General features: G+C 46.7%; 463 protein-coding genes, 1 tRNA gene, 1 other RNA gene, 4 pseudogenes, 2 riboswitches and 1 other annotated feature (2 of these 472 only partly in view). Of the genes and pseudogenes, 340 read left to right on the forward strand and 129 right to left on the reverse strand.

The window, feature by feature from the left end:
• A protein-coding gene (locus MST20_RS09485) for a GRAM domain-containing protein (protein ID WP_243941763.1) crosses the window boundary here: on the reverse strand, positions 1-331 show its 5' portion. 53 nt of this gene lie to the left of the window's left edge; only the first 331 of its 384 coding nucleotides appear in the window; the start codon lies at positions 329-331; its stop codon lies beyond the left edge, outside the window.
• A 175-nt stretch (positions 332-506) separates the two neighbouring features.
• Here MST20_RS09485 and MST20_RS09490 point away from each other — a divergent pair, with 175 nt between their 5' ends.
• Positions 507-908: an Rrf2 family transcriptional regulator gene (locus MST20_RS09490; RefSeq protein WP_020453242.1), complete on the forward strand. Its 402-nt coding sequence runs from the start codon at positions 507-509 to the stop codon at positions 906-908.
• Between the two features lie 291 nt (positions 909-1,199).
• Here MST20_RS09490 and MST20_RS09500 read toward each other — a convergent pair whose 3' ends face one another.
• Both MST20_RS09500 and MST20_RS09505 read right to left on the reverse strand, forming a co-directional pair.
• Entirely contained in the window at positions 1,200-1,724 is a 525-nt protein-coding gene (locus tag MST20_RS09500) for a GNAT family N-acetyltransferase (protein WP_243941764.1), read from the reverse strand.
• 440 nt (positions 1,725-2,164) lie between these two features.
• Complete coding sequence (locus MST20_RS09505; protein ID WP_228119653.1) at positions 2,165-2,551, reverse strand: DUF5362 family protein; 387 nt, start codon at positions 2,549-2,551, stop codon at positions 2,165-2,167.
• A gap of 332 nt (positions 2,552-2,883) precedes the next feature.
• Here MST20_RS09505 and btr point away from each other — a divergent pair, with 332 nt between their 5' ends.
• From btr to MST20_RS09565, 12 genes are all read left to right on the forward strand, one after another.
• Entirely contained in the window at positions 2,884-4,479 is a 1,596-nt protein-coding gene (gene btr / locus MST20_RS09510) for a bacillibactin transport transcriptional regulator Btr (RefSeq protein WP_243941766.1), read from the forward strand.
• A gap of 91 nt (positions 4,480-4,570) precedes the next feature.
• Complete coding sequence (locus tag MST20_RS09515) at positions 4,571-5,527, forward strand: iron-hydroxamate ABC transporter substrate-binding protein (RefSeq protein WP_243941768.1); 957 nt, start codon at positions 4,571-4,573, stop codon at positions 5,525-5,527.
• A 17-nt stretch (positions 5,528-5,544) separates the two neighbouring features.
• Positions 5,545-6,549, forward strand: coding sequence for a FecCD family ABC transporter permease (locus MST20_RS09520; RefSeq protein WP_243941770.1), 1,005 nt, complete (start codon positions 5,545-5,547; stop codon positions 6,547-6,549).
• On the forward strand, positions 6,542-7,561 hold the full coding sequence (locus tag MST20_RS09525; RefSeq protein WP_243941772.1) for a FecCD family ABC transporter permease: 1,020 nt from the start codon (positions 6,542-6,544) through the stop codon (positions 7,559-7,561). Before MST20_RS09520 ends, MST20_RS09525 begins: the two co-directional genes overlap by 8 nt.
• Positions 7,562-7,600: 39 nt before the next feature.
• The gene (locus MST20_RS09530; RefSeq protein WP_243941774.1) at positions 7,601-8,449 is read left to right on the forward strand and encodes an alpha/beta hydrolase; all 849 of its coding nucleotides are present in this window, start codon (positions 7,601-7,603) and stop codon (positions 8,447-8,449) included.
• A 221-nt stretch (positions 8,450-8,670) separates the two neighbouring features.
• Positions 8,671-9,450 (forward strand): 2,3-dihydro-2,3-dihydroxybenzoate dehydrogenase, encoded by a 780-nt coding sequence (locus tag MST20_RS09535; protein WP_243941776.1) that lies wholly within the window; start codon positions 8,671-8,673, stop codon positions 9,448-9,450.
• Positions 9,451-9,474: 24 nt separating this feature from the next.
• Positions 9,475-10,665, forward strand: a complete 1,191-nt coding sequence (gene dhbC, locus MST20_RS09540; RefSeq protein WP_243941778.1) for an isochorismate synthase DhbC — start codon at positions 9,475-9,477, stop codon at positions 10,663-10,665.
• 14 nt (positions 10,666-10,679) lie between these two features.
• Complete coding sequence (locus tag MST20_RS09545; protein WP_243941780.1) at positions 10,680-12,302, forward strand: (2,3-dihydroxybenzoyl)adenylate synthase; 1,623 nt, start codon at positions 10,680-10,682, stop codon at positions 12,300-12,302.
• 25 nt (positions 12,303-12,327) lie between these two features.
• Positions 12,328-13,254: an isochorismatase family protein gene (locus MST20_RS09550; protein ID WP_243941782.1), complete on the forward strand. Its 927-nt coding sequence runs from the start codon at positions 12,328-12,330 to the stop codon at positions 13,252-13,254.
• Positions 13,255-13,268: 14 nt separating this feature from the next.
• The gene (locus tag MST20_RS09555) at positions 13,269-20,426 is read left to right on the forward strand and encodes an amino acid adenylation domain-containing protein (RefSeq protein ID WP_243941784.1); all 7,158 of its coding nucleotides are present in this window, start codon (positions 13,269-13,271) and stop codon (positions 20,424-20,426) included.
• Positions 20,427-20,438: 12 nt separating this feature from the next.
• The gene (locus MST20_RS09560; RefSeq protein WP_243941786.1) at positions 20,439-20,663 is read left to right on the forward strand and encodes an MbtH family protein; all 225 of its coding nucleotides are present in this window, start codon (positions 20,439-20,441) and stop codon (positions 20,661-20,663) included.
• Positions 20,660-22,093 carry an MDR family MFS transporter gene (locus MST20_RS09565; RefSeq protein WP_243941788.1) on the forward strand — a complete coding sequence of 478 codons (1,434 nt, stop codon included), beginning with the start codon at positions 20,660-20,662 and terminating at the stop codon, positions 22,091-22,093. Before MST20_RS09560 ends, MST20_RS09565 begins: the two co-directional genes overlap by 4 nt.
• A gap of 51 nt (positions 22,094-22,144) precedes the next feature.
• Here MST20_RS09565 and cls read toward each other — a convergent pair whose 3' ends face one another.
• The gene (gene cls, locus MST20_RS09570) at positions 22,145-23,593 is read right to left on the reverse strand and encodes a cardiolipin synthase (protein ID WP_243942545.1); all 1,449 of its coding nucleotides are present in this window, start codon (positions 23,591-23,593) and stop codon (positions 22,145-22,147) included.
• 246 nt (positions 23,594-23,839) lie between these two features.
• On the opposite strand from cls, the gene MST20_RS09575 reads away from it, so the two are divergent.
• Entirely contained in the window at positions 23,840-24,283 is a 444-nt protein-coding gene (locus tag MST20_RS09575; RefSeq protein ID WP_065644495.1) for a YwnF family protein, read from the forward strand.
• Positions 24,284-24,331: 48 nt separating this feature from the next.
• Here the strand turns inward: MST20_RS09575 and MST20_RS09580 are convergent, their stop codons facing one another.
• Positions 24,332-24,829, reverse strand: coding sequence for a GNAT family N-acetyltransferase (locus tag MST20_RS09580; protein WP_243941790.1), 498 nt, complete (start codon positions 24,827-24,829; stop codon positions 24,332-24,334).
• A 193-nt stretch (positions 24,830-25,022) separates the two neighbouring features.
• Here MST20_RS09580 and spoIIQ point away from each other — a divergent pair, with 193 nt between their 5' ends.
• The 3 genes from spoIIQ to MST20_RS09595 all read left to right on the forward strand — a co-directional run bounded on the left by spoIIQ (position 25,023) and on the right by MST20_RS09595 (position 27,224).
• Positions 25,023-25,898: a stage II sporulation protein SpoIIQ gene (gene spoIIQ / locus MST20_RS09585; RefSeq protein ID WP_243941792.1), complete on the forward strand. Its 876-nt coding sequence runs from the start codon at positions 25,023-25,025 to the stop codon at positions 25,896-25,898.
• Positions 25,899-26,033: 135 nt separating this feature from the next.
• Positions 26,034-26,639, forward strand: a complete 606-nt coding sequence (locus MST20_RS09590; protein ID WP_243941794.1) for a sigma-70 family RNA polymerase sigma factor — start codon at positions 26,034-26,036, stop codon at positions 26,637-26,639.
• 12 nt (positions 26,640-26,651) lie between these two features.
• Positions 26,652-27,224: an ATP-dependent Clp protease proteolytic subunit gene (locus MST20_RS09595; protein ID WP_243941796.1), complete on the forward strand. Its 573-nt coding sequence runs from the start codon at positions 26,652-26,654 to the stop codon at positions 27,222-27,224.
• A gap of 48 nt (positions 27,225-27,272) precedes the next feature.
• Here the strand turns inward: MST20_RS09595 and MST20_RS09600 are convergent, their stop codons facing one another.
• The 3 genes from MST20_RS09600 to MST20_RS09610 all read right to left on the reverse strand — a co-directional run bounded on the left by MST20_RS09600 (position 27,273) and on the right by MST20_RS09610 (position 30,300).
• The gene (locus MST20_RS09600; RefSeq protein WP_003185936.1) at positions 27,273-27,623 is read right to left on the reverse strand and encodes a P-II family nitrogen regulator; all 351 of its coding nucleotides are present in this window, start codon (positions 27,621-27,623) and stop codon (positions 27,273-27,275) included.
• A gap of 18 nt (positions 27,624-27,641) precedes the next feature.
• Positions 27,642-28,853 carry an ammonium transporter gene (locus MST20_RS09605; RefSeq protein ID WP_243941798.1) on the reverse strand — a complete coding sequence of 404 codons (1,212 nt, stop codon included), beginning with the start codon at positions 28,851-28,853 and terminating at the stop codon, positions 27,642-27,644.
• A 148-nt stretch (positions 28,854-29,001) separates the two neighbouring features.
• On the reverse strand, positions 29,002-30,300 hold the full coding sequence (locus tag MST20_RS09610) for a hemolysin family protein (protein ID WP_243941799.1): 1,299 nt from the start codon (positions 30,298-30,300) through the stop codon (positions 29,002-29,004).
• Positions 30,301-30,460: 160 nt separating this feature from the next.
• On the opposite strand from MST20_RS09610, the gene MST20_RS09615 reads away from it, so the two are divergent.
• Together MST20_RS09615 and MST20_RS09620 are read left to right on the forward strand one after the other, a co-directional pair.
• Positions 30,461-31,414, forward strand: a complete 954-nt coding sequence (locus MST20_RS09615; RefSeq protein ID WP_243941801.1) for a magnesium transporter CorA family protein — start codon at positions 30,461-30,463, stop codon at positions 31,412-31,414.
• Between the two features lie 64 nt (positions 31,415-31,478).
• Positions 31,479-31,886 carry a CBS domain-containing protein gene (locus tag MST20_RS09620; RefSeq protein ID WP_243941803.1) on the forward strand — a complete coding sequence of 136 codons (408 nt, stop codon included), beginning with the start codon at positions 31,479-31,481 and terminating at the stop codon, positions 31,884-31,886.
• Positions 31,887-31,923: 37 nt separating this feature from the next.
• On the opposite strand, the gene MST20_RS09625 is transcribed toward MST20_RS09620, so the two are convergent.
• Positions 31,924-32,661 carry a YqjF family protein gene (locus tag MST20_RS09625; protein WP_243941804.1) on the reverse strand — a complete coding sequence of 246 codons (738 nt, stop codon included), beginning with the start codon at positions 32,659-32,661 and terminating at the stop codon, positions 31,924-31,926.
• A 129-nt stretch (positions 32,662-32,790) separates the two neighbouring features.
• Here MST20_RS09625 and MST20_RS09630 point away from each other — a divergent pair, with 129 nt between their 5' ends.
• Both MST20_RS09630 and MST20_RS09635 read left to right on the forward strand, forming a co-directional pair.
• Positions 32,791-33,612 carry a manganese catalase gene (locus MST20_RS09630; protein WP_243941806.1) on the forward strand — a complete coding sequence of 274 codons (822 nt, stop codon included), beginning with the start codon at positions 32,791-32,793 and terminating at the stop codon, positions 33,610-33,612.
• 130 nt (positions 33,613-33,742) lie between these two features.
• A complete protein-coding gene (locus MST20_RS09635; protein WP_243941808.1) occupies positions 33,743-34,672 on the forward strand; it encodes a manganese-dependent inorganic pyrophosphatase in 930 nt (309 codons plus the stop codon).
• A gap of 41 nt (positions 34,673-34,713) precedes the next feature.
• On the opposite strand, the gene MST20_RS09640 is transcribed toward MST20_RS09635, so the two are convergent.
• The 3 genes from MST20_RS09640 to MST20_RS09650 all read right to left on the reverse strand — a co-directional run bounded on the left by MST20_RS09640 (position 34,714) and on the right by MST20_RS09650 (position 37,067).
• Positions 34,714-35,292, reverse strand: coding sequence for an undecaprenyl-diphosphatase (locus MST20_RS09640; protein ID WP_243941810.1), 579 nt, complete (start codon positions 35,290-35,292; stop codon positions 34,714-34,716).
• A gap of 149 nt (positions 35,293-35,441) precedes the next feature.
• Complete coding sequence (locus MST20_RS09645; protein ID WP_243941813.1) at positions 35,442-36,635, reverse strand: MFS transporter; 1,194 nt, start codon at positions 36,633-36,635, stop codon at positions 35,442-35,444.
• Positions 36,636-36,638: 3 nt separating this feature from the next.
• On the reverse strand, positions 36,639-37,067 hold the full coding sequence (locus MST20_RS09650; protein WP_243941815.1) for a MarR family winged helix-turn-helix transcriptional regulator: 429 nt from the start codon (positions 37,065-37,067) through the stop codon (positions 36,639-36,641).
• 336 nt (positions 37,068-37,403) lie between these two features.
• Between MST20_RS09650 and spoIIID the strand changes: the two genes are divergently transcribed.
• The 6 genes from spoIIID to mscL all read left to right on the forward strand — a co-directional run bounded on the left by spoIIID (position 37,404) and on the right by mscL (position 41,849).
• A complete protein-coding gene (gene spoIIID, locus MST20_RS09655; protein WP_003185911.1) occupies positions 37,404-37,679 on the forward strand; it encodes a sporulation transcriptional regulator SpoIIID in 276 nt (91 codons plus the stop codon).
• 185 nt (positions 37,680-37,864) lie between these two features.
• Positions 37,865-38,866 carry a cell shape-determining protein Mbl gene (gene mbl / locus MST20_RS09660; protein ID WP_003185909.1) on the forward strand — a complete coding sequence of 334 codons (1,002 nt, stop codon included), beginning with the start codon at positions 37,865-37,867 and terminating at the stop codon, positions 38,864-38,866.
• Positions 38,867-39,071: 205 nt separating this feature from the next.
• Positions 39,072-39,911 (forward strand): flagellar hook-basal body protein, encoded by an 840-nt coding sequence (locus tag MST20_RS09665; protein ID WP_243941818.1) that lies wholly within the window; start codon positions 39,072-39,074, stop codon positions 39,909-39,911.
• Positions 39,912-39,954: 43 nt separating this feature from the next.
• Positions 39,955-40,782: a flagellar hook-basal body protein gene (locus MST20_RS09670; protein ID WP_243941820.1), complete on the forward strand. Its 828-nt coding sequence runs from the start codon at positions 39,955-39,957 to the stop codon at positions 40,780-40,782.
• A 181-nt stretch (positions 40,783-40,963) separates the two neighbouring features.
• Complete coding sequence (gene fabZ / locus MST20_RS09675) at positions 40,964-41,398, forward strand: 3-hydroxyacyl-ACP dehydratase FabZ (protein ID WP_003185902.1); 435 nt, start codon at positions 40,964-40,966, stop codon at positions 41,396-41,398.
• Between the two features lie 70 nt (positions 41,399-41,468).
• Complete coding sequence (gene mscL / locus MST20_RS09680; RefSeq protein WP_243941822.1) at positions 41,469-41,849, forward strand: large conductance mechanosensitive channel protein MscL; 381 nt, start codon at positions 41,469-41,471, stop codon at positions 41,847-41,849.
• 39 nt (positions 41,850-41,888) lie between these two features.
• Here the strand turns inward: mscL and MST20_RS09685 are convergent, their stop codons facing one another.
• Positions 41,889-42,302 carry a YwpF-like family protein gene (locus MST20_RS09685; protein ID WP_020453206.1) on the reverse strand — a complete coding sequence of 138 codons (414 nt, stop codon included), beginning with the start codon at positions 42,300-42,302 and terminating at the stop codon, positions 41,889-41,891.
• Between the two features lie 181 nt (positions 42,303-42,483).
• On the opposite strand from MST20_RS09685, the gene MST20_RS09690 reads away from it, so the two are divergent.
• The 12 genes from MST20_RS09690 to MST20_RS09745 all read left to right on the forward strand — a co-directional run bounded on the left by MST20_RS09690 (position 42,484) and on the right by MST20_RS09745 (position 51,239).
• Positions 42,484-42,855, forward strand: a complete 372-nt coding sequence (locus MST20_RS09690; protein WP_020453205.1) for a hypothetical protein — start codon at positions 42,484-42,486, stop codon at positions 42,853-42,855.
• Between the two features lie 104 nt (positions 42,856-42,959).
• Complete coding sequence (gene ssb, locus MST20_RS09695; RefSeq protein ID WP_243941824.1) at positions 42,960-43,307, forward strand: single-stranded DNA-binding protein; 348 nt, start codon at positions 42,960-42,962, stop codon at positions 43,305-43,307.
• A 223-nt stretch (positions 43,308-43,530) separates the two neighbouring features.
• Positions 43,531-44,493, forward strand: coding sequence for a sugar-binding transcriptional regulator (locus MST20_RS09700; protein ID WP_243941826.1), 963 nt, complete (start codon positions 43,531-43,533; stop codon positions 44,491-44,493).
• On the forward strand, positions 44,490-44,933 hold the full coding sequence (locus tag MST20_RS09705) for a transcriptional regulator GutM (RefSeq protein ID WP_065644226.1): 444 nt from the start codon (positions 44,490-44,492) through the stop codon (positions 44,931-44,933). The genes MST20_RS09700 and MST20_RS09705 overlap by 4 nt, the downstream gene beginning before the upstream one ends.
• The gene (srlA, locus tag MST20_RS09710) at positions 44,930-45,478 is read left to right on the forward strand and encodes a PTS glucitol/sorbitol transporter subunit IIC (RefSeq protein WP_279599991.1); all 549 of its coding nucleotides are present in this window, start codon (positions 44,930-44,932) and stop codon (positions 45,476-45,478) included. Before MST20_RS09705 ends, srlA begins: the two co-directional genes overlap by 4 nt.
• A 16-nt stretch (positions 45,479-45,494) precedes the next feature.
• Entirely contained in the window at positions 45,495-46,502 is a 1,008-nt protein-coding gene (gene srlE / locus MST20_RS09715) for a PTS glucitol/sorbitol transporter subunit IIB (RefSeq protein ID WP_165428273.1), read from the forward strand.
• A gap of 23 nt (positions 46,503-46,525) precedes the next feature.
• Positions 46,526-46,897, forward strand: coding sequence for a PTS glucitol/sorbitol transporter subunit IIA (locus MST20_RS09720; protein WP_243941828.1), 372 nt, complete (start codon positions 46,526-46,528; stop codon positions 46,895-46,897).
• Positions 46,898-46,917: 20 nt separating this feature from the next.
• The gene (srlD, locus tag MST20_RS09725; RefSeq protein WP_243942549.1) at positions 46,918-47,697 is read left to right on the forward strand and encodes a sorbitol-6-phosphate dehydrogenase; all 780 of its coding nucleotides are present in this window, start codon (positions 46,918-46,920) and stop codon (positions 47,695-47,697) included.
• A 20-nt stretch (positions 47,698-47,717) separates the two neighbouring features.
• Positions 47,718-48,383, forward strand: coding sequence for a transaldolase family protein (locus MST20_RS09730; protein WP_243941830.1), 666 nt, complete (start codon positions 47,718-47,720; stop codon positions 48,381-48,383).
• Positions 48,384-48,525: 142 nt separating this feature from the next.
• Positions 48,526-49,296 carry a DeoR/GlpR family DNA-binding transcription regulator gene (locus MST20_RS09735; protein WP_065644232.1) on the forward strand — a complete coding sequence of 257 codons (771 nt, stop codon included), beginning with the start codon at positions 48,526-48,528 and terminating at the stop codon, positions 49,294-49,296.
• A 15-nt stretch (positions 49,297-49,311) separates the two neighbouring features.
• Complete coding sequence (locus MST20_RS09740; RefSeq protein ID WP_243941832.1) at positions 49,312-50,190, forward strand: Cof-type HAD-IIB family hydrolase; 879 nt, start codon at positions 49,312-49,314, stop codon at positions 50,188-50,190.
• 245 nt (positions 50,191-50,435) lie between these two features.
• Positions 50,436-51,239: a YwqG family protein gene (locus MST20_RS09745; protein WP_243941834.1), complete on the forward strand. Its 804-nt coding sequence runs from the start codon at positions 50,436-50,438 to the stop codon at positions 51,237-51,239.
• A gap of 38 nt (positions 51,240-51,277) precedes the next feature.
• On the opposite strand, the gene MST20_RS09750 is transcribed toward MST20_RS09745, so the two are convergent.
• A complete protein-coding gene (locus MST20_RS09750) occupies positions 51,278-54,043 on the reverse strand; it encodes a DEAD/DEAH box helicase (RefSeq protein ID WP_243941837.1) in 2,766 nt (921 codons plus the stop codon).
• Positions 54,030-55,628 (reverse strand): SWIM zinc finger family protein, encoded by a 1,599-nt coding sequence (locus MST20_RS09755; protein WP_243941839.1) that lies wholly within the window; start codon positions 55,626-55,628, stop codon positions 54,030-54,032. The genes MST20_RS09750 and MST20_RS09755 overlap by 14 nt, the downstream gene beginning before the upstream one ends.
• Positions 55,629-55,843: 215 nt before the next feature.
• On the opposite strand from MST20_RS09755, the gene MST20_RS09760 reads away from it, so the two are divergent.
• From MST20_RS09760 to MST20_RS09770, 3 genes are all read left to right on the forward strand, one after another.
• Complete coding sequence (locus tag MST20_RS09760) at positions 55,844-55,987, forward strand: YwzD family small protein (protein ID WP_003185866.1); 144 nt, start codon at positions 55,844-55,846, stop codon at positions 55,985-55,987.
• Positions 55,988-56,213: 226 nt separating this feature from the next.
• A complete protein-coding gene (locus tag MST20_RS09765; RefSeq protein WP_243941841.1) occupies positions 56,214-56,936 on the forward strand; it encodes a YveK family protein in 723 nt (240 codons plus the stop codon).
• Between the two features lie 26 nt (positions 56,937-56,962).
• Positions 56,963-57,715, forward strand: coding sequence for a tyrosine-protein phosphatase (locus tag MST20_RS09770; protein ID WP_243941843.1), 753 nt, complete (start codon positions 56,963-56,965; stop codon positions 57,713-57,715).
• Positions 57,716-57,810: 95 nt separating this feature from the next.
• Here MST20_RS09770 and chrA read toward each other — a convergent pair whose 3' ends face one another.
• From chrA to chrS, 3 genes are read right to left on the reverse strand one after another with little or no spacing between them, the layout of a single operon-like run.
• Positions 57,811-58,347, reverse strand: a complete 537-nt coding sequence (gene chrA, locus MST20_RS09775) for a chromate efflux transporter ChrA (protein ID WP_243941845.1) — start codon at positions 58,345-58,347, stop codon at positions 57,811-57,813.
• Positions 58,344-58,928 carry a chromate efflux transporter ChrB gene (chrB, locus tag MST20_RS09780; protein WP_243941847.1) on the reverse strand — a complete coding sequence of 195 codons (585 nt, stop codon included), beginning with the start codon at positions 58,926-58,928 and terminating at the stop codon, positions 58,344-58,346. Before chrB ends, chrA begins: the two co-directional genes overlap by 4 nt.
• A gap of 21 nt (positions 58,929-58,949) precedes the next feature.
• Complete coding sequence (gene chrS, locus MST20_RS09785; RefSeq protein WP_206761243.1) at positions 58,950-59,408, reverse strand: chromate efflux transcriptional regulator ChrS; 459 nt, start codon at positions 59,406-59,408, stop codon at positions 58,950-58,952.
• Between the two features lie 253 nt (positions 59,409-59,661).
• On the opposite strand from chrS, the gene ggt reads away from it, so the two are divergent.
• Positions 59,662-61,239 (forward strand): gamma-glutamyltransferase, encoded by a 1,578-nt coding sequence (gene ggt, locus MST20_RS09790; protein WP_243941849.1) that lies wholly within the window; start codon positions 59,662-59,664, stop codon positions 61,237-61,239.
• A gap of 86 nt (positions 61,240-61,325) precedes the next feature.
• Here ggt and alsR read toward each other — a convergent pair whose 3' ends face one another.
• Positions 61,326-62,204: an acetoin biosynthesis transcriptional regulator AlsR gene (gene alsR, locus MST20_RS09795; protein ID WP_243941850.1), complete on the reverse strand. Its 879-nt coding sequence runs from the start codon at positions 62,202-62,204 to the stop codon at positions 61,326-61,328.
• A gap of 160 nt (positions 62,205-62,364) precedes the next feature.
• Between alsR and alsS the strand changes: the two genes are divergently transcribed.
• Positions 62,365-64,083, forward strand: coding sequence for an acetolactate synthase AlsS (gene alsS / locus MST20_RS09800; protein ID WP_243941852.1), 1,719 nt, complete (start codon positions 62,365-62,367; stop codon positions 64,081-64,083).
• 53 nt (positions 64,084-64,136) lie between these two features.
• Positions 64,137-64,898 carry an acetolactate decarboxylase gene (gene budA / locus MST20_RS09805; protein WP_106070888.1) on the forward strand — a complete coding sequence of 254 codons (762 nt, stop codon included), beginning with the start codon at positions 64,137-64,139 and terminating at the stop codon, positions 64,896-64,898.
• Positions 64,899-64,997: 99 nt separating this feature from the next.
• On the opposite strand, the gene MST20_RS09810 is transcribed toward budA, so the two are convergent.
• Positions 64,998-65,765 (reverse strand): class I SAM-dependent methyltransferase, encoded by a 768-nt coding sequence (locus tag MST20_RS09810; RefSeq protein WP_243941854.1) that lies wholly within the window; start codon positions 65,763-65,765, stop codon positions 64,998-65,000.
• A 110-nt stretch (positions 65,766-65,875) separates the two neighbouring features.
• On the opposite strand from MST20_RS09810, the gene MST20_RS09815 reads away from it, so the two are divergent.
• Complete coding sequence (locus tag MST20_RS09815) at positions 65,876-66,817, forward strand: LysR family transcriptional regulator (protein ID WP_243941856.1); 942 nt, start codon at positions 65,876-65,878, stop codon at positions 66,815-66,817.
• An 8-nt stretch (positions 66,818-66,825) separates the two neighbouring features.
• Here the strand turns inward: MST20_RS09815 and rbsB are convergent, their stop codons facing one another.
• From rbsB to MST20_RS09845, 6 genes and pseudogenes are all read right to left on the reverse strand, one after another.
• On the reverse strand, positions 66,826-67,740 hold the full coding sequence (rbsB, locus tag MST20_RS09820) for a ribose ABC transporter substrate-binding protein RbsB (protein ID WP_243941858.1): 915 nt from the start codon (positions 67,738-67,740) through the stop codon (positions 66,826-66,828).
• A 14-nt stretch (positions 67,741-67,754) separates the two neighbouring features.
• A pseudogene (gene rbsC, locus MST20_RS09825) lies at positions 67,755-68,716 on the reverse strand (ribose ABC transporter permease RbsC).
• A 1-nt stretch (position 68,717) separates the two neighbouring features.
• Positions 68,718-70,199 (reverse strand): sugar ABC transporter ATP-binding protein, encoded by a 1,482-nt coding sequence (locus tag MST20_RS09830; RefSeq protein WP_243941860.1) that lies wholly within the window; start codon positions 70,197-70,199, stop codon positions 68,718-68,720.
• A 37-nt stretch (positions 70,200-70,236) separates the two neighbouring features.
• The gene (gene rbsD / locus MST20_RS09835; RefSeq protein ID WP_243941862.1) at positions 70,237-70,632 is read right to left on the reverse strand and encodes a D-ribose pyranase; all 396 of its coding nucleotides are present in this window, start codon (positions 70,630-70,632) and stop codon (positions 70,237-70,239) included.
• Positions 70,629-71,510 (reverse strand): ribokinase, encoded by an 882-nt coding sequence (rbsK, locus tag MST20_RS09840; RefSeq protein ID WP_243941865.1) that lies wholly within the window; start codon positions 71,508-71,510, stop codon positions 70,629-70,631. Before rbsK ends, rbsD begins: the two co-directional genes overlap by 4 nt.
• A 2-nt stretch (positions 71,511-71,512) precedes the next feature.
• Positions 71,513-72,493 (reverse strand): LacI family DNA-binding transcriptional regulator, encoded by a 981-nt coding sequence (locus MST20_RS09845; protein WP_243941867.1) that lies wholly within the window; start codon positions 72,491-72,493, stop codon positions 71,513-71,515.
• An 820-nt stretch (positions 72,494-73,313) separates the two neighbouring features.
• Here MST20_RS09845 and pgsB point away from each other — a divergent pair.
• The 5 genes from pgsB (at position 73,314) to MST20_RS09870 (ending at position 78,012) form a co-directional block, all read left to right on the forward strand.
• Positions 73,314-74,495, forward strand: coding sequence for a poly-gamma-glutamate synthase PgsB (pgsB, locus tag MST20_RS09850; protein WP_003185833.1), 1,182 nt, complete (start codon positions 73,314-73,316; stop codon positions 74,493-74,495).
• 15 nt (positions 74,496-74,510) lie between these two features.
• A complete protein-coding gene (gene pgsC, locus MST20_RS09855) occupies positions 74,511-74,960 on the forward strand; it encodes a poly-gamma-glutamate biosynthesis protein PgsC (RefSeq protein WP_003185831.1) in 450 nt (149 codons plus the stop codon).
• 19 nt (positions 74,961-74,979) lie between these two features.
• Entirely contained in the window at positions 74,980-76,149 is a 1,170-nt protein-coding gene (locus MST20_RS09860) for a CapA family protein (protein WP_243941868.1), read from the forward strand.
• Positions 76,146-76,313: a hypothetical protein gene (locus MST20_RS09865; RefSeq protein WP_243941869.1), complete on the forward strand. Its 168-nt coding sequence runs from the start codon at positions 76,146-76,148 to the stop codon at positions 76,311-76,313. Before MST20_RS09860 ends, MST20_RS09865 begins: the two co-directional genes overlap by 4 nt.
• 454 nt (positions 76,314-76,767) lie before the next feature.
• Positions 76,768-78,012 (forward strand): C40 family peptidase, encoded by a 1,245-nt coding sequence (locus MST20_RS09870; RefSeq protein WP_243941870.1) that lies wholly within the window; start codon positions 76,768-76,770, stop codon positions 78,010-78,012.
• Positions 78,013-78,052: 40 nt separating this feature from the next.
• On the opposite strand, the gene MST20_RS09875 is transcribed toward MST20_RS09870, so the two are convergent.
• Both MST20_RS09875 and MST20_RS09880 read right to left on the reverse strand, forming a co-directional pair.
• Positions 78,053-78,913: a Cof-type HAD-IIB family hydrolase gene (locus MST20_RS09875; RefSeq protein WP_243941871.1), complete on the reverse strand. Its 861-nt coding sequence runs from the start codon at positions 78,911-78,913 to the stop codon at positions 78,053-78,055.
• A 187-nt stretch (positions 78,914-79,100) separates the two neighbouring features.
• Positions 79,101-80,057: an LCP family protein gene (locus MST20_RS09880; RefSeq protein WP_243941872.1), complete on the reverse strand. Its 957-nt coding sequence runs from the start codon at positions 80,055-80,057 to the stop codon at positions 79,101-79,103.
• Positions 80,058-80,355: 298 nt separating this feature from the next.
• Here MST20_RS09880 and MST20_RS09885 point away from each other — a divergent pair, with 298 nt between their 5' ends.
• Entirely contained in the window at positions 80,356-81,729 is a 1,374-nt protein-coding gene (locus tag MST20_RS09885) for a sugar porter family MFS transporter (RefSeq protein ID WP_243941873.1), read from the forward strand.
• Positions 81,730-81,783: 54 nt separating this feature from the next.
• Here the strand turns inward: MST20_RS09885 and MST20_RS09890 are convergent, their stop codons facing one another.
• Positions 81,784-81,921, reverse strand: a complete 138-nt coding sequence (locus MST20_RS09890) for a hypothetical protein (protein WP_023857161.1) — start codon at positions 81,919-81,921, stop codon at positions 81,784-81,786.
• Positions 81,922-82,062: 141 nt separating this feature from the next.
• Here MST20_RS09890 and MST20_RS09895 point away from each other — a divergent pair, with 141 nt between their 5' ends.
• Complete coding sequence (locus MST20_RS09895; protein ID WP_243941874.1) at positions 82,063-83,196, forward strand: zinc-dependent alcohol dehydrogenase; 1,134 nt, start codon at positions 82,063-82,065, stop codon at positions 83,194-83,196.
• Between the two features lie 243 nt (positions 83,197-83,439).
• On the opposite strand, the gene kduD is transcribed toward MST20_RS09895, so the two are convergent.
• Positions 83,440-84,204 (reverse strand): 2-dehydro-3-deoxy-D-gluconate 5-dehydrogenase KduD, encoded by a 765-nt coding sequence (gene kduD / locus MST20_RS09900; RefSeq protein WP_243941875.1) that lies wholly within the window; start codon positions 84,202-84,204, stop codon positions 83,440-83,442.
• Between the two features lie 15 nt (positions 84,205-84,219).
• Positions 84,220-85,047 (reverse strand): 5-dehydro-4-deoxy-D-glucuronate isomerase, encoded by an 828-nt coding sequence (gene kduI, locus MST20_RS09905; RefSeq protein ID WP_020453163.1) that lies wholly within the window; start codon positions 85,045-85,047, stop codon positions 84,220-84,222.
• A 256-nt stretch (positions 85,048-85,303) separates the two neighbouring features.
• Between kduI and MST20_RS09910 the strand changes: the two genes are divergently transcribed.
• The 8 genes from MST20_RS09910 to MST20_RS09945 all read left to right on the forward strand — a co-directional run bounded on the left by MST20_RS09910 (position 85,304) and on the right by MST20_RS09945 (position 95,441).
• The gene (locus MST20_RS09910; RefSeq protein ID WP_243941876.1) at positions 85,304-86,320 is read left to right on the forward strand and encodes a LacI family DNA-binding transcriptional regulator; all 1,017 of its coding nucleotides are present in this window, start codon (positions 85,304-85,306) and stop codon (positions 86,318-86,320) included.
• Positions 86,321-86,422: 102 nt separating this feature from the next.
• Complete coding sequence (locus MST20_RS09915; protein WP_243941878.1) at positions 86,423-87,388, forward strand: sugar kinase; 966 nt, start codon at positions 86,423-86,425, stop codon at positions 87,386-87,388.
• A 5-nt stretch (positions 87,389-87,393) separates the two neighbouring features.
• Positions 87,394-88,008: a bifunctional 4-hydroxy-2-oxoglutarate aldolase/2-dehydro-3-deoxy-phosphogluconate aldolase gene (locus tag MST20_RS09920; RefSeq protein ID WP_243941881.1), complete on the forward strand. Its 615-nt coding sequence runs from the start codon at positions 87,394-87,396 to the stop codon at positions 88,006-88,008.
• 85 nt (positions 88,009-88,093) lie between these two features.
• Positions 88,094-89,077 carry a 2-keto-3-deoxygluconate transporter gene (kdgT, locus tag MST20_RS09925; RefSeq protein WP_243941883.1) on the forward strand — a complete coding sequence of 328 codons (984 nt, stop codon included), beginning with the start codon at positions 88,094-88,096 and terminating at the stop codon, positions 89,075-89,077.
• A gap of 171 nt (positions 89,078-89,248) precedes the next feature.
• On the forward strand, positions 89,249-91,117 hold the full coding sequence (locus MST20_RS09930) for an anaerobic ribonucleoside triphosphate reductase (RefSeq protein WP_243941885.1): 1,869 nt from the start codon (positions 89,249-89,251) through the stop codon (positions 91,115-91,117).
• Positions 91,114-91,560, forward strand: coding sequence for an anaerobic ribonucleoside-triphosphate reductase activating protein (gene nrdG / locus MST20_RS09935; protein ID WP_243941887.1), 447 nt, complete (start codon positions 91,114-91,116; stop codon positions 91,558-91,560). Before MST20_RS09930 ends, nrdG begins: the two co-directional genes overlap by 4 nt.
• Before the next feature lie 171 nt (positions 91,561-91,731).
• On the forward strand, positions 91,732-92,682 hold the full coding sequence (manA, locus tag MST20_RS09940; RefSeq protein ID WP_243941889.1) for a mannose-6-phosphate isomerase, class I: 951 nt from the start codon (positions 91,732-91,734) through the stop codon (positions 92,680-92,682).
• A 128-nt stretch (positions 92,683-92,810) separates the two neighbouring features.
• A complete protein-coding gene (locus tag MST20_RS09945) occupies positions 92,811-95,441 on the forward strand; it encodes an N-acetylglucosaminidase (protein WP_243941891.1) in 2,631 nt (876 codons plus the stop codon).
• 28 nt (positions 95,442-95,469) lie between these two features.
• Here the strand turns inward: MST20_RS09945 and MST20_RS09950 are convergent, their stop codons facing one another.
• Positions 95,470-96,633, reverse strand: coding sequence for a CDP-glycerol glycerophosphotransferase family protein (locus MST20_RS09950; RefSeq protein ID WP_243941893.1), 1,164 nt, complete (start codon positions 96,631-96,633; stop codon positions 95,470-95,472).
• 19 nt (positions 96,634-96,652) lie between these two features.
• Complete coding sequence (locus MST20_RS09955; RefSeq protein ID WP_075751826.1) at positions 96,653-97,432, reverse strand: WecB/TagA/CpsF family glycosyltransferase; 780 nt, start codon at positions 97,430-97,432, stop codon at positions 96,653-96,655.
• Between the two features lie 363 nt (positions 97,433-97,795).
• Between MST20_RS09955 and tagD the strand changes: the two genes are divergently transcribed.
• Together tagD and MST20_RS09965 are read left to right on the forward strand one after the other, a co-directional pair.
• A complete protein-coding gene (gene tagD, locus MST20_RS09960) occupies positions 97,796-98,185 on the forward strand; it encodes a glycerol-3-phosphate cytidylyltransferase (RefSeq protein WP_011198365.1) in 390 nt (129 codons plus the stop codon).
• 141 nt (positions 98,186-98,326) lie between these two features.
• On the forward strand, positions 98,327-100,441 hold the full coding sequence (locus MST20_RS09965) for a CDP-glycerol glycerophosphotransferase family protein (RefSeq protein ID WP_243941895.1): 2,115 nt from the start codon (positions 98,327-98,329) through the stop codon (positions 100,439-100,441).
• Positions 100,442-100,493: 52 nt separating this feature from the next.
• Here MST20_RS09965 and MST20_RS09970 read toward each other — a convergent pair whose 3' ends face one another.
• Entirely contained in the window at positions 100,494-103,013 is a 2,520-nt protein-coding gene (locus MST20_RS09970) for a glycosyltransferase (protein ID WP_243941898.1), read from the reverse strand.
• Positions 103,014-103,374: 361 nt separating this feature from the next.
• Here MST20_RS09970 and MST20_RS09975 point away from each other — a divergent pair, with 361 nt between their 5' ends.
• Together MST20_RS09975 and tagH are read left to right on the forward strand one after the other, a co-directional pair.
• Positions 103,375-104,202: an ABC transporter permease gene (locus tag MST20_RS09975; RefSeq protein WP_165428239.1), complete on the forward strand. Its 828-nt coding sequence runs from the start codon at positions 103,375-103,377 to the stop codon at positions 104,200-104,202.
• A gap of 20 nt (positions 104,203-104,222) precedes the next feature.
• Positions 104,223-105,128 (forward strand): annotated as a pseudogene (gene tagH, locus MST20_RS09980) (teichoic acids export ABC transporter ATP-binding subunit TagH); the annotation flags it as partial.
• Between the two features lie 64 nt (positions 105,129-105,192).
• Here the strand turns inward: tagH and galU are convergent.
• Entirely contained in the window at positions 105,193-106,071 is an 879-nt protein-coding gene (gene galU, locus MST20_RS09985) for a UTP--glucose-1-phosphate uridylyltransferase GalU (protein WP_075751504.1), read from the reverse strand.
• Between the two features lie 369 nt (positions 106,072-106,440).
• Between galU and wecB the strand changes: the two genes are divergently transcribed.
• On the forward strand, positions 106,441-107,583 hold the full coding sequence (wecB, locus tag MST20_RS09990; protein ID WP_243941900.1) for a non-hydrolyzing UDP-N-acetylglucosamine 2-epimerase: 1,143 nt from the start codon (positions 106,441-106,443) through the stop codon (positions 107,581-107,583).
• Between the two features lie 274 nt (positions 107,584-107,857).
• Here the strand turns inward: wecB and tagU are convergent, their stop codons facing one another.
• A complete protein-coding gene (tagU, locus tag MST20_RS09995; RefSeq protein ID WP_243941902.1) occupies positions 107,858-108,787 on the reverse strand; it encodes a polyisoprenyl-teichoic acid--peptidoglycan teichoic acid transferase TagU in 930 nt (309 codons plus the stop codon).
• Positions 108,788-108,984: 197 nt separating this feature from the next.
• On the opposite strand from tagU, the gene MST20_RS10000 reads away from it, so the two are divergent.
• From MST20_RS10000 to MST20_RS10065, 14 genes are all read left to right on the forward strand, one after another.
• Positions 108,985-109,305, forward strand: coding sequence for a hypothetical protein (locus tag MST20_RS10000; protein WP_243941904.1), 321 nt, complete (start codon positions 108,985-108,987; stop codon positions 109,303-109,305).
• 29 nt (positions 109,306-109,334) lie between these two features.
• On the forward strand, positions 109,335-111,479 hold the full coding sequence (locus tag MST20_RS10005; RefSeq protein ID WP_243941906.1) for a SpoIID/LytB domain-containing protein: 2,145 nt from the start codon (positions 109,335-109,337) through the stop codon (positions 111,477-111,479).
• Positions 111,480-111,563: 84 nt separating this feature from the next.
• Positions 111,564-113,051 (forward strand): N-acetylmuramoyl-L-alanine amidase, encoded by a 1,488-nt coding sequence (locus tag MST20_RS10010; protein ID WP_243941908.1) that lies wholly within the window; start codon positions 111,564-111,566, stop codon positions 113,049-113,051.
• 253 nt (positions 113,052-113,304) lie between these two features.
• Positions 113,305-113,940 (forward strand): sugar transferase, encoded by a 636-nt coding sequence (locus tag MST20_RS10015; protein ID WP_481747912.1) that lies wholly within the window; start codon positions 113,305-113,307, stop codon positions 113,938-113,940.
• A 23-nt stretch (positions 113,941-113,963) separates the two neighbouring features.
• Positions 113,964-115,403 carry a teichuronic acid biosynthesis protein TuaB gene (gene tuaB, locus MST20_RS10020; protein WP_165428232.1) on the forward strand — a complete coding sequence of 480 codons (1,440 nt, stop codon included), beginning with the start codon at positions 113,964-113,966 and terminating at the stop codon, positions 115,401-115,403.
• A 22-nt stretch (positions 115,404-115,425) separates the two neighbouring features.
• Entirely contained in the window at positions 115,426-116,604 is a 1,179-nt protein-coding gene (gene tuaC / locus MST20_RS10025; RefSeq protein WP_243941912.1) for a teichuronic acid biosynthesis protein TuaC, read from the forward strand.
• A gap of 188 nt (positions 116,605-116,792) precedes the next feature.
• Complete coding sequence (tuaD, locus tag MST20_RS10030) at positions 116,793-118,133, forward strand: UDP-glucose 6-dehydrogenase TuaD (protein ID WP_279599996.1); 1,341 nt, start codon at positions 116,793-116,795, stop codon at positions 118,131-118,133.
• 17 nt (positions 118,134-118,150) lie between these two features.
• Positions 118,151-119,080 (forward strand): NAD-dependent epimerase/dehydratase family protein, encoded by a 930-nt coding sequence (locus MST20_RS10035; RefSeq protein ID WP_243941914.1) that lies wholly within the window; start codon positions 118,151-118,153, stop codon positions 119,078-119,080.
• A gap of 63 nt (positions 119,081-119,143) precedes the next feature.
• On the forward strand, positions 119,144-120,598 hold the full coding sequence (gene tuaE, locus MST20_RS10040) for a teichuronic acid biosynthesis protein TuaE (RefSeq protein WP_243941916.1): 1,455 nt from the start codon (positions 119,144-119,146) through the stop codon (positions 120,596-120,598).
• Between the two features lie 41 nt (positions 120,599-120,639).
• Complete coding sequence (gene tuaF, locus MST20_RS10045; protein ID WP_243941920.1) at positions 120,640-121,314, forward strand: teichuronic acid biosynthesis protein TuaF; 675 nt, start codon at positions 120,640-120,642, stop codon at positions 121,312-121,314.
• A 29-nt stretch (positions 121,315-121,343) separates the two neighbouring features.
• Positions 121,344-122,102, forward strand: a complete 759-nt coding sequence (gene tuaG / locus MST20_RS10050) for a teichuronic acid biosynthesis protein TuaG (protein ID WP_243941921.1) — start codon at positions 121,344-121,346, stop codon at positions 122,100-122,102.
• A gap of 21 nt (positions 122,103-122,123) precedes the next feature.
• A complete protein-coding gene (tuaH, locus tag MST20_RS10055) occupies positions 122,124-123,311 on the forward strand; it encodes a teichuronic acid biosynthesis protein TuaH (RefSeq protein WP_243941924.1) in 1,188 nt (395 codons plus the stop codon).
• 130 nt (positions 123,312-123,441) lie between these two features.
• A complete protein-coding gene (locus MST20_RS10060) occupies positions 123,442-124,506 on the forward strand; it encodes a glycosyltransferase family 4 protein (RefSeq protein ID WP_165428226.1) in 1,065 nt (354 codons plus the stop codon).
• A 130-nt stretch (positions 124,507-124,636) separates the two neighbouring features.
• On the forward strand, positions 124,637-125,908 hold the full coding sequence (locus MST20_RS10065) for a Kelch repeat-containing protein (protein WP_243941926.1): 1,272 nt from the start codon (positions 124,637-124,639) through the stop codon (positions 125,906-125,908).
• A 60-nt stretch (positions 125,909-125,968) separates the two neighbouring features.
• Here MST20_RS10065 and MST20_RS10070 read toward each other — a convergent pair whose 3' ends face one another.
• Both MST20_RS10070 and MST20_RS10075 read right to left on the reverse strand, forming a co-directional pair.
• Positions 125,969-127,045, reverse strand: a complete 1,077-nt coding sequence (locus tag MST20_RS10070) for an LCP family protein (protein ID WP_243941928.1) — start codon at positions 127,043-127,045, stop codon at positions 125,969-125,971.
• Between the two features lie 14 nt (positions 127,046-127,059).
• A complete protein-coding gene (locus MST20_RS10075; RefSeq protein WP_023856394.1) occupies positions 127,060-127,698 on the reverse strand; it encodes a YigZ family protein in 639 nt (212 codons plus the stop codon).
• Positions 127,699-127,920: 222 nt separating this feature from the next.
• Here MST20_RS10075 and degS point away from each other — a divergent pair, with 222 nt between their 5' ends.
• From degS to MST20_RS10275, 40 genes are all read left to right on the forward strand, one after another.
• Complete coding sequence (gene degS, locus MST20_RS10080; RefSeq protein ID WP_165428224.1) at positions 127,921-129,078, forward strand: two-component sensor histidine kinase DegS; 1,158 nt, start codon at positions 127,921-127,923, stop codon at positions 129,076-129,078.
• Positions 129,079-129,159: 81 nt separating this feature from the next.
• The gene (gene degU, locus MST20_RS10085; RefSeq protein WP_003185730.1) at positions 129,160-129,849 is read left to right on the forward strand and encodes a two-component system response regulator DegU; all 690 of its coding nucleotides are present in this window, start codon (positions 129,160-129,162) and stop codon (positions 129,847-129,849) included.
• Positions 129,850-129,968: 119 nt separating this feature from the next.
• A complete protein-coding gene (locus MST20_RS10090) occupies positions 129,969-130,811 on the forward strand; it encodes a DegV family protein (RefSeq protein ID WP_243941930.1) in 843 nt (280 codons plus the stop codon).
• Positions 130,812-130,934: 123 nt separating this feature from the next.
• Positions 130,935-132,329 (forward strand): ATP-dependent helicase ComFA, encoded by a 1,395-nt coding sequence (locus tag MST20_RS10095; RefSeq protein WP_347880862.1) that lies wholly within the window; start codon positions 130,935-130,937, stop codon positions 132,327-132,329.
• 54 nt (positions 132,330-132,383) lie between these two features.
• Entirely contained in the window at positions 132,384-132,668 is a 285-nt protein-coding gene (gene comFB / locus MST20_RS10100) for a late competence protein ComFB (RefSeq protein ID WP_243941932.1), read from the forward strand.
• Positions 132,625-133,359, forward strand: a complete 735-nt coding sequence (locus tag MST20_RS10105) for a double zinc ribbon domain-containing protein (RefSeq protein WP_243941934.1) — start codon at positions 132,625-132,627, stop codon at positions 133,357-133,359. The genes comFB and MST20_RS10105 overlap by 44 nt, the downstream gene beginning before the upstream one ends.
• A 58-nt stretch (positions 133,360-133,417) precedes the next feature.
• Entirely contained in the window at positions 133,418-133,837 is a 420-nt protein-coding gene (locus tag MST20_RS10110) for a TIGR03826 family flagellar region protein (RefSeq protein WP_243941936.1), read from the forward strand.
• Between the two features lie 79 nt (positions 133,838-133,916).
• Positions 133,917-134,183, forward strand: coding sequence for a flagellar biosynthesis anti-sigma factor FlgM (flgM, locus tag MST20_RS10115; protein WP_020453113.1), 267 nt, complete (start codon positions 133,917-133,919; stop codon positions 134,181-134,183).
• 18 nt (positions 134,184-134,201) lie between these two features.
• The gene (locus tag MST20_RS10120; RefSeq protein ID WP_243941938.1) at positions 134,202-134,678 is read left to right on the forward strand and encodes a flagellar protein FlgN; all 477 of its coding nucleotides are present in this window, start codon (positions 134,202-134,204) and stop codon (positions 134,676-134,678) included.
• Between the two features lie 15 nt (positions 134,679-134,693).
• Positions 134,694-136,217 (forward strand): flagellar hook-associated protein FlgK, encoded by a 1,524-nt coding sequence (gene flgK / locus MST20_RS10125; RefSeq protein WP_243941940.1) that lies wholly within the window; start codon positions 134,694-134,696, stop codon positions 136,215-136,217.
• A 10-nt stretch (positions 136,218-136,227) separates the two neighbouring features.
• Positions 136,228-137,139 (forward strand): flagellar hook-associated protein FlgL, encoded by a 912-nt coding sequence (flgL, locus tag MST20_RS10130; protein ID WP_165428217.1) that lies wholly within the window; start codon positions 136,228-136,230, stop codon positions 137,137-137,139.
• Positions 137,140-137,188: 49 nt separating this feature from the next.
• Positions 137,189-137,755 carry a DUF6470 family protein gene (locus MST20_RS10135; RefSeq protein ID WP_243941942.1) on the forward strand — a complete coding sequence of 189 codons (567 nt, stop codon included), beginning with the start codon at positions 137,189-137,191 and terminating at the stop codon, positions 137,753-137,755.
• A 21-nt stretch (positions 137,756-137,776) separates the two neighbouring features.
• The gene (fliW, locus tag MST20_RS10140; protein ID WP_243941944.1) at positions 137,777-138,208 is read left to right on the forward strand and encodes a flagellar assembly protein FliW; all 432 of its coding nucleotides are present in this window, start codon (positions 137,777-137,779) and stop codon (positions 138,206-138,208) included.
• Positions 138,202-138,426 (forward strand): carbon storage regulator CsrA, encoded by a 225-nt coding sequence (gene csrA, locus MST20_RS10145; protein WP_003185697.1) that lies wholly within the window; start codon positions 138,202-138,204, stop codon positions 138,424-138,426. The genes fliW and csrA overlap by 7 nt, the downstream gene beginning before the upstream one ends.
• 134 nt (positions 138,427-138,560) lie before the next feature.
• The gene (hag, locus tag MST20_RS10150) at positions 138,561-139,397 is read left to right on the forward strand and encodes a flagellin Hag (RefSeq protein ID WP_243941946.1); all 837 of its coding nucleotides are present in this window, start codon (positions 138,561-138,563) and stop codon (positions 139,395-139,397) included.
• Positions 139,398-139,581: 184 nt separating this feature from the next.
• Positions 139,582-139,923, forward strand: a complete 342-nt coding sequence (flaG, locus tag MST20_RS10155) for a flagellar protein FlaG (RefSeq protein WP_243941948.1) — start codon at positions 139,582-139,584, stop codon at positions 139,921-139,923.
• A gap of 18 nt (positions 139,924-139,941) precedes the next feature.
• Positions 139,942-141,423, forward strand: coding sequence for a flagellar hook-associated protein 2 (locus MST20_RS10160; RefSeq protein WP_243941950.1), 1,482 nt, complete (start codon positions 139,942-139,944; stop codon positions 141,421-141,423).
• Between the two features lie 18 nt (positions 141,424-141,441).
• On the forward strand, positions 141,442-141,843 hold the full coding sequence (gene fliS / locus MST20_RS10165) for a flagellar export chaperone FliS (protein WP_020453103.1): 402 nt from the start codon (positions 141,442-141,444) through the stop codon (positions 141,841-141,843).
• Positions 141,843-142,184: a flagellar protein FliT gene (gene fliT, locus MST20_RS10170; protein WP_243941952.1), complete on the forward strand. Its 342-nt coding sequence runs from the start codon at positions 141,843-141,845 to the stop codon at positions 142,182-142,184. The genes fliS and fliT overlap by 1 nt, the downstream gene beginning before the upstream one ends.
• Positions 142,185-142,193: 9 nt before the next feature.
• Positions 142,194-142,571, forward strand: coding sequence for a DUF8042 domain-containing protein (locus MST20_RS10175; protein WP_020453101.1), 378 nt, complete (start codon positions 142,194-142,196; stop codon positions 142,569-142,571).
• A gap of 242 nt (positions 142,572-142,813) precedes the next feature.
• Positions 142,814-143,374 carry a ribosome hibernation-promoting factor, HPF/YfiA family gene (gene hpf / locus MST20_RS10180; RefSeq protein WP_243941954.1) on the forward strand — a complete coding sequence of 187 codons (561 nt, stop codon included), beginning with the start codon at positions 142,814-142,816 and terminating at the stop codon, positions 143,372-143,374.
• A gap of 160 nt (positions 143,375-143,534) precedes the next feature.
• Entirely contained in the window at positions 143,535-146,060 is a 2,526-nt protein-coding gene (gene secA, locus MST20_RS10185) for a preprotein translocase subunit SecA (RefSeq protein WP_243941956.1), read from the forward strand.
• A 63-nt stretch (positions 146,061-146,123) separates the two neighbouring features.
• Positions 146,124-147,225 (forward strand): peptide chain release factor 2 gene (gene prfB / locus MST20_RS10190; protein ID WP_096748347.1). Its coding sequence is split into 2 segments (ribosomal slippage): positions 146,124-146,195 and positions 146,197-147,225, totalling 1,101 coding nucleotides; the frame shifts between segments, so codons are not numbered across the junction.
• A 201-nt stretch (positions 147,226-147,426) separates the two neighbouring features.
• Positions 147,427-148,281, forward strand: a complete 855-nt coding sequence (locus tag MST20_RS10195; protein WP_243941958.1) for a YitT family protein — start codon at positions 147,427-147,429, stop codon at positions 148,279-148,281.
• Positions 148,282-148,329: 48 nt separating this feature from the next.
• On the forward strand, positions 148,330-148,656 hold the full coding sequence (gene cccB / locus MST20_RS10200) for a cytochrome c551 (protein WP_043926672.1): 327 nt from the start codon (positions 148,330-148,332) through the stop codon (positions 148,654-148,656).
• A gap of 350 nt (positions 148,657-149,006) precedes the next feature.
• Complete coding sequence (gene ftsE / locus MST20_RS10205) at positions 149,007-149,693, forward strand: cell division ATP-binding protein FtsE (protein ID WP_003185670.1); 687 nt, start codon at positions 149,007-149,009, stop codon at positions 149,691-149,693.
• Positions 149,686-150,576 carry a permease-like cell division protein FtsX gene (gene ftsX / locus MST20_RS10210; RefSeq protein ID WP_065644265.1) on the forward strand — a complete coding sequence of 297 codons (891 nt, stop codon included), beginning with the start codon at positions 149,686-149,688 and terminating at the stop codon, positions 150,574-150,576. The genes ftsE and ftsX overlap by 8 nt, the downstream gene beginning before the upstream one ends.
• Before the next feature lie 92 nt (positions 150,577-150,668).
• A complete protein-coding gene (locus tag MST20_RS10215; protein WP_243941960.1) occupies positions 150,669-151,919 on the forward strand; it encodes a murein hydrolase activator EnvC family protein in 1,251 nt (416 codons plus the stop codon).
• Between the two features lie 190 nt (positions 151,920-152,109).
• Complete coding sequence (locus MST20_RS10220) at positions 152,110-153,060, forward strand: LytTR family transcriptional regulator DNA-binding domain-containing protein (RefSeq protein WP_243941961.1); 951 nt, start codon at positions 152,110-152,112, stop codon at positions 153,058-153,060.
• Between the two features lie 154 nt (positions 153,061-153,214).
• The gene (locus MST20_RS10225; protein WP_243941963.1) at positions 153,215-154,063 is read left to right on the forward strand and encodes an ABC transporter ATP-binding protein; all 849 of its coding nucleotides are present in this window, start codon (positions 153,215-153,217) and stop codon (positions 154,061-154,063) included.
• On the forward strand, positions 154,063-154,758 hold the full coding sequence (locus MST20_RS10230; RefSeq protein ID WP_243941965.1) for an ABC transporter permease: 696 nt from the start codon (positions 154,063-154,065) through the stop codon (positions 154,756-154,758). Before MST20_RS10225 ends, MST20_RS10230 begins: the two co-directional genes overlap by 1 nt.
• A 322-nt stretch (positions 154,759-155,080) precedes the next feature.
• Positions 155,081-156,139, forward strand: a complete 1,059-nt coding sequence (locus MST20_RS10235) for a tartrate dehydrogenase (protein ID WP_243941967.1) — start codon at positions 155,081-155,083, stop codon at positions 156,137-156,139.
• A gap of 127 nt (positions 156,140-156,266) precedes the next feature.
• Positions 156,267-157,685, forward strand: a complete 1,419-nt coding sequence (gene ctpB / locus MST20_RS10240; RefSeq protein WP_243941969.1) for a carboxy-terminal processing protease CtpB — start codon at positions 156,267-156,269, stop codon at positions 157,683-157,685.
• A 352-nt stretch (positions 157,686-158,037) separates the two neighbouring features.
• A complete protein-coding gene (swrA, locus tag MST20_RS10245) occupies positions 158,038-158,391 on the forward strand; it encodes a swarming motility protein SwrAA (protein WP_003185659.1) in 354 nt (117 codons plus the stop codon).
• A gap of 273 nt (positions 158,392-158,664) precedes the next feature.
• A complete protein-coding gene (locus tag MST20_RS10250) occupies positions 158,665-159,900 on the forward strand; it encodes a PDZ domain-containing protein (RefSeq protein WP_481747901.1) in 1,236 nt (411 codons plus the stop codon).
• Between the two features lie 125 nt (positions 159,901-160,025).
• On the forward strand, positions 160,026-160,319 hold the full coding sequence (locus MST20_RS10255; protein WP_243941971.1) for a DUF5316 domain-containing protein: 294 nt from the start codon (positions 160,026-160,028) through the stop codon (positions 160,317-160,319).
• Positions 160,320-160,437: 118 nt separating this feature from the next.
• Positions 160,438-160,671, forward strand: a complete 234-nt coding sequence (locus MST20_RS10260) for a CsbA family protein (RefSeq protein ID WP_020453089.1) — start codon at positions 160,438-160,440, stop codon at positions 160,669-160,671.
• A gap of 183 nt (positions 160,672-160,854) precedes the next feature.
• A complete protein-coding gene (gene uvrB, locus MST20_RS10265; RefSeq protein ID WP_165428201.1) occupies positions 160,855-162,840 on the forward strand; it encodes an excinuclease ABC subunit UvrB in 1,986 nt (661 codons plus the stop codon).
• Positions 162,841-162,847: 7 nt separating this feature from the next.
• On the forward strand, positions 162,848-165,721 hold the full coding sequence (gene uvrA / locus MST20_RS10270) for an excinuclease ABC subunit UvrA (RefSeq protein WP_165428200.1): 2,874 nt from the start codon (positions 162,848-162,850) through the stop codon (positions 165,719-165,721).
• Between the two features lie 142 nt (positions 165,722-165,863).
• Positions 165,864-166,256 carry a VOC family protein gene (locus MST20_RS10275; RefSeq protein WP_205689334.1) on the forward strand — a complete coding sequence of 131 codons (393 nt, stop codon included), beginning with the start codon at positions 165,864-165,866 and terminating at the stop codon, positions 166,254-166,256.
• Here the strand turns inward: MST20_RS10275 and MST20_RS10280 are convergent.
• The gene (locus MST20_RS10280) at positions 166,253-166,483 is read right to left on the reverse strand and encodes a hypothetical protein (RefSeq protein ID WP_165428198.1); all 231 of its coding nucleotides are present in this window, start codon (positions 166,481-166,483) and stop codon (positions 166,253-166,255) included. The genes MST20_RS10275 and MST20_RS10280 overlap by 4 nt on opposite strands.
• A gap of 214 nt (positions 166,484-166,697) precedes the next feature.
• Here MST20_RS10280 and MST20_RS10285 point away from each other — a divergent pair, with 214 nt between their 5' ends.
• The 5 genes from MST20_RS10285 to MST20_RS10305 all read left to right on the forward strand — a co-directional run bounded on the left by MST20_RS10285 (position 166,698) and on the right by MST20_RS10305 (position 172,813).
• Complete coding sequence (locus MST20_RS10285; RefSeq protein WP_043926660.1) at positions 166,698-167,024, forward strand: DUF4870 domain-containing protein; 327 nt, start codon at positions 166,698-166,700, stop codon at positions 167,022-167,024.
• Positions 167,025-167,049: 25 nt separating this feature from the next.
• Positions 167,050-168,144, forward strand: coding sequence for a DUF4097 family beta strand repeat-containing protein (locus MST20_RS10290; protein WP_243941974.1), 1,095 nt, complete (start codon positions 167,050-167,052; stop codon positions 168,142-168,144).
• 4 nt (positions 168,145-168,148) lie between these two features.
• Entirely contained in the window at positions 168,149-168,349 is a 201-nt protein-coding gene (locus tag MST20_RS10295) for a PspC domain-containing protein (RefSeq protein ID WP_145651223.1), read from the forward strand.
• Positions 168,346-168,705 (forward strand): phage holin family protein, encoded by a 360-nt coding sequence (locus tag MST20_RS10300; RefSeq protein WP_065644276.1) that lies wholly within the window; start codon positions 168,346-168,348, stop codon positions 168,703-168,705. Before MST20_RS10295 ends, MST20_RS10300 begins: the two co-directional genes overlap by 4 nt.
• A gap of 97 nt (positions 168,706-168,802) precedes the next feature.
• Positions 168,803-172,813, forward strand: a complete 4,011-nt coding sequence (locus MST20_RS10305) for a lamin tail domain-containing metallophosphoesterase family protein (RefSeq protein ID WP_243941976.1) — start codon at positions 168,803-168,805, stop codon at positions 172,811-172,813.
• Between the two features lie 16 nt (positions 172,814-172,829).
• Here the strand turns inward: MST20_RS10305 and MST20_RS10310 are convergent, their stop codons facing one another.
• Positions 172,830-174,389, reverse strand: a complete 1,560-nt coding sequence (locus MST20_RS10310; RefSeq protein WP_347880863.1) for an MFS transporter — start codon at positions 174,387-174,389, stop codon at positions 172,830-172,832.
• Between the two features lie 138 nt (positions 174,390-174,527).
• Complete coding sequence (locus MST20_RS10315; protein WP_145685818.1) at positions 174,528-175,007, reverse strand: MarR family transcriptional regulator; 480 nt, start codon at positions 175,005-175,007, stop codon at positions 174,528-174,530.
• A gap of 182 nt (positions 175,008-175,189) precedes the next feature.
• On the opposite strand from MST20_RS10315, the gene hprK reads away from it, so the two are divergent.
• From hprK to MST20_RS10340, 5 genes are read left to right on the forward strand one after another with little or no spacing between them, the layout of a single operon-like run.
• Positions 175,190-176,122 (forward strand): HPr(Ser) kinase/phosphatase, encoded by a 933-nt coding sequence (gene hprK, locus MST20_RS10320; protein ID WP_043926653.1) that lies wholly within the window; start codon positions 175,190-175,192, stop codon positions 176,120-176,122.
• An 11-nt stretch (positions 176,123-176,133) separates the two neighbouring features.
• Positions 176,134-176,946, forward strand: coding sequence for a prolipoprotein diacylglyceryl transferase (gene lgt / locus MST20_RS10325; RefSeq protein WP_059230982.1), 813 nt, complete (start codon positions 176,134-176,136; stop codon positions 176,944-176,946).
• A 24-nt stretch (positions 176,947-176,970) separates the two neighbouring features.
• Complete coding sequence (locus MST20_RS10330; RefSeq protein WP_243941977.1) at positions 176,971-177,918, forward strand: nucleoside recognition domain-containing protein; 948 nt, start codon at positions 176,971-176,973, stop codon at positions 177,916-177,918.
• Positions 177,908-178,555 carry a pyrophosphatase PpaX gene (gene ppaX / locus MST20_RS10335; protein WP_243941979.1) on the forward strand — a complete coding sequence of 216 codons (648 nt, stop codon included), beginning with the start codon at positions 177,908-177,910 and terminating at the stop codon, positions 178,553-178,555. Before MST20_RS10330 ends, ppaX begins: the two co-directional genes overlap by 11 nt.
• Positions 178,552-179,070, forward strand: a complete 519-nt coding sequence (locus MST20_RS10340) for an acyltransferase (RefSeq protein ID WP_243941981.1) — start codon at positions 178,552-178,554, stop codon at positions 179,068-179,070. The genes ppaX and MST20_RS10340 overlap by 4 nt, the downstream gene beginning before the upstream one ends.
• Positions 179,071-179,099: 29 nt before the next feature.
• Here MST20_RS10340 and MST20_RS10345 read toward each other — a convergent pair whose 3' ends face one another.
• Positions 179,100-179,768: a pectate lyase gene (locus MST20_RS10345; protein ID WP_481747903.1), complete on the reverse strand. Its 669-nt coding sequence runs from the start codon at positions 179,766-179,768 to the stop codon at positions 179,100-179,102.
• A 280-nt stretch (positions 179,769-180,048) separates the two neighbouring features.
• Complete coding sequence (locus MST20_RS10350; RefSeq protein WP_243941985.1) at positions 180,049-180,774, reverse strand: C39 family peptidase; 726 nt, start codon at positions 180,772-180,774, stop codon at positions 180,049-180,051.
• A gap of 232 nt (positions 180,775-181,006) precedes the next feature.
• On the opposite strand from MST20_RS10350, the gene MST20_RS10355 reads away from it, so the two are divergent.
• The 8 genes from MST20_RS10355 to hisIE are packed head-to-tail and all read left to right on the forward strand — an operon-like array spanning position 181,007 to position 187,434.
• Positions 181,007-182,182 carry an ATP phosphoribosyltransferase regulatory subunit gene (locus MST20_RS10355; protein ID WP_243941987.1) on the forward strand — a complete coding sequence of 392 codons (1,176 nt, stop codon included), beginning with the start codon at positions 181,007-181,009 and terminating at the stop codon, positions 182,180-182,182.
• Positions 182,175-182,816: an ATP phosphoribosyltransferase gene (gene hisG, locus MST20_RS10360; protein WP_020453070.1), complete on the forward strand. Its 642-nt coding sequence runs from the start codon at positions 182,175-182,177 to the stop codon at positions 182,814-182,816. The genes MST20_RS10355 and hisG overlap by 8 nt, the downstream gene beginning before the upstream one ends.
• Positions 182,813-184,093: a histidinol dehydrogenase gene (hisD, locus tag MST20_RS10365; protein WP_243941989.1), complete on the forward strand. Its 1,281-nt coding sequence runs from the start codon at positions 182,813-182,815 to the stop codon at positions 184,091-184,093. The genes hisG and hisD overlap by 4 nt, the downstream gene beginning before the upstream one ends.
• Positions 184,093-184,677, forward strand: coding sequence for an imidazoleglycerol-phosphate dehydratase HisB (hisB, locus tag MST20_RS10370; protein ID WP_020453068.1), 585 nt, complete (start codon positions 184,093-184,095; stop codon positions 184,675-184,677). The genes hisD and hisB overlap by 1 nt, the downstream gene beginning before the upstream one ends.
• Positions 184,678-185,316 carry an imidazole glycerol phosphate synthase subunit HisH gene (gene hisH, locus MST20_RS10375; RefSeq protein WP_020453067.1) on the forward strand — a complete coding sequence of 213 codons (639 nt, stop codon included), beginning with the start codon at positions 184,678-184,680 and terminating at the stop codon, positions 185,314-185,316.
• Positions 185,313-186,050, forward strand: coding sequence for a 1-(5-phosphoribosyl)-5-[(5-phosphoribosylamino)methylideneamino]imidazole-4-carboxamide isomerase (gene hisA, locus MST20_RS10380; protein WP_243941991.1), 738 nt, complete (start codon positions 185,313-185,315; stop codon positions 186,048-186,050). Before hisH ends, hisA begins: the two co-directional genes overlap by 4 nt.
• Positions 186,047-186,805, forward strand: coding sequence for an imidazole glycerol phosphate synthase subunit HisF (gene hisF / locus MST20_RS10385; RefSeq protein ID WP_243941992.1), 759 nt, complete (start codon positions 186,047-186,049; stop codon positions 186,803-186,805). Before hisA ends, hisF begins: the two co-directional genes overlap by 4 nt.
• The gene (gene hisIE, locus MST20_RS10390) at positions 186,802-187,434 is read left to right on the forward strand and encodes a bifunctional phosphoribosyl-AMP cyclohydrolase/phosphoribosyl-ATP diphosphatase HisIE (protein WP_243941994.1); all 633 of its coding nucleotides are present in this window, start codon (positions 186,802-186,804) and stop codon (positions 187,432-187,434) included. Before hisF ends, hisIE begins: the two co-directional genes overlap by 4 nt.
• 58 nt (positions 187,435-187,492) lie before the next feature.
• Here hisIE and MST20_RS10395 read toward each other — a convergent pair whose 3' ends face one another.
• Positions 187,493-187,972 carry a GNAT family N-acetyltransferase gene (locus MST20_RS10395; RefSeq protein WP_243941996.1) on the reverse strand — a complete coding sequence of 160 codons (480 nt, stop codon included), beginning with the start codon at positions 187,970-187,972 and terminating at the stop codon, positions 187,493-187,495.
• Between the two features lie 294 nt (positions 187,973-188,266).
• On the opposite strand from MST20_RS10395, the gene MST20_RS10400 reads away from it, so the two are divergent.
• The 8 genes from MST20_RS10400 (at position 188,267) to MST20_RS10435 (ending at position 195,664) form a co-directional block, all read left to right on the forward strand.
• Positions 188,267-189,727 (forward strand): tetratricopeptide repeat protein, encoded by a 1,461-nt coding sequence (locus MST20_RS10400; RefSeq protein ID WP_243941998.1) that lies wholly within the window; start codon positions 188,267-188,269, stop codon positions 189,725-189,727.
• 166 nt (positions 189,728-189,893) lie between these two features.
• Positions 189,894-190,844: a thioredoxin-disulfide reductase gene (trxB, locus tag MST20_RS10405; RefSeq protein ID WP_243942000.1), complete on the forward strand. Its 951-nt coding sequence runs from the start codon at positions 189,894-189,896 to the stop codon at positions 190,842-190,844.
• A gap of 420 nt (positions 190,845-191,264) precedes the next feature.
• Entirely contained in the window at positions 191,265-191,729 is a 465-nt protein-coding gene (locus MST20_RS10410; protein ID WP_003185583.1) for an 8-oxo-dGTP diphosphatase, read from the forward strand.
• Positions 191,730-191,750: 21 nt separating this feature from the next.
• Complete coding sequence (gene rapZ / locus MST20_RS10415; RefSeq protein WP_020453060.1) at positions 191,751-192,638, forward strand: RNase adapter RapZ; 888 nt, start codon at positions 191,751-191,753, stop codon at positions 192,636-192,638.
• A gap of 1 nt (position 192,639) precedes the next feature.
• Positions 192,640-193,593 (forward strand): gluconeogenesis factor YvcK family protein, encoded by a 954-nt coding sequence (locus tag MST20_RS10420; protein ID WP_243942002.1) that lies wholly within the window; start codon positions 192,640-192,642, stop codon positions 193,591-193,593.
• Between the two features lie 28 nt (positions 193,594-193,621).
• Positions 193,622-194,572, forward strand: a complete 951-nt coding sequence (gene whiA, locus MST20_RS10425; RefSeq protein ID WP_020453058.1) for a DNA-binding protein WhiA — start codon at positions 193,622-193,624, stop codon at positions 194,570-194,572.
• A 17-nt stretch (positions 194,573-194,589) separates the two neighbouring features.
• Complete coding sequence (locus MST20_RS10430) at positions 194,590-194,859, forward strand: HPr family phosphocarrier protein (protein ID WP_059230974.1); 270 nt, start codon at positions 194,590-194,592, stop codon at positions 194,857-194,859.
• Between the two features lie 46 nt (positions 194,860-194,905).
• Positions 194,906-195,664, forward strand: coding sequence for an arylamine N-acetyltransferase (locus MST20_RS10435; protein WP_243942004.1), 759 nt, complete (start codon positions 194,906-194,908; stop codon positions 195,662-195,664).
• Positions 195,665-195,730: 66 nt separating this feature from the next.
• On the opposite strand, the gene MST20_RS10440 is transcribed toward MST20_RS10435, so the two are convergent.
• From MST20_RS10440 to MST20_RS10450, 3 genes are all read right to left on the reverse strand, one after another.
• The gene (locus MST20_RS10440; protein ID WP_243942005.1) at positions 195,731-196,006 is read right to left on the reverse strand and encodes a barstar family protein; all 276 of its coding nucleotides are present in this window, start codon (positions 196,004-196,006) and stop codon (positions 195,731-195,733) included.
• Between the two features lie 4 nt (positions 196,007-196,010).
• Positions 196,011-196,466 (reverse strand): ribonuclease, encoded by a 456-nt coding sequence (locus tag MST20_RS10445; protein ID WP_243942007.1) that lies wholly within the window; start codon positions 196,464-196,466, stop codon positions 196,011-196,013.
• A gap of 248 nt (positions 196,467-196,714) precedes the next feature.
• Positions 196,715-197,410, reverse strand: a complete 696-nt coding sequence (locus MST20_RS10450) for an ArsR/SmtB family transcription factor (protein ID WP_243942009.1) — start codon at positions 197,408-197,410, stop codon at positions 196,715-196,717.
• A gap of 88 nt (positions 197,411-197,498) precedes the next feature.
• Here MST20_RS10450 and MST20_RS10455 point away from each other — a divergent pair, with 88 nt between their 5' ends.
• Complete coding sequence (locus tag MST20_RS10455) at positions 197,499-198,098, forward strand: flavin reductase family protein (RefSeq protein ID WP_243942010.1); 600 nt, start codon at positions 197,499-197,501, stop codon at positions 198,096-198,098.
• Between the two features lie 16 nt (positions 198,099-198,114).
• Here the strand turns inward: MST20_RS10455 and MST20_RS10460 are convergent, their stop codons facing one another.
• A complete protein-coding gene (locus MST20_RS10460; RefSeq protein WP_243942012.1) occupies positions 198,115-199,086 on the reverse strand; it encodes a 2-hydroxyacid dehydrogenase in 972 nt (323 codons plus the stop codon).
• Between the two features lie 397 nt (positions 199,087-199,483).
• Here MST20_RS10460 and MST20_RS10465 point away from each other — a divergent pair, with 397 nt between their 5' ends.
• Both MST20_RS10465 and MST20_RS10470 read left to right on the forward strand, forming a co-directional pair.
• Entirely contained in the window at positions 199,484-200,083 is a 600-nt protein-coding gene (locus MST20_RS10465) for a beta-class carbonic anhydrase (RefSeq protein ID WP_243942014.1), read from the forward strand.
• Positions 200,084-201,703 (forward strand): SulP family inorganic anion transporter, encoded by a 1,620-nt coding sequence (locus MST20_RS10470; protein ID WP_243942016.1) that lies wholly within the window; start codon positions 200,084-200,086, stop codon positions 201,701-201,703.
• Between the two features lie 47 nt (positions 201,704-201,750).
• On the opposite strand, the gene MST20_RS10475 is transcribed toward MST20_RS10470, so the two are convergent.
• Positions 201,751-202,728, reverse strand: coding sequence for an HD domain-containing protein (locus tag MST20_RS10475; protein ID WP_243942018.1), 978 nt, complete (start codon positions 202,726-202,728; stop codon positions 201,751-201,753).
• On the reverse strand, positions 202,715-203,050 hold the full coding sequence (locus MST20_RS10480) for a MazG-like family protein (protein ID WP_243942020.1): 336 nt from the start codon (positions 203,048-203,050) through the stop codon (positions 202,715-202,717). Before MST20_RS10480 ends, MST20_RS10475 begins: the two co-directional genes overlap by 14 nt.
• Positions 203,051-203,160: 110 nt before the next feature.
• On the opposite strand from MST20_RS10480, the gene MST20_RS10485 reads away from it, so the two are divergent.
• Positions 203,161-203,736, forward strand: coding sequence for an LOG family protein (locus MST20_RS10485; RefSeq protein WP_243942022.1), 576 nt, complete (start codon positions 203,161-203,163; stop codon positions 203,734-203,736).
• 74 nt (positions 203,737-203,810) lie between these two features.
• Here the strand turns inward: MST20_RS10485 and clpP are convergent, their stop codons facing one another.
• Positions 203,811-204,407, reverse strand: coding sequence for an ATP-dependent Clp endopeptidase proteolytic subunit ClpP (gene clpP, locus MST20_RS10490; protein WP_003185550.1), 597 nt, complete (start codon positions 204,405-204,407; stop codon positions 203,811-203,813).
• 282 nt (positions 204,408-204,689) lie between these two features.
• Here clpP and MST20_RS10495 point away from each other — a divergent pair, with 282 nt between their 5' ends.
• From MST20_RS10495 to MST20_RS10505, 3 genes are all read left to right on the forward strand, one after another.
• Positions 204,690-204,824 (forward strand): NINE protein, encoded by a 135-nt coding sequence (locus tag MST20_RS10495; RefSeq protein WP_243942024.1) that lies wholly within the window; start codon positions 204,690-204,692, stop codon positions 204,822-204,824.
• Between the two features lie 138 nt (positions 204,825-204,962).
• Positions 204,963-205,038 (forward strand) — tRNA-Arg (locus MST20_RS10500).
• Positions 205,039-205,165: 127 nt separating this feature from the next.
• Complete coding sequence (locus MST20_RS10505) at positions 205,166-205,318, forward strand: hypothetical protein (RefSeq protein WP_243942026.1); 153 nt, start codon at positions 205,166-205,168, stop codon at positions 205,316-205,318.
• 73 nt (positions 205,319-205,391) lie between these two features.
• Here the strand turns inward: MST20_RS10505 and MST20_RS10510 are convergent, their stop codons facing one another.
• The 3 genes from MST20_RS10510 to MST20_RS10520 all read right to left on the reverse strand — a co-directional run bounded on the left by MST20_RS10510 (position 205,392) and on the right by MST20_RS10520 (position 209,908).
• Entirely contained in the window at positions 205,392-206,939 is a 1,548-nt protein-coding gene (locus tag MST20_RS10510; protein ID WP_165428174.1) for a glycoside hydrolase family 32 protein, read from the reverse strand.
• A gap of 79 nt (positions 206,940-207,018) precedes the next feature.
• On the reverse strand, positions 207,019-208,464 hold the full coding sequence (locus MST20_RS10515; RefSeq protein WP_243942028.1) for a glycoside hydrolase family 68 protein: 1,446 nt from the start codon (positions 208,462-208,464) through the stop codon (positions 207,019-207,021).
• Between the two features lie 349 nt (positions 208,465-208,813).
• The gene (locus MST20_RS10520; RefSeq protein WP_243942030.1) at positions 208,814-209,908 is read right to left on the reverse strand and encodes an NADH-dependent flavin oxidoreductase; all 1,095 of its coding nucleotides are present in this window, start codon (positions 209,906-209,908) and stop codon (positions 208,814-208,816) included.
• 172 nt (positions 209,909-210,080) lie between these two features.
• Between MST20_RS10520 and MST20_RS10525 the strand changes: the two genes are divergently transcribed.
• A complete protein-coding gene (locus MST20_RS10525) occupies positions 210,081-210,413 on the forward strand; it encodes a winged helix-turn-helix transcriptional regulator (RefSeq protein WP_243942032.1) in 333 nt (110 codons plus the stop codon).
• Positions 210,414-210,464: 51 nt separating this feature from the next.
• Here the strand turns inward: MST20_RS10525 and MST20_RS10530 are convergent, their stop codons facing one another.
• Both MST20_RS10530 and slrR read right to left on the reverse strand, forming a co-directional pair.
• Positions 210,465-210,989 carry an NAD(P)H-dependent oxidoreductase gene (locus tag MST20_RS10530; RefSeq protein ID WP_243942034.1) on the reverse strand — a complete coding sequence of 175 codons (525 nt, stop codon included), beginning with the start codon at positions 210,987-210,989 and terminating at the stop codon, positions 210,465-210,467.
• Between the two features lie 410 nt (positions 210,990-211,399).
• A complete protein-coding gene (gene slrR / locus MST20_RS10535) occupies positions 211,400-211,858 on the reverse strand; it encodes an HTH-type transcriptional regulator SlrR (RefSeq protein ID WP_243942037.1) in 459 nt (152 codons plus the stop codon).
• A gap of 236 nt (positions 211,859-212,094) precedes the next feature.
• Here slrR and MST20_RS10540 point away from each other — a divergent pair, with 236 nt between their 5' ends.
• From MST20_RS10540 to MST20_RS10610, 15 genes are all read left to right on the forward strand, one after another.
• Positions 212,095-212,847, forward strand: a complete 753-nt coding sequence (locus MST20_RS10540; protein WP_165428165.1) for a YveK family protein — start codon at positions 212,095-212,097, stop codon at positions 212,845-212,847.
• Positions 212,837-213,529 carry a CpsD/CapB family tyrosine-protein kinase gene (locus MST20_RS10545; protein WP_171866312.1) on the forward strand — a complete coding sequence of 231 codons (693 nt, stop codon included), beginning with the start codon at positions 212,837-212,839 and terminating at the stop codon, positions 213,527-213,529. The genes MST20_RS10540 and MST20_RS10545 overlap by 11 nt, the downstream gene beginning before the upstream one ends.
• A gap of 260 nt (positions 213,530-213,789) precedes the next feature.
• The gene (locus MST20_RS10550; RefSeq protein WP_165428163.1) at positions 213,790-215,607 is read left to right on the forward strand and encodes a polysaccharide biosynthesis protein; all 1,818 of its coding nucleotides are present in this window, start codon (positions 213,790-213,792) and stop codon (positions 215,605-215,607) included.
• 10 nt (positions 215,608-215,617) lie between these two features.
• The gene (locus MST20_RS10555) at positions 215,618-216,766 is read left to right on the forward strand and encodes a glycosyltransferase family 4 protein (RefSeq protein ID WP_243942039.1); all 1,149 of its coding nucleotides are present in this window, start codon (positions 215,618-215,620) and stop codon (positions 216,764-216,766) included.
• Positions 216,763-217,605, forward strand: coding sequence for a glycosyltransferase EpsE (epsE, locus tag MST20_RS10560; protein WP_243942041.1), 843 nt, complete (start codon positions 216,763-216,765; stop codon positions 217,603-217,605). Before MST20_RS10555 ends, epsE begins: the two co-directional genes overlap by 4 nt.
• On the forward strand, positions 217,598-218,758 hold the full coding sequence (locus MST20_RS10565) for a glycosyltransferase family 1 protein (protein ID WP_243942043.1): 1,161 nt from the start codon (positions 217,598-217,600) through the stop codon (positions 218,756-218,758). The genes epsE and MST20_RS10565 overlap by 8 nt, the downstream gene beginning before the upstream one ends.
• A 4-nt stretch (positions 218,759-218,762) precedes the next feature.
• Complete coding sequence (locus tag MST20_RS10570; protein ID WP_243942045.1) at positions 218,763-219,866, forward strand: EpsG family protein; 1,104 nt, start codon at positions 218,763-218,765, stop codon at positions 219,864-219,866.
• Positions 219,867-219,921: 55 nt separating this feature from the next.
• The gene (locus MST20_RS10575; protein ID WP_243942047.1) at positions 219,922-220,953 is read left to right on the forward strand and encodes a glycosyltransferase family 2 protein; all 1,032 of its coding nucleotides are present in this window, start codon (positions 219,922-219,924) and stop codon (positions 220,951-220,953) included.
• 11 nt (positions 220,954-220,964) lie between these two features.
• The gene (locus MST20_RS10580; protein ID WP_243942049.1) at positions 220,965-222,044 is read left to right on the forward strand and encodes a polysaccharide pyruvyl transferase family protein; all 1,080 of its coding nucleotides are present in this window, start codon (positions 220,965-220,967) and stop codon (positions 222,042-222,044) included.
• Positions 222,041-223,060 (forward strand): glycosyltransferase, encoded by a 1,020-nt coding sequence (locus tag MST20_RS10585; protein ID WP_243942051.1) that lies wholly within the window; start codon positions 222,041-222,043, stop codon positions 223,058-223,060. Before MST20_RS10580 ends, MST20_RS10585 begins: the two co-directional genes overlap by 4 nt.
• Positions 223,057-224,613, forward strand: a complete 1,557-nt coding sequence (locus MST20_RS10590; protein WP_243942053.1) for an MATE family efflux transporter — start codon at positions 223,057-223,059, stop codon at positions 224,611-224,613. Before MST20_RS10585 ends, MST20_RS10590 begins: the two co-directional genes overlap by 4 nt.
• A gap of 20 nt (positions 224,614-224,633) precedes the next feature.
• Positions 224,634-225,236 (forward strand): sugar transferase, encoded by a 603-nt coding sequence (locus tag MST20_RS10595; protein WP_065644296.1) that lies wholly within the window; start codon positions 224,634-224,636, stop codon positions 225,234-225,236.
• Entirely contained in the window at positions 225,236-225,862 is a 627-nt protein-coding gene (locus tag MST20_RS10600; RefSeq protein WP_243942055.1) for an acetyltransferase, read from the forward strand. The genes MST20_RS10595 and MST20_RS10600 overlap by 1 nt, the downstream gene beginning before the upstream one ends.
• A gap of 23 nt (positions 225,863-225,885) precedes the next feature.
• The gene (locus MST20_RS10605; RefSeq protein WP_243942057.1) at positions 225,886-227,031 is read left to right on the forward strand and encodes a DegT/DnrJ/EryC1/StrS family aminotransferase; all 1,146 of its coding nucleotides are present in this window, start codon (positions 225,886-225,888) and stop codon (positions 227,029-227,031) included.
• Between the two features lie 11 nt (positions 227,032-227,042).
• Positions 227,043-228,020, forward strand: a complete 978-nt coding sequence (locus MST20_RS10610; protein WP_243942059.1) for a polysaccharide pyruvyl transferase family protein — start codon at positions 227,043-227,045, stop codon at positions 228,018-228,020.
• Between the two features lie 15 nt (positions 228,021-228,035).
• Here MST20_RS10610 and yvfG read toward each other — a convergent pair whose 3' ends face one another.
• Positions 228,036-228,251: a protein YvfG gene (yvfG, locus tag MST20_RS10615; RefSeq protein ID WP_003185491.1), complete on the reverse strand. Its 216-nt coding sequence runs from the start codon at positions 228,249-228,251 to the stop codon at positions 228,036-228,038.
• Positions 228,252-228,321: 70 nt separating this feature from the next.
• Between yvfG and rpoN the strand changes: the two genes are divergently transcribed.
• Entirely contained in the window at positions 228,322-229,635 is a 1,314-nt protein-coding gene (gene rpoN, locus MST20_RS10620; protein ID WP_243942061.1) for an RNA polymerase factor sigma-54, read from the forward strand.
• A gap of 35 nt (positions 229,636-229,670) precedes the next feature.
• Here rpoN and MST20_RS10625 read toward each other — a convergent pair whose 3' ends face one another.
• Positions 229,671-231,362 (reverse strand): L-lactate permease, encoded by a 1,692-nt coding sequence (locus tag MST20_RS10625; RefSeq protein WP_165428151.1) that lies wholly within the window; start codon positions 231,360-231,362, stop codon positions 229,671-229,673.
• Between the two features lie 201 nt (positions 231,363-231,563).
• Here MST20_RS10625 and lutR point away from each other — a divergent pair, with 201 nt between their 5' ends.
• The 6 genes from lutR (at position 231,564) to MST20_RS10655 (ending at position 237,290) form a co-directional block, all read left to right on the forward strand.
• Positions 231,564-232,304 (forward strand): L-lactate utilization/bacilysin biosynthesis transcriptional regulator LutR, encoded by a 741-nt coding sequence (lutR, locus tag MST20_RS10630; RefSeq protein WP_279600002.1) that lies wholly within the window; start codon positions 231,564-231,566, stop codon positions 232,302-232,304.
• Positions 232,305-232,434: 130 nt separating this feature from the next.
• Positions 232,435-233,151: a (Fe-S)-binding protein gene (locus MST20_RS10635; RefSeq protein WP_165428150.1), complete on the forward strand. Its 717-nt coding sequence runs from the start codon at positions 232,435-232,437 to the stop codon at positions 233,149-233,151.
• Positions 233,152-233,193: 42 nt separating this feature from the next.
• Positions 233,194-234,627: a LutB/LldF family L-lactate oxidation iron-sulfur protein gene (locus MST20_RS10640; RefSeq protein WP_243942063.1), complete on the forward strand. Its 1,434-nt coding sequence runs from the start codon at positions 233,194-233,196 to the stop codon at positions 234,625-234,627.
• A complete protein-coding gene (locus MST20_RS10645; RefSeq protein WP_243942065.1) occupies positions 234,624-235,346 on the forward strand; it encodes a LutC/YkgG family protein in 723 nt (240 codons plus the stop codon). The genes MST20_RS10640 and MST20_RS10645 overlap by 4 nt, the downstream gene beginning before the upstream one ends.
• Before the next feature lie 328 nt (positions 235,347-235,674).
• Positions 235,675-236,364 (forward strand): ABC transporter permease, encoded by a 690-nt coding sequence (locus MST20_RS10650; RefSeq protein ID WP_165428147.1) that lies wholly within the window; start codon positions 235,675-235,677, stop codon positions 236,362-236,364.
• Complete coding sequence (locus MST20_RS10655) at positions 236,364-237,290, forward strand: ABC transporter ATP-binding protein (protein ID WP_243942067.1); 927 nt, start codon at positions 236,364-236,366, stop codon at positions 237,288-237,290. Before MST20_RS10650 ends, MST20_RS10655 begins: the two co-directional genes overlap by 1 nt.
• 152 nt (positions 237,291-237,442) lie before the next feature.
• Here MST20_RS10655 and MST20_RS10660 read toward each other — a convergent pair whose 3' ends face one another.
• The gene (locus MST20_RS10660) at positions 237,443-237,916 is read right to left on the reverse strand and encodes a hypothetical protein (protein WP_165428145.1); all 474 of its coding nucleotides are present in this window, start codon (positions 237,914-237,916) and stop codon (positions 237,443-237,445) included.
• 314 nt (positions 237,917-238,230) lie between these two features.
• Positions 238,231-238,488, forward strand: a binding site (T-box leader).
• Between the two features lie 63 nt (positions 238,489-238,551).
• Here MST20_RS10660 and MST20_RS10665 point away from each other — a divergent pair.
• Together MST20_RS10665 and MST20_RS10670 are read left to right on the forward strand one after the other, a co-directional pair.
• The gene (locus tag MST20_RS10665; RefSeq protein WP_165428144.1) at positions 238,552-239,904 is read left to right on the forward strand and encodes an amino acid permease; all 1,353 of its coding nucleotides are present in this window, start codon (positions 238,552-238,554) and stop codon (positions 239,902-239,904) included.
• Between the two features lie 154 nt (positions 239,905-240,058).
• Positions 240,059-241,066, forward strand: a complete 1,008-nt coding sequence (locus MST20_RS10670) for an LLM class flavin-dependent oxidoreductase (RefSeq protein WP_165428143.1) — start codon at positions 240,059-240,061, stop codon at positions 241,064-241,066.
• A gap of 85 nt (positions 241,067-241,151) precedes the next feature.
• On the opposite strand, the pseudogene MST20_RS21365 reads toward MST20_RS10670, so the two are convergent.
• Positions 241,152-241,237: pseudogene (locus MST20_RS21365) on the reverse strand (hypothetical protein); the annotation flags it as partial.
• 277 nt (positions 241,238-241,514) lie between these two features.
• Between MST20_RS21365 and MST20_RS10675 the strand changes: the two are divergent.
• From MST20_RS10675 to MST20_RS21270, 8 genes are all read left to right on the forward strand, one after another.
• Positions 241,515-242,555 (forward strand): sugar-binding transcriptional regulator, encoded by a 1,041-nt coding sequence (locus MST20_RS10675; protein ID WP_065644303.1) that lies wholly within the window; start codon positions 241,515-241,517, stop codon positions 242,553-242,555.
• 33 nt (positions 242,556-242,588) lie between these two features.
• The gene (gap, locus tag MST20_RS10680) at positions 242,589-243,596 is read left to right on the forward strand and encodes a type I glyceraldehyde-3-phosphate dehydrogenase (protein WP_020453005.1); all 1,008 of its coding nucleotides are present in this window, start codon (positions 242,589-242,591) and stop codon (positions 243,594-243,596) included.
• Between the two features lie 174 nt (positions 243,597-243,770).
• Positions 243,771-244,955 (forward strand): phosphoglycerate kinase, encoded by a 1,185-nt coding sequence (locus tag MST20_RS10685; RefSeq protein WP_243942069.1) that lies wholly within the window; start codon positions 243,771-243,773, stop codon positions 244,953-244,955.
• 30 nt (positions 244,956-244,985) lie between these two features.
• The gene (tpiA, locus tag MST20_RS10690) at positions 244,986-245,747 is read left to right on the forward strand and encodes a triose-phosphate isomerase (protein WP_020453003.1); all 762 of its coding nucleotides are present in this window, start codon (positions 244,986-244,988) and stop codon (positions 245,745-245,747) included.
• Entirely contained in the window at positions 245,740-247,275 is a 1,536-nt protein-coding gene (gpmI, locus tag MST20_RS10695) for a 2,3-bisphosphoglycerate-independent phosphoglycerate mutase (RefSeq protein ID WP_152846490.1), read from the forward strand. Before tpiA ends, gpmI begins: the two co-directional genes overlap by 8 nt.
• 22 nt (positions 247,276-247,297) lie before the next feature.
• On the forward strand, positions 247,298-248,590 hold the full coding sequence (gene eno, locus MST20_RS10700) for a phosphopyruvate hydratase (RefSeq protein WP_020453001.1): 1,293 nt from the start codon (positions 247,298-247,300) through the stop codon (positions 248,588-248,590).
• Positions 248,591-248,713: 123 nt separating this feature from the next.
• Positions 248,714-249,346 (forward strand): type 1 glutamine amidotransferase family protein, encoded by a 633-nt coding sequence (locus MST20_RS10705; protein WP_243942071.1) that lies wholly within the window; start codon positions 248,714-248,716, stop codon positions 249,344-249,346.
• Between the two features lie 199 nt (positions 249,347-249,545).
• Positions 249,546-249,626, forward strand: a complete 81-nt coding sequence (locus tag MST20_RS21270; RefSeq protein WP_095292191.1) for a putative holin-like toxin — start codon at positions 249,546-249,548, stop codon at positions 249,624-249,626.
• Positions 249,627-249,931: 305 nt separating this feature from the next.
• Here the strand turns inward: MST20_RS21270 and MST20_RS10715 are convergent, their stop codons facing one another.
• Positions 249,932-250,324, reverse strand: coding sequence for a hypothetical protein (locus tag MST20_RS10715; protein WP_243942073.1), 393 nt, complete (start codon positions 250,322-250,324; stop codon positions 249,932-249,934).
• Between the two features lie 175 nt (positions 250,325-250,499).
• Here MST20_RS10715 and MST20_RS10720 point away from each other — a divergent pair, with 175 nt between their 5' ends.
• Positions 250,500-251,024, forward strand: coding sequence for a hypothetical protein (locus MST20_RS10720; protein WP_243942074.1), 525 nt, complete (start codon positions 250,500-250,502; stop codon positions 251,022-251,024).
• A gap of 601 nt (positions 251,025-251,625) precedes the next feature.
• Here MST20_RS10720 and MST20_RS10725 read toward each other — a convergent pair.
• On the reverse strand, positions 251,626-252,966 hold the full coding sequence (locus MST20_RS10725) for a Rad2 family DNA repair protein (RefSeq protein WP_243942076.1): 1,341 nt from the start codon (positions 252,964-252,966) through the stop codon (positions 251,626-251,628).
• A 666-nt stretch (positions 252,967-253,632) separates the two neighbouring features.
• On the opposite strand from MST20_RS10725, the gene MST20_RS10730 reads away from it, so the two are divergent.
• The 3 genes from MST20_RS10730 (at position 253,633) to MST20_RS10740 (ending at position 257,271) form a co-directional block, all read left to right on the forward strand.
• The gene (locus MST20_RS10730; protein WP_243942078.1) at positions 253,633-254,580 is read left to right on the forward strand and encodes an ABC transporter substrate-binding protein; all 948 of its coding nucleotides are present in this window, start codon (positions 253,633-253,635) and stop codon (positions 254,578-254,580) included.
• Positions 254,581-254,707: 127 nt separating this feature from the next.
• Positions 254,708-256,486, forward strand: a complete 1,779-nt coding sequence (locus MST20_RS10735; protein ID WP_243942079.1) for a zinc ribbon domain-containing protein — start codon at positions 254,708-254,710, stop codon at positions 256,484-256,486.
• A gap of 410 nt (positions 256,487-256,896) precedes the next feature.
• Positions 256,897-257,271: a VOC family protein gene (locus MST20_RS10740; protein WP_243942081.1), complete on the forward strand. Its 375-nt coding sequence runs from the start codon at positions 256,897-256,899 to the stop codon at positions 257,269-257,271.
• 166 nt (positions 257,272-257,437) lie between these two features.
• Here the strand turns inward: MST20_RS10740 and MST20_RS10745 are convergent, their stop codons facing one another.
• Positions 257,438-258,217, reverse strand: coding sequence for a zinc ribbon domain-containing protein (locus MST20_RS10745; RefSeq protein ID WP_243942083.1), 780 nt, complete (start codon positions 258,215-258,217; stop codon positions 257,438-257,440).
• Positions 258,218-258,377: 160 nt separating this feature from the next.
• Here MST20_RS10745 and MST20_RS10750 point away from each other — a divergent pair, with 160 nt between their 5' ends.
• A complete protein-coding gene (locus tag MST20_RS10750) occupies positions 258,378-259,010 on the forward strand; it encodes an NAAT family transporter (RefSeq protein WP_243942085.1) in 633 nt (210 codons plus the stop codon).
• A 50-nt stretch (positions 259,011-259,060) separates the two neighbouring features.
• Here the strand turns inward: MST20_RS10750 and MST20_RS10755 are convergent, their stop codons facing one another.
• On the reverse strand, positions 259,061-259,600 hold the full coding sequence (locus MST20_RS10755) for a GbsR/MarR family transcriptional regulator (RefSeq protein ID WP_243942087.1): 540 nt from the start codon (positions 259,598-259,600) through the stop codon (positions 259,061-259,063).
• Between the two features lie 257 nt (positions 259,601-259,857).
• Here MST20_RS10755 and MST20_RS10760 point away from each other — a divergent pair, with 257 nt between their 5' ends.
• The 4 genes from MST20_RS10760 to MST20_RS10775 are packed head-to-tail and all read left to right on the forward strand — an operon-like array spanning position 259,858 to position 263,297.
• On the forward strand, positions 259,858-260,997 hold the full coding sequence (locus tag MST20_RS10760) for a betaine/proline/choline family ABC transporter ATP-binding protein (protein WP_243942089.1): 1,140 nt from the start codon (positions 259,858-259,860) through the stop codon (positions 260,995-260,997).
• Positions 260,998-261,018: 21 nt separating this feature from the next.
• Entirely contained in the window at positions 261,019-261,672 is a 654-nt protein-coding gene (locus MST20_RS10765) for an ABC transporter permease (protein ID WP_075751416.1), read from the forward strand.
• A 13-nt stretch (positions 261,673-261,685) separates the two neighbouring features.
• Positions 261,686-262,603: an osmoprotectant ABC transporter substrate-binding lipoprotein OpuCC gene (gene opuCC / locus MST20_RS10770; protein ID WP_279600003.1), complete on the forward strand. Its 918-nt coding sequence runs from the start codon at positions 261,686-261,688 to the stop codon at positions 262,601-262,603.
• A 16-nt stretch (positions 262,604-262,619) separates the two neighbouring features.
• On the forward strand, positions 262,620-263,297 hold the full coding sequence (locus MST20_RS10775) for an ABC transporter permease (protein WP_243942091.1): 678 nt from the start codon (positions 262,620-262,622) through the stop codon (positions 263,295-263,297).
• A gap of 48 nt (positions 263,298-263,345) precedes the next feature.
• Here the strand turns inward: MST20_RS10775 and MST20_RS10780 are convergent, their stop codons facing one another.
• Positions 263,346-263,744: a helix-turn-helix domain-containing protein gene (locus tag MST20_RS10780; RefSeq protein ID WP_243942092.1), complete on the reverse strand. Its 399-nt coding sequence runs from the start codon at positions 263,742-263,744 to the stop codon at positions 263,346-263,348.
• 172 nt (positions 263,745-263,916) lie between these two features.
• A complete protein-coding gene (locus tag MST20_RS10785) occupies positions 263,917-264,318 on the reverse strand; it encodes a transcriptional regulator (RefSeq protein WP_020452987.1) in 402 nt (133 codons plus the stop codon).
• A gap of 152 nt (positions 264,319-264,470) precedes the next feature.
• Between MST20_RS10785 and MST20_RS10790 the strand changes: the two genes are divergently transcribed.
• The 7 genes from MST20_RS10790 to ssrA all read left to right on the forward strand — a co-directional run bounded on the left by MST20_RS10790 (position 264,471) and on the right by ssrA (position 269,683).
• Positions 264,471-264,704, forward strand: coding sequence for a helix-turn-helix domain-containing protein (locus tag MST20_RS10790; RefSeq protein WP_164470226.1), 234 nt, complete (start codon positions 264,471-264,473; stop codon positions 264,702-264,704).
• Between the two features lie 28 nt (positions 264,705-264,732).
• On the forward strand, positions 264,733-265,017 hold the full coding sequence (locus tag MST20_RS10795; RefSeq protein ID WP_105979765.1) for an AbrB/MazE/SpoVT family DNA-binding domain-containing protein: 285 nt from the start codon (positions 264,733-264,735) through the stop codon (positions 265,015-265,017).
• Positions 265,018-265,186: 169 nt separating this feature from the next.
• The gene (gene secG, locus MST20_RS10800) at positions 265,187-265,417 is read left to right on the forward strand and encodes a preprotein translocase subunit SecG (protein ID WP_003185418.1); all 231 of its coding nucleotides are present in this window, start codon (positions 265,187-265,189) and stop codon (positions 265,415-265,417) included.
• Positions 265,418-265,557: 140 nt separating this feature from the next.
• Positions 265,558-266,304: an alpha/beta hydrolase gene (locus tag MST20_RS10805; protein ID WP_075751411.1), complete on the forward strand. Its 747-nt coding sequence runs from the start codon at positions 265,558-265,560 to the stop codon at positions 266,302-266,304.
• 13 nt (positions 266,305-266,317) lie between these two features.
• The gene (gene rnr, locus MST20_RS10810; protein WP_243942094.1) at positions 266,318-268,621 is read left to right on the forward strand and encodes a ribonuclease R; all 2,304 of its coding nucleotides are present in this window, start codon (positions 266,318-266,320) and stop codon (positions 268,619-268,621) included.
• Positions 268,622-268,736: 115 nt separating this feature from the next.
• Complete coding sequence (gene smpB / locus MST20_RS10815) at positions 268,737-269,210, forward strand: SsrA-binding protein SmpB (RefSeq protein WP_009329604.1); 474 nt, start codon at positions 268,737-268,739, stop codon at positions 269,208-269,210.
• Positions 269,211-269,326: 116 nt separating this feature from the next.
• Positions 269,327-269,683: a transfer-messenger RNA gene (gene ssrA / locus MST20_RS10820) on the forward strand.
• 289 nt (positions 269,684-269,972) lie between these two features.
• Here the strand turns inward: ssrA and MST20_RS10825 are convergent.
• The 3 genes from MST20_RS10825 to MST20_RS10835 form a co-directional block, all read right to left on the reverse strand.
• Positions 269,973-270,275 carry a contact-dependent growth inhibition system immunity protein gene (locus MST20_RS10825; protein WP_243942096.1) on the reverse strand — a complete coding sequence of 101 codons (303 nt, stop codon included), beginning with the start codon at positions 270,273-270,275 and terminating at the stop codon, positions 269,973-269,975.
• Between the two features lie 16 nt (positions 270,276-270,291).
• Positions 270,292-271,878, reverse strand: coding sequence for a ribonuclease YeeF family protein (locus tag MST20_RS10830; protein WP_243942099.1), 1,587 nt, complete (start codon positions 271,876-271,878; stop codon positions 270,292-270,294).
• An 87-nt stretch (positions 271,879-271,965) separates the two neighbouring features.
• Positions 271,966-272,508 carry a YcxB family protein gene (locus MST20_RS10835; protein ID WP_243942101.1) on the reverse strand — a complete coding sequence of 181 codons (543 nt, stop codon included), beginning with the start codon at positions 272,506-272,508 and terminating at the stop codon, positions 271,966-271,968.
• 1,034 nt (positions 272,509-273,542) lie between these two features.
• Between MST20_RS10835 and MST20_RS10840 the strand changes: the two genes are divergently transcribed.
• Both MST20_RS10840 and xynC read left to right on the forward strand, forming a co-directional pair.
• On the forward strand, positions 273,543-275,090 hold the full coding sequence (locus MST20_RS10840) for a glycoside hydrolase family 43 protein (RefSeq protein WP_243942103.1): 1,548 nt from the start codon (positions 273,543-273,545) through the stop codon (positions 275,088-275,090).
• A gap of 105 nt (positions 275,091-275,195) precedes the next feature.
• A complete protein-coding gene (gene xynC / locus MST20_RS10845) occupies positions 275,196-276,419 on the forward strand; it encodes a glucuronoarabinoxylan endo-1,4-beta-xylanase XynC (RefSeq protein WP_243942563.1) in 1,224 nt (407 codons plus the stop codon).
• Positions 276,420-276,595: 176 nt separating this feature from the next.
• Here the strand turns inward: xynC and MST20_RS10850 are convergent, their stop codons facing one another.
• From MST20_RS10850 to MST20_RS10870, 5 genes are all read right to left on the reverse strand, one after another.
• Positions 276,596-278,041: an alpha/beta hydrolase family protein gene (locus tag MST20_RS10850; RefSeq protein ID WP_243942105.1), complete on the reverse strand. Its 1,446-nt coding sequence runs from the start codon at positions 278,039-278,041 to the stop codon at positions 276,596-276,598.
• 147 nt (positions 278,042-278,188) lie between these two features.
• Positions 278,189-278,674 (reverse strand): DUF6022 family protein, encoded by a 486-nt coding sequence (locus MST20_RS10855; RefSeq protein WP_243942107.1) that lies wholly within the window; start codon positions 278,672-278,674, stop codon positions 278,189-278,191.
• A 69-nt stretch (positions 278,675-278,743) separates the two neighbouring features.
• Positions 278,744-279,142: a YrvL family regulatory protein gene (locus MST20_RS10860; RefSeq protein ID WP_243942109.1), complete on the reverse strand. Its 399-nt coding sequence runs from the start codon at positions 279,140-279,142 to the stop codon at positions 278,744-278,746.
• Between the two features lie 72 nt (positions 279,143-279,214).
• Positions 279,215-280,369 carry an oxalate decarboxylase family bicupin gene (locus MST20_RS10865; RefSeq protein WP_243942111.1) on the reverse strand — a complete coding sequence of 385 codons (1,155 nt, stop codon included), beginning with the start codon at positions 280,367-280,369 and terminating at the stop codon, positions 279,215-279,217.
• A gap of 93 nt (positions 280,370-280,462) precedes the next feature.
• A complete protein-coding gene (locus MST20_RS10870) occupies positions 280,463-280,612 on the reverse strand; it encodes a YvrJ family protein (protein ID WP_020452973.1) in 150 nt (49 codons plus the stop codon).
• Between the two features lie 156 nt (positions 280,613-280,768).
• Between MST20_RS10870 and MST20_RS10875 the strand changes: the two genes are divergently transcribed.
• From MST20_RS10875 to trhO, 3 genes are all read left to right on the forward strand, one after another.
• Positions 280,769-281,362, forward strand: a complete 594-nt coding sequence (locus MST20_RS10875; RefSeq protein WP_020452972.1) for a sigma-70 family RNA polymerase sigma factor — start codon at positions 280,769-280,771, stop codon at positions 281,360-281,362.
• Entirely contained in the window at positions 281,325-281,543 is a 219-nt protein-coding gene (gene rsoA, locus MST20_RS10880; RefSeq protein ID WP_031305046.1) for a sigma-O factor regulator RsoA, read from the forward strand. The genes MST20_RS10875 and rsoA overlap by 38 nt, the downstream gene beginning before the upstream one ends.
• Before the next feature lie 195 nt (positions 281,544-281,738).
• Positions 281,739-282,707 carry an oxygen-dependent tRNA uridine(34) hydroxylase TrhO gene (trhO, locus tag MST20_RS10885; protein WP_243942113.1) on the forward strand — a complete coding sequence of 323 codons (969 nt, stop codon included), beginning with the start codon at positions 281,739-281,741 and terminating at the stop codon, positions 282,705-282,707.
• 132 nt (positions 282,708-282,839) lie between these two features.
• On the opposite strand, the gene MST20_RS10890 is transcribed toward trhO, so the two are convergent.
• Together MST20_RS10890 and MST20_RS10895 are read right to left on the reverse strand one after the other, a co-directional pair.
• On the reverse strand, positions 282,840-282,935 hold the full coding sequence (locus MST20_RS10890; protein WP_222426460.1) for a putative holin-like toxin: 96 nt from the start codon (positions 282,933-282,935) through the stop codon (positions 282,840-282,842).
• Between the two features lie 39 nt (positions 282,936-282,974).
• The gene (locus MST20_RS10895) at positions 282,975-283,562 is read right to left on the reverse strand and encodes a manganese efflux pump (RefSeq protein WP_243942115.1); all 588 of its coding nucleotides are present in this window, start codon (positions 283,560-283,562) and stop codon (positions 282,975-282,977) included.
• Between the two features lie 153 nt (positions 283,563-283,715).
• Here MST20_RS10895 and MST20_RS10900 point away from each other — a divergent pair, with 153 nt between their 5' ends.
• Positions 283,716-284,369, forward strand: coding sequence for a helix-turn-helix domain-containing protein (locus tag MST20_RS10900; RefSeq protein ID WP_243942117.1), 654 nt, complete (start codon positions 283,716-283,718; stop codon positions 284,367-284,369).
• A 78-nt stretch (positions 284,370-284,447) separates the two neighbouring features.
• Entirely contained in the window at positions 284,448-285,083 is a 636-nt protein-coding gene (locus MST20_RS10905) for an FMN-dependent NADH-azoreductase (RefSeq protein ID WP_243942119.1), read from the forward strand.
• A 31-nt stretch (positions 285,084-285,114) separates the two neighbouring features.
• Here the strand turns inward: MST20_RS10905 and MST20_RS10910 are convergent, their stop codons facing one another.
• Positions 285,115-286,164 carry an oxidoreductase gene (locus tag MST20_RS10910; protein WP_243942121.1) on the reverse strand — a complete coding sequence of 350 codons (1,050 nt, stop codon included), beginning with the start codon at positions 286,162-286,164 and terminating at the stop codon, positions 285,115-285,117.
• Between the two features lie 183 nt (positions 286,165-286,347).
• On the opposite strand from MST20_RS10910, the gene MST20_RS10915 reads away from it, so the two are divergent.
• From MST20_RS10915 to MST20_RS10925, 3 genes are all read left to right on the forward strand, one after another.
• The gene (locus tag MST20_RS10915) at positions 286,348-287,526 is read left to right on the forward strand and encodes an amidase (RefSeq protein WP_243942123.1); all 1,179 of its coding nucleotides are present in this window, start codon (positions 286,348-286,350) and stop codon (positions 287,524-287,526) included.
• A 114-nt stretch (positions 287,527-287,640) separates the two neighbouring features.
• Positions 287,641-288,120, forward strand: a complete 480-nt coding sequence (locus MST20_RS10920; protein WP_243942125.1) for a MarR family transcriptional regulator — start codon at positions 287,641-287,643, stop codon at positions 288,118-288,120.
• 16 nt (positions 288,121-288,136) lie between these two features.
• Positions 288,137-288,592 (forward strand): radical SAM protein, encoded by a 456-nt coding sequence (locus MST20_RS10925; protein ID WP_105979781.1) that lies wholly within the window; start codon positions 288,137-288,139, stop codon positions 288,590-288,592.
• Here the strand turns inward: MST20_RS10925 and cypX are convergent.
• Both cypX and MST20_RS10935 read right to left on the reverse strand, forming a co-directional pair.
• Complete coding sequence (gene cypX, locus MST20_RS10930) at positions 288,589-289,809, reverse strand: pulcherriminic acid synthase (protein ID WP_243942127.1); 1,221 nt, start codon at positions 289,807-289,809, stop codon at positions 288,589-288,591. The two genes, MST20_RS10925 and cypX, sit on opposite strands and share 4 nt — an antisense overlap.
• Positions 289,806-290,555: a tRNA-dependent cyclodipeptide synthase gene (locus tag MST20_RS10935; protein WP_243942129.1), complete on the reverse strand. Its 750-nt coding sequence runs from the start codon at positions 290,553-290,555 to the stop codon at positions 289,806-289,808. The genes cypX and MST20_RS10935 overlap by 4 nt, the downstream gene beginning before the upstream one ends.
• Before the next feature lie 526 nt (positions 290,556-291,081).
• Here MST20_RS10935 and MST20_RS10940 point away from each other — a divergent pair.
• Positions 291,082-292,308 (forward strand): MFS transporter, encoded by a 1,227-nt coding sequence (locus MST20_RS10940; protein WP_243942131.1) that lies wholly within the window; start codon positions 291,082-291,084, stop codon positions 292,306-292,308.
• Positions 292,309-292,327: 19 nt separating this feature from the next.
• Here the strand turns inward: MST20_RS10940 and MST20_RS10945 are convergent, their stop codons facing one another.
• On the reverse strand, positions 292,328-293,527 hold the full coding sequence (locus MST20_RS10945; protein ID WP_243942134.1) for an MFS transporter: 1,200 nt from the start codon (positions 293,525-293,527) through the stop codon (positions 292,328-292,330).
• A gap of 360 nt (positions 293,528-293,887) precedes the next feature.
• Here MST20_RS10945 and MST20_RS10950 point away from each other — a divergent pair, with 360 nt between their 5' ends.
• The 10 genes from MST20_RS10950 (at position 293,888) to MST20_RS10995 (ending at position 303,922) form a co-directional block, all read left to right on the forward strand.
• The gene (locus MST20_RS10950; RefSeq protein WP_243942136.1) at positions 293,888-295,957 is read left to right on the forward strand and encodes a bifunctional aldolase/short-chain dehydrogenase; all 2,070 of its coding nucleotides are present in this window, start codon (positions 293,888-293,890) and stop codon (positions 295,955-295,957) included.
• Between the two features lie 54 nt (positions 295,958-296,011).
• The gene (locus MST20_RS10955; RefSeq protein WP_243942138.1) at positions 296,012-296,401 is read left to right on the forward strand and encodes a sensory rhodopsin transducer; all 390 of its coding nucleotides are present in this window, start codon (positions 296,012-296,014) and stop codon (positions 296,399-296,401) included.
• On the forward strand, positions 296,394-297,614 hold the full coding sequence (gene rhaI / locus MST20_RS10960) for an L-rhamnose isomerase (protein ID WP_243942565.1): 1,221 nt from the start codon (positions 296,394-296,396) through the stop codon (positions 297,612-297,614). Before MST20_RS10955 ends, rhaI begins: the two co-directional genes overlap by 8 nt.
• The gene (locus MST20_RS10965; RefSeq protein WP_243942140.1) at positions 297,611-299,092 is read left to right on the forward strand and encodes a rhamnulokinase; all 1,482 of its coding nucleotides are present in this window, start codon (positions 297,611-297,613) and stop codon (positions 299,090-299,092) included. The genes rhaI and MST20_RS10965 overlap by 4 nt, the downstream gene beginning before the upstream one ends.
• Before the next feature lie 79 nt (positions 299,093-299,171).
• A complete protein-coding gene (locus tag MST20_RS10970) occupies positions 299,172-299,933 on the forward strand; it encodes a DeoR/GlpR family DNA-binding transcription regulator (protein WP_243942142.1) in 762 nt (253 codons plus the stop codon).
• A gap of 85 nt (positions 299,934-300,018) precedes the next feature.
• Positions 300,019-300,570, forward strand: coding sequence for a DJ-1/PfpI family protein (locus tag MST20_RS10975; protein WP_003185255.1), 552 nt, complete (start codon positions 300,019-300,021; stop codon positions 300,568-300,570).
• A gap of 124 nt (positions 300,571-300,694) precedes the next feature.
• Entirely contained in the window at positions 300,695-301,000 is a 306-nt protein-coding gene (gene csoR / locus MST20_RS10980; RefSeq protein ID WP_020452956.1) for a copper-sensing transcriptional repressor CsoR, read from the forward strand.
• 94 nt (positions 301,001-301,094) lie between these two features.
• Complete coding sequence (copZ, locus tag MST20_RS10985) at positions 301,095-301,304, forward strand: copper chaperone CopZ (RefSeq protein ID WP_020452955.1); 210 nt, start codon at positions 301,095-301,097, stop codon at positions 301,302-301,304.
• 36 nt (positions 301,305-301,340) lie between these two features.
• Positions 301,341-303,776 carry a heavy metal translocating P-type ATPase gene (locus MST20_RS10990; RefSeq protein ID WP_243942144.1) on the forward strand — a complete coding sequence of 812 codons (2,436 nt, stop codon included), beginning with the start codon at positions 301,341-301,343 and terminating at the stop codon, positions 303,774-303,776.
• Positions 303,773-303,922 carry a hypothetical protein gene (locus tag MST20_RS10995; RefSeq protein WP_243942146.1) on the forward strand — a complete coding sequence of 50 codons (150 nt, stop codon included), beginning with the start codon at positions 303,773-303,775 and terminating at the stop codon, positions 303,920-303,922. Before MST20_RS10990 ends, MST20_RS10995 begins: the two co-directional genes overlap by 4 nt.
• 43 nt (positions 303,923-303,965) lie before the next feature.
• Here MST20_RS10995 and MST20_RS11000 read toward each other — a convergent pair whose 3' ends face one another.
• From MST20_RS11000 to MST20_RS11050, 11 genes are all read right to left on the reverse strand, one after another.
• Positions 303,966-304,817: a tagatose bisphosphate family class II aldolase gene (locus tag MST20_RS11000; protein ID WP_243942148.1), complete on the reverse strand. Its 852-nt coding sequence runs from the start codon at positions 304,815-304,817 to the stop codon at positions 303,966-303,968.
• Positions 304,818-304,842: 25 nt separating this feature from the next.
• Complete coding sequence (locus tag MST20_RS11005; RefSeq protein WP_243942150.1) at positions 304,843-305,301, reverse strand: PTS sugar transporter subunit IIA; 459 nt, start codon at positions 305,299-305,301, stop codon at positions 304,843-304,845.
• 6 nt (positions 305,302-305,307) lie between these two features.
• On the reverse strand, positions 305,308-306,708 hold the full coding sequence (locus tag MST20_RS11010; protein ID WP_243942152.1) for a PTS fructose transporter subunit IIC: 1,401 nt from the start codon (positions 306,706-306,708) through the stop codon (positions 305,308-305,310).
• Positions 306,709-306,721: 13 nt separating this feature from the next.
• Complete coding sequence (pfkB, locus tag MST20_RS11015; protein ID WP_243942154.1) at positions 306,722-307,636, reverse strand: 1-phosphofructokinase; 915 nt, start codon at positions 307,634-307,636, stop codon at positions 306,722-306,724.
• Between the two features lie 83 nt (positions 307,637-307,719).
• On the reverse strand, positions 307,720-308,499 hold the full coding sequence (locus MST20_RS11020) for a MurR/RpiR family transcriptional regulator (protein WP_243942155.1): 780 nt from the start codon (positions 308,497-308,499) through the stop codon (positions 307,720-307,722).
• 108 nt (positions 308,500-308,607) lie between these two features.
• Positions 308,608-308,934, reverse strand: coding sequence for a four-helix bundle copper-binding protein (locus tag MST20_RS11025; RefSeq protein WP_065644319.1), 327 nt, complete (start codon positions 308,932-308,934; stop codon positions 308,608-308,610).
• A gap of 102 nt (positions 308,935-309,036) precedes the next feature.
• The gene (locus MST20_RS11030) at positions 309,037-309,966 is read right to left on the reverse strand and encodes a metal ABC transporter substrate-binding protein (protein WP_243942157.1); all 930 of its coding nucleotides are present in this window, start codon (positions 309,964-309,966) and stop codon (positions 309,037-309,039) included.
• Between the two features lie 27 nt (positions 309,967-309,993).
• Positions 309,994-310,854 (reverse strand): metal ABC transporter permease, encoded by an 861-nt coding sequence (locus MST20_RS11035; protein ID WP_075751382.1) that lies wholly within the window; start codon positions 310,852-310,854, stop codon positions 309,994-309,996.
• Positions 310,854-311,597 (reverse strand): metal ABC transporter ATP-binding protein, encoded by a 744-nt coding sequence (locus tag MST20_RS11040; protein WP_243942160.1) that lies wholly within the window; start codon positions 311,595-311,597, stop codon positions 310,854-310,856. The genes MST20_RS11035 and MST20_RS11040 overlap by 1 nt, the downstream gene beginning before the upstream one ends.
• A gap of 224 nt (positions 311,598-311,821) precedes the next feature.
• A complete protein-coding gene (locus tag MST20_RS11045; RefSeq protein ID WP_243942162.1) occupies positions 311,822-312,856 on the reverse strand; it encodes a glycoside hydrolase family 3 protein in 1,035 nt (344 codons plus the stop codon).
• The gene (locus MST20_RS11050; protein ID WP_243942164.1) at positions 312,810-313,229 is read right to left on the reverse strand and encodes an ABC transporter substrate-binding protein; all 420 of its coding nucleotides are present in this window, start codon (positions 313,227-313,229) and stop codon (positions 312,810-312,812) included. The genes MST20_RS11045 and MST20_RS11050 overlap by 47 nt, the downstream gene beginning before the upstream one ends.
• Positions 313,230-313,483: 254 nt before the next feature.
• On the opposite strand from MST20_RS11050, the gene MST20_RS11055 reads away from it, so the two are divergent.
• From MST20_RS11055 to MST20_RS11070, 4 genes are all read left to right on the forward strand, one after another.
• Positions 313,484-315,595, forward strand: coding sequence for a heavy metal translocating P-type ATPase (locus tag MST20_RS11055; protein ID WP_279600010.1), 2,112 nt, complete (start codon positions 313,484-313,486; stop codon positions 315,593-315,595).
• Between the two features lie 125 nt (positions 315,596-315,720).
• Entirely contained in the window at positions 315,721-316,416 is a 696-nt protein-coding gene (locus tag MST20_RS11060) for a thioredoxin domain-containing protein (protein WP_243942167.1), read from the forward strand.
• Positions 316,406-316,819 (forward strand): disulfide oxidoreductase, encoded by a 414-nt coding sequence (locus MST20_RS11065; protein ID WP_003185211.1) that lies wholly within the window; start codon positions 316,406-316,408, stop codon positions 316,817-316,819. The genes MST20_RS11060 and MST20_RS11065 overlap by 11 nt, the downstream gene beginning before the upstream one ends.
• Before the next feature lie 93 nt (positions 316,820-316,912).
• On the forward strand, positions 316,913-317,398 hold the full coding sequence (locus MST20_RS11070) for a GNAT family N-acetyltransferase (protein WP_243942169.1): 486 nt from the start codon (positions 316,913-316,915) through the stop codon (positions 317,396-317,398).
• A gap of 95 nt (positions 317,399-317,493) precedes the next feature.
• On the opposite strand, the gene MST20_RS11075 is transcribed toward MST20_RS11070, so the two are convergent.
• Positions 317,494-318,024: a GrpB family protein gene (locus MST20_RS11075; protein WP_243942170.1), complete on the reverse strand. Its 531-nt coding sequence runs from the start codon at positions 318,022-318,024 to the stop codon at positions 317,494-317,496.
• Positions 318,025-318,148: 124 nt separating this feature from the next.
• Here MST20_RS11075 and MST20_RS11080 point away from each other — a divergent pair, with 124 nt between their 5' ends.
• The 3 genes from MST20_RS11080 to MST20_RS11090 all read left to right on the forward strand — a co-directional run bounded on the left by MST20_RS11080 (position 318,149) and on the right by MST20_RS11090 (position 322,632).
• A complete protein-coding gene (locus tag MST20_RS11080) occupies positions 318,149-318,757 on the forward strand; it encodes a trimeric intracellular cation channel family protein (RefSeq protein WP_243942172.1) in 609 nt (202 codons plus the stop codon).
• 179 nt (positions 318,758-318,936) lie between these two features.
• Entirely contained in the window at positions 318,937-321,273 is a 2,337-nt protein-coding gene (helD, locus tag MST20_RS11085) for an RNA polymerase recycling motor HelD (protein ID WP_243942174.1), read from the forward strand.
• Positions 321,274-321,747: 474 nt separating this feature from the next.
• Positions 321,748-322,632, forward strand: coding sequence for a carboxylesterase (locus MST20_RS11090; RefSeq protein WP_023856268.1), 885 nt, complete (start codon positions 321,748-321,750; stop codon positions 322,630-322,632).
• 88 nt (positions 322,633-322,720) lie between these two features.
• Here the strand turns inward: MST20_RS11090 and MST20_RS11095 are convergent, their stop codons facing one another.
• Positions 322,721-323,131, reverse strand: coding sequence for a DUF5412 domain-containing protein (locus tag MST20_RS11095; protein ID WP_025809893.1), 411 nt, complete (start codon positions 323,129-323,131; stop codon positions 322,721-322,723).
• 76 nt (positions 323,132-323,207) lie between these two features.
• Positions 323,208-324,332 carry an aminotransferase class V-fold PLP-dependent enzyme gene (locus MST20_RS11100; RefSeq protein WP_243942176.1) on the reverse strand — a complete coding sequence of 375 codons (1,125 nt, stop codon included), beginning with the start codon at positions 324,330-324,332 and terminating at the stop codon, positions 323,208-323,210.
• A 264-nt stretch (positions 324,333-324,596) separates the two neighbouring features.
• Here MST20_RS11100 and MST20_RS11105 point away from each other — a divergent pair, with 264 nt between their 5' ends.
• Both MST20_RS11105 and MST20_RS11110 read left to right on the forward strand, forming a co-directional pair.
• Positions 324,597-325,457 carry an ROK family protein gene (locus MST20_RS11105; protein WP_243942178.1) on the forward strand — a complete coding sequence of 287 codons (861 nt, stop codon included), beginning with the start codon at positions 324,597-324,599 and terminating at the stop codon, positions 325,455-325,457.
• Between the two features lie 88 nt (positions 325,458-325,545).
• Positions 325,546-326,385 (forward strand): aldo/keto reductase, encoded by an 840-nt coding sequence (locus MST20_RS11110; protein WP_075751370.1) that lies wholly within the window; start codon positions 325,546-325,548, stop codon positions 326,383-326,385.
• Positions 326,386-326,424: 39 nt separating this feature from the next.
• On the opposite strand, the gene MST20_RS11115 is transcribed toward MST20_RS11110, so the two are convergent.
• The 3 genes from MST20_RS11115 to MST20_RS11125 all read right to left on the reverse strand — a co-directional run bounded on the left by MST20_RS11115 (position 326,425) and on the right by MST20_RS11125 (position 330,506).
• Positions 326,425-327,876, reverse strand: a complete 1,452-nt coding sequence (locus MST20_RS11115) for an MDR family MFS transporter (protein WP_243942181.1) — start codon at positions 327,874-327,876, stop codon at positions 326,425-326,427.
• Between the two features lie 200 nt (positions 327,877-328,076).
• Positions 328,077-329,936 carry an LTA synthase family protein gene (locus MST20_RS11120; protein ID WP_243942183.1) on the reverse strand — a complete coding sequence of 620 codons (1,860 nt, stop codon included), beginning with the start codon at positions 329,934-329,936 and terminating at the stop codon, positions 328,077-328,079.
• A 99-nt stretch (positions 329,937-330,035) separates the two neighbouring features.
• On the reverse strand, positions 330,036-330,506 hold the full coding sequence (locus tag MST20_RS11125) for a metal-dependent hydrolase (RefSeq protein ID WP_165428054.1): 471 nt from the start codon (positions 330,504-330,506) through the stop codon (positions 330,036-330,038).
• A 240-nt stretch (positions 330,507-330,746) separates the two neighbouring features.
• On the opposite strand from MST20_RS11125, the gene sspJ reads away from it, so the two are divergent.
• The 13 genes from sspJ to MST20_RS11190 all read left to right on the forward strand — a co-directional run bounded on the left by sspJ (position 330,747) and on the right by MST20_RS11190 (position 347,094).
• Entirely contained in the window at positions 330,747-330,887 is a 141-nt protein-coding gene (gene sspJ, locus MST20_RS11130; protein ID WP_165428053.1) for a small acid-soluble spore protein SspJ, read from the forward strand.
• 160 nt (positions 330,888-331,047) lie between these two features.
• A riboswitch (Lysine riboswitch) is annotated at positions 331,048-331,224 on the forward strand.
• Positions 331,225-331,338: 114 nt separating this feature from the next.
• Entirely contained in the window at positions 331,339-332,742 is a 1,404-nt protein-coding gene (locus tag MST20_RS11135; protein WP_243942184.1) for an amino acid permease, read from the forward strand.
• Between the two features lie 156 nt (positions 332,743-332,898).
• Positions 332,899-333,963, forward strand: coding sequence for a FecCD family ABC transporter permease (locus MST20_RS11140; RefSeq protein ID WP_243942186.1), 1,065 nt, complete (start codon positions 332,899-332,901; stop codon positions 333,961-333,963).
• A complete protein-coding gene (locus tag MST20_RS11145) occupies positions 333,963-334,976 on the forward strand; it encodes a FecCD family ABC transporter permease (RefSeq protein WP_243942188.1) in 1,014 nt (337 codons plus the stop codon). Before MST20_RS11140 ends, MST20_RS11145 begins: the two co-directional genes overlap by 1 nt.
• 63 nt (positions 334,977-335,039) lie before the next feature.
• Entirely contained in the window at positions 335,040-335,807 is a 768-nt protein-coding gene (locus MST20_RS11150; RefSeq protein WP_243942570.1) for an ABC transporter ATP-binding protein, read from the forward strand.
• Positions 335,808-336,179: 372 nt separating this feature from the next.
• Positions 336,180-336,908, forward strand: a complete 729-nt coding sequence (locus tag MST20_RS11155) for a response regulator transcription factor (RefSeq protein WP_003185174.1) — start codon at positions 336,180-336,182, stop codon at positions 336,906-336,908.
• Positions 336,905-338,662: a sensor histidine kinase gene (locus MST20_RS11160; RefSeq protein WP_243942190.1), complete on the forward strand. Its 1,758-nt coding sequence runs from the start codon at positions 336,905-336,907 to the stop codon at positions 338,660-338,662. The genes MST20_RS11155 and MST20_RS11160 overlap by 4 nt, the downstream gene beginning before the upstream one ends.
• Before the next feature lie 171 nt (positions 338,663-338,833).
• A complete protein-coding gene (gene uxaC, locus MST20_RS11165) occupies positions 338,834-340,255 on the forward strand; it encodes a glucuronate isomerase (protein ID WP_243942192.1) in 1,422 nt (473 codons plus the stop codon).
• Between the two features lie 41 nt (positions 340,256-340,296).
• On the forward strand, positions 340,297-341,679 hold the full coding sequence (locus MST20_RS11170) for a glycoside-pentoside-hexuronide (GPH):cation symporter (protein WP_370510544.1): 1,383 nt from the start codon (positions 340,297-340,299) through the stop codon (positions 341,677-341,679).
• 79 nt (positions 341,680-341,758) lie between these two features.
• On the forward strand, positions 341,759-342,757 hold the full coding sequence (locus tag MST20_RS11175) for a LacI family DNA-binding transcriptional regulator (protein ID WP_145650972.1): 999 nt from the start codon (positions 341,759-341,761) through the stop codon (positions 342,755-342,757).
• 58 nt (positions 342,758-342,815) lie between these two features.
• Positions 342,816-344,279: a tagaturonate reductase gene (locus tag MST20_RS11180; RefSeq protein WP_243942195.1), complete on the forward strand. Its 1,464-nt coding sequence runs from the start codon at positions 342,816-342,818 to the stop codon at positions 344,277-344,279.
• Positions 344,279-345,769, forward strand: a complete 1,491-nt coding sequence (locus MST20_RS11185; protein ID WP_243942197.1) for a UxaA family hydrolase — start codon at positions 344,279-344,281, stop codon at positions 345,767-345,769. The genes MST20_RS11180 and MST20_RS11185 overlap by 1 nt, the downstream gene beginning before the upstream one ends.
• Before the next feature lie 14 nt (positions 345,770-345,783).
• On the forward strand, positions 345,784-347,094 hold the full coding sequence (locus tag MST20_RS11190; RefSeq protein WP_347880864.1) for a glycoside hydrolase family 28 protein: 1,311 nt from the start codon (positions 345,784-345,786) through the stop codon (positions 347,092-347,094).
• 37 nt (positions 347,095-347,131) lie between these two features.
• Here MST20_RS11190 and MST20_RS11195 read toward each other — a convergent pair whose 3' ends face one another.
• Positions 347,132-348,040 (reverse strand): LysR family transcriptional regulator, encoded by a 909-nt coding sequence (locus MST20_RS11195; RefSeq protein ID WP_243942199.1) that lies wholly within the window; start codon positions 348,038-348,040, stop codon positions 347,132-347,134.
• A gap of 190 nt (positions 348,041-348,230) precedes the next feature.
• Here MST20_RS11195 and MST20_RS11200 point away from each other — a divergent pair, with 190 nt between their 5' ends.
• The gene (locus MST20_RS11200) at positions 348,231-348,926 is read left to right on the forward strand and encodes an MOSC domain-containing protein (protein WP_243942200.1); all 696 of its coding nucleotides are present in this window, start codon (positions 348,231-348,233) and stop codon (positions 348,924-348,926) included.
• 44 nt (positions 348,927-348,970) lie between these two features.
• Here the strand turns inward: MST20_RS11200 and MST20_RS11205 are convergent, their stop codons facing one another.
• Positions 348,971-349,762, reverse strand: coding sequence for an SDR family NAD(P)-dependent oxidoreductase (locus MST20_RS11205; RefSeq protein WP_243942202.1), 792 nt, complete (start codon positions 349,760-349,762; stop codon positions 348,971-348,973).
• A gap of 98 nt (positions 349,763-349,860) precedes the next feature.
• On the reverse strand, positions 349,861-350,541 hold the full coding sequence (locus MST20_RS11210; protein WP_243942204.1) for a GntR family transcriptional regulator: 681 nt from the start codon (positions 350,539-350,541) through the stop codon (positions 349,861-349,863).
• A gap of 383 nt (positions 350,542-350,924) precedes the next feature.
• Between MST20_RS11210 and MST20_RS11215 the strand changes: the two genes are divergently transcribed.
• The 11 genes from MST20_RS11215 to liaR all read left to right on the forward strand — a co-directional run bounded on the left by MST20_RS11215 (position 350,925) and on the right by liaR (position 360,627).
• Entirely contained in the window at positions 350,925-351,875 is a 951-nt protein-coding gene (locus MST20_RS11215) for an ABC transporter substrate-binding protein (protein WP_243942206.1), read from the forward strand.
• A complete protein-coding gene (locus tag MST20_RS11220) occupies positions 351,838-352,902 on the forward strand; it encodes a FecCD family ABC transporter permease (RefSeq protein WP_243942208.1) in 1,065 nt (354 codons plus the stop codon). Before MST20_RS11215 ends, MST20_RS11220 begins: the two co-directional genes overlap by 38 nt.
• Complete coding sequence (locus MST20_RS11225; RefSeq protein WP_243942210.1) at positions 352,895-354,178, forward strand: ABC transporter ATP-binding protein; 1,284 nt, start codon at positions 352,895-352,897, stop codon at positions 354,176-354,178. Before MST20_RS11220 ends, MST20_RS11225 begins: the two co-directional genes overlap by 8 nt.
• 90 nt (positions 354,179-354,268) lie before the next feature.
• Positions 354,269-354,847 carry a cob(I)yrinic acid a,c-diamide adenosyltransferase gene (locus MST20_RS11230; protein ID WP_243942212.1) on the forward strand — a complete coding sequence of 193 codons (579 nt, stop codon included), beginning with the start codon at positions 354,269-354,271 and terminating at the stop codon, positions 354,845-354,847.
• A 131-nt stretch (positions 354,848-354,978) separates the two neighbouring features.
• A complete protein-coding gene (locus tag MST20_RS11235) occupies positions 354,979-355,932 on the forward strand; it encodes a pectinesterase family protein (RefSeq protein ID WP_243942214.1) in 954 nt (317 codons plus the stop codon).
• 172 nt (positions 355,933-356,104) lie between these two features.
• Positions 356,105-356,491: a protein liaI gene (locus MST20_RS11240; RefSeq protein ID WP_003185133.1), complete on the forward strand. Its 387-nt coding sequence runs from the start codon at positions 356,105-356,107 to the stop codon at positions 356,489-356,491.
• Between the two features lie 20 nt (positions 356,492-356,511).
• Complete coding sequence (liaH, locus tag MST20_RS11245; RefSeq protein ID WP_243942216.1) at positions 356,512-357,195, forward strand: stress responsive protein LiaH; 684 nt, start codon at positions 356,512-356,514, stop codon at positions 357,193-357,195.
• Positions 357,196-357,301: 106 nt separating this feature from the next.
• On the forward strand, positions 357,302-358,165 hold the full coding sequence (gene liaG / locus MST20_RS11250; RefSeq protein ID WP_243942218.1) for a LiaG family protein: 864 nt from the start codon (positions 357,302-357,304) through the stop codon (positions 358,163-358,165).
• A gap of 30 nt (positions 358,166-358,195) precedes the next feature.
• Positions 358,196-358,927, forward strand: coding sequence for a cell wall-active antibiotics response protein LiaF (gene liaF / locus MST20_RS11255; RefSeq protein WP_130569246.1), 732 nt, complete (start codon positions 358,196-358,198; stop codon positions 358,925-358,927).
• Complete coding sequence (gene liaS, locus MST20_RS11260; protein WP_243942220.1) at positions 358,924-359,988, forward strand: two-component system sensor histidine kinase LiaS; 1,065 nt, start codon at positions 358,924-358,926, stop codon at positions 359,986-359,988. The genes liaF and liaS overlap by 4 nt, the downstream gene beginning before the upstream one ends.
• Positions 359,989-359,991: 3 nt before the next feature.
• A complete protein-coding gene (liaR, locus tag MST20_RS11265; protein ID WP_243942222.1) occupies positions 359,992-360,627 on the forward strand; it encodes a two-component system response regulator LiaR in 636 nt (211 codons plus the stop codon).
• A gap of 36 nt (positions 360,628-360,663) precedes the next feature.
• Here liaR and MST20_RS11270 read toward each other — a convergent pair whose 3' ends face one another.
• The 4 genes from MST20_RS11270 to MST20_RS11285 are packed head-to-tail and all read right to left on the reverse strand — an operon-like array spanning position 360,664 to position 364,720.
• On the reverse strand, positions 360,664-361,047 hold the full coding sequence (locus tag MST20_RS11270; protein WP_347880865.1) for a hypothetical protein: 384 nt from the start codon (positions 361,045-361,047) through the stop codon (positions 360,664-360,666).
• A 43-nt stretch (positions 361,048-361,090) separates the two neighbouring features.
• The gene (locus MST20_RS11275; protein ID WP_243942226.1) at positions 361,091-362,212 is read right to left on the reverse strand and encodes a Ger(x)C family spore germination protein; all 1,122 of its coding nucleotides are present in this window, start codon (positions 362,210-362,212) and stop codon (positions 361,091-361,093) included.
• The gene (locus tag MST20_RS11280) at positions 362,209-363,309 is read right to left on the reverse strand and encodes an endospore germination permease (protein WP_165428024.1); all 1,101 of its coding nucleotides are present in this window, start codon (positions 363,307-363,309) and stop codon (positions 362,209-362,211) included. The genes MST20_RS11275 and MST20_RS11280 overlap by 4 nt, the downstream gene beginning before the upstream one ends.
• Positions 363,278-364,720 (reverse strand): spore germination protein, encoded by a 1,443-nt coding sequence (locus MST20_RS11285; protein ID WP_243942228.1) that lies wholly within the window; start codon positions 364,718-364,720, stop codon positions 363,278-363,280. The genes MST20_RS11280 and MST20_RS11285 overlap by 32 nt, the downstream gene beginning before the upstream one ends.
• Before the next feature lie 126 nt (positions 364,721-364,846).
• Between MST20_RS11285 and MST20_RS11290 the strand changes: the two genes are divergently transcribed.
• Positions 364,847-365,014: a YvzF family protein gene (locus MST20_RS11290; protein ID WP_020452898.1), complete on the forward strand. Its 168-nt coding sequence runs from the start codon at positions 364,847-364,849 to the stop codon at positions 365,012-365,014.
• An 83-nt stretch (positions 365,015-365,097) separates the two neighbouring features.
• Complete coding sequence (fumC, locus tag MST20_RS11295; RefSeq protein ID WP_145650746.1) at positions 365,098-366,486, forward strand: class II fumarate hydratase; 1,389 nt, start codon at positions 365,098-365,100, stop codon at positions 366,484-366,486.
• A gap of 44 nt (positions 366,487-366,530) precedes the next feature.
• Here the strand turns inward: fumC and MST20_RS11300 are convergent, their stop codons facing one another.
• Complete coding sequence (locus MST20_RS11300; RefSeq protein ID WP_165428022.1) at positions 366,531-367,415, reverse strand: TetR/AcrR family transcriptional regulator; 885 nt, start codon at positions 367,413-367,415, stop codon at positions 366,531-366,533.
• A 187-nt stretch (positions 367,416-367,602) separates the two neighbouring features.
• Between MST20_RS11300 and spxO the strand changes: the two genes are divergently transcribed.
• Complete coding sequence (spxO, locus tag MST20_RS11305) at positions 367,603-367,767, forward strand: anti-adapter protein SpxO (RefSeq protein WP_023856228.1); 165 nt, start codon at positions 367,603-367,605, stop codon at positions 367,765-367,767.
• 23 nt (positions 367,768-367,790) lie between these two features.
• On the opposite strand, the gene cssS is transcribed toward spxO, so the two are convergent.
• Complete coding sequence (cssS, locus tag MST20_RS11310; protein ID WP_243942230.1) at positions 367,791-369,137, reverse strand: two-component system sensor histidine kinase CssS; 1,347 nt, start codon at positions 369,135-369,137, stop codon at positions 367,791-367,793.
• Entirely contained in the window at positions 369,134-369,808 is a 675-nt protein-coding gene (cssR, locus tag MST20_RS11315; RefSeq protein WP_243942232.1) for a two-component system response regulator CssR, read from the reverse strand. The genes cssS and cssR overlap by 4 nt, the downstream gene beginning before the upstream one ends.
• A 238-nt stretch (positions 369,809-370,046) precedes the next feature.
• Between cssR and MST20_RS11320 the strand changes: the two genes are divergently transcribed.
• On the forward strand, positions 370,047-371,417 hold the full coding sequence (locus MST20_RS11320) for a S1C family serine protease (RefSeq protein WP_243942234.1): 1,371 nt from the start codon (positions 370,047-370,049) through the stop codon (positions 371,415-371,417).
• Between the two features lie 35 nt (positions 371,418-371,452).
• Here MST20_RS11320 and MST20_RS11325 read toward each other — a convergent pair whose 3' ends face one another.
• Together MST20_RS11325 and MST20_RS11330 are read right to left on the reverse strand one after the other, a co-directional pair.
• Complete coding sequence (locus tag MST20_RS11325; protein WP_243942236.1) at positions 371,453-371,917, reverse strand: Dps family protein; 465 nt, start codon at positions 371,915-371,917, stop codon at positions 371,453-371,455.
• Positions 371,918-372,011: 94 nt separating this feature from the next.
• On the reverse strand, positions 372,012-372,854 hold the full coding sequence (locus MST20_RS11330) for an oxidoreductase (protein ID WP_243942238.1): 843 nt from the start codon (positions 372,852-372,854) through the stop codon (positions 372,012-372,014).
• A gap of 142 nt (positions 372,855-372,996) precedes the next feature.
• On the opposite strand from MST20_RS11330, the gene MST20_RS11335 reads away from it, so the two are divergent.
• The 3 genes from MST20_RS11335 (at position 372,997) to MST20_RS11345 (ending at position 376,572) form a co-directional block, all read left to right on the forward strand.
• Entirely contained in the window at positions 372,997-374,151 is a 1,155-nt protein-coding gene (locus MST20_RS11335; RefSeq protein ID WP_243942240.1) for a D-alanyl-D-alanine carboxypeptidase family protein, read from the forward strand.
• Between the two features lie 110 nt (positions 374,152-374,261).
• Positions 374,262-376,046: a M3 family oligoendopeptidase gene (locus MST20_RS11340; protein WP_243942242.1), complete on the forward strand. Its 1,785-nt coding sequence runs from the start codon at positions 374,262-374,264 to the stop codon at positions 376,044-376,046.
• Positions 376,047-376,125: 79 nt separating this feature from the next.
• Positions 376,126-376,572, forward strand: coding sequence for a YusW family protein (locus MST20_RS11345; RefSeq protein ID WP_243942244.1), 447 nt, complete (start codon positions 376,126-376,128; stop codon positions 376,570-376,572).
• A gap of 40 nt (positions 376,573-376,612) precedes the next feature.
• Here MST20_RS11345 and MST20_RS11350 read toward each other — a convergent pair whose 3' ends face one another.
• The gene (locus MST20_RS11350; RefSeq protein WP_243942246.1) at positions 376,613-377,590 is read right to left on the reverse strand and encodes an ABC transporter substrate-binding protein; all 978 of its coding nucleotides are present in this window, start codon (positions 377,588-377,590) and stop codon (positions 376,613-376,615) included.
• Between the two features lie 150 nt (positions 377,591-377,740).
• Here MST20_RS11350 and MST20_RS11355 point away from each other — a divergent pair, with 150 nt between their 5' ends.
• The 5 genes from MST20_RS11355 to MST20_RS11375 are packed head-to-tail and all read left to right on the forward strand — an operon-like array spanning position 377,741 to position 381,615.
• Positions 377,741-378,742, forward strand: coding sequence for a FecCD family ABC transporter permease (locus MST20_RS11355; protein WP_243942248.1), 1,002 nt, complete (start codon positions 377,741-377,743; stop codon positions 378,740-378,742).
• On the forward strand, positions 378,739-379,794 hold the full coding sequence (locus MST20_RS11360) for a FecCD family ABC transporter permease (RefSeq protein ID WP_243942250.1): 1,056 nt from the start codon (positions 378,739-378,741) through the stop codon (positions 379,792-379,794). Before MST20_RS11355 ends, MST20_RS11360 begins: the two co-directional genes overlap by 4 nt.
• Positions 379,795-379,811: 17 nt before the next feature.
• Complete coding sequence (locus MST20_RS11365) at positions 379,812-380,630, forward strand: ABC transporter ATP-binding protein (protein ID WP_020452888.1); 819 nt, start codon at positions 379,812-379,814, stop codon at positions 380,628-380,630.
• Positions 380,623-381,363, forward strand: coding sequence for an IucA/IucC family C-terminal-domain containing protein (locus MST20_RS11370; RefSeq protein ID WP_243942252.1), 741 nt, complete (start codon positions 380,623-380,625; stop codon positions 381,361-381,363). Before MST20_RS11365 ends, MST20_RS11370 begins: the two co-directional genes overlap by 8 nt.
• Positions 381,364-381,615 carry a YusU family protein gene (locus MST20_RS11375; protein WP_020452886.1) on the forward strand — a complete coding sequence of 84 codons (252 nt, stop codon included), beginning with the start codon at positions 381,364-381,366 and terminating at the stop codon, positions 381,613-381,615.
• A gap of 29 nt (positions 381,616-381,644) precedes the next feature.
• Here MST20_RS11375 and MST20_RS11380 read toward each other — a convergent pair whose 3' ends face one another.
• From MST20_RS11380 to MST20_RS11390, 3 genes are all read right to left on the reverse strand, one after another.
• The gene (locus MST20_RS11380; RefSeq protein ID WP_009329552.1) at positions 381,645-381,986 is read right to left on the reverse strand and encodes a spore coat protein; all 342 of its coding nucleotides are present in this window, start codon (positions 381,984-381,986) and stop codon (positions 381,645-381,647) included.
• 10 nt (positions 381,987-381,996) lie between these two features.
• On the reverse strand, positions 381,997-382,248 hold the full coding sequence (locus tag MST20_RS11385) for a hypothetical protein (RefSeq protein ID WP_243942254.1): 252 nt from the start codon (positions 382,246-382,248) through the stop codon (positions 381,997-381,999).
• Positions 382,249-382,323: 75 nt separating this feature from the next.
• The gene (locus MST20_RS11390) at positions 382,324-382,485 is read right to left on the reverse strand and encodes a YuzL family protein (RefSeq protein WP_152846587.1); all 162 of its coding nucleotides are present in this window, start codon (positions 382,483-382,485) and stop codon (positions 382,324-382,326) included.
• A 208-nt stretch (positions 382,486-382,693) separates the two neighbouring features.
• On the opposite strand from MST20_RS11390, the gene MST20_RS11395 reads away from it, so the two are divergent.
• From MST20_RS11395 to MST20_RS11515, 26 genes are all read left to right on the forward strand, one after another.
• Positions 382,694-385,084 (forward strand): 3-hydroxyacyl-CoA dehydrogenase/enoyl-CoA hydratase family protein, encoded by a 2,391-nt coding sequence (locus tag MST20_RS11395; protein WP_243942255.1) that lies wholly within the window; start codon positions 382,694-382,696, stop codon positions 385,082-385,084.
• Positions 385,085-385,096: 12 nt separating this feature from the next.
• Positions 385,097-386,272 carry an acetyl-CoA C-acetyltransferase gene (locus MST20_RS11400; RefSeq protein ID WP_243942257.1) on the forward strand — a complete coding sequence of 392 codons (1,176 nt, stop codon included), beginning with the start codon at positions 385,097-385,099 and terminating at the stop codon, positions 386,270-386,272.
• A gap of 19 nt (positions 386,273-386,291) precedes the next feature.
• The gene (locus MST20_RS11405) at positions 386,292-388,076 is read left to right on the forward strand and encodes an acyl-CoA dehydrogenase family protein (RefSeq protein WP_243942258.1); all 1,785 of its coding nucleotides are present in this window, start codon (positions 386,292-386,294) and stop codon (positions 388,074-388,076) included.
• A 115-nt stretch (positions 388,077-388,191) separates the two neighbouring features.
• Entirely contained in the window at positions 388,192-388,548 is a 357-nt protein-coding gene (locus MST20_RS11410) for an arsenate reductase family protein (RefSeq protein WP_243942260.1), read from the forward strand.
• A gap of 61 nt (positions 388,549-388,609) precedes the next feature.
• On the forward strand, positions 388,610-388,993 hold the full coding sequence (gene gcvH, locus MST20_RS11415; protein WP_020452879.1) for a glycine cleavage system protein GcvH: 384 nt from the start codon (positions 388,610-388,612) through the stop codon (positions 388,991-388,993).
• Between the two features lie 60 nt (positions 388,994-389,053).
• Positions 389,054-389,290 carry a YusG family protein gene (locus MST20_RS11420; RefSeq protein WP_152846592.1) on the forward strand — a complete coding sequence of 79 codons (237 nt, stop codon included), beginning with the start codon at positions 389,054-389,056 and terminating at the stop codon, positions 389,288-389,290.
• Positions 389,291-389,351: 61 nt separating this feature from the next.
• Complete coding sequence (locus MST20_RS11425; protein ID WP_020452877.1) at positions 389,352-389,696, forward strand: toprim domain-containing protein; 345 nt, start codon at positions 389,352-389,354, stop codon at positions 389,694-389,696.
• A 25-nt stretch (positions 389,697-389,721) separates the two neighbouring features.
• Positions 389,722-390,030, forward strand: a complete 309-nt coding sequence (locus MST20_RS11430; RefSeq protein ID WP_026580080.1) for a thioredoxin family protein — start codon at positions 389,722-389,724, stop codon at positions 390,028-390,030.
• Between the two features lie 121 nt (positions 390,031-390,151).
• A complete protein-coding gene (locus MST20_RS11435; RefSeq protein WP_243942262.1) occupies positions 390,152-390,508 on the forward strand; it encodes an SCP2 sterol-binding domain-containing protein in 357 nt (118 codons plus the stop codon).
• A 174-nt stretch (positions 390,509-390,682) separates the two neighbouring features.
• Positions 390,683-390,790, forward strand: a riboswitch (SAM riboswitch).
• A 116-nt stretch (positions 390,791-390,906) separates the two neighbouring features.
• Entirely contained in the window at positions 390,907-391,932 is a 1,026-nt protein-coding gene (gene metN, locus MST20_RS11440; RefSeq protein WP_020452874.1) for a methionine ABC transporter ATP-binding protein MetN, read from the forward strand.
• Positions 391,925-392,593 (forward strand): methionine ABC transporter permease, encoded by a 669-nt coding sequence (locus tag MST20_RS11445; protein ID WP_243942264.1) that lies wholly within the window; start codon positions 391,925-391,927, stop codon positions 392,591-392,593. The genes metN and MST20_RS11445 overlap by 8 nt, the downstream gene beginning before the upstream one ends.
• A gap of 13 nt (positions 392,594-392,606) precedes the next feature.
• Positions 392,607-393,437, forward strand: a complete 831-nt coding sequence (gene metQ / locus MST20_RS11450; RefSeq protein ID WP_165428005.1) for a methionine ABC transporter substrate-binding lipoprotein MetQ — start codon at positions 392,607-392,609, stop codon at positions 393,435-393,437.
• 91 nt (positions 393,438-393,528) lie between these two features.
• Entirely contained in the window at positions 393,529-393,912 is a 384-nt protein-coding gene (locus MST20_RS11455; RefSeq protein ID WP_031305044.1) for a carboxymuconolactone decarboxylase family protein, read from the forward strand.
• A gap of 153 nt (positions 393,913-394,065) precedes the next feature.
• Positions 394,066-394,200 (forward strand): YuzK family famiily protein, encoded by a 135-nt coding sequence (locus MST20_RS21370; protein ID WP_256379620.1) that lies wholly within the window; start codon positions 394,066-394,068, stop codon positions 394,198-394,200.
• A gap of 132 nt (positions 394,201-394,332) precedes the next feature.
• Positions 394,333-395,268, forward strand: coding sequence for a cation diffusion facilitator family transporter (locus tag MST20_RS11460; protein WP_243942266.1), 936 nt, complete (start codon positions 394,333-394,335; stop codon positions 395,266-395,268).
• Positions 395,269-395,491: 223 nt separating this feature from the next.
• Complete coding sequence (gene sufC / locus MST20_RS11465) at positions 395,492-396,277, forward strand: Fe-S cluster assembly ATPase SufC (RefSeq protein WP_020452869.1); 786 nt, start codon at positions 395,492-395,494, stop codon at positions 396,275-396,277.
• Positions 396,278-396,294: 17 nt separating this feature from the next.
• A complete protein-coding gene (gene sufD / locus MST20_RS11470; protein WP_023856210.1) occupies positions 396,295-397,608 on the forward strand; it encodes a Fe-S cluster assembly protein SufD in 1,314 nt (437 codons plus the stop codon).
• Positions 397,608-398,828 (forward strand): cysteine desulfurase SufS, encoded by a 1,221-nt coding sequence (gene sufS / locus MST20_RS11475; RefSeq protein ID WP_243942268.1) that lies wholly within the window; start codon positions 397,608-397,610, stop codon positions 398,826-398,828. The genes sufD and sufS overlap by 1 nt, the downstream gene beginning before the upstream one ends.
• On the forward strand, positions 398,818-399,264 hold the full coding sequence (gene sufU, locus MST20_RS11480) for a Fe-S cluster assembly sulfur transfer protein SufU (protein WP_020452866.1): 447 nt from the start codon (positions 398,818-398,820) through the stop codon (positions 399,262-399,264). The genes sufS and sufU overlap by 11 nt, the downstream gene beginning before the upstream one ends.
• Positions 399,265-399,281: 17 nt before the next feature.
• Positions 399,282-400,679: a Fe-S cluster assembly protein SufB gene (gene sufB, locus MST20_RS11485; RefSeq protein ID WP_145651693.1), complete on the forward strand. Its 1,398-nt coding sequence runs from the start codon at positions 399,282-399,284 to the stop codon at positions 400,677-400,679.
• 236 nt (positions 400,680-400,915) lie between these two features.
• Positions 400,916-401,209, forward strand: a complete 294-nt coding sequence (locus MST20_RS11490; RefSeq protein ID WP_165428001.1) for a hypothetical protein — start codon at positions 400,916-400,918, stop codon at positions 401,207-401,209.
• Positions 401,210-401,762: 553 nt separating this feature from the next.
• Positions 401,763-402,884, forward strand: a complete 1,122-nt coding sequence (locus tag MST20_RS11495) for a response regulator aspartate phosphatase (protein ID WP_243942270.1) — start codon at positions 401,763-401,765, stop codon at positions 402,882-402,884.
• A 680-nt stretch (positions 402,885-403,564) separates the two neighbouring features.
• Positions 403,565-403,948, forward strand: coding sequence for a hypothetical protein (locus tag MST20_RS11500; RefSeq protein WP_075751330.1), 384 nt, complete (start codon positions 403,565-403,567; stop codon positions 403,946-403,948).
• Positions 403,949-403,978: 30 nt separating this feature from the next.
• A complete protein-coding gene (locus MST20_RS11505; protein ID WP_243942272.1) occupies positions 403,979-404,839 on the forward strand; it encodes a DMT family transporter in 861 nt (286 codons plus the stop codon).
• Between the two features lie 65 nt (positions 404,840-404,904).
• A complete protein-coding gene (locus tag MST20_RS11510; protein WP_165427998.1) occupies positions 404,905-406,026 on the forward strand; it encodes an NAD(P)/FAD-dependent oxidoreductase in 1,122 nt (373 codons plus the stop codon).
• 198 nt (positions 406,027-406,224) lie between these two features.
• Positions 406,225-407,064 carry an FAD binding domain-containing protein gene (locus MST20_RS11515; RefSeq protein ID WP_243942274.1) on the forward strand — a complete coding sequence of 280 codons (840 nt, stop codon included), beginning with the start codon at positions 406,225-406,227 and terminating at the stop codon, positions 407,062-407,064.
• 123 nt (positions 407,065-407,187) lie between these two features.
• On the opposite strand, the gene MST20_RS11520 is transcribed toward MST20_RS11515, so the two are convergent.
• Together MST20_RS11520 and MST20_RS11525 are read right to left on the reverse strand one after the other, a co-directional pair.
• Complete coding sequence (locus MST20_RS11520; RefSeq protein WP_243942276.1) at positions 407,188-408,009, reverse strand: endonuclease I family protein; 822 nt, start codon at positions 408,007-408,009, stop codon at positions 407,188-407,190.
• 78 nt (positions 408,010-408,087) lie between these two features.
• Positions 408,088-409,134: an anthranilate phosphoribosyltransferase gene (locus tag MST20_RS11525; protein WP_243942278.1), complete on the reverse strand. Its 1,047-nt coding sequence runs from the start codon at positions 409,132-409,134 to the stop codon at positions 408,088-408,090.
• Between the two features lie 243 nt (positions 409,135-409,377).
• Here MST20_RS11525 and MST20_RS11530 point away from each other — a divergent pair, with 243 nt between their 5' ends.
• Together MST20_RS11530 and MST20_RS11535 are read left to right on the forward strand one after the other, a co-directional pair.
• The gene (locus tag MST20_RS11530) at positions 409,378-410,784 is read left to right on the forward strand and encodes a YfcC family protein (RefSeq protein WP_165427994.1); all 1,407 of its coding nucleotides are present in this window, start codon (positions 409,378-409,380) and stop codon (positions 410,782-410,784) included.
• A gap of 179 nt (positions 410,785-410,963) precedes the next feature.
• A complete protein-coding gene (locus MST20_RS11535) occupies positions 410,964-412,160 on the forward strand; it encodes an MFS transporter (RefSeq protein ID WP_165427993.1) in 1,197 nt (398 codons plus the stop codon).
• A gap of 90 nt (positions 412,161-412,250) precedes the next feature.
• Here MST20_RS11535 and MST20_RS11540 read toward each other — a convergent pair whose 3' ends face one another.
• Positions 412,251-413,849, reverse strand: a complete 1,599-nt coding sequence (locus MST20_RS11540) for a PucR family transcriptional regulator (protein WP_243942280.1) — start codon at positions 413,847-413,849, stop codon at positions 412,251-412,253.
• Positions 413,850-414,013: 164 nt separating this feature from the next.
• Between MST20_RS11540 and MST20_RS11545 the strand changes: the two genes are divergently transcribed.
• The gene (locus MST20_RS11545; RefSeq protein ID WP_243942282.1) at positions 414,014-415,240 is read left to right on the forward strand and encodes a pyridoxal-phosphate-dependent aminotransferase family protein; all 1,227 of its coding nucleotides are present in this window, start codon (positions 414,014-414,016) and stop codon (positions 415,238-415,240) included.
• A 363-nt stretch (positions 415,241-415,603) separates the two neighbouring features.
• Here the strand turns inward: MST20_RS11545 and MST20_RS11550 are convergent, their stop codons facing one another.
• Positions 415,604-416,188, reverse strand: coding sequence for a TetR/AcrR family transcriptional regulator (locus tag MST20_RS11550; RefSeq protein ID WP_243942284.1), 585 nt, complete (start codon positions 416,186-416,188; stop codon positions 415,604-415,606).
• A gap of 88 nt (positions 416,189-416,276) precedes the next feature.
• Between MST20_RS11550 and MST20_RS11555 the strand changes: the two genes are divergently transcribed.
• From MST20_RS11555 to MST20_RS11590, 8 genes are all read left to right on the forward strand, one after another.
• Entirely contained in the window at positions 416,277-416,810 is a 534-nt protein-coding gene (locus tag MST20_RS11555; RefSeq protein ID WP_243942286.1) for a hypothetical protein, read from the forward strand.
• A gap of 130 nt (positions 416,811-416,940) precedes the next feature.
• Positions 416,941-417,792, forward strand: a complete 852-nt coding sequence (locus MST20_RS11560; protein WP_243942288.1) for a DUF72 domain-containing protein — start codon at positions 416,941-416,943, stop codon at positions 417,790-417,792.
• Between the two features lie 17 nt (positions 417,793-417,809).
• Positions 417,810-418,631, forward strand: a complete 822-nt coding sequence (locus MST20_RS11565; RefSeq protein ID WP_065643723.1) for a sulfite exporter TauE/SafE family protein — start codon at positions 417,810-417,812, stop codon at positions 418,629-418,631.
• Between the two features lie 19 nt (positions 418,632-418,650).
• A complete protein-coding gene (locus MST20_RS11570) occupies positions 418,651-420,006 on the forward strand; it encodes a bifunctional metallophosphatase/5'-nucleotidase (RefSeq protein WP_243942290.1) in 1,356 nt (451 codons plus the stop codon).
• 79 nt (positions 420,007-420,085) lie between these two features.
• The gene (locus tag MST20_RS11575) at positions 420,086-420,391 is read left to right on the forward strand and encodes a YunC family protein (protein ID WP_003184991.1); all 306 of its coding nucleotides are present in this window, start codon (positions 420,086-420,088) and stop codon (positions 420,389-420,391) included.
• Between the two features lie 67 nt (positions 420,392-420,458).
• On the forward strand, positions 420,459-421,235 hold the full coding sequence (gene yunB, locus MST20_RS11580) for a sporulation protein YunB (protein ID WP_243942292.1): 777 nt from the start codon (positions 420,459-420,461) through the stop codon (positions 421,233-421,235).
• A gap of 184 nt (positions 421,236-421,419) precedes the next feature.
• On the forward strand, positions 421,420-422,949 hold the full coding sequence (locus MST20_RS11585) for a sodium-dependent transporter (protein ID WP_065643720.1): 1,530 nt from the start codon (positions 421,420-421,422) through the stop codon (positions 422,947-422,949).
• Positions 422,946-423,059, forward strand: a complete 114-nt coding sequence (locus MST20_RS11590; protein ID WP_003184985.1) for a methionine/alanine import family NSS transporter small subunit — start codon at positions 422,946-422,948, stop codon at positions 423,057-423,059. The genes MST20_RS11585 and MST20_RS11590 overlap by 4 nt, the downstream gene beginning before the upstream one ends.
• Positions 423,060-423,105: 46 nt before the next feature.
• Here the strand turns inward: MST20_RS11590 and MST20_RS11595 are convergent, their stop codons facing one another.
• A complete protein-coding gene (locus tag MST20_RS11595) occupies positions 423,106-424,086 on the reverse strand; it encodes a M23 family metallopeptidase (RefSeq protein WP_020452846.1) in 981 nt (326 codons plus the stop codon).
• A gap of 231 nt (positions 424,087-424,317) precedes the next feature.
• Here MST20_RS11595 and lipA point away from each other — a divergent pair, with 231 nt between their 5' ends.
• Positions 424,318-425,229, forward strand: coding sequence for a lipoyl synthase (gene lipA / locus MST20_RS11600; protein WP_256163556.1), 912 nt, complete (start codon positions 424,318-424,320; stop codon positions 425,227-425,229).
• A gap of 53 nt (positions 425,230-425,282) precedes the next feature.
• Here lipA and MST20_RS11605 read toward each other — a convergent pair whose 3' ends face one another.
• Positions 425,283-425,900: a YhcN/YlaJ family sporulation lipoprotein gene (locus tag MST20_RS11605; protein WP_035337641.1), complete on the reverse strand. Its 618-nt coding sequence runs from the start codon at positions 425,898-425,900 to the stop codon at positions 425,283-425,285.
• A gap of 103 nt (positions 425,901-426,003) precedes the next feature.
• Here MST20_RS11605 and MST20_RS11610 point away from each other — a divergent pair, with 103 nt between their 5' ends.
• From MST20_RS11610 to MST20_RS11620, 3 genes are read left to right on the forward strand one after another with little or no spacing between them, the layout of a single operon-like run.
• On the forward strand, positions 426,004-426,279 hold the full coding sequence (locus MST20_RS11610; protein WP_003184977.1) for a YutD family protein: 276 nt from the start codon (positions 426,004-426,006) through the stop codon (positions 426,277-426,279).
• A 27-nt stretch (positions 426,280-426,306) separates the two neighbouring features.
• On the forward strand, positions 426,307-426,747 hold the full coding sequence (locus MST20_RS11615) for a DUF86 domain-containing protein (protein WP_076789024.1): 441 nt from the start codon (positions 426,307-426,309) through the stop codon (positions 426,745-426,747).
• 20 nt (positions 426,748-426,767) lie between these two features.
• Positions 426,768-427,538: a TIGR01457 family HAD-type hydrolase gene (locus MST20_RS11620; protein WP_243942294.1), complete on the forward strand. Its 771-nt coding sequence runs from the start codon at positions 426,768-426,770 to the stop codon at positions 427,536-427,538.
• Between the two features lie 46 nt (positions 427,539-427,584).
• Here the strand turns inward: MST20_RS11620 and MST20_RS11625 are convergent, their stop codons facing one another.
• A complete protein-coding gene (locus MST20_RS11625) occupies positions 427,585-428,085 on the reverse strand; it encodes a phosphatidylglycerophosphatase A family protein (RefSeq protein ID WP_243942296.1) in 501 nt (166 codons plus the stop codon).
• 144 nt (positions 428,086-428,229) lie between these two features.
• Between MST20_RS11625 and yutH the strand changes: the two genes are divergently transcribed.
• From yutH to MST20_RS11655, 6 genes are all read left to right on the forward strand, one after another.
• Positions 428,230-429,240, forward strand: coding sequence for a spore coat putative kinase YutH (gene yutH / locus MST20_RS11630; RefSeq protein ID WP_243942298.1), 1,011 nt, complete (start codon positions 428,230-428,232; stop codon positions 429,238-429,240).
• A 91-nt stretch (positions 429,241-429,331) separates the two neighbouring features.
• Complete coding sequence (locus MST20_RS11635; RefSeq protein WP_243942300.1) at positions 429,332-430,294, forward strand: 2-hydroxyacid dehydrogenase; 963 nt, start codon at positions 429,332-429,334, stop codon at positions 430,292-430,294.
• Between the two features lie 229 nt (positions 430,295-430,523).
• Positions 430,524-431,825 (forward strand): homoserine dehydrogenase, encoded by a 1,302-nt coding sequence (locus MST20_RS11640; protein ID WP_243942303.1) that lies wholly within the window; start codon positions 430,524-430,526, stop codon positions 431,823-431,825.
• Positions 431,825-432,883, forward strand: coding sequence for a threonine synthase (gene thrC, locus MST20_RS11645; protein WP_243942574.1), 1,059 nt, complete (start codon positions 431,825-431,827; stop codon positions 432,881-432,883). Before MST20_RS11640 ends, thrC begins: the two co-directional genes overlap by 1 nt.
• Complete coding sequence (gene thrB / locus MST20_RS11650) at positions 432,880-433,800, forward strand: homoserine kinase (protein WP_165427982.1); 921 nt, start codon at positions 432,880-432,882, stop codon at positions 433,798-433,800. The genes thrC and thrB overlap by 4 nt, the downstream gene beginning before the upstream one ends.
• Before the next feature lie 106 nt (positions 433,801-433,906).
• Positions 433,907-435,868: a S9 family peptidase gene (locus MST20_RS11655; RefSeq protein WP_243942305.1), complete on the forward strand. Its 1,962-nt coding sequence runs from the start codon at positions 433,907-433,909 to the stop codon at positions 435,866-435,868.
• A gap of 41 nt (positions 435,869-435,909) precedes the next feature.
• Here MST20_RS11655 and MST20_RS11660 read toward each other — a convergent pair.
• A pseudogene (locus tag MST20_RS11660) lies at positions 435,910-436,208 on the reverse strand (NifU family protein).
• A 133-nt stretch (positions 436,209-436,341) separates the two neighbouring features.
• Here MST20_RS11660 and MST20_RS11665 point away from each other — a divergent pair.
• Positions 436,342-436,668, forward strand: a complete 327-nt coding sequence (locus MST20_RS11665; protein WP_035337631.1) for a YuzD family protein — start codon at positions 436,342-436,344, stop codon at positions 436,666-436,668.
• Between the two features lie 109 nt (positions 436,669-436,777).
• Complete coding sequence (locus MST20_RS11670; protein WP_243942307.1) at positions 436,778-437,044, forward strand: hypothetical protein; 267 nt, start codon at positions 436,778-436,780, stop codon at positions 437,042-437,044.
• 19 nt (positions 437,045-437,063) lie between these two features.
• Here MST20_RS11670 and MST20_RS11675 read toward each other — a convergent pair whose 3' ends face one another.
• The gene (locus tag MST20_RS11675) at positions 437,064-437,564 is read right to left on the reverse strand and encodes a phenolic acid decarboxylase (protein ID WP_009329528.1); all 501 of its coding nucleotides are present in this window, start codon (positions 437,562-437,564) and stop codon (positions 437,064-437,066) included.
• A 276-nt stretch (positions 437,565-437,840) separates the two neighbouring features.
• On the opposite strand from MST20_RS11675, the gene MST20_RS11680 reads away from it, so the two are divergent.
• The 4 genes from MST20_RS11680 to MST20_RS11695 all read left to right on the forward strand — a co-directional run bounded on the left by MST20_RS11680 (position 437,841) and on the right by MST20_RS11695 (position 440,400).
• Complete coding sequence (locus MST20_RS11680; RefSeq protein ID WP_243942309.1) at positions 437,841-438,947, forward strand: Rap family tetratricopeptide repeat protein; 1,107 nt, start codon at positions 437,841-437,843, stop codon at positions 438,945-438,947.
• Between the two features lie 5 nt (positions 438,948-438,952).
• Positions 438,953-439,150 (forward strand): hypothetical protein, encoded by a 198-nt coding sequence (locus MST20_RS11685; RefSeq protein ID WP_243942576.1) that lies wholly within the window; start codon positions 438,953-438,955, stop codon positions 439,148-439,150.
• Positions 439,151-439,236: 86 nt separating this feature from the next.
• The gene (locus MST20_RS11690) at positions 439,237-439,830 is read left to right on the forward strand and encodes a dienelactone hydrolase family protein (RefSeq protein ID WP_243942311.1); all 594 of its coding nucleotides are present in this window, start codon (positions 439,237-439,239) and stop codon (positions 439,828-439,830) included.
• A 198-nt stretch (positions 439,831-440,028) separates the two neighbouring features.
• A complete protein-coding gene (locus MST20_RS11695) occupies positions 440,029-440,400 on the forward strand; it encodes an iron chaperone (RefSeq protein ID WP_243942312.1) in 372 nt (123 codons plus the stop codon).
• Positions 440,401-440,632: 232 nt separating this feature from the next.
• On the opposite strand, the gene MST20_RS11700 is transcribed toward MST20_RS11695, so the two are convergent.
• The gene (locus MST20_RS11700; RefSeq protein ID WP_243942314.1) at positions 440,633-441,700 is read right to left on the reverse strand and encodes an NAD(P)/FAD-dependent oxidoreductase; all 1,068 of its coding nucleotides are present in this window, start codon (positions 441,698-441,700) and stop codon (positions 440,633-440,635) included.
• Between the two features lie 271 nt (positions 441,701-441,971).
• Here MST20_RS11700 and MST20_RS11705 point away from each other — a divergent pair, with 271 nt between their 5' ends.
• From MST20_RS11705 to MST20_RS11725, 5 genes are all read left to right on the forward strand, one after another.
• Entirely contained in the window at positions 441,972-442,208 is a 237-nt protein-coding gene (locus tag MST20_RS11705; protein ID WP_003184941.1) for a YuzB family protein, read from the forward strand.
• Between the two features lie 156 nt (positions 442,209-442,364).
• Entirely contained in the window at positions 442,365-443,582 is a 1,218-nt protein-coding gene (locus MST20_RS11710; RefSeq protein ID WP_243942316.1) for a NupC/NupG family nucleoside CNT transporter, read from the forward strand.
• Between the two features lie 126 nt (positions 443,583-443,708).
• On the forward strand, positions 443,709-444,566 hold the full coding sequence (gene dapF, locus MST20_RS11715) for a diaminopimelate epimerase (RefSeq protein WP_243942318.1): 858 nt from the start codon (positions 443,709-443,711) through the stop codon (positions 444,564-444,566).
• A 74-nt stretch (positions 444,567-444,640) separates the two neighbouring features.
• Entirely contained in the window at positions 444,641-445,006 is a 366-nt protein-coding gene (locus MST20_RS11720; protein ID WP_020452825.1) for a HesB/IscA family protein, read from the forward strand.
• Positions 445,007-445,108: 102 nt separating this feature from the next.
• Positions 445,109-445,588, forward strand: a complete 480-nt coding sequence (locus MST20_RS11725) for a GNAT family N-acetyltransferase (protein ID WP_243942320.1) — start codon at positions 445,109-445,111, stop codon at positions 445,586-445,588.
• 84 nt (positions 445,589-445,672) lie between these two features.
• Here MST20_RS11725 and MST20_RS11730 read toward each other — a convergent pair whose 3' ends face one another.
• Positions 445,673-445,897: a cold-shock protein gene (locus tag MST20_RS11730; protein WP_145651757.1), complete on the reverse strand. Its 225-nt coding sequence runs from the start codon at positions 445,895-445,897 to the stop codon at positions 445,673-445,675.
• Between the two features lie 142 nt (positions 445,898-446,039).
• Between MST20_RS11730 and MST20_RS11735 the strand changes: the two genes are divergently transcribed.
• Positions 446,040-446,240 carry a hypothetical protein gene (locus MST20_RS11735; protein ID WP_020452822.1) on the forward strand — a complete coding sequence of 67 codons (201 nt, stop codon included), beginning with the start codon at positions 446,040-446,042 and terminating at the stop codon, positions 446,238-446,240.
• 34 nt (positions 446,241-446,274) lie between these two features.
• Here MST20_RS11735 and yumC read toward each other — a convergent pair whose 3' ends face one another.
• Entirely contained in the window at positions 446,275-447,273 is a 999-nt protein-coding gene (gene yumC / locus MST20_RS11740; RefSeq protein WP_050820794.1) for a ferredoxin--NADP reductase 2, read from the reverse strand.
• 357 nt (positions 447,274-447,630) lie between these two features.
• Between yumC and MST20_RS11745 the strand changes: the two genes are divergently transcribed.
• From MST20_RS11745 to MST20_RS11760, 4 genes are all read left to right on the forward strand, one after another.
• Positions 447,631-448,848 carry an NAD(P)/FAD-dependent oxidoreductase gene (locus MST20_RS11745; protein ID WP_243942578.1) on the forward strand — a complete coding sequence of 406 codons (1,218 nt, stop codon included), beginning with the start codon at positions 447,631-447,633 and terminating at the stop codon, positions 448,846-448,848.
• A 372-nt stretch (positions 448,849-449,220) separates the two neighbouring features.
• Positions 449,221-449,349 (forward strand): YuiA family protein, encoded by a 129-nt coding sequence (locus MST20_RS11750; protein ID WP_003184925.1) that lies wholly within the window; start codon positions 449,221-449,223, stop codon positions 449,347-449,349.
• Positions 449,350-449,423: 74 nt separating this feature from the next.
• Positions 449,424-449,744, forward strand: a complete 321-nt coding sequence (locus MST20_RS11755; protein ID WP_011198260.1) for a YuiB family protein — start codon at positions 449,424-449,426, stop codon at positions 449,742-449,744.
• A 133-nt stretch (positions 449,745-449,877) separates the two neighbouring features.
• The gene (locus tag MST20_RS11760) at positions 449,878-450,543 is read left to right on the forward strand and encodes a 3D domain-containing protein (protein ID WP_347880867.1); all 666 of its coding nucleotides are present in this window, start codon (positions 449,878-449,880) and stop codon (positions 450,541-450,543) included.
• Positions 450,544-450,586: 43 nt separating this feature from the next.
• On the opposite strand, the gene MST20_RS11765 is transcribed toward MST20_RS11760, so the two are convergent.
• A complete protein-coding gene (locus tag MST20_RS11765) occupies positions 450,587-451,063 on the reverse strand; it encodes a divergent PAP2 family protein (protein ID WP_043927710.1) in 477 nt (158 codons plus the stop codon).
• Between the two features lie 165 nt (positions 451,064-451,228).
• On the opposite strand from MST20_RS11765, the gene MST20_RS11770 reads away from it, so the two are divergent.
• Positions 451,229-452,719 (forward strand): leucyl aminopeptidase, encoded by a 1,491-nt coding sequence (locus MST20_RS11770; protein WP_243942324.1) that lies wholly within the window; start codon positions 451,229-451,231, stop codon positions 452,717-452,719.
• Positions 452,720-452,871: 152 nt separating this feature from the next.
• Positions 452,872-454,200, forward strand: a complete 1,329-nt coding sequence (locus tag MST20_RS11775; protein WP_243942325.1) for a Na+/H+ antiporter family protein — start codon at positions 452,872-452,874, stop codon at positions 454,198-454,200.
• A gap of 78 nt (positions 454,201-454,278) precedes the next feature.
• Here MST20_RS11775 and MST20_RS11780 read toward each other — a convergent pair whose 3' ends face one another.
• A complete protein-coding gene (locus tag MST20_RS11780) occupies positions 454,279-454,875 on the reverse strand; it encodes a biotin transporter BioY (RefSeq protein ID WP_243942327.1) in 597 nt (198 codons plus the stop codon).
• Positions 454,876-454,978: 103 nt separating this feature from the next.
• Between MST20_RS11780 and MST20_RS11785 the strand changes: the two genes are divergently transcribed.
• On the forward strand, positions 454,979-455,572 hold the full coding sequence (locus MST20_RS11785; RefSeq protein WP_243942329.1) for a sulfite oxidase-like oxidoreductase: 594 nt from the start codon (positions 454,979-454,981) through the stop codon (positions 455,570-455,572).
• A gap of 15 nt (positions 455,573-455,587) precedes the next feature.
• A complete protein-coding gene (locus tag MST20_RS11790; protein ID WP_243942330.1) occupies positions 455,588-455,830 on the forward strand; it encodes a hypothetical protein in 243 nt (80 codons plus the stop codon).
• Positions 455,831-455,882: 52 nt separating this feature from the next.
• Here MST20_RS11790 and ald read toward each other — a convergent pair whose 3' ends face one another.
• Complete coding sequence (ald, locus tag MST20_RS11795; RefSeq protein WP_243942332.1) at positions 455,883-457,022, reverse strand: alanine dehydrogenase; 1,140 nt, start codon at positions 457,020-457,022, stop codon at positions 455,883-455,885.
• 110 nt (positions 457,023-457,132) lie between these two features.
• Complete coding sequence (locus MST20_RS11800) at positions 457,133-458,371, reverse strand: PucR family transcriptional regulator (RefSeq protein ID WP_243942334.1); 1,239 nt, start codon at positions 458,369-458,371, stop codon at positions 457,133-457,135.
• 182 nt (positions 458,372-458,553) lie between these two features.
• Here MST20_RS11800 and MST20_RS11805 point away from each other — a divergent pair, with 182 nt between their 5' ends.
• The 4 genes from MST20_RS11805 to essB form a co-directional block, all read left to right on the forward strand.
• Positions 458,554-459,963, forward strand: a complete 1,410-nt coding sequence (locus MST20_RS11805; protein WP_243942336.1) for an alanine/glycine:cation symporter family protein — start codon at positions 458,554-458,556, stop codon at positions 459,961-459,963.
• A 332-nt stretch (positions 459,964-460,295) separates the two neighbouring features.
• Positions 460,296-460,592 (forward strand): WXG100 family type VII secretion target, encoded by a 297-nt coding sequence (locus MST20_RS11810; RefSeq protein ID WP_003184900.1) that lies wholly within the window; start codon positions 460,296-460,298, stop codon positions 460,590-460,592.
• An 80-nt stretch (positions 460,593-460,672) separates the two neighbouring features.
• Positions 460,673-460,912 carry an ESX secretion system protein YukD gene (gene yukD, locus MST20_RS11815; RefSeq protein ID WP_020452810.1) on the forward strand — a complete coding sequence of 80 codons (240 nt, stop codon included), beginning with the start codon at positions 460,673-460,675 and terminating at the stop codon, positions 460,910-460,912.
• 14 nt (positions 460,913-460,926) lie between these two features.
• Positions 460,927-461,373, forward strand: the start of a protein-coding gene (essB, locus tag MST20_RS11820; protein WP_075751295.1) for a type VII secretion protein EssB. The gene runs 870 nt beyond the window's last position; 447 of the gene's 1,317 nt are visible here — the first part of the coding sequence; the start codon lies at positions 460,927-460,929; its stop codon lies beyond the right edge, outside the window.

Genomic DNA, 461,373 nt, shown 5'->3' on the forward strand with positions numbered 1-461,373 from the left:
TGAATGTTTCCAAAGGATCGCAGCCGCTAAAATATTGAAATGCTTCCCGATCCCCGTTGTTCATCACGACGAGGTGATCGCCTCCTGTTATCAGCCCTTTTTCGCGGCGTAACGAGGAGATGGTATCATAGCGGATGTCAAGGTGAAAAGGGGCGCCAAACAGAGAAGAATAAAACATGAGCCGCCTGTTGGTGGCCGCAAGCACGCCTCTGTAAGGAGTGTAACGTGCAGACAGTCTCGCGTTATACGCGCAAAGAATAATAGATCTGATTTCTTCATTCGGCTCAAGCCGGACATCCAAAGCTGCTTTTCCTTCTGCTATCTCTTTCATTGAAAAACACTCCTTTCATCAACCAATACGAAAGACCCTGTGAAAAAGTTCCAAAGTGAGACATGAGGGTGGTTTGAAAAAAATTTTATTTATTCTTACGATCATTAAGGATATGATAAGAGTTGACAAAAAACTTATCCTGTAACTATAATAATTACATCGGTGGTGAAAACTTATGGTGAACACCCGTCTTTCAGTGGCTATTCATATTTTATCTTTAATTGCCGCAAACCCGCGGGAATCTTCGGAAATGATCGCCGGGAGCGTCAATACGAACCCTGTTGTGATCAGGCGCATGATCAGCCAGCTCAAAAAAGGCGGTATTTTGACGTCGAGGCCGGGAGTGGCCGGGGCAACCCTGAAAAGAGATCCTGAAGATATATCTCTGCTGGATATTTACCGCGCGGTTCAGCCGCAAGAGGAATTGTTTGCGATTCATGACAAGCCGAATCCAAACTGTCCGGTTGGAAGACAAATTCAAACAACGCTTGACCAAACGTTTCACAGCGTACAGCAGGCGATGGAGAACGAATTGGCCAGCAAGTCTCTTAAAGACGTCTTAACTCATCTCTTTTAAATAAGAGATGATGTTTCATCATCAACATGTAACTTATTTTGTTACAAATGTGGAAGTATTATCGGTGACACATGCACAATCATCACAACAAAGCCTTATGAGTTATGGGGGACATTCATGATCGTATGCCGGTTTTCCTTATTGATGTGAAGGAAAAGGGAAGGCTCACCCTTAAAACTGAATATCTACAAAGCTTGCTGCAGTCATATGATGCTAGCATATCGCTTGATATATCACCTTCGCTTAGCTGCTATGTTCTAAGCAGTTGGTGATATTTTGTTGTATCCCCAATTAAGGTATCGTACAATTCCACTCTTCCTTTAAAATGGCGTAATAATATTCATCCCACCATTCATTGCCTTTGGGAATACATTTTTTAAAGAAGCCTTCTCTTCTCATTCCAATCTTCTCCATAACTCGGTATGACGGAATATTCTCAGGTTGACACGTAGCTATAATCCTATGCAGGTTCATTTCTTTAAATCCATATTTCAAGATCGCTTGTGCTGCTTCAGAAGCATACCCTTTATTTTGATATTTAGGATGAAACACCCACCCGATCTCATATGTATGTTCACCAAAATACTTATGAAAAACAATATGGCCTATAAGTAAATCTTCATCCATTCGTATGACAGGGAATTTTTCAGCGTTATCACCTTTGTTTTTATTTACAAATGCTTTTGCATCTTCTTCAGTAAAAACGCCTTCCGGTATATACTTCATCACATTACTATTTGATGTATACTCATATACAGCTTGCCAATCTTTGAATTCAAATTCACGTATCAATAACCTTTCTGTTGTGATATGCATGAAACGAACCTCCCATCAAAAAAACTTCTGCTTATCTTTATTTCGATATGAAGACAACAATAACCTCTTTAAAGCCAATCCCTATTCAACAATCTGGCAGAAAACAAGCACCTCAGCCTGTATCTGCATGCAGACTTTTATATATGCTTTTAATTGGTCTCATCATCATCCTTGTTCTCATGTACTAATCGTTTAACTTTCCGCATCAGCCCGGCGGCATTTTTCAACCCGTAAGGAAAGAGAACAGGTTCATCTCAAAAAGGTCAGAAAAACTTGATCGTAACACCGCCGGAGAAAGCTGCCTCAGTTATGCAGGCTATGCCATTGCGATGGTGACGAAGCTGAAAAAGGCGAGCACATCAATGAGCGTTTCACCGTTGGCGGAGAAGCCGAATCATAAAAGCCTGTCTCGGTAAATTCCCGAGACAGGCTTTTGATCATCATTCGTAATAATAAGGATCGTATCCGCTGTGTAAATCGGTAAGAATACCTAAAAAGATCAGGAAGAAAAAGGCGACTATGCATAAAATGAAGATCACAATATTGGATAGTAAGAAGAAAAATTGCCATTTCATAAACTTCACATAGTTATCAAGCAATGCTTCATGCGGTTCTTGCGGCATGTCATCACTCATTTTCTGAGCGGCGTTTGCCGATTTTATAAGGTAGATCCCCGAAAAAATCATCAGCACACCTGGAGCGGCTCCGATGATAAGCAAAGAAATTCCGAAGAAGGCATAGATGCCTCCGCCGATAATCATAAAAACGCCGGTTATTTTCCCCCATTTTGCAATCGCATCGAGCGATTTTTTCATGCTGGCTGTCATTTCCAAAATAAGAAGTCACGCCTTCCCTGTAAATATAGTATTTTCTCTATAGTTATACACTAGGCAAAAAGATATTGAAATGATAAGTATTGATTTTTTATTATATTTTAAAGTGCACATGGGCAGATGGCCGCACTGACAACATGATTTCCCAATAAAAGCGACTGTGTTATAGTAAATCGTAAGAAGCATATCAGCTATAAATGATGTGAAATGCACCTTGCAAACTGGTATTTTGTGCCGGACCAGAACCCCGCAACCAATTTACCATATTGTTTTAGGGGCATTTTTATTTTTGTGATATGACTGGTGTTACGAAAGGCGGTTTTTCTATGAAATCTTCTTATTTCTATCGTCTCTTGCAAATCGATCATATAAGAAAGCCCGGCGATCTTCCGGATGAACAGCAGCTGGCAGACTCTTTCGTTTTGATCTTTCACTTGAAGGGTGAAGGGAGAATCGATATACAGGCATCAGGCAGGCCGCTCCAAAAAGAAACGCTGTATATTGTTCCGCCTTATGAAACATTCGGAATCACAGCTTCGTCAGCTGAAATCAGCGGGTATCTCATCAGGCTGCAGCCCTACAGCTATGACGACCGCCGCCTGACGCTTGAAGCAGACACCGACCCTGATGCTTTTTCCGATCTTCAGATGATGAATGTCCATTCTGTCGGAAATCTGGCCTCCCGCCTTCAGGAACTTTCCGCCTTATGGCCGGCTTCTTCAGCGCTCCAGGAGCTGAAATGCCAAGCAGACCTGCAGCAGCTTTTGTACGATATCTATTCGGCTAAACTGACTCATCCCGAAAACACCGCATCAGCCATAGGAAAAACAAAGGAGTATATTGAAGAGCATTCAGATGCACACCTGACGCTTGATCAACTCGCGCAAATGGCCGGAATCAGCGCGAAGCATTACAGCGAAACGTTCAAAAAGCTGTACGGTCGAAGCGTGACAGAGTTTATTACTGAGACGCGGATGACGAAAGCGAAGCAGCTGATGGCGAAAGCAAGCTACAAGCTGAGGGAAATCTCAAGCCAAATCGGGTATCAGGATGAATTTTATTTCAGCAGGACATTTAAGAAGCATACCGGTTTATCCCCGACCGTTTATATGAAAAAAAGGCGCAGGAAACTGGCGGCCTACGGCCAGAATACGATCGGACAGCTGATACCGCTTCACCTCATTCCTTACGCCGCTTCCCTGCATCCGAAGTGGACATCGTATTACTATAAGCATTATGCGGCAGATATTCCGGTCCATCTGAGCGCTTACCGCTTTCACGAGCCGTGGGAAGAAAACCTGCGGACATTGTCATCGGCTGCCCCTGAGCTCATTATCAGCATGGACAGCGTGTCTCACAAGGAACGGGAGCAACTCCAGTCGATCGCCGATGTCTTCTTTTTGCCTTCACAGGAACAATGGAGGAGGCATTTTATGCTGACCGCATCTCATTTGGATGAAGAAGCGGAGGCTCAGAAATGGCTGCTGTCTTACCAGCGTCTCACCGAGACCGCGAAAGAAACGCTTTATCCGATCTGCGGACGCCGAAGCTTTTTGTTTTTGCGCCTGCATAAACACGAGATTTATCTGGCGCATAACCGCTCTGTTCAAGATGTATTTTTCGGCGACCTTGGCTTTGAATCGGCTGTATCGCTTGAAGAACCGACTGACAGGGCCGTGTCGATCGAAACGATCGCGGCATATCGGCCGGATATCATTATGATTTTCATTTTTAAAGAGCCGGAGACGCTGGCATTCTACCGGGAGCTACAGCAGTCGGCTGCATGGCAGGATTTGAAAGCGGTCCGGCATCACCGGGTGTATCAGGTAAATTCGGATCCTTGGCGGGAATATTCCGCATGCAGCCATGAACGAATCATTCGCCAGGCGGTTCGGCTGCTGTCCGGAAAAAATCCATTTTAATTGCCGGATATTATCCATGGTGTTCTCGGAGAGGCAACCCTATAATTTTAATTGATAATAGTTATCAATTAAATCAGGGGGTCTCAATCAGATGAGAAAAATATCAATATTTCTATTTATTCTCCTTCTCGCGTTTGGCGCAGCGGGATGCGGGAACAGCAAAGAAAAGGCGGGCGGCGATGGCAAGAGCTCAGCGTCAGCTGAGAAAAGCATCGAGTACCTCGATCATACATACAAGGTGAAGACCCCGGCCGAACAAATCGTCATTACGGGAAGCGTGGAATCGATGGAAGATGCAAAGCTTCTGGATGTACACCCGGCCGGTGCCATTTCCTTCTCCGGAAAGTTCCCGGACCTGTTCAAGAGCATTACTGACAAAGCAGCTGCCGTCGGCGAAAAAACGGAACCGAACCTGGAGAAAATTCTTGAGCTTAAACCGGATGTCATCCTGGCTTCAACGAAATTTCCGGAAAAAGTGGTGAAAAAACTGGATAACATCGCGACGACGATTCCTGTTTCCCACGTTTCTTCAAACTGGAAAGACAATTTAGAGCTGCTGGCTGAACTGACAGGCAAAGAAGATAAAGCGAAGCAGATTATTTCGGATTATGAAGCAGACCTTAAGGAAGCAAAAACAAAGCTTGAGAAAACGGCCAAAGATACAAAAGCGCTCGTTGTCAGAATCAGACAAGGCAATGTCTTTATCTATCCGGAAGACGTATTCTTCAATTCCACTTTATACGGCGAGCTGGGCTTCACAGCTCCAAAAGAAGTCAAAGCGGCAAAAGCCCAGGAGTTAGTTTCTTTAGAAAAACTGAGCGAAATGAATCCGGATTATATGTTTGTTCAATTCTCTGACGATGAGAATGCTGACAAGCCGAATGCGCTGAAAGATCTAGAGAATAATCCAATTTGGAAAAGCATTTCTGCAGTGAAAAACGACCATGTATTTGTCAATGCTGTAGATCCGCTTGCGCAGGGCGGCACGGCATGGAGCAAGGTAGAATTTTTAAAGGCTGCAGCTGAGAAATTGGCGCAGAACAAATAGAAAAGGTTTCTTGAACGATGCATTCAAAGCACATGACCCGCATCATTATGATCTCTGCTCCGTTTGCCATACTGCTGTCCGTTTTTCTGTCGGTATGTTACGGTGCAAAACAGCTTGAGCCCGAAGTGATTTTTTCGGCGCTGCTGCATTTTGATCCGGGCAACACAGATCATCAAATCATTTGGCATTCCCGTCTTCCGCGCGCTGCCGGCGCTCTTTTAATCGGAGCGGCGCTGGCGGTGTCCGGTGCGCTTATGCAGGGCATCACCCGAAATTATTTAGCTTCCCCGTCGATTATGGGCGTTTCCGACGGATCAGCATTCGTGATCACGCTGCTGATGGTGTTGATTCCGGGTTCGACTTCCCTGGAGATGATGGGCTATTCGTTTATCGGATCAGCCGTTGGCGCCGGCCTCGTCTTCGGCCTCGCCTCGGTGATTCCAAACGGTTTTATGCCGGTTCAGCTTGCCATCATCGGGACGGTCACAAGCATGCTGCTCAGCAGTCTGTCAGCGGCGATGTCGATTTACTTTCAAATTTCCCAGGACGTCAGCTTCTGGTACAGCGCCAGGCTGCATCAATTGAATCCCGAGCTGCTGAAGTATGCTGTGCCGTTTTTTGTGATCGGCATCATTCTGGCGCTCTCTCTCAGCAAAAAAGTGACAGCTCTATCATTGGGAGATGACATTTCCGAAAGCCTCGGCCAGAAAAAGCAGGCCGTCAAATGGACAGCGATGGCAGCGGTCGTCATTCTGACAGGCTGCTCCGTCGCTATGGCGGGTAAAATAGCTTTTGTCGGATTGATTGTACCGCATATTACGCGTTTTCTCGTCGGGGCGGATTACAGCCGGATGATCCCATGCTCCTGCGTTCTCGGCGGCATTTTTTTGACGCTGGCCGATCTTCTCAGCCGGCTGCTCAACTATCCGTTTGAGACACCGATTGAAGTCGTCACTTCGGTGATCGGCGTTCCTTTCTTCCTTTATTTGATCAAAAGAAAAGGAGGGGAGCAGCGTGCCTAAAAAGGTTGCAGTCATCTATGCTGTTTTTATTGTGCTGATTCTCACAATCTGTTATCTCAGCATAACAGTAGGATCGTTTGCCGCACATCCGGCTGAGCTGTTATCAACATTGCTTCACATCAACCCGAATGAGCAATACGCCATTCTCCTGTTTGAGCTGCGTCTTCCAAGGATTGTGACGGCAGCACTCGTGGGCCTCGGGCTCGGCATTGCCGGTTCCGTCATCCAGGCGATGACAAGGAACGGACTGGCTGACCCGGGAATTCTGGGGATTAATGCCGGTGCGGGTGCGGCGATCGTCGGCTACATGCTGATCTTTCAAGGCCAGACTGAAACGACAAGCCTGCTCGCTGCAATGGGGATGCCATTCTTCGGCTTGATCGGTGGCATTTTGGCGGCGATATTCATTTTTATCTTTGCCTGGCATGGCGGCAACTTGGATTCGGGCAGGATTATTCTCGTTGGAATCGCGATTAATTCGGGTTTCAGCGCTATTTCGCTGTACCTGTCATTGAAGATGAATCCGAATGACCACGAAATGGCCATGGTTTGGAAAAACGGAAGCATCTGGTCGGCGAATTGGACGTATATTCAAGCGGCACTGCCGTGGCTGCTGCTTCTCATTCCATTCCTGCTGACAAAGTCCGGCCTGCTCGATACCATTCGCTTTCATGAAGATACGGTGAAGAGTCTCGGTGTATCCGCCAATGTTGAAAAAGTGGTGCTGCTGACGGCTTGTGTCGGCATCATCAGCGCCTGTGTGGCTATCTCCGGGAGCATGGCATTTGTCGGCCTGATTGCTCCGCACATCTCGCGGAGGCTCGTCGGCGTTCTGCACCGCCACTCATTGCTGTTAAGCGGTTTGATCGGGATGTTTCTCGTATTGTGCGCCGATTTTGCCGGAAAGCTGCTGTTCCAGCCGTCCGAAGTGCCGGCGGGTATCATCCTCGCCATTTTCGGTGTGCCTTACTTCTTATTTTTACTGTTTAAACAAAAAAAGACGGTTCATTAGACTGTTTTTAGCTCATCAAAGAGGGGAAGGGAGAATCACATGGCTCAAGAAAAACTTCAGCAGTCTGTCAATGCTGCTGAATGTATTCCGGTGGCGATACCGGGGACAGAACAGCGGTGCATGCGTTCACCGGATGGGAGCCGCACATACCGGATTTTTATTGCGAAACCATTTGGGGAACCGCCGCCCGCAGGATATCCCGTGATTTATCTGCTTGACGCCAATTCCGTGTTTGGAACAATGGTGGAGGCATTGCGGATGCAGTCGCGTCGTCCCGATAAAACCGGCGTCATGCCGGCCGTTATCGTCGGCATCGGCTATGAAACCGACGCTCCCTTTGACCGGGGGCGGTATTACGATTTTACTCTGCCGGATTCGGGCGCCGAGCTGCCCAGGAGGCCCGATGGAGCAGATTGGCCGGAGCCGGGCGGGGCGAAAGCTTTTCTGTCCTTCATCGAACAGCAGCTAAAGCCGGAGATCGAACAGGAATTCACCATTGATGTGAAAAGTCAGGCGATTTTCGGTCATTCCCTTGGCGGACTTTTTGTTCTGCAGACCCTGTTTACAAAACCGGCCCTGTTTCAGACATATATCGCCGGCAGTCCGTCCATCCATTGGCATCCGTCCTTTTTTGATGAAGAGCATGACTTTATTTCGAAGCTGCAGGAAGCGGATGGCGATGTAAAGGTATTGCTCGGGGCCGGAGAGCTCGAAAAGACGCATAAAAGCGGGATGAACGACAATGCAAAAAGATTGGCCGCCCGCCTGGCCGCCTTGGAAAAACAGGGGATTCGCGCGGAGTACCATGAATTTAAAGGGGAAGGTCATATATCGGTTCTCCCTGTGTTAATCAGCAGAGCGCTCCAGTTTGCCTTCAAGCCTGATTGACAGCGGGGCGCTTCCGGCGCCCCGTGCTTTCAGAAAAGATAAGAATGGATAACAGATAATATACCATGAGCATTGATACGGATAAACAATCGAAAACGATTTGACCGTTTGCATTTATTGGTATATTATATTTTTAAACGATAATGATTATCATTATCAATTAAGAGTTTAGCTGGCAGTGACTCTTTAAGACTTGGGAGCTGCCGTTTTTAAGAAAGGAAATGATAAGAGTGAAAGGCAAGGTTGCTTTGGTGACTGGGGCTTCGCAAGGAATCGGCAAAGAAGTGGCTCTGGCGCTTGCTGAACGCGGGGTGTTTGTTGCCGCAGCTGATCAAAATCGAAAAGGGCTGCTTGAACTTGAAGCCGAACTTGAACGAAAAGATCTGCAGGGTTCCGGTTTTGCCGCGGATGTGGGCGACAGTGCCGCCGTCGAGCAGGTTGTGGCCCATGTTGAACGTGAGATCGGTCCGATAGACATGCTTGTCAATGTAGCCGGCGTGCTCAGAACGGGTCTGATCCATTCATTGAGTGATGAAGATTGGGAGAAGACGTTCAGCGTCAACTCCACCGGGGTTTTTAACGTATCGCGTGCCGTCGCCCGCCGGATGATGACGCGCAGAACTGGAGCGATCGTGACTGTCGGATCAAATGCGGCGGCAGTGCCGCGGATGCATATGGCCGCCTACGCGGCCTCTAAGGCGGCCGCTTTAATGTTTACGAAATGTCTCGGCCTTGAACTTGCCGAGCACAACATCCGCTGCAATATCGTATCGCCCGGATCAACCGATACGCCGATGCAGCGGTCGCTATGGCAGGATGAGGAAGCTGCGCAAGGCGTCATTGAAGGATCACTTGAAACATTCAAAACGGGAATCCCGCTCGGAAAATTGGCTTCGCCGGCTGATATTGCAGATGCTGTAGTATTTTTGCTGTCTGACGGGGCTCGCCATATTACGATGCACGATTTGCGCGTCGATGGCGGAGCAACGCTTGGAGCCTGATTCAATCTAAAGGAGGTTTTAATGATGATGGAACGTCATGTCGTGTCAGAAGCGCTTGCGGATCAGCTGTTGAAGGAATATCAGGCCGGTGCTTCATTCTTTTTCTCTTCCCCGGAGCGGACCATTCTGGCGGAAGGTGTTTTGGCTTCTGTTTCTCAAACGGAAGAGCAAAGCCTTGCTCAGCGGGCTGCGGAAGTTCTGAAAAAAGCGAGGGAGAACGGGCAGAAAAATCCGATGGTGGTCGGAGCTGTGCCGTTTGACGATGCAAAGCCGGCGCAGTTAACCGTGCCGGTCGAAGCGTGGCAGGCGGGGCCGCTGACATGTGAAGAAGACGGTAAAGAGGAGCCTGAACCTGCCCTTTACCCCTATGATATCGAGCAGATTCCAAGCCCGGAAGCGTATATGACCGGGGTCAGACGAGGATTGGCAGGTATAGCAGCAGGAGAATACAGCAAGATCGTCCTTTCCCGGTCATTGCAGCTGACCTCGCCGATCAAAGTCGATATCGGTCAATTACTGCGAAATCTTGCCCGTCGCAATACAAGCGGGTACAACTTTGCTGTTGACTTAACCGGACAGTCGGCGGAAGCGCCTCGTACCACTTTGATAGGGGCAAGTCCCGAGCTGCTTGTATCACGGTCCGGGTTCCGTGTTACGGCAAATCCTTTAGCAGGTTCAAGACCTCGAAGCGATGATCCTGAAGAAGATCGAAGAAGGGCGGCTGAACTGCTTGCTTCTCCTAAAGACCGTCACGAACATGCGGTCGTAGTTGAAGCGGTTGCTTCCGCGCTCAGGCCGTTTTGCCGAAAGCTGGAGGTGCCGGAACCGTCGCTCATCAGCACGCCGACGATGTGGCATCTTTCAACTGAATTGAAGGGAGAGCTTACAGATCTTTCTGTATCATCATTAGAGCTCGCCGCCGCCCTTCATCCGACGCCTGCTGTTTGCGGCACGCCGACGAATGCGGCGAAAGAAGCGATTAAACAGATTGAGCCGTTTGATCGCGGATTTTTCACAGGTATGGTCGGCTGGTGTGACGCGGACGGTGACGGTGAATGGGTCGTAACGATTCGCTGTGCTGAGGCGGAGGAACACGCGCTGCGGCTGTACGCAGGCGCCGGAATTGTCGCCGGATCGAAGCCTGAAGAAGAACTTGCCGAAACGTCTGCAAAGTTTCGGACAATGCTTCTTGCGATGGGAATGAACAGTGAATAACGGAGGGATAAAGGATGTTGAAAGGGTGCCCAACATGGCCGAAGGAGTTTGCGGATAAATATCGGAAGGAGGGATGCTGGCGAGGCGAAACATTTGGAGGAATGCTGAGGGAACAGGCCGAAAAACATGGCAGCCGCATTGCCCTTACATACGGAGATACCCATTTAAGCTATCGAGAGTTAGACAAGAGAGCCGACTCTTTGGCTGGCGGTCTTTTAAAGCTTGGGATCAAAAAAAATGACCGCGTCGTTGTCCAGCTGCCGAATGTCATCGAGTTTTTTGAAGTTTGCTTTGCGCTCTTCCGAATCGGAGCTCTGCCTGTCTTTGCGCTTCCATCGCACAGACATAGCGAGATCACTTATTTTTGCGAGTTTTCTGAAGCTGCTGCTTATGTGATTCCCGATCATCACGCAAAGTTTGACTACCGCAAGCTGGCGAGACAGGTAAAGGGAAAGCTGCGGGGGCTTCGTCATGTCATTGTCGCCGGCGAATCGGAGGAGTTTGAAGCGCTGTCGGGCCTTTATGATCAGCCTGCCCCTCCGCAGAACGTCCATTCAGAAGATGTCGCTTTTCTTCAATTGTCAGGGGGAAGCACAGGTCTGTCCAAGCTGATCCCGAGGACGCATGATGATTATATATACAGCTTGAGGGTCAGCGCAGAGGTTTGCAGGCTTGATCACAACAGCGTGTATCTTGCCGCTCTCCCAATCGCTCACAATTATCCGCTCAGTTCGCCGGGAGTGCTCGGTACACTCTATGCGGGAGGCCGAGTCGTTCTTGCGTCAGGAGGCAGCCCGGATGAAACCTTTCCTCTGATCGAAAAGGAGAGCGTAACGATCACAGGTCTCGTACCGCCGCTTGCGCTAATCTGGCTTGACGCTGCTCCGGCTCGCCAGGACGACTTGTCAAGCCTCCAGGTCCTTCAAGTCGGCGGGGCGAAATTCAGTGCCGAAGCCGCCAGGCGCGTCACATCGGTGTTTGGCTGCAAACTGCAGCAGGTTTATGGCATGGCAGAAGGTCTGGTCAACTATACCAGACTTGATGATCCTGAAGACACGATCGTTCACACACAAGGCAGACCGATGTCTCCGTTTGACGAGATTAAAATTGTGGATAAAGAAGGACGCGAACTTGGACCCGGACAGACCGGGGAGCTTCTGACAAGAGGTCCTTATACGATCCGCGGCTATTACAAAGCTGAGGAACACAATGCCAAAGCGTTCACTGAAGACGGGTTTTACCGTACGGGCGACTTGGTCAAAGTCAATTCATCAGGCTATTTGATTGTTGAAGGACGAGCCAAAGACCAGATCAACAGAGGCGGGGAGAAGGTTGCCGCGGAAGAAGTGGAAAACCACCTGCTCGCACATCCCGCCGTGCTTGATGCGGCGGTTGTCTCGATGCCGGATCAATTTCTCGGCGAAAGAACGTGTGCGTATGTTATCCCCCGCGGCGCTGCACCTGCTCAGGCTGAATTGCAATCGTTTTTGAGAGAAAGGGGCCTTGCAGCCTACAAAATACCCGACCGGGTGGAAATGGTTGAAGCATTCCCGCAGACAGGCGTAGGAAAAGTCAGCAAAAAAGAACTGCGTACAGCGATTGCTGAAAAAATGTTAGCAGCTAAGAATATCACGTGATAAAAAAATGAGAGGATGTGATTTGATGGCCATTCCTGCCATCTTACCGTACCGAATGCCAGAAGCATCAAATATGCCGAAAAACAAGGTGTCATGGACGCCTCATCCGAAGCGCGCTGCACTTCTCATCCATGACATGCAGCAATATTTTCTCAACGCTTACCGTTCCGGCGAGTCTCCGGTAACAGATCTGCTGGCTCATATTAAGAAGCTGCGGAAGCGATGTGCCGAGCTTGGCATCCCGGTTATTTTCACGGCTCAGCCAGGCGCTCAAACACCGGAAGAACGGGGGCTTCTCCAAGACTTTTGGGGAGCCGGAATCGGTCCTGATCCCGATGAGCAAAAGATCGTAGATGAGCTGAAACCGAATGAAGGCGACATCGTTCTGACCAAGTGGAGGTACAATGCGTTTAGAAAAACCAACCTTTTAGGTGTGCTGGAGGAGCAAGGTCGGGATCAGCTCATCATCACCGGCATCTATGCCCATATCGGCTGCCTGATGACGGCATGTGATGCGTTTATGCAAGATATTGAAACGTTTTTTGTCGCCGATGCGGTGGCGGATTTCTCATTAGAGCATCATGAAATGGCTATCACATACGCAGCTGACCGCTGCAGCGTCACAATCACTGCGGAACAGCTTTTGAGCCAGCTGAAAGATGACGAAAGCCATGAACACGCAAAAGAATGCTCTCATGCACTAACAAAACAGATCATTCGTGAACAGGTCGCAACGCTTCTTCTTGAATCACCTGAAAAGATAAGCGATAGCGAAAATTTGATTTACAGGGGACTTGATTCCGTGAGAATCATGAGTCTCGCGGAGCGCTGGCGCCGAGCGGGGCGGGAGGTGTCATTTGTGGAGCTTGCGGAGGACCCTTCGATTGAAAACTGGTGGAGACTGTTGTCCTCCTCTAAAGAAGCACCCTTGCCAAATGCAGACTATCAATGAAGGAGGTCGCCTTAATGCCTGAAAGTCAACATAACCGAAAGCCATTATCAGGAGCGCAAGCCGGCATTTGGTTTGCTCAGCAGCTTGATCCGGAAAATCCGATCTACAATACAGCTGAATACGTTGAAATAAAAGGCCCGCTTGATCAAGAGCTTTTCGAGAAAGCGCTGCGCCATGTTATGAAAGAAGCTGAATCATTCCATGCCAGATTTGGAGAAGATCAAGACGGACCGTGGCAAGAGATCGTTCCGTCGGCAGATTTTCCGATTCATTACATTGATGTCAGCTCAGAAACCGATCCGGAACAGGCGGCTAAAAGCTGGATGAAGGATGATCTTGCCCGTCCGGTTGATCTGACCCGCGGTCCGCTTTTTACAGAAGCGCTTTTCAAAACGGCGCCGGATCATTACTTCTGGTATCAGCGAACTCACCATATCGCAACGGACGGGTTCAGCTTTACACTGATCGCCGAGCGGCTGTCAAAAATATATACCGCATTAATGCAGAACAAATCGATCGACCAGAGCGGAGCCTTTGGCTCCCTCGATTTGATTCTCGCGGAGGAAACGGCTTACCGGGCATCAGAACAGTATCAGGAAGATCGGCGATTTTGGCTTGAGCGTTTCAGCGATGAACCGGAGGTGGTCAGTCTTGCCGAAAGAGCGCCGCGTACCTCTTCAAGCTTTCTTCGCAGGTCTGATTATCTGCCGAGTGAACATGCTGATCGTCTTCTGTCTGCCGCAAGCAGAATGGGGACAACTTGGCACGAAACCGTGATGGCAGCAGCTGCCATATATGTTCATCGGCTGACGGGGGCAAATGACGTCGTTCTCGGGATGCCGATGATGTGCCGCCTCGGGTCAGCCGCTCTCCATATTCCGGGTATGGTCATGAATCTCCTTCCGCTTCGGATTGGCATGCAGCCGGAAATGAGCGTAGGAGAGCTGGTCAAGCAAATCTCAGCGGAGATGATGAAGCTGAGGCGTCATCAGCATTACCGCCACGAAGAACTGCGCCGGGATCTCAAGCTGCTTGGCGAAAATCAGCGGCTGTTCGGTCCGCAGCTTAATTTGATGCCTTTTGAGAACCGCTTGAATTTTGCCGGCTGTCAAGGCATCGTGCATAATCTTGCCACGGGACCTGTGGACGATCTGTCAATCAACATTTACGGCCGCCCGGACGGAGGCGGGTTGAAAGTAAACATGGATGCAAACCCCGCTGTTTATCATGCGGATGAACTTGAACATCATGTTCATCGTTTTCTTGCTTTTCTGAAAACGATTGCCGATTGCGAGCAAACTCAGCCGGTGGGGACGTTGGATATTCTTCTCCCGGAAGAACGCGCTCAAATTTTGATCGAATGGAATCAAACAGACCGCGGTCTTCCCAATGAGAGTCTGCCGCAGCGATTTGAAAGGATGGCGAAGGAGTGCCCTGAATCTCCGGCAGTCGTTTGCAATGATGAGGTTCTCACCTATTCCGAATTAAATAAAAGGGCAAATCAACTGGCTCATCTGCTGATCAATCAGGGGGCGAAACCGGAGTCATTCGTTGCTTTGGCACTGCCGCGATCAGCGGAAATGATTGTCAGCATGCTCGCCGTTCTCAAGGCTGGAGCGGCTTATTTACCTATAGATCCCGATTATCCGGCTGACAGGATCGAGTATATGTTCAATGATGCACAGCCGCTGTTTGTCATCACCAGCAAAAAAGCACAAGACATGATCAGGTCGCAAACGCCGAAGTTAATCCTTGATGAACAGACTGTTGTGGAAAAAATCTCCGGCTATTCTGAAGAAAATCCCGGCGGACAGCATACCGGCGCCCAGCCGGCATATATGATCTATACGTCCGGATCAACCGGCAGACCTAAAGGCGTGGTTGTACAAGCTGAAAGCTTATTCAATTTTTTGCTGTCAATGCAGGATATGTTCCCGCTTAATCAAGACGACCGGCTGCTGGCCGTCACAACGATTGCATTCGACATCTCAGCACTCGAAATGTATTTGCCGCTGATCAGCGGGTCGGCAGTCGTTCTTGCCGAGAAGGAGACGGTGCAAGACCCGTCCGCATTGGCCAAAATGATTGAAACATACGGAATCACCATGATGCAGGCTACACCGACCCTCTGGCACGCATTGGCCTCAAGCGCTCCGGACAAGCTTAAAGGTCTTCGTGCGCTTGTCGGCGGTGAAGCTTTGCAAGCCAGCTTAGCCCGGCAATTGCAGCAGCTCGGATGCACATTAACGAACCTTTATGGACCGACGGAAACAACGATTTGGTCTACAGCCGCCGCGCTGGAAGCAGGCTGCACGGAACCTCCGGGAATCGGCCGCGCGATTTGGAATACGCAGCTGTATGTTCTAGACGCCGGATTGCAGCCTGTGCCTCCGGGAGCGGCTGGAGAACTTTATGTGGGAGGAACAGGAGTGGCGCGCGGCTACTTGAACAGACATGCTCTCACGGCTGAACGCTTTATTGCGAATCCGTACGGGCCGCCTGGATCGCGGATGTACCGGACGGGCGACCTTGTGCGCTGGCGCGAAGACGGGTCGCTTGATTATATCGGCCGTGCGGACCACCAAGTTAAAATTCGCGGATTCCGCATTGAAATGGGAGAAATAGAAGCGGTGCTTGCAAATCATCCGGTTGTTAAACAAGCTGCTGCTATTGTTCGTGAAGACCAGCCCGGTGATCCGCGTATATTTGCGTATGTCGTTCCCGCTTCGGGAGAAAGCCTTCATCCTGCCGAGCTTCGCGGCTACGTTGGTGAAACACTGCCCGACTATATGATTCCGTCTGCATTTGTCATCCTTGATGAACTGCCGCTTACGCCGAACGGAAAGCTTGACCGCAAATCCCTGCCGGCTCCGGCGTTGAGTATGCATACAGGCGGACGTGAGCCAAGGACTCCGCAAGAGGAAATATTGTGTGATTTATTCGCTGAAGTGCTGGGGGTGCCGCGAGTCAGTATTGATGACAGCTTTTTTGATCTTGGCGGACATTCGCTTCTGGCAGGCAGGCTCGTCGGCCGGATTCGGGAAACGCTCGGCGTCGAACTCGGGATCGGCCGTTTATTCGATGAACCCACAGCCGCCGGACTTGCCAAACAGCTTGATCAGGCGCAGAGCGCCCGCCCGGCATTGCGTAAAAGAGAGCGCCGGGAAGAGATTCCGCTGTCCTTCGCGCAACGGCGCCTATGGTTTTTGCACTGTTTGGAAGGACCGAGCCCGACCTATAATATTCCGGTTGTCGTTCATTTAACCGGACGTTTGGACCAAGAGGCACTGACAGCCGCTTTGGGCGATGTGGCAGCAAGACATGAGCCGCTTCGAACCATTTTCCCGGATCAGCAGGGGACAACACACCAGCTGATATTGGAAGCAGATCAAGCGCGTCCCGAACTCGCTGTATCCCATGTCAGCGAACATGATTTAGAAAAAGTCCTGGCTGAGGCTGTTCGGCATCGTTTTCATTTAGAAAAGGAACCTCCGTTTCGCGCCCAGCTATTCGTACTCGGACCGGACAAGTTTGTTCTTCTTCTGCTTTTGCACCATATGATTGGCGACGGCTGGTCTTTAACGCCGCTGACCCGCGATTTGGAAACTGCCTACAATGCGCGTCTGAATGGTGAGGCACCTGCTTGGGAGCCGCTTTCTATACAATATGCCGACTATGCCGTATGGCAGGAACATCTGCTTGGCAGTGAGAACAATCCGGACAGTCTGATTGCCAAGCAGCTCGGGTATTGGTCAAAGGCGTTGGAACATCTGCCTGATCAGCTGGAGCTTCCGACTGATCACCCGCGTCCGTCGGAATCAAGCTACAGAGGCGGTACGATTGATCTCAGCATTGACGAACAGCTGCACGGCCGTTTGCTCGGTTTGTCCCGCAGCACCGGAGTCAGCATGTTCATGATTTTGCAGTCGGCCCTTGCCTCACTGTTGACACGGCTCGGAGCAGGCCGCGACATTCCTCTCGGCAGTCCGATAGCGGGAAGAAACGATGATGCTTTAGGCGGAATTGTCGGATTGTTCGTTAATACGCTTGTGCTCCGAACGGATACATCAGGTAATCCAAGTTTTCGAGAGCTTCTGAACAGAGTTAGAAAAGTAAATCTTGCAGCATATGAGCATCAGGACCTTCCGTTCGAGCGCCTTGTTGAAGTGCTCAATCCTGCCAGATCAAGAGCGAGACATCCGCTGTTCCAAATCATGCTCGCCTTTCAAAATACGCCTGAACCTGAGCTTGAACTTTCCGGCCTTAAATCAGACATTGAAATTCGCAGTGTCGGCGCAGCCAAGTTTGATTTGACGATTGAGCTTCGCGAACATCGAAAAGCGGACGGAACACCCGCAGGTATCGGCGGATTTGTGGAATACAGCACAGATTTATTTGAGCGAAATACGGTTCAAACATTGGCCGAACGTCTTGTCAGACTGCTGGATTCAGCGGTATCCGATCCTGATCAGCCGATCGGAAGACTTGAGATTCTTCTTCCGGCCGAACGTGAAAACATGCTGACTGACTGGAGCAAATCGTCCAACAACATACCTTGTTCATCTTTGCCTGTTTTATTTGAAAAGCAGGCCGCGAAGGACCCGGAAGCCGTTGCGGTTATATATGAAAATGACTCGCTCACATACAGCGAGCTCAATAGACGCGCTAACCGGCTTGCCCATCTCCTGATCGCCAAAGGGGTCGGTCCCGAACAATTTGCTGCCCTGGCGCTGCCAAGATCTTTGGATATGGTTGTCGGACTGCTTGCAGTGCTGAAAGCTGGCGCGGCATATGTTCCTCTGGATCCGGACTACCCGGCAGAAAGGATAGCGTTTATGTTGAATGATGCACATCCTGCCTGCGTTGTAACGAGTTCAGCGGTCGAATCAAGCCTTTCTGTTCCCGCATCTGTTGAAAGGATTGTACTTGATGACCCTTGCATACAAGAGGAACTGAACGGATACGCTTCTGTGAATCCGGTTGATGCCGACCGTACGACGCCTTTGCTGCCTCTTCACCCGGCGTATGTCATTTACACATCCGGCTCGACCGGTAAGCCGAAAGGAGTGGTCGTTCCGCATCAAAATGTCGTGCGGCTGTTCGGAGCGACTGACCAATGGTTCCATTTTGGCTCTGACGATGTTTGGACGATGTTTCATTCTTACGCATTTGATTTTTCGGTATGGGAAATTTGGGGAGCGCTGCTCAATGGGGGGCGGCTTGTCGTTGTGCCTCATACAATCAGCCGCTCGCCGGCCGACTTTCTCAATCTTCTCGTACGTGAGGGAGTGACTATGCTCAATCAGACTCCTTCCGCATTTTATCAATTGATGCAGGCTGACCGGGACAATGCTGAGACAGGAAAACGCCTTTCCTTGCGCTTTATCATTTTTGGAGGGGAAGCGCTCGAGCTGAAGAGGCTTGAAGATTGGTATGAACGCCATCCGGAGCATGTCCCGCGGCTGATTAATATGTACGGAATTACAGAAACGACGGTACATGTCAGCTATATTTCCCTCGATCAGCAGACTGCAGCACTTCAAGCGAACAGCCTGATCGGTCAAAGGATTCCCGATTTAGGTGTATATGTGCTTGATGAATACCTTGAACCGGTACCCCCGGGCGTCACCGGAGAGATGTATGTGTCGGGGGGCGGCCTCGCACGGGGTTACTTGGGCAGACCCGATTTGACGGCAGACCGCTTTGTCGCTGATCCGTTTGGTCCGCCGGGAACCCGAATGTACCGAACCGGTGATCTTGCCCGGAGGCGTCAAGACGGCTCTCTTGATTATATGGGCCGGGCCGATCAGCAGATCAAGATCCGCGGCTTTAGAATCGAACTCGGCGAGATAGAAGCGGTGCTTGTCCGCCATCACAGGGTGAATCAAGCCGCTTTAGTTGTAAGGGAAGACCAGCCCGGGGACAAGCGCCTGATCGCCTATGTTGTCCCGACGTCTGCAGACGAAACCGATCCGGCTGAGCTGCGCCGGTTTGCCGCAGGCACTCTGCCGGAGTACATGGTGCCTTCTGCATTTGTAAAAATTGCAGACTTGCCATTGACTCCAAATGGCAAACTTGATCGAAAAGCACTGCCTGACCCTGATTTTGCCGCGGCTGTTAAAGGGCGGGGGCCAAGAACACCGCAGGAAGAAATCTTATGCGATCTTTTTTCAGAAATCCTCAATGTGCCGCGGATTGGTATTGATGACGGATTCTTCGAACTCGGCGGTCATTCTCTGCTCGCCGTACAACTGATGAGCCGCATTCGTGATGCGCTCGGCGTCGAGCTCGGCATCGGCGACCTGCTTGAAGCGCCTACTGTCAGCGGACTCGCTGAACGGCTTGAATCCGGCGGCGGGCAAAGTGCGCTGGATGTACTGCTTCCGCTGAGAACCGGAGGCAGTCAGGATCCCCTGTTTTGTGTGCACCCGGCCGGGGGCCTCAGCTGGTGTTATGCCGGTTTAATGACGGCACTCGGGAAGGAATACCCGATATATGGTCTTCAAGCCCGCGGGATCGCAAGGCAGGAAGAGCTTCCTGATACGCTCGACGACATGGCCGCCGATTATATCCGGCACATTCGTACGATTCAGCCAACAGGGCCTTATCGTCTTCTCGGCTGGTCTCTCGGAGGCAATGTTGTACATGCGATCGCAACTCAGCTGCAGGAACAAGGGGAGGACATTTCGCTTCTTGTCATGCTTGATGCTTACCCGAATCACTTCCTTCCAATTAAAGATGCACCTGATGAGCAGGAAGCATTGATTGCACTCTTGGCATTGGGAGGATACGATCCGGACAGCCTTAACGGGGAACCGCTGAAACTTTCCAGTGCGATCGATATTCTGCGCCGCGACGGCAGTGCGCTTGCCAGCCTGGATGAGACTGCAATCTTGAACTTAAAGGAGACGTATGTGAATTCCGTCCGGATTTTAAGCGAATATAAGCCCCGCGTCTTTCATGGCGATATCCTGTTTTTCAAATCAACTGTGATACCGGAATGGTTTGATCCGATCGATCCTGAGTCATGGCTTCCTTATCTGAACGGAAACATTGATATTCATGATATGGATTGCCGGCATAAAGATTTGTGCCAGCCGGAGCCGCTGGCCGAAATCGGACGTCATGTTGCGGAAAAACTGGACGGCTTGAAAAAAGATACGGACAAGTAGGGAGAGATAACGATGACAAATCCTTTTGAAAATGAACAGGGCACATATGTTGTTTTAATGAATGAGGAAGGCCAGTATTCACTCTGGCCCGCCTTCATTCATATTCCGGCAGGGTGGGAGATTGTCTGCGGGGAAACGAGCCGCAGCGCCTGCATCGACTATATCAGCTCGAATTGGACCGATCTCTCGCCGAACAGCTTAAAGCCGGCTGCAGAAGTACACGGCGGTCAGCAATGAATAGAAGGCCGTTCAATCAAAGGACGGTTGTCAGCATTGTATATGTAACGGCCATGTTTATGGCTGCAATGGATGCGAGTGTCATTAACATGGCATTGCCCGCCATCATGAACGAATTTCAAACATTGCCGTCTGCTGCAGGCACAGTTAACATCGGATACTTAGTCAGCTTGGCGGTCTTTCTTCCCGCAGCCGGCTGGTTTGGAGACCGCTTTGGGACAAAGCGTGTTTTCCTTGCCGCGCTTTCGATATTTACGGCTGCATCCGCATTATGCGGAATCGCTGACAATCTGGCGGCATTAAACGTATTTCGCGTGATTCAGGGAGCCGGCGGCGGATTGATCACACCGGTGGGAATGGCGATCTTGTTCAGGACGTTTCCTCCGCATGAACGGGCGAAAATTTCGAGAGTTCTCGTTCTTCCGATTGCGGTCGCGCCTGCGGTTGGACCGATCATCAGCGGGTTTCTGACTGATCAGCTGTCATGGCGCTGGATTTTTTACATTAATATTCCGATCGGAATGATCATTCTGCTGTTTGGCCTGTTATATCTTCATGAACATATGGAGCCGAAAGCAGGCAGATTTGATTGGCTAGGATTTCTTTTGGCTGGGCCGGGAATGGCGTTGGCGGTTTTTGCACTCAGCCAGGGGCCTGTGCAGGGCTTCGGCTCGCCGAATGTGCTTGTGTCGGGAACCGGGGGAGTGATTCTCCTCGCCATTCTCGTTTTTGTCGAGCTGAAGGCTGAGCATCCGCTGATTGAACTGCGCTTATTGAAGGACCGGGTTTTTGGAATGATGAGCGTCATTTCGCTTTTGACAGCAGGCGGACTCCTTGGCATGCTCTATATATTTCCGCTGTTGTGCCAGGAAGCACTCGGCTATTCTGCGACCGATACCGCTCTAATCACGTTTCCCGAAGCATTAGGCTTGATGCTGGCCTCCCAGCTGATGCCGAGGTCGTTGGGGAAGTTCGGACCGCGGCGGGTGATTTCGGTTGCGCTGTTAGGCGCTGCTGTATGGTTTGGGCTGCTGAGCCTGACCGGATACGGGTCAAATCTGTGGCTTCTCAGGCTGCTGCTGTTTTTGGCGGGCTTTTTCCTGGGGCATGCGGTTGGCGCAGCGCAGGTTGTTTGTTTTGCCAACATTTCATCATCCTCAATGGGCCGGGCAACGACGCTGTTTAATGTACAAAACCGGCTCGGATCTGCTTTTGGAGTTGCCGTCATGTCGTGCGTCCTTGCCGTGCTCAGTCAGCCCGGCGCAGGGATAGAGCCTGATTTATCAGCTTACCGGACCGCTTTGCTCGGTGCCGCCGGCTTCCTCATGGCCGCATTTTTCATCGCACTCAAGCTCAAGGACGCTGACACTGGACGTCAAATGGACAAGCATGCTGCAGTTTCCAAAGGTGCGGCAGCTTCCGGTAAGTAAAACAAAAATCCTCCCGGAAACGGGAGGATTTTTTACAGCATGAATGGCGCGCTATAAAATCGGCGACAGCAAGATCGAAATGGCTTCTTTGAAGCGGATCGATTTGCTTCTGTTTAAATATTCTTCAAAGGTCAGCTCCCTTGAGACTTGCAGATCTTTTTCAAATGATAAGACAAGGCTTCTGGAAATTTCCTCATCGTATAAAAAAGCATTCACTTCAAAATTGAGCTTGAAGCTGCGCATATCAATATTAGCCGTGCCGACCGATGAGATTTCTTCATCTACAACAATTGTTTTCGCATGGATAAACCCGTTGTCGTAAATGAATACGGAAGCGCCGGCTTTTAAAAGTTCGCCGATGTAAGAATAGGTAGCCCAGTACACAAAAGGATGGTCGGGTTTGTTAGGAATCATGATTCTCACGTCAACGCCGGACAGACAAGCAATCCTTAGGGCATCGAGCAGGCTTGCGTCCGGAATAAAATAAGGCGTCTGTATAAGAATCGACCGCTTTGCCGTTGATATCATTTTAATATAGCCGTTTTTAATCTGCTCCCATTCTGAATCGGGGCCGCTGGTGACGATTTGCATGCCGATGTTTCCGTGGGAATCGATGTCAGGAAAGTGGTTTGGCATATATGTGATGTCGTGATGGTGCGAGGCCTGATTCCAATCCAGGATAAAACGCGTTTGAATCGAATGGACAGCCGTTCCTTTGATTCTGAGATGCGTGTCCCGCCAATAGCCAAAGGCCGGATTCAGGCCGAGGTATTCGTCCCCGACATTAAATCCTCCGACATAGCCAATGACGCCGTCGATAATGACGAGCTTGCGGTGGTTGCGGTAATTCATGCGCAAATTGATAAATTTAAAACGCGACGGGAAAAAAACTTCGACAAATCCTCCCGCCTTTTTCAGCTCTTTGAAAAAGCTTTTCCTAAGGCTTCTTGATCCCAGCTCATCATACAAAACGCGGACTTCAACGCCTTCTTTTGCTTTTTTGATCAGCGCGTCCCGCAGCTTTTTTCCGATCTCATCGCCTTTATAAATATAATATTGAAGATGGATATGGTCTTTGGCGTTTTCAATGTCGCGAAGCAGTCTGTCGAATTTCTGGCGTCCGTCCGTTAACAGCTCAACCGCATTGTCTTCCGTAAAAACGGCGTGGTTATTTAGAATATGCATATAAATCAAATCTTTGCTGTCCGCCGTCGCTTTATTGCGAAATTCAAACTCGCGGTTTTTCAGCTTGGTCAGCTGCTGTTCCAATATTTTTTCCATCCCGATTCTCTTTTGGTCTTCCCATTGAAAGAGGTGATTCCTGCTCAAATTGTGGCCGAAGAGCAAATAAAGAATAAAGCCGAGAACGGGAATAAAGAAGAGTACCAAGAGCCAGGCCCAGGAGGAGCTTGCATCCCGGCGTTCCCTAAAGATCACAACGATTGCCAATAGCGTGTTTAGAACTAATATAAAGCCGAGAAATATCGATGTGATGCTGATATTTTTAATAATATCCATATTGAACCTCACAAGACGGATTTGTTTTTATACATTCCATTTATAACAGTTACTCCCCTTTCAAGCAACCACTCATGTTATACGGGGCGGGGGACGGAAAGTTCCTAATAAAAAGGGGAAAGGCAAAAAACTGTAAAACATGTTGGATCTAAGTTACGATATACATATAAAAAGCGTGATTTAATTAGCGAAACAACGCCTCTTTAACCAAAACGGGAGGGATTGATTATGGAGATGGAACGTTTCCATCAAATGCCGGCTTTTATGAAAGAAGAAATGGATAACCTCAAGCATGTGGCGGCGCCGTTCTTAAAGAAAAGACTGATATTTCTTTTTATCGCGATTCCGCTGCTTGTCGCTTCATTGGTTTATCTGTCCTCTTTTTGGGGGCAGGCATCCTATGGAACCGATTCAATGATAAAAATCGGCTGCGCTGCCGCAGCAGCAGCTTTCGGCATGGCGCTGTTCAGAGAGTCGTCTTACCAAAAAAGAAATGTTCAGCAATCGGTGATGAAATATATTTTGGAACGGATGCAAACAAGCGAAGTGCTTTCCGATGAACGGAAAAGCCGCTACGTTCGGGCGGTCAAGGAAGAGCCGTTTACTGTGATGAGAAGCTTTTTGGAATTTTTAAATGAAGAAGAGATCAGAAGGCGCAGGCTGGCTGAATGATGAAAGAAAAAAGAGCTGCATGACAGCTCTTTTTTTGTGCCATGATGATCAGGCTTCATTCAATTCTTTTCCTAATATTTTTAAATCGTACCGGATTCCGTCCATCTCGGCGATTCCGGGAAAGTGTCCCCACTCGGTAAAGCCGTATTTTTTGAAAAGCTTGATGCTCGGTTCGTTGTGGGCGAAAATAAACGCCATTAAAGAACGGATTCCAAGCTTTGGCGCAGCTACAAGCGCTTTTTCAAGCACCGCTGAACCCGCCCCTTTGCCGCGGTGGTCTTCATGAAGGTAAATGCTGACTTCGGCGGTTTTGTTATAGGCGGGCCTTCCGTAAAAGGATTCGAAGCTGACCCAGCCGGTGATATCCCCTTGTTCATTTTCCACAATATAAAGAGGCCTTGCCTCGGTATGGTTCAAAAACCAGTTCAGCCTTTCTTCAGGTGTGACGGGTTCTGTATCTGCCGTAACCATTCGCGACGCAATGGTGGAGTTGTAAATATCGACTACTGCGGGAAGGTCTCCCCGATTGGCGATCCGTAGTTTCATTCTCTTTGTCCTTTCTTCATATGTTATATCTTCGGCGTTTTTTCCGTTATCATGCACATTGGTGAAATTTCAGGTTTTAGGGCGGTTTTTACATAAAAACGAAGCAGCCGGTGCAGACTAATTTGAAAAAAAGTTTTTTGTAAATGTATATATTTTCTGAAAAGTGTTCAGAATGTTGCTGAGGTGATGAGTAATGAAAGAGGAAGAAAAGAATCGTACTTCCAAAATCACAAAGCTGCAACAGTTTTTTCGTAAACGCTGGGTATTTCCGGCCATCTATTTGACAAGTGCCGTCGTTGTATTAACCGCCGTTCTTTGGTATCAATCGGCTTCTAACAACGATGTAAAAGATCAGCTTGCAGACGATGGCAAGAAATCAGCCTATGATAACCGGGATGACGCGGTAGAAGTAGGCAAAGCAGTCGAAAATGTCGCAATGCCGGTTGCTGATTCTGAAAATGTTTCTGTCGTTAAAAAGTTCTTTGAAACTGACGCAACTAAAGAAGAGAAAGAAGCAGCACTTGTAAACTATAATAACACGTACAGCATGAGCAAAGGTATCGACTTGGCTGAGAAAGACGGAAAAACATTCGATGTTTCCGCATCTCTCAGCGGTACGGTCATCAAAGCTGCAAAAGACCCTGTACTGGGCTACGTTGTTGAAGTTGAACATGAAAATGGTTTATCAACTGTGTATCAGTCTCTTTCTGAAGTAAGCGTCAAACAAGGTGACAAGATTGAACAAAATCAAGTCATCGGAAAAGCAGGCAAAAACCTTTACAATGAAGAAGGCGGAAACCATGTACATTTTGAAATCCGAAAAGACGGTGTTGCGCTAAACCCGTTGAATTTCATGGACAAGCCGGTCTCCAGCATCGAAAAAGCGGTGGAGGAACAAGCGGCTGAAATGAAGGAACCTGCTCAGCCTTCTGTTGAAGAAAAGCCAAAAACAGAAGACAAAGCGAAAGATCAAACAGGTGGAAAAGACGACAAAACCAAACGGGAAGATTCGTCTGAAGGGTCAGAAAATCAAGACGGAACCCAGTCTGACGATTCAAGCCAGTCATAAGGCACGCTTCACTCAGGGCGCCTATCAAATACGATAGGCGCCTTTTTTGTTACAATCATAAAAAACCCGTATCAAATTTGCAGAGCCAGCCGTTTATTAAGTAAGAGGCCTCTTTTAAGGAGTGTGAATGCATTCATGAATGAGCTAGAACAGCAAGCGCTGATGAAGTATTGCATGAGAATGACAGGTGATAAATGGGATGCTGAGGATTTAGTCCAGGACACCATCCTGAAGTTAATAGAAATCAATCGAACAGACGCCTCACATGCTTATCAAAAGACGGTGGCAAAGCATAAATGGATTGACCTGCTCAGAAAAAGAAAGCGCGAAATCTTTCTGTCTGAAGACAATCTGGAAGACGGGCGGGCAGAGCGCATGCAGGCGGCCGATGATTTCGAGCACCTGCTGAAACAGCTTTCCGGTATTTTAACGCCGAAGCAATTAACGATTTTTCTGCTCAAAGATGTGTTTTCCTTTCAGCTGCACGAAATCGCCGAGGCGCTCGGGAAGCCCGAATCATCCGTCAAGTCGCTTTTATTCAGATCGCGTCAGCGATTAAAAAGCCTTTCTCCGGATATTCTGCAAAGGGAAGCGGCGGACGGGGATGACGAACATATTGGTCTGCTTGTTCAGGCGATATTGTATCACAACCCCGATGATCTGCTCGAATTTGCCAAACAGACATGGCTTTTCGGCGCTTCACAGCCGTCTTGCGTCAGCATGATGAGGTGTGCTGCCTAGGAGGAAAAGGCTATGAACACCATTCCTTACGTCATTGAGAAAACGGCTGCCGGTGAAAGGTCGTACGATATTTTTTCCAGACTTTTAAAAGACCGGATCATTATGATCGGCTCTGAATTCAACGATGACCTCGCCAATCGGGTCACCGCCCAGTTGCTGTTTTTGTCAGCCGAAGACAATGAAAAAGACATTTCGATCTATATCAACAGCCCGGGCGGATCAACTTCCGCGGGATATGCGATTTTGGATACGATGGACTATGTGAAGCCGGATGTCCGCACGATCTGCGTCGGAATGGCAGCTTCCATGGGAGCGATGCTCCTCGCCGGCGGAACAAAAGGCAAACGGTATGCGCTCAAAAACAGCGAAATCATGATCCATCAGCCGCTCGGCGGCGTCAAAGGACAGGCGACAGACATGGAGATTTCAGCGAAGCGGATCATCAAACTGAGGGAAAAAATCGAGCGCTTCTTTCACGAACGAACCGGCCAGCCCATTGAAAAACTAAAAGCCGACATGGAACGCGATTATTTTATGGATGCGGACGAAGCGAAGGCATACGGTGTTATTGACGCCGTTTTATAACATCAGAAAAGCTCCCGGCTCAACTCCAGCCGGGAGCTTCGATCTTTTTTATAAAGCGTCAGGACCTTCTTCGCCTGTGCGGATGTTGATGGTGTTTTTAATTTCGTATATGAAGATCTTGCCGTCACCGGGTTCCCCGGTTTTCAGGACGTTTTGCGCCGTCTCGGCCACCTTTTCGACAGGCACTTTACTAACGACGATTTCGACTTTCAACCTTTCATACACATTGCTTTCGCGTTTGACCCCGCGGTAAAGCTCTGTATGCCCTTTTTGCAGGCCGCATCCGTGTACATTGTAAAACGTAATGGACGTTACCCCGATTTTGGCCAGCTCCGTTTTCAGCTTTTCAAAGTTTGTAGGACGAGTTACAATTTCCACCTTATACATTTGACCGCTCATACCATCACTCCTGACAAATTAATCTTGATACGCTTTTTCGCCGTGCAGCGTCAGATCGAGGCCCAATGATTCTTCATCCTCTGAGGCACGGAGTTTAAAGAAGATACTGACTATCTTAATAATAGCGTATGTGACGATTGCGACAAACAAATATGTTGCGGCAATCGCAATCAGCTGTTTCCAAAGGAGACTGATATCTCCGTAAAAAAGCCCGTTTGCTCCGTCTGCGTTGACTGATGTCGTCGCGAACAAGCCCGTCGCGATTCCGCCCCATGTTCCGCCGAGCCCGTGAAGACCGAAGGCATCGAGCGCATCATCGTAGCCGAATTTTTTCTTCAGCGAAAACACACCCCAGAAACAGACGATTCCACCGATGAGCCCGATCCATACAGATGAGAAAGGTGTAACAAAGCCTGCGCCCGGCGTAATCGCGACAAGTCCCGCAATCGCTCCCGAGACGGCGCCGAGCATCGTCGGCTTTTTATTGATCAGCCATTCTGCCAAAATCCAGCCGATCAGCCCCGCGGCCGCAGCCGTATTCGTGTTGATTAAAGCGGTCATGGCGACTTCATCGATCGTCAGCGCGCTTCCGACGTTGAACCCGAACCATCCGAACCAGATCAAAGTCGCCCCGAGCAAGGTCAGAAGGAGGTTGTGTGGGGCTGTGTCGCTGATATTTTTCCGTTTGCCGAGAACAATCGCAACGACAAGGCCGGCTACACCGGAAGAGATGTGGACGACGTTGCCGCCGGCAAAATCAATCGCTCCCAGCTCGTCAAGCCAGCCTCCGCCCCATACCCAGTGGGCGACCGGCGAGTAAACAAAAACCGCCCAGAGCACTGAGAAAAGAATAAAGGCCGGAAAGCGCATGCGCTCCGCAAAGCTTCCGGAAATAATCGCAGTCGTCAGTACGGCAAATGTCAATTGGAACATCATATAAAGCGTATGCGGGATCGTCTCCGAATAATCGGCATTGGGTTCAAAGCCGACACCTTGCAGTCCGATCCAATCCAAACCCCCGATCAATGGGTTTCCGGGAGCGAAAGCGAGCGAATAGCCGAACAAAATCCATATGATAGAAACGATGGCAATTGAAGATAAACTGTGCATAACGGTGCTGAGCACATTTTTGCTCCTGACAAGTCCTCCGTAAAATAAAGCGATGCCCGGCGTCATCAGCCACACGAGCAAAGCGCAAAAGAACATAAATACTGTATCCCCCATCTGCATGTTTCATTCCTCCGTAGTCATTTAGATTGAGAGCAGATCTCTTTTTCTTTCATTATAGTGACAAAAGGGAGATATCATGATGAACATGTCAGATTTCCTTACATGGTTTTCGGGAAGAAAAGTGGACAGGGAGAGGCTGAAAGGGGGATTAAGCGGTTTTTTCAACCTCAACTGCAACGATTCGATGTCCGTCCATATCTTTTACTTTGAAACGGTAGCCTTCACTTTCGATCGCCGTTCCGGGCTTGCTCTCAATATTCTGCGTCAGCATCCAGCCGCCGATTGTATCAATCTCCTCATCTGATAAATGAATTCCGAGCAGGTCGTTTACATCGCTGACCAGTACTTTACCGCTAAGGATGTAATGGTCATCTTCCAGTTTCTGAACAGCAGATACTTCTTCACTATCGAATTCATCGCGAATCTCGCCGACGATTTCCTCGACGATATCCTCAACCGTCACAAGGCCGGATGTTCCGCCATACTCATCTACTAGAATCGCCATATGTGTATGCTCTTTTTGCATTTTGACGAACAGCTGGTAGACGGGAATTGTTTCAATCACATGGATAACCGGATGGATATATGGCTTTAACGGTTTTGTTTCTAAAGAAAACCCGCCTGCAAGCTCAGCCAGCAGCAGTTCTTTTATATTGATCATTCCGGTGATGTGATCCTTATCTTCCTCCATGACGGGGAAGCGGGTGTGCTTTGTTTCTTTGATGAGCTGCTTCACTTTTTTTACACTGTCATCAAGAGACAGGACGGTCATTTCATTGCGGGGCACCATAATTTCTTTTGCCGTACGTTCGTCGAATTTAAAAATGTTGTTTACATATCTCAATTCATTTTGGTTGATTTCCCCGCTTTGATAGCTTTCAGATAAAAGCGTTCGCAGCTCTTCCTCCGAATATGCCAATTCGTGTTCACCAGTCGGCTTCAGGCCGAACAGACTTGTGATCATGCGGGCTGAATGATTGAGCAGCCATATAAAAGGAAACATGATTCTGTAAAACCAGATCATCGGCTGTGCAAAAAGCAGAGTAACAGTTTCCGCTTTTTGAATGGCGATCGTTTTTGGCGCCAGCTCTCCGATCACAACATTGAGATAAGTGACCGATAAAAAAGCGGCCAAAAATGAAAGAATATGTGTCACCGACTCGTTCAAGCCGATTTTTGAGAAAAGGGGATGCAGCAAGCTCTGCATCGTCGGTTCACCAAGCCAGCCGAGGCCCAATGCTGTTACGGTGATTCCAAGCTGGCAGGCTGACAAGTATTCATCAAGGTGTGAGGTCACTTCTTTTGCGGCAAGTGCGCCCTTTTTTTTCTGAATGATCAATTGGTCGATCTTTGTCCGCCTTACTTTGACGATGGCGAATTCGACCGCGACGAAAAAGCCCGTTAATGCGATTAATCCTGCCACTGCCATCAGCTTCAATAATTCCAATGCCCCGCCTTCTCAAAAAGAAGGCGCCACCTCCTTTTCTATGAAAAACTCATACTGGCTTCATACCACGTGCCGCAGCGCGGCAAACATGATGTTTATTTACGCGGAGGGCGGGCAAAGAAATATAAAACGAATGGGCCGGAAGAGGAGGAGACGACATATGAGAGTTTTTCAGGGAGAGGGCTGGACATGGTATCAGCTCGGACCTCACGAAAAAGCGACAGCACAAGGGCTGATCCAGCCCGATCATTGGCCGGAATGCCGAAACTGGTTTCAAGGCGTTCCTTCGGCCAATATCAATTGCATTGATATCAATGCTGCCGTTCAAGGCAAGGAAGCGATCTACGGTTCATATATTTATGACCAGGAAGCGGAAGTTCAACAAAACCGGACAGCATTTCATTTTTACTTAACGAAAAACTATTTTTTCACAATGAATTTAGATATCTCGCAATTTGAGGAGGCAAACAGGAGGCCGATCGATCAACACTTGAAGCGATGCAAAGATGCCCCAGAAGTGTTTCTGGTCCTGCTGGGCGAACTGATGAGAATGTATTTAAAGGAACTTGAGCACTTTGAAGTTCACCTTGGAAAAGTAAGATGGGGGTTTCACCATGACAACAATAAAAGCATCATTGAACTGATTCATAAGCGGCGTCACGAACTGCTCGTCATAAGAAGTTTAATTTTATCGATGAAAAAGGTAGCAATGGGCTTGAAAGAAACTTTTTTAAGCAAATCGTTTGATGAAATCGAACAGCGCAGGACGTTTCACGAAATCGACAGGGGCATGTCATTGATCAAAGAGTATGCGAATGAAATCAATTATTTGCTCCATTCCGAGGAAGTGGTGACATCCCACAGAGGCAATGAAATCTTTAAAGCGCTGACGATTTTCACGACGATCTTTACGCCGATGACGGCTTTCGGCGCCCTGTGGGGAATGAACTTCGAAGTCATGCCTGAACTCTCATTAAAGTACGGCTATTTATTTTCGCTGATTTTAATCGCCGTTTCTACCATCCTTGTGTATTGGTATTTGAAAAAGAAAGGCTGGACCGGCGATTTATTGAAGGATAAAAAACGATATATGAAAAGGAAAGGACTCTTTTAAATAGGTTTAAGCCCGGGGTATATCGGAAAAGCACATAATAACCCCAGTAAAGGAGGAATTCCGAATGAAACTAAAGGACATCATGACAACCAATGCCGAATGCTGTGAGCCTTCTGCTCCGATTGCTGAAATTGCCGGAAAGATGCGTGATTACAATGTAGGTTCAATTCCAGTCTGCGAGAACGGCAATTTGACGGGAATCGTTTCGGACCGGGATATCGTCATCAGATGTGTAGCCGAAAATGAAACGGACGCAGCTGCTCGGGATATCATGAGCACACGGATGGTGACCGGACGCCCGGATATGTCGGCTGAAGAGGCAGGAGATCTGATGGCGGAACACCAAATTCGCAGGCTGCCGATAGTTGAAGATGGCCGTCTCGTCGGAATCGTAGCTTTGGGGGATCTCTCCGTCTCACATGCGGATGAGAAAGCGGGAGAAGCATTAAGCGAAATTTCAAAACCGGCTTAAACAGGGTGAAGGAAGAGCGTTTTCAGCTCTTCCTTTTTTATGTTTCTTCACTTTCCCACTTTTTCAGCGGCCAAAATAAGACGTGCTGCTTTTTTGCATAATGAAGAAGGGGTGCTGTGTGTGGGAGTGTAAGATTGTTTGCGCCGGTGAGCGAACCCGGAAAAATATCAGCTTCAGCATGCTGCAGCTGCCACTCTGAATGGTGGATATCTTCATAATAGAGCTCGTTTTTATGCATGGTGTATAAACGGTACCTTTCAGCAAGCCAGTATTCAAGCGTTCCTTTATCAGCTGAGAATGGCTCCGATACCGGTTGATATTCTGCATAAAACGCTGCTTGTGAACGTTTTCTCGCACTCGTCAGCTGAAAGCGATCTTCATGTTGTGCAAAGCGCATCCCGGCGTGAAAATAAGGCAAGTGGAACATTGTACGCGCGCCGGCGACGACTAAGCGCGAAGCAGCGTCAAGACTGAAAAAATAAATGCTCGGTACTCCTTTATATGATACATATGTCCGGACGTTCAGCTCGGGAAAGTTGCTGATGAAAGGAAAGGGCAGCAAAAAACGGGGACGCATATTTGTCAGCAGAAAAGGCAAGATGCCGATCCACGCTTTTCCGTTGAATGTCTCCAGTTCCAAGGCCGCCGGTATTCGTCCGCGAATGGCTTCAGGATCAACAGCCCAATGAGCAAATAATACATGATTCCATGTTTGCGTCATCATCCACGGTCCTTCAGGCGGCGGAAAAGGGCGGTGTGAAGTATTTTTTATCATAAAACAGCACTCCTTTGATTCGAATGTTGACCCGTTTGCAACACATCCCAAGCCTGTTGTACGGTTTTATCATTTCCCTTTTCGGTTAATTCAAAAACGAGGATATAAAAAACGGAGGAGTGATGTGGTTTGTTCAAGCATACGAAAGTGCTTCAGTACCCTGCGAAACCTGAAAGACCCGATCCTGTCTTCGCAAAGAAAATGCAGGAAATACTCGGCGGTCAGTACGGAGAAATATCTGTGGCCATGCAATACCTTTTTCAAGGGTGGAATACAAGGGGAAATGAAAAGTATAAAGATTTGCTCATGGACACGGCGGCAGAAGAAATCGGACACGTCGAAATGATCGCGACGATGATCGCACGCCTGCTTGAAGACGCTCCGGTTTACGAGCAAGAAAAAGCCGCAGACGATCCTGTCATCGGCGCCATTATGGGCGGAATGAACCCTCACCATGCGATCGTTTCCGGACTGGGAGCCATGCCCGAAAACAGCACCGGCGTTCCGTGGAATGCAGGCTATATTGTAGCGAGCGGCAATCTTCTGGCCGATCTGCGCGCAAATGTCAACGCTGAATCGCAAGGCAGACTGCAAGTCGCGCGGCTGCGCGAAATGACGGATGACAATGGTGTACAAGATATGCTCGGCTTTCTTTTGGCAAGAGACACGATGCACCAAAACCAATGGATCGCCGCAATCAAAGAGTTGGAAGAAAAAGAAGGCGTCATCGTGCCTGGCACGGTTCCGGATGAAAATGAAAAAGAAGACATTGCGCATACTTTATACAATTTCTCGGATGGAGAAGAAAGCGCGCAGTTTGATTGGCTGAAAGAGAAGGCGCCGGACGGAGCGGCATTCCACTACGAGAGCGGCCCTGTCGCATATGGAGAAAAACCGGTCTTGAAGCCCGCTCCAAAACGAAGCCACAATACACCTGATTATGGAGAATAGAGCCGAACGGCTCTTTTTTTATTTTTTAAAATGACAAAACACTCCGTACATATTAAAATAAGTGACAGATTTGCAGATTTTTTTATTGTTAGGTAAGCTTACTATAAAAACAACAGTAAGGAGTTATATCATGAGTAAAGTACTTATTTTTGGCCACAAAAATCCGGATACGGATACGATTTGTTCAGCGATTGCATATGCCGAATTAAAAAAGGAGCTCGGCATAGACGCAGAACCCGTCCGCCTCGGCGAAATCAACGGCGAAACCGAATTCGCGCTTGAGAAATTCAATGCAGAAGTACCCCGCCTTGTGAACACTGTTGCGAATGAAACTGACAGCGTGATTCTGGTTGACCATAATGAGCGCCAGCAGAGCGTCGATGACCTGGATCAAGTTCGCGTGCTTGAAGTCATCGATCACCACAGGATCGCCAATTTTGAAACGAGCGACCCTCTGTATTATCGCGCAGAGCCTGTAGGCTGCACGGCAACAATCTTAAACAAGCTCTATAAAGAAAACGGCGTCGAAATTAAAAAAGATATCGCAGGATTGATGCTGTCGGCGATCATCTCAGACTCCCTCTTATTCAAATCTCCGACTTGCACGGACGAAGATGTCAAAGCTGCAAAAGAATTGGCTGAGATTGCCGGCGTTGATGCTGACAGCTATGGACTCGACATGCTGAAAGCCGGAGCTGATTTGAGCGCAAAAACGATTCCTCAGCTTCTCTCTCTTGACGCAAAAGAGTTTACGATGGGAAGCCATAAAGTGGAGATCGCGCAGGTTAACACTGTCGATACAAACGACGTTCTCTCCCGCAAAGAGGAAGTTGACGCAGAACTTGCAAAAGTGGTGTCTGAAAAAGGATTGGATCTATTTGTGTTTGTCGTAACCGACATTTTAACAAACGACTCGGTTGTCGTCGCTTCAGGACAAGCTGCACAAGCAGTGGAAAAAGCGTTCAATGTCACATTGTCAGACAACACAGCGACACTGAAAGGCGTTGTATCCCGCAAAAAACAAATTGTTCCGCCGTTAACCGAAGCTTTAAAAGGTTAAGGAAATGAAAAACACCCGAATCATGAGATTCGGGTGTTTTCTTATGCCGTTTTGGATACGGCTTTCCGCAATTTCCGCAAGATCGATTCGTAGAGTGAGATGATCCGTTCAAAAAGCGGCTGCACATACGTTGAGAATCTAAACATAACGAGTGATACCAATAAAGCGACCAAAATGCTGCCTAAAACGTCAACAGGGTAGTGGTGTCCGACCCAAATACGGGAAAAGCCCGTCAATAACCCGAAAGCAATCAGGCAGGTTCCAATTTTTCGATGATAAAGCCAAAAAGCGATCGAAATGGCTAACGCCCCGGTTGTATGATCGCTGGGAAATGAAGCGTCGGCAGCATGATGAATCAATACGTCCACATGGTGAGCGACAAACGGCCTCGGCTCATAGTAAACCAATGACAGCAAATAGTTTGCCGCCAATCCGAGAATACCCGTCACACCGGCCTGAAGAACGCTTATTTTATAAGAACGGTTTCCGAAGATCCAGATCAAAAGCAAAATGAGCGCATACATGTAAATTGCTTTTTCTGTAATCAAAATCATAGCGCTGTCCAGGATGTGGTTGTGGTTTGATAATTGATGAATGCGTGTAAAAAGCCAATAGTTCAAGAAATCACCTTTTTAATAGAGTAGTAGTTTTTGGTCAGACAGTTAGGAGACGTATTTGATTTTGCAAAAGTTTCATTAAATGACAGATCGGCCTGTATCAGCCTGCATGAAAAAAGCCGGGCAATCCCGGCCCGGCGAGGTTGAACGGCTTATTCAGCCATCGATATATCCCGCTTCTCCTTTGCGAGTGCAGGTTTTTGGCTCCACGTATACAGAAACAGATTGATGAGCACAAAAACGCCTGAGAATAAATAGATGTTTGAAAAACCGGCTTGTGCCACAACCAACCCGAAAACATAGGATCCAACTGCGATCCCGGTATCAAACAGCGTAAAATAAGTCGCTGTTGCATAACCGCTCCGGTGAGGCGGCGAAGCCTGAATCGCCAAGGTCTGAAGGCACGGTGTGATAGATCCGTAGCCGATGCCGATGACAGCTCCGGATAGTAAAAGCATCCCGCTGCTGTTTGTAAAAGCAAGCAGGAAAAGCCCGGCGCAAAAAATGATAATGGACGGATAAATGACGACTCCAGGGCCGACTTTATCATACAGTTTTCCCGTAAACGGCCGCGTGATCATCATTGTCACCGCGAACACCATAAAGAAATAACTGCTTGCTTCAATAAGGCCGAGAGATTTGGCATAAACAGAGATGAAGGAAATGACGCTTGAATAACAAAACGACACGAACAATCCGACCGTGGCAATCCGAATCGCGCCCTTTTCAAACATGTTGGAAAAAGACAACCTGAACACAGCCGAACGGATGTCGTTTCCTTTAGGAATCCGGACCAGTGCCGTGCAGAGGATGGCCACAGTGACGATTCCTGAAAATAAAATAAACAGATCGGAAAAACTCATTTTATCCAGCAGGTTCAACGCGATAAACGGACCGATGACAACCGCCAAATTCATCGACATGGCAAAGTAGCCCAAACCTTCCCCGCGGCGGGCCGGCGGAATTAAATCGGCTGCAATTGCACTCGTCACCGTCGTGATGATGCTGAACCAAATGCCTTGGAAAAAGCGAATGCCGAGCAGCAAGTAGATATCATGAATGAAGATATAAAGAAATGATGCCAAAGTAAACAGCACGACGCTGATGAGCGCCATTCTTTTTTTACCAAAGCGCTCAATAACCGCTCCCGAAAACGGCCTTGCAAAAATCGCGGACAGCATGAAGCCGCTGATCAAAAGGCCGCCCTCTGACTCGGAGCCGCCGAGCTCCTGCATTGCATAGACCGGAAGCACGGTCAACAGTGCGTAAAAATAGACGAATATAAATAAATTAATTAAAACGACCATGATAAAATCTCTGGTCCAAATGGCTTCAGCTTGTTTCATAGGCTACAACTCCTCCTGATGTCCTTCTAATAATTGATTTAACAGCCTTTGAAATGTTTTTTTATCCCGTTCTTCAAATACGGAAAGCATTTCCTCTTCAAATTCTTTCATTTTTAATTGAATGTCATCATATTTAATTTTGGCTTCTTCTGTCATTTTGACGACTTTTTCCCGTTTGTCATCGCCCTGTATCCGTTCAACCCAGCCGTTTTTTTCGAGGCGGCGGACGGTTCTCGTCACGGTCGGCGCCTCGACGTGCAAGTAAGTCCATATGTCTTTTTGCGTCATCGGTCCGTAAGTGTGAAGACAGTATAGGATCGACCACTGTGAACCGTAAAGGCCGTACGCTTCGAGCTGTTCATTCGTTTTTTTCGCAACCATCCGCGTGCTTTGATTGAGCTGGTGAATAATCTTTCGATTGATATGTTCCATTCCCGGACTCCTTCAAAATAGTTACCTAGGTAAATAATAAACTTTATTCATTTTATCGGAAGTCAAGATTAGTGTAAAGTTAAAATTTTTGAAGCCCGAAATAAAATTATCAGAGAAGGCCCTTGTCCTCCTTGAGTTTTTAGCATAATCCCATTTAAATGCTAATACACTGATACAAACCTAACAAAGAGAGTGTTTGAGGTGAGGGATCGTGGGAGTATTTCAAAATTCTACTTGGAAAAGCATAAAACGAAGAAGCTGCGCAAATAGCGAATTTTTTCACAAGACGGATCTCATTTCACACTTCTCACATCCATTTTAGGGAGGTCGAGTGGTGTGCACGATTACATCAAAGAGCGAACAATCAAGATAGGGAAGTACATCGTGGAGACGAAAAAAACGGTTCGTGTGATAGCGAAGGAGTTTGGTGTTTCCAAAAGTACCGTTCACAAAGATTTGACAGAAAGGCTGCCTGAAATTAATCCTGACCTGGCCAATGAAGTAAAAGAAATTCTTGATTATCATAAATCAATCAGACATTTGCGGGGCGGAGAAGCGACAAAACTAAAATACAAGAAAGAGGAAATCTTTGAAAGAGAACCCGTGCAATAAGGAATAATGGCTCAGAAACGAACAGCGTTTATCAGAATTTCCCGGTATCCTCCGTAAAAAGCCACAAAAATTTTATGAAGAACTTTAATAAGCTCTCTTTTTTTTCTAATATTTATGATAAAATATATAATTAGGGCAGAATGTGGACATTGCTGTGAAACAGATTTCGAGGAGGATATAGATAGATGTTTGCAAGGGATATTGGTATTGACCTTGGTACAGCGAATGTGCTGATCCATGTCAAAGGAAAAGGTATTGTCTTAAATGAACCATCAGTTGTTGCTCTTGACAAAAACAATGGGAAAGTGCTCGCTGTCGGTGAAGAAGCAAGGAGAATGGTAGGACGTACACCTGGGAATATTGTTGCGATACGTCCATTAAAAGACGGCGTCATTGCCGATTTTGAAGTAACGGAAGCCATGCTGAAGCATTTCATTAACAAGCTGAATGTAAAAGGTCTTTTCTCAAAGCCGCGCATGCTGATTTGCTGCCCTACAAATATTACTTCTGTGGAGCAGAAGGCTATCAGAGAAGCTGCCGAAAAAAGCGGCGGAAAGCATGTCTATTTGGAGGAAGAACCTAAGGTGGCCGCAATCGGAGCGGGAATGGATATTTTCCAGCCAAGCGGAAACATGGTAGTTGATATCGGCGGTGGAACGACAGATATCGCAGTCATCTCAATGGGCGATATTGTCACCGCCTCTTCTATTAAAATGGCTGGGGACAAGTTTGATCTTGAAATCTTGAATTACATTAAACGCGAGTACAAGCTGCTCATAGGCGAACGGACAGCCGAAGACATTAAGATTAAAGTCGCAACTGTTTTCCCAGACGCACGTCACGAGGAAATTTCCATCCGCGGCCGCGACATGGTCACAGGATTGCCGAGAACCATTACGGTAACGAGCAAAGAGGTGGAAGAAGCGCTGCGCGAATCTGTATCTGTCATTGTACAGGCTGCCAAGCAGGTGCTCGAAAGAACCCCGCCTGAGCTGTCAGCCGACATTATCGACAGAGGCGTTATCATTACAGGAGGCGGCGCATTGTTAAACGGTCTTGACCAGCTTCTTGCAGAAGAGCTGAAAGTGCCGGTTCTCGTTGCCGAAAATCCGATGGATTGTGTGGCAGTCGGTACGGGTGTCATGCTTGATAACATGGACAAGCTTCCTAAGCGCAAACTGAGCTGATCAGAAGCCTCATTCTTTTTTAGAATGAGGTTTTTTATGTGAAATGCTTTAAAGGAACCGAATGGCTGCCGATAAAAAGAGTAGTATGTTTGAATACCATTATAGAACAAATGTTCTGTATTAGCAAATATAAATTGCAAGCCTTTCGCAAAAGAGGTTTTTTCGAGAGAAACTCTGGAGCATGACACTTATTTGAGGTGAAATGATGTTAAAAGGACTTTATACAGCGACTACAGCAATGATCACCCAGCAGCGCCGCACAGAGATGCTGACGAATAATATCGCGAACGCAAATACGCCGGGATATAAAGAAGACCAAGGGTCAATCCGTTCTTTTCCGGAAATGCTTTTGAGCCGGATTGAATCCGATTCTGTCAAGGCCGGCAGCGCTTCGCGTTCGTTTTCAACACAGACGCCGATCGGTTCTATCAATACAGGGGTATACATGCAGGAACTGAAGCCTCAATTCTCGCAAGGCGATCTGCAAAGCACGAATGAGCCGACAGATATTGCAATCAGCGAAACCGAAGTTCCGGTCAACGGGGAAACAAACGATAAAGCAGCGCTTTTCTACGCGGTCCGGCTTGAAAATGGGGATGTACGCTATTCAAGAAGCAGCCGTTTTTCTTTAAATGAAAACAATCAATTGACAATAAACGGCCGACTCGTCCTTTCAACGGAAAACCGGCCGATTACGGTGGGAAGCGAGAATTTTCAAGTCGCTGAGGACGGAACGGTGACTGAAAACGGCCAAAATCTCGGAAGGATCGATGTCAGGATCGCGCTCGATACGAGAAATTTAGCAAGAGAAGGCGATGATCTGTATCGTACTGAAAACGGTGAGGCGCTGCCAAGCGCAGTCGGCAATCCCGAAGTCACTTATTCTGTCAAGCAAGGGATGACGGAACGGTCGAATGTCGACGTGACGAGAGCCTATACGGAAATGACCGCTGCCTACCGCTCGTTTGAAGCCAACCAAAAAGTTCTACAGGCTTATGATAAAAGCATGGAAAAGGCGGCCAATGAGATTGGAAGGATCGGATAAATGACCGATCGCGATCAGCGTAAATGGAGGATGTGGAAAAACGATGCTTAGATCCATGATCACGGCTTCAAACACAATGTTTGAACTGCAAAAACAAATTGATAATATCAGCCATAATCTTGCAAATACCGATACAACGGGATATAAGGCGAAAAACACGAGCTTTTCGGAACTGATCAGGCAGCAGATTGAACAGGTAAACGAGAAAAATAATGAAGTAGCGGCAAGCAGAAAGACGCCGCCCGGACTTCGGCTCGGCGTCGGAGCCGTCATGACCGACCGGCTGACACATAAACAGGGAAGCCTTAAGGAGACGGGCCGCGATCTTGATATCGCACTGACTTCTCCTTATCAGTACTTCCAGGTCAATGTCGACGGGGAAGTGCAATATACAAGAGACGGAGCATTTTACCTGACGCCTGCGGCTGGTAACGCCAACCAGATGCAGCTGGTGACGAAAGAAGGGCATGCCGTTCTTGACGAAAACGGAAACCCCATCAGTTTCAACCAGCGCTATAAACACATCAAAGTCGACGATTCGGGAAGTGTCACCGTTTCCTCAGACAATCAGGGTGAAGCGCCGTTGCGTTTTAACCTGGGAATCGTCCGGGCTGTCAAACCTCAGGCTCTAACGGAGGAAGGAAGCAATCTTTTTTCTGTCAGCGATGAATTGAGAGCAACTGCTCTTATCAATCTGAACGGAGCCGGGCGGCAGGACATTTCTCTAAAACAAGGATTCCTCGAATCATCAAATGTCGATGTATCGAAGGAAATGACCGACCTGATCTCTTCGCAGCGGTCTTATCAAATGAATTCCCGCGCCATCACGATGGGCGATCAAATGATGGGGCTGATCAATTCAGTTCGCTAGCACAGCAAAACAAGAGCCAGCCAAACAACGTTTGGTTCAGGCTCTTGTTTTTTCATTTTCAGCGTTGTCTCTCATCTTTTGTTGAAAAAGATTCCGTTTCATAATATACTTCCAGATGTACAGAATAAGGCACTGACATATCATTCTATACATATTTTTCGAAAAAGGAGATGTCAAGGCGATGCTTGATGCTCAGCAAATTAAAGAAATTATTCCCCACCGCTATCCCTTTCTGCTTGTAGACCGTGTGACAGAAGTAGAGGAAGGAAAACGGGCAGCGGGTTATAAAAATGTGACAGTAAATGAAGAATTCTTTAACGGACACTTTCCGGATTATCCGGTGATGCCTGGCGTTTTGATTGTTGAAGCGCTTGCGCAAGTGGGTGCCGTGGCGCTTTTGATGAAGGAAGAAAACCGCGGAAGGCTGGCGTTTTTTGCGGGAATTGACAGCTGCCGCTTCAAAAAGCAGGTCAAACCAGGCGATCAGCTCCATCTTGAGCTTGAAGTGCTTCGTTTCCGCGGTTCCATCGGCAAAGGAAAAGGAGTCGCGAAAGTGGACGGAGAAGTGGTCTGTGAAGCCGAATTGATGTTTTCTCTTGGCGAAAAACAGGAATAATGTAAGCAGAATGGGTTTTCGTAAAAGCCCATTTTGTTTTTTTATCTTAAAAGTGAAAAGGTGATCATTTATGTGGAAAGAATTTAAAAGCTTTGCGATTCGGGGAAATGTAATCGATCTTGCAATCGGGGTCATCATAGGAGGCGCCTTTGGAAAAATCGTGACTTCGATTGTCAATGATTTAATGATGCCGCTCCTCGGTCTTCTGCTAGGAGGCCTGGATTTTTCAGCGCTGTCGTTCACATTTGTTGATGCCGAAATTAAATACGGGCTGTTCATTCAGTCGATCGTCAATTTCTTTATTATTTCGTTTTCCATTTTTCTATTTATCCGTTATATCTCTAAGCTGAAGAAGAAGGATGCCGAAGAAGAAAAAGCTGCTCCTGATCCGCAGGAAGAATTGCTTAAGGAAATACGGGATTTGTTAAAAGAGCAGACGAAACGCTCTTAGAGCTATAGCGAAAAGGCTGTCCGGCGAAGACAGCCTTTTCTATATATTTTGTTTAAATGCTTCAAGAAGCCGGTCTCCGGAATATCCTTCTTTCATTAAATCTTCCAAAATCTTGTCGGAGCCTTTCCTCAGCTTTGAGCTGACCATTTTGCCGTCTAATAAGACGGAAACATGCTCGCCTAGTACCGTGATCTTTTTGACCTTCGCTAACAGCTGTGCGGGGCGGTTGCTTTTTTTCGTGATCGTTACATATGTTTTCACTTCTTTGCCTTCCTGAAGGAGGTATTCGAAAAAATACCGGTATTCTTTCGAAACCAGCCCCTCAACCATCCAGTGGTTTTCTCCGTCTTCTTTATTAATGATAAGGCCGTCGATCAGCGGGAACTCCTCGAGCCGCTTTGAAGTTTCATCCTGGCGGACAATTTTTAAATCAATAAGCCTAAAGGTTTTCACTAGTATCACCTCACAAGCTTCCATAGTTGTATAACCATTATAGCACATTCGCTTGGAAGAACTCTTGACCCTGGTTTGTTTATGCAATAGGAGCATATTCGTATTTTAAATTTTGCAAAAAGTATTTTATAATGCTTTGTTTTTATTTATACTTTAGGTGATATTGAGCAGGAGGTGACTTATGAACCATTTTTACTTAAAAGAAGTATTTGTGATCGCAAGCAATCCAGCTGCTGACTGCCGTCAATATATGCCTATGATTTGCTTTTCAGCCGGGAACAAAAAGCACGAAATCAGCACGTATGCCAATGAAGGCATCGTGTTTCGCTATGAAACAAAAGACAGAATGGAAATATACGAATTTCAAGTAACGATTAAACAGAAAGAGTTGTCATTCCGTTTGTATGCTTGGGACGGGGGCTCATATGTCCGCGTATATTCAGAGCGGTGGCTGGCATCTCCTGTTTTTTTTCAGTTTCTGAAAAATACGTATTTCTCAAATAACAATGAGATGATTTTTTTAATTAATGGCAGAAAGAAACAAAAATTATGACGTGAACCCGGGTTTTTTCCGGGTTATTTTTCTTTTATGATGATTTTGCTTAAATACCGATCTCTTATAAACTGGGGATACCCGAACAGGAAGGGAGGGACGAAATGTTTAATGAGATCATGCTGGTCGGGCGTTTGACTAAAGATCCCGAACTTCGGTACACATCTGACGGTGTCCCTGTTGCAAATGTGACGCTGGCTATCAGCAGGCCTTTCAAAAATGCAGCAGGCGAAATTGAAGCGGACTTTGTCAATTGCACCCTGTGGCGCAAAACTGCCGTGAACACAGCCGAATATTGCGAAAAAGGCTCCATCATCGGGCTGAGCGGAAGAATCCAGACTCGCCAATACGTCAATTCAGAAGGCGAACGCGTCTTTATTACAGAAGTTGTCGCACGGTCAGTCAGGTTTTTGGGAGAAAGCCGAAAAGCGCATGAGCCGGCGGAAGCTTAAACCGTAAAATTCCTTCTATAATCACCTTTCTTTAAAAAGAATCAATCAATATCCCCTATTTTATCCCCCTGTATGACCGGTTTTGAATGACCGGTTTTTTTATTTTAGACAAAAAATAGACAAATTTAAATTGACGCCCAAAAATTCCGTATGTATAATGTAAGCGAATACAACAACAAATGATCAATGTTTGCACAAATGTGCAAAGGTAAAGGGTGATCTTATGGAAATGAAGGATGATAAACGCCTTCTGATCAAAGTCTGCAAAATGTACTACGAAGAGGATATGACACAGAGCCAGATTGCAAACGCAACAGGGATATACAGAACAACCGTCGGACGCATGCTGAAAAAAGCGCGCGAGGAAGGAATCGTTAAAATCACGATCGATGACCATATCGGGACACACTATGATTTGGAACGGGAGCTCGAACAGCTGCTCGGGCTTAAAGAAGTGTACATATGCGACGCAAAACCGGAACAAACAGCTGAAGACAAGAAGAAACTCGTCGGCAAAGCCGGTGCCGAAATCTTAAAACGCGTCGTGAAAGACGGAGATACGGTAGGCTTCGCATGGGGGACGACGATGGCGGGAATGATCGGGGAGTTTCACGGCGTCAAAAAACGGAGCGCTTCATTTGTGCCGCTTGTCGGCGGTCCGGGCGCCATGGATACGAAATATCACGTGAACAGCATCGTCTACAGCATTGCCGGTGACTTTGGAGGCACGCCCTACTTTATAGACGCGGCAGCCGTTGCCGAAAAAAAAGAAACGAAAGAGGAAATCGTCAAGTCCCACTATTTCAAAAAAATAGAAAGTCTGTGGAACGGCCTTACCGTGGCAGCCGTCGGGATCGGAGCGCCGCTTAGTTCTTCAAATATGATCTGGACCGGATTTTACGGCGATCAGGATATCGAGCGCCTTGAAGAAAAACAGGCGGTCGGAGATATATGCTCGCGTTTCTTTGATCGTTCGGGTGCATTGGTAGAAACAGAGATTCATGACAGAACCATCGCGATAGACATCAACCGGTTAAAGAATTTGGAGTATTCCATCGGTCTTGCCGAATCCCATGAAAAAGTCCCTTCTATTATCGGGGCTGCAAAAGGCCGCTATATTAATATTTTGGTGACAACTGCCGAAACAGCCAGAGAAATTGCCGAGGAGGTAAGAAACCAATTATGATCATTTACTTTATCATCGCCCTTGGAGCTGCATGGCTTCTCCAAAGCGTTTTTGGTTTTTTGCAAATCAGGCACTTCAACCGAACATTCGCCGCATACAGACGTATGGGAAGAGTCGCGGTCGGAAGGAAGACCGGCTTATTCAGAGCCGGAACTGTCGTCCTGTTTGTCATTGACAAGCGCAATAAAATTTTGAAGGCGTCAAAAATGCAAGGTGTCACCGTCTTTTCAAGAATCAGGCCTTTAAAAGGGTTTGAAGGAAAGTATTTGCTGAAGATCGGACAAGCGGAGCTTGCCCGGCACGACCGCCTCACACGGCTCGCAATTGAAGATGCCTTGAAAACATTCGACATCATCACGAAAGGGGGTGATGTCCCGCAGAAGAAAACGCGGCTTCAAAAACTGATGAGCTTTCAAATCAAAAAAAGAGGTGAATTATGAAAAACGTAACATGGCTTGCGGAAAAGTTTATGGACTTATTCAGGCATGGCGGAGAAGTGTTTGTCAGTATGCTTACAGACATCGTTCCTTTATTGATTATGCTGCTTGTCGCCATGAATGCCCTCATACGCCTGATAGGAGAAAAGCGCGTCGAAGCGCTCGCGAGAAAGTCGGGAAAAAATCCATTAACGAGATACATGGTTTTGCCTGTCATTGGTACGTTCATGCTTGCAAATCCAATGACGCTGTCGCTTGGCAGGTTCTTGCCTGAAAAATACAAACCGAGCTATTATGCGGCTGCATCCTATTCCTGTCACACGCATAACGGACTTTTCCCGCACGTGAATCCGGGCGAGCTGTTTGTTTTCCTCGGGATTGCCGCAGGAATTACGACGCTGGGGCATGAAACGGCCGAGCTCGCTCTCCGCTATCTTCTGGTCGGGATTGTGACAAACTTTCTCAGGGGCTGGGTAACGGATATGACAACGGCTTATGTCGCGAAACAGCAGGGCATTGCCTTAAAAGATTCGATTGATCTTAAATAAGAAAGGCGGTTTACAGATGAGTTCCTATCGTTCGGTTGAAGTTTCAAAAGGGCCGGGAGGGTTTGGCGGGCCTCTGGTGATCACGCCTGATGAAGAGAGAAATAAAATCGTGTACGTCACCGGCGGAAATAAACCCGATTTTGCGGATCATTTAGCTGAGCTGACGGGGTGCACCCTGGTCGACGGTTTTAAAACGACAGTACCCGAAAGCGAAATGGCCGCTGTGATCATCGACTGCGGAGGGACGCTGCGCTGCGGTCTTTACCCGCAAAAGCGAATTCCGACGATCAATGTGATGGCGACCGGAAAAAGCGGGCCGCTTGCCGCCCATATTACAGAAGATATATATGTTTCCGGAGTAAAAAAAGAGAATATTAAACTGCTGGGAGCTGTGGAGGAGCCTGAACAGTCTAATATTCCAGAAGAAAAACAAATGCAAAATAAACAAAACCATTATAGCACAGAGAAAAAAATTAGTGAACAGCAGTCGCCGAAAGGGATGATGGCGACAATCGGGATGGCCATGGGATCGGTTGTCAGCACGTTTTATCAAGCGGGACGGGAAGCAATTGAAACCGTTATCAAAACAATTCTTCCGTTCATGGCTTTTGTGGCTCTGTTGATCGGCATCATTAAAGAGTCTGGCATCGGAGACATTTTTGCCAAATATTTATCACCATTTGCAGGGTCACTGCCCGGATTGCTATTAATCTCGCTTGTTTGTTCATTTCCGCTGCTTTCCCCGTTCCTAGGACCTGGGGCGGTGATTGCACAAGTTGTCGGTTCGCTGATCGGTGTCGAGATCGGCAAAGGAAACATTCCGCCGAATTTGGCGTTGCCGGCGTTATTTGCGATCAATTCGCAAGCGGCTGCCGACTTTGTTCCAGTCGGTCTGGGCCTTGCGGAAGCGGAAGTCGAAACGGTTGAAGTCGGGGTGCCGTCGGTGCTGTATTCGCGTTTTCTGACGGGGGCGCCAACCGTTTTCATTGCTTGGCTGGCCAGCTTTGGCATGTATGACAGCTGAGGTTTTCTTAAGGAGGGAGAATGATGGTCATGCTGTATGAAACAAAAATAAACAAAATCGGAGCTCAAGCAACGGCATTTTCAGATGAAAAGATGCTCATCTTATTTGGCGAAGGTGCTCCGGATGAATTGAAAGATTATTGTTTATCAATTGATATAAATCCTGTAGAAGGCGACTTCAATGAAGGCGATGAGCTCATACTGGGCGGTGAGTCCTACAAAATCACAGCCGTTGGCGGCGCCGTTCGGCAGAACCTGGCGAATCTCGGGCATATTACGCTGAAATTTGACGGATCGGCTTCAGCCGAGCTGCCGGGAACGCTGTACCTTGAACGAAAAGAACAACTGCCGGAGGTTTCAGCAGGAGACTGTATTCAAGTTAAAAGATTCTCATAAGGAGCGGGTGCAATGTGGAGATGAATAAAGGAAAAGTGGCATTGATATGCGGCGGCGGCCAAAGTCTCGGAGAAGCGCTGTCCTACCGTATGGCAGAGGCGGGATATGACATCGCGGTCGCAGACATCAACGGCGAGAACGCCGAAAGGACGGCTGAACATGCAGCCGGTCAATACGGGGTCAAATCGCTGTGGATTCAAGCGGATTTTACAAAGGAAGCCGATGTGGAAAAAATGATCGGCAGGGTCACGGAGGAATTCAATAAAATCGATGTGATGGTATATAGTGCGGGAATCGCCAAAAGCAATAAGATCACAGATTTTGAGCTTGAAGACTGGGAACGGACAATCGAAGTCAATTTAACCGGGTATTTTCTTTGCGCGAGGGAAACGTCGAAGGTCATGATTGAGCAGGGAAGCGGGTCAATCATTCAAATCAACTCCAAATCGGGAAAAGTCGGCAGCAAACATAATACAGCTTATTCAGCTTCCAAATTTGGAGGCGTCGGTCTCACTCAAAGCCTCGCGCTTGATCTTGCCGAACACAACATTCGCGTGAACAGCATTATGCCGGGGAATTTGTTAAAATCGCCGATGTTCCAAAGCTTGATCCCGCAATACGCGAAAAAGCTCGGCATTCCGGAGAGCGAAGTAGAGCGTGTGTACACCGACAAAGTGCCGCTCGGAAGGGGCTGTACGTATGATGACATCGCCAATGCCATCCTATTTTACGCTTCTGACCAGGCATCTTATATGACGGGTCAATCGATCAATGTAACCGGAGGGCAGGTCATGCACTAAAAAACGAGGGGGACGCGATAATGAACATGCTGATTGATTCAGCGCATATACCGGAGATTGAAAGATTGCTGGATTCATTTCCCGCTGGCGGCGTCACAACAAATCCGACGCTGATCGCGAGGGAGAAGCAGCCCTTTAAACAGCAGATTCAAGATATTCGGCGGCTCCTTCCCGAGCATCTGCCTCTCCATGCCCAGGTGATCGCCGACCAATGGCGGGATATGGTCGATCAGGCGAAGGCGCTCTATAACTGGCTGGATGGAAACGTGTCGGTGAAAATTCCGGTGACGGCTCAAGGACTTTACGCGATCAGAAAGCTTGCGGCTGAAAACATCCAGACCACAGGGACAACGGTTTATACCGCTGCACAGGCTGTACTGGCGGCAAAAGCCGGCGCCTCCTCTGTCGCGCCGTATGTCAATCGCATAGATCAAGAGTATGGTAATGGGGCGGGCGTTGTCAAAACGATTGTCGGCTTATTTAACACATACCGTTTAAATTGCAAAGTGCTTGCGGCAAGCTTTAAACATAACCGTCAAATTCTTGCCGTCATGGAAGCGGGGAGCCATGAGGCGACAATCAGCCCTGAACTTTTAAGCCATTTGGCTGATCATCCGGCTGCAGACCGTGATATCCATGCGTTTCGTGAAATTTGGCACTCTCAATATGGAACATTTTCAATTTAACGTGCGAGCCTGAGGGCCGGGAAACCGGACTCAGGCTTTATCTTTACTTATAATTACTTATATGTTCTTGATTTATTCGGTGTAATAACTTATAATCGCTTATAAATAATGAATTTTACTTGTGTAAAGAAGGAATGATCGAGTGTATCAAGAGGAAAGGTTAATTTCCATCATCGACTATTTAAAAGAGCGTAAACGGATTTCCGTTGAACAAATTTGTTCTTTATTCGGAGTTTCAAGAGATACGGCAAGGCGGGATCTGGTCAAATTGCAGGAGCAAGGCGCTATTATCAGAACAAGGGGCGGGGCGATTCTGCCTACCGTTCATGATGAGGTCAAAGACTATTCGGGCAGGCTGGGCATGGTTTCCGAAGAAAAAAGCATGATCGGAAAAGCAGCCGCTTCTTTAATCAGAGAAGGCGACCATATGATTTTGGATGCTTCCACGACAGTCCAATCGTGCGCCGAGCATTTGCCGGATGTCAATTGCACGATCATCACCAATTCGATTAACCTTGCAGACGTTCTTTCCTCAAGAAAAGGTGCTGATATCCACCTGCTTGGAGGGAAGCTTCAAAAAGAGCACCGCTTTTTGTACGGCGCCTCCGTCATTGAAAAGCTGTCATGCTATCATGTTGATAAAGCGCTGATCGGCGTGGTGGGGATTTCCGAACACGGGCTTACAATCGCCCATGAGGAGGATGGAATGGTGAAGCGGAAAATGATTTCCCAAGCGAAACAAGTGATAGCGCTTGCCGACCATTCGAAAATCGGGAGAACGGATTTTTACCGGTATGCTGAACTCAGTGATATCGATCTTCTCATTACAGACCGGCTGCCGCCGAAACCGTTTCAGAAACTGCTTGATGAACATGATGTGGAGCTGCTCGTGGCTGAACATCACGATACTTAAGGGGGAAAACAGCAGATGAAAATGATTGCAGTCGATTTAGACGGGACGTTGTTAAACAGTGAAAGCAAGATCTCTAAAGAAAACATCGATGCGATTAAAAAAGCGCGGGAACACGGGATTGAAGTAGTGGTTGCCACGGGGAGAGCATCCTTTGATGTGCAAGCGATTTTTGAGCCGACAGGTATTAAAACATGGATTATCAGTGCCAACGGAGCGGTAATTCATGATCCTGAAGGCCGCCTTTACCACTCGGTGCCGCTTGACCGGAAACGGGCGGAAGGAATTCTTCAATGGCTTGAAGAAAAGAATTACTATTATGAGGTATTCAGCGATGAAGCGATCTTCACGCCGCAAAACGGCCGCGAGCTGCTTGACATTGAGCTGGACCGCTTGAAAAGCGCAAATCCCGGGGCCGATCTTTCAAGGCTGGAACTCGCGGCTGAACAGCAGCTCAGCCAAAACGGATATGCGTACATCAGCTCCTATACCGACCTGTTTTTAGCGGGAAAAGATGTCAATGTATATAACATATTAGCTTTTTCTTTTCATAAAGAAAAACTGGAAACGGGATGGCAGCGATTTAAAGATGCGCAAGATATTACGCTTGTCACTTCAGCCGAGCATAACTTTGAGATTGAGCATCTTCAGGCGTCAAAAGGGCTGGCGTTGGAAAAGCTTTCACGCAAGCTCGGCATTTCCCTTCAGGAAACAGCTGCCGTTGGAGACAGCCTCAATGATTTTTCGATGCTGAAGATCGCGGGGAAAAGCTTTGCCATGGGCAATGCGCGCGAAGACATTAAAGAGATGGCTGATGAGGTGACGCTTACTAATGATGAAAATGGCGTCGCTCACATCTTGAATCAGCTGATTGAACAGCAAGTCAAACCGGTTTAATTCGTACATCCTTTCAAATCGGCGTGATGCCGGTACACGGCAGCGTAACGATTGAAGGAGTGCGGTTAAGCAGCGGATGTTATTGATCCGCGGGCTGCCGACAATGTCGGCAGCCTTTATTAATGTGGTCTGACCCGGCGATTATGACTTTTGATTCATTGTTGGTAATGGTTGATTTTGTTACTATTTAACTATTGATTGTATTTGAAATGAAGAGTCACCTGATCAAAAGGAGAATGACAAAAATGAAAAAGCCGTTTCAATTACCCGAAAAAATGGCCCGATACCGCGGGCAATTCGAACAATCAGCGCGGGATTTTTTGAAGCTTGACACGACAAAAGGAAAAACAGGCCGATATGACAGCAAATTGGCCGGCGATCCTTATTTTCCAAAGTCAGAACAGTATCCTGTCGATTCGCAGGGCAAGCCGATGAAACTGCTTGCGCAAATTAATTTTTCAGACATGCCCCGCCTTGAGAATTTCCCGGAATCCGGGATTCTGCTTTTTTTCATTTCAGTAAGTGATGATGTTTACGGTTTAAATTTTGACGATCCGTGTGAACAGTCGAGTTTTTGCTTCAAGTATTTTGAGAATATCACCCAAAATGAAGACGAGCTTGTCGACGACTTTTCGTTTGTGAAGCTTGAGGACGAGCTGGCATTTCCGATTGGATGCGAAGCTTCAATCACGCCTGACATAGGGTCTGAACTTGTCTCTGCGTCTGACTTTCAATTTGAGCGATACGCGGGAACAGATGCTTGGACATTCTTTGAGCAATTCGGCGATCAAGAGGAAACGGTGTTCGAAGAATACCATGAAATGTACGGCGGCTTCTCCCATAAGATCGGGGGCTACGCAGCCTTCACGCAAGATGATCCGCGGGAAGACGATTTTCCGGATCATACCGTTCTGCTATTGCAAATTGATTCTGATGAGGACATTGATGCCATGTGGGGAGATGTCGGGATTGCCAATTTTTTTATAAGGCCTGATGATTTAAAGAATAAGGACTTTTCAAACGTATTGTATAATTGGGACTGTCATTAACATAAAAAACAGCTGTCTATAGCAGACAGCTGTTTTATTTAACCCGTAATAGCCGAAGCGTTCAGGGTAAATAGCTCCTCAAGTTCATGCTCGGAAAGCTCGGTGATCCAATTTTCGCTTTGGATGATTTGATCGTTGAGCGATTGCTTCGATTCGAGCATGTGGTCGATTTTTTCTTCAATTGTGCCGGTAGTGATCAGTTTATGAACGTGGACAAACCGTTTCTGTCCAATTCTGTAGGCTCGGTCTGTCGCCTGATTTTCAACCGCGGGATTCCACCATCTGTCATAATGGATGACGTGATTGGCGGCCGTCAAATTGAGGCCTGTGCCCCCGGCTTTTAATGATAAGATCAGAATCGGAAATTCCTTGTTCTGAAACTGCTCCACCATTTTGTCCCGTTCTAGCTTGGATAAACTGCCGTTCAGAAACTTGACCGGTTCGCCGAAAGACTTTTCGAGCAGGCGCTTCATCATATCTCCCATCCCGAGATATTGGGTGAAAATCAGGCAGCTTTCATCGCTTTCGCGAATCGTCTTCGTCAGCTCAAGCAGTTTTTCGAGCTTAACTGACCTTCCGTTCAGGAGCTCGCTCCCGGTCTCTTTTAAGTAAAGGGCAGGATGGCCGCAGATTTGTTTAAGCTTGCCGAGCATACTTAAGATGAGAGCTTTACGCTGCATTCCGGCGAGGCTTGACATATGTTCAAACGTATCTTTGACAAGCTGTTCATATAGTGAAGCCTGTTCTGCGGAGAGCGGGATGAACTCTTTTTCTTCCTGTTTTTCAGGCAGGTTGAGCGCGACTTCCTTGTCCTGCTTTGTCCGTCTTAATAAAAACGGTTTGATCAGCTGCTGGAGCTGTTCGATCCGTTTTTCGTCGCGATCTTTTTCAATCGGCAGGACAAAACGCTTATGGAAGCTGCCAAGGCTTCCGAGATAGCCTTTGTTCATGAAATCGTAGATCGACCACAGCTCCGTCAGGCGGTTTTCCATCGGAGTCCCGCTGAGCGCGATATGATGGAGGCCTTTCAGTTTTCTGATTGAACGGGATTGTTTCGTGTGCGCATTTTTAATATTTTGGGCTTCGTCAAGGCAGATGCAGTTCCAGGCGACGCTGCTGAGATCGTCAAAGTCGGATTGGGCGAGGCCGTATGACGTCAAGACGATATCCGAATCTTTGTAACATTCCTGAAACGCTTCACCTTTAGGGCGTTTTGGCCCGTAATGGAGCGCCGCCGTCAGGCCGGGCGCGAAGGTCTCGAGTTCGCGCTGCCAGTTCCCGAGGACGGAAGTCGGCGCAATGATGAGAGACGGCGTTTGTTGTCCCTGTTCTTTTAAATAGGCGAAATAGGCGATCATCTGGATGGTTTTTCCGAGCCCCATATCATCTGCCAGGCAGGCGCCGAAGCCGCAGTTTCTGAGAAAGATCAGCCAGTTCAAACCGTCTTCCTGATAAGCCCTGAGCGTTCCGTGAAAATATTTGCTGACCGGGTATGACGGGAGATCATCGCGCTGGTTCAGCTTTCTGATCATGTTTTTCAGTTGATAAGACAGTTCAAACTGCACATCGCTGAATGCGGAAGCATCGAACAGATCATCATCCTCGCGGGTTTCGCTCCGCTCCGTCAGCTCGCGCGCCAGGATGTCAGACATATGAAGCCCCTCTGTTTCTGCTCGTTCCATCAGCTTTTTCATTTGTTTAATAAAATTCGGATCGATTTTAATCCACTGTCCGCGTATGTTGACAAGCCGTCTTTTATTGGCGACAAGCTGCTCGAATTCTTCTTCTGTAAGTTCGATTCCGTTCGTAGCAAAACGCCAGTTGAAGTCCATCAATGCATTCATTCCGACAAAAGACTCGCCGCGGGGAGCCGATGACACTTTCGCTTTCAGGAGCATGTTGCTGTCTCTGACGATTTGCCACCATGACGGCAGCAAAATTTCAATTCCCATGCTGACAAGAGTTTCGCTTGCTTCGGAGAGGAAGATCCATGCTTCCTCTTCCGTTAAAAGCGTCGTCCCCGAGTCGATCGTCAGCCACGGCACGATTTGGCGGAATCTGTCTTGTTCGCGGGCGATTTTATCAGCGTATGCCTGCCACGATTTTTTCAGCCTGTTCAAGCCTTCAAAGAACTGAATGGCGCCGCTTTTTTTGTCGCGCAAAAACAGTTCGATTTTCCAATCGTCTCCGTCAAAGTCAGGTTCATTTAAGCGGAGTCCGACAGTAAACGGCACAGGGTTTTCATGCCAGCCGATCGTTTCAAGAAAATCGTCTTCATCGAGAAAGTGTCCCTGAAATGTGGTGACGGCGGGAGAATGTGCGACAATCGATTCCCATTTTGCTTTTAACTCGTCATTGTAGTTGATGTAGTCTTCGACAGCGTGTGAAAACCATTCAGCTGTATAGCCTTCCAAAATCCCTTCTTTATCTTTCCAGCGCAGCACCTCTTGCTTCCATGCTTCATAGTCGGGAAGGAAGTCTTCATCTGCGATAAACTCATAAATGGTGGAAGCCGTTTTCATTAAAGGTTCGGTTTCCTCGGTGAGGATGATGTCGCTGTATGAATTAAATGAGTTTTTGCCGAGAAATTCCACCGCCATCCACGGGGACAGCAGAACCGCCGGAGTATCTAAACCGGCATCTTCGAGAAACGTTCCGTAGAAAGACGATTCGTGCCACTGAAACAAATGCCTTTCCATTTCATTTCGCGTGAGAAACTGATGATCCTCGTCATGACAAGATAAAATGAATGTATAGTCTTCTGATTGTTCGACATGTATCACGATTTCCTTAAGACTCGCCATCGATCAACTTTCCTTTCTTAAGCTCCTCCTGGAAGGCTCTCAGCCGTTTATAGCGGGCTGAAAACTGCTCTATAAACCGGTTCCAGACATCCTGTTTTTTCGATTTTTTATAAAGGGTGCGCAGCTTTTTTAATTGTTTGACGGCTTCTTTGTAGCTTGAGCGGTTTTTTTGTTCAACCAGCCCGGAAATTTCTCTGTGATAGGAAGGAATCAATGCTTCAGGAGCCGCTGCTGCAATATCTTTCAAGGCGTTCTGCCCGATCTCAGAGATTGAAAAACCGACAAGGCTGTGGATCTCCATCCACTCCGTAAAGCGGTTTTTGTTATATAAAAAATGGCTGTATTCAGTAAACGTATAAGGAAGGCACTTTTTGCAATACCGTTCATATACATGCTCTTCTTTTGCGTTTTTGCTGTAATCGCTCAGAAACAGGAAGAATTCGCTTAAAACATCGCGTATTTCCCGGTACGGCTTATCCAGTCTGCAGAAGCCGGCTGCAAGCTGCTCAAGGTGTTCATACCATTTTTTCAGGCGCTTCCAGTCTTTTTTGGCGGTCATGACGCTGAGCCATTGAAATGTATAAGGAAGAATCTCAGGTGAAAACGATCCGGCTTGATCAAGAATCACATCGTCGTTTTTCAGCAGAAATTCAAGATGCAGCCTGCCGAATTGTATTTCAGGCGACGGCTCCATATCGTTGAGCACATCGAGTTCCCGCTTCAGCCAGGTTGGACGGGACAGAAGCGCACTCCAGATTTCCCCGAAAATCCGCAGCCTTTCATACTGAAAAATGTCTTTCTTGAGCAGCAGTTCCCGAATCACGCCGGGGGTTTTTTCTAAAAACGGGTCAAGGGAGAACGATAGCGCATATGTTTTCAGTTCATCGATCGAGCTGTAGATCGTATCCATCAGCTGTTCGATATAAGGATTCAGCGAGTAAAAATCCTTTTCAGGATCGATACGCCCTTTCTCGACGAGCGAATGCATGGCAAGCCATGTCGCAAGAGCCGCGTGGATTTGATACATTTTTTTCAGCTCCGGCTCCGCAGGCGTCCGCTTTTTTAAAGCTGAAAAATACCCGTAGTAAAGGTATTGCATCGTTTGCTGGTTTTTAGGCGTATGCTCTTCCCATCGTCTGAACTCCGTTTTGAAAAATGATGTCCATTGATCGAGCGTATGGCTGCGGGGCTTCATTCCGCGCTGAAGCTGTCCGAGAATATCCCTGTTTTCGCGGCGTTTTTGCGCTTCTTTCCAAAACTCCGTAAACGTTCCCAATCGATCATATTGTGCATACAGATATAAGTAAACGGCAAGCACATGCCGGCAGATGTTTTGAGCAGGGCAGGAACAGCTGCTTTTTTTAACGTCGTCGAGGTCGATGAAGACCTTCACCGGGACCACATCCTGAACGTAAGCGCTGACCGTATGCCCGCTCATCGGCTTGACCCGATAGACGGAATCCTGTCTGTATAAAATAAGGGCTTTTTTCATGAGCTGAATGTTATCTTCTGTGCACGGCAGTACATGCTTAAACTGTTCAGCTGCATCCATCACAACCGTTTTTGAAATCATGTCTTGAAGCATGTCTATCGCTCCTAACCGAATGGCTTTTAAAAAGTTTCCAATCTCTCTATTATAGCTTAATCAATCCGTCCAAAAAAGATTTTCTCAGGAAAAGGACATAAAAACGGATGGCTGTCGAATAATGTAATAGACTATGGCAAATTGATTCTTTACATCATATAATTTGAAATATAATCAGAAATGTTTTAATTTATGGAAGCTGAAAGGAAAAGGATATGGATGACAAGGAATTGAATCAGGAAGAATTTTTGAGAATTCTTATGCATGCGTATGACGTTGGTGAAAAATCAAAAGACATAACGACGAAAGAACTTCTTGAAGATCTCATTCTTCATATCAAAAATGGATATACGACGTAAAAGGTGTGCAAACTGCGGTTTGCACACCTTTTTCGTTCAGCAAAAAGCGCGCAGGTCCTGCAAAAGTCGATATTTAATACCATATAAAGACGCGATTTCCCCGGTATCTCCCGTTATTTGTCAGGATTCATTTCTTTCGGAAACGAAATAACCATGTATAATCAAAGGGAGGTGTTTAATGTGCTGAAAATTTAAATAAATACACGAATCCTAAAGGGAGGCTTTTATGAGAGATCATATCGGCTTTAAAGATGTGTTCATCATTTTGAAAAAAAGATTCGTTCTGATCGCACTGATCACCAGTGCGGCCGCTCTGTCCAGTGCGGCCGTCAGCTTTTATTGGCTTACACCCGTCTACCAGGCATCCGCCCAAATCCTCATCAACGGCCGTCAAACGTCGAACTTCACCGATATTCAGACCAACCTTGAGCTTATCAACACTTACAACGTCATTATGAAAAGCCCGATCATCTTAAATAAGGTTAAAGACGAACTTAACCTTCCGGAAACGGCTGAAGACCTGAAGGAAAAAATTACGGTTATCAGCGAAAATGAATCACAGATTGTCAGTATCTCCGCGACTGACAAGGATTATTCCAAGGCGGCGGACATCGCGAACACGGTCGTCGCCGTATTCCAAAGGGACATTGACGGTATTATGGGTGAAAATACCGAAGTCAGCCTTGTTGCGAAAGCAAACCCCGAACATTCGCCTGCTCCCGTCAGCCCGAACAAGAAATTCAACATCGCCGTTTCTACAGGATTCGGCCTGCTGTTTGGCGCAGGGCTTGCATTTTTACTCGAGCTTTTGAAAAATACCATTCGAAATGAAGAAGACATTGAAAAAGAGCTGAGCATTCACGTGTTGGGAAATATTCTGTATGTGAAACCGAAAAAAGGACAAGCCCGGAAGCTGGAAAGCTTTGTCGGCAAAGACCATACGTTCTAAAACGGGAAAACACGGGGAGGTCGCCTATGATCGATATTCATTGCCACATTCTTGCGGACATTGATGATGGAGCAGCATGTATGAATGACAGTATAGAAATGGCTAAACAAGCCGCCCGCCAAGGGATTCATACGATTATCGCCACACCTCACCACCGAAACGGTGTATACGAACACCAAAAAGAGGCCATCCTTGCAGCTGTTTCGGGTTTAAAGACGCGGGTGCAAAAGGAAAACATCCCGGTGCTCATTGCTCCCGGACAGGAAATCCGCCTGTACGGCGAATTGAAGCGCGATCTTGAGCGCGGCAGACTGCTCAGTCTCGCCGGCACAAAGTATTTGCTGATTGAACTTCCTTACCACCATGTTCCGCGGTATGCCGAAAAGCTGCTGTTCGATCTTCAGTTAAATGGTTACATTCCGGTTATCGCACACCCTGAGCGGAACCTTGAATTGATGGAGAATCCGGATCTGCTGTACCGCCTTGTCAAAAACGGCGCGTGCGTCCAGCTGACATGTTCAAGTCTTGCCGGCCGCTTTGGCAGAAGTGTCAAACGGCTCGCCCGCCGCTTTCTTGAAGCAAACCTCGTCCACTTTCTCGCATCAGACGCCCACAACCTCACGAGCCGATCTTTCTTTTTTGATGCAGTGGAAAACGATTACGGCCGCGATTTCTTAAACGTGTTTACAAAAAACGCGGGTCTGCTCCTGGAAAACCGGGAGATTCATAAAGAAACACCGCGTCCCGTTAAAAAGAAAAAGCTGATGGGCCTGCTGTGAAAGTTATTCACAAAAGCCCGTCAGCCAAAATGTCAGCGCCGGTTATGCGGTGCTGATTTTTTATATCATCCGTTAGAAGCGGCCGGACGTCCCTTCTACAAGAGCGGAATGACAAGCCCGCCGTAAGCGAAAGCGGCCACGATCAGGAAAGCCGGATGGACGCGGAACTTCGTCAAGGCCACCAAAGAGATCAGCGCGATGACAAGTGATTGAACCAAGCCGATCGACTGGATTGCGTCACCGCCGATTTCCCACGTTAAAAGAAGCATCATCATGGCGATAACCGGCTGAACCGACAAAGTCATTCCTTTGACGATTGGCGACTGGCGGTAGCGGCCGATCAGCTTGAGCAGCAAAACGAGCGCGATGGCCGAAGGCAGTACAGTTGCGGCAAGAGCAATGAGAACACCGGGCCATCCGAGCACACTGTAGCCGACATAAGCGGCGATTTTTGTCGCGATCGGGCCCGGCAGCGCGTTTGCGAGCGCAAGCATATTTGAAAATTCCTCTTTTGACAGCCAGTGAAAATGCTGAACAACTTCTTCAAAATTAAGCGGAATTGAAGCCGGACCGCCCCCGTAGCCCAATAAATTTGCAATAAAGAAAGCCCAAAACAAGTAAAAGATGATCATGAAGCGGACACTCCCTTATCCTTTTCCCGGGCCGTTTTTCTTTTTAATTTGAAGTGGAACGCGCCATACGTTAAAAACAGGATGACAATGATGCCGGGATGGATGGAAAACACTTGAAGAACCAAAAACGCAAGAATAAAGAAAAGCACGCCGGCAAGCAAGCCGAAGCCTTTCAATGCTTTTTGCCCAAATTCGTAAGCCATGATGCCGAGCATGACGGCGATGACAGGGGTAACAGCGCCGATCATGCCGCTTACGATTTTGGAGTGGCTGAGCACATTAACGGCTGCGAACAAGGCGGCCATCGCAGCGCACGTCGGCAAGATATGAGCCGCTGTGGCCACGACAGCGCCCGGAACACCTTTCACTTTATGACCTAAATATGCCGACATTTTTGTCGCGATTGGTCCGGGCAGCGCATTGGCAATCGCCAAAATTTCCCCGAATTCATCATCATCGATCCATTTAAACTTCGAAACGGCTTCATGACGGATCAGCGGGATAACGGACGGTCCGCCGCCAAATCCCAATATCCCCGTTCTTGTCATTGCGATGATCAGTTCCCGGTAAGGGTGCTTCATTTCGCGTTTCCTCCTATTCAGTTAAAGCTTCATTCCCATTCGGCTCTTATATCGTTTAATCAGCATCTGGCAGTCGACACTCACAACGCCTTTCAGAGGATACAGGCGCTTCGTCAAAAATTCCTCCATCTCCTGATCATTTGCGAAAATGCCGTGCATATGCAGTTTGCTCGGCCCTGTCATATGATAGAGGCTTGTCACGGCGGGCTCTCTTTCCAAAGCAACGGCAACAGCCTCTAAATATTGGGGTTCGACTTCAACATTGAAAAACACCGATACGTGAATCCCGACCTTGACCGGATTGATGACGGCTGTGAATTTTTCGATGATGCCTTCTTCAATCAAGTTGTTGATCCGCGTCTGTACGGCAACTCTTGAAAGTCCCACGCGTTTTCCTAAATCGGTATAAGAGATTCTTCCTTCCTCATGCAAGATCGAAAGGATTTTTTTATCCGTTTCATCAAGAATTAAATTTGGCATATGGTAGTCGAGGCTCACAAATGTCCCTTCCTTTCTGTTTGGTCATTATCATGCGAAATTGCTTGTCAATCGCATTAAAAATGAACATTTTGTAAATTGTATCACAATGCGGGTTTCGATATGAATCATTTTAACGTTTTTTTAATACTTATTGAAAAAGGGTGGCAGTTTTTCTTCCCTGAAAGTAGCACCTCTTTAAACGGGCCACTATACTTCAAAGACAAATGGATGCTTGAAAGAAAGGAAGGGAGCTATGGAGAAGCTGAAGATCGGTTCGAAACAAATGGTTGTCAGTCCTCATTATCTCGCTTCGCTTGCAGGGAACAGCATCATGGAGAAGGGAGGAAACGCGTTTGACGCGGCTGTGGCAGTAAGCGCGTGCCTTGCTGTTGTCTATCCGCATATGACAGGACTCGGAGGGGATGCTTTTTGGCTGATGTATCACAATGGAAGCGGTGAGATCAAAGGATACAATGGCAGCGGGCGGTCGGGGCGGAAAGCGGACCGGAATCAGTATAAAGGAGAGCGCGCCATTCCGGTCAGGGGCATGAGCAGTGCGATTACCGTGCCGGGGATGGCGGACAGCTGGGCCGAAATACTGGCGGCATACGGCCGTTTATCGCTTCGGGAGGTGCTGAAGCCGGCGATCATGTATGCAGAAAAGGGTTTCCCGGTCTCGCCTGATCAATGTCAAAACACGGTGAAAAACGCCGAGTGGCTTTCCGGTATGCCGATCACTGCAGATATTTATCTTCCGGGAGGAAACCCGCCTTCTCCAGGTGAGCGCTTTGTGCAAAAAGAGCTAGCGCGCACTTTGGCGATGATCGCTGAGAAAGGAAGAGACGTCTTTTATAAAGGGGAAATTGCCCAAGCTTCAGCAGCCTATCTGCAAAACAACGAAGGCATCTTGACCCTGGAAGATTTCGAGCGGCATAAAGGGGAATGGGTGTCACCGCTTTCCTCTACATACAGAGGATATGCGATCTATCAAATGCCTCCGAATTCACAAGGATTTACCGGTCTTATGGCATTAAATATTTTGGAAAACTACGACTTTGGCATGATCGAGCACGGTTCTTTCGAGTATTATCATCTGCTCATCGAAGCATTGAAATTAAGTATTTCCGATAGCAATAAAGTATTGACTGACCCGGAATTTTCCCAAATACCGCTGGGGCGCCTGCTTGACAAAGGGTATGCGCGGGAGCTGGCCGCAAAAATCGGACTGCCGGCTCTTCAGGCACAGAGCCGGCCGCACGGTGGTGATACGGCTTATGCTGCAGCAGTAGATGAAGACGGGAATGCTGTTTCGTTTATTCAAAGTTTGTATTTCGAATTCGGCTCAGGTGTGACAGCTGGAGATACCGGCGTCATTTTGCAGAACAGAGGGTCGTTTTTCTCGCTTGACCTCGGCCATGTCAATACGCTGGAGCCGGGAAAAAGAACGTTTCATACGCTGATGCCCGCCATGGCGTTCAAAGGCGGCAAGCCGAAATTTCTTTACGGAACGCAGGGGGGAGAAGGACAGCCGCAGACGCAGACGGCTCTTATCACGAGAATGATAGATTACGGGATGGATCCGCAAACCGCCGTTCATGAACCGAGATGGGTGTGGGGCAGAACATGGGGAGAACAGGTGGAAGGTGTAAGAATAGAAAGCAGAGTGGCGCCCGAAGTGATTGAAAAACTGCGAAAGCATGGGCATCATGTATCCATTGTCGGCGACTTTGACGGTGTGATGGGTCATGCCGGCATCATTGAGATTGATGATCAAGGTTTCCTGAGAGGGGGAAGCGATCCGAGAAGTGACGGGGCGGCAATCGGCAGTTAACTCCGTTTTCAAAACGCGCATTCGTCAATATGAGAAAAAAACCCCGTGAACAAGGAGGATTTGTCCACGGGGTTTTTTCTATCCGGCTATGAGTATTGATCCGAGATTTCGATGAAATGCTTAAGCGCCGGATTGCGGTTGTCTTTTCGATGTGCGGTAATCCATTCTGCGCGAAGGGGAAAGTCTTCGATTTCTTTGTATACAACATCGAGGTTAAATAATCGTTTAGCCGCTGTAGGCACGACGGCGATTCCCATTCCGGCTGTCACGAGGCCGATCACCATTTGGTATTCTGTAGCTTCCTGGGCGATGTTGGGGATAAACCCGGCTTTTTCACACAGGAAATTAAATTCCGTGTATAAAGAGGGCCACGCTTCTTTGGCTATGACAATCAGCGATTCGTCTTCAAGATCTTTCAAATGTACCCGGGGTTTTTCTGTCAGCGGGTGGTGTTTCGGAAGTGCAAGGACACAGTGGCTTTTCTTCACCGTGTATGACTTCAGTTCATCGTTTCCCAACGGGGGATGCAGCACCCCGATGTCAATGTGTCCGTTTAGCAGTGCATCGACCTGATTGGGGGTTGAAAGCTCCCGAAGATCAATCTGCACGGACGGGTACCGGTTTCGGTATTCCCTGATGATGGGAGGCATGATCTCGTATGTTGCGGAGCCGACAAAGCCGATCACGAGTCTGCCCAGCTCCCCGCGGGCCGTCCGCTGAGCCATGTCGACGGCTTGATCAATCTGGGAAAGTCCTTCCTTGATTTGTTTTAAAAAGACCCCGCCTGCCGTCGTCAGCCTGACGGCTCTTTTTGACCTCTTCAGCAAGGTGACGCCTATTTCACTTTCTAGCTGTTTAATCTGCTGGCTGAGCGGAGGCTGAGTCATGTTCAGCCGAAGAGCTGCTTTTCCGAAATGCAGTTCTTCGGCAACAACCATAAAATAACGAAGATGGCGCAGCTCCATTATTCACTCATTCCTTTCTGAATGCGATTTCAGTCGTTTTACATATTAATTGTAAGACAAAGAAGTATTGGAAAACAATTTCCACAAGATGTATATTTAATAATACAATAATTTTATTAAAAATTCATTGTAAACGAATGAAAATGGAGGAGTGAGGGCTTTGAAAAATGTAGCCGCTAAAAATGAAACTCTTACTGTAAGAGGAGCAGAGCTTGTGGTGGATAGTCTCATTCAGCAAGGTGTCACTCATGTTTTCGGTATTCCGGGAGCGAAAATCGATGCGGTGTATGACGTATTGAAAGACAAGGGGCCTGAACTGATTGTTTGTCGTCACGAGCAGAATGCAGCATTTATGGCGGCGGCAGTCGGACGATTGACTGGAAAGCCCGGTGTTTGCCTGGTGACTTCGGGTCCGGGAGCGTCTAATTTAGCGACCGGTCTTGTAACAGCCAATACAGAAGGAGATCCGGTTGTTGCCCTGGCGGGTGCTGTAAAAAGAGCGGATCGTCTCAAAAGAACTCATCAATCGATGGATAATGCGGCGTTGTTTCAGCCGATTACAAAATATAGCGCAGAAGTGGAAGATGCGAACAACATCCCTGAGGCTGTAACCAATGCATTCAGAGCGGCAGCTTCCGGACAGGCCGGGGCAGCGTTTCTCAGCTTTCCGCAGGACGTTACGGCCGGTCCGGCAACTGCCAAGCCGGTGAAAACCATGCCGGCGCCGAAGCTGGGCGCGGCTCCGGATGAACTGATCAGCGCGGCTATCGCCAAAATTCACAATGCGAACCTTCCCGTCGTGCTTGTAGGGATGAAAGGCGGAAGACCTGAAGCGATTGAAGCGGTACGCCGTCTGCTGAGAAAAGTGAAACTGCCGTTTGTTGAAACATACCAAGCAGCGGGTACGCTGTCTCACGATTTGGAAGACCAGTACTTCGGCCGGATCGGATTATTCCGCAATCAGCCCGGAGATATTTTGTTGGAAAAAGCGGATCTCGTTTTGACGGTCGGCTATGATCCGATTGAATACGACCCCGTCTTTTGGAATGGAAAAGGCGAGCGCAGCGTGATTCATCTTGATGAAATACAAGCCGATATCGATCATGACTATCAGCCTGAAATTGAGCTGATCGGCGATATCGCAGAGACGTTAAACCATATTGAACATGATTCTTTGCCGGTTTCCATCGATGAGTCATTTGCACCTGTGCTTGATTATTTGAAAAAAGCGCTGGAGGAGCAGAGCGAGCCGCCTAAAGAAACAAAAACAGATCTTGTTCATCCGCTGCAAATCGTTCGCGATTTGCGTGATTTGCTGAGTGATGACATCACAGTTACTTGTGACATCGGCTCCCATGCGATTTGGATGTCGAGATATTTCCGCACCTATCGTCCGCATGGACTGCTGATTTCCAACGGTATGCAGACGCTGGGCGTTGCTTTGCCGTGGGCGATCGCAGCAGCGCTGGTCAATCCGGGACAGAAAGTCGTGTCTGTTTCCGGAGACGGGGGCTTCCTGTTCTCCGCGATGGAGCTTGAGACAGCGGTCAGATTGAAAGCGCCGATCGTTCACATTGTCTGGAATGACAGCACATACGATATGGTTGCGTTCCAGCAGGAGATGAAATACAAGCGGACGTCAGGAGTCGACTTCGGCGGAATCGATATTGTAAAATATGCTGAAAGCTTTGGAGCAAAAGGTTTAAGGGTCAATTCGCCAGACGAATTGGCAGAGGTGCTTAAAGCTGGTCTTGATGCAGAGGGCCCGGTTGTCATTGATATTCCGGTTGATTACAGCGACAACGTTCATTTGGCTGATCAGCGTTTTCCAAAAAACTTTGAGGAACATTTTAATAAACAAGCCTCTAAGCAATCTTGATCACAGCAAGTCCAGTCATATCAAATTAAAATCAAGGGAGTGAAAAGAGGAAAATGAAAAGTGCAAGCAAACAAAAAGTGGTTCAGCCCGTTGACAAGAACCTCGACCAGGTCTTTCAGGTCTCAACGATGATATCGTTATTGGACGGGATTTATGACGGGGATTTTTACATGTCTGAAGCAAAGGATCACGGAGACTTCGGAATCGGAACATTCAACCGGCTCGACGGTGAGCTGATCGGCTTTGACGGTGAGTTTTACCGTCTTCGTTCCGATGGCAAAGCCTATCCTGTTCAAGGAAGCGATTGTTCTCCGTTTTGCTCGCTCGCTTTCTTCCGGCCGGATATTTATCACGAAATCAAGCAGCGGATGCCGCTTAAGGCGTTCGAGGAAGAAATGAAACGGATCATGCCGAGTGAAAACCTGTTTTACGCGATCCGCATGGACGGAACCTTTAAGAAAGTCAAAACGAGAACGGTTGAACTGCAGGAAAAACCGTACGTGCCGATGGTCGATGCGGTAAAATCGCAGCCGATCTTTGATTTTAATGATATTAAAGGAACGATCGTCGGCTTTTGGACGCCGCAATATGCCAACGGAATCGCAGTTTCCGGCTTCCATCTTCACTTTATTGATGAAGACCGCAATGTCGGCGGACACGTTTTCGATTATGAAATCGAAGAATGCACGGTGCAAATTTCTCAAAAACTTAATATGAATCTCAGATTGCCGAATACGCAAGATTTCTTTAAAGCGGATCTCAATAAACATGATCTTGCAGCCGGAATTGAAGCGGCCGAAGGCAATCCCGAGTAAATGAAAAAGCCCCCTCTTTGAAAAGGGGCTTTTTTGCGTTCGCTCGCTTCTTTAAAAATACTGTTGCGAAAAAGTCCGGAATCCAGCTGGCCGTTTTGCTTATGGCTTCACTCCGGCAATCAATACCGCTTTCAGACAAAAAGACACCGGATGCCCGTTTTCATCGTGGACAATGTTAAACATGTCGCGGCACGACTGGGACGGCTCTGACAAATGGGCATGGATGGCTGCCTTTCTTTGTTCAGGCACGGCGCCTCTTCGAAGCCAGCTCTCGTAATCGATCGGAAGATTCCATCTCTCCCGGACGGCAAAATCAAGTCCGTTCTCTTCAAACAGCTTCTGCCATTCGCTCTCTGAATACTCCCTTACGTGTGACGGGTCTCTCAATTGATTGAGCCGATTTATAAATCGGTCTAAAGCTTCGTCTGCAGGAGCACAATGATCGATGAGGAGAAAGGAGCCGCCTTTTTTCAAGACGCGCGCGATTTCCTGCATGGACCGGCTGATCTCCGGGAAATGGTGGGCTGCATACCGGCATGTGACAATATCAAAAGACCCGTCTGCAAAATCCAATTGTGCTGCATCGCCTTGAAGAAAAACCACATTTTCAGCATTTTTCTGTTCGGCAAATTGAGCCGCAGTTTGAACCATTTTTTCTGTAATATCGATTCCTGTGCAATGTTTGACAAAAGGCGAAAAGGCAATGACCGTATGTCCCGCTCCGGTTCCGATATCAAGCAGGGTTTCACCGCCGTTCAGATTCCGGCAGCTGACCATGGCATCAAGATCTTTTCCCGATGAGAACAGCGGCTCATCGCGATATTGCTCCGGATTTTTTGAAAATTGCCGTTGCGCGCTAGTTTTCATTTGTATCATCCTCCTATCGGCTATGTATTTATATTAGGGGAGTCGACAGCCATCAGTCTAAGATATAAAATGTATGAAAATGATAGACGGAAACTATGGGGGTGCGGGTATTGGATATGAGGCTTTTTGAATACGCGGCAGAGATTTTCAAAAAAGGCAGTTTTACAAAGGCGGCTGCCAGCCTGCATATCGCTCAGCCTTCACTGAGCCAGCAAATTAAAAAGCTGGAAAGCGAGCTCGGCTTTCCGCTGTTTTACAGAAATAGAGAGGGGGTCTCGCCGACTCCTCAAGGGATGCGCTTCATCCGAAAAGCGCAGGATATTTTGCGGTCAAGAGATGAACTGCTGTGTGAAATGCGCGATCAGCTCGAGGAAATGGGGACGGAGTTATCGATCGGCGTTCCCGCTGTCACGGGAGGGTATCTTCTTCCGCCGCTCCTGAAAGCCTTTCTGAAAAAGCATCCGAACGTACAGGTTCAGCTGATAGAAGACTCGCCGGCGGCATTGGAAAAAATGACGGAAAACGGAACGGTGGACCTGTCGATTCTCCCTTTGCCGATTGAAAATGACAGGCTCGCGATCCGGCCGATACTGACCGAGCCGCTTTTTTTGGCGATTCCAAATGAAAGGGAGAGCTGGATGACCGGCCAATTGCGGAAGCTCATCGATTCGGTCCGGTCGAATGCCGAAAATCTCCCTCTTGCTTTGAAAACGGCCGAGGGTGTGCCGTTTATTTTACTAAAAGAAGGCTACGGCTTCCGTAGAATGGTACTCGATTTATGTGCGGAGGAAGGGTTTCAACCGAAAGTGACCTTCAAAACAAGCAGCATTGAAACCGCCCAATCTCTCGTTGAACACGGAATGGGGGTCACGGTCGTGCCCCGGATGGTCATGCGGAAAGGGTCTGACAGGATCGTCTATGTACCTTTGCAATCCGATCCGTCCCGGACGCTTGTGTTTGCTTATCCGGAAACATGCTATTTGAGCCGGGCGGCAAGGGCTTTTATGGAGATGACCAAAAAAAATCAGACCTCTATGTTTGAAGAGGTCTGATTTTGTAGTTACTTTTTCGTTTCCAGTTTGAGCGGTGCGGGTATCGTTTTTTCAACTTTTTTGCCGTTCAAAATATCCCGGGCCGCTTGTACGGCGAGCTTGCCGATCAATTCAGGCTGCTGGGCGATCGTGGCCGACATGTCTCCGGCCTGAACCGCTTTAACCGCATCTTCATTGCCGTCGAAGCCGACGACAAGTATCTCTTTCCCTGAGCTTCTGATCGCTTCAATCGCGCCGAGCGCCATTTCGTCATTATGGGCGAAAACCGCTTGAATATCAGGATTTCCTTGAAGAAGGTTCTCCATAACGTTCAACCCTTTTGTCCGGTCAAAGTCGGCTGTTTGCTTAGCGATCACATTCAGCTTGTCATCAGCGGTCTTATGAAACCCTGAGCCCCGTTCCCTTGTTGCCGATGCGCCGGGGACGCCTTCAAGTTCAGCCACTTTTGCGCCTTTGCCGAGCTGATGTACGATAAAGTCCGCTGCCATTTGCCCGCCTTTTACGTTATCTGAAGCGACGAGCGTTTCTACTTTTCCGTTTTCGGCGGAGCGGTCAAGGGTGACGACCGGAATGCCAAGCGAATTGGCCGATTGGACTGCCGTTGAGATGGCGGAGGAGTCGGCCGGATTGATCAATAAAGCGTCAACGCCTTGCTGCAGAAGATCTTCGACATCATTCGTCTGCTTTGCCGAGTCATCTTGTGCATCGACGACAATCACTTCAATCCCTTGTTTTTTGGCTTCTTTGACAACTCCGTTCTTTAATGAAACGAAAAATGGATTTTTCAAAGTCGAGACAGATAAACCGATTTTGATATCCGTTCCTTTTTCTTTATTTGGCTTTGCCCATTCCGGCGGCTCCAGCGAGCAGGCGGACAGAAACAGAAGCGCCAATGCGGTGAAAACCGTTAATGTTTTTTTCATCAGTATAGCCCTCCTTAAGCGGATTTCTTGCGGTCCAGCAGGACTGCGATCAAAATGACGACACCTTTGACGACCATTTGGAAAAAGGAAGAGACGCCAAGCAGGTTCAAGCCGTTATTCAACGTTCCGATGATGAGGACGCCGATGAGTGTGCCGGCAATTCGTCCTCTTCCTCCGGCAAGGCTTGTACCGCCTAATACGACCGCAGCAATGGCATCGAGTTCGTAGGAAGTGCCTGCTGTCGGCTGGGCTGAGTTTAGCCGTGACGTCAAGATGGCTCCAGCCAACGCGGATAATAGGCCGGCAAGAGAATAAATCATCATTTTGACGCGCGGAACTTTAATGCCTGAGATCAGGGCCGCTTTTTCATTTCCGCCGATTGCATACGTTCGGCGGCCGAAAGGCGTTTTGTGAAGAATCACCCAAAGGATGATAAAGGCGGCCGCCATTGTAATCGCAGGGACGGGGATGCCTAAAAAGTAGCCGCGTCCGAAAAGCTGGAAGCCGTAGTGATTACCGAGCCCTGTAATCGGATTGCCGTCTGTGTAAACCATCGTCAATCCGCGGAAAATCGTCATTGTCGCAAGTGTTGCGATGAACGGGGCCATTTTACCTTTCGTGATTAACAGCCCGTTGACCAAGCCGAGCAGGGCTCCGATCAGGCAGCCGATGATGACGGCAAAAACAGGATCGATGCCGCCGGCGATCATGCCGGCGATCAATGCGCTCGACAGCGCCAAAATCGCTCCGACGGAAAGGTCGATGCCGCCGGTCAAAATGACAAAGGTCATGCCGAACGCGATCAGCGCATTAATGGCGACTTGTCTTAACAAGTTTAAAATATTTAACGGTTCTAAAAAGCTCGGGTTTAATACTGAGACGATGACGACGAGAATTATAAGGCCGAGAAACGGACCGAGCTTTGCATTACAGAATCGACATTAAGGCTTTTTTTCACAGCCGGTTGAGTTTTCATGTTACCGCCCTCCTGTAGCGAGTGTCATAATTCGTTCTTGCGTGGCATCATTTCTTGATAGCTCACCGCTTAGCGTTCCTTCATGGATCACAAGGACGCGGTCGCTCATCCCGAGAATCTCGGGCAGCTCTGAAGAGACCATGACGATCGCGACACCGCGGTCTGTCAGTTCGTTCATCAGCTGATAAATCTCCCTTTTCGCGCCGACATCGACGCCTCGCGTCGGCTCATCCAAAATCAGCACTTTAGGGCCGATCCCGATCCATTTGGCGATGACCACTTTTTGCTGGTTCCCTCCTGAAAGGTTTCGCGCGCGGGTTTCCGGCGATTCTGTTTTGATCGTCAGCCGCTTGATCAGAAGGTCGACAAATTCCTGCTCGCTTTTTTTGTCAATCCATCCTTTCGGTGAAAAGCTGGCGAGATTCGGAAGGGCGATATTTTCCCTGATGGACGTGTCGAGCACAAGTCCTTCATCCTTGCGGTTCTCGGTAATAAAGCCGATTCCTTTTTGAACGGCATCGCTCGGTTTTTTGAGCGTCGCTTTTTTGCCTTCGATGAAAATGTCTCCCGAATCAAGCGGATCGAGCCCGAAAACCGCCCTCATCAGCTCGGTGCGCCCGGCACCCATCAGTCCTGAAATCCCGACGATTTCACCGGAGCGGACGGTAAAGCTGATATTTTGGAAGACGCCTTTTTTGGATGCCTGCTTAACTTCGAGAACGACGCGTCCCGGATTTGGCTGTCTTTCAGGATAGCGTTCGGTCAGCTCCCGTCCGACCATCTTTTTCACCACTTCATGAAAGTCGGTGTCGGGAATCCGTTTCGTGTCGACCGTTTTTCCGTCGCGCATCACCGTGATCCGGTCGCAAATCGTGAAGATTTCTTCCATGCGATGGGATATATAGACGATGGAGACGCCGTTTTTCTTTAATGCTCTGATGACGCCGAACAGTTTTTCAATTTCTCTTTCTGTCAACGCTGCCGTCGGTTCATCCATGATGATCACTTTCGCGTCTGTCATAAGGGCTTTTGCGATTTCGATCATTTGCTGCTGGCCGACGGAACAGTCTCCGGCTTCTTTTTCAAGAGAAATCGAAACTCCGAGACTTTCAAGCTGCCCTTTTGCTAGCGCTTTCATTTTCTTGTGATTTAAAAATCCAAGTTTGGAAGAAAGCTCTCTGCCGATAAACAGATTTTCCAAAACGGTCATTTCAGGCCAAATGTTCAGCTCCTGATGGATAAAGGCAATGCCGTTCTGTTCGGCTTTCTTTGGATCTGAAAAATACGTTTCTTTTCCGTCGATCTCGATCGTTCCGCTGTCCAGTCTGTGAAGTCCAGTCAACAGATTCATGAGGGTCGACTTTCCGGCGCCGTTTTCTCCCATTAAAGCGTGGACTTCACCTTCCTGAAGTTCGAAAGAAACGCCGGACAGCACCTGGTTTTGGCCAAAAGCTTTATAAATGTCCTTCATTTTAATATGCATGGACTATCCCTTCTTTCCAGATGGAGAATGTAAACATCTAAAAGATCACTCCCGCGTGCAAGATGCAATTTGCATAAGGTGTGGCTTCCCCTGTGCGAATGACCGCTTTTGCGTGACTCGTCGCTTTTTTGAATGCTTCGTGCGGGATATAGTCAATTTTTCGGTTTGAAAATTCCGCTTTTAAAAATGCGGCTTGACCGGGATTGACGCTTTCTATTTCTTCGGCTGCCGTCACTTTTTCGACGGCCATTTCAGCGGCGATGAGCTTTGTGACCTCTTGAAATCCGGGCGTGCCCAATGTCAGCGCGAGATCGATTTTGGGGACGCCGGGAGGAACGGGCAGCCCGGCGTCCGCGATGACGACGGTGTCGGTATGCCCGAGATCGGCCAGTAATTTTGCGATATGGCTGTTTAATATTCCGTGTTTTTTCATGACAATTCACGCTCCACTTCATCCCGTTTCGGCATCCCGCCTTGCGCGCCGAATTTCAAAACTGAGAGGGAAGCCGCCCGGTTCGCAAAGCGCAAGGCAGATTCGATGCTTTGTCCTTCGGAAAGCGCGACGGCCAATCCCGCATTGAAGGTGTCTCCGGCTCCCGTCGTATCAATCGCATTGACAGGAAATGAAGGAACGATCCTTTCTTCCAGACCATTGTGATAGCGGACCCCGTTTTTTCCTTCTGTGATGAACAGCTTCTCCGGATAGCGCTTTAACGCTTCCTCCCGGGACATGCCCTGAAACAGTACCGAAGCTTCATGCTCGTTTGGCGTAATGTAGGCCGCATGTTCGACCGTTTCCGGGCGAAGCGGACGGGCTGGTGCCGGATTCAGCAGGAGAGGAATGCCGAGTGAGCTGCACAGTCCGCAGACATAATCGACGGTTTCTTCCGGAATCTCCTGCTGAATCAGAACGATGTCTGCCTGTTTAATCGCAGGCAGCGCTTTTTGAACGTATTCAGGTGTGACATGGTCATTTGCCCCTTTGACGACGATGATACTGTTGTCGCCGTCTGCGAGAACGATATGTGCGGTGCCGCTTTCCTGACCTGTAACCGGTTCCACATAATCTGTCAAAACACCATTCGCTTGAAAATTGTCGAGGATGGCTTTTCCGTAATGATCATCGCCGACGCAGCCGATCATATAGACCTCTGCACCAAGCCGGGCCGCAGCCACTGCCTGGTTGGCGCCTTTTCCGCCCGGAACCGTATTAAAAGATTCGCCAAGCACCGTTTCTCCGGCAGCCGGCCGCTTAGGCGATGTCACGACTAAATCCATCGAAGAGCTGCCAATCACACATATTTTACTCATTGTCATTCCGCCTTTCTTGTCGTTTGTCTTTCAATAAAGGCAACCGGCATCTGCACTGCCGATTGTTCAATATATTCATTTTTCATTAATCTCAGCAGCAGTTTTGCCGCTTCTTTTCCCATTTCATAGGCGGGCTGCCTGATCGTTGATAAAGAGGGGAAAAGCAATTCGCTTTGCGGAATGTCATCAAAGCCGATAATCTGCAGTTCGTCGGGAACTTTGATCTTCCGTTTCAAGGCTTCATGCAAAACGGCTGTCGCCACAATGTCATTGCTTGCGATTACGCCGTCTGTTTCCGGATAGGTGGCAAACAGCTCTGCCGCCCGTTTTTGGGCTTCCGGAAATGAAAATGTCTCGGTTTTCATAACATGAAAATCGATATCGGCCCCGCTTAGCATCTCCAGCGCTCCGTTGAAACGGTCTCTTGCAGTCTGAAGGTGGGCCGGTCCTTTGATCAGCGTAATTCGTTTCGCGTTTCTCCTGACCATTTCAGCCGCTGCGATTCTGCCGCCTTCGCGGCTGTCCGCGAATACAGCCGGCGCATTCTCGCCCGTCCGGTCAAGGAAGACGATCGGCATGGACAAGTCTTGATAATTTGGCGCATCCGGATAATTGGTCGCTGAAATGACCCCGACCACATGATTTTGTTTAAACGTCTGCAAATAATCAAGCTCTTTCTCCAAATTTTCATCGCTGTTTCCGAAGATGAGCCGGAAGCCGAGGCGGTGGATCTCATCTTCAACGCCGCGCGCAAGCTGAGGAAAGAATGGGTTTGTGATATCCGGCAGCAGCAGTCCGATCAGTCTGGACTCCCTTTTATAGAGAGACCTGGCTACTTCATTCGGGTGGTAATTCAGTTCTTCCATCGCTTTTAACACGCGTGTCCTCGTGTCTTCATGGACGTATCCAGTCTCATTTAATACCCGGGAAACCGTAGCGACAGATACTTTTGCAGCAAGTGCGACGTCTTTAATCGTAGCCAAAAAAGACTTCTCCTCTCCATTTGTGTAACCGTTTACATAAAGATTATCATGATCCTTTAAAAATCTCAATAAAAAAAGGGCGGGCGCAGAAATTTTTAGCCGGGTTGGGATATAGAGACATATACAGGTGTGTTGAATAGAAAATAACCTTCATTCGGCATAAATTGGCGAATACAGTAACAATGAGAATAATAAGAAAAATTAAAAATGTTAAAGTTTGATGAATTATCGTTGAAAAAAATTAATGGCTTTTTAAATCTTAGGATTTTAACCTAAAATCTGAAGAAATAAGGTGAATCGAACGGCTCACAAAAAATTTGGATTTGTTAATGAATCCCGCTTTATGCTAAAAGAAATTTTCATTTTTTAATAGGTGATCTGATTGTCATAGGACGTATTTGTTTTGAAGAGGGAACATTGGTGACTTTTTAACCTGTTGGAAAAGAGCGAAAATACAAAAAGAAAGGAGATATCCCGGTTGACAGCCCATTTCTAGGGGATTTCAGCCGGGGGAAAAAGAGATCCTGAATTCATCCTTCAATCTTTCATCAGAAATAGGGAGAAAAGTACAAAAATCATAATGTCGAATTTTGAAAGCGCATACTTAAAATGCTGACAAAAAACTGATAGGAATTAAGGACTTCTGATTTCCAAAAATATCAATAAAAAGATAGGCATTAATGACTCGGGTGAGGTGATCTTTGTCACGGAAAATTTCGTCGTCTTCTGTTACATAATGCCGATTGTGATTTCATAGTGAACCTATATACTGATGAATGAATTTACATATCAGATTCCAAGAAGGAGATGTAGACAAACAATGTGGGTAATGCTATTAGCCTGTGTGATCGTTGTTGGGATCGGCATTTATGAAAAAAGGCGCCACCAGCAAAACATCGATGCGCTGCCTGTCCGAGTGAACATCAACGGGATACGCGGAAAGTCCACGGTGACAAGATTAACAACAGGGATATTAATCGAGGCAGGCTACAAAACAGTAGGAAAAACAACCGGGACAGACGCAAGGATGATTTATTGGGACACACCGGAAGAGAAACCGATCAAAAGAAAACCTCAAGGCCCGAATATCGGAGAACAAAAAGAGGTTATGAAAGAAACGGTGGAAAGAGGGGCCAATGCGATTGTCAGTGAGTGCATGGCCGTTAACCCTGATTACCAAATCATCTTTCAGGAAGAATTGCTTCAGGCTAATATCGGCGTGATCGTGAACGTGCTGGAAGATCACATGGATGTGATGGGACCGACTTTGGATGAAATTGCAGAAGCTTTTACAGCAACCATTCCTTATAATGGACATTTAGTTATCACTGATAGTGAGTATACCGATTTCTTTAAGCAGATTGCAAAAGAAAGGAACACAAAAGTTATCGTCGCAGACAATTCTAAAATAACAGATGAATACCTCAGACAGTTTGAGTACATGGTATTCCCTGATAATGCGTCTCTTGCGCTCGGTGTGGCTCAAGCGTTGGGCATTGACGAAGAAACCGCTTTTAAAGGCATGCTGAATGCGCCGCCTGATCCGGGAGCCATGAGAATTCTGCCGCTGATGAACGCCAAAAACCCCGGACATTTCGTCAACGGTTTTGCGGCCAATGACGCAGCTTCGACTTTAAACATATGGAAGCGTGTAAAAGAAATAGGCTATCCTACGGATCAGCCGATCGTCATTATGAACTGCCGCGCCGACAGGGTAGACAGAACACAGCAGTTTGCGGAAGATGTCCTTCCTTATATTGAAGCAAGTGAACTTGTGCTGATTGGAGAAACAACAGAGCCGATCGTCAAAGCATATGAAGCAGGCAAAATTCCTGCGGACAAGCTGTTTGATTTTGAGCACAAATCAACGGAAGAAATCATGTTCATGCTGAAAAACAAGCTTGAGGGCCGCGTCATTTACGGAGTCGGAAATATCCATGGAGCAGCGGAGCCTCTCATTGAAAAAATACAAGATTACAAGATTAAGCAGCTCGTTAGCTAGGAGGAAGAAAACACAATGTTTGGATCAGATTTATATATCGCCCTCATTTTAGGAGTCTTACTCAGTTTGATTTTTGCAGAGAAAACGGGAATTGTACCAGCCGGCCTCGTCGTACCGGGTTATTTGGGACTTGTGTTCAATCAGCCGATTTTCATGTTGCTCGTTCTTTTTGTCAGTTTGCTGACGTATGTCATCGTGAAATTCGGACTTTCCAAAATTATGATTCTATACGGACGCAGAAAATTCGCAGCGATGCTGATTACGGGAATTCTTTTGAAAATCGGTTTTGATTTTATATATCCGGTGATGCCGTTTGAAATTGCCGAATTCAGGGGAATCGGAATTATCGTGCCGGGGCTGATCGCGAATACCATTCAAAGACAGGGATTAACGATTACGCTTGGAAGTACGCTTTTATTGAGCGGAGCAACATTCGTCATTATGTATGCTTACTATCTAATCTAAAGTTAGGTGTGTCAAATCGATGAAAAAACAACTGAACGTTCAGGAAAAACTGCTGAAGCTGACGAAGCAGGAGAAAAAGAAAACAAACAAGCACGTCTTTATCGTATTGCCCGCTATTTTCTGTTTAATGTTTGTCTTCACTTGGGTCGGAAGCGCCAAAACTCCTTCGCAAATGGACAAAAAAGAAGATGCCAAGCTCACAGCTACCTTTATGGGCGATATCATGATGGGAAGAAACGTAGAAAAAGTGACAAACTTACACGGTTCGGAAAGTGTCTTCAAAAATGTGAAGCCGTACTTTAATGTGTCAGATTTTATCACAGGAAACTTTGAAAACCCTGTAACCAATACAAAGGACTATCAAGAGGCAGAAAAGAACATCCATCTGCAAACGAATCAAGAATCAGTCGAAACATTGAAAAAGCTGAACTTCAGCGTACTGAACTTTGCCAACAACCATGCGATGGACTACGGGGAAGACGGTTTGAAGGATACGCTGAATAAATTCTCAAATGAGGACTTGGAGCTTGTCGGAGCAGGCAATAATCTCGAAGACGCGAAACAGCACGTATCCTATAAGGATGTGAACGGTGTAAAAATCGCAACGCTCGGTTTTACAGACGTCTACACGAAGAACTTTACAGCCAAAAAGAACAGAGGCGGAGTGCTGCCGCTCAGCCCGAAAATCTTTATTCCAATGATCGCGGAAGCATCCAAAAAAGCGGATCTTGTCCTTGTCCACGTGCACTGGGGACAAGAATATGACAATGAACCGAACGACAGACAGAAGGATCTGGCCAAGGCGATTGCGGATGCCGGAGCAGATGTCATCATCGGCGCTCACCCCCATGTTCTCGAACCGATCGAAGTGTATAACGGCACTGTGATCTTCTACAGCCTCGGGAACTTTGTGTTTGATCAGGGCTGGTCAAGAACACGGGACAGCGCGCTTGTACAATACCATTTAATGAATGACGGCAAAGGGCGCTTTGAGGTAACACCTCTCAACATTCGTGAAGCAACGCCGACGCCTTTAGGCAAGAGCGATTTCTTGAAACGAAAAGCGATCTTCCGTCAATTGACAAAAGGAACAAACCTCGACTGGAAAGAAGAGAACGGAAAATTGACGTTTGAAGTCGATCATGCGGACAAACTGAAAAATAACAAAAACGGAGTGGTGAACAAATGAAATTTGTCAGAGCCATTTGGCCGTTCGTAGGTTTAGTGTTGATCATTGCATTCATGTCTGCTTTCAAGTATTCTGATGAATTGTCAAACGATGAAAAAGCTAAAATCTCAACGGAAATCCAAAAAGTGAATCAGCAGGATCAAACAACGGAAAACCAACGATAACAGTGCAGAAAAGAGAGTGCCGCCGGCACTCTCTTTTTGCGTGTGCTGATTCCGGTTATAAAAGACCTGTGAAAAGCGGCTGATTTGAAAAGGAAACACGACAATTTTCTTAACCGGTCAGTGTATAAAGTTTTATAGAAAATCAGGAGAAAATATACATGGTTTTGGGGTTCATGTTTATTGTATTCTTTTGAAGGGAATAAAAACTGACAAATTTCGACTAAGCTTCAAAAAGACATCACCTTACCAATTCGGGATGGGAACTGCACCTCATGTTCATGACCTCTTTAGAATATTTCCCTTCATCCATTTAATCCGCGCTTAGGTGAAAAAGCTGATCATGCTGTGCTGCGCGTTTCTTCTCGCTATGACGCTGCTGTACACGCAAAAAAAGTCCTTTAAATATCCCAATTGAATGACGATGAAAGAGGAAAGAAGAGGAGGAACAGAACAATTGATAAAAAAAGCGGCAAACAAAAAGTTGGTTTTGTTTTGTGGAATTGCGGTGTTTTGGATGTCTTTATTTTTAACGAATCACAATGACGTACACGCCGATACGATCGGCGAGAAAATAGCAGAAACCGCCAGACAGCTTGAGGGTGCGAAATACAGCTACGGCGGAGAGAAGCCGAAAACGGGGTTTGACTCGTCAGGCTTTGTACAATATGTGTTTCAATCACTCGATATTACGCTTCCAAGAACGGTAAAGGAGCAATCGACCCTCGGAAACATTGTCAGCCGTCAGAAGCTCGAAAAGGGGGATCTTGTCTTTTTCAAAAATGCCGAACTGGAAACGGACGGACCGACTCATGTCGCCATCTACATGGGAAATGATCAAATCATCCACAGCACAAAATCAAACGGGGTTGTCGTGACAAAGCTTGAAGGTAGCTCTTACTGGAGCTCGGGGTATCTTAAAGCGAAAAGGATCACAAAAGAGCCCGAGATTTCTATGGACCCTGTCGTTCAAAAAGCAAAGAGCTATGTCGGTGTTCCATATGTATTTGGAGGAAACTCTCCCGATCTCGGGTTTGACTGTTCAGGGTTGACACAATACGTTTTCAGAGAGGTGCTCGGTGTTTATTTGCCTAGATCGGCGGAACAGCAATGGGCGGTCGGTCAAAAGGTGAAGCTTGAAGATATCCGGCCGGGTGATGTTTTGTTTTTCAGCAATACGTACAAACCGGGAATATCCCATAACGCCATCTATGCAGGGGGCGGCCGGTTTATCCATGCGAGCCGTTCAAATAAAGTGACGATCTCTTACTTGTCGGCTTCCTACTGGCAGAAGAAGTTCACAGGAGTCAGACGTTTTGACAACATGTCCCTCCCGAAAAATCCGATTGTATCCGAAGCGATCAGGCATATCGGCGAAGTCGGTTATCAAAAAGGCGGCACATCGCCTAAAGAAGGTTTTGATACGGCGGGGTTTATCCAATATGTCTATAAAACGGCGGCAGGAGTGGAACTTCCGCGGTACGCTGATAAACAATACAGTACAGGCAAGAAAATCACAAAACAGGAGCTGGAGCCTGGAGATATCGTGTTCTTTAAAGGAACCACTGTTCTCAATCCCGCCATCTATATCGGAAACGGCCAAGTCGTTCTTGTCACCTTGTCTGCCGGTGTGACGACAGCAGATATGGAGACGAGCGCCTATTGGAAAGATAAATACGCCGGAAGCGTCAGAATTGAGTAGCAGAAAACCGCTCGAGTCCATCTTCGAGCGGTTTTCTTAATTATTGATATTCATTTTCCAGCAGTTTATTAATGAAATAAGCGACGCCGTTTTCATCATTGCTTTTCGTGATAAACGTGCTGATATGCTTCAGTTCATTGATTGCATTGCCCATCGCGATCCGATGGCCGGCTTCCTCAAACATTGACAGGTCGTTCGGGCTGTCGCCGATCGCGTAGATGTCTTTTTTCTCGATTCCATAGTGGCGGGCCAGCTCTTTTAAAGCGCGGCCTTTGCCGGATTCATCAGGCAGAATCTCGATGATATGTCTTCCGGAAGATGTGAGTCCTAATTTTGGAAAGGCTGAAAGGTCTTCTTTTGCTTTTTTCAGCTTTTCCATATCAAATGAGAAGCACAACAGCTTATAAATATGTTCGTCTCCGTTAAAAACCTCGCGAATGTCGGGCACGGGTTTGATGCCGAATTGTTTAAACTGAGTCAGTGCGCCCTGCCAAAGCGTATCCCTGTCTTCATTAGGGTTGGCGCTTGTGACGATATCAAGCTCTGCTTCAAGCTTCTGCTCTCCGTCATAAGGAGAAAGCAGCGCGTCGTCCGTATAAACCTCAAAATAGATTTGATGATCTGTTAAGTATTGGGCCGCCTTTTTTCCGGCTTCCTTGTCCATTAACGTTCTGCTTAGGAGTTTATAGTTGAAATCGTGAACCGTTCCCCCGTTTGCGGCGATAATCGGAATATCCAAATCGTTCAGCAGCGCTTTGACGTCAAATGTGGCCCGTCCCGTGCAAATGGTTACGATGCAGTCTGAGATGAGCGCCTTTTTGATAGCGGCCCGGTTTTCTGCGGATATTTGACTTTCGGTATTTAAAAGAGTCCCGTCTAAATCGATCGCAATTAACCTCATTATGTAAAGATAACCTCCTGTAAGAGAGTTTGCCGTTTTTCGGGAGGCGAAAAACAGCTCTCTTCGGCAGTATTCCCTAAAAGGACATGTTATGTAAAAGGCTAAACCTAAATTTAGATTTTTTCAATAGTAAATCTTGAGTTTCATGAAATAGAAAAAGGATGAATCATCTTCATCCTTTTTCTCATTATACATCTAGCTGCTGTTTTAATTCCTGCTTGATTTCATTGAGATTTTCCTGGTCAAGCTGGAAATAGTAGACTTTGCCCGGTTGATAATCGCTCCCTTTCAATTGAAGGGTATCGATCGTTTGAATGGACGTCATAAACGGGATCAGCCCGATTGCATCATTCAGCGACAAGTTCATTGATACGTTCTTTCCGACTGTATCAAGGATATCGTCATAAGCCGGAATGGCAGTAAGCGATTTGGATTTGTTAATAATCGATTTGATGACTTCCATCTGGCGCTCGCCGCGTTTCAAGTCCGTATCGGCTTTTCTCGTTCTTACATAAGCAAGAGCCTCTTCTCCGGTGAGCGTCTGCTCGCCTGTTTGAAGGTTGACTTTGCCTTTCGTATCCTTTTTAATCTGCCGGACAATATAGTCTTCTTTGATTGTGATCGGTACACCGCCGAGCTCGTCAACTACTTCTTTGAAAGCTGAAAAATTGGCTTCCATGACGTAATCAACCGGAATGTCGAGCAGGTTTTCGACGGTTTCTGTACTGAGGTCGCGCCCGCCTAATGAGTGGGCATGCGTGATTTTATCAAAGCCGCGTCCAGGGATGTTAACATAGGAATCCCGCGGGATGCTCAATAGTTTCACTGATTTGTCTTTTCTGTTGAACGTGGCGAGAACCATCGCATCGCTTCGTTCTTTGTCCATGCTTTGTCCGGGACGGGCATCAATCCCCATCAACAGGATGGAGAAGTTATCTTTTTTAGGGTTGAACTCTTTAATCCGCTTGACGGACTGTTCTCCTCTGGAAAGGGTGACTTGCGCATCTTTGGAGGCGTTCGCCACTTTGTAGTACGCATAGCCGCCTGCGGCTGCTGTCGCCGTCAGGATTAAAACAATGAAAAACAATGAGTATTTCACCCATTTTCTTAGTCTCTTTTTCTTCGTTCGTTGCGATCGTAGCATGTATAAGCTCCTCTTTTATTTATATTGAAACGTACAATTGTTGAATAAGTCTAAATTTTGATAAAAAAATGTTTCCCAATCTTGGATTTTACAAGATATTTGCTGTTTTGCATATGGGGATTCTCTGGAAATTCCGCGGGATCTGATCATTTTGCCGCCTTAAATAAGACGATGAAACAGATAAAATGTTTCATATTTTTAAATTCCTTTTAATGGTACTCCGAGTTTCTAGAGGTTTGAAGAAAGCGAGACAAGGTTAAAGATTATAAAAGACGAGCCTTGTTAGGAGGATATACTGATGAAGGGAAAAAGATCGAATGCCTGGCTTTATTTTTTTGGAGCCTTGGGCGGTGTGCTCTACGGTTATGATACGGGCGTCATTTCCGGGGCGATTTTGTTTATGAAAGATGAGCTTGGGCTCAATGCCTTTACAGAAGGGCTGGTTGTCAGCGCAATTTTAATCGGGGCGATTTTCGGATCGGGCTTGTCCGGCAGGCTGACAGACCGCTTCGGGAGAAGAAGGGCGATTATGTCAGCGGCTGTGCTGTATTGCATTGGGGGGCTCGGAACGGCCCTTTCTCCAAGCACGGAATATATGGTGGTTTTCAGGATCGTGCTCGGCCTTGCGGTTGGCTGTTCAACGACCATTGTTCCCTTGTACCTTTCAGAGCTTGCGCCGAAGGAATCGAGGGGCGCGCTTTCTTCATTAAATCAGCTGATGATTACGATCGGGATTCTGGTCTCTTATTTGATCAATTATGCATTTAGTGATGCAGGCGCATGGCGCTGGATGCTGGGCTTGGCTCTTATTCCGTCAATCGGCCTTTTAATCGGGATCTTTTTCATGCCGGAAAGCCCGCGCTGGCTCTTAACAAAAGGAAAAGAAGAGAAAGCGCGACGGGTTTTGTCCAAGATGAGGGGAGGAAAGCAGGTCGATCAGGAAGTCAAAGAAATTAAAGAAGCGGAAAAGCAGGATCAGGGGGGCTTGAAAGAGCTGCTTGAACCATGGGTGCGCCCGGCGTTAATCGCAGGAGTCGGACTGGCGTTTCTCCAGCAATTTATCGGAACCAACACGATTATTTACTATGCCCCAAAAACGTTTACGAATGTCGGATTTGAAGATTCGGCGGCCATTTTGGGGACAGTCGGCATCGGAACGGTCAATGTCCTGATGACGCTTGTGGCGATCCGCTTTATTGACAGGATTGGCCGGAAGCCGCTTTTATTATTTGGAAATGCCGGCATGGTCATCAGTTTGATCGTGCTTTCTTTCACCAATCTCTTTTTTGGCAATACCGCTGGTGCGGCATGGACGACGGTCATCTGTTTAGGTGTGTTTATCGTCATATTTGCCGTCAGCTGGGGTCCGATCGTCTGGGTGATGCTGCCTGAGCTGTTCCCTCTTCATGTCAGAGGGGTGGGAACCGGAGTATCGACTTTAATGCTTCATGCAGGGAACTTAATTGTGACATTGAGTTTTCCGGTCCTCATGGAAGTGATGGGCATTAGTTACCTGTTCCTGTGCTATGCGGCCATCGGCATCGCGGCCTTCCTGTTCGTTTACTTTAAAGTAACAGAAACAAAAGGCAAAAGCCTTGAAGAGATCGAGCAGGATTTACGGGACAGGAACGGCGGAATCACGGGAACTGACACGCAGCCGATAGAACGATAGGTAAAAAAGGATGGGGATGGCCCCATCCTTTTTTTGTGTGAGGAGGCCAGCCGATCATGGCTGATCTCTGTTTTCTCCGTCTTCTGGCTGCGAATCGTCATGGCGCGGCAGATTACCCGTTCTGATCGCCCGAAACACGAGAAAGAAAATAACGAAAACAACCAGCCCTCCGACTAGTATTTGCAGCAGCATCCCAACACCTCCGTTTTCTTCTATGTATGAATCATGGCTGCTCTGCATGACGGTTAATGAAACGTTTGTTTAAAAAACTGAATAAGAACCCGGGTTTATCTCACACTAAAGTCAACTGAACGATAATGGGAGTGTGACGATTTGAAAGCTGTAACGTTTCAAGGGCCTCAGCGTGTTGAAGTCAGCCAGGTGGAGGACGCCAAAATTGAAAAAAGCGATGATATCGTTGTCAGAATTACTTCTACGGCGATTTGCGGATCAGATCTCCATCTTTATCAAGGAAATTTTCCTCTTCCGAAAGGCTTTCAGCTCGGCCACGAACCGATGGGAATTGTAGAAGAAACAGGACCTGATGTAACAAAAGTGAAAAAAGGAGACCGGGTCGTCATCCCGTTTACCGTTGCCTGCGGACATTGCTTTTATTGCGAAAACAAGCTGGAAAGCCAGTGCGACAATGCCAATCCCCATTATGATTCAGGCGGATATTTCGGCTACTCGGAAAAGTTCGGAAACCACCCTGGCGGACAGGCTGAATATTTAAAAGTGCCGTTTGGCAACTTCACGCCGTTTGTCATCCCTGAATCATGTGAGATGGAGGACGAGTCGCTCCTGTTTTTATCAGATGTCCTGCCAACCGCGTATTGGAGCGTGCTTCATGCAGGCGTCAAAAAGGGGGACACCGTCATTGTCCTCGGCTGCGGACCGGTCGGATTAATGGCGCAGAAGTTTGCCTGGATGGAAGGGGCGAAGCGGGTCATTGCAGTAGACTACTTGGACTACCGCCTAAGGCAGGCTGAAGCGTTAAACCGCGTTGAAGTATTTGACTTTACAAAATATCCTGACATGGGCGAGCATTTAAAGGAGATTACAAAAGGCGGGGCGGATGTCGTGATCGACTGCGTGGGGATGGACGGCAAAAAATCTCCGCTTGAGTATCTGGAGCAAAAACTGAAGCTTCAGGGCGGCACGCTCGGACCGATTCAAATTTCTACAAAGGCGGTCAGAAAGTGCGGGACCGTACAGATTACGGGGGTATATGGAAGCAATTATAATATGTTTCCGCTCGGCGCGTTCTTTTCCAGAAATGTTACGCTGAAAATGGGGCAGGCCCCGGTCATCCATTTGATGCCTGAGATTTACAAGAAGATCGAAGAGAATCAATTCGATCCAAAGGAAATCATTACGCATCAGCTTCCGCTTGAAAAAGCCGGCCGCGCTTACCAATTGTTCAACGGCCATGAAGATGATTGCATTAAAGTGATTTTGAAGCCATAGCGATGATAAAGGCTGCCGAGCTATCGGCAGCCTCAGCGTGTCGACAAACCCTCGCATTCGTTGTCAGGCCTGCGCGTCGGTGCTCACGAATTACGACATTCGCTCCGCTCCGATGCTCGACCTTCCTAGACTGCAAGGGTTTTCAATCACGCTGAGAGGATGACAAAATCCTAAAACTGAAAACCGTTTTAGGATTTTGTCAACATTCTAAGGCTGCCGAGCTATCGGCAGCCTTTTGGCGCATTATCTTGCCAGCCATCCGCCATCGACGGCCAGCACATGTCCATTCACATAATCGGATGCCGGCGACGAAAGGAATACGGCGGCGCCGGCAATGTCATCCGGCTGACCCCATCGCTCGGCCGGAATCCGTTTTAAGATTTCGGCATTGCGGTTTTGGTCTTCGCGGATCTGCTTCGTATTGTTCGTTGTGATATAGCCCGGCGCAATCGCATTGACCTGGACATTGTGCGCCGCCCATTCATTGGCAAAAGACTTCGTCAATCCGGCTACTGCATGCTTGCTTGCTGTATATGCAGGGACGAGAATGCCTCCTTGAAATGAAAGAAGCGAGGCAATATTGATGATTTTCCCCTGCTTTCGCCCAATCATCTGCCGGCCGACAGCCTGCGTCAGCAAAAATAAGCTGTTCAAATTGACATTGATCACCGCTTCCCAGTTCTCCCGGGAAAAATCAGCCGCTTTTTCTCTGCGGATCGTCCCGGCATTATTGACGAGAATATCAATCTGATGGCGGTCAAGCATCTCTTTTGCAAAAGCCTCCACCTCGTCAAGGTTCCCCATATCAAGCTGATAAGACGTAAACGTTCTGCCGGCTTCTTCGATCAGCCGCTTTGTTTCATCAAGTCCGCTCGTATGTGAAGTGCCGATGATATCCGCTCCCGCTTTTGCAAGCGAATCGGCAATTCCTTTGCCGATTCCCGTTCCCGGGCCTGTCACAAGCGCCGTTTTGCCTTCAAGTGAAAAATGCGATTCAAGATATCCCATCTCACGTTCACGCCCTTACCGTATGACATTCATCGGGACAGCATCCATGTCCTTAAATGTGTAGTTTTCTCCGGCCATCGCCCATATAAAGCAGTAGTTGGATGTACCTGAGCCCGAATGGACAGACCACGCGGGTGAAATAACTGCCTGTTCGTTGCCGACGACAAGATGCCGTGTTTCCGTCGGTTCGCCCATGAAATGAAACACCTTTGCATCTTCGGCAAGGTCAAGATACAGATAAGCCTCCATCCGACGGTCATGAACATGCGCCGGCATCGTGTTCCATGTGTTATTGGGTTCAAGAAACGTAATGCCCATCATCAGCTGGCAGCTTTGGATGCCGTCTGCGTGAATCACTTTGTATAGATTGCGGACATTTGAAGAGGCTTCTTCTCCTAAATGATCATATGGAAGCTCTGAAAGCGAAGCTTTTTGCACCGGATACTTTTGGTGTGCAGTCGCCGAGATGAAATAAAACTTGGCTCCGCCTTCATTCAAGCTTGAGAAGGAAACGTCTTTATTTCCCAGGCCGATATACAGAAAATCTTTGTGCTCCAGTACGTATTCTTCATCACCGACTTTGACCGCACCGGGCTTGCCGACATTCACAATCCCGATTTCGCGCCGTTCCAGAAAATAGTCCGTTTTTAAAAAATCGCCGGCATCGAGCGCGATGGACTCCTTTACTGGAACAGCCCCGCCGATCACAACTCTGTCTTCATGCGAATACACCATGTTCAGTTTGTTTTCAACAAACAATGACTCTATTAAAAAATGCTCGCGAAGCTCTGCGGTTGTGAATCGTTTCGCTTGTTCCGGATGAACAGAATAACGATTTTCCATACCTTCTCCTCCTTGAATTGGACGTTTTTTAGACTGACTTGAATGAAGGGCTCAAAGTTTTTGGTAACGGTTTCAAACATGAATTCTAAAGTAAATAATGGAAATCGTCAACAGTCTTTTCATTTTTTTCTGAATATTGTCAAGGTCAATCTTGAAAAATTTAAATATACTCTTCCAAAATTTAAATGATGTGATATGCTGATGGTATAAAGTTTTTGAAATCGGTTTCAAATTATTAGGTCATAGGAGTACTTGAATGAAGGATAAGCAAACAGCGAAAGTAACCATCAATGAAGTAGCCGCACATGCAGGTGTATCAAAATCAACGGTTTCCCGTTATATCAACGGGAAGATTGATGCCATCTCACCGAAAAAGGTGAAAAGCATCAAAAAAGCGATCGAGGAACTTCATTACCGCCCCAGTCAGATGGCGCAGGGGCTGAAGGTGAAAAAAAGCAAGGTTATCGGATTTTTGGTCGCCGATATTACAAACCCGTTTTCAGTTGCCACCTTGAGAGGGGTGGAAGAGGTTTGCGATCAGTACGGGTACAGCATCATGGTCTGCAACACGGACAACAGTCCTGAAAAAGAACGGGAGATGCTGCACAAGCTGAACGCGCATTACATTGAAGGGCTGATTATGAATACAACGGGAAGAAACAACGATGTGCTCATGGATTTAATCAGCCAGGATGTGTCGATTGTGCTCGTTGACCGGAAAGTGCCCGGGCTCAAGATCGATGCAGTTACAACGAACAACCGCGAAGTGACGAGTCAAATCGTCAATCTCATGTATGACAAAGGCTATGCCCAGGTCGGTCTGTTTACCGAGCCGATTAAAGGGATCAGTCCAAGGGAGGAAAGGGTTTCCGCCTATACAGAAATCGCGCTTAAACGTAATGCCGGCGGCAATCCTCTTGTATATGAGGCAGATGTAAAGGACAAAGAATCTCTTTTACAGTCCGTCAAAAGCTTTTTGGAAATGAAAGAAGGGAAAAAAGCCATTCTTGGAAACAACGGGCTTCTGATGCTGAAAATCATCAGCTGCCTTTATGAGCTTGGCATTTCGATTCCGGAAGACGTCGGAATTGCCGGATTTGATGATACGGAATGGTATAAATTGATCGGTCCGGGCATTACGACCATCGCCCAGCCGTCGCATGAAATGGGCAGGGCCGCCATGGAGCGGATCATCAAACGGATTGAAGGAGATGAAAGTGCTCCGCAAACGATTCAGCTTGAGGCGGAGCTTGTTCTCAGACAGTCGCTGTAGAACTCGTCAAATGGAAACACTCATACACCCGATAATTTAGGGGAGAGTGTTTTTCTGCAACTTTTTTTGAAACCGGTACCATTTCGAAAGGAGTGTGAAATCATGTCGCTTGATGTGATGACATTCGGAGAATCGATGGCTATGTTTTACGCAAATGAAACAGGCGGACTGGATGAGGCTTCTTCGTTTTCCAAGGCTCTTGCCGGAGCGGAAACAAACGTTGCCGTCGGACTGTCGCGCCTGGGCTTTCGAGTCGGCTGGATGAGCAAGGTCGGCGCCGATTCACTTGGAACTTTTATTTTAAATGAATTGAAAAAAGAAGGCGTCGACATCTCTGAAGTCAAACGCAGTGCAGACAGGCAGACAGGCATCCTGCTCAAGTCAAAGGTTGAAAGCGGGGACCCTGATGTCACGTATTACCGCAGCGGATCAGCAGCAAGCACGATGAGCATTGATGACTATCCGGCAGAGTATTTCAAAGGAGCCAAACATATGCATGTGACAGGCATACCTCCTGCCCTTTCAAGGGAAATGCGGGGCTTCGCCCGCCACGCCGTTCACCAGATGAAAAAAGACGGAAAGACGATTTCGTTTGACCCGAATCTCCGCTTCCAGCTTTGGCCGGACCAGCAGACAATGGTTCACACGATTAATGAGATCGCCGCGCAAGCAGACTGGTTTCTGCCTGGGATCAATGAAGGAAAACTCCTGACAGGCTGCAATTCTCCCGAGGATATCGCTAAATATTATGTGATGCAGGGGATCAAGGTAATTGTCATCAAGCTTGGAAAAGAGGGGGCTTATTACCGGACACATGATAAAGAGGGTTATGTACCGGGTTATCAGGTGGAGAAGGTTGTTGATACCGTTGGCGCTGGTGACGGTTTTGCCGTCGGCATGATCAGCGGTCTATTAGACGGATTGCTGCTGGAAGAAGCAGTTCAGAGGGCAAATGCGATCGGAGCGCTGGCCGTCATGGCTCCGGGTGATATGGACGGTCTGCCGTCAAGGGATCAATTGAAAGCTTTTATGGCTATAGAGGCAAACAACCAAAAAACAGGAGGTTGACCGTAATGGAAATGTCTATGATCGGAAAAGTGCAAGAACAGCTGGCTGAGGCCGGGCTGATCGCGGTCGTCCGCGCAGGCAGTAAGGAAGCTGCTGAGGAAAGCATTCACAGATTGGTCGACAAAGGAATTACTGCGATTGAAATCACATATACGACGCCGGGAGCGTCTGAGCTGATTGAAAAATTTGCAGGAAAAGACGGCCTTCTTGTCGGAGCCGGAACGGTGGTGGAAAGCGAACAGGCGAGGGAAGCCGCGGCAGCGGGGGCAAAATTCATCGTCAGCCCGGGCTTTTCGGAAAAATTGGCTGAGGAAGCCGCCTCATTGCATACATTTTTTATTCCCGGCGTATTAACACCGAGCGAAATTATGGAAGCGGTCTCAAAGGGTTTTCGGGTTCTTAAGCTGTTTCCAGGGGGGACTTCCGGGATTCCTTACATGAAAAACCTCGCCGGCCCCTTTCCGAAGGTTCGATTCATACCAACAGGCGGGATCCATCCGGGCGATGTGGAGAAATGGCTTGATGCCGGAGCATTGGCAGTTGGAGTGGGAAGCCAGCTGAACAAAGTGTCAGAAGCGGATCTCCAGCGTATCTTTCAGCGTCGGGTTCAGCAGAATTAAAGCGTGCGCAGCGTGAAAAGACTTCAGATTTTGCAAGATCGACAGCTTTGCTTTTTCATTAATTTCTAGAATGGGAGAAAAAATGATGAAAATTAAAGCAACGATTGAACGTGTGCCGGGCGGCATGATGATCATTCCGCTCTTTCTGGGCGCAACGCTGAATACGTTTGCTCCGGAAACCGCGGAGTTTTTCGGCGGATTTACAGGCGCCCTGATTACCGGAACGCTGCCGATTTTAGGAGTATTTATCTTTTGCGTTGGCGCAACAATAGATTTTCGTTCTTCAGGATATATTGCGAGGAAGGGACTGACGCTTCTGATCGGCAAAGTCGGCATTGCCGCATTATTGGGTTTGATCGCAGCTCAGTTCATTCCAGACGAAGGCATTCAAAGCGGGTTTTTTGCCGGACTGTCAGTGCTTGCTATTGTAGCCGTTATGAATGAAACGAACGGCGGTCTGTATTTGGCGTTAATGAACCATATGGGAAGAAAGGAAGACGCCGGTGCTTTCGCCTTTATCAGCACGGAATCGGGCCCGTTTATGACGATGGTCACTTTCGGTGTGACAGGGCTCGCGGCATTTCCCTGGGAGACGCTGGCTGCAACAGTCATCCCGTTTTTACTCGGCTGCATTCTCGGAAACCTTGACCCTGAATTGCGCGATTTGTTCGGAAAAGTCGTACCGGCGATCATTCCGTTCTTCGCATTTTCATTGGGAAACACGCTCGATTTTAAAATGTTGATCCAATCCGGCCTTTTAGGCATTGTTGTCGGCGTATCAGTCGTCGTTCTCTCGGGTGTTTCTCTATACCTGCTGGACCGCTTTGTCGCAAGAGGAGACGGCGTCGCGGGCGTCGCGGCATCGTCAACGGCCGGGGCTGCGGTAGCCGTGCCGTATGCGCTTGCCGATGCAAACCCCGTGTTTGTGCCGGTGGCTGATTCAGCGACCGCGATCATCGCGACAAGTGTCATTGTCACCTCGCTTCTGACGCCGCTTGCAACCGTCTGGATCGAAAAACGGACAAGACAAAGAAAACCTCCGAAACAAATGACGATCGATTACAAGTAATTTCGCCGCTGACGCACCGGGACATTTTGTCCGGGGCGTTTTTTTTATGACCGTTTTTAAATAACGTCACCAAATTGCTAAATTTAGCGGGTATCATTTGTGTTAATATCAATATATAGTGTCTGATGGAAATATTAACACTATATATGCTACTTTTTAGGAGAGGTTAGGATGACAACAGGCTTTAAAGAACAGGGATTATTACAATTGACAGAAACATTTCATGATATCGTCGGGTATGGAGATCACGATATTATGCAGGAAAATGCCAACGTAGACGGCCGCTCCCCGATGGGGCAAATGAGCCGGTTTGCATCCGAAAGTTCAAGACATTATGCGCTCCATTACTTAATGTCGCCGGAAATCAAGAAAGCAGTCGATGACAACTTGATATACCCGCACGATTTAGATTATATGCCGAGCGGCACAACGACTTGCTGCCAGATACCTTTGAGCCGGCTGTTAAAAGACGGATTCCATACAGGCCACGGCTCCCTCAGGGAACCGAAGGACATTATGAGCGCATTATCACTCGCATCCATTATTTTTCAATCGAATCAAAATATGCAGCACGGCGGCCAGTCATTTCCGATGTTCGATTACGACCTGGCGCCTTACGTCCGCAAAACGTACGAAAAGCATCTCGCGAAAATCAAACAATACCCGACAACTTTGACAGAAGAAGAGATAAGGGAAAGAGCGTGGGAAGAAACGGACAACACAACTTACCAAGCGTGCGAAGCCTTTATACATAATGCCAACAGCATGCATTCGCGGGGCGGCGGACAGGTTCCGTTTGTTTCAATTAATTACGGCACGGATATATCAAGGGAAGGCCGCCTTTTGATCAAAAATATTTTGAAGGCGACAAAAGCAGGTCTCGGCAAAGGTGAGACGCCGATTTTTCCGATTCAGATCTTCAAAATGAAAGAAGGCGTCAACGTCGATCAAACAGACCCTAACTATGACTTGTACCGGCTTGCATTGGAAACAAGCGCTGAAAGGCTGTTTCCGAACTTCAGCTTTATCGATTCGCCCGTGAATAAACCTTTTTATGACGGAACACCGGAAAGCGAAATCGCTTATATGGGATGCAGAACGCGCGTCATGTCCAATATTCATGGGAAAGAAAACAGCATCGGCAGAGGGAATTTGTCATTCACCTCGATCAACATTGTCAAAATAGCGCTGCTCAGCGAAAACGTTGAACAGTTTTTTGCTTTGCTAAACCGCTACATGGAATTAACGATTCAACAACTGCTTGAACGGTACGCCTTTCAATGCAAAAAAAGAGCAAAAGACTTTAAGTTCCTGTATTCGCAAGGCATCTGGCATGAAAGCGAGAAGCTTGATCCTGAGGACACGCTCGAGGATGTGCTAAAGCACGGAACATTGAGCATCGGATTTATCGGACTGGCTGAAGCTTTGACTGCATTGACCGGAAAACATCACGGAGAAAGCGAGGAGTCGTTTGAACTCGGCAAAAAAATCGTCCAGTCGATGAGAGATAAGGCTGATGAAGCCACAGAAAAACACAAGCTGAACTTTTCCTTGATCGCCACACCGGCAGAAGGACTTTCTGGGAAATTTGTAAAAAAAGATAAATTGGAGTTCGGTTCGATCCGCAATGTCACAGACCGGATCTACTATACGAACTCGTTTCACATCCCTGTTCACTATAAGCTGACTGCGGTTGAAAAGATCAGAAAAGAAGCGCCGTTCCATTTGATGTGCAATGGCGGGCATATCAGCTACATTGAGCTGGACGGAGACCCGAAAAAAAACATTAAAGCGATGGACATGATTGTGACCGCCATGCGCCGGTCAGGCATGGGCTACGCCTCGATCAACCATCCTGTCGACCACTGCAAGGCGTGCGGATTTACCGGAATCATCGATAACGAGTGCCCGCAGTGCAAAAATCGCGATGAGACTTTGATTGAACGGATCAGACGGATTACAGGATATTTAGTCGGAGATATGTCTAAGTGGAATTCGGCGAAAAGACAAGAAGAAAAGGACAGAGTGAAGCACCTATGAAAGTGATGAATATTATCCATGACAGCATCGTAGACGGAGAAGGACTGAGAACAGTCATATTTTTAGCGGGCTGCCCGCATATGTGTGAAGGCTGCCATAATAAACAGAGCTGGAATATCAATAACGGATTTGATATGAGTGTAGACGAAGTATTTGAGGAAATTATGAAAAACCCGCTAACAAACGTCACCTATTCAGGAGGAGAGCCGCTTTTGCATGCGGGTGAACTGATCGAACTGTCTGAGAGAATTAAGCAGCAATCCGCAAAGGACATCTGGCTTTACAGCGGCTATACGTACGAACAAATCTTGAAAAATGAAAAGCACAGCGCCTTGCTGGCCTATTGCGATGTCCTGGTAGACGGCCCTTTCGAAATCAAAAAAAGGGACTTGACGCTCCTTTACAGAGGAAGCTCAAACCAGCGCATTATCGAGCTGGCATAATCAGAAACAGAAGCCTCCGGGGCTTCTGTTTTTCCTTTCCGGCATTGACTTCTATCAAGATAACGTCATAATAAATATGAAAAGGTTTATATTTTATTATACATGTCTATCAATAAAAGAAAGCGTTTTATTTACATAAGAAAATCGTGAATTAAGGGAGGAGATGGCAACATGACTCAATCACCGATATTTCTGCAGCCTGAGTTTAAAGAGAGGATCTGGGGGGGAACGGCTTTGCGCGAGACATTCGGCTATGACATTCCCTCTGATTTGACAGGTGAATGCTGGGCCATTTCCGCCCATCCAAACGGGCCGAACCTCGTTGCTTCGGGTCCTTACAAAGGAAAAACGCTTTCCGAACTTTGGGACGAGCACCGCGAATTGTTCGGCGGTGCAGAGGGAGACCGTTTTCCGCTGTTAATGAAAATACTTGATGCCAATCAAGACCTTTCCGTTCAAGTCCACCCTGATGACTATTATGCGGGCGAACACGAAAACGGAGAACTCGGTAAGACGGAATGCTGGTATATCATCGATTGCAAAGAAGGAGCCGAGATCGTTTACGGCCATACGGCGAGAACGCGGACAGAGCTGGTCACCATGATCAACAGCGGTGATTGGGACAACCTGTTAAGGCGGATCAAAATCAAACCGGGCGATTTTTATTATGTGCCAAGCGGCACGATTCACGCTCTTTGCGAAGGGACGGTCGTTTTGGAGACACAGCAGAGCTCTGATACGACGTACAGGGTATACGATTATGACCGGACCGATCAAAATGGAGAAAAGCGCGAGCTTCACCTGACACAGGCGATCAATGTCACAACAGTACCGCACGTTGACAGCTATGTTGACGAATCGACAGAAACTCAAAAAGGGATTACCATTAAGACTTTTGTAGAAGCCGAATACTTCTCCGTATACAAATGGGAGATCGACGGTGCCGCTGAGCTGACCCAGGATGCCCCTTTCCTGTTATGCAGTGTGATTGAAGGAGAAGGAAAGCTTACTCAGGGCGGAGAATTATTTCCGATCAGCAAAGGAACAAATTTTATCCTGCCGGCGGAAACGAATGACTTTACGATAGAAGGAACATGCGAACTAATCGTGTCTCACATATAAAAAGCTTAACGGTCTTCAAAAGAAGGCCGTTAAGCTTTTTTATTGTGAAAAAATAGTCCGGCTCGCCGATAAAAAGAGAAAGCAAGTTTTTGAAATTAGGAGGCTTATAGGCGAGGGGAGTAAAGAATGTGAAAAACATTAGAAAAACCGTTATTTTTGCTGCAATCGTTTTGCTCATACATACGGCAGTCCCGGCAATCCCTGCTTTAGCAGCATATACCGATACTTCCGTCTACAAAATCGAAACAACAAAAGAGTTTAATAGCGAAAGCGAAGCGCTCAAAGCAGCCGAACAACTGAAAAAGGACACGGGATGGAAAGCCGAGGTCAAACCTTCAGGGAAAAACGGCACAACTTACGTTTTGACAACAGAAGGTGTCGAAGGGGAGAGCAGGGCTAAAAACCTGCTTTTGCAGTTTGAAAAAGAAACCGGTTTGAAGGCGTCCTATGGTCCGATTGGACAGAAAGAACCGTTTTCCAAAGCGGTATCAAAGGAATTTGCCGGTGAAGCAAAAGCCAAGGAATGGGCGCTCCAATTTGAAAAAGAAACAGGGCTGAAAGCAACCTATACACTTGCAGGAAACAGGGAAGCATACGTGAAGGTTGCCACCGGAGGAATCGAAGGCGAAGACAACACGAAAGCGATCCTCGATCGTTTTCAAAAAGCGACCGGCCTCAAAGCGTCGTACGCACCATACGGAGCGGGACAAGCGCTCGTCAAGCTTTATTCAGGAGAAATCGCAGATGAGAGCAAAGCGAAAAGCCTGCTTGTCCAATTTGAAAAAGAAACCGCTCTTAAAGGAACGATAGAAACAGTAAAGAAACAACAGCCCAGATATAAAATTGTGACAGGTGCGATACAAGGCGAAACAAACGCAAAAAATCTGCTGAAGCAGTTTGAAAAAGAGCTCAAGATCAAAGGGGCATATGAAGCCGCCGGTCAGCCGGCACAGCTTTACAATGTGAAATCGGGATATTTTAATGACGAAAAGACCGCGAAAAATGCCGCCGGCCAAATTAAAAAGAATACCGGTCTCACCTCAAGCACGGAAAAGGTAAAAGGCACGCGCTTCTGGATCGTCAGCATGAAAAGTGTAGACAGTCAAAACCTTAAAAAAGTCGACACCTTTTTTAAAAAGAAAACGTGGCGTTACACTGCCGCAAAGGCGGGAAAAAAGCAGACATCTTTCAGAATCGTTTCCGTCCCGGTTTCAGATCAAAAGAAAGCAAACGAGGGCATCCGGTTTTTTAAAAACAAAAACATTCAGGGTTCCGCCCAAAGCGCCGGCGGTACGACCGTCAGCCGCTTCCGGATCGCGTCCGGCGAAACAGCCGTCCAAGCGCGAATCAATAAAGGGCTGGAATTCTTTAAGAAAAACGGTGCGGCGGGAACGGCCGGACCGACAGGAAAAAAAGTGTACAGCCATTATCAGCTGACAACGGAGTCCGTATACGAACAGGACAAAGTGGCGAAGGCGCTCAATTTCTTCAAAGAAACAGGCATTCACGCAGAGGCCGTCAAGACCGGCCAGTATGATAGCCGCTACAAACTGAGTTCGGAAGCTTTGATCGGCTCGGAGAAATTACAGCATGCGCTCGAATTTTTCAGCAAGCGAAGTATACCGGGCAAGATTGAACAAACGGGTGAGTACGGCTACAGGCAGTACCGGGTGACGACAGGTCAGATCACAAGCAAAGCAGATCTCGACAAGGGACTGAATGTCTTTAAGAAAAACAATGTCAGCGCAACTTACCAAACAAAGGCAGTCAGCCTGTTTCACATCTCGATCAATGAACAATTTACAGGGAAAGACCGTGCGGATGCCGCCGCCAATCGGATCAAAACGAATTACGGCTGGCCGGTGAATGTCGTCAAAGTGAAAAACGGTCCGCAAATCACAACGACTGACTACGGAATCACGCTCAGCCAGATGGTCGACAAACAGATAAAAGTCAGCCCGCAAACGGATGCGCCGGCTTATGTTTCATTAAGCTACATCAATACGGCGAACCAAACCGTCACGGCTGATCTGCTGAATATCAGGTCAAGCCCCCTTGTGACAAGCGGCAACATCATCGGACAGCTGCAAAAAGGGGATAAAGTCAACATCATCTCCCAGGAAAACGGCTGGGCAAAAATCAGAATGAATTGGCGAAATGCCAGCAGGGATGAAGTCGAGAGATATGTCAATCCGGAAAATTTTACACAAGACAGCTCAGCATACTTCCAATTTTTAAAACTCTCGCAAACGGCCGGCTTGAATGCCGCCGAAGTCAATGCGAAAATCCTATATAATAAAGGGATTTTGACAGGCAAAGGCCAAGCGTTCATCGACGCGGCAAGAGCATACAGCATCAATGAACTGTACCTCATTTCGCACTCGCTCCTTGAAACGGGCAACGGAACTTCCGAGTTGGCCAAAGGAACGATGTTCAACGACAAAAAGGTTTACAACATGTACGGCGTCGGGGCTTACGACAGCAACCCGCTTTACTACGGTGCAAAATACGCCTATGAACAAGGATGGTTCACACCTGAGGCCGCCATTATGGGCGGAGCCAAATTCATCGGTGAAAAATACATTCACCACCCGACTTACAAACAGGATACCCTCTATAAAATGAGATGGTCTCCGAACGCCCTTCACCAATATGCGACAGATGTCGGCTGGGCTTATAAGCAGGTGGGGAGAATGTACAGTCTTTATACATTGCTTGATCAATATACGCTGTATTATGATGTGCCGGTTTATCGGTAATCATCATAAAAAGACCGGCCATGTTCCATTAGGAACCGGCCGGTCTTTTTTCATTTGCCGTCATATGCTCGCTCAAAAAGTTCAACAGACGCATGCTGGCATCGCCTGTTGAATATTGATGCCATTCTTGTGCGAACCTCTTGATCTCTTCCTTTGTGATGGACATTTCTTTGATTTCCTTCAACAGCATGTCGCTGTCCATGCAGGCTTTGCCGGGAATCACTGCTTCAAAATCATCGATCAGTCCGCGCTTTTCATTATATTCTGCCATATCATACGTAAAAAACAAAATCGGTTTATTTAACAAAGCGTACTCAAAGGCGACTGACGAGTAATCGGAAATCAGGATGTCGCATTCCATCAGCAAATCTTTTAGCGGAACGTCTGATACATCTTTGATCAGCCCTTCGTGCTCTTCAAAAGTAATCTGTTCCCGCACGGCCGGATGCAGTTTGACCAACAGCTGAAATTCTCCCTTCAGTTCCCCGGAGAGCTGCTCCTTAGAGAAAGGGAGGCGAACGGACGTCAGACAATAGTCCCTGTATGTCGGCGCATAGAGAATAACCTTTTGGTCCGGACGGTCCGCTGTTTGTCTTCCGGCATGAAAATATTCATCAGTTAACGGAACACCCGTCCGCAAAAAACGGTCATCTTCCACGCCGAATGACCGTTTGAAAATATCCGCCATTTTCTCCGAGCCGACGGCGATGTAATCAAAAGAACGATACACCTTTTTAAACCGCTTGATATCGCCGGCGGATCGATACCGGTTTCCGATATCTTCGAGTCCGAACTTTTTCAAAGCGCCGGACGCATGCCAAATTTGAATGCACGTCGTCTGAGGGCGTTTATTCAATACGCTTGTCAGCAGAAAATAATTATCCGTTAACACGAATTTACACTTAAACATCCGGTATACGGCTTTTATGAGATGAATCGGATTTTTCTCGTTGATCACTTGCGATCGAACGGAAGGATATTCATCTGCAAGGGAAACGGCGTGCCTTGTATAAAGGACTTCCATTTCAAACGGCCGGCTGCTGCTGACATACTTCTCCAGCAGCGCGCGCGCATTATCCGGAAAGGAAACAAGCAATACAGCTCTGTCGCGCGCTGTTACCCTTTTGAAAATAAAGCCGGTCAAAGCGAGACCGGCCGAGTAAATCATAACCAATAAAGAACGTATATTCATTCGTTATCCAGACTCTTTTCTACAAATCGATTTTGGATTGCTCTTTGATCTGCTCCGGATAGTAGTGCCGCTGTTTTTGAACTCTTTCCTCTTTCAGAACGGAAAAGACATATTTCGGGATGTTCAGCATCCGCTTCCACCTCGTCGGATTGGTCAGCAGGCGGTACATCCATTCAAGATTCAGCTTGATGAACATTTTCGGCGCTCTTTTCACTTTTCCGCTGAACACGTCGAAGCTCCCGCCGATGCCGATCGCAATCGCCTGAGGAAATAAATGCTTATGTTCATAAATAAACTTTTCCTGATGCGGATATCCGAGAGCCACAAAAACCATGTCCGGCTTGGCTGCCGCGATTTGCTTCGCAACTTTGCCTTTGTCTTTGACATAGCCGTGTGAATACCCGGCCAGCTCAATTCCGGGATACTCGGTTGAAAGCCGATCAGCAACCGCTTGAATAACCTCTTGTTTGGCCCCGTATAAAAAGACTCTTTTCTTTTTGCGGTCAGCCAGGCTCAAGAGGTTGATAAATACATCGTACCCCGCGATCCTCGATTTTAATCTGCTGTTGATCAGCCTTGACGTCAAGACGATGCCGATTCCGTCCGGCAGGATAAAGTCAGCAGATGAAACTGTTTGATAATAATCCTTGTCTTTTGCAGCCGCGTACCCGATCTCAGGGTTTACCGTTGCGATAAATGCCCCCTCATTGCGGTCGATAAAGGATTCTTCAAGATGATTCAAAAATCCGGGCAAATCCCCGTTAACATATGCAAGATGATGAACCGTTTCCGTTTGCAGCATAGTTTTTTTCCTCCTTCCGGTTAAGAAGTGTAAGTATATACGAATGTATGAAAGTCGAAGTTTAAGAGACCAGCCCAAAAATTCAGGAGGTCTAACGTATATTTTAGCATAGATCATTCATAAAAGCTTAACAATATCTTTACATTAGATTAAGATTTTTTACGTCTTATTCAGAAAGGGCTCGATTTTTTTAAATAAAATTTGGAATTTCATTTACCGTAAACAATACTTAACGTTTGATAGGCGATGTGCTATAATGAATGATCAGTAAAGACCTGTGAAATGAATGTAACTTATCGAGTGTTTTTGATATATCAATATAGTTTTTCGCCTTAAGATAAGAAAGGAGAGCGCATGACAATGAAGAAAGTCATCACATATGGAACGTTTGATTTATTGCATTGGGGACATATCAAGTTATTGGAACGGGCAAAACAATTGGGGGATTATCTCGTCGTTGCGATTTCGACTGACGAATTCAATCTTCAAAAACAGAAAAAAGCTTATCACAGCTATGAGCACCGCAAGCTCATTCTAGAAACGATCCGCTACGTAGACGAAGTCATCCCGGAAAAAAACTGGGATCAAAAGGTACAAGATGTGATCGACCATGACATCGATGTATTTGTCATGGGGGATGACTGGGAAGGAAAATTCGACTTCCTGAAGGATTACTGCGAGGTTGTTTACCTTCCGAGAACCGAAGGGATTTCCACGACGAAGATTAAAGAGGAAATCGCGAACCTGTAATGCCGGATCAGCTTAATAAAAATTCAAAAAGTACTTCTTAAACATAATAAGAAGTGCTTTTTGTTTCGTATACGAGTCATTTTAATATAATAAGTATGAACACTTTGCTTCTGAATAAAAAAAGAGGAGTAGACTGATCTTATGGATAGTGCAATTCCGATAGAATTTCAGCTGCGGGAAATAAAAATGAACGATGCTTGCCTCTATTTTGCGTTCGAAAGTTCTGTCTCTCTTGATCATGTCGGTGTTTTGGCAGTTAACCGCAATTCGAAAAAAGAGATGCGTGTAACTTGTAACAAAATAAGCGATTCAAAGCAGTTGAAAGCAGCGGAAATATCTTTAGATGATCTATCTAATCTGGTGATAGACGAAACGGTCATCGATTTTTATGTGATATATGAAAATAATGAAAAAAATCAATGTAAAAAGAGGATTTACACAGCCTTAAAACCGATAGAGCTGTCTTGGCATCAGGATCGAGCCAATCAGATCATTTATTTGCCGTATACGACCCGTAAAGGCCATTTCGCTCTTGATGTTCTAAGGAGAAAAGCAGTGGCGGAAGCGGACGGCATTAAGTTAAGCTCCGACGGAAAACTTAAGATCGAAGGCTATACTTTTCTGCTTGATGCGGAAGAACGTTCAATGATAAAAAGCAGAAGGCTGGTTTTAAAGGAAATTAATCAAAAAGACGAGGAAAGGGTTTTGGGTTTTCCTTTAAAAGACGTTCAGCGCGGCGATTCAGGTCACGCCGTTGGATTCGAGGCGGAAATTGATCTGAAAAAGTTTTATGAAGAGAACAGGATGCCTGCTTTCTTTCAGTTTTTTATAGAATACGTAGGTGAAGATGCTGTAACAGGGGAGGAAATCGTTATAAAAAGCAGGGCATTCAGGCTTATAGATGATATAGACCGTTTTTCAATTGTTGATACAAAAAAAGGACCAGCCCGTTTTCACATCTATCCGCAGAAACGAAAAAGGGGCATGCGCCTAAGAATGAACGACTACACGATCAAAACCCGTGCGGTTTATTTTGCTAAAGGAAAAAGCAAAAGGCTGATGTCAGTCATTCGCAGAGGCAAGAATAAAGTAAAGAAAAAGATTTCAGGCATGGTGAAGAGAGCCTACTATTTTACTTTTGGACTGGCCGGCAAACTGCCTGTTAAAAAGAAAACCGTCATTTTTGAAAGCTTTGCCGGCAAGCAGTACAGCTGCAATCCGAGAGCCATTTACGAATATATGAAGGAACATCATCCGGAATACAACTTAATATGGAGTGTAAACCCGAGTTATACGGACATTTTCGAAGAAAAAAATGTTCCTTATATTCACCGATTCACGCTGAAGTGGCTGTTTGCCATGGCAAGAGCGGAGTATTGGGTTGTAAACAGCCGGCTTCCTTTATGGATTCCAAAACCAAAGCACACGACATATGTGCAGACATGGCACGGGACTCCGCTGAAAAGACTTGCCGTCGATATGGAAGAAGTGCACATGCCGGGCACCAACACTGAGAAGTACAAGCAAAATTTCACTAAAGAAGCAGCGAAGTGGGACTATTTAATATCCCCGAATCGTTATTCAACCGAAATCTTTGCCCGCGCTTTTCAATTTAACAAAACAATGATTGAGTCCGGCTACCCGAGAAATGACTTTCTGTATACAGACAACTGCCCGGAAACGATGAAGGCCATAAAGAGAAAAATGAATATCCCCGAGGATAAAAAGGTCATCTTATATGCACCGACATGGCGGGATAATGAATTTTATGCTAAGGGAAAATACAAATTCCAACTTCAAATGGATCTAGATAAGATGCAAGAAATGTTTGGGAAAGATTCTGTTATTCTGTTGAGAATGCACTATCTAGTAGCTGAAAGCTTTGATTTTGAACAGTATGAAGGTTTTATATATGATGCCTCGCTGTATCCCGACATTAGAGAGCTGTATCTCATCAGTGACATTTTAATTACAGATTACTCGTCTGTATTTTTTGACTATGCAAATTTAAGAAGACCTATCATTTTCTACACTTATGATATCGAAAGTTATAGGGATACTTTAAGAGGATTTTATTTTGATCTTGAAAGAGAAGCACCGGGAACATTGGTCTACAATGAATCCGAGCTGATGGAAGAGATCGAAAGGGTACTGAGGAACCCTCAATTACACAAGAATTATGAATCATTTTATGAAAAATTTTGTTCGTTTGAAGATGGCAAAGCTTCTGAGCGGGTCGTCAAATCTATATTTTGATCATCATGAAAAAACAGCTTGAGTTTATACTCAAGCTGTTTTTTGTTTGGAGCTATGACTGACATACATTTTTATAAAAGAGCTGCAGTGCATGATTGTTATATGATTCATAATCAAAGGTGCGATATTCAATACCTTCGGTGATATATTTCTTCATAGCTTCTGTAAGTGCTTCTTCGGTATTTTCAACAAGCAATCCGAGGCCTCCCTCAAGAACCGAACGTACACCGGTAACATCAGTAGCAATAATAGGTTTGCCGACTATCATGGCTTCCATTAGGACCAGGCCCTGTCCCTCATAATCAGAAGATAGGACAAAACAGTCACATTCATCTAGTAAAGCAAAAGGATTTTCGAGTTGACCTGCAAAAATAATATCGTTTTCCAAGCCTAACGTTTCAGCTTGCAATGTCAGCTGTTTTTTCAGCGGTCCATCTCCTACAATATACAATTTAGAATTTGGAAATTCCTTATGCAGCTGGGCAAAAGAATTGATTAATTTTTCTTGCCCTTTTTCAGGTGATAGACGGCCGACGTTGATAAAATTATAATTCTCTTTTTTCGGAACCGTCAGCCCAAAAATATTAAGTATATTAGGATTTTCTTCGTTCTGTTCACGAAGGATTAAATATTCCTTACCGTTCGTCTGGACTGTGTTCTTTACATCTTTATTTTTCAAAATCTGTTTTGAACCAATAACATTGTCGACATATACCATTTTTCTATCGGCATCGGGAATGAATTGGCGTAAATTCTTGTAATTTTCTTCATTAGCTGATTTCGCCACAGATACCACTTTATCGTAGTATTTATATAAAGAGAATATAACTTTTAAGTTCTTTCTGTGTTTGTATTTACCATTAATTTTCTTGTTGTACTCTTCCATCATATCATTGTGCAGGTAAATACTTCTTGTCTTGAATTGTCCAAATGCAAATAACATGGACCAAAATTTATTATAGCCTCCAAAATCAATCCCTATATCAAACTTTGCATTTCCAATAATTCGTTTTAATTCTCTTTGGTAAGCTTTGACCGGAGCGGTTTTAGACATAGAGTCAGTATAAATGCCTCTCCGTAAAACCAATTGATGCTCATAGGTCTCCTTGAGCGTCTTGTTAAAAACACCCGGACGATATAGTACATGGACTTTCGGGTTGAGTTTTCGAATGTTTTTCCATTTGTCTTTATGTTCATTTGCATTATCAATAACAGTCACTTCATATTTTGAATAATCAATATGATCAAAAAGGTTGATTGCTGACATCGTAATTCCGTTGTTATAAAATCCTCCGCAATAGAAGAGGAGTTTTTGTTTATCTGTTTCTGTGCTTATGAGCTGCTCTTGGTTTTGTTTTTTGAAAATCATCTCGACGAGCCGCTTTGATGCTTGACCGTCATCATTGTAGCAGAATTCTTCGAGATACTTGTCATATTGTTCACTAAATTCTTTTTTTAGTACGTGAACATTTTGGAGTTTATCAATTAATTCGTTTAGGTTTTCACATACCGGTCCCGGCAGATTATTAATATCTAAGTAGAAGCCTCTTTCAGCTTCATATTCTTGATGATCAATCATATAAAACAGCACCGGTTTCTTTAATGGCAGGAAGTCAAAGAAAATACTTGAATAGTCTGTTATAAGAATATCGACAGCCGCAAGCAATTTGTTCGTGTCATACCAATTTGGCACACATAAATGATCCAATTTATTTTTTTTGAAATATTCAAATGTGAAGTAATGAGATTTTAATAAGACGATATAATCATCGCCCATAGATTTTTGAATATCCATTACCTCATCAAGAAGTACCTGGCTGGTGTCGTTTTCCTTTCCGACTGTCCCTCTCCATGTAGGAGCATAAAGAATGACTTTCTTATCTAAAGGAATATTAAGCGTTTTTCTTACTTCTTCACCACTTGTTTCCAATGTAAGATCGGTTCGCGGATATCCGATATCTGCGACTTTTCCGGCATAAATTTCATAGATGTCATGTGATTTAAGCAGCTTTTCGTAAGTGAATTGATTAGGACTAATAAGATAATCACTGTGAAGCAAGTTTCGCTGAATGTTCTTGTGGGTTGACATTCCGCGATTCTTAATATCCAAACCAAGCGTTTTTAACGGTGTTCCATGCCAGGTATTAATGTATATTTGCTCATCCCTTTTAACGAAGTAAAATGGAAAGGAAGTATCGTTAATTAAATATTTTGACGTAGCCAGGTATTTTAAATAATGATTGCTGTCAACAGATGTAAATGAGACATTTTGATAATTCCTTTTAAGTTCTTCGACCATTGGGTCGCTGATATCATTAATAACCCAAACATGATGATAATCTTTAAAGTCATTATCTTGAACTAATTTTAAAAAGATTGCATAACAGTTTCCGCTTATGCTGCGTCCATGGTAAGCTTCGTAAAGAACTGTTTTTTCCTTTATCGGAAGGGAAACATATTGACTGTATTTCGCTCGAATACGGACTCTTCTGTTGCTAAGGTACTCCTTTAAAGGATCTATTATAAAGCGGACTTTTCTCTTCGCTATCTTTTTGATTCTTTTAAAATTCATAAAAATACTGTTCCTCCCCTAATCCTATCCAAGAAATTAATGTTGACTGTTACTTGATTCCTAATTATTTGGAGTATCTTAAATAAATGAAAATTTACGTAAGGTTTGACACGCTAATAAGTATATGCTAACAAAACACATAAAGCAATATTGCCTTATTTAATAAAATGAATGATAATATTGGAGCGATATCCTCGCATTGCCTCTTGAGGGAGTAAATATTTGTGTCGGTATTTTTCCTATTATAACAGGCATGCGTTCTGTTAGATATTTGTTTGTAATAGCAATAACGGATAAAATTTGTTACAATTATTCGGTGCACGATGTAACGGCTATTATATTATGCTAAGGAAGATAAATCATGAAAGCATTAATAAGAGTGTTAAAAGAACAGTTTTTATCGTTGCCTTTAATCATCAGGTTGGCGGCTTACGAAACAAAATCAAAATATCAAATGAATTACTTGGGCGTGTTATGGCAGTTTTTGAATCCGCTCATTCAGATGCTGGCTTATTGGTTTGTATTTGGGATCGGAATCAGAAAGAGCAGTGAGATGGTTACGGGCGTCGGAGAAGTGCCTTTCGTCATCTGGATGCTTGCCGGCTTGATTCCTTGGTTTTTTATCAGTCCGACAATCCTTGATGGTTCAAACAGTGTATATAAACGAATCAACATGGTGGCCAAAATGAATTTTCCAGTCAGCTCTCTTCCTTCAGTGGCGATTGCGGCTAACCTGTTCAGCTATTTTGTGATGATGGCAATTTATGTCATAGCGCTGCTTGCGTTTGGCATATATCCAAATCTTCATTGGCTTGAATATATTTACTATTTGTTTTGCATGATTGTTTTTATGTTCGCATTCAGTTTGTTTAATTCAACGATCAGTGTGCTGGTCAGGGATTATCAGTTCCTGCTGCAATCTGTGACAAGGCTGCTGTTTTTCCTGCTGCCGATCTTTTGGGATATTTCCACGCAGCTGGGGGACAAGCACCCGGCATTGTTGAACGTGATTAAGCTGAATCCGCTTTTTTATATTATCGACGGATTCAGAAACAGCTTTCTCGGAGGGAGCTGGTTTTTCGAAGATGCAACTTACATGCTGTATTTCTGGGCTTTCACATTATTGCTCTTGACTGTAGGAGCTGTCCTCCATATGAAATTCAGGGACAGGTTTGTTGACTTTCTTTAATACGTAAGGAGATTTTAATGATGAAACTAAAAGTTTCGTTTCGAAATGTTTCAAAACAGTATCAGCTCTATGAAAAACAATCGGATAAAATTAAAGGGCTGTTTTTTCCGATTAAGGATAAAGGTTTTTTTGCTGTGCGGAATGTCTCCTTTGACGTGTATGAAGGGGAGACGATCGGATTTGTAGGGATTAACGGATCGGGAAAATCGACGATGTCCAACCTGCTTGCAAAAATCATTCCGCCGACAAGCGGTGAAATCGAAATGAACGGGCAGCCGTCCCTGATTGCGATTTCCGCAGGATTAAACAACGCGCTGACGGGCAGAGACAACATTCGTCTCAAGTGCTTAATGATGGGTCTCACAAATAAAGAAATTGATGAGATGTATGACAGCATCGTTGAATTCGCAGAAATCGGCGAGTTTATCAATCAGCCGGTCAAAAGTTACTCCAGCGGGATGAAATCCCGGCTCGGCTTTGCGATCTCAGTGCATATCGATCCTGATATTTTAATTATTGACGAAGCATTGTCAGTGGGCGACCAAACCTTCTATGATAAATGTGTTGACAGAATTACCGAGTTTAAAAATCAAGGAAAGACCATTTTCTTCGTCAGCCATTCAATCGGTCAAATTGAGAAAATTTGCGATCGAGTCGCCTGGATCGATAATGGCGAGCTGCGCATGTTTGACGACACAAAGACGGTCGTAAAGGAATATAAAGAATTTATAAGCTGGTTTAAAAAGCTTTCCAAAAAAGAGAAAGACAAATATAAAAAAGAACAATTAGCCAGCCGCAAACAGGTCTTGTCTGAAGAAGATCTTGCTCATCGTGAAAAAGACAAGAAAAAACAAAAATCTTTGGCAAATATCATTCCGATTGCGGGTTTGTCCATCCTGGCTGTATTGGCCGCCGGAGCGATGTTTGTTTAAAAGAAAAGGCAGATGACATTATAAAAAGCTATTGGAGTGATATCCAATAGCTTTTTTATTAAACTTCTTCTTTTGCCAGAAGGTCCTGCATAAATGGAATCAGTGAATCCTTCAGTTCGCTGTCCTGCATGGCAAATTCGAGAGTTGTCTGGATAAAACCGAGTTTTTCTCCGACGTCATAGCGTTTGCCTTCAAAGTCATAAGCGAATACGCGCTGGATTTCGTTTAACTTCTGAATCGCATCTGTCAGCTGGATCTCTCCGCCCGCGCCGATTTGCTGTTTATCTAAGTACATGAAAATTTCAGGAGTAAAGACATACCGTCCCAAAATCGCAAGGTTAGACGGTGCCGTGCCCGGTTTTGGTTTTTCAACGAAGTTTTTGACCTGGTATAGGCGTCCTTCGTTTGTCAAAGGATCAATAATCCCGTAGCGGTGTGTTTGGTCTTCAGGCACTTGCTGAACGCCGATAACGGATGAGAGAGTTTTTTCGTACTCGTCCATCAGCTGGCGAAGGCCTGGTTTTTCCGCTTGGACAATATCGTCTCCAAGGAGCACTGCGAACGGCTCGTCCCCAATAAAGTTGCGGGCGCACCAAACGGCATGTCCGAGTCCTTTCGGTTCTTTTTGGCGAATATAGTGGATGTCAGCGAGATTTGACGCTTTCTTTACTTTTTCAAGCAGTTCAGTTTTGCCTTTTTCCTCCAGGTTTCGTTCGAGCTCCGGCGAGAAATCGAAATGATCTTCTATCGCTCGTTTGCTTTTACCGGTAACGATGATAATGTCTTCAATGCCGGCTTCAACGGCTTCTTCAATAATATATTGAATGGTTGGTTTATCTACGATTGGAAGCATTTCTTTAGGCATCGCTTTCGTTGCAGGGAGGAAACGTGTTCCAAGGCCTGCTGCGGGAATAATCGCTTTACGAACTTTCTTCAACTCAATACACCTTCCTTAAACTATGTTTTCTACTCAGCGAGAAAAAATACGCTTTAGCAAGCGGAGAGTATGCTGAATATATGTATGGTATACCCCGAAAAATTACAATTACAAACTCATCATATAAGAAAAACAATTCTTAAACAAGTGTAAACAGGTATAAAGCGTAAAGATGTTATATAATGAAGGGAAATCTCATTCTTCAACAAGGATGGTTTGAGTTTGATCAACGGATGTTTTATGATGAGAATATCGTCCGTAAGCAATCTCGATGGGGCGATTTATTCCAACGAGGAACATGGGCAAAGTTATAATAATAGACGATTTTTTTAAAAAAAGCTGTTCATACAGAAAACAGGTGATAGAAAAATGAAGAAACTAAAAGTCATGACAGTATTCGGCACGCGCCCTGAAGCCATTAAGATGGCGCCGCTCGTCCTTGAATTAAGGAAATATCCCGAAATTGAGTCTTATGTGACGGTTACAGCGCAGCACAGGCAAATGCTTGACCAGGTGCTTGAAGCTTTTAACATAAAGCCTGACTTTGATTTGAATATCATGAAAGAAAGGCAAACACTGGCTGAAATTACGTCTAATGCGCTTGTGAAGCTGGACAAGCTGTTTCAGTCGATCAAACCGGACATTGTCCTTGTTCACGGTGATACGACAACGACATTTGCGGGAAGTCTTGCCGCTTATTATCACCAGATCTCCGTCGGCCATGTAGAGGCGGGGCTCAGGACCGGAAACAAATACTCGCCGTTTCCCGAGGAGCTGAACAGGCAGCTGACGGGATCGATTGCCGATCTTCATTTTGCGCCGACAGAGCAGGCCGAAAAGAATTTGCTCCGTGAAAATAAAGACCCGGAGACGATTTTCGTCACTGGAAATACGGCAATCGATGCGCTTCACACAACAGTGAGGGACGGCTATTCACATCCCGTTCTTGAAAAAATAGGAAATGACAAGATGATTTTGCTTACCGCCCACCGCCGTGAAAATTTAGGTAAGCCAATGGAAAACATGTTTAAAGCGATCAGGCGGATCGTCGAAGAATTTGACGACGTACAGGTTGTTTATCCCGTTCATCTCAATCCCGCTGTTCGTGAAGCGGCTGCAAAGCATTTCGGCGATTTGGAGAAGGTCCATCTGATAGAGCCGCTCGAAGTCATTGATTTTCACAACTTTGCGGCTGAAGCTCATTTCATCCTCACCGACTCGGGCGGGGTGCAGGAAGAAGCGCCGTCGCTCGGAAAGCCGGTCCTCGTGCTTCGAGATACGACGGAACGGCCCGAAGGCGTTCAGGCCGGGACGCTTAAGCTGGCAGGCACGGATGAAGATAAGATCTATCAGCTGACTAAACAGCTGTTGACCGATCAAGATGAATATCGCAAAATGTCCCGGGCTTCAAACCCGTACGGGGACGGACAGGCTTCGCGGCGAATTGCAGATGCGCTGCTTTATCGGTACGGATACCGAAGCGCTCGGCCTGACGTGTTTAAAGATAAATAAAAAAGCTTCCCTTTCAGGAAGCTTTCAGCGTGTCGACAAACCCTCGCATTCGTTGTCAGGCCTGCTAAGTCGGTGCTCACGAATAGGAGGAGGATCGGCGGCTAACCGCTCAGGCGTCCTGCCTGAACGTCGCCGACATCACCTCTTGTGAAAGTCAGCTTCCGATGCTCGGCCTTCCTAGACTGCGAGGGTTGCGGGTCACGCTGAAGGGATGACAAAATCCCAAAACTAAAAATCGTTTTGAGATTTTGTCAACAATCTAAAAGCTTCCTTTTCAGGAAGCTTTTTTATTAAGGCTTTCTTTCAATTCAGCTGTAATGTCGGCCAGGGAACTTTCGTCGGCTTTGTAATAATAGATGCCGTTGATTTTTGTGCCGTCGCCTTTCAGCTCATGCTGGATGACTTTTGAGCGGGCTTCTTTATAGCCGGATTGGATATCCCACATATCGTCAAACGTGAGATTCGTTTTAACGTTGTTTTCGATCACTTTGAACATATCACCGAATTTCGTGATGGACGATATATTGGCGCCTTTATTAATGATTCCTTCAATGACTTGACGCTGCCTGTTCTGGCGTCCGAAGTCACCGTTCGGGTCCTCTTTTCTCATTCTCGTATAAGCGAGCGCTTCTTTTCCGCTCAGCGTAATCTCGCCTTTGCCGAATGAATATCCGTCATAGTTGAAAGCGAACGTACTGTTCACGGTAATGCCGCCGAGCGTATCTACGACATCCCTGAAGCTTTCCATATTGACTTTGATAAAGTAGTCGACAGGAACATCGAGGAAGTTCTCAACCGTGTCTACCGTCATCTGAACACCGCCGAATGCGTATGAATGGTTGATTTTATCCAACTTGCCTTTGCCGATAATTTCAGTATACGTATCCCGCGGGATGCTGACCATTTCAGTCGTTTTCGTTTTCGGGTTTACCGTCATATAGATGAGGGAGTCTGCGCGCCCCTTATCACCGTCCCGTTCATCGACACCCATGAGAAGCACGGAAAACGGGTCATGATTATCAATGTCAACAGCTGAATCGCGTTTTTTCGATTTGTTAATATTTTCATGAATGTTCGCTACAGTAGATGCCGCTTTATGCCATAAGTAATAGGCGTAACTGCCTGTGCTGAGAACAAAAATACCGATCAAAGCGATAATTGTATAAAGAATTTTTTTCTTTTTCTTCCTCTTTTCAGCTCTCATATAGCCCTCACCTTTTAATATTCTACTTTGATTATAAGTTTCTTAAAATTCAAAAACAACAAAAAGTTATATGTGTCCTTTTGGATAGACGAAATCCTTAGAAAAATGTTTCAAAAAAACCAATCAATCTGCAAAATTTTTCGCTATAATTAAAGAATCTGTTGGAATTTGTCGATAAAAAGGGAGAGGTGAAGAAGATGAAAAAACTCATAGTTCTAACATTATCAATGCTGCTTTTGTTGTCAGCCTGCGGCACTTCGGGCCAATCGGAGGACAAGTCAAGCACAAACAATAAAAATGCGGCATCTGAAGAAACCGTCACTAAAGAAGGCTCATTCGTTGGGTTGGCTGACAGCCACACAATTGCGGTGAACATCGATGGCAAAGAAACAACGCTTCAAGTCGATGAAGATCTTCAGGATAAAGTCAATTCCATTGAAGAAGGCAAAAAAGTCGAAGTCCAATATACAAAAGGCGAAAATGGCGTTTTGGAGCTGAAAAGCATCGAAACAAAATAAAGAGCTGAATCAAGGGGGTTCATAACGTTTTGAAAAAGATGAAGCTTCTGCTTCTGTCGTCAGTAACTGCTGCAGCTCTGATGTTTACACAATCTGCCCAGGCTGCCGACAAAACAATCTCGGTAAAATTAAGCAATTATTTGGGCAATAAATCAAGCGTTGATGTCGGCATTACCGGCGCATACGAAATTCCGGGCTCAGGGATCTCCTCGACAGAGCGGTACGGCGGGGCGACCCGCTTCGATGTGGCAAACAATGTTGCATCTGCCGGATGGACAAACCCGAGCACTGTCGTGATTGTCAATCGGGACGCTTTTGCGGATGCGCTTTCTGCATCTCCGCTTGCAAAGAAGTACGATGCGCCGATTCTATTAACGGATGCGGGCACGCTGACTGCGAAAACCGAAACTCAAATTGCCAAGATGAAGCCTGATAACATCTTAATTATCGGGGGAACGGCGAGCGTTTCCAAAAATGTTGAAAACACGCTGAAAAAGTATGGAGCCATTGACCGCATCGGCGGCGCCAACCGCTATGATGTGTCCAAAAACATCGCGAGCCGGATGGGATCCTACAGCCAGGCGATTGTTGCCACAGGTCTAGTCTTCTCCGACGCTTTGTCGATCGCGCCTTATGCGGCAATGAACGGTTACCCGATACTGCTCTCAGGGAATAATACGATCCGAAGCGATTACAATATTCCGAGCAAGGTTACGATCGTCGGCGGTCCGTTGAGTGTCAGCACAGGTGTTGAAAACACATTAAAGAAAAAAGCGACTGTTACACGCATCGGCGGAGCGAACAGATACGAAGTATCGGCGAATATTGTCAACACGCTTAACATGAACGCATCAAAGGTTTTCATGTCTAACGGAACGACTTTTGCGGATGCGCTGGCCGGCTCTGTCCTTGCAGCCAAACAAAAGCATCCTTTGCTGCTTGTCCAATCGGGCAGCCTGCCGACTCCTGTTGCAGATGTAGTCGCGAAAAAAGGAACCCAGTCTTTTGCTTTGCTTGGGGGGACCACCTCAATCACGGATTCATTGAAAAATAGTCTGGCAGACATGCTTACCGGAGACGGATACTCTGTTAATCTATCAAGCGGAAAGCTTGTGCTCTACAAAAATAATAGAGCTGTCAAAACGCTTGGAACGTCATTTACGGCATCACCTAAAAAATATTCGACGTCAAATTCCATCAGCATCAACGGAAGGCCTTATTTGGGCAATATGAAGTTTACGATTGAATCAAGCAAATATGTTCGGCCGATAAACGAAAACATTCCGTTCGAAGATTATTTAAAAGGTGTTGTGCCGCACGAAATGCCGGCAAGCTGGCAGACGGAAGCGTTAAAAGCCCAAGCGGTGGCAGCGAGAACATATTCGGTCGGTTCCGCAGGAAAAGTAGTGGCCGATACACAAGCGTTTCAAGTTTACGGCGGATACGACTGGAATTCGAAGACATCCAGCGTTGTAAATACCACAAAAGGACAAGTTTTAAAACATAACGGCAATTTAATTTCGGCCGTTTACTCATCAAGCAACGGGGGATATACGGAAGCAAGCGCAGAGGTATGGGGCGGCAATGTTCCATATTTAATCGCCAAAGCGGATACATATGACCCGCAAAACAGCTGGTCGATATCCTTGAATAAAACGCAGATCAATACCAGCGGCTTAAACCTGAGCAGTCCTAGCACATGGTGGAATACGACAAATGAAACGAACTCCGCCTATTTGTCTGGACTGAAAAGCTGGTTTATTACCAATAAATATCCTACTGCAGAATCCATTAAGATCACGAAAATCTCAAGCCTGACCCTGAGCAGCGCGAAAACTGCCGGTCAGCGGCCGAAAACAGCAGAGGTGAGGTTTTCTTACTTTGTCAAAGAAAAATCAAACGGCTATGTTCTGTCAAACGGAAATCTCTCAGAAAAAACAGCGACGATTTCCGTGACGACGACTCAATTAAGATCGATGCTGGGCGGCATGAATATGAAGAGCACATATGCTTCTGTATCCAACAATACGAATGCTTTTACTCTCAGCGGTAAAGGATTCGGCCACGGCATCGGCATGAGTCAGTACGGAGCAAATGCCAGAGCTGCTGCTGGGCATGATTACAAGAAAATCTTAAGTTTCTACTATCCAAATACGACTCTATCAAGCTATTAATAGAGTTAGAACAGGAGGCAGCAGTGCCTCCTCTGTTCATGTTCAGGGGAAAACATAACATTTACATTTTTGGAGGTTATTTTTTTGAGGGTTTTTCTTAAAGCTGTACCTATGTTGTTGTTAGGGTTCTTTTTGTTTGTACCTAATGTATTTGCAGCCAACTCTGTTACAAGATTAGACGGTGCAAACCGTTATGAGGTTGCGGTGAATGTGTCCAAGCAGGGATGGACAAGTGCAAGCACTGTCATTGTTGCAAATGGAAAGGCATATGCCGATGTCCTTTCAGCGACTCCATTTGCCTATCGAAACAACGCGCCTGTCCTATTAACGGAAGCGTCCAAATTGCCAACGGCCACTAAAAACCGAATCAGTCAGTTAAAACCTAGCAAAGTGATTGTAATCGGCGGAACCGTCAGCGTTCAAAACGGCGTCGTAAGCGAGGTTAAAAAGCTAGGTGTGTCATCTGTCGAACGCATCGGTGGGGCCAATCGCTACGAGGTTGCGGCAAATATTGCGAATAAGCTGCCGAGCAATTCAAAAGCTGTCATCGCAAACGGAACGGCGTATGCCGACAGTCTTGCGATCGGCGCATATGCCGCGAGAAACGGGATCCCGATCCTTTTAACATCGTCCAATTCCATCCCGACAGCGACAAAAAATGCGATGAAGAGCAAAGGAACAACATCGACCATTGTCGTAGGCGGTGAAGTCAGCATCTCCAGCAGCGTATACAAACAGCTTGCTTCTCCGACGCGGATCGGCGGCAGCAACCGCTATGAAGTCGCGGCCAATGTCGTCAAGAAATACTATTCTTCTGCCAAGAGTGCAATTATCAGCAATGGCTATGCATATGCCGACGGATTAACAGGATCTGTTCTGGCGGCTAAGCAAAACCGTCCGATGATATTCACGAATGCATCATCTTTGCCGACACCGACAAGAGAAGTAATCGGGTCTAAAAAAATGACGACATTTACCGTGCTCGGCGGAACGGTTTCTCTTCAATCGAATGTCGTGTCACAGCTGAAAAATCCGATCGTCGGCAAAAAAATCTTCATTGACGCGGGGCATGGGGGTACAGACAGCGGTGCTGTAGGCAACGGTTTATATGAGAAAAAAGTGAACCTTGATGTTGCAAAATTAATTAATACGAAACTATCAAACGGCGGGGCGCTGCCAATTATGGCGAGAACGAACGACACTTACCTGACGCTCGCACAGCGCGTGTCAAAAGCGCAGTCAAATCATGCGGATTTGTTTGTCAGCATCCATGCAAACTCGGCAACGCCTGCTGCTTCCGGAACAGAAACCTACTATTATACAACGTATGAATCGGCCAACAGCAAAAGGCTGGCAACCGAGATTCAAAACCGTCTCTATGTTGCATTGAATACGAAAAACCGCGGTGTGAAAATCGGCAACTTCCATGTCATCAGGGAATCAAAAATGCCAAGCAGCCTTGTTGAACTTGCGTTTATCAGCAATGTAAGCGATGCGACAAAACTGAAAAGCTCGACTTACAAAGAAAAAGGCGCTAAAGCGATTTACGACGGAATTGTTGCTTACTATTAAAATATAAAGAAATTCGTTTTTCGGAAAAATTGCCTATGCTGCCTTTGTTTTGTCTTTATAATATAGTATGATATTTTTGGTGAATTTAAAGACAAAACGGAGGCGGTGCATTTTTAACAAAAAATCAACGAATTTACTAATTTTAATAACTCCTTTACATTATGTTTACGTTCGTATGCTACACTGACGAATAGATCAAACAGTAACATACTAATCGAGGTGTATGCTAGTGAGTATCGACAAAAGTTTAAGAATGTACAATGAACATTCAAGCCAGCAAACTTATTCCTGTGCTCTATCAAAAAAAGCAGTACGTTATTTATATATGAAGCGGATAATGGATATTGTCCTTTCCTTGATTGGGCTCGCTCTTACACTGCCGTTTATTCTGCTGTTTTGTATATTAATCTGTATCGAAACACCGGGTTCCCCGTTATACCGGCAGGAACGCGTCGGAAAAGACGGGAAGCATTTTAAGGTGATCAAACTGCGTTCTATGAGAATTGACGCAGAAAAATCCGGTGCGAAATGGGCGCAGAAGGATGATCCGCGCATCACTGCAGTCGGGTCTTTTATAAGAAAAACAAGAATCGATGAACTTCCGCAGTTGATCAATGTGCTGGCCGGAGACATGAGCATTGTGGGGCCAAGGCCTGAAAGACCGATGTTTACCGCTCAGTTTCACCATGAAATTCCGGGATTTAAAAACCGCTTAATTGTTAAGCCCGGGTTAACGGGACTTGCGCAGGTAAACGGAGGCTATGATATCGGTCCGAGAGAAAAATTGGTGCACGATCTGTATTACATTCGGAATTTAACGTTTCTTCTCGATTTGAAGGTTATGCTGAAAACGATTAAAGTAGTATTAACCGGCGAAGGAGCCAGATAATACGAGGAAGTTAGGAATATGCTATGTCTACCATTACGAAACAAATATTAAGCGGTGCAAAATGGACAAGTGTTTCAACTTTGATCGTCACGGTCATTCAAATTATACAGTTTGCACTGCTCGGCAATATCATGACAATTGCCGAATTCGGTTTGGTCGGAATGCTGACCACCGTAACGATTTTTACACAAATTGTACTTGATATGGGATTCGGGGCCGCTTTAATTCAAAAGGAGAACATCAGTGAACGCCAATTATCGACCTTATATTGGCTGAATATCCTAACGGGCATCCTTTTGTTTATCGGCCTCTTTTTCCTGAGTCCGTTCATCGCAGACTTTTATCAGCGGGACGAACTGGTTTTTCTTGTGCGGATTTTGGCCGTCATGTTTTTAATCGCCCCGGTCGGCCAGCAGTATCAATATATGCTGCAAAAAGATCTGAAGTTTAATGTGCTGAGCAAAATAGAAGCGGGTGTCACCGTTTTGTCATTTGTGCTCTTGCTCGTTTTGGTTTTTCTGATGGATCCGATTGTGGCCTATGCATTGTCACAAGTTTTTCTTAATTCGGTTAAAGGCATCATGTTTTTTGCTGTATATTTAAAAAAATGGCGTCCTTCTCTCGTCTTTGCGTTGGGGGAAGTGAAAGAATTTTTCTCATTCGGCGCGTTTCAGCTCGCTTCAAGGCTTGTAAACAGACTTGGCGCCAATATCGATATGATTTTGATCGGACGGTTTCTCGGTGCGGAAGCATTGGGAATCTATAACCTAGCGTATCAAATTATTACGATTCCCGTATTAAAAATCAATCCGATCGTGACACGGGTAGCATTTCCCGTCTTCTCAAAGAATCAAGGGAACAATCAAACGCTGCGCGAAGGCTTTTTAAATATGACAAAGCTTCTCTCGCTGATTTCATTCCCGCTTCTGATCGGATTGATGACTGTTTCCGATTTATTTATTGAAGTCGTCTTCGGAGAAAAATGGCTGCAGGCCGTACCGGTTCTGAATATCCTCGCGATTGTCGGGCTGCTCAGGGTTCTGATGAATCCGAACGGATCGGTTTTGCTGGCGAAGGGGAGAGCAGACCTGGCATTTTATTGGGACAGCGGGATCATGCTCCTTTACGGGCTGTCTCTTTATGCGGCGGTATTAACGAATGATTTGACGATTACCGCCTGGACCTATGCAGCGATCAGCCTGATCAATTTCTTTATCGGCAGATGGCTGCTCAAATATGTCATCCAGCTGAAGATGGGCGAATATTTCAGAACCGTTGGAAAACCGCTGGCCTTGACACTGCTCATGGCATTGCTGGCTCTTGTCTTGAGCGTCGGCAGCAGACATCTGCTTCACGGCGCCATGCTTCAGCTGGCAGTTTCCGTCGGAATCAGCGGAATTTTTTACGGTTTACTGGTCGGCAAATTTTATCGGCGGGCTATGAGGGCTCAATTAGGAAGATGACAGCAGAAAGGGCGTTTCATCATTGAAGGTTCTTTGGATTACCAGTGTTTATCCAAACAGTCAAAAACCGGGAGAAGGCGTTTTTCATGAAACACAGGTTCAGGCGCTGCGGATGCAGGGCGTTGATGTGGCAGTCATATGTCCATCGCCTGTGAACCCTGCTCCCCTCAGGCTGCTGAAAAAAAAATACCGTCAAGTCCGAACAGTCCCGGAATATGAAGAAAGAAAAGGCATCCCGGTCTACAGACCGCCGTATACGGCTCTGCCTGGACAGCTAAAATGGGCTCAGCCGCATCGCCGGATTGCAAAGTCCGTCTTGAGGACGATCGAGAAGCACGGGCTTGCGCCGGATCTTATCCATGCCCATTTCGCGATGCCATCCGGGGGTGCCGCTGCCGTTATTTCACAGAGGCTGAAAATTCCTTATGTTCTGACTTTGCACGGAAGCGATGTCAATATTTATCCCCATTACAGCAAAGGCGCATGTCGAGCATTTGAAACAGCTGTGCATTCCGCGGCAAAAGTTCTGGCTGTCAGCGATGAGCTGAAAGCCAAAACAAAAGAAATGACCGGTGCTGAATGTTCGGTCCTTCCTATCGGCGTCAACCTGGACCGGTTTCAAACACCCTCCGCTTCAACATTTGAATTGAGGGAGAAATTCGGCCTGCCGAAAGACAAAAAATTGCTGACGTTCGTCGGCCGCTTGGTGAAAGGAAAAGGAGTAGCCGAGCTGGCGGAAGCGGTCAGGCAGCTTGATGACAGCTACAGAGCTGTGTTCATCGGCGACGGACCGGAGAAGCAGCACATTCGTCAAACCGCCGGTGAAAAAGCGATATTGACGGGGCAGGTCGCAAACCATGAGATATCAGAATATTTGGCTGCATCAGATCTGTTTGTGCTCCCTTCGTATTCTGAGGGGATGCCGACTGTCGTCATCGAAGCGCTCGCCCTCAAGGTTCCGGTGCTTTGTACGGCGGTCGGAGGGGTTCCGTCTTTATTCGGAAAGCACGAGCATCTGCTGATCAAGCCGCGCTCGGCTTCCAGCATAACAGAAGCTGTCAAAGGTTATCTGGAAGGCGCGGATTGGCAAGAAGACATCGCTGAAGAGCTGTATCAAACGGTGCACGATGATTATGACGCCTTTGAAAATGCCGGCAAGTTGCTGGATGTGTATGGGGATGTTGTCGAGAACAAAAATTAAGTTGGGATCTGTCGGTTAATATGAGTATGAGTGTTGAATATAATACTGTTTAAACCCATTTATTTGCGTCTAAGCTAATAAAAATAAGAATTGGGAAAACGGAAAACCCAGATTTTTTCAATAGAAAGAGATAAAGATCATTACCTAAATCAAGCTATTGGATTTGAAGGGTCAGCTGAAAGAAGGGAATGATAATGTTGAAAAGAATCGCTGTCATTGGAACGGGATATGTTGGGCTGGTGTCTGGAACTTGTTTTGCCGAAGTGGGAAACTCGGTTGTCTGCTGCGATATTGACGCAGAAAAAATAAGAGGACTCTCAGCCGGAGTGATGCCGATTTATGAAAACGGCCTAAAAGAACTTGTGGATAAAAACGTAAACGAAAATCGCTTATTTTTCTCTACTGATATTCCCAAGGCGATTGAAGAAGCTGATATTATTTATATTGCAGTCGGAACACCGATGTCGGAAACAGGGGAAGCAGACCTGACATTTGTCAAATCTGTTGCCGAAATGATCGGTAAGCATCTGAACGGCTATAAAGTCGTCGTCAACAAAAGCACTGTCCCTGTTGGAACAGGAAAGCTCGTACAAGCCATTATAGAACGCAATTCAGAAGGGGAATTCCCTTTCGATGTCGTTTCGAATCCGGAGTTCCTTCGTGAAGGAACAGCTATTTACGATACGATGAATATGGAAAGAGCCGTCATCGGTGCGACAAGCGAAAAGGCTGCTGCGATTATTGAAGAGCTCCATAAACCTTTTCAAACGAAAATCGTCAAGTCTAACCTTGAAAGTGCAGAAATGATTAAATACGCTGCAAATGCATTTTTGGCTACAAAGATCTCGTTTATTAATGATATCGCGAATATTTGTGAAAGGGTCGGAGCTGATGTATCAAAGGTGTCTGAAGGTGTCGGACTGGACAGCAGAATCGGCAATAAATTTTTGAAAGCCGGAATCGGCTTTGGCGGCTCTTGCTTCCCTAAAGACACAATGGCTTTATTGCATATCGCGAAGTCAGTCGGCTATCCTTTTAAAATGATTGAAGCTGTCATTGAGACGAATCAAAAGCAGCGCGCCCACATTGTCCAAAAGCTCCTTGATGTGTTCGGCGATTTAAACGGCATGACCATTTCGGTTCTTGGGCTGGCGTTCAAGCCGAATACAAACGATATGCGCTCGGCGCCGTCTCTGGATGTCATTCCGATGCTGAGAAGTCTCGGTGCTAAAGTCAAAGCGTTTGATCCGATTGCTGTACCCGAAGCAGAAAAGCTTCTCGGCGACCAAGCCGTTTACAGCGAAGATCTGTACGAGACGATTCAAGATACGGAGGCTTGCGTCATATTGACAGAGTGGCCGGAAGTACAGAACATGGATATTGCCAAACTTAAAGCTGCTTTGAAAAACCCCGTCTTAATCGATGGACGTAATATATTTGAAATTGAACAAATGAGAAACGAAGGTATGATCTATCATTCAATCGGACGGCCGGAAGTACAGGGAGAAGGAATCCTGACCAACGTATAAACAACGGGGGGATAACAATGGAAAAAGTACTAGTGACAGGCGGATGCGGATTTATCGGCTCGCATATCGCTGAACAGCTTCTGAAAGAAAATTACCGGGTTTCAATTCTTGACAATTTAACTACGGGACACCGCTCAAACATTGACGGTCTCCCGGTTGACTTTTATGAGCAGGATATAACAAAGCCGGAAGTCATCGATGTCATCAAAAGCATTGATCCCGATTATATTATTCATTTAGCTGCACAAGTAAGCGTGGCGGAGTCTGTCAGCGATTTTTTAAATGATGAAAACATCAATATCAAGGGTTCGCTCCATATCATTAAAGCAGCAGGTGAATGCAGCGTGAAAAAGATCGTCTTTGCATCATCAGCAGCTGTTTATGGAGATCCTGAATATCTGCCTGTCGACACCCGTCATAAAACAAATCCAGGCTCACCCTACGGGCTGACGAAGCTTACGGTGGAGAACTATTTAAAATTGGCCTATGATCTGTATGGAACCGAGTATTGCATTTTGCGTTACAGCAATGTATACGGACCGCGCCAGGACGCAAAAGGAGAGGGCGGCGTCGTATCGATTTTCTCCGATTTGCTGACAAGCGGCAAGGCTCCGATGATTTTTGGAGACGGAGAACAATCGCGCGATTTTATTTATGTCGGTGATGTGGCTTCCGCCAACATCAAGGCGCTCAAAGCTCAATCAAACGTTTGTTTAAATGTTTCAAACGGCTTTTCGATCACGGTCAATGAGCTGTTTGCAGAGATGAAAAAAGCGACGAACTCGGCGCTGTCTCCGATTTATCAAGATGAAAGGCCGGGGGATATCCGCCACAGCACACTGAGTAATGAAGAAACAAAGAAAATTTTAAATTGGGAACCAAAAATGCCGCTCGCTGAAGGACTGGAAAAGACCATTTCATATTATAAAAAAGAAATGAATACGTAAATCACTGGCTGCTGGCTGATGTCGGCAGCCCTTTTCCAGAAAGAAGCGGAAGGAGGGGGAAAAATGAGTCTCAAACGTTCCGCGGTCAATGTTTTGGTTTGGCTCGCCGCATTGACCGCAGGGTTAGCGTTCGTTGTATTGGCCCAGTCCAATGCAAAAAAAGTCTTGTTAGCATGTCTAGTTTTGATTGCGCTGACTTTGATCATTGTGCTCCGGAAGTATTTGTCGTCCGAGCAATTGCTGATGCCCGTATTATATCTGCTCATCGCTGCAACTTTTGCCAACAATGCTTTTTTTACGATTAAATTGGGCTTTTTCAGCCTGTTTCCATATCGAATTCTTCTGATTCTGGCAGGATTCTTATTCATAGCGGAAATGTTGAAAGGCAGCCAGCACCTTGAAAAGTGGAAGCAGGTGCATGTTAAGGGCATTCTGATGTTTTTCGCGTTTTGGTTCTGCTACGGAATGATTTCGCTGCTTTGGGTCAAGTCTGCTACTGATGGCATAAAATATCTGTTCCTATTGGCAATGGGAATGTTTTTTGTTTTTCTGATTGTCTTGTTTTTTCAAAAAATGGATCGTATTCTTGCGTTTTATTACATATGGCTGGTCATGACCGTATTTTTAATGGTCATCGGGTTTTACAACCACTTTACGTTAAACCACCTGCCGAGCTCGACCCTTTATAACGGGCCGCATTATAAACAGCACTATCCGACATCCGTCTTTTTCAATCAGAATGACTTTGCGACATTTCTGTCCATCAGCTTTTTCTTTTATTTATCTTTTTTCAAAAACATTAAAAACAGCTACTTAAAAATAGCGGGGCTGCTCCTTGCGTTCTGTTCGGCCTACTTGATTTTCCTGACTGGATCAAGAGCCAGCATCCTGGGAATTATAGCCGGACTTGCCGTTTATGCGTTTATTTTGCTGCCGAAGGTGCTTAAAAAATGGGCGCTCATCGCCGCAGCTGCAGGTTGTATCGCTTTTGTCACACTGTTTGCAGGAAAGATTACCGGAGCTTTTTATACATACTTTTTGGCTCCGCAAACCGCACACGATTTCAGCGAGTCGCTGCCATCCAATGTCGCCAGGGCGAACTTGTTGAAAAACGCCGGGCATTATGTGCTGGATACTTACGGATTTGGCGTCGGCGCCGGCAATGTGCCTTATTATTTGGAGCATCACGCATTGTTTGATACAGACCAGGTCGTTGAGGTTCATAACTGGCTTGTTGAAATCATGACGAATTTTGGCGTTGTGATGATGCTCGGTTATTTAACGATGTACATTTATTTAATAACCGTGCTTTACCGATATTATAAAAGATCGCTTGGAAAGCGGTACAAGCTTCTCATTGAAGGTTTGACAGCCGCGCTCGTCGCCTTCCTTGTGTCAAGCATCAGCCCGAGTTCCGTCTCGAATTTATATTTCCATTGGGTGTTTCTCGCCCTTGTGATTGCGACGGTTAATACCTTTAGAGTCAGCGGAACGGATGAAACCGAACAGTATAGGTGATTTTTGAAAATCGAATTTAAAAACAGGGAGAAATTCATGTGATGAATTTAATCAAACGTATTGCTGGTAGAGTGAAAAAGTTTATTGTGGCGATTATTGCGCTTCCTCTTATTCTTGGTCTTGTCGGCTATTTTATGCCGAAGGGGAGCGTTGCTCCGTCCGATTACACGGCTACTGTAACGATATCAACCGGGAACTATGGAGAAGCGAAGTACAACAATGCAAAGCAGGTGCCGCTGCTGTTGAAAAACGAAGCTTTTTTAAAGGACATTTTCCCGGATATGCCGGAAGAGGATCTGGCGCAGTTGAAAGACGATCTGGCAATTGAAATCAGAACGGATTCACTGTTTAATTTAAGCTATACAGGGCCTGACAAACAGGAAACATTGGACACTTTGGGTAAAATCAAAGATGCCTATATGAAAGGCGATAAGGCGCTGTTTTCAAAAAGGGAAGAAGTCATCGAAAAGAATATTAAGGCGCTTGAAGGCGAAACAGTCAGCGCTGATTCCAAAGTTGATAAACAGCGGTTTTTGTATGAGCTTGAAACAAGCAAGCTTGATATGAAGGCTGCTGAAGAAATTGAGCCTTTGATCGTGCTGGATAACCAGGCTGCCGGCATGTCGCCTAAAAAAAGAGCGGTATTGGGCGTACTGATCGGTTTGGCGCTGTCATTTTTTATCATTGTCGTTCCGGAAGTATTCAGAGAACGTTAAATTTTTAATTGGGGATGTGGATCAGGACCATGACGAGGCAAAAACCTTTAATCTCTGTCATTACGCCTTCCTATAACGCGGAGGAATTTATCGAAAAAACCATTCAGTCCGTCTTAAATCAGACGTTTTCCGACTGGGAAATGATCATTGCCGATGATTGCTCAACAGATGGGACAAGAGACATTTTGAAGCGCTATGAAGAAGATGATGAGCGGATCCATGCCATTTTTCTGAAAGAAAATCAAGGCGCTGCAGCGGCTCGAAATGCGGCGCTCAACAAAGCCGAAGGGCGTTATGTCGCCTTTTTGGACAGCGATGATGTGTGGAAAGCAGAAAAGCTGGATAAGCAGCTTGCCTTCATGAGGAAGCATCAGCACGCTTTCTCATTTACGGCATACGAGCTGATCAGCCAAGACGGCGAACCGCTTCATAAAACCATTCATGCACCCGTGAGCCTTACATATGATGATGTATTAAAAAATACGATCATCGGCTGTTTGACGGTGATGATTGACAGAGAGCAAACGGGTGATATCCGGATGCCGAATATTAGAACCCGTCAGGATTTGGCGACATGGCTTTCCGTATTAAAGCGGGGGTTCAAGGCATTCGGTCTGAACGAACCCCTCGCCGAATACCGCATCGTTGAAACATCGATCTCCAGTAACAAATGGAAGGCGGCGCGAAAAACCTGGTATGTGTACAGGGAAATCGAACATCTTCACTTGATGAAAGCGACATGGTGTTTTTTCCATTACGCTAAGAACGCAGTCATGAAAAGATTATAACGGCATTGACAGAAAAGGTGATTGAAAGTGAAAGCAGATCAAGTCATACACGTCATAGTAGCCACAGGTGAATGGGGGCAGGATCAGCTAAGATACAGAAGGCACCGCCTTGCTGAGTTTTTAGCCGGCCGCAAGGAGACGAAGGAAGTCATTTGGGTCTGCCCGTCTGAAAATCCTTCCCGCGAGACTTTTACATTGCTTGACAACGGAATCAAGCAATTTGCAGTCAAAGATTTTTTGAAAAAGAAAATATTCAGGTTTGCCCGCTACAAGGATGTTTTTTATAAAAGTAAGCTGAAGCCGCTGCTTGACCGGCTGAAAGAAGACGTTCAGGGGGAAAAGGTGTGCCTATGGTACACATTCCCCGGTTTTCCGCTGCTGTCATCGCTTTATCAGTGGGATCAGGTCATCTATGACTGCAGTGACCTGTGGGCGGCGCCGATCAGCGGAAGCCAAAGCCTTGTCTCAGGATTCAGGCAAAAGGTTATTTTTGAAGCTGAAGGCAGAATCATTAAAGCTGCTGATACGATTTTTTGCACTTCTGAATATTTGCACCAAAACGTGGCAGACCGGCTTCAAGGAGAGACAAAGCCGGTTTTTACAATCGAAAATGGTGTGGAATACAGCTTGTTTGCGGATAATAAGCAAAAAGCGGATGTATTGAACGGAAGGAAAGGCACCGTCCTCGGCTTTATCGGCGGAATCAAACCGAAGCTCGATTTTAAGCTTCTCAAAGAAGCGGCCGGAGCCAAAAAAGAGTGGACGTTTTTATTTGTCGGTCCTGACGGGACAAACGGAGACGAAGATTTTAAAGCGCTTCTTGAAGAAGAAAATGTCATTTGGACGGGTCCCGCTGCGCCGTCGGAAGTACCGGCTTATATGAATGTAGTGGATATCGGGATCATGCCGTATAAACCGTCGCCATATAATAATGCGGTATTCCCTTTAAAACTGTTTGAATTTTTGGCTGCCGGAAAGCCTGTCGCCGGTATGAACCTCCCTTCAACAAAAAAGGTTGAACAGGAACACGTTTACCGTCATCTAACAGGAAACGACCCCGCTGAATTTACAGCGGTGTGTGAAGAGCTGGAGCTTGCGCATGAAGATGTCTCCCATGTGGAACTGCGCAGAAAGATCGCACGTGAAAGAGACTGGCATCAGTTATTTTTAACGATGCTTGATCAATTGAACTTGAATAAAGATGCATAATTTGCGGCGGGGGATATTAATTCGTGATGTTTCTTTTGGCTGGAGCTTGTTATAATAAATAATGAAATTGTATAATGAAAAGGTATGATCTTTAATACGACCAGACTTCATTTAAAAAGGAGACTTCCTTATGTCTTATGAACGCACTGTACTTGCGTTTTTTGTCTCTCTCATTACTGTTTTAATTATTACTCCGCTTGTCAAACGTCTAGCAATCAAATCCGGGGTCGTGGATCAGCCGGATAAACGAAAGATACATGATAAAGTAATGCCGAGAATGGGCGGTTTAGCCATTTTTATAGGAGTATTGACCGGTTCGTTTGCCGGCGGCCTTTATGAAAACAGAATAACAGCAATTACACTCGGTGCTTTTATGATTGTCATTTTAGGCATTGTTGATGACAAACATAATTTAAGCGCGAGAATTAAATTTATCGTTCAAGTATTAGTAGCCTGCATCATCGTCAGTACAGGCTTAAAAATGGAATTTTTATCGATTCCGTTTTGGGATCTTCGCTTTGATTTGGGGTGGCTCGCATACCCTCTGACGATTTTATGGATCGTCGGGATCACAAATGCCATCAACTTAATCGACGGATTGGACGGACTGGCTGCGGGTATATCCGTCATCGGCCTTTCGACGATTGCCGTCATGGCTTTTTCTGCCGATAAAATCTTGATCTTCTCTCTGTCGCTGGTTGTCATCGGAAGTACGGTCGGCTTTCTGTTCTATAACTTCCATCCGGCGAAAATTTTTATGGGAGACACGGGCTCGCTCTTCTTGGGTTATGTAATTTCGGTTCTGTCGCTGCTCGGGCTGTATAAAAGCGTGACCCTGTTCAGCGTCGTCATTCCGATCATTATATTAGGAGTGCCGATATTTGACACGACATTCGCGATCATCAGGCGGATTTTAAACAAGCAGCCGATTTCGGCGCCCGACAAATCGCATATTCACCACAGGCTGATGGCCTTTGGCCTGTCCCATCGGAAAGCCGTCATCGTCATTTATTTAATTGGCGTCGTCTTCAGCCTGAGCGCCATTCTTTTAAAAACCGCGACGCTCTGGGTGTCCATCTTCATCATCTTCGGCTTAATCCTGTTCATGCAGATCATCGCAGAAGTGACAGGCCTTGTAAATGAGCAGTACAAGCCTTTTACGAAGTTTTACAGGCGGATGGTGAAGAGGAATTGAGAAAAGACCTGATTTCATTCATTTTTGAAATCAGGTCTTTTTGTCTTTTAAATACAAGCTAATGTTAAATACCCACCAGATTAGACGATAAAGGAAATGGTGGAATATTTTATTATAAGGAGTGTTTTTTGTGAAAAAGCTGTTCTTTATGTTTGTAATTCTGTTTTCAGCTGTTTTGTCGCCGTTTGGAAGTGCGTCAGCAGAGGAAAACAGCGGGAAGAGCTGGGTAAGTAAAGCTGATTTACCGGAGGTCAGAAGCGCTGCGGCTACTGCTGTTGTTGATGGGAAGATTTATGTGATTGGAGGATTCGGATCTGAAAATATAGCGACTAACACAACATATGTTTATGATCCTAAAACAAATGAGTGGACGCAAAAAACGGATATGCCTACCAAAAGAGCAGGTGCTGCAGTGGCAGTTGTGGACCATAAAATATATGTGATTGGTGGTAATACATATAACACCAGTAATTATGCAAACACTGAAAAAGTTGAAATTTATAATTACAAGACTGACACCTGGGAAAGTGGGGTTGATGCCCCAGTAAAAAGTTATCTATCTACAGCGGCTGTTATAGATAATACGATTCACTTATTTACTCAACAAGAGCCAAGTATGCCAACGCATTTTGCGTATAACACAGCAACGAAGAAGTGGGAAACAAAATATCCTCAACCTAGAAATAATTCAGGTGCAGCAGCAGCTACTGTCAACGGAAAAATATATTATATAGGTGGGGGAACGCATAACAGTGGTGGTTCACTTATTTCAGGATTTATCTATGAATATGATCCAAAAACAGACAATTGGGTTAAGAAGAGTAACTTAAAAAGTCTGGCCACATATGTATCAGCTGCAGTGGTTGGAAACAAAATTTATATTGCAGGCGGAGCTATAGGCAAAAATTCTGTTACTTCTAAAGTCCAAGTATATGATCCAAAAAGTGATACAGTAGAGGAAATTCAAAATCTTCAATATAAACGGGCAGGTGCAGCAACAGTTGCTGTTGGAAAGGATTTATATGCTATAGGTGGAAGCGAAAGTGTAAACCTTAATTCGTTGCATTCTTCTAAATTTAGGTCTGTTGAAATGCTGTCACTAGAAGATTCAAAAAATCCGAATGACGACAACCAGGGGAAGACAGATGATACAGACCAATCAGAAGAAGGAGACGCTCTTCTTGTTATTACGATGTTAAACGGCCTTCAAAAGGAGTATCAGCTTTCAATGAAAGAAGTGAATGCTTTTTTGAGTTGGTACAAGAAGAGAGATGCCGGCGAGGGTCCAGGTTTTTATGAAATTGATGAACATGATAATAATAAAGGACCATTTGAGAGCAAAAAGGATTATGTCGTCTTTAAAAATATTTTGGTGTTTGAAGTCAATAAATATAAAGAATAATTTTAAAAACTAAAAAGAAACCTCTTGAAAACTGTCATCAGTTTTCAAGAGGTTTTATCATTAATAAGAAGCAGCAGGCGATTCAGCTGAGCTGTCTGTCCCGTCAGCGGTTGCGGAAGATTCAGACGATGTTCCGCTCGAATCAGCGGTTGATTCCGGGTATAAATGATGAGTCAATTCATTTTGCACGTTTACCAGGTTTTGCTGGTCAGGCTCAAAGTAGTAAACATCAGCGATCGTAAGATCCTTCCCTGTGATGTTTAATGTTTCAATATCATCGCCAGCAAAGCCGCTGTAGATTTGCTGAAGCGCCAGAGCCTGTGTGATTTTGAAATTGGTCTGAATGTTTTTGCTCGCTTTTTGGGCAATTTTATCAATTTTAGCGAGGTTTTGCGGTTTTGAGATTTGATCAAGAACGGCTTTTAAGATTTGCTTTTGTCTGTCGTTTCTCCCAAAGTCTCCCCGCTTATCCTGTTTTCTCATCCTTGCGTAGGCAAGAGCTTCCTCTCCATTTAAATGCATGTTTCCTTTTTTAAAATAGATTCTTTTCGATTTGGAGACATCGCTTTTTTCGCTGAAATCAAACGGGACGTCAACATCGATTCCGCCGATTTCATCGATGACATCTTTGAACCCGTCAAAATCGACTGTTGCATAGTAGTCGATCGGGATTCCGAGGAAGTCCTCAACCGTTTCGGTCGTTTCATCCTTGCCGCCTTTTGCATAGGCCGCATTTATTTTTGTTTTTGTGCCGGTTGTGTCGCTGGCCAAATGAACCCTTGTGTCCCTCGGAATGCTCAGCATTTTCATCGACTTCTTTTTAGGGTCGAGCGTCACGACAATCAGGGAATCCGTCCGTCCGTGCTCACCGTTTGTCGAATAATCTTCAACACCCATAAAAAGAATCGAAAACGGCTTTTTTTGAATATTAACGACATCGTCCCTGAGCTTTGACTTCTCTCCGCGCTCAAGCTCATCATAAGTGTCATCAGCCGCGGAAATCGTGTTAATAATTTTATATATGCCCACTCCGCCGACTACGAGAAGTGCGAGCAGCGTAAGGACTATAAACCGTTTAATCAGCTTTCTCTTTTTATTCTTTTTTTTTCGCACTTTCACTTTAATACGATCAGCCATATAATAATTCTCCTTTAATTGTTAAAAGCTTCTTCCAAATAGACTTGAATGCCTTCTCTATTCTCACTCTTGCCATTTGTTAATTCGGTTATCCATTCCGTAAATGCCTGTTTTTCACTTTCCTTGACATACGTTTCAAATTCGACATCGTCGGCATAATGAATGTCTTTTATTTGATAAGGGGACTCGCGAAGCTCGTTTTCAAGCTTGCCGAGCCATGTATAGTTCACCGTCGTGTGCATCACCCGCATCAGCTTTCGTTCGACAACGCCGACATGGTTCAGCCCCTCTGACACGGATTTTCCGTAAGCCCGTATCAGCCCTCCTGCACCAAGTTTAATACCGCCGAAATACCTCGTCACAACGGCGCACGTATCTTTAAGGTTGCGTTTCTTCAAAACTTCAAGCATCGGAACTCCAGCTGTCCCGCTCGGTTCTCCGTCATCATTCGCTTTTTGAATTTGATCATTTTCTCCTATGACGTAAGCCGAGCAATTATGCGTCGCATTCCAATGCTGCTTTTTTATGTGATTGATAAAGTTCTGTGCTTCTTCTTCAGTACTGACGCGGCTCAAGTGGCATATAAACCGGGATTTTTCAATCACGATTTCATGGGTCCCTTCACCTGCAACAGTGAGATAACTTTGCAGCATGCCTGCTTACCTCCTGACAAGCCATGCGGCTGTTCTCCTAAAAATCGAACAGACTTAGAATTTTGGCGCGTATTTTGTTATGATTAAATAGAAATGGATCGGTAACCATAAAAAGACCAAAAAACCAGAATACGCATTCTTTCATTATAATTCGACACGAATTTCAGTTCAATGAAATTTATGATAAAACTAAATGACAATGCTGTTACGGAGGGAAAATGGGTGAGTGTTTCCAAAATGGACTCCAAAGTTTTAGATTCAATCATTATGAAGATGTTAAAAACAGTTGACGGGAGCAAGGACGAGGTCTTTCAAATCGGAGAGCAGTCCCGTCAGCAATACGAAGGCTTGGTAGAAGAGCTGAAGCAAATTAAACAGCAGGTCAACGAAGTCATCGATCTTGGAGACACGTTGGAAGTGCATGCCCGCCATGCGCGAAACCGCTTGTCTGAGGTCAGCAGAAACTTTCATAAATTCAGTGAAGAAGAGATTCGCGAAGCTTATGAAAAAGCCCACAAACTGCAGGTTGAACTGACGATGATCCAGCAGCGTGAAAAGCAGCTGAGAGAGAAGCGTGATGATCTGGAACGGCGCCTTTTAGGGCTTCAGGAAATCATCGAGCGTTCAGAAGGGCTTGTCAGCCAGATTACCGTCGTCTTAAACTATTTAAATCAGGATCTGCGCCAGGTCGGCGTTCTTCTTGAAGATGCGCAGGCCAAACAGGATTTCGGACTGCGGATTATCGAAGCCCAAGAGGAAGAAAGAAAAAGGGTCTCGAGAGAAATCCACGACGGTCCTGCGCAAATGCTGGCCAACGTCATGATGAGATCTGAGCTGATCGAACGCATCTTCAGAGACAAAGGAACAGAAGAAGGCTTTCAAGAAATTAAAAACCTCCGGCAAAACGTCAGGAATGCTCTTTATGAAGTCAGAAGAATCATTTATGATTTAAGGCCGATGGCTTTAGATGATTTAGGATTGATACCGACGCTCAGAAAATACTTGAACACGATCGAAGATTATCATGGAAAAGCAAAGATCCATTTCCAATGCATCGGAGAATCCGAAGATAGAAGAATAGCACCGCGGTTTGAGGTTGCACTTTTCCGGCTTGCACAGGAAGCAGTGACAAACGCCTTAAAACACTCCGAATCAACTGAAATTCATGTTAAAGTAGAAGTGACAAAAGATTTTGTGACGCTGATTATCAAAGACAATGGAAACGGCTTTGACTTAAAAGAAGTTAAAGGCAAGAAGAACAAATCTTTCGGTCTGCTAGGTATGAAAGAAAGAGTCGATTTGCTCGAAGGCTCAATGACAATCGATTCGAAAATAGGTCTTGGGACATTTATTTTGATTAAAGTTCCGCTGTCTTTGTAAAGATAATTGTAAAATAGAGACAAAAGACATATTGACCATAAAAGCGGTGTGTTTAACAATGAGAATGGGGAGGCGTAGCTTGTGACTAAAGTAAATATTGTAATTATTGACGATCATCAGTTATTCCGTGAAGGAGTCAAACGGATTTTGGATTTCGAACCTACCTTTGAGGTAGTGGCCGAAGGAGACGACGGAGATGAAGCGGCTCGCATTGTCGAGCACTACCATCCTGATGTGGTAATCATGGATATTAATATGCCGAATGTAAACGGCGTAGAAGCGACAAAACAACTGGTCGACTTGTATCCGGAATCAAAGGTTATTATTTTATCTATCCATGACGACGAAAACTATGTTACACATGCATTAAAAACAGGAGCACGCGGCTATCTGCTGAAAGAAATGGATGCCGACACGCTGATCGAAGCCGTGAAAGTTGTGGCTGAAGGCGGATCTTACCTGCATCCTAAGGTTACGCATAATCTTGTGAATGAATTCCGCCGTCTTGCAACAAGCGGTGTATCATCTCACGCTCAGCATGAAGTGTATCCGGAAATCCGGAGACCTCTTCACATTCTTACAAGAAGGGAATGCGAGGTTCTGCAGATGCTGGCGGACGGAAAAAGCAACCGAGGAATCGGCGAATCATTATTTATCAGTGAAAAAACGGTTAAAAACCATGTCAGCAACATCCTTCAAAAAATGAATGTAAACGACAGAACGCAGGCTGTCGTTGTAGCCATTAAAAACGGCTGGGTAGAAATGAGATAAAGGTGGACTTGCCATAAGGCAGGTCTTTTCTTTTAGCAGAAAATCAAACTTTATAATGAAAAAAGCTGCTTTTTCTTTTAGAATAGAAAAGAGTATCTTTCATAAGGAAGGTTTATTTCATGAAAACAGCAGTAGTAACAGACAGTACGGCATATATACCTAAAGACCTGCGTGACCGCTACAATATTTATATGATACCTCTCAATGTGATCTTTGGAGAGACTTCATACAGGGAAGAGATCGATATGAGCTGGAAGGACTATTACAAAGAAGTAAAAGCTCACGAAAATCTCCCGACGACTTCCCAGCCCGCTTACGGCGAGCTGATTTCTCTCTATGAAAAGCTCGGGGAAACATATGATGCGGTCATCAGCATCCACCTGTCCAGCGGCATCAGCGGAACATTTAACAGCGCTGTATCAGCACGCGGTATGCTTGAAGGAATTAAAGTGTATCCGTTTGATTCAGAGATCAGCTGCATGGCTCAAGGTTTTTATGCGATCGAAGCGGCTGAGATGGCGGAAAAAGGAACGGCTCCGGAAGAAATCATTCGCCACTTGGATCATATGAAAACCTCAATGAGGGCTTATTTTATGGTTGACGATCTTTCGCATTTGCAAAGGGGAGGACGTTTGAGCGGCGCCCAGGCTTTTGTCGGAAGCCTTTTAAAAGTAAAGCCGATTTTGCATTTTGAGAACAAGCTGATCGTTCCCTACGAAAAAATCCGGACGAGAAAAAAAGCGATGAACCGTTTATTTGAGCTTTTTGGCGAAGATGCAGAAAAAGGAAAGCCGCTGAGAGCGGTTGTGATTCATGCCAACCGTGAAGAAGAAGCCGATCAAATAATCGAAGAATTGTCGCAGCAATACGCACATGTCGAATTTTATAAAAGCTATTTCGGGCCTGTGATCGGCACCCACCTTGGTGAAGGAGCAATGGGTATCGCCTGGTATACAGTATAAAAGCCAATCTCCGTTTTGCAAAACGGAGATTTTTTCTTTTTCAACGGTTTTTGAGGGAGATTTTTAGATTTTGACTGTTTTACAAGAAAACATGGATGATAGATACTGAATGGCAGACTGGAGGTGATTCACATCGAACATCCGGCATCCTATTCCCGTGAATTGCGGTCGTGTATGGAGCAGCGCCACCTTCTGAAAAGCGAACTTCCTTTTCCGAAACCTGTCATTGATTGGCATATCCAAGAAGGCCTGATAAAAACGGAGGAAGGCATTAAAAAAACGAAGAGAGGCTTTGTTTGCTTGAGGTGCGGCCAGCATGAGCGCTCATGTTTCGCTCGATATCCTTGCTATAGGTGCAATAAATCCTGCGTGTACTGCCGAGCCTGCGTCATGATGGGCAGGGTAAGCGAGTGTACCCCTCTGTTGACTTGGCGTGGGCATGGCATACATGAATGGGCGCCTGTTTACACGGAGTGGAAAGGCGCACTTTCAGCCGGTCAGGAAAAAGCGGCCAAATCTATTATTGATGCTATACGCAGGAAAGAAGAGCTGTTGATCTGGGCGGTTTGCGGGTCGGGAAAAACAGAACTTCTTTTTCAAGGGATCGAATTCGCGCTGAACAACGGTTTGAGAGTATGTATCGCCACTCCGAGAACAGACGTTGTGCTCGAGCTTGCTCCGCGGTTCCGCCAAGCCTTTTCAGGGGTGGAAATCGCCGCTTTATACGGAGGGAGCTCAGACGTTGGAACTCTCTCGCCGCTTGTCATTTCAACTACCCACCAGCTGCTCCGCTATAAAGAAGCATTTGACGTGATCATCATAGATGAGGTGGATGCTTTTCCGTATTCTATTGATAACACGCTGCAATACGCTGTTAAAAAATCGGCAAAACGGCAAAGCGCACACATCTATTTAACCGCCACGCCTTCTGCGGATATGAAGAAAAGGGCTGAGAGCGGAAAGCTGCACACCGTCCGTATTCCCGCAAGATTCCACCGCAGCCCGCTGCCTGAACCTACATTGATTTGGTGCGGAAATTGGGAAAGGGGTTTGAAACGAAAAAAAGTTCCTTCTCGCCTCAAAAAATGGCTTTTTAAGCACAAAGAACTGCAGCATCCGGTTTTTTTGTTCGTTCCCTCTGTCCCTGTTCTTAAAACCGTGGTCAGTCTGCTGAAAAAGGAACTATTTCTCGCTGAAGGAGTTTATGCCGAAGACCCTAAGAGAAATGAAAAAGTGAACCGGTTTAGAGAAAGTAAGCTTGAGGTGCTCGTGACGACAACGATTTTGGAAAGAGGAGTAACCGTCAAAAAAGCGCAGGTTGGAGTATTGGGGGCAGAGTCGGCGATTTTTTCGGAAAGCGCCCTTGTCCAAATGGCCGGAAGAGCCGGCAGGCATCCCGAGCACACAGATGGAGACGTCTGTTTCTTTCATCACGGCAAGACAAAGGCGATGAATGCGGCACGACGTCATATTCAACATATGAATAAACTGTCTAAAAAGGAAATGTTGATTGACTAGTCTCATATTCATGGTAAAGTATACCTATGAATATAAGATGAGGAGCGGTGCCGGATGCTAGTCAATGCTAAAGAGGCTGTTTTGGAAGAGTTGTTTGATCAGTATATCGAACAGCTGCACATGAGCTGTATGTGCAGCAGGTGCAGGGAGGATGTGCTCGCCTTGGCTTTAAATGCAGTAAAACCGCAATATGTAACAGATGAGTCAAAGCTGGCTTACATAAAAGCAGAGCTCGTTGACAAACAAAAAAATACATCAATGCTCGTCACCTTGGCTGAAGCTGCCAGAAAGGTGAATGACAACCCGCTTTGCGAAAGCAATCGAAAAGGGAGGGAATGAACTGTATTGTTTAATTTGTGAAGCACCTCTTTTACATTCTCTTTCATGGCGCGCTTTTTTCTTTTTGCGATCAGAAGAGAAAATATGCAGGGCATGTAAAGACAATTTTATCAGGATCGAAGGAACCGTGTGCCCTAAGTGCGGGCGCCCCCAAGAGAGCGAAGAGCTGTGCGGTGACTGCGTAAAATGGGAAGCTGATCCGTTAACCCGCTCTCTTTTGAGGCAAAACCGCTCTGTCTATATCTACAATACCTTCATGAAAGAAGTCCTTGCCCGTTTTAAGTTCAGAGGTGATGCTGAACTGGTCTTCGCTTTTGCTTCCTCATTTATCAATGCTTTCCATCAATATTGCCGCCGCACTCCTGCTGTTTTAGTTCCGATACCACTCAGTGAAGAACGTAAAGCGGAGCGGGGATTCAATCAGGCGGAGCGGCTTGCTTCCTTATTAAAAAGACCCGTTATGCATCCTTTGATCAGAATCGAAAATGAAAAACAATCCAAAAAAAGCAGAAAAGATCGGATCAAGCCCAAAACGGTTTTTAGAACCGAAAAGGGATCAGTAAAGAATCTGGATATCATATTGATCGACGACTTGTATACGACAGGGGCGACGCTTCATCATGCCGCTGATTGTCTGATGACATCCGGTGAGGCAAAATCTGTATCATCATTTACATTAATTCGAAGCTAAATCATTTTTTTTCCCTGCCGATATAAAAGATAGAATTTAAGGATAGGGGTCAAAATTTATGAGTCAATTGGCGAATTGTCCAAGATGTAATGCATTGTTTATGAAAAGCAGTTTTCAAACCGTTTGCGTTTCATGCTTGAAAGAAGAAGAGCGTGCGTTTGAAACTGTTTATAAATTTCTGAAAAAACAGGAAAACCGCCAGTCTACAATGTTTCAGATTGTAGAAAAAACAGGTGTCGAAGAAGAGTTAATATTGAAGTTTATCAGACAGAAACGCATTCAAATTTCCAATTTCCCGAATCTCGGCTATCCGTGCGAAAGGTGCGGCACACTTATTCGGGAAGGGCGTTATTGCCTGTCATGCGATCAAGATTTAGCATCGCAAATGAGTCAATTAGACCAGCTAGAGCAGCTTGAAAAAGAGAGAAATAATAGTTCTAAAGGCACGTACTATACCTTTAAGCCTAAAAATGACTGATTCCCTAAACTAACTTGAAGCTCAGACGATAAAATGAGTATGATCATAGATAACTATGGCGGAAAGTGAGAGGAATCCCATGAAGATCAACCAATATGGAACACAACCTGTTAATCCTTATCATAAATCATTTGAAAAACAAACAGCTTCTTCGCAGGCTGCAGCACAGCCGGAAGATAAAGTTGAGATTTCTGCGAAAGCAAAGGAGCTGCAAAAAGGTCCTGATTTAATGAAGGAGCGTCAGGAGAAAATTGCCCAGTTGAAAGCAGCCGTTGAGAATGGAACGTACAAAGTGGACGGCAAAGGCATAGCTGAAAAAATGGTCAATTTTTATAAACAGCAATAAAAGGAGGAAGTCAGTTCAGTGAAACGGGTGATAAAAGAGCTGGAGCGCTTATGCGTGCTGCATGAACATCTGCTGTCTCTGTCGGAACAAAAAACGGAGGCGCTGAAGACGAACGAAATAAAGGCACTTTCAGAAATCGTGACGAAAGAACAAAAATATGTGCAGGCCATTGAACAAACGGAACAGTCCCGCATTGAAGCAACTAAAAGCTGTATCGGCAGCTCGGACGCGACCATCAGCGCATGTATCAGCAGAGCTGCGGGCGGCGAGAAAAAGGTGCTGGAACAGCTGTATGCCAAGCTCTCACAGCTCGTCATCCGTTTAAAAGATGTGAACGATTTAAACAAGCAGCTGACTTTTCAGTCGCTTCAATTTATCTCGCTTACATTTGATATGCTCCTTCCGCAAGAAAGCGGTTCGAATTACGGAAAAGAGCAGCAGTCAAATCAGACAGGCGGGGCAAAACGGCTTTCTTTATTCGACTCAAAAGCTTAGAACGGAGTGAAAAAGATGACAAACCCAACTTTTTTAGGGCTGGAAATCGCCAAAAGAGGCTTGTCCGCGCAGCAATCAGCTCTGAGCGTGACAGCAAACAATATATCCAACGCCAATACCGAAGGATATTCAAGACAGCGTGTTACATTTAAAGCGTCAACCCCTTATCCGTCCATATCAAGAGACTCTGTCGGACTTGCCGGCCAGATGGGTACAGGCGTTGAGGTCGGTTCGGTTGAACGGGTTAGAGACAGCTTTCTGGACTATCAATACCGGACGCAGAATACAAAGGCCGGCTATTATAATGCAAAAGTGGACGCTTTTAACCAAATGGAAGGGATTATGAATGAACTGAACGACACCGGATTAAACAAAGTTCTGAATTCATTCTGGAATTCCATTCAGGAATTGACGAACAACGCCCACGAACCGAGTGCTGCTTCTGTCGTCGGACAAAAAGGGCAGGCGGTCGCCGAGACATTTAACACTTTGTATAATTCGCTGACAACCGTTCAATCAAATTTAGGCGACCAGATTGATCAAAATGTGATGACGATCAACTCGCTTCTGTCACAGCTGAACAGCTTGAACGAGCAAATCGCCAAAGTCGAGCCGAACGGCTATCTCCCGAATGATTTGTACGATAAGCGTGATCAGCTCCTTGATGAACTGTCCTCAATGGTTAATATCAAAGTCAGCTATACGAAAACAGGCGGCAACCCACTTGCAACCGCTGAAGGCATTGCATCAATAGAAATCCTGGACGAAAATGGCCAGTCTCTGGGCAAGGTTCTTGACGGACCAAACTTCACGACTGAAACTGTCAAAGTAAATTACGACAACGATACAGGCCTTGTGACAGGCGTTTCCCTCGGCGGGACGGACATCGGCATTGATTCGTTTACTAGTAAAGGATCGCTGCGCGGTTTAATCGAGTCCTTCGGATATATGTCAAACGGTGCAGAAAAAGGTTTATATCCTGAAATGCTTGCAGACCTGGATACGCTGGCACTTGCTTTTGCGAAGGAATTTAATACCGTGCACCAAAGCGGGTTTACTTCATCGGGAGAACCGGGAGGCATCTTCTTTGAATTTACCGGAGGAGAGGCTGAGCCTGCAAAGGGAGCCGCCGGAAAAATCAAAGTAGCCGATGAGATTCTCAATTCAAAAGGCGATAAAATCGCCGCATCGCTGAATGGTGAAGCGAGCGACAACTCCAACGCGACAAATCTCGCTAATGTCTTCACCAAGAAAATTCAAATCGGCGACAAAACGACGACCGTTTTAGACTATTACGCAGGCATTATCGGTGAAATGGGTGTAAAAGCTCAGGAAACAAACAGACTGGCCAAAAATACAGAAACGCTTGTAAACACTGCTGAGTTGAACAGGCAGTCTGTAAGCGCCGTATCATTAGACGAAGAAATGTCGAACATGATCCAATTCCAGCATGCTTATAACGCAGCTGCGAGAATGATAACGCTGCAGGACGAAGTCCTCGATAAAATTATTAACGGCATGGGTGTCGTGGGAAGGTAGGTAGAGATTCATGCGGGTAACCCAAGGGATGATCGCAAAAAACTCTTTGCGCTACATCAATTCAAGCTATGGAAAGCTGGATAAGCTTCAATCCCAGATTTCGTCAGGAAAAAAGATTTCAAAGGCGTCCGATGATCCCGTCATCGCAATGAAAAGCCTGAAGTACAATACGCAATTGTCCCAGGTTAAACAATATCAAAGCAATGCCTCCCAAGCTTTTACATGGCTTGAAAACACGGAAACGAACATTACAGAAGGCATTGATATCATGGGGAAAATCAGGGAGCTGACCGTTAAGGCTCAAAACAGTACAAACGGCGAGGATGAACTAAATGCGATCGGAGTCGAAATCGGCCAACTGAAAGACCAGCTGATTCAGATCGCCAATACGCAGGTCAACGGCCGCTACCTCTTTAACGGTACGAACTCTGACGTCGCTCCGATCACAAAAAACGCCGATGGCACTTACACATACAACTTTGAAAACTATACAAGCAGTTCTGACGTCAACATCAATGTTTCGCCAAACGCAACCTTAAATGTAAACTCAAATCCAATTTCGGCTTTCGGCGGGCAGTCAGGCAGCGGACAAAATGTGTTTGAAATGATTGAGTCTCTCGAGAGTGCCTTAAAAGCGGGAACAATGGAAGGAATGGAAAACGTCCTCTCAGATATAGACCAGTTTTCCAATCAGATGAGTAATGAGCGGTCTGATATCGGAGCGCGCTACAACCGGCTCGAATTGATCAATTCACGGCTGAGCGAGCAGGAAGAGACGGCGACAAAAGTTTTGTCAGACAACGAAGATGTTGAGCTTGAAGAAATCATTACTGAATTTATTACACAGCAATCGGTTCACAGAGCTGCACTTGCCGTAAACGCGAAAATCGTTCAGCCGACACTGGTTGACTTTTTAAGATAAAAGCGACTCTAGCCGAGTTGCTTTTTTTCAGCAAAAGGAGGATATCATAATGGAGATGCCTAGGCTGATCATGCAAAATATCCCCGGCCGCATCGGTTTAACAACGACGCCGCCGGACTTAAAAATGGAACAGCCGCGCGCCGAATTGAAAATCGAGCAGCCGCCGGCTGAACTGGAGATGACAACTACCCCTTCGAAGCTCACGATTGATCAGACGAAAGCTTGGGAAGACTTAGAAAGAAAGCATATCTTTAAAAGGATTGAAGAAGGGGCGCAGCAGGGCTATCAGGATTGGCTTGCCGGAATGGCTCGAACCGCTGAAGAAGGGGACGAGATGATGCGGATCGAAATCGAAGGCAATCCGCTTGCAGACCAGGCGAGACGAATCAGCGAGCCTGAACCGATTCAAATCGGCGTTCATTTTACGCCGTCATTTGACAGGGTGAAGATCGCATATGAACCGGCTAAAGTGAACATTGAAGCGACGCCGCGTAAGCCTGTTATCGAAGCAACGCCGAATAAACCGGTTGTTAACTATACGCCGGGTAGTGTGAAGGTTGACATGCTCCAATATCCGGAGGTAAAAATAGATGTGGAATACCCAAAACAAAAGTAATTCAGCAAAGGATCGTGAATGATGATCATTAAAACGAAGTATCACGGAGAAACGCACATTCAAGAAGATCAGACGATCGTGTTTAAAAACGGCCTGCCCGGATTTACAGGCGAGAAAAAGTTCGTCATTCTGCCGCTGTCCGAGGATTCGCCGTTTGTCGTCCTTCAATCGGTGCAGTCTGAAGAGCTGGCATTCATTGTCGCCAGTCCGTTCGTCTTTTTCAAAGATTATGGCTTTGATCTTGATGAAACAACGGTTGAACTTCTTGAAATCGAATCTGCCGAAGATGTTGAAGTGATGGCGATTTTAACGATCGAAGAGCCATTCGAGAAATCAACGGCCAATTTGATGGCGCCGATTGTGGTGAACCGAAAAACAATGCTTGCCAAACAAGTGATTTTGCATGACTCTTCTTATCAGACAAAGCAGCCGATAGGAGGGGAAGCATGCTAGTCTTATCCCGCAAGCTCAATGAAGCGATTCAAATCGGAGACGATATCGAAGTGAAAATTATATCCGTTGACGGAGACCAGGTGAAAATCGGCATTGACGCGCCGAAGCATATCGAAATTCACCGCAAGGAAATCTATTTGGCGATCCAGGAAGAAAACAGCCGGGCCGCTTCCATCTCAAACGATTTGCTTGCGAAATTATCCTCACAAAAAAAGTGAGGATTTTTTTATTTTTGCTATAAACAAATGAAAGGGAGTTCCGATATAAAGTATGTAGCAGGAAGGACAGCCTGAATGCTCCAAAATATGCACATGGACGTGCAATCAAACACATTTCAAGGAGGAAATACACAATGAGAATTAACCACAATATTGCAGCGCTTAACACGCTGAACCGTTTGTCTTCAAACAATGGTGCAAGCCAAAAGAACATGGAGAAGCTTTCTTCTGGTCTTCGCATCAACCGTGCCGGAGATGACGCTTCTGGTCTTGCGATCTCTGAAAAAATGAGAGGGCAGATCAGAGGTCTGGAAATGGCTTCTAAAAACTCTCAAGACGGTATCTCTCTTATTCAAACGGCTGAGGGTGCATTAACTGAAACACATGCGATCCTTCAACGTATGCGTGAGCTTACAGTTCAAGCTGGAAACACAGGTACACAACAACCTGAAGACCTTGCAGCAATCAAAGATGAAATGGACGCGCTTGTTAGTGAAGTTGACGGAATTTCAAATCGTACTGAATTCAACGGTAAAAAATTACTTGACGGATCTGAAGCGACAGGGTTTACTTTCCAAATCGGAGCGAATAACGGCCAACAATTAAATGTTACGATCGATAGTATGAGTGCTACTGCGCTTGGTGTAGAAGCTGCAACTGTTGATGTTACTGGTTTTGATGGAACAGCAGCAACTTTTGATCCTGTATTAACAGCTGTTGACTCAGCTATTACAAAAGTATCAGCTCAACGTTCTAAACTTGGTGCGGTTCAAAACCGTCTAGAGCACACAATCAACAACTTGAGTGCTTCTGGTGAGAACTTAACAGCTGCTGAGTCTCGTATCCGTGACGTAGACATGGCGAAAGAAATGAGCGAGTTCACGAAGAACAACATTCTTTCTCAAGCTTCTCAAGCGATGCTTGCTCAAGCGAACCAACAGCCGCAAAACGTTCTTCAGTTGCTTCGTTAATTTTAAAAGGATCTTGGCTTATGCCAAGGTCTTTTATTATATTGGACCAGGAATCCTTTGCAGGGATTCTTTTTTTATTTAAAGCGCTTTGGCCATTCTCATAATTTTTTTCCATAAAGATATTTAATCTCATTCGCCCTTAGCCGATATAAGATTTAGATCATAGCATAGGGGATGGTAAAAATTGTCGATCGGTAGATTGTCATCTTTAGAACCCATAATTGATGCTTACAAAACACAGATGGTGAATAAGCAGTCTGAAGCTGTGGAACACCCGCAGCAGACGGACGCTGCAGAATTTTCATTTGCCCAGCTTGAAAAAACTGTAGAAGGTGCAAACAATCTTTTGGAGCCGTCTCAAGTTCATCTTCAGTTTGTACTTCACGAAAAATTGGGAGAGTATTATGTGAAGGTCGTGGACAATCGGACAGAGGAAGTCGTCCGCGAGATCCCTCCTAAACAATGGCTCGATTTCTATGCGGCGATGGCTGAATTTATGGGATTAATTGTCGATAAAACTACATAGAACAGGAGTGTTAATGATATGGCGATCAGAATATCAGGTTTAGCTTCAGGTATGGATATTGATGATATTGTCAGCAAATTAATGAAGACGGAGCGCGTTCCGCTTGATAAGCTCACGCAAAAGAAACAGACTTTGGAGTGGCAGCGCGATAGCTATCGTGAAATCAATACAAAAATTAAAGATTTGCAGGAATCAATCAACCTTATGCTTCGTCCTAGTACATACGGCGCGAAAAAGGTGACAAGCTCTAACGAGTCGGCGGTTACGGCAACAGGTACCACGAATGCGGCATCAGGCACGATTCAAATCAACAAACTGGCAACCGCTTCCACTTATAAATCCTCTAGTCTTTCAGGGTATACCGGGAGCGATCAAACGTTAACTTTCCAAGTGACAGCTCCTGGAGAAACGACTGCGAAAAAGGTTGAAATCAGTGTCAGCAGCACGGATACGCTGGATGACATCGTTTCCAAATTTAACAAATCAAATTTGGGCGTAACCGCTATGAAAGAAAAGATTTACAACGGGACTGAATATGTTGAAACGATCGCTTTATCATCAAAAACAACAGGAGCGGGTGGCAGCATTCAAGCTGATGATGCTGCGACAGCGAGCTTTATGACAGATCAGCTCGGATTTGCGCTTGGTGCTGACAATAAATTGACGGCTAATCAAGAGGGAGAAAACGCCGAGGTTGTCATCAACGGGATGCAGCTCGAAAAGACAACGAACAACTTCACTGTTAATAATGTGACGTACCAGCTGAAGAACACGACAAACAGCCCTGTTTCAATTGATGTAGCCACTGATGTGGACGGCATTTATGATAAGATCAAAGACTTTGTTACAAAGTACAATGAACTGATCGATATGACCAACGGCAAGCTCATGGAAAAGAAATACCGCGACTATACACCGCTTACAGAAGAACAAAAAGCGGATATGACGGAAAAGCAAATTGAGCTGTGGGAAGAAAAAGCGAAAAGCGGATTGTTAAGAGGTGACACGATTTTAAGCGGTGCCACCAACCAAATGCGGACTGATTTTTATTCCAATGTGTCTGTGAACGGAGAGTCACTGCAGCTTACTCAGTTCGGGATTTCGACTACAAGCGTTTACAGTCAGCGCGGTCATTTAGAGATCAACGAAGAAAAACTGAAAGCGAAAATTAAAGAAGACCCTAGCAGTGTGGCAAACCTCTTTATGGCGGGAACGAGCAGCACGGAAAATTACAATGAAAAAGGTATCATGAGACGTCTCCAAACTGTTTTAACCAATACGAAAAAGCAGATTGAAGATAAAGCCGGAAATTCAACAATGGCAAACAATCAATTTTCGATCGGGAAAAACTTGAATACAGTTGAATCTGACATTTCGTCAATGAACGCCCGCCTGAAACAAGTCGAAAATCGCTACTACACTAAATTCACGGCGATGGAAAAAGCGATTCAAAAAGCGAACGAACAATCGACATACTTATTACAAATGCTTGGACAATAATATTGTGGAGGATCAAGAATGGCTTTAAACAACCCGTATGCAGCTTATCAGCAAAATTCAATCAACACGGCGACTCCTGGAGAATTGACGCTTATGCTATTTGACGGCTGCCTTAAATTTATGAAGCTGGCGAAACAGGCGATTGAACAAGAGGATATGGAAACGAAAAATACGAACCTTGTCAAAGCTCAAAAGATTATCCAAGAGCTCAATATCACCCTTGACCGGAAAGTCGAATTGGCCGCATCAATGGGGGCAATGTACGAGTATATCCACCGCCGCCTGGTTGAAGCCAACATTCGCAATGACAAAGATATCGTGACGGAAGTCGAAGGGTATGTCAAAGATTTACGCGATGCCTGGAAGCAGGCGCTTCAAATCGAACGGCAGGGCCGGTTCGGATCGGGCGGGCTGGCGTAATGGAAAAGATTGAGCTGTTGTACAGCGAAACAAAACATATGCTCGCTCAAATAAAAGACGTCCCCGAAAGCGATGAGCTGGTTCAGGCAATTGAAGATTTTCTTGAAAAACGCGATGGCTTGATCAAAGAGATCAAGCCGCCTCTTTCTGAGACAGAAAAACAGCAGCTGCGGCAGGTGACGGATATGGAGCCATTGCTCATGGCCGAACTGAAAAGGCTGCAGCAGGCTGTCAAACAGGAGCTGCTTCAGGTGAAGCAGAAGCGTGCCATGCATCATTCCTATATCAATCCGTACGCCAACATGACGATTGACGGCACATATTATGACAAGCGCAAATAGGTGATCGCTTTGACAAGCACCGATGATTACATGCTCTTAACGACTTATTATCAGCTTTTGTTTACGATTGAAGAGGGGTTTTGCTATTTAATAGAAGCGAATCAAGATTTGGCGAAGACAGAAGGAGAGCGGATTTTTAACGATTTAATCTATGCTTTTTTTCAGTTGGATTCGTCGCACGCTGTATTGCTGTCGATTTTGGAGACAAGCTGTGCCAAATCTTCGATCCGTTTTTTTGACAGAGTCTTCCGTGAGTTTGACAGTCTGATTTATTACAATTATCCGTCTGCTGAATTTCAGCATGACTTAACCCATCATTTTTTACCGCTTTATCGGGAATGGATGAAAACGATCCACCAATGCATGAGACCTTACGTTATCCATTGACGGCATACACCGGACCGGCTTCTGCAGGTGTATGCCATATTTTTTTATAAAGCAAAAATGGCGTTCTGTTTTTATGCGCATGTGAATATATTTAAGATTTAATAAAGGGGTTCAAATGACAGGAGACAATCTTCGTCAAAATTCACGGATTTTTCACATAATTTTTACGTTTATGCAGGAATTCAGCAGGGAAAAGACGAAATGTATTTACATATCCTTAATATAAAGGAGGCGTTCTTTTGATGGAGTACAACGTCAGAGGAGAAAACATTGAGGTAACACCAGCGTTAAGAGAACACGTCGAGAAAAAAATTGGAAAGCTAGAGCGTTATTTTGAAAATAACGTTGATGCGATTGTTCACGTCAACTTGAAATTCTACAACGATCAGGAATCTAAGGTGGAAGTGACAATTCCAATGACAGACCTCTCTCTCCGTGCGGAAGTTCACCACGAAGATATGTACAATGCAATCGATCTCGCAACGAACAAACTGGAACGTCAAATTCGCAAGCATAAAACAAAAGTGAACCGGAAATTCCGCGAACAAGGTTCTCCGAAGTATGTTTTTGCCGAAGGGAACGGCATCGGAACGGCCGTGCAGGATGACACTGAGGATGAACAGCCGCAGGTTGTCCGTCAAAAGCGCTTTAATTTAAAACCGATGGATAATGAAGAAGCGATTTTACAAATGAATATGCTTGGACACAGCTTCTTTGTATTCACGAACGCCGAAACCAATCTGACCAATGTGGTATACCGAAGAAACGACGGAAAATACGGTTTGATCGAGCCGAACGAATAAATATATCAAGTCCCCTCCCGGATCTTCCGCAGAGGGGATTTTTTCCGTTTCCCCGCGGTAAATTGTTTGGAAATGACAAAAGGTATGATATGATATTGCATATATAAAAATTACTGTTTACTCATACTTAAACAAGGAAATTAAAGAGGAGCGTTATTCTATGCTTGGAATTTTAAATAAAGTGTTTGATCCGACAAAACGCACGCTCAGCCGTTATGAAAAGAAAGCGAACGAGATTGATGCGCTCAAGGCAGATATAGAGAAGCTTTCAGACGAAGCTTTGAAACAAAAGACAATCGAGTTCAAAGAGCGCCTCGAAAAAGGCGAAACAGTTGACGATCTTTTGACTGAAGCGTTTGCCGTTGTCAGGGAAGCTTCCCGGCGTGTGACAGGCATGTTCCCGTTTAAGGTTCAGCTGATGGGGGGCGTTGCCCTTCATGAAGGGAATATCGCCGAAATGAAAACCGGGGAAGGTAAAACGCTGACTTCCACAATGCCCGTTTATTTGAATGCCTTGTCAGGGAAAGGCGTTCACATCGTGACGGTCAACGAATACCTGGCGAGCCGCGATGCTGAAGAGATGGGAAAAATCTATGAATTTCTCGGGCTGACAGTCGGCTTAAACCTGAACAGCCTTTCAAAAGACGAGAAGCGTGAAGCCTATGCAGCCGATATTACGTACTCTACGAATAATGAGCTTGGCTTTGACTACTTGCGCGACAACATGGTGCTTTATAAAGAGCAGATGGTTCAGCGTCCGCTGCATTTTGCGGTCATCGATGAAGTCGACTCGATTTTGATCGATGAAGCAAGAACGCCGCTCATCATTTCCGGACAAGCGGCCAAATCCACAAAGCTGTACGTTCAGGCCAATGCGTTTGTCCGCACATTAAAAGCGGATCAGGACTACACATACGATGTGAAAACAAAAGGCGTTCAGCTGACTGAAGAAGGGATGACAAAAGCCGAAAAGGCATTCGGCATCGAAAACTTGTTTGATGTCCGCCATGTCGCCTTAAACCATCATATTGGCCAGGCGCTCAAAGCCCATGCGGCGATGCATAAAGACGTCGACTACGTCGTCGAAGACGGCCAGGTCGTTATCGTCGACTCTTTCACAGGCCGTCTGATGAAAGGCCGCCGCTACAGCGACGGGCTCCACCAGGCCATTGAAGCGAAGGAAGGGCTTGAGATCCAAAATGAGAGCATGACGCTCGCGACGATCACCTTCCAGAACTATTTCCGCATGTATGAAAAATTAGCCGGAATGACGGGTACGGCAAAAACGGAAGAAGAAGAATTCCGCAATATATACAACATGCAGGTTGTATCGATTCCGACCAACAAGCCGATCGCCCGCGATGACCGCCCGGATTTAATTTACCGGACTATGGAAGGGAAATTTAAAGCTGTTGCAGAGGATGTCGCCCAGCGCTATATGGTCGGCCAGCCGGTTCTTGTCGGTACGGTTGCGGTGGAAACATCTGAATTGATCTCAAAGCTGCTTAAAAATAAAGGAATTCCGCATCAAGTATTAAACGCGAAAAACCACGAGCGGGAAGCCCAGATTATCGAAGATGCCGGGCAAAAAGGCGCGGTCACCATCGCGACGAACATGGCGGGCCGCGGTACGGACATCAAGCTTGGCGAAGGCGTAAAAGAGCTTGGCGGACTGGCCGTCATCGGTACTGAGCGCCATGAATCACGGCGGATTGACAACCAGCTGCGCGGACGTTCAGGCCGTCAGGGGGACCCTGGTATCACCCAATTTTATCTTTCCATGGAAGATGAATTAATGAAACGCTTCGGCGCAGAACGGACGATGGCGATGCTTGACCGCTTCGGAATGGACGATTCGACGCCGATTCAGAGCAAGATGGTTTCAAGAGCGGTCGAATCTTCACAGAAGCGTGTGGAAGGCAACAACTTTGATGCCCGTAAGCAGCTTCTGCAATACGATGACGTGCTCCGCCAGCAGCGTGAAGTCATCTATAAACAGCGCTTTGAGGTCATCGATTCCGACAACCTCCGCTCCATCGTCGAAACTATGATTAAAGCTTCACTTGAGCGGGCTGTTGCTTCATACACGCCAAAGGAAGATCTGCCTGAAGAGTGGAATCTTGACGGCCTTGTCGAGCTTGTAAATGCGAATTTCCTTGATGAGGGCGGAGTGGAGAAAAGCGATATTTTCGGAAAAGAGCCTGAGGAAATCACAGAGCTCATTTATGACCGCATCAAGACGAAATACGATGAGAAAGAAGAGCGCTACGGCTCTGAACAAATGCGCGAATTTGAGAAAGTCATCGTTCTCCGCGAAGTGGATACGAAATGGATGGATCACATCGATGCGATGGATCAGCTGCGTCAAGGAATTCATCTGCGCGCTTACGCTCAGACAAACCCGCTCCGCGAGTATCAGATGGAAGGCTTTGCAATGTTTGAAAACATGATCGCGGCCATCGAAGATGATGTAGCCAAATTCGTCATGAAGGCTGAAATCGAAAACAACCTTGAGCGCGAAGAGGTCATTCAAGGACAGACAACAGCTCATCAGCCGAAAGAAGGCGATGAGGAAAAACAAGCGAAGAAAAAACCGGTCCGCAAAGCGGTGGATATCGGACGCAATGATCCTTGCTACTGCGGAAGCGGAAAAAAATATAAAAACTGCTGCGGAAGAACAGAATAAAAAGAGGTGCTTAGCCTCTTTTTATTTTGAACCGGCTGAAATATATGATGAGGTGAAAGAATAATGGAATTGGCAGAAATCAGACAGGAACTTGAAAATATGGCTACTCGGTTAGCGGACTTCAGGGGGTCTCTTTGACCTCGAAACAAAGGAAGCAAGAATCAGCGAACTAGACGAGCAGATGGCTGACCCTGACTTTTGGGGAGATCAGCAGAAAGCGCAGACGATCATTAATGAAGCGAATGCGTTAAAAGACTATGTCAACACGTACAACAAATTGAGCGAATCTCATGAAGAATTACAAATGACGCACGATCTTTTAAAAGAAGATCCTGACCAAGACCTGCAAAATGAACTGGTCAGCGAGCTGAAAAGCTTAACAAAGCAGTTTAACGAATTTGAGCTGCAGCTGTTGTTAAGCGAGCCGTATGATAAAAACAATGCGATCCTTGAGCTTCACCCGGGAGCCGGCGGCACCGAATCACAGGATTGGGGTTCAATGCTTCTGAGAATGTACACCAGGTGGGCAGAGCGCCGCGGATTTAAGGTGGAAACCCTTGATTACCTCCCAGGGGATGAAGCGGGAATCAAGTCTGTCACTCTCCTGATCAAAGGCCACAATGCCTACGGCTATTTAAAAGCCGAGAAAGGCGTGCACAGGCTCGTCAGAATTTCTCCGTTCGACTCATCAGGGCGCAGGCACACGTCGTTTGTGTCTTGTGATGTCATGCCTGAATTTAACGAAGAAATCGACATTGAGATCCGCACGGAAGATATTAAAGTCGATACGTACAGGGCAAGCGGCGCCGGCGGCCAGCACGTTAATACGACAGACTCCGCAGTCAGGATCACCCACCTGCCGACAGGCGTCATTGTCACTTGCCAAACGGAGCGCTCCCAAATTAAAAACCGCGAACGTGCCATGAAAATGCTGAAGTCGAAGCTGTATCAGCGCAGAATCGAAGAGCAGCAGGCACAGCTTGACGAAATTCGCGGCGAACAAAAAGAAATCGGCTGGGGAAGCCAGATCCGTTCATACGTTTTCCATCCGTATTCCCTAGTGAAGGATCATAGAACGAACACGGAAATGGGGAACGTGCAGGCGGTTATGGACGGAGACATTGACTCTTTCATCGACGCATATTTGCGTTCCAAGCTTTCCTAAATTGAAGAAAGACACATCCATATTGTGAGATGTGTCTTTTTTTTGCGGGTAAATCCTCCTGGATATGTGCAGCCTAAGCCGTAAGAAGCTTTGTCCCTCTGCCGCTTTATCCGATTAATACGTTATTTGGCTGTTATTTACTTACAATAAGCTAAATGCTATACTCTCGATTGGTAACGAATCGTGCGGAGGATGACAGACATGAAGATGAACAAAACGAGATATCAATTGTTTACGGTGCTGCGTGACTACGGCTATATCCTGTTTGGATCAGCTGTCGTCGCTGTGACATTTAATATGTTTCTGCTTCCCAACCGGATTGCAGCCGGCGGAGTCAGCGGCATCAGCACCATTTTGCAATCGTTCGGCTTTGAAGCCGCCTATGTGCAATGGGCATTTAATATTCCTTTATTTATTGCCGGGGTTCTCATACTCGGAGGAAAATTCGGCATTAAGACGCTTGTCGGGTCTGTTTTTCTCCCGTTTGTCGTATATATGACGCGGGACATTGCTCCGGCGACAGAGAATCCGCTCTTAGCCGCCATTTTCGGCGGTGTCGGCATCGGAGTCGGAATCGGGATGGTCTTTCTCGGAAGGGGTTCGACTGGCGGGACTGCGCTGGCTGCGCAAATCATTCATAAGTACACCGGGCTTTCGCAAGGCAAATGTTTGGCGCTGATCGACGGAACGATCGTCCTGTCGGCGATGTTTGTTTTTAACATCGAACAGGGACTGTATGCTATGCTTGGCGTTTATATATCAAGCAAAACCATCGATGTCATCCAGGTCGGGCTGAACCGTTCCAAAATGGCGATGATCATTACCAACAGGGAAGAGGAAGTTCGACATGCGGTACTGAATAAAATTGACAGAGGGATTACGAAAATATCAGCGGTCGGAGGCTATACAGATGATGAGCGGCCCATTCTGATGTGCGTGGTCGGCCAGACCGAGTTCACAAAGCTGAAACAACTCGTGAAACACATTGATGAGTCTGCATTTGTCATTGCGATGGATGCTTCAGAGGTGCTTGGCGAGGGTTTTAAACGCGCGTAATCGAGGTTATAATAAAGGTTGACTTGTTAAAGGAGCTGACTTGAAAAAATGAAAATGAAGCTGTTTACTCTGTTTATGGCTGTTTCTTTTGTGCTGGCTGCCTGCGGCGGCAATAACAACGAAAGCAAAGAGAAAAACACAGGCGGGCAAGCAACTGCAACGGACGGGGAAGAGATTTACCAGCAAAACTGCACAGGCTGCCATGGTAAGGATTTGGCCGGCGGTTCCGCCCCGAGCTTGAAAGAGGTTGGCGGCAAGTATAAGGAAGGCGAAATTAAGGACATTGTAGTCAACGGCCGCGGCGGGATGCCTGGCAATCTTGTAGACGAAAAAGAAGCTGAAGCGGTCGCGAAGTGGCTTTCAGAGAAAAAATAAGAATGCCTTGCCGGTCAGGAGGCGAAGAGAACCTTCTTCACATTCGGGTGAAAAAGGTTCTTTTTTTGTTGAAAAGGTCTTTATACCTATTGAAAAATGAAGAAAAACAAGTTCTTTTATCTCAGAAAAGGCCCAAAGTACAAATTTTTTGTCTGATTTTGCGTTTTTCCTATAACTTATGTCAGCATTGAAACAAAACTGTAATATCATTTTGTCTAATCTTGACGTATAATGGGTGTTGTTGAAAAAGGGCTTGAATCAATACCATTTATCGTGAATTTAGCAGGACACAAAACGACATGTCCTTTCGAAGAGTATGACCGTATAAACATAGAAGATTAGGTGATTACATGATCGAAATAAAAGATGTATATAAGACTTATTCCAACGGGGTCTCGGCGCTGAACGGAATAAGCATCTCTATATATCCCGGAGAATTTGTTTATGTTGTAGGACCGAGCGGAGCAGGAAAATCAACCTTCATTAAAATGATTTACCGCGAAGAAAAGCCTTCCAAAGGGAAGATTGTCATAAACAATAAAAATTTGGCGCAGCTCAAAGAAAAAGAGATTCCTTTTATCAGAAGGAAAATCGGCGTTGTATTCCAGGACTTTAAACTGCTGCCGAAGCTGACGGTGTTTGAAAATGTTGCATTTGCTTTAGAGGTCATCGGGGAGCGTCCAGAGGTGATCAGAAAAAAAGTGCTTGAAGTGCTTGATCTTGTCCAGCTGAAACACAAAGCAAGGCAATTCCCTGATCAGCTGTCCGGGGGAGAACAGCAGCGGGTTTCAATTGCACGGTCAATCGTCAACGACCCTGATGTCGTGATCGCAGACGAGCCGACGGGAAATCTTGACCCTGAGACGTCTTGGGAAATCATGAAGACGCTCGAGGAAATCAACAACCGCGGAACAACAGTCGTTATGGCGACTCATAACAAAGAAATCGTAAACACCATGAAGAAACGGGTCATCGCAATCGAAGACGGGGTCATTGTGCGTGATGAAGCTAGAGGGGAGTATGGTTCTTATGATTAGAACTCTCGGACGGCATTTGCGCGAGAGCTTAAAATCTCTCGGGAGAAACGCGTGGATGACTTTCGCATCCATCAGTGCTGTAACTGTTACACTTATCTTGGTCGGCGTGTTCATGGTCATCATGCTGAACGTATACAATATGACATTAAAAGCCGAACAGGAAGTTGAAGTCAAAGTGCTTGTTGACTTGACGGCCAACCAGGATCAAAAAAATACATTGGAAAAAGAAATTAAACAAATACCGGAAATCAGCAGTGTCAAATACTCATCTAAAGATGAAGAGCTGAAAAACCTGAAAGACAGCTTTGGCGAAGACGGGAAATTCTTTGCGATGTTCGAGCAGGAAAACCCGCTGAACGATGCGTTTGTCGTAAAGACAACAGACCCTCAAGACACGCCGAAAGCTGCCAAGAAGCTAGAGAAGCTGACCAACGTCTATAAAGTGACATACGGGCAGGAGCAGGTAGACCGCTTATTTAAAATCAGCGGTGTAACCAAAGTAATCGGGATTGCATTGGTTGTCGGCTTGCTGTTTACGGCGATGTTTTTAATCTCTAATACGATCAAAATCACGATTTTTGCAAGACGCAAAGAAATCGAGATTATGAAACTTGTAGGCGCAACAAACTGGTTCATTCGCTGGCCATTCTTCATTGAAGGTCTGCTCTTGGGCGTATGCGGTTCTATCATTCCGATCGCTATTTTGCTCGGAACGTATCATCATGCCGTTCAGTGGATCGCTCCGAAAGTTCAGGGCACATTCATACAGCTCTTGCCGTACAATCCGTTCGTCTTCCAGATTTCAGCGATCCTTGTGCTGATCGGAGCCGTTATCGGTGTATGGGGAAGCTTGATGTCGATTCGCAAATTCTTAAAAGTTTAAACCGGCGCTCTCGCCGGTTGTATCATGTTTAAAGCTGGGATGCCTGCAAAGCGCCGGGCTCCCTTGATTCTGAAGGCAAGGAGGAACCAAGGTTGAAAAGAAAGCTTATGACGCTGGGGCTGACCGCTGTGCTCGGATCGTCAGCAGTGCTGATCCCCTTAAAAAGCAACCATGCTTTAGCTTATGAAGACTTGGAGAAAAAAAAGAGCGACGTTCAAAGCAAAAAATCTGAAAACGAGTCAAAACTCGAAAAAAAGAAACAGGAGCTTTCAAAGCTTGAATCAAAAGAAGCAGGCCTGAAAAGCGAGATCGAGAAAATCGACCGTCAGATGACGGACACGAATGAAAAGCTGGAAAAGAAAAACGAAGAAATCGACCAAACAAAGAAAAGCATTGAAGAGCTGAAAAAGCAAATCAAAAAGCTTAAAGAAAAGATTGAGAAACGCAATAAAATATTGAAAGACCGGGTTCGCTCCATGCAGGAAAACGGCGGTTCCGTTCAATACATAGATGTGCTTCTCGGCTCGAAAAGCTTTGGGGATTTCATCAGCCGTGCGGGTGCGGTTTCGACAATTGTCGAAGCTGATAAAGACCTGATGGAAGAGCAAAAGCGCGACCTTCAGCTTGTTGAGGAAAAGGAAACAAAGCTGAGCAAGGATCTTGAAAGCCTTGAAAAAGCGCTCAAAGACCTGGAAGATTTAAAAAAGACGCTCGCCAAGCAGCAAAAAGAGAAAGCAAACGTCATGAAAAAAGTGAAGCAAGATAAAGATCACGCGCATGAAGAACTTGGTTCACTCGAAAATGAAGCAGAAATTTTAAAGCGTCAGAATGAAGCGATCAAAGCTGAAGAGGCGCATCGGAAAAAGCAGGAAGCTGAAGCGAGCCGCCGGGCTTCAAGCGGCCAATCGGAAGCCTCTTCTTCTAAACCGTCGGCACCAAGCAGCTCAGGCTTTATCCGTCCTGCTTCCGGCACATTTACTTCCGGGTTCGGAAACCGTTCGCTCGGGAATCACTTCGGAGTAGATATCGCCAAGCGCGGTTCAGGTGTTCCGATTCATGCGGCAGCCGCCGGAACGGTCTATAACGCCCATTACTCGTCCAGCTACGGCAATGTTGTGTTTATTACCCATAACATCAACGGGCAAACATATCAGACGGTCTACGCTCATATGTCTTCGATTAAAGTGCAGACAGGCCAGCGTGTTGAACAAGGACAAGTGATCGGAACGATGGGAAATACAGGCCAATCCTACGGGCAGCATCTTCACTTTGAAATGCATAAAGGCCTTTGGAACAACGCGAAATCCAATGCTGTTGACCCGGCCAATTATATACCGCTTTAAAAATGAAAGCCGATTCGTCCGGAAATGGACCGAATCGGCTTTTTGTCATTTAAAAAGTGGCTCCATCTTTTTTTCTGGAGATTTTGCTATGGAATCATTAAGCCAAAAAAGTAGAATAAACTCCAAAGCACTTCATGGTATACTAAATTAATCTTAAAAAAGAAGATCTGTTTGAACAGGAGTTTACATGATGACACAATTTACAATTCATGAAGAGATGATAAACAGCGAGTCGCTACCGCCATTTACGCTTACGATCGAGGATACTTATGCCGCGACAGTATATAGTGATACGGAGATGCAGGCCGAACTGGTAAAGGTGCTTGAGAACAATGGCAAATGGACCGTTTTTGATCAACAGGAAGGCTTGTATCAGCGCCTGACGGTGGAGGAGAATATCACTTTTTTTCATAAATGGTTCGGCTGTGACACGCCATTGCCTGAAATTCTTGTGCTGTTTGAATTACAAAACTGTGCCAAAAAAACGCTGCATAAATGTTCGGAATCTGACATTCGCCGTGTCTATTTTGCTAAGTATTTCATGAGCGGTGTTCAGCCGATGATTTTCCGCGAGCCGATCCATGGCGCTGATGTCAGAACAATGAATACTTTTATGAACATGCTGCAAAAATTGAGGGATCATCACATACCTGTCATGATCTTAGTATCCAATATGGAGCACGCTCTGCTGCTTGGGGATATCGCATACAAACTTCAGAAAAATGGTATACAGCAAATCGAAATCATCGAAGCAGAAGAAAGTGCGTCGGAAGCTAAAAACATTGGAACAGCGGCGACTGCAAATTTTTTCAAGGTTCCGGCAAAAGTCGATGACAAGATGATATTATTTGACCCCTTGGAGATTGACTACATCGAAAGTCAGGATGGCAAAGCGATGATCGTTGTTCAGGATGAATCATATGCGATGGATTCCACACTGGCAGAAATCGAGAAAAAATTAGCGGTTTATGGATTTTATCGATGTCATCGTTCATATATCGTCAATTTACAAAAAGTCCGTGAAATCATTACATGGTCTAAAAATACATATTCACTGCGAATCGATAACAAATCCCAGTCGACGATTCCTTTGTCACGAACGAAAATACAAGACATTCAGGAAAAATTCAGTCTGAAATAGGTACCGTTCACCCCAAACAAACAGCATTTGCACGTATTTTACAACTGAAGACAGGTACAGTTTACATTCGTGATGGTACATTCCGTTCTCATATTACGGCATCAGCTGGTTATATCCGTTACGATGAGAGCAGCTAATCGAAGGGGGTATTCAGTTGGAATATGCAATGAAAGTAACAGGAATGCGGAAATCGTTTGGACGACACACAGCTATAAAAGATGTCAGTTTTCATGTGAAAAAGGGTGAAATTTTTGGATTGCTTGGACCAAGCGGATCTGGCAAAACAACAACGATTAAAATCTTAACGGGAGAACTTGGACAATCGGCGGGTAAAGTTATGGTACTCGGGATGGATTCATCCCGGATTGGAACAGCCGATTTTAAATCCAAGGTCGGGATATTATCTGATAACAGTTCACTATATGAGCGACTGACGATCTATGATAATCTGAAATTATTTTGTAAATTGTACCATGCTCCGTTAAGTCAAATCGATGTGATTTTGCGTGAGGTTAACCTGCACGATCAGCGAACGAAAACGGTCTCGAAGTTGTCAAAAGGGATGAAACAGCGTGTACTACTGGCTAAAGCACTCATTCATAAACCTGAACTGGTATTTCTGGATGAACCAACATCTGCATTGGACCCGGGAAATATAGCGCACATTCACCGTGGACTAAAGAAGCTGAATGAAGCGGGAACAACCATTTTCCTGACAACTCACAATATGGAAGAAGCGAATCAATTGTGTGACCGTGTTGCGTTTTTGCACAAAGGTGAAATAGTGGAACTGGATCGTCCGGATGAAATCCGTTACAAGTACTCGACGCACGCATTTCATGTTGAAACATTTGATGGAGAACGGATCGTCATCAAAAATAAACCAGAGAATGCGGATCACATTAAGGAATTGATGATCAATAATCGAGTGAAATCAATGCATACGGACAATCCGACGCTGGGCCAAATCTTTTTGAAAGTGACTGGGGAGGAGTTGGTATAATGAATATTCAACGTATAAGTGCCATCTTTGAAAAAGATATAAAAGATTTTATGAAAAATATGATGCTATTGATGATGCCGGTAATCCCGATTATATTATCGCTTTTATATGGGCGGATGAGTGGTGGTAAAGAGCTCCCTATTTTTGTCATGTATATCATTGTAGGGGTAACGTATACATCGGTTACTTCAAGCGGCATGATGACAATGATGGCGGAGGAAAATGAAAAGAAGACATTACGCGGTCTGATTCAGTCACCAGCGTCGTTTCTGGATATCATTGTCGGCAAAAGTCTTGTGACCGGATTGATGACTTTGATTTCCCTTGTCGTATCACTCATCATCGTTGGTTTTGACCCGTTCCTTAATGTCAGAGCGCTTCTTGGGTTGATCTTATTGTTCTTATACTTTTTATTGCTTGGCATTGGTATAGGCCTATTTTCCAAGTCAATCGCTGCAACGTCTGCATATATCATGCCAGTGATGTTGCTGTTCGGGTTTACACCGATGATTGAATTTCTTGGCTTGGATAAAGACAGTATCATCATTAAAGTTGCCGATACTTTTCCAATTATGCAAGCGATTGAAATACACGAAACCAGCTCCTGGCTGCCGCTCGGTATTATAGCTGTTTGGGTTCTAGGCGCAGCCCTGTTTATGTATGTTTGTTTTAAGAAGACGATGACAGACGATTAATGGGGCTTTTTAATAAGGCTGGGGAAACCCCGCCCATCATGGTATTGAAGTGAGGCTGGAAAATGTGTTCCTTTTCCAGCCTCATGCAGCTGCATTGCGATAAGAGTGCAGCTTTTTTTATTTCGTCTTTTTTACATATGGTATTTCTTCACCATCCAAGGCTGCGTGTACATCCAGTGAAGGCCAACAAAGCTATTGTTACACTGAAAATAAACAATCCCCTCCTTTACTCTCTTAAAATCATCTTGTCAGAAAATAACACAAGGTATAGAATGAAAGTGACATCTGTCGACAGTCGACTATTTAAAAGGGGGATGATCTAATGAAAGTATTCAACATTGCCAGCATACCCGGTGACGGAGTAGGAAAAGAAGTCGTACCTGCTGCACAGCGAGTTTTGAAAGCGGTTTCCGAGGTTCACGGGGGACTCTCATTTCGGTTTACTGAGTTTCCATACAGCTGCGAGTATTATTTGGAACACGGGGAAATGATGCCCGATGACGGTATGGAGCAGCTGAAAGAGTTCGACAGCATCTTCCTTGGAGCGGTAGGAAACAGCAAGCTTGTCCCCGATCATATTTCACTATGGGGGCTGCTCATTAAAATCCGCCGCGAATTTGAACAGGTCATCAATGTTAGACCAGCAAAATATTTGCAAGGAATCAAGTCTCCGCTGGCCAATCCAAAAGATTTCGATCTCCTTGTCGTCAGGGAAAACAGTGAAGGGGAATACAGCTCGATCGGAGGGAGAATCTTCAGAGATGAAGATGAAATCGCCATTCAAAATGCAGTTTTTTCAAGAAAAGGGGCGGAGAGGGCGATGCGCTTTGCATTTGAGTTGGCGGCTAAACGGAAAAAGCATGTCACAAGCGCAACAAAATCGAACGGAATCGTTTATTCAATGCCTTTTTGGGATGAAGTCTTTGCGAACACGGCAAAAGACTACCCTGGTATTACCGCTGATTCGCAGCACATTGACGCGTTGTCGGCCTTTTTTGTAACGAAGCCGGAGAAGCTTGACGTCATTGTGGCCAGCAACTTATTCGGCGATATTTTGACCGATATCGGGGCGGCGATTATGGGAAGCATAGGCGTGGCGCCGGCCGCCAATATCAATGTAAACGGCAAATATCCGTCCATGTTTGAGCCTGTGCACGGCTCTGCCCCGGATATTACCGGCAAAGGAATTGCAAACCCGGTCGGCCAAATCTGGACGGCTAAAATGATGCTTGATCATTTTGGAGAAGAAGAACTCGGTGCCAGATTGCTTGACGTGATCGAAGACGTTCTAAAAAGCGGTTACTTGACGCCTGATATCGGCGGTTCAAGTACGACGGATGAAGTGACAGAAGAAATCATCAAGCGGGTGAGGTCCATATAAGCAAAAGCTCTCGGTTAATCCGGCATTTTTTTGCTGTGAATGGAAAAACGATTACATGATACGGGCGGTTTTGGCGCATACTACTTCAAGCAACAAAACATAGTGCAGGCAGAAGAGGAGGTATAGGATGAATCAGAAGATTGCACGGCTCATCATTGCGCTCAGCCTGTTATGCGGCTTGGTAACAGGCGCCGGCCCGATTCCGTTTCATGATGTCGTTCCAAAAGTATCAGCGGCTGCCGCCAGAAACGAATTGGAGAAAATTGAGAAAGCATATGACCTGATTTCAAATGAATATGTGGAGCAGGTCGACAGGGAAAAGCTGTTGGAAGGAGCCATACAGGGCATGCTTTCAACATTGAATGACCCATACTCGGTTTATATGGATAAACAGACGGCAAAGCGGTTTTCAGATTCCCTTGATTCCTCTTTTGAAGGAATCGGCGCAGAAATCGGAATGGAAAACAGAAAAATCATTATCGTTTCTCCTTTTAAACAGTCTCCGGCAGAGAAAGCCGGATTAAAGCCGAACGATGAAATCATCAGCATCGACGGCGATTCCATGGCCGGAATGGATTTGAATGACGCCGTATTAAAGATCAGGGGCAAAAAGGGATCGACGGTTACGCTGAAAGTTCACCGCCCCGGCATGAGAGATCAGCTGACATTTACGATTAAGCGCGATGAAATTCCGCTGGAAACGGTATTTGCTTCCATTAAAAAAGTACAGGACAAACCTGTCGGCTATATCGCAATATCTTCCTTTTCCGAACATACGGCAAAAGATTTTACTGCTGAACTGAAAAAGCTTGAGAAAAAGGGAATAAAAGGGCTCGTTTTGGATGTAAGAGGCAATCCGGGCGGGTACTTGCAAAGCGTTGAAGACATTTTAAAACATTTTGTGACAAAAGATCATCCGTATATACAAATCGCCGAAAGAAACGGAAATAAAAAACAATACTTCTCAAAATTAAAAGAGAAAAAACCATATCCTGTGAGCGTGATTACGGACAAGGGCAGCGCTTCAGCGTCGGAAATTCTTGCTGGTGCATTAAAAGAAGCCGAGGGCTACGACGTGGTGGGCGATCCTTCCTTTGGAAAGGGAACCGTCCAGCAGGCGGTTCCGATGGGAGACGGAAGCAATATTAAGCTGACGCTGTACAAATGGCTGACACCTAAAGGAAATTGGATCCATAAGCAGGGAATTCAGCCGACCGTTCCAGTCGCCCAGCCCGCATATTTCTCAGTGGGGCCTGTACAGTTGAAGGAGCCTCTCAAGCCGGATATGAACAACAATGAAATTAAGCGGGCGCAGCACCTCCTGAAAGGCCTCGGGTTTGTCCCTGGCCGGGAAGACGGCTATTACAGTGAAGGCACAAAAAAAGCTGTCATGGCGTTTCAGGCAGAAAACAAGCTGAAACAAACGGGCATTATTGACCAAAAAACGGCAAATAGAATGAACCTGCGGATTGAAGAGAAAAAGATGAAAGAAAAGAACGACCTTCAGCTGCAAACCGCATTAAAAGTGCTGTTTAACAAAAAGTGAGGATACAGGATGTCCTCACTTTTTTTATTCTCAGAAAGTAAATTCTCAACCTTTTTACCTAAAATTTTTGTTTTTTCATAAAAAAAACATTCATAATGAATAGAATTGACCCGATAACATAAGTGTATGGGAGACTTTATAAGGATGTAAAGATGCAGTAAAAATGTAACTTTTGCAAGTTGTATAACTAAGGAAAACTTTTTAAAATAGAACCAAAGCTTTTTCAAGAATTATAATGTGTGCATTTTTTTTGCGGAGAATGTTAGCGCTGTTTGCGTTCTTCGTCTCTGTTGGTGGAGTCGTCTGACGCTTGCGCTTTTCTTATATATAAATAATAAATGGGGGTACACGATTGAAGAGGGCAAGTATTGTGAGAGAGAAAAAATACTATGAATTAGTGGAGCAGTTAAAAGTTCGATCACAAGACGTTACGTTTTCCGCTACAAAGGCAGTAGGATTGCTTATGCTGTTCAGCAGATACCTCGTAAACTACACTTCGGTCGAAAGTGTAGAGGATATCAATGAGGATTGCGCGGAACTTTATTTCAACTACTTGATGGACAACCACAAGCGGCTCGGCATCAATCTGACCGATATCAAGCGGTCAATGCAGCTGATAGGAGATATTCTAGATGTCGAAGTCAATCATTACCTGAAAGACTTTTCTTTGTCGAATGTGACGCTTTGGATGAGCCAGGAGAAATAAACCTCACGTTTACCATACCCAAGCATTTTATTATTTGTTAGAATAATAATAAAATGCACCAGCTTGCCTAAAGGTGCCAGCATTTGTCGTCACGAATGCGCTTGAAAAGCACCGGCGTTAAAGCATCATGACGAAAGTTTCTGCGGCTGACGGCTCAGGCATCCCGCCTGAACGGCCGCCCGTCATTTCCTCGTGCCGACGCTTTAGACAAGCTGGGTTTCCCTAAAATATCCAACGTTAAAAAGCTGCCGTATTTAAGGCGGCCTGAAATGCTTGGCTGAGGCGGTGAACGTTCCCTTGTCAGTTGAAGAAAGCTTAATTGAACTTTTAAAAGGAGCAGGATTGTTTTTTCTGCACCCGCTCTTCTATTTTATGATGATCATAAGTCTTGCTTACGGCTATGCCCGGATCAAACGTGAAAGAAAGACGTTTCATACGCGTATTGAAGATATTTATGACGAGTTTAAGTTTACATATTCCAAAGGACTCTTGGCAGGACTCGTGCTGTCCATTGTTTCGTTCGGCTTAGGGCTGTCTCTCCCGATGGGTATGCTGGTTTTAATAGCGGCGGTCAGCGTTGCCGCAGCTTTAACTTTCAGACAGAGTCTGCTGTCAGCGGCATATACGCTTGGCGTGAGCATCGTCGCCGGTTTATGTATTGAATACACCGGTTTCGGAGCGCTTGACGCATTTCTTCCGCAGCTGTCCCTCGCGAATTGGCCGGCTGCTGCCGTCCTGCTCGGACTTCTGTTGGTAGCGGAAGGAGTGCTCGTCTACAAAACGGCACATATCAAAACTTCCCCTGCGATCGTCATGAGCAAAAGGGGGCTCCCGATCGGCCAGCAGATTGCGGGCAGAACCTGGCTTTTGCCGTTGTTCATTCTCATTCCGGGACATGCGATCGAATCATCGGTTCCGTGGTGGCCCGTTCTGTCATTTAACGGCGGCTTTGAGCTCCTGTGGATTCCTTATTTCATCGGCTTCGGTCAAAGAGTTCAAGGATCGCTTCCGATTGAAAGCATTAAAATTACAGCGAAGCGCATCAGCGTGCTTGGTATCATCATTCTGCTGGTCGCGGCCGGAAGCGTATGGTGGACGCCGCTTGCCGCCCTTGCCGCCGGAACGGCGATCGCAGGAAGGGCCTTTTTATCATGGAAACAGCGGATGAACGATAATTCCGCCCCTTTCCATTTTTCAAAGAGAGACCAGGGGCTCGTGGTGCTCGGGGTTATTCCGAACACGCCGGCAGCCGATCTCGGTCTCAAGATCGGCGAAATCATCACGAAGGTCAACGGGATTGCAGTGAAAAATGCGGCGGATTTCTACGAAGCGCTTCAGAAGAACCGTGCTTTCTTCAAACTTGAAGTCGTCGGTTTAAACAATGAAATTCGTTTTGAACAAAGAGCTTCATATGAAGGAGAGCATCATGAGCTTGGCATCATCTTTGTAAAAGAAGAGGATGCTGCAATGAAGCATGCTGAGGCAGCCGCCTCACAAGAAACAGAATAATTGATGTTAATAAAGCGCCGCTTTTTCGGGCGCTTTTGCTTTTCCTTTGGGGGAAACTTTTTGGTTGTCTTTTACAAAACGTTCCGCTAGGATGATGGATAGAACTGATTGAAGGAGAATGATTGATGAAAAAGGCTTTTCTCGCCGGTATTTTTGTTTGTTTGATAGCTGTATTGATTTCGGCTGCGGCAGGGGATTGGACGTTGATTTTCAAAGTTTCGGGAGCCGCCGGACTAGGCGCGATTCTGCTGTCTGCTTTATGTTCCGGCGTATTTGTCAGCGGTGACCGGTTCAGGGGAAATCACGATTCGGAAACGAAAGAGCACAGGGAGTGGAACGGCAAACTGGCAAACACGCTCGCCGTTTTTGCCATGCCGAACCTCCTGGCCGCCGGAATTTCGTTCTTTTTCGCCTTTTAACGTCTGATTCCGAATAACGCGGCATGATGATGGACAAAATGAATGAGTGTCCATGTTTGTCCGTTTCTTTGTTCTTTAATATAATCGAATAAGATCAAGAAACGTGAGGAGGGTTTTTGTGTTTACAAAAGCCGTTTTTGCACTGATATTTCCTTTCTTGCTTGTCTTGTTTTTTACAAGGGTGACCTATAACCATTACGTCGGGATTGCGCTGACCGCAGCGCTGTTGTTCGCTTCATATTTAAAAGGTTATACGGAAACCTTTTTTATTGTAGGACTTGATATTGTATCGCTCGTAGCCGGTTCGCTCTATGCGGCGAAAAAGGCGGGCGAAAAGAAGGAAGACTCATAGAAACCGTAAGAATGATTGCCGTGAAGCCCTGCTTTTGATGACAAAAAGGAGGGGTTTTTTGATAGATCAGGAAGGACCGGCTTTTGTGGGAAAACACAGAAACCGAACTTTAGTTCGTATTTTTGCTTCGGGTGTGTTAAAATAATAAGCAGGAAGATTTCGTAAAGAAACGGAGGCTTTTTTGTGAAAGACCGCTTTGAATTAGTCTCGAATTATCAGCCCCAGGGGGATCAGCCGAAAGCGATTGATCAGCTTGTCAAAGGAATTAATGAAGGCAGAAAGCATCAGACGCTTTTGGGGGCGACCGGTACAGGAAAGACGTTTACGATGTCAAACGTGATTAAAGAAGTCAACAAACCGACTCTTGTCATCGCCCACAACAAAACACTCGCCGGACAGCTGTACAGCGAGTTTAAGGAATTTTTCCCAAACAACGCAGTCGAATATTTTGTCAGCTATTATGACTATTACCAGCCTGAAGCTTACGTGCCTCAGACTGATACATTTATCGAAAAAGATGCCAGCATTAACGATGAGATTGATAAATTAAGGCACTCTGCCACTTCTGCTCTTTTTGAACGCAAAGATGTGATCATTGTGGCGAGTGTCTCTTGTATTTACGGCTTGGGTTCTCCTGAGGAATACAGGGAAATGGTGCTCTCGCTCAGAGCGGAAATGGAAATCGAGCGGAATGAGCTGCTCAGAAAGCTCGTTGACATCCAATATGCACGGAATGATATCGACTTTCAGCGCGGAACATTCAGGGTGCGCGGCGATGTCGTCGAGATTTTCCCGGCTTCAAGGGATGAGCACTGCATCCGGGTTGAATTTTTCGGGGACGAAATCGAACGGATCAGGGAAGTGGATGCCCTGACAGGCGAAATTTTAGGGGAGAGGGAACACGTCGCGATCTTCCCGGCTTCCCACTTCGTCACACGGGAAGAAAAGATGAAGAAAGCGATCATAAACATTGAAGAGGAGCTGGAAGAGCGCCTTAAAGCGCTTCGTGAAGAAGGCAAGCTCCTTGAAGCACAGCGTCTGGAACAGCGGACGAGATACGATTTGGAAATGATGCGCGAAATGGGCTTTTGCTCGGGCATCGAAAACTATTCAAGACATTTGACGCTTCGTCCGGCAGGTTCGACTCCATATACGCTGATCGATTACTTTCCGGACGATTTCCTGATGGTCATAGACGAGTCGCATGTCACCATGCCGCAGATCAGAGGAATGTACAACGGAGACCAGGCGAGAAAACAGGTTCTCGTCGATCACGGATTCAGGCTCCCTTCCGCTTTGGATAACCGCCCGCTCAGGTTTGAAGAGTTTGAAAAGCACATTCACAACATCGTGTATGTGTCGGCTACGCCGGGCCCTTATGAACTTGAGCATACGCCTGAAATGGTAGAGCAGATCATCCGGCCGACAGGGCTCCTCGATCCGATCATTGAGGTAAGGCCGATTGAAGGGCAGATCGATGATCTGATCGGAGAAATCCAGCAGAGAATCGAGCGGAATGAACGCGTCCTCGTCACTACGCTGACGAAAAAAATGTCCGAGGATTTGACGGATTATCTGAAGGAAATCGGAATCAAGGTCACGTACCTGCATTCCGAGATTAAAACGCTGGAGCGGATCGAGATTATCCGCGATCTTCGCCTCGGCAAGCATGACGTTCTCATCGGCATCAACCTGCTGAGGGAAGGACTCGATATTCCCGAGGTTTCACTTGTCGCCATCCTTGACGCAGACAAAGAAGGCTTTTTGCGGTCTGAGCGTTCGCTCATCCAAACGATCGGCCGCGCCGCCAGAAATGCCGAAGGCCGCGTGATCATGTATGCCGACAAGATCACCAATTCGATGGAAATCGCAATCAATGAAACGAAGCGCCGCCGCGAACAGCAGGAGGCCTATAATGAAAAACACGGCATTACGCCGAAAACGATCAACAAGAAGATCAGGGACGTCATCCGGGCAACTCATGCTGCTGAAGAGCAGGAAGAATATCAAGTAAAAGAGGAGCCGAAGCTTTCGAAGATGACGAAGAAAGAGCGGGAAAAAGTGATCGCTCAAATGGAAAACGACATGAAGGAAGCCGCAAAAGCGCTTGACTTTGAACGTGCCGCTGAGCTTCGCGACTTGCTCCTAGAGTTAAAATCGGAAGGATGAATAGAGAATGGCAACGAAACGAATTGAGGTGAAAGGTGCAAGGGCCCACAACCTGAAAAATATCGATGTCTCTATTCCGAGGGACCAGCTTGTCGTGCTGACAGGTCTTTCGGGATCAGGGAAATCATCCCTTGCGTTCGATACGATATATGCAGAGGGGCAGCGGCGCTATGTCGAGTCTCTTTCCGCATATGCCCGCCAGTTTTTAGGACAGATGGACAAACCCGACGTCGATGCGATCGAAGGTCTGTCGCCGGCGATCAGCATCGACCAGAAAACGACGAGCCGGAACCCCCGGTCGACAGTCGGAACGGTGACGGAAATCTACGATTATCTCCGGCTGCTGTTTGCCAGAATCGGAAAGCCGGTCTGCCCGGTTCACGGCATTGAAATTACCTCGCAAACGATCGAACAGATGACGGACAGAATTTTGGAATATCCCGAGCGCACGAAGCTCCAGGTGCTCGCGCCGATCGTCTCGGGAAGAAAAGGTTCGCACGTGAAAGTGCTCGATCAAATCAGAAAACAAGGCTATGTGAGAGTCCGGATCGACGGCGAAATGAACGATCTCTCAGAAGACATCGAGCTTGAAAAGAATAAAAAGCATTCGATTGAAGTCGTCGTCGACCGTATCGTCATAAAAGAAGGCGTAACAGCCCGTCTCACAGACTCGCTCGAAACGGCGCTCCGCCTCGGTGAAGGCCGCGTGATCATCGATGTGATCGGACAGGAAGAGCTGCTTTTCAGCGAACATCATGCCTGTCCGCATTGCGGTTTTTCAATCGGCGAGCTGGAGCCGAGAATGTTCTCTTTCAACAGCCCGTTCGGCGCGTGTCCAAGCTGCGACGGCCTCGGGTCCAAGCTGGAAGTCGATATAGAGCTCGTCATTCCAAACGATGAGCTGTCGCTAAAGGAAAATGCGATTGCACCTTGGGAACCGCAGAGCTCCCAGTATTATCCGAAGCTGCTTGAAGCGGTATGCAGCCATTATGGAATCGATATGGATGTTCCGGTCAGGGAGCTGCCGAAGCACCAGCTTGAAAAGATCCTTTACGGCAGCGGAGACGAGCAGATTTACTTCAGATATGAAAACGACTTCGGACAGGTCCGGGAAAACTACATTGAATTCGAAGGCGTCATCCGCAATATCGAAAGGCGCTATAAAGAAACGAGCTCGGATTACGTTCGGGAACTGATGGAAAAATACATGGCCAATCAGCCGTGCCCTTCATGCAAAGGCTACCGTCTGAAAAAGGAATCCCTCGCCGTGCTGATAAACGGCCTTCACATCGGCAAGATAACCGAAATGTCGGTTTCTAACGCCCTTCAATTTTTCCGTGAACTTGAACTTTCGGAAAAAGACATGAAGATCGCCAACCTCATTTTGCGGGAGATTGAAGAGCGCCTTGGATTTTTGAACAATGTCGGGCTTGACTATTTGACGCTCAGCCGCGCAGCCGGCACTCTGTCGGGAGGAGAAGCGCAGCGGATCAGGCTTGCAACGCAAATCGGCTCAAGGCTGACCGGTGTCCTCTACATCCTTGATGAGCCGTCAATCGGTCTTCATCAGCGCGATAACGACCGCTTGATTGATACGCTCAAAAATATGAGGGATATCGGAAACACCTTGATCGTCGTCGAGCATGACGAGGATACGATGCTTGCCGCCGATTATTTAATTGATATCGGACCCGGCGCGGGCGTACACGGGGGAGAAGTGATCTCCGCCGGAACACCGGAAGAAGTGATGAACGATGATCAATCGCTGACAGGGCAGTACCTCTCAGGGAAAAAATTCATTCCTCTTCCTGCCGAGAGAAGGAAGCCTGACAACCGTTTTATCGAGGTAAAAGGCGCAAAGGAAAACAACTTGAAAAATGTTTCCGTGAAGTTTCCGCTCGGCGTGTTCACAGCTGTCACCGGGGTATCGGGATCAGGGAAAAGCACGCTCGTCAATGAAATTCTCCACAAAACGCTGGCTCAGAAGCTGCATCGGGCGAAGGCAAAACCGGGAGAGTACAAAGAAATAAAAGGAATCGAGCACCTCGATAAAGTGATCGACATCGACCAGTCTCCGATCGGCCGGACGCCAAGGTCAAACCCGGCCACATATACCGGCGTGTTCGATGATATCCGTGACGTGTTTGCCCAGACGAATGAAGCGAAAGTCAGAGGATACAAAAAAGGGCGCTTCAGCTTTAACGTCAAAGGCGGACGCTGTGAAGCCTGTAAAGGCGACGGAATTATCAAAATCGAAATGCACTTCCTGCCAGATGTATACGTTCCTTGTGAGGTTTGCCACGGAAAGAGGTACAACCGTGAAACGCTTCAGGTCACATACAAAGGTAAAAACATTTCTGATGTGCTTGAGATGACAGTCGAAAATGCCGTTCAATTTTTTGAGAACATCCCGAAAATCAAGCGCAAGCTGCAGACCCTCTATGATGTCGGTCTTGGCTATATTACGCTCGGACAGCCGGCTACAACGCTTTCCGGGGGAGAAGCGCAGCGGGTCAAATTGGCATCTGAACTTCATCGACGTTCAACGGGAAGATCACTTTATATCTTGGACGAGCCGACGACAGGACTGCATGTCGATGATATCGCAAGGCTTTTAGCCGTTCTGCAGCGCCTGGTCGATAACGGAGATACCGTGCTTGTAATCGAACACAATCTCGATATTATAAAAGCAGCTGATTATTTGATCGATTTGGGTCCTGAAGGCGGAGACGGCGGGGGGACGATCGTGGCCTCCGGGCCGCCCGAAGAAGTCATGAAAGTCGAAGGGTCATATACCGGCCGCTATTTAAAACCGATCATTGAACGCGACAAAAACAGAATGAAAAAGCGGCTTCAAGAAAAAGAAGCTGTCAAACCGTAAAAAAACATGCTGCCGATGTCACGTCGGCAGCTTTTTCAATGGCCGAATGATCAGCGGCAAGCTTTGTTCAAAAGATTTTCATTGCTCTTTTATTCAATAGCTGTTATAACGTAAAAAACAAACCATAAAGGGGGATGGGGTGATGAAGATCGATCGGATGGATCATCTGGTTCTGACGGTAAAAGACATTGATGCGACATGCGAATTTTACAGCCGTGTGTTGGGAATGGATGCGGTCACTTTTAGAGAAGGAAGAAAAGCGCTGACATTCGGCAGGCAAAAAATAAACCTCCACGAAGCCGGAAAAGAATTTGAGCCGAAGGCACAGCACCCGGTGCCGGGCTCCCTGGACCTGTGTTTCATCACAAATACAGGCATTGATGATGTGATCCGTCATCTGAAAGGGCTGTCCATTCAGATTGAAGAAGGCCCCGCAGAGCGGACAGGCGCTGAAGGACCGATCATTTCGGTTTATATCAGAGATCCCGACGGAAATCTGCTTGAAATATCAAACGAACTTCATGAGAACGTTTAACGTTCAGTCCGGCTGATGTGTTTGGCCGATTCAATCATACTGTTTAAAATGTGTGTGCTGCTGCTGTTCAGCAGAACCTTTAAATAGCGGATTTCGCTGGAAAGCGGAGGAGCGGAATTGATCGCTTCCAATCGGTTCACGATCTCCTGATTCATCCTTTTTTGTTCTTGAATCAGACTAAGAAGCTGGGAGGCGGATGAGGCGTGTACTTCCGATTTCTGTTTCATAACGCTCGCTCCTTTTCATTGGCTTTGCCACATATTTTAAAGGGTTATAAAAAAAGAATCTATTCATAAAATCTAAAAAAATCAATTCGCGAAGTTTGACGCACGCCGATCGAATGAAAATGAAACTTAAAGGCCATGATACACGTAAACTGAGTATAAGGTCACTGTACATTAGACTCACAAGAACGCTTTACATCGATAAGGAGTGTTTTGTATGACGAGAAACAACGCACTGATTTCTGCAATTTGTTATTTTAGCGTTTTTTTTGCCCCGCTTATTTTGCCAATCGCTGCGTATTTTATAACAGATGATCAAGAAACAAAAAAGCATGCGATGCGTTCGCTTATTTCGCATATTATTCCGTTTATAAGCGTAGTCATATTGGCAGCAGGCGCAATCAGCGGTACGCTTATCTTTAATGATGGCGGTTATTTGGCGGTCATTTTCATGATCGGAGGTTTCGTTTTTTTCGGGATCATCAGTTTGATTATTGTGGTCTGGAACGTTGTCCAAGGGATTAAAATGCTGACTCAGGCCTAAAAGAAGGAGAACGGGGGAGCTTTTCATGAAACAGGAGAAAGAGCGAATTTTAAAATTGGTCGAGGAAGGTAAGCTGTCTGCGAAAGAGGCGCTGATCCTGATCGAAAAACTTGAAGAAGACTACAGGGAAACAGAGAGCAAGGTGACAGCTCTGTCTGAAAATGTCATTGATTCGGAGGACTTCTACAGCGAAAAGAAAAAAGAACCGAAGCCTTCGATCGGTTCCAAACTGTTCGAATGGATTGATACCGCTGTAAAAAAAGTGAAAGAAGCAGACCTGGATTTGAATTTTGGGCACTCGTTCGAGGTTCAGCATATATTTCAGTTCAAAGACTCCGATTTTTCGACTCTGGATATTCAGCTTGCCAACGGCAGCGTCAACCTTGTACCATGGAGCGATTCCGACATCAGAGTCGAATGCCAGGCAAAAGTGTACCGCGCCGAAAATCAGGATGAAGCAAGGCAGGCTTTTCTTCAGCATATCGACTGCGGTGTGGAAGGCGATAAGTTCACGATCCGTACGGAGAAAAAAACAATGAAGACCAACCTTACCGTCTATATACCGGACAAAGAGTACGGCAAAATCCGCTTTAAGCTGTTTAACGGCCCGGTCAGAGGGGAACATTTAAACGTAAAAGAGCTGTCCGCCAAAACGACGAACGGCGTGCTGTCGTTCTCTGCTCTCACGGCAGGAAAAGCTTCATTGGAAACTGCAAATGGACAAATCAAACTCGCCGACCATACTTGCGGAGAGATTGAAGCGGAAACCATCAATGGATTGATCGATCTTAAAGGTTCATGCGATGCGCTTGACCTGCAGAGCTTTAACGGCAATATTGCTGCAACAGTCAAAAATCCGCACTGCCGGACGGCATATGTGAAAACAACGACTGGAAGCGTAGAGCTGAATGTTCCCCGGGACTGCGCTGTAACAGCGGAGCTGAAAAGCAATCTCGGTTCTCTGTCTCATGATCTGCCAGATGCGGAAATTTTAAAAGAAAAAAACGAGACAATCCAGAAAGAAATGTATCTAAAAGCAAATCAAAATCATGATCATAGCATGACTGTTTTTTTGGAATCGAAGACAGGATCGATCCATTTAAACCATACACAGGAGTGATACAATGAAAAGGCTATTTCGATCCGAAACAGACAGAAAGATTGCCGGGGTCGTCGGGGGTCTTGCTGAGTATTTAAATATGGATGCGTCGTTGCTGAGAATCATTACGGTTCTATTATTTATATTTTCGACCGGATTTCCCGTCCTGCTGATTTATATAGTTTGGGTATTCCTAGTGCCGAATGAAGGGGAAGTCGACAGATGATGAAATGGATCATAAACGTTCTTGTCAATGCCTTATTATTAATCGTCATTGCCGGTTACTTTGATGCGGTTCACGTCAGAAGCATCGGGGCAGCCATTACGGCAAGCGTGATTTTGTCGATCTTAAATATGTTTGTGAAGCCGGTGCTCGTGATTTTGACGCTGCCTGTCACAGTGATTACGTTAGGTTTATTTTTGTTTATCATCAATGCGATTACTCTTTATATGACCGCGTCCATTATGGGGGACAGTTTTGACCTTGACGGCTTTGGGACAGCCATTTTTGCGTCGATCGTCCTGTCGGTTTTCCACTTGCTCATTCAAAAAGCAATTATCGAACCGATGTCCAAAAAATAAACTGAAGTCTGATGAATCATCAGGCTTCTTTTTTTTGCACGGATGTCTCTTTCATAAAAATGATCTGTAAAGGCAAAATACGAAAGGGAGGTAGACGATGAAAAAGTACAGAAATCGCCAAACCCTTTTGTTTCTGGCCGCAGTTTTGCTTTTTGCCTTACAGATGCCGATTTCGTCCGCGGCGGGAAAAGAACACATTCAGCCTGGTTCACCAGCCATCAGGCATACTTCTGTTGAACAAGTAAAAAAAGGAGACGACTTGTATTTTTCCGCGGAGGCGGCCGCCGACACGGTCATTCTGTATTACAAGCAGCATGACGAATTGCCGTATCGGGCGATTCCGATGGAAGTGGAGCCGGGCAAACAGAACGGCTATATTGCCAAATTGGAAAGCGAATCCATAGCATCCGACAAAGTCCAGTATTACATTGAAGCTCAAGCCGGTCGTTCCTCTGTGAAGACGGATGTGTATACTGTCACCCTGAAAGGCATGCGTACGGATACACAAAAGCTTCCGGAACTATTGATCACGGAAATGGCTGTCGACACGTCAAACACCGGTGCAAAGGACGGCTATGAATTTATTGAAGTTTATAACAATACCAATAAAGCTGTTCATCTGAACAGCTACAAAATGAAATACAGACATCCTGAAAAGGGCAAGGAATCAGACACCACCTGGCCTTTTGAACACGATGATGTGATGATTCCTTCCGGTCAAACACACGTGTTTTGGGTAAAAAACCGCTCAAACGGGCATTTGACGGAAGATGACTTCAATCAGCATTACGGTGTTCACCTTCGTGAAGGCAAAACGCTTTCTGTTCTCAAAGGGAGCGGCATGGCGAATACCGGGCCGAGGGAAGTGATCATCTGCACAAACAGCGGGGAAGAGGTCGCATCCGCCCGTTATCAAAGCGAGCCGGATAAAACCGATGTCACTAAAAATAAAGCGCTTCTTTATCGATATCCGCTGGACGGAACGAAGCATATGAAAATGATATCGGCCGGGGAAGAAAAACCGTCTCCTGGTTCGCTCCTGAAGGCGCAGGTTCCTTCACAGACGGTGACGGTTATGCCCGACAGAGAAAAGCCGGAGATCCATGATATGACGGATCATCAAGCGGTAAAACCGGGTGAAACGATCCAGCTCTTAGCTGACATGAAAGACAATCGGCAAGTGAAACAGGCGCAGTTTTTCTACCGTATGAATGATGATGAGCCGTTTACTGAAGTCCGTGTTGAAAAAAGCCGCAATGACGGCCTGTACCGTCACAATATCTATTTTGCCGAGCTCATTGGCAAAGAAAAAGTGGAGTACTATATGCGGGCTGGCGATGGATCAAACGTTACCGCGACTGAAAAGAAAACGATACCGCTTGATCAGCGGATTTTGAAGGGGCTCAGGCTGAATGTAAGCGAAGGCGGAACCGTTTCCGGAAAAATGCTGCTGAAAGCCACATCAGAAAAGCCGCCTTCTGAAACGACAATTCGGATTGACGGAATTGAACAAAAAAAAGGTGAATCGGCGCTTGAAAAAAAAGCCTACTTTGCCTTCGATGTCAATCAAACAAATCTGTATTTTAAAAATGCTGTAACGATCGGCAGGAGGGTTCAAAAAGTTTTTGACGATTCGCGCCGCCGGTATACGACGATTACGGTTCCGGTTTCTCCGGAGGAATTTAAAAAAGGAAAGCCGTTTGCGATTAAAGTTCGTTCAGGCACAAAGTCAACCCCATTTGAACAGTCTGCAGAAGAAAACAGGGATGATTTTGTCCTCAAGAACCCCCGCCTTATCTTAGCGGATGGAACCATCATCCGCGATGAGCGGTATGACGATCCGAAAGCCGAGCTTCCGGCCGGAGACGGTCCAGGGGCGCGCGAATGGTATGAATTCCGTTTTTCGATTCCGGAAGCCAAGTTTACATCGCTTGCCAATCAATGGCATACACGCGCCTGGGATGAAGGGCCGCACATCGTTGAAGCGGAAAATGGCGAAGAAAGGCTCATCCGCAGGGTGACGGTCGATAACACAGGCCCTGAGATCAAAACGTCATTAAAAGACGGCAGGACGTATAAAGGTTCGTTTAAGATCAATGCGGCCGCACACGATAAATGGAGCGGTGTGAAAAGCATAAAAGCCGTTCTTGACGGCAAAAAAATAGCGCTTCCCTATTTTATATCTTCTGCCGGCCTGGATGCGGGAAAGCACGAACTGAAAATAAAAGCGGAGGACAGCGCCGGCAACCTGTCAATCGTGAAAAAGGCATTTTATATTAAAGAGGAAAAGCCGGACAAGCCCGCCCAAGTCAAAAATGCCCCCGGCAGCACACAGGCTAAGCTGGCCGTCCGCGTCAAGGACCCGACAAAAGATAAGATGAAAGTGTCATTCCATCAAGGGTTTCAGTACACTGTAAAAGACGTAGAGCATGTTGATGTGTCAGCGAACGAAAGCGTGACGGAACCTCCGCAAAGCTTTGCGGTCAGCGGGGAAAAGGCGCTGACAAAAGAAGAGCGCAGCAGCATGTCCGCACTTGACGGAAAAGGTTTTGAAACGTCATCAACAACAAAGTTTCCGTACCATCGCTTTGATGTCAAAGTGGATGAAAATACGGGGCCGAACGACAAGGTGGAAGTGCTGTGGCGCGGGAGTTCGCTTCCGGGCAGAAAAGTCTCCATGTTCGCCTGGAATTGGACCAGCAAAAGATGGGAGACGCTGACATTCCATGTTGCAAAGGATGACAAACCTTTTACCCTCAAAGGAAGCATAAAAGCTGCCGATTATGTCCGACAATCCAAGGCGAGCATCATCATTCAGGATCAAATTCAGCTTTCGCAACATGACTATACATTTGTGTGGATGTCTGATACGCAATATTATTCGGAAAGCTATCCGCACATTTTTGAACGTCAGGTCAAGTGGATCGCCGAACAAAAGGACAAGCTGAACATTCAGTACGTCTTTCATACGGGGGATCTTGTGGATGAAGCGGATCAGCCGCTACAATGGAAGCGTGCCGACCAGTTCATGAAAGTTCTCGACGACAATCAAGTTCCTTACGGCGTGCTGGCGGGCAACCACGATGTCAGCCATAAAGATCGGTCTTATTTGAAATTCGGCAAGTACTTCGGGGAAAGACGTTTTAAACAAAAACCGCATTTCGGCGGGTCTTATCAGAATAACAAAGGGCATTACGACCTCATTTCCAGCGGAGGAAACGACTATATCATGGTGTCGATGGGGTGGGGAATCGGAAAAAAAGAACTGCAGTGGATAGATGATGTTCTGAAACGCCATCCCGACCGAAAAGCGATTTTGTCATTTCACGAGTTTTTGCTTGTTAGCGGAAGCAGAAGTCCAATCGGGGAGAAAATATTTGAACAGATCATCAAGCGGAATCCGAATGTGATCGCCGTGTTGAGCGGCCACTATCACAGCTCCAACTTAAAAGTCGATAAGCTTGATGATAACGGGGACGGCAAGCCGGATCGCAAAGTGTATCAAATGCTGGCCGACTATCAGGGCGGTCCTGAAGGAGGCCAAGGTTATTTAAGAATTCTTCATGTGGATCCGAAGCATGACACGATCCATGTCAAAACGTATTCGCCATATCTTGACGACTATAATTTTTATGATCCGCACCAATTCGGCCCGAAAGACGAGTTCAACATCAAAACAGATCTGAAACCGCGGAAGAAAAAGGTTAAAACCGATTATTTTGAGCTGAATGTCTTTTCGAACAAGGAAATTGGGAAAGCAAAAACGGTGAAAAGCGGGAAGACGGCTTCAGTGACATGGAAGGATTTACAGCCGAATACAACCTATTTCTGGTACGCCGCAGCTTCTGATCAATACGGCGGCAAAAGCAGGTCTCAGATGTGGAAATTGACGACAACAGATGACGGCATGAAATCCTTTTTAATAGACCAAACAGCCGGGCCGGCATCAGCCCGGCGGCAATTGTCGGGGAGCCTTCCGCCGGCCGGCATGATGTTAAAGCAAGCGACACTTGAGCCGTCAAGTATAAAAAATCTCCCAATTGCTGTAATCGGCTTTTGGCTGGCGGCGGTATTCATTTGTGAACGTAAAAAGCATTTGTTTTCCTAAGGGGAGCAAATGCTTTTTAGTTTGTCACATCTTTTTCCAGATGGATTGCCGTGTCGGTTTGTTTTTTTCTATAAAGCGATAAAATGCTGACAGAAGCGATGACGGCAAGGGAAAGAACGGCGGTTGTGAAGTAGAGGTTGAAAAATCCCGTTCCCACACTTTCATGGATCGCTTCGCTTATGATGTCCTTGACTTTTGGGTCGGGAATCTGGCTGAGTGACTCGTTCAGACGCGATACGTCCGTCTCGCCGCCTGTAAATTCTTTTAAAGGCGTCCCTGTATCATTCAGTTTTTGTTTGATATGTGTGCCAATATTTTCGTAGCCGGCCGTTATATATCCTGCATACAACGCGGGCGCCAAGGTCATCCCCATCTGCCTGACGAGCGATAATGTGCCGAGCGCTGTCCCGTAATCCTGTTTTGCTGCCTCTGATACAAGCATATTTAACGGCGCGCCTAACAGAAAACCAAAACCGACCCCTGCGATAATGCTTGCCAAAACAAATTCCCACTTCTCTGTCACCCAGACGGATAAGAGTAAAAACCCGGCGAACGAAATGATTCCCGAAAGCCATGCCGCCTTTACCGGTCCTTTTCGATCGGCGAGCATTCCGCCGAGCCCTGCTCCCATTCCCGAAGCCAGCGCCAGAGGCGTCATCCAATACCCCGCTTTTTCAGGAGCGACATGCAAATATTGTTCCGCATATGCAGGAATGAAAATAACGGCTGCCAAGAGTCCGCCGGATAAAAATCCGATAAAAAGCGTCCATTGAAACACCTTGTTTTTTAATAAGCTGTAGGCAAGTATCGGATCGCCGCCTTTCAGTTCTACGCGTTTTTCGTAAAAGATGAGTCCCGCAAACAGCGCGCAGCCGATCAGAAGAAAACAGTATACTTTTGGGTCGGACAGGGCGGCAGACATGTGCTGTCCGTTTAGATTCGTTATTCCGTACATCACAGCTAAAATCGCAAGAGACAACAGCACAGTTCCGGCCAGATCGAGCGGCTTCTGTGTTCCGCCTTTTGTTTCCTTCATCAATGGAACGCTGAGAATGATCAGCGCTGCTGCAATCGGAAGGTTGATCAAAAACAGCCAGTGCCAGCTTCCGGTCATATCCAAAATAAAGCTGCCGATATTCGGACCGAGTACTGCCGCGATCCCATTCATCGCACCTAAAAGCCCCAGTGCGGTTCCCTGTTTTTCTTTAGGCAGCGCAGTGAGAATATGCGAGCTTCCGATAATGAAGATTCCGCCGCCGCCAAGCGACTGAATCAGCCTCGCCAATAAAAACATCGGGAAGTTTTGGCTCAATGCAACCAGCAGCGAACCGGCGCCAAACAGCAAGACTTCGATGATAAACAGCTTTTTTCGTCCATACCGGTCAGACAGCTTTCCGACGATCGGGACGCTGACTGCCAAACCGAGCGTATAAAGCGTGATGCCCCAAGCTCCCCATGAGGGGGATACTTGAAACGAATCGTTGATTGTCGTCAGTGCGGCTGAAATGATGCCATTGTCTAAAGCAGCCATAAACACGCCGATCGTAAATAATAAAACGGCCCACTTTTGGTTCACACCATTTATCCTCCTTTTTTATTAATTAAAAATTAATAATTCACTTTGAGTGAACTATTTTAATCATCCTTAAAAAAACACGTTTTGTCAAAAGAAATTTTCAACAAAAAAAGCTGCGCCGGTTTCCGGGCAGCTTGTCTATTCATCGTCAGCTTTTAACGCTTTTTCAAGAATGGTAAGGCCTTCATTCACTTTGATTTTTTCCTGTTCATTCAGCTTCTGGAGCGCTTTTTTGAGCTTTTCGTGGCCTTTTTTGTAAAGGCTTCGAAAAATCCCCTTTGCATCTTCGGTTAGTTCAACAACAATCGTTCTCCGGTCTTGCTCGGAATGTGTTCTTTTGACGAAGTTCGCTTGTTCAAGGCGGCTGAGCAGTCCTGTCATATTTGAAAGGGAAGCGCCCATTTTTTCAGCGATTTCGGAGACTTTCAGTGTGCCGTGGTTGTTCAGAAGCATTAAAACCTTCATTTGCGGCATGCTGAGATCGAGCTTCATCCATTCGGAGACATCCCCCAGGCCGGCAGCGGTCAGTACTTTCATATAAAGAACCCATGTCTCTTTTTCTTCCGGGGTCAAAATGTCTTCGTTCAGCACGGTTGTATCATGGATATTGTATTTCAACGGTTCTTCACTTCCTTTTTGCGTTCCTCTTTACATACTACTGATTTTTCGCTTTGAAAGAAAGCACTTCATCGAAGTGTCAAGGCGGCCATTTTCAAAAAATGTTTTAGGTTCATTTTGAAAGTGATAGAATAAAGCTGAATGTCTAGTTCTTCATCTGAGAAGAGGAGGGTGCATCAATCGTGCCGAAAGTTCGAACAAAAGATGTGATGGATAAATTTAAGCTTGAGCTCATCAGCGGAGAAGAAGGGATCAACCGCCCGATTACGATGAGCGATTTATCAAGACCGGGCCTTGAAATGGCTGGTTATTTTACATACTATCCTAAAGAGAGGGTTCAGCTGCTGGGGAAGACCGAGATTACCTTTTTTGAAAAGCTTCCAGAGGAAGAAAAAAAGCAGCGGATGTTGTCGTTATGTACGGAAATTACACCGGCGATCATCCTTTCCCGTGATTTGCCGATTCCGCCTGAACTCGTCGAGGCTTCCGAAGAAAACGGCGTGCCTGTGCTTCGGTCCCCGTTGAAGACGACGCGCCTGACGAGCCGCCTGACGAATTTTCTTGAAAGCCAGCTGGCTCCGACAACTGCGATTCACGGCGTCCTCGTCGATGTTTACGGCGTCGGGGTGCTGATTATCGGAAAGAGCGGCGTCGGAAAAAGCGAAACGGCTTTGGAGCTTGTCAAAAGAGGCCATCGCCTTGTGGCGGATGACTGCGTTGAGATCAGACAGGAAGACCAGGATACATTGATCGGAAGCGCGCCTGAATTAATTGAGCATCTCCTGGAAATCAGAGGCCTTGGCATTATCAATGTCATGACGTTATTTGGCGCGGGGGCGGTCAGAAGCTTTAAACGGATTACTCTTGTCATGAGTCTGGAGCTTTGGGAGCAAGGAAAGCAGTATGACCGCTTAGGGCTTGAAGAAGACACGATGAAAATTATTGATACAGACGTTCCGAAGCTGACAATTCCGGTTCGTCCGGGAAGAAACCTTGCCGTCATCATCGAAGTGGCCGCAATGAACTTCAGACTGAAGAGAATGGGTCTGAATGCCGCTGAGCAATTTACTCATAAGCTTGCGGATGTGATTGAAGATGGTGAGCTTGAAGAATAGGAGCTGACAATATGAATGAAACAATTGAACCTTTAAATCCGATTGCTTTTCACCTGGGGCCGATTGCTGTCCACTGGTACGGTATTATCATCGGCCTTGGCGCTTTGCTGGGCTTGTGGCTGGCGGTCAGGGAAGGCGAACGGAGGGGACTGCATAAGGACACCTTTGTCGATTTGGTGCTTTTTGCGATCCCGATTGCGATTTTATGCGCAAGGGCATACTATGTCATTTTTCAATGGGGCTATTACAGTGAACACCCGGACCAGATTATTCAAATATGGAACGGCGGCCTTGCGATCCACGGCGGTCTGATCGGCGCCGTGCTGACGGGAATCATTTATGCGAAGGTCAAAGGGCTTTCGTTTTGGAAGCTGGCTGATATTGCTGCTCCAAGCATCCTGCTCGGTCAGGCGATCGGCCGCTGGGGAAACTTTATGAACCAGGAAGCGCACGGTGGAGCGGTGTCAAGAGCGTTTTTAGAAAACCTCCACCTGCCTGATTTTATCATCAATCAAATGTATATCGACGGACAGTACTATCAGCCTACCTTTTTGTATGAATCGCTGTGGAGCTTCACGGGAGTCGTCGTTCTGCTTCTTTTAAGAAAAGCGAATTTAAAGCGAGGCGAGCTGTTCTTAATCTATGTCATTTGGTATTCGATGGGACGCTACTATATCGAAGGCCTTAGAACGGACAGTCTGATGCTGACGGCGAACCTTCGCATCGCACAGGTGATTTCGATCGTCCTGATCCTCTGTGCGGCTGCGCTGATAGCCTACAGACGTTTCAAAGGCAGAGAGATTAAACGGTATCAGGAGATGTAGCGATTTTACAAAGGGGAGACAGCAATGAAGGGAACTTTAAAAGCCGGCGCTGTGGCGGGGCTGAAAACGACGTGGACGCTCGGAAAAGTGATTTTTCCTGTCACGCTGATTGTCAGCCTGCTTCAGCATACACCGGTGATGGACTGGTTGATCAAACTGATCACGCCGGCGATGAAGATTTTCGGGTTGTCAGGGGAAGCGGCGATACCGCTTGTGCTCGGCAATATGCTGAACTTGTATGCCGGAATTGCGGGGATTTTAACGCTTGATTTGACGGTTAAAGAAGTGTTTATTTTAGCGGTGATGCTGTCGTTTTGCCACAATTTGATTATCGAATCGACCGTTGCTTCAAGGGTCGGAATTAAAATATGGCTTATATTGCTCGTGCGCATCGGTCTCGCCGTTTTTTCGGCTTTTATCATTAACCTTGTCTGGCACGGCGGTCAGGATGCGGCTAAATACGGCTTGATCTCTGCGAAAAGCGCCGCTCCTTCCGGCTGGCTTGACATTGCGCTTGAAGCCGTCACCAAGGCGGGCCTTGGTGTCCTTCAGCTTGCAGCCATCGTGATACCGCTGATGATCATCATTCAATATATGAGAGACCTCGGCTGGCTGCATACTTTTTCAAAGTGGTTTGCACCGCTGACGAGAATGCTCGGAATGAAGGAGAACACCTCAATGACGATGGTTGCCGGGCTGACGATCGGCCTTGCATACGGGGCCGGTGTCATGATCAAAGCGGTCGAAGAAGACGGCGTCAGCAAAAGAGATGTAACGCTCGCGTTTATTTTTCTCGTCGCGTGCCACGCGGTTGTTGAAGACACATTGGTATTTATCCCGCTCGGCATTCCGGTCTGGCCTCTTTTGTTGATCAGGCTTGTGACCGCGGTCCTGCTGACGATCGCGATTTCGCGCTTCTGGAGAAAGCCGGGTTATTCCGTTCGCAGAAAGGAAGCTTTGTATGAAAGTTAATACGGTTTTATTTGATTTGGATGGAACGCTCATCAATACAAATGAGCTGATTATTGCCTCATTTTTGCACACGCTCGAACATTATGCACCGGGACGCTATAAACGGGAGGATGTCCTTGCTTTCATCGGACCTTCCCTTTATGAAACGTTCTCAAGCATTCAAAAGGATAAGGCTGAAGAAATGATCACCATGTACCGGACATTTAATCATCAGAAGCATGATGAACTGGTAACCGAGTATGAGACGGTTTACGAGACGCTTGAACGCCTTGCGGAAGAAGGGTATAAGCTCGGCATCGTCACGACAAAGCTGCGGGACACCGTCACCATGGGGCTTAAACTGACCGGGCTTGATGCCTTTTTCGAGACGGTTGTGACGCTGGATGACGTTAAGCGGCCGAAGCCTGATCCCGAGCCTGTTTTGCTCGCCCTTTCCAAGCTTGGCAGCCGTCCGGAAGAATCGATCATGATCGGTGACAATTACCACGATATATTAGCAGGGAAGAATGCCGGAACGAAAACAGCAGGCGTTGCGTGGACGATTAAAGGAGAAGAAAGCCTTGCCAAACACGAGCCTGATTTTATGCTTCAGCAAATGAGCGATCTCCTTCGCATTCTTGAGGTGGAGAAAGCTTGAGAAAAACGAAGCGCTATCCGGTGTCCGGCCCCAATTCCTTATGGCACATCTATCAGACGGTTCCGTTTTTTAAAGTGGTTAAAAACTTTATCGTCATTCAGGCGGCGCGCTATACGCCGTTTCTTGGAATGAAAAATTGGATGTACCGTACGTTTTTGCGGATGAAAATCGGAGAGAAATGCTCGTTTGCTTTAATGGTCATGCCGGATATCATGTTTCCTGAAAAAATCTCCGTCGGGCGTAACACCGTGATCGGCTACAATACGACCATTTTGGCGCACGAGTATTTAATAAAAGAATATCGGCTCGGCGAGGTTGTCATCGGCGATGAAGTCATGATCGGAGCCAATACAACGATCCTTCCAGGCGTCGAAATCGGAGACGGCGCCGTCATTTCCGCCGGTACGCTCGTTCATAAAGATGTGCCTTCGGGCGCTTTTGTCGGCGGCAATCCGATGCAGCTGATCTATACAAAAGAAGAAATGGAAAAAAGATTGGAGACCCCCGCTGAATAAGGAACGGGGGCCTTTATTTGCAAACAGCGTTAAAATTCATGATTGTTCCTTTCTGTAATATGCTTCACACCGATCCACTTCTTTCCGACTTTTGAGTACCTTGTATTTGTCATCGTAACGGAACTTGTACTGCTGTCGGTTCTGAAGATCGCCTCTTTCATGTTTGTAATCGTACAGTTATCAATATTGACCACGGCCTTAAATGTCGAGCCTCCGAGCTGGCGAATGAATTTGCCTCCTTGATCGGCAGTAAAATTTTTTACGGTAAATGTGCTCGCTTTATTAATCTGAAAGATTTTGTCCGCGGCAAGCCGGGCCGATCCTCCGTTAATCGTGACACTTCCTTCGCTTTTGACAGTCAGGGCATCTTCGCCGACATCTTCCCAAACAACATTGTTTATGGAAGCGTTACCATAAGTGTGAACACCATCAGCAGCAGGAGCGCCAAGCACGACATTTTTGAGCGTTGCACCATTCTCCACTTTAAAAATCGGTTTTTGATCTTCGCGCTGGCTGCCGTCTCCCAGCTCCGGACCTGCAATCAGCCGCTTGCCTTTCCCGTCATACGTTTGTCCTTTTTCGACTACGATCGTTTTGTGAACGACCTCGGCGGCTGAGGCTTTTTCGGACAGAGCCTGTCCAAACCCGCAGACGAGCAAACCTGACAAAATAACCGTACCTGCTAATCTCTTCATCATTTTCATCCTCCTCATGACATATTGTTCAAAACAGATTTGTCTCCCGTAGATGAAAGCAGTTTCTGGTCCATTTGCAATAAGATGAGACACCTATTTCGGTACTATCATATATGCGAGTTTACTGAAATGTAAACAAATAATTTGAATATTATGAAAAAACAGTAAATTAAACACGTGAAATGGGGTTGTTTTCTGTATTCTGGATGTGTCGAAAGGGTAAAGCGTCTTATTTTAATAGGGGTTGAAAGAACTAAAAAAAGGCAGGGGGTTAACTGCCTTTTTAGGCGGCGATCACGATCGCCTGACTGCCCATTTGTTTCCATGATTTTTCAAAATGTTCTCTGTCTGTTTTTCTGTTTTTATATCCGTACGGATCATTCACATAAACGTAATCTTCATCATAGCCTGTCACGGCAACACTGTGAACGCTGTACGTCACATCGACTTTGCCTGACGGTGTATTCCATGTTTCCATATCGTTGACTGGGGTGAAATGTACAGTGGTGATCACCCAAACCGGTCTTCCCTGATTCAGCTGTTCATATATTTTCTCCGGCTCACTTCCCGTCAAATCGACAGCTTTAGTACCTGCGTATGAATAGGCCAAATCGTAAATCGGTCCATGGTAGACACTCAGTCCGGGTCCGTTTTCCATATCTCCGACAAAGCCGTCGTTAGGATTTCCCTTTAAGCCGTTTTCATAGTACAGAGGCACTTTTTTTACCTCATTGGCAAGCTCATTTTTTGTGACATTATATCCGCTGTAGTTTAAGATCATCGCCAGGCTGGCGACTTCACAGCCGTTATAAAGCTTCGGCGAGTCCATTTGGTTGATCAGCGGGACGTCAAGCGGCTGACGTACTTCTTTATTGTCAGCAGCATTCTTATGGCTGCTGTGCAGCATTTCGGCTAACGGGCTTAACGCATCTTTAGAAAACAGTATAAGAACGGCGGTCATAAGAGCTGCTACGAAAAAAATAAAAAAAAGAGTTTTGAAAAATTTCATTCTAAGTCTCCTGTCTTCTCTTTGCTGGTTTGGTTAAGGCAAAGATTTGCGATCGTATACATTATAACATCAAGATGTTCATGACATAAAAGTTATCATTTCCCATACGGTCCGGAGTCTATTTTAAGAGCGGCTGTTGATTTTGATTCTTTTATCTGTTAGCATATTATCATATTAGCGAACTAAAGGATTCGGAATTTTCCTTCAAACAGTTATGGGGGTGCAAGTGTAGATGTTTATGTTTGAAAAACCGCATGGCATGCGGGATACGCTGCCTGTGCTTTACGAAACAAAGAAAAAGGTGCGCTCTTCATTAACAGAGGTGATGGCTTTGTGGGGGTATCAGTTCATGGAGACACCGGCCCTTGAATTTTATGATACGGTCGGTGTGCAGTCGGCCATATTGGATCAGCAGTTGTTTAAACTCCTCGATCAGGAGGGGCAGACGCTCGTGTTAAGACCTGATATGACGGCTCCGATCGCAAGGGTGGCGGCCTCAAAGCTTCATAAAGATGATCACCCGCTCAGAGTGGGCTATGCTGCAAATGTGTTCAGGGCACAGGAGCGTGAAGGCGGACGTGCCGCCGAATTTGAGCAAGTTGGCGTCGAACTGATCGGCGATGGATCTACAAGCGCTGACGCAGAAGTGATTGCGCTCGTCATTTTTTCGCTTAAAAAAGCCGGCCTGACTTCATTTAAAATCTCGATCGGCCATGTCGGAATTTCAGACGCTCTGTTTGTGGAGGTTTTAGGAAACGAAGAAAGGGCTCATGTCCTGCGGCGCTATTTATACGAAAAGAACTATGTCGGCTACCGGGAGCATGTAAAATCCCTCAATTTATCCTCAATTGATAAAAGCAGGCTGCTCGAGCTTTTGGAGTTGAGAGGCGGTATTGAAACGTGCAGCAAGGCGGCATCGATCATCGATTCTGAAAAAGGAAAACGCGCGGTTTCAGAACTGAAGACGCTTTGGGAGACGCTCGGCGACTATGGTTGCACGGACGACATTAAGCTTGATTTAGGCATGGTCAGCCATATGAGCTACTATACCGGCGTTTTGTTTGAAATCTATGCTGAAAACGTCGGCTTTCCGATCGGAAACGGCGGCAGATATGACAAGCTTCTCGGCCGCTTCGACTCACCCGCTCCGGCAACCGGTTTCGGCATCAGGACTGACAGGCTGCTGGAAGCATTGAAGCCGGCTGAAGAGCAAGAAAAAATCGATGTCGTCATCTTCAGCACGGAACAGAGAAAAGAGGCGATCAGATTTGCCGAAGAAGAGCGAAGAAAAGGCAAAAAAGTCGTCATACAGGACTTAGCGGGAATCGGAGATATTGACCAAATGACAAAGTCTTTTCAAAACGTGACCTATTTTATCGGGGCCAGAAAGGAAGAGAAGCATGGGTAAGGAATTGACGATTGCGATGCCGAAAGGGCGGATATTTGAGGAAGCTGCCGATATGCTTCGAAAAGCAGGCTATCAGCTCCCTGAAGAATTCGACGATTCGAGAAAGCTGATCATTCAAGTGCCTGAAGAGAACCTTCGCTTTATCCTCGCCAAGCCGATGGATGTCACAACATATGTCGAGCACGGGGTGGCCGATGTCGGAATCGCCGGCAAAGATGTCCTGCTGGAAGAAGAACGCGATGTCTACGAGGTGCTTGATTTAAACATCAGCAAATGCCGTCTTGCCGTAGCCGGCCTGGCAGAGACGGCGGCCGACAGCGTTGCACCCCGGGTTGCGACCAAGTATCCAAATGTCGCGTCAAGCTACTTCAGGGAGCAGGGAGAACAAGTGGAAATCATCAAGCTCAACGGTTCGATTGAACTCGCTCCCTTGATCGGGCTTGCCGGCCGAATCGTTGATATCGTATCAACAGGACAGACTTTAAGGGAAAACGGGCTGGTTGAAACCGAAAAAATTTGCGACATCACGTCGCGTTTCATCGTAAATCCTGTCAGCTACCGAATGAAAGACGCAGTCATCGATGAAATGGCTTCAAAACTTTCTCTTATTGTGGAAGGGGAAAAAGCAAAATGAAGATCAAATCCATCAGCGGAAATACGTCGGTTTCACTAAAGCGCACCATTGACGCCGGAACGGAAGAACAAAGAAAAGCAGTCCGCCGCATTATCGAAGAAGTGAAAAAGAACGGGAATTCAGCTGTTTCCGCATTCACAAGGCAATTTGACGGGGCGGATGTGGCCGACTTTCGCGTTTCTGAAAAGGAAATCAAGGAAGCATACATCACGCTCAAAAAGCGGGATCTCGAGATTATTCGGGCGGCGATTTTAAACATTAAAGAATATCATGAGCGGCAGCTCACATCATCATGGTTTTACCACCGCAAGGACGGCACGATGCTCGGCCAAAAAATTACGCCGCTTGATTCAGCCGGAGTGTACGTGCCCGGCGGAACGGCTGCTTACCCATCATCGGTCCTGATGAATGTTATTCCGGCGCTTGTTGCCGGCGTCGATCGCATTGTCCTTGCCTCACCTCCGGGAAAAGACGGCAAATTGTCGGCGGGAGTGCTGGCGGCTGCCGCCGAGCTTGGCGTCACAGAGATTTACAAAATGGGCGGCGCTCAGGCGATTGCCGCATTGGCTTACGGAACGGAATCCATTTCCCCCGTCGATAAAATCACGGGACCTGGCAATATTTATGTCGCCTTGGCTAAACGGGAAGTATTCGGCCAGGTTGATATCGATATGATCGCGGGCCCAAGTGAAATCGCCATCCTCGCTGACAGTACGGCAAACCACCGAGAAATCGCCGCTGATCTACTTTCACAGGCTGAGCACGATGCGATGGCATCGAGCATTCTTGTCACCGACTCAAAGCCGCTTGCCGAATCTGTTTTAAAAGAGGTTTACGAACAGCTCGAACATCTTCCGAGAAAAGAGATTGCACGGCAGTCGATTGACAACCACGGTTTGATCTATGTTACAAAGACGATGCATGAAGCCGTTTCCGTCATCAATGAGCTCGCTCCTGAACATTTGGAAATTTTAACAGCTCAGCCTGATGCCCTGCTCGGACAGATCAAACACGCGGGCGCCATTTTCCTGGGCCGCTACAGTTCAGAGCCGGTGGGCGATTATTTTGCAGGCCCTAATCATGTTCTGCCGACTAACGGCACAGCCAGATTTTCAAGCCCGCTAAATGTGACTGACTTCCAAAAACGCTCCAGCATCATTTCCTACAGCAGGGATGCATTCCGCGAGAATGCCGAGAACATCGCGGCCTTTGCAAGATTAGAAGGACTTGAAGCCCATGCAAGAGCAATTGAATCCAGAGACCGGGAGGAAAACTGATGAGAAAAGCCGAACGGGCAAGAAAAACCAATGAAACTGATATTAAATTATCCTTTCATATTGATGGAGAAGGGAAAGCGGATATTCAAACGGATGTCCCGTTTATGACACATATGCTCGATTTATTTACAAAACACGGGCAGTTTGACCTTTCAGTTGAAGCGAAAGGCGATGTTGAAATCGACGACCACCATACGACTGAAGATATCGGTATTTGTCTCGGACAGGCGCTTTTGGAAGCGCTCGGAGATAAACAAGGAATCAAACGCTACGGTTCGAGCATGGTGCCGATGGATGAAGCGCTCGCCCAGGTTGCGATTGATCTGAGCAACAGGCCGCACCTCGAGTTCAGAGCCGAATTCCCGAGCCGGAAAGTCGGAACATTTGATACAGAGCTTGTCCATGAATTTTTGTGGAAGTTTGCGCTGGAAGCGCGAATGAATCTTCACGTCATCGTTCATTATGGTACGAATACCCACCACATGATCGAGGCGATTTTTAAAGCGCTGGGACGTGCGCTTGATGAAGCGACATTGATCGATCCGCGGGTCAAAGGAATTCCATCAACGAAAGGAATGCTGTAAATGATCGGTGTCATAGATTACGGAATGGGAAACCTGTACAGCGTCTCTAAAGCGCTTGAACGGATCGATGCTCCTTATTTCGTGTCCGAGCATCCGGATGAACTTAAGAAAGCGGACAGCTATATCCTTCCGGGAGTCGGCGCTTTTCGGGATGCGATGGAGACTTTAAGCCAGACCGGCCTGAAAACATTTATTCAAGATGCCGTAAGCGAAGGAAAACCTTTTCTCGGCATATGCCTCGGCATGCAGCTTTTGTTTGAAGAAAGCGAAGAACGCGGGGCGTCAGAAGGACTCGGCCTTTTGAAAGGAAAAATCGTTAAACTGAAAGACCGTGATCAAGCGGGAGATCGCTTAAAAGTGCCTCACATGGGCTGGAATCTGCTCACGGTCCACCGCGACTCTCCGCTTTTACCAAAGACGAAAGAAGGATATGCGTATTTCGTTCATTCGTATTATGTCAGCGGAATCGAAGAGGAGGCTTTGCTTGCCAGCGCCGAATACGGTGTGCGTGTGCCCGCTGTCGTCGGTCTTGGCAATGTATACGGCGCCCAGTTCCATCCGGAAAAAAGCAGTGCGGTCGGCATGTCGATCTTAAAGCGTTTCAAGCAGCTTACACAAGAACAGAAGGTGAAAAAATGAGCGAGTTTACTGTATACCCTGCCATTGACATGAGAAACGGCAAATGCGTCAGGCTCATCCAGGGAGATTACGAAAAAGAAACGATTTACGGTCATTCCCCTCTGGATATGGCCTCCCGGTTTGCTGAAGCGGGGGCAGACTGGATTCATCTTGTCGATTTGGACGGGGCAAGAGAAGGCAAAAAAGTGAACGACAGCCACGTCATAAGCATTGCTGATGAGCTCAACGTTAAAGTGCAGGTCGGCGGCGGCATCAGGACCGAAAAAGACGTGTATGACTACTTGTCGCAAGGTGTTGAAAGGGTGATCTTAGGCAGCTCGGCCGTATCAAATCCCGAGTTTGTCAAAAACATGCTGAAAGCTTACGGCCGGCATATCGCAATCGGTCTTGACGCAAGAGACGGATTTGTTTCGACTGAAGGATGGCTTGAGACCTCCTCCGTTAGAGCGGAAGAGCTTGGCCGCGAGCTTGCGAATGAAGGTGCGGAAGTGTTTATCTTTACCGACATTGCGACTGATGGAATGCTGTCAGGACCGAATATCAGCAGTACAGTGAAGCTTGCCAGGGCAACCGGTAAACAAGTCATTGCCTCCGGCGGTGTCAGCTCTCTCGCCGATCTTGAGGCGCTCGCTTCCCGGGCTGCGGAAGGCGTCTCTGGCGCCATTGTCGGAAAAGCGCTGTATACCAATCAATTTACCGTGGCTGAAGCGCTTGAAAGGGTGGCGGCAAAGTGATCACAAAACGAATTATCCCGTGTTTGGACGTAAAAGACGGCCGCGTTGTCAAGGGTGTACAGTTTGTTGAATTGAAAGATGCCGGCGACCCCGTTGAGCTGGCTGAAGTATATGATCGTGAAGGCGCCGATGAGCTTGTTTTTCTCGACATCTCGGCATCCCACGAGGGGAGAAAAACGATGGTTGACGTCGTTGAAAGAGTGGCGGCCAAGCTGGCGATCCCGTTTACCGTCGGCGGCGGCATCAATCGTTTGGATGATATGAAAACGATCCTGCGGGCCGGAGCCGACAAAGTTTCCGTTAATACGGCTGCCGTTCTCTGTCCGGAATTGATAACGGAAGGCGCTGACTTTTTCGGCTCTCAATGCATTGTCGTCGCGATTGATGCAAAATTCGATCCGGAAGCTGATCAGTATTATGTTTATACACACGGCGGACGTAAAAAGACGGACCTTGAGGCCGTCTCATGGGCGAAGGAAGCCGTTCAGCGGGGAGCCGGTGAAATCCTGCTGACAAGTATGGATGCAGACGGAGAAAAGAACGGATTTGACTGCAGGCTTACAAAGCTTGTGTCAGAAGCTGTTTCAGTCCCGGTCATTGCATCCGGAGGCGCAGGTCATGCGGACCACATGTATGATGCATTTGCAGAAGGGCGGGCGGACGCGGCTCTTGCCGCATCTATCTTTCATTACAAAGAAACATCTGTAAAAGAAGTAAAAGCTTATTTAAAAGAGCGCGGGGTGAATGTAAGATGATCAAGGCAGACGAGTTGACATTTAATGAAGCCGGCTTGATCCCGGCGATTGTCCAGGATGCAGCGAGCAAGGAAGTGCTGACACTTGCTTATATGAACAAAGAATCGTTTGAAAAAACGCTGGAAACGAAGGAGACATGGTTTTTCAGCAGATCGCGAGGAGAGCTCTGGCATAAGGGAGCGACGTCAGGAAACATTCAGCGTGTGATAGACATCAGGCTTGACTGTGATCAGGATGCGCTCATCGTGCTGGTCGAACCGGCGGGACCGGCCTGTCATACAGGAAGCTACAGCTGTTTCTCGCCCGGCGAACATATCAGACAGACTGGCGGCGGCCGCTTTGACATCATCAATGAACTTGAAACGGTGATTGCCAAACGGCAGGCTGAAATGCCTGAAGGCGCATATACGACATATTTGTTCCGTGAAGGCGTTGACAAGATTTTGAAGAAGGTTGGCGAAGAAGCGGCGGAAGTCATTATCGCTGCAAAAAACCGGGATTCTGAAGAGCTGAAATGGGAAGCGGCTGACCTTCTTTACCATCTGCTCGTTTTGCTGAGGGAGCAGTCCCTTCCGCTTGATGATGTGCTTGGCGTCCTGAAAGAGCGCCATGAAGGCTCTGAATCATAAGCGCATTGCTTACAACCAAAAGGCAGTTGGCCTTTTGGTTGTTTTCCCGATAGGGGAGCTATTTGATGTTTAATTTCATCACGATTTGCTCTCCGATCGGCCCCATTTTTCTTTCCCCTGTGTCTGCAAATCCGGCTTTCACATACAGGTGCTGGGCCGCGGTGTTTTTCACGTTCACAACCAGCACGATTTCATGACAATGGGTGAACGCCTTGGCGACAAACTCAGGAAGCTTGAGCATTCCTTCTTTTGCAAAACCTTTTCCCTGGTGCTTTCTGTCGACGGATAGGGCCGTTAACAGCATGGCTTCCGGGTTGTCCGAGTAGTCTTTTACCCTCTCGGTCGCATGCAGGATAAAAAATCCGACGGGCTTGCCTTCGCTTAACATTACGATTGGAAACTGACCGTCCGTCCGTTTTAAAACCTCTTTCGGCAGCGCGGTAAATCGCTGCTGTTCTTCAGGAAGCTCGAATTCGAGAAGCGCAGCTGAATGTTCTTCCGAGAAATGCTTCAATTCTATTGATCCGCTTTTTTTCACGTGATGATCCCCCTTTCTATTATCATACAATGGGAACGTACATTCGTCACCATCTAGTGCTAAAAAAAGATTTTGCCCGGATGAAAATAAAAAACGCACTTCCGATAAAAAACCTGCCTTGAGCCTTCTGAAAGCCCTATGCGCTCCGGTGCTCCAAACGTCCGGAATAAAATGGTGAAAAAACCATATGTGGAAAATGAAGAGAATTTTCTCGAAACTTGTTTTTGACCTGTTAAGCCGGCGGGGAACTATGTTATACTACTCACGGTATATAGTTTGAAATGGAGGGTATCTGTGGGAAAGTACACTTCTGAACACCATAAAGATTCGAGAATTGTCCAACTGTTCCAAGATGGGCAATATTTTTATCATAAAGGGCTCAAAGCATATAGAGAACGCAATTTATCCCGCGCGAGCAAGCTCATTCAGAGAGCGATTTTTCTTGAACCGGAAAACACGGGAATGCTGTCCCAACTTGCGGTTATTTACTCGGAAATGGGATTTTATCAGCAATCAAATGAACTTTTGGACTTTATCCTGAAGAACATCAACGAAAAAATGACTGAATGCTACTATTTTAAAGCAAACAACTATGCGCACCTCGGTCTTTTTCACGAAGCCTACAAAGCAGCGGAGACCTATTTAAAAGAAGACCCGGACGGCGAGTTCAGCGAGGAAAATGCGGAGCTCCTTGATTTATTGGATATGGGAGAGGAAGATGAGGACTATTCGCAGTTCGATCAGGACGACTTGATTCTGAAACAGGATCGGGCGAAAGCACTGCTGGAAAATGGACAGCTTCAGGAATCGATCGTGATGCTTGAAGAAATCACTTCCGATTACCCCGAGTTTTGGTCGGCTTACAACAACCTTGCACTGGCATATTTTTATGCCGGTGACATTCAGAAAGCCAAAACGACGATTTTTACGGTCTTGGAAAAAAGTCATGGAAACCTGCATGCGCTTTGCAATCTTCTCATTTTTTATCACTATGAACGACGGGACGATAAGGTCGAGTCGCTTTCCGAACAGCTTTCCAATGTTTATCCGATGCTGTTTGAGCAAAGGTATAAGCTCGGCGCCACGCTGTCCCTCGTCGGCAGATACGATCTCGGCTATAAATGGCTGAAATCACTCTACCGCATGGGGTTTGAAGGTGATGAGACCTTTTATTACTGGCTAGCCTGCTCGGCTTATTACACCGGCCGTACTCAATTTGCCCGGTCTGTATGGAAAAAGATGCAGGAAGAGTATCCGGATGACGCCCGCATGGAGCCGTGGAAAGAACGGAAGGAAAAGAAACCTGTCCAGCGGCCGCTGGAGGAGCGCCTTGCCGCGTACTATATCAGCGGAAGAAAAGGGGAAAAAGCCCAGCTGAAAGCGGTGCTTGATTCACAGATGGCAAAAACTCCGTTTGAAGATCAGTTTGTCAGGCTTGTGCTTTACGGGGAAAGCAGTGCAGCCGTTGATTCAAAAGACGCGCTTCTTGCTTACAGAACTGCGAAAGCGATTGAACAAGCGGATCAGTCAGCGATGGAACAGGAGGCCATGTGCTTTTGGATTTTTCATGTCATTCAGCAGATCAGGGCTTACGGCCTTCAGCTGAAAAATGCCGGCGGGCTTGCCGCGGCGATCTATTACATTTGGAAGACAGAGCATCAGGAGCGGCTGACAAAAGCTGAAACCGCTAAAATTTTCCATATATCGCCCGGAACGCTTTCTAAGTACGAACGTACATTAAAAGAACATCTATAGAAACAGGTGTGAACTTCACTGTTCAGCCTGTTTTATTATGTGAGCAAAAAAATAGCGATTATTCATGATATTTTATAGGATATGGGTAAGGAAGATATAAGAAGGGAATCTTATTAAACAGGAATGGACTGCTTGGCAGCATAAGATTCATGAAGGAGTGAACATTGTGTCAGAAGAAAAAATGTATGACGTCATTATTATCGGAGCAGGTCCTGCGGGAATGACGGCAGCCGTTTATACGTCAAGGGCGAACCTGTCGACTTTGATGGTTGAAAGAGGCGTTCCGGGCGGACAGATGGCCAATACGGAGGATGTCGAAAACTATCCGGGATTTGAAAGCATTCTGGGACCCGAGCTTTCAAATAAAATGTTTGACCATGCGAAAAAGTTCGGCGCTGAGTATGCGTATGGCGATATTAAAGAAGTCGTCGATGAAGGAGACTACAAGATCGTCAAAGCGGGATCAAAAGAATTTAAAGCGCGCGCGGTCATCATCACAGCAGGCGCCGAATATAAGAAGCTCGGCGTACCTGGCGAAAAAGAGCTTGGCGGCCGCGGTGTATCTTATTGCGCGGTTTGTGATGGCGCATTCTTTAAAAACAAAGAGCTCGTCGTTGTCGGAGGAGGAGACTCCGCTGTTGAAGAAGGCGTGTACTTAACCCGTTTCGCTTCGAAAGTAACGATCGTCCACCGCCGCGATAAGCTGAGAGCGCAAAGCATCCTTCAGGCGCGCGCGTTTGACAACGAAAAAGTCGACTTTCTCTGGAACAAGACGGTCAAGGAAATTCATGAAAAAGACGGAAAGGTCGGCAAAGTAACGCTGGTCGATACGGTCACGGGCGAAGAAGAAGAGTTCCGGACTGACGGCGTCTTTATCTACATCGGCATGCTGCCGCTTTCAGAGCCGTTCAAAAACCTCGGTATTACAAATGAAGAGGGCTACATCGTGACCAATGAACAGATGGAAACAAAAGTCGAAGGTATTTTTGCAGCGGGCGATATCCGTGAGAAAACCCTTCGCCAAATCGTAACGGCAACAGGCGACGGAAGCATTGCCGCTCAGAGCGTTCAGCACTATATCGAAGAGCTGAAAGAGAAAGAAAAGGCTGTAAAATAACGTATTTTTATCGTCATCATGATTTAACCGCCCTGTAACACCAGTGAAACAATTATTCGTTATGATGGGTATAGTAATTGACCCCCTTTTATAATGAATTTTATTGGCACGGATGATCTTATCCGTGTCCTTTTTTTGTTTTATTTTTCCTGGAAGAGAAATTTTTACAAATTTCACAAGTTGTTCAAATTTCAATATTGAAACGTCCGTTTTTGCTGTAAAATAGAATAAAAGAACGGTTTTCGCAAGCGCTTCCATTCGCCGAAAAAGCCGTTTCTTTAAGTTTTACCCGGGAAAAGCCTTAAAGCAGTCCGGAAAAAAGCGATTTTCGCGGCGGAACTGCATGTTCATTGTGAGCGGGGACAGGAAGCGGTATAATAGAAAAAAGAATTGAAGGAATAAAAGGATGGGTGACAGACTTTGCAAAGAGTGACGAATTGTGTGCTGACTTCAGGTGATAAAGTCCTGTTGCTGCAAAAGCCCAGACGAGGCTGGTGGGTAGCCCCCGGCGGCAAAATGGAAAGCGGGGAAACCGTCAGGGATGCCGTCATCAGGGAATACCGCGAAGAGACGGGCCTGTATGTGCTGAACCCGCAGCTGAAAGGGATATTCACCTTTATCATAAAAGAAAATGATCAGGTCGTATCTGAATGGATGATGTTCACATTCGTCGCCGATCATTATACAGGTAAGCATGTAGAAGAATCGGAAGAAGGCATCATCAGGTGGCATCAGGCGGGAGACGTCGGGAGCCTGCCGATGGCGCCGGGAGACGTCCATATTCTGGATTTTATGCTGAAAGGCAAAGGACTGCTTCACGGCACCTTTACGTATACGCCTGACTTTGAATTGCTGTCCTATCGCCTCGACCCGCAAGGCGAATAAACATAAGAGGGGGAGAGAAGCATGAATGCGAATGGAGGCCATGATATACAGCTTGTGATCATAACCGGAATGTCAGGGGCAGGAAAAACAGTGGCGATTCAAAGCTTTGAGGACCTCGGTTTTTTCTGTGTCGATAATTTGCCGCCATCTTTGCTGCCGAAATTTTTGGAGCTGATGAAGGAATCAAGTTCAAAAATGAGCAAAGTTGCCCTTGTTATGGATTTGCGCGGCCGCGAGTTTTTTGACAGCCTGATTGAAGCGCTTGACGAGATTGGGGAAACATCCTGGATTACCCCGCGAATTTTATTTTTAGATGCCAAGGATTTGGTTCTCGTTTCAAGATATAAAGAGACAAGAAGATCCCACCCCCTTGCGACAACGGGCTTGCCGCTTGAGGGCATCCGGACGGAACGGGAGCTTCTTGAAGAGCTGAAAGGCCGCTCTCAAATCATTTATGATACATCCGATATGAAACCGAGGGACCTGCGCGAAAAAATCGTCCAGCATTTTGCGGCAGATCACGGACATACCTTTACGGTGAATGTGATGTCATTCGGGTTTAAATACGGATTGCCGATCGATGCGGATCTAGTGTTCGACGTAAGGTTTCTTCCGAATCCGTACTATATCGACAGCATGAGGCCGCTGACGGGAAAAGATCAGGAAGTATCTTCGTATGTGATGAAATGGAACGAAACGCAAAAATTTCTCGAAAAACTGACCGAACTGCTGAGCTTTATGCTTCCGTCATATAAGCGCGAAGGAAAAAGCCAGCTGGTCATCGCGATTGGCTGCACAGGCGGACAGCATCGCTCTGTGACGCTTGCTGAATACCTTGCCGATTATTATAAAAAGGACTACTATACTCATGTTACTCACCGGGACATCGAGAAGAAAAGCAGAAAATAGCATGGCAGATCAGAAAAAAATCGCAATCTTTGGCGGAGGAACTGGCCTTTCGGTATTGCTCAGAGGATTGAAGCAACAGCCCGTTGACATTACGGCGATTGTGACGGTCGCAGATGATGGCGGAAGCTCGGGGAGGCTGCGCGATGAGCTTAAAATTCCCCCGCCGGGGGACATCAGAAATGTGCTCGCTGCACTGTCTGATGTTGAACCGCTTGTTGAAGACCTGTTCCAGCACCGCTTCTCTAAAGGCGGCGATTTAATCGGCCATTCATTGGGAAATTTGATTTTGGCGGCGATGACGAATATAACCGGTGATTTTTTTCACGCCGTCACTGAAATGAGCAAAGTTTTGAATGTGAGGGGAAGGGTTCTGCCCGCGGCCAATACAAGCGTTGTCCTTCATGCGGAAATGGATGACGGACAGGTCATATCCGGGGAATCGACGATTCCGTCTTACGGGAAGCAGATTAAACGGGTGTTTTTAACCCCTGAAAAAATTGAACCCGTCCCGGAAACGATTGATGTGATCCGCGGCGCCGACCTGATTATTCTCGGCCCCGGAAGCCTGTATACGAGCATCTTGCCGAACCTTCTCGTTCCGAAGATAAGGGAAGAAATATTAAACGCCCCGGCAAAAAAAGTTTATATTTGCAATGTGATGACCCAGCCGGGAGAAACGCTGTACTACAGCGCAGCCGACCATGTAAAAGCGCTTAACGAGCATATGGGCGGTCCGTTTATCGATACGATCCTCGTCAACAATGAGGAAATCCCGGACGACATCCGGGAACGCTATGCGAAGGAGCAGGCACAGCCCGTCCAGTTTAACATTGATGATCTGTCTGCGATGGGGCTTGAGGTCATCAAAGATCAGATTGTGACATACGAGAATGGCGTGATCCGTCATGATACACATAAAGTCGCTTCGCTACTTGTTGATTTGTTAAAAGAATAGCAGGCCTTGGAATGGGGGTGTCTATAATATGTCATTTGCATCGGAAACGAAAAAAGAACTTACAAACCTTGAAGTAAAGGATTGCTGCGCGAAAGCAGAGCTCTCTGCCCTCATTCGGATGAACGGTTCATTGTCTTTCTCAAACCGAAAAGTGGTTCTCGACGTCCAGACCGAGAACGCGGCCATCGCCAGAAGAATTTACACATTGCTGAAGAAACAATACGATGTTTCCGTTGAACTGCTCGTTCGAAAGAAAATGAGACTGAAAAAGAACAATGTCTACATCGTACGCCTGATCGAAAATGCCAAGCTGATTCTCGAGGACTTGAAAATACTCGGAGACAACTTTGTCATTGCCAGAAACATCTCGGAAGACTTAGTCAAAAAACGATGCTGCAAACGTTCTTATATGAGAGGGGCTTTTTTAGCCGGGGGTTCTGTCAATAATCCCGAGACATCTTCTTACCACCTCGAAATTTTTTCGCTGTACAAAGAGCATAATGACTCATTGTGCAGGCTCATGAATCAGTTTCATTTAAACAGCAAAACGCTTGAGCGGAAAAAAGGGTACATCACGTATCTGAAGGAAGCTGAAAAAATCACCGAGTTTTTGAATGTGATCGGCGCGCATAATTCGCTGCTCCGCTTTGAAGACGTCCGGATCGTTCGCGATATGAGAAACTCGGTCAACCGGCTCGTCAATTGCGAGACGGCCAATCTAAACAAAACGATCGGCGCTTCTCTGCGGCAGGTGGAAAACATTAAGCTGATCGACGAAAGAATCGGGCTTGATGCGCTACCGGAAAAGCTGAGGGAAATCGCCCAGCTCCGCATTGATTATCAGGAAGTAACCTTAAAGGAACTCGGGGAAATGGTGTCGAGCGGAAAAATCAGCAAATCGGGCATCAATCACCGGCTTAGGAAACTGGATGAAATAGCTGAGCAGCTGCGTTCAGGACAATCTGTCTCTTTAAAATAGGGAATGGGGGAGATCGAATGGTTCAACAAAAAGTGGAAATTCTTTTGAAAACGGGACTTCAAGCGCGCCCGGCAGCATTGTTTGTTCAAGAAGCCAACCGTTTTCAATCAGATATTTTTCTGGAAAAGGGAGATAAAAAAGTGAATGCCAAAAGCATCATGGGGCTGATGAGCCTGGCTGTCAGCACCGGATCGGAAGTCACGCTGATCGCTGACGGATCCGATGAACAAGATGCTCTTGCTGCATTGACTGCATATGTTCAAGAGAAACAAGCTAAACCTTTATGAGGTTTGGCTTTTTCTCATCGATTCAAAGGCGGAAGGAGAATAACCGATGACGACGATGCTTGATTCGCTGTTTAAAAGGATCGGATATAAGCCCGGTCAGCAGGTGACATTTGCTGACTTGCCCGAGTTTTTATCGCTTCTGGCTTTACAGTTTCCTTTTGAAAATGGCGCGGTTTTAAGAAACGAGCGGATTTCGATGACGAAAACAGGGCTGACGAAAGCCTTGCTGAACAAAAAAAGGGGCGGTTTATGCTATGATTTGAACGCCTTTCTTTACCATGTGCTGACAGAGCTCGGCTTTTCCGTTCACATGGTACGCGGGACGGTTTTTAATACAAAAGAACAGACGTGGGCGCTGACGGGAACGCATGTCGCCGTTATTTTGCGGGAAAGCGATGAAACCTATTTGCTTGATACCGGATTCGGCATCAACCTGCCGCTTGCACCCGTTCCGTTCTCAGGTGAACCCATCACCTCAAAAACAGGAGCTTACCGTATCAGGAAAACAAAGACAGATAAAGGAGATTACCTTCTTGAAATGGATAAGGGAGAGGGATGGCATATCGGCTACGCGTTTTCGCTGACGCCAATCGATGAAGCAGCGCTTACGTGCGTGCGGGATGCGGTTTTCGATGAGGAAGCGTCTCCCTTTAATAAAAACCCGCTCGCTTCCAAGCTGACAAAGGACGGAAAGTTAATTTTGTCGAAGGATCACTTCACAAAGCAAACCGGGAGCGGTTTGACGAAAGAAGATGTGAACGCCGGAGATTTCCAGACCATTTTCATTCAAGCATTTTTTGACTGAAGAACCGCTGTGCGCATCAATTAAAATAAGCGGACGCCTGTCTGCAGCGCCCGCTCGTTTTCTGATTTATCCTTCTGTTTTCAGCTGAAAGCCGTCCAGTGTTTCTTCGGCCTCGCGAAAAAGCTGCAAATATGCTTCGGCTTGATCGCCCAAGTAAATCCGGCTTTTTTCGACATTCTTCCACTCGATCAGCAAAGGCATGCTGACCCAGCCGGTCAGACAATCCCATAGCGCGTCGAGATTTTCGCCATAGTAGTCCGGAAGCTCCAGCTGTTCTTTTAATGCTTGGTGAAGATCTGATACATTCGTGATCTTGTCTCCGTTTAAAATGACTTGTTTCATATGATCATCTCATTCTCATAAACGTTTTATAGTGGTCAGTTGTTTTATAAACCAGTCTGTCGTTGGAATAGACGATCCGGTCTGACCCCCGGAATCCCGATGTATAGTTGATGTCGGCTTCTCTCCATACGCGTCCGGACGCATCTGGAAGCAGCTTTTCTCTGTTTTGAAAGACATCGCCGCCGATGCTTTTACCAGGCGCTACTTCTGCCAGATTGCCTTTTTGCGGGTCCCAGCCTAATTTTGACGCCTCGGCTTTTGTGATGAAGTTGTCAGGCAGCCTGCCGTATTTCACGATATAGTCGGCGACACCTTCAAATGTATTGATGACTTCATTTGACTGAACGGTGCCGCCTTTTTCTGCATGCGGCCCTTCAGCTGAGCTTGTGAAAAGGTTCCCCGCCAGAAAGCCCAGCACGAGAACAATCCCAAGCGCAAGTGTGGATAATATTTTTTTCACGGATAAAGTCCTCCCTGTCTTTAGACTTTATAGCATAAACATGAAGAATGTGCCTTCATGGGATTGAACAGCCGCATTTCCTCATTTCTATATTCCGTCTGTAATCATATTGAATTGTACCTCATAACATGCTCAGAAATCATTATAGTATTGTAAATTTTCCATGAAACCCGGGGACGGGAACGGATCGCCGCGGTTTCCTATTTGACTCCCGCAATGTTAGGAAGAAAAAAACCGACTGTTTTTCATCAGTTCTTTTCAATGGAAATGTGAAATAGGCGGTAAAGTTCCTTTGTGCCCGCAGGCGTGACCGCAACGGCCCGTGTGCGCGGGCGCCGCTCAATCCAGCCCATGCGGATGAAAGCGTCGAGCAGTGCGGAACCCAGGGCGCCGGCAATGTGATGCCGCCTTTCACTCCAATCCAGGCATTTATGGCAAAAAGAGCGCCGTTTCTTTTTGACTTCCCCAACATCGATGCCAAGCTCCTTCAAAAATAATTCTCCTGCTTCAGTCACTGTATAAGCCGTCTCTTCTTCTTTCAACACGCCCATCTCCACGAGCCGCTCCGCAAGTGTGACGCCGAGCGATCCAGCCAGGTGATCATAGCATGTGCGCGCTTTTCTGACCGCCCGATCTTCGGCTGACTGCCGGAAAGAGCGAATTTCAGCAGGGGGTGCTATGTTGAGCAAAGTTTCCAGCGATTGTGCAACCTTGCCATCTTTGAGCCGGTAATAGCGGTGCCGTCCTTGCTTCCGGCATGTCAGCATTTCGGCGTCAAGCAGTTTGGAAAGGTGAAAGCTTGCTGTCTGCTGTTTGATTCCCGCATACCCGGCCAGCTCGGTAGCCGTATAAAACCGGTCATCAAGCAATGCGGTTAAAATCGCAGCCCGTGACGGATCGGTGACAAGCTTGGCGACCTCGGCGATATTCGGATTCACGTTCATGACACTTCCTCCTAAAATGTAATCGATACTTCGATGTTAATTGAAATATTGAAGGATTACAATAAAAGCATAAAAGGAGGAGACGCATATGCATCAAAACAGCAAAATTATAGAGCCAAGCATTTTATACTACGGAACACCCGTCATTTTGCTCAGCACGCTGAACGAAGACGGTTCCACGAATCTCAGCCCGCTTTCCTCTTCTTGGGCGCTTGGGGATTCGATCGTACTCGGCGTCGGCACCGGCGGCAAAGCATTGGAAAATTTAGAGAGGCAAGCCGGATGCGTCATCAATGTGCCGGATTCATCTTTATGGAGCAATGTAGAACGGCTCGCTCCCTATACCGGCAAACAATGTGTTCCGGAAGAAAAAAAGCGGCTCGGCTTTACATACCTTAAAGAAAAATTCGCAGCCGGCGGATTTACGGCAGCGGATTCCCAGGCGGTGAAACCTGACCGAGTCGCCGATTGTCCGCTTCAAATTGAAGCGGAAGCCGTCAATATCCGCATTCCGGAACATTCCCCGTATTTTGCCGTCATTGAAACAAAAGTGCTTCATGTGCACGCACATGAAGCGATTATAAAAGGGGAACATCACATCGATCCTCAAAAATGGGGGCCTTTAATTTATCTTTTCAGACACTATTTTGGTTTAGGGCGCGAGCTCGGCAAAACATTCCGCGCCTGAATGTAAAGAATGCGCGTCATCTCAGTTCTTTGACTATATCTTTTGGCTGTCTGCCCTGAAGACCGTCAATCAGGTTTTGGACGGCACTTTTCAGCATGTTGACGTGTGTGACAAGAGTGGATGATCCAATGTGGGGAACGAGGGTCACATTGGAAAGGGTTAGGAGCGGATTGTCTTTTTCAATCGGCTCCTTTTCAAATACATCAAGTCCGGCTCCTTTAATCCATCCTTTTTTCAGCGCTTGAATCAACGCTTGTTCGTCAACGGTTTTGCCGCGGGAGATGTTGATGAAAATGGACGACGGTTTCATTTTTTTGAATTCAGCTTCGCCAATAAGGCGGTATGTCTCATCTGTGAGCGGTGTGACCAGAACAATGAAGTCCGAGCGTTCCAACAGTTCGTGAAAGCCCGTATAAACCGCGCCGGTTTTTTTCTCTGTGTCGGGTTTGCGGCTGCGGCTGTAATAGAGCACTTCCATATCAAAACCAAAGGCCGCCCGTTTGGCGATGTGTTCGCCGATTCGCCCCATTCCGATAATGCCAAGCGTCCGGTGATGGACATCGCATCCGAACAAGCTTTCATCATCCTCTGATTTGGTCCATTTTCCATCGCGGACGTAGCGGTCGAGCTCGGCGATTCGCCGCGCTGAGGAAAGAATCAGACCGAAAGCGAGGTCTGCGACTGTGCCGTCAAGAATGTATGGCGTGTGAGTGCCGATAACCGATTTTTCTTTCATTGCTTCAATGTCAAAGTTGTCATAGCCGACGGAATTGTTGCTGACGATTTTCAGCTTCGGCGCATTGCATAATAATTCACGGTCGATTTTTGTCCCCGAGGTCAAAAGACCGTCTGCTTCCTTGATTTTTTCGAGCAGGGTTGATCTGGGAATACGCTCGCGCGAAGTCCAAATTTCATATGTGCAGTGTTCGGCGAGCATCTCTTCGATTTCTTTTGGAACCGGTTTTGTGACATATACAAACGGTTTCATCTGCATTCTCCTTCCGCGTATCATCTGCTTCTATTATAGAGGAAAAGCGGCTTCTATAAAAATCAAAGACTGTTCCGAATAAACGCAGGACTATCAGCTCAATTATTGTTGTTTAGAAAATCATAGATACTTATTTCAGTTTTTTAATTTATTTTAATGCATTTTTATAACTATAAATCCAAATATTAGATGGTCCGTTTTTCTTCCAGTTCTATTTATATAGGTGAAGAACAGTGTAGATTTTATTATTTTAGAAAGATATAAAGTTAGACTTTTTAAAATATTCAGTACATTTTTAGCGAATTTTTTGATTTGAATCCAAATCGGAAATCCATGTGCTATAATTCGGCTGTAACAATATCAAGGTCATATGACTGTGAAAAGGAGTGAGAGAGAAATGGCGATTTTAACTTCCATTTTGAAGCAAAATCAGTCTTTTGTAGAGGAAAAGAGGTACGAGTTTTATGAAACGACAAAATTTCCGGAGAAAAAACTTGTGATTTTGACATGTATGGACACACGTTTATTGGAACTGCTCCATCATGCAATGGGGTTAAGAAATGGAGACGCAAAAATCATTAAGAATGCGGGAGCCGTTGTTTCTCACCCTTTTGGAAGCGTCATGCGCAGCATTCTTGTGGCTGTCTATGAGCTGCAGGCTGAAGAAGTCTGCGTGATCGGCCACCATGAGTGCGGTATGGCAAGCCTGAACGCTTCATCTATCCTTCAAAAGGCCAAACAGCGGGGTGTTGATGATGTTTGTCTCGAACTCCTGCAGCATTCAGGCATCGATTTGGACACATGGATGACGGGCTTTGACAGCGTTGAAGACAGCGTCAGCCACAGCGTGAACATGGTCCGGAATCATCCGCTGATGCCTTCAGACGTCCCGGTGCACGGATTAGTGATTGATCCAAAGACCGGCTGTTTGGATGTTGTGGAAGATGGTTATTCACGTGAAGACGTTTCGCTGTCGGAAATGGGGAGGATAGGTTAAATGTTACGTTTTTCAGGCAGATTTGAAGGATACAGCCTTAAGCGGTTTCAAAAAGATATTGTAGCAGGAATGGTCGTTGGAGTCGTTGCAATTCCGCTTGGCATGGCTTTTGCTATAGCCTCGGGGGTGAAACCGGAACACGGTCTTTACACAGTGATTGTCGCCGGTATTTTGATTTCGCTTCTCGGCGGGTCGAAATACCAGATTGGCGGGCCGACAGGCGCCTTTGTTCCGATCCTGTTCGCTATTGTGCTCCAATACGGATTTGAGAATCTGTTGATTGCCGGTTTTATGGCCGGAGTGATTCTCGTCATATTAGGGCTGCTAAAACTCGGCAAGATTATCAAGTTTATTCCGCGGCCGGTGATCATCGGATTTACGGCCGGCATCGCGGTAATTATTTTCACCGGAGAAATCGCCAAGTTTTTAGGCTTGAGAAATGTTGAGAAGCATGAGAGTTTTTATATGAATATGCGAGAGGTTGTCATCAACTTGAATACGCTCAGCTTTTACAGCATTTTGACGGCTGTTGTATCGCTCTTTTGTGTGCTGTTTACGCCGAAGATTCTTCCGAAAGTGCCGGGGGCGCTTGCAGGCTTGCTTGTATCGACGGTCATGGCCACGATGCTGTTTCCTGAACAGGTGGTGACGATCGGCTCAGCTTACGGAGAAATTCCGCGCAGCTTACCGAGCTTTCAATTTCCTGAATTGTCATTGGAAAAAATCATTTACCTGCTGCCTCCCGCTCTTGCGATTGCGATGCTCGGCGGAATCGAATCGCTGCTTTCCGCGATGGTGGCAGACAATATGAAGGGAACAAGGCATGACAGCAATAAAGAGCTTGTCGGCCAAGGGATTGCGAACATTGCCGCACCGCTGTTCGGCGGAATTCCGGCGACAGGTGCGATTGCCCGTACGGCGACCAATATTAAAACGGGTGCTGCTTCTCCAATTTCAGGTATCGTGCACGGCGTGTTTGTTTTATTGGTCCTGCTTTTGTTTGCGCCATACGCTTCCCTTATCCCGCTTGCAAGCATGTCGCCGATTTTAATGGTGGTCGCTTGGAACATGAGTGAGCGGAAAGAGTTCGCGAACATTTTGAAAATTAAGAATTCCGATTCTGCTGTGCTTGTCGTCACATTTCTTTTAACGGTTTGGCAGGACCTTGTCTTTGGGGTGGCGGCCGGTATCCTGCTGGCGATCATCACCTTTATCGCCAGAATGAGCAAATCGTTCCGTATTAAAAAGGATGTGTCTGAATCGATCGTCCAGTCGGCTGCTGCAGCGGAAGAAAAGAAATTCCACAGCTCTGTCAGCATCTATTCTGTTGAAGGCCCGTTGTTTTTCGGCTCATCGAATTCATTGGAGGATTCAATTTTGGACAAAGGCCACCCGCCAAAACTCCTCATCCTGCTTATGAACAAAGTGGACTACATGGATTCTTCCGCAGAAGGCAGCTTGATGACGATCGTCAACCGTGTCCACCAGCAAAACGGCAAAGTGATGATTGTCGGGCTGCAGCAGCAGCCGCGTGAGCTTCTTCATAAAACAGGGCTGTTTCATAAAATCGGCAAAAAGCATTTTGTCGACAGGCCTGAACAAATATTTGACGTGACATAACCAAAGAAAACCGCCTGTTCCGGTCGGACCGAAGCAGGCGGTTGCTTTTATTCGGCGGCTTTTACATATGTGCCTTTTTTCATTGCAGCTATTGCCGTTTCTTTCATCAAAAGGACGTCTTTTGAAAGTGTGGAAGCGGGGACTTTTCTTCCGTTAACGGCGACTTTTGGATCGATCCATCTTACCTTTAATGTTTGATGAAAAGTAAAATCGCCTTCGTCTCCTTGTTTAACGCGCTGGCTAGCAGTGCTGAGCTTTTCAAGCGTTTCCCGGAAGCGCGCTTTTTGCTTTAGCATCGCAAGCAGTTCCGTGTCGGTTTTGAAAAAATCGCGTCCCGTGATGATACGCATGTCAAGCGCCTTTTTCAGCATTTGGCTGAGCGTACAGAGCGCATATACATTGAGGGGATTCATAAAGAAGTCAATCACCTCTTGATAGTAAAGGCGGGTAAACCATTCGGCATGCTCCGCCGAAGTGCAGCAGATTTCGCCTTCAACAACGGTCAGTCCCGTTTCTAAAAATCGTCCAATCTCTTCTTGATCGCCAAATCCATAAGCTAAAGAGTCGCGAAGCGTGTAATCAATGCGATCCGCGCATAATGAGGGAGCCGGCTGCTCCAGCAGCGTCCATTTTTTTTCATCGTATAAGATGTCTTCATCTTCGAATCCGTATGTATCCAAAATCCCGGGGATATCAGATTGCTTGACCCATTGCCGAAACATCTGTTCATGGAAATCTTCGTTTTCCATGTTAAATACATCATCAGCCACATGGGAAAATGCCGTATGGGAAACATCGTGAAGCAATCCTGCAATTTGTTCTTCAAGGCTTCCGCCAAGCCTGCGGATCAAAAGCATAACCCCGATGCTGTGTTCGCAGCGGCTGATGTTCCATACGGGATTGACGAGAAAGCATGCTCCGCCTTGATGAATTCCATTCAGACGCTGAACGGCTTTTGAATGAATGAGGTCTGTCAGCACAGGCTCCAAATCTGCCTCTCCGTAAAGGCGGTCATTGATCTTCATGATGCTCTCCTGCAAATCTTTTCGTCAGTTTGCGGCGGTGGGCATCCATCATGTCTTCCAATGAAACATCGTATATACCGGCAAGCATAATCAAATTCCCCATCACATCGCCCATTTCTTCGATCAGTTCTTTTTTCAGTTCAGCAGCCGGCCGTTTGACTTCATCAGGACGGTCCCTTCCGATTTCGTATGCCCTGACCGCTCTCGCCAGTTCACCAGCCTCTTCCATTAAAAATCCCATCCGGATGAAAGGTCCGTATTCGCTCCATCCCCTTTTCCGGTAAAATGTCTTTGTCCATTGCTCCGCGTCTGTAATTGTCATAAGTCTACACTCCTATTTAGAAATTCAATTATATTATCGCACACGGAACAAACAATATATAGTACAATGTTAATTGTTTTTATCAATATATGGAGTTGGAGTGAGCGAGAGTGAAAACGGTATGCGTATATTCAGGATCAAATATGGGGGCGGACCCGGCGTACAAGAAGAAAGCTGCAGAGCTCGGCGTTTATATTGCCGAGAAGGGGCTTCGCCTAGTTTACGGAGGATCGAGAATGGGATTGATGGGCGTGATTGCGGATACTGTATTGAAAAACGGCGGAGAAGTTGTCGGCGTTATGCCGAAAGGACTTTTTACAGGGGAAATCGTTCATCAGCAGCTGACAGAGCTGATCGAAGTGAGCGGCATGCATGAGCGCAAAGCGAAAATGAGTGAATTAGCTGATGGCTTTGTCGCGATGCCCGGAGGCTTCGGTACGTTTGAAGAGCTGTTTGAAGTGCTTTGCTGGGCGCAGATCGGCATTCATAAAAAGCCGATCGGACTTTACAATGTGAACGGCTATTTTGACCCCCTTCTTAAAATGCTCGAATACAGCGTTCAAGAAGGCTTTTCGAACGAATCACACCTTCAGCTGATTCATGCTTCGGCGAGTCCCGCGGAATTGATCGGGAACATGAATGATTATCGCTACCCTGTCCTCGAGAAAAAGTGGAAGGATTTATAGAACCTCTTACATAATGAGCGGAGGGTAGGGCAACATAAAAAAAGCTGCCGAATCATCGGCAGCTTTTTTGCTGTTTACTTCTGTGCGTCGATATTGCGTGTGAGCACTTTATCAATCAGGCCGTATTCTTTTGCTTCTTCAGCCGTTTTGAAGTTGTCGCGGTCTGTATCGCGCTCGATCACTTCAAGCGGCTGTCCAGTGCGCTCTGCCAGAATTTTGTTCAGTTTGTCGCGCAATGAAAGAATGCGCTTCGCGGCGATTTCAATTTCTGTCGCCTGCCCCTGCGCTCCGCCAAGCGGCTGATGGATCATGACTTCACTGTTTGGAAGAGCGTAGCGCTTCCCTTTCTCGCCGGCTGCGAGAAGGAACGCACCCATAGATGCCGCCATTCCCGTACAAATCGTAGAGACTTGCGGTTTAATGAACTGCATGGTGTCATAAATCGCCATACCGGCTGTGATGGAGCCGCCAGGGCTGTTAATATAGATGCTGATATCTTTTTCTGGATCTTCGGCTTCAAGGAATAGAAGCTGAGATACGATGGAGTTCGCAACATTGTCATCGATTGCTGATCCCAGCATAATGATACGGTCTTTCAACAAGCGTGAGTAAATGTCATACGCTCTTTCCCCGCGGTTCGTCTGTTCAATGACTGTAGGTATTAAATTCATAATGCTCCTCCTTCACCTTAAAAGGTAAGTATGTAGTTTAATCATACATTTTTGGTCAATAAAGGTCAAACAAAAAGCCGCCTTCATTAAAAAGACATACTGGGGTTTATTTTTCCCATTTTAAAGGACATTCAAACAAAATATCAACTTTATAGAGCAAAGTATAGAAAATTGGCGTCTAAGTCCATTGATCTTCCATTTATTTTATAGAAAAAAAGGAATTATATGTGAACGCTGACAAGAGCGTTCAGAGCTCCAAAATAAGAAGAAACCAAAGCTAAGATGATCGTATTTCTTTTATGGTGGTTTTTCGGAGGTGTTGCCGCTCACAGATTTTATCTGGACGAGAGAAAAGGCTGCGCTGTAGCCATGCTGCTTCTCTGGCTGGATGTCATGATTCATTTGGCCTTTTATTGACGGCATGATCTGCCTTGTCAAAACAACGGACGAAGTAAATAAAGAAATCGAGTATTATGTTGCGAGCAGAGATTATGATTGACTTTTTAAAGAACAGCCCTTATAATATGAATTGCTGACGTTAAAAAATCATATTGTGCGCTCGTAGCTCAGTTGGATAGAGCGGTGGTTTCCGGTACCACGTCTGCCGGGGGTTCGAATCCCTCCGAGCGCGTTTTCAAGACAAGGGTTTGGCATTAGCCGCCCTTGTTTTTTTGTGAACACTTTAGTCGTATTTGACTCACCGGAAGCATATATCAATTGGAGTTACTCGTGATAACTAGACGAAGGGGCGGGGTTAAATGGACAAAAAACATAATTATTTTATACCATCAGGGCTGTTGATTGGGTTAGGCATTGGGATATTATTCGACCATCCGGCGCCGGGGCTTTTGATCGGCCTCGGGGCGGGGATCTTGTTGTCTGCTGTTATGCCGAAACGAAACGGAGAGTGAGCTTGTAATGGCTCGCTTTTTTTGCGCTTTCAGAAAAAAGGCGGCTGTTTGGCCGCCCGTTGTTGTTTAATGTTTAATCGTGGATTGAACGCATATGTTTGATCTTTAGATTTTCAAAGACGGCCGTTCCATTTTCGGTAAAGAGCGTGATACCTGTATCATTCAGGTCGGGAAATGCAAGGTTTGAGTGCGTCGTTTCGCCGTCATCAATAAACGCTTCGACAGTGTTTTGATCTACGATGATTGTGAAATGCACCCGCTTTTTTTCCGGATCAAACGGTGCTTTGCTTTCCAAATAGGTACGGGTGCTGTCAGGCTGTCCCGTAAATCCTCTGTTCACAAAAGAATATCCGCCTTCTGCGGAAATTCCTACATCGATATGGCGTTTTCGATCAGCGGATTCTCTAAGCCTGAATCCCGCGTTTTTAAGATCGGCCCACGAGATATCCGCCTCAAGCTGATAGGTATTTGCCTTAATCTGAAGCGTTTTTGATCCGTTTACTTCGATACGCTCAAACTCATCTGTCGATTCGGTTAATTCATCCAATTGATCGATTGGATGAGAGGCAAGGCTGTATTGATTTCCGCCTTTATGTTTAAGCTGAATTTGCCGGACGATCGAATCGGTTCCATTAAAGCCGTCTTTCCATGTCGGCGTCCGGTTTGCATAATCCCAGTTATTCATCCACGCCAAAGCATAGCGTTTCCCGTACGGATCGTTTGTTTCGCCGTCCTCGAATGTCACGCCCGCATACCAGTCAAAGCCGTAATCAAGCCACTGGGGTTCTGCTTCGTCCGCGGTAAATTCGTTGCCGTTGAAGCTGCCTGTCCAGTATGCATAAGTATTCGGCTTGCCGGCACCTTTTCCATTTGCGCTTGCTCCAAGAACCCATTTATATGTTCCGTCATCCGCCCGCATCTTGAATAGATCCGGACATTCGATGATGCCGATATTTTCTGTTTGGAAACTACTTGTATAACGCCATTCCTTCAGATTTTGTGATTCGTAAAAGCCGATTTTCGTTCCTTCAGCCAGCGCCATCACCCATTTATCATCCTCTTCATCCCAGATCACTTTCGGATCTCTGAAATCGACGGTGTCCGGATTAGGCAAGACCGGCTCTTCACCGTAAGGCTTAAATGTTTTTCCGCCATTTTGGCTGTACCATAAAAATTGTTCTTCCTTCCCGTCATTGGCCGAAGGCTGCGTCATAATCGCCACGATCGCCCCTTTGCCGAAGCCGGCTGTGTTTTGTGAGTCGACAACGACAGAACCGGACCAAGGATCGCCGTTTTTATTCGTATATTTCGGAATGGCAACTCCTTGATCCTGCCAGTGGACGAGATCGTCTGACACCGCGTGGCGCCACTCTGTCCCATTGCCGTCCGGATAGTCCCGGTTATAGAGGTAGTAGTAATGATATTCTCCATTGAAATAGACGGGCTTTTGAGGGTCGTTTTTCCATTTGTCAGGGGTTGTCAAATGGAAAGCCGCGCGATATTCCGGTGTTTCCGGGGATTCTCCCTTTTTTTCTGTTTCCCGGGCTGAAGCCAATATCATGATGAAGATTCCAAGACAAACAGTTAAAATGCTAATCCGCTTATATACTGTCTTCTTCAAGAAAATTCCCCGCTTTATTCTAAGATGACACACGAAAGAAAATGCCGATGTTCACCGGCATTTTCTTTCGTTCGTTTTATTAGTTTACCGTTAATTGTCCCTGTTCAAGAATGCTGTTTTTGACAACGGATGTTTTTGATCCTTTGACTTTCAGCAAAAAGCTTGGTGCAAATGTGGCGTGATGCTCGTTTGAAATTCCTCTGTTTGTGATGTAGCTCGTGATGACGACTTCGTCGCCTTTTTTCTGCGGTACGGCAAAGTGTGAATAAGTAAATGTGATGTCATTGTAATCCAGGTCCATGTGCAAAACAAGTCCGGATTTGTTTAAAGGCTTGAATGGTCCGGTTAGTGAATCTGATACATAGCCGAGCATATAAATGTCTTTTGCACCAATGCCGTCAATTGTCATTTTTGATCCTCTTGAATCTGTGAACAGATACCATTTTCCGTTCATTTTGAAGAGGTTGGCCCGTTCGATTTCATCAGTCACCGTATTGGAGGCGATCAAAGGCTTCATGACTTTTTTCAGCGTATAATCATTATTTAATTCGATGATGCCGAGTGCGCCGTTAGCCAATGAAGCGTTCTTTTTGTTCGCTCCTTGAAGCAGCTTGCTGCTTTCTTCTCTAAAGAATTTCTTGCTGCCTCCATAGTAAGTTCTGTTGAATAGAGAGTCTTCTCCTTGATAGCCGGTTTTTGTTCCCGTATTGGCTTCAAACACGAGATATTTGTGGCCGTGATCTTCCACATAATGCGGGTCTCTCAGTGTATGGTTGTCGCCGGAGGTGTAGTTTCCTTCGTCAATGAATTGCTGAACGTTTTGGTACACTGAGCCGTCAGCGCCGTCAAAGACTGATTTATGATCTTCTACACCGTCAATTTTCAGTGTGTCCGAATCCGGCTGAGTGAAATTGACCTGCGCCGTTGTCAGCGTTTGTTTGCCGTATTGCGTGCCGGAGAAAGCTGTGTAGAACAGTCGGACTTTTCCGTCTTTTGTCAGCGTGGCGGACCCTGACCACTCTTGTGTTTGATACTTAAGGTACGGATCGTCAGGAGTGAATTTGTCGCTGTCTTTAAACACTCTGCCGGCGTTTTTCCAGCTGTCGATGGAAGTTTCGCCTTTCTTTTGATAGAACAAGTAGATGGATGTGTCATCGACGTCTTTCGGGTCGCCCGCCAACGCGAAGACAAGATTGTAGCCGTGGTATGTAGCGACTGTTCCGTCGGCATTTTGCAGCGGCCAGCTGTCCCATACGTCTAAATCGATCAGTTCTCCATTTTTGTTATAACCTTTTGCTGAAGGGATGTTTTTGATGGTTTTCGGATCGAATTGAGGAACTTTAAATTGTTCACTCTTTTGCTGTTCGGGAATTTTCAGCATGTCATGTCTTGTAATATGAGAAAATCCGTAGCTCTTCTTGTAATCTTGCTTTTCTTTTGCAAAGGTTTGCGGCGCGCCTCCCGCAAGCAGAGCTGCTGCGACGGTTAAAGCTGACGCTTTTTTAGCGATGTTTTTGATGTTCATCAATATTTCCTCCCTTTTTCAATATGTAACAGATTGCTCCTGACAACATGAACGTTTCCAATCATCCCTCCTAACAGCGGCATTGACCTGAAGAACAGAAAAAAGACCTAAAATGTGCAAGGTCATATAGGCAAAAGATAGACTTCGCCCTTCACACATTTTAGGTCTTGCCTGCTTAACAGTAACAATCCCGACAATATTGAATTACCATCATTCTAATATACTCATCTCTGGGACTCAACTGGTCTAAGTGCCTCTTTTCTCATACATTTTTTTGAAAATGACATCAATTTTAAGCGAAAAGACACCTTTTTTATATGAATCTATAGTCCGTATAAACGGAAAATCGTCAATCGTTGAAATCAATATACAGCGGTATACTTTCCCAAAACGCATCCGGAATTGCAAGCTTCTGCTGATCATGTCTTGACAGGGTTGTTTGAATATCGTCCTCTTTTCCGGCTTGAACTTTTTGAAGCCATTCCGGCTCCATCAGAAGTCCCCGATCGATTCCGACGAGATCGGCTCCTGTTTTTAGCGCTTGAACGGCATCTTCCGGTGTGCGTACTTTCCCGGCTCCGATCAGAGGGAGACGATCCCCGACCGCTTCTTTGATCAGTTCCATCCGCGTGCGGGATTTGTCTGCACCACGGCGCGGCAAGGACCTGAAATCAATGAGAGAAACGTGCAGGTAGTCCAATGCTTGTTCCCGCAGTACATTGACGAAAGGCAACGTTTCAGCCATTGTGATTCCGGGCGTTTCCGGCTCTTCGGGCGAAAATTTGTAGCCGATGATAAAAGATGGTTTATGGCAGCTATTCGCTACGCGTCTGATTTCTTCTATAATCTGAAGCGGAAACCTCATCCGTTTCTCTAAAGTGCCGCCCCAGCTGTCATTGCGCCGGTTGTAATAAGGAGAGAAGAACTGATGGATGAGAAACCCGTTTGCGCCGTGAATTTCGACTCCGTCAAACCCGGCTTCTATCGCTCTTCGCGCCGCCTGGCCGAAAGAATGGATAAGGTCTTGAATTTCTTGCTCAGCCAGTGCCCTCGGCACCGGTGCATTCGGTTGATTCGGAGCGACGGCGCTGGCGCTTACTGTTCGTTCTTTACCTTTGGCTCCGGCATGGAAGAGCTGCAGGATTGCTTTTGCTCCGTGTTTCTTTAAAGTGGCTGCAAGCCTGGTTAGTCCCGGGATTTGATCATCGTTTTCCGCTCCGGGGATGCCGGGAAATCCGGTTCCGGGCTGTACGGTTGTCGCAGATGTGATGACCATTCCGACATCTGTCGCCCGCGCGGCATAATAGACGAGTTCGTCGTCAGAAATAAATCCTCCCGGCATAGAGGATGAATGTCCCATTGGCGGCATGATGATCCTGTTTTTCAATTGGATGCCGTTTTTAAAAGTAAAAGGTGTGAATAAAGAATCGTATTGTTTTTTCATGTTTTTCCTCCTTTTGATATAACCATAGCAACCACTGTGAGGCTTCACAAGAACGCAATTTTTTTATATATGCTTTATAAAAATAAACCGTAAGATCATTCTCTTGAATGCTTTGGTGTCCATATGATAGGATCAAGTCAAAATTGGCGAATGAGGCAATGGAGGAATTGCTATGAATTCAGCTGTCGATCATAAAGAATGCTCTTCTTTAATACAGGATGTATTGAAAATTTTCTCTGGTAAATGGTCATTTTTAGTTCTCGCCGAACTCATTCAGGGCAAGCGGCGATTCAACGAGCTCAGAAGGAACTTGGGAAACGTCAACACGAAAGGATTAACTGACACATTAAGACATCTTGAAGAAAGCGGTATGATTTCCCGGAAGGTGTTCCCGACGGTTCCTGTTACTGTTGAATATGAATTAACAGAAAAAGGTGAAGCGTTCCACAGCATTTTTAAAGAGATGGCCGCGTGGGGGGAAAAGTGGCTGGATGAACGTGCATGATAGCCGAACAAATAACGAAACCCGACTTTTCAGAGTCGGGTTTTTTTCGATTTAAAATGATTTCAAAACATGATTTCTATATGTTTTCGCGCTTTCGGCAAGCTCGTTTTCGCCGGTTGAACCCGCCCCGTAAAACACGTACGGAGGAAGGTATGTAGTACCGATGAAGTTGCTTGTCGCCTGAAAAGGGCGTAACAGTTCGCTGATCGTATAGTGATTTGACCCGCCTGCCCGATAGGCTTCTTCGGGAGCGCCCGCCGATACAGCGACCATGAATTCTTTGCCGTGAAGCGCTGTGCCGTTTGTTCCGTATGCCCAGCCGTAGAGAAAAACGTGGTCCAACCATTTTTTTAAGAGCGGCGGCGAGCTGTACCAATAAAGCGGAAACTGGAAGACGATCCGATCGTGTTCTTCACAAAGTTTTTGTTCTTTTTCCACATCAATGGCCTCGTCAGGATATTCCTGATAAAGGTCGCGGAATGTAATACCGGGTGCGTCTTTCAATGTGTCTGCAAAGGCTCTGTTCACAACTGACTGCTCCATATTCGGATGAAATGCGAGCACCAATACTTTCATGATTCCATCTCCTTCTTCCATTTTATTCATCTTAACGAACAGCCGGCCTGGATTCAACAAAAACGCTTCGTCCCCATTCAAGGAATCGGGCCGTGACAAAGGTCTTGATATAAGCCGCAAGACACAGAATTGCATGCCTTGGAGGAAGATGCGAAAGGTCAAAATCCGAGTTTCTTCATTTATATATAAACATAAGCAAAAAGTCTCTTAAAGACTGCCATGAAAAAATAAGGCAAACAGGTGAAAACGGAGCTATAGACATGGATCATCATGAACGGGCAATATCTATTAATGCGATTATTCCGAATTTTCGGCAAGTTGAAATGGAAATGTGGATCTATATCCTGATGAATGGTTCAAGTCAAAAGCTCCCGTTATCTTCTAAAAATCAAATATGAATGCAGGATGAATTAATGGTTTTTTGTTCTCATCAAAAACGCTTCTACTTCTTTGACGGTTAATCCCATTTCTTTGGCCTCCAGCATAAGGGCTCTCCATTCTTCGATATTAGCTTGGGTCAGCTCCCTGTTTCGATAAAGCGTCCGTTCTTTCTTTTTCTGCTTGAGGCGGTGTGTGAATTGAAACAGTTCTTCCTGGTTCATCCCCGCCTGCACGGCCTGTACAAGGTGGGTTCTCCACTCGTCTTCATGCTCGGTCCGCCGATAAAGGATCACTTCGGTATCAAACAATTCCTTTAATTCAACTTTCAGCGCACGGGAGATTTTTTTCAGGAATTCGACTGACGGATTTCTGTGAACGCCGCGTTCAATTTTGCTTAAATATGATTTTGATACGCCTGCTATATCAGCAAGCTGGTTAATGGAGTAGCCTTTTCTTTTTCTGTACATTCGGATGACTCTTCCGATCATACTGATTCCTCCTCTTCCCCTTGCCATTCATATAAAAACGCTTTCCTGTTCATTATAAGAAATAATTTGTTCTTTATAAAATTCAAAAATTTAAGATATCGACAGAAAATGAAAGAAAACGAACGGATTTGTTCTCTAAAAAGAACTATATAGCTAAATTCAGCATTTTTCAATTCAAATTTTTTCTTTTATAATCCAATCATTAACAAACGGCATTCCTGAGGAGGCAGTCAAGCATGAAAGAAAATATTGATTTTAGAGAACTGATTGCAATCTTGCGAAAAAGAACGGTTCTTATTCTCGTTTTGACAATAGGTGTAACATTGACGACCGGAATCATTCAGTTCTATGTGCTGACACCTGTCTATCAGGCATCGACGCAGATTTTGGTGCATCAAGTAGGAGAGAAAAAAGGGAGTGCCACGTACAGCGATATTCAAATCAACCTGCAATACACGCGGACATTCCAAGCACTTCTAAAGAACCCGGTGATTTTGGAGCAAGTCAAGAGAGAGCTTGATTTACCTTACTCTGCCGGCCGGTTGGGTGAAAAAATCGCAACGAGCAGTGAAAGCGAATCAGAGATTATTAACATTTCAGTTCAAGATGAAAATCAGAAACGGGCAGCCGATATAGCGAACACGCTAACAGCGGTGCTCAAAAAAGAGATTAAGCAAATTATGAACACCGATCGGATAACCGTCCTTTCAAAAGCCGACATCGTCGATTCGCCGACTCCTGTCAGACCGAATTACAAAATGAATATTTTGCTGGCATTCGGCGCCGCATTAATGACCGGAATCGCTTTGGCGTTCTTTTTGGATTTTATCGATGATACGGTTGCAAGGCCGTCGCAAGTCGAAAAGGAAGCGGGATTTATTTATTTGGGAAGTATTGAGCAAATGAAGCATACAAAAAGTCTGTTTCGAGGAGACCCCGATATGAATATCCGTGTGAAAGCAGGAAGGAGTGAGCCGCTTGGCTATTAGAAAAAAACGCTCTCGCAAATATCAATCGGCGCTTGTCGCATTGCATCAGCCGAACGCGCCAATCGTCGAACAATATCGGACGATCAGGACGAACATTGAGTTCTCATCCTTTGAGAAGCCGTTTAAGTCATTGCTCATCACATCGGGTCTGCCGGGAGAGGGCAAATCATTCTCGGCTTCAAACTTGGCGGTCGTATTTTCGCAACAGGAAAAAAAGGTCCTTCTGATCGACGCGGATTTAAGAAAGCCGACGATTCACAAAATTTTTGAGCTCGATAACCATTCTGGCGTCACAAACGTATTGATGAAAAAAACGACGCTGGAAAATGTCGTGCAGCAAAGCCAGGCAGAAAATCTCCATGTGCTGACAAGCGGTCCGATACCTCCGAATCCGTCCGAGCTGTTGTCGTCGCAGGCGATGGAGGATCTGCTTAAAGAAGCGTACAACCAGTATGATTTAGTCATCTTTGATTCGCCGCCGCTTTTGCCGGTCGCAGACGCGCAAATATTGGCGAACCAAGTGGATGGAAGCATCCTTGTCATCCTCAGCGGAAAAACAAAGCTTGATAACGCGATCAAGTCGCGGGACGCGCTGAATTCTTCAAAAAGCGAACTGCTCGGCGCCGTGTTGAACGGGCGGAAAGTGAAGAAAGCGCGTCAGTATAATTACGCAACTATGTAATCTTATGAAGCGGCTGCAACCGCTTTAGGTGATGTCTCCTTGCCTTTACCGATGGAGGCACTCGGCTCTACCGTGGGCAGACTACCCGTCTGCCTTAGACGCAAGTCGTCGATGGCGGGGCGTGAGGACGGGTTAAATGCCCATTTTTATTTGATGTACGTGCTCGGTTTAAATTTGAAAATCGCCCGTATCTTTTTAGCTCATGGGATTTTGGCCTGAAAGATCCTATCAGCTAGAAAGATACATTAGGAGGTAGGAAATTGACATATCGGAGAAGGCTTTCCATTATTACCGCACTCGATTCGTACTTGGTTTTGCTGTCCATCTTTATCGGATATCAGCTGATTTCGCCATCATATGATTTATACCCTTCGGAAATGCTGCTGATGACTTCACTGATACTGCTTGGCGCTCAGCATTTATTCGCCCATTGTTTCCACCTTTACAAAAAAGTGTGGGAGTACGCAAGCATCGGTGAATTATATGTGCTGCTTAAATCGATTACCTTGTCACATCTAGTGACGGCGGTCCTCGAACTGTTTTTCTTTCAAAACGTTCCGGTTCGCCTTTTATGTTTAAGCTGGCTGTTCCAGCTGATCTTGATCGGCGGGTCGCGGATGATGTGGCGCATCATCAGGGAACAGGTGAACAAAGAAAGCAAAGGATCTTTAAGAGCGCTTATTATCGGAGCGGGCTCTGCCGGCAGTTTGATCGCAAAACAGCTTGTGCAAAAGCCGGAATTGAACATTAAGCCCGTCGCATTTATCGATGATGACAAAACGAAATACCGGCTTGAAATCATGGGTTTGCCCGTTTTAGGCGGAAAAGAGCAGATCATGCAGGCGGTTCGGCAGTGGAATATTGACCGAATCATCATCGCCATTCCATCTTTAAGCGTCACTCAGATGCAGGACATGTACAAGGCGTGTGCGCAAACGGGGGTCAAAACGCAAATCATGCCGAAAATAGACGAAATTTTGCTTGGCAGACATCCTGTCGGCCAGCTTCGCGATGTCAAAGCGGAAGATTTGCTCGGAAGGGAGCCTGTCCAGCTTGATACAAGCGAAATCTCCAATACGGTCAAGGACCGCGTCGTTCTTGTGACGGGGGCCGGAGGTTCAATCGGATCGGAAATCTGCCGGCAAATCAGCAAATTTAAACCGAAATCGATTGTGCTAGTCGGGCATGGAGAAAACAGCATTCATTCGATTCTGCTGGAACTGCAGGAGAAGTTCGGAAAGCATGTCGCCTATTATCCGGAAATCGCCGACATACAGGACAGAGAGAAAATGTTTTTGCTGATGGAACGCTACAAACCGAATGTCATTTATCATGCAGCTGCACACAAGCATGTGCCGCTGATGGAAAAATGCCCGAAAGAAGCTGTCAAAAACAATATCCTCGGTACGAAAAACGTCGCTGAAGCCGCCGACGAAACCGGAGTGGAAACTTTTGTCCTGATCTCGTCAGACAAAGCGGTCAACCCCGCCAATATCATGGGGGCCACGAAGCGGTTCGCGGAAATGCTGATCATGAATCTCGGCAAAACGAGCAAAACCAAATTTGTCGCTGTCCGCTTCGGAAATGTTCTCGGCAGCAGGGGAAGCGTCATTCCGATTTTTAAAAAACAAATCGCTAAAGGCGGTCCGGTCACTGTCACACACCAGGACATGACGAGGTACTTCATGACGATTCCGGAAGCTTCAAGGCTGGTTATTCAAGCGGGGGCGCTTGCCAAAGGAAGACAGATTTTCGTGCTCGATATGGGCGAACCGGTCAAAATCGTCGATCTCGCCAAAAATCTCATCCAGCTCTCAGGCTATACGACAGACCAGATCAAAATCGAATTTACAGGCATCCGCCCGGGAGAAAAAATGTACGAAGAGCTGCTGAATCAAAATGAAGTGCTGGCAGAGCAGGTTTTTCCGAAGATTCATATCGGCAAGGCGGTCGACGTCGAGTTGACGGTGCTGAAGACATTCATGGAGGAATTTATGTATTTGTCAGACCGCGAGCTGAGAGAACGCTTATTCCAAGCGATCGGCCAGCACGAGAAAAAGCTGGTGACAGCGCACTAGGGGGAAGAACATGACAAGAACGGTTTTGTTTTGCGCTACTGTGGATTACCATTTCAAGGCCTTCCACCTCCCATATTTAAAATGGTTTAAAGAGCAGGGATGGAACGTTCATATCGCCGCAAAAGGAGATATGACACTGCCTTATACAGACAAAAAATTTGATATCGACATCAGGCGTTCTCCTCTGAATGCGAGCAATATCGCTGCCTATCGGGAGCTGGCGCGCATCATTGACGAAAACCGGTACAGCATCATTCATTGCCACACGCCGATGGGAGGCGTGCTGGCAAGGCTTGCGGCCCGGAAACAGAGAAAAGAGGGAACGAAAGTGATCTATACCGCTCACGGTTTTCACTTTTGCCAAGGTGCACCTTTAAAGAATTGGCTGCTGTACTATCCGATTGAAAAAGGGCTGTCTGCTTTGACCGATTGCCTAATTACGATCAATGAAGAAGATTTCGTCCTTGCAAAAGGCTTGCACAAGGCGCTGCGAGCAGAAAAAATCCACGGCATCGGCGTCGATACGGAGCGCTTTCACCCTGTCAGCGAAACAGAGAAAATGCTGCTCAGGAAAACATACGGTTTCAAAGAAGACGACTTTATTCTCATATATCCCGCGGAACTGAACGCGAATAAAAACCAGGCGCTGCTCATCGAAACGGCGGCTGCTTTAAAAGACAGAGCCCCGAACTTAAAGCTCGTGTTTGCAGGAAAAGGGCAGATGGAAGAAAAATACCGAAGTCTCGCTGAACAAAAAGGCGTTTCTTCGACCGTCACATTTGCCGGTTTTCAAAAAAACATCCACGAATGGATTCAGCTTGCCGATGTGTCTGTCGCTTCAAGCATCAGGGAAGGGCTCGGCATGAACCTCCTGGAAGGAATGGCTGCAGGTAAACCCGCCGTTGCAGCGGACAACCGCGGACACCGGGAAGTCATTCAAGAGGGCGTGAACGGATTTTTGATTCCGCAGGGAGACGCCGGAACGTTCAGCGACCGGATTTTGCAGCTGTATCGCCTGCCTTCTTTGCGAAAAAAGATGGGGGACGCGGGGAGACGAACGGCCGCCGCTTTTTCCCAGCAGCGCACCGTCAAAGAAATGGCGGACATTTACTCTTCCTTTATGGATCATGAAACAGTTGAAAGGAGGCTGAAAGGATGACAGGGGGTCAAAAGCCGAAAGTTTCTGTCATTATGGGAGTCTACAATTGTGAAGACACGATCGCAGAGAGCATCGAGTCGATTTTAAAGCAAACCTATAAAAATTGGGAACTGATTATATGCGACGATGCATCGACAGATGGGACATATGCTGTTGCCAGGCGGTATGCTGATCATTACGCAGATCGGATCAAGCTGATCAAAAACGAGAAGAATCAGCGGCTGGCAGCTTCGCTAAACCACTGTCTCCGGTACGCAAGCGGGAAATATATCGCGCGCCAGGACGGAGATGACATCTCTTTGCCAAGGCGTTTTGAAAAACAAGTCGCGTTTCTTGAATCACAATTTCATTATCATGTCGTCGGCAGCGGAATGATGGCCTTTGACGAAAACGGGATCAGAGGCGTCAGAATGCTTCCTCCCTCTCCCGGGCCGAGAATCATGGCGAAAGGAACGCCGTTTTGCCATGCGACGATCATGATGAGAGCGGAAGTGTACGAGGCGCTGGACGGCTATCGGGTCGGCCGGAGAACAAGAAGGATGGAAGACATCGATTTGTGGCTCCGTTTTTTTGAAGCGGGCTACACAGGCTATAACCTTCAGGAAGCTTTATACAAAGTAAGGGAAGACGAATCGGCGTTTAAAAGGAGAAAGTTCAGCTACTCGATTGACAATGCGTTTATCGTCTTTGCCGCCTGCAGACGGCTGAAGCTGCCGCTCTCAGACTACATTTATATGATGAAACCTATCATCAGGGGGGTCATGCCTCCTTTTATCATGAACAAATATCATAAAAGAAGATTGATGAATGAAGGCGGAGGGGTCGTAAAACATGAATGACGGAAGCGTGAGACCAGAACGGGTGCTTCACATCGTAAGCGGAATGAACCGCGGCGGGGCGGAGACGATGATTATGAATATATACCGCCATACAGACAGGCGGCATATTCAATTTGATTTTATTTCCCATCGGGAAGAAACGTGCGATTATGATCCGGAGATCATCACGCGCGGCGGCCGGGTGTTTTATGTACCGAGCATCGGTCGGTCGGGGCCTCTCGCCTACATCAAAAACATCAGAAGGATTTTGGTTGAGAAAGGGCCGTATGCCGCCGTACACGCCCATACGGATTTTCAGACGGGGTTTGCCGCATTGGCGGCCAGGCTCGCCGGCGTTCCGGTCAGGGTCTGTCATTCTCACAACACGGCCTGGAAGTCTAACCCCCGGTTTTGGGATACATGGCAGCTCCTTGCATTCCGCCGTTTGATTTTCTCCAGTGCTACGGCTCTGTGCGCTTGCGGCAAAGATGCCGGGCGTTTTTTATTCGGCGGAAAAAAGATGGGCAAAAACGCGGTCCATCTTTTGCAAAACGGGATTGAACTTGACAGGTTCAAAGAAGCGAACGGCATTTCAAAGACGGATGCAAAAAAGAGCTTCGGCATCAAGGAAGACGCATTGGTGATCGGACATGTCGGCCGTTTTTTTGAACAGAAAAACCACGCATTTCTGCTCGGGCTTGCCGCTCATTTCAAGAAATCGGGCACGCCTTTTCAAGCGGTGTTCGCAGGTGACGGTCCGCTGCGCAGACAGATCGAAGAAAAAGCCGCCGCTCTCGGTGTAAAAGACAACATTCTGTTTCTCGGCGTCGTCGAAGATATCCCGGCTCTCATGCGGACGTTTGATGTATTTGCCATGCCGTCTTTGTTTGAAGGGCTCCCCCTCGTTCTCGTCGAAGCGCAGGCATCAGGGCTTCCTTGTATTGTGTCAGATCACATTACGGAGGAAACCGATTTGGGACTCGGCCTGCTGAAACGTCTCAGCTTAAATGCCGGTTTTGAACGGTGGGCTGAGGATATCAGCCGTGCTGCTCAGGCGAAAAAGCCCGCATGGCCGGAGATTGAGAGAAGCCTGGCAGAGAGAGGCTATGATGCAAAAGCAAATTTGGCGAGACTGATGGACATCTATTCAATCTCCGCGACAGAAGGACAGTGAGTGTATGGCTGTTTATATGTTGAATATGGGGATTGTTTTCATCTGGTCATGGTTTGCGAAAATGTACGGCAGGGAAGATCACAGGCTGCCGACGGGCTACCGTCCGAATGCGCTCCTCACCGTCGTTCCGCTCGCGTCTTTAATTATCGTTGCCGGCTTAAGATACAAGGTCGGAACGGATTATCACACTTATATGCTGCTTTACGAATTAGCCGGAAAATACAACAGCATTTGGGAGATCTTCGGTTTCGGAACAGACAAGTCGTCGACAGATCCCGGATTTACCGCACTCTTATGGATATTAAACCAGATTTCAGCTGATCCGGCGCTCATGTTTGCCGTCGTTGCCGCGATTACCTATATCTATATCGTCAAGACGCTTTATGTGTATGGAAGACCGTTTGAGTTGAGCATGTTTCTCTTTATCGGCATGTTTCACTACTACGCTTCGTTTAACGGTATTCGCCAATACATGGCGGCGGCCATTCTGTTTTGGGCGGTGCGATATCTGATCGATGGGAAGCTGGTGCGCTATATGATCGTCGTGCTGATCTGTTCGCTTTTTCATTCTTCGGCTTTGATCATGATTCCGGTCTATTTCATCGTCAGAAGAAAAGCATGGTCGCCTGTCCTCTGGTGTCTCATGCTTTTATTTTTGGCGGGGACTTTTCTGTATCAAAAATTTCTGTCCGTATTCCTTGTCGTGCTTGAAAACAGTCAATACGGACATTACGAAGAATGGCTGATGAAAAATACGAACGGCATGAACGCCATTAAAATCGTCGTTCTTCTTCTCCCGCTCGTACTTGCATTCTGCTTCAGGGAGCAGCTCAGAAAGCGCTGGCCCGAAGTCGATTATATCGTCAACCTTTGTCTGATCGGCTTCCTGTTCGGAATTTTGGCGACAAAGGATGTCATTTTTGCGAGGTTCAACATTTATTTCGGGCTCTATCAGCTGATTCTCGTTCCTTATTTTGTACGGATTTTCGAACCGAAATCGAACGCGCTTCTGTATGTTTTGATTTTGATCTGTTACTTCTTATACAGCTTTATGCTCATGCCGTTCGACTCGTCGGTATTGCCGTACAGAACGATTTTTGAACGTTGAATAGCGGAATAGGCCGTTTAGGTCTTGTGAAAATATCGACAAAGGAGTCATCACATTGGAAAATCCAGCAGTTAGTCTACTGGTCGCTGTTTATAACACAGAAGCTTTTTTGCCGAATTGTTTGCAGTCGCTGATCAGCCAGACCTTAAAAAATATCGAAATCATTATCGTTAATGACGGTTCAACAGACGGAAGCCAGAAGATCATTGATCATTACGCCCAAAAGGACGGACGCATCAAAACGATTCAGCAGAAGAATCAGGGCCTCGGCGCTGTCCGCAATAAAGGGATCGAAGCGGCGTCAGGCGAGTACTTGGCATTTATCGACTCCGACGACTGGATTGAGCCGGACTATTGCCAATCTATGTATGAAAAAGCGAAGGATGGGGATGCCGACCTTGTCATCTGTGATTATGCCGTCGAAATTCAGGATACCGGAAAAACGGTCTGCCCGGACATCGGGAAAAACTATGAAGGAAAGCCGAAAGAGGCATTCATAAAAGCTTTATTAAAGGGTCAAGTAAGCGGCTTTTCCTGGAACAAGCTCTACAGGCGGAGCCTGATTGAGCGACATAAGCTCGTTTTCCCGCTGCGCGACGAGCTGGAAAACATCGAAGATCAATACTTCAGCTTCAGATGCCTTTTATATGCGAATACGGCGGCGTTCGTGACTAAGCCCCTTTATCATTACAGGGTCCACCTGTCGTCCATCGTCCAAAAGTATCAGGCGGGGCTGTTTGAAGACGGGCTCGCTCTTTATGAAGCCAACCTCGACTGCCTGACAAAGCACGGAGAGCTTCCGGCTTTAAAGGAGGCGCTGCACGTCTTTATCGTCAACCACGGCTGCATCAGTATTTTAAATGAATGCAAGAGCCGAAACCAAAATCCTTCAATAGAAAAATATAAAAATATCCGCAGCATATGCGCCTGTCCGGAATTCAGGGGGAAAATCCCCGCGGTGGACATGTCGGCATTCGATTCGAAGAAGAAGCTGCTCCTTATGCTGATTCGCTTGCGGTTGATGCCGGCAGTGTATGGATTTGCAGCCATTTACCAGAAAATGATCGAGCACAGAATGAAGAAATAGGCGGTGAGGAAATGACCTTTCAGGAACTGAAGATCAATCTTGCAGAATGGCTTTTGCTCAAGGTGAAATATCCTTCTGAATATGTGATGGGGACACCGGGTTTAAAGCGTTTTGATCAATACAAAGGCAAGAAAAAAATCATTCTGACTTTAATTCCGTCCCATGATAATTTGGGAGATCACGCGATTGCCCTGGCAAGCCGGACATTCATAGAAAACGAGTTTCCCGATTTTGAATTAATTGAAATCGGCATCAACGATATTTACAAACATGCAAAAGCGCTCATGCGCATCCGCCACCCCGAGGATATGGTGTTCATCATCGGCGGAGGAAACATGGGGGATTTGTACCGCAATGAGGAATGGACGAGGCGCTTCATTATCAAAACATTCAAGCACTATAAAATTGTCCAGCTCCCGGCAACCGCGCACTTTTCCGAGACGCCTCGCGGCAAAAAGGAGCTGAAAAGAGCGAAAAAAATCTACAACTCTCATCGCCGGCTGTTTATGATGGCGCGCGATGATACAACCTATCAATTTATGAAAAGGCATTTTTCAAAGCAAACGATTGTGAAACAGCCTGATATGGTGCTTTATTTAAAGAAAGAACAGCAGTCTGAAAGAGACGGTGTGCTCGTTTGTTTAAGGGAGGATAAAGAAAGCTTTCTCAGACCGGAAGAGCGTGAAAAGCTGCTGAAGGCTGTTGGCGACGAATATGGCACCGTGCAAACTTTTACAACGACGATCGGCAGGAGGGTCAGCCGCGTGTCTCGCAAGAAGGAGCTCAATCGGCTTTGGGATCAGCTGAGAGGTGCGGAGGTTGTCGTGACAGACAGGCTGCACGGCATGATTTTTTGCGCGATTACAGGAACGCCGTGCGTTGTGATCCGCTCTTTTGATCATAAAGTGCTTGAAGGCTTTCGCTGGCTGAAAGGCGTTCCTTCGATGAAGCTTGTGGAAAATCCCGATGCGGGGGAGGTTCTCGGCGCAATCGAAGAGCTGATCAAGACCGGTGAATCGTATCGTGAGACCCCGTCAAGGGAGCATTATTTCACAGATTTAAGACAGAAAATTATGGGTGATGTCCAATGAAGCCATTCGTCAGTATCATTGTTCCGATGTACAATGTCGAAGATTATATAGAAGAATGCGTCGATTCGCTGCGCAGGCAGACGCTGAAAAATATTGAAATCATCCTTGTCGATGACGGCTCTCCCGACAGATCAGGAGAGATAGCCAGAAAGTACTGCAGCCTGGATGCCAGAGTGAAAGTGATTCATAAAAAAAACGGCGGGCTGAGCTCAGCGAGAAATGCCGGTCTTCAAGCCGCGACAGGAGATTATGTCGGGTTTGTCGATGGCGATGATTTTGTATTGCCTGCAATGTTTGAAAACATGTACGCCGCTGCCAAAAAAGACGACCTTGATATCGTCATGTGCGGGTATCATAAACATTCCGATGTGGAAGACACCTATTTCCCGCCGCCGCTGCCGACCGATCGCCTCTTGTTGAGCTGGGATATTAAACGCGAGCTCAAAAAGGCGCACGAAACCCGCTTCATCTGGTATGTGTGGCGGAATTTGTACAGGCGCGACCTGCTGAAGAAAAACCAGCTGTACTTTTTTGAGGACATTCGTTTTGCCGAGGATTCGCCGTTCAATTTGTACGCCTTTTATGCAGCGAAACGGGTGAGGGCGATTGATGACGGTTACTACATGTACAGATGCAATCCGGATAGCCTGACGGAGGTGCCGTTTAAACCGTACATGGATGAAAGCCTGAAAAGGCAGTACCGGGCGAAAAGGAGATTCTATGAGACGTTTCAGCTGTTGGATGAATGTGCGGACGATCTGGAAACATACACATGCAAACATCAAATTCCGATGCTTTTAGCCAATGCCTGTGCGGAACCGAAGCCTTCAAAGCAGGTGAGGCGGCACATTAAAGATATTTTGTCTTACCGGATGGTGCAGTCGTGTGTCAAATCAACGTCTCTCCGCAACCGCAATCTTTTAATCGGCCAGCGGCTCGTTTTATTGCTTTGCAAGCTGAATATTCCGTTCCTGCTCGAATTGTTTTTTAAACGAAATCTGCCCAGTAAGGGATGAGCCTTTTGAATAAGACATTTGTTTTGAATCTCGGCGCCAATGTGGCGTCTTTTTTATTATCGGTGCTGTTTTCGATGTGGCTGACGCCTTATGTCATCAAGAACCTCGGTGTTGAGGCGTTTGGATTTGTCCATCTTACGCAGAATATGATCAATTATTTTTCGATTATTACGGTCGCCTTGAGCGCGGTCGTTGTCAGGTTTTTTTCTGTTTCCGCTCACAGGGGGGCGCTTGATGAAGCGAGAGGCTATATGAATACCTACATCGTTTCATCACTGGTGCTTTCAATCATCTTGTTTTTTCCGCTTGGCGGCACGGTGTTTTTTATCGATCAGATCATTCGCGTTCCCGCCGGTCTTTTGGGAGATGTGCAGATCGCGCTTTTGATCGGGAGTCTGCTGTTTTTATTGACCTTTGTGATGTCGGGATTTGCCGCCGGTCCGTTTTTTGCCAATAAAATCTATATTACAAGTACGATCCAGGCCGTCCAAATGCTGATTCGCGTCTTGAGCGTATTATTGATTTTCGCGTGCTTTGCGCCGAAGATCTGGCACATTCAGCTCGCCGCTCTTATCGCAACCGCTTCGGCGTGCATCCTGTCGATCTTTTTCTTTAAGAAATTGATCCCATGGTTTACCTTTCGGGTGAGGGATATGTCGTTTGCAAAGTGCAAAAAACTGCTTCAGGCGGGAGGCTGGAGCTCCGTTAGCCAAGTCGGCGTCCTGCTGTTTCTGCAAATCGATTTAATGGTGGCGAATGTGATGCTGGGGGTTTCCGAATCCGGCATGTACGCGGCGATCATTCAGTTTCCGCTGTTATTGCGGACGCTTTCGGGAACGCTTGCGGCCGTATTTTCACCTACGATTACACTCTATTATTCAAAAGGCGACAAAGAAGGGCTCGTCCGCTATGCCAACCAGGCCGTCAGGTTTAACGGCATTCTGCTCGCTTTGCCGGCGGCGCTTCTGGGCGGGCTTGCCGGCCCGTTTCTGACGCTGTGGCTCGGCCCTTCATTCGAACATTTGAAATGGCTTTTACTGATACATGCGGGTTACTTGGTTGTTTCATTAAGCCCGGCGCCGCTGTTTTATATCTTTACCTCCTATAACAAGCTGAGAACACCGGCACTGACCACGGTTGCCTTCGGCGTTGTCAATTTGCTGCTTGCCATCGTGCTGAGCGGACCGGCGGGACTCGGCCTTTACGGAATTGCGCTGGCCGGTGCGGCAGCTTTAATGCTGAAAAATGTCGTCTTCACTCCGATTTATGCGTCAAAGATTACGGGTGAAAGAAAAAGGGTCTTTTATAAAGGCATATACGGGCCGGTTGCCGGCGCTTCATTTACCTTGGCTGTCTGTTACGCTCTTCAATACTTATTTGCGGTCGACAGCCTGCTGTCTCTGTTTGTCACGGCGCTGGCTGCGACGGGGGCATACGGCTTGTTTGCCTATTTCGTCACGTTGACGAAAGCGGAACGGCATACTGTCATAACGAGGCTGCAAGCATTTCGATGCTCTTTATCTTTCCCGTTTCAAAAGGGATTTTTTAAATAAAAGAAAGGGGTGCGTTTTTCGTGCTAGCGAAACGGTTTTTCGATCTTGCATTGTCGGTTATTTTGCTGGTCGCGCTCAGTCCGGCCATGATCCTGACAGCTTGCCTCATCAGATGGAAAATCGGCTCGCCTGTATTATTTCGCCAAACCCGTCCGGGGCTGAATGGCGAGCCTTTTACATTATATAAATTCAGAACAATGACTGATGAAAGAGATGAAGCAGGCCATCTGCTAAGCGATGAAAAACGGCTGACAAAGACGGGGCGGCTGATCAGAAAAACGAGCCTTGACGAATTGCCGCAGCTGATCAACGTCATCAAAGGAGACCTCAGCCTCGTCGGGCCGCGGCCGCTTTTGATGGAGTATATTCCCCTCTATTCGAAGCGGCAGTGGAGACGGCATGAAGTCAAGCCGGGCATCACGGGCTGGGCGCAGATCAACGGGAGAAATAAAGTGACATGGGAGGAAAAGTTTGAACTTGATGTCTGGTATGTGGATCATCGTTCCTTTTTGCTTGATCTCAAAATCCTTTTGTTGACTGTCGTAAAAGTCTTGAAGTCGGAAGGCGTCAGCCAGGACCGGCATGTGACAGCAGAAAAATTTACGGGGAGAAGGAATGCCTGATGGAAAACGTGGTGATCATCGGAGCCGGCGGCCATGGGAAAGTCGTTCGGGATCTTGTAAAAGCGCGGCCCGATACGGTGCTTGCCGGTATTCTCGATGACCGGTATGCGGAGCTTCATGTCGAGAACGGTCTGTATCGCGGGCCTTCAGGCGCCGCAGAAGAAATTGCGCGATTGCATCCGGACGCGAAGTTCGTCCTGGCTGTCGGTCAAAACGACCTCAGACAGCAGCTGTATGAACGCCTCGGCCTTCCGCTTGACCGGTATGCGGTTTTGATTCATCCATCCGCCGTGATCAGCGGTTCGGCCCGGATTCAAAACGGCGCCGTTGTCATGGCGTCGAGCGTTATCCAAGCGGATGCCCACATCGGCATCCACACGATTGTCAACACAGGTGTGATCGTCGAACATGACAACCGGATCGGCGATTACGTTCATCTTTCGCCGGGAACGGTGTTAACCGGCGGCGTGACAGTTATGGAAGGCGCTCATCTCGGAGCGGGAACGGCGGTCATTCCCGGAAAGACAATCGGACGATGGAGCGTGACGGGAGCGGGATCAGCCGTGATTCACGACATTCCTGATGATTGTACCGCTGTCGGAGTCCCTGCAAGAAAGATCAAATAACAGCAGTAAAAAGGGTGAAAAACATGAGTCAGAATAAGCGAATTTATTTATCCCCGCCGCACATGAGCGGAGACGAAGAGCGCTATGTAGCCGAAGCGTTTCGGACAAACTGGATCGCGCCGCTCGGTCCCCTTGTCGATACGTTCGAAAAAAAGCTTGCCGCCTATGCGGGGACATCCGGGGCTGCGGCAGTCAGCTCAGGAACAGCCGCAATCCACCTGGCGTTGAAATTACTCGGCGTCGGCAACGGCGATACGGTCTTCTGTTCTTCCTTTACGTTTGTAGCGAGCGCCAATCCGATTATATATGAACAGGCTGAACCGGTTTTCATCGATTCTGAACGGGATACATGGAACATGTCGCCCGAGGCGCTTGAACGGGCGCTCGACGAAGCGGAGCGGGCCAGGATTCTTCCGAAAGCCGTCATCGTCGTCAACTTGTACGGCCAAAGCGCGAAAATGGATGAGATTATGGCGATTTGCGATCGATTTGCCGTGCCTGTTATTGAAGATGCGGCCGAATCGCTCGGTTCTGTTTATAAGGGCAGAAAAAGCGGAACTTTCGGACGCTTCGGCATTTATTCCTTCAACGGTAACAAAATCATCACCACATCAGGCGGAGGAATGCTTGTCAGCGATGATGAAGACGCTTTGAAGAAGGCGCGCTTTTTAGCCACTCAGGCGCGTGAGCCCGCCATTCATTATCAGCACGAAAAAGCGGGCTACAATTACCGGATGAGCAATGTCCTGGCCGGAATCGGCATCGCTCAGCTCGCCGTCCTGGATGACAGGGTACACGCCAGACGGGCGATCTTCGAGCGCTATCAGGAGGCGCTCGCCGGTATCGAAGGTATAGAATTCATGCCTGAGGCCGGCATGTCAAACCGCTGGCTCACGACATTAACGTTTGACACAGCAAAGATACAAACAACACCGGCGGACATCATTGAACAGCTCGCAAATGAAAACATTGAAGCCCGGCCGTTATGGAAGCCTTTGCACAGACAGCCCCTTTTTAAAGGCGCGGCCTTTTATCCGCACGATGACCAAGGCTCAGTCTGCTGCGACTTATTTCAGCGCGGACTCTGCCTGCCGTCAGGATCAAGCATGACGCAAAAAGAGCAGGATCGGGTGATTCAAATCGTAGCCGACCGGATTAAATATAAATGAGGTGTTAACACATGGCGATTACATATTCCATGGACAGCTTAAAGCATAAGCTGGCAGAAATTTTGGATGTCATCCCAAGGCATTCATCAGTCGTTTACTTGGACTACCCGCTCTACGGAAACGTCGGGGACCTATTGATCATGAAAGGAACGGAAGCTTTTTTTGAAGCATACGGCATCAAGGTGCGCGAAAGATGGAATGCAGAGAATTTTATTCCGGGCCGCCGCATTCCAAAGGACGCCATCATCGTTTGTCAGGGGGGCGGCAATTTCGGCGATTTGTACCCTCACTTTCAGCAGTTCAGGGAACGGGTGGTCGAACATTACCCGGACAACCGGATCGTCATTCTGCCGCAGTCAATTTATTATGAACATGAAGAAAATGCAAAAAAAACGCGCTGCATTTTGGCGGCTCACCCGGATCTGCACTTATTCACGCGGGAAAAGGCATCATTCGAATTTGCCCTCAAGCATTTCGAAGGGGTGAAAAATATCAGAATGATGCCCGACATGGCGCACCAGCTCTGGCCGATCGCGGCACCTGCCGAAAAGCCTTCTGAGTCCGTTCTGCGGTTGATCAGAACCGACAAAGAAGCAAACAGCAGCCTGCAGAAAACAGGGGAGCCGGATACGTACGATTGGAACGTCATCTTGTCAGAAGGCGACAAACGCGGAATCAAACGCTTGCAGACGATCAATGTCCTCAACAAAAAAGCGGGCAATCCGCTGCCGATCGCTTCTTATTGGAAACGCTATTCGGACAGCCTCGTCGACAAATCCATCCGTTTTTTCAGCCGCTATGAATCTGTCGTAACTTCAAGGCTGCACGGCCACATCTTATCGTGCCTGCTCGGAAAAGAAAACGTCGTGATTGACAACTCTTACGGAAAAAACGCAAATTATTACAACACATGGATGAAGGATATCCCGAGTACAGAACTGATTCAAAACAAGCCGGAAGAAGCAGAAAAACCGCCTGTTCACGTATGACAGGCGGTTTTTTTGCTATGCTTCTTCGCGCTTTACTTTATTGTAGGCTTCATCCAAATGCTGAATCCGTTTTAAAACGACCGCGTTTTTTGTCAGCTGGTCTTGAACAAGCGTTGACACGACTGAACGGTAGTAGCTGTTCATCGCGTGAATTTTATCCTCATTTGGATGCATTTCAATATGAGTTTTAAAATTTTCTATGAAATAGGGCACAGAAAAAAGTTCTGTCAATGGTAACACTCCTTTTTTAAGTCTATACGGTACGGAACCGATCGTGTAAACTAATAGTGGGAGGGGAGATATGATGAACTTGCATGTACAGCAGCAGCAAACGGCAAAACTTCACTTGACGCAAGGGCTTGCCCAAGCCATTCATATGCTTCAGTATTCGTCGGCCGAGCTGAACAGCCGGATTGACGAACTCTCATTGGAAAACCCCCTGATCGAACGAAAAGACCCCGATATTCCCCGATCATTTTACCATAAAACGAATCGTCATTTGCAAAATGAAGGAATGAGCCGCTCTGAGACGGCGCATTCCCGTGAAGATGTCAAAAGCGTCTTGAAACAGCAAGCGCTCGATCTCCGGCTGTCAAACCGGGAAAAGCGGATTTTCAGCTACTTGGTCGAATCCCTTGATCCAAACGGATATGTGACAGAAGACATCGCCTTTATCGCTTCCGAGCTGGCTGTCACCAGAGAAGAAGCGGAAGAAGTCTTGGGCAAGCTGCAGACTCTTGATCCGGCAGGCATCGGAGCGCGGTCGCTTCAGGAATGCATCCTGATCCAATTAAAGCGTCTGTCAAAGGAGACGGCAAAAGCGGAGAAAGTCATTTCCCTATACTTTGATCTGTTTGCCAAAAAAGGATGGAAAGAGCTGTCTGAGAGATCGGGCCTTTCGCTCTCAGAGCTTCAGGACATACAAGATCTTGTCGCAGAACTGTCGCCGCGTCCCGGATTGATGTATGGCACGGAAGAAGGCGAAGTCTATCTCGAGCCTGATGTCATCATTTCAGCAGAGGATGGAAAATTGGTGCTTGAGCTCAGCAGCCGTTCATTTCCCGACATCCAGCTTAACGCGTTTTACGAGCCGTTTTTGCAGCGTCAGTCAAAAGACGAGGCGACCGTTTATATCTCTGATAAGTTCAAGCAGTGGAAATGGCTCGACAATGCCCTCAGGCAAAGACGGGAAACGATGCGGAGGGTGATGACGGAAATTATGGTGCGGCAAAAAGATTATTTTTTAAAAGGGAAAGACGAACTGAAGCCGCTCACATTAAAAGAGGTCGCCGATGCCCTCGGCGTTCACGAATCAACTGTAAGCCGCGCAGTCAAAGGGAAAATCGTGCAGACGCCTTTTGAGCTGTGCGAGCTTAAACGGTTTTTTTCGGCGAAGGTAAAGGACGCCGCTGACGGACATACGTCAAGTCACACAGTCAAAGCGCATCTGCGCCGGCTGATCGATGAAGAAAATAAAATGAAACCGCTTTCAGATCAGAAGCTGGCCGACCTTTTAAACGAAAAGCACGGCGTCGTCATATCGAGGCGGACCGTTGCCAAATACCGTGATCAGCTCAATATACTGCCTTCGTCTGTCAGAAAGAGATATCAATAAAGAAGCCGTCCGGCACGAACGCCGGCGGCTCTTTTTTACGGGATCATCCACGCAAACAGGTGATGTTGCAGGAACGTGATCGTGCAAACCAGGAACAGAAGAAACAGACTGTGTTTCAGTGTAAAGCGCAGCAAATCGGATTCCTTTCCTGCCAGTCCGACAGCTGCGCAGGCGACCGCAATCGACTGCGGAGAGATCATCTTTCCTGTGACGCCGCCCGAAGAGTTGGCCGCCACAGACAGCACCGGCTCCATTCCGACCGACTGTGCCGTCACTTTTTGCAGACTGCCGAACAGCAAATTGGCCGACGTATCTGAACCGGTTATAAAGACGCCGAGCCAGCCGAGAACGGGAGAAAAGAATGCGAACATGGAACCCGTCATCGCAAGGGACATGCCAAGTGTTGTGCTCATGCCCGAAGAGTTGGTGACATAGGCAAAACCGACGACGGAAGCGATCGTTAATATCGGCTTGCCGAGCTCTTTCAGCGAATCTGTAAATGCGGCGCCCCATTCTTTCCAAGGCATGCCTGTGACAAACTTTGTCAGTACGGCGGCAATCAGGATCGCCGTTCCCGCCGATCCGGCGAGATCAAGTTTATAAAGAGCTTCAAGCGGTTTTCCCGAGCCATCGAGAATTTGATTGTGCAAAAATGGCACACCGGGCGCGAACGTCAGCCTGCCGCCGATGTCATTGATGAACAGCAGCAGTGGATTTGCCCCTTCGTAATGGCCTGTCAGCGCCTGTTTGACAGCTGGAATTCCCCAGATGGAGACCATTGCCGTGAGCAGCAAAAACGGTGTCCACGCCTTGAAAATCTGCCCCGCCGAGTATGAAGCCTTTTGATGTTCAAGCTGCTGCGCCTCCGCGGCAGCGGCCATTTCCTTTTCATGTGAAAATCTGAATGTCGTTTTCGGTTTCCAAAATTTTAAGAATACAGTGAGCGCGATAAGCGATACGATGGCTGACAAAATATCCGGGAGCTCAGGCCCCAGAAAGTTTGAGCTTACATACTGCGTAACGGCAAAAGAGACACCCGACACGAGAATCGCCGGCAGCACTTCCCAAGCCCTTTTCAAGCCGCTCATGATGATAATCAAATAAAACGGAATAAATACAGATAAAAACGGGAGCTGGCGTCCGACCATTTTTGAAATGTCCATCGCAGGAATCCCCGTCGGCCCTTCAACCGCGATAATCGGGATGCCGATCGCCCCGAAAGCGACAGGCGCCGTGTTGGCGATCAGGCATATGCCCGCCGCATACAACGGATTGAAGCCGAGGCCGACAAGCAATGCGGCCGAGATTGCGACAGGGGCGCCGAAGCCTGCCGCTCCTTCCAAAAACGCCCCGAATGAAAACGCTATCAAAAGTGCTTGCAAACGGCGGTCATCTGTGATCGACAATACCGAGCTCCTGATGATTTCAAATTGACCGGTTTTGACTGTAAGCTTGTACAAAAAAACGGAAGTCACAATGATCCAGCCGATCGGAAGCAGCCCGTAAACCGCCCCTTGCGAAGCCGACATCACAGCCTGATGAGCAGGCATGCCGTATACGAAAACGGCCAGCGCGAGCGCAATCAGCAAAGTCGTCACACCCGCTGTATGCCCTTTCATTCTTTTGATTGCCAGAGCCCAGAAAAAATACAAAATCGGTATCAGCGCTGCAAGCGAAGAAAGCAGCAAACTGTTCCCCAATGGAGTATAATCTTGCGTCCATCCCATCTCCAATTCCCCCTTTGTTCAAAGTCTCACTCAGTCATCTGATGACATGATGATAAGACTGATCATTTAGCATTATATTTCTCAATGTCATAAATTACAATCTTTTTTTGCATGGAGCCGAAGTCTATATGTTCCGGACGGAAAGAACGGTATAATAAAAAATAGCGCATCATGCCCAGTCTGGTTACGAGGTGAAAAAAGTTGAAATACAAACAAATCAAGACGAAAAAAATATACGAAGAAGTCGCGGAAGCGCTTCTTGAATCGATTAAAAGCGGAGAGCTTGAGCCAGGTGACAAGCTTGACTCCGTCCAGGCGCTCGCCGACAGCTTTCAGGTCAGCCGTTCGGCCGTCAGGGAAGCGCTGTCCGCGTTAAAAGCGATGGGGATGGTCGAAATGAAGCAGGGGGAAGGGACGTATGTGAAAAGGTTTGATCCTGAGCAAATTTCCATCCCCCTTTCGGCTGCGCTTTTGATGAAAAAGAAAGACGTCGCTGAACTGCTCGAAGTCCGTAAGATTCTTGAAATCGGAGCTGTTTCAAGTGCGGCTCAAAAACGCACGGAAGATGATCTCGGGCGCATGCAGGCAGCACTTGAGGATATGAAGCAGGCGGACGGGAACGGCGAACTTGGCGAAAAAGCCGACCTCGCGTTTCATCTTGCGCTTGCCGGCGCCTCGCAAAACGATCTGCTGAAAGGCTTGATGAATCATGTGTCATCGCTCTTAATTGAGACGATGAGGGAGACGCGCAAAATTTGGCTGTTCTCGAAGAACACAACCGTTAAGCGCCTTTATGAGGAACACGAAGCCATCTATCAGGCTGTGATGGAAAAAGACGGCCAAAAAGCAGAGCAGGCGATGCACAATCATCTGACAAATGTGGAAAATGTGCTGGCCTCATATTTTGAAGAAACGAAACAGGCCGACGAGCCGGCCATATAAGCAGCGGCCTGAGTGAAAACGAAAAGGAAACCCCTTTCAAAAAATTTTACCAAGGTGTAAGATGGAGAAAGAGGGTTTTCTAACCAAGTCATCAGATGACCTGATTTATCGGGTTGGAGAGGGGATCAAGATGAAAGTATCACTGTTTATCACGTGTTTGGTTGACATGTTTCAGTCAAATGTCGGAAAAGCGACGGTTGAACTGCTGGAGCGGCTCGGATGTGAAGTGGATTTTCCCGAAGGGCAGATCTGCTGCGGCCAGCCTGCGTACAACAGCGGCTATGTCAAAGATTCCAAAAAAGCGATGAGACGGATGATTGAGACGTTTGAATCAGCCGAATACGTCGTCAGCCCTTCAGGATCGTGCGCTTTTATGTTCAAAGAGTATCCGCACCTTTTCCGGGATGAGCCGGCCTGGGCGGAAAAAGCGCAGCGGCTGGCTGACAAAACGTATGAGCTGACCGATTTTATCGTCAACGTTTTGAAGGTTGAAGACGTTGGGGCGACACTTGAGAAAAAGGCGACTTATCATACGTCATGCCATATGACAAGGCTTTTGGGCGTCACAGACGCGCCGATGAAGCTGCTTCGGCATGTGAAGGGACTGGAGTTTACGCCGCTGCCGCGCAAACACGACTGCTGCGGGTTCGGGGGGACTTTTTCGGTGAAGATGTCGCAAATATCCGAACAGATGGTCGATGAGAAAGTGGCGTGTGTCGAAGAAACAGCCGCAGATGTGTTAATCGGGGCGGACTGCGGCTGCTTGATGAATATCGGCGGACGGATCGGGAGAAAGAACAAGCAGATTGAAGTCATGCACATCGCAGAAGTACTGAACAGCAGATAAACAGACATCCGGTCATTTCACAGATAGAGGGGGACATTCGTTATGGCAATGAAGATCGGAACGCAGAAATTTAAAGAGCGCGTATCTGACGGGCTCGAAAACGAGTTTATGAGGGGGGCTGTTTCAAGTGCGCAGGAACGCTTGAGAACGCGCCGTCTTGAGGCGGCGGAAGAGCTCGGGAACTGGGAAGAATGGCGGTCTCAGGCCGAGGAAATCAGGCAGCACGTGCTCGAAAACCTGGACTACTACCTAGAACAGCTCGCCGAAAATGTCGCCAAAAAAGGCGGGCACGTATTCTTTGCACAGACGGCTGAAGAAGCGACAGGCTATATCCGCGATGTCGTAAAAAAGAAAAACGGCAAAAAAGTCGTGAAATCAAAATCAATGGTGACCGAAGAAATCAACATGAACGAGGCGCTTGAACGCGACGGCTGCGAAGTGGTCGAAACCGATTTGGGCGAATACATCCTCCAAATCGATGATCATGATCCGCCGTCACATATCGTCGCACCTGCTTTGCATAAAAACAAAGAGCAAATTCGCGACGTCTTTAAAGAGCGGATCGGCTACCGCAACACCGAAAAGCCGGAAGAGCTTGTCATGCACGCCCGCGCCGTGCTCAGAAAGAAATTTCTCGAGGCTGACATCGGCATAACAGGCTGCAATTTTGCGATTGCCGATACGGGGTCTGTCAGCCTTGTCACAAACGAGGGAAACGGACGCCTTGTCACGACCATTCCGAAGACGCAGATTACCGTGATGGGGATGGAGCGGCTTGTCCCTTCATTCGACGAGTTTGAAGTTCTCGTCGGCATGCTCACAAGAAGTGCGGTCGGACAGCGGCTGACGAGCTATATCACGGCGCTGACAGGGCCGCGGCAGCCCGGTGAAGCGGACGGACCCGAAGAGTTTCACCTCGTCATCGTTGACAACGGGCGTTCGAACATTCTCGGAACGGAGTTTCAATCCGTCCTCCAATGCATCCGCTGTGCGGCCTGCATCAATGTCTGTCCCGTATACCGCCATGTCGGCGGACATTCTTACGGTTCGATCTATTCAGGCCCGATCGGAGCCGTATTGTCGCCGCTGCTCGGCGGATATGACGATTATAAAGAACTGCCGTACGCCTCTTCGTTATGTGCGGCCTGCTCTGAAGCATGTCCTGTGAAAATCCCGCTTCATGAACTGCTTCTGAAGCACCGGCAGCGCATCGTTGAAAAAGAAGGGCGCGCACCGATATCCGAGAAGCTCGCGATGAAAGCGTTCGGCTTGGGAACTTCTGCGCCATCCCTATATAAAATGGGCTCCAAATGGGCGCCGGCAGCCATGAAGCCGTTTAACGAAGACGGCAAAATAACGAAGGGACCGGGACCGTTAAAACAGTGGACTCAGATTCGCGACTTCCCCGCGCCGAACAAGTCAAGGTTCCGCGACTGGTTTGAGGACAGACGGAAAGAGAAGGGGGAAGACAGATGACAAACGGAACAATCCAAAACAAAGACGGCTTTTTAAACCGGATTGCGGAAAGGCTCGGCCGCAACCGGCGCTCGGCAGGCGTCACCGTTCCTGATTATACCTATCAGCCGCAGCACCGGGTATATCAAGGCTATACACAGGATGAGCTTGTCGGCGTCTTAAAGGAGCACTGCCGGAAAATTCATACGGAGCTGATTGAAACAGATGTCATCGGCTTGCATGATGCCTTGTATGAACAAGCATCGCGATTTGGAGGCGGGCCGGTCATCATTCCGAAAGATGACCGTTTTAAAGAGTACGGACTATCAGGCCTGTTAACAGACAAGTGGCCGAATGAGGGGACAGAAGTGTGGGAATGGGATGCAGCGGCAAGAGATGAAAATATCCAGCGGGCCGAACAGGCTAACATCGGCGTGACATTCAGCGAGATCACGCTTGCTGAATCCGGAACGGTCGTCCTCTTCAGTTCAAAAGACAAAGGACGTTCTGTCAGCTTGCTGCCGACGACATATATCGCGATCGTCCCGAAAAGCACCATCGTCCCGCGGATGACACAGGCAAGCGCAATGATCAAACAAAAGGTTGCAGACGGCGACGCCGTCCCGTCCTGCATCAACTATGTCACTGGACCGAGCAATTCAGCCGACATCGAAATGGACCTTGTAGTCGGCGTCCACGGCCCGGTAAAAGCGGCCTATATTGTCGTGACGGACCGGTAATAAGACGATAACAAAAAGATTAGCCTCATGCTGAGCTAATCTTTTTTATTTAGCGATATGAAAATTCCGGCATATCCCGATTTACCGCATCATTCCACTTTTTTTTTGCCGGTCATAAACTTGTTATATTAAAATGGCATTTATATCGGATTTCCGGCTCTGCATCCCCATTTCTGCTGCTGGTTCAAGCGGCTTGCATCTCATTTATTATTCTCGGAAACACCCCTGAAAGAAAGAGTCTATTAAAATTTAAGGTAATGTTAAGGATAAGATTATTTCCCGATAATGTTCACTCTCTATAATGGAGAATAGTGAAGGAGTGACTCGTATGCGGGCGGTATGTCTGAATGAATTTATCAGTCTTTTTAAAAGCATCAAGTCGATGATTGTCATTATTATTATGTTTTGGGTGAGCTATAAGACTGCGGGATTGATCGAACAGGCGCCTGCGGACTTCGTGCGCGAATTGGATTTAGGAAGCGATGCAAACGCAATCGGAACGGCGGTTATCGTTTTTGCTCTCGGTTTCCTGTTTATCGCTGGACTTTCCCATGACATGATCAACCGCGAAGTCCATGCCCGGACGGTCAGATTTCTTGTGACGAAAACGTCGCGGATCAAGATCATTCTGGGAAAATTTTTTGGCGTCTGGCTGTTTTGGTTTTTCTGCATGCTCGTTTCATATACATTGGTGATGATCGCCTCAAAAGAGTTTTTATGGATGAGTTATGCAGACAGCATGGCTTTTCTTACAGCTGCAATCTCTTTGAACCTTTTATTTTCGATCGTGATTTCAAGGCCAACCATGTCCATGTTTTTCGGAATCGTGTTTGCACTCGTCTTTCCCGCGGTCAGTTTATGGGCTGTTTATTCAGAGAACGGCATGATCACCTGGTTTAAATATTTAACGCCGTACTATTACTCCGTACTGGGCGGTTCTTTTATTTTCATCAACTTTGTCTACGCCGCCATCGTACTGTGCGGTGCGATCGTTTTGTTTAAAAGGAGAGATTTATAATGAATGTGGTGATCGAGGCAAAAGGGCTGATGAAAAGCTACGGAGCCAAAACCGTCGTCAACCATGTCGACCTCCAAGTCGAAAAAGGAGAGATTTACGGATTCCTCGGCCGCAACGGGGCGGGGAAATCTACGTTCATGAATATGATTACAGGCATTACCCAGCCGACAGCCGGCAGTTTTCTGCTGTTAAATGACGCTTCGATTGAAAACGTCAAGCATCGCATCGGCGTTTTACCCGATTATTTGACCCTCTATGATTCAAAGACTGCAGTCGGGCATTTGAAGTATTTTGCAAAGCTGAATGGACAAGCCGTATCGACTGAGCGGTGCGAAGAAGTCTTAGAGAGAGTGGGGTTTACCGAGCATACTGAAAAAAAAGCGGGCGCCTATTCATTCGGTATGAAAAAAAAGCTCGGCATCGCCCAGGCGATCATCCACGATCCCGAGCTCATCTTTTTGGATGAACCGACATCAGGTGTCGATGCCGAATCGGCTCTGTACATTCAAAAGCTGATCATAGATTTGCAAAAAGAAGGTAAGACGATATTTATGACGTCACACAACCTGCATGAAATCGAGAAAATCTGCACCCGAATCGCGATTATGAAAAACGGCCGCATTTTAATAGAAGGCACGCTCGATGAATTAAGAAGGCATTTCATGTCGAACATAAGCGTTCACATTCGTCACTCGAATATTCCCGAGCAGCATTTCGGCCTGATCGACCGTTTTCTTGAGTCAGCTGGAGAAAACGTTCAATTCAAGCACCATGAGATTTCGATCACCGTCAATTCAGAAGAAAAAATTCCCGCCATCGTCAGAGTATTAACGAACTGCAAAGTGGGAATCTACAGAATTCACGTCGATGAACCGTCGCTTGAAGACATCTTTATGGACAGCTCAGAGGAACGTGTTGTTTCTTGACAGAAAGACTTTGATAGGCATGAGCCCGGGTTTGTTCGGGTATCATGCCTTTAATCTTGCGGATGCGAATGGTGTCAATGGATAGATCTATTAAATACCCGAACAAAAAACGCCTTTGAATAAAGGCGTTTTCCATAAGGGGCGCTCGGTTTCTAGTATCTCCACAAAATCGACATGTCGCCGGTCGTTTCTTCATTAATGACATTTCCGTCTTGGTCCATTTTGACGAAATACCTGCCTCCGTTTGTTACGTTTTTGTACTCGGTTTCCGAAGTGCCGTCATCGTTTTGTGTGAATTTAAATTGAACATCAGCGATAAGAGTGTTGCTGTTGAGGTCGACATAGTAGGAATGGAAGCTGACATGGCTCCAGTCATCTTTTTCGGCGGGGATGCCTGATATGACGCCGACTTTTTCAGCGGGATCATTGACAATCACACCGTAATCCTTCTGCAAATTGCCGGTTTCGATATCAGCGTCGTTTAAAATCTCTTTCATCTGGCTAAATTCAGCATCTGTAGGTGTTGTATACCTGTCTTCAGGAATGTCTTTCGCAAAGCTTACGGACGATGAACCAAAGACGAGCGTCAATACGGACAAGATCACCATAAACGAAAGTTTTTTCACGTTCTCTTCCTCCTTTAGCTGATGTGATGATTCGGTTCACACTCTATCATCGTTAAAATATTTTGTAAAGTTTGAATAATATTTCAATTTAACTATTTTTTTCGGGGGATATTCGCCGATTTTACACTTTTCCTCTTTTGGATAATGTTCCATCATCATGAAAGTTGTGCATATCTTCCCTTGTATTTTCCAATGGAAAAGGCGATTTTCCTTGAAAAAAGAGAAAAATTTTAATTTTTATTTTTTGGCAGTGGATTTGATGTTGACAAAGTCAAGATCGGCACGTATATTATATGAATATATTTCAGGCAGAAGAAAACACAATGAACGGGAGCAGTAAAAGATCGGCATTGGCAAAGAGAGCTGCGGGTAGGTGCGACGCGGACCAATGAACCTTTGAACTCGCCCGGGAGTGGACTGGCTAAAGGACGGACATCAATTCCTGAGGACATTACGATTAACCTTCGTTAACAGGTTTGCACAGCATGGCTGTGCTTCTCAAAAGCTGGATTCTTGGCATAGAATCAAAAAGAGTGGTACCGCGGTAAGCTTCAAAGCTCATCGTCTCTTTATCTTCAAATCGAAGAGAGAGAGACGGTGAGCTTTTTTCATTTTAATAGAGGAAGTGAACATAGATGGAGAAAGACATGCAGAAGCTCGAGCGCACGATGACATCGCGGCATATAATGATGATGGCATTGGGCGGAGCCATTGGAGCAGGATTATTTAAAGGAAGCAGCAAAGCGATCGATTTGGCGGGGCCTTCGGTCATGATCGCCTACTTGATCGGCGGCATAATTTTGCTGTTTATCATGCAGGGGCTCGCCGAGATGGCTGTCCGAAACAGTGAAGCCAGAACATTCAGGGATCTCGTTCAATCAATATTAGGGCCGTATGCCGCTTATTTTTTAGACTGGATATACTGGAAAATGTGGGTTCTCAATATTGCGGCAGAGGCTGTTGTCGCCGCGATATTTTTGCAGTACTGGCTGCCGGGGCTGCCGATCTGGGTGCTGGCGCTGTTCGTTTCACTCGTCATTACGAGCGTGAATTTGCTTTCTGTCAAAAGCTTTGCCGAGACGGAATACTGGCTTGCCCTTATTAAAATCACAGTGATTGTCGTCTTTATTATATCCGGATTTATCTTGTTATTTTTCTCTTTTGGACAACACTCAGCTGTCGGTTTTACTCATTTGACAGACCATGGCGGCTTCTTCCCGAATGGCGCAGGAGGGCTGATTACAGCCATGCTTGTTGTGATCTATTCCTACGGCGGAACCGAAATCATCGGGGTGACCCTGGCGGAAACCAAAAACCCTGAGAAGGTCGTGCCTAAAGCCGTGCGTGGAACGTTGACACGCATTATTGCTTTTTATCTTCTGCCGTTTTTCGTGATTGTCAGCTTGATTCCATGGAATCAAGTCAACGGAGTGTCGGAGAGTCCTTTTGTCATGGTCTTTAAGATGATCGGCATTCCCGGAGCGGATCATTTGATGAATGCGGTCATTTTACTGGCGGTCATTTCGTCGATGAACTCAGGGCTTTACGGCGCCTCCCGAATTTTGTATACACAGGCGTCAGACGGAAGAATGCCGAAAATCTTTTCGAGACTTTCCGTGAGAAAGGTGCCGGTTTATTCGATTCTATTATGTACTTCTTTCTTATACTTGGGTGTATTGTTTTCACTGTTTGCCGGCAGCCAAACGTTTGAATATTTGATGGGGTCTCTCGGCTATACCGTCCTTGTAATCTGGATGCTGATTGCCGCCGCCCATTTAAAATCGAGGAAACGGAATCAAACAGCGGGGAACGGCTACTATGTCAAATGGTTCCCTTATACGACATGGGTGGCAATCATTTCGCTGACAGCGATACTGATCGGTGTCATCCTGACCACATCGATTGTCATTACATTGGTGACGGCGGGAATCTATTTGCTCATTAGCGCTGCTTATTTCTTTAAAGGAAGGAACCAGATAGCCGGCTAAACGGCCGCTTCTAAAAAAAAGGCTTGCCTCCGCAGGGAGGCAAGCTTTTAACACATTAGTTCGATTTTTTTCGAACTAATTTCTTTTATTCACCGGAACGATTATGTTATCGTCTAATTACATGACCACTACACTTCAGGAAGAAGGAAAGACGATGTCAGAACAGCATTTCAAAAATACGAAGTATTCCGTATTAAATCTGTCTCCTATCGTACAAGGCGGAAATGCGGGACAATCTTTTAAACAATCTATGGATTTGGCGCAGCATGCCGAAAAATGGGGATACCACAGGTTCTGGCTGGCTGAGCACCATAATATCGAAGGCGTTGCGAGCTCGGCTACCTCTGTTTTGATCGGCTATATCGCCGGGGGCACTAAGAAGATGCGCATCGGTTCGGGAGGGATTATGCTGCCGAACCATTCCCCGCTCGTCATCGCCGAACAGTTCGGAACGCTTGAATCCCTTTATCCAGGCAGAATCGATTTAGGGCTGGGGCGCGCTCCGGGTACGGATCAATTAACCGCCCGCGCATTAAGAAGGAATATAAGCAGCGGGGAGGATTTTCCCGAGCAGCTTGAAGAACTCCGCCAGTATTTTAAGCCGTCCGGCAATGTAAGAAATCACGTGCGCGCCATACCGGGCGAAGGGCTTGATGTGCCGATCTGGCTTCTCGGTTCAAGCGGATTCAGCGCCAGGCTTGCAGGGGAGCTCGGTTTGCCGTTTGCATTTGCGGCTCATTTTTCACCGGCCAATACGCTGCCTGCCTTGGAACTGTACCGCAGTTCGTTTAAGCCGGGCGTCTTGGAGGAGCCTTATGCGATGGTCGGGGTGACCGTGATCGCAGCCGATACGGACGCGCAAGCGGAGCGCCTTGCAACGTCGCATTATCAGAAGTTTTTAGACCTTGTCCGCGGGGCCCCGACACAGCTTAAGCCGCCTGTAGATGATATGGATCAGATTTGGACGCCGCGTGAAAAAGCGATGGTAAATGAGCAGCTCAGCTCAACGATCATCGGCGGCCCGGACAGTGTGAAAGAAAAGCTTGAAGAATTCATCCGTACGACTCAGGCGGACGAGATCATGATCAATTCAGAAACATTTGACCATGCTGACAGACTTCGCTCGTTCGAAATCATTGCAGATGTCTGGAAAAATGGCTAAACGGCACAAAAGCAACGGAACGGAAAAACCGCCCGTTGCTTTTTTTATGAGTACTTTAGCAATATATTTATTTTTGAAAATAGACGAAGATGAGGGACGGCATCATCCTGTATGCGAGCATCCACCTACACCCCATTCATACGTCCCAGAACGTTCGACAGCCAGATTCATTCTGATAACCCTTTTTAAGAGAAGGGTTTTTTTTCATTGAGGCACGTTTTCATGAAATATGTATAGTATAGAAATCAATAGGGACAATAATTAAAACAGATGTGTGAACATTCGCGCGAATCTTGTCGATGAATTGATTCTTAACAGTTGAATAAACATTTTAACCCTGTTACAATAAGGAATGTAAGCAGGAGCAATTTTTTTTGGCTGAGGTGGGACGTTTTCAGTCACTATGGGACATTATTTGTCCAGGACGAGATGAAAGGAACATTTTGGCATGAATCAACTAATACAGGCTCAAAAAAAATTATTGCCGGATCTTCTCGATGTCATGCAGAAAAGGTACAAAATTTTGCAGTACATAAGGCTGACTGAACCGATCGGCAGAAGAAGCCTTGCCGCCAGTCTCGGCATCAGCGAGCGGATTTTAAGGGCGGAGGTTCAGTTTTTAAAAGAACAAAATCTACTAGAGATTAAAACAACCGGCATGATATTGACACTTGAAGGATCCAACCTGCTGAAAGTTCTCGAAGATACGATGAAGGACGTTTTAGGTTTAACCCATTTGGAAAATACATTAAAAGAGAGGTTGAATCTCGACGAAGTCATCATTGTATCGGGAGACAGCGACCAGTCCCCATGGGTCAAAAAAGAGATGGGGAGAGCGGCCGTCGCATGCATGAAAAGCAGGTTTACGGGGGAAAATATCGTCGCCGTAACCGGAGGTACGACGCTTGAGGCCGTGGCAGAAATGATGACGCCTGACTCGAAAAACCGCAAGCTGCTTTTTGTTCCGGCAAGAGGCGGGCTCGGTGAAAACGTCAGGAATCAGGCCAATACGATTTGCGCCCATATGGCCGAGAAAGCTTCCGGTACATACAGACTGTTATTTGTGCCGGGTCAGCTGAGCAAAGAAGCATATTCTTCTATCATTGAGGAACCTTCTATTAAAGAAGTGCTTCAGACAATTCAATCGTCCAGTATGGTGATCCATGGAATCGGGGATGCTAAAACAATGGCAGAACGAAGAAATACACCGAAGGAAGATTTGAAGAAAATAGAAGAAAATGAGGCAGTTGCAGAAGCGTTCGGCTACTATTTCGACCGCCACGGAGAAGTCATTCACAAAGTGCACAGCGTAGGCATCCAGCTCGAAGATCTTGATTCGATCCCGAACATCATTGCGGTGGCGGGAGGCTCGTCAAAAGCTGACGCGATAGAGGCGTACTTCAAAAAGCCGCGCAACACGGTTTTGATCACTGATGAAGGAGCCGCGAAACAGTTATTAAGGGAAGCTTCTTCCCTCAATATAAATTAAATATCTCTTATTTACTTAAAGGAGGAAATCATCATGGCAGTAAAAGTCGGTATTAATGGTTTTGGTCGTATTGGACGCAATGTATTCCGCGCAGCATTAAATAATCCTGAAGTTGAGGTTGTAGCAGTTAACGATTTGACAGACGCTAACATGCTTGCTCACCTATTACAATATGATTCAGTTCACGGAAAATTGGACGCAGAGGTTTCTGTTGACGGAAACAACCTAGTTGTTAACGGTCAAACAATCCAAGTTACAGCAGAGCGCGATCCTTCTAAACTTAGCTGGGGCAAACAAGGCGTTGAAATTGTAGTTGAATCTACTGGTTTCTTCACAAAACGCGCAGACGCTGCGAAACACTTGGAAGCCGGCGCGAAAAAAGTTATCATCTCAGCTCCTGCGAGTGAAGAAGATATTACAATCGTTATGGGTGTTAACGAAGATAAATACGATGCGGCTAACCACGATGTTATCTCTAACGCATCTTGCACAACAAACTGCCTTGCGCCGTTTGCAAAAGTTCTGAACGACAAATTCGGCATCAAACGCGGTATGATGACAACAGTTCACTCTTACACAAACGATCAGCAAATCCTGGATCTTCCGCACAAAGACTACCGTCGTGCGCGTGCGGCAGCTGAAAGCATCATTCCTACAACAACTGGTGCAGCGAAAGCCGTTTCTCTTGTACTTCCTGAATTGAAAGGAAAACTGAACGGCGGAGCAATGCGTGTTCCAACACCAAACGTATCACTTGTTGACCTGGTTGCTGAACTTGACAAAGAAGTAACAGCAGAAGAAGTAAACGCAGCGTTTAAAGAAGCAGCAGAAGGCGAACTTCAAGGCGTTCTTGGCTACAGCGAAGAGCCGCTTGTTTCTAAAGACTACAACGGCAATGCAAACTCTTCTACAATCGATGCTCTTTCTACAATGGTTATGGAAGGCAGCATGGTTAAAGTTATTTCTTGGTATGACAACGAAAGCGGATATTCTCACCGTGTAGTTGACCTTGCCGCTTACATCGCAAAACAAGGTCTTTAATCCGGAAACCAGAATCAGACTTGGTTCTTGATGAGAGAAGCGCTATAATGAAAGCGGACAAGGGAAGGGGACACACACTCCCTTTCCCTTTTTCCATATCGGCGCCAATTAAGCCGCCCGGGGATTTCCGTTTTCAGGCTTGTAAAACATTAAAAGGAGGATCTCCTAAAAGCCATGAATAAAAAATCAGTAAAAGACATTGATGTAAAAGGCCGTGTTGTTTTCTGCCGTGTTGACTTTAACGTTCCGATGAAGGACGGAAAAGTGACGGATGATACGAGAATCCGCGCCGCACTTCCGACGATTCAATACTTAACAGAGCAGGGAGCGAAAGTTCTTCTTGCAAGCCACTTGGGCCGTCCGAAAGGCCAGGTTTCAGAAGAGCTTCGCTTAACGCCGGTAGCCGCACGCCTCGGCGAACTGATCGGCAAAGAAGTGAAAAAAGCGGATGAAGCTTACGGCGACGCCGTAAAAGCGCAAATTTCCGAAATGAAAGACGGAGATATTCTCGTATTGGAAAATGTCCGCTTCTATCCGGGAGAAGAAAAGAATGATCCCGAGCTGTCTAAAGCGTTTGCCGACCTGGCTGACGTTTATGTCAATGACGCATTCGGAGCGGCTCACCGCGCCCATGCTTCAACAGCAGGTATCGCTGAACACCTTCCGGCTGTTGCAGGCTTCCTCATGGAAAAAGAGCTTGAAGTACTGGGCAAAGCATTGTCAAACCCTGAACGTCCGTTTACAGCGATCATCGGCGGCGCAAAAGTAAAAGACAAAATCGGCGTGATCGAAAGTCTTCTTGAGAAAGTAGACAACCTGATCATCGGCGGCGGTCTTGCTTACACGTTCGTCAAAGCGCTCGGCCATGAAGTAGGAAAATCCCTGCTTGAAGAAGATAAAATTGAATTGGCTAAATCTTTCATGGACCGCGCCAAAGAAAAAGGCGTGAACTTCTACATGCCTACAGACGTACTTGTTGCTGACGATTTCTCAAACGACGCCAACACGAAAATCGTGCCGGTCAGCGAAATCCCTAGCGACTGGGAAGCGCTTGACATCGGGGAGGAAACAAGAAAAACATATGCTGACGTCATTAAAAACAGCAAGCTTGTTGTTTGGAACGGACCGATGGGCGTATTCGAACTCGATGCGTTCGCTAAAGGAACAAAAGCTGTCGCTGAAGCTTTAGCAGAGGCAAAAGATACATACTCTGTCATCGGCGGCGGAGACTCTGCGGCTGCTGTAGAAAAGTTCGGTCTTGCTGACAAAATGAGCCACATTTCAACAGGCGGCGGAGCTTCCCTTGAGTTTATGGAAGGAAAAGAACTTCCTGGCGTCAAAGCATTGAACGACAAGTAAGCAAAATATACAGCATAAGGAGTGGAGCACATGAGAAAACCAATTATAGCCGGTAACTGGAAGATGAATAAAGTGCTTTCAGAAGCTGTCAGCTTCGTTGAAGAAGTGAAATCTTCCATTCCCGCAGCAGATAAAGCAGAAGCTGTTGTCTGTGCGCCTGCACTGTTCCTTGAAAAGCTTGCATCAGCTGTTAAAGGTACAGATCTGAAAGTCGGCGCGCAAAACATGCACTTTGAAGAAAGCGGTGCTTTCACGGGTGAAATCAGCCCTGCGGCTTTGAAAGACCTCGGAGTTGAATACTGCGTCATCGGCCACTCCGAGCGCCGCGAAATGTTTGCTGAAACGGATGAAACGGTCAACAAAAAAGCGCATGCTGCATTCAAATACGGCATCGTGCCGATCATCTGCGTAGGTGAAACGCTTGAAGAGCGCGAAGCAAACAAAACAAACGAGCTTGTTGCAGACCAAGTGAAAAAAGCACTTGCAGGTTTAACAACTGAACAGGTAGCTGCTTCCGTGATCGCTTATGAGCCGATCTGGGCGATTGGAACCGGCAAATCTTCAACTGCACAAGATGCAAACGAAGTATGCGCGCACATCCGCAAAACCGTTGCATCAGAATTCGGACAAGCTGCAGCAGACAGCGTCCGCATTCAGTACGGCGGAAGCGTAAAACCTGCGAACATCAAAGAATATATGGCCGAATCCGATATCGACGGCGCTCTTGTTGGCGGAGCAAGCCTTGAGCCGCAGTCTTTCGTGCAATTACTGGAGGCAGGTCAATATGAGTAATAAATTGGCCGCACTCATCATTTTGGATGGGTTTGGACTAAGGGACGAAACAGTCGGAAACGCCGTAGCCCAAGCGAAAAAACCGAACTTTGACCGCTATTGGAACAAGTATCCGCATCAGACGCTGACAGCTTCAGGCGAAGCGGTCGGACTTCCCGAAGGACAAATGGGAAACTCTGAAGTCGGCCACTTGAACATCGGCGCTGGACGAATCGTCTATCAAAGCCTGACGCGCGTCAACGTCGCAATCCGCGAAGGCGAATTTGAGCGGAACGAAACGTTTTTGGACGCGATGAAGCACGCCAAAGAAAAAGGCACAAACCTCCACTTGTTCGGACTGCTGTCTGACGGCGGAGTTCACAGCCATATTCACCATTTATACGCACTCTTGAAGCTTGCGAAAAAAGAAGGCGTTGAAAACGTCTATATTCACGGCTTCCTTGACGGCCGCGATGTAGGCCCGCAAACAGCTGAGAAGTACATCAAAGAGCTTCAGGAGCAAATCGAAGAAATCGGCGTCGGCGAGATCGCAACATTGTCAGGCCGCTATTATTCAATGGACCGAGACAAGCGCTGGGACCGCGTCGAAAAAGCATACCGCGCCATGGCATACGGAGAAGGACCGAAATATGAAAATCCGCTCGATGTCGTGAAAGATTCTTATGAAAACGGAATTTATGATGAATTCGTCATTCCTTCCGTCATCACGAAAGAAAACGGCGAGCCTGTTGCGACAATCAAGGACAACGATGCGGTCATTTTCTACAATTTCAGACCTGACCGGGCGATCCAGATTTCCAACACGTTCACCAATGATGACTTCCGCGACTTCGACCGCGGAGACAAGCATCCGAAAAACCTTCATTTCGTTTGCTTGACACATTTCAGTGAAACGGTTGACGGATACGTGGCATTCAAACCGGTCAACCTCGACAACACAGTCGGCGAAGTTTTATCCCAAAACGGGCTGAAGCAGCTTCGCATCGCTGAAACTGAAAAATATCCGCACGTCACATTCTTTATGAGCGGCGGACGCGAAGAGAAATTCCCGGGCGAAGAGCGAATCTTAATCGACTCGCCTAAAGTTGCAACATATGACTTGAAACCTGAAATGAGCGCATATGAAGTAAAAGATGCGCTTGTCAAAGAAATTGAGGCTGAAAACCATAACGCGATCATCCTCAACTTTGCCAACCCTGACATGGTCGGACATTCAGGAAAAGTCGAGCCGACGGTCAAAGCAATCGAAGCGGTTGACGAGTGCCTCGGTGAAGTCGTTGATGCGATTCTTGCAAAAGGCGGCCACGCGATTATTACGGCCGACCACGGTAACGCAGACGTGCTGATTACCGAAGAAGGCAAGCCGCACACCGCACATACGACAAATCCGGTTCCTGTCATCGTCACAAAAGAAGGTGTGACATTAAGAGAAGGCGGAATCCTCGGGGATCTGGCGCCAACTCTTTTAGACTTGCTGGGTGTTGAAAAACCGAAAGAAATGACAGGATCGTCATTAATTCAAAAATAAGCTTTAAAGGAGAGAAACAAACATGCCATACATTGTTGATGTTTATGCACGTGAAGTATTAGACTCCCGCGGTAACCCGACGGTTGAAGTTGAAGTATACACTGAATCAGGAGCTTTTGGACGCGCGCTTGTTCCAAGCGGAGCTTCCACTGGTGAATACGAAGCTGTTGAGCTTCGCGACGGCGACAAAGACCGCTACCTTGGAAAAGGCGTTTTAACAGCCGTTAACAACGTGAACGAAATCATCGCACCTGAGCTTATCGGCTTTGATGTGACAGAGCAAGTATCAATCGACAAATTGCTGATCGAACTTGACGGAACTGAAAATAAAGGCAAGCTCGGCGCCAACGCCATCCTTGGCGTATCAATGGCCGTTGCCCGCGCAGCTGCGGATTTCTTACAGATTCCTCTATACCAATACCTTGGAGGATTCAACTCTAAAACGCTCCCAGTACCGATGATGAACATCGTTAACGGCGGAGAGCATGCGGACAACAACGTTGACATTCAAGAATTCATGATCATGCCTGTCGGTGCGGAAAACTTCCGCGAAGCACTTCGCATGGGCGCTCAAATCTTCCACAGCCTGAAATCAGTTCTTTCTGCTAAAGGAATGAACACAGCTGTAGGTGATGAAGGCGGATTTGCTCCAAACCTTGGTTCTAACGAAGAAGCGCTTCAAACAATCGTTGAAGCGATCGAAAAAGCCGGCTTCAAACCTGGCGAAGAAGTGAAACTTGCAATGGATGCTGCATCTTCTGAGTTCTACAACAAAGAAGACGGCAAATACCATCTGTCTGGCGAAGGCGTTGTGAAAACATCTGCTGAAATGGTTGACTGGTACGAAGAAATGGTTTCTAAATACCCAATCATCTCAATCGAAGACGGACTTGACGAAAACGACTGGGAAGGCCACAAACTTCTGACTGAGCGCCTTGGCTCAAAAGTTCAGCTTGTCGGTGATGACCTTTTCGTTACAAACACGAAAAAACTTGCTGAAGGTATCAAAAACGGCGTCGGCAACTCTATCCTGATCAAAGTAAACCAAATCGGTACATTGACTGAAACATTCGATGCGATCGAAATGGCGAAACGCGCAGGCTACACTGCTGTTATCTCTCACCGTTCCGGTGAAACTGAAGACAGCACAATCGCTGACATCGCTGTGGCAACAAACGCAGGACAAATCAAAACAGGTGCTCCGTCTCGTACGGACCGTGTTGCGAAATACAACCAGCTTCTTCGCATCGAAGATCAGTTGGCTGAAACTGCTCAATACCACGGTATTCAATCTTTCTACAACTTGAATAAGTAAGCATAAAAAAGAGCTTGGCTGCTGATGCGGCAAAGCTCTTTTTTAATTTTCTATACCCTGACAAGAGCTGTCAGGGTTTTTGATTATAATAGGCTGTATCAATTGCGATTGGAGTGTTATTGAATGCAGTCGAAAACAGTTTATCTTTATGCATTTCCTACAATGTCAGATTGGGAATATGGATATTTAATGGCCGAACTGAACTCGGGAAGATATTTCAAAAAAGATGCAGCATCTTTAAAAGTCATGACAATAGGAGTGACTAAAGAAATGGTGAAGACGATGGGAGGGCTGCGCATCAAACCGGATATCTCACTTGATGAGTGGACGCTTGAGTGTACGGATCTTTTAATCTTACCCGGAGGGAATACTTGGGGAGAAGAGATTCATCAGCCGATCTTAAAAAAGGCCGGCGAAGCTTTAGAGCTTGGCGCGATGGTTGCCGCAATTTGCGGTGCAACTGCGGGACTGGCGAAGAACGGATACTTGGATTCGAGAAAGCATACAAGCAATGACTTGGCATATATGAAAATGGTCTGTCCTCATTATAAAGGAGAACCATTTTATGAGATGGAACCAGCGGTATCTGATGGGAATCTGGTTACTGCATCAGGAACGGCTCCTCTTGAATTCGCAAGGGAAGTGCTGAAAAAATTAGACGTGTTTGCACCGGATACATTGGATTCATGGTATCGGCTCAATAAGACCGGCCAACCTGAATATTTCTTCACGTTAATGAACTCGATCAATAAATAGCTGAAAGACTATGAGCAGAGTCATGCTTTAGACGCTGGCGGAGCATTTTTTTCGGTGGAAAATCTGAATTTCCTGAGGGAAAAAGGTTTTTTATTCTTTGTTTAACACTCTGGTTGATATGGTATAATTCACCTCGTCTAAAAAGTTTGCTCACTCAAGGGAAGTCTTGCTCATCCCCTTCTGAAAGGGGGTGATAAAAATGACAGCATATGAAACAATCTCTTTAATGATTGCTTTTGGCATGCTGATTGCCATGTTGTCAAAGAACAAAGAAAAATAGACCGCCCCTTGAGCCTGGAAAGTGATAGGGAGTGGTCTATTTTAGATCAATCTGAGCAAGCCCCTTCGAAGGGCCGGCTTTTTGTACAAGCCGAAGTGTTGGAGCACTTCGGTCTTTTTATTAGTATATGCATCATGCTTCCTGAGATTACATCTATATCATAAGGAATTTTCATTCATTTGTAAATGGTGATAGCAAATTGTTGTTTTCATGAATCGGAAAGGGATTTTCTGCACCATTTTATCTAGCACTGTTTACAACCTTGGACTCCAACAGCCCTTCAAGCCTAAGAAAAAGTCCACCCGTTATCCCAGATTTTTCACAGGTTTCAGCAACCAGGCGGGAAGAAAACCGCTAATGCCAATGATCAAAAAACCAATGATCGACAGCAGCGCAATCGCGATGGAAGAGAGCGCTTGCTGAAGGCTGTAAGCCGCGCAGGAAAGCAGCACGCCTAATCCTAAGGTGACGAGGAAGACCTTTTGATTTGTAAAAAACAACGTTTCAGATCTTTTGAATTTGAGATAAATTAATGGAAGACCTGCATAGCATCCTATAATAAGGGTGAATAACATCGCTAAAATAAACTGAAGTATGGCTGAAACATTGACTCCGAACATTTCTCCAAATGAAACGGACCAGCTGCTTAACATCACAAATCCTAAAAGATAGAGAATGGATAAGGTCAAATTTTTCATTTAAATCCCTCCTAGTTATTGATAATATCCTTTGAATCCAAGCAAATAGATGTCTACCAACAGAGCCATGTAGCTCAATTTTAAAAACCTTTTAGAGGCTCAAACTTTGTCCTTTACTCGATAGGGCGTATATATCATATAGCAAGGGCTCAGGTCCATTATAGTGGAGTAGTTGGTGGAAGAAATTTTGACTATAAACACGCTTTTCTCATTTCTCTTTGGAGCATTGACCGCTATATTGCCATTATCCATCCTTATGACAGGAGCGCCAAGCGGTATGTCTGGAAATGTAATTGGTATATTCATGGTTGCTCTTATTGTCACAAGAATTTTTCTTATGTTTCTCAAACCTTCTAAGAAGTTGTTGTTATTAGGATGTTTAATCGGTATTTTACTTTGGTTGTTTTTCTTTCACATTCTTTTTGTTTATTTTCTAGTCGGGATTATTTTAGGAGTGAGTGTGGGGGGTATTCCTCCGTTATTAATCATTTTTGCTTTAAGACCAAAAACAGGAGAGGCAGGGAAAAGTTTATCATGGATCAACATTTCACAGGCCGTGGGTTCTGCATTCGCTCCTTTACTTGCCGAAGTGATTTTTAACCAGTTTAACCTTGCATTTTTGCTGCAGATTTTCTTAATCATGAGTTTTACTCATCTCTTGTTTTATTCCCCCTCTGGTAAGCAGTTCAATGGGAATTAGTAATAAAAGTGATGTAAAAGTTCTTTTAAAAGACAGAGATTTTTGGAAATACTGTTTTTTTATCTTTTGGGTTCGTTGAGTTATGGATGTGCGATTGCCTATGGTCCAGTATTACTTTCAGGTGAGGGCGGCAGTATTGGCTTGTTTTATTTTGGCTCTTTTTTGTGATCTCTCAATTCTTAATTCGCAAGATTCATCAGCACATTCATTCAGAACACATTAATCTGCTCATTTGTTTTATCCTCATGTTTTTTGGATCAGCGGGCTTGTGGTTTGCCAACATTCAAGTCCTGTTTGTTTTATGCTCAGCATTATTCGGCTTTTCTTTTGGTTTCGTTACGATATTTCTGCAAAAAACGATTGCAAAAAGGATCGCAGATCACCTTCAAACAAGTGCATTTTCCCTTTTTAGTTTAATGTCTTATTTAGCTGTAGGGTTAAGTGGATTTAATTTTGCGCCAATTGTTAATTACAGTATTAAACTTCCGTTTCTGATTTCTCCAGTGTTTTCATCATTTGTTGAACAAGACACCCGGTATAAAATTTAATCACATTATATTGAAATCAAAGTTAGAAAAACAAAAAGCTGATACATGATAGATCAGCTTTCGTTTTTGCGTAATTTTTTTCTTCCCAAAAAGAACAAAAGAGTCGATCCGCCAATCAAACAGATGACCCCAAATAGAAACGAGGCGTTTAAAAATGTTATCTCGTTTTTCATCTTGCTGCGTTTTGTAACGGTATTCTCTTTTTGCGATTCTAAATCAAGCGGGCTGTCTGTTTTGGTTGGCGCGTTGTTTTGCTTTTCTTTGGCTTGTTTTTCTTTTAAAATGCTGGGATCGTTTATGACAGTCTGAGTTGTTACAGAAAGAGAGGTGCCGCTGTGTCGTTCTGTTGAGTTATCTTTTGAAAGAATCTCATTCGTTTTCCGCCGAAGGGTTTCGTCGGATGCCGGCGGAGCGGTTTCACGGTGCACAGCTGGTTTCTTATCCATACTTAAGCTGGTGTCAGGAACTGTTGTATCTAAAAGTGAGTACAAGTTGTTTCTAGTTCGATCGCCGTCCTGAGTTTTCTCAGGGTGGGACATCCTCTCGTCTGTGGCTGGGGGTTTTAAACCGTTCCCTGCCAAGTGTTTGTCAGCATTAAACTGAGCTTGCTTTTCTACGATGCCGGTGGGTTGCTCGTTCCCTAAGGAAGAATTCTCCTCGAGACGAGGTTGATTTTGATTTTCTCCGGTATCTGCAGCTTCCTCGTCCGCAGACGAAGGTTTTGAGTGTTCGTCAGAATCAGGCTGCATTTGATTTTCTTTGGTGCCATTTTGCTGTTTGTTCGGAAGATGCGTATTTGAATCAGCCTCAGTCGTGTGCTCTCCGAAATCCGTCTCCGTTTGAGCTTCCTCGTTGACACCCGTCTGATCATTCGGCACGGGTGAGCTTGTATCGGGTTCAACATCAGAACCGGCTTGAATGTCCTCTGGAACAGGTGCATTTTGTTCTGTTTCTGGAGCCGCCGGTAGGTTTTGATGTACTTCTTCTTGGTCTGATGATGCATGTTCATCGGTTTCAGGTGGAGTCTTCTCGATCAGGTCTTTCTCGTGATCAGAGGTAGGCTCATCTATAAAAGACTCTGAAGGTTCTTCTTCTGCTTCATGTTCATATGATTCATCAAATTCGTTCACCTTATCCGTTACCTCATCTTCCACATCTTCACATTTACAGGGAAATCCATAAACGACAATATCATCAATCCGGTTGGACCCGGTTGTGCCAAGTGAGGAATCGCCTCCGACAGATGTGTCAGATGTTTTGAGCCAGCGTATGTATACCAGTTTCTGATGATTGGTTTCTTCGGGGAGCACAGTTTCATGCAAGTACCCTGATCCCCAATTATAGCCGACAATGATCGCCGCATTCGGCACATTCGTCCATGTTGTGCCGTTCAAGCTGAATTGAACCTTGAAGTCCCTCGGCCCCGTGTTTGATCCATACTGTCGCGAGGACAGTGTCAAGCTTTCATATCCGGTTGTCGTAAATTGAATCAGCCAGTAGCTTTCCTCGGGCGTATTCCACCCGTTTGAATTCAGCGCTCTCGAACCGCTTCCGAAACCAAGCACATAGCCTGCTAAATTGGCACCTGCCAATGAAACGTTCTGATGTAGATTGCTTTCAATACCGCCGCTTGCCGTTTGGCTTTCATTATCAAAATTCCATTCCACAATCTTCACTTTTTTCATATCAGCGGCCATTGCAATCGGTAAATCGGCTGTTATGATTAATGGGAAAAAGGTCAGAACGGTTATCAGGCATAATAAATATCGGTTAATTCTAGACTTTGAAATGCATATCCACCTCTCACTAGGATTTTATCAACTTGAAGATTATATCATAATGATACCTCTTTTGGTATTTTAGACCTATAAAATTAATTACTTTTTCGTGACATAAAGATGCCGATTCCACTGGATAATCCCACCTGTGAAACAGCTCAAAAATGGTCTTCAGCATAATCCAAAGCAGATTTATAGGAATTTCATTTTGACTTTAGGTTAATTCATTATATAATCTAATTGATAATGAAAATCATTTGAGAAAAGGGGATACAATAAATCATGAAACGTTTTAAATGGTTTGCGCTGTTCGCTGCGCTTTTCCTTGTATTAGCCGCCTGTGGAAATCAAGATAAAGAACAAGCTGCGGAGAAGAACGACAGTAAAGATTCCTATACTGTAAAGCACGCAATGGGAACAGCGACAATTGACGGCACTCCGAAAAAAGTCGTCGTGCTGACGAATGAAGCGACAGAAGCAGTGCTCGCCCTTGGCGTTAAACCTGTCGGCGCCGTTCAATCCTGGCTGGGAGATCCATGGTATGATCATATTAAAGATAAAATGAAAGGCGTAGAGAACGTTGGAACGGAAGCTGCGCCGAATATTGAAAAAATCGCGAGCCTGAAGCCTGACCTCATCATCGGCAACAAAATCCGCCAAGAAGAAGTGTACGACAAGCTGAAAGCCATCGCGCCGACCGTATTTGCCGAGACATTGTCAGGGGAATGGAAAAACAACTTTAAGCTGACAGCCGAGGCGCTCAATAAAAAAGCGGAAGGCGAAACAGTCATCGCTGACTTTGACAAGCGTGTTGAAGACATTCATGATAAGCTCGGCGATAAAGTGAAGCAAAAAGTCTCTCTCGTCCGCTTTACAGATGCCGATGCCCGCATCTATCACAAAGGATCATTTGCCGGAACGATTTTGGATCAGCTCGGTTTTGCAAGGCCTAAAGGCCAGGAAGCCAACGATCTCGGACAAATGAAAGTGACAAAAGAGCAAATTCCTGATATGGATGGAGACGTGCTTTTTTATTTCACGTATGAGACAGGCGATGACAAAGCAAGCGCCATTGAGAAAGACTATATCAACGACCCGCTCTTTAAAAACTTAAGCGTCTCTAAAAAAGGAAACGTCCATAAAGTGAGCGATGCCGTCTGGAATACAGCCGGAGGCGTCCTTGCAGCGAATCTGATGCTTGATGATATCGAAAAATACTTTTTAAAATAATTAAAAAAAGTCAAACGGATCTTCATTCGTTTGGCTTTTTTTGATGCTGCCTTAAGATTAACTCCCTTCTTACGATAAATATAGTATAAAATAACTAACAGGGTTTATGTTTAATAGGAGGAAAGTCATGAATTTTTGCAAGGAATGTGGAAGGGAACGAACAAAAAATGCGCTGTATTGCAAGCATTGCGGCGCGCGGACGGACGAGGAACGAGCTTCCGACCCGGCGGCGGGATATCAGCGTGCGATGACGCGAAAAAGAATCATCATCATGGCGGCAATCGCGGCCTGCTTGATTTTATTGTTTGCCGGCTATAAAACCGGTGAAGCACTCACTTCAAAGGAAAAACTGATTTCCGATTTTGAAGCTGCCCTCGATCAGAAAGATGCCAAGAAAGCAGCAAAACTGCTTCAATCATCAGACGTGGATCTGGCTGTCACGGAGAAAAACGTCAAGCCGCTCCTCGATTATTTGAAAGAACATCCGGATGAAGAAAAAGAATTGATCTCATCCTTAAAGAGCGGTGCCGGCCATCCATTAATGACGATCGAAAAAAAGGGCAGGCGTTTTTGGATCTATGACCGCTATGTCTTGAACACGGCGCCTGTCTATTTAACGGTTAAGACAAACTATAAAGATACCGGCCTGTTTGTTAACGGCGAGAAGGTCATCACAACAGAAAAAGAAAACTTCGAGAAAAAAATCGGCCCGTTTGTCCCCGGTATTTACGAGGTGAAAGCAAAGCTGAAAAGCGGAATCGCCGACCTTGAAAAAGCGGAAAAGGTCACTGCCCTCCAAGGTGATGTGAAGGTTAATTCGGATCTTGACGGGCACATGGCAAAGCTCGTCTTTGGAGAAGGCTATGAAAACTTGAAAGGAACGCTCTGGATCAATGATCAGGAGATGAAGATCAACCCGTTCAAAGGAACTGAATTCGGACCCGTGCTGACTGACGGTTCAATGACTGCTGCGGTTGAGGCGCAATTTCCGTGGGGGAAGCTGAAAAGCGAAAAAACGCCGATTGAAAGCGGGGAAATCGAAGTCAATCTTGCTTCAGACAAGGAATTTATGGATGAGATGATGACCACGGTCGTCAGTCATACAAAAGAAGCAGCAAAGGCCTTTGCAAGCGGCGATGTCAGCGGCATGACACTGGCCGCGCCGTCTTATCAAACGAGCCTGAAAGAGGTCACGGACGGGCTGAAAAGCAGCAGCACCTACTATAAAGGCACCTACTTATCTACCGTATTCGATCTTGATTCGTTTCGGCTGTACAAAGAAGACGGGCAATGGAAAACAGAGGTCAAAGGGATTGAAAAGCACAAATCGGCTTATTATGACGACTACAGCGCCCCTGAACTGGAGGAAAACGACAACGGCTATACGTACACACTGGTCTATTCAGAAGGCAAGAAAAAATGGTTCGTCGAAAAAAGCGATCCTGAAGCCGTTATCGATATCGAACATCAAAAAGAAATCAAAAATGACAATCCGAAGGAATACACATCGGCATGGGCTTCGGCAAAAGGAGCTGTGAACAATGCATCAGCAGGTGAAGAGCTCACTGATCAAAAGGTAGCTTCCGCCATTGAAACGTACTTATACGGTCTTCAAGACGCCATCAACACAAACAATTTCGACCTTGTCCGCGCCAGCTTGAAACAAGGAAGTCCGCTGTACAACGATCAAAAGAAACTTGTCGCTAAACTGCACAACAGCGGGACAGAGGAGGAAGTCGTCCAATTCAGCGTTAACAGCTGGAAGCAAAACGGGCGGGAGGCAACGATTCAGACAACGGAAAAAATCAATATTATCAAAGGCGGAAAAGAACAACTCAAAACCTACAAGTGGGCTTATCATGCTGTTGTGGAAGATGGGGAGTTGCTTTTGACGTCGATAGAATAGCAGATGTAAGGGAATTGTATTTTAAAAAGATCAGGCTGTTGTATAAATAAGATGACACGAAAAAATTAATTGCGGACATGATGGCATGTCAGTTTTGCTTGTAGAGAAAGCACTGTCTTCTCTGCAAGCTTTTATTTTATCTAGAAGGAATAACCCCAAATAAAATAATATACATCTTGGCTGGAACTTGCCTAAATCAGAACCATTTTTTGTGAGGATTGTGATCTACTTTAAACCCTAAATAATGAAAAACAATTAAAGAACACCATCAATAGTATCCATAAACTTAAAAAAGAGCTGTTGAAAGAAGGATTTTTAAGTCAATCGACGAAAATGTTATTCAATCAACAAGATGATGAAGTGCAAAATTAACGATGAGACATTTTTAAACCGGAAAGCAGGTGTAAAAGATGAAGGCAAAGGTTTGCATGGTATCCATTAAAGCAACAGATATGAAAGAGGCGAAGAAGTTTTATTGTGAAAAAATGAATTTCAATCTAGAAAAAGAGTATGGAGAGAATATCATTGAATTAAATGTAAATGGCTTTCCAATCATTCTTGAGAAAGCTTCGAAACCGAATACCTTAGAGTATGGAGAAAATTCACAAGTCGTACTTGGATTACAAACCGATGATCTTAATAAGGACTTAGATCATCTGAAAAAAAACGGTGTGAAAGTTTTGTACGAAGAACCGCAAAAATGTCCGCCGGGTCATTATACTGTCATTGTGGATCCGTTTGGTAATAAAATTGAGCTGCTTGAATTCTCCAAACCGATGGCATAACGGTTGTAGAATGCATACAACGTTCTTCATTTGCCATCAAATTCAAAACAGCGCCTCATCGACATCGCCAGTCTTTTCATCGGGAAATTTGAATAAATACATAAAACAGGCCGGTTTATAATAATCCGACCTGTTTTGGTGTAAACCCCTTTTTCCCTTGAGTCCTCTAAAACAACCTCCCTAAAATAGAGCCTCCGATCCTTCCGAAATATTCAAGAAACAAATCTCCCATGATCCGCACAGACATAAAGGTCAGCAAATAGACGATCAGCGTCGCGTAAATCGTATCAACAGAGCCTGCCGCTTTTTCGTGGTAGCTCAAGATGACAGCCGGCGGAATTAAAAAGGCGATACCGCAAAAGGCAAAGAAAAGAACGTATACAAACAAACCCGTTTGCATGAATGATAAGAGCAACGCGGCGAGCAGAAGCGCGACGAAAGGAATAAGAACCGTTCCGAACCGTCCGAGCACTTCTTTAAATGTCGCTTGCACACCTCGAATGCGCACACCTGCGTATGTAAAAACAAATAATAAGAAAATATAAATAGCAAAGGTAAAAGCGGGCTTGACGACGATATCAAAAAATGTCGGCATTGCGTAGGATCGGCCGAATAATCCGGAATAGTCCCCCAGGGAGTCAAAAAAGCCTTTGAGACCGAAATAAAACATTAGCGGCACTGTAAGCGCAAAGATCACCATTGTGATGATGCTGTTGAGGACGTGCTGTTCCCCCGCGTTTTTCATTTCGGTATACGGTCGTTTCAATACCTTTAAACAAAAGGAAAAGTACATGGAAGACGCTTGTTTTGCTGCCTCCGTATACCTCGCCGCCTGCGGCGTTTCAGCGGGACCCTTGCTGTCATCTACGCCGCCGGCCAAGCTTGTCCCGCACTGCTCGCAAAATTTTCCGCCATCTGTCTGATGGCCGCACTTTGAACATGTCATAAAACTAAAATCTCCTTTGAAATAGTTATTTTATCCTATAAAAAATTATTATAAAGGAAAGTGCCGCAAGATGACATTGTTTTTTGAAAGTTTAATCGGTCAACGTCAGAGGTAAAAATCGATTACCCGCATTTTTTTACTGAGAAAGGAGTGGCAAACTGTGTTTGCTTTTATCATCCATGTTTTTGTATCATTGTTCGCCGTCACAAATCCGATCGGCAATGTTCCGATCTTTTTGGCACTCACAGAAGGTTACGAAGCAAAAGAACGCACCGCATTGGCGAGAAAGGCTGCGATTTTATCGTTTCTGATTCTGATCGCGTTTCTCATATTCGGAGAATTCATCTTCAGGCTTTTTGACATCAACATCCATGCGTTGCGAGTTGCCGGCGGTATTTTTATTTTCGGAATTGCCTACAACCTGCTGAACGCGAAGCAGTCTCATGTTCAGTCGCTCCATCATGATGAGCACCGCGAGAGCAAGGAAAAAGAGGATATCTCGGTGACGCCGCTCAGCATTCCGATCATTTCGGGGCCCGGAACGATTGCAACGGTGATGAGCCTTTCGGCCGGCAGCCGCAGCCTCGTTCATTTTGGCGGTATGATCATCGGCATCGCCGCCGTCCTCCTGCTGACGTTTGCGGCTTTTCATTATTCGACGCTGATCAGCAACAAATTGGGGCAGACGGAAATGAATGTGATCACCCGGCTGATGGGCTTGATTTTGGCTGTCGTGGCGGTCGGCATGATCGGCACGGGTTTGAAAGGGATGTTTCCGGTTTTGGCGGGATGATTGGAGAAAAAGCAAAAAAAGCTGCTTCATTCTATGCAGCTTTTTTCGGTTTATGAAGGTTTCGGCACATGCTTGAAGATTTCTTCGCTTTCCAAAAACGCGATCAGATTGTCAAGCCACTCGCAGTAATCGATCCATTGTTTTGTTTCTGCCAGCAGCTCGTTGATTTTAGCTTCGGTTTCGGGTGAAATGCCTTCTTTCTCAAGGGCTTCCACCAACTCTTTTCTAATTTTCTTTCCGATCATCCTGTTCTTTTTGACGACTTTGCTCCAGTTGGCCGTAAACAATGAAATAAACGTTTGATAATAATCTTGTTCGACATCGTACAGATCTTTGCGGACGCCTTTTTCAAAAACCTTTTCGGCGATATTTAAATCGAGCATTTCGCGGACGACCTGGCTCATTCTCGTTTTGCTCATGCCCGTTTCTTCTGACAGTTCATTTAAAGTCATCGGCTTTCTGTTCATATAGATGATCCCGAGCACGCGGCCGACAGTTGATGATATACCGTACGTATTCATGTTTTCCGCGATTTTTTCTATGAAATGTTCTTCCGCTTGTTTAATCGCCTTTAAAGCGTTTTCCTCCAAAGCACATCATCCCTTCGGGCAGCCAATTTTATTGTCAATATATCATAATTTTGTGAGCGGTTGAAAACACTAAAACGGCAGGAAAACAAAGAAATCAGCCGTAATTTTAAGAATAACCGGCAGATCGATGCCGTTAACATATATTTTTATGCCTTATATATATAATTTAAACACTTTGTAAACTTTTTATTTTATAAAGTGTATTTTATAATGAATGAGATGTTGAAATTTTTAAAAAACAGATGGAGGTGTGCGTTTTGCTGAAGCTAGAGAATGTATCGAAGGTTTATAAAGGCGGAAAAAAAGCGGTCAAGAACATTGATCTTGATATAGCAAAAGGTGAGTTTATCGTCTTTATCGGACCGAGCGGCTGCGGGAAGACAACGACGATGAAAATGATCAACCGTTTAATTGAACCGACTTCAGGAAGTATTTACATCGACGGAGAAAACATAATGGATCAGGACCCGGTGGAGCTGCGCCGGAAAATCGGCTATGTCATTCAGCAAATCGGACTCTTTCCCCATATGACGATTCAGCAGAATATCACGCTCGTTCCAAGGCTTTTGAAATGGCCGGAAGAAAAGCGGAAGAAGCGGGCGGAGGAACTGCTACAGCTCGTTGATATGGGGCCGGAATATTTGAACCGCTATCCTCATGAACTAAGCGGCGGACAGCAGCAGAGAATCGGCGTGCTGCGGGCGCTTGCGGCGGAGCCGCCTCTGATTTTAATGGATGAACCGTTCGGAGCGCTGGACCCGATTACCCGTGATTCGCTTCAGGAAGAGTTCAAAAAGCTGCAGAAATCGCTGGACAAAACGATTGTCTTTGTGACCCATGATATGGATGAAGCGATCAAGCTTGCTGACAGAATTGTCATTCTTCGCGCCGGCGAGATTGTTCAAGTCGGAACGCCTGACGACATTTTGCGGAATCCGGCGGATGAATTCGTTGAGGAGTTCATCGGAAAAGACCGGCTTCTTCAGTCCCGTCCTGACATCGAGCATGTCGAACAAGTGATGAATCCGAATCCGGTTACGATTACGAGCGAGAAAAACCTGACTGAAGCGATTCAAGTGATGAGGGAGCGCCGCGTCGATTCACTGCTCGTCGTGGACGAACACAATGTCTTAAAAGGATATATTGATGTTGAAATCATCGATCAAAACCGGAAAAAAGCCGTCACAGTCGGAGAGGTTGTCAATGAGAATGTTTACTCCGTTCAAAAAGGCACGCTCATCAGAGATACCGTCCGAAAAATTTTGAAAAGGGGATTCAAATATGTTCCCGTGCTTGATGAAGAAGGGCGCCTTGTCGGAATTGTCACAAGGGCAAACCTTGTCGACATCGTGTACGACTCGATTTGGGGAGATGAAGAAACCCTAGTCCAACGTTAAATGCAGGGAGGTGCATCAATCATGAATCAGATCGTCCAATTTCTTCAGCACAACGGCGGGGAAATGCTTTATAAAACATGGGAGCACTTATATATATCCATTTTTGCGGTGCTGCTCGGCATCATTGTCGCGGTTCCGCTCGGTGTCGTTTTAACGAGAATGAAAAAAGGGGCCGGCGTCGTGATCGGAATTGTCAATATCATTCAGACGCTGCCGAGTTTGGCGATATTGGCGTTTTTTATTCCGCTCCTCGGAGTGGGAAAAATTCCGGCGATTGTCGCGCTGTTTTTCTATTCAGTCCTACCGATTCTGAGAAACACTTACACGGGCGTAAAAGGCGTCAATCAAAATTTGCTTGAATCAGGAAAGGGAATCGGTATGACTGCATGGGAACAAATCCGCCTGGTCGAACTGCCGCTGTCCGTGCCGGTGATCATGGCAGGCATCCGGACATCCACCGTTTACTTAATCGGCTGGGCGACGCTCGCGGCTTTTATCGGCGGCGGCGGTCTCGGCGACTATATTTTTATCGGGCTCAACCTGTACCAGCCTGAGTACATTATCGCCGGAGCGGTGCCGGTTACGATACTGGCCATCGTGATCGACTATATGCTGTCGAAAACCGAAGACAAAGTCACGCCCCAAGGATTAAAAGGGATGAAGGAAGTATCATAAGGAGTGGGCTCTTATGCAAATAAAAAAACTGAGACGGCTCGGCGCCGTCATGCTGGTTCTCTCGCTTTTGATCAGCGGCTGTGCGCTGCCGGGTCTTGGCGGAGCTTCCGATAAAACGATCAAAATCGGGGCGCAAAACCTGACCGAATCCGAAATTCTTGCCAATATGATCTCGCTTTTGATCGAGCATGATACAGACCTCAATACGGTGCTTGTCAAAAACCTCGGCTCAAACTATGTGCAGCACCAGGCCATGCTCGGCGGAGACATCGATATTTCAGCGACGCGTTATTCGGGAACCGACCTGACCAGCACCCTTGGAAGGGAAGCGGAGAAAGATCCGGAAAAAGCGCTTCGCATCGTACAGCAGGACTTTAAAAAGAAATTCAACTACAAATGGTTCGATTCTTACGGATTTGACAATACGTACGCTTTTACAGTCACGAAAGAACTCGCTGAAAAAGGGAACTATGAAACCATATCCGATCTGAAAAAAGACGCGGATCAACTGAAGCTTGGCGTTGACAATGCCTGGCTGAAACGAAAAGGTGACGGATATCCGGGATTTAAACAAGAATACGGATTTTCATTCGGCTCGACCTTTCCGATGCAGATCGGACTTGTTTATGACGCCGTCAAAAACGGCAAAATGGATATCGTTCTTGCCTATTCAACAGACGGCAGGATCAAAGCCTATGATTTAAAGCTGTTAAAAGACGATAAACGCTTTTTTCCGCCGTATGACTGTTCGCCGGTCGTGCCGGAAAAAGTGCTGAAGGAACATCCAGAGCTTAAAGAGACCATCAATAAACTGATCGGAAAAATCGATACCGAAACGATGCAGGAGCTCAATTACGAAGTTGATGGAAAACTGAAAGAGCCTTCTGTCGTCGCGGCCGAGTTTTTAAAGAAGCACAATTATTTTGAGTAAAAGGAGGGGCTGACAAATGGAAGTGCTGCAACAGCTTTGGACGTATTACGCGCAAAACGGCGGCTATGTGCTGGGGGAATTTTACCGCCACTTTTTAATGTCGGCATACGGCGTATTGTTCGCCGCCGTCGTCGGCATCCCGGTTGGTATCTTGATCGCCAGATACCGGAAGATCAGCAAATGGGTCTTTTCCATCACCAATGTTATTCAAACGATTCCGGCGCTTGCGATGCTCGCCGTTTTGATGCTAGTTATGGGACTCGGCGCCAACACGGTGATTCTTTCATTGTTTTTGTATTCGCTTTTGCCGATCATTCGAAACACATATACGGGGATCGTCAGCATTGAGCACGCCTATCTGGAATCAGGGAAGGCTATGGGCATGACGAAATTTCAAGTGCTCCGGATGGTGGAGCTTCCGCTCGCCTTGTCGGTCATTATGGTAGGGCTCAGAACCGCGCTCGTCATCGCGATCGGCATCACGGCCATCGGCACGTTTGTCGGCGCAGGCGGCCTCGGGGACATCATTGTCAGGGGATCAAACGCGACGAACGGAACAGCGATCATTCTGGCAGGCGCGATCCCGACGGCGCTGATGGCGATCATCGCCGATCTGTTCATGGGATGGCTCGAGCGTGCGCTGAGCCCGGTTAAGCATCGTAAAGGCAAGACGCCGAATCCGGATGCCGCTTAAATGGCAGCCGAAAAAAGCCGAATTTCTGCTAAAAAGAAATTCGGCTTTTTATGATTGGCGCTTTTTCGCTTCATTCACCAAAAAATGAAAGTACTGTTCGAGGTTGAGCAGGTCTTCGCGGGACAAACAGTCCCATTTTCCGGGCTCAAACAGCCACAGATCTTCGACGCCGTGCTTGGCCGCGATGTCCTGCATCGTGACATAGCCGCGCGGCTGTTCGCGAACCTCGTCAGCCCTCATATAACCGGCGATATCCATGAGCTGCTCGTACGGCATTTTCAGAGCATCGGCCAATTTCCTGATTGTCGCGGGCTTCGGAACGCCGCGGTGGCCGTTTTCGATTCTGGAAATGGCTGCGGCGCTCACACCGGCATAAATGGCAAGCTGATTAACCGACAGGCTTCTTTGTTCCCTCAGCTCTTTGAGCCGCTCGCCGAACATTGTCATCGCCATCCCCCCCGCAAATTCATGATATGAACATTTTAATATAAATATTGACTAAAGGAAACACTTCGGCAGGAAAAACATTGACAAAAGTTAACATAAGGGATAAAATAACAGCAGGGTCGAAAACAGACGATAATGATAAAAAGGGGGGCGTGCGCTGCGGAGAAGGTATTCAGTTTTTGTTTCGGCTGCTTGCTTCCTGCACGAGAAAGTCGAAATATTTGTCCAGGTTTTCGATGTCTTTCTTTGAAAGCACCTTCCACTTTTCGCTGTCAAACAGAGAAAGGTCCTCTAAATCGTACTGTGAAACGATGTCGTAAATGGAATCGTAGCTGCTTCTTGCTTCCTGGACTGTAGACGCGCTGATATAGCCTGCAGATGCCATCAGTTCCTCATACGGAACTTTCAAAGCGTCCGCCAGTTTTCTGATCGTCGCCGGCTTCGGCACGCCGCGCTTTCCGTTTTCAATTCGCGAAATGCCGGCCGAACTGACGCCGGAATACATCGCCAGCTGATTGACGGTCAGTTTTTTCCGTTCTCTTAATTGTCGTAAATGGTATCCAAAGTTCGTCATGGCCAAAACCTCGCAATCTCTTATTATAAAATATTTTAGTACGAATATTGCCTATAGGAAACATATGGATGATAAAAGTATTGACAAAAGTTAACAAATCATTTATGTTCAATATAGACAAAAAGAAACATAAGAGATTAGAAAGGGGAGTAATCATGGTAAAAAAGATTCATATCAAAAGAGATTTTGTTCTTCAGTATATGATTGAACACAATCTCTCCTTAAATCAGCTTGCCATTGAAATCGGCGTATCCCCGGCGACTCTGAGCAGAGTTTTAAATGGCGAAAGGAGGCCCGGACAGCTTGTGATCGGAAAGATGATTCAGTATTTCAACAAAAAATTTGAAGATCTCTTTTATTATAAAGATGTTGACAAATGTCAATAAACAAAGGAAAAAAGGAGGCTTTTCAAACGTGAAAAATACGGGAATTGTCCGGAGAATCGATGAGCTCGGCAGAGTCGTTCTCCCGGTCGAAATGCGCAGGGTGCTGAATATCAATGAAAAGGACCCGCTCGAAATATACACCGACGGAGAAAACATCATTTTGACAAAATACGCCGCCAACATGGCATGCTTGATGACCGGCGACATTACCACGAAAAATAAAACGTATGCGGGCGGCAAAATCGTACTCAGCCCGCGGGGAGCGGAAATGCTGCTGGAAGATATGATGGCGGCCTTGTCAGAAAAGTTATAAATGTGATTACATATTCCGCCTGATAGGGAGCATAGCCGTTCCTTTTTTTGTATACCTTATTCAGGCGCTGGGAAAAAATAAAAAAAGCTGTTCGAAACGCTCGTGACATGCGCTTGCTTTTCATGTAAAATAAAACTATTGTCAGCCAGTTTGTCTGGAGGTGTAGGTTATGGCCGCATTTTTAACGGTCTTATTAGTGATTGTAAGTATCGTACTGATCGTTGTCGTTTTACTGCAATCCGGCAAAAGCGCCGGATTATCAGGCGCGATTTCCGGCGGGGCCGAGCAGCTTTTCGGAAAGCAGAAAGCAAGAGGACTTGATTTGATTCTCCACCGGATGACGGTCGTTTTAACCGTGCTTTTCTTTTTCTTAACGATTGCGCTTGCTTACTTTGTATAAGACAATGAAGCATGAGGTCTGATGTTCAAGTCAGGCCTTTTTCCTATTTGCAGGTCTTTGTATGACGGGACCGGCCGATTGATAAAGTTTGTTTCAAGACTAAACGTGGAAGAATACATATGAAAAGGAGACAGTGAATCATGAAAATCGTCAAACCACAACCTTTCACATTTAAAGGCGGAAAAAAAGCCGTCCTGCTGCTGCACGGATTTACGGGCAACACGGCGGACGTGAGAATGCTCGGAAGATATTTGAATGAAAAAGGTTACACATGCCATGCGCCCCAATATAAAGGCCACGGCGTGCCTCCGGAAGAACTTCTCTCCACAGGTCCGGAAGACTGGTGGAAAGACGTCATGGACGGGTATGAATATCTGAAATCGGAAGGGTATGAACAAATCGCGGCTTGCGGTCTGTCTCTCGGAGGAGTTTTTTCATTGAAATTGGGTTACACTGTACCCATAAAGGGAATTGTTCCAATGTGCGCGCCGATGTATATCAAAAGCGAAGAGACGATGTACGAGGGTGTGCTTGAGTATGCCCGCAATTATAAGAAATTTGAAGGCAAGACAGCGGAACAGATTGACGCTGAGATGGAAGAATTCAAAAAAACGCCGATGAACACGTTGAAAGCACTGCAGGATTTGATTGCCGATGTCAGAGAGCATGTGGACATGATCTATTCGCCTACATTTGTCGTGCAGGCGCGCCACGATCATATGATTAATACGGACAGCGCGAACATCATCTACAATGAAGTTGAAACGGATGATAAGCAGCTGAAATGGTATGAAGAATCCGGTCATGCCATCACATTGGATAAAGAACGCGAAACACTGCACAAGGATGTGTATCAATTTTTAGAAACGCTGGATTGGCAGACATAAGGAGGTCTGGTTAGTGGAAAAAGAAGAATTTATGGATAAGCTTCTCTCCTTTATGAAAGAAGAAGCGTATAAACCTCTTACAGTTCAGGAACTGGAAGAGATGCTGGATATCACCGATTCTGACGAATACAAAGAGCTTGTCAAAGCTCTTGTTACCCTTGAAGAAAAAGGGCTTGTCGTCAGAACGAGAAGCAACCGCTACGGTTTGCCCGAAAAAATGAATTTGATCAAAGGGAAGGTGTCGGCGCACGCGAAAGGCTTCGCGTTTGTCCTCCCCGAAGATTCCTCGCTTGACGATGTCTTCATTCCGCCGTCTGAGCTGAACACGGCAATGAACGGAGATACCGTGCTTGTCCGCCTGAGTACGGAGTCCGGCGGTACAAAAAAAGAAGGGGCCATCATCCGCATCATTGAGCGCAGCATTCAGAAGATTGTCGGCACGTATACAGAGACGAAAAACTTCGGCTTCGTCATTCCCGACGATAAAAAAATCACGAATGACATCTTTATTCCGAAGCACGCCAAAAACGGCGCCGTCGAGGGGCACAAAGTCGTCGTCCGCCTGACAAGCTATCCTGAAGGCCGGATGAGTGCGGAAGGGGAAGTTATCGAGATTCTCGGCCACAAAAACGATCCCGGCATCGACATTCTTTCCATCATTCATAAGCACGGCCTCCCGGGAGACTTTCCGGCTGAGGCGATGGAACAAGCCGGCAATACGCCTGATACAATCGATGAAAAGGATCTTGAAGGCAGACGGGATCTGCGCGATCAAACGATCGTCACGATCGACGGCGCAGATGCCAAAGACTTGGACGATGCCGTTACCGTCACAAAACTCAAAAACGGCCATTATAAACTCGGCGTCCACATTGCCGATGTCAGCCATTATGTCACAGAAGGGTCTCCGATTGACCGGGAAGCGTATGAACGCGGTACGAGCGTCTATCTTGTCGACCGGGTGATTCCGATGATCCCGCACAGGCTGTCGAATGGAATCTGCTCTTTAAATCCGAAAGTCGACCGCTTGACTTTGTCGTGCGAAATGCTCATTAATCCTCAAGGGCAAGTCGTCGAACACGAAATTTTTCAAAGTGTCATTAAAACGACCGAGCGGATGACTTATTCTGACGTGAACAAAATTTTAGTCGATGATGATGAAGAGCTGAAACAGAAGTATGAGACGCTTGTCCCGATGTTTAAAGACATGGAAGACTTGGCTGCGATTCTGCGCGGCAAGCGGATGGAACGCGGAGCCGTCGACTTTGACTTCAAGGAAGCGAAGGTTCTCGTCGACGAAGAAGGAAAAGCGAAGGACGTCGTCTTGAGAGAACGGTCGACAGCAGAAAAGCTGATCGAAGAATTTATGCTTGTCGCCAATGAAACGGTTGCCGAACACTTTCATTGGATGAATGTTCCGTTTATTTACCGGATTCACGAAGATCCGGATCAGGAAAAGCTGCAGAGATTTTTGGAGTTCGTTACGACATTCGGCTATGTCGTCAAAGGGACGGCTGGAAGCATCCATCCGAAAGCGCTGCAAAGCGTGCTTGAAGAAGTCAGGGACCGTCCTGAAGAAGCCGTGATTTCGACGGTTATGCTCAGATCGATGAAACAGGCGAAATACGATCCGCAAAGCCTCGGACACTTCGGCCTGTCGACTGAATTCTACACCCATTTCACGTCACCGATTCGCCGCTATCCTGACTTGATCGTCCACAGGCTGATCAGGACGTATTTGATTCAGGGCAAGACAGACGAAGCGACAAGGGAGAAATGGGCCGAGAAACTGCCTGAGATCGCCGAGCATACGTCAAATATGGAACGCAATGCCGTAGATGCAGAGCGGGAAACGGATGATCTGAAAAAAACCGAATTTATGCTGGATAAGATCGGTGAAGAATTTGACGGCGTCATCAGCTCCGTTACGAACTTCGGCATGTTCGTCGAGTTGCCGAACACGATCGAAGGGCTTGTCCACGTCAGCTTTATGACGGACGATTTTTACCGTTATGATGAACAGCACTATGCGATGATCGGCGAGCGTACGGGCAACGTCTACCGGATCGGAGATGAGATTACGGTCCGCGTCGTTGACGTCAATAAAGACGAGCGGAACATCGATTTTGAAATCGTCGGCATGAAAGGCTCCCGCCGCCGGCAGAAGCCGGAGCCAAAACAGAAAAAGGGTCCAAAAAAGGATGCTCCATCGGCTGACAAAGGGGAATGGTTCACCAAGCCGAAAAAGAAAAAAGTAAAGAAAAAACGCGGTTTTCAAAACGCGCCGAAACAAAAACGCAAGAAAAAGAAAAAATAGACGGCACACGTCAAAAAAAGGGCGGCGAAATTGTAAGACGAACGTTCATTTGATAGAATAATACGTATTCGCCGCCCTTTCGAATGTGAGATTGAAGGCGGGAGGAGGTTGCCGTATGCCAAAGGGAGAAGGGAAGGTTGTTTCCCAAAATAAAAAAGCAAATCACGATTATTTTATAGAAGAAACATACGAAACAGGCATCGTGCTTCAAGGTACGGAAATCAAGTCCATACGCGCCGGACGGGTGAATTTAAAGGACGCGTTCGCCAAAATTGAGCGCGGAGAAGTGTTCCTTCACAATATGCACATCAGCCCGTATGAGCAGGGGAACCGCTATAATCATGATCCGTTGCGGACGAGAAAGCTTTTGATGCACCGCAAGCAGATCAATAAATTGATCGGTTTGACGAAAGAGCAGGGATACTCGCTCGTACCGCTCAAGATTTATTTGAAGAACGGCTTTGCGAAAGTGCTGCTCGGACTCGGAAAAGGGAAGAAGAAATTCGACAAACGCGAAGACTTAAAGCGCAAAGACGCCAAACGCGAAATCGAAAGAGCATTCCGCGACAGGCAAAAAGGCTTGATCTAAAGCCGGAACCCATGTTATCCTATATGAACGTGATCACAGACATTACCATTTGGAATTGACGCGTGATCTTGTTATAATAGTGATGCAGCCAGTTATCCGACTTCCTTTTCATCCAAGGGGACGTTACGGATTCGACAGGGACGGATCGAGCTTGAGTTGCGAGCCGAGAGGCGATCTCGTAAAAACGCACCTAAATATAACTGGCAAATCTAACCAGAACTTAGCACTAGCTGCCTAATTAGCGCAGCGAGCTCTTGCCCGCATCGCCTATGTGCCGGTTAAGAGCCCATAACGAAGTAGGCTACGCTTGCGCTCCCGTCTGAGTGCGCAGGAAGAGACTCTTCAGACTAGCTCTCCGAGGGCCTGCCCGCAGGCACGAAGATGAGCGAAAACTAAATATGCAGGGCTACGCTCGTAGACGCTGAAGCAATCGACGTTTCTGGACGTGGGTTCGACTCCCACCGTCTCCACCATACATATGATGGTGGTTTTTTTGTTTTTTGGGGAGTTTTGATGTTTGTGCAAGGGCGGGAACGGCTTAATGAACATATGAATGATACGGTGGAATACGTCGGGGTCATGCCATGAGATAAAGGTTTGGTTATCCGTCTTATAAGAATTTAAGAGCGTTTCTATATTCAACCTTCCCTGCGCAACTTATGTACGCTTTTCTGTTGATGGCATTTATAGGCCGAAGACCAAAGTAAAATTGAATCATTACTGAAGTAATAAAAAAGGCCTCTATTAGGGGCCTTTCAAAGTTTATTCTGCTTGTACTCTTTTCTGTATTTCTTCTGTTACACCGGTTAACCACTGTAGTGGGGTGATACCTAAAGCGGGAAAATATATGCCGTCAGCACAAGATTGAATATAATCGTTTTTTTCAGTATCAGTATACTCACTATTAATAAATTCTGTAATAAAATCGAAAGCGTCTTTTAGATATTCACAACTTTCTTCCTCTAATAATTCCTGTAAAGCTTCCTCAGGTGACTCAATATCCTGGTGAAAAGAACCTGCTAAAAATTGAAATATTGGATCTTCTGGGTTATCATAACGTAACATATTTTATCCCTCACTTTTATTTTGTTGGATAGCCAGTAAGAATGTACTCTCCATCTTTACCTTTCTTTAAAATAATCAAGGCATTAGTCATATCTTCAGGTTTTTCGGTGTTTCTTTTTACTCCGCGTCCGATAGTTTCAGTTCCTTTGTAAGGTAGTGCGAGAGTGGATTTGCTTTTTGGATTGTTCAACCAGTCTTTTATTAGTTTTTGATTACGCGAATCGTTTAACGCGCTATTGGCAACTCTCTCAGCAGTAGCTCTATCTTTAAAAGTTGATGATCCAGTGATTCTGATGTCTTTTTTTAAGCGTTGCAATAACTCCTCATCAGTTTTCCCAACATGCCTTTTGATTAAGTGACCTTTTTTAGATTCATGGGCTGCTAATCCACCGCCTGGTGCCAGAGGGCTACTGTCCCCAGGTTTAACTGTTTCTTTACTCTTCTGGGCTTTATCTACCTTAGAAACTTTCTTTCCCGCTTCTTCACCTTTAAATAACTTGAAGCCGCGCTTTCCGTACTTAAATGCCTTTCCGAAAGGGGTGACACTCAATGCGGCAATCAAACGATCACCATTATCCTTAACGATTTCGCCTGTCACAAGGTCGTATCCAAACGCTGCTCTTACTGCATCATACACACCTGTAAATTCCATCGCCGTATCGAAATATTTAGCAAAATCGCTTTTTTCCACATTCTCTGGAAGGGTGTAGGCGGGTTCTATCTTGACGATTGTATCACCATCTATGTATGCCCGGTAAAGCGTATCGTTAAATACTCTATAATCTTTTTTCAGTTCATTCAATTCCTCTTGGGTGTACTCTTTCTTGGAAACCTTTTGTGTCGCCAATTTTTTTAATCGATCTGGATCGGCGAGAGTGTTTACGTCCGCATCTTCTTTGTCTCCGACTTTTTTCAGCATGGCACCCATCGCTGTTTCTTGATTTCCACTCAATGTATCCATCTCATCCGGCTTTAAAATCGCGCCTTTTTGATAACTGGTGATTTCAATTTTGGGGCCGGTATACATCTTTTCGAGCCGCGCCATGTATCTCTGCATCGTTTCCAGGTCATTTTCAGCGGTTTTAAGAGCGTTTGTCTGTTCGCGGTCAAACGCATGCAGCTTTTCAAGAGTCGTGCTGATTTCCTTTAACGCTTTCTGATTCTGTTCATGAAAACCGCTGTCATTCAAATCCGGTAAGTCGACGATATGGCTAACTTTTGCGATTGTGGCGTTGGCCTTAGAAACCAAATGTTTTGTTGTGCGATCGGCCGCATTTAAGCCATTCTCCAGCTCGTGTTCGAGAAAGGACTGTGAAATAAATCCGTTATGGTTGGGTTCCAGGGAATTCAGCGCGCTTTTCATTTTCTTCAGCGTGGAACTGTATTCCTCTATAAAAGTATCATAGAACTGTAGAAAAGGGGTGTGGCATTCTTCATAAAAGGCACGAATGGCATCGCCGCCTTTTCCTTTTAAAGCATCATCAAGTGATGTGATGCCGTCAACGGCTTTTTTGACTTTGGCGAATTCGTCTGATTGGTGTTTTAATTGTTCCCGCGTTTGATCAATTGCATGGTGCAACGCCTGAACATCCAGAGTCTTCATGGCATTCTCCTTTAATCCATTTTGTTACAACCCCTGCTCACTTTTATGAAATGAAAATGGATATACAAAAAAGAGAAATCCATCTTCTTAAGATTGCAATTTTAATTTTTTGGCCTGTCCATATGTAGTCGCAAGCTCTCTGAAAGAATGAAGTTCATTTTCAAATGTGAAAAAACGTTTCGGTATCAAAATCAACTGGCTGCTTGACGTTTTCATGAGAATGAGGCGTTTATATTCTGTTACTGCTGTCACTTCATACCATTGAAACAACGTATCGAAATTCTTAAATTGAATCTGAATTCCTTGTGGATTGATAGTGTAAGTTCTTTTGCGTTTTAGCCGTTCATTTTTCCGATAGACAATTTGCATCCGGATATAAAAAAAACCAATTAAAAGTGAGGTTAATATGATTGAAAGTACAATCATGAGAAGTCCATTCAACAACAATTCGAGTGTTTCACTATGATAAACGGTAATCGGCATCTTCCCATCGACGGAAAACACCCAGACCAATAATAGAAAAATAAGAATAAAATAAAGGAATGCGTATTTTTTAAGCCAATAAAAAAAGAAAGATCTCATATCTTGTAATGTGTATTCTCCCTCAAGAAAGACACTGTGTTGGATCATAAGTTTACTGCACCTCAAACCTGTTTTCCTTTAATTTTAGCATAAAGTTTCATTTATTCGCAGAAATTGGCTTTTCTTTGGAATCGGCATAGCAGAGGCACCGTGTAATCGACTTAGGGATCGCTAAAAAAGGATCAGAGTGTATTATGTCGAACTTTGATTGTATATACATTCGAAAGAGCTGGCCAAAAGGAGGTCTACCATGCTCATCATTGAATCGCTAATAGGATACGTTTGTTTCTTTACTGTTAATGCCATTTATGATACATACATCAAAAAAGCCAAGACTTCGTTTGGACACTTGGCTTTGATTTCGCTTGTTCAGACTGCGATTGCTTTAAGTCTTTTCTTTATTTTCTCCTGATTATAAGAGGTTGCCGCTTTCCTCAGCGGCACTCAGCTTTTCGATCATTCCTCCGGATTCAGCTCGCTTGTCAAGTCGCCGCCCGTTCCTTAAAAAATCCAAAACATGATGATTTATAATATCTCCGCTTTTCCGTCTTCGGGGAAGCTGTAATGCTCCGCTGATTCAACTTAAACTCTTTTTCTTTCCGCGATTAAGAATCACCTCTAGGCAACGTACGGATGTCTATAAAACAACCCTATTTTTTTTTAGAAAAATGAAATTAGTTCATAAGAATCAATTTTAGATTATGAAAAAGAAATGATAAAAGACACTTAATACGCTTAAAAAATTATGGTAAGTTTTTGAAGGTGCTAAATGTAAAAGTTTGTATGATCAACGCTTATGCAAAACGGTTATTAAATATGAACTACAGGAGGGGATGCGGAGAAAGAAGAGCAAAGCTCCGGCAGATAAATCACCGGTCAGGTTATTGCGGTTGGCCAAGATTCTGAACGCGTTCTTCCGGAAGAGGGCTAGGCCCGGCTTCGCGAAGGAATAGAGCTATGAAAGAAGCTGCTTCAAGATTAGAAATCAGCCCAAAGCCGTATCGCACTTTCCAAAGACAGGGGCTTCTGCCGGAAAAATCGGCAACTCGCCTGATTTTATAGATAAAAGGAGGATGTTGGTCATGAAAATGAAGTGCGGTGCATGTTTATTGGTTCTTGTGCTATTCATGAGCTGTATACCTGGGAAATCTGTACTTGCTGCCAGCACAACCATTGCAAAACATGTAGGGAATTCAAACCCGCTTATAGACCATCATTTAGGAGCGGATCCCTTTGCGCTGACCTATAACGGAAGAGTCTACATCTATATGTCCAGTGACGATTATGAATATAACAGCAACGGAACGATTAAGGATAATTCATTTGCCAATTTGAACAAAGTGTTCGTCATCTCTTCAGCGGATATGGTGAACTGGACAGATCACGGAGCCATTCCGGTGGCAGGTGCCAACGGGGCTAATGGCGGCCGGGGGATTGCGAAATGGGCAGGCGCGTCCTGGGCCCCGTCAGTCGCAGTTAAAAAGATAAATGGTAAGGATAAATTCTTCCTTTACTTTGCAAACGGCGGCGGAGGTATCGGGGTCCTCACCGCAGACAGCCCGACCGGGCCGTGGACAGATCCGATTGGAAAAGCGTTGGTTACAACAAGTACACCGGGAATGTCCGGCGTTGTTTGGCTATTTGATCCGGCAGTGTTCGTAGATGACGATGGCACCGGTTATCTGTATGCCGGTGGAGGCATCCCCGGCGGTTCAAATCCAACGCAGGAGCAATGGGCAAATCCTAAAACAGCACGAGTCATAAAATTGGGGAACGATATGACCAGCGTTGTTGGAAGCGCGTCTGTGATTGATGCGCCTTTCATGTTTGAAGACTCGGGAATTCATAAACATAACGGAAAATATTACTATTCCTATTGCATCAATTTCAGCGGTGTGCACCCGGCCAATATACCACCGGGTGAAATCGGCTACATGACCAGCTCAAGTCCCATGGGGCCCTTTACGTATAGAGGGCATTTCCTGAAAAATCCGGGTGCATTCTTCGGGGCTGGCGGAAACAACCATCATGCTGTTTTCAATTTTAAAAACGAGTGGTATGTGGTGTACCATGCTCAAACTGTCAGTTTCGCTTTGTTCGGAGCCGGCAAAGGATATCGTTCTCCCCATATCAATAAGCTGGTCCATCTTGCAAACGGGTCCATTCAAGAGGTGGCGGCAAATTACAGGGGAGTGTTTCAGCTTGCCAATTTGAATCCGTATAACCGGGTAGAAGCTGAAACGTTTGCCTGGAATGGACGCATTTTGACGGAGAAATCCTCAGCACCCGGCGGACCGGAAAATAATCAAAACGTAACAAGCATTCATAACGGAGACTGGATTGCTGTAGGAAATGCTGACTTCGGCACGCGCGGAGCGAGGACATTTAAAGCCAATGTCGCTTCTACTGCAGGCGGTAAAATTGAAGTCCGTCTCGACAGTGTAACAGGTAAGCTTGTGGGAACTCTGAATGTACCTTCCACAGGCGGAGCGCAAACTTGGAGAGAAATAGAAACGACTGTGAGCAGCGCAACCGGTGTTCACAACGTCTATTTTGTATTTACCGGAAACAGTTCAGGCAACTTGTTTAATTTTGATTACTGGCAGTTTACACAAAATGAGCACCGGTAACAGCAAAAGGTGGTCTCAGAAGGGTTTTCATATACCACTACCACAACAATGAGAGGATGAAAGCATGTGAAAAAAATAATTTGTGTATTGTTGGCATATGTAACGATGCTGTCGCTCATGTTAACCGGGCCTGCCGCTTCTGAAGTTTCAGCAGCCAGTGACGCAACAGTTCGTCTATCTGCAGAAAAACAAGTGATTCGCGGTTTTGGAGGGATGAATCACCCGGCTTGGATCGGGGATCTTACAGCAGCTCAAAGAGAAACCGCCTTTGGCAATGGACAGAATCAGTTAGGCTTTTCAATTTTAAGAATTCATGTTGATGAAAATAGAAACAATTGGTACAGAGAAGTGGAGACGGCAAAGAGTGCGATCAAACACGGAGCAATCGTTTTTGCTTCTCCCTGGAATCCGCCAAGCGATATGGTTGAGACTTTCAATCGGAATGGAGACACATCACCTAAACGGCTGAGATACGATAAGTACGCCGCATACGCGAAGCATCTTAACGACTTTGTTACCTTCATGAAAAATAATGGCGTGAATCTGTATGCGATTTCCGTCCAAAACGAGCCTGATTACGCACACGACTGGACGTGGTGGACACCGCAAGAAATACTTCGCTTTATGAAAGAGAACGCCGGCTCGATTAATGCCCGTGTCATCGCGCCTGAGTCGTTTCAATACTTAAAAAATATATCGGATCCGATTTTGAATGATCCAAAGGCGCTTGCCAATATGGATATTCTTGGCGCTCATCTTTATGGTACACAGCTTAACAATTTCGCTTATCCACTGTTCAAACAAAGAGGAGCAGGAAAAGATCTTTGGATGACGGAAGTATATTATCCGAACAGTGACAATAATTCTGCGGACCGCTGGCCTGAGGCATTGGATGTTTCGCACCATATTCACAATTCGATGGTAGAGGGAGATTTTCAGGCTTATGTATGGTGGTACATCCGCAGATCATACGGTCCTATGAAAGAAGACGGTACGATCAGCAAGCGCGGTTACAATATGGCTCATTTCTCGAAGTTTGTCCGTCCCGGTTATGTCAGGGTTGATGCGACAAAGAGCCCCGCTTCAAACGTTTACGTATCTGCCTATAAAGGTGACAACAAAGTCGTTATAGTCGCCATTAATAAAAACAACTCAGGGGTTAACCAAAACTTCGTTCTGCAGAATGGATCTGTTTCTCAAGTATCCAGATGGATCACGAGCAGCAGCAGCAACCTTCAACCGGGAACGAATCTCAATGTAACAGACAATCATTTTTGGGCACATCTTCCGGCTCAGAGTGTGACAACATTTGTCGCTAACCTCCGCTAATATTAACGACGCCGCGCATGAAGCGGAGTTACAAGCCGCACAGTTCCGATATGCCGAGCTTAGCGGCTATTTAGTGAAAAGGCATACGAAAAATATTTAGTTCTCTCAATCCAGGGTGTATCTGTTAATGAGACAAAGAGGGTGCCGCCGCCGGCACCCTTTCTGTCGTTTTCGGTTTATTCCTTCGGAAACTTTACCTCCGGATATGACGGATTCGGCTTGCTGATAAAGCCGCCGCCGGTTTCTTTTAGATGCTTGTTGAAAAAATCCAAAACGTACCGGTTCACGATATCCGCGCTTCGTTCGCCGTCGATGTCGCCCGTCATGCCGAGCTGCTTCAAAAGTTTTGAATAAAGCTGCAAGTCGGTGAAGTTGTAATGCTCCGTTCCTTCAATATACACCATTGACGCTTGATCAATGATTTTGTATTCCTTTTTTCGTTCCTCAATCATCTTGTTGAATTCTTCTTTCGTTAAACCCGAATTTTTGATTTCTTCATCAGAAATTTTTCCGCTGAGCGCCTTGTCTTTAATGTTCATAAAGCTGCTCGATTCCATGAATAGAAACGGCTTTGAAATCGCCTGCTTGCCGTTGACATTGTACAGTGAACCGTCCATGTTGATTCCGGCTTTAATTTTGGGATTTGAATATGCGGCGTTAAACGCCGTGGCGCCGCCGAATGAGTGACCCATCATCCCGATGTTGCCCATATCGAGTTTTCCATTAAAGGCATCGCGATTCAGCTGATCCAACTGGTTGATGACAAAGTCGGCGTCCTGCGTCCAAATGTTCCCGAGCTTGCTGCTGTTTTCGGAAACTCCGTTCATATATCGCTCGGTTGTTAAGCCTGTCATCCGTCCGTCTGGAAAAGCCGTTGCCATCGTACTGTACGTATGATCGATCGCCACTGCGACAAACCCATGGCTTGCCAGATGTTCGGCTTGGGAAGCGTGCAGCAGCCGGCTTGTTCCGAAGCCGTGGCTGATTACGACGACTGGATATCGGGCTTCAGCTGATGAGATCGCAACGTTTTCGTATGAGTTTGTTTTGATGCAGCGCCAATAGTCCAAAGCAAACGGGGGAAGGCCGAATCCATCTGCGAACTTCTCGATATATTCGTGAAATGTGCTTGCGTCTTCGGGAAAGAGAGGTGCCCGTTTCTGTCCATGCAAACCTTGGGCGGGGTACCATACTTGGACCATCAGTTCTCTTTTATCGTGCGGATTTTTTGTCAGCGTTTCTTCTCTGTCGCGGTCGGTCAAATGAAACGTCTTCGTCCCGACCGAATAAACGCCGTCAGGCTTAGGCAAATCGAAAACGGGCAGGTATACGGACAGGAAGACGGAGACCGCCAGCATGGCGAATGTTAGAACATACAAGCCATATTTCAGCGGCTTCCACATCTTGATTTGAAGCCTTTTTCCGAAGATCGCGATAAAGGCGAGGGCGGCGGAGATCAGATAGATCAAAACCATTTGCCATCTGTATCCCTCAAAAAAAAGCTGTCCCGCCAACACGCCAATACTCGTAAATCCGGCTGCCGACGCAAGCTTTCTCGGCATTTTTTGCTGAAACAGCATGACAAAAGATAGAATCGTTAATAATATTTCGAAAATTCTCATGTTTTTCTCCCTTATGTAAGATGTTGGTGGTCTTATACATAACGAATGTGTGGTTTGATTGGTTGCAAAAATATTCCTTGTGCTGCATTAAAAAAACCGCCGGGTTGCCCGGCGGTTGCAGCTTATGATATTGTGAGTCGCTATCAGCTAGTTTTCCTTTATCTGTTTCACGTAAGCGACAATTCTGTCTCTCTCTGTTTCCTCCAATATGTAAATCTGCGGAGGAAGAGGCACATCAAATCCGGCGTGAGAGTGAAAAAAGTCAAAGAGCAGCGTCCCGGCAGGCTGTTGTTGCTGATCGGAGATGACAGCCCAAAACACCCGTGAGCGGCAGTCGTCAGCTCCCCATTTTTCCATGGACTGTCTAAAGTTTAAGCCTTTTCCGATGAAAAAATCGCCTTTTCCCGCATCTTGAATCGTTGTAAAGCCGGACTGTTCGAGACTTTCAAATACAGGAGGCAGCAGGTGGTCCAAGTAGACCCCGTAAGTCGCGTCTTCCAATTCGGGAAACACCTTTAAAAGCGCTTCGCGATGATCGTCAAGCGTTTGTTTCCAATTGGCGGCGACATAGCTTTGCACCTGTTCACCGATTTCTTTGATCGACATGTCGGGTCTGAAACGTACCTTATACAAGAACGAAAACCTCCTTTTGATTACTTGAAATCCATTATATAACATTCTCCTGGATTGAACAGTGGATTCTCAATATAAGAGCGAACCGGACCTCTGCCGAGGATAAAGGATTTTATCAATGGTAAAAAACGAAACGGCAATCATGATTTCCGCCGAAGACGTCAGCAGAACGTCGTCCAGCAATTCGTCCGCTGTAAAAATCGCGGCCCATAAACATCCGATCGTGATGATTTCGGCGGCAAAAAACGTGATCCGCCGATTGATGCCCAGCAGCTTCATACTGTGGATCAGCAGCTTTTCAGCCGGTTCCAGGACAAAAGTCAGTGCGGTATAACAAAGCGTAAACAAAAGCAGGGACCCGACTGTTTGGTAAAATGCGCCCGGCAGACGAAACAGGATCGAAATGCCGAGAAAGTGAGCGAAAAAAACGAACATAACCGACAAGCAGCAAATAACGAAATGTTTCATAATACAACTCCTTTTAAATATGTACACAGCAGCCAAAGGCCTGCAGGATATGTCTCCTGCAAGCCTGGCTGGTTATTTCTTATCAAATTTCACGACCGGATGCTTTTCTTTAGAGAGCATGTTTGTAAACTCGCTGCCGACGTCAAGGTGCTGGCGGACAAGCTCTTCCGGAACGAGCGCAAGCCATTGGTTTAACGAAACGTCAGCATAGTGGTCGTCTTTGAAGATTTCGAGGAAGCGAAGCGGTTCGTCTCCTGTATTTTGGACGTAGTGTCCCATTGCGAACGGCACATAGCCGACATCTCCGGCCTGGTAGTTAAATGTTCTGGCATGCCCGTCGGACGCGAAAACGGTCATTTTCGCTTGTCCGGAAATGTAATACTGCCATTCGTCTGTATTCGGATGCCAGTGCAGCTCCCGGATGCCTCCAGGTTCGACTTCCACCAGCGCAGAGGCGATCGTTTTCGACGCTTTGAAATTCGTGGAATCAGCAATCCATACTTTGCCGCCGCTAGATACAATCGGTTCCTGTTCAAGCAATTTGTAGCTGAAAGATTGAGGAACCGTTCCGTTCGGGCTTTCGACTTTGTCTTTCTCAAGACATCCAGGGATCGCTTCTTGGAATATATACTTTTCTTTATCTGGAAGAGATGCGACGACGTCTTTTGAAATGCCGAAGTTTGCGGCAATCACCTCATCAGGCGTATGGGCCAGCCAATCCGTCACCTGGAAGGTGCTGTTTTCAGAGAAAGAGCCGTCATCGAAGACAAGCAGGAATTCGCAGCCGTCTTCAAGCGCTTGGATTGAATGCGGCAGACCTGACGGGAAGTACCAGAGATCTCCTTCTTTCACATCTTCAATAAAGTTTCTGCCGTCTTGGTCAACAGACGTAATCCGTGCTTTTCCGTACAGCATATACGCCCATTCTGCTTCCTTATGCCAGTGAAGTTCCCTGATGGCTCCAGGTTTCAGCCTCATGTTGACAGAGGCAAGCTTGTCTGAAATCGGCAGCTCGCGAACCGTGACTTCCCGTGCATATCCGCCTTTTTCGAGACGGTTATGGACATCGGAAAATGAAAATTTCATGTTTGGCACCGTTCCGTGGTCGGTTTCCGGCGGCGCGAGCATGTCCGGATTTTGGCGGTCGCGCTCAACGTTGTGCGGAATTTTCGTTTCCGCTCCTTTTTCTCCTCTGATCGGCTGTGGAACTGGTTTGTTTTTTTCCATGTGATATCCCCTCTTTCTCAAAATGTAAAGGAGAGCTGAAAGGCCTTTCGTTTTCCCCTTCTGTCATGTTAAGTGAAAAAAGTGAGGCCGATGTCAATCATCGGTGTCACTTTTTTCTTTGATCAATTCGATCAGTTCATCGATTTTCTTTTCAAAACGCGTGAGCAGGTAAATTGCCAATACAGCCGGAAAGCCGACATTGCCGATTTGTTTCGCTGCTTCCTCAATGAATGCACTGTCCATTCTTACCACCTCCTATGTTAAGAAGTGAAGAAAGTTTGAAAAATGTAAGCAAAGAACTATTTTCTCTGAATGGGAACTTATGTTTGCATGTTAATAGAAGAGATAAGTTTACTTTTTTTTCATTTCTTTCATCTAAATAAATAGGAGGCGGTTTTTATGATAGATCAAACGTTACTGCGTGCGAAAATCAAGGAAATCACAGGGCATCCGCTTGTGAAGCATTTTTTGAGCAACCCCCGGTATGAGCGGCTTTTCAACCACGTTTTGGAACATCCGGATTCTGAAGAGGCAGAGTGTCTCGATCGCGAATTTAAGCGGTTTTACAAAAACATCCGCATGATCAAATACATCAACTCGATGATCCGGATTTTCTCCGTCGACTTTGATAAAAGAGTCCGGAAAAATCGAGAGCGTTTTCCATTGATGATCGACGACAGTCCGACTTTGCCCGAGCCGCCCCGAGGGGACCTGTTAGACGATGTCTTGGAACAGGAAGAGGATTTAAGTGAACATCTGCAAGACCCGATGCTTTATGAAGCGTTTTTGCAATTGACGGACAAGCAGAAAAAAGTGCTTGCGCAAATTTACATTCACGGGGTATCCATGCAGGAAATGGCTGACTCTTTGGGAGAATCAAGGCAAAATATTTCAAGAATTCATAAAAGGGCACTCGAAAAGATAAGAGAGCTACTGAATTCTAAAGCAGAGGGGAATGATAACAGTGAGTCTGCACGACGAAAAAGAGATTGAAAAATTGCTGGAAAATTTCACGCCGATGATCAAAAGCAAATTAAACAACACATCCTATCAAGAGAGGGAGGATCTTGAACAGGAGCTGAAGATGAAAATTTGCGAAAAAGCGGAGATGCTTTTATGTCAAGAAGTACCTGGATTTTGGGAGTTTATAACAGAATTGCTGAAAGTCCTTTAACCTGAGCTGTTTTGCTTGCGTAAAGCCGCCGGAAGTGTTAAAATTTCTAACATTTGATTAATGGAATGTTCAAGCTGCTTCATTGAAATCATGGTGATGATTTGTTTTAATATGAATGAAGCTTTGGAAATGTAAATGGATTTATATTCCATTTTTATCTTATAAAAACACGCATCAGATAGGTGGTAAGATATCATGAAAAATCAATACCGAGTATTGTTGTATTATAAATATGTTCATATCGAAGACCCCGAGCAATTTGCCGAAGATCACCTCAAGCTCTGCAAAGATTTGGGCCTGAAAGGGCGCATCCTTGTGGCGGGTGAAGGAATCAACGGAACCGTGTCAGGAACCGTAGAGCAGACAGACCGCTATATGAGTGAAATGAAAAATGATCCCCGCTTTGAAGATATGGTGTTTAAAATCGATGAATCAGAAGGGCACGCTTTCAAAAAAATGCATGTCCGCCATCGCGATGAGCTGGTGACGCTCCGCCTGGAAGATGATATCGATCCGAATGAATTAACGGGAAAATACCTTGAGCCAAAAGAATTTTATGAGGCGATGCAGCGGGAAGATACGATTGTCGTCGACGCACGGAACGACTATGAGTACGATTTGGGACATTTCCGCGGCGCGGTCAGACCGGACATTAAAGCGTTCCGCGAATTGCCTGAGTGGATCCGCGATAACAAAGAAAAGCTCGAAGGCAAGAAAATATTGACTTACTGCACGGGCGGTATCCGCTGTGAAAAATTTTCGGGATGGCTGAAAAAAGAAGGATTTGAAGACGTGTCCCAGCTTCACGGCGGGATTGTGACGTACGGAAAAGACCCTGAAGTTCAAGGTGATCTGTGGGACGGGCAGTGCTATGTTTTCGATGAAAGAATCAGCGTTCCGGTCAACCAGAAAGAGCACGTCATCGTCGGCAAGGATTATTTCACCGGCGAGCCTTGCGAGCGCTATGTCAACTGCGCCAACCCTGAATGCAACAAGCAGATCATCTGCTCTGAAGAAAATGAGCACCGCTATTTGCGGGGCTGCACGCACGAGTGCCGGGTTCATCCGCGCAACCTGTATGTCAAAGAGCACGGTCTTTCAGAAGAAGAGTTGCAAGAGAGACTCGAAAAGCTGAAAGAAGAGGGGCATGCAGCGCAGTCATAAAAGTTGCAAACAAGAATATCATTTAAAAAATCGAAGATGCCGCGAGCATCTTCGAAGTGGCATTGCTCCTGCAAGGGAGTCGGCTTTGGTTTTGAATCCTGGAACGCCTTGATCTGAAAAATCGGGGCGTTCCTATTTTTTATTCGTGAAATGAAAGCAGAGTGAAAATATCGCAACGATCAGGATACCGAACGAAAGCATCAATTGAAGTGCGCTTTCTACTGCCATGCCTTTCCCTCCCTTCACCTGACGCTTTTGCTCCTGCCGCTAGTAAAAAAACGCAAAGCCGGCAATCAATAGTAATATTGCTCCGCTGATCAGCGTGCCAAACTGCCCGACCGTAAAATGGCCAAAGCGAATATGAGCCAGTTTGGAACCGCAGGCGGCACCTGCCCACACCGTCAGAAAACTTCCGGCGGCTGCCAAAATCGAAATCAGAAGCGGCGAATAGCCGAAGAGGCCAGCCCCGACTCCATTTGTAAGGGCATTTGCTGACAGTGCGATTCCGAGAAGGATCGATTCGAAAAAGCCAACGGTCTGTAGAGGCGAGCCAGTGCTTCCGTTTTCTTTCAAAGGGGAAGGCTTACGACGCGGAACGGCCAAAAGCATGATTCGCAGACCGATAACGGCCAATAAAACAGAACCTGCCAGAACGGGGAGAATCCCGGGTAAAACCGTTGATATCCAAAGTCCGAAGTGGATGCCGCACACGCTAAAGAGAAAACATATAAGTGAAATGACCACATTAGAAAAAAAGCTGATGCGAATTTGCCGAATCCCGTATGATAAACCGACCCCCAAATTGTCAACGCTTGATGAAACGGTTAAGCCTGCAATGATGATCCATGATGTCATGATGAGCAGCTCCTTTTTCCAGTAAGTTTGCTCTTACAGTATGTATCGTTGAGAAAAATGTGCCAGTACCATGAAAAAGCTCAACAAAAAAGCAAATTTCTCAACATATTCACATATCATGAGTTAAGAACCGCTTTGGAAAGGGGAGGGGAGATGGGACAGCCGAAAGAAAATCATATCGGACATCTGATTAAAGAGCTGCTTAAAAAGCGATCGCTTTCAATGCGACAGCTCAGCAGCCTCTCCGGAATGGACGCCGCGACAATCTCGCGGATCGCTAACGGCAAGCAGCAACCTAAGCTTGTTCATCTAAAAGCTTTTTCCGAACATCTCGAGATTTCACTTGATAAATTGATTGAAGCCTCGGGTTTTCAAGTTCATGGAAAAAGAGAACAAAACGGTACCGAGGTCCTTGGCTCTCTTGACGCCATGCTGGAAATGTTAGGGGCCTCCAAGCTGTACGATCCCCAAGAGACGAGGCAGCGTATCGAACAGGAATTGAACAAATATGAGCAATATGCGCTGACAGAGGAAGGACACAGCATCATTTGTGAGGAATTCGACAACAAAGTAAGCCAGGTAAATGGAGCCGGACCGTTCATCAATCATTTGAAAAAAATGCATCACCGCTATTGTGACAATGCTACTTCTGAAAAAGACCGATCCGTTTTGGGGAGTGCGCTCCTGTATTTTATCCTGTCTGCGGACATTATTCCCGACTATACGTTTCCGATCGGCTACCTGGACGACGCCATCGCTGTTCACCTTGTATTGGACCGGCTGAATCATCGGGACGACACAGTATAATCCGATTTCCCCTGAATATTTGCCCGGCAACGTTCCATACTAACCAATATCAAAATAAAAAGGCAGGTAGCAAAAGAGATGACAAAAACCCTTTACATTACCGCTCACCCGCATGACGAAAGGGCATCATACAGCATGGCGGCGGGGAAAGCATTTATCGAATCTTACAAAGAAGCTCATCCGGATGATGAAGTCATACATCTTGATCTTTACAAGGAAAACATTCCGCAAATTGACGCGGACGTCTTCAGCGGCTGGGGAAAATTGCAGTCGGGATCGGGTTTTGAACAGCTTTCTGAACACGAAAAGGCAAAAGTCGGCCGTTTGAATGAGCTGAGCGAGCAATTTATCACGGGAGACAAATACGTGTTTGTCACGCCGCTTTGGAATTTCTCTTTTCCGCCGGTGATGAAAGCGTACTTTGATGCGGTCGCTGTAGCGGGAAAGACGTTTAAATATACCGAGCAAGGACCGATCGGGCTGTTAACCGATAAAAAAGCCCTGCACATCCAGGCGAGAGGCGGCTACTATTCGGAAGGGCCGGCTGCGGAACTTGAGATGGGGCACCGCTATATCAGCATCATGATGCAGTTTTTCGGAGTGCCGGAATTTGAAGGTTTATTTATAGAAGGGCATAATGCTGAGCCGGATAAAGCCGAGGAAATTAAACGAAATGCGATTGCCCGAGCCGAAGAATTGGGCCGGACCTTTTGAAAAAACCGCGGACGTGATCCGCGGTTTTGTTTTATTTGTTTAAGAACACCGTTTGATTCGTTTCGCTGCTTTTTTGCGCGGCTTCGATGATGCGGATGACGTCGCGTCCTTCTTCAGCCGTGACAGGCAGACTGCCGCCTACAAGAATACTTGAAGCAAGCTGCTTGTAATAGGTTAAGTATGAACCCGGGATGCTTTCAACTGTTTCCTTAATGACCTCGTCGCCTTCAACTGTGGCCAGTTCCCCGTAATATTCGGGTTGATCGGCTCCCCACTCATCGCCTGCAGGTTTTTGACCCGCTCTGAGTGCATCCTCCTGGCCGTCGATACCGTATTTAATAAAGCTTCCTTTTGAGCCGTGGATTTGGTAGCGGGGTCCGTTGGCCGGAACAATCGAACCTGAGTGGAGAATCACTTGGCGCTGATCATAGTGAAGGACGACATGGAAATAATCGTCTGTTTCCGCATTGGCTCTTTGAGCGGTCACTTGAGCGGTGACGCTGTTCGGCATGCCGAATAGATGAAGCGCCTGATCGATCAAGTGTGAACCCAAATCGTACAGTGCGCCTGAGCCCGGCCCTTTCTGCTCTCTCCAGCGCTGTCTGACATTCGGCCGGAACCGGTCGTAGGAAGCGTGGAATGTGTTGACATCACCGAGGCGCCCTTCTTTGATGAGCTGTTTGATCGTCAAAAAGTCGTTATCCCATCTTCGGTTGTGGTAGACGCTGAGAAGCACGCCTTTTTCTTTCGCGGCATTAATGAGCTTTTCCGCTTCTTCCGCCGTTGCCGTCATCGGTTTTTCTAGGACGACATGCTTTCCGGCGCGGATGCACTCTTTCGCCATTTCGTAATGAAGGCCGCTCGGCGTGGTGACGATGACGAGATTAATGTCCGGGTCATTTGTGATGTCTTCGATCGAGCTGACGGCTTCCGCTTCGGGGAGGTCTTGTTTGACTTGTTCTTTCCTCGAAGTCATCACCTTCCGAATCTCATAATCTTCTAACACCGATAATAAAGGCGCATGAAACACCGATCCTGACAAACCGTATCCTAATATCCCTGTGCGAACCTTGTTCACCATTCATTCTCCTCTCCCATGTTCGTTTTTAATATGTAATTAACACACCTTTATTTTACCCTGTTTGCCTATAGGAACAAACCTAAAGACCTTTTTCAACCGGGGAACGGAAGATTTTGTCACAATTTTGTTCAATTTGAAGAGGTGTCCGGTTATCGTTAAAAACAAAAAAGGGGGATTTTGAAAATGGAGCATGATTGGGGCTCTTTTATGAACAGGGATTTGGCTGTCGAGCCGGCATCAGTTGAAGGAAGCTTGAAAAACCTTTCGTTTGCGGTAAAGGATGTGTTTGCTGTAGAAGGCCATACAAATGCGGCGGGAAACCCTGATTGGCTGAGGACGCACGAACCTGCCGAAAAAAACGCGGAAGCCGTTGACTTGCTGCTGCGTGAAGGGGCAAGGCTTAAGGGTGTTGCACACACGGATGAGCTGATGTACAGCCTTGACGGAGAAAATGTCCATTATGGAACGCCTGTCAATCCTTGTGCAAAGGACAACATTCCTGGAGGATCTTCAAGCGGTTCGGCCGTGGCGGCAGCCTCCGGTATGGCCGATTTTGCTCTTGGGACAGACACCGGGGGTTCTGTCAGAATCCCTTCTTCCTACTGCGGAATTTTCGGATTTCGGCCGACGCACGGCGAGGTGCCGGTTAATGGTGTCATACCGCTGGCGAAAAGCTTTGACACCGTCGGATGGATGTCAAAAGATATCGGCGTTCTTCATGCTGCAGGCCGCGTCCTGCTTAGCGGACAGGAGGAGGCAGGGGCCTGTTTCAACCGGATTTATTTTGAAAAAGAGGCGTGGAACCTGCTTGAAGAAAGCGACCGGACACAAGTATACGCTCATGCATTAAGCCTGATAGACGGCGAATTCGACTGGTGCGTTGCCGCTGACGGCGGCCTCGCGGAATGGGCGGAAATGTTCAGGGTGCTGCAGGCCCTGGATATTTGGGAGGAGCATGGAGCTTGGATCGAGTGTACAAATCCGGTGTTCGGCCCTGGAATCGCAGAACGATTTGAATGGGCGTCAAGTCTTAGGAAAAGCGATTATGAGCATGTGTTTATGAAAAGGGAAGCGGTGAAAAGGAGACTGTTGGAATGGCTCGCAGAAGACGGCTTGCTCGTCATTCCAACTGCTCCCGGCACGCCGCCGCTCCGCGGGCTGCCGGAAAACGAATTACATGAGAGAAGGGCGCGCACGATGAAACTGACGTGTATTGCCGGGCTCGGCGGGCTTCCGCAGATCACCGTTCCGCTACCGGCAAAAAATGGCGAGCCTTTGGGGCTTTCATTCATCGCCGGTCGCAAACAGGACCTGAAGCTTCTGGCCTGGACTGAAAAGCACGTGTTATCTCTTCAAGTATGAGGGAAGCATATGCTGCGGATCTTTTCTGCATCATATGCTTTTTGCTTGCTTCTATTATTGTTAACTGGTAAACTATTAAATAGTTAACCGGTTAACGATAATGGAAAGGATATGATGATCGTGGAAAACAAGACGTATGAGCAAGCATTTCAAGCCGTTCAGGATTTTATTCTCAAAAGAGAAAAGCGGGCTCAGCATGAACAGCAGACGCTCGTAAAGGAAGCTTTTCAAGAAGACGACAGCATCCGGAAGCATTGGACACTGACCCAGCTTCACATGATCTCGCTTATCAGCGAAAACGAGGCAGACGTCAACAACGCTTTCCTGGCAGCAAAACTTCAAATATCAAAAGCGGCAGTGACAAAAGCGGTCAGTGTCCTCACAAAGCACGGGATGATCGAATCGCACAAAAAACCGAACAACAACAAAGAATTGTATTACACATTAACAGACGAGGGGAAGAAACTGGCCGACGTTCATGACAGGATGCACGAAATTGCAAAGCAGCGCTATATCGAGCTGTTTGATCGGTTTTCCGAATCCGAGCTGGGAACCGTCATCCGCTTTTTAAACGAATGGTCAAAACACATTTAATCAAGAGGAGAAGCGAATGAATAAAAGTGAAGCCCAACAGTTTTTAAGCAGCATGTATCAGGACATCTTGAGTGAAATGAATACTGAAAAAATTCCCGATTATTTCAGCGAGAATTATGTTCAAGTAACTGACGGCAGTCAAATTGACCTTGTGCAGTTTAAAGATCACATGAGGACGCTGAAAAAGGTTGCCCGCACCATAACGGTGTCGCCCTTTCATGAGTTTTTGTTTGACGAGCGACTGCAAAGCGCAGCGGTCAGGTATACGGTCAATGTTGTCAAAACAAACGGAGACCGGGGGAGAATTGAAATCATCGCGATGTTTAAAATGAATGGTTTTAAAATCGTTCAATGCCACGAACTTTCACATGCGATCGAAGGTAAGGAGGATTTTGAAGAGCTGGCGAAGATCAGTGAGGCGGCAATTGAAAAAGCCTCCTCTCGGGAGGAGAAGGCTTTTTCACAAGATTAATGTTTGACGTCAAACCTGATGTTGAGCGAGACGGGGCCCCGCGTGTAAAGGCCTGTCTCGCGGTAAACGAAGTCTTCCTCCAGCTGGATATTCTTCAGCTGATCCAGAACGATATTTGCGACAAGCTCGATTTCCGTCTTCGCAAACCCCGCTCCTACACAGTTGTGGACGCCTGAACCGAATGCGAGATGCCTGGCTGCGCCGCTGAATGCGCTTTTGACTTCCAGGTCGCTGCGATGAATGTTGAACTCGTCTGGCTTCTCAAACGCTTCAGGATCGCGATTGGCCGCGCCTATCATGCAAAATACAGTCGTCCCTTCTTTGAGCTCGACTCCGCCGATCACCGCGTCTTGTGAAAGCTGGCGCGGAATGAGCTGCACCGGCGGCTTGTAGCGCAGCGTCTCTGCGATGGCCTGAGGCAGGAGCGTGCGGTCTTCCAGCACGTCATTCATTTGATCGGGATGATGAAGCAAATGATAAATCATTAATGCGAGCGTCTTGTCCGCCGGTTCTGTGGCGGCAAGCAATATATTGAGAATCAGCGCGCGGATGTCCCGGTCAGACATCGCCACTCCCTCGTATTCGGAAGTGCAAAGGATGGATATTAAATCATGGCCGGGGTTTTTGCGCCTTTCCTCGATAATCGGATTCAAATATTCAGCGAGTTGTTCACTGCATTTGAGGGAATGCTCCCGGTCTTCAGGCGCCTGATTCAAACTGGTAATGAAATCGGCGACGCCGCTGTGCCAGTTTCTCACTGTTTGGTGGTCGTTCTTGTCCAAACCTAAAATGTCCATCGTCACACAAACGGCGAACGTTTTCCCGAAATCATTGACAAGATCGATCCGCCCTTTCTCCAGATGAGGGGCCAATAGCCTTTGTGCATTGTCTTTAATGAGCGGCGTGAGGTGATCAAGGGATTCTCCGATAAAACGGCGCAGAACGATTCTCCTTTTCGCCGTGTGCTCTTTGCCTTTCATTTGGGCGAGCACAGGTCCGCGCATGACGGGCTCGGCCCGTTTGGCCAGCGATTTCGTTGTAAAGACGTCCTGATTCTGGAGCACGCGGCGCACATCCTGGTAGCGGCTGATAAAATAGCTGTCCAGCGATTCTTCATAATGGACGGGATCAGATTCGCGAAGGTATGAGAAATATTGATACGGATTCTCGTGATATTGTTCTGACAACACGCTGAATGTTTTTAGCGATTGATTCATACTCGTTCCTCCTGCATGCTTTTAGATTCCACACTTTCGTCCGATTCGGAAACCATAAGATATCCTTGATTCGGGCGCATTTTGACGGCAAATTCATTTCGGGAGATCTGTTCGCCGAGCTTCCATGGACGGTGATAAGCAAGAAGCGTTTCTTCGACGCCTAAAATATCAGGGGCGGCGATGAAAAACGGAAGTTCAGCGATGACGTATTCAACAGCCAGCTCCAGCATGGCGGCGCTGACCTCCCGGACATCCATCCGAATGCCCCGGGCCCGTCCGAGTATCGCCGCATGCGACATCTCCAGGCAGGCTTTGCGAAAATGCGGCTGGTCAAAAAAGGCGTCTTCGACTTCCATCCGCAAACGCTGGTATGCGGTCTGGTTCGCGAAATCGGAAAATGTATGGATGGCCTCGGGATTGCCGCCATGCGCTTGCAACGCCTTTTCAGCGAATCTCCGGTTCCGTGAGACTTCTTTCCTGACTTTCCGTTCGGCCTTTCCATTCGGGGTGCCAAGCGCTTCGAGAAGGTTGGCTGCTTCCTTTCCTGCTAAAAGCACGGATACATGGTGAAATTCACGGACGGCCCAGCCGATAAGCCGATGAATGTAATCTTCGGAAAATCGGCTGTTAAACGGACTGATGCCAATGAGAACATGGCGTCTGCGTTTTAGTATTTCATTGCAGTTTCGGGTAAGAGTTTCAGTTTTGAATGGCCGGTGTTTGCTCTCCATTGTAAGCTCTGTCATTGATTTCCTCCTTAACGGACATAGAATGACTTCTTTTGCAATCAATGATGGATACGTGCGGTTTATCGAGCTGGGAATAGGCTGGTTTCAACTTCACGATGAATCGAGAAGAATACAGCGATGGTGCGGGTCATGATGAAGGGGTGTCGCATTTGTTCAATTGTTAAAGCAGAGCAAGAGTTTGAGCTCAAAATCAGGCAAGGTACAGCATAAAAGTTCACTAGTAAACAATAGTCATTTTATCCCTAACTTTTCCAACTGTCAACACAATTCAAATTCAAAATATGAAAATATTCGTAACGTTTTTTGCAAATCTGAGGAATTTTGATCAGAATGAACCTTTTTTAAAGGCGTTTTTCGAGTAAAGGAACCCGATAAGTAAAAAATATGTAAAAAACTTTAAAGCTGCAATAAGAAATGTTCGTTGACATTGATAAAGGAGTCATCTACAATTATTATTGTTAACTGGTAAACAATATTGGGATGATTGTTAACGAATAAACAAAAATAAGGCAGGCGGTTTGACATGAGACCAATGAAATTGAATGCTTCTTTCATTATGTATTTTGTATGTATCAGCGCCTTTTTCGCATCGTTGAATCAAAATATTTATTCACCCATCATTCCGTTAATCAGAGACTCGTTTCACGTTTCTGTATCGATGGTCAACCTGTCCGTCTCGCTGTTCATCTTCATTACCGCTGTGATGCAGATCATTGTCGGCTCAATTGTCGATTTTAAAGGAGCGAGGTTTGTGATGATGGCGAGCATGATCGTAACGGTCATCGCCACAATCGGCTGCGCCGTCGCCCGGGACTTTGGCCTGTTTCTTTTTTTCAGGGTGCTGCAAGCTTTGGGGACGGCTGCGCTTCCATTAATTGCGGCAACCACAATCGGATCTCTGTTCCAGGGAACGAAGCGGGGCAGTGCGATGGGGACTTATCAAATGCTGCTTTCCCTTGCACCGGCAGCGGCGCCTATTCTCGGCGGTTTTATCGGGGAACGCTATAACTATCCGGGGATTTTTTGGTTTTTGACGGTATTGTCTGTTCTTTTGCTTTTCGGAAATGCGTTTTGCTTTCCGCAGAGCCATGCGGAGAAAAAGACCAATCTCAGCGCGGGCAGCCTGTTGTCGCATTATAAGGACATTTTCAAAAACAGGACGGGAAATGCCGTTTTGATATTAAGCTATCTTCTTTTCTTTATTTATTTTTCAGTGATCGTATATTTGCCGATTTTGCTGACTGATCATTATCACCTTGATCTGCAGATCGTCGGCTTGCTGTATTTGCCGATAGCCGTCAGTACGGTTGCCGGCAGCGTGCTGTTTAAGTGGATACAAAAGAGAGTATCACTCGGACGCCTGTTTCTGATCGGCAATCTGACCGCCGCGGGCAGCGTCGTCTGTTTTGGCTTTACCCACTCGTTTTCACTTTTCGCCATGTCGGCGGCCCTCGTTCTTTTCGGCGTTACGATGGGGCTGATCCCGCCGCTGTTCTCTACGATGATGGCAAATGAGTTTGAGGAGAATCGCGGCAGTGCGATGGGCATGTTTAATTTTATCAGGTATACGGGAATGGCCTGCGGTCCAGTTATATCAGGCGTGTTATTAGGAATGTCATCTTCTGTTTTCGTTTTCGGCTGCTTCGGCATCGTCTATGCCGCGGCCGCCCTTTTGATGATCGCGGTCATGCGAAAAGCAGCTCACACAAAGACGTTGCAAGAACCAAACAAAAAAGCTGCCAGGTCTTAAAACCGGGCAGCTTTTTTGATTACAGATCCGTTCTCCACATTTCTTCTTTCACTTGTCTTTTCTCAGACACAAAGGCGAACATCGTCAGCATCAGTCCGCACATGGTCATAAGCGCACCGCCTGTGGCAAGGTGTGTGTAGGACTCTGACGCATTAAGAATGAGTCCGCCGATCCATGCCCCGAGCGCGTTGGCCAAGTTAAATGCAGCGATGCTGACAGAGGTGGCGATCGTTGTTCCGTGTTCAGACGCAGCCACGACCTTTGTTTGCAAAAGGGGCACCGTTCCGAAAGCGCCGGCTCCGAATAAAAACGTCACGATGATGGCGCCGGCAGGGTGTCCGCTGACAAAAGGGAAGGCCGCAAGGATCGCCATGAGCGCGATCATCACGCCGATCATGGAGCGGGTTAACAGGTGAAACGGCACCTTTCCGGCGTAGAAATTGCCGACGACTCCTCCAAATCCGTAGGCGAAAAGGGCGGCTGTAATGCCGAGGCTGCCGAAACCGGCAGAATGCCGCAGCATCGGTTCAATAAACGTGTAGGCGATGAATACGCCTGAATAGCCGAAAATCGTGATAGCAAAAGAGAAAAGAACTTGTTTATTTTTAAACACATCCCATTCATGGATCAATTTAGGGACGACTTTCGGTTTTCTGTGCGGCACCGTCAGCCAAATGCCGGCGAGGCCGATCAATCCGAGGCAGGCGATCATCAGAAAGACGATCCGCCAGTTGAAAAGGTCGCCTAAATAAGAACCGAACGGAACGCCGAGCATCAGGGCGATGGTCAAGCCGCCGTTCATTGAAGCGGCAGCGGCGGCCCGCTTTTCGGGCGGTACCATTTCGCTGACGAACACCATCGTCGTTGCAAAAAATGCACCATGAATGGATGCGGATAGGATTCTTGAGATCAACAAAACGGTGAAGTTCGGTGCCAGGAAACTGAGCGCATTCGACAGTACAAACACACTCATCAAGCCGAGCAATACCGGTTTGCGCGGCATTTTTACAGATAATATGGTGACGATCGGCCCCGTCAGACAGACGCTTCCCGCGTATGCCGTTACCAATAAGCCGGTAGACGAAATCGGAACAGAGAGATCCTTTGAAATGGAAGTCAATATACCCATAACGACGTACTCTGTAAAGCCGATAGAAAATGTGCAAATCATAAAAATTGCGATGATCAGTTTGACTGGTGCGTGCAGTGTTTTTTTCATCCTGACCCCTCCTTTTAAAAAACATGAGTTTACATATTAAAAGATTAAAAGCCGATTTTCAACCGTTTGTAGCGGGTCAATATGTTCCCAAAACGGTATGCCGGCGGCACAAAAAGCGCCATCAACATGATGCCAGCGCTTTCTTGAAATCTGACATTTTATTTTCACAATCAAAGGTTAAAACATTCCACATTCCTGACCCCGACGAACGCTTGCTGTTGGGGGTTTTTTATTTATAGACCGATTGGAACAGCTCTATCATAAAGAGTTTCCGAAAAAGCGCTTACAAAATAAAACAAAATATGTTACTCTTAAAACAAACATATTCAAAAATAAACAAACAAAAACGGAGTGATACGTATGGTGGATTATTTATGGTCAGAAACTGAGGCTGCATCGCTGCGTCCGGGTCTTGACGAACTCGTCTACCGTTCCAACCTGATCGGCTCTGACCGCTCGGTCTGCAACTGGGGCGGGGGAAACACATCGATGAAAACGACGGAAAAGGATTTCAGGGGCAGGGACATCGAGGTGATGTGGGTGAAAGGCAGCGGCTCAGACTTGGCGACGATGTCAGCGGGCCAATTTACCGGGCTGAGGCTCGATGATATTCGTCCGCTGATGGAACGGAGCAGTATGACCGATGAAGAAATGACGGCATATTTGTCCCATTGCATGATGGACGGAAAGCACCCGCGGCCGTCGATCGAAACGCTTCTTCATGCTTTTTTGCCGTTTCCGCATGTCGATCACACCCACCCAGATGCGATCATCAGCATCTGCTGCGCTGATAATGGAAAAGAGATCGCAGAGGAGATATTCGGCAGCCGCTTTGTATGGGTGCCTTATGTCAGACCGGGCTTCGCTTTATCGAAGATGATAGCAGAAGGTGTGAAAAACAACCCGAATGCAGAGCTTGTTTTAATGGAGAAGCATGGACTCGTCACGTGGGGGGAAACGGCGAAAGAAAGCTATGATCAGACGATTGCCGTGATTCGCGAAGCGGAAGCATACATTAAAAGCCGTTCAGAAGATCATCAGCCGTTTGGCGGACAGATGGTCGAGCCGCTTGCACCGGAGGAGCGGAAACGGATTTTAGCCGATATCTTGCCGATTATCCGCGGCGCTGTCAGAGGAGAGAAACGCATGCTGCTCACCTGGTGTGATGCTGACGATGTACTCGAATTCACGAACAGCAGGCGCGCTCCGTCGCTTTCACAGGTCGGCGCCGCTTGTCCGGATCACCTTGTGCATACAAAGCGGACGCCTGCCTATATTCCGTGGAATCCCGCTGAACAGGACACAGAGAAGCTGGTCGAACAGATCAAAACCGAGATTGCTAGGTTTAAAGAGTCATATGCCGCCTATTTTCAACGAAACCGGCGTGAAGGAGACGAGATGTTTGAACCGGCGCCGCGCGTGATGCTAATCCCGGGAATCGGCATGGTGGCAGCAGGTAAAAGCCTGGCGATGGCAAAGGTCAGCCGAGATTTATACCGGCGGGCGATTGCTGTCATGAAGGGAACGGAAGTCCTTGGAAACTTTGTATCTCTCAATGAGGAAGAATCCTACAATGTTGAATATTGGCCGCTTGAGCTTTATAAATTAACGCTTGCTCCGCCGGAAGCCGAATTTTCCCGCAAGATCGCATTTGTGACGGGGGGAGCGGGCGGAATCGGCAGCGAGACCTGCTTCCGCCTTGCTTCAGAAGGTGCGCATGTTGCGGTTGCTGATATTAATATAGAAGGCGCAGAAAAAACAGCCGCAGAGATTAATGAACAGTACGGTGCAGAACGAGCTTCCGCCGTCCGCATGGATGTGACGAAAGAAGAGGACGTTCAGGCGGCCTTCGAGGAAATCGCTCTGAAATACGGCGGGATTGACATCCTCGTCAACAATGCGGGGCTTGCGACATCCAGCCCGCTTGATGAAACGACGCTCGAAGAATGGAATTTGAATATGAATGTACTCGGAACAGGATATTTTCTCGTCGCCAGAGAAGCTTTTAAGCAAATGAAAAGACAGGAGTCAGGCGGCAGCATGGTGTTTATCGGCTCGAAAAATTCCGTTTATGCAGGCAAAAACGCTTCGGCATACAGCTCTGCAAAAGCGCTTGAGGTTCATTTGGCGAGATGCATCGCCGCAGAAGGCGGACCGTATGGAATCCGCGCGAATTCAGTGCTTCCGGATGCGGTGCTTCAAGGCTCGGCCATCTGGGACTCCAAGTGGCGCGAAGAAAGAGCCGCCGCCTACGGGATTGAACCCGACCGGCTTGAAGAGCATTACCGCAAACGTACGACTCTTTCCGTCAACATTTATCCCGCCGACATCGCCGAAGCGATCGCTTATTTCGCTTCAGAAAAAACGGCAAAAACGACGGGATGCATGTTGACGGTTGACGGGGGAGTGCCGGCCGCATTTTCAAGGTAATTGGAAAGGAGCGGCTTCGGCTGCCCTTTCAGAAAACAAAGGGGGAAAAGGGAGATGAAGGGCGAGACCCATTGGATCATACCGGACGGTTTTATTCCTCCGGAAAGTTCCGGAAGCTTGACGAGCCATGAAGCCATTTGTGTTTTAAATTGCCATGAAGAAGACGCAAACCTTTCGATCACAGTATACTTCGAAGACCGTCCGCCGCTCGAAGACATTCTCGAGACGGTTCATGGCAAGAGAACAAAGCATATTCGCACAAGTTCTTTGCACCGATCAGGAGAACGCATTCCTGAAAATGTGCCTTATGCGATCGAGATCGCAAGCGATGTACCTGTGATCGTCCAGTACAGCCGGCTGGACACAACCCAGCCGGAACTTGCGTTAATGTCAACTATGGCATATCCGTTAAAAACAAGGGGGATGGGTGTACATGATGAATGACCGGGCTTACGCTTTATTTGAAGAACAGCAGAAAGACAGGGGCATCAGCCTTTCTGAAGCAAAGGAAAAATTGAAAGCGCTTAAAATCGAGACGCCTTCATGGGGATACGGGGACTCGGGCACGCGCTTCAAAGTGTTTCAGCAAGAGGGCGTACCGAGGGATCCGTTTGAAAAAATGGAAGATGCATCAGTCGTTCACAAATTAACCGGAACCTGTCCTTCCGTCGCCATCCATATTCCGTGGGATCAAGTTGATGATTACGGAAAGCTGAAAGCGCACGCCGAGCAGCTTGGCCTTGCCGTCGGCGCCGTGAATCCGAACTTGTTCCAGGACGATGACTACAAATTCGGAAGCATCACAAACGTTAAAGCGGACATTCGCCAAAAAGCGACCGAGCAATTGCTCGAATGCGTCGATATTGCAAAACAAACAGGCTCCAAAGAAATCAGCCTCTGGCTTGCCGACGGAACCAACTATCCCGGTCAGGGCGACATCAGAAAACGGAAAAACTGGATGTATGAGTGTCTGGCTGAAGTATACGAAGCGCTTGACGATGATATGCGGCTCTTGATTGAATACAAGTTTTTTGAGCCGGCTTTTTATCATACAGACCTGGCGGATTGGGGGATGGCTTACAATTTGGCGCAAAAGCTCGGGCCGAAGGCCGAGGTGCTCGTCGACACCGGGCACCATGCCCAAGGGACGAACATCGAGCACATTGTCGCTTATTTGCTTGACGAAAAACGTCTCGGAGGCTTTCATTTCAACAGCCGCAAATACGCTGATGACGATTTGATCGCGGGCGCGCACAACCCGTACGAACTGTTTCTCATTTTTTATCAAATTTTGGACGCCTGCCGCGATTCCGACCCGAATGTCCGGAAGACGGCCGAACATATTTCGTATATGCTTGATCAATGCCATAATCTCGAACCGAAAATCCCGGCTGTGCTGCGCTCAGTCATGAATGTGCAGACTCAATTTGCAAAAGCGCTTTTGATCAACTTCGAAGATGTGAAGAAAGCGCAGGAAGATCATGACGTGCTTGCCGCAGAGGCTGCGATCCGCGAAGCATTTGAAATTGACGTCAAACCGCTCCTTTACGCCGTGCGGGAGGAAATGAACGTTCCGCCTGATCCGCTCAAGGCTTATGCGGAAAGCGGGTATGCGGAAAAAATACTGGCACGCGGTAAAGGCGGTGCAAGCTGGTGACGATTCTCGCTTTTGATCTTGGTGCGTCGAGCGGCAGAGCTTATGCAGGTCATGTAGACGGCTGTCTGATCAAAGCGGAGGAAATTCACCGTTTTCCAAATCAGCCCGTTCAGGCAGGAAAACACCTTTATTGGGACATTCTCAGGCTGTATCATGAAATCAAACAGGGCATTTTAAAGGCGAAAAACGGCTGCGGACGAATCAGCTGTATCGGCATCGATTCATGGGCGGTTGATGTCGGTTTTCTCGATCGGAACGGAGAGCTGATAGGGAACCCTTTTCATTACCGCGACCCTTACACGGACGGAATGATGCGGGAGGTGCTGAATGAAATCGGAAAAGAAGAGCTGTTTTCCAGAACCGGTATTCAGCTTTTGCCGTTCAACACCATCTTTCAGCTCCGGGCGCTGAAAAAAGCGAATTCTCCGCTGTTGGAACACGCGGAAACGCTTTTAATGATTCCTGATTTGCTGCGCTATTTTTTAACGGGCGAGAAAAAAAGCGAGTTTACAAATGCGACGACAACTCAGCTGTTCAACCCGAAAACGTCAGATTGGGATTGGGAGCTCATCAGCCTTATGGGGCTCCCGGCCAATCTTTTTCCAAAGGATATAGCAAAACCCGGAAGCGAAGCGGGGAGGCTGTCACAATCAGTGTGCAGCGAATTGTCGGTGCCTGCCGTACCGGTTATTGCCGTCGGCGAACATGACACGGCTTCTGCAGTTGTCGGCGTTCCCGCTGAAACGGATGACTTTGCATATTTGATATGCGGCACCTGGTCGCTGATCGGAACCGAACTTGACACTCCGCTGATGACAAAACAGGCGCTCGATTGGAATTTTACAAACGAGGGCGGTGCCGGCGGTACATTCCGCTTTTTAAAAAACATTATGGGATTGTGGCTGTTCCAGCGCTGTCAGGCGGATTTGGAAAAAGACGGGAGCAGCTATTCGAGCGCCGAGCTTGTCAAACTTGCCGGACAGTCGGAAGCGTTCAGGTCGGCAGTTGACCCGGATGACCCGGTGTTTCTCAATCCCGTGCATATGCCTGAAGCGATCAGGGAGTACTGCCGTGCAACAGGACAACACGTGCCGGAAACGCCCGGACAGGTGATCCGCTGTGTGCTGGAAAGTATTGCATTTAAATACCGGTTCACGCTTGAACGGATTGAAACATTGACAGGAAAAGAATATGACGGACTTCACATGGCGGGCGGAGGGATTCGAAATGAATTGCTCTGTCAATACACGGCGAATGTACTGGCCAGAGATGTGTGGGCCGGACCGGCAGAGGCAAGCGCCATCGGTAACATTGCCGTACAGGCTATCGCGCTCGACATGTTTTGGGATATTCAAAGCGCCCGAAAAGCGATCAAAGCTTCCTTCCCTCAAAAAACGTATGTACCGGAAGATACAGAAGCGTGGGAGGCGGCATACCGCCGCTATACAAGTCAGATTCTCGGCGCCGCTTCCCGCTGAAAACATTTCCTGTATCGGCGCTGATGCGCTATCATGAAAGTAACAGTGACTTTTACCAAAAAAGGAAGGAAGTAAACGGATGCTTGTAGCTGAAAGACACCAAAAAATCGTCGAGCTTGTCAATCTGCGCTCGAGCGTACGCGTCACAGAACTGAGCGAGCTTTTTTCCGTCACGGAAGAAACGATCAGGCGCGACTTGGAAAAGCTTGAGAAGGAAAATAAGCTGAAAAGAAGCCATGGCGGCGCGGTCAGCGTGCAGACCGAAGAAGCAGAGGTGCATTTTCGCGAGCGCGAAATTACAAACGTAAACGAAAAAAAGATGATTGCATTTGAAGCCGTCAAGCACGTGAAAAGCGGGGAACGAATTATTCTTGACGCCAGCACGACGGCATGGTACATGGCAAAAGCACTTGAAAACATCCCGCTGACCGTCATCACCAATTCAGTCAGAGTCGCGATTGAACTCAGCAAAAAAGAAAAGGTGACGGTCATTTCAACCGGCGGGATGCTGCTGCCGCAATCGATGTCATATGTCGGCCCTTTGGCTGAGCGCTCCCTTGATATGTATCATGTCAACAAAACTTTTCTGTCTTGCAAAGGCGTCGACCCTGCCAGCGGCTTGAGCGATTCAAACGAAATGCAGGCGCTGTTGAAAAAACGGATGATCGAGATTGCGGACGAAACGATTTTGATGGCGGACAGCAGCAAATTCGGAACCCGTGCTTTCTCGCAAATCGACCGCCTTCATAGCGGTTACAGGATCATCACAGATTCAGGAATTGACAAAGCAAACCTTGCCCTCTTGAAAGACATAACAGAGATCATCACGATCGTCGGCTGAAACCAAGCTTTTCAAGCACTTGATTTTAAAATCAGGCGCAAATGGGATAAAATAGAAGAGTAAAAAAGGAAAGGAGATGTTTTTGATGGCGAAAAAGATTTTGATCGTAACGGGCGACGCAGTTGAAGCGCTGGAAGTGTATTATCCTTATTACCGCTGTCTTGAAGAGGGCTATGAAACGACGATCGCCGCACCGAAAAAGAAAAAGATTCATACGGTTGTTCATGACTTTCTGGATTGGGATACATACACCGAAAAGCCGGGCTATTTAATTGACGCGCATGCTTCATTTGATGAGATTGATCCGTCCGAATACGACGGCATCATCATTCCGGGCGGACGCGCGCCGGAATTTATCCGGATGTACGATTCCCTGCTGAAAATTGTTGCTCATTTCTTTGAGGAAAATAAACCGGTCGGCGCGATTTGTCACGCGAGCCTGATTTTTACAAGCCTGAGAGAACATCTAAAAGGTCGGGAGCTGACGGCTTACATCGCCTGCAAACCGGAAGTCGAAGCCGCGGGCGCGACTTATGTTGAGGAGAAGCTTCATGTGGACGCCAACCTGGTCTCAGGCCATGACTGGTCCAATCTGCCGGAGTTTATGAGAGAGTTTTTTAAAGCGTTAAACAAATAATATGCAGGGACGACCCCGCAGCAGTTGGGGGTTGTCTCTTTTTTTTAGACATGTTCCGCTTCGCATTTTATAATGGTACAAACGGGTAACTTGGACAAAATATAATGGAAAGAGAGGTGCTCCGATGTCAGCAGATCATCATGAACACACATTAAATCCCAAAAGTTCTAAAGGAAAAGAACAAATCACAAACCGCTTAAAGCGGATTGAAGGGCAGGTCAGAGGCATTCAAAACATGATTGAAAATGACCGCTACTGCGTCGATATTCTCGTTCAAATCTCAGCTGTGCAAGCCGCGATGCAAAAGGTGGCTTTCAGCCTGCTTGAAGATCATACCCACCATTGCGTCGCAAACGCGATTAAAAGCGGTGAAGGCGAAGAGGCCATCGAGGAGCTGCTTGATGTGTTTAAGCGTTTTTCAAAGTCGTGAGCGAAAAAAGAGAAAATCGTTTTCTTGAAATACCCTACAGGGGTATGGTAATATAAAACCGATCAATATCATCAAACCATAGGAGGTTTTCAATATGGAACAAAAAACATTGAAAGTCGAAGGCATGTCTTGCAACCACTGTGTTCAGGCAGTAGAAGGAAACGTCGGAAAGCTTGGCGGAGTAGAGTCCGTTAAAGTGAATTTAAGCGAGGGCAAGGTCGAAGTGTCGTTTGATTCAGGCAAAGTATCGCTGAAAGAAATCATCGATACGATCGAAGATCAGGGGTATGATGTCGCAGGCTAATGTATACCTATAAGGGGTATATAAGGAGTGAAGGATATGGACGAACAAAAAGAAGCCACCCTCCAAATCTCTGGCATGACCTGTGCCGCCTGTGCGGCGCGGATCGAGAAAGGGTTGAAAAGGCTTGACGGCGTTCAGGACGCAAATGTGAACTTGGCGCTGGAAAAATCAAAAATCGTTTATGATCCGGGGCAAATCGAAGTCGGACAGCTGGCTGAGAAAGTCGAATCGCTCGGCTATCAAGTTCCAGCGGAAAAAGCCGAATTCGCAATTTCCGGCATGACGTGTGCGGCTTGCGCCAACCGGGTGGAAAAGCGCCTCAACAAGCTGCCGGGCGTCAAAAACGCCGCTGTCAACTTTGCCTTAGAGACTGCGGCAGTCGACTATCATACCGGTGCGGTTTCGCCGGAGGAAATGATCGAAGCCGTTGAAAAGCTCGGCTACAAGCTTGAGTTGAAAAAAGACCGAACTGCGGATGGAGCGGCGGAACAAAGAGAAAAAGGCATTCAGCGTCAAACCGGCAAATTTATTTTTTCAGCCATTTTATCGTTTCCGCTGCTTTGGGCAATGGTCAGCCATTTCAAATTCACGTCATTTATATGGCTGCCGGGGATGTTCATGGATCCCTGGGTTCAGTTCGCCTTGGCGACACCGGTTCAATTTATCGTCGGGAAACAGTTTTACACAGGGGCTTATAAAGCGCTGCGGAACAAAAGCGCCAATATGGATGTGCTGGTCGCTCTCGGCACGTCTGCCGCCTATTTTTACAGCTTGTATTTAAGCATTGAAAGCCTCGGCACGAACCGGCATCCGGACGGCCTTTATTATGAAACAAGCGCCATCCTCTTAACTTTGATCATTTTAGGAAAGCTGTTTGAAGCGAAAGCGAAAGGGCGCTCATCCGAAGCGATCAAAAAGCTGATGGGGCTGCAGGCAAAGACAGCGACCGTTGTCAGGAACGGCGAAGAGATGACTGTGCCGATTGAAGACGTTTTGGCAGGCGACATCTTGTACGTGAAGCCAGGTGAAAAAGTACCGGCAGACGGAGAGATTGTCGAAGGGCGTTCTGCGCTGGATGAATCGATGATCACCGGTGAAAGCATCCCTGTTGACAAGACGGTTGGAGATCCGGTTATCGGTGCTACAATCAATAAAAATGGATTTTTAAAAGTAAGGGCAGAAAAAGTAGGCAAAGATACTGCGCTGGCGCAGATTATCAAAGTCGTGGAAGAGGCGCAAGGTTCAAAAGCGCCGATTCAGCGGCTTGCAGACCGGATTTCCGGGGTTTTTGTACCGATTGTCGTGGCGATCGCGGTCATCACATTTTTCGTCTGGTATTTGGCGGTTAGCCCCGGCGAATTCGGCACGGCGCTGGAAAAGCTGATTGCGGTGCTTGTGATCGCATGTCCGTGCGCGCTCGGTTTGGCAACACCGACATCGATCATGGCCGGATCGGGCCGTGCGGCTGAATTCGGAATTTTATTCAAAGGCGGCGAACATTTGGAGACGGCTCACCGCTTGGAGACGATCGTGCTTGACAAGACGGGGACGGTCACAAATGGAAAGCCTCAGCTCACAGATGTGTGCCCTGAACCATGGATCGATGAAACATCGTTTCTCAAGCTTATCGGTGCTGCGGAAAAAAGCTCTGAACATCCGCTTGCAGAAGCCATTGTCGAAGGCGTTAAAAAGAGAGAGATAGAACCGGCCTCAGCAGACAGCTTTGAAGCGATACCCGGCTATGGTATCGAAGCCGCAATCAGTGAAAAACGGATTTTGATCGGCACAAGACGGCTGATGGAAAGCCGTGATATTGACATTCGAGAGGCGCACAGCAAAATGGAAGAGCTCGAAACACAAGGAAAGACGGCGATGCTTGCCGCCATCGACGGTCGGTTTGCCGGGATGATCGCCGTCGCCGATACGATAAAAGACACGTCGAAAAGAGCGGTGAAAAGGCTGCATGATATGGGGCTTGAAGTCGTCATGATCACCGGGGACAACCGGCGGACGGCAGAAGCGATTGCTGCTGAAGCCGGCATTCAGCACGTCATCGCAGAAGTTCTGCCTGAAGGAAAAGCAGATGAAGTGAAGAAAATTCAGGCAAAAGGCAAAAAAGTTGCGATGGTCGGCGACGGCATCAATGATGCGCCGGCACTGGCGGCAGCCGATACCGGAATGGCGATCGGAACGGGGACTGACGTCGCCATGGAAGCCGCCGACATCACCTTGATCCGCGGCGATTTAAACAGCATCGCCGATGCGATCCTTATGAGCCGGCTGACGATCAAAAATATTAAACAAAACCTTTTTTGGGCGTTTGCCTACAACAGCATCGGCATTCCGTTCGCGGCCGTCGGGCTTTTGGCCCCGTGGATCGCAGGTGCCGCGATGGCGTTCAGTTCGGTCTCTGTCGTTCTGAATGCACTCAGGCTGCAAAAGGTGAAGCTTGATTGGAGGAATCCGTCTTGAAGGATAAAACAGTGCTCGCTTGGACGGTTTCGGCGGTTGTTTATGTAGGAATTGTCATGCTCGTATACAGCATATTGGCCGCTCAGGAACCGATACCTGATGAAAAGCCTCATGACGGTCATGTTTTAGAAGAGCATAGCAGATGATTTGCTAAAAAGCCGGATGTTCTTTAACATCCGGCTTTTTGTATTAGTATCTGTTATTGCTCATACACATCAAAATCTTTTCCAGAACGATTTCTTTCATGGCTTCTTTGGCGGGGGTCATATATTTTCTTGGATCGCTTGCATCGGTGTGTTCATGCAGATAACGGCGCAGTTTATCTGAAAAAGGAATTTTTAATTCAGTCGCGATATTTACTTTTGCACAGCCGAGCTTGATGCACTTTCTTACATCTTCTTGCGGAATTCCCGAGGCGCCGTGCAGGACGAGCGGAACTGAAACCCGTTTTTGAATCGCGGCCAGCCGGTCAAAATCGATATTGGGCTCTTTTGAGTAAAGCCCGTGGGCTGTACCGATTGCCACCGCCAGTGAATCGATTCCGGTTTTCTCGACGAACTCTTTTGCTGCATCCGGATCGGTGTAATAAGCGTCAGCTTCATCCACGATTAAATCATCTTCCTGTCCGCCGAGCCTTCCGAGCTCGGCTTCTACAGTGGCATCTTTTTGCCGGGCATATTGTACGACGCTCGCTACAATTGCGGTATTTTCGGCAAATGGACGGTGCGAAGCATCAATCATCACAGATTTTGTCCCTAATGATAAAGACTCGCGAATATCATCAATCTCTTCATGATGATCGAGATGAAGGGCGACCGGGATTGAGCAGCGCGCTGCGGCCGTTTCTGCAATCGCTTGAATATAGTCGCGGCCTGCATAGCTGAAGGTTCCGGGAGTAGCCGCAAGAATCACGGGGGACCTTAAGGCTTCAGCCGCTTCTGTCACGGCTTGCACGGTTTCAAGGTTGTGTATGTTAAAGGCCGGCACCGCATAGCCGTTTGTCTGTGCGTCCAACAGCATTTTCTTCGTATTTGTCAGCATATCGATTCCTTCTTTCTGATCAAAATTAGGATATATAGCTTGAAAAGGTGTTCAGAATGTCGTCAGGACTCGAGGCTTCAAGCAGCTGCTGCCTCGCATCTTCGTGAACAAGCATGCGAGACACCGATGATAATAGATTGAGATGTGTGCTGCCTGCCTCGGCATCTGGTATTAATAAAGCAATAATAAATGTGACAGGGTTTTGATCAAGCGCGTTCCATTCGATTCCCGTCTGGTTTTGAATGATGATGACAGATGCTTCTGTAATGTCCTTCAGTTTTGCATGGGGAATGGCAAAGCCTTCAATGAAGCCGGTCGTACTTTCAGCCTCTCTTTGTGCCAATCCGTGAATGACCGCTTGTTTTGTTTTGGCGGCTTCCGATTCATATGCGATCTGAGCCACCCGGTCAAACGTTTCCGCTTGGGAAGATAACGTTTCTTGAAGATAGATGTGCTCTTTTTTGATTAAAGCTGCTGTGCCCATATTTGATCAGCCTTTCTGTTTTTCATATGTCCGTTTTTGGTAAAAGCCGTATAAGAAGGCGCCGATAAGCGATCCGATGATAATCGACAACACCCACTGAAAGGCTCCTGTGACAACGGGAAGTACAAGGAATCCGCCGTGCGGAGCAGGTACTTGAACTGCGAATGAGTATGTTAATATCGCCGATACCGAAGAGCCGATCATCAAAATCGGAATGACAGGGATCGGTTTTTTTGCGGCGAACGGGATAGCACCTTCGGTAATATGAGTGGCGCCGAGAATAAAATTGACAAGCCCTGCATTTCGGTCCTGCTGGCTGAAATATTTGCGGAAAAGCAAAGTGGCAAACGCAATGACGAGCGGCGGTGTGATGCACGCGGCGGAAACGCCTGCCATGAAATATTGGTTCCCTTCAGCGAGAAGAGCAGTGCCGGTGACATAAGCGGCTTTATTGACCGGTCCGCCCATGTCAAATGCGCTCATACAGCCGATAATCAAGCCGAGAATGACGGGGTTCGCCCCTTGAAAATCGGCTAAAAAGTCCTTCATCCCTTCATTGATGGCCGTCATCGGCTCGACGAGGAAAAACATGACCGCACCGATCAGAAAAATGCCGATAACCGGATATAGAAAAATTGCTTTTAGCCCTTCAAGGGACTGAGGCATTTTTTTAAGTGCATACGAGAGACCGTAAATGATCAGTCCCGCCAAAAAACCGGATACGATGCCGCCCAGAAAACCCGCTCCACCCGTGCTGGCGATCATGCCGCCGATAAAACCGACAATCAGGCCGGGGCGTTTGGCCATTGAATCGGCGATATAGGCGGATAAAATCGGAACCATCAGCTGGAAGCCGAAGGCACCAGTTTTATTCAGCAATTCGGCAAAAGCGTTGTAGCTTGGATGTTCAGGATCTGCTGAATGGATACCGAATAAAAAGGATAGTGCTATCAAAACCCCTCCGCCGACGACAAATGGGAGCATGTGGGAAACCCCGTTCATCAAATGTTTATATATTTTACGGCCGATGGAAGCGGCTTCGCCTGTTTGGGGTTCATCCTCTGTATTTGCCGTTGTTTGTCCGCGGTAAATCGGCGCTTCGCCGTTCATCAGCGCCCGAATTAAAGATTCGGCATCTCGGATGCCCCGCGCAACCGGGACGTCAAGGACGCGTTTGCCTGCAAAACGCTCGGCGCCTACATCCTTGTCAGCTGCAACAATGACTCCGTCGGCTTGTTTAATGTCCTCTGGTGATAGTTCGTTTTGAACGCCGATTTGTCCGTGTGTTTCGACTTTGATTTCTACACCCAGTTTGGCGGCGGCCTGTTTTAAGGCCTCTTCAGCCATAAATGTATGGGCAATTCCTGTTGGACAGCCGGTTGCCGCGATGATTTTGAACTTTTTCATAAGAAAACCCCCTTTATAAATGAGTGATTTGAATTTGTGAAGCGGTTTGATCGAGTTTGGACACATCTCCGAGTCCTTTCGAGAAAGCCGTCAAGGATCCGGCGGCAGAGGCGTGTCTGAGTGCTTCAGGAACAGAACAGCCGAGCTCCTGTTTTCCGACGAACACGGCAAGCATGGCATCGCCGGCACACGCTGTATTGACAACTTTGCCTTTCGCAGCGGTCGCTTTTAAGGTTCTTTGGCGGTCCAAATAAAGGGCGCCGTCTTTGCCGCGGGAGATGAGAACCCTTTCAGCGCCGCGGTCGAGAAGCTCCTTTCCGTAATGGATGATGTCTTCTTCAGACAGCGCTTTCTTCCGGCTGAAAAAAGCGGCAAGCTCCTGTTCATTCGGTTTAATCAGGTAAGGATGGTATGAAAGACAATCTAATAGGACAGGAGAACTGATATCCAAGATCAATTTCAGTTTGTTTTCGGCGGCAATCTCGGAAAGCGAAAGGTAGATGTCATCGGGGACTCCTCTCGGAAGACTGCCTGAAACAAATAAAAAGCGGCCGGACGGAATTTGACGGATTTTGTTGAGCAGCTCCTGTGTTCGACCAACAGATATAAGCGGACCTTTGTTTACGATTTTGAATTCCCTGGTGGCATTAATAAAAATATTAATCCGTGAGATGCCTTCGACTTCGACAAAGTCTGTGACGATTTTTTCATTGAGCAGTTCATTTTCAATAAAACGCCCGGTAAATCCGCCTGTAAATCCAAGCGCGGTATTGTTAAGGCCGAGGCGCTTGAGCATAAAAGAAATATTGACACCCTTTCCGTTTGGCTGATAATCTTCATCTTTAGTGCGGTTGACGACATCGGGAAGCAGCTCGTCGGTTTCAACGAATAAGTCGACCGCGGTATTCATCGTGCATGTATAAATCATGCTGTATCCCCCCTTTATCTGTGGCTTCACAGACATTATGTCACAGATAAAAGGGGGGATGTTTACAGGTTGTGTAAAGGTTTTCAGCTATGAGCGGTGCGGATGACGTATGAGTCCAGCATGATGCGGGAGAGGACTTGCAGAGGAAGGCGAGAGCGGACTTCATAATCGGGAAAAAATGATTGTTCACCTTTAAACCCGACCAGTACGATCTCTGATAATTTCGCAAGACGCGAATCGATCCTTGTTGTTAATGTAATGGTGGAAATGGCTTGCAATTTGAAATTTTGAGCGGCTTCAACAAGCTCTTCTGTCTCGCCGTTCAGGGAAACAAAAAGGCCGAGGTCTTTTTTGGCCAGTGTTTTTGACTTGCCTCTAATAATATTCGGGTCGCTGTGCATCTCGCAGTTTTTGCCGAGCAGCTGAAGCTTGATCGTCATCTCGGTCCCAATCATTTCCGACAATCCTCTTGCGAAAATGTAAACTTTTTCGGCATTGCTGATTTTTTGAATGGCATCTTCGATCAACCCGATATCAAGCATTTTAATCGTATCCAGAACTTCTCTTTCATTCTTTAGCACGGCCTGTTTAATTTGGCTGTCGATATCATCCATCAGCGGAGCGTGTCCGAGGTGGTGTTTTTCTTTTAATGCGTACTTAAAAGAAGTGTAGCCGTCATAACCGAGCTTTTTCATTAACCTGACAATTGTGGCTGTTGAAACATTTGCATCCTCGCTTAATTTTACAATCGATAAAGTGGCGATGACATCTAAGTGCTGATAAATGTACTTGAGCAAATGCCGTTCTGAATCGCTGAGCGACTGATATGTGTCAGAAGTCATTTGAAATACGCTGTCTTTCATATTAAAACCCCCTTTTATAGTCATATTGTATCAGTTTAGCAAGGGGGAGGAGAAAAAATAAACGTTTCCGACATAACAATATCCGGCCCGAGAGCCGGATATTTCAAGTTAAGAAGCGATTTTTCTGCATGCTTCCGCACATGCAAAGCAGCTTTCAGCACAAAGCTGGCAGTGGTCATGCTTGTGCAGGCTGCATTCATTGCCGCAAGCTTCGCAAACCTTTGCGCAAAGCTGGCAAATGTCTTCGGCATACGGGCTGTTGCGCGTCATTGCTTGAAGTGCGAATCCGCACATCTCTGCGCATTCCCGGTCAAGCCGGATGCATTCGGCCATCATTCCCGCGTCTTCTTCCATCAGACATTTGTCAAAGCAGTGATTGCAGGCTTCAAGGCATTCCCGGCAGGCTTTGATGCATTCCTCATATACAGATTCCACGACATACACTCCTTTTTCTGCGTTTTCCCTTCGTTGTACCCTGCTTTAAAAGCGGGAAAACATAAGAAAAACTGCTGTACATCGTGTACAGCAGTTCGTCGGTTATTCGGCGAGACCTTGATGGATCCGGTCAAGGTTTTCTTTCATCATCTTATAATAGGAATCTCCCGCTTCACCGGGCTTTCCGATCGAATCGGTGAAGACTTTTGCTTTAATCGGCACGCCCGTTTCCGCTGACAGGCTTTCCATGCTTCGCGGGTCAACGCTTGTCTCCACGAATAAGGCCGGGACGTCCTTTTTTTTCACCGTGTCGACGATTTTTTTCATCTGACCGGGAGTTCCTTCGTTTTCGGTATTGATTTCCCAAATATACTGCGCGTCGACGCCGTAGGCCGATGCGAAATATTTAAAAGCTCCTTCGCTCGTCACAAGGACGCGGCGCTCTTTCGGTATATCTTTAAAGCGGTTCACCGCTTCATTATGAAGCGTTTGCAGCTTGCCGATATAGGCTTCCGCGTTTTTCTCGTAGTCTTCTTTATGGTCGGGATCATTTTTGATCAGCGCATCTCTTGCGTTTTTGGCATATTGAATCCCGTTTTCTATATCGAGCCATGCATGGGGATCTTCTTCCGTTTCTTTACCTTTGGCGGTGAGATGCTTTGGCTTGACCCCTTTGCTCAGTTTGTAGACAGGGGCGTCATCGCCGTCTTTTTCAGCTGTTTCCAGCAGCTTGTTAAACCAGCCGTTTCCCGTCTCCAAATTGAGGCCGTTGTAAAAGACGATATCGGCGTCCGTCGTTTTTTGCACGTCTTTAGGCAGCGGATCGTATTCGTGCGGGTCTGTTCCGACAGGTACAATGCTGTATAAATCGATGTGATCTCCTCCGACTTGTTTGACGATGTCATAGAGAATGGAGTAGGTGGTGACGACCTTCAGCTTTCCGTTTTCTTCACTGCTGCTTTTCGAGGAGCAGCCGGCGGCAAGAACAAGAATCAATGCCGCCGCAATGGCTAATGTTTGCTTCCATTTCATGTTTTGTTTTCCCCCTTTATATTGCGGTTATGATTGAAGTGCTGCCCGTTTTCTTCTTGATTTCAAAGCTCTCCAAAGCACGCCTTGTTTCGGTGAAAATGTAAAGGAAAGTCCGAACAAAATCGTAGCCACGAGCACGATCGCCGCTCCTGAGGAGAGGTTGTACGTATAGCTTAATCCAAGACCGACGACCGCTGACAAAGCGCCGAGGAAAGCGGACAAATAGATCATCACCCACAGCCGGTCCGTTAATAAATAAGCGGTTGCGGCAGGCGTGATCAGCATCGCGACGACGAGGATAATGCCGACGGTCTGAAGCGATGCGACCGTGACCATCGTTAAAAGCGTCATTAAAAAGTAGTGAATCAGCCGGTTCGGCAAGCCGTAGACGGCCGCCATCGTCGGGTCGAAAGAGGTGATGAGCAGCTCTTTGTAAAACAAAAAGACGGCGGTAAGAATAATGACTCCGATGACGAGCGTGATCCACATGTCGGATGAACGAACGGCCAGCACATTTCCGAATAAGATGTGGTACAGATCGCTTGAGCTTTTGACAAGCGTAATCAAAATGATCCCGACGGCGAAAAAGGCCGTGAAGACGATACCGATGGCCGAATCGTTTTTAATCCGGCTGTTTTGGCTGACATAGCCGATTCCGAGAGCCGTCAGGATGCCCGTAAAGACGGCCCCGAAGAAAAAATTGACGCCGAGCATATAAGAGATGGCGACGCCGGGAAGGACCGCGTGTGAAATCGCATCTCCCATCAGCGCCATTCCCCTGAGAATGATAAAGCAGCCGATGACGCCGCAAATGATGCCCACCATAATCGATGTGAACAGCGATTTTTGCAGAAATGAATATTCCATCAAACCATGGATAAATTCCATCAGATCGCACCTCTTTTCGATTGCAGGAACGGAAGCTGAGATTCATAGGCTTTCATCATCACGTCGGGATTGAGGATGTCTGAGACAGGGCCTTTTTGAATCAGCTCTTTGTTCAGCAAAATTAATTCATTGAAGTAGCTGTCCGCTTTGCTCAAATCGTGATGGACGACAAGAACGGTCTTTCCTTGATCACGAAGTTCCTTTAAGATGCTGACGATCATTTCTTCGCTCGTCACATCAATTCCGACGAACGGTTCGTCAAGACAGAACAGCTCTGCTTTTTGGGCGAGCGCCCGGGCGAGAAAAACGCGCTGCTGCTGCCCGCCTGACAGTTCACCGATCTGGCGCTTGGCGTATGCTTCCATCCCGACTTTTTCTAGACAGTGATATGCCCAGTCTTTATCGTGCTTTTTCGGACGTCTGAAAAGGCCGAGTTCAGGATACGTGCCGAGGATGACGGTGTCGAGGACATTGATCGGGAACGTCCAATCCATATCATTCCGCTGCGGAACATAGGCGATTTGCTTGCGTACATCTTTGAGCGGTTTTCCGAGCAGACGGATGTCGCCTTTATCCTTTGGAATCAATTGGAGCATGGCTTTTAACAGTGTTGATTTTCCTGCGCCGTTCGGTCCGATAACGCCCGCCATCATTCCTTGATCGAGCGAGAAATTGATATTACGGAGCGCTTCTGCGCCGTGATAAGAAACATATAAATCTTTTACAGTAATCGCGGGCTTCATAGGTTCATTGACCCCTTTCTATGTCTATATGAAAGTTAACCTGAATACAATATTTTTGTTACAGCAATATTTTATTGCCTTGTGACATTTTTTTTACCTAATGCAACTTTTGATTGAATTCTAATATATCATTCCTAAGTTGTAAAGCGCTAAAATTGCTGAAAAACGGTAAAAGCCATGCAGATCAAGCTGCATGGCTTTAAAAAAATTTCTTCTGTGCCGGTTTATCGTTCAAATTGAAACGTATCGATTGCGACTTTTCCTTTGAAGACAAAGTAGATGCGATGGGTGCCTGCCGATTTTCGGACGGAAGCTTTTATCGTTTTCCAGTTTTGCAATCCGGATGTGTCAGGCACTTTTAACGAACCGATTTGCTTTCCTTTTTGAGGATGATCGAGGAAGATGCCGATTTCGCCGCCACCTCTGCTTGCAACCTTTGCTTTTATCCTTTTTTCGCCTTTGAAGCGGACATCATGGAAGGCGATCCACGCGTTTACTGTACTGCTTTTTACCGCATCGCCGCCGTATTTGGACTCTTCGGTGATGAGCACGCCTTTGTAGTCGTCGTAGTTTTCAGCGATTGTCTGCCGCCGCAAGTTTCGTTCTCGAATCGTTTCACCTTGGACGAAAATCCGCTTTGTCTTGCGGATGTCCGTCGTCGAGCTCCCGACCGATATTTTGTATGCGCCTCTTTCAACGGCAAACGTTTCGCTCGTTACATCCCAGAAGGCAAGGTCTGTCTGTTTCAGCTTGAATGTCACGGTTTTCGTTTCTTTCGGTGCCAGTTCAACCCGCTGAAAGTTTTTTAAGTCCAGATTCGGCTGTTTAACCCGCGTTTTAAACAGGGGAGAAGTATAGAGCTGAACGACCTCATCTCCTTTTCTTCCGCCTGTGTTGGTGACGTTGACGTGGATCGTGACGGAGCCGTCTTTTTTGATGCTGTCAGAGGAAACGCTTAAACCGCTGTAGCGGAACGCTGTATAGGATAACCCGTGGCCGAACGGATACAGCGGCTTGCCTTCGAAATATTTATAGGTTCTTTTCCCTTTGATGATATCGTAATTCATCATATCCGGCAGTTCTTTAACTGACGTGTGCCAAGTTTGCGTCAGCCGTCCGCCGGGATTTTCATCTCCAAAGAGAATGTCCGCCAATGCGCTTCCCGCCTCCTGGCCTCCGTGAGCGGAGTATATGATCGCAGGAATGTGCGCTTTAGCCCAGTTGAGAGCGAACGGATAGCTTTGAGAGCGGCCCCTCATAATACCGGTCAGCCTGCCCCCATTGCTCGACTTTCTCCGTCAAATCTTCGAGCACGCCCATGGCGGCGAATGAGGCATTGTCGACATTGTCGAGGAAAACGGCGTCAGGCATGGCATTGCCGGCTGCTCCGACAGACAATTGCTTTTTCACTTCATTAAATGGAATGTACTCTGTTACAACTTTGTACCGGTCCTGAGACCGATTGTACTGTTCGACAAGTTCATGATAAAGTTCCTGCTGCTTACCGGTGAAGTAATCCCAGACTTTGATTTTTTCCGTATGCTTTGCGTCAGCATTGGTGCCGCTTTTGCAGCCTGCGGAAAAAACGAGAAGAAAGGCGAGGCAGAGGATCATCAGACACGATTTTTTCAAAAACGTTCACTCCTTATGAAAAAAAGCTTGTTAGTTTAATAGATAAACTAAGTATATTTTGGCATCGCTTCTAATATGCCAGCAGAGTTTCGCAGGCGCGAAAGCAGGGTAAACGCGGAAACAGTCCGGTGTGTATGATAACAAAGATCGATTGACACATTTTTCGGATGAAGCATATAATAAGGGTAAATAATATATGCGTATATGCTCATATATAAAATAAAGCCCGGCGCTGAAAAAGAAAGGTGAGAGAGATGGAAAAGGTGAAGCAGGAATACATGTTAAACGGTCTCGACTGCGGCAATTGCGCACAAAAAATTGAGCATGAGATAGCCGGTATGAAAGGGATTGAAGCGTGTTCAGTCAATTTCGCAACAAGCACGCTGACTGTCAAAGTCGACCAAAACAGCGGTGAAGACATTCCTTCAAAAATAAAGAAAAAAGTAACCGAGATCGAACCGCACGTCAACGTCATGTTGAAGGAAGGGACAAAACAGGCTCCATCCGAAGGTGATGGCCGGTTTAAAAAAACGGTTGCAAGACTGGCTGCAGGCACCGTTCTCGGCGCGGCGGGCTTTCTGCTTCCCGGCGGTACCGCAGCTGAGTGGATTCTCTTTTTCCTTGCTTACCTCATCATCGGCGGTGATGTCGTATTAAGGGCCGTCAAAAACATCTTTCGCGGCCGGGTTTTTGATGAGCACTTTTTAATGACGATCGCCACTCTGGGTGCATTTATCATTCAGCAGTATCCCGAGGGTGTGGCGGTTATGCTGTTCTATCAAGTAGGCGAGCTGTTCCAGGGAGCCGCGGTCAGCCGCTCCCGGAAATCGATCAGCGATTTGATGGACATCCGTCCCGATTATGCCAATCTTCAAACGGAAGGCGGTACGGTCAAAGTATCTCCTGATGAGGTTAAAGCGGGCGATGTCATCATTGTCAAGCCAGGAGAGAAAGTCCCGCTTGACGGCAAAGTGCGAGCGGGCAAATCGCTTGTCGATACGTCTGCATTAACCGGGGAATCCGTTCCGCGAGAAGCCGCGCCGGGCGAAGAGGTGCTGAGCGGATTTGTCAACAAAAACGGCGTGCTTGAAGTGAAAGTGGACAAAGAATACAGTGAATCAACCGTTTCAAAGATTCTTGACCTCGTCCAGAATGCCAGCAGCAGAAAAGCGAAAACAGAGAACTTTATCACCAAATTCGCCAAGTACTACACGCCTTTTGTTGTCATAGTCGCGCTTCTTCTCGCTTTTGTCCCGCCGCTGATCATTTCCGGAGCCGCGCTGTCGGATTGGGTGTACCGCGCCCTCGTCTTTTTGGTCATTTCTTGTCCGTGCGCCCTCGTCGTTTCCATTCCGCTCGGCTTTTTCGGCGGCATCGGAGCGGCGTCAAAAGCAGGTATACTCGTAAAAGGCGGCAATTATTTAGAAGCGCTCAATGATGTCAAATACGCCGTTTTTGACAAAACAGGCACTTTAACAAAAGGCAAATTTGCCGTTGTTAAGCTGTCGCCGGCAGGCCGTGTCAAAGAAGATGAACTGCTTGAATATGCGGCGCTTGCCGAACATTTCTCAGGCCATCCGATCGCCGAGTCGATCCGTGAAGCATACGGGAAGGAAGTCCAAGCGGATCGCATCAAGGATTACAGCGAGACGGCCGGCTTCGGCGTCAGAGCGGTTGTAGACGGAGCCGTCATGTTGGCCGGCAATGCCAAGCTCATGAAGAAATTCGGCATACAGTATCAAGAGGAAAGCGAAATCGGTACGGTTGTTTATGTAGCCGCCGGCGATACGTTTATCGGCTCGATTGTTATCGCAGACGAAATCAAAGAGGATGCCAAGCTTGCGATCTCTGCTTTGAAAAAAGCGGGGATTAAAAAAACGGTGATGCTGACGGGCGACGCGAAAGAAACCGGCGAGGCGGTCGGCGCGGAACTGTCCATTGATGAAGTGCATGCGGAACTTCTTCCGCAGCACAAGGTGGACCGCATTGAAGCATTTGACAAGCAAAAGCTTCCAAAAGAAAAGCTGCTTTTCGCAGGAGACGGCATCAACGATACGCCGGTCTTGGCGAGAGCGGATATCGGTGTTGCCATGGGAGGCCTCGGCTCTGATGCGGCAGTCGAAGCGGCTGATATTGTGATCATGACAGACCAGCCTTCAAAAATTGCGGAAGCCATCAGCATTGCCAAGCGGACGAGGGCGATAGTCTGGCAGAATATTATCTTTGCACTCGGCGTTAAAAGTGTTTTTCTCATCTTGGGTGCTTTCGGCATCGCGACGATGTGGGAAGCCGTCTTTTCAGACGTCGGTGTTACCCTTTTAGCGGTTTTAAATGCGATGCGGGTTTTAAAAGTGAAAGAAATGTAACTTTTTTACCACCTAATGAACTGGAAATTCCTTTTTTAGCATCTTCACGAATGCGGCTTGTCTTGTTAAAATGAAAGAGGTTATCAAACTGGCATACTAAAAAATAAAAATAATGAGGTGTCTAAGTGAAGAAAAAACAGCAGTCACCGATGAAATTTGCAGTGATTATGACAGTCGTGGTCGTTTTTCTGATCGGCGCACTTGTCGTACTCAACAATCAAACCCAAAATGCTTCGCAAACCTTTGATGACAAGCCTTCAACTGAAGGACAGCCGCTTCTTGGTAACAAAGATGCGACTGTAACGATCACAGAATTCGGAGATTACAAATGTCCAAGCTGCAAACAGTGGACTGAGACCGTCTTTCCGGATTTGAAAAAGGATTACATCGATAAAGATCAAGTTAATTTTTCATATATTAACTTCGTCAATGAACAGCACGGCAGAGGGTCTGAATTGAGCGCCCTCGCTTCCGAGCAAGTATGGAAGGAAGATCCGGCTTCATTCTGGAAATTCCATGAAGCACTGTACAAAGCGCAGCCTGACAATGACACGATGGAAAACGAGTGGGCGACACCGGCAAAATTGGCGGACATCACGGAAACGAATACGAAAATCAAACGCGATAAGCTCGTCAGCAGCTTAAATGACAAAACGTTCTCTGAGCAATTAAAAACGGACAATTCGCTCATCAGCAAATACAGTGTAGACTCGACGCCGACGATCTTTGTCAACGGCATAAAAATCGATAAACCGTTTGATTATGACAAAATCAAAGAAACGATCGACAAAGAGCTGAAAGGCGAGTCTGATGAAAAATAAACTGCTCTTTCTGTACGGTGCCTGGATCGTCTCATTAACAGCGACGCTAGGCAGCCTGTACTTCAGCGAAATCCGTAAATTCATTCCTTGCGAACTGTGCTGGTATCAGCGGATTATGATGTATCCGCTCGTGCTGATCCTTGGAATTGCGACATTCCAGGGCGATGCCCGAGTGAAAAAATACGTGCTGCCGATGGCGGTGATCGGCGCAGGCATTTCCCTGATGCATTACATGGAACAAAAAATTCCCGGATTCAACGGCATTAAACCGTGTGTCACAGGAGTGCCTTGCTCAGGGCAGTATATCAATTGGTTCGGTTTCATCACGATTCCGTTTCTCGCCCTTATCGCATTTATTTTGATTATCATTTTTATGTGCTTTCTCAAGGGGAAAGACGAGTAAAAGAGCATTGTCTGACAATGCTCTTTTTTTACATGTTCAACAAAATGAATGCTATAATATTTGGAAATTATCAAATGGATAAGGAGGATGAGGATGGAATTTAAGATTCGTAAAATGAAAAAGAAAGACATCCGTCAAGTGCAGCAGATTGCCAAAACAAGCTGGAATCATACGTATGAAGGGATCATCCCTTTCGATATTCAAGAGAAATTCTTGCAGAAAGCGTACAATGATGAGAGAATGCAGCAGCGTTTGGAACACTCGTTAATGCTCGTTTCAGAAGCGGACGGAAAAATTGTCGGCTTTGCTAACTACTCCTTTGTCAGAGAAGGAGGGGAGGCTTATCTCGCTGCCATTTATTTAGCACCGGAATACCAAGGAAAAGGCATCGGAACCGCATTATTGGAAGAGGGGATAAAACATTTGGAGGGAGTGAAAAAGATCTTTGTAGAGGTTGAAACAGAAAACCGCACCGGAAAAAACTTTTACAAGGCGAAGGGTTTTGAGGATGTCTCCGAATATGATGAAGACTTTGAAGGGCATATCCTCAAAACGGTCCGAATGGCCTTGCGCGTATAATGCCTGCTTTCACTTCGTAAATTGGACATAGTAGTATAACAAAACCGCCATAATGAAGGCGATGGCTATTGTAAACAATTTATGTTTTGTCTTTTTCAGCATGCCGGGCCGCTCCTTTCCAAATGTTTTGCTTTCTCAATCACGGCTTTGATGAACGCCTCTTTTCCTTTTGTGTAGGAGGTACGGTCATATGGAAAGCGCCGCGCCAAGGTTTTTTTCAATGTTTCATATTCTTGCCGCTCGGCGGAGTGCTTTCTTAAATAATTTCGGAATCTCAGCTGGTTTTTCCATTCTTCGCTTTGAAAAACGTATACGTGCAGATGGTGTGTGCCCGCCCTCCACATTCCTTTTCGAAAAAAGCGCCTGGCCGGGAAGGCTTCGTGAAATACGTGCTCATAACCGAGCTTCTCAAGCGGTTCGATCCACGCTGAAGCTTCGCTGAGACTGTTGACGCCAGCCATCAGATCGAGCACCGGTTTTGCCGCAAGGCCGGGAACAGAGGTGCTGCCGATATGTTCGATAGCGAGAACTTTTTTTCCGAGGACATCCGTGAGCCGCTGTTTTTCAGCTTCAAATTCCTGGGCCCACCGGGCTTTCGCTTTTTCAATGATGATCTCCTGTTCCATGTTTCCACCCCTTTTAAAATGTCTTTTTATATTATAAGATATTTTGATTCAGAGAGGGTTGATTTAAAGGTTGGAGAAGTTATAAAATCAAAAAGATTGAAGTTTAGTATGGAGGACACCTTAGATGGCTTGGGAAGTGTTGAGCATCATCGGCACCGTCGCTTTTGCGATCAGCGGAGCGATCGTTGCAATGGAAGAAGAGTATGATATTTTAGGAGTTTATATATTGGGGATTGTGACGGCGTTCGGCGGAGGGGCGATCAGAAACCTGCTCATCGGAGTTCCGGTGTCCGCCTTGTGGGAGCAGGGGAGCCTGTTTCTAATCGCTCTTGTTTCGATCACGATCGTTTTTTTGTTTCCGAAGCTCCTGTTAAAGCACTGGAGCATCTGGGGGAGCTTTTCAGATGCGATCGGTCTTGCCGCATTTGCGATACAGGGAGCGCTTTATGCCGTTCACATGAACCATCCGGTCAGCGCGGTGATCGTTGCGGCGGTCTTAACAGGAAGCGGCGGCGGAATGATCCGTGACCTTTTGGCCGGAAGAAAGCCGCTCGTGCTGAAAACCGAGATCTACGCCGTTTGGGCCGCTTTGGGCGGATTCATTATCGGCATGGGCTGGGCGGAGAAGCCGCTCACGCTGTATATCCTGTTTGCTATGCTGGTCGCATGCCGCGTATGTTCGTACATGTTTAACTGGAAGCTGCCGAATCGTTCGCTGCGGTCCCACAGCTGAATAGAAAAAAAGCCGATTTTTCGTTGATTGAAAAATCGGCTTTTCATATTGATTTGACCAAACGTTATATGATAAGATGAAGTGTATTTCAGCGTAAAATTTAAAACATTATAGTATTATCCAATTATATTTTATCATGAATCTTTTTTGATGTCAAATCTTTTTAGGGAGTGGTCAGCGTGCAGGAAAACGGTCAGGAATGGCTGGAAGAGGAAAAACGAATCCGGCTTGTTTTAAAGGAATTGGATCAGAAGCTTCATTCTCTAAAGGGAAAGACCGGCGGATTGAAGGAGGATATCATTGATTTACGGAAACACTTCTGGAGCGATGTCACTGTAAACTTAGCCGATGAAAATGAAGCGGTTGAAACATTTTTTAGCATTAAACAGCAGGCTGAGTTTTTGGCTGAAAGGGAAAGGAGCCATAAGCAGTTTTACAACGAGTTGAAAAACTTGTTAAAAGTGAAAGAATCGCCTTATTTCGGCCGTGTAGATTTTTTGGAGGACGGCGAAGAAAACGCTGAATCCGTCTACATCGGACTCGCCTCTTTAATGGACGAAAAAGAAGAGCGGTTTTTGATTTATGATTGGAGAGCGCCGATTTCCAGTCTGTTTTACAACTATGGTCCCGGTGCGGCTCAATACGAAGTTCCGGACGAGACAGTCAGGGGAACGATTGAGCTGAAAAGGCAATTTCTCTTCAAAAACGGCCGGCTGAAAGCGATGTTTAATACGGATATGGCGATTGGAGATGAAGTCCTTCAGGAAGTCCTGGGGCAGCAGGCAGATATTCAGATGAAAAGCATCGTCGCCACGATTCAAAAAGAACAGAATCAGATTATTCGGAACGAAAGAAGCCGCTTTTTAATTGTTCGGGGGGCGGCTGGCAGTGGAAAAACGTCGGCGGCATTGCAGCGGGCCGCGTATTTGCTGTACCGCGGCCGCGGGCAGATCGAGTCGAGCCAGATGCTGCTATTCTCTCCAAACCTGCTTTTTAACAGCTATGTCGCCAATGTTCTGCCTGAGCTCGGAGAGGAAAACATCCAGCAGACGACATTCCAGGAATTTGTGGCGCGCCGCCTTGGAAAGCAGGTTTCGTGCGAGACTCCGTTCGATCAGCTCGAATATTGTTTAACTGCTTCAGACGATGAGGAGCAGCGCATCCGGATAAAATCAATCGAATTGAAATCCAGTCTGGCCTTCAAAGGCATTATCGATGATTACGTGAAATGTTTGGCAAAAGGGCGTCTGGATCTGGTGTTTAAACATATCGCCTTTCGCGGAAAAAGGATCATTACAAGCGATCAGGTGCAGGAATTTTTCGCGGCCCTTGATCATGCAGATACGCTGTCCAACCGGATTGAAAAAACGGGAAAATGGCTGTTACAGCTGCTGAACAAATACGAACGCCAAGAAAGAAAAAAAGACTGGGTCATCGAGGAAAGCGAGCTGCTGGATAAAGAGGAATATTTAAAGGCCTATAAACGTCTTCAGGAAGAACAGCGCTTTACGGAGAATACGTTTGACGATTATGAAAGGGAACAAAACCTCCTTTCCGCCATCATTGCCGAAAGGGAGTTCAAGCCGCTCAAGCAAGCAGTAAAAGCGTTCGGCTTTATTGATTTTAAAGGAACGTACCTTCAGCTTTTTTCCGGGCGCTATACTCCGCAAACCCGCCCTGATGACTGGCAAAGCATTTGCACATTCACCCAGAAAAGCTTTCGTTTTGAGAAGCTGCCGTATGAAGATGCCGTCCTTTTTTTATATATGAAAAACCAGCTGACAGGCGGGAGAAAAAACACGGCAATCCGCCATTTATTCATTGATGAAGCCCAGGATTACACGCCTTTTCAGCTTGCTTTTTTGAAGAGCCTGTTTCCCGCGTGCAGCATCACAATGCTGGGAGACTTAAACCAGGCGATTCTTGCCCATGCCTATCACGATAAGACGCTCCTGTCGGGAGGCGTGTTTGAAGGCGAAAAAACGGAGATCATCACCTTGAAGCGCAGCTACAGGTCGACGAAAGAAATTGTTGAATTGACAAAGTGCATCATCGAGGGAGGCGAAGAGATCGAAGCCTTTAACAGGAACGGCAAAAAACCGACTTTGACAATATCGGCCGACATTCATGCACACCATAAAAAGATGGCTTCCCTTATGACCGCCCTTCAAAAAGAAGGACTTGAGACGATTGCAGTCATCTGTAAAACAGTCCGGGAATGCAGGGATGCGTTCCGGCATCTTCAGCAGCATACAGAGCTTAAACTGATCGATAAAGAAACGAGAACGTTTCAAAAAGGCGTGATCGTCATTCCCGTCTATTTGGCGAAAGGGATCGAATTTGATGCCGTCGTCATTTATGACGCTTCTGAAAAACAATACAAAAAAGAAAGAGAGCGGACTCTGTTTTATACGGCGTGCACGAGGGCGATGCATGAGCTCCATCTCTTTTCCCTTGGAAAGGAAACGCATTTTTTAAACGGTGTTTCAAATGATATGTACACGAAAAGAGAGTGACGCTGTCACTCTCTTTTTTGGAGAAACCATTGTTTCTATAAGTTTTTTTATTTACAAACTTTTCTACACTAGGCTGAGTCTGTGGCAATCTTCTTCATATTCTGGCAGGTTAAAGAGTTTGTCATCTTAAACAAAAATGAAATGATTTCCAGCGTATATAGAGGAAAGTGGTCTGGCTAAATAATATAAAAGCTTTTATTCATCAAATCGCTTCTCTTTTTCTTGAGGATATATAACATATTTTCTATTTTCATTTTACATGCAGGAGATTACGAAATCGAAATCGTTCATTAAAATCTGTTATATTAAATTTCATAGTTCTGTATCATAATATAAAGCTTTTTAAAATTGGAATTTGATGATTAATTTATTCTGTAATATATTATATATAGAGTCTGTTATATATAATGACAAACTCCCCTGCACGAAACGGCATATTCATTTGAAGAGGATTTATTGGGAGGGAAATATTTCATGTCAAACCATTCACCGATTACCCCTGATTTAAGTGACAGCGGCATTCGCTATTTTCGGGCTTATAAGGAAAGCCTTGGTCTTTGGCCAGTTCATTACAAAACTTTCTACGTATCTACCCGTTTCGGCCAAACGCATATTATTGCAAGCGGACCTGAGGATGCCCCGCCGCTTGTATTGCTTCACGGCGCATTATTCAGTTCCACTATGTGGTACCCCAATATCGAGGATTGGAGCAGCAAATACCGAACATACGCAATTGATATCATAGGTGATAAGAACAAAAGCATCCCTGCAGATTTATGCGGTACGAGGGCGGGTTACGCTGATTGGCTTCTCGAAGTGTTCGACGCTTTGGGGATAGAGAAGTCGCACATGGTTGGTCTTTCGCTTGGCGGGCTTCATACGATGAATTTCGCTTTACGTGCGCCAGAGAGAGTAGAGAGCGCAGCGATCCTTAGTCCCGCGGAAACATTTTTGCCGTTTCATCACGATTTTTATCAATACGCTCTTAGCCTCACAGAGCCTGATGGAGTAGAGAATTTCTTAAATTGGATGATGACAGATCGTAATGTGTTACACCCGGTTTTTGCAGAGCAGTTTCATGCAGGCGTAATGTGGCAGGATGGATTAAGACAGCCAAGGCCTAACGCTGACGGATTTCCGTATGTTTTCACTGACGACGAATTAAAATCAGTAAAAGTCCCTATTCTATTATTGCTGGGTGAACATGAAGTCATCTATGACCCGCAATCAGCCTTACATCGCGCCTCAACATTAGTTCCAGGTATTGAAGCGGAAATCATAAAACAGGCAGGTCACGTTTTATCAATGGAACAGCCTCAATACGTAAATGAACGTATATTACGTTTTTTCAGTAAATAAACCACAGTTTTGTTGTCCATTTCATGGAGATGCAGCGGCTTATACGAGCGGTCATACAAACTTTTTCCAAAGGCTGAGAGTGACGCTGTCACTCTCTTCTTCCATCATATATATCAGTTCTGACATCCAGCACGTTGTTGTTGATGGACACATGGTATTTGTCCTGCCATTCGATTTTGACATGTTCTTCTTCGTATCCCCAATAGATGTTTTTTCGTTCACCGGTGGCAACCGTTGTCAATTCCCCTCTGACGGAAGGGGAGTTCGTTCCCCCGCCTTTATTCACGCTATACAAATTCAGGTTGTATGCTTGATTCGGCGAAGCGGAAGACTGAATCCAATTTCCTTTCGGCAGATGATTCATCGAGTAAAAATGCGTATACACGATATATCCGATGGTAATGCCTGACGCAAGCAAAACAGCCAAAATGGCAAACAAGACGCTTCGGCACGGTGACTTCCTCTGCTTTTCTATTTCTCCGTCAATATAAAGCTCCAATTTGTCTCATTCCTTGATGAAAATTGTTTTTTATAGTTTAAGGAAAAAATCGTATTCTGTCTATTTTGAAGCAGGGTTAACTAAAGAGCGCCGCCATCTCATCCATCACAAACCCGATTTCCTCCTTTGTATTGTAAAAATGCGGGGCTATTCTGATGACGTTGTTTCGCGCTGAGACGATGATATGCTTTTCACGCAAGAGAGCTTCCATACGGCCCGCCTCTTCGGCATACACCGAGATCAGGCTTGTTCTGTTATGTACGGTCTCGGGGCCTATGATCTTCAGGCCTTTTTCCGCCCCGTATTGCAAAGAGAATGCCGCGAGCTCCCGCAGGTAGTGCTCGATCCTGCCGGGCTCTGCTTCAAGCAGCAGCCTCAGTGCCGCGTCTGCCGCGTAAATGCTGATAAATGACGGTGTCCCCGACTCGAAGCGTGTCGCACCTTCCGCAAAGCATGAATCTAAGGCAAATGGTTTGTTCCTGCCGAACCAGCCGGCCGTCTTCGGCACAAATTGTCCGCAAAGTTCGCGTTTCATATACAAAAAAGCCGTTCCGGGAATGCCGAGCATGTACTTGCGCGTTCCCGCCGCAAGGATGTCGATATCCATGTCTTTGACATGAATCGGAATGTGTCCGGCGGTTTGATAGGCGTCGACAAATAAAAGCGACCCTTTTTGATGAACAATCTCGGCAATCTGTTTTACATCTTGTTTAAACCCGTTCCGATAGCCGGCATGGGGTACACAAGTCAAGAGCGTCTGATCGGTAACGTCTTTTTCGTATTGTTCCAAGTCAATCATCCCGTCTTCGCTCTGAATGATGATGAGATGATCTTTGAAACGGTCTTGCGCAAGCCAAATTTGGCCGACGGCAGGAAAATCGATATCCGTGAAGGCGATCTGCCTTCGGTGGGGTAGCTGCGGCAATGAAGCGGCGACAGCCGCCACGGCGTCAGATACTGACGGCAAAATGGCTATCTCTTCTTTTTCGGCGCCGATCAGCCGGGCGAATGTTTCCTTGACTTCATCCATCTTGCCGAGATGCGCTTTCCAGTCTGTACCGGCTGTTAAAAGGCCGTTCTGATACTCATCAACCGCTTTGGCAACAGGCAGTGCCAACGCGCTTCCGGAGCATGCGGCAAGGTGAACATGACCAGACAATATCGGAAATAACGAACGGTAAGTGTGGAATGGATGCTTCATGATATCCCTCCTCATTAAAGCTTCGAGCGGGCCTGAAAAAATCCTCTTTCTCACAGTTGAAATAAAGCGGGCAGAAGCCTCTTTAAGCGAAAAAACAAACGCTGCAGCTGTTTGAAAACTGTCACATTTTCGGGAAGCATTTTTCCGTCAGCATCAAAAGCCTCCATGCTCTGGTGAATCATTGTTCAGTGCGATTGCTTTCTTTCATCGTCTGATTTATGATTCAATTAAAGCAATTCAAACAGATGAAAAGGAGCCGAGAGGATGAAACATTACGGTGCAATAGAAGCAGGAGGCACAAAGTTTGTTTGTGCAGTTGGAACAGAAAAGGGAGACATCATTGACAGGCTGACGATCCCGACGGAGACGCCTGAAGAGACCATTGGAAAACTGACCGATTTCTTCAGCAAGTATCAGCTCACATCAATGGGGGTGGGCTCTTTTGGACCTATATCCGTTGCAAAAGATAAAGAGGATTACGGATACATAACCAATACGCCGAAATTAGCCTGGAAGGGGTACCCGTTTATTCCCGAGCTGAAAAAAAGGCTCGGCATACCGGTTTCGTTTACGACTGATGTAAACGCTGCCGCGCTTGGCGAACTGACGAAAGGAGCGGCGCAAGGTTTGGAAAGCTGCTTGTATATTACAGTCGGTACAGGAATCGGAGCAGGAGCGATTGTCGGCGGCCGGCTCGTGCAGAGCACGCTCCATCCTGAAATGGGTCACCTTCTCATTAGACGGCATCCGCACGATACGTTTGAAGGAATCTGTCCGTATCACAAGGACTGCCTTGAAGGGATGGCATCGGGTCCGGCGCTTGAAAAGCGCTGGGGGAAAAAGGGCAATGATTTGGCTGGAAACGAGGAAGTTTGGGAGATTGAAGCCGACTACTTAGCGCAGGCTCTCATGCAATATATCTTGATCCTGTGCCCTGAAAAAATCATCATGGGCGGCGGTGTCATGAAGCAGCAGCAGCTGTTCCCGCTGATTCGCAAAAAGCTTGCCGAATATATGAACGGATACGTTGACCTGCCTGATCTTGAAGGATACATCGTGCCGCCGGGTCTCGGCGACGATCAGGGAATCACCGGAGCGCTCGTATTGGCTCATGAAGCCGGTTGAGCAAGTTGTTTTGTAAAATCCACCCAGTGTGAGATAATAACGGCGGTGCGTTTAAAAGCATGAAAAAAAAGAAAGGTGGTCGTTCAAAATGGTAAGCAGTTTAAAGGATACTGTGACATTACATAACGGTGTGAAAATGCCATGGTTCGGACTTGGAGTTTTCAAAGTGGAAGAAGGCAGCCAAGTCGTAGAATCTGTGAAAGCAGCCATTAAAAACGGATACCGGAGCATTGACACAGCCGCTATCTATCAAAACGAAGAAGGCGTCGGCAAAGGGATTAAAGAAGCAGGCGTTCCCCGCGAAGAGCTTTTCATCACGTCAAAGGTTTGGAACAGCGATCAGGGATATGAAAAAACATTGGCGGCTTTTGATGAAAGCCTTCGAAAACTCGGCCTTGACTACCTTGATTTATATTTGATTCATTGGCCTGGAAAAGACAAATATAAAGATACGTGGCGCGCACTTGAAAAGCTGTACAAAGACGGCAGAGTGAAAGCGATCGGCGTCAGCAACTTCAATGTGCACCATTTGGAAAGCTTATTGGAAGATGCGGAAATTAAACCGATGGTCAATCAGGTTGAGTTCCATCCGCGGCTGACTCAGGCTGAACTCAGGGACTACTGCAAGAAACAGGGCATTCAGGTGGAAGCGTGGTCTCCGCTCATGCAGGGAAAACTCCTCGATGATCAAGTGCTGACTGACATCGCTAAAAAATACAACAAATCCGTCGCTCAAGTCATCCTGCGCTGGGATTTGCAAAATGAAGTCGTCACCATTCCGAAGTCAATCAAAGAACACCGCATTATTGAAAATGCCGACATATTTGACTTTGAATTAACAGCGGAAGATGTCGAAAAAATCAACGCTCTTAACAAAGATGAGCGCGTCGGTCCCGATCCTGACACAATGGTTCACGGATTCGAATAAGCATAAGAAAATCCCGGGTTCATAAAAACCCGGGATTTATTATTTTTCATGGATGGCCAAGCGGCCTTTCGCTTGTTTCCTTCTGCTGCCGTCGAGCCGTCCGCGGCGGTGCTGCTTAATAAAGAATGAGAGAACCAATCCGATTCCCGACAATGCGGCCGCGGTCATAAACGCCAGATTGACGCCGTGAATCATCGCCGTATCCGAAGACGGACCGGCAGGATCGGCAAGCGCACGCTGTGTCATGATGGTGATGAGAACAGCCGTCCCGATCGATCCGGACATCTGTCTCATCGTATTGTTCATGGCCGTTCCATGAGGAATCAAATGGCGCGGGAGCTGGTTCAAGCCGGCTGTTGTAACAGGCATGAGCACCATCCCCATGCCGACCATCCGAATCGCATAGACGGCAGACAAATACGCAAAAGGCGTTGTCTTTGTCAGATGGGTCAAGAGCAATGTGGTCACGAAGATCGCCGTCAAACCGGTGATGCTCAAGATCCGCGCGCCGATTTTGTCAAAAATTCTTCCGGTAATCGGAGACATCAGCCCCATCACGACAGCTCCCGGAAACAGCATCATTCCCGATTCCATCGCCGTGAAATGGCGCATATCCTGCATATACATCGGCACGATCGTCGCCGCTCCGATCATCGACATAAAGACAACCATCCCGATAATCGTCGCAAGTGTAAACATCGGATATTTAAATACCCTGAATTCCAAAATCGGTTCTTCCAAATGGAGCTGCCTCCAAATGAACCAAAACAGCGTAACGCTGCCGACCGCGAAGCCGCACAGCACGTCCGCACCCGTCCAGCCCGCAACACCGGCGCTGCTGAAGGCGTACAAAATGCCGCCGAAGCCAAGTGAAGACAAGATGATGGAAGTAACATCCATCTTAGGCGACGTCTGTTCGGTGACATTTTTTAAAATAAAGTGTGCGGCAATCATGTCGATAACGGCAAACGGAAGCAACAGGTAAAACAATACTTCCCAAGGGTAGCGGTCGACGATCCAGCCTGACAAGGTCGGTCCGACAGCAGGAGCGAAGGCAATCACAAGCCCGACCATTCCCATCGCTGATCCGCGCTTTTCTTTTGGGAAAATCAATAAAAGCACCGTCTGCATCAATGGCATCATAATGCCCGCACCGGCCGCCTGCACGACGCGTCCCGCAACCAGCGCCGGAAAGCTGAATGACAAGGCGCAGATCAGAGTCCCGGCGGTAAATAAAGACATTGCCGCCATGAACAGCTTTCTCGTCGTGAATTTTTCAATTAAAAAAGCCGTAACTGGAATCATGATCCCATTCACGAGCATAAAAACGGTCGTCAGCCATTGGGCAAGCCCCGGCGTAATGTTTAAGTCCCTCATGATCGGAGGCAAAGCCGTCGTCAATAGCGTCTGATTCAAAATGGCGATAAAAGTCCCCATAATCAAGACGGCAACAATCGGCAATTGATTTGTCTTATGCTGTGTTTCACTCATATTAAAACCTTCTTATTTATCATTTTTTATAACACTTTATGAAATAATCGGTAACCGAAATAACTTCTCTTTTTATTTAGGGTAACGAAGGAACTGCAAAACCGCAAGTTCATTTTTAACATTCGGTATATAATACCCAGCTGTCCCTCCATTTAAACAGCCCCTTTAAGCCGGGGAGAATCCGGCTTAAAGGGGACGGATTATTTTTTATAAAATCTCAGCAAATCACCGTTAATAATCTTATCGGAAAGGGAAAGCTCTTGATTCGCCTTCTCTATGAGCGGGCCGCATTTGTCCTCTCTGTCGTTGATCATGTCCCCGGTTTTTTTGCTGTAGCACGTATTTTTCGTGTAGATATAATCATCTGTTATAAAGCTGCCGTTTCTTAACACAGCGAAAGGCATTCTTTCTTTCGAAAACAGGTCATTACCGAATTGAATCATGCCTTTTGTATCAATTCCGAGCAAATGGAGCAATGTCGGTTTGACATCAATCTGTCCGCCTGTTTCAGATATCGTTTTCGGGTCTTGATCCGTTACCCCCGGAATGTGGATAATCAGCGGCACACGCTGCAGCTGAACGGTATCGTAAGGGGTGATTTCGTCTTTGCCCAAAAATTGAGCCAGCGCATCGTTGTGCGCTTCTGATATGCCGTAGTGATCTCCCATGAAGACGATCACGGAATTGTCGTAAAGGCCGTTTTTCTTCAGTTTTGCAATGAAATGCTTCAATGATTCGTCTTCATAGCGTACAGTCGTGACATACCGGTTTAGAATCTCACTGTCCGAGTCGTATTCATCGATCAGCTTATCCTTATCATCAATTTGGAACGGAAAGTGGTTCGTCAATGTGATCAGGTTGCTGTAAAAGGGCTGCGGCAAGTCTTTCATCAAGTCGGCCGATTGCGTTAAAAACTCCTTATCCTTCAGTCCCCAGCCCGTTGAATTTTCAGGTGTCACATGAAAATAGGAGACGTCATAAAAGCTGTCGATGCCAAGGGCTTTGTACATGACGTCCCTGTTCCAGAATTTTTTATGGTTGGCGTGGAATACCGATGTTCTGTAATCGTGGTTCGCCAGTGTTTTATACATCGAATTATACGCATTTTCACTCTTCGTAAAAAACACGGAACCGCTCAGAGACGGATAGAGCGAATTGGCGACAATGAATTCCGAATCGGACGTTTTTCCCTGTTCGGTCTGCTGATAAAAATGGTCGAAATAATAGCTTTTTTGAATGAATTTGTTCAGGAACGGCGTGATTTCCTGGCCGTTCACCTTTTCATTGATGACAAATGTCTGAGTGGATTCAAGCGTTACAAAGATGACGTTTCGTCCTTCGGCTATCCCGAACTTATCCTGGTTCGGTTTGCTGTAGTCGGCGTTTGTGTAGTTCTCGATCGTTGCCAGGCTGTTTTCATCAGCGACCGCTTTCTGTGTCAAATTAAAGGTCTGTGAAATGCCGTCCAACAGATGAAACTGATATAAGCCGATGTTTTTTACAAGCACTTCCCTGTCGTAGGAGTAGCTTAAAAACTTCGGCTGATCCAGCTCCGACAGGGCGAGATTAAACAGCACCGTTCCGGCGGCTGCCGCGTAGTAGATCTTAACGGCTTTAGCGGAAAGCTTTTTGCCGGTTCTTGCACGCGTTTTTGCCAGCCAGACCAAAAGAGCCAAATCCAGAAAAAGCGCGATGAAAATCGGATTGAACAGCTCCTGAAAACTACTCCCAAGCCCCCCGAGGTTTTTTGCCTGGAACAGGACGGGAACGGTGATGAAATCGATGTAGAAACCATAGAAAATGCTGTTTGCAATCAAGATGCCCGTCAGGACGACATTAGCCCCGATTAAATAGAGGCGCTGCGTTTTTTCGCGAAAAAAGAGGCTGATGCCGAGTACAGGGATGAGAAAGCTAAGCGGGTTGATAAACAGGATCAATTCCTGAAGTGCGTTGTCGATTTGTAAATTAAAGCCCAGCTTGTAGATGAAATACGTCTTCATCCACATGAAAAATATGGATAGGCATAAAAACCACTGCTTTTTAAAAAAATGTTCTTTCATATAAATAGCTCCTCACATATAATCCCCGCAGGTAAAGAACACCAAAATAAAACGACTGAACAAAGCATAATACAGCAATCGGTCAAACCGTCCCTTTCGTCAGGCGATCAAGTTCGCAATAAAATAGCACGAAACAACGGTGAGCACAGCCAGAACGCCTTGTTCCGCCTTCCCGCCGGTTTTAATATAAAGGGGCAGCCGAACCTTAATGGCGGATGGAAAGAAAAGTTTGATGCCGTTTACAGTCCCGGCATCAAGGAGCAGATGGCTCGCCATTCCGGCCATCAATCCGACAAGTATGCTCTGATCTGTAAAATATAAATGTGCCGCAAATGCCGTGATGAGTAAAAAGAGAAGGCTGTGTGTAAACGTCCTGTGCCCGAAGACAGAACTGACCACTGCTGATAAAACCGGAAGCCTTCTGCCGATCTTGCTCTTTGTATGGCAAATATCCGGAATCAATGCTCCGATAACGCCCGAAGCTGTCATGAACACTGGATCATATCCGTAAAAATAAGCAGCAGCCGTGCAAGAAGCGACCCCTCCCATGATGTGTGTTTTTCCTGTCATATCGCTTCTCCTTTAAGACCTATAACAATTTCCTAATGAAAACTATATCAAGAGTTCTGGCGGCCTTCAAGACAGATGGTGGCAACTTGTCAGCCAAAAAAACGCATTTTCCTGAGGCAATCAGCATGTTTACATCTAGAATATGGTGTTTTCAGTTAAAAAACACATTCAAGGTTCTGCATAATTTTAAAGTGATAAGCCAAATTAAAATTGTACCACATTTTTAAAGAGGTGATTCATTTGGGTATTTTCTTCAATAAAGATAGAGGAAATAAGGAAAAGGACCAACACGCCGTTCGGGGGGCGCTTGAAGACGCAGGACAAGCGCTGAAAGGAGACCCTTTGCAAGAGGCGGTCAACAAAAAGAAAAACAACCGATAAATGCCAGATGGAAGCGCCGCCTTCCATTCTGCAGAAGGCTGCCAAAACAGGCGGCCTTTTGGCGCGGCTGTCCGTTTTTTCCATCACTTCCCTTTGACAGATTAAAATTTCTCTGGTAACCTCTTTTCAGAATATGTGATAAATCCTCACTCTTAACTCTTAGTGAGGTAGAGGTTGCGCGGATGATGAGTCGCATGTGTGAGGCTGATGGGGCCGATGATCATATGCAAAAGGCATCAGCGCCGAAGCATAAGGAAGCCATTCATTCTTTATGCTGGGTCTGCATTGAATAAGTGCAGGACTGCCGCGGGTTTTCCCGCGGAGGGCTATCCGGAGATCAAGAGTGTATGTTTAACCAAAGCATGGACTTTTGTTCATGCTTTTTTTATTTTGAATGATCTCACGGTCTGGTCCGGCATATTTTTTATAAAATGCTCGGAGGTTATATCTTATGGAACAGACAAAAAAATGGGGCTTCTGGCTTCTTACCGCTTTTGTTGTCGGCAATATGGTCGGCTCAGGGATTTTTATGCTCCCCAGCACACTCGCTCAGACGGCAAGCCCGTTCGGCGTAACGGCGGCATGGCTGGTGACGGGTGCGGGGGTGCTGATGATCGCCCTTGTATTCGGTCATTTATCCATTCGCCGCCCGGATCTTAAAGCCGGTCCGCAAAGCTATGCAAGAGCTTTATTCTCAGACCCTAAAAAAGGGAATGCGGCAGGTTTTACAATGGTATGGGGGTATTGGGTGGCAAGCTGGATCAGCAACGTGGCCATCATAACAAGCCTTGCAGGCTATTTGACGACTTTCCTGCCGATCTTAACTGACGGACGCGAAGTGATTGAACTCGGCGGCCACCCCGTTACACTCGGCCAGCTCTTGACATTTATCGTGTGTACAATTTTGTTATGGGGGACGCATTTCATCTTAGTCTCCAGCATAAATGGAGCGGGCAAACTGAACTTTTTAGCGACTTTTTCCAAAGTGGTTGGGTTTGTCCTGTTTATTGTTGCAGGTTTGTTCGTTTTTCAGACGGCTTTATTCGAATCATTTTATTTTCCAATCGAATCAGAAGGCAAAAGTATTGGGCTGGGCGGACAGGTTCACAATGCGGCGATTTCAACGCTGTGGGCGTTTGTCGGCATCGAGTCTGCGGTGATCTTATCAGGGCGCGCATCATCCCAGCGCGATGTCAAACGCGCGACGATTACCGGACTGTTAATTGCGCTCGGCATTTATATGATCATCACTTTAATAACGATGGGCGTCATCCCGCACGATCAGCTCCAGGCATCAGATAAACCGTTCGTTGATGTGCTGCACGTGATCATCGGCAGCTTTGGCAGCGTGATTATGGCAGTCTTGGCAATCGTTTCTTTGTTCGGATCGATGCTCGGCTGGATTTTAATCGGTGCAGAGGTTCCTTATCAGGCGGCAAAGGCCGGTGATTTTCCTGCTTTCTTTGCGAAAACGAACAAAAAGGGAAGCCCTGTCAATTCATTGATCGTCACAAACGTGATGTCGCAGATCTTTATTTTCTCAACGGTTTCGGGAACGATCAGCGAGGCCTTTACGTTTTTGACAACGTCGGCGACGCTCGCTTACCTTGTGCCTTATCTCGTGGCGGCTGTTTTCAGCTTGAAGCTCATCCTCAAAGGGGAGACATACGGCGAACTGAAAGGTTCAAGAACAGGGGACGGCATCATCGCCTTGGCTGCTCTGGCGTATTCTTTATGGGTCATCGTTTCAGGCACGTCTGACTTGACCACCTTTATCTTGGGAATCGGGCTGTTTTTCGTCGGTCTTGCGATCTACCCTTTCGTCTACAAAAAGTTCAAAAATAATCAAGTGTGATAAAGTTCTTTGCCAGCCGGGTCTTTTAGCAGAAGATCGGCTGGCTTTTTGATTCCCGCCGAAATTTTTGATTAAAATTTCCGCTTAGGCCTGTTATACTTTAAAATGAAAATGATAATCGTTATCGGTTAAAAAGATCGAAAGGAATGGCATCGAGTGAGTTCTTACAAAAACATACATCGTATCAACAGCGCGGATGGCCCTGATGAAGAACAGAGACCGATCAGCCGTCCGCTCGGAGCTGTTTTTGTCCTGGCCGGCGGAATCATGCTGCTGCTGTTTGGCGCCGCATTATCGATTGCGCTTGGTGCGGCTGATATAAAGCTTGGAACGGTTTGGGACGCCATTTTTCATTTTGATGCGAAAAATACGGCCCATCAAATTATTCAGGAACTCAGACTGCCAAGGACGGTAAGTGCGGCTCTTGTGGGCGCCTGCCTGGCGGTTTCCGGAGCCGTGATGCAGGGGATGACGAGAAACCCTCTCGCATCGCCGGAAATTATGAGCGTCACGCACGGGTCAGCTTTTGCAATTGCTGTCGCGTTTGCTTTTTTTCCGGGTACCTCATCGGTCGGGCTGATGATCTGGTCGTTTGCCGGCGCGGGTCTTGGAGCGGGGCTCGTTTTTGCGATCGGAATGTTTTCAAAAGGCGGTCTTACGCCTGTAAAGCTGGCTTTGGCCGGTACGGCTGTCGGCACGTTTCTGAGCGCTCTTTCTACGAGCATCGCGATCCATTTTGATGTGGCGCCCGACGTCAGTTTTTGGTATGCCGGAGGTGTTGCCGGCACGAAATGGCTCAGCATTCAGTTGTTGGTTCCGGCGGCAGCGCTCGGTTTGGCCGTCGTTTTTGTCATCGCCCGTTCCATTACGGTTCTAAGCTTGGGAGAGGAGCTGGCGAAAGGGCTCGGTCAATATACGAAGACGGTTAAAGCGATCGGAATCGTGTCGGTTGTTCTGCTGACGGGTGCCGCTGTGTCCGTTGCCGGGGCGATCGGTTTTATCGGATTGATCATTCCGCATATTACCCGCTTTCTGGTCGGGGTTGATTACCGCTGGATCATTCCATGCTCAGCGGTGCTTGGCGCCGTCCTGCTGATCTATGCGGATATTGCGGCAAGGCTGGTCAACCCGCCGTTCGAAACACCTGTCGGAGCAGTCACGGCGCTTGTCGGCGTACCATTCTTTCTCTATCTGGCCCGCAGGGAAAGGAGTGGACTGTAATGCTCAAGAAAAACAACAGACGGGCGGCTGCGGTGATGCTCGTCATGGCCGTGCTGACGGTCGCCGTGTTTTTACTAAGCATGAACATGGGAGAAATCCGCATCGCCCCGCTTGATACATTGAAAACACTGTTCGGCTTCGGAACACCGCAGGATGAACTTGTATTATTTGAATTCCGTTTGCCGCGCATGATCCTCGCCATGCTGATCGGTGCGGGAGTTGCTGTCTCCGGAGCCGTCTGGCAGGGGATATCGCGGAATGACCTGGCCGATCCGGGGATATTGGGCATCAATACGGGAGCAGGTTTTGCCGTTGTGCTGTTCATCTTCTATTTTCAGGGGGATGTTGGCAATCTGCAAAAAGGATTCGTTTTTTCCCTGCCGATTTTCGCATTTTTGGGAGCCTGCTTTGCAGTCGTTTCCATCTATTTGCTGGCGTGGAAAAAAGGTTTGAATCCCATTCGCCTCGTTCTGGTCGGCATCGGAGTGAATGCGGCGTTTTCGGCGGCCATCTTAATGCTGCAGCTGAAAATGGACCCGAATGACTTTATGCAGGCGGCTGTTTGGCTGTCAGGAAATATATGGAGTTCGAACTGGAGCTTTGTCTCGGCCGTGCTGCCCTGGATTGTCGTGCTGCTTCCTTTTATCCTCTACAAAGCACGCTATTTAAACGTGCTGAATCTAGGCGATCAGCTCGCAACAGGGCTTGGAACGGCAGTTGAAAAGGAGCGGCGCACACTGCTTCTGTCGGCAGCCGCGCTGAGCGGCGCGTGTGTAGCGGCTGGAGGGAATATTACGTTTCTCGGTCTCGTGGCTCCGCATATTGCCAGAAGGCTTGTCGGGCCGAAGCATCAGCTTTTAATCCCGGCTTCCGCGTTGACAGGAGCATTGCTCTTTTTGCTGGCGGACTTAATCGGAAGAATGATACTGGCGCCTTCGGAAATTCCCGTCGGGTTAGTCATTGCCGCTTTAGGCGCGCCGTACTTTATCTATTTGCTCATGAAAACAAATTAAAGAAGGGAAGGGTGAAAGGTGTCTCTTTCAACAAACAACCTGGGGATCGGCTACGGCGAACAGATGATAGTCGAAAACTTAAACCTCCACATACCAAAAGGAAAAGTGACGACCATGATCGGTCCGAACGGGTGCGGCAAGTCAACGATATTAAAAACGATGGCGCGCATACAGCGTTCGAGAACGGGCGCCGTTTATTTAAACGGCAAAGCGATCCACCAAATGTCGACGAAAGATATAGCCAAACAGATGGCGATTCTTCCGCAGACCCCTGAGGCGCCAGGCGGTCTGACCGTATATGAGCTCGTTTCTTACGGCCGTTTTCCTCATCAAAAGGGAATGGGCAGGCTCTCGGCCGATGACCGCCGCATGGTTGAATGGTCTCTCGAAGTAACGGGAATGCTGCCTTTTTATGACCGGCCGATCGAAGCCCTTTCCGGGGGACAGCGCCAGCGCGTCTGGATTGCGATGGCTCTTGCCCAGGAAACGGAGCTCTTGCTGCTCGACGAACCGACAACCTATTTGGACTTGGCGCACCAGCTTGAAATTCTGCAACTGCTGGAAAAGCTCAACAAAGAAGAAGGCCGGACGATTTTGATGGTTATTCACGACCTCAACCATGCCGCCCGCTTTGCCCATCACATGGTGGCGCTGAACTCCGGTGCGATTGTCAAAGAGGGCGCTCCTCATGAAGTCATGACATCAGATGTATTGAAAAAGGTGTTTCAGATTGATGCTGAAATTATTTTAGACCCGCGCACAGGAAAACCGGTTTGCCTGACTTATGATCTATTGAAAAAAGAAGAGGATCAGAGGCTGGCTACCGGCTGACAGACATCAGACGATGTCTGTTCAGCGTGTCGACAAACCCTCGCATTCGTTGTCAGGCCTGCGCGTCGGTGCTCACGAATTCCAACATTCGCTCCGCTCCGATGCTCGGCCTTCCTAGACTGCAAGGGTTTTCAATCACGCTGAAGGGATGACAAAATCCCAAAACAAAAAGCCGTTTTGGGATTTTGTCAACAATCTGGACAGACATCAGACGATGTCTGTTTTTTTATTCCATGATTTCGAAAGGTAAAAAATCATTTCTAAAAAAGTTTATTTTTACTTTAAAATCAGAAAACGGGTGCCGATAAAGATATAATAGATGGTAAGATGAGGATATCAAAACACGATATAGACAGAAAGGAAAGAAGGATTTTGGAAAATGCGACAATTTTGATTGTGGATGACGAAGACGCCATTGTTCAAATGGTCAAGCGCGTCCTCACGAAGGAAGGATTTTCAGAAGTGCTGACCGCGAGCAGCGCAGAAGAAGCGCTCGACATCGTGAAAAAGGATACCGTGCACTTAATACTTCTCGATGTCATGATGCCGGGACAGACAGGATTTGACGTATCCCCTGAAATCAGGCGGCATACCAACGCTCCGATCTTCTTTTTAACGGCGAAGACATCCGACCTCGATAAACTGTCAGGTTTTGCCTACGGGGCCGATGATTATATTACAAAACCTTTTAATCCTCTGGAATTAATCGCCAGGATTAAAGCGCATTTAAAAAGAACGTATATACATAAAGAAGTCGCGGCTGCTTCGGTATCTTCAGCCTACGAATATGAACGGTTTATATTTCATCCCGATTTTGCGGAGCTGATCGTGGACGGAGAAACAGTCAGCTGCTCCGCACAGCTTCTCCAGCTTCTGCAATATTTTTGCGATCATCCGAACAGAGTGCTTTCCAAGGACCAAATTTATGAAAAAGTGTGGGGCGTTCCATCTTACGGAGACAGCAACACCGTTATGGTACATATCAGAAAACTGAGGGAGAAAATCGAAAAAGACCCGAGCAGCCCCGAATATATCGTCACGATTCGCGGTCTTGGCTATAAGTTCGTTCCCAATCCTGCAAGAAAAGAGAGCGAAGGATGAAGCTGAGAGGAAAGCTCGTTCTCCATTTTGTCAGCCAGATTTTCCTGATTCTCGGTCTTGTCCTCGCCACTCTGCTGTTATCCTTCATCTTTTTCGCTCTCCGGTTAAGCGAGAGCGAGGCGGATACAGGCTTGGCAAAAGCCACATCAGACACGTTTGAAAGCTGGGTCAGTGTGGATGACAATAACAATTGGCAGATTGAAGATATCTTGAAATCGGCGATCGACAAACAGGGAGGCTGGCTTCAAATATTAGACGGCAAGGAGAAAACCGTTTATTCCTACCGTCTTCCTCCGGAAATTCAGAGGCAGTACCACAAGGAAGACCTCGTATCAGTCTTTGACAAAAAAAGAATCAAAAAATATCAAGTCAATTTCTGGTCTGCCAATTTCAATGATGAAGACTACGTGATTTTATTCGGCTGGGAGTCGAAAAGCGATACGATCCTGTCCTATTTGGAAAAAGAAGAAAAGAATATGGCGGATCTTTCTTCCTATAAAAAAAGTACGCTTGATTTCATCAAGAAAAACAAAGGATCGGTTTATCTGTTCAGCGAAAAAGGAAAAATGTTGGACTCGGTCTATCAGGACATAGATTACAGCCAGGGAATCACAGAGCTGGAGCTTTTAAAATACGGATCAAAGCCGTGGAACTACGAGCACGAGTTTTCATACAGGCGCTTAAGCGCGACAGAATGGCTGATCGCCGCTACCCCGAACCCGATTTATAATCCGGACCACGAGTTCAATAGGACGATGATCGGGCTCGCTTTAAAAATCGTGCTGCTCGTGATCGGCGTTCTGATCGTATTGATGTCTTCCATGACGATTTGGTATTCTTTCAGGTTCGGCATGCCGATCATCCATACGATTAAATGGATCGTCAACCTTTCAAAAGGGCGATTTGAAGAGCCGAGAAATCGGAAAGGCCGCCCGCAAAGCCGGAACAAAAAAGGGAAGCGAAAACAGCCGTACCGGTTGTTCACAGAAGTGTTTGAATCGATGGAGCAGCTGACGGAAACGCTGAAAAAAGACGAGCAAAACCGCAAGAAAATCCAAACGACCCGGGAGGAATGGATCGCGGGGCTCTCCCATGATTTAAAAACGCCGCTCAGCACGATTTACGGCTACAGTATGATGCTGGAGTCTCCAAACTATGAGTGGTCAAAAGAAGAAATCCGTGAAATCGGCCAGGCGATGAAAGAAAAATCGGACTACATGTCACAGCTCATCGAAGACCTGAACTTGACGTACAGGCTGAAGAACGATGCCTTGCCGATTAAACGCCAGACAGTGAGGCTTGTACCGTTTTTAAAAAGCTTCGTTGAAGAGTTTAAACGCCATTCGTTTTCGGAAGGGTACAACGTTTCTTTTGAATATACGCAAGAAGATACCGAGTTTGCGATAGACAGAGGCTGGTTCAGAAGAGTCCTGGAAAACCTTCTCGCCAACGCCGTCAAGCATAACAAAAAAGGCACTGATATCAAGGTGATCCTTGAAGAAACCAAGCAATATATTATTCTTAAAATTCAAGACAACGGAAGAGGCATGGACTCGGAAACCGTCTCAAATTTATTTAACCGCTACTACAGAGGAACGCATACAAAAGATGCGACAGAAGGAAGCGGTCTCGGCCTTGCGATTTCTTTGGAACTTGTCCACCTTCACGACGGCTGTATCGCAGTTGACAGCCGGACAGGCCGCGGGACGGAAATTACGATGGAATTTAAGAAAAACCCTAAAGCCGCCAAATAAGCGGTATGAAAAAGAAGAAGCCAAAGGTTATTGCCTTTAGGCTTCTTTTATGTTGAGAAAATAATGGAAAAGAAGGCGAGGTTAGTATAAAATAAGATTAAATGTTAACGTTCACATTATACTGCAAATAAAAATGTTAACGTTAACACTATAAAGAAAGGTGGGGATTTTATGAAGCCGTTTTTGAATGACGATTTTCTTTTAACGAATGAAACGTCGAAAGTGTTGTACCACCAGTATGCTAAAGGGATGCCGATCATCGACTACCACTGCCACTTGAGCCCAAAGGAAATTTATGAAAACAAAACATTTAAAAACCTGACCGAAGTGTGGCTGTACGGGGATCATTACAAGTGGAGAGCAATGCGGGCCAATGGAATATCCGAAGAGTTTATTACAGGAGATGCATCAGACGAAGAGAAATTCAGCGCCTGGGCAAGAACGGTTCCGATGACGATCGGAAACCCGCTTTATCATTGGACCCATTTGGAACTGAGAAGGTTTTTCGGCATCGATGAACGGCTTGATGAAAAGAGCGCGCCGCATATTTGGGAGCGGGTGAACGAACAGCTGACCGGAGAAGGATTCGGCGCCAGAGACTTGATTGAAAAATCAAACGTTGAAACGGTTGTCACGACAGATGATCCGGCAGACAGTCTTGAATATCATGTGAAGCTGAAAGATGAAGACTTTGATGTAAGCGTTTTACCAGGATTTAGGCCAGACAAGGCGCTGGAAATCAATCAAGAAGGCTTTGCCGCCTGGGTGAGCAAACTTGAAGCAACAAGCGCTATGAAAATAGGAAATTATGACGATTTTTTGAAAGCGCTTAAAAACAGAATTGACTTTTTCCATGAAGCAGGCGGTCGTATATCGGATCATGCCATCAATCAAATGATGTACACGGAAACAGATGAAAGCGAAGTGCGCCCGATTTTTGCAAAGGTGATGAACGGAGAAGCCGCCTCGCCTGAGGAAGAGTGCAAATTTAAATCCTTTACCCTGCACTATTTGGGAACATGCTATGCGGAGAAGGGCTGGGCGATGCAGCTTCACATTAACGCCCTCCGCAACAACAGCAGCAAAATGTACCGGAAGCTCGGGCCTGATACGGGATATGATGCGATTAATGATCAGGACATCGCAAAGCCTTTGTGCAGCTTTCTTAATTCTCTTGACCGAAAAGATGCGCTGCCAAAAACGATCTTGTATTCTTTAAATCCGCGAGACAACGTCGTGATTTCAAGCCTTTGCGGAAGCTTCCAGGACGGCCGGATACCGGGGAAAATCCAGCACGGTACCGCCTGGTGGTTCAACGATACGAAAGACGGCATGCTCGAACAAATGAAATCGCTCGCCAACATCGGACTATTGAGCCGTTTTATCGGTATGCTGACTGATTCGCGCAGCTTTCTTTCCTACACAAGACACGAATATTTCAGGCGCCTGCTCTGCGATGTCATCGGCACATGGGTTGAAAACGGCGAAGCGCCGGATGATATCGAACTGCTGGGACGGATCGTCAAAGGGATCTGCTACGAAAATGCAAAACACTATTTCCAGTTTGAAGTGAAAGATCGTTTGAAAGCTTAGATTCACAAATTGGCTAGCAGAGGAGCTGCTTTTTCATGGAAATATCGACGAACAAACAAACCGAAACAGTCGCCGTCACTCAAGAGAAATTAAGTTTAAAAGAAAAGATTTCTTACGGTTTTGGAGATTTTGGGAACGGATTTATGTTTGACCTTGGACAGCTCTATCTTCTGAAGTTTTTTACGGATGTTGCCGGTATTCCGGCGGCGGCAGCCGGAGGTATTTTTCTTGTAAGCAAACTTTTTGCCGCTTTTGTCGACCCGATTGTGGGAACATCGATCGACTACAGGAAGAATATCGGCCCGAAAGGCAAATTCAGGCCGTATCTGCTATACGGAAGCTTTGTGCTCGCGATTTTGACGATATTAACCTTCATCTCGCCGAATCTGTCACCGACGGGCAAACTCATATACGCTTATGCGTCATACATGCTTTGGGGTCTCGGCTATTCCTTTGTCAACATCCCTTACGGCTCGCTCGGGGCGGCCATGACGCAAAACTCGGTGGAACGAACTTCACTTGCTTCCTTTCGACAGGCCGGCTCATTGGGCGCCCTGTTTGTGACGAGCATCGTTGTCATCCCGATGATCGTCAGGTTTGACAACCCTGCGGTTGCCTATCCGGTCGTCATGGGACTGATGTCTTTTCTCGGTGTGTTGTTTTTCTACATTTGCTATAGAAACTGCCAGGAACGGATTGTCGTAAAAGATGAGAAGTACAAACAGGAAAAAGTGACATTCAAAGCAATATCAAAGACGTTTTTTACGAATAAACCGCTCCTTACGCTTATATTCATGACCATTTTTACGATTTCAGCCTATAACCTGAAATCCGCGATGCTGATTTATTTCGCACAGTATAACCTCGGCAACGCCGAACTGATGGCCTACATGAACTTTATCATCATCGGCTCATCCTTTATCGGCGTCATCATGCTGCCGAAGCTCGTGAAGCTGTTCGGGAAAAAGCATACCGCTATTTTGGGGCTCGCGGTTTCCGTCTGTGCGGATCTGATCAATTTTTTCGTACCGGGCAATGTCTTTGTTTTTACGATTCTCGCAAGCATCGCCTTCATCGGCATCAGCATTCCGAACGGTATCACCTGGGCATTCGTATCAGACGCGATCGATTACGGCGAGTGGAGAACAGGGGAACGGAAAGAAGGAACGGTATACTCGCTGTTTAACTTTTCGAGAAAGCTGGCTCAGTCGCTCTCCGGCTTCCTGTCGGGGATCGGTCTCAGCATTATCGGCTATGTGCCGAATGCGACCCAAAAAGCGGGGACGCTGCTCGGCATTAAAGCGATACTCCTTTTGTATCCGGCAGCTGCGCTGACGGCGGCCATTCTCGTTCTCGGCTACCTGTACCGTCTGACAGATCAGAAGCACGCCGAAATGATCGCGGAAATCGAAGCGAGACCATAGCGGAATTTCACTTTCTAAAAAACGCTTTTGATATGGTAAACTGATGGTAACAACAGCAGGAAAAGGCGGGTAAAAAACAATGTCAGTAACGATTAAAGATATCGCCAGGCTGGCGAATGTATCGCACACCACAGTATCCAGAGCGCTGAACAACAGTCCGCTGATAAAAGAGAACACGAAAAAGAAAATACTCGACATCGCAGCCGAAATGAATTATAAACCGAATTTTAATGCGAAAAGCCTTGTCACGCAAAAGTCTTTTACGATCGGCCTGTTTTTAACAAGCCTGACAGACGGGACGTCTTCAAGTTTCTTTGCAGACATCCTGCGCGGCGTCAACAAGGTGATCGATGAAAACTATAATATGGTTGTCAGGGGGATTGACGATTATCATGATTTGTCATCCATTCACCGCAACCGCTATGACGGCATGATTTTAATCAGCCAAAGCGAACAGGACCAGGCTTTTATTGAGCATGTCCTCAAACAGAATATTCCGGTCGTCGTGCTGAACAGAAAAATCGAAGGGCACTCCGTCGTCAATATTTTGGCGAATGAACACGAGGGCGCTTTCCTCGCTGCTTCATACTTGATCAAAAACGGCCACAGACGGATCGCCATGGTGCAGGGGAAAGAAGGTTTTAAATCGTCTCAAGAAAGAAAAGGAGGCTTTCTTCGCGCGCTTCGCGACTCAAATCTTGACATGCCCGGCGAATACCTCGTTCAAGGTGATTATACGATGCAAAGCGGCTTTCGCGCGGCTGAAACGCTGCTGAAGCTGAAGAACCCTCCGACAGCCCTGTTTTGCGCCAATGATGATATGGCAATCGGCGCGATGAACGCCCTTTATGCAAACGGGAAACGCTGTCCTGACGATATGTCGATCATCGGCTTTGACGATAGCGGATTTTCGGCGTATACGACACCGTCATTGACGACGGTAAAAAAACCGACGGAAAAAATCAGCATGCTTGGTGCGGAAAGTCTGTTGTCACTGATCGAAAATCCGCAGGCAGAAGGCAGGCAGACGCTCATCGGCACGGAGCTGATCATTCGCAATTCAGTTAAGCATCTATAGCATCAGTTTTGATGCGCTGTAAAATGTGAACGTGTGCAAAAATGAGGAGGGAATTGAAATGGAGAGGCTGTCCAAACGGATAAGGTCTAAGCCGAGCCGTCCCGAACGGATTTTGCAAATCGGGGAAGGTAACTTTATGAGGGGGTTTATTGACTGGCAGATTCATAGATTGAATGAAGAAACCGATTTTAACGGCAGCGCCGTCGTCGTGCCTCCGCGCCGCGGTTCAGTAACGGCCTTTCAAGAGCAGGATGGGCTTTACACGCTTTATCTTGAAGGTTTCCGGGAAGGACGGGAGGTTCGCGATTCTGCTGTCATTACAACAATCAGCAGAGTCGTTAGCAGCTATGAACACTATGATGAATTTATGGAGCTGGCCGATCTGCCGGATTTGCGCTTTGTCTTTTCAAATACGACAGAGGCCGGCATCATTTATATCGAGGAAGACCGGCTGTCCGACCGTCCGCAGAAAAGCTATCCGGGGAAGCTGACTGCACTGTTATACAGACGATACCTGACTTTTCAGGGAAGCAGGGAAAAAGGTCTGGTCATCCTCCCGTGTGAGCTGCTTGAAGATAACGGGAAAAAATTGAGAGACATTGTGCTGCGCTATACGAACGAATGGGCGCTTGAACAAGGGTTCATCGATTGGCTTGAGGAGGCAAATGTGTTTTGCAATACGCTTGTGGACAGGATCGTACCGGGATTCCCGCAAGAAAATGCCCACGAGCTTGAAGAGGCGGCCGGCTATCGCGATTCCTTGATGGTGACGGCGGAGCCGTATCATTTGTTCGTGATTGAAGGGCCGAAATGGCTTCCAGACGAGCTTCCGCTTCACGAGGCCGGTCTGAATGTCGAGTTTGTCAAAGATGTGACACCGTACAGGGTGAGAAAAGTGAGAATCTTAAACGGCGCCCATACCGCGATGACGCCGGTCGCTTATTTGGCAGGCCTTGAGACGGTTCGTGAAGCGGCTGAAGACGAGCTTATCGGATCATTTGTGAAAGAGCTGATTCAGCGGGAAGTGCTCGAGACGATCGATATGCCCGGCAGCGAGCTTGACGCCTATGCGGAAGAGATTCTCGACCGCTTTAAAAACCCGTTTATCCGTCACAAGCTGATCGATATTTCCTTAAATTCTTTTGCAAAATTCAAAGTCAGAAATTTGCCCGTCTTAATGGAATATGCGGAACGAACTGGCAAACTTCCGGCTCGAACCGTATTTGCTTTAAGCGCTTTAATTTATTTTTACCAAGGAAAACGGGAAGATGAGGCGATTCCGCTGTCTGACGACGATGAGGTGCTGGCTTTTCTCAAACGGCTCTGGACAGAAGAGACAGACGTTTCAAACATCGCGTTCCATGTTCTCGGGTGTGAAAAAGTATGGGGGCAAAACCTGAACGACATTTCCGGGTTGACGGACAAGACGGCCGAATATTTAAGGGACATGAAACAAACGGGAATGAGAAAGGCGCTGAAAAAAATGATGATCAGCCAAATGGCTGAGCTGGGGGACATGTGATGAAAGACTGCTTGATGATCAATCCTCAAGATAATGTCGGCATTGCGTTAAGAGAATTGCAGACCGGGGAAACGGTCACTGCAGGAGAACGGACCATCGTGATCAAGGAAACGATTTTGAAAGGCCATAAGTTTGCTTTAAAAGACATCGCTGAAAATGAAGACGTCATCAAATACGGCTTTCCGATCGGGCACGCCACTGACATGATTCAGACGGGGGAGTGGGTCCATACAAAAAATGTGAAAACGAATTTGGGCGGTGTCGAAGAATACAGCTACAAGCCGAAATTTACGGAAAACCGCTATCAAAAAGAACCGCTCACATTTAAAGGCTTTAAACGAAAAGACGGAAAAACGGGAATCAGAAACGAGCTATGGATCGTGCCGACCGTCGGCTGTGTGAATGGCATTGCAGAGCTGATCATCAAAGAATTTAAAGCTGAGGTCGGCTCTATCGCCCCTTTTGAAAGCGTTCACGTATTAAAGCACCAGTACGGCTGTTCACAGCTTGGCGATGATCATATCAACACGAGAACGATTTTGGCGAATGCCGTCAAACACCCGAATGCAGGCGGTGTCCTTGTGCTGGGACTCGGCTGTGAAAACAACAGCATCCATGAATTCCGCGAAGCGCTCGGCGATTATGATCACAGCCGGGTTAAGTTCCTGCTTTCCCAAGAAGTATCAGACGAAGTCACGGAAGGCGTCAAACTGTTAAAAGAAATTTATGAGCATGCAAAAGGTGACCGGCGTGAAGATGTTCCGCTTTCTGAACTGAAAATCGGTTTGAAGTGCGGCGGATCTGATGGATTTTCCGGCATTACCGCGAATCCGCTGCTCGGCCGGCTCTCCGATTTTCTGATCGCCCAAGGGGGAACGGCGGTTTTGACAGAAGTGCCTGAAATGTTTGGAGCGGAAACGCTTTTGATGGAACGGGCTGAAAATGAGGAAGTGTTTCATAAAATCGTCCGCTTAATCAACGATTTTAAACAGTACTTTATCGATCACAGGCAGCCCGTCTATGAAAACCCGTCTCCGGGCAACAAAGCGGGCGGCATTACAACATTGGAAGATAAGTCGCTCGGTTGCACGCAGAAAGCCGGCACTTCAAAGGTGACGGATGTTCTGGAGTACGGGGACGTTTTGAAAAAGAACGGGTTGAACCTGCTGAGCGCTCCGGGAAATGACCTTGTTGCATCATCCGCACTGGCCGCTGCAGGGTGTCAAATCGTTTTATTTACGACAGGGCGGGGCACGCCTTTTGGTACGTTTGTGCCGACGATGAAAATGTCGACAAATACAGCGATTTATGAGGCGAAACGCCATTGGATCGATTTTAATGCGGGAAGGCTGCTCGAAGACCGGTCAGAAGATGACGTTTTGAAGGAGCTGACAGCATATTTGATCGAAGTCGCGGGCGGCAGGCAGCTGAACAATGAGATAAACGATTTCAGGGAGCTTGCGATATTTAAAACAGGCGTCACATTGTAAAGGGGGACGGTATCGTGAGTCTGCAGAAAATAAAAGACGAGATTATAAAGAAGATGAAGGTTCCGGTATTTCCTAATCGCTCATTTAATGTTACAGCGTTTGGGGCTGACGAAAGCGGAAAAAAGGATGCGACGGGAGCGATACAGAAGGCGATTGATCAAGCCAGCCAAGCCGGCGGCGGAAGAGTAGCGGTTCCTGAAGGCGTATTTCTTTCCGGTGCACTCAGACTGAAAAGCAATGTGGAGCTTCATCTTGCACAAGGAGCGGTGATCAAATTCAGTCAGAACCCGGAAGATTATCTTCCCGTTGTGCTGACGAGGTTCGAAGGCGTCGAGCTCTATAATTATTCACCGCTCATCTACGCTTACGAAGCCGAAAATATTGCGATAACCGGAAAGGGCACACTTGACGGCCAAGGAGATGACGAGCATTGGTGGCCGTGGAAAAGGGGAACGAACGGCCAGCCTTCACAGGAAAAAGACCGGAATGCTTTGTTTGAAATGGCTGAGCGCGGTGTCCCGGTCACTGAGCGGCAGTTTGGAAAAGGGCATTATTTGCGGCCGAATTTTATTCAGCCGTATCGCTGCAAAGATATTTTGATTCAAGGTGTCACCGTGCTGAATTCGCCGATGTGGCAAGTTCATCCCGTGCTTTGCGAGAATGTGACAGTGGACGGCATCAAGGTCATCGGACACGGTCCGAATACCGACGGAGTCAACCCGGAATCGTGCAAAAACGTGGTGATCAAGGGCTGCCATTTTGATAATGGAGACGACTGTATTGCCGTCAAATCGGGAAGAAACGCCGACGGCCGAAGGATCAACATGCCATCGGAGAACATTGTCATTGAATATAACGAAATGAAAGACGGGCATGGAGGGGTCACGATCGGAAGCGAAATTTCCGGCGGCGTGAAGAATGTCATCGCCGAGGGAAACGTCATGGACAGCCCGAACTTGGACAGAGCCCTCCGCATTAAAACGAATTCGGTGCGCGGCGGCGTTCTTGAAAACATCTACTTTCACAAAAATACGGTCAAAAGCTTGAAGCGCGAGGTGATCGCCATCGATATGGAATATGAAGAAGGGGACGCCGGAGATTTCAAGCCCGTCGTCCGCAACGTTGATGTTAAGCAGCTGAAAAGCATGGGCGGACAATACGGGATCAGGGTGCTGGCGTACGATCATTCTCCAGTCACCGGTCTGAAAGTGGCCGATTCCGAGATCGACGGCGTCGATATTCCGATGGAACTGAAACATGTGAAAGACCCTGTTTTTTCGAATCTGTATATTAACGGAAAACGCTATGATTCACACGAAGTCTAAACAGAAATCCTCTGCAGACATGCAGAGGATCTTTCTTTTAACGCGGCGGCGCTTCAGCAGTTTCGTTTTTGACCGAGGAAATTAGCAGTTCCATAAACACCCGGCTTGCAGCGCACATATGCTTGTTTTTGCGGTAAACGATGCTGATCTCCGTCGTCAAATCCGGCATTTGAATCGGAATCGTCTGAATGGATTTATTTCCAATATCATCAAGATAGCCTTTCGGCAAAATGGTGGCGCCAATGCCTTTACCAACCATGTTCATGATCGATTCCATCGTTGTCATTTCCATGACCGGCCGAGGCTCGAATCCAAACGTGCGGCACTTTTCGTTGATCAGCTGCCGCAAAAAATACGTCTCAGGCAGCAAAATAGATGGAATCTCCCTTAACACGTCAAGCGTGACAAACTGCCGGTTTGCAACCGGATTGTCGACAGGCACTGCGAGGGCGAGCTGCTGGGTAAGGAATGGAACGGTTTCCAGATCACTGTGTTCCACCCGCTGGGCTACAATGCCCAAGTCGAGCTCATTTTGCAGCAGCCGATCGTAAATATCCCCGGTTCTCAGCCCTAAAACAGACAACTCAATATTGGGGTAGCTGCGGTGAAATTCGATCACGGTCCGGGGAAGCAAATAATTAACCACGGTCAAAAGCGCCCCGATTTTTAGCGTTCCCCTCTTTAAACCTTGGAGCTCGCTGATTGCGTCTTGCGCCTGTGACAGTTCATGAAAGATATTGTAACAGTGCTGAAGCAGAATCTTTCCCGCTTCCGTCATCACGGTGCGTTTGCCTGAACGGTTAAACAAAGGCGTTCCGATTTCGTGTTCAAGCAAACGGATTTGCTGGCTCAGCGAGGGCTGAGCAATATTCAGTTTTTCGGCAGCACGGGTAAAATGAAGTTCCCGGCACAATACCATGAAGTATTCCAATTGCTTTAGCTCCAATGCTCTTCCTCCTCTCCATCATAAAAAAACAGACGAATTTCCATGATAGGTTTACCCTATTGTTTTTATAATAACGATTGAATGGCTTTATGATAAGAGGTCGATTATACTTAAATCTCAAAAGGGATGTGCAACGCTGCTGTTTGGCCGCTGCCGTCTGCAGGACATTTGAATGTAAGAGGTGATATGAATGGAATATGCCGATATCCTTTCGATCAATGTGGGGAAGCCAGAGGCAATTCAGTTTCAAAATAAAGCTGTGTCTACCGGAATATACAAGAAGCCGGCAAGCGGCCCCATCTTCCTGTCATCTACTAATTTCGCGGGGGACGGACAGGGGGATCTCGTTCATCATGGTGGCGCGGAAAAAGCAGTGTGCGTCTATCCGTATGAACATTATCTCTTTTGGGAAAAGGAACTGCAAAGAAAGCTGGAATACGGAGCATTTGGCGAAAATTTAACGATCAAGGGTCTGCTGGAGGATAACGTTCATATCGGCGATATCTTTCAGCTGGGTGAAGCTGTTGTACAGGTGAGCCAGCCGAGGCAGCCTTGCTATAAACTAACCGTAAGGTACGGTGTACCCGAGATGATACTGAAGGTACAGGACACCGGATTTACGGGTTTTTATTTTCGCGTACTGAAAGAAGGGTTCGTCTGTAAGGATCGTGGTCTGAAACGAATCTCACGCCACCCTAAAGGCATCACGATTTCTTACGCAAATCGCATCAAGCATCATGAAAAGAACAATATTGAGGGGATCAAAAAACTTCTCGAGGTGGAGGAACTGTCGGCAAATTGGCGGGCATCATGTTTAAAACGGCTGAACGGTTTTGAGCCGGATGACCGCGAAAGGCTGACGGGAGGTCTGAAGCAGAGACCTTAATCCAAAAGGAAAAAAATCCTCTGCCGATCGGCAGAGGATACCTGTTAAATGGAGCGGATAATTCCGCCTTCCACTCTTTGAGCGGCACCGTTGATGGCCGCAGCTTTTTCGGAAGAGAGATAGACGATCGTACTCGCCACTTCTTCCGGTTTTGCATAGCGCTGAATCAAAGAAGTCGGCTCATTCACTTTGAAATAGTCTTTGACAAAAGTGTCTAAATCGGTTTTCTCCTGAGCGGCGGCTCCCTCCATATAATTGGCGACGCCTTCCGTCCATGTAGGTCCGGGAAGGACGGAGTTGACCGTCACATTTGTCCCTTTCGTCATTTCGGCCAAACCTCTTGATAAACTAATCAGAGCGGTTTTCGTCACCGAATAAGGGATCATCTGCGGAAGCGGTTTGATGCCGGCTTCGCTTGCCAAATTGAGAATCCTCCCCTTATTCCGCTTCAGCATGGCCGGCAGAAACGCGCGGCAAAGCCTGACTGCGCTTAAAACGTTTACTTCAAAATAGTTGAGCCACTCTTCGTCTGTCACCTCTGTGAAATCCTTCACTTCAAAGAAGCCCATATTATTGACGAGGACATCAAGCTCCCCGATTTTAGCGGTTTTTTCGACCAATGCCCTGCTTTCTTCAGGATCGGATAAATCAGCGGCAATGCCGTGAACGTTTCCGTGCCGGGAAAGTTCTTCAACGACTGACTGGACTTTTTCTTCTGTCCGTCCGTTCACGATGACTTCGGACCCTTCCGCCAAAAAGGCTTCCGCCGTTGCTTTTCCAATACCTGCAGTAGAACCTGTCACGAGTACGAGTTTGTCTTTCAGCTGTAAATCCATATGCCATCAATCCTTGTTTTAAGAGTTAAGATGAAAAAAACATCTAATGAACAGTATATCGCAGCTGGATACCTCGGTCGAAAATCGTGCTTGACGTTTTATTGTTCCTTGTCTTTTAAAATCTTATGAATATCTTCCATCGGACGGAGCCAATTCTTTTTCATCACTTCAGCCGCCAATTTCGGATCGTTTTTTTCAAAAGCGGCGATGATTTCCCAATGCTCGGCGGCAGACTGCAGTTTCGGAGCAGACGGCCGATTGAAAAACACATACTTCATCCGTCTGACATGAAGCTGCAGAACGGCGGAAAACTGAAGAACATACGGGTTTTTAGCCGCTTCTGTAATCAAATGGTGGAACTGTTCGTCCAGTTCGGCTGCATCGTGGTTCCGCTCCTCTTTAAAAGCGGCTTCGTATTGAGCCGCGAGTTTTTTGAGCTCGGCGATCTCTTCTTCAGTCAAAAGCGGAGCGGCCAGTTCTGCCGCCAGAGCCTGAAGATGTGCGAGCGGAGGATAGACGGCCAGCGCATCATCGGGATGAATGAGCGTGATCTTTGTTTCTTTTCCCGGCTTCATTTCCACAAAACCTTGAGATTCCAGAAGCTGGAGCGCTTCTCTGACCGGTGTGCGGCTGACGCCGAGCGCTTCGGCCAGATCGGCGTCCGTGACTTTTTCACCAGGTTCAAGAGTTCCGTCAACAATCCAGCGCTGCAATTGATGAAACGCTTTTTCCTTTGCTGAAAGTCTGACCTGCGGCGTATAGTTTTTCGGTATCGGCATAAAATCACCCTTTCTCTATATGCAATATATCGTAAATACTTTAGCAAAAACAACGTTTTTTCAGTTGGAAATCTCCTTTTCAGAATCTCATATACAGACCTGTGTCGATTATAGTATAATAATTCCGAAATTAGGACACGAATGAGTCAGAAAGGCGCTGCCCGGAAGCAGCTGAAGAGGAGAGCCGGCGAGAGAGCCTCCCGCGAGCAGTTCGGCTGGCCGGGAGCGATTAACCGAAAGCCGGAATAACAGCCTGGATGATGACCGCGTTATCTGCGAAGACAGATGCGGTATAAGCGATGTGCTCTTTTTTTGTACGTTCCTGGTTTGCTGCATCTTTACTGAGTAGAGATGTTTTTATTTTATCCCGAGGAGGAAGCAGAATGAAGAAGTTAGGGCTTTTATTGCTGTCACTGCTGTTGGCCGCCGGTGTTCTTAGCGGCTGCGGTCAAGCGCAAAAACCGGCAGAACAGCAAAAACAGGAGAAGGCGGCTGAAGCGTTTCCTGTCACCATAAAAGATGCTTCAGGACAAGAGGTCAAAATTGAAAAAGAACCGAAGAAAATCGTCTCTCTGATGCCGAGCAATACCGAAATTACATACGCCCTCGGCCTGGGGGAGAAAGTCGTCGGCGTGACGGATTTTGATACATATCCAAAAGAAGTGAAAAAAGTTGAAAAAATCGGGGGCATGGAATTCAACACAGAAAAAATCATTTCGTTAAATCCCGACTTGGTCTTGGCCCACGCTTCCAGCATGCAGAGTGCCAAAGAAGGGCTGAAGCAGCTGGAGGATGCAGGAATTACGGTGGTGACCGTGAATGATGCGGCCTCTTTTAAAGAGGCGTACCGGTCCATCGAAATGATCGGAAAAGCTGCCGGCGCAGAGGATCGAGCGGCAAGCCTGATCAAAGGCATGAAATCTGACCTGGCTGACATAAAAGAAAAAGCCGCCGGCATATCTAAAGACGATCAAAAGAAAGTATTTGTCGAAGTGTCTCCGGCTCCTGACATTTATACGACCGGAAAAGGCACCTTTATGGATGAAATGCTTGAAGCGATCCATGCGGAAAATGCCGCTTCCGCGCAGAAAGGCTGGACCAAAATAACGGAAGAAGCGATCGTCAAGCTGAATCCCGATGCGATCGTGACGACAAACGGTGAATCCGCTGTCAACGACATTAAAAAACGAAGCGGCTGGAGCGGTGTAAAAGCCGTCAAAAATAACGAAGTATACGACGTGGACCCTGACCTCGTGACCCGTCCGGGACCGCGATTGATCAAAGGGGTCGAAGAGCTTGCTGAACATATTTACCCTGACGTTTTTAAGAAATAACCGCTTCGCGGCATATGCCTTCAGCCTGATGTTTCTGTCGGCATCTGTTCTTATGGGAATCTCTATCGGATCTTTGGAGATTCCCATTCCTTCTATTATCAAGGTTTTTTTGGACGAATGGTTTGGCATTCAAGGGCTAAATCCCGATCCGACAGAGGCGAGCATCATCATGAAAATCAGACTGCCGAGGGTGGTGCTGGCCGCTTTTGTCGGCGCGGGGCTTGCTGCTGCGGGTGCCGGATTTCAGGGGCTCTTGAAAAACCCGCTCGCAGATCCGTATACGCTCGGCATTTCGTCAGGCGCGGCCGTCGGTGCAGTGGTCACGCTGTTTTTTGGGATTCAGCTGCCGGTGATCGGAAGTTTTACACTGCCGTTTTTAAGCGTTGCCGCGGCCGTTGTCGTGATTTTTTTAGTTTTGTTCTTTGCGCGGCTCGTACACCCTTCATTGACCCTGTCTGCTTTGATTTTGACAGGAATCATCTTCAGTTCCTTTTTGGGAGCGCTTATTTCTCTCATGATCGCATTGACCGGCGATGATTTAAAACCGATCGTCCACTGGCTGCTCGGCAGCGTATCGATGAGAGGCTGGGGTTATGTCGCGCTGTTTCTGCCCTTTTTTGCCGCGGGTGCTGCCGCACTTCTGATCAGCGGGGGAGAACTGAATGTGATGACTTATGGCGAGGAAAAAGCGAGGCTCCTCGGTGTGAATGTGAAGCGAAGTAAGTATGTCGTTCTGTTGGCGGGAGCTATTTTAACTGGCAGTGCGGTTGCTGTGTCTGGAACCATTGGCTTTGTCGGCCTCGTCATTCCGCATTTTATCCGGCTTTTCTCTATTACGGATCACCGTCATCTTCTGCCGCTCTCGATGCTGAACGGCGCTTCGTTCCTTGTGCTGTCAGATCTTTTGTCGAGAACCATCATTGAGCCGTCCGAGCTGCCGATCGGCGTTATTACCGCACTGATAGGAGCGCCTGTTTTCGGGTTTATTTTGATTCGGCGCTACCGGGGAGGGCGAATTCATGATTGATGTCATCCGTGTGTCCGGCGGCTACGGAAAAACGGATGTCTTACAGGACATCAGCTTTGCTGTAAAGCCGGGTGAATTTTTAGGAATTCTTGGTCCGAACGGCAGCGGAAAAACGACTTTGCTGAACATGTTGTCGGGAACAATCGCGCCTCGAAGCGGCGAGGTGCTGCTTGAATGCCGTTCAGTCGGGGCGTACCAAACGAAGGAGCTCGCTCGCAAAATGGCGGTCCTTCCTCAAAAAACGGAGCAGGCTTTTTCCTTTACAGTGGAGGAAACGGTACAGTTTGGCCGCTACGCGTATCAATCAGGCCTTTTTCGGCAGCTGACAGCGGAAGACCATGATATCGTGAAGAGGGTGATGAAGCAGACAGACACGCTTCGTTTCGCTCAAAAATCCATTCATGAGCTGAGCGGCGGAGAGCAGCAGCGGGTGTATTTAGCGCAGGCACTTGCCCAGGAACCCGAATATTTGCTGCTTGATGAACCGACGAGTTTTCTCGATTTGTCATTTCAAAAGAGTCTGCTTGATTTAATGAAACAAGAAACGGCTGCATCCAAACTTGCAGTGGTCGGGGTGTTTCATGATGTGAATATTGCGAGTTTATACTGTGACCGCCTGCTGTTGTTGAAAGATGGAAAAGCGGAAGTTCTTGACCGCCCGGAAGCTGCCCTTTCTGCCGAGGGTATCGGAAGAGTGTATGATACAGGCATCACAGCGCTGGACCATCCTCAGCGTGCAAATCCGCAGTTTACGATCAAGGCGAAAACCATCCCGGAGAAAACCGAGCCCTTCTTTTTAAAAGAGCGAATTGAACAATATTTGCCGCATGGCATCGCATTTTCGGCAGACCGCCCGCTGCGTCTTCTCTCCTCTGAAGCAGGCTTTGCGTGGAGGCGAAAGCTTGTCTTCGCAAGCGGAAACAACTCTGGATGGCCGCATGACCTGTCAGCCTATGAACAGGAAACGCTGTTTATCCAACATGATGCTGAATTGGCTGACTGTCAGATTGTGTTGGAAAACGGTGATCTTTGCATCGTCGGTATGAAAGATACGGCGGGACGTTTGATCATGTGGGTGTTAGTTGACGGCTGTTTGCAAGATGGTCAATTTGTGACGGCGATAAGCGCTGCAGCAAATGCCGCAGCCCAGCACCATGTTCCGTGCAGCGATGTGCTTGTAGCGGCCACTCAATCCGGCCGGTCAGCGGATCAAACCGCTTTTTTTACAGCAATTCAAAATAAAACAGCGGCTTGTGTGAAAGCTTTAAAAGGTTAATTTGGGCCTGTCTTTTGATATGTTTCTCTATGCAGCTGTTATAAACAACAAGGATACTATAGAAACAAGTAATAAAGAGGGGAGAATGACATGAAACTATACACAAAAACGGGCGATCAGGGAAAAACGAGTTTAATTGGCGGAAAGGCTGATAAAGATCATCTTAGAGTGGAAGCGTACGGCACACTGGATGAAGCAAACAGTTTCATCGGGCTGGCTCAGTCTTATCTAAAAGCGGAAAAAGCGCTGTTTCAAGATGTTCTGTCAGAGTTGACCGTCATCCAGCATGAGCTGTTCGACTGCGGCACTGATTTGGCGCATGTCAATGTTCAGGAAGAAGGCAAGCTCAAGGCTGAATCAATCACCATGCTTGAAGAACGAATTGATGCCTATGTCGAGGAAGCGCCGCGGCTGACCAAGTTTATTCTTCCGGGCGGAACAGAAGCGGCTTCATTTTTGCATGCGGCGAGAACGGTCATCAGAAGAGCTGAACGAAAGATTGTCGCTTTGGCCAAAGAAGAAGACATTCCGCCGCTTGCGCTGCCATACGTCAACCGACTGTCCGATTATTTATTCGCGGCGGCGCGCATTGTCAACCACCGGCTCGGGGAAGTGGATATCGACTATGAACGAAGCGCTGATGTATTCCGGACAAAGAAAAAATCATGAATGAGCCATCCGCCAATCGTCATCGAACAGAAAAGGGGCCGATTGATCAATTCAAGCCGTTTTCCGGCAGGGGAAAACGGCTTTTTGTCGTAAACTTTAAGTAAGCGTTTTCAAAGAGAGGAAGTGTTCAAGTGGTTAATCGGGAGGCAGCTGCTATACGGCTGACGGTTTCGAAGGATGGAGACGGCGAATTTCAAACCGTTCAAGAGGCGATCGATGCTTTGCCTGAGTACAGTCGGGAACAGAAAGTGATATTCATTAAAAAAGGAGTTTACAAAGAAGTCGTTCATATTCCGGCTACAAAGCCGTTTGTGAAGCTGCTCGGCGAAAATCGTTACGAGACTGTGATTACGTATGACAACTATGCCGGAAAAGAAAAGGAAGGAGGAGGGAAATACGGCACGACCGGAAGTTCAAGCGTGTTTATTTATGCGGATCATGTTGAAGCCGAAAATTTGACGTTTGAAAACTCGTTCGACCGCACGAAAGTCGACACGACCGATACGCAAGCGGTGGCGGTTTATGCGAAAGGAAACAGGATGACGTTCAAACATGTCAGATTTATAGGCAGACAAGATACACTATTTGTCAATGATGGTACACAATATTTTTATCAATGCTATATAGAAGGCGATGTCGATTTCATTTTCGGAGGAGCAAGAGCTGTGTTTGAAGAGTGCCAGATCCATAGCGCTGACCGCGGGTCCGCTACAAACAACGGTTATGTGACAGCTGCGAGCACGCATATCGCAAAGCCGTTCGGTTTATTGATGACAAACTGCCGACTGACAAGCGATGCCGCAGATGGAACGGTATACCTCGGGCGCCCTTGGCATCCGGGAGGAGACCCCGACGCCATCGCCAGTGTACTATATCACCGCTGCGATTTAGGCGCACACATCAAGCCTGAAGGATGGACGGATATGTCGGGCTTTTCGGCAGCCGATGCCAGGTTGTATGAATACGGGAATACGGGTCCGGGTGCGATATCACATGAGGATCGAAGGCAGCTTGCCGATCATGAGGCTGAGAACTGGACAGTTGAAAACGTATTGGACGGCTGGAATCCTAAAGTTGAATCATAGCAAGGCAATATGCAGAAAGACCGCTCTCTGGCTGAGATGAGCGGTCTTTTTATGCGAGCGGGTCCGATGTGCCGTACGACCAGGGTCGTACGGCAAAATCAATCTGTGACTCGTTTTGTCGAAGTCTGAAATTGACTATAGTAAAGACATGAACGAGAAAGGAGGAGCAAATATGAATATAAATGGAAAGTCCATCATCGGCTTTTTTCTAATCCTTTTTGGCGTCTCCCTGTTCTTCGGCGGAGGCCATTTCGGCGGATTGGTTACAGGTGCTATTGGAGCATTGCTTCTATTCTATTCCGTGAAAAAATGGAAGGAAGGACGCCAGTTTGCCGCAGTACTGGCCGCGATCTTCGGCATCATGTTTCTGGGAGGGTCATTGCCGTTTCTGATCGGCATCGCGGTTGCCGCAGCGATGGTGTATTTCGGATGGAAAATGATGAAGCAGGATGACAAACAGGATGACATCCTTTATTCAGAGAAAACGGAGCCTTCCGCAGCTTCATATGACACAGGCTTTGATGCAGAGTGGGAAGACTTTTTGAAAAAGAATAAATAATATTTTAGGAGGACGAGATCATGGCTTTAAAAAGAATCAGAGACATGTTTGTCGCATCAGTAAATGAAGGATTGGATAAACTTGAGAACCCCCGGGTGATGCTGAATCAATACGTACGCGACATGGAAAGCGATATCGCCAAGGCGAAGCATACCATCGTCAAGCAGCAGACAATTGAACATAGTTTTAAAGGAAAAGTGGAAGAAGCCGAAAAGCTTGCTGTCAAGCGAAGAAACCAGGCTCAGCTCGCTTTTGATGCGGGTGAAGAAGAACTTGCTAAAAAGGCGCTCTCAGAAATGAAGTATTTTGAAGAAAAAGCTGCTGAATATAAGGATGCTCACCAGCACGCGAAAAAGCAGCTTGCCGAATTAAAGGAACAGCTTGAGACACTGGAAATGAAACTGCGTGATGTCAAAGACCGCAAGCATGCGCTGATCGCCAGGGCAAACGCGGTGAAAGCGAAAGAACATATGAATGCATCATTTAATAAAATCGACAGCGAAAGCGCCTACCGGGAATTTATGAGAATGGAAAACCGCATTGAAGAGATGGAAACAAAGGCGAACAGCTATGCTGAATTATCCGCTTCACCAAGCAGCCCATTCGGCCGCCTTGAATATGCAAAAGAGGTGGAAGAAGAGCTGGAAAAAATGAGGGCTAAAAAGACAGGCTTGGAACAGCAGATGCCTGCGGGAAATGCATAAACGAATAGGGGCTCTCACAGGCCCCTTATGCAATTTTTGATTTCTTTCATAGATCATTTTCCTTATAATAAGGAGCATACACTTACTAGCCGAAAGGGTAATCCAAATGAAAAAAACGGTTGGAAAACTGCTGATCATCGCCGGCATTCTCATCCTTGCCGGCATGATGCTGAATGGGCGCGAAGGCTTTTCATTCTTCGGCTTCGATGATGAGTCAGCCCGCACATATCATGCACAGGCAAAAGACATCGATAAAATTGATATTGATGCAAAGAGCATAACAGTCAACATTCAAGCTGAAAACCGCGATGATATAAAAGCCGAGATTTCGGGAAAAAACGTCCGGCTTGATTCGTCTGAACAGGGGCGTACACTCCGGCTTTCCGCTGATTCGAAGGGCTTTTGGCCGTTTTTCTGGAATAAAAAAGAGCTGATTGTCAAGATCCCTTCTGAATATAAAGAAGATCTGTCGATTTCTTCGGGAAGCGGAAATGTCAAACTGTCCGGCGGCGGTCTGCATTTGCGAAATGTAGCTTTGAAGTCGGGAAGCGGCAGCCTCAAGGCCGATGATCTTCAGGCGGTAAACCTTTCTGTAAAAGGGACCTCGGGGTCGGTCAGGCTGGAAAACATTCAAACCACAGATGGTGACATCCGCTCCACATCCGGTAATACAAAACTTGAAAATGTCACCGGCAGACTGAGCATCAAACAGACTTCTGGCAATTTGCGCGCTTCATTTACAGAGATAAATGATCCTCTGAGCATCAAACAAACATCCGGAAACACCAAGCTTAAACTTCCCGATGATGCCGACATCAGTCTAAAAGCCGAGTCGACAAGCGGAAACATCAGTCATTCCTATTCATTTGACCAAGTCACCAATGAGAAACGGACGCTGACTGGAAAAAAAGGAAATGGAAAAAATAAAATCGACATCTCTATCACGAGCGGGAATGTCTCAATTGAGTAATCAACAAAAAGAAAGGGGGCTCGAGTCAGCATGCGTCTTACTAAAAACCAGCTGATCGGACTGATCATCGTACTCTTCGGAATCAGCATATTTTTGCAAAACAGCGGGCTTGGAGACGCGTTATTCTGGCCGCTCGCTTTTCTTTTTGCCGGTTATTTTCTCCATAAATATTCCCGCCGCTGGCTCGGCTCTGTCATGTATATCTTTGCGGGCTTTCTGCTGCTGAAGGACATCTTCAGCATTACATTCAGCCTGTTCGGCTTCTTCTTTGCCGCTTTCTTAATTTATGCGGGGTACCGGCTGGTGACAAATCAGCCGGTATTTGACCGCCATAAGCCGAAAGGCAGGGAGAAGGAAAAGACGGATTCCAAGCCGCTTCAGGAGAAGAACAGCCCGGGACAGCGCAGCTTTTTTTTCGGCGATGTAAAATTGATGAAAACACCTTTTGACTTAAATGACTTGAATATCTCCGGATTTATCGGTGACGTGAAAATCGATTTGTCAAAAGCGATTATTTCTGAGGGAGAAAACACCATCGTCATCACGGGGTTGATCGGAGATGTCGATATTTACATCCCGTCCGACCTTGAAGTGTCCATCAGTTCTTCTGCGTTCATTGGAGACATTGACGTTATCGGCGGCCGAAAAAGCGGCATCGGCAATCAAATCTATACCGAGACAGAGAATTACGAGCAGTCGGCACGACGGGTCAAAATTTCGATTTCGCTGTTTATCGGCGATGTGGATGTGCGGTTCATATGAGAACGAACAGGCTTGCAAACATTCAATGGCGCGCCGTCCGCTTATCCCTTGGTGTCAGCTTTACGATTTTTCTTGCTGTATTGGGCTTTATGCTGTTTTACTACCAGTTGGATCCGAGGGTGCTTATCGTTTCCAGGTGGTTCGGGATTCCGTTTATCGCGCTTCTCGCATTGATCAGCGCAGCTGTCGGATTCGGATCAGGTTATATGTTCGGCAATCAGCTGAAAAAACGGCTTGAAAAGCTGATCGAATCCATTCTAAAGTACGAAAACGGCAACTTTGCCTACCGGATTCCGTCGCTTGGAGACGATGAGATCGGACTGGCCGCTGACCAGCTCAATGAGATGGCCAAACGGATCGAAAGACAGGTTGCCTCTTTGCAAAAGCTCTCCAACGAGAGAGCGGAATGGCAGGATCAAATGAAAAAATCGGTGATCTCTGAAGAGCGGCAGCGTCTTGCTCGCGAATTGCATGATGCGGTGAGCCAGCAGCTGTTTGCGATTTCCATGATGACTTCGGCGGTATTGGAGGGAATCGATGCTGCCGCTGACGAAAAGCTCGCTCAAAGGCTGAAAATGGTCGAAAAAATGGCGGCCGACGCCCAGAATGAAATGAGGGCGCTGCTTTTGCATTTACGACCTATTACCCTTGAAGGGAAGGGGCTAAAAGAAGGACTTGCAGACCTTTTGAAAGAATTTAAAGCGAAACAGTCGGTCGACATCGATTGGGAGATCGAGGATGCAGGCAAACTTCCGAAAGGTGTGGAAGACCACCTGTTCAGGATCGTTCAAGAAGCGCTCTCAAACGTGTTCCGGCATTCAAAAGCGACAAAAGTCACCGTCAGACTGCTGCTCAGGAACAAACAACTCCAGTTGAAAGTCATTGACAACGGTGAAGGATTTATGATGGACGCCGTCAAAACATCTTCGTACGGGCTGAACTCGATCAAGGAAAGGGCCAGCGAAGTCGGCGGAGTGGCCGAAATCATTTCATTTACGGGAAAAGGAACACAGGTTGATGTGAAGGTCCCGATTTTTGAACAACAAAAAGGAGAGGCTTAAAAGGTGATTCGAGTATTGTTAATTGATGATCATGAAATGGTGAGAATGGGGCTGGCCGCTTTCCTGGAATCCCAGCCTGATATTGAAGTGATTGGAGAGGCTTCAGACGGGAAGCGCGGTGTTGAATTGGCGCTTGAAACCAAACCCGACGTGATTTTGATGGATCTTGTGATGGAAGGGATGGACGGAATTGAGGCCACGAAAGAAATCTGCCGGCAGCTTGCCGATCCGAAAATTATCGTTCTGACAAGCTTCGTTGATGATGACAAGGTCTATCCGGTCATCGAAGCCGGAGCGCTCAGCTATTTGCTGAAAACGTCGAAAGCGAGTGAAATCGCCGATGCGATCAGGGCTGCGAGCGTTGGAGAACCAAAGCTTGAAGCCAAAGTTGCAGGAAAAGTGTTGTCCAGGCTGAGACATTCAGCCGGCGAACAGCCCCTTCATCAATCGCTGACAGCGAGAGAATTGGAAATTCTCAAGCTTGTAGCAGAAGGCAAAACGAACAAAGATATTGCCGAAGAATTATTTATCACCATTAAAACAGTTAAAACGCATGTGACAAACATCCTTTCCAAGCTTGAAGTCGATGACCGGACACAAGCCGCAGTCTACGCCCACCGAAACAAACTTGTCGACTGACAAAACAAAAAACAGCTTTCTCAAGAAAGCCGTTTTTCAGCCGTTCCAATATTTTCGGTCCTCATCTGCAGGAAGAGTGATTGAATCTGTTTCAACCGTGCTGGCGGTAAGTTGGGCGGTCTCGTTTTCCTCGCGTGCATGTTCGCCCGCTGTGCCGTTTTGGCAAATGATGCCGAGCCGCTCGGCCACTATGGCATTGTGCTTCTCCTGCAAGTCGATCAATTTGCCGATGCCTAGCAAAATGAATCCGCCGATGAAGCAAAAAAATGGAGTGGTGAGGTAAGTGCCGATCGTAAAGAAAAGCATCGACTGCGAATCCTCCATAAACGGATCATAAGCGACATCACTGATAATGAATCCGGACAGAATGACTCCCGCTGCAATCAAAAAAATGCCTGTCATGTGCAATATCCGCTTCAAGCTCATCACCCTTTCACACACATTTTATCAGAAAAACAGGCCGCTATCTGCTTTTTGTCGAACCTTTTGTCCCAAAGTCCTGAATCGTCGCTTTGATATGGTAGTCGATATCGGCTTCGCTGAAGTGCTTATCCCAATTGGATCTGTCTCTTTCCCATTCCTTCGGAAAATTGATCCGCGCATTGTCGGAAAGATCGGTGACGTCCGTTTTAATATCGTGCTGCAGGACATGGATCAGCTGCTCAACCCGCTTTTCGATGTCTCTTTGAACCGATTTCTCTATGTTTTTAATATATTGATCATTAAAAGAATCCTCTCCCAGATACCAGTCCTCTGACAGCCTTCCTTTAATATTGGCATTGATGACAAATTTGTACTTTCCGTTTTGCCTCATCGCCCGCACGCGGTGTGTCATCGAAAACACTTCATACGAGAACAAATGTCCATCATGCTTTGAGTCGATCACCCCTCCGTTTACATGGCCCGTTAATAAATTCAGCGCTTCGATCTGAGGGGGCGAAAGATTTGCATGATATTTGTTGTTTTTGATCACGGCGCCTCCTTCAAGCTGAAGCTGTCCCTTTTCGACGACAACCTTCGGCATGATAAAAGACAAATCAGACTGCATTTTGATTGAAATGTCGCCCAATGTGACAGGCTTGAGCAGCTTGATCGTTGAGGCTCTGTTTTCAGAGATGTTGTGGATCACGTCAGACGCGGGATCTCCGGCATCGTCAATCTTCAAAATGCTGCCGGCCGCCCGGGGCGTCATATAGACCTCACTGCTCCTTCTGATGCTGTTGTCCCGGATAAACTGATTGATCAACGCTTCCAGAGAAATATCGGACACAAGTTCCTCCGAGAAAATCAGGACTTGCAGATGCTGCGAGAATACCGGAAAATTTTTCAAAGCGGTGGAACGAATGGTTTGATGAACCGTATTTCCAGAGGTGGACACCACTTTGGTCGGATCCTGGGCGCTGCCGTCTTGTCCGATCTTTTTAGGAACGAGAAACTGGTACGTCAATTTCACCTTTTTATCATCCTCACCTTTATCGAGGGCAAGGCCGATGGCGATGCTGAGCTTTTCGATCTGTCTGCTGTCCCAGCAGCCTGTTAAAAGAAGAAGCAGGGACAAGACGGCTAACAATCCCTTTTTTTTCACGATGACGTAAACCTCCTTTTGACGGACACGAGCAAAAAGATCAGAATCGGGAGCACGCAGAAGACAACGATAAAGATATACCCAAGGTAATCGCTGAAGGCGCCGACCTGGTTGGCGTCCCGCGGTACAAGAGATGCCAGATAAACGATGGCGCCGATGAAGAGGACGTTTTTTTTCACAGGCCAACCGAATACGTTTTCAAGTCCTGAGGCGGCAAAGTACGTATAGACGACAAATGTTGTGAAAAACTGGATCGTCCAAATGACGAGCAAAAAAGATTCGAACCTTTCGATGAAAATTCCTCTTATCTCAAAAGACTGAAATAAAGAGATCGTCGGCCATGTCATTGTCATAACCTCAGTCGCTGTCAGCGCCCCGACAACGACTGTGAAGGTGAGAATGTATAAGAAGAGCGGGATCCCAAATCCGATCGCGGATGCCTTAAAAAGCTTGTCTTTGTTTTTGACGTATTTCGGCAGAAACATCATCAGCTCCACCCCTAAAAATGATATGGAAACCACCGTCAAAGCTCTGCTGACCGGCTCCAATCCAAGGCCGAGGACAGGGCGTAAATGGTTCAGCTGAAACATATTCATGCTCAGTCCGTAAACGACGAGAAGAACGACGATCGTAATGGACAGAAAGAACGGAAATAACTTTGACATATCGCTGAGACCGCCGATCACCAAATAAATTGCACAAACGATAAAAGCAAAAATTGTCACGCTCATCGGTGTGAACTGAAGCAGGAAAAACTTTGCCATTTCGGCCATTGCCCTCGCTTCAAAGCTGGCCACGCCCATGAAGTATAAAACGATTAAAAGGTTGAGAATATTCCCGATCATAAAGCCACAGCCTTCTCTTGTGTAATCAAAAAAAGACAGGACGTTGTGCTTTTTAACGATTTTGGCATTGATGTAGATAATGAGAAAAAAGACGAGCCCCTCTACGATCAATACGATCCATCCGTCGGGCGACAGCGTCTTTTGCGTCAGCGCCCTCGGCAGCGTCAGCAGGCCTGCCCCGAGCATTGTGCTCGTAATGATCGAAGCGGCTTCATACGTGCTAATCCGATCGTGCTGATTTCTTGGATCCATTTTCAGGGTTCACCTCCCGGTCTTTTGTTGGCAGACGAATGATGGCTTCATCGGTATGTTTTAAGCTGAAAAAATGGTTCGGGTTAAAATACGGGATGCCGAAGCTTCTTTGCCTGACTAAATGGGTGAAGATGACGAGCATGCATAATATGATCCCGTAAAGCCCGAACACGGCTGCAGCTACCATGGAAATAAACCGCAGCACGCGAAACGACAGGCCCATGCCGTATTGCGGCACAGTAAATGACGCAAGAGCGATAATGCTGACGATGATGACCATCACGGAGCTGACGATATTGGCTTCGACCGCCGCCTGTCCGATGACGACGCCTCCCACGAGGCCGATCGTCTGGCCGAGCGGATTGGGAAGCCGAAGTCCCGCTTCCCTTAAGAGCTCGATCGTTACTTCCATAATCAGCGCTTCAAGGAGCGGCGGAAACGGCACATTTTCGCGCGTGCTTGCAATCGTAACAGCGAGTGCTGTCGGCAGCATGCCTTGATGAAAAGACACAAGCGAAATATAAAACGCCGACAGGAACAGGGTGATGAAAATTGAGCTGAACCTGAGAAATCTGATTAAGGTCGCGGCGATCCACCTTTCGTAAAAATCGTCCGGGGACTGCATCACCATGCCGAAAGAAACGGGAACGATCAGGGCAAACGGCGAGTAATCGACAAAGATGGCGATCCGTCCATTAAACAGCGCGGAAGATACCTTATCAGGCCTTTCGGTGTTCTGAATTTGCGGGAACGGCGAGTATTTATTATCCTCGATTAATTCTTCAAGAACGCCCGAATCTTGAATATCATCCAGCCGAACCTTCTTGAGGCGTTTTTTAAGATCTTTAATGATCGAATCGTCCGCTTTGCCCTGGATATAGAGAATGGTCGCGTCTTTAAACTTGCTCTTGCCGAGCGGGATTTTTTCCACGGTCAGTTCTTGATCCGGGACACGCTGCCTGACCAGGGCCACATTTGTATCGACATCCTCGATAAAACCGACTTTCGGGCCTCTGACGACGTTTTCCGTATTCACTTCTCCAAGGCTTCTTTTCTTTTTCTCGGCTGTCGGCAGCGCAAAAATAACATTCATGCCATTGATCAAGAGCAGGCACTTTCCTTTGAAAATCGCGTTGATGGCGTCTTTCTCTTTTGTGACGGGTTCCGCATTCAGCTCATTTAAACGGAGCCGGACATCCTCCAGTGAATAAGAGCTGTCATCGGAGACCAGCAATTTCGCGGCTTTTTGGATTTTCTTGTCGTCATTCAAATCTTTAAAGTACAAAAAGTAAAAAATGATTCCGTTTTTCAGCATTTTTTTGTTTTGAACCAGATCATCGTTGTGCTCAAGATGGGGAAGGAGAATTGCGAGATTCTCATGGATGTGTTCCTTGAATTCCGATTGAGTCATGATCGTCACCTGCCCTGGTGTTTCTGGAATTTGATATAGGTTATCTTTTCCTGTTAAAAAAACAATATACTGTGTTACAGTAGTGTTTGGTGAAATTTTCATTGAACAGAGACGGAGTGAGAAAAGTTGGCGCAGATCAGGCTTACGGGGAAACCGGAAGAGATTGAACGCATTATCCAATCTTTTTCTAAGCATTATGAGGTTTCATATGTATCGAAAGAATACGGCAAGACAAACCCGAAATATAAATATGCAAAAGATTCCCGAGTTTATATTGAGCTAAAATTAAAATAAAGATAAAATTTAAATGGAAGGGTTTTATCGATTTTTATCGAAATATAGATTATTGCAGATTTAGAGAAGGAAGGGATTCGAAAGTGGATTACAGAATTGAAAAAGATACGATGGGTGAAGTCAAGGTTCCCGCCGATAAGTTTTGGGGAGCCCAAACCCAAAGAAGCAAAGAGAACTTTAAAATCGGTTCTGAGAAAATGCCGCAGGAAATTGTGTATGCGTTTGCAATTTTAAAAAGAAGCGCCGCGATTGCCAATGAAAAGCTTGGCAATCTTGAAGCGGAAAAAAAGGAAGCGATTGTTTCCGTATGCGATGATATTTTAGAAGGAAAGTATGACAGCCATTTTCCGCTGGTCGTCTGGCAGACCGGGAGCGGAACACAGAGCAACATGAATATGAATGAAGTCGTGGCAAACAGGGGAACGGCTTATTTGCAGGAAAAAGGCTCAAGCCTGAAGATTCATCCGAATGATGATGTCAACCGCAGCCAAAGTTCTAACGACACATTCCCGACAGCGATGCATGTGGCTGCTGTCCTCGCGATTCACGATAAACTGATCCCGGCGATTGACCGCTTGAGAGGCACGCTGCATGAAAAAGCTGAAGCGTTCAAAGACATTGTCAAAATCGGCCGCACTCATTTGCAGGATGCGACACCGCTGACATTGGGACAGGAAATCAGCGGCTGGGTATACATGCTGGACCGTTCTAAAGAGATGATCCTTGAAGCGGCTGACAAAATCCGCGACCTTGCTATCGGCGGAACTGCCGTGGGAACAGGCATTAATGCTCACCCTGAATTCGGAAACACTGTTGCCGGAGAGATCAGCGCCTTGACCGGACAGACATTCAAAAGCTCGCCTAATAAGTTTCATGCGCTGACAAGCCATGATGAACTGACACACGTGCATGGCGCACTTAAAGCGCTTGCAGCAGATCTCATGAAAATCGCCAATGATGTCAGATGGCTTGCAAGCGGACCGCGCTGCGGAATCGGCGAATTAATTATTCCGGAAAATGAGCCGGGAAGCTCGATCATGCCTGGAAAAGTAAACCCTACGCAAAGCGAAGCGCTGACAATGGTCGCATCCCAGATCATGGGGAATGACGCAACGATCGGCTTTGCCGCGAGCCAGGGGAACTTTGAGCTGAACGTCTTTAAACCGGTGATTATTTACAACTTCCTGCAATCCGTTCAGCTTCTTGCCGACGGCATGAATTCATTCCATGACAAGTGTGCCGTGGGAATCGAGCCTAATCGGGAAACAATTGAAAAGAACCTGACCAATTCTCTCATGCTGGTTACGGCTTTAAACCCGCACATCGGATACGAAAATGCGGCGAAAATCGCGAAGCTGGCCCATAAAGAGGGGCTGACGCTGAAAGAAGCGGCGCTCAAGCTGAACCTTTTAACAGAGGAGCAGTTCGACGAAGTTGTAAAACCTGAAGAAATGGTAAAACCGAAAGCATAATCAACAACCGGCTGCATGTATTGCAGCCGGTTTTGTTTTGCGGATCATCCGTGCGGATGGTGCATGTCTTTTTTGATCAATTCCGCGAGTTTGTCCGTTTCTTTTCGAATCGCGTCATATTCCTTCAAGTTGAATATCATGCCTTTGATGATGGCGTTTTTGCGCTTTTCTTTTCTGAGCTCTTTTTCCAGAATATCGAGGCTTTCGGCAAGGTCGGCAGGAGGAGCGCCGTTGTACTGCTTGTTCGCTTTGACCCGCATTTCATTGAGGAGGGCGTCTTTCAGCGGATCAAATGTGTAAAAGGGGCCGAACCACTTGTCTGCTTTTTCGAATGAGATCAGCGGCTGATCATTGCGCTTGATCATCCCCTTTGCCAAATCGTCGAGGCGGTTCAGCATGTGGTCGGCGAGAGACTGCAGGTCGAACGAATGGTGCAGCAAAATCATCAGCTCAAGATAAACATCGCTCATTCCGTTGATCATAAAGCACAGTTCGGCGCTGTACGGTTCAATGTCTTTGCCGTAAATGTTCTGGATGTTTTCGATGTGCAGCCTGAGCGTGGTTCTCCGCATTTTTTTCGCGAACGCTTCAATCTCTTCATTGATCGGCATTGACCGCTCATTAAACTGCATCGTGATAAACTCTTTGTGCTCCAAAATGTTTTCGAAAAAAACGACGAGCTGCATCCGGTACACATCGCGCGGGTGGTCATGCTCCGTTTTGATTTTCTGAATTCGGGTAAAGATTCTTTCATAGTAGTAGTGAAGGACTGAAAGGAGGAGCGCTTCCTTTGATTTAAAATAAATGTAAAAAGCGCCTTTTGACATTTGGCACTCTTTTGCAATCTCCTGAACTGAAGTAGAGCTGTATCCTTTTTTGGCGAAAAGTTTGATGGCTGTTTCAATAATGACTTTCTCTTTTTGTTTCATGGCTTTCACCTTCCTGAAAGATCGAACCCGAAAGCGGCTTTCGGCGGACCGTGGTGACTGGCGGGTCACTTTTTCTGCTCCGTTATATTTTTAACTTGATTGTAACTTGTTTTTTTGTTTGATATTATTTATATTATAAAGTAAGGTGACCGAGTGGTCAAAATTTGTGGAGAAAGGGTGAAGGTTGATGAAAGAAATCGATGATATGATCAGGCGTCTGCGCAGCAGGGGAATTAAGGTGGACAAAGTCAAATATCCAAAGCATGTCCTGTGCGAAAAGAAATGGATGAAAAAACCGAAAAACACGATGAAACCGAGCTACCGGGATTTCAACGGCTATTCGTTTATATGAAAAAAGACTGCAGCGTCTACAGTCTAATTTCGCGGAACGGATATTGAGTAGCACACACCGGTTTGATCATTCCGAATGGTCATGTCAGCATGGTGGAGCGTCAAGATTCGTTTAACGATGCTGAGTCCAATGCCGAATTCGCCTTTCTTCCCTTTATTAAAAGGCTCATACAGGCTGGAAAGCATCTCTTCTTCAATGTGTGGTCCGTCATTTTTAATGGTGATCAACATATGTTTTTTCGTTGACCTGACGCTGATTTCAATGCATGTCTCCGCATAGCGGATCTGGTTTTCAAGAACGTTTTCCAACAGCTTGCTCCATTGTTCTTGATCGCCCGTCAACATTGTTTCCTCTTCAAGATCAATCTTCCAGTTCAAATCTTTTTTGGACCATTTCAAGCGTTCAACAACTTCTTTAATGACCTCTTGTATATCAAAAGTTCCGTACTGTCTTTCTTGTCTCAGCAAATAATCAAGCTTTGTCAGATAAAGAAGATCCTTGATTTTCTTTTCAAGTTTTTCAGCTTCGCCTTCAATGACTTCAATCGTATTTTCCAAATCCCCTTTAGGGTAGATGCCGTCTTTGATCGACTGGGTGTACCCGCGGATGACCATGACCGGCGTTTTCAGATCGTGTGAGATGTTTTGCAGGAGCGTGCGTTCTGTCTCATCTTTCTGGATGAGTTTTTGCCGCATGTCCTCAATGGTGTGTCCGAGCTTGCCGATTTCGTCTTCCCTGTCGACAATCACGGGATCATCCCAATCCTGTTTAGAGATTTGTTTGACGTGTTTTTCAAGCGTGACGAGCGGTCTTGATAAATATTTGGCCAGCCAGATGGAAGGAATCCAGCTCAGCAAAATGACGACAATCAAAATAAACAGCAGCTGCTTAAACAGCGTCTGGGACAAATCGTCCCTGTATGAATCAAGCGCATAGGACAACAGCAGAAACGTCTGGTCCTGGGTCTGGATTTTTTTGAGCACAAAGAAAATGTGTTCTCCGTTGACATTCTCCGAATACCTTTTTGAGGACTCGTCCTGTCTTTTGCCGAGCTTCTGAACCTTCTCGATAAATGAATCGGGGAGAATCTGCGGGCTTTGATAGACGGTTCCTCTCTCAGGCAGCAGGACGTGCTGAACGCGGCGGTTAGTGCTTCGCGAGCCGCTGCTTCCGCCGAAGCCTCTTTCCGGTGAATCGGAAAATCCGTATTCTGTCAGAACATGCTGCTCATTTTCAATGTTTGTATAAATTTCGTCAGTAAAAAAGTTCTGCAATGTCGTCGAGAATAAAAACGTCAGCAAAATCGAGACCGTTAACAGGATGCCGCAAATGACACTCCAAATTTGAAAGGCGAGCGACCTGTTCTTCATGATTTCAACATCCTGTAGCCGAACCCGTAGATGGTTTCCACTTTCAGTTCGGGCATTTTCTTGCGCAGCCTTCTGACAAGATCGTCGACGACGCGGTCGGTTCCGAAGTAATCGTCTCCCCAGACGCTGACGAGGATATCCTCCCTTGAAAAGGCGCGGCCTTTGTTGTTTATAAATAGAAGCAGAAGATCAAATTCCTTTGACGTCAAATTGATCATGCTGCCATTTTCATAGACTTCTCTCAAGTCTTCATAGACTTCATAGCTGGAAACAGGCGTTCCTTTTTTTATTTCTCCCGGTTCTTCTTTATATATCAGTTTGAGCAGCTTTTGCACGCGGATGATCAGTTCCCTGGGGAGAAACGGCTTAGATATATAGTCACTGCTGCCCAGTTCGAGCCCCAGCACTCTGTCAATATCGGCATCGCGCGCAGAAATAAAAATGACGGGGACTTCCGGATCATGATTTTTTATTTCTTTTATTAGCGTATACCCGTCGATATCTGGTAACATGATATCGAGAATCCATAAATGAGGTGACTGGCCTATTTTTTGCCTGGCACTTTCACCGTTTAGAAAAGAAGTGACGTGCCAGCCTTCACTCTCTAAGTATTTTGTCAGCAATTCATTTAAATTCTCTTCATCTTCAACTAGATAAATGGAGTATGACAAGGGCGGTTCACATCCTTTCTACGTCATTATACTAGTTTTAACATAAGTCTGGTCAATTTTCATAATTTCACATATTCTTTTCATTTTTATCCCACAATGTTTTCGTAACATACTCATCAGGGAAGAAAGGGAATGAACATAGGGTGAACGACGGCCGGGTCTCTTTTTTTGTGGATGTTAAAGCTTTTATGCCATTTGCGATAGTTGAAGACAAGAAAAATAAAGGAAGTGTACGCTTATGGATTTTAGACGCGATGACGAACAAAAACATGCAAATGAAGAGCAGCTTCAAGAAGAAGCGCAGACGCCGCAAACGGCAGGTTCTGAGGAGCAGCAGTCAGAACTGCCGGCAAAGGAGCCCGAGCTGATTTTAAAGAAGGATACAGACGATCAGTCATATCTTACGAATAAAGAAACCGCTGCAGCCTTAGAAGATGCCAAGGAAACGAGAGCGGCAAAAGAAAAGCGGCGTAAGGCTTCGTGGCTGAGCCCGATTTTGGGCGGCATCATCGGAGGCGGCTTAGTGCTTGGAATCTCTCCGTATCTTCCGGGCGATCATCCGAGCGAAACCGCCGGAACCGGACAGACAGAGCCAAAGCAGTCGCAGAATTTTACCACAAAACCTGTCACAAACGCAGATAACGTGCCTGATATGGTGGAAGATTTAGAGCCTGCTATCGTCGGCGTTTCCAATATTCAAACGAGCTTCGGCTTCTCTGAGGACGATGTGGAGGAAAGCGGCACGGGATCAGGCGTCGTCTTTAAGAAAGACGGCGGCAAGGCCTACATTATTACAAACAACCATGTCGTTGAAGGCGCTTCGAAGGTGACCATCTCCTTATACAACGGTAAGACAGCGGATGCCAAGATTATCGGCAGTGACGCTTTGACTGATCTGGCTGTTTTAGAGATCAGCAGCAAAGGCGTTGATAAGGTTGCTAGTTTCGGAGATTCCGCAAAACTTCGCGCCGGTGAAAAAGTAATCGCGATCGGGAACCCTCTCGGCCTTCAATTTTCAAGAACGGTTACAGAAGGCATCATCAGCGGTGTCAACCGGACAATTGAAGTCTCCACATCTGAAGGGAATTGGGATATGAACGTCCTTCAGACAGATGCGGCGATAAACCCTGGAAACAGCGGCGGGCCTCTGATTAACAGCAGCGGGCAGGTCATCGGCATCAACAGTCTGAAGATCAGCCAAAGCGGTGTTGAATCGCTTGGTTTCGCGATTCCGAGCAACGATGTTCAGCCGATCGTTGACGAGCTTTTGGAAAAAGGAAAAGTGGAACGGCCTTTCCTGGGTGTGCAGATGATCGATATGCAGCAGGTGCCTGAACAGTATCAGCAAAATACGCTTGGCCTTTTCGGAGACCAGCTCAATAAAGGCGTGTACGTCGATAAAGTATCGCCGAAATCGCCTGCGGCTGATGCGGGCATGAAAGCCGGCGACGTCATCACCAAAATGAACGGCAAAAACGTCGAAACCACTTCAGACCTCAGAAAAATTCTTTATACTGAAGCAAAAGCAGGAGATACCGTCACATTTGAGGTGCTGAGAAACGGAAAGCAAACAACAATGAAAGCAAAGCTTGCGAAAAGTAAATCATAAATAAAAGCCATGGCAGACGCCATGGCTTTTTCATATTACTTGTCCAAAAATGAAGAAAGCATCCAAATTTGCTTATCAATTTCCTCTGTCAGGGCGATATAAAGGTCAGCGGTAGAATGGTCTGATTTGTCTTCCGCCAGTTCTATGGTATGCTGAATTTCATCGCGGATTTGACGGTAATCGCTGACAAGTGCGGAAACCATTTCTTCGGCCGTTTTTTCGGATCCGTTTTCCTCGATTGTGCCGTGGTCAAGGTATTCTTTCATTGTGGCGAGCGGCTGTCCGCCGATGGCCAGCAAGCGTTCCGCGACCACATCTGTTGTTTCTGCGGCATGGTTGTAAAGCTCTTCGAATTTTTCATGAAGGGTAAAGAACTGCGGCCCTTTTACATACCAGTGAAAACGGTGAAGCTTCGTGTAGAGGATGAACCAGTTGGACAAATTTGTATTCATTGAGTTTTCAAGTACAGGATTTTGCTGTTTTAATTGTTGAGAGATCATGTGATATTTCCTCCTCGTGTTTTTCATTTGTTAATTATATTATAACAAATACAAAATTAAAATCAATACTAAATTATAATTATTTTAAATAACCTTATTTAAACAAATTTTTTATGACCGCGCGTTCCCAAATCCGCCATGGCAGGGCGTTGTGGAGGAGGATCAGGAGGCGGACGCCCCTGCCGATCGGATAGCGCAGTCTGTTCAGCCGCTTTTTTACCGCGAGGCGGCAGATCAGTTCAGCCACATCATCAGGGTTTCCGTAATGTTTGCGGCCAGCCGCAATATAGGCGGAGATCCGCTCAAAATATGTACTGTACCGTGATTCGGCTTCAGGAGCAGTGACCTGGGCGGCCAACGATGTCTCCCAAATCGCCGTCTGATACGATCCCGGCTGGACGACGGCCACATCGATCCCGAATGGGCGGAGTTCGAGGCGGAGGCTTTCTGAAAAGCCTTCAACCGCATGCTTTGATGAAGCATATGCCGAGAAAGCGGGGAAAGCGATCCGCCCGCTGATGCTGCTCAAATTAATGATTTTGGCGCCGCTGTGTTTCTTCATATAAGGAAGGATTGCTTTCGTTACCGCCATCAGGCCGAAAACATTTGTCTCATACTGTTTTCTGTAGTCGTCAAGAGAAAGATCTTCAGCAAATCCGCCGTATGCCGTTCCTGCATTATTGACGAGAACGTCTATCTGTCCGTACCGTTTCAGCTCTTCGGTAAATGATGAAATCGATTGTTCGTTTGTGACGTCTAGTTCAGCGACTGCAATCGATGAATCGATTGAAAGCTCCGCTATCCGGTTCCGCAAAGCTTCCGCTTTTTCTGGATGGCGCGCCGTTGCGATGACGAAATGAGTGCCGGCGAGTTTTAAAGCGGTCAATAAACCAAATCCGCTCGTCGCGCCTGTTACGATGGCGATTTTATTATTCAATGAGTTTCCTCCATTCAAAATTTTGGCTTGTTGACAAAAAAAGGCTTGTCAGCGGCAGTTTATCATTGATAAAATTTAAAAAGTGCTAAAAGACCTATTTTTTATAAAAAAACGCAAGAGAGAAAGAAGGCAGGGTGACACGATGAATGTTAAACGATCCCTCCTGTTCATTATTGTACTATGTCTGACGCTGTTTTTTCATAGCTCGGCTCAAGCAGGAGAAAAAAACAAACCGGAAATTAAAAGTGTTTCCGCCATATTGATCGATGGGAAATCGGGGCAGGTTCTCTATGAAAAAAACAGCCGCAAAAAAATGTATCCGGCCAGCATTACAAAAATTGCCACGGCGATTTATGCAATAGAAAACGGAAATTTAGAAGATCGTGTGAAAGTCAGCAAAAATGCCGCTCAAACGGAAGGATCAAGCGTATATCTGGAAGCGGGGGAGTCGGTTCCATTAAAACGGCTGCTCCAAGGGCTCTTGATGAATTCGGGAAATGACGCAGGAACGGCGATCGCCGAACATGTCAGCGGAAGCGTGAAACAGTTTGCGGATGATGTGAACGCGTTTATTGCTGAGCATGCCGGAGTGCATGACACTCATTTTGTGAATCCTCACGGACTGTTTGACAAAAATCATTATACGACGTCCGCCGACATGGCGAGAATTACCCAGTACGCCATGAAAAACAAAACGTTTCGAGCGCTTTTTTCGGAAAAGCAAACGGCTTGGCACGGACAGACGTGGGACACGACACTGAAAAACCATCACCGAATGTTGACAGGTGAGATTCCTTACAAAGGAATAACCGGCGGCAAAACAGGGTTTGTGGATGAATCAAAGCATACCCTTGTCACGACGGCAACGCGGGGCAGCCTTGATTTAATCGCCGTCGTCATGAAGGCCGATAGCAAGAAAATGATGTACAGCGATACAAAAACGCTTCTGGATGAAGGATTTCACAATTACGAGACACAAGAACTCAAAAAGGGAGAGGCGTTTACCGACCAGAACGGGACGAGCCATGAGCTGAAAAACCATTTATACGTGACGAAAAAGAAAGGTGAAGCCCTGAGTGAAAATGTAGACAGCGACGGAATCCTTAACATTAAAGGGGAGGACGGCAGGCTGCTTCAGGCTTTGCAAATCGCAGAACCTTTCAGCGCGGAAATAGCAAGCGGCACAGATGGTGTTCACGGCCAGCCGCAAAGTAAAGGCGGATTGTTTTTATTTGTGTTCGGCCTAATCGGTTTATTGACGGCCAGCTATGCGGTCAAACGGATGAGGCAGCTGTAATATGATCAGGGAAGAGGCGCGCCGGCTCACAAGCCGGCCGTTTTTTATTTGCCCTGAAAAGGCAAATTTATCTTATAATGGAAACAAGCCAATGAAAGGGGACGGGAATAATGACATTTCATCAACTTAAAGATACGTGGGATCTCGAGGTTTTATTTAAAGGCGGGAGCGGCTCCGCCGAGTTCCGTCAATATTTAAATGAGATTAAAGCACTGCTTTCAACTTTTAAACGCTCTGCCGAGGCTCTTACCGTTTCAAAAAGCAGCCTTGATGAATTGAAAGAAACCTTGGCGCTTTTTGAAACAATTGATGTTAAAATCCGCGAAGCAGACGCTTTTGTCGGATGTCTCCAAGCCCAGGACACCGCGGATTTAAAGGCGAATGCCCTTAATTTTGAAGTCACCCAGCTCGCTGCCGATGCGCAGAAGGCGCTGGTCGTGCTTGACAGCAAATTTGCCGTTGTCCCAAATGAAGAATGGGAAGCGCTTCTACAAGATGAAGGCATTTCCGCTATCGCTTATATTTTGAATGAGAGAAGGGAGCGGGTAACAGAAAAGCTTAGTTCCGAACAGGAAACATTGATTCAAGGCTTGTCTGTTGACGGATATCATGCCTGGGGCGATATGTACGACAGCATCGTCGACCAAATTCAAATTCCGTATGAAGAAGATGGCGAGACGAAAATTCTGTCTGTCGGACAAGCGCAGAACCTGACATCTAAACCTGACAGAAAGATCCGCCGCTCCGTATCGGAAAATTTGGACCACGGCTGGAAACAGCACGCTGATTTGCTCAGCAGCACGCTGAATCACCTCGCCGGTTTCAGACTGAACGTCTATGAGGCAAGAGGGTGGGACAATGTATTGAAAGAACCGCTGAACATCAACCGCATGAAGCAGGAAACCCTTGATGTCATGTGGCAGGTCATCATTGATCATAAAAAGCCGTTTGCAGACTATCTTTCCCGGAAGGCGTCTGTGCTCGGGCTGGATAAACTGAGCTGGTATGACGTCGAAGCGCCGCTCGGTTCAGCGGCAAAGGAATATTCGTATCAAGAGGCAGCCGCTTTTATTACCGGGCAGTTTAAAACGTTTGGAAAAAAGCTCTCCTCCTTTGCCGAAAAAGCGCTCAGAGACAGATGGGTTGAAGCTGAGGACAGGGGAGGCAAACGCCCGGGCGGCTTTTGCGCCAATTTTCCTGACAGCGGGGAATCGAGAATATTTATGACATTTGCAGGAAGCCAGTCAAACGTGTCCACTCTGGCGCATGAGCTTGGCCATGCCTTTCATCAGGAATCCATGCTGGACGTTAGGCCGCTGAACAGGGCGTACGCGATGAACGTGGCGGAAACCGCGTCCACTTTTGCAGAAATGATCGTGGCTGATGCGGCATTAAAACAAGCCGGTTCAGACGAAGAAAAACTCGTCCTTCTGGAAGATAAGGTTCAGCGAAGCGTCGCCTTTTTTATGAACATTCACGCAAGATTCCTATTTGAAACCCGCTTTTACGATGAACGAAAAAACGGCGTCGTATCCGCCGGAAGGCTGAACGAGCTGATGGAAGAAGCTCAGAAAGAAGCGTTTTGCGGAGCGCTTGGCGAGTATCATCCGTACTTTTGGGCATCAAAGCTTCATTTTTATATTACGTCTATCCCGTTCTACAATTTTCCTTATACGTTCGGCTACTTGTTTTCACTTGGCATTTACGCGCAAGCGCTGAAAGAGGGAGCGGCATTTGAAGAAAAATATATTGCGCTCTTAAAAGATACAGCCTCCATGTCTGTTGAGGAACTGGCGATGAAGCATCTCGGCGCCGATCTGACAAAGCGGGATTTTTGGGAAGCGGCCATTCAGCCGGCTGTCCGCGATGCAGAAGCATTGTTAGCGATGATATAAAGGCTTCCGCTAAGAGATTGAATGAGTTTCCGCAAAGTGGACATAGCTAAGGATAATGTGCATAGAGGAGTTGAACGGTATGAACCTATTTCGGATGGCCGTTATCGCTCTTGTCATGATCCTAGTGACCGGCTGCCGTTCAATAGCGGAAGAACATGCTGAAGGTAAGGAGGCCGTTCCCGATAACGCCCCTGTTTCAGATGTGGAAAGCGTGCCTTACGCTGCATTTGCATTGGAAGTGAACTATGGCCGTGGAAAGCACAATACGTTTGAAGCCGTATACGACAAACAGGAGCGGGAAAAAGCATCGATTAAAGACCGCCTGAACGGAGCGAACCGCGAAGGGGAAGAAGCTTTAAACGAAATGAAAATGGTTTTAAGCGAACTTTCGATCGCCAAATCCGATTCAAAGCAGGACGTGATCAGCAATGTGCTTGAGGCTTTCAATCTTGATGAGCGATATGACCGGTTTCATCTGCGGGTGAAATGGCCGGATGGTACGTCAAGAATCTATCACGGAAAATAAGCAAAAGAGCATTTCCAACGGAGGAAATGCTCTTTTTTGCTTACGATTTTAAAAAGTATTTTTCGATGTCATCAAGGAACAGATACGCTGCTTTGACACCGCCGGCTGTCGTCCAGATCGCATCGTCGACTTCGTGGGCGTTTCCGGTTTTTACAGCGTTCAATTTTTTCCAAAGCGGATCGCTTGTCCAATCGTTTTGCCATGTTTCTGCGTCTTTTTTGCTTTCCGCAGGTTTATATGTGAAATAGAACAGGACATCTCCGTCCATCTCAGGAATCGATTCCTTGTTTTCCGTCATAAAAGCAAACTTATCGTCTTGTTTTGCAAACAGCTTTTCCTGTTTTTCAGGGAAATTGAAGCCCAGTTGCTGCAAAATGATCCCAGGGAATGAATCTTTATAATAAATTCTTGATTGGCCGGCCATAAATCTGACAACTGAGACCCGCTTCTTCTTTTGTTCGCCGAGTTTATCGCTTAATTCGCTGACTTTTTTATCGAAATCTTTTAAAATTTCTTTGCCTTTCTCCTCTTTATTTACAGCTTTTGCATAGAGGGAAAAGTTGTCCTTCCATTCGCCGCGGAGCGTTTCAGAGAAAACGGTCGGAGCGATTTTTTCCAGCTTGTCGTAGATTTTTTCTTGTCTCATTTTATTGCCGATGATTAAATCTGGCTTCAGTTCGGCAATCGCCTCAATGTTTGGCTCGCCTTCAAGACCGACCACTTTGACGCCTTTCATGTCATTTTTAATATGATTATACCAAGGATCGCCTGTCCAGGATTTAACTGCGCCCACTGGCTTAATTCCCAATTTCAGCAACGCTTCTGTTCCTTCATTTGTCAGTACGACAACCCTTTTTGGATTGGCCGGGATCTGATCCTCTGTACCCATAGCGTGTTTAACGGTTATCACCTTTTTATTGTCTTCGCCTTTTGAAGAGTCTTCTTTACCGCCGCTGCATGCCGCAAGAAGTGAAATCGCTAACATAGCGATGAAACCAAGCATTGTCCGTTTTTTCATGTTTGTCCTCCTCAGAATGTTGTTGTTAAACATGATCATAATTTTCAGCAGGAATTTTGTCAATTGTTAATTGAAAATGATTTTCAAGATCAGTGATATCTGATACAATAACCGTAGATGTTTCGAGTCAAACTAGGAGAATTTTAATCTATGCTCTTAAGAACGAATAAATATAGAACAATCGTACTGCTGTCCTTTATTTTGCTTTTGATTGCCGCACTTTGCGCAAGTGTCGTATACGGCTATACGAATACGTCGTGGTCTGTGGCTTATAAGGCGTTCACCGATTTCAGCGGATCCAATGAACATCTTGTGCTGAGAAATGTGCGTCTGCCGCGCGCGCTGATTGCCGCAACTGTGGGGGCTTCCCTCGGGGTTGCCGGGGCATTGATGCAAGCGATGACTAAAAATCCTCTGGCGGAACCCGGTATATTCGGTATCAACGCCGGAGCCGGCTTTTTTGTTGTGTGCTCTCTGTTTTTCTTTCATGTCGGCTCGCTTCAGGCGATCGCCTGGATCTCGTTTTTGGGAGCTGCCGCTACCGCTTTAATCGTCTATTTTGTCGGTTCCCTTGGCAGGGAAGGTTTGACTCCGGTGAAGCTGACGCTTGCGGGGGCGGCGATGTCAGCAATGTTTTCATCGCTGACTCAAGGGTTGCTTTCTGTTAATGAGGCGGCGCTCGAACAGGCGCTGTTTTGGCTCGCCGGCTCTGTCCAGGGACGCGACCTGAGCCTATTGACGACCGTCCTTCCATATATCGTTCCGGCATTCATCATCAGCTTTCTGCTTGGATCTAAAATCAATGTCTTAACGATGGGGGAAGATGTGGCCAAAAGCCTCGGCCAGAAAACATGGCTGATCAAAGCGCTGATGGCGTTGGCGATTATCCTGCTTGCCGGCGGTTCTGTCGCTGTTGCCGGACCGATCGTCTTCGTCGGGCTTGTCATACCGCATTTTGCGAAATTTATTGTCGGCAATGACCACCGCTGGATACTTCCGTATTGTGCTGTACTGGGCGCAATATTGCTTGTCTTCGCTGATATCGGCGCCAGATACCTGATTATGCCTGAAGAGGTGCCGGTCGGCGTCATGACGGCCATCATCGGAACACCCCTCTTTGTGTATGTTGCGAGAAGGGGGTTCCAAAATTGAAGAATTATCGCAAACTGAGGATTGGAAAAGGAAGCATCTCATTTTTAATCGGACGAAAGGCGTTGCTTTCATTCATCATCTTAGCGCTGCTGACAGCTTGTGCAATCGTCTTTAGCGCCGGTATCGGCGAGCGTTTTATTTCTCCGGGTGAAGTCGCGAAAACATTTCTCGGCCTGGGAAATCCGGCGGATGAGCTGATCATCATGTCTTTCAGAATGCCGCGGATTTTGGTGGCTTTGTTTGCGGGAATCTGTCTGGCGGCAGCCGGCTCGATCCTGCAAGGGCTCATCCGCAACCCGCTTGCTTCCCCTGACATCATCGGTGTGACGGGTGGGGCATCTGTCGCTGTTGTCTTGTTTTTAATGCTGTTTTCAGATAAAAGCAATGCGCTGATCGTCAGCATCAGCTGGCTCCCTGTCGCCGCATTTGTCGGCGCGGCGCTTGCCGGAATGATCGTCTATTTTCTGTCCTATAAAAACGGCGCCTCAACCTTTCGGCTCGTGCTGATCGGGATTGGTTTTTCAATGCTTGCCAAGTCCTTGACGACATTGTTTATGATCAAAGGACCGATATACAGAACATCTCAGGCAAACGTTTGGATTACCGGATCAGTATATGGTTCCAACTGGCAGGATGTGAATATTTTAATCCCGGTTGCGCTTGTCCTCCTGCTGATTTGCGTCATCTCCGCCAGAAACGTCAACATTCAGACGCTCGGCGAGGAGCTTGCGACAGGCGTGGGAAGCTCTGTTCAGCGGAATCGCTTTTTGCTCCTGCTTTTGAGCACCGCTTTTGCCGGAATCGCCGTCGCGTTTTCTGGAACGATCGGATTTGTCGGTTTGATGGCCCCGCATATCGCAAGAAGGCTTGTCGGTTCATCATTCGGCGCCCTCTTGCCGGTTGCCGCGCTGATCGGAGGATTGCTTGTGCTGATTGCTGACATCATCGGACGCACGCTTTTTTCTCCCGTTGAAGTGCCTGCCGGTGTGTTTACTGCAGCGATAGGCGCCCCTTACTTTATCTACTTGCTGTATAAAAGCAGAAACCAATAAAAGGAGAGATTTCATTTATGAGTGCCATTTCAACAGAAACGTTAAGCTTAGGTTATGGAGAAACAATCATTATTGATGAGTTAAACTTAACGATCCCAAAAGGTGAAATCACCGTATTTATCGGCAGCAACGGCTGCGGTAAGTCGACTCTCCTTCGGTCTCTCGCACGTTTAATGAAGCCAAAGGGCGGTTCAGTGCTTCTCGAAGGCAGCTCCATCGCCAAACTTCCGACGAAAGAAGTGGCAAAGGAGCTGGCCATTCTGCCTCAAGGCCCTTCGGCTCCGGAAGGCCTGACCGTTCTCCAGCTCGTTAAGCAGGGACGGTATCCTTATCAAAACTGGCTGAAGCAATGGTCAGCGGAAGATGAAGAGGCCGTGCAAAAGGCTTTGAAAGCGACAAGAATGGAAGAACTGGCCGAGCGCACAGTCGATTCCTTGTCCGGAGGCCAGCGGCAGCGCGCCTGGATCGCGATGACGCTCGCTCAGGAAACGGATATCATTTTACTGGATGAACCGACGACATACTTGGATATGACGCATCAAATTGAAATTCTGGACCTTTTGTTTGAATTAAATGAACACGAAAAGCGCACGATCGTGATGGTGCTGCACGATTTGAACCTTGCCTGCCGCTACGCCCACCACCTCGTCGCGATTAAAGACAAAAAGATATATGCCGAAGGCCGGCCTGAATCCATTATCAACTGCAAGCTTGTGCAGGACGTTTTTGAAATGGACTGCGAAGTGACGAAAGATCCGCTTTTCGGCACCCCGCACTGCATTCCGTACGGAAGAGGAAGATGCATCGTCCAGCAGGTGGTTCAGTCCCATGCTTAATTTAACAAAAGAGGAGCTTGAGTCATTGCTTCGTTTTCGCCTAGGAACGAAGCAGACCGGCTCCTTATTCTCTGTTAAAGGAAACATGCTCCTTGATGAGGATTTTTTAGAACGTTATGTAGAAGATATGAAAGACAGGCTGAACGCTCCGAATCAAAAAGTTGCGGCTTCGATGCTCGTCAAGCGCAGCGGGATGCTTGCTGCGCTGCATTTCTATCTGTTTACGGTTTGCGGAAAACGCTTGCCAGCCGCTCCCGCTTCCGTATCGTGGGAGATAGAAGCCGATGATCAAGGGTGGACGCCGTCGTTTTATTTTCACAAAGGTGCTGAGCTTATCGAAGCGGATCGCACCGAAGAACTGAAAAAATTGACCGAGGATATCTTCAGGCGCCATCTTGGCGCCCTGATCGCGGCCTGTCGGCGGACATTTGTGATTTCAAAGCATATTCTTTGGGAAAATATTGCGGTTTATCTGTATTGGATGTATGACACGCTTCTGGAAGATCCGAAGCTCAAGGCGCGGGCGGCGCAAGATTTTCATTTTCTTCTTTATGAAGCTGAGCCCGGCCTTTTTGAAGAAGGGGCTGACGAAAACCCTCTCAAAAGGTTTTATCCCGGACAGGACGCGGAGGATCGGACACGCACGACTTGCTGTCTGTATTATGCAACAGACAAAAACGGCGTCAAATGCAGGACATGCCCGAGAAATAAACGTAAAGAAAGGGTGTCGTGAGTGGAAAAACTAAAGGAGCAGCTGGACGGACTTGTTGAGAAATATACGGAACTGCTTTTAGGCGAAACGGACGAAGAACTGAAAGAACAGGTGAAGATGTGGATCATCTACAGCCATATCGCCAAAAGCATGCCGCCCCTCGCCAAGCATTGGAACGGAGCTTATCCGGATGCGAAGCAGGAGATAAAAGAAGTCATCCGCCAGATTAAAGAACGAAATGAAGCGCACCGAGCGGCTAATCAAAAAAAATAAGCAGGGAGACTCCTCTGCTTATTTTTTGTTTATTGGTTTTGCTGATATGGCGACTGGTCTTGCAATGTAGAATGGAATTGCTGATAAGACTGCTGGATTTTCTGGGCATCTTCTGCCTCCACCTTGTACCATCCGTTTTGAAACATCACCTGGTACAATCTGCGCTGTACGTTTTGCGCCTCGTTAAACAGCGGCTGAACGGCCTGGTAAAGCGATTCATGGCTTAATTCATTAAGCGCTGTCGAGTATGCTGCCGTCATGTATTTTTCAGTTGTCAGCAGTTCGTTGACAAAATCCCTGTCATTCATCGCGCTCGTTTTCGGGACAGGGGTTTCCTGATTGCCGATTTTCTGTTGGTTTTGCTGATTCATCATTGACCTCCTATTGCATGTATGCCGACGGGTTTTGCGTTTGATTTTGACGAAGCTGCTCCAATATCACATTGTAATGGTGATGGTGCATTTGTCCGGCCCTGTCGAGTTCTGTTTTAAGAGACTGATCCTGGCATTGATCCGCCATAAAATGCGCTTTTTTCATCGCGAGCAAGTTCCAGTTCAGCATATCCTGCAAATACAGATGATCCTTTGTTGAAATGACCGGCGGCGGTGTTGTCATTCCTTGCTGTTGCTGCATGCGTCTGCCTCCTTTTAGCGTTTATTTTTAGATTTCCTAACACATCGGAAATTTATACCGGATGCTTAAAGGGGCTTAGTGATCTTCAGGAACATCCATATTATGCTTTTTATATTGCTGGTTTTGGCTTGTCCGTTTTCCGCCCGCCTCCGCCTTTTTATAATCCGGACCTGCATTGCCTTTTATGCTTGCGGCGCTGACTGCGGCAGAAGATGGATTTTTTCTTTCACGTACCAAGGCCTTCACCTCCTCTCTATTGGTTTGTCCCAAAAGCGGGGAAACATGTAACCGTAGCAAAATAATACCCGCTGAAAAAATTTCAGAAATTTTGCACCAAGTTATTGAACTCGCTTCCAAAATCTTTTAAGATGAAAGAAGACAGGAGAGTTTATTTTTTTGGAGCAAAAATGAATGAGTATTCATTCAAAGTGAGGGAGGATCTTTCATGGTCAAGCATATTCGTAAAGCCGCCGTTATCGGTTCCGGTGTAATGGGTTCCGGAATCGCGGCTCACTTAGCCAATATCGGGATTCCTGTGTTACTGCTCGATATGGTGCCGCGTGAATTAACAGATGAGGAAAGAAAAAAAGGCCGCACTCTTGAAGACCCGGATGTGCGCAACCGGCTGGCACAGTCAGCCGTACAAAAGCTGCTAAAGCAAAAACCGGCTCCGTTGACTTCGAAGAAGAATATCAGCCGTATCACCACAGGGAACATGGAAGACGATTTTGAAAAAATTAAAGATGCCGACTGGATTATTGAAGTTGTTGTCGAAAAACTGGAGATCAAGAAGCAAGTGTTTTCAAAGGTCGATCAATACAGAAAACACGGAAGCATCGTCAGCAGCAATACATCAGGCATCTCCGTCAGGCAGATGGCGGAGGGAAGGTCCGCTGATTTCAAAAAGCACTTTTTAGGAACGCACTTTTTTAACCCGGCCCGCTATTTAAAGCTGCTTGAGGTGATTCCGATTGACGAAACGGATCCCGAAGTGCTGGCATTTATGAAGAAATTTGGCGAAGACGTACTTGGCAAAGGGGTTGTTGAAGCGAAAGACACGCCAAACTTTATCGCCAACCGCATCGGAACATACGGCTTGCTTGTGACGGTTCAGGAAATGCTGAAAGGCGGCTACACGATAGGCGAAGTCGATTCGATTACAGGTCCGCTGATCGGGCGCCCGAAAAGCGCAACTTTCAGAACGCTCGATGTCGTCGGGCTTGATACATTTTCGCACGTTGCCAAAAATGTTTATAACCAAGTCACTGGCGAAGAAAAAAACGTTTTCCGGCTGCCTGAATTTATTGAAAAAATGCTCGAAAAAGGCTGGATCGGAAGCAAAGCGAAACAAGGTTTTTACAAAAAAGAAGGAAAAGACATTCTTGAGCTCGATCCGATGACGTTGACCTACAGCAAACGCCAAACATTAAAAACATCGGGACTTGAAGCGGCCAAGCAAATGAAAGGCGCAGGAGCGAGATTGAAAGCGCTTATTTATTCAGACGACAGAGCGGGAAGCCTTCTTTGGAACATGACAGCTCCGACGCTTGTCTATTCGGCTGAGCTGTCAGGGGAAATCGCTGACAGCATAACGGCAATTGATCAGGCGATGAAATGGGGGTTCGGCTGGTCGGAAGGGCCGTTTGAAATGTGGGACAGCATCGGTGTGAAAAACGCGGTGCAAAAGCTTGAAGCTGAGGGCTGGAAAGTCGCGGACTGGGTGAAGGAAATGCTCGCAAAAGGACATGAGACCTTCTACATTAAGGAAAACGGAAAGACGTTCTATTACTGTTTTGAAAGCGGCGAATACAGGGCGCTTCAAGAAAACAAGAAAACGATCCATTTGTCATCACTCAAAGAAACAAAAGGCGTCATCAAGAAAAACAGCGGGGCAAGTTTGATCGATTTAGGCGATGATGTCGCACTGCTCGAATTTCATTCGAAAAGCAATGCAATCGGCTTCGACATCATCCAAATGCTGAAATTTGCTCTTGAGGAAGTAGACGCCAATTATAAAGGACTTGTGATCGGCAACCAGGGCAAAAATTTCTGCGTCGGAGCCAATCTCGCGATGATGCTGATGGAAGCTCAAGACGACAACTATATGGAAATTGACATGATCATCCGTCAGTTCCAGGAGACGATGATGAAAGTGAAATACAGTACCAAGCCGGTCGTCGCCGCTCCGTTCGGGATGACGCTTGGCGGTGGGACTGAGCTTTGTCTGCCTGCAGCCCGTGTTCAAGCTTCAAACGAGTCATACATGGGCCTCGTTGAAACAGGCGTCGGTCTGATTCCGGGCGGCGGAGGCAATAAAGAGCTTTATTTAAACTACTTGAAGGGGCTGCCTGAAGGAGTTAAACCGGATATCCAGGAGGCCGCCATCAAGACGTTTGAGACAATTGCCCTTGCAAAAACGTCGACTTCGGCTCAAGAAGCGAAAGAGCTGAACATCTTAACCGCAGAGGATCAAATCAGCATCAACCAGGATCACTTGTTATACGATGCTAAAAAACTCGTCCTGACGCTTTCCGAAAGCGGCTACCGTCCGCCGGTGAAAAAGAAAGTGCCGGTGACAGGCGAATCCGGCTATGCAGCGCTCCTGCTCGGTGCGGAATCGTTAAAGCTGTCCGGCGCCATCTCTGAACACGACATGAAGATAGCGAAAAAGCTGGCGTTTGTCCTCGCTGGCGGGAGGGTTCCGTTCGGCGCTGAAGTAACGGAAGAATACTTGCTCAATTTGGAAAGAGAAGCTTTCCTGAGCCTTGTGAGCGAACCGAAAACGCAGGCGAGAATGCAGCATATGCTTGTAAAAGGCAAACCATTGCGTAATTAAGGAGGGAAAATAATGAAAGAGGCAGTTATTGTATCGGGGGCGAGAACCCCGATCGGAAAAGCAAAAAAAGGCTCATTGAGGACTGTCCGTCCCGATGATTTAGGCGCATATGCCGTGAGAGAGACGCTGAAAAGAGCTGGCGGTTATGAAGGGAATATCGATGATTTAATCATCGGCTGCGCTACGCCGGAAGCCGAACAAGGGTTGAATATGGCGCGCAATATCGGCGCGCTTGCCGGTCTGCCGCACACAGTACCGGCCGTTACGATCAACAGATATTGTTCTTCAGGACTTCAATCAATCGCTTACGGGGCCGAAAAAATCATGCTTGGAGCTGCCGACACGATCATTGCCGGCGGCGCTGAATCGATGAGCATCGTGCCGATGATGGGGCATATCGTCAGACCGAACGCGGCGCTCGCGGAAACAGCTCCTGAATATTATATGGGAATGGGCCATACGGCTGAACAGGTTGCTGTTAAATACGGCGTTTCCAGGGAGGATCAGGATGCATTTGCTGTCAGCAGCCATCAAAAAGCAGCCAAAGCGATCCCGGAAGGAAAGTTCGAAGATGAAATCGTCCCGGTGGACGTCACCGTCAGAGAAGTGGATGAACATCACAAGCTGAAGGAGCGGACGTTTACTTTCTCCGCCGATGAAGGTGTGCGCCCGGGGACAACTAAAGACGTTCTGTCGACGTTAAAACCGGCGTTTTCGGCGGACGGCTCGGTTACGGCAGGGAATTCCTCGCAGACGAGCGACGGGGCGGCCGCAGTGATGATCATGGACAAAGAAAAAGCGGATGCGCTCGGGTTAAAGCCCCTCGCAAGATTTCGTTCGTTCGCAGTCGGCGGCGTTCCGCCGGAGGTGATGGGCATAGGTCCTGTTGAAGCTGTCCCTAGGGCGCTGAAGATGGCGGGACTAGAGCTCTCGGATATCGGTTTATTCGAATTAAATGAGGCGTTTGCATCGCAAGCGATCCAGGTTATCAGGTCGCTTGGCATCGATGAAGAGAAAGTCAATGTCAACGGCGGAGCGATTGCGCTCGGTCATCCGCTCGGCTGCACGGGAACAAAGCTGACGCTGACGTTGATCCACGAAATGCGGCGGAGAAGCGAGCAATTCGGCGTTGTGACGATGTGCATCGGCGGAGGCATGGGAGCAGCAGGGGTATTCGAATTAGTTTAATCACAAGGGGGATGGAACAATGGAACAAACAAAAGACCATATGAAAAAAGGCGGAGCCTTTCTGATTGAAGAGGTGACGGCTGATCAGCTGTTTACACCGGAAGATTTCACAGATGAACATAAAATGATCGCCAAAACGACTGAAGATTATATTCTCGGAGATGTTTTGCCATACATCGACGAAATTGAAGAGCACAATTTCGATCACTCTGTCAGGCTTCTGAAAAAAGCCGGGGAACTCGGGCTTCTCGGTGCTGACGTTCCTGAAGAGTATGGCGGACTCGGGCTCGATAAAATAAGCTCGGCGCTGATCACCGAAAAATTCTCAAGAGCGGGAAGCTTTTCGTTATCGTACGGGGCGCACGTCGGGATCGGCACGCTTCCGATCGTATTTTTCGGAACCGAGGAGCAAAAGAAAAAGTATCTGCCGTCCCTTGCAACAGGGGAAAAATTTGCAGCCTATGCCTTAACAGAGCCTGGCTCCGGATCTGATGCATTAGGAGCAAAAACAACGGCCGTTTTGAATGAGGCGGGAACCCACTATATATTAAACGGTGAAAAGCAATGGATTACAAACTCAGCTTTTGCCGATGTTTTCATCGTCTATGCGAAAATAGACGGCGAACATTTTTCGGCCTTCATTGTGGAAAAAGATTACGCAGGTGTTTCCACAGGGCCTGAAGAGAAAAAAATGGGCATCAAAGGCTCTTCGACCCGCACGCTCATCTTAGACCAGGTTCAAGTTCCGAAAGAAAACCTTTTAGGCGAACCGGGAAAAGGGCATGTCATCGCCTTCAATATTTTAAATATCGGTCGTTATAAGCTCGCTGTCGGGACAATCGGCGCTTCCAAACGGGTCATCGAGCTGTCCGCTTCATACGCCAATCAGCGCCAGCAATTTAAGACGCCGATCGCAAAGTTCAGCTTAATCGGGGAAAAAATCGCCACTATGTCAGCGAGACTTTATGCGATGGAAAGCTCTGTCTATCGTACGGTCGGGCTGTTTGAAGACAAAATGGGCACCTTGAGCGAAGAAGAGCAAAAAGACGGGCGCCAAGTCGCGAAATCGATCGCTGAATATGCAATCGAATGCTCCCTTAACAAAGTATTCGGATCTGAAACGCTTGATTATATCGTTGATGAAGGTGTTCAAATCCACGGCGGTTACGGATTCATGCAGGAATACGAAGTGGAGCGGGCTTACCGCGATTCACGGATCAACCGGATTTTTGAAGGCACAAACGAAATCAACCGTCTCATCGTCCCGGGCACTTACATGAAAAAAGCGATGAAAGGCGAGCTTCCTCTGTTTGAGAAAGCGAAGGCGCTTCAAGAAGAGCTGATGATGCTCATGCCTGAAGAACCAGGTGACGGCGTTTTGGAACAGGAAAAGTATCTGCTGAGAAACGCCAAAAAAATCGCGCTCATGATCGCGGGACTCGCCGCACAAAAATATGGAAAAGCGCTCGACCAGGAGCAGGAAATCCTCGTGAATATCGCTGACATTGTCAGCCAGGTCTATGCCATGGAAGCAGCTATATTGCGTACTGAAAAAGCCATCCAGGCAACCGGCGAAGACAAAAACGCCCAGAAAATTCTTTATACGCAGATTTTTGCACAAGTTGCCTTTCAGGAAATTGAAAGCCATGCCAAGGAATCGCTCATTGCGGTGGAATCAGGCGATTCGCTGCGCATGATGCTGTCCGCGCTGCGCAAATTAACGCGCTTTACGCCTGTCAATGTCATTGAGAAAAAGCGCCAGGCAGCCAAAGGAATCTTTGAAGCTGAGAAATATATCGTTTAAACGAAAAGCCCTGCTTAGGCGGGGTTTTTAGCTGTCATAGAATGGAGCACGGTTTTAGGTTTTTCATTCGATCTATGTTAAAATTACCTCGATTAAATGAGAGGGGTGTGTATGTATGGCTTTGGATTTTTACTGGTATCCGAAATGCGGGACATGCCGCAAAGCGAAAAAATGGCTTGAAGACCACGGCAAAGAAATCAATGGGATACATATCGCAGAACAGCCGCCAAGCAAGGAAAAACTGAAAGAGCTCTATGAGAAAAGCGGACTTGAATTGAAGAAGTTTTTCAACACGAGCGGCCAAAAATACCGTGAACTCGGCTTAAAAGACAAGCTGCAAAGCATGTCTGAAGATGAGCAGCTGGAACTGCTGGCTTCGGACGGTATGCTGATCAAACGCCCGATTGCGACAGACGGCAGTAAAGTAACGGTCGGTTTTAAAGAAGGTCAGTTTAAGACATACTGGTTATAACACATCAAAATATGATATCTTCAATGTAGGATCGATTAAAACACTTTATGGAGGGGTTAGCATGAGCACACCGAAAGAGTTGCGTTATTCAGAAGAACACGAATGGGTGAAGACAGAAGGAGATAAAGTCAGAATCGGCATTACAGACTTCGCCCAATCCGAACTTGGAGACATCGTATTTGTCGAGCTTCCTGAAGTGGGAGACGAAATCAAAGCGGACGAGCCTTTTGGCAGCGTTGAATCCGTAAAGACCGTTTCTGAGCTGTATGCCCCGATCAACGGAAAAGTGGTCGAAGTGAATGAAGATCTGGAAGACAGCCCTGAATTCGTCAACGAGTCTCCGTATGAAAAGGCATGGATGATTATCGTCGAGCCGTCCGATGCTTCTGAAATCGAAAATCTGATGACAGCCGAGCAATATGAGGACATGATAAAAGAAGACTAAGGATTATTCAGGATAGCCATGTGTCGTTTGGATACTCTATATCAAGAGGGGGTGTCCAAATTGACGCTGAAAAAAGAACGTATTGATATTACAGAACATGTGGAAAGCCGATTAAAAAACGGCGGAATGCAGCTGTACCATGAGAATGAGCTGATCGGCCGAATGACCGGCAAGGATCAATACGAGTTGAAATCTGGATATTCATTCCAAGATGAAAAATTTTACAAAACGGCGGATACCGTAAGCGGTCCGGATGCTAAATATGTAGACTGTGATGACCACCAAGGCTGGTGTTAATCGAGTCAGGCGGTGAATATTCACTGCCTTTTTTTACAAGTAAATCATTAAAGGTGATCATATGCCGGAAAATGAAAAAGTCATGATCGTCGAAGGGAAATCAGATAAGCAAAAAGTGAAGCATGTCATCGAAGAGCCCGTGGACATCATTTGCACAAACGGAACGATCAGCCAGGCAAAGCTCGATGAATTCGCCGAAACGCTGTTTGATAAAGACGTTTATATCCTGGTGGATGCCGATGAATCAGGGGAAAAGCTCCGCCGGCAGCTGATGAGGGAGCTCCCCCAAGCTTCGCATCTATACATCGATAGAGTATACAAAGAAGTCGCTTCCGCCCCGAGTCAGCATGTTGCAGAAGTATTATTTCGTTCAAACATCCGGGTACATACAAAATATTTATTATAAAACGTATTGAGGTGCGGTTTAACAGATGCAAGAACTTCAAGAAAAAGAGCTGAAACGGCTTGAGCATGAGACCTGTCTTCTATATGTATACACGCCGTTCTGCGGAACGTGTCAGCTGGCCGGAAGAATGCTGGAAGTCGTTGATGAAATGATAAAGGACATTCCTTTTTATAAAAACAATCTCAATTATTCCCCGGCATTTGCCAAGCAGCAGGAAATAGAAAGCGTTCCGTGCTTTATCCTTTACAAAAACGGGCAAGTCGTCAAAAAAGAATACGCTTTTCACTCCGTTTCCTACTTATACGATACGATTAAACAAAATGTTGTGGATTAAGGGCGCTTTTGACATATTTCTCGGGAAATAACCAGCAAAAACTTGTCGAGCAATTCCTAAAGGAACTCCTGCGGCAGACAGAGAATCTGTAAGTATGACCAATTTACAGGAGGTTATACAGTTGGAGAAAATGGGATTGATAGAAAGAGAGGACAAGGCTCTTTTTTTAAAACCTCTATTATCTACAACGGCTTTGCTGATTACGTTTCAAGGCGAGAAAGAAGCTTTTACGTTAGCGATCAACGAAAAAGGGGAAATGGAAAAATCTGCTCTTGCAGAAAAAGCTCATTTGACCTTTTTTGGAGAGCAAAGCGAGATTATTGACCTTCTTCACGGCGATATTTCATTACAGCATCTCGTACAGCGCGGCACTGTTCAAGTAAAAGGCTCTTTCAGAGCTTTATTGAAGCTTGAAGCGATTTTATGGCTGACGGACGGCTTTTTTAAAAACAGCGATCTTTATTCAGAGACATTTTGAACATTTGAAAAATCGGCACATTCCGTGTATAAGTCAGACAGGGACGGGCGTTTACGTTCGTCTCTTTTCGCCGTAGGCCGATTGTCTTACGAAAAATAGTTGACAACTATTTTTTCGCATGATATCCTACTTTAAGAATTCCGATCATAATAATCAAAAAATAAATATATGTTTCTCTTATCCAGAGAGGTGGAGGGAAGTGCCCTATGAAACCCGGCAACCATCAACACGTGTTGAAATGGTGCCAATTCACGCGAAGCATTATGCTTTGAAAGATGAGAGAAAGGCCCAGACTATTCAAAAGCCTTTCTGCTCATGTGTGCAGAAAGGCTTTTTTCATTGTTTGATCAGGAATTTAGACAACTATGAGAATTGAGCAAGAAAGCAGGTGATGGCTTTTGATAAATCTTCAAAATGTTTCAAAGATTTATCGGTCAAAGCATGGAGATGTCAATGCTGTCCAGGATGTCACCCTTACGATTAAAAAAGGTGAAATCTTCGGAATTATTGGATATAGCGGAGCTGGAAAAAGCTCCTTGATCCGTCTCTTGAACGGACTTGAACAGCCGACTTCAGGCACGGTTGAAGTAGCCGGCAGAACAATCAGCGAGATCAAAGGGAAGAAGCTGAGGAATGCGAGGCAGGAAATCAGCATGATTTTCCAGCACTTCAACCTATTGTGGTCAAGAACGGTTCGCGACAATATTGCGTTTCCGCTGGAGATCGCCGGTGTCAGCAAAGCAAAACGTCTGAAAAGAGTCGCTGAACTGATTAAGCTTGTCGGTCTTGAAGGCAAGGAAAACGCCTACCCTTCACAGCTTAGCGGAGGCCAAAAGCAGCGCGTCGGCATCGCGCGGGCGCTCGCAAACAATCCGAAAGTTCTCTTATGCGATGAAGCGACATCAGCGCTTGATCCGCAGACGACTGACTCGATCCTGGGTCTTCTGTCCGATATCAATGAAAGGCTCGGACTGACCATTGTCCTGATCACTCATGAAATGCATGTCATCAGGAAAATCTGCCACAGAGTGGCCGTCATGGAAAACGGAAAGGTCGTGGAAGAAGGCGATGTGCTGAACGTTTTCCTCAAGCCGAAGGAAGAAATGACAAAGCGCTTTGTTCAGCAGGTAACAGAACCGGTGGAAACACAGGAAACGCTGAAGCATTTCCTCGAAGAAACGACATCCGGGCGGACGATCAAGCTCACCTTCGTCGGTGAAGCGGCCGAATCGCCGCTGATCACACAGATCATTCGGAAGTTCGATGTTGAAGTCAACATCCTTCAAGGCAAAATCTCGCAAACTCAGGACGGCGCATACGGTTCATTGTTCATTCATGTCGACGGACATGAAAACGAGGTCAACGATGTGGTCGATTTCATCAAGAGCCGCCAGGTAGAAGCAGAGGTGATCACGAATGTTTGAAAAACTGTTTCCAAACGTAGATATGGAGCAGCTGTGGGAAGCTACGTATGAAACGATATATATGACAGGAATTTCCCTATTGTTTGCTTTTATCATCGGAGTGATTCTCGGAATGCTGCTGTATTTGACTTCAAAAGGCAACATTTGGCAGAATCGGATTGTTAACGGTGTAATCTCGGCAATCGTCAATGTGTTCAGGTCTATTCCTTTTATTATATTGATTATTTTGCTGCTCGGTTTCACAAAGTTTTTAATGAACACGATCCTGGGACCGAACGCCGCACTTCCGGCTTTAATTATCGCGTCCGCTCCGTTCTATGCCCGCCTGGTTGAAATCGCTTTGCGCGAAGTCGATAAAGGCGTGATTGAAGCGGCGAAATCGATGGGAGCCAAAACATCGACGATCATATTTAAAGTGCTCCTGCCCGAATCGATGCCGGCCTTGATCTCTGGCATTACGGTTACGGCGATTGCACTGATCGGTTCGACGGCGATGGCCGGCGCAATCGGGTCAGGCGGACTCGGGAACCTTGCCTATGTAAACGGTTTTCAGATGAACAATCCCGATATTATACTCATCGCCACTATTTTCATTTTAGCTATTGTGTTTATCATCCAGTTTATCGGGGATTTTATAACAAATAAATTAGACAAACGTTAGGGAGGACATCAACATGAAAAAAGGTTTATTAACAGCTTTATTCATCATTTTTGCAGGCATTTTGGCCGCTTGCGGATCTTCCAGCAGCGAAGGAGATAAAGACAGCAAAGTCATCACAGTCGGAGCGACGCCGACGCCTCACGCTGAAATCCTTGAAGAAGCAAAGCCGCTTTTGAAAGAAAAAGGCTATGAGCTTAAAATCAAAAATTTCACGGACTACAAACTGATCAACAAAGCGCTTGCAACGAAAGATCTTGATGCGAACTACTTCCAGCATGTCCCGTATCTTGAACAGGAAATGAAAGAAAATAAAGATTACGATCTTGTTAACGTCGGCGCGGTACACCTTGAGCCATTCGGCATCTACTCTAAAAAGTATAAATCTTTAAAAGACCTTCCTGACGGTGCAAAAATTATTATGAGCAACAACGCCGCTGAACAGGGCCGCATGCTTGCAATGCTTGAAAATGCCGGACTGATCAAGCTGAAATCAGGCATTGAAAAAGTGGATGCGACAGTAAAAGATATTACAGAAAACAAGAAAAACCTCAAAATCAAAAACGATGTGGCGCCTGAAATGACGGCAAAAGCATACGAAGCCAATGAAGCTGACGCCGTGTTCATCAATGTGAACTACGCGATCCAAAACAAGCTGAATCCGAAAACTGATTCAATCGAACTTGAGTCTCCAAAAGATAATCCTTACGCTAACATCATCGCCGTCCGCAAAGGCGACGAAGATTCTGACAAAGTGAAAGCTCTGATGGACGTATTGCGCTCTGATGACATTAAAAAGTTCATCGACAAAAAATATGAAGGCTCTGTCATTTCTGTATCTGAATAAATGAAAGAACACCCCGGTTTCGAAGAAAACCGGGGTTTTTTCGCGTATTTTTTGAAAAGAGGCTCATAATAAAAAAGACTACCAACTGAAAATGGAGGAACAAAACGTGAATCAGCATGAATCTGAAAGCATTATCGAATCCGCACTGCATGAATATAAAGCTGGGATCGGCATCTTTTCCGAAAAAATGCCCGGAATTGCCGCCAAATACAACGAATTTACCGAAGAATGCTTTAAAAAAGGCGCGCTCAGCGAAAAGGATAAGCAGCTGATCGCACTGGGCATCAGTGTAAATACTCAGGATGAATATTGCATTATTTATCATATCAAGGGCTGCCTGGATTGTGGAGCGTCGGAGGAAGAAATTCTTGAAGCGGTCGGCGTAACTGCGGCATTTGGCGGAGGCGCGGCCATGAGCCAAGCGGTCACGCTCGTTCTGCAGGCGATGGAAGAATTCCAGCAAATGAAGCATTGATTTTGTCCGTGAAAGCATATTGAAAGCACACACATCTTTGCAGAGTTTGTATATAACTGGTACTATGTAAGAAAATCTCTGAAAGGATGATTCATTATTTGTTCAAGCCAAGATCAGCTTGACCTTGAATTCACGGCCGAAATGGAAAAAGCGATGCACAAGTCGCATGGAATGGGGTACGAGGAGTACAGCAGAAGCCATGTGAATCGGCTTGAAGTTGAGAAAAGACGCGAAAAGCAGTATCAAAAAAGTAAGCAGATCGTATCAGACTTACCCATGATCGGATAAAACGAGAGGGGGGCGGATGTGTCGATCCGTCCTTCTCCATGTTATTAGAAGCCGCTTGACCATAATTAAAGGAAAAGGTAAAATTTAAATATGAATACATGATCATATAATAATTTAAGAGGGGGATTTAAAATGGCTCATTCTCACGGACATACAGGTCACAGCCACCATGGCAGCCGATCAGCAAATCAAAAAGCGCTGTTCATCAGCTTCGGTTTGATTTTTACTTTTATGATAATTGAAGTGATAGGCGGGATATTGACGAACAGCCTCGCTTTGCTGTCAGATGCGGGACATATGCTCAGCGACGCTGCGGCGCTTGGTTTCAGCCTCTTGGCGTTTAAAATTGGGGAAAAGGCCGCAAGCGCGAGCAAAACATTCGGCTACAGGCGCTTTGAAATTTTGGCTGCGTTTATCAATGGCATCACCTTGCTTTTGATTTCACTTTATATTTTTTGGGAAGCGTACAACCGCTTTTTCAGCCCGCCGGAAGTCGCCGGCAGTGGCATGCTCGCAATTGCAACGGTTGGTCTGTTCATCAACATTGCTGCAGCCTGGATATTAATGAAAGGCGACACAAGCGGGAATTTAAACATGCGGAGCGCTTTATTGCACGTCATCGGCGATATGCTGGGATCTTTCGGCGCGATTATCGCAGGCCTCCTCATGCTTTTCTTCAATTGGAATATCGCCGATCCAATCGCAAGCGTCGCCGTCGCGGTTTTGGTACTTGTCAGCGGGTGGCGGGTGACGAAAGACTCGGTGCATATATTAATGGAAGGAAAACCGAAAGACATTGATGCGGAAGCACTTAAAAACGGCTTGCTTTCCATTCCGTCAGTCAGGGAGGTTCACGATCTCCACATTTGGTCGATCTCATCTGATATGCCGTCATTAAGCTGCCATATCGTGGCAGACGAAAACAGTGACAGGGATAGAATCTTAAAACAAGTATCAAAATATCTAAGGAAAGAATGCAACGTGGAGCATGTGACGGTCCAAATAGAAGGGGAGCGCTGTTCCCGTCATGAATCGTGCAGCCTGGGATCAAACCGTTCCCATTCGTAATTCCCGCTCTTTGTCGATAGCTTGTTGATTGTAAGAAGCGCATAGTCTCGTCCGGGAAGTTTTCTTACCCCAATCTCTTTAAGAACAAAACGTTTTTTGTTAAACTTGAGAACATGTACACGAAAAGATAGAAAGACTATTGTTGTATTCACTTTTCATTTGTTATAAAATTAGAATGAGAATAAATTGAGAATGATGATTATATATATTGGAGGTATATTTCATGGCTGCTTCGACATTAACAATCAAAGATCTTCACGTTGAGATTGAAGGAAAAGAGATTTTAAAAGGTGTAAACCTTGAAATAAAAGGCGGGGAATTCCACGCTGTAATGGGACCGAACGGAACGGGTAAATCAACTTTATCCGCGGCGATTATGGGTCATCCTAAATACGAAGTAACAAAAGGAAGCATCACGCTTGACGGCAAGGACGTTCTGGAAATGGAAGTGGACGAGCGCGCTCAGGCCGGCCTGTTTTTGGCTATGCAGTATCCGAGTGAAATCAGCGGTGTTACAAACGCCGATTTTCTCCGTTCAGCGATCAACGCGCGCAGAGAAGAAGGCGACGAGATTTCTTTAATGAAATTCATCCGCAAAATGGACGAAAACATGGAATTTCTTGAAATGGACCCTGATATGGCGCAGCGCTACCTGAACGAAGGTTTCTCAGGCGGTGAGAAAAAACGCAACGAAATTCTTCAGCTGATGATGATCGAACCGAAAATCGCGATTCTTGACGAAATCGATTCAGGTTTGGATATCGACGCCCTTAAAGTCGTTTCAAAAGGAATCAACAAAATGCGCGGCGAGGACTTCGGCTGCCTGATCATCACGCACTATCAGCGCCTCTTGAACTACATTACGCCTGACCACGTGCACGTCATGATGCAGGGCCGCGTTGTGAAATCCGGCGGACCTGAGCTGGCGCAGCGCCTTGAGGCTGAAGGATATGACTGGATTAAGCATGAGCTTGGAATCGAAGACGAAACTGTCGGTCAAGAAGCGTAAGCGTTAGGGGGATAAACATGACATTGGAAACAAAATTATCTGTAGATCGGGAATATGTCAAAAGCTTCTCTGAGAAGCACCAGGAACCGGCATGGCTACAAGATCTACGCTTAGAAGCGCTTGAAAAAGCCGAAGATCTGCCGCTGCCGAAACCTGATAAAACGAAAATTACAAATTGGAATTTTACACGGTTTGATAAGCATACTGTAGAAAATAAACCGCTTGATTCTTTGGATGATCTTTCAGATGAGGTCAAATCGCTGATCGATCTTGGAAATGAAGACAAAACGCTTTATGTCCAAAGAGACCAGACGCCGGCTTACCTTTCTCTTTCAAAAGAGCTGCAGGATAAAGGCGTCATCTTTACAGATATTCATACTGCGTTCCGCGAACACGGCGAGCTAGTCAAAAAATACTTTATGAAAGACGGCGTAAAAGCCGATGAGCATAAATTAACGGCATTGCATGCAGCGCTTCTGAACGGCGGAGCCTTCCTTTACGTTCCGAAAAACGTCGAACTGGAAGCGCCTGTGCAAGCTGTTTATGTCCATGAAAGCAATGATACAACGCTTTTCAACCATGTACTTGTCGTTGCTGATGACAACAGTGCAGTCACATATGTAGAAAACTACATCAGCACTGTGAACCCTAAGGAAGCGGTCTTTAACATCGTGTCAGAAGTGATCACAGGCGCGAATGCCCGCGTGCAATACGGTGCGGTCGACAACCTTTCCGCAGGGGTGACGGCTTATGTCAGCCGCCGCGGAACTGCACTTGGACGCGACAGCAAAATCGAATGGGCGCTCGGTTTGATGAATGACGGAGACACCGTTTCTGAAAACACGACAAACCTGCATGGAGACGGCACATTCGGCGATACGAAAACGGTTGTCGTCGGCAGAGGAGAACAGACTCAAAACTTTACAACGCAAATCATTCATCACGGAAAGCATTCAGAAGGCTATATTTTAAAACACGGCGTTATGAAAGATTCCGCATCTTCGATCTTCAACGGCATCGGAAAAATCGAGCACGGCGCGTCAAAATCAAATGCAGAGCAGGAATCACGCGTTCTTATGCTGAGTGAAAAAGCGCGCGGCGACGCCAACCCGATCCTTTTAATCGATGAAGACGATGTAACGGCAGGACACGCTGCCTCCGTCGGCCGCGTCGATCCGGTTCAGCTTTACTATTTGATGAGCCGCGGAATTCCAAAAGAAGAAGCAGAGCGCCTCGTCATTTACGGCTTCCTCGCACCGGTTGTCAATGAACTTCCGATCGAAGGCGTGAAGAAGCAGCTGGTCTCTGTGATTGAAAGGAAAGTAAAATAATGAATGCCAAAGATATTCGCGAACAGTTTCCGATTCTCAGCCAACAGGTCAACGGACACGATCTCGTTTATTTGGACAGCGCGGCTACATCGCAGAAGCCGCGCGTTGTCATCGAGACGATTGATGAGTATTACAACTCTTACAATTCCAATGTCCATCGCGGCGTTCATACATTAGGAACGAAAGCAACGGATGGATATGAAGGAGCTCGTGAGAAGGTCAGGAAGTTTATCAACGCGAAGTCGATGCAGGAAATTATTTTTACAAGGGGTACGACAACGGCCCTGAACACGGTTGCGCTCAGCTATGCCCGCGCAAACCTCAAGCCCGGTGATGAAATCGTCATTACACCGATGGAGCACCATGCGAATATTATTCCGTGGCAGCAGGCTGTCAAAGCAACCGGCGCCACGCTGAAGTACATTCCGCTTCAGGAAGACGGAACCATTTCCTTGGACGATGTCAGGGAAACGGTGACGGAAAATACAAAAATCGTCTCTGCTGCGCATGTTTCAAACGTTCTCGGTACGATCAACCCGATTAAGGAAATAGCCAAAATCGCGCATGACAACGGCGCGATCATGGTCGTAGACGGTGCGCAAAGCACGCCTCACATGAAAATTGACGTCCAGGATTTGGACTGCGATTTCTACACGTTTTCAGCTCACAAAATGTGTGGTCCGACCGGGATCGGGGTACTGTATGGAAAAAGAGCATTGCTTGAAAACATGGAACCCGCAGAATTCGGCGGAGAAATGATCGATTTTGTCGGTCTTTACGAATCGACTTGGAAGGAGCTGCCTTGGAAATTCGAAGCCGGCACACCGATCATTGCCGGTGCGATCGGCTTGGGAGCGGCGATTGACTTCCTTGAAGACATCGGACTTGACGAAATATTGGCGCATGAACACCGTTTGGCGGCCTACGCCCTGGAGCGCTTTAAAGAACTTGAAGGCGCGACTGTCTATGGTCCGGCCGAACGTGCAGGACTCGTGACATTCAACCTTGAAGACGTTCATCCGCACGATGTGGCGACTGTCCTTGATGCAGAAGGGGTCGCCGTCAGAGCCGGCCATCACTGCGCACAGCCTTTGATGAAATGGCTGAACGTTTCCGCCACTGCAAGAGCAAGCTTTTATCTGTATAATACGGAAGAAGACATCGACAAACTGGTTGAAGCTCTTCAGAAGACAAAGGAGTATTTCACAAATGTCTTTTAATGTGAACTTGGATACACTGTATCGCCAGGTGATAATGGATCACTACAAAAACCCGAGAAACAAAGGGGTTTTAAATGACAGCATCGTCGTTGACATGAACAACCCGACATGCGGTGACCGAATCAGACTGACGATGAAGATAACGGACGGTAAAGTAGAAGATGCAAAATTTGAAGGCGAAGGATGCTCAATCTCAATGGCTTCTGCGTCCATGATGACACAGGCGATCAAAGGGAAAGACGTGGAGACCGCCCTTCAGATGTCACAGATCTTTTCAGATATGATGCAGGGCAAAGACTACGACGATTCGATCGATTTAGGCGATATTGAAGCTCTACAAGGCGTTTCAAAATTTCCGGCCCGGATTAAATGTGCAACATTGTCATGGAAAGCCCTTGAAAAAGGCGTTTCCAAAGAAAACAGCGATAACGAATAAAGATTGGAGTGAGTTGGATGGCTAAGAAAATGCCGGATATCGGCGAATATAAATACGGTTTTGCCGACAAAGACGTTTCCATTTTCCGTTCAGAGCGGGGATTGACAAAAGAAATCGTTGAAGAAATTTCACGCATGAAAGAAGAGCCACAGTGGATGCTCGACTTCCGTCTGAAATCTCTTGAACACTTCTACAATATGCCAATGCCGCAATGGGGCGGAGATTTAAACTCATTGAACTTTGATGAAATCACGTACTATGTAAAGCCTTCTGAGCGTTCAGAAAAATCATGGGACGAAGTTCCTGAGGAAATCAAACAAACATTTGACAAGCTCGGAATCCCTGAAGCTGAGCAAAAATATTTGGCCGGTGTATCCGCGCAATATGAATCAGAAGTCGTTTACCATAACATGAAAGAAGATCTTGAGTCTCAAGGGATCGTCTTTAAAGACACAGACAGCGCCCTCAAAGAAAATGAAGACATTTTCCGCGAGCATTGGGCAAAAGTCATCCCGCCGACTGACAACAAGTTTGCGGCCTTGAACTCTGCGGTATGGTCCGGTGGATCATTCATCTACGTGCCAAAAGGCGTAAAAGTTGATACTCCGCTGCAAGCATACTTCCGCATCAACTCAGAAAACATGGGACAGTTCGAACGGACGCTGATCATCGTCGACGAAGGCGCTCACGTTCACTATGTAGAGGGATGTACAGCACCTGTTTATACAACAAACTCCCTTCACAGCGCGGTTGTTGAGATCATCGTTAAAAAAGGCGGCTACTGCCGTTATACAACGATTCAAAACTGGGCGAACAACGTCTTCAACCTTGTGACAAAGCGTGCGGTCTGCGAAGAAAACGCGACAATGGAATGGATCGACGGAAACATCGGCTCCAAGCTGACAATGAAATATCCTGCCGTTATCCTGAAAGGCGAAGGCGCGCGCGGCATGACGCTTTCTATCGCCCTCGCAGGAAAAGGACAGCATCAGGATGCCGGTGCGAAAATGATTCACCTTGCACCGAATACGTCATCCACAATCGTTTCAAAATCGATCTCAAAACAAGGCGGAAAAGTCACATACCGCGGAATCGTCCACTTCGGACGCAAAGCCGAAGGCGCCCGCTCAAACATCGAATGCGACACGCTGATCATGGACAACAAATCAACTTCTGATACAATCCCATACAATGAAATTTTGAACGACAACATTTCATTGGAGCACGAAGCGAAAGTATCAAAAGTATCTGAAGAGCAGCTCTTCTACTTGATGAGCCGCGGTATTTCTGAAGAAGAAGCAACAGAAATGATCGTCATGGGCTTCATCGAGCCGTTCACAAAAGAACTGCCGATGGAATACGCGGTTGAGATGAACCGCCTTATCAAGTTCGAGATGGAAGGGTCTATTGGTTAACATATAAAAAACGTTGAGGCGAACTTTTGAAGTTCGTCTTCTTCTTTTTTCTAAGAATTTGTTTGATCTCTCTACAGCAGTGGGGATTTGCAGGGGAAACCCTGCTTTTTTTATAATGTCATTTTTTTATTCAACAACGGGGAGTTTTTTAAGAGTAACAATTAACTCGCAGTAGGCATATAATTGATGATTGGAAAATAGTTACTTTCGGAAAATTTTCTGAGGGGGAAAATTAAATGGCTTATCCATCGGTCAATTATTCAGCCAACATAAACAGTTATTCAGACATTGCACGACACAAGGAATGCATAGCAAATGAGTTAAGGTATTACTACTCAAATGTAGTGAATCATGCCCGTGCAGTTACCTGCTTAACCGATGATCACACAGTTGTGATTATGCATTTAAGAATTGATCAATATCGATTTTATGAAATTGTGGTTGTCGCAGGTCCGGATTATAATAAGATAAACCAAATTATTCAGCGGGTTTGGAGCTTAATTAGCAGAGCGACTAATATTTGTGGTTAATTACAGAAGTTATTGGGAAGGTGTCTACTTAATCTACAAGATGCGTTAAAGCAATGAGACACAAAGTTTAAATTCTGTGAGTTCATAAAACCTTTGTGTCATGCGGTTTGAACTATTTTATTAAAGAAGACTTTCATCAAGGATTAAAGCGCTTTTTTTAAAATCAAGGTAGAAGGGTCTATCGGTTATATCTGATTTCAATTGATGGTACGCATCATATTTGTTTATGTCCCGTGGATATAATCTATTGCCTAGAGGCATGGAGATTGTAACTGCGGCTTTTTTGTTATTCCGTCTTTTAATTTTATCATCAAACAAATCTTTTATTGCTACAACCATCTTTTTCAGATTCATCGAAATAAGGAGAGAAAACCGATCATCGCAAATGATTTATAATGGTAGGTCAAAAAACCCCTAATTATTTGAATTTTTTTAAAATGTCATTGTGGAAAATTAACCTATTATGTAAAATGATTACCAAGAAGAAAAAGGTAATTTAAAGTGTCTATGTTTTTTCTGAAAATTTATATTCTATGTGAGGGGAAGAGGATAAGTGAGCGTAATACCCTATGATTTAGTTGCAACGAAAATGAACTTTTGGTACACCGCTTTAAAAAACAATTGGCCAGGCAAGGCAGAAGATACTAGGAAAGAAGTTGAAAGAGAATTAGAACAAATGGAAGAAAACCAGGATGTGCTTGTTTATTATAACTTACTGTTATTTCGGCACAATCTTCAACTTGATTATATGTATTCTACTCCCGGCGTGAATTTAATTAATCGGTTTGATGAGTTTAAAAAAATTCGCGATCAGAATAACCTGGAAGGGATGTTGGAGTATTATTATCATTTTTTTGCTGGGATGTATCATTTCAGACAAAAAGAATTAATACTTGCATTGAATTTTTATAGGGATGCCGAGAAAAAACTAGATTCTTTTGATTGTGATGAACTGGAAAAAGCTGAATTTTACTTTAAAGCATCTGAAGTGTATTACCATATGAAGCAAAACATCCTATCAATGAATTATGCAAGTCGTGCGTATAATATATACAAAAAATATGAGACTTGTGGTGAGCGCCAAATACAAAGTCAATTTATTATTGCTGGTAACTGGTTAGATCATATGTATACTGAAAAAGCTTTACATAATTTAAATACAGCACTTGAAGAGGCAGAGACACAGGGTATTCTTCATCTTATGGGCTCTTCACATTTAAACATCGGAATATGTTATAACCAACTGGAAGAACTCGATAAGGCAACCGAACATTTTCAAAAGGCCCTGAATTTATATAAAGAGGAGAATCTCAGTTTTTTACCAAAAACATTATTCAACCTCGCCCATGTCAGGGCAAAGCAAGGAAAGTTGTCAATTACTGATGACCTATACTATGAAGGCAAAGAGTTGGCTGAAAAGAGCAGGAATTTAGATATGCTTGCAAAGTTTGATTTAATAAAAGGGCTTTATCTTTCATTTGATCTGGATATGGTTCGTGAATCGTTCAAGTTTTTCGAAAGTAAAGGCAAGTATGCAGACATGGAGGAATACGGTCTTATAGCAGCAGAACTATTAGAGAAAAAAGAAAAAATTCGAGATGCAGTGGAATTCTACCGGATAACAGTTAAAGCGAGAAGACAAATCCAAAGGAGTGCTTTTCTACATGTAAACTAAATTGTTCTAGGAGTAGTTAAAGCAGCAGGATTTCTTACTATAAAAAAGAAATTCTCCCAGCATTATTAAAACCTCAAATTTTGAATACTTGAGTATTACTTTAAGTAATCGCAGAAAGAAAGGTCGGTCTATGGCAAACTACTTAAAATACAGAATCATATCTTATCTGTTTATTCTTTTGGGAGTGGGGGCCGGATTTGCAATTTGCGAGGTGTCAATGGAAAATCCGGATTACTCCTCAGTTTGGGCGGTCTTTATCACAGGCTTTACAATTGGGGAATGCATCATGATTAGAAAATGGTTAAGACGGGAGACTTCATGACGAAGAAAAGACTTGGCATGTTTTTGTCTCTATATGTTCTGTCAGCTTAGATTTCCTGTCCCGTTAAGCTATTAAAAGAAATCGGGCTGCTATTCGATCGACGAGCATTTCCACAAGGTTGCTGCGAGAAAAAGCTCATCGTGAAAATACCCATCTCATCAACAATTTTTATACCTGTCTTAATCTTTTAAGCTTTGCTTGATACATGTAAATCATCCCCTTTCACCCACTTATACAGTATTTGTCCATTAAAAAAGAACAGGATCATCCTGTCAAATATCTTTATTAGATCATATTGTCATGTATAATGAAGAGTATATCATGTGACATTCATACTGTATAAGAAAGGATATGACCAGTGAAAATGTTGAAAAAGGCTGTGTTGACAGCCGTTATTTTCTTGCTGGCCGCATTTGCAGGGAGTACAGAAGCCTTTGCTATGCCTTCCAAAGGGGCGGTGAAATTCAGGACGGATGCCAATACATATACGAAATCAGCCACTTCGATCGTTGTGACGGGAAAAAGTCCTGTTACGGGGACGATGGTTGCCGTCAGGCTGATCAATAAAAAAGGAACTGTCTTAATCTATCGAGATGTTCATTTAACACGCGGAAAACCTCATTTTCGGGTGAGCTTTCCGACGAAAAAGCTGAAACCGGGCAAGTATGACGTCTGGGTGGATGCCGTCAAAGGAAAGAAATGGCACGGGGAATTGAAGCGCTACATTGTCATCAAACATTGAGCTCCATTATGATGAACGGAGGGCTGTGTAATGACTGCCGTGGGTTTTTGTGTATTATTATGTTCTGCATTTATCCATGCATCATGGAACTACCTTTCTAAAAAAGCCGATGGAGGCGTTCCGTTTATCTGGCTGTTCACAGCGATTGCAGCTGTTGTCTACACGCCGTTGGCCATAGGTGTTGTCATATATGAAAAGCCTGAGATCGGCAGCTGGCAGCTGGCCATCATCATGGCGAGCATCCTTGCCCACTTGGGCTTTTTTCTTGTTCTTCAAAAAGGGTACAAAAAGGGCGATCTTTCCCTCGTCTACCCGATCGCGAGAGGAACTGGTCCGCTGCTCACCTGTGTGCTGGCGGTCGCCTTTTTTGGCGAGACATTGACGCTGCCCGCTATTATAGGGATTCTTTTGATTGTGATCAGCATTCTTTTTTTCACAGGGGGAGCGAAGCGGTTAAAACAATCAAGCTCGCTCACACCGGTTCTTTACGGGCTGGCGGTCGGCGGTATTATTGCCGCATATACCCTCCTTGATAAAGCAGCGGTCAGCCGGTTTCTCATTCCGCCGTTGCTGTTGGATTATTGCAATACGCTCGGCCGTCTGATCATATTGACTCCTTTTGCCGCGAAAAGCTGGAGCGAAGTCCGGTTTGAGTGGAAGCATCACCGGATGGAAGCTGTCGGGGTCGGGGTTTTTAATTCTTTGGCTTATATTTTGGCGCTGAGTGTCATGGTATTTGCTCCGGTCAGCTATGTGGCGCCGGTTCGGGAAATCAGCATATTAATCGGAACGGTGATGGGGGCGGTTCTTTTGTCTGAGGGGTTCGGCAGGCTTAGAATTGTCGCGGCTGCCTTTATGGTGCTTGGCGTGATATCGGTAGCCATTGGTTAGGTTGTGTTCCATCGATGTGATCCGTTATATTTGTAGAATAAACAGAAATGAAAAAGGTGTTAGTCATGAAATCTTTTATTGTAGTCGGAGCAGGCGTCCTCGGCGCTTCTGCCGCTTATCATCTTGCAAAAAAGGGCGCGGAAGTAACCTTGATTGACCGCGGAGAGCGGGGAAGGGCTACAGATGCCGCGGCTGGAATCGTCTGCCCCTGGCTTTCGCAGCGCAGAAACCAAGTATGGTACAAGCTTGCAAAAGGCGGAGCGGCGTACTATGCCGATTTAATCAAGCAGCTTGAAGCTGACGGAGAATCAGATACGGGGTATAAACAGACAGGCGCTATCAGCTTGCATACAGACGAACGAAAGCTGGAGAAAATGGAAGAACGGGCGCATCTCAGGCGCAAAGATGCGCCTGAAATCGGCGAGATCACCCGTTTATCCCATGAGGAAACGAAGCTTTTATTTCCGCCTTTGGCAGAGGGGTACGGCTCGGTGCATATCAGCGGCGCCGCGCGTGTAAACGGAAAATTGCTCCGCCGCTCACTCGTGAACGCCGCACAGAAATACGGCGCTTCAGTTGTTGCCGGAAACGCTTCATTGCTCTATGAAGGAAACCGGGTAACAGGGATCTCCACAGCGGACAAAAAAATATACGCTGATCAGGTGCTGGTCACAGCGGGCGCTTGGGCGGACGAGCTTTTGAAGCCGCTCGGCGTGCGTTTTTCAGTCAGCTACCAAAAAGCGCAGATCGTTCATCTTCGTCTTCCGGATGCGGATACCGGCAGCTGGCCTGTTGTGATGCCTCCGAATGACCAATACATATTGGCATTTGAAGACGGCCGGATCGTTGCCGGCGCTACTCACGAAAATGAAGCGGAGCTTGATGATCTGCGGGTAACGGCCGGCGGCCTTCACGAAATTTTCTCAAAGGCGCTTGCCGTTGCGCCGGGTTTGGAATTGAGCGAGCTGCTTGAGACGCGCGTAGGCTTCAGGCCGTTTACACCGGGCTTTCTCCCCGTAATCGGCTCATTGCCGAACATTTGCGGGTTGCTCGTTGCCAACGGTCTCGGCGCTTCAGGGCTTACGTCAGGTCCGTACCTTGGCGCGGAATTGGCAAGGCTCGCCTTGGGAGAAGAGCCTGAGCTTGATATCGCTTTATATGATCCGGCCGGCGCGCTTGAAGGTTAAATCATTATGCAAAAAAAGTTCACTCGAAGCAAGAGTGAACTTTTTTCTTATTAACAGTTTTAAAATAGAATATTGTTCAATATAAATTCACGGAGGAAAATTTAGAAAAAAAACCTAATTTTATTTGAAGGCATGCCGGTTTTTTGAATCGGCTGCCTCTGATTCCTAAACAAATTTGGGAAATGAAGGAGGGTCGCCATGATCCAGTTTGACTTTGAGTATTACAGGCCCCGATCTGCGCAGGAAGCGGTAAAGCTCTTTCAAAGTCTGGAGCGGGAGGGGAAAAAGCCGGCGTATTGTTCCGGCGGAACAGAACATTTGACGCCCGGACGGCTGAATGTGATCCATACAAATGCCGTTATCGATATTAAAGACATACCTGAGTGCAAAACTCTGCAATTTGAACGGCGTCACCTCGCTTTAGGCTCAGCATTAACATTGACGGAGGTCACGGAAAACGGCGGCTTTCCGCTGTTGAGCAAAGCGGTGAGAGAAGTGGCTGACCATACGGCGCGCAATAAGATTACGCTTGGCGGCAATATTTGCGGGCAGATCTTTTACCGTGAAGCAGTGCTGCCTTTCTTATTAACCGACAGCAAAGTGGTGACGATCGGAGACGAGGGGGAAAAGCGCTATTTGATTCACGACGTATTTGATCAGCAGCTGAAGCTGAATAAGGGAGAAATCCTCATTTCCCTTTTGATTGAAGAACGCTATCTTCATCAGCCTTTTGCAAGCATAAAAGTGAGGCAGCAATGGGATACGGGATATCCTTTGGCGACGATTTCGGCTCTCGAAATAGACGGACGCGTCCGCTGTGCGTTCAGCGGTATCTGTCCTTTTCCGTTTCGTTCCGCAGAAGTGGAATCTGCGTTGAATGACGAAGCGCTCCCTGTCGATCAAAGGGTGGATGAGGCGATCAGCCGCTTTCCCGGCCCTGTTTTGGACGATGCGCAAGGGTCCGCTGAGTACCGCAAATTTGTCATCAAACATACGCTGTTTGACATTCTCGATATGCTGAAAAAGGGGCCGTTATGACAAGCGCTTAATCCAATATTTGCAGGTGCGCGGGGTTCCATGAATTTGAACTAGCCGTAAAATCGGTGCTGAACAAAAAAACAGAGGTTTTAAAAAAGAGCGCCGGGCAGGCGCTTTTTTTGTTCAATTCAAAACGTCTGATCCCCAAATATCCTCCGCCCATTCAGGGTGATCAATGAATGGATTGCGGTTATGCTGGTATTGCTGATAGATGATGTCGTTCCGCTTTCTTTCGAGGGCATCGACAGGGTCTTCAAGGTGCCATTTCAATAAAACCGACATTTTTCCGTGGTATGGTTTAGATCCGTTGTTCGTTGTGTCGTTCATTTCAAGATCCGGATGACCGTCATCTCCTTCATAGCGGACCGCCATATAGAAAATCATTCTGGCGACATCGCCTTTAATGCTTTTGTCAGGTTCCCAGGAATCGCCGTCATAGCGGTTTCCGGGGGAACCGGGATAGGGGCTGCCGCCTTCGTCGAAATCAAGGTTTCCGCGGGCGGCGTTTACTTGTACATCGCTGGGCCTGAGATGATGCAAATCTGTTCCGGGCCCTTTGCTTGTTCCGAAATCGCCGTGCGATTTTGCCCATACGTGCTCGCGGTTCCAATCGCCAGTTTGCCCCCCGTTCGCCTGTTTAGAGCGCGACTCCCTGGAATATAAGAGAATCACGTGATTTCGATTGGCCGGATCTTCGTCCGTTGCTTTCAGCGCTTCCCATACCTCACTGTAAGAAAGCTCTCTATGATCGTCGATCGTGTCGTGAAGCGCTTGTTTTAAAGCTTCGCCTGTTTTGCCTTGTGCCTGTTCGTAGTAATCCGCCGGAGCCGAGGACTGATGGGGCTGGACGTGTAAGGAAAACAACTGGAAGGCTTCTGCGTTTTGGGTGGGCGCGCACATCGCCGACAACATCAAAATAAACGGTATGAGACATTTTCGATTCATCTTTCGATTCCCTCCTTTTCATTCTTTCATTATCCAATCTTTTCATGAAAAGGAAATATCATTTTGGTTACGGTTTTCTTACGGTCTTGTAAATGATGCTTTCCACCTCTCGAGGGCTTCCAGGCCGGCTTTTTCTTTCAGCTGTTTTTCCGCCGTTCGGACGCCTTCTTCAATGGCCGCGCAGTGTCCGAACAAATAATAGCGCAATGCGGTATTCATGATGACTTGTTTTCTTTCGTATTCGGTATCGGCCGATTCGTCTCCGGCGAGAACGGCCGTTATTTTTTCCGCCTGCGCCTCAGCAGACAGCGGTTTGTTGAGCTTTGCTTCATCTGCGTAAAGTCCGTATTTTTCCGGCTTTAATATAAAGGAATCGATCGAGCCGCTTTTTATCGTAAACACAAAGCTGCCTCTGTGGACCGGCACGTCTTCCGAGCCTTCCGCCCCTTGGACAATGAACACTTCTTTGTACGTCAAGCGCTGAAAAACGGGATGCATTTTCTGAATGGCCGTCCGGTGAAATGCGCCCATCATGAGCTTGTCGGCATCAGAGAAGTTGACCAGTTTTTCTGCTGTATTCAGCACGGTGCGGACGTCGATCTCTTCGCGGATTTTCTTCATCCGAACAAACGGTTTGCAAAATGTTTCGGCGGCTGCGAATCCGATGGATGCCTCTTCCAGTGAGTGTGCCGTTTGTGCAGGACCAGTCTCAGAGGGGATTCCGAGTTTGTCCAGGACATCTTTTACGCTCGTTCCATATTTGGGCGGCAATGCATCACTGCCGTGGAGAAACGCGGGGACTCCGTTTCCTGCAAGAAGGAGCGAGACGGGAATGGTTGCTAAAAAAGAATGTCTTCCTGTGTAAGGTCCCGCAAAATCGATGACCGAATTTTTTGCAGCTTTGGAAAGGCTCAGTGTTTTCGAGCTGTTCCGCAATGCTTCGGTAAACGCGAGCAATTCCTCAGGGGACTCTGTTTTCATCCGCTCCGCTATTAAGAATGCGGCGGTCTGAGCAGGGCTGGAATTTCCTGTAACGATCGCTTCTGCAGCTTGTTTGGCCTCTTCATAAGTTAAATCGCGGGAGCCCCTTTTTCCTCTTGCGACTTCTTTAATCCACTGTTGCAATGTGAACTCTCTCCTTTACATGCTGATCTTTCTTATGACTTTACATGAAAATGCAGAAAAGGAACAGTCGAGATTGTCGCCTTAATAATTGATAGAAAATATGACGATTTTCTGGATTGGCCGTGTTGATTTAGGTATTTTATCTGAAAAGATGCTGAAATTTAGAGGATTTTTCAATGCTATCAATGTTGTGATCATTTAATATGTTAAAAAAGTTAACATGGAAGAAGGGGATGATCGAAAATGGGAATGCCGGCTTACAAAACTGAAGACGTGAAAAAGAACGAAAAACGCAAAAAGGAATTTCCGCATATTTATGTCATTCTGGCTGTCATGATTGGTCTCATGGCGCTTATGACATATGTGATTCCGGCAGGCGAATATGAACGGGTGGAAAGTCCGGACGGCAGGGAGATGATTGATCCGGCGTCCTACAAACGGATCGAACAGACGCCGGTTGATATCTTGGCATTGCTTACGGCGGTTCCGAAAGGGATGACGGAAGCGGCGCCGATTATCGTGTTTACATTTGTGATTGGCGGCGCTTTTGCCGTTCTGCGGAAAGCGTCTGTCATTGAGCTCGGCGTTCGTCTGCTGGCGGATCAGTTCAGGAACAAACCGGTTTTCGTTACGCCTGTCTTAATCTTCGTTTTTTCCGGCATTTCCTGTTTTATCGGGACGCCTGAGCTTTCCATCGTTTACGTCCCTGTCATTCTTCCTCTGCTGCTGTCTTTCGGATATGACCGGATGACAGCAGCAGCAATCGCATTGTGCGGGACGATCGCCGGCTTTACGAGCGCTTTGACAAACCCTTTTACTGTAGGGACCTCACAAATGATTTCCGGTCTCCCGCTTTATTCAGGGATGGGGTACAGGGCGGTTATCTTTGTTGTCATTACGGCGGTTGCCGCTGTATATGTGCTCAAATATGCGGAAAAGGTCAGGGCGCATCCTGAAAAAAGCCTGACGGGGAAAGAAGCGGTCGAAACGGTGCCTGCTTTTAAAGCAAGTGGACGGGTGAAATGGGCCGGCATCGCGGCGCTTGGGTTGTTTGCCGGCTTGATTGGCTGTGTCATTTATTTCAGGTGGGATATGCTGACAATGGCGGGCTATTTCCTGGCACTCGGCATCATTCCTGCTTACATTGCCGGCATGAGCTCGAGAGACATTGCCGAGTCCTTTAATGAGGGCTTTAAAGAAGTGCTCATCGGGGCGATGATTTGCGGCATTGCAAGAGCTGCTGCCGTCGTTATGGCCGACGGGCAGATCATGGATACGATTGTTTTCGGCTTGTCCCATGCGGTCTCACAGCTTCCTTCTTATTTAACGGTTACGGCGATGCTTTTGACACAGATGCTGTTTAACTTTTTTGTTCCAAGCGGGAGCGGACAGGCTTTAATTATGATGCCGATTATGGCGCCTTTGGCTGATATTGTCGGAATTACGCGGCAGACGGCGATTCTGGCTTTCCAATTCGGCGACGGTTTTTCAAACATCGTCTTTCCGACATCGGGTTACTTTATGGCGACGCTTGCGATCAGCCGGATTGCCTGGAATAAGTGGCTGCGATTCATCCTTCCGCTGTTTGGCCTCTGGATGGGAGCGGCCGTGCTTTTCCTGATGTTTGCTAACGCTGTCGGCTGGTCGTAAATGGATAAAAAGGCGGGGGAATCCTCGCTTTTTTATTTTCCCATCATTCCTTCAGAAGAAAAAATATGCAAAAATATGAAAAAACTAGACTTTGAACCTATCTGTGGATATACTAATTTAGTAATTGTTCGAATTTAAGATTGTCCGATATTTTCGGGCTTTAAGGAAGGTATCCGCGGATGAAAAAGATGGCCAGATTGTATATTCTCATGCTGAATGTGTTCATCGTTATGCTTGGTATAGGCTTGATTATTCCACTCATGCCTACGTTTATAGAAGAATTCGGCGCCTCAGGCAGCACGCTCGGATTGCTGATTGCGGCTTCGGGGATTACCCAGCTGCTGTTTTCGCCCGTTGCCGGGGATATGACCGATAAATACGGAAGACGGAAAATGATCATTTTAGGCATCGGGGCGTTTGCGGTTTCCCAGCTGCTTTTCGCCTTGGCGAGCCAGATGTGGCTGCTGTTTGTTTCCCGCCTTCTCGGCGGAGCGGGGGCGGCGTTTTTGGTGCCGGCCATGTTTGCCTACATCGCTGATATTACATCGGAAAAGGATCGAAGCAAAGGGATGGGGCTGATCAGCGCCGCGATGTCTCTCGGCTTTGTCATCGGTCCGGGAGCAGGCGGATATTTGGCTGCGTTCGGGCTCACTTTCCCGTTTTACGTGTCAGCCGGATTAGCCGGCTTGGCGACGGTTTTATCGCTTCTTGTCCTTCCGGAAACGCTCAGTCAAGAAAAGATGCTTGAAAAGCGCCGCTCCGCTCAAAAGCGCGAACCGCTTCCAAAGCAAATGGCGCGCGCGCTGCGATCGACGTATGCTTTTCTGTTTGTCCTCGTGTTCATCCTGAACTTCGGAATCATGAATTTTGAGGCGGTATTCAGCCTTTATGTCGATCATAAGCACGGCTTTACACCGGGAGACATTGCCTTTGTCATTACAGCGGCAAGCTTGATCGGCGTGTTCGTCCAGGCGGTGGCTCTCGGGATGCTGACGAACCGCTTCGGCGAGAAAAAGCTGATGAACATGACGCTGATCGGTTCAGCGGCAGCGCTTGCCGTCTGCTCGATTGCCGGTTCGTACTGGCTCGTTTTCGGAGCAACGATTGTTTTCTTCATGCTGACGTCCATCCTCCGTCCGGCGATTAACACGCTGATTTCAAAAATGGCCGGTGATGAACAGGGCTTTGCCGCAGGCATGAACAATGCGTTTATGAGCCTTGCCAACATCGTCGGACCGACGGTGGCCGGTCTGTTATTCGATGTGAACGTGGAAATTCCATATATTTTTGGTGCGGTCGTTCTCGTACTCAGCTTTTTGGCGGCAGTCAGCTGGGGACGGAAGCAGCAGACCCGCGCAATTCCTGAAAAAGTATAAGGGAGCCGGCACATATGCCGGCTTTTTTCTATAGTGAAATGCTCAAATCATCAGCTTTACATCCTCCGATTGCCCCGTGTAAGGGATTTCTCACAAACCAAGCAGCATTTGAATTCTGAGCGCCAGTCTCAAGCGCAGGGTTGTGTCCGCATCTTTCAGGCTTTTCCCGAGCAATTCTTCACATTTTTCGAGCCTGTAGATGACGGTGTTTCTGTGGACATACAGGCGTTTGGCCGTTTCAGAAATCTGACAGTGCGTTTCCAGATAGACGGACAATGTTTGCAGGAGCCCTTGGTCATCCTTCGGCAGGCTGGCAAGCTGATGCAGCGCATGCGTGTAAAATGTCTTCAAATCATCAGCCGGAATCATGCGCAAAAGCTCAGAGACGTCTTTCATATGGTACGTCTGGATGAACTCGGTGCTCCCGGACAAATGGCCGGAATGGAGCGCGTCGACGGCTTCTTTGCAAATGTACGGAACGTCGCTCAGCTGATGGCTGAGGTTGCTGATTCCGAAAGAGATTGTCCGCTGAAAGTGCTCCGCTGCATGACGCTGAAACGTCTTTAAAAATCCGTCCACGGCTGCATTCAGTTCAGCCCAGCTGTCCGTCGCTTCGGCCAGCAGGAAGCACACGTTTCCCTTTGTGAAAAGGTGCGGAGGAAACGGGAAGTCAACCAGTTCTTCTTCCAGGCGCTCGAACACGGAATCTGATTCAAGCTGATTTTCCGTGAAGCTGAGCGATTTTTCGCGGCGGTCCAATTTGCCGGCGATGCACACATATTTTTGATCCCACTTGAGCTGAAATTCTTTGGCTCGGTTTTTAATTTCTTCAGCGGAGGAAAAGGCGCCGTCCAAAAAATTGCTGAAAAACTCGTTCCGCGCTCTTCGCAAATATTGTTTGAGCGCATTTTCCTTCATCAGCTCAAAGGCGATGACATTGGCGGCTTGTTCGATTGTTAACAGCAAGCCTTTGTCTGAAGAGGAAATCATCCCGCAGACAACGAGGAAGCCGCATTTTTTTTCATGAGTATAGATCGGAAATACCGAATAAGTTTGTTTGTCGGGAAGCGTTGAAAAACAGGTGAGCCCCGTTCTGTTTCCTTTTTGAAATATTCCTTTATAATGCGACAGCGTCCCGGCGGCATCCGCTTTTGAAGAGGCGATCGGCTTGAGGTGCTGATTGAATAGAAGAACGGGAAGCTTCAAAACAGCAGAGACGTTATGCAAGAGCGATTGAATGCTTTTGCCGCTCATAATATGGGTTGTGAATTTTTTTTGGGCGGTGATGGCCTGTTCGAGTTCTGCCGTCCGTTTGTCTAAAATATGGCTCAGTGTATGATTGACAATATCACCGAGGCGGATGTCTTCATTTAGCTCGATGATCGGAAATGACCGCTCGTCGGCAAGCTTGATCACCTCGTCGGGTATTTTCTGCAAAAAGCGCGTTTTGATGCCGAGTCCGGCGCAGCCCCGCCTGATCATCCTTTCAATCAATTCCTTCAATAAAAAAGGCCGGTCTTTTAAATGGTATGCGGTCGTGACGAGGAGCTCGCCATGATGCAGATAATCGGCAATATCCGGCGCATCCATCATATTGATGTGTTCGATGTTCCGGGTTCCTCCCGTTTTTCCGGCGGCGAGCGTTGCGCCTTTAAACACGGGGAGGTTCATCATGTCATAGATATTCATTGATCTGTGCAGACCTCCTTTGTCATTTTAGCCATTATCAACAAAAAATGATCGGATTTGTGACATTTATGCCGATGTTTATTTTTCATGTTACCAGTAAACTTGTATTTATATAGAGAGTTGTAAAGAAATATAACAAAAAAATAGAAAGGAAGTTTCTTTACATGACCATTGGCGAAATGAATATTCCGAAACGAACCATTATGACTCCCGGACCTGTTGAGGTTCATCCGAGAGTGCTGAGGGCGCTTTCCTCACCTGTACTGGGACAATTCGACCCTGCATTTACAGACATGATGAATGACGTCATGGCGCTGCTCCGGCAGATTTTCCAAACGACAAATAAATGGGCATTTCCGATAGACGGAACATCGCGGGCCGGACTTGAAGCCGTCCTTGCCAGTCTCATCAAACCGGGGGACCGGGTGCTCATTCCCATTTTCGGACGGTTCGGCTATCTGCTGGCAGAGATTTGCGAACGTTACCGGGCTGATGTTTATACAATGGAATGCCCGTGGGGAGACGTTTTTGAACCGAAAGAGATCATCTCTGAAATCAAACGGACAAAACCGGAGATCGTCGCGGTTGTGCACGGCGAGACATCGACTGGATGCATTCAGCCGCTCGAAGAAATCGGCCGGGCCTGCCGGGAGCTTGATGTGCTTTGTGTAGTCGACGCGGTGGCTACTATCGGGGGTACGGATGTCAATACGGATGAATGGTGCCTTGATGCGGTCGTCGGAGGTACGCAAAAGTGTTTATCCGTTCCTTCCGGTATGGCGCCGATCACGTTTAACAGCCGGGTTGAAAAGCGCATCAATGAAAGGAAAAAGGTAGAACGGGGTATTGCCACAAGAGAAGACATCGAGCTTGAAACAGGACGCTTGCCGATTTCCAGCAATTATTTTGACCTCGGCATGCTGATGGATTATTGGAGCCCGAGGCGCCTCAATCATCATACAGAAGCGACTTCGATGCTGTACGGTTTACGCGAAGGAGCGCGGGTCGTTCTTGAGGAGGGGCTCAGTGAGAGATTCTCAAGACACCGGCTGCATGAAGCAGCGCTAGTCAAGGGCATCGAAGCGATGGGACTCGAATTGTTTACGGAAGGCCGGAAAAAGCTGCCGACCGTCACTTGTGTGAAAGTGCCTGAGCGGGTTGACGCGGATCTTGTCAGGAAGATGATGCTTGACGACTTCGGCGTCGAAATCGCCAGCTCTTTCGGGCCGTTGGCCGGAAAGATATGGAGAATCGGAACGATGGGGTACAGCTGCCGGAAAGAAAATGTTCTTTTTACATTGGCGGCTCTCGAAGCGGTGCTCATACGGACAGGCGCTGCTGTATCGCCGGGAAACGCGCTTCAGGCGGCTCTGGATTTCTATCATGAGTAGGCTCATCTCATGAAAATGTTTGACTTGCTTTTGGAAGGCGCTTCCGTCGTGTGCCCGGAAGGCGTAAGGAAAACCGATAGGCGTCAAAAACGGAATGATCGCTGAGCTTGGCGTGCTTGACGGCTCCGACACGAGAGGGGCAGCAGGCGGAACACGGCTGAACGAAAGAGAAGCAAAAACGGTTCACTGAAGCGCAAAAAACAGCATGTGATCATGCTGTTTTTTTGTGATGAACAGAAGAAAATAATTTTGCGACATCCGTGAGAATCTAAAACAAGAGAACTAATCAAAAAAGCAGGCTGAGAGGCCTGCTTTTCAGTGGTTTGTGTAAGTCTCTTCTGGTGCAATGCGATCGATCTGTGCCTATTCCAACGGCCTTATATAACCCGCCAATACAGAATCGATCCTTTCAGCCGTCAGCCTTTCGGGGTCCATGATCAAATGAAGCGCCAGCCCGTCGACAAGGGCGTACAGGTGCTCGGTTTCTTTTAGAACATCGATCCCCGGTTTGGCGCCGGTATTCACCAGCATTTCAACAGCCGATTTGCAGGCTGAATAAATCCCTTCATTCATCTCCTTTCTCAACGGTTTGAGCTCCGGATCGCTGAGCGATTTGGCCGTAAATGCATACCATGCCTCCATTTCCAGTTTTCGCTCCTCATCAAGAGGCATAAGCTGAAAAAGAAGCTGTTTGACGTTCTCAGCCGGTGTACCGTTAAATGTCATGCTCTCAATCCGCGTTTTGACCCGGTTTGCCACAAGCCTCATTGAATAAATGAAAAGCTCAGACTGTTGGGGAAAATAATGGCGCATCGATCCGGCCGAAAGTCCGGCTTCCTTAGCGATATTTCTGACGGTGCAATGTTCAAGTCCATCCCTGTGAATCACATTCCACACCGCTTCGGCAATTTTTTCTTTTTGTTTTTCGTGATCAACTATTTTTGGCATACACACATTATAACACGGCTGTATTATTTAATACATCTGTGTTATAATTTTTTAGTACAAATGTGTTAAAAAGAGAGGCGGATAAAAGGTGATTGGTTTATTGATTATAGCTTGTGAGATTGGTTTTTGGATTTTTATTCTGCTTGGCCTTATTTTTCGCTATATGGCAGGCTGGAAAAAGGCTGGTTTGATCATGTTTGCATGTACCCCGGTTTTGGATTTGCTGCTTTTGGCTGCAACGGCGCTTGATCTGTACAATGGGGCGCAAGCGGATGTTTTGCACGGCATCGCCGCCGTTTATATCGGCGTGAGCATCGCGTTCGGGAGCCGCATGATCAAATGGGCGGATGAAAGGTTCGCCTATCGCTTTGCCGGCGGTCCGAAGCCTGACAAAGGCCCGCAGTACGGCAAGGAACACGCTAAAAAAGAGCGCAAAGGCTGGTTGCGGCATTTTATCGCATGGCTGATCGGGGCGGCGCTGCTGGCCGGGATGCATCTGTTCATCGGCGACCCGGAAAGAACGGAACCGTTAATCCGCATCGCTTCTTTATGGACGATCATCCTTGCCATCGATTTTCTGTACAGTTTCAGCTTTACCCTTTTTCCGAAGAAAGCCCGTTAAAAGAAGCCGGATGTCCGGCTTCTTTTTCATGTTCAAGTATCCCGCCGCTGAAAAAGGAAATGCTACAAGCAGACCTGGATCAAGTTTTCGAAAAAAACCTGTGATAAACTAAAAGAAGAGGTGAACTGCATTGATTTATATTGGATTAACAGGATGGGGGGATCATGACAGCCTGTATCCGCCCAAGACAAGCAGTCAAAACAAGCTGATCCACTATTCGGCGCATTTTCCGATCGTCGAGCTTGATGCGAGCTTTTACGCGATTCAGCCCGAGCGGAACAATGAAAAATGGGTGAAGGAGACGCCGGAAACCTTTCAGTTTATCATAAAGGCATATCAGGGAATGACGGGGCATCAGCGCGGGGAAATCCCCTTTGAAACGAAAGACGACATGTTTGCTGCTTTTAAGCTTTCGTTAACGCCATACATAAAAGCGGGCAAGCTGGCGATGGTCCTCTTTCAGTTTCCGCCATGGTTTGATTGCAAAAAAGAAAACGTCAATTACTTAAGATGGGTAAAAGAGAAAATGGGAGATATACCGTGTGCGCTTGAATTCAGGCATCGGTCATGGTTTATGCCCCAGTTTTACGACAAAACGCTCGCTTTTATGGAGGAAGAGCAATGGATTCACAGCATTTGCGATGAACCCCAGGCGGGCGAAGGCAGCATACCGACGGTTCTTCATGCGACTGACAGCCAAAAAACGCTCGTCCGTTTTCACGGCCGCAACAAGGAAGGCTGGTTAAGGCCGTCTTCTGGGCAAAATTGGCGTGAGGTCAGGTATTTATATTTATATAATGAACAAGAATTAAAAGACTGGAAGAAAAACCTTGAGCTGCTTGAACAGCGGTCGAAAAACGTTTGTGTGCTGTTTAATAACAATTCAGGCGGTGATGCGGCTCAAAACGGGAAGCAAATGATGGAGCTGCTCGACATTGAATACAAAGGGCTTACGCCAAGGCAGCTCGATTTATTCAGCTAGAAAAGAGGACTTATTTTATGGAATATCTTATCTTGATCATACTCGGATTTATCGCGGGAACCATCGGCAGTCTTGTCGGGCTCGGCGGAGGGATCGTCATCGTTCCCTCGCTCCTTTTTCTGGCGGGGCTGCCGACGCTTTTTGACCATGTGACACCGCAAATGGCGGTCGGCACATCGCTGGTTGTCATCATATTCACAGGGCTTTCTTCAACGCTTGCGTATATGAAGTATAAAACCGTAGATTATAAAAGCGGTCTTATTTTTTTCATCGGCTCGGGGCCGGGCAGCATCGCAGGTGCCCATGTATCGACATATTTCAGCTCAGACTCGTTTTCTCTATGGTTCGGGATTTTTATGATTCTCATTTCCCTTTCCTTAATGATAAAGAAAAGGGTGAAACCTGCCGAGAAAAAGCATACGGGCGTTATCAGAACGTTCACAGGAAATGAAGGACAGGAATATACGTATTCATATCATCCTTTAGCCGGAATCGCGATCGCCTTTGTCGTCGGCTTCCTCGGCGGGCTTTTCGGCATCGGAGGCGGCTCGCTGATGGTGCCGGCGATGATTCTTCTGTTTTTATTTCCGACAAGGGTCGCTGTTGCGACATCGATGTTTATTATTTTCCTTTCATCTGTCGCGGGCTCTGCCGGCCATGTCATCGCCGGTCATGTCAACTGGCTTTATGCGCTCGCATTGATCCCGGGCGCCTGGTTTGGCGGGCAGCTCGGCGCCTACATGAATAAAAAGATGCAGACAAAGACGATCGTATTGATCATGAGGTTCGTATTGATCATCATCGGAATCAGATTAATCTATCAAGGCGTGTTTAGTTAAACGTTAGGGAGAGATTTGCATGACGGAAAAGCTCCATATTTACCATACGAACGATTTGCACAGCCATTTTGAAAACTGGCCGAAAATCGTCGATTATATTCAGACACAAAGACAAAAACATGAAGAGCAGGGGGAAGAAGTGCTTTTGTTCGACCTCGGCGATCATGTCGACAGATTCCATCCGATATCTGAGGCCACCTTCGGGAAAGCGAATGTGGAGCTGTTGAACCGTCTGCAGTATGATGCTGCAACGATCGGAAATAATGAAGGTATTACACTGCCGCATCAGGAGCTGGATACACTTTATGACAACGCTCAGTTTCCTGTCGTTGTCTCCAATTTGTTTGACGAAAAAGGGAAGAGGCCCGGCTGGGCAGCGCCGTATTTGCTCAAAAAGGTGAAGAGCGGCGCGACTCTTGCCATTCTCGGTGTGACAGTCCCTTATTATCCGATCTACCGGCAGCTTGGCTGGACGGTTACCGACGCATTTGAAAGCATCGGCGAGATGCTCAGTGAAATCAAAGGAAAAGCCGATACTGTCATCCTTCTTTCACACCTTGGCATTTTGGATGATCAGCGCGTCGCGGAAGCTTTTCCCGAAATCGACCTGATCCTCGGCTCCCATACCCATCACCTGCTTGAAGAAGGGATGGTGAAAGACGGCGTTATGCTGGCCTGCGCCGAAAAATACGGGAACTATGTCGGTCATGTTGAACTGACGTATAACGGAAAGCTTGAGAACATCACAGCAACCGTTATGAAGACGGCAGAGTGGAACGAAGAATCAGAGGAGACGATTCGTTTTCTGAAGGAAAAAGAGAAAGAAGCCAGAGATCTCCTTGAAGAAGAAATTGCGACATTGGACAACACCCTTGAAACCGCCTGGTTCCGCAAAAGCGCCCTTCCGCAAATGCTGGCAGACGCCTTAAAGGAATGGTGTGAGGCGGAGATCGGAATGGTCAACTCAGGCATTGTGCTGGAGTCTCTATCACAAGGCGCGGTGACGAAAGCGGATGTTCACCGCATTTGTCCGCATCCGATTAATCCGGTCAAACTGAAGCTGACGGGATGTGAGCTGAAAGAGGTCATCTTCCATGCATCATCAGAACAAACCGAGAAGCTGCGCATTAAAGGGCTCGGTTTTCGCGGCGAAGTGATGGGGAAAATGCTGTATGCCGGCCTTGATCCGGAAAAGCTCTCTGTCAACGGAGCGGACATTGAAGATGATGCGTTCTACACGATCGCCACGATTGATATGTTTACACTCGGAACGCTGTTTCCGGCGATCCGCGATGCCGAAGATATCGAGTACTTTATGCCTGAATTCCTGCGTGATCTGCTCGCCTGGAAGCTTAAAAAAACAAACCGATTCTAATACAGATGCTTAAAGATTCGGGGCAAACCGGAACATGTCTCCCGCTTTATCATACATTAATGGTAAAGGGGGGATCGCGATGGTAAATTTAACTCCGATTATGATAGAAGATCAGCCGTTTACGGCTGTAACGGTCAAACTGCCGAAAACGAACTTTATGGCGGTAACCAATGACCATGGCTATATTATGTGCGGAGCGCTTGACGTCGCCCTGCTGAATGATAAATTAAAAGAACGGAAAATCGTCGCCGCCAGAGCCGTCGGCGTGCGGACGATCGATCAGCTTCTCGAAGCCCCGCTCGAATCTGTAACCGATGCGGCCGGAGAGCTCGGCATCCATCCCGGAATGAGCGGAAAAGAAGCTCTTTTAAAAATGGTGAAATAAAGTTGTCTGATTGAATCGTATATCCCCTCTTACAAGCATACACTTTTGATGTAAGGGGGGATTTTGCTTGCGAAGATTTCGCGGCCCTCTGTCAAAAAGAGGACCTTTGCCTTTTCGATATGTCATGCTGCTTTCGTTTGTATTTTTTATTTTTTCAACGGCCGTCAGCCTGTTGATCATCAACTCATCCATCAAACCGACGCTTCTGAACATCGCTGAAATGGAAACGAACCGGATTGCGACGCACGTCATCCAGGAAGCTGTCGAGGATTATATGAACCAAGATGAAAATGTGCAAAATCTAGTAGAAATGAAGACGAATGAAAATGGAAAAGTAACAACAATTGATTTCAACTCTCATGGTCTTCGTGGTATGCATTCGAAAATTACGAAACAACTTCACGAAAAGCTGAAGGAAACAGAAACCGAAGAATTTAATTCTTCTGCGAAAACTCCCGAAGGTAAGAATGATGGTGTAATCTATAATATTCCTCTAGGTCAGGCAACTGGAAACACGCTTCTTGGAAACCTAGGGCCGAAAATACCTGTACGGCTTAATGTTGTGGGGGATGTCTTTACAGATTTTAAGCATAGTGTCGAACCATATGGAATTAATAATGCTTTAATTAATGTCGGTGTTCTTGTCGAAGTCAAGGTCCGTGTCGTCATACCGTTTGCGACAAAAACGGCGGTTGTCAAAAATACGATTCCGGCAACGATTCAAGCCGTGCACGGCGAAGTACCCGACTTCTACAGCGGCAGCGGCAGCCAGACGGCGCCATCGATTCAAATTCCTTCAAAGGATGAAAAAACAGAGCAAAAAAAGGAACAAAATAAGCAATGATTTCCAAGGCATTCTGCAAACACCAGGCAGAATGCTTTTTTTCGCGTCCTGGAGACGGAATGCGTCTATTTTCTTAAAAAAATACTTTGACTTAGGCAAAAAGACTGTATATACTATTCAATAATAATAATTATTAGAAAATTCACTGTTTTCAGATGTTTCAAAAAGGTAAAGGAGGAAGCTTATGGATAATCGTCCGCAATGGGGTACAAGAGCGGGTTTTATTTTAGCAGCTGTCGGTTCTGCGATCGGTTTGGGGAATATTTGGAGGTTTCCGGCTGTAGCTTATGAAAACGGAGGCGGCGCGTTTTTTCTGCCATATTTGTTCGCGCTCTTGACAGCAGGAATCCCACTTCTCATCATGGAATTTACAATCGGCCATAAATACAGAGGATCAGCCCCGCTGTCCTATGCCCGGATGGGGAAAGGAAAGGAATGGATCGGCTGGTGGCAGGTCGCCATCTCATTTGTCATCTCGACGTATTATGCCGTGATCGTGGCATGGGCCATTTCTTACACTGTCTTTTCTTTCAATTTAGGCTGGGGTAAAGATACAGAAAATTTCCTGATGACTGAATATTTAAACAGAGTGGATATTGGAGGAGGAGCCATCGGTCAATTCGGAGGCTTCGTGCCGGGCGTCCTGATTCCGCTCGCGATTGTCTGGATTGTTTCCTTGGGCATTTTATTTGCCGGAGTCAAAAAAGGAATCGAAATTGCAAACCGCATTTTCATTCCGCTGCTATTGGTCTTATTTTTAATTATCGTCATTTATTCGATTACACTTGACGGGGCTGCTCAAGGGCTGAATGCGTTTTTCACGCCTGATTGGAGCCAGATCACAAACGGAAAAGTTTGGGTGGCGGCATACGGCCAAATTTTCTTCAGTCTGTCGATCGCGTTTGCCATCATGATTACGTATTCCAGCTATTTGCCGAAAAAATCCGATATTACAAACAATGCGTTCATCACAGGCTTCGGGAATTCGTCGTTCGAACTGCTGGCCGGGATCGGGGTATTCAGTGCGCTGGGCTTTATGGCCGCGCAGCAAGGCGTTCCAGTTAAAGAGGTCGTCTCTTCCGGAATTGGTTTGGCGTTCGTCGTCTTTCCGCAAATCATCAATGAGTTTCCGGCGTTTAATGTGCTTTTCGGGTTTTTATTCTTTGGTTCGCTCGTTTTGGCAGGTCTGTCGTCTCTCATTTCGATCTCTGAAACATATGTTGCCGCGATTCAGGATAAATTCAACGTTCCGCGGCGGAAAGCCGTCCTGTTCGGCGGAGGGGCTGCTGCATTGTGTTCGCTCGTATTTGCGACAAAAGGCGGGCTGTTCTTTCTCGATGCAGCCGATTACTTTATCAACAATTTCGGAGTGGCGCTTGCCGGATTGATCGAAGTCGTTGCGATTGCATGGTTTGCGAAAGAGCTGAAAGCTTTGCAGGCTCACGCCAATTCGGTTTCCGACATTCAACTCGGCGCCTGGTGGAGAATCTGCCTGAGCGTCGTCACGCCGATTGTTCTGGGGTATATGATGTTTGATAATATCAAGACGAATATCACAACAGCTTACGGTGATCTGCCGGTAGAGTTTCTCCTGAAATGGGGATGGTGCGTCGCTGTTGGAGCGATCGCAGCCGGATTTATCCTTTCGCTTTCAAAATGGAAGAACGAACTGAAATATACGCCATTTCAACATGATAAGGAGGTTTCCTCATGAACGGCGCATCTATAGCAATGATGGTAATCGGCATCGTCATTATTTGGGGAGGCTTGGCCGCAAGCATCATCAATGCGGTTGTGAAAAGCAAGAAAAGCCAAGCCGGTTAATCTCTGACAAGAAGACATCCCTATTCTTCTGAAATAGGGATGTCTTTTATTTTTTCTTTCGAAGCTCCTTCCGTTCCCATGCCCTTAAATGAGGATAAGGGTCAAAAGACCATTCGGTTCTTCCGTTGTCTTTATACATGCCGTAGTGAAGATGGGGCGGGAATTTTCCCGATGTTCCCGGCGGCCCGTATCCCGTCGCTCCGACCGAGCCGATCACTTGGCCGGGTTCGACGATTTCTCCCACTTTCAAGCCTTTTGTGAATCCGTTTAAATGGGCGAAATAATGGTACGTATTGTTGATGTCTCTGATTCCGATCCGCCATCCGCCGAAACGATTCCAGCCTTTCATTTCCACAATACCGTAGCATGTCGACCGGACGGGGAGGCCGTAATGGGCGAATAAATCCGTCCCTTCGTGAATGCGCCTGCCCCCGAATCCGCGGGCATCTCCCCATGTGCTTCTATAGCTGTAATCTGATCTTACGGGAAGAGGAAAGGCGTGCTTGCCCAAATCAATGTGGCCGTATTTTTGAAAAAGCCTGATAAAGCCTGATATGATGCCGACCGTCTGATCCCTTTCGTAAAACTCCCACAGGCCGATGCGGATATTTTCTATGTCTCTTCCATATGTCAACAAGTATTGTCCAAACGTATAAAGGACGTCTTCATCCTGATCCGGTTCCGCTAGTCCGTCTCCGTTTCCGTCCATTCCAATTCCGTCAAAAACCTTGATGCTGAGCGGTGATGTATCTTTCGGGTTGGGGTTTTCAGGTCCGCTCCACACGCTTTGCGGAATATATATCCCGGTGTGCCCTTTTTGCTTCGGCAAGTCCTTGCGGTTTTTGCGGATATTGATTTCGTATTGGTCGACAGCCGCGAAAACATACCAAGGAATATGGGTTGCAGCTTCTGTTTTATGATAAAGGGCCATTCTCTTTTGCAGATCGGGCTCTTTTTTCTCCTTTGCAAGAGCGCACGGCTGCGATATGAGCAAAAGGAGGATGAGAACGGATAATACAGCTTTCACAGTGTCCTTAGCTCCTTTCAGTTTGAATACGGTTAGTTTGTGACATCTGCAGAAATCGATGATAAGAAAATGTTAGAAATTCGATCTTGTCTAATCATGCTCTTGTTCACAAATCTGTACTATGTTAAAGTGACTAAAGATGAAGATTTAGCATTTTTAATTTAAGCGGTTCCAAAGCAAGGGGACACATCCGGCGCTATGTTTTCGTATTGAACTTGACTACAATCCACAATGGAGATGATGGAATTGGCAAAGAAAGACGAGCACCTAAGAAAGCCCGAATGGCTTAAGATCAAGCTGAACACAAATGAAAACTATACGGGCTTAAAAAAATTAATGCGGGAAAACAACCTCCATACGGTCTGTGAAGAGGCGAAATGCCCGAACATTCACGAATGCTGGGCCGTTAGACGTACCGCAACCTTTATGATTCTCGGATCTGTCTGTACGAGAGCCTGCCGCTTCTGTGCGGTGAAGACGGGGCTGCCGACAGAACTTGACTTGAATGAGCCGGAAAGAGTCGCAGATTCTGTGAGCATCATGAACCTGAAACACGCGGTCATTACAGCCGTTGCCCGCGACGATTTAAAAGACGGAGGAGCGGGGGTATTCGCTGAAACCGTACGCGCCGTGCGGAGAAAAAGCCCGTTTACAACAATCGAAGTTCTCCCGTCTGATATGGGCGGAGATTATCATAATTTGAAAACGCTGATGGATACGCGTCCGGACATTTTAAACCATAATATTGAGACGGTCCGCCGCCTGACGCCGAGAGTCCGTGCGAGAGCTACATACGAAAGGTCATTGGAATTTTTGCGCCGCGCCAAAGAGATGCAGCCTGATATCCCGACGAAATCCAGCATCATGATCGGCCTCGGCGAAACAAAAGAAGAAATCATCGAAACAATGGACGACCTTCTTGCGAACAATGTTGACATCATGGCAATCGGGCAGTATTTGCAGCCGTCCAAAAAACATATTAAAGTACAGAAATATTACCATCCTGACGAGTTTGCCGAGCTGAAAGAAATCGCCATGGAAAAAGGCTTCAGTCACTGTGAAGCAGGGCCGCTCGTCCGCTCTTCATACCATGCCGATGAACAGGTAAATGAAGCGTCCAAAAAACGCCAGGCACAGGCATAACATGGGATGAAAAAACGCCAGCCGTTTGCGCTGGCGTTTTTCTTATTTTCAGGTCATGATTCGGTCGCTTTTCCTTTTCCGTCAAGGCCGTTTTCATCTGTACCTGTCGTTGTTTTGCCTTGCGGCGATTTTTGCATTTCCTTAATCGTATCGGCCATCAGCTGATCGACGTTTCTTGAATTGGCTCCAAGCCGGCTGAAGTTGGCGACGGACTGCATCATATCCGGATCATCGGAAATATAGATATGGTAATATCTCGGAATGACGGATGCCGCCGTCTTTTTGACTTGATCAGCCGTCAGTTCGCGCTGTCCGGAGTCCGTTTTGTACACGACAAGCGCTTCTTCGTCTGTCACAAGCGCTGACGCATCTTGAATATTGGGAAGCTGAACCGTTAAACTAGATATAATATGCGCCATTTCTTCCCGGTCGATTTGGGGCGCCTGCATTTCTTCCTTGTTTGCAACAGGTGTTGCCTGATGGCGCGCATATCCGAATCTGCCTTTTCGGTTGTCATTTCTGAACTTTTCATGATATTGAGGGTTCTTATCTGCAACGTGAACGGTATTTCCGTCTTCGTCATATATATTGTGTTCGGTATCGTTTAAGGCCGTCTGGCATCCTGCTAAAGGCACCGCCAGCAGCCCTGCTAAAAGAATTTTTTTCTTCATTCTGCTTTTCCTCCTCATTTATAGCTTTTCCAACGGGGAGGATTTATTCTTAGCAATTGATGGCGGCCCGGGTTTGAATTATCATATAAAAGAGGTGAAAAGAATGATTGTCGTTCAGAACGCTGCATTTGAAGTCGTCAAAGATGTGAAAAACGGTTTTAACGAAGAAGCGTTTAAAGCCAGATACTCCGATATTTTAAATAAATATGACTACATCGTCGGGGATTGGGGATACAGCCAGCTGAGGCTGAAAGGCTTTTTTGACGATCAAAATCAAAAGGCCACATTTGATACGAAGATCAGCACGCTTGATGAATATATTTACGAGTACTGCAATTTCGGATGTGCCTACTTTGTTTTAAAACGTCTGCGAAAATAAGCGATCATAAAAGGGGATGCTCTGATGATGTATTTTGTCGATCGACACAAAATCGAAAACACGCTGAACTTCCTGGAAGAGGAGCTGCGGCTCTATCAAACGCAGGAGGAATGGACTTCCGACGTCGAAAAAAAAGCGCTCGAACGAATCGGCCACACGCTGATCGAATGTATATTGGATATAGGGAACGATATGATTGACGGCTTTATTATGAGAGATCCTGGAAGCTATGACGACATAATGGATATACTGACCGATGAAAAGGTTGTCAGCCAAGCGGAAGGCGACAGTCTGAAACATTTGATCGCCTATCGGAAGACATTGGTTCAAGACTACTTGAATGTCAACCATGAAGAATTGGACGAGCTGATCAGCAGGCATGCGGAAACGCTTGAGAAATTTCCGGCGCGGATCCGCGATTATTTAAACCATGAGCTCGGTCCGGTATCCGCATTCAAACCGCACTAAACAAAACTGGAGTGTACAACATGAAAACATACAAAGGATACTTAATTGATCTGGATGGAACAATGTACAAAGGGACGGAAAAAATTGAAGAAGCATGCGAATTCGTAAGGAAGCTGAAAGACCGGAACATCCCGTATCTGTTCGTTACGAACAACTCGTCGCGCACGCCGAAGCAAGTGGCGGACAAGCTTGTTTCATTTGATATTCCGGCCGAAGAGAGCCAGGTATTCACAACCAGCATGGCGACCGCCAATTTTATCGCCGAACAAAAACGAGATGCTTCCGTCTATGTGATCGGTGAGGAAGGCATCCGGCAGGCCATTGAGGAAAAAGGACTGGCATTTGGCGAAGAACACGCCGACTTCGTCGTCGTCGGTATCGACCGCGGCATTACATACGAAAAGCTAGCCGTCGGTTGCCTTGCCATCCGCAACGGCGCTACATTCATCTCGACTAACGGCGATATCGCCATTCCTACAGAAAGAGGACTCTTGCCAGGCAATGGTTCTCTCACGTCAGTATTAACCGTTTCTACGCAGACAGAGCCAATTTTTATCGGCAAGCCGGAACCGATCATCATGGAGCAGGCGATGAAGGTGCTCGGCACAGATATCAGTGAAACGCTGATGGTCGGTGACAATTATGATACGGATATTATGGCGGGAATGAATTCCGGGATGGACACGCTTCTCGTTCATACGGGCGTGACCAAAAAAGAACACCTTGAAGCCTATCAGGAAAAGCCGACATATGTCATTGATTCATTGACAGACTGGATGGATCGCATCTAAACCGCAAAAAAACACTTGTCTTTTAAGGACAAGTGTTTTTTAATGCTTATTCCGTATCTTTTGCTCGATGCGCCAGTCTGCTGGATGCGGCTGCCGCAATCGCTCCGACGATATCATCCAAAAACGTGTGGCATTCGCCTGTTGATTTATCGTTTAATCGTGCGAGCACTCCCGGTTTGATTTTATCGATATATCCATAGTTTGTATAACCGATTGATCCATACAAATTCACAATGGAGAAGGATAAGATTTCATCGACGCCGTACAGGCTTTCATCTGTCTCGATTAAGGTTTGGAGCGGTTCCATGAGCTTTCTTTGCTCTCCCAGCATATCCAATTGAATCCCTGTAATCACGGCGTTTTGAACTTCGCGTTTTTTCATGACCCGGTTGACATTCTCTTCACATTCTTCTTTTGTCAAGTTTGGATGATATTTCTTCTGCAGTACGTAGACAAGATCGGCAATTTCCGAAATCTTGACGCCCCGTTTCTCAAGCCATTCTTTTGCTGCTGTTTCGATTTGATGCATGCTGTTGTTTTCCGGCATCATTTTCACCCAATCTTTTTTTACTTAGTGTATACAAACAACCTTAAAAATGTAACGATTTTAGAACTCTTTTTCCGGATCGATTCATAATCGAATCCTTTCATGATTACGATGTGTAGAAGGAGAAAAATTTATCAGGAAGTGATGTCCGTGAAGGAACTGATCAAAGAAAAATTCGGAATCCATATTCGCGATCTTACTTCTTACTTGTCTTATCAGGCTTTTCATACCCCGAATTCGATGTTTTTGATCGTCCCGGTATCCCACTTAAGTCAGGATGAGCTGGCGGAATTGTTTAGTATGAGTCAGTATTTGCAAGAACAGCGCGACCCATACGTTTCATCTTTTATATTGACAAAGGACGGGGAGATGACATTTGAGGACAATGGCGTCTCATATGTGCTGCTTCAAGCTGCTCCCCGCATGACAAACAGGTCTGTTTCATTTGGGGCGGAGCTGGCCGAATTTCATCAGAAGGGAAGGGGATACCCTTACGAGGTAAAAGAAACCTCGCGGATCGGGCAGTGGAAAGAGCTGTGGGGGAAACGGCTCGACCAGCTGGAACAATTCTGGATTCAAAAAACGCAGGCAAGACAGCTGCAGCCTTTTGAAAAACATTTTATCGAATCGTTTCCTTATTATCTCGGTTTAACCGAAAATGCGATTCAATATTTGGCCGATACCGAATTGGATGATCAGCCGCAGGCCGCCGACTCCGGGACGATTTGCCAGCAGCGGCTCACCTGTGAGGCTTTAAGACGCGAGCCGCTTATAAAAATCCCGATGGAATGGGTGTTTGATCATGCGGCAAGGGATCTTGCGGAATATGCCAGAAGCTTGTTTCACGAAAGGAAAAACTTCAATGAAATCGCATTGTTTTTTCAGCAATACGAACAAGCCGCGCCGCTTTCCTCATTTTCTAAGCGGCTGGTGTACAGCAGGCTGCTGTTTCCGCTCCACTATTTTGAGACGGTTGAGGGGTACTATATTTCTCCTGAATCAGAGCACCATTATTTTGAAAGCAGACTCGACCATTTATTGTCTCAAGCGCCGGCTTATGAGCAATTTCTGAACGGGATTCAAGAAATGGCGGGCATGAGAGCCGCAGGATTGATGAGCATGCCCCCTGTCAATTGGCTGAAAAGGACACCATAGATGCCGCGGTGTTCTTTTCTTCATGTTAACATTTCCGGATTTTTTCGATATGCTTAGACTGGAAGCTACTCTTAGAAAGGAACGAGGCAGCATGGACAAACCGTTTGTATATGTAACGAGAAAATTACCCGAAGAACAGCTTTCTGCGCTAAAAGAAGAAGCCCGTATTGAGATGTGGGAGAAGGAAGAAGAACCGTGCCCGCGCGCCGTTCTGGCGGAAAAAGCAAAAAAGGCGCACGGACTGTTGACGATGCTTTCCGACACGGTTAATGAGGAGCTGTTAAAAGGCGCGCCGCATTTAAAAGTGGTGGCCAATTTGGCGGTGGGTTATGACAACCTCGATGTGGCGGCTGCGAAAAAGCATGGCGTCATCTGCTGCAACACGCCCGGCGTGCTGACAGAGTCAACGGCAGATTTGACGTTTGCTCTGCTGATGGCATCCGCGCGCAGAATCGTCGAGGCAAGCGACTGGATTAGACAAGGAAACTGGACGGGCTGGGGGCCGCTGCTTTTGGCCGGAGCGGATGTCCATCATAAAACGATTGGCATCGTCGGAATGGGGAGCATTGGACAAGCCGTCGCCCGGCGGGCGAAAGGCTTTGGCATGGAGATTTTATATCATAATCGCACCCGCAATCCCGAGGCGGAAGCCGGACTGGGGGCAACTTATCTGTCCTTTGACGAACTGCTCGAACAGGCGGATTTTGTTGTATGCCTGACGCCTCTGACTGCTGAAACGAAGCATCTGTTTAACCGCAGCGCTTTCAAAAGGATGAAGCGCTCCGCTATTTTTATCAACGTCTCAAGAGGACAGGTTGTCAATGAAGACGATTTATATGAAGCCCTGATCGAAAAAGATATTGCCGGCGCAGGACTCGACGTCTTTGCGGAAGAACCCGTGCAAAAGGATCACCCGCTCGCCAGTCTGCCGCAAGTGACCGCGCTGCCTCATATCGGCAGCGCCACTGTCGAAACGAGAGAAGCCATGATGAGGCTTTGTGCGGAAAATATTGCGCTTGTCCTGGGAGGGAAGCCGGCAAAGACCGAGATTTGACGTTTCTTCCGGCCTGAGCGGGTCGGAAGATTTTCTTACAAAAATATTTCTGAATATATAGAATCTTATTATATCAATGTATAAAGCGTTTTCATGATTTGTTTTTCAGCAAATGTCATCTTGTCAAAAAAAGAATCCCCCATTATAATGTTTGTAACTTAAATGTCTGCGTTGTGTTTACAAATGTCCTCGCAGAGAGGACGACAAGAGAGAGAAAGGTGGAATTTCATTGAAGGCGATACGAGTGGGGCTGCTAGGATTAGGAACAGTCGGGAGCGGTGTGGTGAAGATTATTCAGGATCACCAGGATAAGCTGACACACCAAGTCGGATGCCCTGTTACGATTCAAAAAGTTCTTGTAAAAGATAAAGATAAGAAGAGGGATGTCGAACTTTCCAAAGATGTTCTGACGACGGAAGCTTATGATGTCATTCAAGATCCGGATGTGGATGTCATCATCGAAGTCATCGGGGGGATCGAGGAGACAAGACGCTATTTGCTCGATGCGCTTCAGGCGAAAAAACATGTCGTGACAGCGAATAAAGATTTGATCGCCCTCTATGGATCGGAACTGACGGCTGCCGCGAAAGAAAACGGCTGCGACCTTTATTTTGAAGCGAGCGTCGCCGGCGGAATTCCGATTTTGCGAAGCCTGGAAGACGGGCTGGCTTCAGACCGGATTACGAAAATGATGGGAATCGTCAATGGAACGACCAACTTCATTTTGACGAAGATGAATAAAGAAAACGCGCCTTATGCTGAGGTGCTGAAAGAAGCGCAGGAGCTCGGCTTCGCCGAAGCGGACCCGACAGCTGATGTTGAAGGTCTTGATGCGGCGAGAAAGATGGCGATTTTGGCCAGGCTCGGTTTCTCAATGAATGTCGATCTTGACGATGTCAAAGTGAAAGGCATTTCCCAAGTGTCTGATGAAGACATCAATTTCAGCAAACGGCTCGGCTATACGATGAAGCTGATCGGCATCGCCCAGCGCGACGGACAAAAAGTCGAAGTGAGCGTCCAGCCGACATTGCTGCCGGAGCATCATCCGCTGTCTTCCGTCCATAATGAATTCAATGCGGTTTACGTATACGGCGAGGCCGTCGGAGAAACGATGTTTTACGGGCCAGGCGCAGGAAGCATGCCGACTGCGACCGCCGTCGTATCAGATTTGGTCTCCGTCATGAAAAACATGCGTCTCGGCGTGAACGGCAGCAGCTTTGTCGATCCGCAGTTTGAAAAGAAGATCAAGGCGCCGTCTGAAATCTTCGCTCAGCAGTTTTTAAGAATTCATGTCAAAGACCAGGTCGGTTCGTTTTCAAAAATCACATCGATTTTTTCGGAAAGAGGCGTCAGTTTTGAAAAAATTCTGCAGCTTCCGATTAAAGGCCATGATGACCTGGCTGAGATTGTCATTGTGACACATCATACGTCTGAAGAGGATTTTACGGATATCTTGCAAAAGCTGAATGATCTTGAGGTTGTTGATCAGGTGAAAAGCACTTATCGAGTAGAAGGGAACGGTTGGAGCTAATGTGGAAAGGACTCATCCATCAATATAAAGAATATTTGCCTGTAACGGACAAAACACCGGAATTGACGCTGAACGAAGGAAATACCCCGCTCATTTACCTGCAAAATCTTTCGAAAAAGCTCGGAATCGAGCTTTATGTCAAAACGGAGGGTGTCAATCCTACAGGCTCCTTTAAAGACCGCGGGATGGTCATGGCGGTCGCCAAGGCGAAAGAAGAAGGCAATGACACGATCATGTGCGCTTCGACCGGCAATACGTCGGCTGCTGCTGCGGCTTATGCGGCCCGCGCCAACATGAAGTGCATCGTCATTATTCCAGACGGCAAAATCGCCTTCGGAAAGTTGGCCCAAGCCGTCATGTACGGCGCCAAAATCATTGCGATCGACGGAAACTTCGACGATGCCCTGAAAATGGTGCGCAGCATTTGCGAGAAAGAGCCGATTGCGCTCGTCAACTCTGTGAATCCTTACCGGATTGAAGGACAGAAAACCGCTTCCTTTGAAATTTGTGAACAGCTGGGCGAAGCGCCTGACATCCTTGCGATTCCTGTCGGGAATGCCGGAAATATTACGGCTTACTGGAAAGGCTTTAAAGAATATCATGAGAAAAACGGCACAGGCCTGCCGGTCATGAGGGGTTTTCAGGCGGAAGGCGCGGCCCCGATTGTCAAAAACAAAGTAATTGAAAAGCCGGAAACCGTTGCGACAGCGATCAGAATCGGAAATCCGGCAAGCTGGGACAAAGCGGTCAATGCTGCAAAAGAATCGAACGGAAAAATCGATGCAGTGTCAGACGAAGAGATCCTGCACGCTTATCAGCTCCTGGCAAGAGAAGAAGGCGTATTTGCAGAACCGGGATCGTGCGCATCCTTTGCCGGCGTGCTGAAACAGCTGCATACGAAAGAGATTCAGCCGGGGGCGAAAGTTGTCGCCGTCTTAACCGGAAACGGCCTGAAAGATCCGAACACAGCCGTTGATGTGTCGCAGATTAAACCTGTCACACTGCCGACAGATGAAGAAGCGATTCTCGAACACTTAAAAGGAGCCGCTCGTGTATGACTGAGGCTGACATGCTGTTTTCCGTTACGGTTCCCGGAAGCACGGCCAATCTGGGCCCAGGCTTTGATTCAGTCGGCATGGCGCTGTCCCGTTATTTGAGACTGTCTGTTTTTCCTCATGATGAGTGGCGTTTCGAGGCTGAAACAGAAGTCGTAGCGGGAATACCTGAAGGAACGGATAATTTAATTTACCAGGTGGCCAAACGGACCGCCGCACACTTCGGAAAAGACCTTCCGCCAAGCCTCGTCAAAGTGTGGAGCGATATTCCGCTGGCTCGCGGTCTCGGCAGCAGCGCAGCCGCAATTGCCGCTGCGATTGAGCTGGCGAACGAGCTTGCCGATTTAAAGCTCTCTGACCGTGAGAAACTCCATTTTGCGAGCCTTGAAGAAGGCCATCCTGACAATGCCGGAGCATCGCTTTTCGGCGGACTTGTCATCGGACTTCATGAAGAAGATGAAACAGAGATGGTTTCGATGAAAGACATCGATTTGGATGTCGTTGTCGTCATTCCTTTTTATGAAGTGCTGACAAAAGATGCGCGGGATGTTCTCCCCGAAAGCCTCTCTTATCCGAAAGCGGTGGAAGCAAGCGCGGTCAGCAATATGCTCGTCGCCGGACTGATGGCGAAAGATTGGAAGCTTGTCGGCCGCATGATGCAAAAAGACCTCTTTCACCAGCCATACCGAAGGGCGCTCGTCCCTGAGCTTTCGAAAGTGGAGCATGAAGCAGGCCAAAACGGCGCGTTCGGGACGGCTTTGAGCGGAGCCGGTCCGACGATCCTTTCCTTTATTGAAAAAGGAAAGGGAGACGCGCTGAGAGCGCAGCTTGCTTCTAAGTTTCCGCATTGTGAAGTGGACTGTCTTCATGTCCCGGATACAGGCATTATCGTTGAAAGAAAATCAGTAAACAGTGTTTAACGAAAAAAGAGCTTTTCGGCTCTTTTTTTGTTTGCCTTCAAAACAAGGATTTTTATTTAGGAAGTCGAAGTAGTATGACAAACATACATGAGGAGGAGAAACGAACATGAAGCAGCTGATAACCGAAAAAGACCTCATCAAGCTTGTATCGATTACCGATCCGCAGTACTCGCCTGACGGTGCAAAAATCGCCTACGTGCAAACAAAAGTAAACGAAAAACAGGACTCTTATGATTCGCATATCATGGTCTACGATCGGAAACAACAAGCGTCAGTACAATGGACGTTTGGAAAAGGAAGAAACCAGCATCCGCGCTGGTCGCCCGACGGCAAATCCCTTGCATTTACATCCAATCGCGAGGAAACCACACAACTTTACGTGATAAGCGCCGCCGGAGGAGAAGCGAGAAAAGTGACCGATATTCCCTATGATGTATCACAGCCTGAATGGTCGCCTGACGGCAAGTCGTTGCTTTGTTCAGTGAGACTGACGAAAGAGGAAAGCGTCGACGATGAGAAAAAAACGGAGATTGAAGATCACGAACCGCTGGAAGTCGATTCTTTGTCATATAAATTAGACGGCCAAGGGTTTAAAAGGGGAAAGTATACGCAGCTTGTCCTCATTCAAGTGGAAACCGGGGAGATAAAACAGCTGACCGATCTAGAACGCGACCATTTCAGCCACGCATTTTCACCGTGCGGAGGCAGGATTGCATTTTGTGCTAATCAAACGGATATGCGTGTGAACGATGTCTATTTGATGAACCTTTCGACAGGTGATTTGAAGCGCCTTACAGGTCAAAACGGCGTTTTTTCTTCACTATCGTTTTCTCCTGACGGCAAACAGCTTGCATTCATCGGAAACGAAAAGGAATTTCAAAACGCCACGCTTAATAAAGCATGGCTGTATAATATCGAGACAGGAAAACTAACGTCTCTGACGGAAATGCTTGATGTCCATCTCAGCGATGCAGTGGCAGGAGACAGCCTTGTCGGAGGCGTTCTTCCGAAACCGGTCTGGACCAAAGACGGAAACGGCTTTTATGTCATTGGATCTGACCAAGGTTCGACAGGCATTTACTACATATCAATCGAAGGTCTTGCTTATCCGATCCGGTTGGAAAAAGAGCATCTGAACGGATTCAGCCTGCATCCGGATGAAAAAAGCTTTGCGGCATCGATAGCCCTGCCCGTCCGGCCGAGCGAACTTTACCATCTCCCATTGGGTGAAGACAAAGCGGAGCGATTAACAGATGCCAACCAAGCGTTTACGGAAGAGCATATCATATCGGAACCGGAGGAGCTTCAATTTCAGACAGCGGACGGTCTGACAATTCACGGTTGGCTGATAAAGCCTGCTCAATATGAAAAAGGAAACACGTATCCGCTCATTCTGGAAGTGCACGGCGGTCCTCACGCCATGTATGCGAATGCTTATTTTCACGAATTTCAAGTGCTGGCCGCAAAGGGAAGCGCCGTCGTATATGTTAATCCGCGGGGAAGCCACGGCTACGGACAGGATTTTGTCAATCGGGTGAGAGGCGACTACGGCGGAGGAGATTTTAAAGATGTAATGGCAGCTGTTGACTACGCGTTGGAACAATATGATTTCATCGATCAAGAAAGGCTCGGAATCACAGGAGGAAGCTACGGCGGCTTTATGACAAACTGGGCTGTCGGCCACACGAATCGCTTTAAAGCCGCAGTGACGCAGAGGTCCATTTCCAATTGGATCAGTTTTTACGGGGTAAGCGACATCGGCTATTTTTTCACAGACTGGCAGATCGGAGCGGACCTTTTTGAAAATCCCGGCAAACTGTGGGAACATTCGCCCCTCAAATATGCGGACAAGGTGGAGACCCCTCTTCTCATCCTCCATGGCGAACGGGACGACAGGTGCCCGATTGAACAGGCGGAGCAGCTGTTTACGGCATTGAAAAAAATGGGGAAAGAAGTAAAACTCGTCAGATTCCCGAATGCGTCGCACGATTTATCAAGAAGCGGGCATCCGAAGCAGCGGATCAGACGGCTTGAGTATATTGCCGGCTGGTTTGAAGATTATCTATAAAAAAAGAAAAGGCTGCCGTAATGTACGGCAGCCTCCTCAAATTAAAATACTTGCTCTACTTCAATGACGCCCGGAACTTCTTCTAAAAGGGCGCGCTCAATTCCAGCTTTAAGGGTGATAGTGGAACTTGGGCAGCTTCCGCATGCGCCGAGCAGGCGAAGCTTGACGATGCCGTCTTCAACATCGACGAGTTCACAGTCACCGCCGTCGCGGAGTAAAAATGGACGAAGTTTGTCCAGCACTTCCTGTACTTGTTCTTTCATTTCGACCTCTGTCGTCATTCGTATCGCTCCTTTCAAATCATACAACCATTATATTCAGTCGAACAATAAAAAGCTATTGTTTGGTTTCACTCGTTTTCCCACATATTATATCATATTTGCCGGCAAAGACAAAAAGCGATTTTCATTTCAATATGGAGCGAAAGGACAAAATAGAATAAAATAAAGACAAAGAGAAAGGAGCTGCCGCTGATGAAAAAACAAGCCGAGCTTTTTGTTTACGGTGCCGACGTTCTTTGTCCAAGCTGTGTCAACCTTCCATCATCAAAAGAAACGTATGAGTGGCTCGAAGCCGCCCTGAAAAGAAAATATCCCGATCAGCCTTTCTCGATCACGTACATTGATATCCATCAGCCGCCGGAAAACGATCCTGCAAAACAGGAAATCTCCGAAAAAATCCTGAACGACGAATATTTTTATCCGCTCGTCATGGTCGGTGATCAAGTGGTCGGCGAAGGAAATCCGAAGCTGAAAGACGTGTATAAAGAAATGGAAAAGCAAGGTTATAAGCCTGCATGATAAACAGCAAGGGACAGATATGTCCCTTGCTGTTTTATTTTTTATGATTGCACTTTTCTTAAAGCGGACAGACTAACTACCAGCCGAAAAATAAGGAGGGATAGCCAGCATGTCCAGCATTGAAGGTCAAATCATGTCAGGCGATTTTGATGACGAAATGAATGTTTTTTCATTAAAGAAAATCAAGCAGTTTCAAACGCAGACCAGCTTGAAAGAAAACCAGATCACGGCTCTGCAGCAGTATTTAAGGCAGCATGAGCACGACGAGGGAGGACAGATCATCACCCTTTACGATCAAATGCTTGTGCCTTTATCGCAAGAGGATATTAAAGCCTTGCTGCATGACTTAACAAAAGTCCAGTCATTATATCATTAACGAAAAGCTTTTTTCCCTTTTATACTCGTTTTCCGGCTCTGATGTCATCCGTCATTCCGGGATAAGGGGCTTTTGAAATCAGATCTTCATTATCGATTCCGGCATTTTCAATGAATGTGATATCGGCGAATTCCGGTACGACATATTTTGGATACGTCTCATATTTTTCGCGCGATTCTTCCATTAAGTCGATGTGGTCATTTTGATAGCAGACTGTGATATCAGGGCGTTCATGAACCCATTTAGGGAAGAAGATGATGCCGTGCATCCGCTTTTCATTGGGCATGAAGTTCAAGGAAACGTCAGTCCCTGTCGGTTCTGTCCATGATACTTTATAGACGCCTTCAGTCAGCTTGACGATATCGGCTTTTTGATCGCGAACCCAGCGTCCCCCGACCATTCCGCTGTGAATGCGGTAATCAATGGTATGGTCATTTTTAATGTAGATTTCATATTCCCATCCGTTTTCATACGTGTAGATCATATGGCTTCCGACAAACTCTTTGACATCTTGATTCATATGAACCGCTCCCTTGTTTGTTTATTGTAAAATCAAACATGTTGATATTTACATATATAATTATAAAATGTCATCAAAAACAATGTCAAACGAAAATACTTCCTGAGAGATTTGCAAGAATACAGAAAATGGTTACGATTGATGTCAGAATTTTGAGTTATTTTAGGAAATTAAGCCAATATTTAGAAAAGTGATTGTCAAAAAATAAGCGATTCTGTAAAATGAAAAACAACCCATAAAAAGGAAGAGACATGGGAGGAAAGGAAGGATAAACGATTGAAGACAAAAATTGCTTATGAGGAAGTCGCGGGAATGCTTAATCAATGGTATGTCATGATCAAGCGCCATGAAGTAGCACAAGCGGTCTCGATTAAATACGACATTGAGCACCGGCTGCCGAATATGGAAGAAAATCAAGATCTGCTTCTTTATTTTAATCTTTTAGACTATCGGCACAAACTGCTGACAGAAGAGTTTGCCGCTTCCACCAAATTGTTCGAGGATATTCAGGAGCAAAAAGCAGATATGCAAAGCACAGATGACATGATCGAATATTATTATTTCTTTTTCGCAGGCATGTACGAATTTCATAAAAAGGATTATACAAATGCCATCAATTATTATAAACTAGCCGAGGAAAAGCTCAGGACAATCCCCGATCAAATCGAAATCGCCGAATTCCATTACAAACTGGCTATCGCCTACTATCAAATCAAACAGAATTTCCTCTCCTTAAACCATGCAAAAACAGCTCTAAAAACCTTCAAAGCACATGATGATTATATTCAAAAAGCGATCAGCAACGATATGCTGATCGGAGCAAATAAACTCGATTTATTTCGTTTTGATGAAGCCGAACAGCATTACAAGCAAGCCCTAAAACACGCGGCACTGATCAAGCACCACGTTCTCCTCGGCATGGCTCACCACAACTTAGGATTGAGCTATGTCAATCGCAATCTCCTCACCTTGGCCGAACATCATTTCAAAGAAGCGCTGCTTATTAAAGAGCATGAAGAATCGGTTTACGGCATCCACTCCATGTTTGAACTGACACATGTGCTATACAAATCAAATGTTGTCAAAGAAGCCCGCAAATTGTATGAAACAGGATTTTTCCGCGCGGAAAAAGCAGGAGAAAGGGAATATTTGTCGAAATTTAAACTTATTCATGCTCTGTATGATGAACAGGATCCACTTACGGTTGAACATGCTTTAGAATATCTTAAAACGATCAATCTCTGGACGGATGTAGCGGAATTAACATTTGATATCGCACTTTACTATAAAGAAAATGGAGATGCAGACAAAGCTGCCGAATATTTTGAAGAATCTCATCATGCAAGAGACCAAATTCTTAAAAGAACGGAGGAGTTAAAGTGAAAAAGATGATTGCCGTTGCGTTGACTGCCGTCTTTGCCAGCCTTGTCGTTTTAAGTTTTTCGTCTCAGCCGAAGGGAAATGCCGAGTTGGCCGGTCGCGCCATTTTTCTTGACGATAAGCCGGCCCAGCTGATGGCGGGCAGAGCGATCTTTCTCGACAGTTTTGACGGAAAAGCGCCTGCAGCTTTGCAAAAGACTGCATAAGCTGATTTGTTGCTGTACAAGCTGTTAAACTGGCGCCGAAGCCGGCGCCCTTTTTTTTGCAGCAATGAGAGACAAGGAGTCAGAACATGATACATATTCAAAATAAATCCGATACAGCGGTTATCGTGCTGCACGAAATATACGGGATTAATCGGCACATGCACGAAGTTTGCCGATTGATAGCTGAGCAGGGCTTTGATGTTATTTGTCCAAATTTGTTAAATCGTGATCAACCGTTTGATTACGCTGAAGAAAAAACAGCCTATCTTTTTTTTATGGAAAACGTCGGTTTTCCCGGCGTTTTGCGCAAAATAAATACAATCATATCCAAGCTGGATCGTCAATATCGCAAGATCATCTTACTCGGGTTCAGCGTCGGAGCAACCGCTGCCTGGCTTTGCAGCGAAGATGAGCGTGTCGATGGGATCGCCGGATACTACGGCTCCCGGATAAGGGACTATCTGGACATATCGCCTTCGTGTCCGGCACTGCTTTTCTTCCCGGAAAAAGAGCAATCCTTTGACGTTGACTCATGTATGTCCCAATTGGAATCAAAGAATGTCAAAACAGTGAAGCTGAAGGGAGAGCATGGATTTAGCGACCCGTATTCCGTAAAATACAACCGGCAGTCCTCGCAAATTGCTTATGAAATGATGATGGAGTTTTTAATAGCTTTATAAAAAGCGGGACAGGCATGGGAACGGTATAATAGGTATGACGCTCAATTCAAAAAAGCTCGCCGATGACAAGGGGGCTTTTTTGAGTAGAATCTTATCTGAGGGAATTCGAATTAAACTGTTCCAAGGATAGACTTCTTACAAAGGCTTCATTTGCGAAATAAAATTCTGGCAATCATTGTAATTTTAGGAGGGGACAACATGGAAGCTTTTGCAGAATATTTAGAGGGAATTGATCACTCGGAACATCGGGCCCGAATGGAGGAAGTGTTGAGCTGGACAGCGGAGACATTTCCAAATTTAACGCCGAAAATCGCCTGGAATCAGCCGATGTTTACCGATCACGGCACATTTATTATCGGTTTCAGCACAGCGAAAAATCACCTGGCTGTTGCCCCTGAAAGCACGGGAATTGATCGTTTTTCTGAAGAAATCGTGCAGGCCGGCTATGATCATACGAAGCAGCTTGTCCGTTTCCGGTGGGATCGTCCGTTTGATTTCTCATTGCTTAAAAAAATGATCGAGTTTAATATTGCGGATAAGGCGGACTGTTCAACTTTTTGGCGGAAATAAAAAAACGCAAAAATAAGGGCGTTCTCTCATGAAGGCGAGAGAGCCCCGAATGAAGCGATCCCTTCGCCGAATAATGCGATTTCTCATCACATTCTACCTTTTTATTGCTTTTCTGAGAGTGAAAAACCTAACATCTGCCTAACGATGTAACTGCAGTTTTATTAAAACTTAATATGGAAAAAAACCTTAATATATCAGGGTTTCACGAACATCCGCGAAACCCTGCGAAACTTTACCCGTTATGATGCTTATACATCCAAAGCAAGCCCGATTTCAGCAGGCGAGGTACTCTGCCGATCAACGGCCGTTCGGCGACCAAACCGAAGCCGGCTTTTTTGCCGAGTGAACCGAGCACGCCTTTCAGCTTGAATTTCGGCATCGTTTCAGGAAGAGGTTCGTCTTTCCAGCGCAGTTCAAGCACTTGGACGATTTGTTCCGCCTGGGCTTCGGCCAGCTGTGCGCTCGGCGCGTGAGGCAAGCTTGCGCAGTCGCCGACAACATAAACGTGTTCGTCTCCCGGCAGGTTATGGTGCGGCGTCAGGACGACGCGCCCTTGCGGATCTTTTTCCACATCGAGATCCCGAACGACTTGATTCGGCTGTATCCCCGCTGTCCAGACGATGGCATCTGCTTGTATCGGGTCGTCATGATTGTAGACGATGCCTTCTTCCACCTTTGTGATGTTGGCGCAATTGATAATCTTGACGCCGTGATCTTCAAACCAGCTTTGAACATATTTGCTCAATCGCTTCGGGAAGCTCGACAAAATCAATTCTCCCCGGTCAAAAAGGATGATGTTCAAATCCTTTCGGCTCTCCCTCAGCTCGCTCGCAAGCTCAACGCCGCTCAGTCCTGCCCCGACGATCGCAACGGTGGCTTCCGCATTTAAGTTGTTGAGCGCCTGGTACGTGCTGCGTGATTGATCAATTGTCTGAATGCTGTAGGTATGTTCAGGCGCCCCGGGAACGTTGTGATATTTATCTTCACAGCCGAGCCCGATGACGGCGTCATCATAAGATATCGGCTCCCTGTCATGAAACAAAACTTTTTTCCCTTCCAAATCAACAGACGAAATCGTCCCGTATTCAATCTTTAACTTCGGGTGATCCGGGAAGGACACTCTGATATGATGATCGGAAATCGTCCCCGCAGCCAGTGCGTAGTACTCCGTTTTCAAACAATGGTAAGGGTTTTTGTCGATTAAAGTGATCATCACATCATCTGGCAGCTGGTTAGGCAGCAAACGATGAATGATCCGCATATTTCCGTACCCGCCGCCGAGCAAGACTAAATTTCTCATTGGTAATTCCCCTTTTCCCCTCAGATTAAGAAACTAACCTTATTCATTGCAAAATTAAAAAACTATGTAAATACCCTCTAGAATTATATCTAATTTGATGTAAAATCACAATATTTCTCGGGAAAATAACCTACATATCCGCTTTGAATCGATAATTAGTAAAACTCTTTAAGGTATTAATATGTTACAAAAGCTTTATTCCTCAGCCTTAAACTTTGACTATTGAAACGTAAATAGGGTACGATAAAAAAGCGATGTGAGGTGAAATAAAGTGTTTCCAATCGTTGAGTTTTGCGTCAGCAATCTTGCCCAAGGTTCTCAGGAAGCAAAAGAAATATTGGAGAAAGATCCGAATCTGGACGTCGTCGAATACGGCTGCCTGAGTTACTGCGGACAATGCATGCAGACCATGTATGCTCTTGTAAACGGAGAAATGGTGACAGCGAATAATCCGGCTGAATTGGTCGAAAATATATACAAGTTCATTGATGAAAATGAACTTATTTAAAAACGGGGTCATTTTGGTGATCTCGTTTTTTCATGCAAAGCCTTTGTTTGAAAGGGTTTACATAAAAAGAGAAAAAATTCTTAAAAATTTTTGTGGACAGGCCAATCATTAATTGTTATCTTAATAAAAGTTTAAAAAATAATAAGAGGTGTGGTCATGAACATTTTATGGGGACTTCTTGGTATTCTGGCGATTTTCGCGATTGCTTTTCTGCTTTCTGAGCACAAGAGTAAAATTAACATAAGAACGATTTTAATCGGTTTGGCGATCCAGCTCCTGTTCGGATTCATCGTTCTCAAATGGGAAATGGGGCGGGAAGTGTTTCTTTCGTTTACGAAAGCCGTTCAGCATCTCGTCAATTATGCGAATGAAGGGATCAGCTTTCTCTTCGGGCCTCTCTTGCAAGTAGGCGACAGCGCTGCCTTCGCTTTAAGCGTACTTCCTGTTATCATCTTCTTTTCATCGCTGATTGCGGTTCTTTACCACTTACGGATCATGCAAGTCATCATCCGCTTTATCGGCGGCGGATTGGCAAAACTGCTTGGAACAAGCAAAACGGAATCTCTTTCTGCAGCTGCCAATATCTTTGTCGGACAAACAGAGGCGCCGCTTGTGATTAAGCCGTTTATCGCAAACTTAACAAAGTCGGAGCTGTTTGCCGTTATGACAGGCGGACTCGCATCAGTGGCCGGTTCTGTTTTGTTCGGTTACGCCCTTCTTGGGGTTCCTCTCGAATATTTGCTTGCAGCGAGCTTTATGGCTGCACCTGCGGGCTTAATTATGGCAAAAATGCTTATTCCCGAAACTGAAAAACCGAAAATTGAAGAAAAGGATATTCAAATGGCTGAAGACGAAGACGCAGCAAATGTTATTGATGCCGCTGCAAAAGGGGCATCAACGGGTCTTTCTCTTGCTTTGAATGTCGGCGCGATGCTGCTTGCGTTTGTTGCTTTGATTGCCGTGTTAAACGGAATTCTTGGAGGAATCGGCGGATGGTTCGGTTTTAAAGACCTTTCGCTTGAATTCATTCTCGGCTATGTATTTGCACCTCTCGCCTTTGTCATCGGCGTGCCTTGGGATGAAGCGGTTCAGGCCGGAAGCTTTATCGGTCAAAAGCTCGTGCTGAATGAATTTGTCGCTTATTCCAATTTTGCTCCGATGTTTGATCAGCTTTCCGTCAAAACCGCTTCGATTATCAGCTTTGCGCTGTGCGGTTTCGCAAACCTGTCTTCTGTGGCGATTTTGCTCGGAGGATTGGGAGGAATGGCGCCGAGCCGCCGTTCCGATATCGCCCGTCTCGGCTTGAAAGCCGTTGCTGCCGGAACATTGGCCAACCTTACAAGCGCGGCGATCGCCGGTATGTTTATCGGATAACATGATAAAAGCTCCCTGCAAATGAACGCAGGGAGCTTTTATGTATGAAAAACGGGGGATAGCCATATTGTATCCATCCCTTTCAGCTTTTATACTAGAAGAAAGTAAAAAAATGTGGAGGCGGCTATGAATTCTTTTCGTTTTACTAAAATGCACGGCTTAGGAAACAGCTATATATACGTCAATCAGTTTGAAGAACATCTCCCTGAGAAGCTGTTGTCAGATTTGGCCGTCAAAGTGTCCTCCGTTTACACCGGAATCGGTTCAGACGGAATGATACTCATCTGTCCTTCAGATCATGCTCCGGTTAAAATGAGGATTTTCAACAGCGACGGATCTGAAGGCAAAAACTGCGGAAACGGTTTGCGCTGCGTTGCAAAATACGCGTATGAACATAAACTGGTGAAGGAAACATCTTTTTTAATTGAAACCCTTTCAGGCTTGGTAAAGGCTGAGATTGAAGTGAAAGAAGGAAAAGTTGTGTCGGCTACAGTCGATATGGGTGAACCGCGACTTCTTAAATCAGATATGCCGATGCGCGGTGAACAGGGGTCGCAGACGATCAATGAAAAGATGATGTTCGGCGGCCGTGAAATGAATGGTACCGCTGTATCCATGGGCAATCCCCACATCGTCTTTTATTTGGACGATATTGAAAAAGCGCCGCTTACAACGATGGGACCGCTCATTGAAAAAGATGAAAGGTTTCCGGAAGGGGTTAACGTAGAATTTGTAGAAGTCGAAAATGACAAAGAACTCCATTTCCGTGTATGGGAAAGGGGTTCAGGAATTACCCAGGCATGCGGAACGGGCGCCTGCGCCGCCGCAGTGAGTTCGATACTCAACGGCTATTCCAAACGAGACACGGACATTACCGTCCATCTCGCCGGCGGCGATTTGATCATTAATTGGAAAAACGACGGACGCGTCATGATGACAGGACCCGCTGAAACGGTATGTGAAGGCGAGTTTTTTATATCATGAGTCGGTCCGTTTGAGAAATCGGACGTGCGACTTTATAATAAAGGTACACATGAGCTTTTAGGAGGTGTGATGTTATGAGCGAAAAAACGGTTACGGTCACGGAAGCGGCTGCTCTTCATATCAAGGATATGATGAAAGAGCATGAAGAGGAGAACGCATTCTTGAGAATCGGAGTAAAAGGCGGCGGATGCAGCGGCCTGTCATACGGCATGGGTTTTGAACACGAAAAAAACGAAGACGACAATGAATTCGTCCAGCATGGAATTACAGTGCTTGTAGACCAAGAAAGCCTGGATATCATGAACGGTACGGTCATTGATTTTAAACAGTCGATGATGGGCGGAGGCTTCACCATCGATAATCCAAACGCCATCGCTTCATGCGGATGCGGATCATCATTCAGAACCGCAGTGAATGCAGGGAAGCCTGAAGAGTGCTGACATATTGGCATCAGGTCAGCGATATGGAATAAGAAAAACGCCTTTCATTGCGATGTTTCATCGTGACGAAAAGGCGTTTTATTATGATCTGGGGGAATAGAAATGAAACTCGTATCAACGCTCGGCTTGTCAAAAGCGGACGTTACCGCGTTTTTTCATGAGCATTGGGGAAGTCCGGACATGGTCAATTCACACGGAACATTCCGCTGCGATGAATTGGAAGGATTCGCTGTGACAGATGAAAAAGGCGATATTAAAGGCCTGGTTACGTACGTCATCGCCGGAAACGAATGTGAAGTCGTCTCCTTGGACAGCATTGCCGAAAATAAAGGGAACGGCTCACTCCTTTTAAAAGAAGTGGAACGTGTTGCAAAGCGAAAACAGTGTCAATCGCTTAAATTGATCACGACGAACGATAATATGCGGGCGCTTATGTTTTACCAAAAGAGAGGCTATAGATTGGCCGAGCTGTATGTAAACGCTGTTGAAAAAGCAAGAAAAGTAAAGCCTGAAATTCCCTTTGCCGCTGATAACGGCATTCCGATTCGGGATGAGATTCTTTTGGTAAAAGATTTAACATAATCTGTTTTCCGCTTCGCTCAATGCAGCCACCCCGCTCAAGTGTTGAGCAAGGTTTTTGCAACGGGGCTTCCGGAACCATCGTGTTTATTTCTGGTTAAAGATTCGGTTGAGATTGCTCGTGTTGTTGGTGATTGAGGTGATATAACGGCTTCCGCTTTCCATTTCCTTGTTGCACAGAGGGCATAGAGGGCGATCGCTGCTCGTGAAATTTTTTCTCATCCATCCGTTGCAGTCCTCAGCCGTACATTCCCACGTACTGATATCTTCCTTTGGCAGAGGCTCTTGATTGCGATTGTTGTAATAAGACATATCGTCACTTCCTAACAAGGGTTTTTTGGAGTTCATTTAAGAATATTTTGTGAATCTTAAGACATTCTATTCGTCAATTTGTTATTCTATACTGGACAGGTTTATTTAAAGTCCAAGCCCAGTAAAGAAAAGGGGTTCAACCATGGAAAAAATCAACTGCAGAAGCTGCGGCGGGCTTACGCCTTACGATTCAAAAGTCTGTGAGGCATGCGGCTGCGAAAAACCGCTTCCAAAAGCACAGAAAATTACGGACCGGATTGTCTTGACTGCGGCGGGAGTGGTCGGCATCTTAACGATTGTGCTGATTTTGGGAACGATCTTCTCATATTTGAATATCATATAATGAAAAGGAGCCGGTGTCAGGCTCCTTTTCATTTTTATTTGTTTTCAAACATGCTTGTAGAGTGCAGCGGCTGCACGCGCGCTTTAGGATCCATGTAAGCTTTCGCATTGTTGACAGCGGTCGGCGCTTCTCCAAATCCGCTGGCAATCAGCTTGACTTTTCCTTCGTATGTGCAGATGTCGCCGGCTGCATAGAATCCCTCGATGTTCGTTTCCATTGTGGACTTGACGACGATCGAATTTTTCTCGATTTCAAGCCCCCAGTTTTTGATTGGTCCGAGAGATGAAACAAAGCCGAAGTTGACGATCACATCGTCGACATCGATGATTTCTTTTCTCTCGCCTTTCACTTCCTCGATGACGATCTGTTCAATCCGCTCGGCGCCGATCAGTTCGGTCGGAACAAACGGTGTCAACACATTGACTTTTGAATTGTGCAGGTTTTCGACGCTGTGTTCATGTGCGCGGAATTTATCGCGGCGATGAATAATTGACACCTCTTTTGCGATCGGTTCCAGCATGAGCGCCCAGTCGACGGCGGAGTCGCCGCCGCCCAACACCGCAACGCGTTTGCCCGCAAATTGATTCAGATCATCTATAAAGTAATGAAGGTTTGCATTCTCGTATTGAGCCGCAGATTCGAGCTCGAGCTTTCTCGGCTGGAATGCTCCGTTTCCGGCTGTAATAATCACCGTTTTAGAATAGTGGATTTCTTTGTTGGTGATGAGCTTGAAAATACCGTCTGCTTGTTTTTCAACGCTTTCGACGGCTTGCTCCAGACAAACGGTCTGATCAAATTTCGCCATTTGCTCTTTTAAATTGTCGACCAGCTCCTGAGCGCGGATTTTAGGGAACCCGGCTACATCGTATATGTATTTTTCGGGATACAAAGCGGACAGCTGACCGCCGAGCTGCGGCAGGCTTTCGATTATTTTGACGCTCGCTTGCCGCATTCCGCCGTAAAATGCGGTAAACAAGCCGACAGGGCCGCCCCCGATAATTGTAATGTCATATACTTTTGAGTCTTCACGCATGAAAATAATGCCCCCTAAATGAAAATTGTTCTTAATTATATCATATCACATAAAATAAATACGAGCGCGTCTGTTTTTTTAGGCGCGGGAAATATTACCGTCTGATCTAAAGTCTGCCGCCCGAACATATTTAACCTTGAAAAAGCAAAAGTGAGCGGCTATGATGTAGTTGTGAACAATTTGTTAAAGATTCGTGAATATTTTTCGACGCACAGCCGAAAAACATTCCGTTGTTCGGCAAACTAAAGTGAAGGGTTTCACAAACTTTTTTTCATAAAAAGCCTGAAGCCGGCAGAAGATAACCCAAAGGCTATTTTTAATCCGGCTTAGCAGTAAAATACAGAAAAGGTGGATGTGATTCCGTTGAATAAGCCAAAAGTAGTAGTATTAGGTGCAGGTTATGGTGGATTAATGACCGTGACGAGACTTGTTAAAAAAATCGGCGTCAATGAAGCGGATGTTACGCTTGTCAACAAGCACAATTATCATTATGAGACAACCTGGATGCACGAAGCGAGCGCAGGTACGCTTCATCATGACAGATGCCGCTATCAAATTAAAGATGTCATCAATACATCCCGTGTCAATTTCGTTCAGGATACGGTAAAGAAAATCGATAAAGAAGGAAAGAAAGTCGTCCTTGAAACCGGCGAGCTTAGTTACGACTATCTTGTCGTGGCGCTGGGGGCCGTCCCTGAAACTTTCGGAATTTCTGGATTGAAAGAGTATGCTTTCTCCATTTCAAACATCAATTCGTCCCGGCAGCTTCGCGAGCACATTGAATATCAGTTTGCGACGTATAACACAGAAGCCGAGAAGCGCCCGGAACGCCTGACGATTGTTGTCGGAGGAGCGGGTTTTACCGGCATTGAATTTTTGGGCGAATTGGGCAACCGCATTCCTGAGCTGTGCCGCGAATACGATATCGACCGCCAGCAGGTTCGTTTAATATGCGTGGAAGCCGCGCCGTCCGTTCTCCCGGGCTTTGATCCGGAGCTTGTCGATTATGCGGTCAACTATCTTGAAGGAAAAGGCGTTGAATTCAAAATCGGCACGGCTGTGAAAGAATGCACGCCTGACGGAATCATCTGCGGAAAAGATGATCAGACCGAAGAAATCAAAGCAGGCACTGTCGTATGGGCCGCAGGTGTCCGCGGCAACCCGATCATAGAAGAATCAGGCTTTGAAAACATGCGCGGCCGTGTGAAGGTAAAACCTGATCTGCGCGTTGAAGGCCATGATGATATATTTGTTATCGGAGACTGCTCGCTGATCATAAATGAAGAAACCGAAAGGCCTTATCCGCCGACTGCGCAGATTTCCATGCAGCAGGGCGAAACGTGCGCAAACAATCTGGCCGCACTGATTCACGGCAAAGAAACGGAAACGTTCTCATTCGATAATAAAGGCTCTGTCGCTTCTCTAGGCGAACATGATGCAATCGGCGTCGCATTAGGGAGAAAGATGAAGGGAACGACGGCGTCCATGATGAAAAAAATCATCGACAACCGCTCGCTGTTCATGATCGGCGGGCCGGGACTTGTGCTAAAAAAAGGAAAGTTTAAATTTTTCTAATCAGATAAGTTCAGCGTGACCCGCAACCCTTGCAGTCTAGGAAGGCCGAGCATCGGAAGCTGACTTTCACAGGATGTGATGACGGCGGCGTTCAGGCGGGACGCCTGGGCGATTAGCCGCCGAGCCTTCTCCTATTCCTGAGCACCGACTTAGCAGCCCTGACAATGAATGCGAGGGTTTCTCGACACGGTGAAGCCTGCAGCAGAAGCTGCGGGCTTTTTATTCGGGGTTAAAAACTTCAAAAACGAAAGAAAAAGGAAGAAAGATTATCTTTTAAGCGCTTACATCAAATGATCTGTTATATTTTCTGACTTTATTATTGACAATGTTCATGATATATTATCAGAAAATTAAGAAAAAGGTGTGTATCTAATGAAGACGACGTCAACCCATCGCCTTGAATCAACCTGTACTTTCTGTTCGGGAAAAGGCTATTTTCAGCTTCTGCTTGGTGGTTCGGAAACGTGCAGCAACTGCAAGGGAACGGGAAAAGACCGCTGATCGCCGCTTTCCAATGATTGACTCAAGTTCCTTCCCCAATGTACACTAAAAGAGGTGAATTGGGGGTGGAGGCTTTGATTAGTTTACCAGTTGTCATCATTTCAGTTGTCTTATTTTTCGTCCTGTTTTTCGGTATCGGTTTTCTGCTGAATATGCTGCTCAGGATGTCATGGATCATGGCTGTCATTTATCCAATTGTATGCCTTTTCATTGTGAATAAAGAAAAGCTGATTCGCTATGTAGAGGCGCCGGGAGAGGCATTTTCCGGCCTTTTTGACAGAGTGGCTTCATTGGCTGCTGCCGATATCATCATTTTAGCCAGCGGAATGGCCGGAGCCCTATTGTCGGGCGTTACGATTAAAGCGCTGCGAAAAAGGGGATATCAAATGTTTTAAGCCTTCTTCTTCAAGGGAGAGGGTTTTTTGAATTTAATTTTTTCACTTTTCTCAAAACTTTTCCGTCATCTGAATATTTCTGTTTCCGCTTGGAAACAACTAGATGGTGAGAGGAGTGGAAGATTTGAGAAAAGTGATGACAATGTTCCGGCGTTTCTTGATGACAGTTTTGTTTGTCCTTGCTTTTATGACGACCTTCTTTGCCGTTTCAGGCGTGGAAGCACAGGACATATCCAGCTGGGCGAAAGAACGCGATCTGTCCTTGAAACAGCTGATGCTCACCTTTAAATCACTTCCGGAAGAAAAAGCGGAAAAAACGTCTCTGTCTGCCGCAGAACAAATTAAAAACAAACCGAAATCGCTTGAAGATGCCTTTGACTGGACCAAGTATCCGAAGCAAAAAGTCACCGCGACCGGATATACAGCAGGGGCTGAATCGACGGGAAAACAACCGCATCATCCAGATTACGGGATTACATATTCGGGAGTCAAAGTCAAAAGAGATTTATATTCAACCGTTGCTGCCGACCCGTCGGTCTTTCCGATCGGCACGATATTGTTCATACCGGACTACGGCTATGGCGTTGTTGCGGATACCGGATCAGCGATTAAAGGGAACCGGCTTGATTTGTACTATGAGACGGTTGAGGATGTTTATAAAGAGTGGGGCAAAAAAACACTTGATGTTTATGTCATTAAAAAAGGAAACGGCACCATTACCGAAGAGGATCTCCTGAAGCTGAATGAAAATAAATCGATGCAAGTATTCAGACAAAAATATAAAATGGCGAAAGAATAAGAAAAAACGTTTAAGACCTGTGCGTCTTAAACGTTTTTTTGCTCTACATCAATAAATAATCGAGAAGCAGCGTCAGGGCAATGCCGGTCAAACCGCCGAAAAACACTTCGATCGGCTGATGGCCGAGCAGTTCCTTCAGCTTCTTCTGTTTTTCTTCCTGATGGCTTTTAGGGAAATCTTTCGCTTCGTTGACAAAGCGGTTGAAATCGCGGACAAGCCGGTTGATCACTGTTGCTTGTTCTCCGGCATGTCTTCTCACTCCGGTTGCATCAAACATCGTAATAACAGCGAATATTGCGGAAACGGCGAACAAAGAAGAATCCATCCCGTGATCAAGAGCCACGCCGGTTGAAAGCGCCGTAACGGCTGCTGAGTGTGAACTCGGCATTCCGCCAGTGCTTGTGATGAGCCGCCAATCCCATTTTTTCGAGACGACAAAGTAAATGGGAACCTTGATAAACTGAGCGAAAAAGATCGCGGCAAAGCTCGCCAGTAAAGGAAAGTTTGTGAGGATTTCCATTTTGCAGAACATCCTTTCTATAAAGAAAATAGAGATGAATTCAAAAAAGCACTCAGTTATTTGCTAAAATATATAATATGAAACCCCATCGGGAAAAAATGTTTTTCCTATTATAACATTGTTGTTTCAATTTTACTCACTTTGCTGATAAGGAGCTGTGAACGCATGTTTTATGCCTTTAAAGACTTCGAAAAAAAAGAAACGCTTTTAATCGGACTGTTTAAAAAAAGCCGGCTGTACGGGAAGGCGGAAGAAATCGACCGCCTTTTGGACGGCCAGCTTTCTCAGCTGCTGAAAGACGGGGATGTATCTTCCAAGAAAACGAAAGTGTCTAAAATATTTACCCCTTCCCTTCAGGAAGTCAAACGCATCTATATCGTTGGATTGGGCCGTGAAGCGGAATTTACCTTTGAGGATGCGAAACAGTGCTTTGCAGAAGCTGTTCAGCAGATTCACAAAGATCGAAAGCAGGAGTTAACCGTCATGCTCGACAGCTTCGTATCCGAAGAGGTCCCAGCCGCTGACGCCGCGCATGCATTGGCTGAATCGTGCATGCTGTCATGCTATGAAGTGCAGGATTACAAGCACAGAGCAAATGTGCCTGATCAATGCCTGCAAAGCGTCTATGTTTTAACAGACCATGACCTGAAGGAAATTCAGGCGAGTTTGCACGTCGGGCAGGTGTACGGAAATGCGACGAATTCGGCGAGAACCCTCGTGAACATGCCGGGGAACATGCTGACAGCCGCGGATCTCGCGTCATACGCCGCTGAATTGGCAGCAAAATACGAATTTGAATGTGAAATTCTCGAAAAGGCTGAAATGGAAGAGCTCGGGATGGGCGGTCTCCTCGCGGTCAACCAAGGATCAGAAGAGCCGCCGAAAATGATCGTCTTAAAATATCAGGGAAAAGAGGCATGGGATGATGTCATCGGTTTAGTCGGCAAAGGGATCACGTTTGATACCGGCGGCTATTCGATTAAGACGAAGAGCGGCATTGTCGGCATGAAGTCAGATATGGGCGGAGCCGCCAGCGTTTTGGGAGCGATGGAAGCCATCGGCGAATTGAGGCCGGAACAAAACGTGCTTGCCGTGATCCCGTCGACTGATAACATGATTTCGGGAAGCGCAATGAAGCCGGACGATGTCATCGTTTCCTTGAGCGGCAAGACGATTGAGATCTTGAATACGGACGCCGAAGGAAGGCTGGCGCTCGCTGACGGACTGACATATGCGAAGCACCACGGTGCCTCCGTGTTGATCGATGTCGCGACACTGACCGGAGGTGTCATCGTAGCTCTGGGAACGGAAACGACGGGCGCGATGACAAATCATGATCCGCTTTATCAGCAGGTGAGACAGGCGGCTGAAGAAGCGGGAGAATCAATTTGGCAGCTGCCGATTACAGAAAAAGACAAAAAAAGAGTGAAAAACAGCCAAATGGCCGATCTTAACAATTCACCGGGCAGGGAAGGCCATGCGATTATGGCCGGAACGTTCCTCGGCGAATTCGCCGAGCGGACGCCATGGGTTCACCTTGACATCGCCGGAACGGCAACGACAGCTCAAAGCTCATGCTTTGGACCGAAAGGCGGAACGGGCGTGATGGTAAGGACGCTTGTCACGTTTGTCGAGCGGTTTTCGGATCAATTGTAGGCTTTTATCCCCTTTGACAGAAGGGGATTTTTTTTATGAAAAATACAGAGGAGCCTCATTGACGCATTCATAAAATATGTGGTACTATACGTTCATTACTTTAATTATCTACTACATTAGCAAACTAAAGCGTTTGTTCGGAGGTTTCAAATATGAATGCAGTTGTGATTGCTGTTATTGTCATGCTTATATTAAGCCTGCTGCGGGTCAATGTCGTTCTTGCCTTGATTGTGGGCGCTCTTGCCGGAGGTCTGACGGGCGGTCTCGGTCTCGGCCAGACGGTCAGCGTCTTCACGGAAGGACTCGGAGGCAACGCAACCGTTGCCGTCAGCTACGCGCTCCTTGGCGCATTTGCGGTCGCTTTGACGAAAACGGGTCTTCCGGATGCCATGGTTGAAGCTGCTGTTAAGCTGATCGGCAAAGAAGGTGATACAAGGCGCAAAACCCTTTCAAAAGCGCTGATCGTCTTCGTGATTTTAATCATTTCTTGTATGTCTCAAAATATCGTTCCGGTTCATATCGCATTTATCCCTGTTTTAATTCCGCCGTTATTGAAAATTTTGAATGAGCTGCAAGTGGACCGCCGCCTGATTGCGTGTGCGATGACATTCGGATTGACAGCTCCGTATGTTTTGCTTCCTGTCGGCTTCGGCCAGATTTTCCAGGGGATTTTGAAAGACAATATGAAAGAAGCCGGTCTTTCGGTCACATTGGCTGATATTCCAATCGCCATGATCATCCCGATCGCCGGGATGATTGCCGGTTTGGCTGCCGCTGCTTTTGTGTACCGCAAACCGCGCACATACGAAATGAAGGAAATCGCCGGTCAAAAATCGGCGGCTTATACGAAAAAAAGCCTTTCGATTGCCGTTTTGGCCATCGCTGTATCACTAAGCGTACAGCTTTATTTGTCTCAAAGTTTAGACGTCGACGGAATGATCTTCGGCGCGCTCAGCGGTTTGGCAGTCTTGTTTTTAAGCGGAGCGATGAAACGCGGCGAAGCGGACGAATTGATCACAAACGGCATGAACATGATGGCGTTTATCGGATTTGTGATGCTGGCCGCAGCCGGTTTTGCCAATGTGCTTGAGAAAACGGGCGATGTCAAAGCTCTTGTTGAAGCATCAACAGGTTTCATCAGCAATAATCAAGTGATCGGCGCATTGCTGATGCTGATTGTCGGCTTATTGATCACAATGGGGATCGGTTCATCATTTGCGACGATTCCGATTATAGCAACGATATTTGTTCCGCTTTGCATGCAGCTTGGCTTCAGTCCGATGGCGACCATCGCCATTATCGGGACGGCGGCGGCTCTCGGAGACGCCGGTTCACCTGCGAGCGACAGCACGCTTGGCCCGACATCCGGCTTGAATGCAGACGGACAGCACCACCACATTTGGGACACTTGTGTGCCGACATTCATCTTTTATAATATTCCGCTGATTTTGTTTGGCTGGATCGCGGCGATTGTTCTTTAAAAAAATTCCCCTCGCTTTGAGGGGAATTTTTTTCTATGTTTGTTAAAATAAAAAAAGAACCGCACCGCCTGCTTTTTATTAATAAGTCGGGTTTCTTCTGAAGCCTGCGCCTTTTTGAACCGCCCGGAAAACCTTTGAGGCGAGCGCGGCGAGCAGGACGGAGAATGCCAAGTCTTTCACGAAGAACCAGGTCATCATCTTCCAAACGGCTGAATAAGACAACGGTGTATTGAGCCAAGTTGAAAACGCGAGATACGTATAGTTGACGCCAATCAGATAAATGATCAGTGTACCGATCAATGAAGCCGTGAAAAAGTGGCCTGTTTTCGGCTCTGATACTTTGTCCGTGATCCAGCCTGCGGCATATGCGGCAGGAATGTAGGATAGAATAAATCCGGCGCTTCCTTTGAAAAGAACGGAAATACCGCCTGAAAAAGAAGCGAATACAGGAGCGCCTACAAAGCCGACTAACGCATAGACGATCATGGCCAGCGCACCTAATTTGCGGCCGAGCAGAAGCCCGGCAAGCAGACAGAAGAAAGGCTGCATCGTAAGCGGAATACCGCCGATTTGCAGAAACGGGGCAAACGAAGTGATATTAGCGCCGATCCCCATCAGGGCGGCAAACATTCCGACAAGCGCCATATCAGCGGCGCGAAGTTTCTTTTTATTCATGAGCTTTGTTCCTCCTCAGTGATTCAACACAACTTTATCGTAAGAGATCGTAAAATAGTTTGTCAACCATTTTTTGATGAGAGTTAACAAAGGGGGTTCTTTCGTGTTTTTTGGAAAAACAAAAGCGCACAAGTCCGACAGGGTGCCTCCAAACCAAAATGTCACAACATCTTTTCCTGTTCTTCATGCAGGCGATGTTCCGGAATACGAAGACTTGTCAAAATGGAATTTGCAAGTTTACGGACTTGTCGAACAGCCGCTCTTGCTGACCTTGAATGATCTGCATGACATGCCGCAGAGCGAAGTGTCCAATGACATTCATTGTGTAACAGGCTGGTCCCGGCTCGATAATGTTTGGGAAGGGATCAAAACAAAGGAGATCGCTGAAAGAGTAAAGCCGCTTCCGGAAGCCAAATTTGTCATCTTGCATGCAGAGGAAGGCTGGACGACGAATGTTCCGCTCGAAGATTTTTTAAAGGACTCGTCTCTTTTGGCCCATTCCCACAACGGCGCCCCGCTCACGCCGGAGCACGGCTTTCCGCTCAGAGCGGTCATGCCGCATCTGTATTTTTGGAAAAGCGCCAAATGGCTGAGGGGCATTCAGTTTACAAAGGAAAACCATCCGGGCTTTTGGGAGAAAAACGGCTACCATATGAGAGGAAACCCTTGGAAAGAAGAAAGATACAGCTTTGATTAGCAGGGGAGGATCAATATGTTTTTCGTACAGCTGTTCATATTTTTCATGCTGACCGCCTGTTTTTGGCTTCTCATTGTATCGTTCAAGAAAAAGGCTTTTGCTGTTTTATTAGCGCTGACGGCTGCGGCGGTTCTGTCGCTGTTTGCCGCAGCCGGCGATGTCTCGGACAGGACGCTGTGGGGAATTGTCCTGTTTGCGGCGATCCCTGTTTCTGCAATCGCGGCAAAGTTGTTTCAGGATCGGCGGAAAACGGAATAATAGGAAAAGACAGAGTCTCGGAGATATTTCCTGAGGCTCTGTCTTTTTGCTGCTAGGCGCCAGCGGCTGACGACGAATTTTCGATCGCAAGCTCCGCCGGAACGTAATCATAGTTTAAGTCCCTGGCTACGGCTTCATAAGTGATATGGCCGTTTGCTGTGTTTACGCCGGCTTTTAACGCACGGTTTTCAAGAATCGCTTTTTCCGCGCCCTTGTTTGCGATTTCAAGCGCATACGGAACCGTTACATTCGTCAGCGCGACTGTGGATGTCCGCGGCACGGCGCCCGGCATGTTGGCGACGGCGTAATGGACGATTCCGTGTTTGACATAGGTCGGATTGTCGTGGGTTGTGATGTGATCCACTGTCTCGACGATGCCGCCTTGATCGATTGCGACGTCAACGATCACAGAGCCCGGTTTCATCTGTTTGACCATCTCTTCTGTCACTAATGTCGGCGCTTTGGCACCCGGGATCAGCACCGCGCAGATGAGGAGATCGGCTTCCGCTACGGCATGGGCGATGTTGACCGGATTGGACATCAATGTTTTGATTTGGTTGCCGAATTGATCATCAAGCTGGCGCAGACGTTCTGCGCTTAAATCGATCATCGTCACATCGGCTCCGAGGCCCGCCGCGATTTTTGCCGCATTTGTGCCGACAACGCCTCCGCCGATGATCGTCACTTTCCCGCGCGCGACTCCGGGTACACCGGCCAATAGTATGCCTTTTCCGCCTTTCGGCTTTTCAAGGAACTGTGCGCCGATTTGAGCGGCCATCCGCCCGGCTACCTCTGACATCGGCGTCAGCAATGGAAGGGAACGGCCGTCGCTGACCGTTTCATAGGCAATGGCTGTCACGCCTTTTTGCTTTAATGCTTCAGCCAGGGAAGGCTCTGCGGCCAGATGCAGATAAGTAAACAAAATGAGGCCTTCTCTAAAATAGGGATATTCTTCAGGGAGCGGCTCTTTGACTTTCATCACCATATCAGCCGTTTCCCAGACAGCTTTTGCCTGTTCTGAGATCTCAGCTCCCACTGAGACGTAATCTTCATTTTCAAACCCGCTTCCAGTCCCCGCGTCTTTTTCCATGATGACGCGGTGTCCGGCCGCGATCAGTTGAGAAGCAGCACCGGGAGTCAAGGCAACACGGTTTTCATTGTTTTTGATTTCTTTCGGTACGCCGATAATCATCCCATCATTCCTCCTTTTTCTGTAAAAATGCTGTTGTTTTAGTTTATACTGACTTTTTAGAATTTTCTTTGTTTGAATCGAAAAATAAAAAAACATACATTTGTGGAATTTCACAAATGCATGTTGCGAAGCTTGATTTCCAGATAAATCGTAAATTTTTCATTGATGTTTTTTAAATCGATTTCGGCGATTTTGCTGATGCGCTTCAGTCTGTAGTTCAGCGTGTTGACGTGAATGTTCAGCTTTTTGGCGGCGGTGTTGACGTTGCTGTCGCATTCGATGAACTGCTCAAGCGTCTCGACAAGATTGGAGTGGTGCTCTTTGTCATATGCTTCAAGCTGCATTAAAGAATAGTTTGGATAGCTTGCGTGTTTCCGTTTTTCGCTGAGCACGTCGAGATACTGATAGATGCCGAGCTCTGAAAAGCTGACGAGCTGCCTTGTTTCTTCGGGAAAACGCTCCTTGACCTTCAGCGCCGAGAGCGCTTCCTGATAAGACTGGTGTACAAGGGTGATCAAGCTGTACATTCCGCCGATCGCAATCGTGCAGTTGTTCAGTTTATAGCGCTCTTCAAGCTGCTTTTGTATATTCGCGGCAAATTGCTTTAAATCATTGAACGGCTGTCCCTTTTGCCCCGTTTTTGGCGAAGCGAGGACAATCAGTTCATTATAGTCGATTGTAGCCAGAAGAATTTGCACCTGCTGCGTCGTCTCCAGCATGTAGTGGAGCTGTTTTTCGGTTTTTTCTTCGATTTCGTCTTTCAGCCGGATGATGATGACCGAATAAGTTGAAGGAACTCCGATACCAAGCTGATGAAAGCCGTCGGAGATCTCCTGATCTTCCGAAATATGCCCGGTCAAGAGCTTCCAGAAAAATTCCTGGCTGCGCTGTTCATTTTTTCTTTTTCGGACTTGATAAGGCAGCAGCTTGTTTTTGACGGAATCCGCAGCCAGCTTCAAAAGGTGAAGCTCGTCTTCCGACAGCGTTTTTTGGCTTTCCAGCGCCCAGATAAAACCGATAACCTCGCTGTTTTTCCAGATTGATATCGCCACGCGGCTCGACAGGCCGACTTCATCGATTTGCTCGACCCTGATCGGTTCGTCGGTTTTCATCAAGGCGGGAATCGTTCCATCTTTCCACAGCTTGTTGATGACCTTTTCCGGCACTCGCCTTCCGATGATCGTTGACGTTCTCGCCGGGTCCGTGTAGTCGCTGTGGGTGCTGTAAGCAAGGAGACGGTGGTTGATGTCTTCTATTGTAATCGGACAGTCCAGCACCTCGCTGATATGATCTGCCACATCTTCTAAACGGTCATATTGATATTTAAAAGGATTGTTTCGATTGTTCATAAAAAAACCCCTACTTTTATGTTTGCATGAAAAAATTTTGACATATACCCATCTTACTTTTATTATGAATATAGTTGTTTGTTAAAATCAACAAAAAAGTCGCTGGTGATTTATTATTTTTCATAAATGCGGCGACGTATTACACCAAATTTAATTATTCTGAAATAAGAGGAGTAGGAACATTGGCGATTCTAGAGAAAATTAACGGCTTTTTATGGGGAGTCCCGGGCATCATTCTGCTTGTGGGAACCGGTTTATTTCTGACGTTCATCCTGCGGGGGCTTCAATTTAAAAGATTGATATATGCATTCAAGCTTGCATTCGGGAAAGAGAAAGAATCAGCCGGAGCAGACGGTGATGTCAGCAATTTCAAGGCGCTGATGACGACGCTTGCCGGAACGATCGGAAATGGGAATATTGCCGGTGTAGCCACGGCGATTACAGTTGGAGGTCCGGGGGCTTTGTTTTGGATGTGGCTCGTCGGTCTTTTAGGGATGGCTACGAAATACAGCGAAGCATTGCTCGCCACGAAATACCGCGTCAAAAATGAGCGGGGCGAATATTCGGGCGGGCCGATGTACTATGTCGAAAAAGGGCTCGGGAAGAAGTGGAAGCCGCTTGCCGTTTTATTTGCATTGTCAGGTGTGCTTGCCTCTTTTGGAATCGGGGATTCCGTCCAGTCCAACACGATTTCGGAAGTCGTCACACACAGTTTCGGAATTCCCGGCTGGATCATCGGCCTTGTGCTCGCGGTATTGACGGCTGCGATCATCTTCGGCGGTTTTCAGCGTGTCAGCACGGTTGCGAGCATTTTCGTGCCGGTCATGGCGGTTCTTTATATCAGCGGCTCACTGATCATTATTTTCCTTCATTATGATCAAATCATTCCAGCATTCCAGCTGATTTTTTACCACGCCTTCAACCCGGTGTCAGCTGCAGGGGGCTTTACGGGTGTGATCGTGTCTGAGGCGATCAGAAACGGCATGTCGAAAGGGATCTTTTCAAACGAAGCGGGTCTTGGTACCGCTGCTTTGATCGCAGGTAACACGAAATCCGATCACCCCGTCAAAGCCGCTTTGGTTGCGATGACGGGAACTTTCATCGTCACATTGATCGTATGTACAATGACGGGGCTTGTTCTCATTATCACGGGTTTCTGGGATCCTTCAGGCGGTCTGCTTTCTGGTGTTGCCCACGATACATCGCTTGACGCCGGCGCGCTGACAAACGCCGCATTTGCTTCTTCACTGGGAGCCGCGGGCAAATACATCGTGACGTTTTCAGTTATTTTCTTTGGCTACTCAACCATTGTCGGTTGGTATGTATATGGAGAAAAATGTCTGGAATATTTAGTTGGTTTAAAATGGGTGCCGGTTTACCGTGTCGTTTATGTCATCGCTACATATTACGGTGCAGTCGCAAGCCTCAATACTGTATGGGCTTTTGCCGACATGGCGAACGCATTAATGATGATCCCGAACCTGATCGCCCTTGTGCTCTTATGGAAAGTCATTCGGGCGGAAACTGACGATTTCTTTTTGCACCATTATAATAAGGAAAAACAAAAGTCAGCCGGCTTGAAAGCGGGCTGATCGAGACAAGCCTGCCTCTCTTAGAGGCGGGCTTTTTTGCGCTTATGCAATCCTTCCTTTATCCTATGGAAACGCTTCAGACTCAAATAGGTATATGTAACCATGTCATTTGACGCAAATGTTCCGAAAGAAGAAAATTGAGATATTTTTACTAGATTTCTATAATTTTTGCCGGGTGGAAATAGAGGAATGATAAACCTTTAGACTCATTTTGTAAAATAACAACAGATTTGTTTGACTGTGCCTCAATCTTGTTTTTATAATAAAAGCGTTCAAAAAAATAAGTTATTTAGCCCATATCTAGGGCGAATAGCGCAGGAGGTATAAGGAATATGTCAGGAATCATTCGTGTTACGCCGGCTGAATTGCGGCAAATGGCTGACAGATATCAAAAAGAAAGCGGAGATGTGACTGAACAGGTCAATCAGCGTCTTGATCAAATGATCAACCAGCTTCAAGATATGTGGGAAGGTGAATCAAGCCGTGCGTTCTCAGAGCAATATCAAGAGCTAAGACCTTCTTTTATTAAAATGGCTGAACTTCTAAGCGACGTTTCTAAACAGCTTCATCAGACTGCTAACACTCTTGAAAGCACTGACCAAGACATCGCTAGCCAAATTCGCGGCTAATTTACAGATTAGAAGAATGAGAGAAGCGCCTAATTCAAAAGAAGATGACGGCGCTTTTTCTATTGAGAGGTGATGAACTGGTGTATGTTGACATTACCATCGATTTAAAACATTACGACGGCAGCGCCTTTGACCTCAGGCTGTCGGATTACCATTCTGTTAAAAAGGTAATCGACATCGCGTGGCAAGCCAAAAGCATACCGGTACCTCCCCGGGAAGGCTACTGGGTAAGGGTGACAAATAAAGATGCCGTTTTTTCAGGCGAATATACATTATCGCAATGCGGAATTACGACAGGTGACCGCCTGGAAATTTTATGAAAGGATCTGGATGAATGGCAGAGAAAAAGAAAACGTATCTCGAAGACCAATTAGAGGCCGTCATGACGAAAGAAGACGGTGCATATATCTTTCGTTTTCAAAGAGAAAAGATCAATCTTGTGAACGGCTTGGAAGCAAACGTCATCAAAGAAGTCGATCCTTCCTTTAATAAAGAAACCGTCATGACCGATGATGAAGTCCAAATTTTGATTCAGCCTCCTTCCGAATATAAAGAATTTCGTTATATAAAAGGAAAAAATAAAAAGAGCAAATGGCTTTTTGCGTACCAGCTTGTGAAAGCCGTTGAAGAACATTCAATTAAAAGGCTGCACCTGATCGCTGCGCCTGAAAACATCGTTTTTGACAAAGGATTAACACCTAAATTTTTACATTATGGAGTGAAAGAAAGCATTCCGCCATATGAACACGACGAAGAAAGACTTTTCAATGAAGTGAAAGCC

Source organism: Bacillus sp. B19-2 (genome assembly GCF_022832475.1).
GTDB classification, from domain to species: Bacteria; Bacillota; Bacilli; order Bacillales; family Bacillaceae; genus Bacillus; species Bacillus paralicheniformis.

Excerpts from the sequence above, each read along its gene's own strand:
- tuaE (WP_243941916.1), top strand. The coding sequence starts at position 119,144 with ATGAGTCTCAAACGTTCCGCGGTCAATGTTTTGGTTTGGCTCGCCGCA.
- MST20_RS11225 (WP_243942210.1), top strand. The coding sequence starts at position 352,895 with ATGATTGATGTCATCCGTGTGTCCGGCGGCTACGGAAAAACGGATGTC.
- MST20_RS10350 (WP_243941985.1), bottom strand. The coding sequence starts at position 180,774 with ATGAAATTTTTCAAAACTCTTTTTTTTATTTTTTTCGTAGCAGCTCTT.
- MST20_RS10825 (WP_243942096.1), bottom strand. The coding sequence starts at position 270,275 with ATGTTACGTTATGATAACCCAGAAGATCCAATATTTCAATTTTTAGCA.
- srlD (WP_243942549.1), top strand. The coding sequence starts at position 46,918 with ATGAATAAAGGAAAAGTGGCATTGATATGCGGCGGCGGCCAAAGTCTC.
- MST20_RS11720 (WP_020452825.1), top strand. The coding sequence starts at position 444,641 with ATGAGCGAAAAAACGGTTACGGTCACGGAAGCGGCTGCTCTTCATATC.
- MST20_RS10625 (WP_165428151.1), bottom strand. The coding sequence starts at position 231,362 with ATGGGATGGACGCAAGATTATACTCCATTGGGGAACAGTTTGCTGCTT.
- MST20_RS11685 (WP_243942576.1), top strand. The coding sequence starts at position 438,953 with ATGATTGCCGTTGCGTTGACTGCCGTCTTTGCCAGCCTTGTCGTTTTA.
- MST20_RS11230 (WP_243942212.1), top strand. The coding sequence starts at position 354,269 with ATGAAACTATACACAAAAACGGGCGATCAGGGAAAAACGAGTTTAATT.
- eno (WP_020453001.1), top strand. The coding sequence starts at position 247,298 with ATGCCATACATTGTTGATGTTTATGCACGTGAAGTATTAGACTCCCGC.
- thrB (WP_165427982.1), top strand. The coding sequence starts at position 432,880 with ATGACTGAGGCTGACATGCTGTTTTCCGTTACGGTTCCCGGAAGCACG.
- flgM (WP_020453113.1), top strand. The coding sequence starts at position 133,917 with ATGAAGATCAACCAATATGGAACACAACCTGTTAATCCTTATCATAAA.
- MST20_RS10505 (WP_243942026.1), top strand. The coding sequence starts at position 205,166 with ATGGACAAAAAACATAATTATTTTATACCATCAGGGCTGTTGATTGGG.
- MST20_RS11100 (WP_243942176.1), bottom strand. The coding sequence starts at position 324,332 with ATGAAGCATCCATTCCACACTTACCGTTCGTTATTTCCGATATTGTCT.
- MST20_RS10870 (WP_020452973.1), bottom strand. The coding sequence starts at position 280,612 with ATGGACAGTGCATTCATTGAGGAAGCAGCGAAACAAATCGGCAATGTC.
- fliT (WP_243941952.1), top strand. The coding sequence starts at position 141,843 with ATGGAAAAGATTGAGCTGTTGTACAGCGAAACAAAACATATGCTCGCT.
- MST20_RS11460 (WP_243942266.1), top strand. The coding sequence starts at position 394,333 with ATGGCTCATTCTCACGGACATACAGGTCACAGCCACCATGGCAGCCGA.
- rbsB (WP_243941858.1), bottom strand. The coding sequence starts at position 67,740 with ATGAAAAAAACATTAACGGTTTTCACCGCATTGGCGCTTCTGTTTCTG.
- MST20_RS10455 (WP_243942010.1), top strand. The coding sequence starts at position 197,499 with ATGCATCAAAACAGCAAAATTATAGAGCCAAGCATTTTATACTACGGA.
- MST20_RS10330 (WP_243941977.1), top strand. The coding sequence starts at position 176,971 with ATGAAGGGAACTTTAAAAGCCGGCGCTGTGGCGGGGCTGAAAACGACG.
- MST20_RS11670 (WP_243942307.1), top strand. The coding sequence starts at position 436,778 with ATGTCCAGCATTGAAGGTCAAATCATGTCAGGCGATTTTGATGACGAA.
- MST20_RS11080 (WP_243942172.1), top strand. The coding sequence starts at position 318,149 with ATGGCTTGGGAAGTGTTGAGCATCATCGGCACCGTCGCTTTTGCGATC.
- MST20_RS11780 (WP_243942327.1), bottom strand. The coding sequence starts at position 454,875 with ATGAATAAAAAGAAACTTCGCGCCGCTGATATGGCGCTTGTCGGAATG.
- MST20_RS09920 (WP_243941881.1), top strand. The coding sequence starts at position 87,394 with ATGGAAATGTCTATGATCGGAAAAGTGCAAGAACAGCTGGCTGAGGCC.
- MST20_RS11620 (WP_243942294.1), top strand. The coding sequence starts at position 426,768 with ATGAAAACATACAAAGGATACTTAATTGATCTGGATGGAACAATGTAC.
- MST20_RS11655 (WP_243942305.1), top strand. The coding sequence starts at position 433,907 with ATGAAGCAGCTGATAACCGAAAAAGACCTCATCAAGCTTGTATCGATT.
- MST20_RS11615 (WP_076789024.1), top strand. The coding sequence starts at position 426,307 with ATGTATTTTGTCGATCGACACAAAATCGAAAACACGCTGAACTTCCTG.
- MST20_RS10890 (WP_222426460.1), bottom strand. The coding sequence starts at position 282,935 with ATGGCAGTAGAAAGCGCACTTCAATTGATGCTTTCGTTCGGTATCCTG.
- MST20_RS10915 (WP_243942123.1), top strand. The coding sequence starts at position 286,348 with ATGGAGCATGATTGGGGCTCTTTTATGAACAGGGATTTGGCTGTCGAG.
- wecB (WP_243941900.1), top strand. The coding sequence starts at position 106,441 with ATGAAGAAACTAAAAGTCATGACAGTATTCGGCACGCGCCCTGAAGCC.
- MST20_RS11430 (WP_026580080.1), top strand. The coding sequence starts at position 389,722 with ATGCAAGAACTTCAAGAAAAAGAGCTGAAACGGCTTGAGCATGAGACC.
- MST20_RS11535 (WP_165427993.1), top strand. The coding sequence starts at position 410,964 with ATGAAAAAGATGGCCAGATTGTATATTCTCATGCTGAATGTGTTCATC.
- MST20_RS10975 (WP_003185255.1), top strand. The coding sequence starts at position 300,019 with ATGGCGAAAAAGATTTTGATCGTAACGGGCGACGCAGTTGAAGCGCTG.
- MST20_RS21370 (WP_256379620.1), top strand. The coding sequence starts at position 394,066 with ATGCACAAGTCGCATGGAATGGGGTACGAGGAGTACAGCAGAAGCCAT.
- nrdG (WP_243941887.1), top strand. The coding sequence starts at position 91,114 with ATGAAAGTGATGAATATTATCCATGACAGCATCGTAGACGGAGAAGGA.
- MST20_RS10570 (WP_243942045.1), top strand. The coding sequence starts at position 218,763 with ATGGCTGTTTATATGTTGAATATGGGGATTGTTTTCATCTGGTCATGG.
- MST20_RS11045 (WP_243942162.1), bottom strand. The coding sequence starts at position 312,856 with ATGAGGGGCCGCTCTCAAAGCTATCCGTTCGCTCTCAACTGGGCTAAA.
- MST20_RS09965 (WP_243941895.1), top strand. The coding sequence starts at position 98,327 with ATGGATAGTGCAATTCCGATAGAATTTCAGCTGCGGGAAATAAAAATG.
- MST20_RS11570 (WP_243942290.1), top strand. The coding sequence starts at position 418,651 with ATGACGGAAAAGCTCCATATTTACCATACGAACGATTTGCACAGCCAT.
- MST20_RS09890 (WP_023857161.1), bottom strand. The coding sequence starts at position 81,921 with ATGCTGCTGCAAATACTAGTCGGAGGGCTGGTTGTTTTCGTTATTTTC.
- MST20_RS09555 (WP_243941784.1), top strand. The coding sequence starts at position 13,269 with ATGCCTGAAAGTCAACATAACCGAAAGCCATTATCAGGAGCGCAAGCC.
- MST20_RS10955 (WP_243942138.1), top strand. The coding sequence starts at position 296,012 with ATGAAGGGCGAGACCCATTGGATCATACCGGACGGTTTTATTCCTCCG.
- MST20_RS09740 (WP_243941832.1), top strand. The coding sequence starts at position 49,312 with ATGAAAATGATTGCAGTCGATTTAGACGGGACGTTGTTAAACAGTGAA.
- MST20_RS09865 (WP_243941869.1), top strand. The coding sequence starts at position 76,146 with ATGAAATTTGTCAGAGCCATTTGGCCGTTCGTAGGTTTAGTGTTGATC.
- MST20_RS09975 (WP_165428239.1), top strand. The coding sequence starts at position 103,375 with ATGAAAGCATTAATAAGAGTGTTAAAAGAACAGTTTTTATCGTTGCCT.
- alsR (WP_243941850.1), bottom strand. The coding sequence starts at position 62,204 with ATGGAGCTGCGCCATCTTCGTTATTTTATGGTTGTTGCCGAAGAACTG.
- spxO (WP_023856228.1), top strand. The coding sequence starts at position 367,603 with ATGAAAGAAATCGATGATATGATCAGGCGTCTGCGCAGCAGGGGAATT.
- MST20_RS11280 (WP_165428024.1), bottom strand. The coding sequence starts at position 363,309 with ATGGATCCAAGAAATCAGCACGATCGGATTAGCACGTATGAAGCCGCT.
- hag (WP_243941946.1), top strand. The coding sequence starts at position 138,561 with ATGAGAATTAACCACAATATTGCAGCGCTTAACACGCTGAACCGTTTG.
- MST20_RS10935 (WP_243942129.1), bottom strand. The coding sequence starts at position 290,555 with ATGACAGAGCTTACAATGGAGAGCAAACACCGGCCATTCAAAACTGAA.
- MST20_RS09600 (WP_003185936.1), bottom strand. The coding sequence starts at position 27,623 with ATGAGCGGTCAAATGTATAAGGTGGAAATTGTAACTCGTCCTACAAAC.
- whiA (WP_020453058.1), top strand. The coding sequence starts at position 193,622 with ATGTCATTTGCATCGGAAACGAAAAAAGAACTTACAAACCTTGAAGTA.
- MST20_RS11185 (WP_243942197.1), top strand. The coding sequence starts at position 344,279 with ATGAAAGACTGCTTGATGATCAATCCTCAAGATAATGTCGGCATTGCG.
- MST20_RS11520 (WP_243942276.1), bottom strand. The coding sequence starts at position 408,009 with ATGAATCGAAAATGTCTCATACCGTTTATTTTGATGTTGTCGGCGATG.
- MST20_RS09550 (WP_243941782.1), top strand. The coding sequence starts at position 12,328 with ATGGCCATTCCTGCCATCTTACCGTACCGAATGCCAGAAGCATCAAAT.
- MST20_RS11690 (WP_243942311.1), top strand. The coding sequence starts at position 439,237 with ATGATACATATTCAAAATAAATCCGATACAGCGGTTATCGTGCTGCAC.
- MST20_RS11090 (WP_023856268.1), top strand. The coding sequence starts at position 321,748 with ATGTCAAACCATTCACCGATTACCCCTGATTTAAGTGACAGCGGCATT.
- MST20_RS10635 (WP_165428150.1), top strand. The coding sequence starts at position 232,435 with ATGAAAGTATCACTGTTTATCACGTGTTTGGTTGACATGTTTCAGTCA.
- ssb (WP_243941824.1), top strand. The coding sequence starts at position 42,960 with ATGTTTAATGAGATCATGCTGGTCGGGCGTTTGACTAAAGATCCCGAA.
- hisIE (WP_243941994.1), top strand. The coding sequence starts at position 186,802 with ATGATCAAGGCAGACGAGTTGACATTTAATGAAGCCGGCTTGATCCCG.
- secG (WP_003185418.1), top strand. The coding sequence starts at position 265,187 with ATGGCCGCATTTTTAACGGTCTTATTAGTGATTGTAAGTATCGTACTG.
- clpP (WP_003185550.1), bottom strand. The coding sequence starts at position 204,407 with ATGAATTTAATACCTACAGTCATTGAACAGACGAACCGCGGGGAAAGA.
- MST20_RS09560 (WP_243941786.1), top strand. The coding sequence starts at position 20,439 with ATGACAAATCCTTTTGAAAATGAACAGGGCACATATGTTGTTTTAATG.
- btr (WP_243941766.1), top strand. The coding sequence starts at position 2,884 with ATGAAATCTTCTTATTTCTATCGTCTCTTGCAAATCGATCATATAAGA.
- MST20_RS09635 (WP_243941808.1), top strand. The coding sequence starts at position 33,743 with ATGAGTAAAGTACTTATTTTTGGCCACAAAAATCCGGATACGGATACG.
- ftsE (WP_003185670.1), top strand. The coding sequence starts at position 149,007 with ATGATCGAAATAAAAGATGTATATAAGACTTATTCCAACGGGGTCTCG.
- MST20_RS11365 (WP_020452888.1), top strand. The coding sequence starts at position 379,812 with ATGAGTGCCATTTCAACAGAAACGTTAAGCTTAGGTTATGGAGAAACA.
- MST20_RS10990 (WP_243942144.1), top strand. The coding sequence starts at position 301,341 with ATGGACGAACAAAAAGAAGCCACCCTCCAAATCTCTGGCATGACCTGT.
- MST20_RS21270 (WP_095292191.1), top strand. The coding sequence starts at position 249,546 with ATGACAGCATATGAAACAATCTCTTTAATGATTGCTTTTGGCATGCTG.
- MST20_RS09745 (WP_243941834.1), top strand. The coding sequence starts at position 50,436 with ATGAAAAAGCCGTTTCAATTACCCGAAAAAATGGCCCGATACCGCGGG.
- budA (WP_106070888.1), top strand. The coding sequence starts at position 64,137 with ATGAAAAGTGCAAGCAAACAAAAAGTGGTTCAGCCCGTTGACAAGAAC.
- flgL (WP_165428217.1), top strand. The coding sequence starts at position 136,228 with ATGCGGGTAACCCAAGGGATGATCGCAAAAAACTCTTTGCGCTACATC.
- ald (WP_243942332.1), bottom strand. The coding sequence starts at position 457,022 with ATGATTATCGGCGTACCGAAAGAAATCAAAAACAATGAAAACCGTGTT.
- MST20_RS09520 (WP_243941770.1), top strand. The coding sequence starts at position 5,545 with ATGCATTCAAAGCACATGACCCGCATCATTATGATCTCTGCTCCGTTT.
- MST20_RS10450 (WP_243942009.1), bottom strand. The coding sequence starts at position 197,410 with ATGAACGTGAATCCGAATATCGCCGAGGTCGCCAAGCTTGTCACCGAT.
- MST20_RS11040 (WP_243942160.1), bottom strand. The coding sequence starts at position 311,597 with ATGAAGCCCGCGATTACTGTAAAAGATTTATATGTTTCTTATCACGGC.
- MST20_RS09565 (WP_243941788.1), top strand. The coding sequence starts at position 20,660 with ATGAATAGAAGGCCGTTCAATCAAAGGACGGTTGTCAGCATTGTATAT.
- MST20_RS09880 (WP_243941872.1), bottom strand. The coding sequence starts at position 80,057 with ATGCTACGATCGCAACGAACGAAGAAAAAGAGACTAAGAAAATGGGTG.
- MST20_RS11240 (WP_003185133.1), top strand. The coding sequence starts at position 356,105 with ATGAATATAAATGGAAAGTCCATCATCGGCTTTTTTCTAATCCTTTTT.
- MST20_RS09720 (WP_243941828.1), top strand. The coding sequence starts at position 46,526 with ATGGTCATGCTGTATGAAACAAAAATAAACAAAATCGGAGCTCAAGCA.
- MST20_RS11675 (WP_009329528.1), bottom strand. The coding sequence starts at position 437,564 with ATGAATCAAGATGTCAAAGAGTTTGTCGGAAGCCATATGATCTACACG.
- MST20_RS10665 (WP_165428144.1), top strand. The coding sequence starts at position 238,552 with ATGGAGAAAGACATGCAGAAGCTCGAGCGCACGATGACATCGCGGCAT.
- MST20_RS10950 (WP_243942136.1), top strand. The coding sequence starts at position 293,888 with ATGGTGGATTATTTATGGTCAGAAACTGAGGCTGCATCGCTGCGTCCG.
- tagU (WP_243941902.1), bottom strand. The coding sequence starts at position 108,787 with ATGAGAGCTGAAAAGAGGAAGAAAAAGAAAAAAATTCTTTATACAATT.
- hisD (WP_243941989.1), top strand. The coding sequence starts at position 182,813 with ATGAAGATCAAATCCATCAGCGGAAATACGTCGGTTTCACTAAAGCGC.
- MST20_RS11320 (WP_243942234.1), top strand. The coding sequence starts at position 370,047 with ATGGATTTTAGACGCGATGACGAACAAAAACATGCAAATGAAGAGCAG.
- smpB (WP_009329604.1), top strand. The coding sequence starts at position 268,737 with ATGCCAAAGGGAGAAGGGAAGGTTGTTTCCCAAAATAAAAAAGCAAAT.
- gpmI (WP_152846490.1), top strand. The coding sequence starts at position 245,740 with ATGAGTAATAAATTGGCCGCACTCATCATTTTGGATGGGTTTGGACTA.
- MST20_RS09620 (WP_243941803.1), top strand. The coding sequence starts at position 31,479 with ATGAAACTAAAGGACATCATGACAACCAATGCCGAATGCTGTGAGCCT.
- MST20_RS11035 (WP_075751382.1), bottom strand. The coding sequence starts at position 310,854 with ATGGAATTTATCCATGGTTTGATGGAATATTCATTTCTGCAAAAATCG.
- MST20_RS10530 (WP_243942034.1), bottom strand. The coding sequence starts at position 210,989 with ATGAAAGTATTGGTGCTCGCATTTCATCCGAATATGGAGCAGTCAGTT.
- MST20_RS10610 (WP_243942059.1), top strand. The coding sequence starts at position 227,043 with ATGGCGATTACATATTCCATGGACAGCTTAAAGCATAAGCTGGCAGAA.
- metQ (WP_165428005.1), top strand. The coding sequence starts at position 392,607 with ATGAAAAAAGGTTTATTAACAGCTTTATTCATCATTTTTGCAGGCATT.
- MST20_RS10835 (WP_243942101.1), bottom strand. The coding sequence starts at position 272,508 with ATGATCCAACACAGTGTCTTTCTTGAGGGAGAATACACATTACAAGAT.
- MST20_RS10000 (WP_243941904.1), top strand. The coding sequence starts at position 108,985 with ATGAAAAAACTCATAGTTCTAACATTATCAATGCTGCTTTTGTTGTCA.
- MST20_RS11810 (WP_003184900.1), top strand. The coding sequence starts at position 460,296 with ATGTCAGGAATCATTCGTGTTACGCCGGCTGAATTGCGGCAAATGGCT.
- MST20_RS11340 (WP_243942242.1), top strand. The coding sequence starts at position 374,262 with ATGACATTTCATCAACTTAAAGATACGTGGGATCTCGAGGTTTTATTT.
- cypX (WP_243942127.1), bottom strand. The coding sequence starts at position 289,809 with ATGAATCAATCGCTAAAAACATTCAGCGTGTTGTCAGAACAATATCAC.
- chrA (WP_243941845.1), bottom strand. The coding sequence starts at position 58,347 with ATGATCATCTTTTACTTGTTTTGGGCTTTCTTTATTGCAAATTTATTG.
- MST20_RS11605 (WP_035337641.1), bottom strand. The coding sequence starts at position 425,900 with ATGAAGAAAAAAATTCTTTTAGCAGGGCTGCTGGCGGTGCCTTTAGCA.
- MST20_RS10300 (WP_065644276.1), top strand. The coding sequence starts at position 168,346 with ATGATGAAATGGATCATAAACGTTCTTGTCAATGCCTTATTATTAATC.
- srlA (WP_279599991.1), top strand. The coding sequence starts at position 44,930 with ATGAAAAACGTAACATGGCTTGCGGAAAAGTTTATGGACTTATTCAGG.
- flgK (WP_243941940.1), top strand. The coding sequence starts at position 134,694 with ATGACAAACCCAACTTTTTTAGGGCTGGAAATCGCCAAAAGAGGCTTG.
- MST20_RS09970 (WP_243941898.1), bottom strand. The coding sequence starts at position 103,013 with ATGAATTTTAAAAGAATCAAAAAGATAGCGAAGAGAAAAGTCCGCTTT.
- kduD (WP_243941875.1), bottom strand. The coding sequence starts at position 84,204 with ATGGGATATCTTGAATCGCATTTTTCACTTGAAGGCAAAACGGCGCTT.
- thrC (WP_243942574.1), top strand. The coding sequence starts at position 431,825 with ATGTGGAAAGGACTCATCCATCAATATAAAGAATATTTGCCTGTAACG.
- MST20_RS11445 (WP_243942264.1), top strand. The coding sequence starts at position 391,925 with ATGTTTGAAAAACTGTTTCCAAACGTAGATATGGAGCAGCTGTGGGAA.
- MST20_RS11405 (WP_243942258.1), top strand. The coding sequence starts at position 386,292 with ATGGAACAAACAAAAGACCATATGAAAAAAGGCGGAGCCTTTCTGATT.
- MST20_RS10970 (WP_243942142.1), top strand. The coding sequence starts at position 299,172 with ATGCTTGTAGCTGAAAGACACCAAAAAATCGTCGAGCTTGTCAATCTG.
- MST20_RS09650 (WP_243941815.1), bottom strand. The coding sequence starts at position 37,067 with ATGGAACATATCAATCGAAAGATTATTCACCAGCTCAATCAAAGCACG.
- MST20_RS10110 (WP_243941936.1), top strand. The coding sequence starts at position 133,418 with ATGAGTCAATTGGCGAATTGTCCAAGATGTAATGCATTGTTTATGAAA.
- MST20_RS10105 (WP_243941934.1), top strand. The coding sequence starts at position 132,625 with ATGACAACCCGCTTTGCGAAAGCAATCGAAAAGGGAGGGAATGAACTG.
- MST20_RS10605 (WP_243942057.1), top strand. The coding sequence starts at position 225,886 with ATGAGTCAGAATAAGCGAATTTATTTATCCCCGCCGCACATGAGCGGA.
- MST20_RS10290 (WP_243941974.1), top strand. The coding sequence starts at position 167,050 with ATGAAACAGGAGAAAGAGCGAATTTTAAAATTGGTCGAGGAAGGTAAG.
- MST20_RS11380 (WP_009329552.1), bottom strand. The coding sequence starts at position 381,986 with ATGAATCAGCAAAACCAACAGAAAATCGGCAATCAGGAAACCCCTGTC.
- MST20_RS09770 (WP_243941843.1), top strand. The coding sequence starts at position 56,963 with ATGATCGATATTCATTGCCACATTCTTGCGGACATTGATGATGGAGCA.
- MST20_RS09575 (WP_065644495.1), top strand. The coding sequence starts at position 23,840 with ATGGAGATGGAACGTTTCCATCAAATGCCGGCTTTTATGAAAGAAGAA.
- MST20_RS10220 (WP_243941961.1), top strand. The coding sequence starts at position 152,110 with ATGACACAATTTACAATTCATGAAGAGATGATAAACAGCGAGTCGCTA.
- MST20_RS10805 (WP_075751411.1), top strand. The coding sequence starts at position 265,558 with ATGAAAATCGTCAAACCACAACCTTTCACATTTAAAGGCGGAAAAAAA.
- MST20_RS10735 (WP_243942079.1), top strand. The coding sequence starts at position 254,708 with ATGAATTTTTGCAAGGAATGTGGAAGGGAACGAACAAAAAATGCGCTG.
- MST20_RS11765 (WP_043927710.1), bottom strand. The coding sequence starts at position 451,063 with ATGGAAATCCTCACAAACTTTCCTTTACTGGCGAGCTTTGCCGCGATC.
- MST20_RS09665 (WP_243941818.1), top strand. The coding sequence starts at position 39,072 with ATGTTAAAAGGACTTTATACAGCGACTACAGCAATGATCACCCAGCAG.
- MST20_RS11370 (WP_243942252.1), top strand. The coding sequence starts at position 380,623 with ATGCTTAATTTAACAAAAGAGGAGCTTGAGTCATTGCTTCGTTTTCGC.
- lipA (WP_256163556.1), top strand. The coding sequence starts at position 424,318 with ATGGAGATGATGGAATTGGCAAAGAAAGACGAGCACCTAAGAAAGCCC.
- MST20_RS11725 (WP_243942320.1), top strand. The coding sequence starts at position 445,109 with ATGAAACTCGTATCAACGCTCGGCTTGTCAAAAGCGGACGTTACCGCG.
- MST20_RS10940 (WP_243942131.1), top strand. The coding sequence starts at position 291,082 with ATGAGACCAATGAAATTGAATGCTTCTTTCATTATGTATTTTGTATGT.
- MST20_RS11540 (WP_243942280.1), bottom strand. The coding sequence starts at position 413,849 with ATGAATATCTATGACATGATGAACCTCCCCGTGTTTAAAGGCGCAACG.
- MST20_RS10590 (WP_243942053.1), top strand. The coding sequence starts at position 223,057 with ATGAGCCTTTTGAATAAGACATTTGTTTTGAATCTCGGCGCCAATGTG.
- MST20_RS10160 (WP_243941950.1), top strand. The coding sequence starts at position 139,942 with ATGGCGATCAGAATATCAGGTTTAGCTTCAGGTATGGATATTGATGAT.
- tpiA (WP_020453003.1), top strand. The coding sequence starts at position 244,986 with ATGAGAAAACCAATTATAGCCGGTAACTGGAAGATGAATAAAGTGCTT.
- MST20_RS10860 (WP_243942109.1), bottom strand. The coding sequence starts at position 279,142 with ATGAAACATTTCGTTATTTGCTGCTTGTCGGTTATGTTCGTTTTTTTC.
- lgt (WP_059230982.1), top strand. The coding sequence starts at position 176,134 with ATGAATGAAACAATTGAACCTTTAAATCCGATTGCTTTTCACCTGGGG.
- MST20_RS11625 (WP_243942296.1), bottom strand. The coding sequence starts at position 428,085 with ATGCCGGAAAACAACAGCATGCATCAAATCGAAACAGCAGCAAAAGAA.
- epsE (WP_243942041.1), top strand. The coding sequence starts at position 216,763 with ATGACAGGGGGTCAAAAGCCGAAAGTTTCTGTCATTATGGGAGTCTAC.
- MST20_RS11545 (WP_243942282.1), top strand. The coding sequence starts at position 414,014 with ATGACCATTGGCGAAATGAATATTCCGAAACGAACCATTATGACTCCC.
- tuaF (WP_243941920.1), top strand. The coding sequence starts at position 120,640 with ATGAATTTAATCAAACGTATTGCTGGTAGAGTGAAAAAGTTTATTGTG.
- MST20_RS11300 (WP_165428022.1), bottom strand. The coding sequence starts at position 367,415 with ATGAAACAAAAAGAGAAAGTCATTATTGAAACAGCCATCAAACTTTTC.
- MST20_RS10275 (WP_205689334.1), top strand. The coding sequence starts at position 165,864 with ATGAAGATCGATCGGATGGATCATCTGGTTCTGACGGTAAAAGACATT.
- rpoN (WP_243942061.1), top strand. The coding sequence starts at position 228,322 with ATGATGAACTTGCATGTACAGCAGCAGCAAACGGCAAAACTTCACTTG.
- MST20_RS11385 (WP_243942254.1), bottom strand. The coding sequence starts at position 382,248 with ATGCAGCAACAGCAAGGAATGACAACACCGCCGCCGGTCATTTCAACA.
- MST20_RS11490 (WP_165428001.1), top strand. The coding sequence starts at position 400,916 with ATGGCTTATCCATCGGTCAATTATTCAGCCAACATAAACAGTTATTCA.
- spoIIQ (WP_243941792.1), top strand. The coding sequence starts at position 25,023 with ATGAAAGAGGAAGAAAAGAATCGTACTTCCAAAATCACAAAGCTGCAA.
- MST20_RS10440 (WP_243942005.1), bottom strand. The coding sequence starts at position 196,006 with ATGAAACAAGTCATTTTAAACGGAGACAAGATCACGAATGTATCAGAT.
- MST20_RS10460 (WP_243942012.1), bottom strand. The coding sequence starts at position 199,086 with ATGAAACCGTTTGTATATGTCACAAAACCGGTTCCAAAAGAAATCGAA.
- MST20_RS11005 (WP_243942150.1), bottom strand. The coding sequence starts at position 305,301 with ATGGGCACAGCAGCTTTAATCAAAAAAGAGCACATCTATCTTCAAGAA.
- comFB (WP_243941932.1), top strand. The coding sequence starts at position 132,384 with ATGCTAGTCAATGCTAAAGAGGCTGTTTTGGAAGAGTTGTTTGATCAG.
- MST20_RS09950 (WP_243941893.1), bottom strand. The coding sequence starts at position 96,633 with ATGAATATACGTTCTTTATTGGTTATGATTTACTCGGCCGGTCTCGCT.
- pgsC (WP_003185831.1), top strand. The coding sequence starts at position 74,511 with ATGTTTGGATCAGATTTATATATCGCCCTCATTTTAGGAGTCTTACTC.
- opuCC (WP_279600003.1), top strand. The coding sequence starts at position 261,686 with ATGCAAATAAAAAAACTGAGACGGCTCGGCGCCGTCATGCTGGTTCTC.
- hisB (WP_020453068.1), top strand. The coding sequence starts at position 184,093 with ATGAGAAAAGCCGAACGGGCAAGAAAAACCAATGAAACTGATATTAAA.
- MST20_RS10285 (WP_043926660.1), top strand. The coding sequence starts at position 166,698 with ATGACGAGAAACAACGCACTGATTTCTGCAATTTGTTATTTTAGCGTT.
- MST20_RS09645 (WP_243941813.1), bottom strand. The coding sequence starts at position 36,635 with ATGAAACAAGCTGAAGCCATTTGGACCAGAGATTTTATCATGGTCGTT.
- MST20_RS11285 (WP_243942228.1), bottom strand. The coding sequence starts at position 364,720 with ATGACTCAATCGGAATTCAAGGAACACATCCATGAGAATCTCGCAATT.
- MST20_RS10480 (WP_243942020.1), bottom strand. The coding sequence starts at position 203,050 with ATGACAATTACAGACGCGGAGCAATGGACAAAGACATTTTACCGGAAA.
- MST20_RS11135 (WP_243942184.1), top strand. The coding sequence starts at position 331,339 with ATGGAACAGACAAAAAAATGGGGCTTCTGGCTTCTTACCGCTTTTGTT.
- MST20_RS10355 (WP_243941987.1), top strand. The coding sequence starts at position 181,007 with ATGTTTATGTTTGAAAAACCGCATGGCATGCGGGATACGCTGCCTGTG.
- rsoA (WP_031305046.1), top strand. The coding sequence starts at position 281,325 with ATGATAACAGTGAGTCTGCACGACGAAAAAGAGATTGAAAAATTGCTG.
- gcvH (WP_020452879.1), top strand. The coding sequence starts at position 388,610 with ATGAGCACACCGAAAGAGTTGCGTTATTCAGAAGAACACGAATGGGTG.
- MST20_RS10515 (WP_243942028.1), bottom strand. The coding sequence starts at position 208,464 with ATGAACATCAAAAACATCGCTAAAAAAGCGTCAGCTTTAACCGTCGCA.
- MST20_RS09505 (WP_228119653.1), bottom strand. The coding sequence starts at position 2,551 with ATGACAGCCAGCATGAAAAAATCGCTCGATGCGATTGCAAAATGGGGG.
- MST20_RS09705 (WP_065644226.1), top strand. The coding sequence starts at position 44,490 with ATGATCATTTACTTTATCATCGCCCTTGGAGCTGCATGGCTTCTCCAA.
- MST20_RS10255 (WP_243941971.1), top strand. The coding sequence starts at position 160,026 with ATGAAAAAGGCTTTTCTCGCCGGTATTTTTGTTTGTTTGATAGCTGTA.
- ggt (WP_243941849.1), top strand. The coding sequence starts at position 59,662 with ATGGAGAAGCTGAAGATCGGTTCGAAACAAATGGTTGTCAGTCCTCAT.
- MST20_RS10555 (WP_243942039.1), top strand. The coding sequence starts at position 215,618 with ATGACAAGAACGGTTTTGTTTTGCGCTACTGTGGATTACCATTTCAAG.
- hisA (WP_243941991.1), top strand. The coding sequence starts at position 185,313 with ATGAGCGAGTTTACTGTATACCCTGCCATTGACATGAGAAACGGCAAA.
- MST20_RS11510 (WP_165427998.1), top strand. The coding sequence starts at position 404,905 with ATGAAATCTTTTATTGTAGTCGGAGCAGGCGTCCTCGGCGCTTCTGCC.
- MST20_RS10230 (WP_243941965.1), top strand. The coding sequence starts at position 154,063 with ATGAATATTCAACGTATAAGTGCCATCTTTGAAAAAGATATAAAAGAT.
- MST20_RS10295 (WP_145651223.1), top strand. The coding sequence starts at position 168,149 with ATGAAAAGGCTATTTCGATCCGAAACAGACAGAAAGATTGCCGGGGTC.
- csrA (WP_003185697.1), top strand. The coding sequence starts at position 138,202 with ATGCTAGTCTTATCCCGCAAGCTCAATGAAGCGATTCAAATCGGAGAC.
- sufU (WP_020452866.1), top strand. The coding sequence starts at position 398,818 with ATGTCTTTTAATGTGAACTTGGATACACTGTATCGCCAGGTGATAATG.
- pgsB (WP_003185833.1), top strand. The coding sequence starts at position 73,314 with ATGTGGGTAATGCTATTAGCCTGTGTGATCGTTGTTGGGATCGGCATT.
- MST20_RS09830 (WP_243941860.1), bottom strand. The coding sequence starts at position 70,199 with ATGCATATTAAAATGAAGGACATTTATAAAGCTTTTGGCCAAAACCAG.
- MST20_RS10745 (WP_243942083.1), bottom strand. The coding sequence starts at position 258,217 with ATGACATGTTCAAAGTGCGGCCATCAGACAGATGGCGGAAAATTTTGC.
- secA (WP_243941956.1), top strand. The coding sequence starts at position 143,535 with ATGCTTGGAATTTTAAATAAAGTGTTTGATCCGACAAAACGCACGCTC.
- MST20_RS10470 (WP_243942016.1), top strand. The coding sequence starts at position 200,084 with ATGTTACGTTTTTCAGGCAGATTTGAAGGATACAGCCTTAAGCGGTTT.
- MST20_RS11355 (WP_243942248.1), top strand. The coding sequence starts at position 377,741 with ATGCTCTTAAGAACGAATAAATATAGAACAATCGTACTGCTGTCCTTT.
- MST20_RS11115 (WP_243942181.1), bottom strand. The coding sequence starts at position 327,876 with ATGAGTGAAACACAGCATAAGACAAATCAATTGCCGATTGTTGCCGTC.
- MST20_RS09595 (WP_243941796.1), top strand. The coding sequence starts at position 26,652 with ATGAACACCATTCCTTACGTCATTGAGAAAACGGCTGCCGGTGAAAGG.
- MST20_RS09690 (WP_020453205.1), top strand. The coding sequence starts at position 42,484 with ATGAACCATTTTTACTTAAAAGAAGTATTTGTGATCGCAAGCAATCCA.
- ftsX (WP_065644265.1), top strand. The coding sequence starts at position 149,686 with ATGATTAGAACTCTCGGACGGCATTTGCGCGAGAGCTTAAAATCTCTC.
- MST20_RS11395 (WP_243942255.1), top strand. The coding sequence starts at position 382,694 with ATGGTCAAGCATATTCGTAAAGCCGCCGTTATCGGTTCCGGTGTAATG.
- tuaB (WP_165428232.1), top strand. The coding sequence starts at position 113,964 with ATGTCTACCATTACGAAACAAATATTAAGCGGTGCAAAATGGACAAGT.
- MST20_RS09530 (WP_243941774.1), top strand. The coding sequence starts at position 7,601 with ATGGCTCAAGAAAAACTTCAGCAGTCTGTCAATGCTGCTGAATGTATT.
- MST20_RS09605 (WP_243941798.1), bottom strand. The coding sequence starts at position 28,853 with ATGCAGATGGGGGATACAGTATTTATGTTCTTTTGCGCTTTGCTCGTG.
- MST20_RS10580 (WP_243942049.1), top strand. The coding sequence starts at position 220,965 with ATGACCTTTCAGGAACTGAAGATCAATCTTGCAGAATGGCTTTTGCTC.
- MST20_RS10850 (WP_243942105.1), bottom strand. The coding sequence starts at position 278,041 with ATGAGAATTTTCGAAATATTATTAACGATTCTATCTTTTGTCATGCTG.
- gap (WP_020453005.1), top strand. The coding sequence starts at position 242,589 with ATGGCAGTAAAAGTCGGTATTAATGGTTTTGGTCGTATTGGACGCAAT.
- MST20_RS09580 (WP_243941790.1), bottom strand. The coding sequence starts at position 24,829 with ATGAAACTACGGATCGCCAATCGGGGAGACCTTCCCGCAGTAGTCGAT.
- MST20_RS09500 (WP_243941764.1), bottom strand. The coding sequence starts at position 1,724 with ATGCATATCACAACAGAAAGGTTATTGATACGTGAATTTGAATTCAAA.
- fliW (WP_243941944.1), top strand. The coding sequence starts at position 137,777 with ATGATCATTAAAACGAAGTATCACGGAGAAACGCACATTCAAGAAGAT.
- MST20_RS10765 (WP_075751416.1), top strand. The coding sequence starts at position 261,019 with ATGAATCAGATCGTCCAATTTCTTCAGCACAACGGCGGGGAAATGCTT.
- MST20_RS10640 (WP_243942063.1), top strand. The coding sequence starts at position 233,194 with ATGGCAATGAAGATCGGAACGCAGAAATTTAAAGAGCGCGTATCTGAC.
- MST20_RS09490 (WP_020453242.1), top strand. The coding sequence starts at position 507 with ATGGTGAACACCCGTCTTTCAGTGGCTATTCATATTTTATCTTTAATT.
- MST20_RS11735 (WP_020452822.1), top strand. The coding sequence starts at position 446,040 with ATGGAAAAAATCAACTGCAGAAGCTGCGGCGGGCTTACGCCTTACGAT.
- ppaX (WP_243941979.1), top strand. The coding sequence starts at position 177,908 with ATGAAAGTTAATACGGTTTTATTTGATTTGGATGGAACGCTCATCAAT.
- MST20_RS11530 (WP_165427994.1), top strand. The coding sequence starts at position 409,378 with ATGGGAATGCCGGCTTACAAAACTGAAGACGTGAAAAAGAACGAAAAA.
- MST20_RS10280 (WP_165428198.1), bottom strand. The coding sequence starts at position 166,483 with ATGAAACAGAAATCGGAAGTACACGCCTCATCCGCCTCCCAGCTTCTT.
- MST20_RS10655 (WP_243942067.1), top strand. The coding sequence starts at position 236,364 with ATGAATGTGGTGATCGAGGCAAAAGGGCTGATGAAAAGCTACGGAGCC.
- rbsK (WP_243941865.1), bottom strand. The coding sequence starts at position 71,510 with ATGAGTAAAATATGTGTGATTGGCAGCTCTTCGATGGATTTAGTCGTG.
- MST20_RS11335 (WP_243942240.1), top strand. The coding sequence starts at position 372,997 with ATGAATGTTAAACGATCCCTCCTGTTCATTATTGTACTATGTCTGACG.
- MST20_RS10345 (WP_481747903.1), bottom strand. The coding sequence starts at position 179,768 with ATGATGAAGAGATTAGCAGGTACGGTTATTTTGTCAGGTTTGCTCGTC.
- MST20_RS10875 (WP_020452972.1), top strand. The coding sequence starts at position 280,769 with ATGATAGATCAAACGTTACTGCGTGCGAAAATCAAGGAAATCACAGGG.
- MST20_RS10925 (WP_105979781.1), top strand. The coding sequence starts at position 288,137 with ATGAATAAAAGTGAAGCCCAACAGTTTTTAAGCAGCATGTATCAGGAC.
- MST20_RS09930 (WP_243941885.1), top strand. The coding sequence starts at position 89,249 with ATGACAACAGGCTTTAAAGAACAGGGATTATTACAATTGACAGAAACA.
- MST20_RS11075 (WP_243942170.1), bottom strand. The coding sequence starts at position 318,024 with ATGGAACAGGAGATCATCATTGAAAAAGCGAAAGCCCGGTGGGCCCAG.
- MST20_RS10920 (WP_243942125.1), top strand. The coding sequence starts at position 287,641 with ATGATCGTGGAAAACAAGACGTATGAGCAAGCATTTCAAGCCGTTCAG.
- MST20_RS10465 (WP_243942014.1), top strand. The coding sequence starts at position 199,484 with ATGGCGATTTTAACTTCCATTTTGAAGCAAAATCAGTCTTTTGTAGAG.
- MST20_RS11105 (WP_243942178.1), top strand. The coding sequence starts at position 324,597 with ATGAAACATTACGGTGCAATAGAAGCAGGAGGCACAAAGTTTGTTTGT.
- MST20_RS10840 (WP_243942103.1), top strand. The coding sequence starts at position 273,543 with ATGAAAATGAAGTGCGGTGCATGTTTATTGGTTCTTGTGCTATTCATG.
- kdgT (WP_243941883.1), top strand. The coding sequence starts at position 88,094 with ATGAAAATTAAAGCAACGATTGAACGTGTGCCGGGCGGCATGATGATC.
- mscL (WP_243941822.1), top strand. The coding sequence starts at position 41,469 with ATGTGGAAAGAATTTAAAAGCTTTGCGATTCGGGGAAATGTAATCGAT.
- MST20_RS10780 (WP_243942092.1), bottom strand. The coding sequence starts at position 263,744 with ATGACAATGTTCGGCGAGCGGCTCAAAGAGCTGAGGGAACAAAGAAGC.
- fliS (WP_020453103.1), top strand. The coding sequence starts at position 141,442 with ATGGCTTTAAACAACCCGTATGCAGCTTATCAGCAAAATTCAATCAAC.
- MST20_RS09755 (WP_243941839.1), bottom strand. The coding sequence starts at position 55,628 with ATGCTTCAAGACATGATTTCAAAAACGGTTGTGATGGATGCAGCTGAA.
- MST20_RS11125 (WP_165428054.1), bottom strand. The coding sequence starts at position 330,506 with ATGACAGGAAAAACACACATCATGGGAGGGGTCGCTTCTTGCACGGCT.
- MST20_RS10830 (WP_243942099.1), bottom strand. The coding sequence starts at position 271,878 with ATGAAGACTCTGGATGTTCAGGCGTTGCACCATGCAATTGATCAAACG.
- MST20_RS10775 (WP_243942091.1), top strand. The coding sequence starts at position 262,620 with ATGGAAGTGCTGCAACAGCTTTGGACGTATTACGCGCAAAACGGCGGC.
- liaH (WP_243942216.1), top strand. The coding sequence starts at position 356,512 with ATGGCTTTAAAAAGAATCAGAGACATGTTTGTCGCATCAGTAAATGAA.
- MST20_RS11150 (WP_243942570.1), top strand. The coding sequence starts at position 335,040 with ATGATAGTCGAAAACTTAAACCTCCACATACCAAAAGGAAAAGTGACG.
- manA (WP_243941889.1), top strand. The coding sequence starts at position 91,732 with ATGACTCAATCACCGATATTTCTGCAGCCTGAGTTTAAAGAGAGGATC.
- MST20_RS10685 (WP_243942069.1), top strand. The coding sequence starts at position 243,771 with ATGAATAAAAAATCAGTAAAAGACATTGATGTAAAAGGCCGTGTTGTT.
- chrB (WP_243941847.1), bottom strand. The coding sequence starts at position 58,928 with ATGAAGCACCCTTACCGGGAACTGATCATCGCAATGACAAGAACGGGG.
- MST20_RS10730 (WP_243942078.1), top strand. The coding sequence starts at position 253,633 with ATGAAACGTTTTAAATGGTTTGCGCTGTTCGCTGCGCTTTTCCTTGTA.
- MST20_RS09625 (WP_243941804.1), bottom strand. The coding sequence starts at position 32,661 with ATGATAAAAAATACTTCACACCGCCCTTTTCCGCCGCCTGAAGGACCG.
- MST20_RS10305 (WP_243941976.1), top strand. The coding sequence starts at position 168,803 with ATGAAAAAGTACAGAAATCGCCAAACCCTTTTGTTTCTGGCCGCAGTT.
- MST20_RS10905 (WP_243942119.1), top strand. The coding sequence starts at position 284,448 with ATGACAAAAACCCTTTACATTACCGCTCACCCGCATGACGAAAGGGCA.
- MST20_RS11325 (WP_243942236.1), bottom strand. The coding sequence starts at position 371,917 with ATGATCTCTCAACAATTAAAACAGCAAAATCCTGTACTTGAAAACTCA.
- srlE (WP_165428273.1), top strand. The coding sequence starts at position 45,495 with ATGAGTTCCTATCGTTCGGTTGAAGTTTCAAAAGGGCCGGGAGGGTTT.
- MST20_RS11790 (WP_243942330.1), top strand. The coding sequence starts at position 455,588 with ATGTTTTTCGTACAGCTGTTCATATTTTTCATGCTGACCGCCTGTTTT.
- MST20_RS11350 (WP_243942246.1), bottom strand. The coding sequence starts at position 377,590 with ATGAAAAAACGGACAATGCTTGGTTTCATCGCTATGTTAGCGATTTCA.
- xynC (WP_243942563.1), top strand. The coding sequence starts at position 275,196 with ATGCTGTCGCTCATGTTAACCGGGCCTGCCGCTTCTGAAGTTTCAGCA.
- MST20_RS10740 (WP_243942081.1), top strand. The coding sequence starts at position 256,897 with ATGAAGGCAAAGGTTTGCATGGTATCCATTAAAGCAACAGATATGAAA.
- MST20_RS09760 (WP_003185866.1), top strand. The coding sequence starts at position 55,844 with ATGGATGACAAGGAATTGAATCAGGAAGAATTTTTGAGAATTCTTATG.
- MST20_RS11145 (WP_243942188.1), top strand. The coding sequence starts at position 333,963 with ATGCTCAAGAAAAACAACAGACGGGCGGCTGCGGTGATGCTCGTCATG.
- MST20_RS09515 (WP_243941768.1), top strand. The coding sequence starts at position 4,571 with ATGAGAAAAATATCAATATTTCTATTTATTCTCCTTCTCGCGTTTGGC.
- MST20_RS09535 (WP_243941776.1), top strand. The coding sequence starts at position 8,671 with ATGATAAGAGTGAAAGGCAAGGTTGCTTTGGTGACTGGGGCTTCGCAA.
- cccB (WP_043926672.1), top strand. The coding sequence starts at position 148,330 with ATGAAAATGAAGCTGTTTACTCTGTTTATGGCTGTTTCTTTTGTGCTG.
- MST20_RS09860 (WP_243941868.1), top strand. The coding sequence starts at position 74,980 with ATGAAAAAACAACTGAACGTTCAGGAAAAACTGCTGAAGCTGACGAAG.
- MST20_RS10675 (WP_065644303.1), top strand. The coding sequence starts at position 241,515 with ATGAATCAACTAATACAGGCTCAAAAAAAATTATTGCCGGATCTTCTC.
- MST20_RS10715 (WP_243942073.1), bottom strand. The coding sequence starts at position 250,324 with ATGAAAAATTTGACCTTATCCATTCTCTATCTTTTAGGATTTGTGATG.
- MST20_RS09670 (WP_243941820.1), top strand. The coding sequence starts at position 39,955 with ATGCTTAGATCCATGATCACGGCTTCAAACACAATGTTTGAACTGCAA.
- trhO (WP_243942113.1), top strand. The coding sequence starts at position 281,739 with ATGAAAAATCAATACCGAGTATTGTTGTATTATAAATATGTTCATATC.
- MST20_RS10585 (WP_243942051.1), top strand. The coding sequence starts at position 222,041 with ATGAAGCCATTCGTCAGTATCATTGTTCCGATGTACAATGTCGAAGAT.
- MST20_RS11055 (WP_279600010.1), top strand. The coding sequence starts at position 313,484 with ATGGAAAAGGTGAAGCAGGAATACATGTTAAACGGTCTCGACTGCGGC.
- MST20_RS09915 (WP_243941878.1), top strand. The coding sequence starts at position 86,423 with ATGTCGCTTGATGTGATGACATTCGGAGAATCGATGGCTATGTTTTAC.
- tuaD (WP_279599996.1), top strand. The coding sequence starts at position 116,793 with ATGATAATGTTGAAAAGAATCGCTGTCATTGGAACGGGATATGTTGGG.
- MST20_RS09730 (WP_243941830.1), top strand. The coding sequence starts at position 47,718 with ATGAACATGCTGATTGATTCAGCGCATATACCGGAGATTGAAAGATTG.
- MST20_RS09810 (WP_243941854.1), bottom strand. The coding sequence starts at position 65,765 with ATGAAAACTAGCGCGCAACGGCAATTTTCAAAAAATCCGGAGCAATAT.
- tagD (WP_011198365.1), top strand. The coding sequence starts at position 97,796 with ATGAAGAAAGTCATCACATATGGAACGTTTGATTTATTGCATTGGGGA.
- MST20_RS09875 (WP_243941871.1), bottom strand. The coding sequence starts at position 78,913 with ATGAGGTTAATTGCGATCGATTTAGACGGGACTCTTTTAAATACCGAA.
- MST20_RS11120 (WP_243942183.1), bottom strand. The coding sequence starts at position 329,936 with ATGAAAGAACATTTTTTTAAAAAGCAGTGGTTTTTATGCCTATCCATA.
- uxaC (WP_243942192.1), top strand. The coding sequence starts at position 338,834 with ATGAAGCCGTTTTTGAATGACGATTTTCTTTTAACGAATGAAACGTCG.
- MST20_RS09750 (WP_243941837.1), bottom strand. The coding sequence starts at position 54,043 with ATGGCGAGTCTTAAGGAAATCGTGATACATGTCGAACAATCAGAAGAC.
- MST20_RS11575 (WP_003184991.1), top strand. The coding sequence starts at position 420,086 with ATGGTAAATTTAACTCCGATTATGATAGAAGATCAGCCGTTTACGGCT.
- MST20_RS11665 (WP_035337631.1), top strand. The coding sequence starts at position 436,342 with ATGAAAAAACAAGCCGAGCTTTTTGTTTACGGTGCCGACGTTCTTTGT.
- MST20_RS10135 (WP_243941942.1), top strand. The coding sequence starts at position 137,189 with ATGGAGATGCCTAGGCTGATCATGCAAAATATCCCCGGCCGCATCGGT.
- MST20_RS10075 (WP_023856394.1), bottom strand. The coding sequence starts at position 127,698 with ATGCTGCAAAGTTATCTCACTGTTGCAGGTGAAGGGACCCATGAAATC.
- MST20_RS10090 (WP_243941930.1), top strand. The coding sequence starts at position 129,969 with ATGAAAACAGCAGTAGTAACAGACAGTACGGCATATATACCTAAAGAC.
- MST20_RS10430 (WP_059230974.1), top strand. The coding sequence starts at position 194,590 with ATGGTTCAACAAAAAGTGGAAATTCTTTTGAAAACGGGACTTCAAGCG.
- MST20_RS11410 (WP_243942260.1), top strand. The coding sequence starts at position 388,192 with ATGGCTTTGGATTTTTACTGGTATCCGAAATGCGGGACATGCCGCAAA.
- MST20_RS09590 (WP_243941794.1), top strand. The coding sequence starts at position 26,034 with ATGAATGAGCTAGAACAGCAAGCGCTGATGAAGTATTGCATGAGAATG.
- MST20_RS10520 (WP_243942030.1), bottom strand. The coding sequence starts at position 209,908 with ATGAAAAAACAATACGATTCTTTATTCACACCTTTTACTTTTAAAAAC.
- MST20_RS11610 (WP_003184977.1), top strand. The coding sequence starts at position 426,004 with ATGATTGTCGTTCAGAACGCTGCATTTGAAGTCGTCAAAGATGTGAAA.
- MST20_RS11030 (WP_243942157.1), bottom strand. The coding sequence starts at position 309,966 with ATGAAATGGAAGCAAACATTAGCCATTGCGGCGGCATTGATTCTTGTT.
- MST20_RS10895 (WP_243942115.1), bottom strand. The coding sequence starts at position 283,562 with ATGACATCATGGATCATCATTGCAGGCTTAACCGTTTCATCAAGCGTT.
- MST20_RS11110 (WP_075751370.1), top strand. The coding sequence starts at position 325,546 with ATGGTAAGCAGTTTAAAGGATACTGTGACATTACATAACGGTGTGAAA.
- rhaI (WP_243942565.1), top strand. The coding sequence starts at position 296,394 with ATGAATGACCGGGCTTACGCTTTATTTGAAGAACAGCAGAAAGACAGG.
- MST20_RS10015 (WP_481747912.1), top strand. The coding sequence starts at position 113,305 with ATGTACAATGAACATTCAAGCCAGCAAACTTATTCCTGTGCTCTATCA.
- pfkB (WP_243942154.1), bottom strand. The coding sequence starts at position 307,636 with ATGATTTATACATGCACGATGAATACCGCGGTCGACTTATTCGTTGAA.
- MST20_RS11585 (WP_065643720.1), top strand. The coding sequence starts at position 421,420 with ATGGATAATCGTCCGCAATGGGGTACAAGAGCGGGTTTTATTTTAGCA.
- yumC (WP_050820794.1), bottom strand. The coding sequence starts at position 447,273 with ATGCGTGAAGACTCAAAAGTATATGACATTACAATTATCGGGGGCGGC.
- mbl (WP_003185909.1), top strand. The coding sequence starts at position 37,865 with ATGTTTGCAAGGGATATTGGTATTGACCTTGGTACAGCGAATGTGCTG.
- MST20_RS09700 (WP_243941826.1), top strand. The coding sequence starts at position 43,531 with ATGGAAATGAAGGATGATAAACGCCTTCTGATCAAAGTCTGCAAAATG.
- hpf (WP_243941954.1), top strand. The coding sequence starts at position 142,814 with ATGGAGTACAACGTCAGAGGAGAAAACATTGAGGTAACACCAGCGTTA.
- MST20_RS11070 (WP_243942169.1), top strand. The coding sequence starts at position 316,913 with ATGGAATTTAAGATTCGTAAAATGAAAAAGAAAGACATCCGTCAAGTG.
- sufB (WP_145651693.1), top strand. The coding sequence starts at position 399,282 with ATGGCTAAGAAAATGCCGGATATCGGCGAATATAAATACGGTTTTGCC.
- MST20_RS11175 (WP_145650972.1), top strand. The coding sequence starts at position 341,759 with ATGTCAGTAACGATTAAAGATATCGCCAGGCTGGCGAATGTATCGCAC.
- MST20_RS10865 (WP_243942111.1), bottom strand. The coding sequence starts at position 280,369 with ATGGAAAAAAACAAACCAGTTCCACAGCCGATCAGAGGAGAAAAAGGA.
- hisH (WP_020453067.1), top strand. The coding sequence starts at position 184,678 with ATGATCGGTGTCATAGATTACGGAATGGGAAACCTGTACAGCGTCTCT.
- MST20_RS10035 (WP_243941914.1), top strand. The coding sequence starts at position 118,151 with ATGGAAAAAGTACTAGTGACAGGCGGATGCGGATTTATCGGCTCGCAT.
- MST20_RS11215 (WP_243942206.1), top strand. The coding sequence starts at position 350,925 with ATGAAGAAGTTAGGGCTTTTATTGCTGTCACTGCTGTTGGCCGCCGGT.
- sufC (WP_020452869.1), top strand. The coding sequence starts at position 395,492 with ATGGCTGCTTCGACATTAACAATCAAAGATCTTCACGTTGAGATTGAA.
- MST20_RS10060 (WP_165428226.1), top strand. The coding sequence starts at position 123,442 with ATGTCTTATGAACGCACTGTACTTGCGTTTTTTGTCTCTCTCATTACT.
- MST20_RS11565 (WP_065643723.1), top strand. The coding sequence starts at position 417,810 with ATGGAATATCTTATCTTGATCATACTCGGATTTATCGCGGGAACCATC.
- MST20_RS11200 (WP_243942200.1), top strand. The coding sequence starts at position 348,231 with ATGGAATATGCCGATATCCTTTCGATCAATGTGGGGAAGCCAGAGGCA.
- MST20_RS11635 (WP_243942300.1), top strand. The coding sequence starts at position 429,332 with ATGGACAAACCGTTTGTATATGTAACGAGAAAATTACCCGAAGAACAG.
- MST20_RS09765 (WP_243941841.1), top strand. The coding sequence starts at position 56,214 with ATGAGAGATCATATCGGCTTTAAAGATGTGTTCATCATTTTGAAAAAA.
- MST20_RS10910 (WP_243942121.1), bottom strand. The coding sequence starts at position 286,164 with ATGGTGAACAAGGTTCGCACAGGGATATTAGGATACGGTTTGTCAGGA.
- MST20_RS09545 (WP_243941780.1), top strand. The coding sequence starts at position 10,680 with ATGTTGAAAGGGTGCCCAACATGGCCGAAGGAGTTTGCGGATAAATAT.
- MST20_RS10475 (WP_243942018.1), bottom strand. The coding sequence starts at position 202,728 with ATGAAGATCAATGACCGCCTTTACGGAGAGGCAGATTTGGAGCCTGTG.
- MST20_RS11010 (WP_243942152.1), bottom strand. The coding sequence starts at position 306,708 with ATGAAAAAGTTCAAAATCATCGCGGCAACCGGCTGTCCAACAGGAATT.
- MST20_RS10900 (WP_243942117.1), top strand. The coding sequence starts at position 283,716 with ATGGGACAGCCGAAAGAAAATCATATCGGACATCTGATTAAAGAGCTG.
- cssS (WP_243942230.1), bottom strand. The coding sequence starts at position 369,137 with ATGAAGAACAGGTCGCTCGCCTTTCAAATTTGGAGTGTCATTTGCGGC.
- MST20_RS10600 (WP_243942055.1), top strand. The coding sequence starts at position 225,236 with ATGGAAAACGTGGTGATCATCGGAGCCGGCGGCCATGGGAAAGTCGTT.
- ctpB (WP_243941969.1), top strand. The coding sequence starts at position 156,267 with ATGAATCAGAAGATTGCACGGCTCATCATTGCGCTCAGCCTGTTATGC.
- MST20_RS11730 (WP_145651757.1), bottom strand. The coding sequence starts at position 445,897 with ATGTCTTATTACAACAATCGCAATCAAGAGCCTCTGCCAAAGGAAGAT.
- MST20_RS11710 (WP_243942316.1), top strand. The coding sequence starts at position 442,365 with ATGAACATTTTATGGGGACTTCTTGGTATTCTGGCGATTTTCGCGATT.
- tuaG (WP_243941921.1), top strand. The coding sequence starts at position 121,344 with ATGACGAGGCAAAAACCTTTAATCTCTGTCATTACGCCTTCCTATAAC.
- liaF (WP_130569246.1), top strand. The coding sequence starts at position 358,196 with ATGCGTCTTACTAAAAACCAGCTGATCGGACTGATCATCGTACTCTTC.
- MST20_RS11515 (WP_243942274.1), top strand. The coding sequence starts at position 406,225 with ATGATCCAGTTTGACTTTGAGTATTACAGGCCCCGATCTGCGCAGGAA.
- MST20_RS10525 (WP_243942032.1), top strand. The coding sequence starts at position 210,081 with ATGAATTCAGCTGTCGATCATAAAGAATGCTCTTCTTTAATACAGGAT.
- MST20_RS11750 (WP_003184925.1), top strand. The coding sequence starts at position 449,221 with ATGAAGACGACGTCAACCCATCGCCTTGAATCAACCTGTACTTTCTGT.
- MST20_RS10435 (WP_243942004.1), top strand. The coding sequence starts at position 194,906 with ATGACGACGATGCTTGATTCGCTGTTTAAAAGGATCGGATATAAGCCC.
- MST20_RS09885 (WP_243941873.1), top strand. The coding sequence starts at position 80,356 with ATGAAGGGAAAAAGATCGAATGCCTGGCTTTATTTTTTTGGAGCCTTG.
- rapZ (WP_020453060.1), top strand. The coding sequence starts at position 191,751 with ATGAATGCGAATGGAGGCCATGATATACAGCTTGTGATCATAACCGGA.
- MST20_RS10565 (WP_243942043.1), top strand. The coding sequence starts at position 217,598 with ATGAATGACGGAAGCGTGAGACCAGAACGGGTGCTTCACATCGTAAGC.
- MST20_RS10645 (WP_243942065.1), top strand. The coding sequence starts at position 234,624 with ATGACAAACGGAACAATCCAAAACAAAGACGGCTTTTTAAACCGGATT.
- liaG (WP_243942218.1), top strand. The coding sequence starts at position 357,302 with ATGAAAAAAACGGTTGGAAAACTGCTGATCATCGCCGGCATTCTCATC.
- kduI (WP_020453163.1), bottom strand. The coding sequence starts at position 85,047 with ATGGAAAATCGTTATTCTGTTCATCCGGAACAAGCGAAACGATTCACA.
- liaS (WP_243942220.1), top strand. The coding sequence starts at position 358,924 with ATGAGAACGAACAGGCTTGCAAACATTCAATGGCGCGCCGTCCGCTTA.
- MST20_RS11180 (WP_243942195.1), top strand. The coding sequence starts at position 342,816 with ATGGAGAGGCTGTCCAAACGGATAAGGTCTAAGCCGAGCCGTCCCGAA.
- MST20_RS10235 (WP_243941967.1), top strand. The coding sequence starts at position 155,081 with ATGAAAGTATTCAACATTGCCAGCATACCCGGTGACGGAGTAGGAAAA.
- MST20_RS11160 (WP_243942190.1), top strand. The coding sequence starts at position 336,905 with ATGAAGCTGAGAGGAAAGCTCGTTCTCCATTTTGTCAGCCAGATTTTC.
- MST20_RS11700 (WP_243942314.1), bottom strand. The coding sequence starts at position 441,700 with ATGAGAAATTTAGTCTTGCTCGGCGGCGGGTACGGAAATATGCGGATC.
- dapF (WP_243942318.1), top strand. The coding sequence starts at position 443,709 with ATGAATTCTTTTCGTTTTACTAAAATGCACGGCTTAGGAAACAGCTAT.
- MST20_RS10945 (WP_243942134.1), bottom strand. The coding sequence starts at position 293,527 with ATGAAAAAAACACTGCACGCACCAGTCAAACTGATCATCGCAATTTTT.
- MST20_RS11425 (WP_020452877.1), top strand. The coding sequence starts at position 389,352 with ATGCCGGAAAATGAAAAAGTCATGATCGTCGAAGGGAAATCAGATAAG.
- fabZ (WP_003185902.1), top strand. The coding sequence starts at position 40,964 with ATGCTTGATGCTCAGCAAATTAAAGAAATTATTCCCCACCGCTATCCC.
- MST20_RS10070 (WP_243941928.1), bottom strand. The coding sequence starts at position 127,045 with ATGGCTGATCGTATTAAAGTGAAAGTGCGAAAAAAAAAGAATAAAAAG.
- MST20_RS11455 (WP_031305044.1), top strand. The coding sequence starts at position 393,529 with ATGGAGGAACAAAACGTGAATCAGCATGAATCTGAAAGCATTATCGAA.
- MST20_RS09615 (WP_243941801.1), top strand. The coding sequence starts at position 30,461 with ATGAGAGTTTTTCAGGGAGAGGGCTGGACATGGTATCAGCTCGGACCT.
- MST20_RS11020 (WP_243942155.1), bottom strand. The coding sequence starts at position 308,499 with ATGAAAGACAGCGTATTTCAAATGACTTCTGACACATATCAGTCGCTC.
- chrS (WP_206761243.1), bottom strand. The coding sequence starts at position 59,408 with ATGCCAAATTTAATTCTTGATGAAACGGATAAAAAAATCCTTTCGATC.
- MST20_RS10650 (WP_165428147.1), top strand. The coding sequence starts at position 235,675 with ATGCGGGCGGTATGTCTGAATGAATTTATCAGTCTTTTTAAAAGCATC.
- MST20_RS10705 (WP_243942071.1), top strand. The coding sequence starts at position 248,714 with ATGCAGTCGAAAACAGTTTATCTTTATGCATTTCCTACAATGTCAGAT.
- MST20_RS11505 (WP_243942272.1), top strand. The coding sequence starts at position 403,979 with ATGACTGCCGTGGGTTTTTGTGTATTATTATGTTCTGCATTTATCCAT.
- MST20_RS11695 (WP_243942312.1), top strand. The coding sequence starts at position 440,029 with ATGGAAGCTTTTGCAGAATATTTAGAGGGAATTGATCACTCGGAACAT.
- MST20_RS11000 (WP_243942148.1), bottom strand. The coding sequence starts at position 304,817 with ATGCTGACAAATACGAAGAAAATGCTGTTGGACGCACAGACAAACGGC.
- MST20_RS10785 (WP_020452987.1), bottom strand. The coding sequence starts at position 264,318 with ATGACGAACTTTGGATACCATTTACGACAATTAAGAGAACGGAAAAAA.
- MST20_RS10670 (WP_165428143.1), top strand. The coding sequence starts at position 240,059 with ATGTCAGAACAGCATTTCAAAAATACGAAGTATTCCGTATTAAATCTG.
- slrR (WP_243942037.1), bottom strand. The coding sequence starts at position 211,858 with ATGATCGGAAGAGTCATCCGAATGTACAGAAAAAGAAAAGGCTACTCC.
- MST20_RS11770 (WP_243942324.1), top strand. The coding sequence starts at position 451,229 with ATGTTTTATGCCTTTAAAGACTTCGAAAAAAAAGAAACGCTTTTAATC.
- dhbC (WP_243941778.1), top strand. The coding sequence starts at position 9,475 with ATGATGGAACGTCATGTCGTGTCAGAAGCGCTTGCGGATCAGCTGTTG.
- MST20_RS11205 (WP_243942202.1), bottom strand. The coding sequence starts at position 349,762 with ATGGATTTACAGCTGAAAGACAAACTCGTACTCGTGACAGGTTCTACT.
- MST20_RS11400 (WP_243942257.1), top strand. The coding sequence starts at position 385,097 with ATGAAAGAGGCAGTTATTGTATCGGGGGCGAGAACCCCGATCGGAAAA.
- MST20_RS11345 (WP_243942244.1), top strand. The coding sequence starts at position 376,126 with ATGAACCTATTTCGGATGGCCGTTATCGCTCTTGTCATGATCCTAGTG.
- MST20_RS11550 (WP_243942284.1), bottom strand. The coding sequence starts at position 416,188 with ATGCCAAAAATAGTTGATCACGAAAAACAAAAAGAAAAAATTGCCGAA.
- MST20_RS11065 (WP_003185211.1), top strand. The coding sequence starts at position 316,406 with ATGAAAAATAAACTGCTCTTTCTGTACGGTGCCTGGATCGTCTCATTA.
- sufS (WP_243942268.1), top strand. The coding sequence starts at position 397,608 with ATGAATGCCAAAGATATTCGCGAACAGTTTCCGATTCTCAGCCAACAG.
- MST20_RS10420 (WP_243942002.1), top strand. The coding sequence starts at position 192,640 with ATGGCAGATCAGAAAAAAATCGCAATCTTTGGCGGAGGAACTGGCCTT.
- rbsD (WP_243941862.1), bottom strand. The coding sequence starts at position 70,632 with ATGAAAAAACACGGAATATTAAACAGCCATATCGCAAAATTACTGGCC.
- MST20_RS10495 (WP_243942024.1), top strand. The coding sequence starts at position 204,690 with ATGATCGTATTTCTTTTATGGTGGTTTTTCGGAGGTGTTGCCGCTCAC.
- uvrA (WP_165428200.1), top strand. The coding sequence starts at position 162,848 with ATGGCAACGAAACGAATTGAGGTGAAAGGTGCAAGGGCCCACAACCTG.
- sufD (WP_023856210.1), top strand. The coding sequence starts at position 396,295 with ATGACATTGGAAACAAAATTATCTGTAGATCGGGAATATGTCAAAAGC.
- MST20_RS11210 (WP_243942204.1), bottom strand. The coding sequence starts at position 350,541 with ATGCCGATACCGAAAAACTATACGCCGCAGGTCAGACTTTCAGCAAAG.
- MST20_RS10195 (WP_243941958.1), top strand. The coding sequence starts at position 147,427 with ATGAAGATGAACAAAACGAGATATCAATTGTTTACGGTGCTGCGTGAC.
- MST20_RS11590 (WP_003184985.1), top strand. The coding sequence starts at position 422,946 with ATGAACGGCGCATCTATAGCAATGATGGTAATCGGCATCGTCATTATT.
- MST20_RS10540 (WP_165428165.1), top strand. The coding sequence starts at position 212,095 with ATGAAAGAAAATATTGATTTTAGAGAACTGATTGCAATCTTGCGAAAA.
- MST20_RS11800 (WP_243942334.1), bottom strand. The coding sequence starts at position 458,371 with ATGAACAATCGAAACAATCCTTTTAAATATCAATATGACCGTTTAGAA.
- yutH (WP_243942298.1), top strand. The coding sequence starts at position 428,230 with ATGTCCGTGAAGGAACTGATCAAAGAAAAATTCGGAATCCATATTCGC.
- csoR (WP_020452956.1), top strand. The coding sequence starts at position 300,695 with ATGTCAGCAGATCATCATGAACACACATTAAATCCCAAAAGTTCTAAA.
- hisG (WP_020453070.1), top strand. The coding sequence starts at position 182,175 with ATGGGTAAGGAATTGACGATTGCGATGCCGAAAGGGCGGATATTTGAG.
- copZ (WP_020452955.1), top strand. The coding sequence starts at position 301,095 with ATGGAACAAAAAACATTGAAAGTCGAAGGCATGTCTTGCAACCACTGT.
- MST20_RS09910 (WP_243941876.1), top strand. The coding sequence starts at position 85,304 with ATGAAGGATAAGCAAACAGCGAAAGTAACCATCAATGAAGTAGCCGCA.
- MST20_RS11775 (WP_243942325.1), top strand. The coding sequence starts at position 452,872 with ATGAATGCAGTTGTGATTGCTGTTATTGTCATGCTTATATTAAGCCTG.